Raw genomic sequence first — 453,966 nt, forward strand, 5'->3', positions numbered from 1 at the left:
TCTGCCGCTGCACCGGCTACCATAACATCGTGAAGGCGATCAAAGCCGCCGCCGACGACATGGCGGTCGGCACGCCTTCGATGGCCGCCGAATAGCCCGTCTTTCGGCGCCCGCGCCGCGATCGCGGCGCGATTTTCCAAAAAGAAAGCCACCCGAGAGGGTGGCTGATAGGTCTTATCGAAGGTGGATGTTGCTTCACCCGGACGGGGACCGGCCGACTTCAGCTTCTACATCAGTGCACGAAGCCCGCTGAACGTTCCGCGAGAACGCAAAAAAAAAATCGCGCGCCTTACGTGCTCGCTGAAGGCGCGCATCGATGCTGCCGGTCCAGTGGCCAAGCAAGTTGCGTGAACGCATCCCTGCGATTGGCGGCATATATAGCGAACGTCCCGATGCAGAGGGCATCCCAATTCAAGGGAGCGAAGCCAAAGCGGCGGTTCGGGCGGGAAGGGGGATCGGGTTGGAGCGGGCGATGGGGATCGAACCCACGACATCAAGCTTGGGAAGCTTGCGTTCTACCACTGAACTACACCCGCCTCGCCGCCACAACACGCCGAACGGGGCCGCCTGTCAAGATGGCCCACCCGCATCGGATGGGGATCGTCCGACGCGACAAGACCGTCGCTTGACGAGGATCGCGCGTCGCCGCACATCGAACGGCGCGCACGTCGGCCGATCGTTCGGCGCGGCGGCGCAGCACCGTCGACACGGACCGGAAGCCGCCGGCCGCCGGTCGATGCGTGTGAACCGCAATCGATGCCGTGCTGTCTCGCCCGTCGCCTATTGAGGGGGGAGGGGGCATGCGATCCGGCGCGGCCCTCGGATCCGAGGCGTCGCGTGTTCCACACTTGGGGGTGTCCGTGCTCGAGCCTGTTCGCCGGCTGGTGGAATCGCGCCAGTGGGAATATTTCATCGTCGGGCTGATCATCGTGAACGCGGCGATCCTCGGCCTCATGACCTCCTCGTCGGTGATGGCCGCGATCGGACCCGTCCTCAACGCGCTCGACGTCCTGATCCTGGCGGTCTTCGTCGTCGAGATCGTCATGCGCATCGCGGTTCACAGGTTGCGCTTCTTCACCGACGGGTGGAGCCTTTTCGACTTCTTCGTGGTCGCCATCGCGCTGGTGCCGGCGAGCCGGGAGTTCTCCGTGCTGCGGGCGCTGCGCATCCTGCGGGTGCTGCGGCTCGTCTCGGTCGTGCCGACGCTGCGCCGCGTGGTCGGCGGGCTGATCGCTGCGCTTCCCGGCATGGGCTCGATCGTCTTCCTGATGATCATCATCTTCTACGTCTTCTCGGTGATGGCCACCTCGCTCTACGGCGCGTCCTTTCCCGAGTGGTTCGGCTCGATCGGTGCCTCGGCCTACTCGCTCTTCCAGATTATGACGCTGGAATCCTGGTCGATGGGGATCGTGCGGCCGGTGATGGAGGTCTACCCGTCCGCCTGGGCCTTCTTCGTCCCGTTCATCATGGTGACGGCCTTCGCTGTCCTGAACCTCTTCATCGGCATCATCGTCTCCGGCATGCAGCAGGAGGTGGAGGAAGAGGCCAACGCGAGCCGCCAGGCCCTTCTCGAGGAGCAGACGACGATGGCGCAGGACGTCAAAGCGCTGCGTGAGGAGGTGCGCGCTTTGACGAAGACCATCGAGATGCTCTCCACCGAGCCGCGCGGATGAGGCCGGCCGAGAGCGGCGCCCCGTGCCCGTTGCGGCGCCGATGACGGCCCCGGCGCGCGTCCTCGCCCTTCACGCCGCGACGCGCGACCGGCACGATTTTGCCGGCCTCGTCGCCGCGCTGCCGGCCTTCACGGTGGAGACGGTGGACATTCTCGGCCATGGCGGTGCGCCGCGCCGGCCTTATTATACGATCGATCTGATGGTGGAGGCGGTCGATCTCGGAGCGGATCGGCCGATCCTCTACGGCCATTCGCTCGGCGGGCTCGTGGCGCTGGCCGCGGCGGCCCGCTCGCCCGAGCGGATCCGGGCGCTCGTCCTCGAGGACGCGCCGTTGTTCGAGGCGATGATGCCGCGCCTCGCCGAATCGCCCTTTTATCGCGGGTTTCAGGGCCTCAAGTCGGTGATGACCGGCCGCGCCAAAGATTATGCGCTGTCCGACTGGGAGCGTGAGGTCGCGGGGTGGCCCTCCGGTCATCATGGCCGCACAATGCTGGAGGCGTTCGGGCCGGACGGGGTCGCGATGCGCGCGCGCCAGCTCTTCGCGTTCGACCATCACGTGCTCGACGGCCTGCTCGACGGCTCCTTGACCCGCGGCTACGACGCGATCGCCAATCTGCGCGCGGCAAGCCTGCCCGTCGCCTATATCGCCGGCGCCCGCGAGCACGGCAGCGCGATCGCGCCCGACGATGTCGCCCGCCTCGCGGCCGAGCCCAACGTGACTGTGCACCGGGTGGCGGAGGAGGGGCACTTCATCCACGAAGTCCTCGCCGCACGCTGCGCGGATATCGTGAAGGGCGTCGTCGACCTCTGAGGGGCGACGGGGGCGAAGGCCCCAGCCCGGCGCAAGCCTCCCGCACTAGAGTCCGTGGTGGTGCCGGGTGTGACCTTTGGTGGATCCCCGGCTCGTGTTCGGACGAGTGGGGGAGCTTCATGGTAGAGGACGGGCGCAAATTCGGGTGGAGAGGCGTGCTTTGCGCCTCTGTCATGGCGGCGATTCTCGCGCCCTCCGGTGCGTCGTCGCAAGGGTTGAACGCCGCACTCATCGACGAGACGTTGATCGAACGCTTGCGCGACCATCTCGCGATGGAGATCGTCTGGCGCTCGGTCTCCAACCAGAACCGGATGCGCGAGGACGCCTCTCAGTCCGACATCGACCGGCTGGACGAGCAGTGGCGCAGCGAGCGGGACGCGGAGGCCAAGCCGCTGATCGCGGCGACGCTCGCGAGCCCGTTGTCCAATTATCTCACCCGCATCCAAGCCCTCTCCCTCGGCCTTTATTGCGAGATCATCGTGATGGACGCGAACGGCCTCAATGTCGGCCAGAGCAACATCACGAGCGACTATTGGCAGGGCGACGAGGCGAAGTGGCAAAAGACCTACGGCGCCGGCAAAAGCGGCCAGTTCATCGACGCGGCCGAATGGAACGACGAGACGAAGACCTGGCGCACCCAGGTCAACCTCACGATCGATGATCCCGATACGGGCGAGCCGATCGGGGCCGCGACGTTTGAAATCAATCTCACCGAGTTGCAGCGACGGGAGCACGTCCAATGATGGCAAACATGTCCATCACGCGGAAGGTGACGATCGCCTTCGGTGTGATCCTCTTCGTGACGATCGTGACATCGTCGTTCATCGTCTATCAGACGATGCAGCTCGAACAGAATGTCCGAAACAACGAGCGGACCGGCAGCCTGCTGCATCATCTTCTCACCTATCAGGATGCCGTCGGCGCCGGCCATAACGAAGTGCTCCGGCTCATCAACTCCAGCGATATCCAGTATCTGCCGAATATCGAGCAGGCGATCGGGCAGGCGGCGGCGCTCGAGCCCAAGCTCCTCGCCGATTTCGCCGACGACCCGGCCTTGTCGCGACAGGTCGAGGAGATCGTCGCCCTCGCGAAGACGTGGCGGGGCGACATCATGCGTGCCCAGCTCATCGACATGCGAGATCCCTATACGGTCGACCTCGCCCGGCTCCGCGAAACCTCGATCGAGAATTTCCAGCTCTGGGAATCCGTGAACGAGCTCTTCGCGAGCGTCGCCGACGCCGTTCGGGCGCGGCAGATGGAGGGGCGCGATATGCAGAATGCCGAGCTCGGGCTGCTGCGCAATGCCTCGATCGGGGCGAGCGTCATTCTCTTCGGCATCTGTGTCATGATGGCGTTCATGACCCGCGGGACGGTGGTCATGCCCTTGCGGCGGCTCGCCGAAGTCACGGCGAAGCTGCGCGACAAGGATTGGGGCATCGTCGTCACCGGAACCGACCGGGGGGACGAGATCGGCGACATGTCCCGTGCGCTCGAGGTCTTCCGCGAGACCGGGCTTCACAACGAGGAGGTCGAGCGCGAGCAGAAGCGTACCGCCGAAGCCGAAGCGCGCAAGGCCGAGGCGGTCCGCGAGGCGGTCGACCGTTTCCGCGACAATTCCTCAACGCTCCTCAGCCAGCTCAGTGCCGCCGGCATCAGCCTCGGCGGCGCGGCGAACTCCTTGGAGCGCGTGGCCGGCGACAGTTACGATTTCACCCAGAGCTGCACCACTGCCGCCGAGGCGACCGAGGCGAGCGTTCAGAACGTGGCGGCCGCCATCGAAGAGATGTCGATGTCCATCCGCGACATTTCCGGTCAGCTCCAGAACGTCACCCAGCTCACCGAGCGGACGAGCCAGGCCTCGACCCAGGCCGGCCATAAAGTGACGGGTCTCAAAGCTCGGTCCGACAAGATCCACGAGGTGGTGGACCTCATCACGGACATCGCCGGGCAGATCAATCTACTCGCCCTCAACGCGACCATCGAATCGGCACGCGCCGGAGAGGCGGGCAAAGGGTTCGCCGTCGTCGCCCAGCAGGTGAAGCAGCTCGCCGACCAGACCGCGAAGGCGACGGACGACATCTCGCGGGTGATCGGTCAGGTGAGCGGCGAGGTGAACGAGGTGGTCCAGGCGATCCAGGTGATCGAAGGATCGATCGCCGAGGTGAACACCAACACCGCCGGTGTCGCCGCGGCCGTCGAGGAGCAGAGCGCCGCGCTCGACGAGATCTCGCGCAACGTGACGGTGGTCACGACGCAGACCGGCAACGTCGCCAACAACGTCAAGGGTGTCGAATCGAAGGTCGGCGAAACGCGGAACGTCGCCGGCGAGGTGAGTGAACTCTCGACCTCGCTGAAAGAGAGCAGCACGCGCCTCGGCGGAACCATCGAGGGCTTCATCGGCGCCGTGGCGAGCAATTCCAACGAACGCGGCGCCGCCGCCTGAACCGGGCGGCTTTCCGCGCACGGCCGATCACGATCGATCGGCGATCGAGTAGCGCCGCCAGTCGCCGGCGGCCCTCGCCGGCGCGTCAGGCCCGGTTCGAGGCATTGCGCGTCCCCGGGTGAACTTGCGCCGAGAGGCGGCGCCGCCGCTCTCTCCCGCCGTGCGGCGAGCGTGCCGAGTCTATCGCGAACGAACGACAGTCCCCATTTCCCAGCGCGGACAAAAGAACGCGCCCTGTGTGCAATTCGGATTGTCCGAATAGGCCGCGTCATCGGCATGGGCGTGAACTGTCCAGTCTTTCTCCCGTATTTTCGCGTATTTTTCGTCCGCTAAGCGCCGGAAGGGTGGCCGATCGACTCGGTCGGCGCCATTTCTGACTCGTTGCTGCCGTTGCCCCCCACAAAACCCTATGCTATCGGCCCGCAAATGACAGCGGTCCGGGGGTGGGCCGCGATTGAGGACGAAAGAGCAAGCGTCTTGGCCGATATCCAAACTTCAGGCGTTGCGCACCGTTATGCCTCAGCGCTGTTCGACTTGGCGCTGGAGGAGAACGCGCTCGACAGCGTCGAAGGCGGGGTGAACACTCTGCAGGCGCTTTTGAACGAGAGTGCGGACCTGCGCCGTCTTGTCGCAAGCCCGGTTTTTTCCGCCGAGGATCAGAGCCGCGCGCTCGGTGCCGTGATGGAAAAAGCCGGCGTGACGGGACTCGTCGCGAACTTCATGAAGCTCGTGGCCCGCAACCGTCGTCTGTTCGCCGCGCCGGATATGTTGAAGGTGTTCAACCACCTTCTCGCCAAGCACCGCGGTGAAACGCTCGCCATCGTCACGAGCGCGGAGCCCCTGACGGATGCGCAGGCCGATGCGCTGCGCCACGTTCTGGCCGAGAAGGCCGGTGGAACCGTGAAATTGGAGGCGCATGTCGACCCGTCGCTGATCGGCGGTCTGATCGTGCGTCTCGGAAGCCAAATGATCGACACCAGCGTTCGCACGCGCCTCGCGGGTCTGCGCACTGCCATGAAGGAAGCCGCATAAGATGGACGTCCGTGCCGCCGAGATTTCGGCCATCCTCAAGGACCAGATCAAGAATTTCGGCCAGGAGGTGGAGGTCTCCGAAGTGGGCCAGGTGCTGTCCATCGGTGACGGCATCGCCCGCGTCTACGGCCTCGACAAAGTCCAGGCCGGTGAGCTTGTGGAGTTCCCCAACGGCGTCCGCGGGATGGCGTTGAACCTCGAAGTCGACAATGTCGGTGTCGTCGTGTTCGGCGACGACCGTCACATCCGCGAAGGCGACACGGTCAAGCGGACCGGCGCGATCGTCGACGCCCCCGTCGGCATGGGTCTGCTCGGCCGCGTCGTCGACGCGCTCGGCAACCCGATCGACGGCAAGGGCCCGATCGACGCGACCGAGCGCCGCCGCGTCGACGTGAAGGCGCCCGGCATCATCCCGCGCAAATCCGTGCACGAGCCGATGTCGACCGGCCTCAAGGCGATCGACGCCTTGATCCCCGTCGGCCGTGGCCAGCGCGAGCTGATCATTGGCGACCGTCAGACCGGCAAGACCGCGATCATTCTGGACACCTTCCTGAACCAGAAGCCGATCCACGATGCCGGTGACGAGAGCAACCGGCTCTACTGCATCTACGTCGCCGTCGGTCAGAAGCGCTCGACCGTCGCGCAGTTCGTGAAGGTGCTCGAAGAGTCCGGCGCGCTGCCGTACTCCATCGTCATCGCCGCGACCGCGTCCGACCCGGCGCCGATGCAGTTCCTCGCGCCCTTCACCGGCTGCGCGATGGGTGAATATTTCCGCGACAACGGTATGCACGCCGTGATCGGCTATGACGATCTGTCGAAGCAGGCCGTCGCCTACCGCCAGATGTCGCTCCTGCTGCGCCGTCCTCCCGGACGCGAGGCCTATCCGGGCGACGTGTTCTATCTCCACTCGCGCCTCCTGGAGCGCGCGGCGAAGATGTCGGACGAGCATGGCGCCGGTTCGCTGACCGCGCTCCCCGTGATCGAGACGCAGGGCAACGACGTGTCGGCGTTCATTCCGACGAACGTCATCTCGATCACCGACGGCCAGATCTTCCTCGAGACGGACCTGTTCTATCAGGGCATCCGTCCGGCGGTGAACGTCGGTCTGTCGGTGTCGCGCGTGGGCTCTTCGGCGCAGATCAAGGCGATGAAGCAGGTCGCGGGCAAGATTAAGGGCGAGCTCGCCCAGTACCGCGAGATGGCCGCCTTCGCGCAGTTCGGCTCCGACCTCGACGCGACGACGCAGCGCCTTCTCGCGCGCGGCGCCCGCCTCACCGAGCTTCTGAAGCAGCCGCAATTCTCGCCGCTGACGACGCCGGAGCAGGTCGCCGTGATCTATGCCGGCGTGAACGGCTATCTCGACACCGTGCCGGTCGGCGCGATCCAGCGTTATGAAGAGGGCCTTCTCGCCCTGATGCGCGGCCAGCACCGGGATATCCTCGACGGCATCTGGGCGGAAAAGCAGCTCACGGACGAGCTGGGCGCCAAGCTGAAGTCGGCCGTCGAATCCTACACGAAGACGTTCGTGGCCCAGGAGCCTGCGAAGGCGGCCTAACGCCTTCGCATCGGAACCGACTCCATGGCGTCTCTCAAGGATCTCCGCAATCGCATCGCCTCCGTGAAGGCGACGCAGAAAATCACCAAGGCGATGCAGATGGTCGCCGCGGCGAAGCTGCGTCGCGCACAGGAGGCGGCCGAGGCTTCCCGACCCTATGCCGAGCGCATGGCGTCGGTCCTCGCCAACCTCGCCGAGATGACGGCGGGCGACCCCGATGCGCCCGTCCTGATGACCGGCAACGGCAAGGACGACACGCATCTCCTCGTCGTCTGCACGGCCGACCGCGGCCTCTGCGGCGGCTTCAACGCTTCGATCGTGCGCAAGGCGGTGTCCGATGCGCGCGACCTGATGGCCGCCGGCAAGACGGTCAAGTTCCTCTGTGTCGGCCGTAAGGGCTACGACATTCTGCGCCGCGGCTTCCGCGACCAGATCGTCGACGTGATGGAATTCAAGTCGGTTCGTCGCATCTCCTTCACCGAAGCCCATCTCGTCGGCGACCGCGTGGTCGCGATGTTCGACGAAGGCGCGTTCGACGTCGCGACGCTCTATTATGCCGAGTTCCGTTCGGTGATCAGCCAGAAGCCGACCGGGCTTCAGCTCATCCCCGCCGCGGCGGCTGCCGCCGACGCGATCGAGCACGAGCACGAGCATGCACCCGCAGCCGGCAACGCCGTCTATGAGTACGAGCCCGACGCGACCGAGATCCTGGACGCGCTCGTGCCGCGCAATATCCGGGTGCAGATCTTCCGCGCGCTCCTCGAGAACGCGGCGTCCGAGCAGGGCGCCCGCATGAGCGCGATGGACAGCGCCACCCGCAATGCCGGCGACATGATCGACCGTCTGACGCTGCAGTATAACCGGACCCGTCAGGCGCAGATCACGAAAGAACTCATCGAGATCATCTCGGGCGCCGAGGCGCTCTGATGATCGGCGATCGGACCGTGGGTGCGCCGCGCGCCGGGAGCGACACGACCGCTCCGGCGCGCGCCACCGCGGTTCGATCACGATGGCCGGCGCACGGGGCGGGAGACCGCCCTGTCTGAGGTTTGAGAAGAGGCGCGCCGCGAGGCACGTACGAGATTCCCGCGGATCCGCCAGAACGGACCGCCGTAGCCCCAAATCCACGGCCAGCGGGGCGCAGGCTCGCAAGTTGAACTTGCACCCGCGCACCAAGCCGTTCAAAGCAACATGACGTGTTGAGATCCCGAGGACCCCGCCCCATGGCTGATAAGACGACCGGAGAAGTGACCCAGGTGATCGGCGCGGTCGTGGACGTGAAGTTCACGGACCACCTCCCCGCCATCATGAACGCCCTCGAAACCGACAATAACGGCCAGCGGCTCGTGTTGGAGGTTGCGCAGCACCTCGGCGAGAACACGGTCCGCACCATCGCGATGGACGCCACCGAGGGCCTCGTGCGCGGGCAGAGCGTGGCCGACACCGGCAACCCGATCGAAATGCCGGTCGGCGACGGCACTCTCGGCCGCATCATGAACGTCATCGGCGAGCCGATCGACGAAGCCGGCCCGATCAAATACGAGATGACCCGCCCGATCCACGCCCCGGCGCCCTCTTATGTCGATCAGTCGACCGACGCGGAAATCCTCGTCACGGGCATCAAGGTCGTCGACCTTCTCGCGCCGTATGCCCGCGGTGGTAAGATCGGCCTCTTCGGCGGCGCCGGCGTCGGCAAGACCGTGCTCATCCAGGAGCTCATCAACAACGTCGCCAAGGCGCACGGCGGTTATTCCGTGTTCGCCGGCGTCGGTGAGCGCACCCGCGAGGGCAACGACCTCTATCACGAGATGATCGAGTCGGGCGTGAACAAGGAAGGCGGCGGCGAAGGCTCCAAGTGCGCCCTCGTCTACGGCCAGATGAACGAGCCCCCGGGCGCCCGTGCCCGCGTCGCGCTCTCCGGCCTCACGGTCGCCGAGAACTTCCGCGATCAGGGCCAGGACGTGCTCTTCTTCGTCGACAACATCTTCCGCTTCACGCAGGCGGGTTCCGAGGTGTCGGCGTTGCTCGGCCGTATTCCCTCGGCGGTGGGCTATCAGCCGACCCTCGCGACGGACATGGGCGCACTGCAGGAGCGCATCACGACCACCAACAAGGGCTCGATCACGTCCGTGCAGGCGATTTACGTCCCTGCCGACGACCTGACCGACCCCGCCCCGGCGACCTCGTTCGCCCACTTGGACGCGACCACGGTTCTCAACCGCGCGATCTCGGAAAAGGGCATCTACCCCGCGGTGGATCCGCTCGATTCGACCTCGCGCATGCTGTCCGCCTCGATCCTCGGCGAAGAGCATTACAAGACCGCGCGTGACGTCCAGGAGGTGCTCCAGCGCTACAAGTCGCTGCAGGACATCATCGCGATCCTGGGCATGGACGAGCTGTCCGAAGAGGACAAGCTGACCGTTGCCCGCGCCCGCAAGATCGAGCGCTTCCTGTCGCAGCCCTTCCACGTCGCCGAAGTCTTCACCGGCAAGTCGGGCGTCTTCGTCGAGCTTGCGGACACCATCAAGGGCTTCCGCGGTCTCGTGGACGGCCTCTATGACGACCTGCCGGAGGCGGCCTTCTACATGGTCGGCACGATCGACGAAGCGATCGAGAAGGCGCAGGAGCTCGCCGAAGCGGCGTAACCCGATCCGATCCGGCGTCCTTGGGCGCCGGATCATCACCGCCACAAGGCGGCCGGCTGAGACCCGACTGGCCGCGTCAGCGGCGTGCGATGACACTGAGGACCAAACGACATGGCCACCTTTCCCTTCGAGCTCGTTTCTCCGGAAAAGCTCATCTTCTCCGGCGACGTCGAAGCCGTCCGCCTGCCGGGGGCCGAGGGGGAGTTCCAGGTGATGGCCGGACATGCGCCGCTTCTGGCGCTGCTCGGACCAGGAATCATGGAAGTTTCGGGCGGTGAGGCAAAGAGCCGGCGCGTCTTCATCGACGGTGGCTTTTGCGACATGAACGGCACCACCTGCACCGTGCTCGCCGAAGCGGCGACGAGCGTCGATGACCTGTCGGGCGAGGCGATCGACCGGCTGATCCGGGACGCGGAGCAGGCCGCTGCAAAGCTCGAGGTGCCCGCTGAGCGTGACGAGGCAGAACGCCGCATCGCGACCCTGCGCACCGTGAAGGCCGAGCTCTAAAACCGCCGCTTCACCGGCACGATTCCCGCCGCGCCGCCGTGTATGGCGGCCCGCGGCGGCTCTTCGGGCGACGGCGCCCGCTCTCCGATCCGCCCCGATCACCGGAACATTTTCCCGCCTGCTCCATTCCTTGAGCATCCAGCGGACGATGGGCGCGCCTGTGCGGCCGCCCGATCGGCGGCGCGCGCGTCGGCATGGCCCGGCACCCTGCGGATCTTTTCAGCAAAATCGAAGTAGATGCCTTGAGTCTTCAAGAATCCGTGTGCCGGGTTCTCCGGGGAACCTCCAGCATAATCGCAGCGTTTGTTCCGCTATAGAGCGATTGTTGAGGGGAAGTCCGATGTTCAGAAGAATTGCGGTTATTTCTAGTGTGTGTCTGTTGCCGTTTGCTGCGTTGGCGCAGAACACGATCAACGAAGGCGGCCAGGGCGGCAACAGCACGCGCGATGCGATGCAGGACAACAATGTCGACCGCCTGCCGCCGCCGAAAAATGCCAATGCGCCCACCGTGCAGACCTCGACGTCCGCCGGCGCTGGGCTCGAGAAAAATCTCGATTCGGGCGTGAGGGCCGTCACCAAACAGCAGCCGCGCGTCACGAGCGGCGACGGGGACGGCATCGAGGATGGCGACGAGAGCCAATCCACGCTGAAATCGATGCAGGAATCGAACGTCGACCGCCTGCCGGTGCGCTGACGGTTTCGCACGAACGGGAAGCGGCGCCCTGGGCGCCGCTTCTGTCCGTTATTCGGCGGCGATCGCCGGGGGCGGCGTGAGCGCCGAGCTGCGGTCGAGTTCGGCGATCTTCTTGTCGATCGTCGACAGGACCGTTTTTGCGAACGGACCGGTGTGGGTGTAGGCCGCGAGGCTGAGGAAGACCGATTCCATCGCCTGCGAATCCTGTTTCGCGGCGTGGAGGAGGGTGCCCCAATAGAGCCGCTTGCCCTCGGGCGCCGCAATGCCGAGGTGCCAGGACAGGCGCACCACGAACATCACATTCTTGATCAGGCCGGACCGCAGGACGTTGATGTTCGCGTCCTTGAAGTGCAGCAGCTCGGAAAGGCGTCGCACACGCTTGTGGTAGTCTTCCAGATTGTAGGTCCGCGCGATGACGGTGCGGAAATCTTCCAGGATCTGCCGCCGCGGCCGCACCGTGTCGAAGTTCAGCCCCTGGGTGCACTGGTCGGCGCTGCCGGCGGCCATGATGGCTTCCATGTCGCCGTCGGGGTGCAGGCGGCCTTCCCGCTCGAGCCGGCGGGTGAGTTCGGTGCCGGGTAGGGCATAGAGCAGGCCCACCATGGCGATCGGGATCGCCGCTTCCTCGATGAGATCGGCGATCGCGTCACCCACCGGGCCCTTTTCCTCGTCGAAGCCGACGATGAAGCCGGCAAGCACGGCAAGGCCGCTCGCGTAGACCTTGTGAACGCTCTCGGCGATGTTCCGCTTGGTGTTCTGCTTCTTCTTCGTGGCGGTGAGGACGTCAGGGTCGGGGCTCTCGATGCCGATGAAGACGCCGATGAAGCCGGCCTTGGAGAGCATCCCCATGAGGTCGGCGTCGTCGGCGATGTTGAGCGAGGCTTCGGTCGAGAAGTCGAACGGGTATTTGTGCTCTTCCTGCCAGCGGATCAGCTCCGGCAGGAACGCCTTCACGGCCTTTTTGTTGCCGATCAGATTGTCGTCCACGAAATTGACGTGGCCACGATGGCCGAGCGCATAGATCCGGTCGAGTTCGGACAGCATCTGCGCCGTCGCCTTGGTGCGCGGACGGCGGCCGAACAATTCGATGATGTCGCAGAATTCGCAGGTGAAGGGGCAGCCTCGGGAGAACTGCACCGTCATCTGGAGATATTTGTCGCGATTAAGGAGGTCGAAGCGCGGGATCGGCGAGGCCTCGACGTCGGCCTTGAAGCGCTCCGGGTCGAACCGGCCGCGCTCGGCACCGCTGCGCCACGCCTCGATCAGCGCGTCGATCACCGTCTCGGCCTCGCCGGTCACGATGAAATCGGCGTGTTCGTAGACGTGCGGGCTCGACATGACGTCCGGCCCGCCGACGGCGACCTTGCGGCCGAGCCCCTGCGCCCACTCGACGATGTGGAGGAAATCGGCCCGCTGGGGCAGCATCCCGCCGGTCATCACGAGGTCGGCGGCGAGGATGTCCTCGTCGGTCACCGTCTCGATATTGCGATCGAGCAGGCGCACGTCCCAATCCTCGGGCAGCATCGAGGCGACGGTGATGAGGCCGAGCGGCGGCATCGGATATTCCGCGCCGTACATTTGGCAGGTCGATTCCATCGACCAGAACGAGCCGCCCATAAAACGGGGATAGATCATCAGGACCCGTGGAGGCGCCGAGCGCAGCACGGGTCGTTCCGGATAGACGAGCTCAGCTCGGATGGGTGGTTGTGACATAACGCGCGAACCTCCGCTGCCCCGAGGAGTAGACGATTTTCGACGCCCTGACCATCGGGGGATTGGCGCGCGTTTTCCGTGGGATCGGCCGGCCATACGCACAGCGGGAAACGGGTATGCGGTCGAATACCCGCATAACGATATCTTTATATCGTTGCATGACGGGCCATGTCGCCGTATACAGCGGCCGACAAACTGAAGGACTATTGCATGGACACCCTTGCGGACGTGAAATACGTCGTCAAAGACATCGAGCTTGCGGACTACGGGCGCACCGAGATCGGTATCGCCGAAGTGGAGATGCCGGGGCTGATGGCCGTGCGCGAGGAAAACGCCGCTGCGCAGCCGCTGAAGGGCGCGCGCATTGCCGGCTCGCTGCACATGACCATTCAGACCGCCGTCCTCATCGAGACGCTGGTCGCGCTCGGCGCCGAAGTGCGCTGGGCCTCTTGCAACGTGTTCTCCACGCAGGACCACGCTGCCTCCGCGATCGCCGCGGCCGGGATTCCCGTCTTCGCCGTGAAGGGCGAGACGCTGAGCGAATATTGGGACTACGCCGACCAGATCCTCGACTGGGGCAACGGCGAGACCTGCAACATGATCCTCGACGATGGCGGCGACGCGACGATGCTCGTGATGCTCGGCTCGAAGGCCGAGTCGGATCCGTCGGTGCTCTCCAAGCCCGCCAACGAGGAAGAAGAGGCGCTGTTCGAGACGATCAAGCGCCGGATCGCCAAGGATCCGACCTTCTATTCGCGTTGTAAGGCCAACATCCGCGGCGTCTCCGAAGAGACGACGACGGGCGTTCTGCGCCTCTACCAGATGGAGAAGCGCGGCGAGCTCGCCTTCCCGGCGATCAACGTCAACGACTCGGTCACCAAGTCGAAGTTCGACAACAAGTATGGTTGCCGTGAGAGCCTCGTCGACGCGATCCGTCGCGGCACCGACGTGATGATGGCCGGCAAGGTCGCGATCGTCTGCGGTTATGGCGACGTCGGCAAAGGCTCGGCCGCCTCGCTCGCCGGCTCCGGCGCCCGCGTTCTCGTCACCGAGATCGACCCGATCTGCGCGCTGCAAGCCGCCATGGACGGCTTCGAGGTCGTCACCCTCGACGATGCTGCGCACCGCGCCGACATCGTCGTCACCGCGACCGGCAACAAGGACGTCGTCACCGTCGACCAGATGCGCAAGCTGAAGGACATGGCGATCGTCTGCAATATCGGCCACTTCGACAACGAGATTCAGGTCGCCGGCCTGAAGAACATGAAGTGGAAGAACGTGAAGCCGCAGGTGGACCTCATCGAGTTCCCGGACGGCAAGCGGATGATCCTCCTCTCGGAAGGCCGTCTCGTGAACCTCGGCAACGCCACGGGTCACCCGAGCTTCGTGATGTCCGCCTCGTTCTCGAACCAGACGCTGGCCCAGATCGAGCTCTGGAACAACGCCGGCAAGTACGAGAACAAGGTCTACGTGCTGCCCAAGCACCTCGACGAGAAGGTTGCCGAACTGCACCTTGCCAAGCTCGGTGCGACGCTGACGAAGCTCTCCCAGGAGCAGGCCGATTATATCGGTGTCGGCGAAAGCGGCCCCTTCAAGACCGAAGCGTACCGCTACTAATGGCGACGCCGTTCACCTCCTTGGTGGCGGCGCTCCCCGCGAGCGTGCCGTTCGTCGGTCCGGAGGCGCAAGAGCGCGCCATGGGTTCGTCGTTCCGCGCTCGTCTCGGCGCGAATGAGAATGCATTCGGGCCCTCCCCGAAGGCGGTGGCCGCGATGGCGGCCGCCGCCTCGGAGGTCTGGCAGTATGGCGACCCGGAGAACCACGATCTCCGGGCCGCGATCGCGGCGCATCATGGCGTCGCGGAAGATCGCATCGCGATCGGCGAGGGGATCGACGGTCTCCTCGGCCTCGTCGTCAGGATGGTGGTGGAGGCGGGAACGCCGGTGATCACCTCCGCCGGGGCCTATCCGACATTCAATTATCATGTGCACGGCTTCGGCGGCCGTCTCGTCACGGTGCCGTATCGCGACGACCGGGAAGACCCGGCCGCGATCCTCGACGCCGTCCGGCGCGAGAATGCGCCGCTCGCTTATTTCGCCAATCCCGACAATCCGATGGGCACCTGGCACGAGGCCGGCGACGTCACCGCGATGATCGACGCCTGGCCGCAGGGCGCGATCCTCTGTCTCGACGAGGCCTATGTCGAGTTCTCGGACGGGGTGGCCCCGCCGATCGATCTCGAGCATCCCGGCCTTATCCGCATGCGGACCTTCTCGAAGGCCTACGGGCTCGCCGGCGCGCGGATCGGCTATGCGATCACGACGGCGGAGCTTGCGACGGCCTTCAACAAGGTGCGCAACCATTTCGGCGTCAATCGGATCGCCCAGGCCGGAGCGCTCGCGGCGCTCGCGGACGAGGCCTATCTCGCCGAGGTGACGGGACAGGTCGCGGCGGCGAAGGCGCGGATCGGAGCGATCGCCGCGGCGCACGGCATGGTCGCGATCCCGAGCGCGACCAATTTCGTCGCGATCGATACCGGCTATGACGGAGCGGTCGCGCGGGCGCTGGTCGCCGCGCTCGGCCGGCGTGGGGTCTTCGTCCGCATGCCGTTCGTCGCGCCGCAAGACCGGTGCATCCGCATCTCCGCCGCGCCGGACGCGCTTCTGGACGTGTTCGAGGAGGCGCTGGGGCCGGCCCTTGCGGATGCCCTCGCCGCGGCGGGAACGGCGAGCGCGGCCTGAAACGGCAATGGCGGGCGGGCTCACCTCCCGTCCGCCTCCTGAAAGATTTGATCCCGGCGTCGCCGCTCCGCCGGCGCGTGCGGCGCGCATCGGGATCGTCAGGCGCCGGACCCTGCGCACCGTCCGACCTCTCCCCCGTTGGACCTCTCCCTTGTCCTCGCGGTTCCGCCGGCGTGCCCGATGCCGGGCGCGTCACGCGGCGCCGCCTCTGCTCGCCATCTTAGGCGCGCGCTGACCCGCGGGGATTGGTCCGCGATCGTTCAGCGGTCGGTGGTGGGGCGGCTATAGCCGTAACGGTCCTGGGCGCGGTTCGCGTCGAGCATGAGGCTGCGGTCGACCCGGCCGTCCGCGCCGATGAGGTTCGCCGAGGGCTGGCGCCGGCCACTGCTATAGCTGCGCGTTGCGCGTGCCGGCTCCTCGCCGACGAGGAAGGGCTGGTTGAGGCCGCGACCGGGGACGAGATCATCGTCATAGACGACGCCGTTCGAGTAGGAGAGCTGGGTGTCTCCATAGCTCTGAGCAGCGGCGGGAGCGACGATCGCGGCGAAGAGGCCGATCGCGGCGAGGGCGGTAAGGGGGATCGTCTTCATCGCAGGACTCCTGACAGACGCAACGGGCAGCGCGAGACGTCGCCGCCCGCCCCGCGACAAGGTTGGCGAAGGGTTGACGACATCTCGACAAATGAAACGTGCCATGCGGTGCTTTCCAGACCGTTAGCCGAACCCCGGCCGTGCCATTGAAAAGCCGGGAACGGGCCCGATATGGGCGCCGAATACCGCTCATGCGGGGCACGCGATGGACCGGCAGGCAAAACGTGCTCTAGGTGGGCGGGAATCGACCACGAGGGATCACGGGAAACGCCATGGACGTCGAACTCACTGTCTATCTCTCCGGAGAGATCCACTCCGATTGGCGCGATCAGATCGCCGACGGCATCGAAGAGCTCGACTTGCCGGTCGACCTCACCGGCCCCGTGACGGATCATGACGCGTCGGACGATTGCGGAGTGACGATCCTCGGTCACGAGGACAGCAGCTTCTGGAAGGATCATAAAGGCGCGAAGCTGAACGCGATTCGGACCCGCACGCTGATCGGCGAGGCCGACCTTCTGGTGATCCGCTTTGGCGACAAGTACAAGCAATGGAACGCCGCCTTCGATGCCGGCTACGCCGCCGCCCAGGGCACGCCCTATATCGTGATGCACTCCAAGGAGCACGCGCACGCCCTCAAGGAGGTCGACGCGGAGGCCTTCGCCGTCTGCGAGACGCCGGAGCAGGTCGTCGCGATCCTGCGCTATGTCACCCGCGGCGAGCTGATGCGGCCTTCGCCGACGCTTTCGCTGGTGCGCTGAGGACCCCACGGCTCACGCGCCGGCGCGGAGAAAGGCGGCGAGACGGGCAAGGCGCCGCCAGGCGGTCGCCCCCGCGCCGATCGCGACGAGGAGCGTGGCGGCGAAGAGAATCTCGCCGCGCCCGCCCCAGACCCCCTCGAATGCCGCGAGGATGGCGGCGACGGTGATCGCCGCCATCCGCTGCTGCTTGGCGAAGGGGCCGGAGAAGTCCGCTGGAGCGCCGAGCGCGCGGCCGAGTTCGCGCACATAGGCGGTGAGTAAGGCGGCGATCGCGGCGAGCCATCCGGCCGTCGCCCCCCAGTCGGCGATCCATCCCTCTTGCGCCGCCCGCGCGGCCGAGACGCCGGCGGCGGCCAGGATCACGATATCGGCGATCCGGTCCGGCACCTCGTTGAAGAGCGGGCCGAGGGCGCTCGCTTTGCCGTGCTCCACGGCGACCATCCCGTCGATGAGATTGGCGAGGAGGCGCAAGGGGCAGAGGAGGGCGGCGAGGAGATAAAGCGGCGGCCAGCCCGGCGCGGCGAGGAGCGCGAGCGCCGTCCCGACGGCGAAGACGAGGCTCGCCGCCGACACCTGATCGGCGCTGATCCCGGCATGGGCGACGCGGCGCGCGAGGGCGACGGCCCAGCCGGACGTGCGGCTCGGGATCGGGCGGCGATTGTCGGTGGTCATCGGGCGATCCTCTCCCGGCGGCGCGGCGCGATCGCCGGGGCGGGTGATGCGCCGGCGATCTCGCCGACGGGGTCACAATCGTGGTCTAACGCCGTCTCAGTCATCCATGTCCTCGTGAGAGCGCCCATCTCCTCGGAGCCGTTATGTTCACCGCCTCGCCCCTCCTGATCGGCTTCGCGTCGATCCTTGCGCTCCTGATCGCGGGCACGATCGCATCCTTCTGGATGGCGGGGATACGGGCGCGGGTGAAAACCTGGTGGGTGATCGTCGTCGCCCTCGGCGCGGCGATGCTCGCCGGGCGGATGGGGGTCATCGTCCTCTTCGCGCTGATCTCGTTCATCGCCTTGCGGGAATATCTGTCCTTGGTGCCGACGCGCCGGGAGGATCGGCCGGCGCTTCTCCTCGCCTACGCGCTCGTTCCGGCGAGCTATCTGATCGTCGCGCTCGACTGGTACGGGATCTATCTCGTGTTCGTGCCGGTCTACGTGTTCCTGTTGATGCCGGCGGTCCTCGTTCTCAATGGACGGACCAAAGGCTATCTCGCGGCGACGGGGATCCTCCATTGGGGGATCGTCATCACGGTCTACAATCTCGGCTATGGCGCGCTGTTCATGAACACGCCGCCGGCGGAGGCGCCCTTGGGCGGTGCGGGGCTGTTGTTCTTCCTCCTCGTGGTGACGGGGCTCAACGACGTCTTCCAATATATCGCCGGGCGGACCATCGGCGGGCCGAAGATCCTGCCCTCGGTGAGCCCGAACAAGACCTGGGCGGGTTTTCTCGGCGGCGTCGTGTTGAGCGGGATCCTCGTCTGTCTGCTCGCGCCGATCTTCACGCCGCTGCCGTGGCGGGCGATCCTGATCCTCGCCGTGCTGATGCCCGTCGCCGGCTTCGCGGGGGACGTGACGATGAGCGCGGTGAAGCGCGATCTCGGCGTGAAGGACGCCTCGAAGCTCCTGCCGGGGCATGGCGGGGCGCTCGACCGGCTCGATAGCTTGACCTTCACCGCGCCGCTCACCTTCCACGTGTTCGCCTTCTTCTCGAGCGTGCGGTTCTGACGGATGCGCGGCCTCGCCCTCGTCCTGTTGCGGCCGGTGTGGTGGCTCCTGTTCGGCCTCAGCGTCGGCGGGCGGGAGCGGTTGCCGCGCGAGGGGCCGGCGATCGTCGCGGCGAACCACAACAGCCATTTCGACATCCTCTTCCTGCTCAGCGCCTTCGATCGGCGGGCGGTCCAGAATGTACGCGTCGTGGGCGCCGCGGATTATTTCTTGGCGACGCCGGTCCTGCGCTTCGTCGCGCTCCGGCTCATCGGGCTCCTGCCAATCGAGCGGCGGGTGGAGCGGGGGGCGGTCGATCCGCTGGAGGGCGCGCGGGCGGCGCTCGCGGCGGGGCGGATCTTGATCGTCTTTCCGGAGGGGACACGCGGCGCACCGGAGGAGATGGGGCGGCTGAAATCCGGGTTGACGAAGCTCGTGCGGGAGACGGGGGCCCCGATCGTGCCGGTTTATCTGCAAGGGGCGGGGCGGATCCTGCCGCGCGGGGCGCGGGTGCCGGTGCCGTTCACCTGCACGATGCTCGTCGGCCGGCCGATCGCGGCGGACGGGGACAGGGCGGCGCTGATGGCGCGCCTCGGCGCGGCGTTCGCGCGGCTGAAGGCGGCGGCGCCGCCGCTCCATTGGACCTGAGGCGCTGCGCCCTCCTTGCGGTGGCGGGCGTTCTTAGTAGTCTCGCGCGATGACAAAGATCATCTCCGTCATCGTGGTCCTCGCGATGGCCGCCCATCTCATCCGTCCGCTCGGACTGCCGGGTCTCAAGCGTCGCTCCGACGTGTGGAAGCTCGCTGCCTCGGCGTTCGTCGTGATCGTGCTCGTGGTTCTCGTGCGGCCCGAATAACGGGGCGCGTGCGGCCCGATCGGGGGCGCGGGAACGATCTCGGACGGTCGATTTCCGAAACGATTGTGCGAAAGGATGGAACCTTACTGCGTGCTTTTCAATTTTGTTCAACGAAGCACAACGGAGCACGCGCTACTATGGACTTCCTCACATGGGCAATCATTTTTGCCGTGATTGCGATTATCGCCGGTTTCTTTGGCTTTAGTGGTGTTGCTGCAGGCGCAGCGACGGTGGCACGAATTCTTTTCTTCATTTTCCTCGTTATCGCGGCAATCTTCGTCATTCTCCTTCTCGTGGGTGGCGCTGCGGTCACCTGATGGACGGCGGGGCTGTCCGATCCGTTCGGGCGGCTCCGCCGATCCTCTCCTTCCTCCAACCTGCCGGGTGTCTCGCACGCCCGGCATTTTTCGTGTTGGGGGCCGCCACCGCCCCGTTGCTCCGACGGGGCATTATGGCGATCGGAGGAGGGGGCGGGGATTACCCGCCCGGACGGCTCAGAGGCCGTAGCAGTTGGCGTAGTAGGTGACGGTCGCCGGCCAGTCGGAGAAGACGCCGACGACGCCGACATCCTGCGCGAGGACGTGGAGGACGTTGTAATAGTCCGCGTCGCTGTCGATCGCGTCGGTGACGGAGTTGAAGTACCAGCCGCCGCCATTGGCGAGCGGGCCGGAGCGCTCCAGCGACCAGGTGATGAGGTTGAGGCCCGCCGCCGTCGCCGCCTCGGCGTAGGCGGAGGGGACGATCGCGCCCGTCTCGTCGAGGTCGACGAGCATGTTGATCGACGGGGCGAGATAGTGAATGCCCATTTCGGCGATCTCGGCCGGGGTGTTCACCCAGGTGCTTTCATCGGCCCCGTCCCAATCATCGCCCGGCTCCACCAGGAAGACGGCCTGCTGACCATAGTCCGGCTCGCTCTCCACCCAGTGGCGGATCACGTCGAGATTGAAAGATTGCGGGAAGACGTCGGAAGCGGGGATACCGGCCTCGCGATATTCGTCGATCATCTTGGTGGCGTAGTCGTCCATCGAGAAGCCGTCGAAGGGCATGTCGACGGCCGGGTCCTTCAGCTCGGGCGTGAACTGGGCGCCGAGTTCCTGGAAGAGGGCGATCGACTCGGCATGGGTGAGAAGCGCCGCCCCGTCGCTATAGAGGGTGGTGCGGAAGCCGGGGACGCCGCCGAGATAGGCCTCGGCCGTGGTCGCGGTCTTGTCGGACGCGTCCATTTTCGGGGTGAGGGTCTGGAACTCGGCGAGGGTGAGGTCCGAGGTGCGGCACTCGGCGGCGGCGGGCGTGTCGCCGGAGGCGGGCGTGAAGGGCGTGCTGCACTTCTCGGCGAGATCGCTCGTCACGATGTCGGTCGTGGTGTGGAGATCGTTCTGCGCGTGGCGGCAGACGAGCGCCTTGTCCTTGGTGAAGGCGACGTCGCATTCGAGGATGCCGGCGCCTTGGCGGGCGGCGGCGAGGTTCGACTGGACGGTGTGCTCGGGAAATTGCAGCGGCGCGCCGCGATGGCCGATGGAGAAGGCCGTCTTCTGCGGGCTCTGGCCGACGCAGGAGAGCAGCTTGTCCTTGAGGTCGCCGTCTTCGAGCTTGTCGATCAGGAAGAACGGGCGGTCGCCGTAGGACATCGCGACCGGGGCGCTCTCGGACTGGGCGAGAGCGGCGAGGGGGAAGCCCGCGAGGAACGCGGCGAGGGCGAGGCTGTGTCGCATAAAAGAGGCCTTCTGATGGGGCCCGGAGGCCGGGTCAGACGAGACCAATTGCGCGGGTCAATGTCGTGCAGTCAACAGTTGTGTGAATGTTTTGTGACGCCTTCGGTTGTGGCGCTGGGGTCGCATGTCGGCCGGGGCGGCGCGGTGGGGGCGCGCGGCGCGGTGGGGCGAGCGCGGCACGATGCGGACGTGCGCGCGCGGCCCGGCGCCGTGTGGGCCGGGTCGGAGGGACGGGACGCGTGAGAGCGACCGTTGATTTTTGTGTGGAGGCCGCCATCACGCGTCCCGCCATTCGGCGCTTTGGGACGGTTCGGGGGCGTACTCGCCGCGCGGAGCCTCTGGCTCGCGTGCCCATTCAGCGGTTTGTCCGCCGCCCTTGCCTCCAGCGGTACGGCAGACCGATGGCCCCGTACGTGCGGTAGGTTTTCGGCGGGCCGCTGACGACCCGATACGGTCCGCCGACCCCACGCGGTTCTCGTTACACCGCGAACGGGGCCGACTGCCGAAGCCTCACCCGCAGTCGGCCGGTCCGGACCGCCTCCAATCGGGTGATGCGGGGGGAGTTTGGCATGGGGGGTGGGGGCGGGGATAAGTTCCCCGGTGTCTTAGCGAACGTCGTTGCCCGTCACGGCGTGCTGGACGACGAGATCGCTTTCGTTGCGATCGATCTGCTTGTGCGCATTCAGAAACCGACGCCGCCCGGCGAGATGGGTGGCTTGTCATCGATTGCGTGGTCGTCACTTATCATGTGCGTTCTGGCTTCGACCTTGTCTTCATGCGGATAGATATAGACGGCGATCGCATCAAAGTCATAGGTGGTCCTCATCTCCGTCGCCGCAGTATGCTTGCGGAAAAGTAATTAGAGCTCATCCGCCTTCATTGTCCTAGCTTGCTGACAAATAGATTGATCATACACCTATAAGATCCTGCCTTGATTCGCGCCGTTTCGATTTTCTGGTTGTGGACAAAAGCTATTGGGTCACTAGCCGAGTGGTCCCATTGGTCCCATTAGGTAAGTTAATTATAGCCGCTTCAATGTAGCGATAAGCGCGCGATATAAGATGGAATTGATTTGTGAGGGGATTGCAATACTGTATTATAAAATAAGAAGAATTTAAACCAATTGAGGTTGCTGTGTTTGAAAACGAGATTGAAAAGAAGGTGAGCCTCATAGAGGATATTAAATCTATATATCATTCAATTCTGAGTGTTTATCCGGATGATGAATATACTATTTTAACTCCGAAGGGAATGGCTTCGCGTGCGAAGTCGTTCATTTTCTCAAAAAATCAGATATCCTTGCATGAGTATTACTTTAGGTATAATAAATTTATATGGACAGAGATATGTGTGGATGTGCTATTTTATAGTCATTTAATCGCCAAGAGGGTGGAGTTGTTATTGGATAGTTGTTTGTCTTCGATTAAAGAAGAAAATTATTTAGCTTCGGCGATAATTGCCAGATCAATTTTAGAGCTAGGTACGGCTGCCCTCGCGGATGTCGGGGAGGTTGGAGAAGTTTTTCCAAAACCAAGTGATATGCGAGCTTTTAGGCGACGAAAAATTATCAATAGTACCAATGCTGATGTTGATATTTTCGATTTTTTTCAGAAATTTATATGGGGAAGTCGTTCAAGGGATGTCGAAGATATTTTCCGGCGCCCTCAAGTCTACTCAAAGCTTGTTAAGCCAAGTTTAGAGCAAGTGCTTGGGGAAGGGGCGCAGGGAATGTTGTCAGTATACGAGAATTTATCGGAATGTGTGCACCCTTTCAGGGGTGGGTACGCCACGCTAACGGCCGTCTCATATAATAAGCTTCGACACACCCACAATTTTTCATTAAAGAACGAGCACAATATCCTTGTTTCTCTAGAAAATGTGAAGCGAGCTATCCTTGTAGGTGCGTCGTTGCAGATTCTGTCAGCGGAATGTCTTCTAACGACCGTCAGGGATGTCTCTAAAGAGTTGGGGATTAAGGGGAGTATTAGAAGTGTTTCTTGGAAATATACTGATGAATTTAGAAATATTACCAATATGAAAACTGCTCTTTAAGGGGGCGAGCTTCGAGGTCTACCCATCCACCTTCAAAGCCGCAATAAACGCCTCCTGCGGGATCTCCACCTTCCCGAACTGGCGCATCTTCTTCTTACCCGCCTTCTGCTTCTCCAGAAGCTTCCGCTTGCGGGTCGCGTCGCCGCCATAGCACTTGGCGGTGACGTCCTTGCGCAGCGCGCGGATCGTCTCGCGGGCGATGATGCGGCCGCCGATCGCGGCCTGGATCGGCACCACGAACATATGCTGCGGGATCAACTCCTTCAGCTTCTCGCACATCGCCCGGCCGCGACGCTCGGCCTGGGAGCGGTGGACCAGCATCGACAAGGCGTCGACCGGCTCGGCGTTGACGAGAATGTTCATGCGGACGAGATCGCCGGCGCGATACTCGGCAAGCTGATAGTCGAACGAGGCGTAGCCCTTCGAGACGGACTTCAGCCGGTCGTAGAAGTCGAACACCACCTCGTTGAGGGGCAACTCGTACGTCACCATCGCGCGGCTGCCGACATAGGACAGCTCGGTCTGGATGCCGCGTCGCTCCTGGCACAGCTTCAGGATGCCGCCGAGATACTCGTCCGGGGTGAGGATCGTCGCCTTGATCCAGGGCTCGGCGATCTCCTCGATCTCGTTCGGCTCCGGCATGTCGACCGGGTTGTGCAGCTCCTTCTCCTCGCCATTGGTGAGGGTGAGCTTGTAGACGACGGACGGCGCGGTCGCGATGAGGTCGAGATTGAACTCGCGCTCCAGCCGCTCCTGGATGATCTCAAGGTGGAGGAGGCCGAGAAAGCCGCAGCGGAAGCCGAAGCCGAGCGCGGCCGAGGTCTCCATCTCGTAGGAGAAGCTCGCATCGTTGAGGCGGAGCTTGCCCATCGCGGCGCGCAGATCCTCGAAATCGGCGGCGTCGATCGGGAAGAGGCCGCAGAAGACGACGGGGATCGCCGGGCGGAAACCCGGAAGCGCCTCGGCGGCGGGCCGCTTGTCCTCGGTGATGGTGTCGCCGACGCGGGTGTCGGCGACTTCCTTGATGCCGGCGATCAGGAAGCCGATCTCGCCCGGCCCGAGCGCGTCGACCTCGAGCATCTTGGGCGTGAAGACGCCGACTTTATCGATGCCGTATTTCGCGCCGGTGCGCATCATGCGGATCGTCTGGCCCTTTTTGAGGTAGCCGTCGATCATGCGCACGAGGGTGACGACGCCGAGATAGGGGTCGTACCAGGAATCGATCAGCATCGCCTTGAGCGGCGCGTCGGGATTGCCCATCGGCGGCGGCAGGCGTTTGACGATCGCCTCGAGCACGGCGGGGACGCCGACGCCGGTCTTCGCCGAGATGGGCAGCGCGTCGGACGCATCGAGGCCGATGACCTCCTCGATCTGCGCCTTGACGCGCTCGGGCTCGGCGGCCGGCAGGTCGACCTTGTTGAGGACGGGGATGATCTCGTGGTCGTTGTCGATCGCCTGATAAACGTTGGCGAGCGTCTGCGCCTCGACGCCCTGCGAGGCGTCGACGACGAGGAGGGAGCCCTCGCAGGCGGCGAGCGAGCGGTTCACCTCGTAAGCGAAATCGACATGGCCCGGCGTGTCGATGAGGTTGAGCGTGTACTCGATCCCATCCGAGGCCTTGTAGATGAGGCGCACGGTCTGCGCCTTGATGGTGATCCCGCGCTCGCGCTCGATGTCCATGGAATCGAGGATCTGGTCCTTCATCTCCCGGTCCGTCAGCGAACCGGTGAGCTGGATCAGGCGATCGGCGAGGGTCGACTTACCGTGGTCGATGTGCGCGACGATCGAGAAATTGCGCACCTTGGTCATCGGGCGCGATTTGCCGGCAGACTGGGTGCTGGCGGGGGCCGCTTCTTGCGTCAGGGGGGCGAGGTCATCCATGCCGTCTATTTAGCAGCACGCTCGCCCCGCTGGAAGGTGCCATCGGGTCGCCGAAGAGAGCCTTTTCGCATGTCCTGACGGGGTGGCGTCAGCCCCGGCCTTCCCCCACGGCGAGACCGTTCATGAAGATGTGAAGAGCGATGTCGAGGCGGTTTTCGGCGACGGCCGAGCAGGCGTGGACCGCATCGGGGTCGACCAGCTTGTCGATCGGGCTCGTGAAGACCATGTCGCACAGGATCGTCGCCGCCGTCTCGGTGTCCTCGGTCGAGATCTCGCCGCGCTCGCGCGCCCGGTCGAGCTCGGCGCGCACCATGGCGCGCACGGTCGCCGGGCCGGCGCGCAGGAAGGTCCGGGCGAGCTCGGGGTGCCGTTCGGCCTCGGCGATGAGGGCGCGCAGCACCATGATGCGATGCTCGGAGATGGTGGTTTCGGCCTCCTTGCGCAGCATCCGGCGCAGGCGCTCCTCGAGGGGCAGGGCGTCCTCGGCCGCGGTGAGGGGGCGAATGATGGAGGCGCGGACACGGCCGACCCAGGCCTCGAACAGGGCATCGCGACTATCGTAGATGGTGTATAGGGTCCGCTTGGACATGCCGGCCGCGCGCGCGATGGCGCTCATCGTCATGCCCTGAAGCCCTTTTGTCGCAGCGACGCGCTCAACCGCGTCGAGAATAGCTGCTTCCCGCTCACCGGGGGTGAGCTGGGGCGGCCGGCCTCGGCGGCCCTGACCGCAGCAGATCAACTGGGGTTTGGTGCAAAGATGGCTCATCTCACGACTGCTTCCGCGTTCCGGTGCGGGTCTTGCTTCACTAGCGAAGAATGATACATAAGGGAACCGAAGAGTTTCCTAATCGCGCACGTCATCATCAACGCAGGGATGGCGCGCGCGGTTTCGTCTAGGAGCCTGCAATATGTTGATCGGAGCCAGAGGCCTGCGGGTTCTCTCGGTAACGGTGGGTCTTGCCATGGTGACGGCCCCCATCTCCGCGCAGGAGGGGCAGGGCGGCGGTCCGCCGCCGGCCGTTCCCGTGACCGTCGTCTCGCTCGAGGCGCAGAATGTGACGCTGACCTCGACCTTGCCGGGCCGCGTGGTGGCCTCGGCGATCGCGCAGGTTCGGCCGCAGGTGGCGGGCATCATTACCGATCGTCTGTTCACTGAAGGCGCGGATGTGGAGCTCGGTGAAGAACTCTACAAGATCGACCCGGCGACCTACCAGGCGCAGGTCGCCCAGGCCGAAGCCGGAGTGACTCAGGCCGAGGCGCGCCTCAAGCAGGCGAACCGCGAGCTCGAGCGCGCCGATACGCTGTTCGCCCGCAATGTGGGCAGCGAACAGGTGCGCGACACCGCCGAATCGGAGCGGGACACGGCGCAAGCCTCGCTTCAGGTCGCCCAGGCGGCCTTGCAGGCGGCCCAGATCGATCTGCAGCGCACGACGATCACCGCGCCGCTCACCGGCGTCATCGGCCGCTCGCTGACGACGCGGGGCGCGCTGGTGACCAGCGGGCAGGAGACGCCGCTCGCGATCATCCGCAATATCGATCCGGTGCTCGTCGACGTGACCCAGTCGGCGGCGGAGATGCTGGCCTGGCGCAAGGGCATCACCCAGCAGAAGCTCGCCGATATCGACGACACGGTGACGCTCATCCTCGCCGACGGCGAAGCCTATGAGCTCACCGGACGGCTGCGCGCGGCGGAGCCTTACGTGAACGAGCAGACCGGCGTCGTGACGCTGCGTCTCGAGTTCCCGAACCCCGACCGGCTTCTGCTGCCGGGCATGTATGTCCAGGTGAAGATGCCCCAGGGCGTCGCCGAAAACGTCGTGCTCGCCCCGCAGGAAGGCGTCTCGCGCGACCGGCGCGGCCGGCCGACGGCGCTCGTCGTCAACGCCGACAATGTGGTCGAGGAGCGGGTGCTGCAGATCCTCGAGTCGCGTGACAATGACTGGATCGTCAGCGGCGGCCTCGCCGATGGTGACAAGATCATCGTCGAAGGCCTGCAGAAGGTGCGACCGGGCGCCCCGGCCGCACCGCAGGAGCGTGGTGCGGAGGCGGCGTCTGCCGCCCCGGCCACGGGGCAAGCAGGGCAGGCGGGGCAGGCAGCCGGCAGCGGTGACGCTTCGCCGGCAGCTTCCGGCGCGGCGACGGGCGGCGAGGCCGCCGCTGCACCCGCGGCGGACGAGACCGTACCGGCCGATGCGAGCGGCGCGGCCAACGAGGCGGCCCCGGCCGATGCGGACGCCGCCGGCGCCGCGCCTGCAACGGACACTTCGGCCGACACGTCTGCGGACACGTCGGCCGACACCACGGCGGAGACCGCCGCGGATACGGATGTCGCCGCCGCCGCGGACGACGATGCGACCCAGCCGACCGAGCGCCGGAAGGGCCGGAACCCCCGCCGCACCGTCCGCGACTGACCGAGCCGCGACGAGTACGCAGTAGACCCCCGCGCCCCGGCGCGAACAGGACACTGGAATGGCGCAGTTTTTCATCGACCGGCCCATTTTCGCTTGGGTGATCGCGATCCTCATCATGGGGATGGGCGCGCTCGCGATTCTGACGCTGCCGGTCTCGCAATATCCTCAGATCGCACCGCCCTCGGTGAGCATCTCGGCGAACTATCCGGGTGCATCGGCGGAGACGGTCGACACGACGGTCACGCAGGTGATCGAGCAGCAGATGACCGGCCTCGACGGGCTCCGTTATATCAGCTCGAACTCGACCGCCGCCGGTTCGGCCTCGATCAGCCTCAATTTCGAGACCGGGACCGATCCCGATATCGCACAGGTCCAGGTGCAGAACCGCCTGTCGCAGGCGACGAGCCTGTTGCCCGAGGTGGTGCAGCGCCAGGGCGTGACGGTGCGCAAATCGTCGGCCGGCTTCCTGATGGTGGTCGGTCTCATCTCCGAGGACGGCCAGCTCGAGCAAGTCGACCTCTCGGACTATCTGAACTCCAACATCGTCGACGAGATCAGCCGCGTCGACGGCGTCGGCGATGTGCAGGTGTTCGGCTCGGCCTATGCGATGCGCATCTGGCTCGACCCGTCGAAGCTCGCCGCCTATGAGCTCGCCGCGTCCGATGTCGTCAACTCGGTGCAGGCGCAGAACGCGCAGATCTCGGCCGGTCAGTTCGGCTCGCTCCCCTCCGTCAGCGGCCAGCAGCTCAACGCGACGATCACCGCGCAGTCGCTTCTTCGCACGCCGGAGGATTTCGAGCAGATCGTGCTGCGGGCGGAGACCGATGGCGGCCTCGTCCTCCTCAAGGATGTCGCGCGCGTCGAGGTCGGCGCGGAGACCTATCAGACGATCTCGCGCTATAATGGCCAGCCGGCATCCGGCATGGCGATCCAGCTCGCGAGCGGCGCGAACGCGCTCGACACCGGCGAGCGGGTGAAGGCGCGGATGGACGAACTCGCCGAGTTCTTCCCCGACGGCGTCGTCTACAATATCCCGTACGACACGACCCCGTTCGTCGTCATCTCCATCGAAGAGGTGGTGAAGACGCTGTTCGAGGCGATCGTGCTCGTCTTCTTCGTGATGCTGTTGTTCCTCGGCAATCTGCGGGCGACGCTCATTCCGACGCTCGCGGTGCCGGTCGTGCTCCTCGGCGTGTTCGGGGTGCTCGCCGCCTTCGGCTTCACCATCAACACATTGACGATGCTCGCGATGGTGCTCGCGATTGGTCTTCTCGTCGACGACGCGATCGTCGTCGTGGAGAATGTCGAGCGCATCATGGAGGAAGAGGGGCTCGGGCCGCGCGAGGCGACGAAGAAGTCGATGCGGCAGATCACCGGCGCCCTCGTCGGCATCGCATTGGTCCTGTCGGCGGTGTTCGTGCCGATGGCGTTCTTCGGCGGCTCGACCGGCGTCATCTACCGCCAGTTCTCGGTCGCGATCGTCTCGGCGATGGCGCTCTCGGTGGTCGTCGCCGTGATCCTGACGCCGGCGCTCTGCGCGACGATGCTGAAGCCGAAAAAGCACGGCGCCGGCTGGGGGCCGCTCGCCTGGTTCAACCGCGTCTTCACGCGGTTGACGGGCGGTTATACCGGCTCCGTCGGCTGGCTGATCCGTCGGCCGCTTCGCATCGGCATCATCTATGCCGCGCTCGTCGGCGGGATGGTCTATCTCTTCGTCAACACGCCGACCGGCTTCCTGCCGGACGAGGACCAGGGCATCATGTTCGTCCTCGTGCAGGGGCCGTCCGGCGCGACGGCCGAGCGGACCGGCGCCGTCCTCGAACAGGTGCGCAGCTATTTCGAGGAGAACGAGCAGGACGCCGTCGCCTCGATGTTCACCGTGGTCGGCTTCTCCTTCGCGGGTTCCGGCCAGAATGTCGGTCTCGCATTCGTGCGGATGAAGGACTGGAAGGATCGCGCCGATCCGTCATTGAACGTCCAGGCCGTCGCCGGCCGGGCCTTCGGCGCACTGTCGCAGATCAAGGACGCGATGGTGTTCCCGATCGTGCCGCCGGCGGTGATCGAGCTCGGCAACGTGTCCGGCTTCGACATGTTCCTCCAGGCGCGCGCCGGTCAGACGCACGAGGAGCTGCTCGATGCGCGCAATCAGCTCATCGGCCTCGCGACGCAGAGCGACAAGATCGCCTCCGTCCGTCCGAACGGGCTCGAGGACGCGGCGCAGTTCGGCCTCAATGTCGACTGGCGTAAGGCCGGGGCGATGGGCGTGACGGCGGCCGACGTCAACAATCTGCTCTCGATCGCGTGGGCGGGGCGCTATGTGAACGACTTCCTCGATCGCGGGCGCGTCAAGAAGGTGTATGTCCAGGGCGAGGCGGATTCCCGCCGCAACCCGGACGATATCGAGCGATGGCGCGTGCGCAATGCGAGCGGCGGGCTCGTGCCCTTCTCGAACTTTGCGGAGGGCGATTGGCGCTTCGGCCCGCAAGGCCTCTATCGCTATAACGGCGTGCCGGCGATGCAGCTCCAGGGGCAACCCGCCGAAGGGGTGACGACCGGCGAGGCGATGGCGGAGATGCAAGCGCTCCTCACCCAGCTTCCGAACGGCCTCGACATCTCGTGGACCGGCCTGTCGCTGGAAGAGCAGGAGACCGGGGGGCAGGCGCCGTTGCTCTATGCCTTGTCGCTCGCCGTCGTGTTCCTGTCGCTCGCCGCGCTCTATGAGAGTTGGGCGATCCCGATCGCGGTGATGCTCGCGATGCCGCTCGGTATCGTGGGGGCGCTGGTCGGTGCGCGCTATGGCGGGTACCCGAACGACGTGTTCTTCCAGGTGGCGCTCTTGACCACGGTGGGTCTCACCGGCAAGAACGCGATCCTGATCGTGGAGTTCGCGCGGGCTCAGCAAGAGGCCGGGAAGGAACTCTATGCCGCGGTGAAGGAGGCGGCACGGCAGCGTTTCCGGCCGATCGTGATGACGTCCATGGCGTTCTCGCTCGGCGTGACGCCGCTGGTGCTGTCGAGTGGCGCCGGCTCTGCGGGCCGTAACGCGATCGGCACGGGTGTCTTGGGCGGAACGCTGTCGGCGACCATTCTCGGCGTGCTGTTCGTGCCGCTCTTCTACGTGATCGTGCGCCGGATCGTGCCGCTGAAGGTCGAGCCGCAGACCGCGGAGGCGGACGCGGTCGGGCCGCACGAGGTGACGGTGAAAGAGGCGGCCGAATAAGGCCGCCGCACGGACCGAAAAACGCCCCGGACGGTTTCCCGTCCGGGGCGTTTTTGTTTGGGCGGCTTCGGGTGCAGGCGGCTTCGTGTTCAGGCCGCGTGGCGGGCTCTCGCGAGAGCATCGGAGAAGGCATCGGCGAAGGAGGCGCGGTCCTCCGGGTTGAGGAAGGCGCCGACGACGATGGTCTTGCCATGCGAGCCGAGATCGAGGCGGACGACGCCCTCGTCCTCCTCGCGGGTGATGCTGAGGCGGGCCCAATAGGGGTTGAAGCGGTGCTCCGTCACCGTGCCGGACGGCGTCACCTTGCGCACCAGAACCTCGGTGTCGGTGACGCTCACCTCCTCGAACTGGCGTCCGCTGCGATAAGAGAGCTTGAAGGCGCCCCACACGAGCGCGACGTCGAGGGCGGCGAATATCGTGACCGGCCATGCCCCGAGGGCGAGCGCGCGCAGGCCCGCAAGGCCCATGACCCCGCCGACAATGGCCACGAGAACCCAGAAGCCGCGACGGCTCAGGGAGCGATGCGGGAAGAGGACCGCGTGAAAATTTTGCGCAGGCGTCACCGACATGGTGGACAATATAATCGCGATTATGAGTGAGGCGAAGCATCGGATGACGCGATGACGGCGCGGGGGTCGGCCTCGGGCCGGGATCTTCTGTGGCGGGCGATCGCGGCAGTGGTGGGCGGGCTGCTCGTGCTGCCGGTGCTCGCCGGGCTGTCGGGCATCGTGTTGCCGGCGTTCGGCTATCTGCCGGCGCTCGGGGCGCGGACGCCGACGCTCTCGGTGTTCGGCGAGTTCTTCGCCGCGCCCGGCGTGTGGCGCTCGATCGCGACGAGCGCATGGACGGGGTTCGCGGCGACGCTCGTCGCGCTGGCGGTGACGGCGGCGATCCTCGCGGCGGCGTTCGAGACGCGGGGGCTCGCGCTGGTCGAGCGGCTGATCGCGCCGATCCTGTCGGTGCCCCATGCGGCGGCGGCGCTCGGCTTCGTCTTCCTGTTCGCCCCGTCGGGGTTCGTGCTGCGGCTGTTGTCGCCCTGGGCGACGGGGTTCGAGGCGCCGCCGGATCTCGTTCTGATCCGCGACCCCTGGGGGCTTGCGATGATCGCCGCCCTTGCGGTCAAGGAGGTGCCGTTCCTGTTTCTGATGGCGCTCGCCGCGCTCGGTCAGGTGAAGGCGCGGGAGCGGGTGATGGTGGCGCGCTCGCTCGGCTACGGGCGGCTCGCGGCGTTTCTCCATACGGTCTGGCCGCTGCTCTATCGGCAGATCCGCCTGCCGGTGCTCGCGGTCCTCGCTTATGGCGTCTCGGTGGTGGATGTCGAGCTGATCCTGGGGCCGACGCGGCCGGCGCCGCTCGCGGTGCGGGTGGTGGAGTGGCTGCAGGCGCCGGACCTGCGGGCGTGGCTCGTCGGGAGCGCGGCGGCGGTGGCGATGCTGGCGCTCGTCGCCGCGTCGATCCTGGCGTGGCTGGGGCTCGAGTGGGCCGCGGGGCGGATCGCGCGGCCGTTGCGGCTCGGCGGATGGCGGGCGCGCGGAGATTTCGGCGTGCGGCTCGGGATCCTTCTCGTGGCGGTGGCGGGCGCGGGGAGCCTGTTCGCCGGGTTCGGCGGGCTGATCCTCCAGTCGGTGGCGCTCTATTGGCCGTTTCCCGAGGCCTGGCCGCCCGCCCTCAGCCTCGCGGCGTGGGAGCGGCATCTGCCGATGGCGGCGGCGCGGCTCGGCGACACGCTCGGGATCGCGCTCGGGGCGAGCCTTGTCGCGCTGCCGCTCGCGGTGCTTCTGGTCGAGGCGCGACGGCGCGGGGCGCGGGTGATGGGGCTCGTCTATCTGCCGCTGATCGCGCCGCAGGTGGCGTTCCTGTTCGGGCTCAACGTGGTCGCGATCGCGGTGCGGGTGACGCCGGGCGCGGTGGCGGTGACGCTGGCGCATGTGGTGTTCGTGCTGCCTTATGCGTTGATCTCGCTGTCGGGCCCCTGGGCGGCGCTCGATCCGCGTTATGAGCGGGTGGCGGCGAGCCTCGGCATCGGCGCGTGGCGGCGCTTCTGGACGGTGCGGCTGCCGTTGATGACGACGCCGCTCCTCGTCGCCTTCGCGCTGTCGGTGGCGGTCTCGGTCGGGCTCTATCTGCCGACGCAGATGATCGGAGGGGGACGGGTGGAGACGGTGACGACCGAGGCGGTGGCGACGGCGACCGGCGGCGACCGCCGACTGACGGGCATCTTCGCGACGCTGCAATTGGCGATCCCGTTCGTCGCGTTCGCGTTGGCGCGGGGCGTGCCGGCGCTCCTCTTTCGCGACCGGCGGGGGATGCGGCCGGTGCGGGGCGGCGCATGAGCCTCGTCTTCGCCGGATTTTCCGTCGCGCTGCGGGGGCGGACGCTCGCGCGGCTCGACGAGACGGTCGCGGGCGGCGAGGTGCTCGCGCTGATGGGGCCGTCGGGGAGCGGGAAATCGTCGGTGCTGCTCGCGGTGGCGGGGCTCCTCGGCGCGCCGTTCATGGTCGCGGGGCGCGTCGTGCTCGATGGGCGGGAGATCGGCGGCCTTGCGGCGGATCGGCGCGGGGTCGGCATGGTGTTCCAGGACGCGCTTCTTTATCCGCATATGTCGGTCCTCCAGAATGTGATGTTCGCGGTGAAGCGGCGGGACGGCGAGGGGCGGCGGCGCGGGCGCGAGGCGCGGCGCGCGATCGCGATGCGGCACCTCGCGCGCGTCGCGATGGAGGGCTTTGCGGACCGCGACCCGGAGACGCTGTCGGGCGGGCAGAAAAGCCGGGTTTCGCTCGCCAGAACGCTCGCCGGGGAGCCGCGCGCTCTGCTTCTCGACGAGCCGTTCTCGGCGCTCGATCAGGCGCTGCGCGGCCAGACGCGGGCGATCGTCTTCGCGCTGGCGCGGGAGGATCGGCTGCCGGTTCTGATGGTCAGCCACGATCCGGTCGACGCCGAAGCCGCCGGGGCGAACGTCATTGAAATCGGGGCCTTGCCATCGGCGGGGGGGACGTTGATATAAGGGCCTGGGAGGTCGGCGGTGGACGGTCCACTCGCCAACCGGGTCAGGTCGGGAACGAAGCAGCCCCAACGAGATTCGGTCCGGGTCATTCGCTGGCCTCCTTCTTCAGCCACCGCAGCACGCGCCTCGTCGCGGATCCGGCGCATCGCACGGTGCGCCCCGCCGCCACCACCGCCACTCCACGGAATGGCTCGACGGGGTGGCGCGGTCCGTCCGGCCGGGGTCGCCGCGCACGGGTGATGTGAGGCGGACGGTGCGCCCGTCGGCGCTTCTTCAATTTTCCAAAGCGTGAAGACGTGGCATGTTGCGGCTCGCCCGGCGCGGGGCGGGTGTGCGAAGTGTGGACAGCGCCCATGCGCGTTTGGTGTTTCGGGCGCCGTTCGCGAGGATGTGCGGGTAGATCGAAGCCGGAGAAAGCGCTTGGCGGATTTCCCTCAAAATGGCGATGGTTCGGCGCCCTATCGGGTTTTGGCGCGGAAATACCGGCCGAGCCATTTCGGTGAACTGATCGGGCAAGGGCCGATGGTGCGGACCCTGCGCAACGCGTTTGCGCACGATCGGATCCCCCAGGCCTGGATGCTGACCGGCGTTCGCGGCGTCGGCAAGACGACGACGGCGCGCATTCTCGCGCGGGCCCTCAATTACGAGCGCGAGGGCGAGGAGCGTCATCCGACCGTCGATTTCGTCGACGAAGGCGTGCATTGCCGGGCGATCATGGAAGGGCGCCATGTCGACGTGATCGAGATGGACGCGGCGAGCCACACCTCGATCAACGACATTCGCGAGATCACCGACGCAGCGCGTTACAAGCCCGTGTCGGCGCTCTACAAGGTCTACATCATCGACGAAGTGCACATGCTGTCGACGGCGGCCTTCAACGGGCTGTTGAAGACGCTCGAAGAGCCGCCGGCGCATGTGAAGTTCATTTTCGCCACGACCGAGATCCGCAAGGTGCCGGTGACGGTGCTGTCGCGCTGTCAGCGCTTCGACCTGCGCCGGATCGACGGCGAGGAGCTGACCCAGCATCTCACGATGATCGCCGGCAAAGAGGCGATCGAAGCCGACGAGGAGGCGCTGCGGCTGATCTCGCGGGCGGCCGAAGGCTCGGTGCGCGATGCGCTGTCGTTGCTCGACCAGGCGATCGCCCATGCCGGCGGGCGCGTCACCGCCGAGACCTTGCGGGACATGCTGGGCCTTGCCGACCGCACGCGGATCGTCGATCTGTTCGAGCTCGTGATGAAGGGGGAGGCGGCGGGCGCGCTCGCCGAGCTCGCCGCGCAATATGAAGTCGGCGCGGATCCGACGGTGGTGCTGACGGATCTTGCGAGTTTCACCCATCAGGTGACGCGTCAGAAGGTGACGAACGCCGCGCCGGAGCCGGGCGAGCCGCAGGAGGTGCGGGAGCGTTCGGCGAAGTATGCGGCGGCGTTGCCGATGGCGGCCCTGTCGCGCATGTGGCAGGCGCTGCTGGCGGGGATCGCCGAGGTGCAGGCCGCGCCGAAGCCCATGATGGCGGCGGAAATGGTGGTGATCCGCCTTTGTTATCTCGCCAACCTGCCGGACCCCGCGGCGCTGCCTTTGAGCGCCGCGCCGGGCGTGTCGACCGGGGGCGGCGGCTCGCATGCGGCCTCGGGCGGCGGAGGGGGCGGGGCGCGCGGCGCCGCGTCGGTGGTGCCCTATGCGCAGGCCGCGCCGGCTCCCGCGCCCACGGCCCCCGCCGGGCCGCCAATGCCGACGAGCTTTGCCGAGATGGCGGCTTTGATCGGCGCGCAGAGCGTGAAGCTGAAGCGGTCGATCGAGCGGGAGATGCGGTTGAAGCGCTTCGAGCGCGGCCGCATCGAGGTGTCGCTGGAGCCGGAGGCGGAGCCGGCGGTCGTCGGGCAGATCGGCAAGAAGCTCACCGAGATGACGGGCGAGCGCTGGATCGTGACAGTCAGCGACGGCGCGACGGCACCGACCTTGCACGAGGCGCACGAGGCCGAGCAGGCACGGTTGAAGGCGGAGGCGGAGAAGGATCCGCTGGTTCGCGCCTTGCTCGCCCGCTTCCAGGATGCGGAGATCGCGAGCGTTCAGACCAACGCGATCCCCGACGGCGAGCAGGCGCGCAGCCGCGCCCAGGGCGAAGGCTGACCGCGAACAATCGGACAATCACACGATCGAGAGCTTGTTTACGGCCGGGTGACGTGAACAGGTCTCCCGCGACAGAAGGAGAGGTTTTATGGATTTCTTGAAGCTGATGGGTAAGGCCAAGGAGCTGCAGACCCGCATGGGCGAGCTCCAGGAAGAGCTGAAGGCCATCGAGGCGACCGGCGAGGCGGGCGCGGGTTCGGTGAAGGCGACGGTGAACGGTCAGATGAACCTCACCGGGATCAAGATCGACCCCTCGCTCCTGAAGCCGGAAGAGGCCGAGATCGTCGAGGATCTCGTGATGGCGGCGATCACCGACGCGCGCAACAAGGTCGAGCCGATGGTCCAGGAGAAGACCCAGGGTCTGATGGGCTCGCTCGGTCTCCCCGCGGGGCTGAAGCTTCCCTTCGGGGGCTGACCCTTGGCCGCGATCGCCGGACCCGAGATCGAGCGGCTGATCACGCTGCTCGCGAAGCTGCCGGGGCTCGGGCCGCGATCGGCGCGGCGGGCGGCGCTCGCGATGGTGAAGAAGCGCGAGACGCTGCTCCTGCCGCTCGCCTCGGCGCTCGCCGAGGTGGGCGAGCGCGTCACCGTGTGCAGCGTTTGCGGCAATGTCGATACCGCGGACCCGTGCACGGTGTGCATCGACGGCGGGCGCGATCCCACGATGATCATCGTCGTCGAGGATGTCGCGGATCTGTGGGCGCTGGAGCGGGCCGCGGTGATGCGAACGCGCTATCACGTGCTCGGCGGGACGATCTCGGCGCTCGACGGGTATGGGCCCGAAGATATCGGAATCGGTCGGCTCGTGGAGCGGGCGGCCGAAGAGGGCGTGCGCGAGGTCGTGCTCGCGATGAACGCCACCGTCGAGGGGCAGACGACGGCCCATTATATCACCGAGCGGCTCGAACCGCTCGGCATCACGGTCTCCCGTCTCGCCTCGGGCGTGCCGATCGGCGGCGAGCTCGATTATCTCGACGAGGGAACGCTCGCGGCGGCGCTCAATCAACGCCGTCCTTTCGGTTGAAATCCGGTCCGGTTTGACCCAACCTTTGCGCGAAGGTTGACCGCGCGGCCTTCGCGTGTTGTTCGAGACGTCCATTCCGCGGGCGTTTTGCCGGCGGCCGATGACGGCTGCACGCGTGCGAAACGCCCCCCAATCGAACCGACGAGCCCCGTTCGGACCGCCGAGATGGCCGGCCCGAATCCGGCACGACAGGAGAACTGATGACCGACGCGCGCTACGACATTCTCGGGATCGGCAACGCGATCTTCGACATTCTGGGCCACGTTGACGAGGCGGCCCTGACCAAGCAGGGCATGGTGAAGGGGTCGATGCAGCTCGTGACCGCGGAAGAGGTGGTTGCGATCGACGACATGCTGACCGAGGCGATCCGCGTCTCCGGCGGCTCGGCCGGCAACACGGTGGCGGGCGTCGCCTCGCTGGGTGGCCGCGCGGCCTTCATCGGCAAGGTCGCCGACGACGAATTCGGCGAAGCCTATGCGCACGACATGCGCCGCGTCGGGATCGAATATCGCACGTCGCCGCTGACGGGCGGCGCGCCGACGGCCTCGTCCGTCATCCTCGTGACGCCGGACGGCGAGCGCACGATGAACACCTTCCTCGGCGCGAGCCAGGATCTCACCGTCGACGACATCGACAACGACCTCGTCGACAATGCCGCGATCACCTTCCTCGAAGGCTATCTGTTCGACCCGCCGCACGCCAAGGAGGCCTTCCGCGCCGCCGCCGAGCGGGCCAACAAGGCCGGCCGCATCGCCGCGCTGACGCTGTCCGACACGTTCTGCGTCGAGCGTCACCGGGGCGATTTCCTCGATTGGCTGAAGCGCGGGCAGATCGGCATCGTCTTCGCCAACGAGAAAGAGGCGCTGGCGATGTTCGAGGGTGACGATATCGACACCGCCTGCCGCAAGCTCGCCGAGCTCGTCCCCACGGTGGTGGTGACGCGCAGCGAGAAGGGCGCGCGCGTGATTTCGAACGGCGACGTCGTCGACGTGCCGGCGGAGAGCGTGTCGAAGATCGTCGACCTCACCGGCGCGGGCGATCTCTTCGCCGGCGGTTTCCTCCTCGGCCATGCGCGCGGCAAGGCGCCGGCGGACTGCGCGCGCCTCGGCGCGATCGCGGCGGCGGAGGTGATCTCGCATTTCGGTGCGCGGCCGCAGGTGCACCTCAAGGAACTCGCGGCGAAGTCGGGCTTCTCGCTCTGAGCGGATGAGGCAACCCCTCCGGCGGCTCGCCGGAGGCTTGTGCGGTGCGATCGGATCGCACCGCACCTGCGAAAGATGGCTTTCGCGACGACGTTCACGGGTGTACGAGAAAAAGGCTACTCGGAGTGTCGTGATGGTTTGGAATGTGGGGCGCCGGCGACGGCCGGCTCGTCGGGTCGGACGGGGCGGAGCGCTCGCGGCCTTGGCGCTCGCCGGGCTTTTCCTCCCGCTGTCGCCGGTGTGGGCCGAATGCGTGCCCCCGGCCTCCGATGCCGAAATCCTCGCCGACCCGGACGTTGCCGCCGCGATCGACGTGGCGGACGCCACGATGGTGAACGCCGAGGGACGGCTGTGGCGGGTCGAGACGGACCCGCCGTCTTTCCTCATCGGCACCTTTCACATCGCCGGCAGCGGCATCGAGGATCCGGGCGCGCAGCTGTCCGGCATCGTCGAGGGTGCCAAAGAGTTTTTCATCGAGGTCGATCAGGACGATTTCGCCGCGACCCTCGCCGAGTGGCAATCCGATCCCAGCAAGATGATGCGCCCGCCTTGGGACCGGCTGTCCGACGGGATGAGCCCGGCCGAGATCGCCGCCGCGCGGGAAGTTCTCGCCCATTATGGGATGCCGTTCGAGGCGGCGGACCAGATGCGGCCGTTCATGGTCGTCGGGATTCTCAGCATTCCGCCTTGCGCGCTCGCGACGGCGGGGCGCGAGAAGGGGCTCGACCAGCGCCTCGAGGCGATCGCCGCCGAGAACGGCGTTCCGGTGACGGCGCTCGAAAGCGTCGCCGAGCAGTTCGCTTTGTTCGAAGGCAATGCGGACGAGACGGACGCGATAATCCGCATGCTCCTCGCGCAGGCCGATATCGAGGGCGCGGGCTGGGCGGTGAACCTCGCGCTTTACCGCGCCGGCCATATCGGCGCGCTGTGGACCTTCGGTCTGGAACAGATGCGTGAGGATCTCGGCGCGGAGGAGGCCGACAGGCTAGGCGCGTCCTTCATGCGGCGGATGATTACCAATCGCAATCACACCATGGTGGACCGGATGCTGCCGGGCCTGCGCGAAGGCGGCCGCGTCGCGGCGATCGGGGCGCTGCATCTGCCGGGCGAGGAGGGCCTCGTCACGCTGCTGCGCGAAGCGGGATTCACCGTCACGCCCGTCGCCGAAGAGACCGGAGCACCACTTTGACCTTAGAAGCGTTCGACGCTACTGGATGGGCGCACACGCAAGGGGAGATTCATGGCCAGCGCTGACACCGAGGTGAGCGGCGGGCGACGCCCGCGGCCGCTGTCGCCGCATTTGTCGATTTACAGACCGATCGTCACGATGGTGATGTCGATCATGCACCGCGTGACGGGCATGATGAACGTCGCCGGCCTGCTTTTGGTGCTGTTCTATCTGTTGGCGCTCGCCGCGGGGCCCGAAGCCTTCGCGACCGCGAACGGCATTTACGGCTCGTGGCTCGGCCGTATCGTTCTCGTCGCCTTCACCTGGTCGCTGATCCATCACGCGGTGGGCGGCATCCGCCATTTCATCTGGGATACGGGCCACATGCTCGGCGAGGAGCGTTATGCGCTCTCCTGGATGACGGTGACGATCTCGATCCTCGTGACGACGGTGCTGTGGGCGCTGATCGTGGTGCTGGAGGCAGTCTGATGCGGCACCCCTTGAGGCAGACCGGCCACGCCCAGCAGTTCGAGACGCCGCTGAAGCGCATTCGCGGCCTCGGCACCGCCCGTGAGGGCACCGAGCATTTCATCCGCCAGCGGCTGACGGGCCTTGCGAACGCGATCCTGGTGGTCGTTCTCGCGGTCATCGGCATCGCGCTGTCGGGCAAGACCTATCCCGAAGCGGTCGAGATGGTGGGCAGCGTCTGGGTCGCCGTGCCGCTCGCGCTGGCGTTCATCTCCGTCGCGATCCACATGAAACTCGGTGTTCAAGTGGTGATCGAAGATTATATCCAAAACGAGGGAGCGCGCGTGCTCCTGTCGCTGTTGAACACGTTCTTTGCGGTGGCGGTCGCGGCGGCGGCGCTGTTTGCGATCGTGCGCATCATGCTGGCCGCCCTCGCGGCCGGCGCTTGAACGGAAGGCTGAATTGATGGCTACGAACGGTGCAAACGGGGCGAGCACGACGGGCCCGGCCTACAAGATCGTCGACCACGAATATGACGTGGTCGTCGTCGGTGCGGGCGGCTCGGGCCTGCGCGCGGTCGTCGGCTGTGCCGAAGCGGGACTGCGGACCGCCTGTGTGACGAAGGTCTTCCCGACGCGCTCGCACACGGTGGCGGCGCAGGGCGGCATCTCCGCCGCGCTCGGCAATATGGGTCAGGACGACTGGCGCTGGCACATGTACGACACCGTGAAAGGGTCGGACTGGCTGGGCGATCAGGACGCGATCGAATATCTCTGCCGCAACGCGCCCGAGGCGGTCTACGAGCTCGAGCACTGGGGCGTGCCCTTCTCGCGCACCGAAGAGGGCAAGATCTACCAGCGCCCCTTCGGCGGCATGACGACGAATTTCGGCAAGGGCACCGCGCAGCGCACCTGCGCCGCCGCGGACCGCACGGGTCACGCGATCCTGCACACCCTCTACGGCCAGTCGCTGCGCCATTCGGCCGAGTTCTTCATCGAGTTCTTCGCGCTCGACCTCATCATGGAGGACGGCGCGTGCCACGGCGTGATGGCGATGTGCCTCGAAGACGGCACGATCCACCGCTTCCGCTCCCACAAGACCATCCTCGCGACCGGCGGCTATGGCCGGGCCTATTTCTCCTGCACCTCGGCACACACCTGCACGGGTGACGGCAACGCGATGGTGCTGCGCGCGGGTCTGCCGCTCCAGGACATGGAGTTCGTGCAGTTCCACCCGACTGGCATCTACGGCTCGGGCTGCCTCATCACCGAGGGCTCGCGCGGCGAAGGCGGCTATCTCACCAACTCCGACGGCGAGCGCTTCATGGAGCGTTATGCCCCCTCCGCGAAGGATCTCGCCTCGCGCGACGTCGTCTCGCGGTCGATGACGGTGGAGATCCGCGAGGGCCGCGGCGTCGGCAAGCTGCAGGACCATATCCACCTGCACCTCGAGCATCTCGACCCGGCGATCCTCGCCGAGCGGCTGCCCGGCATCTCCGAATCGGCGCGGATCTTCGCCGGCGTGGACGTGACACGCGAGCCGATCCCGGTGCTGCCGACGGTGCACTACAACATGGGCGGCATCCCGACGAACTTCCACGGCGAGGTGCTCACCAAGGTCGACGGCGATCCGGATACCGTCGTGCCCGGCCTGATGGCGATCGGCGAGGCGGCATGCGTGTCGGTGCACGGCGCGAACCGTCTCGGCTCGAACTCGCTGATCGATCTCGTGGTGTTCGGCCGCGCGACGGCGCAGCGCTGCGCCGAGACGGTGACGGCGGGCGAATCGCTGCCGCCGGTCTCCGACGCGGCATCCGAGCCCGCGCTCGCCCGCCTCGACCATTTCCGCCATGCCTCCGGCGGCACGTCGACGGCTGAGCTTCGGGACAGGATGCAGCGCACGATGCAGTCCAACTGCGCCGTGTTCCGCACCGGCGAGGTTCTGGAGGAGGGGCACACCCTCATCCATGACGTGGCGGGCGGCGTGAGCGACATCAAAGTCATCGACAAGACGCTGATCTGGAACACCGATCTCATCGAGACGCTGGAGTTCGACAATCTGATCGGCCAGGCGGTGGTGACGATGGACTCGGCGCTGAACCGCACCGAGAGCCGCGGCGCCCACGCCCGCGAGGACTATCCGGAACGCGATGACGTCAACTGGATGAAGCACACGCTGTCGTTCATGGATCCGGCGACCTACAAGGTGACGCTGGAGGATCGCCCGGTGCACACCTATACGTTGTCGAATGCGATCGAATATATCGCGCCGGCCAAGCGCGTTTATTGACGATCCCGTTTTGATCGACTTTTGACGGCGGCCCGGTCTCATCGACCGGGCCGTTTTCGTATCGGGCCGGGCTTGCGCGAGGCTGGCCCGTTTTCAAGTTCTAGTTGTGTTCCCTTTCGGATCGTGTATCCTTCCCATGTGGCGTTCGTTGTTCCGACGAAAGGGACACTGCCGATGGGAATGCATCTCGACGCCTCGTTTGAGAGGATCCGCCACGCAGCGATCGAGCGTCGTTGCCTCAGTTATCAGGACATCGCGGCGGCGAACGGGCTCGGCTGGAGCGATGACCTCCGCCCCGAAATCCTCGCCCATCTCGCGCTCGTCGACGCCTTGGCGCTGAAGCGCTGCCTGCCGATGGTGACGGCGATCGTGCTGCCGCAAGAGGTCGTGCCCTTCGGGGTCATGCCACCGCGCGCCCTTCTCGGCTTCGAGGCGAGCGCACGGCGTCTCGGCTATCGGTTCGAGGATGGCTTGGTGTTTCACCGCGTCCAGCGATGGCTCACCTTCGAGTGGGGCCGCAAGGGCGCCCCCTATGAAGGGCGGCCGGCGCATTGCGCGGCCTGACGCGCCGCGCCGTGCTCACCTCGCCTTGGCGCGGATGGCCGGCTTAACGCTCAGGGACAGCGCGTGTTGGCGCGGGTGCTGGAGGAGAAGATCCACTCCGGCTTCACGTCGAAGCTCGGCGTGAGGTTCGCGGACGCGGTCCATCCGTCGAAGGTGCCGTCGTCATTATAATCCACCTCGACGACATCGCCGGCGCGGCGGCCGATCCGGGCGGCGTTCGCGAAATCCACCGTGTCGCTGTGCGGGACGGCACGGCCATTGCGGCAGATCTTGTCGGCGCTGATGAGATCGCCGGGGCTGGAACGGGCGGTGCGACGGATGCGGGCATCGCCATCGCAGGAGAAGCGCCGCGCGGCGTGGACGGAGCGGATCCGCTGCGGCTCGATCCGCACCGGCGTGTCGACGCGCCAGAAGCCGAGATTGCGGTTCGCGAAGCGCGCATTCTGGACGTTGGTGTCGAGCGGGAGGCCGCGACGGCAATTGCCGGGCGAGCCGGTGAACCATTCGAGGTTCACCCCGCTCTGGAAGAGGTGCCAGCGGCCCGAATTGTGAAACGCGCTCGTGCCGGGATAGGCGCGTGAGGCCGAAAGCCAAGCGTGCTCGATGAGCCCTTCGTCGAGCAGGACCTCGAGCGCGTCGCCATTGCCGTAGGCGGCGAGATCGTATCCGGCGCTGGAGAGGATGCCGCGCACCTTGCGGAAATAGGCGACCATCGCCCGCCGCGTGGAGGCGTCGCTCTTCGAGAAGGCGATGTCGACGCCGAAATAGATCGCCGAGCCGCGCGGCTGGCCGAGCGCGCGGGCCTGCTCGACGGCGGCGCGCGCATCGAGCTCGGCCTCCGCCTCCGGGCTGCGCTCGGTCGAGGTCGGGCGGCAGTCGGCGCCGGGAAGCGGTTTGCCGTTCCGGTCCTTGCCGTGAAACTTGTTATTGGAGTCGTTGTTGTACTGGTAGATCGACAAAATCCCCATGCCGGCGCTGAGGATCGCGACGACCTCGCTGTCGGAATCGCGGATGGTACCGTGGTCGATGAGGCGCTTTTCCGGGATGTTGCGCTCCGGCTGCGGACAGCGGGCGAGATAGCGGCCGACGATGAGGACCCCGTTGGCCTTCAAATCGTCGACATAGGGGCGCGTGTCCCAGGCCGCGTCGATGATGGCGATGCGTGTTTCGGCCGCGCTGGCAGGTTGCGTCGCCGCCCCACCTACGAGGGCAAGTGCGAGGGCGGTGGTGAGGGCCGAAAGGGTACGCATCCTGCCTCCTTGGCCACCCCGACAGGGGCGGCGTTGTTATTCGTGGGGGCCGCTTGCCGCTGGCGCCGCCCCGTCTCCTCGTGGGCACCGCGCGTCGCTGGCGGATGGCCCGTGTCGTTGTTGGACACCGCGCGCCGCTGGCGGCTGCCGGTGTCGTCGTGGGGCATCGCGCATCGCTGGCGACTCGCCCCTGTCGTCGTTGGGCATCGCGCATCGCTGGCGGGTCGCCCGTGTCGTCTTTGGGCACCGCGCGTCGCTGGCGGATGGCCCGTGTCGTCGTTGAGCACCGCGCGTCGCTGGCGGCTCGCCCGTGTCGTCGTTGAGCACCGCGCGTCGCTGGCGGCTCGCCCGTGTCGTCGTTGGGCACCGCGCGTCGCTGGCGGATGGCCCGTGTCGTCGTTGGGCAGCGCGCGTCGCTGGCGGATGGCCCGTGTCGTTGTTGGGCACCGCGCGCCGCTGGTGGCTCGCCCGTGTCGTCGTTGAGCGTGCCGCTGGCGTTGCCGCCACCCCTCGCGGGGCACTGTTCGCCGTCGGCGTTGCCTTGCGGTGGGCAGCGCTCGCCTTGGGCTTTGTATCGTGGGCACGGCTCGCGGACGTCACCCCTTAAGACGCGCAGGATTGTCCCGAGCGCCGGGGCCGCGTCAACTCCCTCGCGCGCGCCGGGAGGGTGCGCGAGCGTCGCATGTCCCGGCGCGCGACGGACTTAGACGATGAAATCCTCGGCGTTGAGGGCGTGGGTGACGCCTTCAAGGATCATGACGTCCCCTTGGCCGAACTTGAGGACCGTGTCGCCGCCGACGACTTTCGCGTTCGCGAGGATCGTATCGAGGGGAAGGTCGATCGTCTTGAGGAGGATGGCGTCGCCCTCTTTGCGGGCGAAGTCGGTGATGATGTCGACCCCGCCGCCGCGCTGCGCGATGAAGGTGTCGGCCCCGTCGCCGCCGGTCAGCCAATCACGGCCTTCGCCGCCGGCGAGGACGTCGTCGCCATGCTGGCCGTCGAGGCGATCGTTGCCGGCGCCGCCGATGAGGGTGTCGGATTGGCCGTCGGGCCGCCCGGTCTCGTCGTACGTCGTGCCGCCGAAGAGGCGATCGTCGCCGCCACCGCCGACGATGCGGTCGGCGCCCTCGCCGCCATAGAGCCAGTCGACCCCGTCGCCGCCGATGAGGGTGTCGTCGCCCTGGCCGCCATCGACGCCACTGAGACCCGTCACCGTGCCTGAGCCGTGGGCGTTGTAGAGGTCGTCACCGTCACCGAGGCTCACACCCGAGGTGATGGTGCCGAAATTGTGGACGATATCGGCGGCGTCACGGCCGCTCACATAGTCGATCTCACCGTCCGCGAAATTCACGACCCGCAGCCGCCCCTCGCCGCCGAAAATGGAATCGAGCGTGCCGTGATTCTTGGCCGTGCCGCCCTGATCGCCGAAGTCCACCGTCCCTTCGACGACCGACCCGGCGGCGCCGAGATAGGCATCCGCGCCTGGCCGGTCGTGAAAGACGATATCGCCGCGGATCGTGCCGGCATTGACGACGGTCTCCGCCCGACCGTCGAGGTCGAGGGCGACACCGTCATAGTCTGTGTAGGAACCGGAATTGAGCGTGTAGCCGTCAGGGGAGGTGATCTCGCCGCGGTTGACGATGAGCCCGCTGAGCTTGCCGCTCGTGGTGATGGCCTTCGTCGGGATCGACGAGGACCAATAGAAATCCCAGTCGTCTTCGAAGCGGTCGGGGTCGGCGGAATTGTCGACCGTGTCGGCGCGGATCTGCCCGGTATTGCGGATCACATAATGCGAGCCGGAACCGCTCACCATGATCGGGTGATGGCCTTGGATGGTGCCCGCGGACGCAATGCTGATGTCGGTGTGGAATGCATCGATGTCGATAATGTTATAGCCGCGAAGTTCACCGGATGGGGTGACGGTGATCACCGGGTCGGTCTGCTGCTCTTCGACGAGGGTCGTGATTTCTGTAGCCATATGGGGAACAATTGCTGATCGCGTGCCGAGACCTGCCGGAAGACACGGTGTCCGTGACGTCTTCGGGGGAGCGCGATAAAACGAAAAGGCGAACCGGCATCCCCTCGATCCGACCAGAGATTGAACTTTTATGCAAGGGCCGGCCGCCAGCGCCGCCAGGTCCGTCGGCGCGAATGACGGACGGCGCGGAGAGGCGGGGCGCGGGGCGAGGCCGCATTGCGTCCGCCGCCACCGCGCGCGACAACGGAAGGGCGGAGCCCGAATGGCGGGTGAGCGACCGCGGCGAGTTGGAACGAGCCGGCGCGAACCGATGCGCCGCCGGCTGTGGGAGGGCCTATGACGCTGACATTCTGGTACGATTTTTCCTCGACCTACTCCTACCTCGCCGCCATGCGGATCGAAGAGAAGGCGGACGAAGCCGGCGTTCCCGTCGAATGGATGCCCTTCCTGCTCGGGCCGATCTTCGCCGAGGCCGGCTATGACGGAACGCCCAACCTCGTGACGCCGGCGAAGGCGGACTATATGTGGGCCGACATCGCGCGGCGGGCGCACCATCGCGGCCTTCCGTTCGTGAAGCCATCGACCTTCCCGCAAAAGAGCGTCGCCGCCGCCCGCGCGACCTTGTCGCTCTCCCAGCGCGAGCGCCCGGCCTTCAGCCGCGCCGTCTTCACCCAAGAATTCGCCTATGGCCGCGACATTTCCGATTTCTCGGTCCTCGAGGCCGCCGCGAAGGATGCGGGTCTCCACCCCGACACCGTCCTTGAAGGCGCGCGTGACGAGGGGGCCAAGGCGGCGCTCTTCGCCTCCACCGATGCCGCGAAATCCCTCGGCATCTTCGGCGCGCCCACCTTCGTGACGACTGACGATGTGCTCTTCTGGGGGGACGATCGACTGATGGACGCCCTCTGCTGGGAGCGCACAGGCTCGCTGCCCGAAGGCGGTTGAGACAAAGGGAAACTTTTTAGTTGCGTATTGACGTCAGGCGGGGCTAGATAAGCAACCAGGAGGTTGCTTATGACCCAGCAAGCCACATCGCTCATGATCGAGAAGGAAGTGCGCATCGCCGCGCCCGTCGACCGGGTGTGGCGCGCGTTGACCGATTATCGCGAGTTCGGCACGTGGTTCCGCGTAGCGCTCGACGGGCCGTTCGAGGTCGGCCGCTCCGTGCGGGGCACGATGACCTATCCCGGCCACGAAGGCGCGCCGTTCGAGGCGACCATCGAGGTGATGGAGACGCCCCGCCGCTTCGTCTATAGCTGGGTGCCGGATGGCGCCGGCGATGGCGGCCCGGACGAACCCCGCACCCGCGTCGAGTTCACGCTCATGCCGACCGAGGCGGGGACGACCCTGGTCGTGCGCGAAACGGGGTTCGAGGCGGTCGACCCCGACCGGCGCGTCGGTTCGATGCGCAGTCATGACAAGGGGTGGACGGCTCAGTTGCAGAATATCGAAGAGCATGTCGCAGCCTGATTGGCATGCGGCCTTGTTGAACCGGGCGCCGGCATTCGCGGCGCTCGGCGACCCGACCCGCCTCGCGATCGTTGCGACGCTGAGCGGCGGCGACGTGCGGTCCATCACCGCGCTCGCCGACGACACGCGCCTCACCCGCCAGGGGGTGACGAAGCATTTGCGCGTTCTGGAACGCGCGGGCCTCGTCAAGAGCCGCCGCGAGGGGCGCGAAACGCTGTTCGAGTTGGAGCACGAGGCGATCGACGATCTCGGCGATCAGCTCGCGGCGGTGTCCCGCCAGTGGGACGGGACGTTGGCGCGCCTCAAGGCGTTCGCCGAGGGGACGACGTGACGACGCGGTTGGCGTCGAGTGACGCCATAGGGTGAAGGGCGACCGGCCGCGATGCGGTCGGCGCGCGGCCGCCACGGGGCGCGGCGACCGTCTCCGTCGTGATCTTTCGATCGCCTCGTTCCTGCGCGCCGCGTCGGCCTCGGCGCCCTGCGCCTCGATGTCTTCTCCGGCTGCGGGTGGACGGCAGTTGGCCGTGACACGACTCTCCGAACATTGCGGTGGCGGGGTCTTCGGGCCCGTGTCGACTCTATGCGCGAGGCACGCGTCGCGGCGGTGCGACGGAGAGCGGCGGCAGAACGAAAAAGAGCGCGCCGATCGTGGCGCGCTCCGCAAGGGGCTCGTCGGCCCGCGATAAGCCGGCCGGCAAAGGTGCCGGCCGGGATCCGATCAGTCGATGATGCCGCGTTCCTTGAGGGCGGCGACGATCTTCTCGGCGTTCTCTTCGGGCTCGCCGGAGGTCGTGTCGATCCGCAGCTCGGCCGATTCGGGCGCTTCGTAAGGCGAATCCACGCCCGTGAAGTTCTTGAGCTGGCCGGAGTCGGCCTTCTTGTAGAGACCCTTCGGATCGCGCTGGCGGCACACCTCGATCGGCGTGTCGATGAACACCTCCAGGAACTCACCCTCGGCCACGAGATCGCGCGCCATCCGACGCTCGGACCGGAAGGGGGAGATGAAGGAGACGAGCACCACGAGGCCGGCATCGACGAAGAGCTTGGCCGTCTCCGCGACGCGGCGGATGTTCTCGACGCGGTCGGCGTCGGTGAAGCCGAGATCGCGGTTGAGGCCGTGGCGGACATTGTCGCCGTCGAGGATATAGGTGTGACGGCCCTGCGCGTTGAGGCGCTTCTCGACGAGGTTGGCGATCGTCGACTTGCCCGAGCCCGAAAGGCCGGTGAACCACAGCACCGCCGGCTTCTGGCCCTTCATCGCCGCGCGCGTGTCCTTCGAGACGTCGAGCGCCTGCCAATGGATGTTGGTCGCGCGGCGGAGCGCGAACCAGACCATCCCGGCCCCCACCGTCGCGTTGGTGAGGCGGTCGATCAGGACGAAGGCGCCGGTGTCGCGGTTCGCCTCATAGGGGTCGAACGCGATGTCCTCCGAGAGGGAGACGTTGCAGAACCCGACCTCGTTAAGACCGAGCTCCTTGGCGGCGAGATGGTCGAACGTGTTGACGTCGATCCGGTGCTTGATCTCCGTGACCGTCGCCGTGACCGTCCGCGTGCCGATCTTCAGGAGATAGGGGCGGCCCGGATAGAGCGGCGCCTCTGCCATCCAGACGATATGGGCGGCGAACTGATCGGCGGCCTCCGGCCGGTGGGACGGTGGCACGAGGATATCACCGCGGGAGACGTCGATCTCGCGGTCGAGGACGATGGTGACGGCCTCGGAGGCGGACGCCTCGTCACGGTCGCCGTCCATGGTGACGATGCGCGAGACGACGGCATCGCGGCCGGAACCGGCGACGACGACCGGATCGCCGGGGCGGATCTTGCCGGACGAGATGGTGCCGGAGAAGCCGCGGAAATCGAGGTTCGGACGGTTCACCCACTGGACCGGCATCCGGAAGGGACGGTCCTCGAGGTCGGACTGGACCTCGATCGTCTCGAGATATTCGAGAAGGGTGGGGCCGTTATACCAGGTCGTGCGCTCCGACTTCGCGACGACATTGTCGCCAAAGCGGGCCGAGATCGGCACGGCGGCCATGGTGTCGAAGTCGAACGAGCGGGCGAACGCCTCGAAATCGCGCTTGATCGCCTCGAAGCGGCCTTCGTCGAAGTTGACGAGGTCGATCTTGTTCACCGCGAGGACGACGTGACGGATGCCGAGGAGCGAGACCAGGAAGGCGTGCCGCTTCGTCTGGACCTGGATGCCGTTGCGCGCGTCGATCAGGAGGACGGCGAGATCGGCGGTCGAGGCGCCGGTCGCCATGTTGCGCGTGTACTGCTCGTGGCCGGGCGTGTCGGCGACGATGAACTTGCGCTTGTCCGTCGTGAAGAAGCGGTAGGCGACGTCGATCGTGATGCCCTGCTGGCGCTCGGCCTCGAGACCGTCGACGAGGAGGGCGAGGTCGATGTCTTCGCCGGTGGTGCCGTGACGGCGCGAATCGCGCTCGACGGCGGCGAGCTGGTCCTCGAAGATCAGCTTCGTCTCGAAGAGGAGACGGCCGATCAGGGTCGACTTGCCGTCATCCACCGAGCCGCAGGTGATGAAGCGCAGAAAGCTCTTCTTCTCCTGGCTCGCGAGATATTCGGAGAAGGCTTCGGGGCTGAGATTCTCGGCAACGGACATCAGAAATACCCCTCGCGCTTCTTCTTCTCCATCGAAGCAGCTTCATCGTGGTCGATCAGGCGGCCGGACCGCTCCGAGGTGCGGGCGATCAGCATCTCGGCGACGATCTCTTCGAGCGTCGCGGCCGGGCTCTCCACCGCGCCGGTCAGCGGGTAGCAGCCGAGCGTGCGGAAACGGACGGTCTTCATCTCGGGCGTGCGGCCTTCGAGCGGGAAACGGTCGTCGTCGACCATCAGGAGCTGGCCGTCCTGTTCGACAACGGGGCGCTCCTTGGCGTAATAAAGCGGCACGATCTCGATCCCCTCCAGCATGATGTACTGCCAGATGTCGAGCTCGGTCCAGTTGCTGAGCGGGAAGACGCGGATCGATTCGCCCTTCGCGACGCGGCAATTGTAGAGGTGCCACAGCTCGGGGCGCTGGTTCTTCGGGTCCCAGCCGTGATTGGCAGTGCGGAAGGAGAAGACGCGCTCCTTGGCGCGGGACTTCTCCTCGTCGCGGCGGGCGCCGCCGAAGGCCGCGTCGAAACCGTATTTGGTCAGCGCCTGCTTCAGCGCGTCCGTCTTCATCACCTGGGTGTGGTAGGACGACCCGTGCGAGAAGGGGCCGACCCCGTCCCGTACACCCTCTTCGTTGGTGTGGACGATGAGGTCGAGCCCGAGCTCCTTGACCTTGCGATCGCGGAACTCGATCATCTCGCGGAATTTCCACGTCGTGTCGACGTGCATCAGCGGGAAGGGCGGTTTCGACGGATAGAAGGCCTTCATCGCGAGGTGGAGCATCACCGCGGAATCTTTGCCGATCGAATAGAGCATCACGGGATTGCGGAACTCGGCCGCGACCTCCCGGATGATGTGGATCGACTCGTCTTCGAGCCGCTTCAGGTGCGAGCCGCGATCGACGGCCATAACGCTCTCCTACTTCAAGACCAGGCGCCTGGATATTCGCCGGACGGCAAGAGCCATGGCGAACGCAAGGGCCACGTCGGCTCGTCGATTGACGGGCGGTTGAGTGACCAGAATGTCGGCGGAATGCCGACCGGTGGTTTCGTGCGCGGGCGTCTTAGCAACGTCCGCGTACGGTTGTCGCGGTGATTCTATAATAAGTCGGGAATGATACTTCAGCTCGCGGCGCGGGCGACGATCGCGAACGGATCGAAGTTTGCGGCCGCGACGAAATAGGGGTTGGCGTAGGCGCCGGACGAATGGTCCGACTTGCCATAGAGGAATGGGGTGCCGTCGAGATTGGAGACGGTGCCGCCGGCGGCCGAAAGGACCGCGTGGCCGGCCGCCGTGTCCCACTCCATGGTGCGGCCGAGGCGGGGATAAAGGTCGGCCGCGCCTTCGGCGAGACGGCAGAATTTCAGCGAGGAGCCGGAGGAGACGAAATCGGCCACATCGAACTGTTCGATATAGGCCTTGGTTTCGTCCGTCAGGTGCGACTTCGACGCGACGACGCGGAGCGGCCCGGTCGGGGTCGAGACGCTGATCGGCGTCTTGGCGCCGGGCTTGCCGTCGGTCACGGCGGCCTTGAAGGCGCCGCTCTCGTCACCGGCATAGAGGATGTCGAGCGCCGGGGCGTAGACGACGCCGGCGACCGGCCGGCCGTTCGAGATACGCGCGATGTTGACCGTGAACTCGCCGCTGCCGGTGACGAACTCCTTCGTCCCGTCGAGCGGATCGACGAGGTAAAAGTCATCCGCGACATCGGGGATACGGCCGGCGGCGACCGATTCCTCGGCGATGACGGCGGTGATCCCCTTCTCGGCGAGGCGCTTCAGTATAACGGTTTCCGCCGCTTCGTCTGCGGCGGTGACGGGCGAGCCGTCGTCCTTCGTGCGGGCGGCGGTTCCTTCCGAGCTATAGAAGGGAAGGATCGCGGCGCCGGCTTCGATGGCGATCGCAACAAGCTCGTCGACAGAGGGATGATTCATCGGACACGCTCCAAGACCAGGGTGCCCTAAACGAACCCATGGTGCGGCGCAATGGGGCGAGGCCGACCGGGGTGCATGTCGGCGATGTTCCGCGCGGTCAGAGGAGGGACGTGCTGCGGTTCGGCGCACCCTGCGGCCGGCGGACGAGGAAGGGGCGGATCCAGAAATCGAAGACGGCCATGGCGACCGCGATCCCGATCACGATGAGAAGGTCCCTCTCCGGCACGAATGAGGCGATCACACCGACGAAGGCGATGAATCCGGCGAGACCGATGACAGATAAGATCCAGTCGAGTGGGCTCATGAGATGGGGAGCCTCCTTTGCTGAAACGACCATATCGCGGACCGCCTGCGGTGGAAAGGCGCATAGGACATATCAGCCCATCACGCCCCGTCGCACGAGATTGAGGCCGGCGATAACGAGGACCGCGAGCGTCGCACGGCGGAACTTGTCCTGGTCGAGCCGGTCGGTGACGTAAAAGCCGATCGCGATGCCGATCATCGAGGGGATGATGAAGAGGGTCGAGAAGGCGGCGCTTTCACGCGAGAGGACGCCGGATTGGATGTGCGCGAGGAGGAGCGCGATCGAGGCGAAGCCGTAGACGATGCCCTGGGTGCGCATCTGCTCCATTTTCGGCGTTTCGAGCGCCGTGAGATAGAGCGCCGTCGGTGGCCCCCAGACGCCGGAAAGGCCACCGACGAAGCCGGCGAATCCGGCGAAGCCGACCTCCGCCGGAATGCGGCGGCGCGGCGGGATCGACAGGCGCAGGCCGGCGAGCTGCGCGATCGCGAACAGCGTGACCGGCGTGCCGATGATGAGATAGAGCGCCCGCGTCGGAAGCACTGTGACGAGCTGCGCGCTGAAGCCGATCATCACCACGATGACGAGGATATAGCGCCAGTGATGGCGCGCCGATTCGATGGCGGCGCGGCTGCCATTGCGCAGCGCCTGCACCGCATTCGTCAGCACCGTCGGGATGATGAGGGCGGACAACGCGACCTCCGGCGCGACCAGCGAGCCGAGGCCGGAAATCATCACCATGGGCATGGCGAATCCGACGGTTCCCTTGACGAAACCGGCGAGGATGGTGACGGCGAAAGCGACCGCCCAGATGAAGGGGGTGAAGTCGTGCAAGGAACGTTGTCTCGGCTCGGATGAGGCCCCGCCGGACGGCGGCGCACCGTGCGACCTTTACGCCGTCATGGGCGAAATGTCGCGCTGGGATTGCCGCCGAGCGTGACGATGGCGGCCCGGCCTCCGAAGCCGGGCCGGGCGGCGCTCAAGCCTCGGCGAGGCGGTCTTGCAGCCAGCGGGCGGTGCGGAAGAGGCGGGCGTCCTCGCCGGGCCGGCCGACGATCTGGATGCCGATCGGCAGCCCCTTCGGCCCCTTCGCCACCGGAAGCGTGATCGCCGGCGCGCCGACGAAGGTCCAGAGCTGGTTGAAGGCGGAATTGCCGGTGGAGCCGTGGCCCTCCGGCGCCTCGCCCGGTGCGGCCGGGGTGATGATCGCATCATAGCGGTCGAACACCCGGTCGAGGCCGGAGGCGAGGGCGGCCTTCCAGTCGAGCGCGGACATGTAGTCGACGGCGCTCGTCTCCGCGCCCTCGGCGATCGCGTCGCGCATGCGCTGGCTGACGCCGCTCGGATCGCGCGCGACATAATGGGAGAGGTTGCGCGCGAAGTTCGTCACCATGATGCGCCAATGGGCGGGCGCCATGTTGTCGAACGCGTCGGGCAGGTCGACGAAATCGGCCGCGTCGCCCAGCGTCTCGGCGATCTCACCGAGGAGGCCTTCGAGAGCCGGCTCGGCGGCGCTCCAGGTCGGGCCTTTGACGATGGCGAATTGCGGGGTGAGCGGCGGCGCCGACCGCACCGCCGCGAGGAGGCGCGGGGCCGGCGCCGGCCGGGTCCGCGCGTCGGACGGGTCGAAGCCGAACATCGCGTCGAGGATGAGGGCGGCATCCTCGAGCGTCGTCGCGAAAATGCCGGCGGTGTCGAACGGTTCGCAGATCGTGAGCGCGCCGGTCATCGAGACCGCGCCATAAGACGGCTTGGCGGCGACGACGCCGCAGAAAGAGGCCGGACGGATCACCGACCCGGCGGTCTGCGTGCCGACGGCGAGCGGGATCATCCCGTCCGCGACGGCGGCGGCGGAGCCTTGCGAGGAGCCGCCCGGCGTGTGGGCGGTGTTGTGGGGATTGCGCGTCGGGCCGGGCGTCAGGAAGGCGAACTCGGTGGTGATCGTCTTGCCGATGATCACGGCGCCGGCGGCGCGAAGCCGCGCGACCAGCGCCGCGTCCTTTTTCGGACGGCGGCCGACATCGAGCGGCGAGCCGTTCTCGGTCGGATAGTCGGCGGTGTCGATGATGTCCTTGATGCCGATCGGGATGCCGTGCAGCGGGCCGAGCGGGCGGCCCGACTTGCGGTGACGGTCGAGCGCGTCGGCCTGGGCCCGGGCATAGTCCGGATCGAGATGGGCGAAGGCGTGGATCTCACCATCGCGTTCGGCAATGCGGGTCAGACAGGCCTCGACCATTTCGCGCGCGGAGAGGGCGCCGGCGGCGATCCGCTCGGCGAGTTCGACAGCAGACAGTGCACTCATTGACCGTAGACCAGATCCGGAAGCCAAAAGACGATGTCGGGCACGATATAGAGGATCGCCATCGTGATAAACACCATCGCGAGGAAGGGCATGCAGCCGGCGAAGATCTGCGCGAGGCGCACGTGGGGTGGCGCGATACCTTTCAGATAATAGGCGCTCATGGCCATCGGTGGCGTTAAGAACGAGGTCTGCAGGTTGAGCGCGACCAGAATGCCGAAGAACAGCGGATCGATGTCGAAGACCACGAGCAGCGGCAGGAAGATCGGCACGAAGATGATGATGATCTCCGACCATTCGAGCGGCCAGCCGAGCAGGAAGATGATGATCTGCGCGAGGATCAGGAAGGCGAGCGGCGACAGGTCGAGGCTCGTGACGAACTGGGAGACGAGCTGCTCGCCGCCGAGATAGGAGAACACGCTCGCGAACGTCCACGACCCGACGAAGAGCCAGCACACCATCGCCGACGTGCGCACCGTGAGATAGACGCTCTCGCGCAGCCGGTCCCAGGTGAGGGCGCGATAGGCGATGGCGAGGACGAGGCCGCCGAGCGCGCCGACCGCCGCGGCTTCGGAGGGCGTCGCGAGGCCGAACAGGATCGCGCCGAGCACGGAGAAGATGAGCACCGCGAGCGGCACGAAGGAGGTGATCATCATCATGACCACCTTGGAGGTGGAGATGCCCACCATCTTCTCCGGCGGCAGCTTGGGCGCGACCGACGGGTTCAGGATCGCGCGGCCGATGACGTAGACGATATAAAGCCCGGCGAGGAGCATGCCGGGCAGGAGCGCGCCGGCATAGAGCCGCACGATCGACACGTTCGAGGTCGCCGCATAGACGATCAGCATGATCGAGGGCGGGATCAGGATGCCGAGCGTGCCGCCCGCGCAGATCACGCCGGAGGCGAAGCTCGTATTGTAGCGGGCGTTCAGCATCGCCGGATAGGCGAGAAGGCCCATCAGCGTGACGACGGCGCCGACGATGCCGGTGGCGGTCGCGAAGAGGGCGCAGGTGATCAGCGCCGCGACGGCCATCGAGCCGGGAATGCGCCGCGCCGCGACCTGGAGCGTCTCGAACAGGCGATCGACGATGTTCGCGCGCTCGACGATATAGCCCATGAAGAGGAAGAGGGGCACGGCGGTCAGAACGTCGTTCGACATGACGCCGTAGGTCTGGTTCACCAGAAGGTCGAAGATGCGGTTGTTGAGAAAGCCGCCGAACCATTCCTGCGCGAGCTGCAACGTGCCGGCGTCGCCGTTTTCGACCAGGCGGTCGAACAGGCGCCATTGGCGCGCCGCGTCGAAATAGGCGTAATAGCCGAAGCCCACGGCCATCGCCATCAAGGTGAAGGCGATGGGAAAGCCGAGCATGATGATGATGATGAAGGAGCCGAGCATCAGGACGGCCACTTGAGGGTCGGTCAACGGTCGGTCTCCTGATTGCGCGTGCGGGGACGGACGATGTCGACCGCCTCCGAGCCGTGCGCGAGGATCTCGCGGTCGTGTTCTTCGATGAGCTGTTGCTCGAGTTCCTTCACGTCGCTCTCGACGCCGAGCCACTCGCCGCGGCGGATGCATAGGATGCAGCGGAAGACCTGCGCGATGCCTTGAATGAGGAGGAGCGTGCCGGCGGCGACGATGATCACCTTGAATTGGAAGATCGGCACGCCGGCCGGGCTCATCACGCTGACTTCGCGGTATCCGATCGAGCGCGAGGCGTATTTCCACCCGGAGAAGATCAGCGCGAGGACGCCGGGGAAGAAGAAGATGAAGTAAAGGACGAGCTCGACGGTCGCCTGCACGCGCGGGGGCCAGAGGCGATAGAAGACGTCCGCCCGGACGTGGCCGTCTCGCGAGAGGGTGTAGGCGCCGGCCATCATGAAGAGGGCGCCGTACATCATGTAGGAAATGTCGAACGCCCAGGAGGTCGGGGCGCGGAAGAAGTATCGGGCGACGACTTCGTAGGCAACGCCGAAGGTCATCAGGATGATGCACCAGGCGAACGCGCGGCCCACCCAGGCGGAGAATTTATCGGCGAAGCGGATATAGGCTTCCATGCGGGCCTTCTGGTGCGTTGCGCTGGCGGCTCGACCGATGGGTGTGGCCGGTCCGCCGGTCTCCCCTAGTGGCGCCGGCCGGGGTGTGAACCGGTGGGGTCCGCCCGAACGGCGCCCTCGCGCCGCGACGCGAGGCCATGCCGGCGGCGAGCGGCGTGGCCGTGGTCCGGCCGCATGCCCCCTCCGACGATGAAAACGCCGGCACTGGGGCCGGCGCCTTGAAGTTGCGGCGCGGGCATGGGCCCGACGCCGGAGCGGCTTGTTGGGCCGGTGCCGGACTGGCGAAGGCAGTCGCCAGCAGTCGTCACCGACGCGTCAAGCTTATGCGGATATTAGGCGATATGATTTCGTATTATGCAAGGAGTTCTGAATAAAAAATTTATACAGAACTGACATATACTTAGGCAATACTATCCCGTGGCGCCGAGATTCGGCGCGGGCTGCGCGACGCGCGTGGTGGCCGTCCCGGCACGCGGGGCGCCGGGACGGAGGGGGCGTCAGAAGCCCAGCTTGTTCGGGAAGTAGTGGTCGTAGGCCATCTTGTAGTCGGCCTGGTTCTGCAAGATGTAGTAGCCGACCCGGTCGGACCACGCCTTCTGCGATTCCACGACGCGATTGAAATACTCGTCCTGGGTCAACTCTTCGAGGACGGTGTCCCACGAATCGAGCTGTGCGGCCATGATCGAGTCGGGCGTACGGAAGATGTTGACGCCCGAATCATCCCGCAGGGAGACGAGGTCACTCGAATAACGGTCCATCGCGAGGCCGTAATTCGCGGTCGACGCCGCTTCGGCGGCATGCTCCAGAATGGCCTGGAATTCGCCGGACAGGCTGTCGAACAGGCTTTTGTTGAAGATGATCTCGAAGAACTCGGCGGCCTGATGGTAGGAACCGAGCATGTAATATTTCGAGACGTCCTGCGCGCCGAACTGCTTGTCGGCGGTCGGGTTGTTGAACTCGAACGCTTCGATGACGCCGCGCTCCAGCGCCGGGACGATTTCGCCGCCGGGAAGCTGCGTCACCGACATGCCGATGCCGTTCATGATGTCCGTCGCGAGGCCGACCGTGCGGTATTTGAGGCCCTGCATGTCGTCGAGCGAGGTGATTTCTTTCTTGAACCAGCCGAGCGGCTGGGTCGGCATCGGCATGGCGAAGAAGCCGACGACATCGAGGCCCAGAATGTCCTCGATCAGCTCCTTATAGAGGTCCTTGCCGCCGCCGAAATGGATCCAGGCGAGCATCTGGCTCGCGTCGGTTCCGAACACCGGGCCGGTGCCGAACAGCGAGGCAGCCTTGTTCTTGCCGTACCAGTAGGCGGTCACGTGATGCCCGCCATCGAGCACGCCGTCGGCCACCGCGTCCTGCAGCTGGAAGGCCTGGACCACCGCGCCCGCGGGCAACAGGTCGATCCGCAGCTTGCCGCCCGACATCGCTTCCACGCGGTCGGCATATTGCTGGGCCATTTCCTGGAAGATGTTTGATGCCGTCCACGCGGACTGCACCTTCAGCACTGTCGCCTCCTGCGCCCGGACGACGTTCGGGGCTGCGAGGGCCGATGCGCCTGCGACGGCGGCGGTGCCGGTTTGCAGGAATCGGCGGCGAGTCGTATTCGTCATACGTTTCCTCCCATGCGATTCTACCGATCGCTGTCGCAAGGAAGGCATGAAAGGGAAGGTAGAGCAAGTCCTGGTTGAGGAGTGTGCGTCGGGTCGATGTTGCCCGAAAGTTTGCAGAAAATACCAGCCTGGGTGCGGTGTTTCGGCAAAACGGACCTCGATTCAAATCGCTACACCGCGCAATTTTGTTTCGTTTGCAGGGGGTTCCTTGCATTTTTGTTGGAGCAGAGGTCATGGGACTCGCCAAAGGATTGCAGAAAATTTTCATTCCGGCATTGCTTCTCGGCACTCTGCTCGCCGCCGGCCCGGCGACGGCGCAGACGCCGAGTTGCGAGGAGCGGCGGCTCGATAATCCGCCGCGTGTGATGGTCGATTGCGGCGGCGGAATTTTGATCGAGCGGGAGGCGGCCGTCGAAATGGGCTTCATCTCGGCCACCGGGGGCGCCGCGATCGAGGTAAATTCGGGGGCCGTCCTCGTCGAGGTCGACGCGGCTCAAGGCGGCTTTCAGATCCGCACGCCGCAAGCGATCGCCACGGTGCGCGGCACGATCTACGCGGTCGACGTCTCGGACGGGCACACCGCCGTGTTCGTGGAGCGCGGCGTCGTCGAGGTGGCGCCGATCGAGGGCGGCGAGGCGGCGACACTTCAGGCGGGCGAGGGGGTGGACGTCACGCCCGGTGAGCCGCTCGTCGTGCGCGAATGGGGTGCCGGCCGTGTCGCGGAGCTGATGGCCCGCTTCGGCCGGTGAGGCTCCGCCCGCCTCTGCTGATCGCGATCGGGGGCGGGATCGTCGCGCTGATCTGGGCGGCACTGCTCGGGGTGCCGCATCTTTCCGTCAAGCAAAGCCCGCTCGACGGTCTCGAGGAGGCGCTCGTCGATCTGCGCTTCAGGCTGGTCGGACCGGCGGTGCCCGACCCGGCGGTGATCCTCGTCGGGATCGACGATGCGACCCTTGCCGAGGACGGTGTCGGCTTTCCCTTGCCGCGCGAGGTGCTCGCCGACATCGTGCACCGCGTCGCCGATGCCGGGGCGAAGGCGGTGGCGGTCGACATCCTGCTACTCGGCGCGGACGGGGCGGCGCGACCGGCGACGGAGGCGCTGCCGGTCGACGATGCGGCGCCCTCCGCCGACGGCGCGCTCGCCGATGCGCTCGCGGAACGGCCGGCGGTGATCGCCGCCGCGGCACAGTTCGGCGAGGCCGGCGGCGCGGTGCCGCGCGCGACGACCACATTGTGGCCCGCGCCGATCTTCGCCGACCGGGCGGCCCTCGGCATCGTCAATGTGGCGACGGCGGTCTCCGGCACGCCGCGGCATCTGCCGCTTCTGACGCTGACCGATCGCGGGCCGCTCACCCATCTCGTCGTGCGGGCGGCGGCGGCGTTTCTGGGTGTCGAGGCGGAGCTTGCGCCCGGTCTGTTGCGGCTCGGCGGGCGCGAGGTGCCGCTCGATGCGGGCTTTTACATGCCGCTGCGGATCCTCGGCCCGCGCGGGACGGTGCCGACCGTGTCGGCGCGCGACGTTCTCGCCGGGACCGCGGACGCGGCGCTCGCCGGCAAGCTCGTCTATATCGGGTTTACCGCCACCGCCGTCGGCGACACCTTCGCAACGCCCTATGACCCGGTGACGCCGGGTGTCGAGCTCCTCGCCGGCGCGACGAGCCAGATCCTCGCCGGCAACGGTCTCGCGCGGACGCCGACATGGCGGACCGTCGACGTCGCGGTCTCGGGCGGGATCGGCCTTCTGGGAGCCGTCGCGATCGGGCTGTTGCCGCTGGCGTGGGGGCTCGCGCTCGCGGGGGTGGCGCTTTTCGGCTGGATCGCGGCCGCCATCCTGCTGTTCGGGGCGGGGGTGTGGCTGAGCCTCGCGCTGCCGATCGCCGTCTGCGTGCCGCTGTTCGCGGTCATCGGCCTCGCGCGCTATCTCCACGAACGCGATCGCGCGCGGACGGCCCGCCGGACGGTGGTGGCGCTCAGCCGGTTTCATTCGCCGGCCCTCGCGGCGCGGCTTGCCGACGATCCGGCCTATCTCGAAACGCCTGAGACGCAGCGGCTCGCGATCCTCTTCGTCGACCTTGCGTCCTTCACGGGCCTCAGCGAGACGATCGGCCTCGATGCGACACAGGTCATGCTGAAAGGGTTTCACTCCGCCGTCGCCGACGTCGTCGGCGCGAAGGGCGGCGTGGTGCTGAATTATCTCGGCGACGGCGCGCTCGCCGTGTTCGGGATGCCCGATCCGCGGCCGGACGACGCCGACCGGGCGCTCGCCGCCGCCCATGCGCTGATCGTGGCGACGCGGGGGCTCGACGCGCCGGCGCCGGGCGCGCCGCCGCTCGATGCGCGCGTCGGGCTGCATGTCGACCGGGTGGTGCTGTCGCGGCTCGGCCACCGGGAACACCAGCAGCTCACCGTGACGGGAGACGGCGTCAATCTCGCGGCGCGGCTGATGGAGGTCGCGAAGGGGGCGGGGGCGAACATCGCGGCGTCGTCGGCGGTGATGGAGCGCCTCGTCTACGCGCCCGATCCGGTGCCCGACCGCCTGATGAACGTGCCGATCCGCGGCCGGAAAGAGACGATCGACGTGGCGCTGTGGGCGGTGAAACGGGCGCGCGCCGCCGAGGACGCGGCGCGGCCGGTGGTGCGCGCCGAATAGGTTTCGCTGCCCATCCGGCGCCGCGAGCGACGCCGGACGGGCGAAGCGTCAGATGCAGCGGCCGCCATCCACCTCGAGGTTGACGCCGGTGACGAGGTCGGCCTCGTCGGAGGCGAGATAGAGGGCAGCGTTCGCGATATCGGCGGGCTTCGACATGCGGCCGAGCGGGATCGTCGCGATGAAGCGGGCGCGGTTCTCCGGCGTGTCGGGCATACCCATGAAGGTCTCGAGGAGGCCGGTCTCGCCCATCACGGGCGCGATGCCGCAGACACGGATCTTGTCGGGCGCGAGCTCGACGGCGAGCGACTTGGTGAGCGTGTTCACCGCGCCCTTGGTGCCGTTATACCAAGACAGGCCCGGGCGCGGGCGCAGGCCCGCCGTGGAGCCGATATTGATCATCATGCCGTGGCCGATCGAGCGCCAATGCGGAACGATCGCGCGGGTGAACAGGAAGATGGACTTCACGTTGATCGCGAACACCTTGTCGAACGCGGCTTCGTCGATCTCCATGATCGGCCGGTTGGGGTGCGACCAGCCGGCATTGTTGACGAGAATGTCGATCTCGCCGAACGCCTCGATCGCCGATTGGATCGCGGCGTCGACGGAGGGGCCGTCGGCGACGTCGACGGTGATGGGGGTCGCGGCATTCCCGATCGCGCGGGCGACGGCGGTGGCCCCGTCGCCGTTGATGTCGAGAACGGCGACGCGGGCGCCTTCGGCGGCGTAACGCTCGGCGATGGCGCGACCGAAACCGGAGGCGGCGCCGGTGATGACGGCGGTCTTGCCTTCGAGGCGCTGGCTGTCGGGCATGGGTGTTTCCTGTGTTTGTCGGGCCGGGGCCCTTTGCTTTGGGGCAAGCCTAGCGCGCCGGACCGCGATAGGGAATCGCCAGCGTGCGGTGGTGGATCGAACCGGGGAGTTTGACCGCAAGCATCGGATGGGGCGAGGACGGGGAATGCGCCATCTTCCGGGCCGATGAAGGAGAATTGCCATGGACGATGGGATGATGTCCGCAGCGCTCGCCCCTGAGGCCGACCCCGATACGGGGCGATGGGCCGCGCTGGTCGCCCGCGACAAGGAGGCGGACGGCACGTTCGTCTTCGCGGTGGTGACGACCGGGGTCTATTGCCGGCCGAGTTGCGCGGCGCGCCGGCCCTTGCGCAAGAATGTGCGCTTCTTCGCGCTGGGGCGCGAGGCGGAGGCGGCGGGATTTCGGCCCTGCAAGCGCTGTCGGCCGAACGAGATGTCGGTGCATCAGAAGGTGGCGCTCGCGGTCGAGGCGGCGTGCCGCCGGATCGAGGCCGCCGACGATGTTCCGACGCTCGACGCGCTGGCGGCAGAAGCGGGGATGAGCGCCTATCACTTCCACCGCCAGTTCAAGGCACACACCGGACTGACGCCGAAGGCCTATGGTGACGCGGCGCGGGCGCGGCGCGCGCACACGGCGCTCGCGGCGGGCGGACGGGTCACGATGAGCGCTTTTGAAAGCGGCTTCGGCAGCCTCTCGCGCTTTTACGACACCGCCGTCGAGCGGTTCGGCATGGTGCCGTCGGCGGTGAAGGCCGGTGGCGCGGGCGAGGTGATCGTCACCGCACAAAGGCGCTCGGCCCTCGGGGTGGTGACGGCGGCGTTCTCCCGGCGCGGGGTCGCCTCGGTCCGCCTCAGCGACAGCGCGGCGGAGGGGGCGGCGGCCGTCGCCGCGCAGTTCCGCGAGGCGCTGCTGATCGAGGGCGGGGCGGACTTCGACGCGCTTCTCGCCGAGATCGTCGCGGCGGTGGAGGAGCCCGCGAAGGCGGCCGAGATGCCGCTCGACATTCGTGGCACCGCGTTCGAGGAACGGGTCTGGGCGGCGCTGCGCAAGATCCCCGTCGGCACGACCGCCACCTATGGCGAGATTGCCGCGACGATCGGCCGGCCCACCGCGCACCGGGCGGTCGCCAAGGCGTGCGGGGCGAACACGCTTGCCATTCTCGTTCCCTGCCACAGGGTCATCCGAGCGGACGGGAGCCTTGCCGGCTATCGCTGGGGTGTGGAGCGCAAACGGGCGCTGCTCGCGACGGAGGCACGGATCGCCGAACGGGTGACGGAGGGCGAACATGGATGAGCGGATCGCCGCGCTCGACTGGGTGCGGATCGACGAGGATCTCGACACGTTCGGCGCGGCGCGAACCGGGCCGATCCTCTCGGGCGCGGAATGCGAGGCGATCGCGGGCCTCTATGACGGGGACGGCTTTCGCAGCCGGGTCGTGATGGCGCGGCACGGCTTCGGCTCGGGCGAATACAAATATTTCGCCGCGCCGGTGCCGGACAAGGTCGCCGCGCTCCGGGCGGCCGTCTATCCGCACGCAGCGCGGGTCGCGAACCGCTGGGCCGAGCGGCTCGGCACGCCGACCTTCCCGGACACGCTGGGCGGAATGTTGGCCCGCTGCCATGACGAAGGGCAGACCAAGCCGACCCCGCTCCTCCTCAAATACGGGCCGGGCGACTATAATTGCCTGCACCAGGATCTTTATGGCGCGGTCGCGTTTCCGCTGCAGCTCGTCGTCCTCCTCTCCGATCCGGCGACGTTCGAGGGGGGCGAGCTGGTGCTGACCGAGCAGCGGCCGCGGATGCAGTCGCGCGCCGAAGTGGTGTCGCTGAAGCAGGGCGAGGGCGCGCTCTTCACCACCTCGATCCGGCCCCGGCGCGGGAGCCGGGGCGACCATCGGGTGAACATGCGGCACGGGGTGAGCCGCTTGCGATCGGGCGAGCGGATGACGCTCGGCGTGATTTTTCACGACGCGGCGTGAACCGCGCCGACAGGCTTAGGCGCGGGCGGCGTCCATCAGGCGGCGCATTTCCTTGATCGCGCCGCCGAAGCCCAGCGCGATCGCCTCGCCGACCAGGAAGTGACCGATATTGAGTTCCATGATCGTCGGGATCGCGGCGACCGGGCCGACCGTGTCGAAGGCGAGGCCGTGGCCGGCATGGCATTCGATGCCGAGCTCGGCGGCGGCCTTCGCCGCGTCGACGATGCGGGCGAGCTCGCGGTCACGCTCCGCCGCCGGCGCGTCGCAATAAGAGCCGGTGTGAAGCTCGACGACCGGAGCGCGAACCTTCAACGCGGCCTCGACCTGAAGCGGTTCGGGGTCGATGAAGAGGGAGACGCGAATGCCGGCGTCGGTGAGGCGCGCGACCGCGTCCGGCAGCTTCGCGACGCCGAGAACGTCGAGCCCGCCTTCGGTCGTGACCTCGGTGCGGTTTTCCGGGACGAGGCAACTCGCGTGCGGCCGGACATCGAGGGCGATCGCCACCATCTCGTCGGTGACGGCCATCTCGAAATTGAGCGGCAGGGGCACCTCGTCCTTGAGGCGGCGAATGTCGGCGTCGCGGATGTGGCGGCGATCCTCGCGCAGATGCGCGGTGATGCCGTCGGCACCCGCCTCCGCCGCGATCAGCGCGCCGCGGACAGGGTCCGGGTGCACGCCGCCGCGGGCGTTCCGCAGGGTGGCGATATGATCGACATTGACGCCGAGACGCAGAGGGCCGGTCACGCTTTCGTCCTTTCATGACGCCGCGTCGCGAGCTCGGCGGCGAGGGAGATGGCGGAAATCAGGCTTTCGGCGCGCGCGACGCCCTTGCCCGCAATGTCGAGCGCCGTGCCGTGATCGGGCGAGGTGCGCACGAAGGGCAGGCCGAGCGTGACGTTGACGCCTTCATCGAAGGCGAGCGTCTTGATCGGGATGAGGGCCTGATCGTGGTACATGCACAGCGCCGCGTCATAGGTGCGGCGGGCACGGGCATGGAACATCGTATCGGCCGAGAGGGGGCCGACGATGTGGAGCCCTTCGGCGCGCAGCCGCTCGACCGAGGGAATGATGAGGTCGATCTCCTCGCGCCCCATGCGGCCGTCCTCCCCGGCATGCGGGTTGAGCCCGGCGATCGCGATACGCGGCACGGCGATGCCGAAATCGGTGACGAGCGCCTTGTGGGTGATGCGCGCGGTCTCTTCGATCGCCTCGGCGGTCAGCTCGGCCGGCACGCGCGAGAGGGCGATGTGGATCGTGACGGGGACGACGCGAAGCTCGGCCGAGGCGAGCATCATCACCGTGCGTGGAACGTCCGCGAGGGCGGCGAGGAACTCGGTGTGGCCGGGATGGGCGAAGCCCGCCTCCTGAAGAACCGCCTTGTGGATCGGGTTGGTGACGATCCCGGCGGCCTCGCCGGAGCGGGCGAGGCGCGTCGCCGTCTCGATGCTTTCGAGGACGCGCGGGGCCTGCGCGACATCGAGCGATCTGATCGCGAGCGGGACGGGCGCCGAGAGCGGCATCACCGGAAGGACCGAGCCGAAAGCGGCGAGCGCGTCCGACGGACGGTCGATGATGGCGATCGGGGTCGGTCGGCCGATCGCCTCGGCGAGGCGGGCGAGACGGTCCGGATCGTCGAGGACGAAGAAAGGCGGGCCGCCCGCGTTCAATTCGTGCCAGGCGGCGAGGGTGATCTCGCCGCCGATGCCGGCCGGTTCGCCCATGGTGACCGCGAGGGGAGAGCCGAGGCGCCGCATCGCCGGCCCCTAGATCAGGATGCCGGCGACCACATCGTCGTCGGTGATGTCGCGATAGACGAAGCCGGCTTCGTCGAGGCGCGCGGTGAGGGTGTCGAAATTGTCGCGCGAGGTGGTCTCGATGCCGAGGAGAATCGAGCCGAAATTGCGGGCCGATTTCTTCAGATATTCGAACCGGGCGACATCGTCGTCAGGGCCGAGCATGTCGAGGAATTCGCGCAGCGCGCCGGGGCGCTGGGGCAGGCGCAGGATGTAATATTTCTTGAGGCCGGCCGCCTTCAGCGCCCGCTCCTTCACCTCGGGCAGCCGCTCGAAGTCGAAATTGCCGCCGGACGTCACGCAGACGACGCGCCGGCCGGTGAGCCGCTCGGGCGGGAGGGAGCGCAGGACGTCGATCTGAAGGGCGCCGGCGGGCTCGAGCACGATGCCCTCGATGTTCAGCATCTCGAGGATCGTCTCGCACAGCCGGTCCTCGGGCACGGTGACGACCTGGGCCGGATGCCGGTCCTTGAGGGCGGCGAAATTGTTCTCGCCGATCAGCGCGACAGCGGCCCCGTCGACGAAGGTGTTGATGTTCTCGAGCGGGACGCGGCGGCCCGCGATCAGGCTCTGTTGGAGCGAGGGCGCGCCGGCGGGCTCGACGAAGACGATCTCCGTCTTCGGCGCGAGGGCCTCGAACACCTGGACGACGCCGGCCGCGAGGCCGCCCCCGCCGACCGGCAGGATGAGGACGTCGGGCGGGGTCTCGAGCTGTTCGAGGATCTCGAGGCCGACGCTTGCCTGGCCCTCGATGATGTCCGGGTGATCGAAGGGCGGCACGAAGACCGCGCCGGTCTCCTTGGCGAATTCGATCGCGGCGCGGTTCGCCTGGTCGAACGTGTCGCCGACGAGTCGGATTGCGATATTGTCGCCGCCGAACGTCTGGGTCTTCTGGATCTTCTGCTTGGGCGTGGTGATCGGCATGAAGACGGTGCCGGTCACGCCATGGTGCGCGGCGACGAAGGCGAAGCCTTGCGCATGGTTGCCGGCGGAGGCGCAGACGAAGGTGCGATCCTTGCCGCCGTCGGCGAGGGCCTTGCGGAAATAGTTCGCCGCCCCGCGCAGCTTGTAGGAGCGCACCGGAGTGAGATCCTCACGCTTGAGGTAAATCTCCGACTGATAGCGCTCGGACAGGAAGGCGTTGCGCTGGAGCGGTGTCGGCTCCAGCAGCGGGCGCAGCGCATCGGCGGCGCGGACACAACCGTCGACGAAGCTTTCGCCGGTCGGCGCGTCAGTGGGGGCGGTTGCAAGGCTCATGGGGCCTCTCTAACGCATCGGCGGCTTTGTTTGAACAGAACAGAGTGGCAAGAGGGGGGTCGAATTTGCGATTCTGATATCCGGCCAGCGCCCGCCTCCCGGCGACGGTGGCCCGATATCGTCCGACGAGGAGGACCCGGCGCGCCGATGGCGACCATTTATATCGATGCGGATGCCTGTCCGGTAAAGGCCGAGACGCTGAAGGTGGCCGAGCGACACCGGGTGCCGGTGGTGATCGTCTCGAATGGCGGCATCCGCCCGAGCCGCGATCCGATGGTGACGACGGTGGTGGTGCCGGAGGGGCCGGACGCGGCCGACCAGTGGATCGCCGAGCGCATCGGACCGGGCGACGTCTGCGTCACCGGCGACATTCCGCTCGCCGCGCGCTGCATCGAAAAGGGCGGTCAGGCCGTGCGCCACAACGGGGACGTGTTCACCGAGGCCAATATCGGCCACCAGCTCGCGATGCGGGATCTGATGGCGGACCTGCGCGCCGCCAATCCGCTCGGCGTTCAGGGTGGTGGCCGGCCGTTCTCGCAGCGCGACCGCTCCCAATTCCTGCAATCGCTCGACCGGCTCGTGCGGCGCTCGGCCGGCGCTTAAGGGCGCCCGAAGGCGGGGGCGCCGGGCATTTTCTTGCCGCGGATGCGTGATAGGCTTCCTGCAATAAGAAATTGCGGGAGGGACGAAATGTTCTTGTACAACAAGCTCTTGGCGCGCGCCTCGGAGCGGCCCGTCCGGGTCTGCCTGATCGGGGCGGGCAAGTTCGGCTCCATGATTTTGTCGCAAGTGCCGACGACGCCGGGGCTCGAGATCGCGGTGGTCGCGGACCTGCGCGCCGACGCGGCGCGGGCGGCGTGCCGCACGGTGGGCTGGCCGGCCGAGCTCATCGAGAAGACCGCCTATACCGACGACACGATGGCGGCGATCGCGCGCGACGATGTCGATGTCGTGGTCGAGGCGACGGGGCATCCGCGGGTGGGGCTCGCCCATGCGCGGGCGGCCTTCGCGGCGGGCAAGCACATCGTCATGGTGAATGTGGAGGCGGACGTCCTCGCCGGGCCGGCGCTCGCGCGGGAGGCCGCCTCGGCGGGCGTCGTCTACTCCATGGCCTATGGCGATCAGCCGGCCCTCGTCGCCGAAATGGTCGAGTGGGCGCGCTGTTGCGGCTTCACGGTGACGGCGGCCGGCAAGGGAACGAAGCACCTGCCGCATTATCATCAGTCGACGCCGGACACCGTGTGGGGCCATTTCGGTGTCACCGAAGACTATGCGCGCGCCGGCGGGATGAACCCGAAGATGTTCAACTCCTTCGTCGACGGGACGAAATCCGGGATCGAGATGGCGGCGATCGCCAATGCGTGCGGGCTCGCCGTGCCGTCGGACGGGCTGCTCTTTCCGCCGGCCGGGGTGCACGATCTTGCGCACATTCTGCGGCCGCGTGCGTTGGGCGGGGTGCTGGAGCGCTCCGGCATCACCGAGGTCGTCAGCTCGATGGAGCCGGACGGGCGCGAGACGGCCGACAATCTGCGCTGGGGCGTTTATGTCGTGGTCGAGGCGCCGAACGATTATGCGGCGGGCTGCCTCAAACTCTACGGGATGAAGACGGACGAGACGGGGCGCTATGGCGCGATGTATCGGCCGTTCCACCTCATCGGCCTCGAACTCAACATCTCGATCCTCGCCGCGGCGCTCGAAGGCAAGGCGACCGGCGCCTCGCGCGGCTTCGTCGGCGATGCGGTGGCGACGGCGAAGCGCGACCTCGAGGCGGGCGAGACGCTCGACGGGGAGGGCGGCTATTGCGTCTGGGGCAAGCTCGTTCCGGCCGAGCGGTCTTTGCGGGAGGGCGCGCTGCCGATCGGCCTTGCGCAGGACGTGAAGCTGACGCGGGCGGTGAAGGCGGGCGAGGTGGTCGGCTGGGCCGATGTCGCCTTCGCCGAGGACGACGAGGCCGTCGCTTATCGCCGGGCGATGGAGGAGGCGGAGCGGCCGCGAATGGCGGCCTGATTCAGCCGGTCGCGCGGGGCCGCATGGCATCGTCGCCGTGCGGCGCCTCCGGCGATCCGTGGCGGATCAGACCGCCTCGGACGGCCGTCCCCAGCGATAGAGGACGTGGCTGCCGCGATCGGCGGCGAACGCCATGCCGATCCCCTCGGCGATCTCGCGGGAGCGGGCATTGTCGCGGTGGATCTCGGCGATGATCGAGGGAAGGCCGAGATCGTCCGCCCCGTAGGCGAAGAGGGTGAGCGCGGCTTCCCGCGCGAAACCCTTGCCGCGCGCGGCGTGGGTGAGGCGCCAGCCGATTTCGACCTCCGGGCCGACGGCGTCCTCCGGGATGAGGAGAACCCAGCCGAGAAAGGACGTCGGGTCGGCCTTCTCCGCGATCACCCAATAGCCGAGGCCCTGCGGATAGGGACCGCGCGTGCGCGCCGCGATGAAGGCGCGATGCGCGGCCTCGCTGTGCCAGGGCCCGGCCACATAATCGAGCGTGCCGGGCTCCTGGTCCATGGCGAAGGCGGCCTCGTGGTCCGCCTCGGTTCGCGGCCGAAGCACGAGCCGCGGCGTGACGAGCGTCGGATGGTTCGGCCAGTGCCAACGCTCGGCCATGGGTCAGCCCATCGTCGAGTTGAACGCGCCGCCGTCGAGGAGGACGTTCTGGCCGACCATGAAGCCGACATGCTCCGAGCACAGGAACGCGGCGACCTTGCCGAACTCCTCGGGCGTGCCGAAGCGGCCGCGCGGGTTGGCGGCCTCGGCGCGTGCGCGGGCGTCTTCGACGCTGATCTTTTCGCTTTCGGCCGTGCGGTCGAGCATCCCTTTGATGCGGTCCGTGTCGTGCTGACCCGGAAGGATGTTATTCATAATGACGCCGTGCTTGGCGACCTGGCGCGCGGTGCCGGCGACGAAGCCGGTGAGGCCGGAGCGGGCGGCGTTGGACAGGCCGAGCTGCGGGATCGGCGCCTTCACGGAGCCCGAGGTGATCGACACGATGCGGCCCCAGCCCCGTTCGATCATGCCGGGCAGGAGAGCGGTCGCGAGGAGGATCGGCGTCAGCATGTTGGCGTTGACGGCGGCCTCCCACTCGGGGCGCTTCCAGTCGGACCAGACGCCCGGCGGCGGACCGCCGGCATTGTTGATCAAAATGTCGGGGTTGGGTTCGGCCGCGATGAGGGCGGCGCGGCCCTCGTCGGTGGTGACGTCGGAGACGACGGTCTGCACGTCGACGCCGTAGCGGGTGCGGATCGCTTCGGCGGTCGCCTCGAGCGTTTCGGCGGTGCGGCCGTTGAGCGTCAACGCGACGCCGGCTTCGGCGAGCGCTTCGGCGGTGCCCCGACCGAGCCCGCGCGACGACGCGCAGACGATCGCCCGGCGGCCTTTGATACCAAGATCCATTTCGATGCCCTTGTGTTTGGGATGCCGGATCGCACGAGCGCCTGGATGTCGCAAGCGTTGGATGCCGATCGGAGGTGCTTCTGCGGCAATCAATCCAACCAGTCAGTCTAAATCGCAGCACTTGCTTGGGCTGCATGATCATAATCGCTAATGAAATCGTCAGAATCTTGATGCCAACGCCTCTTATTTAGGCGTCGAATCGAATTCGCTTGGCAACGTGTTCGTGATATGCATTCGTTAGGATCGAGATCCGCGAAGTTTCTCTCGCGAGCCGATTGGGATTTAAGAACGGACGACGGAACGAATGAAGAAATGCCGCCGGGCCGTTTCGATCCCGGGATTGAAGACAGACATCGGCAGTCCTCTCAATGAAGGCGCTGGAACGTTGAGCCGCAGAGCGCAACTGCCGCGGCGTGACGATGGCGCGTTACAGCTTTAGCCCACAGTTTATGGATGTTTGGTCTGGCAACGGCCGCCGGAAGGCGCGCTGTGCCGGTCTGAAGAGCGATTTCGACGCCGGGTGCGGGGCCCGGCGCGAAGGGTACCGGGAGACAGGAGGCCGTGATGGCGACAGGTACTGTTAAGTGGTTCAACGGAACCAAGGGCTACGGATTCATCCAGCCGGACGAAGGCGGTGCCGACGTGTTCGTGCATATTTCTGCAGTCGAGCGCGCCGGAATGAACTCGCTGACCGAGGGGCAGCGGGTTTCTTACGAGTTGTTCAAGGACCCCAAGCGGGGCCGCACCTCGGCCGAACAATTGAAAGCGGTTTGACGTAAGTCTCGACCGCCCGAAGGCGCGCCCCGACGATCCGGCTGCGGACTGTCGGTGGCCTCACGACAAGACCGTCCCGCTGACTCGGCCCGGAGCGTTCGCGTTCCGATCAGAGGGTGACAGGCGTTCTTCGACGCTGCGGCCCTTTGATGATCGAGTGAAAGGATCCAGTCCGGACCGTTCTCGTCCGATCTGGAGCGCACTCGCCCACCCGGAAGGCCCGTTTTATTGGAATCGGCCCGGTGAGGCGGGGAAGGCCGCGCCGGGCTCCGGCGGGGCGGTATTTTTAGGGCGTCCCACGGACAGAGCAGTCGCCCCAAAATTGTATTGAAGCAGGGCAGCGCCCGAGCTGCCACGCTCGAGGGTGACGTTTGCGCCGCCGCAGCGGCCCTTCCGTCCCGCGAGGCGCGAGCCTCATTCCAGGACGATCCCCACATTCTTCGCCTTATGCTCCGGTTCGACGTGGATGGTGATCGTGCTGTCCTCGATCTCCTTGCGGAGCGCGGCTTCGATCTTGTCGCAGATGCGGTGGGATTCGGCGACGGTCATCGCACCGGGGACGATGAGGTGGAACTCGATGAAGGTCCGCCGCCCGGCGTGGCGGATGCGGATATCGTGCGCCTCCATCGCCCCCTCGGCATTCTCGCCGATGATGACGCCGATCCGGGCGATATCGTCGGGCGACGTCTCGTCCATCAGCCCGCCCACGGCCCCACGCATGACGCGCCAGCCGGACCACAGGATGTTGAGCGCGACGAGGGCGGCGATCGCCGGGTCGAGGATGATCCAGCCGGTGAACTGGATGAGCACCACCGCGAGCACGACGCCGACCGATGTGACGACATCGGTATAGATGTGTGTCCCGTCGGCGATCAGAGCGGGTGAGCGCAGCGCGCGACCTTGGCGGATCAGGATGAAGGCCCACACGCCGTTGAGCATCGAGGCGATCATGTTGATGCCGATGCCGAGCCACGGCGCTTCCAGTGGCGCGGGTGCGAGGAAGCCCTGATAGGCCGCGTGCAGGATCGCAAGGGCAGCGACCGCGATGAACACGCCTTCGAGGACGGCGGAGAAATACTCCACCTTGGAGTGGCCATAGGGATGATTGTCGTCGGGCGGGGCCGCGCTGATGCGCACCGCTCCGGCCGTCGCGATCGCCGTCACGATGTTCACGATGCTCTCCATCGCGTCGGAGAAGAGCGCCACGCTGCCGGTGACATAGGCGGCGACGAGCTTCAGCCCCAGCACCGCGACACCGACGGCGATGCTGTAGAGGGCGAGGGTGATCGGATTTTTCAACGAACACTCCTTGGCAGCCCCACGAGGCGGCCTCGTGGACGCGGGCGTTCGAGCCACAACAGGTGAGATGCCGATGTGGTTGCGACGGTTGGGGGTCGAAAGTCAACGTCGCGCCGGCGAAGAGCGGGCCGCCGGCCGCGTGATCACCAGGCTTGGGTCGGCTTGTCCATGATGGTTTTGCCGAACAGGCTCGCGGCGAGCTCGACCATCAGCGAGGCGGTGCGGCCGCGCTCGTCGAGGAAGGGGTTGAGCTCGACGAGATCGAGCGAGCCGACGAGGCCGCTTTCATGGAGAAGCTCCATCACGAGATGGGCCTCGCGGACCGTCGCCCCGCCCGGCACGGTGGTGCCCACCGCCGGGGCGATATCGGGGTCGAGAAAGTCGACGTCGAGGCTGACATGGAGATGCCCGCCCGCCGCTTCGACGCGGCGCAGCGTGTCGCGCACGAGATGGCCGACGCCGAACTCGTCGACGACGCGCATATCGTGGACGACGACGCCGTGGGCGCGCAGCAGGGCCCGCTCGTCCGGGTCGACGGAGCGGATGCCGATCATCGTGACGCGGGTCGGGTCGAGCGGAGTGATCGGCTCGCCATAGATCGTCTCGGCGCCGGCAAGGCCCGCGGCGAGCGCGACCGGCGTGCCGTGCAGGTTGCCGGAGACGGTGGTCTTCATGGTGTTGAAGTCGGGGTGGGCGTCGAGCCAGAGGACGTGCGCGCCGGGGTCGATATCGGTGACGCCGGCGAGTGAGCCGGCCGCGATCGAATGGTCGCCGCCGAGAAGGATCGGAACGTGGCCGTTGCGCAGCGCGCCCGCGACGGCGCGGCGGACGGCGCGCGTCCACCCTGCCACGTCGCCCACATGATGGGCGGGGCCGAAATCGGCATCGGGGAGCGTGACGGGGTCGGGGGCGAGGTCGCGATCCTCGGCGACCGTGTGGCCGAGCTCTTCGAGCGTTTCGACGAGGCCGGCGGTTCTGAGAGCCGCCGGCCCCATGATGCAGCCGCGCCGATAGGTGCCCGCCTGTGTCGGCGCGCCGATGAGGGACAGTGTCGCCATCGGGTATCGTCCTCCCCTTCGAGACATGACGAGCTGGCCGGTGGCGGCCGGCGCGTCAAGGGGCTCGAAGGGGTGTGGGGGTCAGGCGGCGGCGGCCTGTTTGTTGAGTGTGCTCGTCGCGAGACCGGAGAGCTTCTCGTCGGCGGCACTTTCCTCGGAAAGGGTCGCGGAGAGGAGCTTCGCGGCGTCGGCATGGCCGAGCTGCTTGGCCCAGGTCACGAGCGTGCCATAGCGGGTGATCTCGTAGTGCTCGACGGCCTGGGCAGCGGCGATGATCGCGGCGTCCCGGGTCGCCTCGTCCTCCGATTCCTCCATCAGTTCCTTGGCCTCTTCGATGATGCCGTCGATCGCCTCGCAGCGCACACCGCGGGCGCTCTTGCCGAGCCCGTCGAGCACCGTCTGGAGACGCTCGACATGGGTTTCGGTCTCGGACTGGTGGGCGGCGATGAGCGTCTTCAGGGAATCGGCGCTCGCCTTGCGCTCCATCGTCCGCATGGCCTTCAACGCCTGCTTTTCGGCGTAAAGTATGTCGCGCAAGAAATGGATGAAAAGGTCGTCGAGAGACTTCATTGACATGGTTTAAACCTCGCAAAACAGGTTGTGTTCGCCAAATGCGAGGGCGGATGAAAGGTTCCGTGATCGCTGTCAGTCGGTGAAATCTATGATGTGGGCGAAGGAGCCGGCGACGGTGCCGGCGCGGGTGCCGATCGGTCCGATCCGTGCGCCGGCGGCGTCGCGCGCCTCGAAGAGGGGCGGACCCTCCGCGTCGATGGTGGCGTAATGGAATTCGTGGCCTTTGAGGTGTTGGGGGAACAGCGCGCCGTCATGGGTGAGGGCGCGATAGCCGAGCGTGCGGCGCGGGGCGGCGAAGCTCGTCTCGATGGGGAGGAGGCCGGCCATCGCGTGGCCGCTCCCTTCGGCGTCGACGAGGGTGCGGCCGAGGGCCATGTAGCCGCCGCACTCGCCATAGATCGTCGCGCCGCGGGCGGCGGCGGCGTGGAGGCCGTCGATCCAGGGCCGGTTGGCGGCGAGGCGGGCGGCGTGAAGCTCGGGATAGCCGCCGGGCAGGATGACGGCATCGGCGGCAGGGTCGGGCGCCTCGCCGGCGAGCGGAGAGAAGCGGTGCACCGACGCGCCCGCGCGGTGCCAGCCATCGACGATGTGGGTGTAGGTGAAGGCGAAGGCCTCGTCCGCGGCGAGGGCGATGCGGTTGCCGAGTGGGGGAAGCGGCGGCGGTGCGGCGGCGGCGGCGGACGGCGGCGGCGGTGCGCCGGACGATGCGAGCTCGGCGAGGGCGGCGAGGTCGACATGGGCGGCGATCGTCTCGCCGAGGGTGGTGACCCATGTGGCGAGATCAGTGCGCTCGGCGGCCTGATGGAGGCCGAGATGGCGGGAGGGAAGCGTCAACGCGGCATGGCGGGGGATCCGGCCGAGAAGGGGGACCGAGGTTCGCGCCACCGCGTCCCCGAGCATGGCGGCATGGCGCTCGCTCGCGACGCGGGTGAGGATCACGCCGGCGACCCGAATGGTCGGGTCGAAGGTCGCAAAACCGTGGATCAGCGCGGCGACGGAATGGCTCTGCCGCTCCGCGCTCACCACGAGGACGACCGGAAGGCCGTAGCGGCGGGCGATGTCGGCCGAGGAGCCGATGCCGACCGCGGGGCCGTCGAAGAGGCCCATCACGCCCTCGACGACGAGATGCTCGCGGGCGGCGAGATGGTCGACGAGGCCGGGACGCATCGCCCACAGGTCGAGATTGATTGCGGGCGATCCGGCGGCGGCGGTCAGATAGCCGGGGTCGATATAATCCGGCCCGACCTTCGCGGCGGTGACGGGCGCGCCGCGGGCACGAAGAGCGGCGACGATGCCCGCGGTGGTCACGGTCTTGCCGGAGCCCGAGGCGGGCGCGGCGATCAGGAAGCTCATACGTCTCGGTCGATCCGGCGCATCGCGCCTCGTTCGCGTGGGACGCCTCAGCGCGGGGTGCGAGGGCGCCTTACCATTGGTCGATCCGGCGCCAGCGACGCCACTGTTTTTCCCCGACCGCGCAGTCGACCCGCGGCGGGCTGCCGGGTGCGCGATATTGCGCGCGCATCATACGCGGCCGCGCATTGGCGATCTCCAGGATCAGCTTGCGGCGGATCGCCTCCTGGAGCCGGGTCTTCTCGTTGACCGTGATCATGAAGGAGTTGAAGCCGCCGATCACGCAATCTTCGTAATAGACGTCGAGCTTGTCGAGCTGAAAATAGCCGCCGCTGCTCGTCTGTTTGATCATGATCGGCAGGCCGTTGATGGTGATCCCCTGGGCGAGGAGCTGGTCGCGAGCGGCGGTGACGAGGATGCCCATATTGTTCGGGCCGTCACCGGACACGTCGATCACACGGCGCATGCCGTCGATGTCGTTGTCGAACAGCGTCGCGGCGTGGGTGAGCATCGAGCTGATCGAGGTGCGCCGCATCCGGCCGATCGGAGCGGAATCGAGCTCGGCGGCGAAGGTGGCAGCGGCGGCGGGGCCATCGATGATGGTCCACGGCACCAGGGTGCGTTCGAGGCCGACGCCCGCCCACTCGACATAGGTGACGGCAATCCGGCCCCAGTCGCCCTTCTGAATGGCGGCGACGACGTTGGGATCCTGGATCGCTTCGACATAGCCTTGGCGTTGAAGCCTCTGCTCGTCGAGGTCCATGGACCAGGAGACGTCGACGGCGAGGATCAGCTCGACGTCGACGACGGGGGGCAAGTCGGTTGCGCGCGCGTTGGGGATCGCGACGGCGAAGAAAGAGAGCGTGAAGAACAGAATGCGGAGCATCGATCGGGCCTCCTTCGGATACGACGCTGTAGAGAGGCGGGCAGCTCTGTGCCTTGGGACACCCTGCAGGCGCCGTGCCATCGCCGAATCTAAGGTTGCGTCTGGTGCGGCTTATCCGTCGTCGAAGAATGCGTCCCGATGCCTGTCTCCAGACTGTCGATGATCACGCTTGGGCGAAGCTGATATCTCGCATCGTGCCGTCTTGTTCAGAGAACGGCTCAGCCCATCAGGCCGTTGCTCGCCGCGGCGTCGAACCACGCAATCGTGTTCGCCATGTCGACGGCGGCCCCGACGACGATGATCGCGGGCGTGGGGAGCGATCTTTGCATGGCAGCCTCGCGCAAAGTGAAGCGCACGAAAATTTGTTCGGGAAGCGTCGCATTGGCGATGACGGCGACGGGCTCGTCCGGGGCGCGGCCGGCCTCGATGAGGCGGACGGCGATCGCCGGCAGATGCTTCGCCGCCATGTACATGACGAGGACCGGGGAGGCGCGCGCGACGGTGGGCCAGTCGATCGCGTTCGGGAGGGCTCCGGTGAGATCGTGGCCGGTGAGGAACGTCACCGACTGGTTGATATCGCGGTGGGTCGCCGGAAGCCCGGCATAAGCGAGGCCGCCGATCCCGGCCGACACGCCCGGTACGATGCGAAAACCGACGCCCTCGGCTGCGAGGGCCTGGCATTCCTCCCCGCCGCGGCCGAACATGAACGGATCGCCGCCCTTGAGCCGCAGGACGCGCGCGCCGCTCTTGGCCTTGGCGACCAGCGTCTTCGTGATGTCGGTCTGATCGGCGGACGGCTTGCCGCCGCGCTTGCCGGCATGGATGAGCTCGGCCCCGGCGCGCGCGAAGCCGAGAATCGTGTTCGAGACGAGAGAATCGTGCACGACGACATCGGCATGGGCGAGGCCGTGATAAGCCATCAGGGTAAGGAGACCGGGCGCGCCCGGCCCCGCGCCGACGAGCCAGACCGTTCCCGGCTCGAAGCGGGGAAAGGGCGCATCGTCGAGGGCAGCGAACGGGCCGATTTCGGTGTTGTGAAGGGGGTTCATTGACCACCTCTGAAGGGGAGACTGTCGAGGAGCCGAACCGGCCGCTGCGCAGCGGCTGGACGACCGGCGCGTGCGCGACCGCCGCCGCACAGGCGGCGTGGACCGCGGTGTTGACCGGCGCTTTTCCCGATCCGGTGGAGATCACCTTGCCGCGCGGCGGGACCGCCGCCTTCGCCCTCGCGCGCGAGGGGTTCGAGGCTGACGCGGCCTTTGCGGGCGTGATCAAGGATGCCGGCGACGATCCGGACGTCACCCATGGCGCGATGGTGATGGCGCATGTCCGGCGCGGTCCCGCCGGGGCCGGGGTGCGCTTCTTCGCCGGCGAGGGGGTCGGCATGGTGACGCGGCCGGGCCTGCCGATCGGCGTCGGCGAGCCGGCGATCAACCCGGTGCCCCGCCGCATGATGCGCGCGGCGATCGAGACCGTCGCCGCCGCTCACGGCGTCGCACCCGACGCGGACATCACCGTCTCGATCCCCGGCGGCGCGGCGCTCGCGGCGAAGACGTGGAATCCGCGTCTCGGCATCGTGGGCGGGCTGTCGATCCTCGGGACGACCGGCATCGTGCGGCCGTTTTCGTGCTCGGCATGGATCCACTCGATCCATCGCGGCATTGATGTGGCGCGGGCAGATCATCTCACGCACGTCGCCGCCTCGACCGGATCGACCTCCGAGGCCGCCGCACAAAAGGCGCTTGCCCTGCCCGACCATGCCATGCTCGACATGGGGGACTTCGCGGGGGGAGTTTTGAAGTATCTGCGCCGCCATCCCGTCGATCGGCTGACCATCGCCGGAGGCTTCGGCAAACTGTCGAAGCTCGCCGCGGGGGCGCTCGATCTTCATTCCTCGCGCTCGCAAGTCGACTGCGCGTTGCTCGCGGCGTGGGCGCGGGAGGGCGGTGCGGACGGCCCCCTGGTCGCCGCGATCGCGGCCGCGCCCACCGCGATGGCGGCTCTCGCCGCGGCCGAGCGGGCGGGGTTCGACCTCGCCAGCCTCGTCGCGGCGCGGGCGCGCGACGCGGCGAAACGCCAACTCGAGGAGGCGCCTGTCGAGGTCGATATCATGATCGTGAACCGCGAAGGGCGGATCGTCGCGCATGTCTAGGATCCTATTGCTCGGAGGCACCGAAGAGGCGCGTGAGCTCGCCGAGCGGCTCGTCGAAAAGCGCGCCGACGTCACCAGTTCGTTCCAGAGCGAATTCGCCGAGGATTATGCGGGCCATGTCCGCCGCGGCGGGTTCGGCGGCGAAGAGGGCCTGACCGACTTCATCCGCGATGGCGGCTTCACCATCGTCGTCGACGCGACCCACCCCTTCGCGGCGACGATCAGCCCCGCCGCCAAGCGGGCCGCGAAGGCCGCGGGCGCACGTTATTATCGGCTGGAGCGTCGGCCCTGGCGCCGCGCGACCGGCGATCGGTGGATCGACGTGCGCTCGCTCGAGGAGGCCGCCGAGCGGATCGACGACGGGGCGCGCGTCTTCCTCACCGTCGGCTCGCGCGGGCTCGCGCCCTTCCTCGCACGGCGCGATCTCGAGCTGTTCGCCCGCGTCATCGAACGGCCCGATCTCGGCACGCGGCACGACGTGACGCTGATCACTGAACGCGGCCCGTTCGACCTCGAGCACGAGCGCGCCCTCTTCCAGCGCTATCGGTTCGACGCGATGGTGACGAAGAATTCCGGCGGCGAGGCGACCGCGGCCAAGCTCGTCGCCGCGCGCGAGCGGAAGATGCTCGTCTACATGGTCAAGCGCCCGCGCGGGCAGCCCTGGGCGAACGCGGCGACCGTCGACCAGATGATGCGAAAGCTGCGCCGCCACCTCTAGGCGCCGTCCTTCGCGGGTCGCGCCGCGCCGGTCTTCTGATTGCGGAAGATGTGGCGATGATTGGGGTCATAGAGCGCTGAATCGGTGAAGTCGCCCGGCGCCAGCACGCGGCCGACCAGGATGAGGGCGGTGCGCGTCACCTTCGCGGCGCGGACGGCGGCGGTGATCGTCTCGAGCGTGCCGGTGATCACCTCCTCGTCCGGCCAGGTGGCCCGCACGACGACCGCAACCGGACAGTCCGCCCCATAATGCGGCGTCAGCGTTTCCACCACATGGCGCATATTGCGGACCGACAGGTGGATCGCGAGCGTCGCCCCGGAGGCGCCGAGCGTCGCGAGATCCTCGTTGTTCGGCATCTTGGAGGACTTCATCGCCGTGCGGGTGAGGATCACCGTCTGCGAGACGTCGGGCAACGTGAGCTCGGTCCGCAGGAGCGCGGCCGCGGCGGCGAAGGCCGGGACGCCGGGGACGATCTGATAGGGAATGCCGGCCGCTTCGAGCCGGCGGATCTGCTCGCCGATCGCGCCATAAAGGGACGGGTCGCCGGAATGGACGCGGGCGACGTCCTCGCCGCGGGCGTGCGCGGCTTCCATCTCCTCCATGATCTCATCGAGGTTCATCGGCGCGGTGTCGATGACGCGGGCGCCCTCGGGCGCTTCTGCGATCACCGCTTCGGGAACCAGCGATCCGGCATAGAGGCAGACAGGGGCGGCCTTGATGAGGTTGAGGCCGCGCACGGTGATGAGGTCGGGGGCGCCGGGACCGGCGCCGATGAAATGGATCATGGGGCAACCTCGTAGCCGCGAGGGGTGTAGACGTGCGCCTTGCCGTCGCCGCGAACGAAGCGGCGGGTGGAGCTGGCGCCGATGATGACGGTGGCGAGCATGTCGACCGAGGCAGGGTCGAGTGCACCGAGCGTCGTGTGGAGGATCGCCTCCGCCGGGCGGCCGAGGCTCGACGCGATGATGACGGGCGTCTCGTCCGGCCGCTTGTCACGCAGAATGCGGATCGCCTCGACGAGCTGCTCGGTGCGCCGGCGCGAACGCGGATTATAGAGCGCGACGACGAAATCGCCCGCCGCGGCGGCTTCGAGCCGGGTGCGGATCGCGCTCCAGGGCGTCATCAGGTCCGACAGGGAGATGAACGCGAAATCGTGCCCGAGCGGGGCGCCGACGCGCGCCGACGCCGCTTGCGCCGCCGAGACGCCGGGCGCGACGGTGAGGGCGACGCGGCGGGCGGCGTCGGAGAGGTCGCCGGTGTCGAGGAGCTCCATCGCGAGCGTCGCCATCGCGTAGATGCCGGCATCGCCGGAGGAGATCAGCGCGACGGTCTTGCCCTTGCCGGCCTCCTCGAGCGCGAAGCGCACGCGCGCCGTCTCGTCGCCGAGCGGGAAGTCGTGGCGGGACTGATGGGCGCGCAGATCCTCCACGAGGTCGAGATAGAGGCTGTAGCCGACATAGGCGTCGGCCGCGGCGAGGAGCGCGGTGCACTCGGCCGTGCGCCAGGCCGGCGTTCCGGGCCCGATGCCGACGATCGCGAGATGGCCGCGCGCCCGCCCCGTGTCGCCGATCGGCGCCGGTGCTTCGGCGAGCGCGATGGTGAGGCCGTCGCGCTTCGCCTTCGGTGCGAGGAGCGCTCCCTCCGGTCCGGCCGCCGCGAGGGCCGCCGCTTCGGCGACGCCGCCGACGCCGACCGCGGCCCGCACGATCTCTGACGTTTCGGTGAGGCGCGGCTCCTCGGCGGCGAGGGTTGCGGCGTCGAAGACGCGGAAGGGAACGCCGAAATGGGCGGCGACGGCATGGAGCGCGGCCTCGTCGGCTTTCTTGTCGAGGCTCGTCACCACCGCGATCGCGCGCGGGTCGATGCCGGCCGTGGCGATCGTCTCCTCCGCGAGGCGGATGGCGGCTTCCGGCGCGGCACCGCGTTCGGCGCCCATGCCGATCGAGACGGCGCGCGGGATATACGTGGCGACCGTGCCGCCGTCGGTGACGCGGCGCGTGGTGGCGCGGATCGGGGTCGGGCCGGCGGGAAGGTCGGCGAGGAAGCTGATGGCGGGATCGGCCGTCGCGCCGCCGCCCGCGGCAAGGTCCGCGGCGAGGCGCTTGAACGGGGCCGGATCAGCGATCGCCCAGCCCGCCGGCGGCGCGTCGAGGGCGAGGCCGAGGCGGATCTCGCTTTGCGTCGTGGTGGCCGGCGGAGTGCCGAACGCCGCGCCGAGCGTCGCCGCGATCGCCGTGCCGCCGCGATGGGCGCCGAGAAGCGGGACGATGGCGCTGCCGTCTTCGGCGAGGGCGAGGATCGCGGGCTCGGCGGGCTTGTTGGCGAGATAGGGCCCGATCGAGCGCACCAGGATGCCGGCGGAGAACACCCCGACGATCGCGCAGCCATCGTCGAAGAGGCGGGCGATATGGTGGGCGGTGCCGGAATAGAGCGTGTCGACCGCATCGGCGTCGACGCGTCCGGCGAGGCCGTGGATCGTCGCCGTGTGGCCGGCTGCGGCGAGCGCCGCCTTCGCCGTTCGGGCGGTCGGGAGGGCGGACGGGCCGAGGACGAGGATCGCGACCGGGCGCGGGCCGTGCATCGGGGGCGCTTCGCGCACCGCGCGCGGGGCGGGCGCGGCCTCGCGGGCGGGCAGGACGATCGTGGAGAAATAGGGTTTCGGGCCCGCCGGGGTGGCCTCGAGCGGCCTCACGCTCTCTTCGGGGAGCGTCGCGCGGGCGACGAGGGTGCCGGTCCGCCCCTCGGCGCGGACGAGCGCGGCGACGCTGTCGAAATGGCGGCCGACTTTATAGAGGATCACCGCGCCGGGGCCGCGGAGCGCGGCGCGCAGCGTCTCGGCCTCGCTCGTCGCGGGCAGGATCGTGAGCGGCTCGTTGCCGCGCACGAGGCTCGTCCGGGAGACGGCGGCGCAGGCTGACGCGGCGGTGACGCCGGGGACGATCTCGACGGCGAAGCGATCGGCGAGGCGGGCCATCAGCGAGGCGGCGCTGCCATAGAGCATGGGATCGCCTTCGCACAGGAGCGCGACCGAGCGCCCCTGCGAGAGGTGGCCGGCGAGCGTCTCGGCGGCGGCGTCATAGGCGGCCTCGGCCGCGCCGTCATTCGTCATCGGGACGGTGAAGGGCACGTGAAGGGCGTTCGCGGTGTGCGCGGCGGCGATGCGCGCGGCGAAGCTGCCCGACGAGGTTGTCGGATAGGCGACGATGTCCGCCGCTTCGATGGTGCGCGCGGCCTTCAGCGTGAGGAGATCGGGATCGCCTGGGCCGACGCCGACGATGGAGAGAGTCATGAACGGCCTTCCGGCTTACGGGGGGCGGGCGTCATTTGACGACGCGCCATTGGAGAACGGGCATCGCCGGCCGCATCGCGAGAAGGCGGCCGACGGGCTCGGCGTGGGAAAGGGCGATGCGGGTGAGCGTGCCGCCGAGCCGCGCCTGGCGGGCGATGGTGGCGGCCTCGCCACCGAGGGTGACGGCGTTCGAGACGAGGATGCCGCCCGCGGGAAGGCGGGCCCAGAGCGCCTCGAAGAGCGCGTCGTCGCCGACGGCGCCGCCGAGAAAGATGCGCGCCGGGTCGGGAGCGGTGCCCAGATGGTCGATCGCCGGCCCTTCGAGGAGCGTCGCGCGTGTGTGCGTCGCGGCGAGATTCTGGCGGATCGCCACGGCCCGCGCCGGGACGCGCTCGAACAGCGTCGCGCTGCCGCCGGCCCGGCACCAGTCGATCGCGACCGCGCCGCTGCCGGCGCCGATGTCCCAAAGGTGGCCGGGTGGGGCGAGGGCGGCGATCGAGAGGAGGCGGATTTCGTCGCGCGTGACGCAGCCGTCATGGGCGAGGTCGGCGACCCGGACCGGATCGCGGCGCGCACACTCGACGGCGAGAACGTTGAGCGGCGCCGCCTCGCCGGTGAGGTCGCTCGCGCGGGCAGTCTGGCGCGCGGCCTCCGCCGTGCCGAGATCGGCGAGGACGGTGAGCGTGCTGTCGCCGAAGCCCGCCTCGGTGAGGATCGCGGCGATTGCGGCGGGGGCCGCGCCGTCGCGGGTGAGACAGAGGAGCCGGCGGCCGGGGGCGGCGGCCGTCAGGATGTCGGCCGGCGGCGCGGCGTGGAGGGACAGGCAGGTGACGGTCTCGAGCGGCCAGCGCATCGCCGCGGCGGCCAGCGAGAAGGCGGACGGGGCGGGGAAGACGGCGATCTCCTCGGCCGGCAGATGGCGCAGCAGCGTTGCCCCGACGCCATGATGCAGCGGATCGCCGGACGCGAGGATCGTCGTCGCCTCGCCGCGCCGGGCGAGCACGGCGGCGATGCCGTCGGCGAACGGGCGCGGCCAGGGCCGCCGCGCCGCCTCGGGGATCCCGGCGGCGGCGAGTAGGCGCGCGGCGCCGAACACCGCCCCGGCGTCGAGGGCCGCTTGCGGTGCGTTCGGCGCGAGCGCGCCGTTCGGCAAGGCGCCGATGATGGTGAGCCAGGCGCTCATCGCCGGGCTCTCGTGTCCAGGGTCATGTCCGCCTCAGCCGTGCGCGTGGGAACCGGGCGCCGACACGGGGCCGGTACCGGCGCCGGAAGCGCCCGCGATCGCGTTGAGCGCGCCGCCGGCAATGGCGCTGCCGCCGCGCCGACCGGAAAGGGTCGCGAAGGGAATCGCCGGATCGAGGGCGACGAGGGCGGCCTTCGATTCCACCGCGCCGACGAAGCCGACCGGAAAAGCGAGGATCGCCGCCGGGCGAGCGCCTTTCTGGAGAAAAGCGAGGAGCTCGAAGAGGGCCGTCGGCGCGTTGCCGACCACGACGACCGCCCCATCAAGCTCACCCGCCGCGCGGCGGATCGCGATCGCGGAGCGCGTGGTCTTTGCGGCCTTCGCCTCCGCGGCGGTCTCGGGATCGTTGAGGTGGCAGACGACTTGCGCGGCGGGGACGAAGCGGGTCGAGATCGCGTGCCGCGTCATCTCCGAATCGACGATCACCGGCGCGCCGGCGGCGAGGGCGGCCCGCGCCGCGGCGATCACGTCGCCCTTGATGACGAGATTGGCGAGAATGCCGGTGTCCCCGGCAGAATGGGCAATGCGCTCGGCGATCGGGGCGTTCGTGCCGAAGCGGGCGAGATCGGCCTCCTTGCGGATGATCTCGAAGGATTGGCGGGTGATCGCCTCCGGGTCGCGCTCATAACGCAGCGTGTCGTGCTGGAAGACGCTGACCGGGCCGAGCGGGTGCCGCTCGTGCGGGTAGGGGTGGTGATGGTGGTCGTGGCCGTTTCCATGCCCATGCCCATGCCCATGATGATGGTGGTGGTCGTGGGCGTCTCCGTGCGCGTGGCCATAATGGTGATGGTGGCCGTGATGATCCTCGCCGGTGGTGATCACGCGGCAGGCGCCGGTACAGAAGGTGTCGCAGAGCGTGCACGTCTCGACCGTCGCGCCGGGGGCGGAGGCGCCCATGCCCTCGACATGATGATGGTGGCTCTCCTGCGCCGCGCCCACCTCGTCCTCGAAGCCGAGAACCTGGGTGCGGTATTTGCAGAGGCCGCAATTCATCACGTTCTCGCCGTCGAGGATCTCGGTGACGCGCTCGACGAAGGTGTCGATCACGGCCGGATGATCGCCGAGATAGTCGGCCTTCTCGAAGGCGATCTCGGGATAGCGGGCGGCGGCGGTATCGGTGAAGCCGTAGATCCGGTCGATCAGGATCCCCGAGAAGAGGAAGTAGGGGAACACGATGACGCGGCGGAAGCCGAGCCGTGCGACCCGGTCGAGGCAAGGCTCGACGAGCGGGAAGGTGACGCCCGAATAGCCCGTCTCGCACCAGCCGAAGCCGAAGCCCTCCCACAACAGGCGCGCGACCTTCGACACGTTGGCGTTGGCGTCGGGATCGGACGCGCCGCGGCCGATGACGACGAGGCAGGTCTCGGAATTGGGGAGCGCGCCGTCGCGTGCGTTGAGCGCGTCGACGGCCGCCTGAACGCGCTCGCCGGCGGCCACGAGCATCCGCGCGTCGACGCCGAGATCGCGGCCATAATCGACCTTGATGCCGTGCTTGGCGGCGTAGGTGTTGAGGACGCTCGGAATATCGTTCTTGGCGTGGCTCGCAGCGAACAGCATTCCGGGCACGGCGAGGATCCGGTCGACCCCTTTCTCGCGCAGGGAATCCAGTCCGTCACGGATGACGGGGTTGGCGAACTCGAGATAGCCATATTCGACCGGCCAATCGGGAAAGCGGGGGCGCAGGGCCTCGGCGAGCTTGGCGAACTCGTCGACCGCGCTTTTCGAGCGCGATCCATGGCCGCACACCATGACGCCGATACGCTCGGTCATGCGGGCACCGGGCGCGATGACGCGGCGGTGCGCGGGTGCGAGCGATCGTAAAGGGTGCGCATAGGACCTCCGGTTCCGTGACACACGCGCACCAAGAGGCCGTGGGGTTCGCCCCACCATCCGGCAGCCGCGGAGTTTCGGCCCCCGGATTGGGTCGGCCTCACCACGATCGCTTTCAGTTCCCGCGAGGAACGCTGCGACCTCGGCAGTAACAGTCCAGTGAGCGGCTTACAAGGGCGCTCCCCGCGGCCGGAATTCGCGATAGAGTTGGGATCGTGCTAGGATTATGGGGTGCCGCGCACGCGAGGGTTGTTCGGTGCGCCGGCCGTGCCGAAGTGTGATGCCGGGCATATGTTCGCCGGCCATACGATCGGAAGCGGCGACAGGTCTGCCGAATGGGCGGAATGCGATCCTAGTCTCGACGGAAGACAGGCAACTGATCCTGGCCCCAACCCGTTTGTTCAGGTTGGTCCATTGTGTGGAGTTGAAGTTGGTATGTTGAAAAACGTGGCTTTCGCGTGTCTCGCGACGGTGGTTCTCACCGCTCCGGTGCTCGCAGCCGAAGATTCTGTCGGCATCGGCGGAGAGTGGAAGGGCACGGGCTTCGTCCAGAAGGACGAGAAGTCGAAGCCCATGCAGGTGAACTGCACGATCGAAGGCACAGAGTCCGCGGATCGCATCGGCTTCGACGGCGAATGTCGGGCGATGCTGATCATGAAGCGGGCGATCGGCGCTGATCTTACCCGCAATGGTGACCAGTATTCGGGAACCTATGTGGGCTCGAATGTCGGCGTCGCCGAGCTTCAGGGCGGGCCGGAAGGGCCGGACTCGTTCGTGCTCACGATGACCTTCCCCAAGGAAGTGAACGGCGACGACAAGGCGACCATGACGATCGAACGGCCGCGCGACGGCAAGTTCACCATTACCACGGTCGACCGGATGACGTCGGGCGACGATGTGACGACATCGCAGATCACGTTCGAGCGCAGCGGACGCGCCGTCGCGTCCGAATAGGCCGCGCGACGGACCAAGGTGACGCGCACCTTGTGCGTCACCGAGACGATGCGCATTGCGTGCGTGTCGGAGCTCATGCATATCCTGAGGCGTGAAGACGCCGAGGCGCGTCCTAAGGCGTGAAGACGCTGGTGCGCGTCATGGCCGTGAAGGCGCGCGCCCTGGGCGCGACTGGGCCAACGCGCTCCGGCGCCCCGCCAGGACGAGGCGGGGCAAAATTTTTGGGGGCGGCGACCGATGCCGACCCCGGTGCCCACTCTTTCGACATCGGCGAATGGCCGCGCATGCCGTCGGCCGGATGGCCTCGTGGCCCCGACGCGTGTCGGGGCGAGGAGCGCCTCGGCTCGGCCCTAGCGGCCTCGGGCGCTCTCCACGACTTCGCCGTGCTCCATGGCCTTCAGGCGGCCGGGGCGGCCGTCGGCTTCGTTGATCCGTTCGAGCGCCGTCGCGATGGCCTCGGCTTCGTCCTCCGATAGCGTTTCGAAGCTCGCCATATCGATCGGCGCGGCCGAATTGGTGTCGTACGTCGTGATGTCGACGCCGAGGCGCTTGGACATCCAGCGCAGATCGCCTGTGGCCATCTGCATCGCCGCCTCCTCGACCTCGACGGGAAGCGCGAAGCCGGGCCCCTTGATCGACGTCAGCACGCGCGCGGCGGCCGATGGGAGCCGCCCGCCCGGCGCCGCCTTCGCGAACGCCTCGGCGAAGCAGCGGCCGAGATGGCCGGAGCGCAACGGCGCATCGACCGCCTTCGGCAGGCCGGCCGGGATGGCCTTCTGCTGGTAGGCGGCGTTCACGATCGAGAGGATCTTGGCGGCGGTCAGGCTGATCGATTCGTTGGCGCGCGGCGCGCGATCGGCGGCGAGGGCCGAAAAATCGCGGTCCATCATCGACAGAAGCGTCTGAAGAATGCAGCCGTCTTTCATCGTGCTCGGATGGAACATGACGAGGCGCAGATCCTTGCCGAGCACTTCATCGTGCGGCCCGAAAAAGCGCCGATAACGCGGCCGCCTCGGGCGCGTGAGGAAGTCCCGCATCGTCATGCCGAGCTGGAGGCTCTGCTGGCAGGACGAGCGCACCCACGCCCGCGGCGGGCGGACGAAGGCGAGCGAGACCATGCGGTCGAACATGCCGACCGTCTCGCGCATCTCGACCAACTCCTCGGCGGTGAACGAGGATCCCATCTCGGCGGAGACGAGCGCGTCGGACCCTTCGGCGGCGACGCTTTCCATCTCGGCGAGGAAGGATTTCAGGATCTCCTCGCGGTTCTCGACATATTGGCGGTGATTGCGTGCGATCAGCGACGCGTCGATCTTCGCGCGCGGCTGGCGAAACTGGGATTCCACGAACGGATTGTGGTTCGCCGTCGGGAGCGAGGCATAGGCGAGGCCCGTCTCGCGAACGCGCTCACGATTGTCGTCGAAATAAGCCTGAATCGAGGTCGACCCCGTCTTCGGCATCCCGATGTGAAAATAGAGGGTCGACATTTTTAAATAGCCCACGCGTTGGGAAACGCACGCGATATTGCACTCGCGTTACTGTGTTGATGGCGCAAACGACTTTGATCGGATGGGACGTCTCCGAGAGACCGGGAGTGTTACAAATCGAGGCTGCGCGGCGCAAGCGCACCGGCCGACCGGATCAGAGAAATGGCCGGCGAATCTCGTAAAGCGCGATCGCCGTCGCGATGGCGAGATTGAAGCTGTCGGCCTGTCCGGCCATCGGGATCTTGAGGAGGGCGTCGCAGCGGGCGGCCATCTCGTCGGTGAGGCCGGACTGTTCGGTGCCCATCACGAGAAGCTGCGGTTCGCTCGCCTCGATCGTGCGGATATCGACCGCGCCGTCGAGGTGGGTGCCGTAGACCTTGCCCGGCCAGCGTTTCAGGAATTGCGCGAAGGCGGCATCGTCGGCGCGGGCGAGGGGCATGTGGAAAATTGAGCCCATCGTCGCGCGGACCGCCTCGACGCCGAATGGATCGGCCGAGGCGCCGACGAGGATGACACCGGCGGCGCCGGCCGCGTCGGCGGTGCGGATGATCGTGCCGACATTGCCCGGATCGCGCGGCGCCTCGAGGGCGAGGATGGTGCCTCCCCGCATCGCATCGAGCGGGGCGAGACGCTGCTCGAAGACGCCCATCACGGTCTGTGGATTGTCGCGGCGGGCGAGCTTTTCCATCACCGAAGGCGTCGTGAAGACGACGTCGCCGCCCGACGCGCGCACCCGGGCGGCGAGCTTGGCGACGGGCGTGTCGCCCTCCGGTTCGAGGGTGATGATCATCTCGGGCTGCCAACCGACGGCCAGCGCGTCGAGGACGAGCTTGTGCCCTTCGGCGAGGAAGAGGCCGCTCTCCGCGCGTGACTTGCGCTGATGGAGCGCGCGCACGGCCTTGATGATCGGGTTCGCCGTGCTCGTGACGTGCTTGACGGAGCCGGTGCGCGCGATCATGGCCGCCACGTCGCGAACATCGAGGTGGGGAGGAGGCCGCCGCTCGCTTCGGACAAAGCGAGCTCGCCGGCGGTGACGGTGCCGCCGCGCCCCTCCATCGCTTCTTCCATGAGGCGGCCGACGGCGAGCGCCGAGGCGCGGATCGCATAGGCAGTGAGAATCACGAACAGGGCATCCTCGGCGACGATTTGGCGGACGTCCGCGAGCAGCGGGGGCAGGTCGTCGAAGAGGTTCCAGACCTCGTTCTTCGGCCCGCGCCCGAATTTCGGCGGATCGAGAAGGATGCCGTCATAGCGCCTTTCGCGGCGAACCTCACGCGCGACGAATTTGGAGGCGTCGTCGCAGATCCACCGGATCGGCTTGTCGTCGAGGCGGGAGGCCGCCTGATTCTCGCGCGCCCAGGCGATCGCCTTCTTCGAGGCGTCGACGTGCGTGACCTCCGCGCCCGCGGCGGCGAGGATCAGCGAGGCGGCGCCGGTATAGCCGAAGAGGTTGAGGATGCGCGGCTCGCGCCCGTCGCGCGCCGCGGCCGCCACCATGGCGCTCGCCGCGTCCCAATGGGGCTGTTGCTCGGGGAAAAGTCCGACATGGCGGTTGTTGCCGATGCGGCAGATCATCCGGGCCGGGCCGCAATCCACCGTCCAGTCGGGCACCTTCGCCGACCAGCGGCCGGGGCCGTCATCATCGTCGCTGCCCTCGAAGCGGGCATCGGCCACGTCCCATGCGGCGGGATCGCGCGGACGCCACATCGCCTGCGGTTCTGGGCGAACGAGGCGGACATCTCCGTATTGCTCGAGCTTCTGGCCGTTGCCCGAATCGAGAAGGCGATAGCCCTCCGGCTCGGAGACCAGAACCGTCAGCGCTTCATTCCGTCCGCCGCTCGTCACGCCGATCCTTTCCATTGCGTTCAATCGATCGCTCGTTGATTTTGTTTAATTGTGCCTTTGATATCAGGAAGCCGCGCAGCGCAGGGGCCGTTGCGTGGGTGTATCGCCGCATTCGAGGCGAAAGGCGAGGACAGCCCCGTTGGAGGCCTAACCATGGAGCTAAGCGGCGAACATCGAATCCCCGCGCCGCGGAGCGTGGTGTGGGAGGCGCTGCACGATCCCGAGATCCTGAAAGATTGCATCAAGGGCTGCCAGCGGCTCGAAAAGCTGAATGATCACCAGATGGAGGCCACCGTCCAGGCGAAGGTCGGTCCCGTCAAGGCGACGTTCGAGGCGAATGTCGATATCGTCGATCCGGTGGCGCCCGAGCGCTACACGCTGACCGGCGAGGGTAAAGGCGGCGTCGCGGGCTTTGCGAAGGGGTCGGCCGAAGTGATCCTCACCGAGGATGGCGACGACACGATCCTGACCTACAATGCCAACGCAAAGATCGGCGGCAAGCTCGCGCAGCTCGGGTCGCGCCTCGTCGACACCACGGCGAAAAAATATGCGGCCGATTTCTTCGCCACCCTGTCGGAGAAGCTCGGCGGCGGAACACCGACCGCGGCGCCTGCCGAGGCGTCGGGAGCGGCGACGACGGCCGCGCCCGTGGCACCTGCCGCGGACGATGCGGAGGTCGCCGGCCGTATCGAGCCGTCGCTCGTCGAGGAGGGCGCTTATGAGCTCGAGCTCGCCGGCGAAGAGACGGCGATCGATTCCCCGCACATGGAAGACACCATTGAAAAGGCAATCGAAGCCGAGGCGACGAAGCGTGCCTGGGGTGGTCCGTGGTTCTGGGGAATTTTGGCGTTTGCCGCAGTGATCTTGGTTCTGATAGCGTTGCAATAACTGGAATAACTCCAGGTGCATTCAGGCAACTGCGGCGAACGCGGGGACGGAGAAGGGAGACAGGGGGATGAGTGAGGTCAAGCTCACGGTAAACGGGCGTGCGGTGACGCGCGATGTCGAGGACCGTACGCTGCTCGTGACGCTCCTTCGTGAGCATCTGGGGCTCACCGGAACTCACGTCGGCTGCGACACGTCGCAATGCGGGGCGTGCACCGTCCACATCGACGGACACGCGGTGAAGTCGTGCACGGTCCTGGCGGCGCAGGTCGACGGATCCGAGGTGGTGACGATCGAAGGTCTCGCGGATGGTGCGTCGCTGCACCCGATGCAGGAGGCGTTTCGGACGCATCACGGGCTGCAATGCGGCTTCTGCACACCCGGCATGATCATGATGGGGATCGACATCGTGCAGCGCCATTCGAGCCTCGACGAGGAGACGATCCGCAAGGAGCTCGAAGGCAATATCTGCCGCTGCACCGGCTACCATAACATCGTGAAGGCGATCAAAGCCGCCGCCGACGACATGGCGGTCGGCACGCCTTCGATGGCCGCCGAATAGGCCTCCCGGCGGAGCGGTCCCGCTCCGCACGCGACACGGCTGGGCGGGACGTGCTCCCGCCCGCCGAGCGACCGTCGGCCGATGCGGCGCGGCGGTGAAAGACAAGGCGACATAACGCGAGCGATCACAGCTCAATTGTCTGGGGGGTAAGATGGGAGAGGGTATCGGCGCGCGCGTCCTCCGCAAGGAAGACCAGCGCTTCATCACCGGCAAAGGCCGCTATACCGACGACATTTCCGAGCGCGACATGACGCACGGCGTCTTCGTCCGCTCACCGCACGCGCACGCGCGGATCCGCTCGATCGACGCGAGCGAGGCGAAGAACGTGCCCGGTTTCGTGGGCATCGTGACGGGGCAGGACCTCATCGACGGCGCGATCGGCAACATCATCTGCGGTTGGATGATCTATTCCAAGGACGGCAGCGCCATGAAGGCGGCGCCCTGGAAGGTCATGGATCCCGAGATCGTGCGCCATGTCGGCCAGCCGGTCGCCTTCGTGGTGGCCGAGACGCGGGCCGCCGCGGTCGACGCCGCCGAAGCGGTGACCGTCGACTATGAGGAGCTGCCGGCGCTCACCAATTTCCATCATGCGCTCGATCCGGGCGCCGTCGAGGTGCACCCGGAGGCACCCGGCAATCTCATCTGCGACTGGCAGCTCGGCGACGAGGCGGCGACGGACGACGCCTTCGCCAAGGCGGCGCACGTCGTGGAGCTCGATCTCGAGCAGAACCGCCTCGTGCCCAACGCGATCGAGCCGCGCGCGGCGATCGCCTCCTACAACGTGGCCGAGGAGCATTATACGCTCAACACGACGAGCCAGAACCCGCACGTCGCGCGGCTCTGCCTGTCGGCCTTCTACAATGTCGCGCCCGAGCACAAATTGCGGGTCATCGCGCCGGATGTCGGCGGGGGCTTCGGCTCGAAGATCTACATCTATCCCGAGGAGATCACCTGCCTCTTTGCCGCCCGCGTGCTGGAGCGGCCGGTGAAATGGGTGGCCGATCGGTCCGAAAGCTTCCTGACCGATGCGCACGGCCGCGACCATAAGACGAAGGCGAAGCTCGCCCTCGACGCCGATCTCAAATTCACCGGGCTCAAGGTCGAGACGATCGCCAATATCGGCGCCTATATGAGCCTCTTTTCGTCCGCGACGCCGACCTATCTCTATGCGACGCTGCTGTCCGGCCAGTACACGACGCCGAACATCTACTGCAATGTGAAGCTCGTCTATTCGCACACGACGCCGGTGGACGCCTATCGCGGCGCCGGGCGGCCGGAGGCGACCTTCGTGGTGGAGCGCATCGTCGAGGCGGCGGCGCGCAAGCTCGGCGTCGATCCGATCGAGCTGCGCCGGAAGAACTTCATCCGCGAGTTCCCCTATCAGACGCCCGTCCTGATGGCCTACGACCCGACGGACTTCGACGCCCTCGTCGAAAAGGGCCTCGCCCACGCCGATCATGCCGGTTTCCCGGCACGCCGGGCCGAAGCCGAACGGCGCGGCAAGCTCCGCGGCATGGGCTTCTCCTGCTATATCGAAGCGTGCGGGCTCGCGCCGTCGAAGGCGGTCGGCCAGCTCGGCGGCGGAGTCGGCCAGTGGGAATCGGCCGAAGTCCGGGTGAACCCGGTCGGCACGATCGAGATCCTCACTGGCTCCCACAGCCACGGGCAAGGGCACGAGACGACGTTCGCCCAGGTCGTCGCTGATCGCCTCGGCGTGCCGGTCGGCAATGTCGCGATCGTGCACGGCGACACCGACAAGATCCAGTTCGGCATGGGCTCCTACGGCTCGCGCTCCGGTCCGGTCGGGATGGGCGCGATCGCCCGTGCGCTCGACAAGGTGGAGGCCAAGGCGAAGGTGATCGCCGGCCACCTCATGGAGGCCGACCCGTCCGACATCGTGATCGAGAACGGAGAGCTGAAGGTCGCCGGCACCGACAGGAAGCTCGGCTGGCACGAGATGACGCTCGCGGCCTACACCGCGCACAATCTGCCGGACGGCATCGAGCCGGGCCTCACGGAAAAGGCGTTTTACGATCCGGCCAACTTCACCTTCCCGGCGGGCTGCTTCGTCTGCGAGGTGGAGATCGACCCGGACACGGGCATCACCCGCGTCGTGCGGTTCGTGGCGGTCGACGATTTCGGGGTGATCGTGAACCCCAATGTCGTCGAGGGGCAGGTCCATGGCGGGCTTGCGCAGGGGATCGGTCAGGCGCTCTATGAAGGCGCCTATTATGACGATGCCGGCCAGCTCCTGACGGGCTCCTACATGGACTATTGTCTGCCGCGCGCCGACGACCTGCCGTCCTTCTCGCTCGACCATGTCGAGACGCCGAACCCCAACAACCCGCTCGGGGTGAAGGGCTGCGGCGAGGCGGGCGCGATCGGTGCGCCGGCCGCGGTGATCAACGCGGTGACGGACGCTCTGCGGACCGAGGCGATGACGATGCCGGCGACGCCCGAGAAAGTGTGGCGGGCCGTGCAGGCGATGCGCGCGCCGATCGCCGCGGAATAGAGATCGAGGGGCGGCCCGACGCGCCGCCCCTTTCACGAAACGGCCCGCAGCGATGGCGCGCGGGCGGACATTTTCGCCGCAAGGCGGCTGGCGGGACGCCGGACAGGAGCGAGACGGGACATGTACGCAACGAACTATGCCAAGGCGACGAGCCTCGAGGACGCGGTCGCCAAGCTGAAATCGTCCGAGGACGGCAAGTTTCTGGGCGGTGGGCAGACGCTGCTCGCGACGATGAAGCAGCGCCTCGCCGCCCCGACCGACATCATCGACGTGACGAAGATCCCCGAGCTTCAGGGGATCAGCGTCGAGGGCGGCAAAGTCGTGATCGGCGCCGCGACGACGCACTCGCAGGTCGCCGCGTCGAAGGAGATCGCGAGCGCGATCCCGGCGCTTGCCGAACTCGCCGGCACGATCGGCGATCCGGCGGTGCGCAATATGGGCACGATGGGCGGCGTACTCGCCAACAACGACCCGGCGGCCGACTATCCGGCCGCGGCCCTCGCGCTAGACGCCACGATCATGACGACGCGGGGCGAGCACGCGGCGGCGGACTATTTCACCGGCATCTTCGAGACCGCGCTCGAAGAGGACGAGATCATCACCAAGATCGCCTATACGATCCCGAAAAAGGCGGCTTACGAGAAGTTCCGCAACCCGGCCTCGCGCTATTCGCTGTGCTCGGTGTTCGTGGCCCTGCTCGACGATGGTCCGCGCGTCACCGTGACGGGTTCGGGCAATGACGGCGTCTTCCGCGTCACCGAGATGGAAGAGGCGCTGAAGGCCAACTGGTCGCCCGACGCGGTGCGCTCCATCGCGATCGACCCGGCGACGATGCTGGCCGACATTCACGGCTCGGCCGAATATCGCGCGCACCTCGTCCCGGTGCTCGCGGCGCGCGCGGTGGCCAAGGCCGGGTGAGCGTCGAAACCGACACCGGCGCGGGCGGCGAGACCGCCCCGCCCGCACCGCGCGGCTTCGAGCGTCTCGACGAAGCCTTCGCGGTGCTCGGCATCGACGTCGAGACGATCGAGCACGAGGCCGCCTATACGGTGGAGCAGGCCAAGGATCTGCGTGGCACGATCGACGGCCTCCACACCAAGAACCTCTTCTTGAAGGACAAGAAGGGCAGCCTCTTCCTCGTCACCGCGCCCGAGGCGAAGCCGGTGGACCTCAAGCGGCTCCATGCGGTGATCGGCGCGAAGGGGCGGCTGAGCTTCGCCTCGGCCGAATTGATGGGCCGCCATCTCGGCGTGACGCCGGGGTCGGTGACGCCGCTCGCCCTCATCAATGACGACGAGAGGGCCGTCACCTTCATCGTCGACACGGCGCTCGACGCCGCGGCGCTGATCAACGTCCACCCGCTTCGCAACACGGCGACCGTCACCCTCCCGCGCGAGGCGTTTTTCGCCTTCCTCGACCATGTCGGCCATTCGCCGCAGGTGATGGAATTGCCGGAACCGCCCGCGACCGAGTGATGCCCGGTCTCGCAATGTGGACCGGGACTTCCCAACTTTAGACAAAGGCCGCGAGACACGACGCCTTCGGTTGGGCCATGATGGCCCTGACGAAGCGTCGCCTGGCGGCGTTGGCGGTTGCCTTGCCCTGGGCAACTCCTATTCCTATGGCACAAGCCCGTGGCGCATCGCGGGCGAGAAGACGAGCAGAGAGACCGTATGAGCACCCTTCTGGGTCCCGGGGGCGAGGCGATCTCGTCCACCCCGAACACCGCGGCGACGGACGCCCCGTCCGGCGATGTGATCGAAACCACGACGCAGACATTCGCGCGGGACGTCCTCGAGGCTTCGCGCGACATGGTCGTCCTCGTGGACTTCTGGGCGCCTTGGTGCGGCCCGTGCAAGCAACTCGCGCCCGTTCTCGAAAAGACCGTGAAGGCGTTCGCCGGATCGGTGCGGCTCGTGAAGATGAACATCGACGATCATCCGGAGATCGCCGGCCAGCTCGGCATCCGCTCGATCCCGGCGGTTATCGCCTTCCGTCAGGGCCAGCCGATGGACGGCTTCATGGGCGCCCAGACGGAGCAGCAGATCCGCACCTTCATCGAGCGTGTCGCCGGCCCCGCGACCGACGGCGTCGCAGAGCTGCTCGCCGAGGCCGATCAGGCGCGCGCCGCCGGTGCGCACGAGCAGGCGATGATGCTCTATGGCGAAGTGCTCCAGCGCGACCAGGAGAACGTCCAGGCGATCGCCGGGCTCGGTATGGTCAGCATCGAGGCCGGCAATCTCGAAGGCGCGAAGGAAATGTTCGGCTCGCTCCCCGAGCCGATGAAGAAAGAGCCGCCGATCCAGGCGCTCGAGGCCGCGATCCGTCTCGCCGAACAGGGCGCGACGCTCGGCGAAGCGGCGCAGCTCGAAGCCGCGGTCGCGGCGGATCCAAACGACTTCCAGGCGCGTTTCGATTATGCCGTCGCGCTCGCCGCGGAAGGGGATCGGAAAGCCGCCGTCGATCAGCTCGTCGAGATCATGCGCCGCGATCGTGAGTGGAACGAAGGCGCCGCGCAGAAGGAGCTGATCAACTTCTTCGATGCGTGGGGGCCGGCCGATCCCGCCACCGCCGCGGGACGGCGCAAGATGGCATCGATACTTTTCGCTTGATCGATCGGGGGACGGACATGCGTATCGGCAACGCGAATTATGACAGCGTTACGGACTTGCCGTCTTCCGTGCCCGTCTTCCCGCTGTCGGGCGCGCTGCTCCTGCCGCGCGCCCACCTGCCGCTCAACATCTTCGAGCCGCGTTATATCGCGATGATCGACGATGCGATGGCCGGCGATCGTCTGATCGGCATGGTGCAGCCGCGCTTCGACGACGAGGCGGACCTCGTGGACGACGACATGCCGGATCTGTGCGATGTCGGCGCGCTCGGCCGCATCGTGTCGCTGCAGGAGAGCGGGGACGGACGGTATCTCATTCAGCTCGGCGGGGTTTGCCGGTTCGAGATCGTCGAGGAGGCGCAGACGGGTCTGCCCTATCGCCGCTGCCGGATCTCGGCCGAGCGGTTCGCCGCCGACCTCACCCTCGGCTCGGACGAAAGCGCGATCGATCGTGATGCGCTGATCCGCGCCTTCCAGAACTATCTTGACGCCAACCACCTCGAAGCGGATTGGAAGAGCGTCCGCTCGGCCTCCAACGAGGCGCTCGTCAACACGCTCGCGATGATGAGCCCCTACGGGCCGGCGGAGAAGCAGGCGCTTCTCGAAGCGCCGAACCTTGCCTCTCGCGCCGAGACGCTGGTGGCGATCACCGAAGTGGAGCTTGCCCGACAGGCGAGCGACAAGCCGATACTGAATTAGGAGACGACGGCCATGGCCGAAGATCGCAAGGTGGATCCCAAGCTCCTCGAGCTGCTGGTCTGCCCGGTGACGAAATCGACGCTGCGTTTCGACGCGGCGAACAACGAGCTGGTCAGCGACGAGGCGAAGCTCGCCTATCCGATCCGCGACGGGATCCCGATCATGATCCCCGACGAGGCGCGTGCCCTGGATCAATAGAGCGCGACGCCCTACCTCCCACTGGTTCGACCGGAGGAGGCACATGAGACTGACCAAAGCCGATCGCGCGCCCAAAGGCATTGCGGCGCTGTTTGCGCGAACGAGAGCGCGGACGGGCGAACTCGCCTCCCGCCTCTCCCCCGAGGATATGGTCGTGCAATCGATGCCCGACGCCTCGCCGGCGAAGTGGCACCTCGCGCACACCACCTGGTTCTTCGAGACCTTCGTCCTGAAGCCCTACGAGGCGGGCTTCCGCCTCTATGACGAGCGCTTCCCGCACTGCTTCAACTCCTATTATGCGCAAGCCGGCACACGTCACGCACGGCCGATGCGGGGGATGCTCACGCGGCCTTCGGCGGCCGAAGTGCTCGCCTATCGCGAGGCGGTCGAGGAGCGGGTCGCGGCGCTGATCGCCGATCCGCCGGCGGAGCATCGCGCGGAGATCGAGCGGCGCGTGGAGCTCGGCTGTCATCATGAGATGCAGCATCAGGAGCTGCTCCTCACCGACATTCTCCACGCCTTTTCGCTGAGTCCGCTGGAGCCGGCCTATCTCGCGCCGGCGCCGATCGTGGTGAACCCCGATCTCGGCGCGGCCGACTGGCATTCCTTCGAAGGCGGCATCGTGCCGATCGGAACGGAGGAGCGGTTCTCGTTCGACAATGAGGGCCCGCGGCACGATGCGCTGGTGCATCCCTTCCGCATCGCGGGCCGTCTCGTGACGGCCGGCGAGTGGGCCGCCTTCATCGCCGATGGCGGCTATGAGACCGAGACGCTGTGGCTCTCGGACGGCTGGGGCGCCGTGCAGCGCGAAGGGTGGACGGCGCCAATGTACTGGCGTCACGAAGACGGCGCCTGGTGGACCTTCAGCCTACGCGGGCCGCAGCTCGTCGACATGACGGCGCCGGTCCACCATGTCAGCTATTATGAGGCCGACGCGTTCGCCCGCTGGGCGGGCAAGCGTCTCCCGAGCGAATTCGAGTGGGAGCTCGCGAGCGCCGACGCCGTCGATGACGGCCATTATCTCGATGGCGGCTTCCTGCGCCCGCGGCCGACGGAGACGCCGGCGGGGCTTCGCCAGATGGCCGGCGAGGTCTGGCAATGGACGCAATCGTCCTACGCGCCCTATCCGGGCTTCCGCCCGGTCGACGGCGCGCTCGGCGAGTACAACGGCAAATTCATGGTCAGCCAATATGTGCTGCGCGGCGCGTCCTTCGGCACGGCGCGCGACCATGTCCGCCCGACCTACCGAAACTTCTTCCATCCGCATCTCCGTTGGCAGTTCGCCGGACTGCGGCTTGCAGAGGATCTCTAAGTGGACCTACCCGGACCCGATATCGCGCTTCAGAACTCCCCGTTTGCGCGCGACGTCCTCACCGGCCTCGGCACGAGCCCCAAGGCGATCGAGCCGCGTTGGCTCTACGACACCGTCGGCGCCAAGCTGTTCGAGGCGATCACCACGCTCGACCACTATTATGTGACGCGCACCGAGCTCGCGCTGATCGCGGAGGCGGCGAACGACATCGCCTTCACGCTCGGCGAAGGGGTGACGATCGTGGAGCCGGGGAGCGGGGAGGCGCTCAAGGTGCGCCCATTGCTCGACGCTCTCGGCGTCAATGCGGCGGGCTATGTCCCGATCGACATCGCGGCGGACCAGTTGAAGGCCGTCGCCTCCGAGCTCGGCGCTCTCTACCCGCAACTCGCGGTCACGCCGGTCGCGGCGGACTTCTTCAACCCGTTCACGATGCCCCACGTCGACAATGCGGTGGTGTTCTTTCCGGGATCGACCATCGGCAACATGCAGCCGGAGGCGGCGCGCACGTTCTTGATGCGCCTGCGCCAATCGACGGGCGCCTCGCGCGTCCTGATCGGTTTCGATCTGGTGAAGGATCGCCGCGTCCTTCTCGACGCCTATGACGACCCGGCGGGCGTGACGGCGGCATTCGCGAAGAATCTGCTGCAGCGGATCAATCGCGAGCTGGACGGCACGTTCGATCTCTCCCGCTTCGCCTACAGCGCCCACTATGACGAGGTGGAGCAGCGGGTGGTGATGGGCCTGCGTTCGTTGGAACGGCAGAGCGTCACCGTCGCGGGCCGCAGCTTCGGGTTTGCGGACGGAGAGGTGATTCACACCGAGGACAGCCGCAAATTCACCGTCCCCGGCTTTGCCGCCTTCGCGCGCACCGCGGGTCTCGAAGAGGTCGAGACATGGACGGACGCGAAGGACTATTTCGCGCTGATGCTGCTCGACGCCAAAGGCTGAGCGGCTGCCGCGTCGCTACGCGCCGCCGGGATGGCGGCGCGGTCGCTCTAGACAAGCATCGGGCCGAAATTGTTCACGATCAGAACCTGCAGGAAATAGATCCCGAGGAGCAGGACGATCGGCGACAGGTCGAGCCCGCCGAGATCGGGCAGGACATTGCGGATCGGGCGCAACAAAGGTTCGGTCAATTTATAAAGCGTGCTGCCGATCATCGCGACGAACTGGTTGCGCGGATTGACCACGTTGAAGGCATAAAGCCACGAGAAGACCGCCGACGCGATGACGACCCATTGATACAGATTGAGGATGACGAGGATCAGATTCAGAATTGAGGCCATGGGGCGCCTTTGGACATTTCGCTAGAGCTGTGCCGGATGGCGGGACTCACCGGATCCGGCGACGACAGCTTGCATTCAAAAACGTTAGAACATCTGATCCGGGCCTGAGAAGGCCCAGGACGTTCTGGCGCATCGCCCAACCCGTCAAACAGACGGACCGGACCGACCCCTGCGCCGGGGCGAGTCGGCCGCGAATTTCCCGCGGCGAGGTCGCCATTTCGGAAAACGCGCTTCGTAACTAGCGATGGCCACGCGCCCTCGCAAGCAATCGTCACATGTCGCTCGCCAGGTGGGCGAGGTTGACGCAATCTGGAGAGGGGCAAGACGCCGCAGCCTCCATCCTCGATCCCCTCCTCCGTGGCGAACCGTTCGAGAGACGATGGCCGACCGACCGACACGCAGCGACTACAAGACCTTCCGCACCATCACGACCCGCTGGATGGATAACGACATCTACGGGCACATGAACAATGTCGTGCACTATTCCCTGTTCGACACGGCGGTGAACGGCTTCTTGATCGAAGCCGGCGTGCTCGACCCACACGGCGGGCCGCAGATCGGCCTCGTGGTGGAGACCGGCTGCCGTTATTTCGCGCCGATCGCTTTCCCGGATCTGGTGACGGCCGGAATTCGCGTCGCACGGATCGGCACATCGTCGGTGCGCTACGAGGTCGGGCTCTTCCGCAACGCGGAGGAGGCCGCGCTCGCCGAGGGGCATTTCGTGCACGTCTATGTCGATCGGGAGAGCCGGCGGCCGACCCCGCTCGCCCCGCCGCTGCGCGCGGCACTCGAACGGGTCGCGGTCGACGCCCGGACCGAGGGCGAGGCGGGGTAGAACGGCGCGTCCGCTGCGCTGGCGGACCGGCTTTTTCCGCGCGATCGATTCCAATTGGCCAGCACGTGTTCTAACGATGAGGCGACAAGAAAAGACGCGCCGCGGGCCCACCCGGCGCAATGAGGAAACCCGCCCATGCGTGCCATTATCGCCCACGCCGCCAAGGATCTTCGGATCGGCGAGATCGACCCTTGCGCCGCGCCCGGCCCCGGCGAGGTCGCGGTGCGGCTCAAGGTCGGCGGCATCTGCGGCTCGGACCTTCATTATTATCTCCATGGCGGTTTCGGCACCGTTCGCATCAAGGAGCCGATGATCCTCGGCCACGAGGTCGCCGGCGAGATCGCGGCCATCGGCGACGGCGTGGCCGGGCTCGAGGTCGGGATGCCGGTCGCGGTGAACCCCTCGCGCCCCTGTCGGCGTTGCCGGCAGTGCACGCGCGGGCGGGCCAATCTCTGCCCCGAGGTGATCTTCAACGGCAGCGCAATGCGCTTTCCCCACGTTCAGGGCCTCTTTCGCGAGTCGGTGGTGGTGCCGGCGGCGCTGGCCGTGCCGGTCTCGTGCACCCTGTCGCAGGCGGCGATGATCGAGCCCTTCTCGGTGGCGCTCCATGCGGTGAGCCGCGCGCCCTCGCTTCTCGGCGCCGATGTGTTGATCTCCGGCGCCGGGCCGATCGGCTGCCTCGTCGCGATCGCGGCGAAGCTCGCGGGCGCCCGCGCCATCACCATGACCGACATCGCCGAGCCGCCGCTCGCGATCGCCCGCACCGTCGGCGCCGACGAGACGGTGGACGCGCGCGACGTCGAAGCGCTCGAGGCGATGCGCGACCGGTTCGACGTTGCGTTCGACTGCTCGGGGGCGGCGGCGGCGCTCGAAGCGGCGTTCGGGATGATCGGGCCGGGCGGAACGCTGGTCGTCGTCGGCAATGGAGGCGATCCGCAAATGCCGACCTCCCGCGTCGTGGCGCGCGAGATCGAGGTGCGCGGCAGCTTCCGGTTCGATGGCGAGTTCGCGCTCGCCGCGCGACTCCTGTCGAGCGGGCGGGTCGACCTCTCCCCGCTGGTGACGGCGACTCGGCCCCTCGCCGACGCCGTCGCCGCCTTCGACCTCGCGAGCGACAAAGCGCGCTCGATGAAGGTGCAGCTCGACCTCGCCGCCTGAGGCGGCCTTCCGCGAGGATCAGGCAGGGGGCGGGCGTCCGAAATGAACTTCGCCGATCATGACGCGCTTCGCGATTCGCTCGCCGCGGCGGGCCTTCGGATCGAGGCGGGGCGGATCATCGCCCATGCGCGGCCGGTGATCGCCTTCGCCCGGCGACACGTTGCGGCCGGCATGGTGCCGTTCGCGGCGTCGCGCCTCGCCGGTGACCCGGATCTTGCCGATCCGTCGGTCTGGCCGTCCCGCCCGCCGGCGCCCGATCTCGCCGACGCCCAGCGCCGCGTGAAGCTGCGCTATGCGCAGTGGTTCGGGGACAACCCGTCGCTGCTCGCCTCCATGAACGATCGCGCCGATGCCGCGATCGCCGCGCTTTCAAAGTCGATGCCGCTCAATTTCGTGGGGCAGCTCAATTTCGAGACGCTCGGCGCCGAGCCCGGCTTCGATCCCGCCCTGCCGCGGCACGGAATGCTGTCGATCTTCAATGAGCCCTTCGATTTCACCGGCGCCTATACGCGGTTTCTCTATCGCGAGGACGCCGGGGCCGGCGAAACCGTGCCGTTTCCAGAGGCGCTCGCCGCTCTTTCCGATGCGACGAGCGGGGAGGGGGCCTTCGCCGATCGGTCGTTTGTGGGCGCGCTCCATCCGATCTCCGGCGTGAGCGTGCCGGAGCATTTCATGATCGGCGGCGTTTCGGATCCGCGGCTCGCTGGCTGGGTGATCGAGCCGACCCATGAACTGACATGGGATCAGGCCGATCCGATGCTGTCGGAGTGGTTCGGCGATCAGCTCGGCGGTTGGCCGCAAAATATTCAGGGGCGGAACGCCGAGGACGATGCGGCCGCCACCTACGGCGTTCCGGGAGTCTCCGCCTATGGGAGAACCCCGCTCTTTCACCTCTTCTCCTATGGAGGGGAGGCCTATACCGACACGCGCTCGCTGCTCCGCGAGAGCGATGGGGACGGAAATATCTACCTATTCGTCCTTGCCGAGGCGCTGGCCCGGCGCGATTTCGGCCGGGTTTTCGATACCGTGCAGATGACCTGACGGGCTCGGCCGGAGCCGGCGCGGGAGGCCGAGACCTCCGACGCCGCGCGCCAATTTCAGCCGCCGCGCCTCAGCCGCGCAGTGTCGCGCCGGTCGCCTTCGTCACCGCGGCGACGACCGCCGAGGACACCGCGTCGATATCCTCGTCCGTCAGCGTGCGTTCGGCGGGTTGCAATGTCACCTCGACCGCGACGGACTTTTGCCCCTCCGGCACGCCTTGCCCGCGATAGACGTCGAACACCGTCACGTCGGTGATGAGATCCTTGCGGGCGCCCTTGGCGGCGCGGGTGATGGCGCGAGCGTCCGTCTCGTCGGCGACGAGGAAGGCGAAGTCGCGCCGGACCGGCATCAGGTCGGAGGCGGAGAAGGCGGGCTTCTTCGTCGCCTTGCGGCGCGGCTCCGGGACGGTCTCGAGGGTGAGCTCGAACGCGACGAGGCGCTCGGGCGCGTCCATCGCCGTCAGCAATGCGGGGTGCAGCTCGCCGAAATGGCCGAGAATCTTGGGGCCGAGGCGCAGCGTGCCCGATCGGCCGGGATGGTAGTGGCCGGGCGCGTCGCGAGTGACCTCCGCCTTGTCGGCCGGACCGCCGATCGCGGTGAGGGCGGCGAGGAGATCGGCCTTCGCGTCGAACACGTCGGCGGCGGCGCCGGGGTGGGACCAATGACGGCCGACCGCGTTCGGGCGGTTCTTGCCCTGGCGAACGCCCGAGGCGGACGTCGTCTGATCGTCCGGCTCGTCGCCGGCGAAGACCTGGCCGACCTCGAACAAAGCGACGTCGGGATGGCCGCGATTGACGTTGCGGGTCACGGCGCGGACGAGGCCGGGCAGCAGGCTCGGCCGCATGTCGGACAGCGCCTCCGCGATCGGGTTCGCGAGGGCGATCGCGGCGGACCCGCCGCCGAAGGCCGTCGCGTCCTCATGGCTCACGAACGACCAGGTGACGGCCTCGACCATCCCGCGCGCGGCGAGCGCCCGGCGGGTGGTGGAGACTCGGTTCTGAAGTGTCGTCAGGACGCGCGGGGCGACGGCGCCGGGCCGGTCCATCGGCGTCGGCGCGACATCGTCGATCCCCACGATGCGCACGACCTCCTCGACGAGATCGGCCTTGCCTTCGACGTCGGCGCGCCATGTCGGCGTCGTCACCGACCAGGGCGACGTGCTCCGGTCGACGGTGAAGCCGAGCTTGACGAGCACCGCTTCGGCCGTGTCTTCGGCGACATCGAGACCGGAGAGGCGCTTGATCTCGGACGGGGGGAAGGCGATCGTCCGCGTGCCGTCCGGGACGGCGCCGGCGAGGGTGATCGGGCCGGCCGTTCCACCGCACAGATCGAGGATCATGCGCACCGCGGCTTCGAGGCCGGGCACGGTGAAGGCCGGATCGATGCCGCGCTCGAAGCGATGGCGGGCGTCGGAATTGAGGCCGAGCGCGCGCCCCGTGCGGGCGATATTGTAAGGATCCCAGAGGGCGGACTCGACGAGAACGCGGGTGGTCGCGTCGGTCGAGCCGGAGGCTTCGCCGCCCATCACGCCGGCGAGCGACTCGACGCCCTTGTCATCGCCGATGACCACGACCGACGGGTCGAGCGTATAGGTCCGCCCATCGAGCGCCTCGATCGTCTCGCCATCCTTCGCCATGCGGACGGTGAGGCTGCCGGTCACGCTGTCGGCGTCGAACACGTGGAGCGGGCGGTCGAGGTCGTAGGTGAGATAATTGGTGACGTCGACGAGGCGGTTGATCGGGCGCAGGCCGATCGCCTTCAGGCGCTTTTTCAGCCAATCCGGCGACGGGCCGTTCTCGACTCCCTCGATGAGGCAGAGCGCGAAGGCGGGGCAGAGCGCGTCGTCCGGCACGTCGAGCGTGACGGTGGGGGTCGCGACGTCGTCCGAATGGGGGACGGCGGGGTCGGCGAGCGGCTTCAGCGTGCCGAGCCCGGCGGCGGCGAGATCGCGCGCGATGCCGCGGACGCCGAGACAGTCCGCCCGGTTGGGGGTGAGGCCGATTTCGATCACCGGATCGTCGATCCGCGCCCACTCGACATAGGGCGTGCCGACCGGCGCATCCTGCGGAAGGTCGACGATGCCGTCATGATCCTCGGACAGACCCATCTCGCGCTCGGAGAGCATCATGCCGTGGCTCTCGACGCCGCGGATCGAGCCGACCGACAGGTCGACGCCGGTGCCCGGAATGTGCGTGCCGGGCGCGGCGAAGACGCCGACGAGCCCCTCGCGCGCGTTGGGCGCACCGCAGACGACCTGCAGCGCGGTGCCGTCGCCGGGATCGACCGTCAGGACGCGCAGACGGTCGGCGTTCGGATGCTGGATCGCCGAGGTGACGCGCGCGATGCGGAAGGGGGCGAGCGCGGCCGCGGGATCCTCGATCCCCTCGACCTCGAGGCCGATGGCGGTGAGACGTTCGGTGATCTCGTCGATCGACGCCTCGGTCGCGAGATGGTCCTTCAGCCAGGACAGTGTGAACTTCATGACGAGACTTTAGACTTCCAACATTCGGGGCGCGGGCGATCCGGTCGACCTGCAAGAAACAGAACGGTTCGCAATGCGCAAGTGTGTGCCATAGGCGGGTTTTGCGAGAGGCGCGTGCCGCCGCGGATGAGTGAGCGGGCGGGACCGGCCGCGACCCTCGCCGAGGGCGAGGCCGCCCTTACGTCCCGATCGAGTAGCCGTATTGGCGCAGATAGCGACGGAAGCGGGGCGCGTCCGTCTCGTCGAAGCGGGTCTGCTCCTCGACGTGCGCGGCGGCGATCGGCGCGATCAGCTGTTCCATCTTCGCTTCGAGCGCCTCGCAGGTCGGTGCGGAGGCCTGCTTGTAGGCCGCTTCGAGCTGGCGGGCGTATTTCTGGCTGATCTTGATGTGCCCGGCCTCGTGGATCAGCGCGTACTGGCTGATGATGTCCCACTTGGCCTGGAGGTCCGGCGAGGCGGTCTCGCGTTGGCGCCATTCGGGCAGGATCACTTCCGAGCGCAGGCCGACCCGGCCCTTTCGCGTATAGCGGCAGCGACTGCCGATCTGCTCCGGCTCGAAATTGTGCAGGAAGGTGGTCTCGACCGCCGCGAACGCCCGGCCATGAAGACCGGGCACCGCGGGGCCGTGAACCGACAAAGAGCGTTCCAGCGAGGAAAGCGACGTGCCGGTGACCTTATAGGTTCGCACGCTGACATCCGTCGGCGGTGTTGCGATGCAGCTCGCGAGCGCGAAGACGATTGAAAGCGCGAGAACGCGTTTGATCACCTAGAGAGACCTCCTCCGAGGGATGGACGGTCGAGCGGCTGGAAGCCGTAATGCTTGAGCCAGCGCACGTCCGCTTCGAAGAATGCCCGAAGATCCGGCATTCCGTACTTCAACATTGCGATACGATCGATGCCCATGCCCCAGGCGAAGCCCTGGTATTTGTCCGGGTCGATCCCGCAATTGCGCAGAACGTTCGGATGAACCATCCCGGAGCCGAGGATCTCCAGCCAATCGTCGCCGGTGCCGAGCTCGATCCCGTCGGCGGATCGCTTGCAGCGGATGTCGACCTCGTAAGACGGTTCGGTGAACGGGAAGTAGGAGGGGCGGAAGCGCATCGCCGCGTCCTCCACCTCGAAGAAGGCCTTGCAGAATTCCGTCAGCACCCACTTCAGGTGGCCGATATGGGCCGTCTCGTCGATGACGAGGCCTTCGACCTGGTGGAACATCGGCGTGTGCGTCTGATCGGAATCGCAGCGATAGGTGCGGCCGGGCGCGATGATGCGGATCGGCGGCTTCTGCTGCAGCATCGTGCGGATCTGCACCGGCGAAGTGTGGGTGCGCAGGAGTCGACGCGTTCCGTCCGCCCGCTCGGGCAGGAAGAAGGTGTCGTGCATGTCCCGCGCGGGGTGTCCCTCGGGGAAGTTCAGCTTGGTGAAGTTGAGATCGTCGGTCTCGATATCGGGCCCTTCGGCGATCGAGAAGCCGAGATCGGCGAAAATCGCGACGAGCTCGTCCATCACCTGGCTGATCGGGTGGATCCGGCCGGCGACGATGTCGGCCGCCTGCGGGTCGAGCGTGACGTCGACGCTCTCGCTGGCGAGCTGGCGGGTGAGGGCTTCGGCGACGAGCGTCTCGCGGCGGGCGGCGATCTCGTCGGTGATGCGGGCCTTGAGGCCGTTCAGCGCCGGACCCATGGTGCGCCGCTCGTCGGGGCTCATCTTGCCGAGCGTCTTCATCCGCTCGGCGACGGTGCCCTTCTTGCCGAGCGCGGCGACGCGCACGGTTTCGAGCGCCGCCTCGTCGGCCGCGGTCTCGATCTCGGCGGTGATGGCCGCCTCGAGTTGGGCCAAATCGTCCGGCAGCGGGGTGGGCGCCACGTCCATGTCTTTCGATCCTAACTTTGGTCAGACTCTATCAAACCGCACCCTGTAGAGAAGGTGCCGCCCTCGTCACGTCGGCGTGCAGCGGCCGTTTGATGCACCAGCCGTGGCGAAAGCGCTACAGGCCAAGCGAGGTAGGTTGCAGTTCGATCGGCTTTCTACAATAAGAGAGAACTCGAGGGCCAAATAAACGTGCACCGCCGTGTGGACGCGACGATGCCTGACAGCTCAGCCGGGCGCCCTGTCGATGGAGTGAGCGATGACGAGTGATGCCACCGCGTTCGAGCCGGATGTCGCCGCTGCGGGAAGCAAGCCCCCGACGCCGATCAGCATCATCGGCATGTCTGGTTTGCGTGACATCATCATCGTCTCGACCTCGCTCGCGCTGCTCTACGCCCTCGTCGCCCTGATCTGGAGCGGCTCGCCGCTGATGGTACTCGGCGTGGTCGCGCTCGGCCTCTTCTACTGGACCTTCCTCGAGTACATCCTGCACCGCTGGATGCTGCACTGGGAGCCGGAGAAGAAGCACTATAAATTGATCCGCAAGTGCTTTCCCTCGCATCGGTCGCACCACAACGATCCGATGAAGGAGCGCATGAACATCATGCTGCAGCTCAAGATCACCGTGTATCTGTCGGTGGTCTATACGGCCTTCATGTGGGTGATCGGCGTGCCGCTGCCGGTGACGCTGGCGCTGAATGCCGGCGTGCTGCTCGGCTATCAGGCCTACGAATACGTGCACGTCGCCTGCCATCATCTGCCGATGCGCAACGCCTGGGCGGCGCGGCTGAAGCGGCACCACGCGATCCACCACCATCGGGACGAGACGGCGAATTTCGGCGTGACGACCACGATCTGGGATTCGGTGTTCCGCACCACCTGGAAGCCCGCAAAGGCGCGCCAAGCGGCCTGATCGGCCGCAGCGCGTTGGGCGCCGGGCACCGCACACGGCCCCGGCGCGCCTGGCGGCGGCGTCTGGCGACACGTTCCCTCACATCGGCTAAGGCGAAGGTGGCCGGCCCGACGGCCACTTACGCAACACCCAATTCTACGAGAGCGACGATCCGCGGGAAAGGTCCGGTCCGGCGCGCTTCGGCAGCGTCAAGCCGGGCGTGGCTCACTCTGTCCGGAAGGCAATAAAAAAGGCGGGGCCGCGCGGCACCCGCCTTTTCGCAATTCGCAGAAGCCGCGATTACGCGGCAGCCGTGCCCTGAAGCTCGGCGGGGAGGGCGGCGCGGGCCTGCTCCACGATCGCCGCGAAGGCCGCGGGCTCGTGGATCGCGAGGTCGGCGAGCACCTTACGGTCGACCTCGATGCCGGCCTTGTTGAGGCCGTCGATCAGGCGGGCGTAGGTGAGGCCGAGCGGGCGAACGCCGGCGTTGATCCGCTGGATCCAGAGCGCACGGAAATTGCGCTTCTTCACCTTGCGGTCGCGATAGGCGTACTGGTTCGCCTTCTCGACGGCCTGCTTGGCGACGCGGATCGTGTTCTTGCGGCGGCCATAATAGCCTTTGGCCTGCTTCAGAACCTTCTTGTGCTTGGCGTGGGCGGTGACGCCGCGTTTAACGCGAGACATCTGTCAGCTCTCCTTCAGGCTCAGGCGTAGGGCATGAACGACTTGACGATCTTCTCGTCCTGCTTGGACAAGACCGTCGTGCCGCGGGCTTGGCGGATGAACTTCGTCGTCCGCTTGATCATGCCGTGCCGCTTGCCAGCCTGGGCGACCTTGACCCGACCTTTGGCGGTGATCTTGAAGCGCTTTTTGGCGCCCGATTTGGTCTTCATCTTGGGCATTTCAATCTCCGGTTCGTCAGGCGGTCGCCGCGGCATGCCCGTGCGATCCGGCACGAAGCCGGAATAGGCCGGGCGACCTTCTTAGTGCGAGCGCGCGATATAGCCCTTCCCGCCGCGTATGGCAACCATAGCGCGCCGAGAAGATGCCGTCAGGCCGCGTGCGCCGCTGCGCGATCCGGCGGATGGCGGTGCAGGGCGGTCCGCCCGCCTAACCCGTCTCGCCTGCGGGAGCGATCACGCCGGCCTCGACATGGAAGCGGTCGGCCCGGTCGCCGAGGGCGGTGAAGAGGGACGGATCCGTGCCCGTCATGAAGGTCTGCGCGCCGAGACCGTCGAGCGTGTCGTAGAGGGCGGCGCGGCGGCCGGGATCGAGATGGGCCGCGACCTCGTCGAGGAGGAGGACGGGCGCCTCGCCGGTCGTGCGGGCAACGAGCGCCGCATGGCCGAGCACGATGCCGATCAACAGCGCCTTCTGCTCGCCGGTCGAGGCGAGGGCGGCGGGCATGCTCTTCTCGACATGGGTGACGTCGAGATCGGCGCGATGCGGACCGATGAGCGCCCGGCCGGCGGCGCGATCCTTCTGGCGGTTTTCCGAGAGGGTGAGGGCGTAGAGCACCTCGTCATGCTCACCGATCTCGCCGACGACGGAGACGATGGCGCGCGGAAAGTCGGCGCCGCCATTCTCGACGCGGTTCATCTGCGCAACGTTCAGCTTGGCGACGAGTTCGAGCCGCGCCCGGCCGATCGCGGCGCCATGCTCGGCCATCTCGCGCTCGACGGCGGCGAACCATTTGGGATCCGACACGCCGTCCTCGAACATGCGATTGCGCTGACGCATCGCGCGGTCGAACGCGTTGGAGCGGCGGCCATGTCCGGGATAGAGGGCGAGGGCGAGCCGGTCGATGAAGCGGCGCCGGTCCGAGGTTCCGCCGGTGAAGAGACCGTCCATCGCCGGCGTCAGCCAAAGGACGCGGAGGCGATCGGTGAGATCGTCGACCTTGGCGTCTTCGCCATTGATGCGCACCTGGCGGCTGGTCGCGTAGGCGGCGAGGCCGGTGCCGATGGTGGTCTCGTCACCGTCCTTCTCGACGCGGGCATTGACCGTCCAGCCGCCGTCCCCGCCTTTGCGGGCCATCTGGCCATAGGTCGCGCGGCGCAGGCCCCGGCCAGGGGAGAGGAGGGAGATCGCCTCGAGGATGTTCGTCTTGCCGGCGCCGTTGGGGCCGGTGAACACGACGTGTCCCGCCTCGGCCTCGAACCGCGCGGCCTCGTAGTTGCGGAAATTCGTGAGCGCCAGCCGCTTCAGGCGGACGGCGCGTGCCGGGTCGGCCACGAGCGTCGCATCACACGCGCATCGGCATCAGGACATAGAGCGTCTTCGCCGCGTCCCCGTCATGGATCAAGGTCGGCGAGCCGGGGTCGGCGAGTGCGAAGGTCGCGTTCTCGGAACCGAGCTGACCCGTGATGTCGAGAAGATATTTGGAGTTGAAGCCGATATCGATCGGCTCGGAATCGAAGTCGACGACGAGCTCGTCGGTCGCCGAGCCGGAGTCCGGGTTCACCACCGACAGGGTGAGCGTGCCGTCCGCGAGCGAGAGCTTCACTGCGCGGCCGCGCTCCGACGAGACGGTCGACACGCGGTCGACGGCGGAGGCGAAATCCACCCGGTCGACCTGCATGATCTTGGTGTTGTTCTTCGGGATCACGCGGTCATAATCGGGGAAGGTGCCGTCGATCAGCTTGGAGGTGAGGACGACGCTGCCGAAGGTGACGCGGATTTTCGTGTCGGACAGCTCGACCGCGATTTCACCGTCAGGATCGTCGAGCAGGCGCTGGAGTTCGCCGACGGTTTTGCGCGGAACGATGATGCCGGGCATGCCGATCGCGCCTTCGGGGGCGGGCATCTGGGCCTGGGCGAGGCGGTGACCGTCGGTCGCGACGGCGCGCAGCATCTTGATGCCGTCGACGTCGATCGAGTGGAAATAGATGCCGTTCAGATAATAGCGCGTCTCTTCGGTGGAGATCGCGAACTGCGTGCGGTCGATCAGCCACTTGAGATCGCCGGCGGCGAGCTTGAAGCGGTGCGTGAACTCGCCGGCCGTGATGTCCGGATAGTCGCTCTCGGGCAGCATCTGGAGGGCAAAGCGCGAGCGGCCTGCCGACAGTGTCATCGTCGACCCGTCGGCATTGGTGTCGAGCGAGATGCGGGCGCCTTCGGGAATCTTGCGCACGATGTCGTGCAGCATATGGGCGGGCACGGTGATGGTGCCCGGCTGGTCGACCGCCGCCTCGACCGTCTCGACCAGTTCGAGATCGAGGTCGGTCGCCTTCAGCGTGAGCTGAGCGCCGTCCGCCTTGATGAGGACGTTCGAGAGGATCGGGATCGTATTGCGCCGCTCGACCACACGCTGGACATGGCTGAGCGGCTTCAACAGATGGGCCCGTTCGAGGGTCGCACGCATAACAATTCCGTCGGAAAAGGCGCGGAGGCTCTCCGCTGGGCGCTTACGTTGAACAAGAAAGAGCCGGGCATGCAAGCCCGGCTCGTGCGTCCTGGACGCCTTTCGGTCCTACTGATCGAGGAGGCGCTTCAGAGTCTCAATATCCTCCGCGACTTGGGGATCGCGGTCGATCATCTCCTCGACCTTACGGACGGCGTGGAGAACCGTGGTGTGATCGCGATTTCCGAATCGGCGGCCGATTTCCGGGAGCGAACGCGGGGTCAGCGTCTTCGACAGATACATCGCAATCTGGCGTGGGCGAACGATGACGCGGGTCCGGCGGGCCGACACGAGATCCTGACGCGAGACACCGAAATGCTGCGAGGTCACGCGCTGGATGTCCTCGATCTTCGGGCGGCGCGTTTCGCGGGCCTTCAACAGGTCGCGCAGCGCGATCTCGGCCATCTTGAGGTCGATCGGCGTCGAGGTGAGCTGGTTGTGCGCCACGAGGCGGTTCACCGCGCCGTCCAGGTCGCGACCGTTGGTCGTGACCGATCGGGCAACGAAGTCAACGACCTCGTCCGGGAAAACGAGCTGGTCGAAGATCTCCTTCTGCGCCGCGATGCGGTGCTCGAGGATGTGGCGGCGCATCGAATAATCCGGCACGTCGAGTTCGACGAGGAGGCCACCGCCGAGGCGCGAGCGAACCCGCGGCTCGAGGCCGTCGAGATCGTTGGGCGCGCGGTCGGCCGCGATCACCACCTGCCGCTGCGAGTCGACGAGCGTGGTGAGGGTGTGGCCGAACTCCTCGTGCACCTTGGTGCCGTTGAGGAATTGCAGGTCATCGATGATCAGAATGTCGATTTCGCGCAGGACGTCCTTGAAGGAGAGCGTGCTCTTGTTCCGGATCGCCTGGACGAACCGATACATGAAGTATTCGGCGGTGAGGTAAAGAACACGGCGATGCGGATTTGCCGTGCGCACCGAATTCGCGATGGCTTGAAGGAGATGTGTCTTGCCGAGACCCACCGCTGCGGAGATGAACAGCGGATTATAAGGAACGCGATCGCCGGGCTGCGCGTCGGCCACCTTCTTCGCGGCCGCGACGGCGAGTGCGTTGGAGGGGCCCTCCACGAGATTATGGAAGGTGTACCGCGTTTCGAGAGGGGAGCCTTCGAGACCGCCGGAGAGATTGGAGCTGGTCGGAACCGGCGTGTCGGCCTGGCGATGCGGGGCGGGGCTCGCCTGCGGAGCGGGGCCCGCGCGGTTCGGTGCGGTCGCGCCGGGCTGCTGCGCGGCCTTCGGACGCAGCGCGCCACGCACCTTGAACCGGACCTCGGTCAGGCTGGAGTCCAGCTTCCGGAACCGCTGGAGAATCTCGGGTCCGTAATTGTTTTGCGTCCAATGCCGGATGAACGGCGTCGGCGTCGACAGCACGACGACGGTCCCGGCAAGGCCCTCGAACTCGATCCGCTCAAACCACGACGTATAGATGTCCTCGCCGTGGGCCGCCCGCAGTTCGGCCTGAATGCGCTGCCAAAAGGCACGACCCGCATCAGCCTCGTCTTCGCTGAATGTCGAAGGCACTAGGGCTGTCATTCCTCACAATCTCCTTTCTAATCCCTAAGCGTAGGGCTCGGCTTTGTCCCGGTCACACGGACACACCTCACCGGTCCGGCGACCGGGTGCGCCGGGGGGATCTCGTCTGTTCTACTGATTACGCGCAGTATTCGTTAGGATTGCCGCCAAGGAAGGTTCGACGCCTTCCAACCGGCGCGCTGTCCGCGATGCCCGTTACCGTCCGGCGGCCCTTCGAAGCCGTCTTGGATGTTGTAGCACCGTTCATAACCCATTGAATTAGCAAGTTTTGCCGCAGCCAAACTGCGCACGCCGCTGCGGCAAAGGAAATAGAGCGGAGCGGACCGGTCGGGACAGGTCTCGCTCAGCGCGGCGCCGAATTGGGGTTGCACGTCCATCGTCGGAAAGGTCTGCCACTCGATGAGCACCGGGTCGGATTCGGTCTCGGAGAGATCGGGCAGGCCGACATAAGTCCACTCGGCGCGAGTCCGCACATCGACGAGCCGTGCGCGCGGATCGGACTTCAGCGCGGCATAGGTCTCGCCAGGGGTGGCATCGGAGACGGGGGTGTCCGAGGTTGTGGACATCGACAAAGCTTCCTCATTCGGACAATTCAATGTCCGGCGACCTTGGACGAAATGGCTAAGGTGATCGGGTGTTTAAGCCGTCGGGCTCGTGAACGCTAGGTCACCATCATGACCATGATGCATGACTGCGTCTCGCAATCAGTACGTGCAATCAAGGTCATGGTTTAAACCCTCTTCAGAACTTCACTCAGCCCTTCATGGTGGCCGAGCCATTTATTCCTGGAGGCATCGGGCTGCCCCGTCGGTGGAGTGAATGAACCACGCGGCGGCGTTGGGAGCAAGTCCAAATGGTGGGTTGACATTAACGTCAGTCTTCGAAAATGCCGCAATTCCTGTGGCGTTTTGCGGTAAACGAATTAAAAAACACCTTGCAATGCAGGTAGTTCGTTCATGATCCGGTAAGGTGCGCAGAAAGTGCGGTAAGCGCCCTGAAAAAATTCACTTGACTTTCACATAACCTACATAAAAGCCGGCTAACAAATGCAACCTTAGGTAACATGTTGATATTGCTGACAATTTTCTAGCCGATCGCGGCGAAAAGTGCATTTCGCGCAGAATCAAGTGCCCTGTATCGTCCACAGGGATGGGTAAATCCCAGGACAGCGTGGAAAAGCGAATCGGGCCATTCCATTTCGCAGCGCATTGAGGCAGCCGCGAACACCACAAACGCCGGCGTCTCCCCGAACGGTTTCGACCGTTCCGCTAGGCCAAGCATGCGAACGCGCCGGGCGCGATCTTGCCTGTCGTCTCGATGTCAGTCGGGGAGATAGGAGCCACGTCGCATTCGACAAGTCGAAAAAACGACGGCTCGGTGCGCCACTTCGTCAACTCGGGAACATGGCCGAATGGCCGCCGGAGCGAGAGGGTGGCGGGGCGGGCGCAACACAATCGGTCGCGGCCCGCCTAGCGTTGACGGTCGGCGCCAGCATGCCGGCGTCGACGGGCGTCGTGTCAGGCGAGGGCCTTCACGCGCTGCGCGAGGCGGGACATCTTCCGCGAGGCGGTGTTCTTGTGAAGGATGCCCTTCGTCGCCGCACGCATGATTTCCGGCTGCGCGGTCTTCAATGCGGACTGCGCGGCGGTCTTGTCGCCGGACAGGATCGCCTCTTCGACCTTGCGCACGAAGGTGCGCATGCGCGAACGGCGCGCGGTGTTGATGTCGGTCCGCTTCTTCAGCTTGCGGACCATCTTTTGGGCGGACTTGGTATTAGCCATCTACTCTTCCGTTGAGCGGTCGGCACACGTTCCGACCAAAGGATTGACCCGCGCGCCTAGCTTGTCCTCGACAAATGGTCAAGTCTTATCGGTTCTTAAAGGCCGCTTTCCGCTTTTCTGCGAAGGCGGCCATGCCCTCTTTTTGATCGTCGGTCGCGAACAGGGCATGGAACAGGCGGCGTTCGAATTTGACGCCTTCGGCGAGCGAACCCTCGAAGGCGCGGTTGACGCTTTCCTTGGCGGCGACGAGCGAAGGATGCGATTTTTCCGCGATCGCCGTGGCGACGGCCTTGGCCTCGTCCATCAGGGATGCGGCCGGGACGACGCGGGCGACGAGCCCGGAGCGTTCCGCTTCGTCCGCATCCATCATCCGGCCGGTGAGGATCAGGTCCATCGCCTTCGCCTTGCCGATCGCGCGGGTGAGGCGCTGCGTGCCCCCCGCGCCCGGCATGACGCCGAGATTGATCTCGGGCTGGCCGAACTTGGCGCTGTCGGCGGCGATGATGAGATCGCACATCATGGCGACCTCGCAACCCCCGCCGAGCGCGAAGCCCGAAACCGCCGCAATCAGCGGCTTGCGCATCGTTCCGATGCGGTCCCAGCTCGAAATGAAGTCATTCATATAGGCGTCGGTGAAGGACAGCGACGCCATTTCTTTGATGTCGGCCCCGGCGGCGAAGGCGCGCTCCGAGCCGGTGAGGATCATGCAGCCGATCGCGGGATCGGCGTCGAACGCGCGCAGCGCCTCGACCGTTTCGTCGACGAGCTGCGCGTTGAGCGCGTTGAGCGCCTTCGGACGGTTGAGCGTCACGATGCCGACCGCGCCGTCGCGCTCCGTCAAAATGGTCTCGTAGTCCGCCATGGCGTTCTCCGCGTTCAGAACGGTCTGGTAGAGCGAGGACGCGATGCTTTCAAGCCGTCGGTCGACGTGACAGAGGCCGCGTCAGGCGCTATCCGCGTCGAAAACCGCGATGAGGACCGATGACCGTTCCATTCTCCGCTGCCGCCGCCCGCTTCGCGCCAGCCCCCGGATACGCGCATGGCTGATGCCCGCCCGACGACGGTCATCGCCCGCTATGAGAGCCTGGTGCGCCATGACGAAATGAAGCGCGATGCGGCGCAAGTGGCCATCGCGCACCGGCTCGATTCCGTCGTCGACGATCTGCGCGAGGAGGCCGCCGGCCGGCTCACCCGCTTCCTGCGCCGGCGCAAGGCCAAGGCGGTGCGCGGCCTTTATGTCTGGGGCTCGGTCGGCCGCGGCAAGACGATGCTGATGGACCTCTTTTATCAAGCGGTCCCCATCGAGGCGAAGCGGCGCGTCCACTTCAACGACTTCATGGCCGACGCGCACAATCGCATCGCCCGTTTGAGGAGCGAGACGTCGGACGATGCCGTGCTCGCCTGTGCCGAGGAGATCGCCGACGAGGCGCGCGTCCTCTGCTTCGACGAGTTCGCCGTCACCGACATTGCCGACGCGATGATCCTGTCGCGTCTGTTCGCCCGGATTTTCGAGAAGGGCGTCACGCTCGTCGCGACGTCGAATGTCGCGCCGAACGACCTTTATGATGGCGGGCTCAACCGGCAGCTCTTCGTGCCGTTCATCCGCCTTCTCGACCAGCACGTCGAGGTCGTCCGCCTCGACACGCCGCGCGATTATCGGCTCGACCGGCTGGAGGACCACCGCGTCTGGTTCCAGCCCGGCGATGTCGGCTTCGAGCGGCTTTGGCGCGCGCTGCTCGGCGATCGCGAGGCCAAGCCCACCGAGGTGCCGGTGAAGTCGCGCAAGGTCCATGTGCGCCGCGCGGCCGGCGGGGTCGCGCGATTCTCGTTCGCTGAATTGTGCGAGGCGCCGCTCGCGGCGGTGGATTTCCTCGCGCTCGCCAAGCGCTTCCATACGATCTTTCTCGAGGGTTGCCCGGTCATGACGCCGGCCCAGCGCGAGACGGTGCGGCGCTTCATCGTCCTCATCGATGTCCTTTATGATCAGAAGGTTCGCCTCGTCGTGACCGCCGCGGCCGAGCCCGACGGGCTGTTTCAGCCGGGTGAGGGTGGGGCGCGGGAGGAGGCGTTCGCCTTCGCCCGGACGGCCTCGCGACTCTATGAGATGCGCTCGGCGAGCTACCTTCACGATGCGGAAACGACGCCGCTCACTTGATCTGGCCTTGCGAATGCGGCTTGAACGGCGCGGACGAACGCGCTAGGCCGCAATCGCCGCACTCAACATGCTTTTGGAATGCTCATGTCACGCTCAAAGATCGCCCTCATCGGATCGGGCCAGATCGGGGGCACGCTCGCCCATCTCGCCGGCCTCAAGGAACTGGGCGATGTCGTGATGTTCGACATCGCCGAGGGCACGCCGCAAGGCAAAGCGCTCGACATCATGCAGTCGTCGCCGATCGATGGCTTCGACTCCGCGCTGTCCGGGACCAATGACTATGCCGGGATCGCCGGCGCCGACGTCGTCATCGTGACGGCCGGCGTGCCGCGCAAGCCCGGCATGAGCCGGGATGACCTGCTCGGCATCAACCTCAAGGTCATGAGCCAGGTGGGCGAGGGCATCAAGACCCACGCCCCGAACGCGTTCGTGATCTGCATCACCAACCCGCTCGACGCGATGGTCTGGGCGTTGCAGAAATTCTCGGGCCTGCCGGAGAACATGGTCGTCGGTATGGCCGGCGTTCTCGATTCGGCGCGCTTCCGCACCTTCCTCGCTCAGGAATTCAATGTCTCGGTCGAGGACGTCAGCGCCTTCGTGCTCGGCGGCCATGGCGACACCATGGTGCCGCTGACCCGTTATTCGACGGTCGCCGGCGTTCCGCTGCCCGACCTCGTGAAGATGGGTTGGACCACGCAGGAGCGCCTCGATGCGATCGTCCAGCGCACCCGTGACGGCGGCGCCGAGATCGTCGGCCTCCTGAAGACCGGGTCGGCCTTCTACGCCCCCGCCGCGGCGGCGATCCAGATGGCCGAGGCCTATCTGAAGGACAAGAAGCGCGTCCTCCCGGCCGCGGCTCACCTGTCCGGCCAGTTCGGGATCAACGATCTCTATGTCGGCGTGCCGGTGGTGATCGGTGCCGGTGGCGTGGAGCGGGTGGTCGAAGTCGAACTCCAGGGCTCCGAGAAGGACAATTTCGACACCTCGGTCAACGCGGTGCGCGGCCTGCTCGAAGCGTGCCGCAATATCGATGCGAGCCTTGCATAGGCTGGCATTGCTGGTGGCTGCTACGCTCGTGACGACCTCCGTCCGGGCAGAGGGGCCCAGTTGGTATGTGAAGGCGGGGCTCGATGGCCCCGTCGCCCAATGGGGGATCCCCCAAATGGACGCCGTCGGCTTCGAGGTGATCTGTGACGGGCCAGGCAATCTGGTGCTCCGTCCGGCCCTCTTTTCCGAAACCGCACTCGATGAACGACCGAACGTCCGTTACGACGTCGACGGCGAGGCGTACACGCGGCCGGCCAGCATGGACGTGACCGAGCGCGAGGGCTACTGGCAGGCGGCGAGCCACGTGAGTCGCGAAGATCCCCTCATCGACGCGCTGCGCCGCGGCTCGGCACTCACCTACGATTTCTCACCACCCCGGCGTGACGGCGACGCGTTCACCTTGTCGCTGTCCGGCTCCGCCAACGCCATCGACGAGGTGCTGGCCCAATGTTGAGCGTGGGTCACGCTCCAGCGGGCCGCCCATGCGAACATCGGCCGACCGGCCGGTGTGTTCCAAATCCGATCCGACGACGTCTGACCGAACCCCGGCCCGGCGTCGTCTTTCCTTTTCAAAGCCCTTGCTCGAGCCATCCCTTCCGCCATGTGGCGAGGGTGTCGTTCGGTGAGGCGTCGGCCACATCCATGATCTGCGGGAGCCACCATGAACATCCATGAATACCAGGCCAAACAGCTTCTGAGCGGGTTCGGCGTGCCGGTGGCGAAGGGCGTCGCCATCACGTCGGCCGCCGAGGCGGGCGCCGCGGCCAAGCAGCTGCCCGGACCGCTCTACGTGGTGAAGAGCCAGATCCACGCCGGCGGGCGCGGCAAGGGCAAGTTCAAGGAACTCGGCCCGGACTCCAAAGGCGGCGTGCGCCTCGCCAAGAGCATCGAAGAGGTCGAGGCCTTCGCGAAGGAAATGCTCGGCAACACGCTCGTCACCAAGCAGACGGGTCCGGCCGGCAAGGTGGTCAACCGCCTCTATATCGAAGACGGCGCGGACATTGCGCGTGAACTCTATCTCTCGCTCCTGATCGACCGCACGGTCGGCGAGGTCGCCTTCGTCGTGTCGACCGAAGGCGGCATGGACATCGAGGCCGTCGCCGAAGAGACGCCGGACAAGATCGTCACCGTGCCGATCGATCCGGTGGCCGGCGTGACCGACGCCGACGTTGCCAAGCTGCAGCAGGCGCTGCTGCTCGAAGAGCCGGCCAAGGGCGAGATGGCGACCCTCGCGCGCCAGCTCTACAAGGCGTTCACCGAGAAGGACATGAGCCTCCTCGAGGTGAACCCGCTGATCGTGATGGAGAACGGCCACCTGCGCGTCCTCGACGCCAAGGTCTCGTTCGACGGCAACGCGCTCTTCCGCCATGCTGATGTCGTCGAGCTGCGCGACCTCACCGAAGAGGACGCCAAGGAGATCGAGGCGTCGAAATACGACCTCGCTTATGTCGCGCTCGACGGCAATATCGGCTGCATGGTGAACGGCGCCGGCCTCGCGATGGCGACGATGGACATCATCAAGCTCTACGGCGCCGAGCCCGCGAACTTCCTCGATGTCGGCGGCGGCGCGTCGAAGGAGAAGGTGACGGCGGCGTTCAAGATCATCACCGCGGATCCGAACGTCGAGGGCATCCTCGTCAACATCTTCGGCGGCATCATGCGCTGTGACGTGATCGCAGAGGGCGTCGTCGCGGCGGTGAAGGAAGTCGGCCTCAAGGTGCCGCTGGTGGTGCGCCTCGAGGGCACCAACGTCGAGCAGGGCAAGGCCATCCTCAACGATTCCGGCCTCGACATCACCTCCGCCGACGATCTCGACGACGCGGCGCAGAAGATCGTCGCCGCGGTCGGAAAGTAACAGACCGTGCCGTTCGGCCTCGCACGCCCGTTCATCGCCCGTGGCGCTTCGGCGCCGCGCGCGATCGCGCGTGCGTGGCCGGCGACGGGGATCCGGGCGCCCGACAAAGGGGGCGTGCGATGAAGCCGACCTTCATTTTCGGCATCGGCGCGCAGAAGGCCGGCACGACCTGGCTGCACGACCAGCTCCGCCGGCATCCGCGCTTCGCCTTCCCGTTCCACAAGGAGCTGCACGTCTTCAACGTGCGCTATTGCCGTGATCTGTGCGGCCAGTTTCTCGACCGCCGCGTGCTCTCGCTGCTGAAGAACGACTATGCGGAGCGGGCGGCCGGCACCAAGAAGCTCGAAGAGGTCGACGAAGAGATCGGGCTGATCATCCGCGCGTTCGTCTACGACGAAGATTATCTGAAGATCTTCGCGCCGAGCCGGCTCGGCCAGTATGCCTTCACCGGCGATTTCTCGACGCTCTACACCCTCCTTCCGGTGGAGGGGTTGCAGCGGATGCGCGATGTCGTCGAGGGCGCCGGATATGCGCCGTGCGTCATCTTCCTGATGCGCGATCCGATCACCCGATATTATTCCGCGCTGCGGATGCTCGACACGACCGAGGCGACCGAGAAGGCGTTCGCGCGCTTCACGCCCTCGCTGGAGCGCCCGTTCCACCGCGCGAACGGCGCCTATGACGAGATCATCGAGCGGCTCGAGACGGTGTTCGCGCCGGACGAGATCCTCTATGGCCTCTACGAAAACCTCTTCAACGACGCGTTCGCCGCGCGCGTGCGCGAATTCCTGACGATCAAGCATTTGCCGATGCACTACGCCAAGCGGGTGAATGTCAGCCGTGACGGCTCGCCTCTGACCGAGGAGATGGTCGAGGCGGCCGTCGACGTCTATCGCCCCGTCTACGCGTATTGCGCCGAGCGTTTTCCCGAGACCGCCGAACTGTGGCCCTATGCGAAGAGGGCCCTCGCGTGAGCGAGCTCGGCACATCATTCCGTCCGAACGGCCCGTCAGCGCGCTGACCGGCCTCCGCCGCAACTGGAGCCTTCCATGTCCATCCTCGTCGACCGCAACACCAAAGTCATCGTGCAGGGGCTGACGGGCCGCACCGGCACCTTCCATACCGAGCAGGCGCTCGCCTATCACGGCACGCAGATGGTCGCCGGCGTCCACCCCAAGAAGGGCGGCGAGACGTGGACCGGCGCCAACGGCAATGCCGGACCGCTGCCGATCTACACGACGGTCGGCGAGGCCAAGGAGGCGACCGGCGCCACCGCGAGCGTCGTCTACGTGCCGCCCGCGGGTGCCGGCGCCGCGATCATCGAGGCGATCGAGGCCGAGGTTCCGTTGATCGTCTGCATCACCGAGGGCATCCCGGTGATGGACATGGTCAATGTGAAGGCGAAGCTCGAAGGCTCCAAGAGCCGGCTTCTCGGCCCGAACTGCCCCGGCGTCCTGACCCCGAACGAGTGCAAGATCGGCATCATGCCGGGCTCCATCTTCCGCGACGGTTCGGTCGGCATCGTGTCGCGCTCGGGCACGCTCACCTACGAGGCGGTGTTCCAGACCTCCGCCGAGGGGCTCGGCCAGTCGACCGCGGTCGGCATCGGCGGCGACCCGGTGAAGGGCACCGAGTTCATCGACATGCTGGAGATGTTCCTCGCCGACGACGAGACCCAGTCCATCATCATGATCGGTGAGATCGGTGGTTCGGCCGAAGAGGAGGCCGCGCAGTTCCTCGCCGACGAGGCGAAGAAGGGCCGCAAGAAGCCGATGGTCGGCTTCATCGCCGGTCGCACGGCGCCTCCGGGGCGCACGATGGGCCACGCCGGCGCGGTGATCTCCGGCGGCAAAGGCGGCGCCGAGGACAAGATCGCGGCGATGGAAGCGGCCGGCATCACGGTGTCGCCGTCCCCCGCGCAGCTCGGCAAGACCCTGTCGAAGGTCCTGAAGGGCTGATCGATCCGGCATGACGCGCCTCGCCCCGAGGGACGAGGCGCGTCATGCGGTCAGAAGATCGCGAAGAGGGTGCCGAGCGTCGCAAGACCCATGGCATAGCCGATGAGGGCGAAGAGCCCGTCATGGGCGATCATCGCGAGGCCGAAGGCGACGATGCCGAAGGCCGGCGCGGTGACGCCCCAAGGCACGAACTCCAGCGGAAACATCACGATCGCGAGGACGCCGCTCGCGCCGAGCAGCAGCGCGTTTTGCAGGCGTCCCTCGGTGAGCACCGTGAGGCGGCGTTTCAAAAGGTGGTCGATCCACCGCGTCATCCGCCGGCCACGCTTGATGCCGGCCTGGAAATTGCGGCGCGAGACACCGAGATTCCCGATGAGGTCCGGCAACCACAAGGTCCCGCCGCCGATCACCGCGTTGACGATCGTGCCGAGGATCATGATGCTGACGACCATCGAGATTCCCGGCACCGCACCGATCGCCGGAAGCGCCGCGATCAGCCCGAGCATCGTGATGACGACGCCGGTGGAGCGCGCGCTGAAGGTGGCGAGAATGTCGTTCAGGGAAACCTTGTCGGTCTGTCCGGCGGTCGCGAGGCGATCCATCACGTCGTCGAGCGAGGTCTCCTCGCTGCCCCTCCAGCGGCTCGCAACCATTCAGTATTCTCCCGGTCCTATCCTGTCGTCGGTCGTGCGTGGCGCGATCCGGGCCAGCCGTGCCGGCCGATTCAGCGCGTTCGGACGGCGAGGGGTCGCCGGATCGTATCGTCGCACCCACATAGGGAATGCGTGAGGGGCGCGTGGGTTGCGTGATCGCTTTGAAGAGCGGGCGCGGTGACGCGCGTCGCACGCAGCAGCCGGAGGAGGCGATGAGCGATCCGTTCGATCTTCAACGTTTCGTCGATGCGCAGGAGGCCGACTTCGATCAAGCTTGCGCCGAGCTGAGGGCGGGGCGCAAACAGAGCCATTGGATCTGGTATGTGTTCCCGCAACTGCGCGAGCTCGGGCGCAGCGCGACGGCAAAACGCTACGGAATCGGGTCATTGGCGGAGGCTGAAGCCTATCTCGCCCACCCGATTCTCGGCCCGCGCCTACGCGTCGCAACGGAGGCTGCGATGGGGAGTGGCGAAACCGATCCAAACCGCCTATTCGGCTCCCCGGACGACATGAAATTCCGGTCCTCGATGACGCTTTTTTCGAGGGCCGGTCCCGACATCCCGGTTTTCCGGGAGGCAATCGACAACTTTTATGCGGGTGTGCCCGACAGCACCACCCTCCAAATGTTGAAGCAGCCTCGCAACGAAAATGCTTGACCGCGGCTGCTTCGCGCAACGTATGCGGTTCAGATCTTCGCGCAAAACCCCTACACTCTAGGGGCAACGCTCAACTCACGGACACCTGCCATGGCCCGCCAGGACGCGAATACCGCGTTTCTCAACTCTTCCTTCCTCTACGGTGGCAACGCCGAGTATCTGGAGCAGCTGTACGCCCAGTATCAGGTCGACCCCAATAGCGTCGACGCGGGCTGGCAGGCCTTCTTCGCCGACCTCAAGGACGACAAGGCCGCCGTCATCGCCGAAGCGAAGGGCCCCGGCTGGCAGCGCAGCGACTGGCCGGTTCCGCTGAACGGCGAGCTCGTCTCCGCGATGGATTCGGATTGGCGTCCGATCGAGGCGCGCGTCAAGGACAAGGTCGCCGAGAAGGCGCAGACGTCCGGCGCCGGCATCAGCGAGGCCGAGCTGCAGCGTGCCGCACGCGACTCGGTGCGCGCGATCATGATGATTCGCGCCTATCGGATGCGCGGCCATTATCACGCCAAGCTCGACCCGCTCGGCATCTCGGGCATCACCGACGAGGAACTGTCGCCCTCCGCCTACGGCTTCACCGAGGCCGATCTCGACCGCCCCATCTTCATCGACAACGTGCTCGGCCTCGAGTTCGCGACCGTCCGTCAGATGGTCGAGATCCTGACGCGGACCTACTGCTCGACGATGGGCGTCGAGTTCATGCACATCTCGGACAGCGCCGAGAAGGCGTGGATCCAGGAGCGGATCGAGGGGCCGGACAAGGGCGTCACCTTCACCCTCGAAGGGCGCAAGGCGATCCTCAACAAGCTCGTCGAGGCGGAAGGCTTCGAGAAGTTCCTCGGCGTGAAGTATACCGGGACGAAGCGCTTCGGTCTCGACGGTGGCGAGGCGGTGATCCCCGCCCTCGAGCAGATCATCAAGCGCGGCGGCAATCTCGGCATTCGCGACATTGCGATCGGCATGGCGCACCGCGGCCGTCTCAACGTGCTCGCGCAGGTGATGGGCAAGCCGCTCCGCGCGATCTTCCACGAGTTCAAAGGCGGCTCCTTCAAGCCCGACGAGGTCGAAGGCTCCGGCGACGTGAAGTATCACCTCGGCGCCTCCTCGGATCGTGAGTTCGACGGCAACCAGGTCCACCTGTCGCTGACGGCGAACCCCTCGCACCTCGAGATCGTCGACCCCGTGGTGCTCGGTAAGGTCCGCGCCAAGCAGGACATGATGAACGACACGGAGCGCTCGCAGGTCCTGCCGCTGCTCCTCCATGGCGACGCGGCGTTCGCGGGGCAGGGTGTCGTCGCCGAGTGTTTCGGCCTGTCGGGCCTCAAGGGCCATCGCACGGGCGGCTCGATCCACGTCATCGTCAACAACCAGATCGGCTTCACGACCAATCCGGGCTTCTCGCGCTCCTCGCCGTACCCGTCCGACGTCGCGAAGATGATCGAGGCGCCGATTTTCCACGTGAACGGCGACGATCCGGAGGCGGTGGTCTACGCCGCGAAGGTCGCCACCGAGTTCCGTCAGATGTTCCACAAGCCCGTGGTCATCGACGTGTTCTGCTATCGCCGCTTCGGCCACAACGAGGGCGACGAGCCGGCCTTCACGCAGCCGAAGATGTACAACATCATCCGCTCGCACCCGACGACGCTGGAGATCTACGCCAAGCGCCTCGTCGACGAAGGCGCGATGACGGCGGACGATATCGAGGCCCGCAAGGCCGAATGGCGCCAGCATCTCGAGGACGAGTTCGAGGCCGGCCAGTCCTATCTGCCGAACAAGGCCGATTGGCTCGACGGGCGCTGGAAGGCGATCAAGCCGTCCGACGATGTCGACGAGCCGCGTCGTGGCTCCACCGGCGTCGCCGAGGACGAGCTGAAGGAGATCGGCGAGAAGCTGACCGAGGTGCCGGAGGGCTTCAACGTCCACCGCACGATCAAGCGCTTCCTCGAAAACCGCCGCAAGATGATGGAGACCGGCAAGGGCATCGACTGGGCGACCGCCGAGGCGCTCGCCTTCGGCTCGCTCCTGCGCGACGGCTACCCGGTGCGCCTCTCAGGTCAGGACGTCGAGCGCGGCACCTTCTCGCAGCGTCATTCGGTGCTCTACGATCAGGAGAACGAGGAGCGTTATATCCCGCTCAACAATGTGGGCGAGGATCAGAAGCGCTACGAGGTCATCAACTCGATGCTCTCCGAGGAAGCGGTGCTCGGTTTCGAGTACGGTTTCTCGCTCGCCGAGCCGAACGCTCTCGTCGCCTGGGAAGCTCAGTTCGGCGATTTCGCGAACGGCGCGCAGGTGGTGTTCGATCAGTTCATCTCGTCGGGCGAGCGCAAGTGGCTGCGCATGACCGGCCTCGTCTGCCTCCTGCCGCACGGCTATGAGGGGCAGGGGCCGGAGCATTCCTCCGCACGCCTCGAGCGCTTCCTCCAGCTCTGCGCGGAGGACAACATGCAGGTCGCCAACTGCTCGACGCCGGCGAACTACTTCCACATCCTGCGCCGCCAGTTGAAGCGCGATCTGCGCAAGCCGCTGATCCTGATGACGCCGAAATCGCTGCTGCGCCATAAGCGTTGCGTGTCGACGCTGCAGGAAATGGGCCTCGATTCGACCTTCCACCGCGTTCTCTGGGACGATGCGGAGGTCGGCCTCACCGGTGATTTCAAGCTGAAGTCGGACGACAAGATCCGCCGCGTCGTGATGTGCTCGGGCAAGGTCTATTACGACCTTCTCGAAGCGCGCGAGGAGCGGGGCGTCGACGACGTCTATCTCCTGCGCGTCGAGCAGCTTTATCCGTTCCCGGCGAAATCGGTGATCAACGAGCTGAAGCGCTTCCCGAACGCGGAGCTCGCCTGGTGTCAGGAAGAGCCGGCGAACATGGGGTCCTGGACCTTCGTCCAGCCTTATCTCGATTGGTGCCTGCAGCAGACCAAGATGCAGAACGATCGTCCGCGTTATATGGGCCGTCCGGCGGCTGCGTCACCCGCGACGGGTCTCGCGGCACGGCACGTGCAACAGATGCAGGCGTTCATCGATCAAGCGTACGGTTGATCGAGGGATGACGCACCCGTTCGCGCCTCCAGTCACTTGCCAGGGGCAAGCGAACGGGTGCACAAGGCAACCGGCGCGGTCGACAGCGCGGCCAACCGCTCCGGTTTCTTCAACACGCGCCGCCGCAACCAAATTGTCCAATAGAGCGCCATGACCGATATTCGAGTCCCCAACCTCGGCGAGTCCGTGACGGAAGCCACCATTTCTCAGTGGTACAAGTCACAGGGCGACGCGGTGGCCGCAGACGAACCGCTGCTCGAGCTGGAGACCGACAAGGTCACAGTCGAAGTACCGGCCCCGGCCGCAGGCACGTTGAGCGAAATCACGGCAAAGAGCGGTGAGACCGTCGAAGTCGGCGCCCTCCTGGGGCAGATCGCCGACGGCGCCGGCGCGGCCGCCAAGCCGGCCGAGAGCCCCAAGCCGTCCGAGGCGAAACCGGCCGAAAAGCCCGCCGAGACCGAGCAGAAGGCCGACACGGCTCCCGCTCCTGCCGCCGCCAATGGCGGCGCGGCGACCGAGGTGAAGGTGCCGACGCTCGGCGAATCCGTCACCGAGGCGACGGTGTCGCAGATCCTGAAGAAAGAGGGCGAGAGCATCGGCGCTGACGAGCCCTTCATCGAGCTCGAAACCGACAAGGTGAGCGTCGAGGTTCCGGCCCCTGTCGCCGGTTCGATCGCGAGCCTCGCCGTCAAGGTCGGTGACACGGTCGAGGTCGGCGGACTTCTCGGCACGATCGCCGCCGGCGCTGCCGGTGCTGCGCCCGCCGCCGCGAAGGCCGAGGCCCCCAAGTCGGACGGGAAGCCCGCCGCATCCGGTTCGGGCAACATGCCGCCCGCGCCGTCCGCGCGCAAGGCCCTCACCGAGGCGGGCCTGTCGGCCGATCAGGTCGACGGCAGCGGCCGCCGTGGTCAGGTCCTCAAGGGCGACGTGATCCAGGCGCTCGAGAAGGGCGTCGCCGCGAAGGCCGAAGCGCCGAAGGCCCCGCCGCGCGCGCCCACTGCCGCGGACGATGCCTCGCGCGAAGAGCGCGTGACGATGACGCGTCTGCGTCGCACCATCGCGCGCCGCCTGAAGGATGCGCAGAACACCGCCGCGATGCTCACGACGTTCAACGACGTCGACATGACGGCGGTGATGGAGCTGCGCAAAGAATACAAGGACGTGTTCGAGAAGAAGCACGGTGTGAAGCTCGGCTTCATGGCCTTCTTCGCCAAGGCGTGCGTACAGGCGCTGAAGGATGTCCCGGCCGTCAACGCCGAGATCGATGGCGACGACCTGATTTACAAGAATTACTACCATCTCGGCATCGCCGTCGGCACGGACAAGGGCCTCGTCGTCCCCGTGCTGCGCGACGCGGACGAGCTGTCCTTCGCAGGCATCGAGAAGACGATCGCCGGTTTCGGCAAGCGCGCGCGTGACGGACAGCTCAAGCTCGAAGAGATGCAGGGCGGTACGTTCACGATCACGAACGGCGGCATCTACGGTTCGTTGATGTCGACCCCGATCCTGAATGCGCCCCAGTCCGGTATTCTCGGGATGCACCGGATCGAGCAACGTCCAGTGGCGATTAACGGTCAAGTTGTGATTCGGCCGATGATGTACCTTGCGCTGAGCTACGATCATCGTATCGTGGACGGGAAAGAGGCGGTCACGTTCCTCGTCCGGGTCAAAGAAGCGATCGAGGATCCGCAGCGGCTCCTGCTCGACCTTTAATCCCGAGGCGAACAAGGCCCTTGGGAGACACGTTTGGAACCTTATTTCGAGGCGCAAGTCGCCCCTGAAGCGCAGCTTCCATACGTCGCAAACGTGAGTTGGCCGCGCAGCGGCCATCATCTCTTCGTGCGATTGCTGCACGGTTATTTCGGCGACCGGTTCGGTTACTGCGAGTATCATGTCCCGCGGCACCGGCCGGACCTTTCCTGCTGCGCGCAAGCGCCGTGCGGGAAGGGCGGGCCGATCTCGATGTCGAAAAATCACGACTTCGAGCTCGATATGCCGGTCCCCGAAACGCCCTTCGTCGTCCAGTATCGCGAGCCGCTGGCGGCGCTGGAGTCGGAGTTCGAGCTCTTCGTTCGCAACGGCAATCCGGACAATGAGCGCGCGTTCGCCGAGTTCGCGCGCAAGCGCGCACGCGTCTATCGCGCCTTCACCGCGAAGTGGGTCGAGCCGGACATGCCGCAGCGCACGCTGGTCGACTATGCCGAGCTTGTGGCCGATCCCGTGGGCACCCTGCGCCGGATGCTGCCACTCTGGGGCGAACGCGAGCCGGACGAGACCCGTCTTGCACAAACCATTCAGTCCGTCCCGCACGTGAGCGTGCGCGGCAGCCGTGTGCACGTGCAGCCGAAGAGCGGCGTCCTCCTCGACCGCAATGTCGAGGCGTTTCGCTATTACGACGCCGCCTTTTTCGACGAGCTGCGCCACATCGCGCTCGAAGCGCCGGTCGAGCCGCTGCCGCAACGGGCGCGGCGGACGGAACTCGCCAAGCCGGCGGTGGTGCGGGCGAACAAGGGCAAGCGCCGTTTCTTCGCCTATGTGCACATTCAAAAAACCGCCGGCACCTCGATGCGAGCCGTCTTGCGCGAGCTCTTCGGTCCGCAACAGGTCTTCTGGCATGGCGAGGACGGGATCCTGAAGGACGCCGTCGAAGCGCAAGGGGAGGACTTCTTCGAGCGCTATCGCCTGGTCGGCGGGCACTTCGATGCGGTCTATCCGACGGTCTGCGCCCCGAACCGGCCGCTCATGATCCTCGGCATGACGCGCGATCCGTTCGAGCAGATCATCTCGCACTACGAATACGTCTATCATCGGCCGGAAAATCCGCTGCACACGACCGAGCCGCTGATCGACCTTCTCGAGGCCGACGCCCGCTTCGCGCAACATTCGCGAAACATCCAGTGCCGGATGCTGAGCGCGAAGCCGCGCGCCCGTGACGCGATGACCTATCTCACGCGTCGCCCGTGCCTGCTCGGCACGGTGCCGGCCTCGCAGGCCTTCGTGGACACCTTGGCCGATATCCTGAACAAGCCGACGCGGGCACTGCCGCGCATCAATGCCGGCTCCAAGGGCTACGAAGAGCGCTATGGCGACCCGAAACTGCGCGCTCTGATCGACCGGATCTCGTTGGAGGATCGTATGCTCGTCGACGCGATCACGGCGAAAGGAGGCGTCTATGCCAATCTTCGCCCGCGGAGCGGGATGATCGCGCCGCTCGGCCACGGCTTGCCGGCCCGCGCGGTCGACGCCTAGCGCACGTCGCCTCCGATCGCGCCTCTACCGAGGTCGCGGCCGATCCGGGTAAGCTGCGCGCGAGAGCGGCGATACGCCACGCGGCCGACATGCCGGCAACGCCGTTAAAGATCGTGTGAACGACGATGGTCGCCTTGGTGACCTCACGGCGCGGGAGAAATCATGTCGATCGAACTCGTATGCGTCGCATTGGGCGGGGTCCTCGTCCTTGTCCAAATGCTTCTCGCGGCCGGGCCGCGGATGATGTCGGCCGGTGTCGACTGGGCGATGGGGCCTCGCGATAGCGGGCCGCCCGCGGTCTCGCTCGCCGCCCAGCGCGCCGACCGGGCCTTTCGCAACGTCCTTGAGACCTATCCCGTGTTCGCCGCGGCCGCGATCGGCGTGGTGGTGGCGGACGGGGCGAATGGGCTTTCGGCCGTCGCGGCGATCCTCTATCTCGTCGGGCGGATCGTCTATGTCCCCGCCTATATCGTCCCGATGGGCCCGCTGCGCTCGTTGGTGTGGGGGCTCTCTCTTCTCGGCATCGGTCTGATGCTTCTACGTCTTTTGGTGGTGGCGGCTGGGTGAGTAACGGAATTTGTGTGGTGACGGGCGGCTCCCGTGGGATCGGGGCGGCCGTCGCCAAGCGCGCGAGCGCGAGTGGCTGGGATATCCTGATCAATTATCGGGCGAACGCCGAGGCGGCCGAGAAAGTCGCCGCCGCCGTGCGGGACAATGGGCGCAAGGCCGCAATCGTTCGCGCCGATATCGGCACCGAGGCGGGCATCGCCGCGACCTTCGAGGCGGCGGACCGGATGGGCCGTGTGACGGCGCTCGTCAACAATGCCGGGATGGGCAATGCCGTCGGTGACGTGACCACATTCTCCTTCGAGCAGATCGACTGCCTCGTGCGGCTCAATCTCACCGGCGCGATCGTCTGCGCACGTGAGGCGATCCAGCGCATGGCGTACCGCTTCGGCGGCGAGGGTGGGGCGATCGTCAATATCAGCTCGGTCTCCGCCAAGCTCGGCGCGCCCAACCAATATGTCCACTATGCCGCGACCAAGGGGGCGCTCGAGACGCTGACGGCCGGCCTCGCGCTCGAATGGGCGCGGGAGGGGATCCGGGTCAACGCCGTCCGGCCGGGCACCATCGATACCGAGTTCCACCACTCGATCGGCACGCCCAACCGCGTTCGCGACGCCGGGCCGACGATCCCCCTCGGCCGCGCCGGCGCACCGGAGGAAATCGCCGAGGCTGTCGTCTGGCTGATGTCGGATGCCTCTTCCTATTCGACCGGCAGCGTGATCGACGCCACCGGCGGGCGCAATGTCGCTTGAGATGTGGGCGCGGCGCCCCGCGTTGCATTCGGCACAATCCACCTCCGCACCGCCTAGGCCTTGACCGCGCAAGCCTCAGCCGTCAGGTGAACGGAACCAGTGATAAGAGGGACGATGAACATGGCGGCCTATGACGTGGTGGTGATCGGCACCGGACCGGGAGGCTACGTGGCCGCGATTCGCGCCGCGCAGCTCGGCCTCAAGACGGCGGTCGTCGAGAAGTGGCCGACCTTCGGTGGAACGTGCCTCAATATCGGCTGCATTCCCTCCAAGGCGCTGCTCCACGCGTCCGAACTCTACGAAGAAGCCGGCCACGGTTTTGCGGATATGGGCATCGGCGTCGACCCGAAGCTCGACCTTGCCAAGATGCTGGCCTTCAAGGACGAAGGCGTTGACGGCAACGTCAAAGGCGTCGAGTTCCTCCTGAAGAAGAACAAGATCGACACCTATCGGGGTGTCGGTGCGGTCGCCGGCCCTGGCAAGGTGAAGATCACCCCGGAGAGCGGCGACGCGCAGGAGATCGACGCGAAGTCGATCATCATCGCGACCGGCTCCGACATCGTGCGGCTTCCCGGGATCGAGATTGACGAGAAGCGGGTCATCTCCTCGACCGGCGCGCTCACCCTCTCCAAAGTGCCGAAGCGCCTCATCGTCGTCGGCGGCGGCGTGATCGGCCTCGAGCTCGGCTCGGTGTGGCGCCGTCTCGGCTCCGAAGTGACGGTCGTCGAGTTCCTCGACCGGATCCTGCCGCCGGAAGATGGCGAGATCTCCCGCCAGTTCGAGCGCATCCTCAAGAAGCAGGGCATGACCTTCCGCACCAAGACCAAGGTGACGAGCGTCGACACCTCCGGCAAAACGCTGAAGGTGACGCTCGAGCCCGCCGAGGGCGGTGAGGCGGAAGTGGTGGACGCCGACGTCGTTCTCGTCGCGATCGGCCGCCGGCCTTACACCGAGGGTCTCGGCCTCGAAGCGGCGGGCGTCGAGATGGACGAGCGCGGCCGGATCAAGACCGACGACCATTTCCGCACCAATATTCCGGGCATCTACGCCATCGGTGACGTGATCACCGGCCCGATGCTCGCCCACAAGGCCGAGGACGAGGGCGTCGCCGCGGCCGAGATCATCGCCGGCCAGGCGGGCCACGTGAACTACGAGGCGATCCCCAGCGTCGTCTATACCTACCCGGAGGTCGCTTCGGTCGGCCGCACGGAAGAACAGCTCAAGGCCGACGGAGTCGCCTATAAAGTGGGCAAGTTCCCCTTCACCGCCAACGGCCGGGCGAAGGTGAACCGCACGACCGACGGTTTCGTGAAAATCCTCGCCGACAAGACGACGGACCGCGTGCTCGGCGTTCACATGATCGGCCCCGATGTCGGCACGATGATCGCGGAAGTGACGCTCGGCATGGAGTTCGGCGCCGCGGCCGAGGACATCGCCCGCACCTGCCACGCCCATCCGACTCTCTCGGAGGCGGTGAAGGAGGCGGCGCTCGCCGTCGACGGACGCGCCATCCATATGTGAGCCGGTCTTTCTCCGACCGCGCGATGGTTTCGGCCGGCCCTCGTGGCCGGCCGTTTTCGTATCGGGGCCGTGTTCCGTGCGGCGGCGCCGGGCGCTCCGATGTCACCAAAGAATAAAGCGGGCTCCGAGGAACAGGCTGGGACACGCCCTCGTGTCCGATAGGGGAGGCGATGCCGTACCCTCGAACGGGCGAGGCGCGGTCAGCGAAGGGGAGCGCGTGGGGCGGCGAGCGGCGGGCGCTGGGCCGCAGCCGTGCGCAGCGCGTCGACCTCGCCGCGCAGTCTCTGTAGCTCGCGCTGCTCTAGCCGGGCCGAGCGACGCCGATGCCGGCGTCCGTACCAGCTTCCGAGGCCGCCGATTACGACACCGGCGGCGAGTGTCGCGAACAGGATCGCGTAAAGCGGCAGCGAGATGGTGAGATCGTCCGCCGCTCGGAACGGGCTGACGGCGAGCGTGATCGGTTGGCGGTTCGCCGCCGCCAAGATGACGATCGCGGCTGCCGCCAACACGATCAACGCCGTGCCGAATGCCCGTCCCATCGCTGGCGTGCGCGAACGCTATTCGGCAGCGTCGCGCACGATCGTGCGTTCGTCGTCCTGGTTTCGACGACGGGGGGACGAATGGTCCGAAGACCGCACCGATTGGCCGGAATCGTTGATGCGGTCACGCATCTCCTTCCCGGTCCGGAAGAATGGAGCGGCCTTCTCGGCAACCTCGACCGGCTCGCCGGTTCGTGGGTTGCGCCCTGTACGCGGTCCCCGCAAGCGCACCGAAAACGCACCGAACCCCCGCAGTTCGACACGGTTGCGCTCACGTAAGGCCTCGGTGACTTCGCCGAGGACGACATTCAGGACCGCCTCTACATCACGCTGGTAGAGATGCGGGTTTTGCAGTGCCAAACGGGTTACCAACTCGGACTTAATCATTGTTAGCCACCTTTGCGTCCGAAGGTGCTGAACCGTGCCAAATGGACCAGAGACCGTCAACCGAGATCGTTGGGCGAATTGTTGGCATTTCCATGCCCAATGCGCCGAAAATACGCCCAATCACATAGTCGGCCATATGGGTCGAAAGAGAAAAGTCGTTTTCATCGCGCGGTTCATAGGTTTTGACTGGCAGATCGGCCGGGATATCCCGGTCGCTCACCAGCCAGGCGATGGCGACGTCCTCGCCGCCGATCTCGTCGATCAGGCCCTCTTCGAGCGCCTGGTGGCCGGTGAAAATCCGGCCGTCGGCGAGGCGGCGGGCCTTCGCTTCGGGCATGGCGCGGCGCTCTTCGACGAGGCTGAGGAACCAGGCGAACGTGTCATCGACGACCGACTGCAGCGCCGCGACCGCGTCGGGCTGGGCAGGCTGGAAGGGGTTCGGCTCGGCCTTCAGCGGGCCGGAATCCACCTTCGAGACCTCGATGCCCCAGTTCTTCAGGAGCTGGTTGATTTGTCCATATTGGATCAGAACGCCGATCGAGCCGGTGAGACTGGAGCGATGGGCGACGATATGATCGCTCGCCAGCGCCGTCATGTAGGCGGCGGAGGCGCCGATGGTGTTGATATGGGCGACGACAGGCTTTTCCGCGTTGAGGGCGCGGAGGGCCTCGTAGAGGCGTTCGCCGCCCACCGAGGTGCCGCCGGGGGAATCGATCGAGATGAGGACGCCGGCGATCCGGTCATTCTCTTTCATCGATTCGATCATTTTGATCAGCGGCCGGCTCGACACGATCGCGCCCTGCACCGGAATGCGGGCGATGTGGGTCGGTCGCAGATCGACGGTCCAATAGATGCCCGCACCGATCGCCGCGATGACGATCAGGATGACGAGCCCACGCCAAAAGCTCACCCGGCGGGCCAGGCGGCGGCGATCGAGAAGAGTGTCGACGTCGAGCGACATGGGCGTGCCTCGGGAGCGTTACCGTTCGTGACACCCTTGTAGCACAAAGACTTAAGTGGGTGGCGTCCCGTTTTGCGCGAGAACGTCTCCGACCAGATAGAGCGAGCCGGCGATCAGAATTCGCGGCGGCGGCTCGAAACGCCAATTCTCGGACAGGAGGCGGAGGGCGGTGCGGACCGAGCCGGCGGGCTCGGCCGAAAGCTGCGCGGCCTCCGCCGCGTCGGCGAGCGCCGCCGCCTCGATCGCGGCCTCACTGCCCGGCACGCGCACCGTGAAGACGTGCCGGACGAGGCCGGCGAAGGGGCGGAAATACGCCTCCGGATCCTTGGTCGACAGCATCCCCGCGATCAGGAAGAGCGGCCGAGAGACGCGCTCCTCGAGATCGGCCATCGCCGCGGCGACGACCTCGCCCGCGTCGGCATTGTGGCCGCCATCGAGCCAGATCTCCGCGTCCTTCGGGCCGGCTTCGACGATGCGTCCGCGGGTGAGGCGCTGAAGCCGTCCCGGCCAGTCGACATCGCTCATTCCGGCTTCGAGGCTGTGCGGATCGTCGAGGAGTTCGGTGACGCGCGCCGTCGCGATCGCGACGCCGGCATTCACCGTCTGATGGCGGCCCGGAAGGCGGGGCACCGGCAGGTCGACGAGGCCGTCATTGTCCTGGAAGACGAGGCGCCCGTGCTCCTGGATCACCGCCCAGTCGGCCCCGCCGAGATGAAGCGTCGAGCCGGTGCGCGCCGCGGCCCGCTCGATGACGGCGCTGACCTCGGCGCTCTGCGGGGCGGAGATGACGGGGACGCCGCGCTTGATGATGCCGGCCTTTTCCGCCGCGATCTCGCCGACCGTCGGCCCGAGAAAGCCGACATGATCGATGCCGATCGAGGTGATCACCGAGGCGAGCGGCTTGTCGACGACATTGGTCGCGTCGAGGCGGCCGCCGAGGCCGGTCTCGAGAACCAATGCGTCGGCCGGGTTCTCGGCGAAGAGGAGGAAGGCGGCGGCGGTGGTGATCTCGAAGAAGGTGATGGGCTCGCCGGCGTTCGCCTCCTCGGCGCGCACGAGCGCGTCCATCAGCGCCTCGTCGGTCACGAGCGTGCCGCCGCCGGGGGCACCGAGGCGGATGCGCTCGTTGAAGTTCACGAGGTGGGGCGAGGTGTAGACGTGGACGCGCTTGCCGTCGGCTTCGAGCATCGCGCGCAGCATCGCCGCGACGCTCCCCTTGCCGTTGGTGCCGGCGATGTGGATCACCGGCGGGAGGCGCTTTTCGGGATGATCGAGCGCCGCCAGAAGCCGTTCGACCCGCCCGAGCGACAGGTCGATCCGCTTCGGATGAAGCGCCGAGATCCGTTCCAGGATCGGGCTCGTGGCGTCCATGATCAGGTCGAGACCGACGCCGGCTCCTGCTCGGCCTTGGGCGTGCCGCCGGCGCTCTCGCCCTCGGCTTGGGTTTCGCCGCCGGCGACGCTTTCGGGTGAGGGAAGCGCGATCGCCTCGGGGGCCGGCGGAAGCTGGTGCATCATCACGCGCATGAGCTTGGCGAGCGTTCCCCGCATCTCGTGGCGGTGGACGACGAGATCGACCATGCCGTGCTCGTGGAGATATTCGGCGCGCTGGAAGCCGTCGGGCAGCTTCTGGCGGATCGTCTGCTCGATGACGCGCGGGCCGGCGAAGCCGATGAGGGCGCCGGGCTCGGCGATGTGGACGTCGCCCAGCATCGCGTAGGACGCGGTGACGCCGCCCGTGGTCGGGTTGGTGAGGACGACGATATAAGGAAGGCCCGCTTCGCGCAGGGCGATGACGGCCGCCGTGGTGCGCGGCATCTGCATGAGGGAGAGGATGCCCTCCTGCATGCGCGCGCCCCCCGAGGCGGCGAACAGGACATAGGGCGTGCGCTCACGGATCGCGGCTTCCGCGCCGGTGACGATCGCCTCACCGGCCGCCATGCCCAGAGAGCCGCCCATGAAGGCGAAGTCCTGGATCGCGACGGTGACCGGAAGCGTCTCGATGGCGCCCTTCGCGACCGTCACCGCGTCGTCGCGGCCGGTCTTGGCGCGGGCGTCGCGCAGGCGGTCCTGATAGCGGCGCTCGTCGCGGAATTTCAGCGGATCGAGCGGGACCGAGGGAAGGGAAAGCGTCTCGTAGGTTCCGCCGTCGAACAGCGTCTCGAGCCGCTTCGGCACCGGCATCCGCATGTGGAAGCCGGACCCCGGAACGACCCACTGATTTTGCTCCAGATCGCGATGGAAGACCATCTCGCCCGTCTCGGGGCATTTGATCCAGAGATTGTTCGGCGTGTCGCGCTTGGTCCAGAAGGAAGAGATCTTCGGACGGACGACGGAGCTGATCCAGTTCATACGGCAACCTCAGCGCGGGCTTGGCGGACACCGCTCGCGAGGGACTTCACAAAGGCATGGGTGGCGGCCGGCGCGGTGCCGGGTTCCGCCTTGGCGATGACGTCGACAATGGCCGAGCCGACCACGACGGCGTCCGCGACGCGCGCGATTTCGGCGGCCTGGTCCGGCGTCTTCACGCCGAAGCCCACGCCGACCGGAAGCGTCGTCGCCGCTTTCAATCGAGCGACGGCACGGCCGATATCCGCAGCGGCCGCGCTCGCCGTGCCGGTGATCCCGGCGATCGCAACGTAATAAAGGAAGCCGGACGTGTTGGCGAGGACCGCGGGAAGGCGCGCGTCGTCGGTCGTCGGCGTGGCGAGGCGGATGAAGTCGAGACCGGCCTCGCGCGCGGGCAGGCAGAGCTCGTCGTCCTCCTCGGGCGGCAGATCGACGACGATGAGCCCGTCGACGCCGGCATCGGTGGCGGCCTTCAGGAAATCGGCGACGCCGCGATGATAGATCGGGTTGTAGTAGCCCATCAGGACGATCGGGGTCGTGTCGTCCTTCTTGCGGAAATTGCGGACGAGGCCGAGCGTCGCGGCGAGGGAACCGCCGGCATCCAGCGCGCGGCGCGAAGCCGCTTGGATCGCCGGGCCGTCGGCCATCGGGTCAGTGAAGGGCATGCCGAGCTCGATCACGTCGGCGCCCGCATGGGGCAGGCCGTCGAGGATCGCGGCGGACGTCGCAAGGTCCGGGTCGCCGGCGGACACGAAGGTCACGAGCGCGGCGCGGCCTTCCTCGGCGAGCGCGTCGAAACGGGCTTTGATGCGGCTCATCAGTTTGCCTTCAGCTCACGCGCGTCGAGCGCCGAGGCCACGGTGTGCACGTCCTTGTCGCCGCGGCCGCACAGGTTCATCACGATGATCGCGTCCTTGTCCATCGTCGGCGCCACCTTCGCGACGTGGGCAAGAGCGTGCGCGGGTTCGAGCGCCGGCAAAATACCTTCGGTGCGGGCGAGTAGCTGGAAGGCCGCGAGGGCCTCCTCGTCGCCGATCGGCACATAGGAGACGCGGCCGACCTCCTTCAGCCAGGAGTGCTCCGGCCCGATGCCCGGATAGTCGAGACCGGCCGAGATCGAATGCCCCTCGAGGATCTGCCCGTCATCGTCCTGCAGCAGATAGGTCCGGTTGCCGTGGAGCACGCCGGGCTCACCCGCGGTGAGCGAAGCGCAATGCTTGTCGCCTTCAAGCCCTTCGCCGCCAGCCTCGACGCCGGTGATCGCGACGTCCTTGTCGTCGAGGAAGGGGTGGAAGAGGCCGATCGCGTTCGAGCCGCCGCCGACCGCCGCGACGACGAGATCCGGCAGGCGGCCCTCGGCGGCGAGGATCTGCTCGCGCGCCTCATCGCCGATGATCGACTGGAAGTCGCGCACCATGCGCGGATACGGATGCGGACCGGCGGCGGTGCCGATCAGATAATAGGTGTCGTCGACATTGGTCACCCAGTCGCGAAGCGCCTCGTTCATGGCGTCCTTCAAGGTGCCCGCACCGGCCTCGACCGGGATCACCTCGGCGCCGAGAAGGCGCATGCGGAAGACGTTGGGCGCCTGCCGCTCCACGTCCTTCGCGCCCATATAGACGACACAGGGAAGGCCGAAGCGCGCACACACGGTGGCCGTCGCGACGCCGTGCTGGCCCGCGCCGGTCTCGGCGATGATGCGCGTCTTGCCCATGCGCTGGGCGAGCAGGATCTGGCCGATACAGTTGTTGATCTTGTGCGAGCCGGTGTGATTGAGCTCGTCGCGCTTCAGGTAGATTTTCGCGCCGCCGAGCTCCTCGGTCAGCCGCTCGGCGAAATAAAGCGGCGAGGGGCGGCCGATATAGTGGGTGCCGAGATGGGCGATGTCGGCGGCGAAGGCCGGATCGGCGCGCGCCGCGTCATAGGCCTTCTCGAGCTCGAGGATCAGCGGCATCAGCGTCTCGGCGACGAAACGGCCGCCGAAAATGCCAAAGCGGCCCCGCTCGTCGGGCCCGGTGCGGTAGGAGTTCGGCCGTTCGCTCACGCTGTGATTCCTTCGGCGGCAGATGCGGTTCGGACGGCCTCGACGAAAGCGGCCATCTTGGCCGCGTCCTTGACGCCGTTCGTCTCGACGCCGGACGAGACGTCCACCGCGTAGGGGCGCACGAAGCGCGCCGCTTCACCAACGCTCGCTGGGTCGAGACCGCCTGAAAGCATGAAGGGTCGCGAGGGGTCAAGCGCCGTCAGAAGGCTCCAATCGAAGCGCTTGCCGTGTCCGCCGGGGCGGTCGGCGCCCTTGGGGGGCTTCGCGTCGATCACGAGGAGCGCGTCGTAGAGCGAGGCGGCGGCGAGGTCGTCCGCGGTGGCGACGCCGAGGGCCTTCGCCATCGGCAATCCGGTGCGGGCGGACAGCGCGGCGACACGCGCCGGCGGCTCCTTGCCGTGGAGCTGGAGCGCGTCGGGGCGGACGGCATCGATGAAGGGCATGAGGGTCGCGTCGTCCGCGTCGACCGTGAGGGCGACGATCGTCGCCCGGCCGCGCACCGCTTCGGCGACGGCGGCCGCCGCATCGATCGCGAGATGGCGCGGGCTCGGCGGGAAGTGGACGATGCCGACCATGTCGGCGCCCGCCGCCACCGCCGCATCGGCGAGCGCTGGCGTGGTGATCCCGCAGATCTTGATCAGCGGGCCCCTGCGGGCAGGTGGCCACCCGGATATGGGGCCCGCGTCGATCACGATTCCTCGGCGAGGATGTCGGGCCGGCGGGCCTCCACCTTCTCCTCGATGATTTCGCGACGCTCCTCCGCCCGCAGCTCGTCGAGCTTGGGCATCGACATCACGCTGAAGCCGGAATCCACATAGTGGATCTCGCCGGTGACGCCGGAGGAGTAGTCGGACAGGAGATAGGCGGCGGAGCGGCCGATCTCTTCGAGCGTGACGGTGCGCTCGAGCGGGGAGTGCTTGCGCTGATAGTTGAACATCAGCCGCGCGTCGGTGACGCCAGCGCCGGCGAGGGTGCGCACCGGGCCGGCCGAGATCGCGTTGACGCGCACGCCGGTGGCGCCGAAATCAGCCGCGAGATACCGCACGGACGATTCGAGCGCCGCCTTGGCGACTCCCATCACGTTGTAATTCGGCATGACCTTCACGGAACCGCCATAGGTCAGCGTTAACATGGACCCGCCGTCGGTCATCAGCTCGGCGGCGCGCCGCGCCGATTCGGTGAAGGAGAAGCACGAGATGAGCATGGTGCGCGTGAAATTCTCGCGCGAGGTGTCCGCGAAGCGGCCCTTCAGCTCGTTCTTGTCCGAGAAGGCGACGGCGTGCACGAAGAAGTCGATCGACCCCCAGTGCTTCGCCGCGACGTCGAAGAGGCCGTTGACGCTGTCGAGATCCTCGACATCGCACCGTTCGAGGAACGTCGCCTCCACCTGATCGGCCAGCGGACGCACGCGGCGGCCGAACTGGTCGTTCTGGAAGGTGAGGCCGATCTCTGCGCCTTCAGCGTGGAGCTGACGCGTGATTCCCCAGGCGATGGAGTGGTTGTTCGCCACTCCCATCACGATACCTCGTTTGCCGGCCATCAAGCCGCCGGCTTTCAATTCGCCATCAGCCATCATAGCGCGCCAAGACAATAGAAGCATTGGTGCCGCCAAAGCCGAAGCCATTGGACAGCACGGTTTCGATCGGAACGTTATCCTGCCGTTCGCGGACGATCGGCAGATCGGCGAACGCGGGGTCGAGCTCTTCGATATGGGCGGAGCCCGCGATGAAGCCGTTGCGCATCATGATGAGCGAATAGATCGCCTCGTGCACACCGGCCGCGCCTTGGGCGTGACCCGATAGGGATTTGGTCGCCGAAATGGGCGGCACGTCGTCACCAAAAACTTCGCGCACCCCTTCCATCTCCTTGAGATCGCCGATCGGCGTGGAGGTGGCGTGTGGATTGATATAATCGATCTTGCGATTGCCGGCCTGAGCGAGCGCGGCGCGCATACAGCGCACACCACCTTCGCCGGAGGGGGCGACCATGTCGACCCCGTCGGAGGTGGCCGCATAGCCGACGATCTCGGCGATGATGTTCGACCCGCGCGCCTTGGCGTGTTCGAGCTCTTCGAGAACGAGCACGCCCGCGCCGCCGGCGATCACGAAGCCGTCGCGGTTCTTGTCGAACGGGCGGGAGGCGACGGCCGGCCGATCGTTATAATGGCTCGACATGGCGCCCATCGCGTCGAACAGGACGGACAGCGTCCAGTCGAGCTCTTCGCAGCCGCCGGCGAACACGATGTCCTGCTTGCCGAGCATGATCTGCTCGGCGGCGTGACCGATGCAGATGTTCGTCGTCGCGCACGCGGCGGACATCGAATAATTGAGACCCTTGATCTTGAAGTGCGTCGCGAGCGTCGCCGAGGCGGTGGAGCTCATCGCCTTCGGGACGGCGAACGGGCCGATCCGCTTCGGACCCTTGGTCCGCGCGATGTCGGCCGCCTCGACGATGGTCCGCGTCGACGGTCCGCCCGAGCCCATGACGAGGCCGGTGCGCACGTTCGAGATCTCGCTCTCTTCGAGGCCGGCGTCACGGATCGCCTGGTCCATGGCGACATGGTTCCAGGCCGTGCCGCCGCCATGAAAGCGCATGGCGCGGCGGTCGACGCACTCGGACGCGTCGAGCGTCGGCGCGCCGTGCACCTGGCTGCGGAATCCGTGTTCGGCGTATGACTCGGCACGCACGATGCCCGAACGCCCCTCTTGGAGCGATGCGGTCACCTCTTGCGTCGACCCGCCCAGCGGCGAGACGATGCCCATGCCGGTGACAACCACCCGTTTCATGAAAACTCCAAATTCCGACCGGCCCAGAGGCCTAGAGCGTGAGTGCCCTTAGGAGGCTTGCGCCGCGTCCTTGAACAGCCCGACCCGAAGATCTTCCGCCTTGTAGATGGCTTCCCCGTCCGCCTTCAACCAGCCGTCGGCGATGCCCAAGGTGAGCTTCGAGCGCATGACGCGCTTGAGGTCGATGCCATATTCCACAAGTTTCACGTTCGGAAGCACCTGACCGCTGAACTTGATCGAGCCGACCGAGAGGGCGCGGCCGCGCCCTTCGCCGCCGAGCCAGCCGAGAAAGAAGCCGAGCATCTGCCACATCGCATCTAGGCCGAGACAGCCGGGCATCACCGGGTCGCCCTTGAAGTGACAGTCGAAGAACCAGAGGTCCTCGCGAAGGTCGAGCTCGGCACGGATCTCGCCTTTGCCGTGCGCGCCGCCGGTTTCCGATATTTTCGTGATGCGATCGAACATCAACATCGGCGGCAACGGCAATTGCGCGTTGCCGGGGCCAAACAGCTCGCCGCGGGCGCAAGCCAAAAGATCTTCGTACTCGTATTGCGACCGCTTAATGGTGTTCGTCATTGCCATCGGTAAAATCAGTTCTCATCCCCGAGCGTTCCACCGAGATTGGGGTCGAGGTTCCTCTGGCGCAAGCGACCGGGTGGTCACGAGCGCACGGTTATCGTTGCCGTTCGTTATGGCCGATTATCGATCCGTGGCAAGCGTGGCACTGACACGGATCATTGATCTCGTTGATCCGGACCGTTATATCCATTCCCGAGCGCGTGGCAAAAGCCACGTTTTTGAGCAGTTTTTTAGGGTAGGCCATGGCAGTTTTCTTCTCACGCGAAACGACGGACGGCGCTAAGGACGTGCAGCCGGTTGGCGTTCACGTGCGGGAAATGCTGAAAGGGTCCGGCCTTCGGCCGACCCGGCAGCGTGTCGCGCTCGGCAATATCCTGTTCGGCCGCGGCCACCGCCACGTTTCGGCGGAAGGCCTGCACGAAGAGGCAGTGTCGGCTCGCGTCCCGGTGTCGCTCGCGACCGTGTACAACACGCTGCATCAGTTCACCGAGGTGGGCCTGCTGCGCGAAATCGCGGTCGACGGTACGAAAACCTATTTCGACACCAACACCGACGATCACCACCACTTCTTCGATGAGGCCACCGGCGCCGTGACGGACATTCCCTCGCGCAGCCTGTCGCTCACCCGCGTCCCCGAGGCGCCGGAAGGGATGGAAATCTCCCGCGTCGACGTCGTGGTGCGCATTCGCCCGCGGAGCTGAGCGGGTCAGGCGATTCGTCGCGGATTGCTCACCCGCGAGAATCGGTGACCGGCGGTCGCGCTGGTTGCGACATCAAGCCGCCTCGATCGAGGCGGCTTTTTTTATTTTTTCGCCCTGCTCACGAATCGCGATTCACCTCATGCGAGGAATATCGCCGAATCGTAAAGTGCGTCGGCGACGCTGAAATCCTCCCGCGCCGGGAGACCCACGGTCCATAGATCGGCGAGCGCGAGGCGCTCGGCCAGCGCCGGCGCGATGTCGAGCCCGGCGGGCAACGCGCGCTCCTCGACGATCACCACCCGCTCGATGCCGGTGAAGGCGAGCCCCAAAGCGGGGATGCTCACGTCGCCGATCGCCCCGCCGAATCCGCGCGAGGCGTCGATCGCATCGATCACCAGCGTCCGGTCGCCAGCATCGGGCAGGATCAGAAGCAGCGTGTCCCATCCGGGGCCGCCGTCGAAGACGTCGATGTCGGCCGCGTTCGCCGCCGTGCCGCCGAGAAGGGGCTCGTCGACATGGACGAGGAGGTCGTTGCCCCGGCCGCCCCGGACCAGATCGCTGCCGAGACCGTCGAAGAGGGCGTCGTGTCCCGATCCGCCGTCCAGCGTGTCGTTCCCGTCATGGCCGTCCAGGATATCGTTGCCGGCGGGGAGGCGGATGCCGAATAGACGCGGTCCGGCGCCGCCATGCAGCGCATCGTTCCCGCTGCCGCCGGCCAGAATATCGTCCCCGCGGCCGCCATTCACAGTGTCGTTGCCGGCCCCGGCGAACACGATGTCCGCCCCGCGATCGGTGACGATCGCATCGTTTCCGCCGCCCATGATCATCAGATCGTCGCCGGAAAACAGCGTGTCGCGGGTGAAGCCGCCGGCGTCGCCGCCGAATGTCACCGTGCCGGTGAGGGAGGCGTCGAGAAAGGCGGCGATGAGGTCGTGGGCATTGGCGTTCGGATGGAGGATGTCGAAGAAGAAAGAGCGATCGTCCGGCGCGGCGAAGGGGAAATCGGGATTGACCGGCTCGAAGAGGGCGAGCGCGCCGCCCTCGTCCACGGGATAGGGGCTCGAGGCCTCATAATAAGGCTCGGCGAACGCCTGGATGTTGAAGTTCGACGGGTCGGCCTCCACCGCGCTCACCAAGGCGGCGACGTCGACCGTCTTCACCTGCGCGTCGAAGTCCGGCCGGAGCGTCAGCGCCGAAAGTGCGGCGCCGAGAACCGCGTTCTGCAGCTCCATCAAAATGTCGGCGATCGCGGGGACGGGCGCAGCGATGCGGTTCACGAGGGGGACGTTGGCGATCGGGCTCGTGAGATAGACGATCGTGTCCACCCCGGCGGCATCGAGCCGCAGTGCGGCCTCGACCGTGGTCTCGACGATGCCCGCCATCGTCGCCGCGAACTCGGGCAGGATCGCGAGAACCGTCTCGATCGACACGGCGCCGGAGAAGAGGTCCGCGTTGCCGGCGACGACATCGGCGAGGTCGTTCGCGCCGACGAGAAGGGTGACGGCGGCGTTGGCCGGCGCGCCGCGCTCCTCGAAATCGGCGATGATCCGGTCGACCTGGGCGGTGAGGTTGATGTCGTAGGCGCGCTGCTCGGGTGTGAGGTCCGCACCGGCGAAATCGAACAGGCTGACAGTGCCGCCGGGGTCGGTGCCGTTGCGCAGCGATTGCTCGACGGTGCGCGAGCCGATCGCCCGCGCGGTCGCGACGGCGACGTTCACGATGTCGCCGGCAAGGCCCAGCGTCCACACGGCGGTCTGCGGGTAGGAGACGCCATCGTCCTGCCCGTCCCCGTCGATGTCGCCCTGGAGATTGGTGATCGAGAGCGAATAAAGGAGCTCTTCGCGAAGCGTCGCGTCCATTCCCGGCGGGGTGATGAGGGGAATGAAATTGCCGTAATCGGTGAGGCTGTCGCCGGCTGCGTAGAGGACGCTGTAAGGGGGCCTTGGACCGAAAAGACTCATTGTGTCCTCGCGCACGGGAGAATGAGGCGAAGTCTAGCGCCGTTTCTGGCGAGGATGATCGTCGGTCGGCGGAAAAATACTCGGAATTTCGCGAAAAAAGCCCCGTCCGGCGTGGGCCGGGCGGGGCGGTCGCCTTAGCGGTAGATCAGCGTCGGCAGCCACATGGTGATGGCCGGCACGAAGGTGACGAGGATGAGCACGATGCCGAGCGGGATCAGGAACGGCGCCGTCGCCGTGACGCAGCGCTCGAACGGCACGTTGGAGACCCGCGAGAGAACGTAGAGCACCATCCCGATCGGCGGCGTCAGCAGGCCGATCATCAGATTGAGCACCATGATCACGCCGAAATGCACCGGGTCGACGCCGACATTGATGGCGATCGGCAAGAGCACGGGCACGAGGATGGTGATCGCCGCCACCGTCTCCATGAAGCAACCGACGATCAGGAGGATCAGGTTGATGAGGATCAGGATGACGATCGGATTGTCCGATGCGGACAAAAGCAGCGCCGCGAAGTGCTCGGGCACGCGGTTGGAGGTGAGGATCCAGGCGAAGATCGACGCCGCCGCGACGATGAAAAGGACGACGGCCGTGGTCTCGATCGTGTCGTAGGAGACGCGCAGAAAGCGCCGCCAGGACAGCGTGCGATAGACGAAGAGGCCAAGGACCAGCGCCCACACACAGGCCGCGATCGCCGCCTCCGTCGGCGTGAACGCGCCCGTCAGGATGCCGCCGACGATGATCACCGGCGTGAGCAGCGACAGGAAAGCGCTGCGGAAGGTCTTGCCGAGGCGGACGATCGAGAAGGACTGGTCGCGCGGATAGCCGCGCACGCGCGAGAAATAGGCGACCATGATCATCAGCGCGATGGCCATCACGAGGCCGGGAATGAAGCCGGCGGCGAAGAGCTGACCGATCGAGGCGCCGGCGACGACGCCGTAGATCACCATCGGCAGCGAGGGCGGGATGATCGGTCCGATCGTCGACGAGGCGGCGGTGACGCCGACCGAGAAGCCGGGATCGTAGCCGGCATCGCGCATCGCCTTGATCTCGATCGCGCCGAGGCCGCCGGCGTCCGCGACGGCGGCGCCCGACATACCGGCAAAGATCACCGAAGCGCCGACATTGACGTGCCCGAGACCGCCCCGCATCCAGCCGACGAGGGCCTTCGCGAACTCGAAGATCCGTTCGGTGATGCCGGCGGTGTTCATGAGATTGCCGGCGAGGATGAAGAAGGGCACTGCGAGGAGCGGGAAGGAGTCGACACCGTTGATCATGCGGTGGGCGACGACCATCTCCGGCACCTGGCCGGTGATGAGGATGAAGACGGCGGACGACCCGGCGAGGGCGATCGCGACGGGGAAGCCGAGGGCGATGGCTCCGAAGAGGAGCACGAAGAGGACAACGAGTTCCATTCAGTCTATCGCAGTCGACGCGGCATGCCGCTCTGGGTCAATGAGCCGGCTGGTGCCGGTGGTGAGATGGCGAATGGCCGTGATGATGGCGTAGACGGTCATGCCGGCGAAGCAGACCGCGACGCTGTAGTAGACCCAGGATTTGGGCACATCGATCGAGACCATCATCTGGAAGGTCTTCCCGGCGAGTTCGTAGGTGAGCCAGGTGAGCGCGCCGTAGAAGACGACGGCGGTGATGTCGACGATCGTCTGCAAGATGCGGCGCAGGACGCGCGGCATCCAGCGATAGAGGATCTCGACCGCGATGTGGCTGCCTTTGCGCACCGCCATGATCGAGCCGATGAAGGTGACGCCGATCAGCAGGAAGCGCGCGATCTCCTCCGTCCAGCCGAGCGAGTCGTTCAGCACATAGCGCGTGAAGAACTGCAGGAAGACGACGAAGGCGAGCACCCAGAAGACGATGAGGACCGGCACGTCGACCCAGCGCAGGTCGGACAGGTCGATCTCATCGTCCTGGAAGAGGGGGGCGGATGCCGTGGCCGAATCGGCCGGTTCGGTGGTCATGGGTTCGGGCACACTCACGCTTTGCGGGAAAGGCCCGGCCGCGTCGCGGCGGCCGGGAGACTGAGCGCTTCGGGCGTTATTCGATCGCCTGCAGGCGGTCGTAGGTCTCCTGATCCCAGGTCGCCATGTCGCCATTGTGGAGCTTCATCGTGGCCTCACGGAAGGGACCGCGATCGACCTCGTTGACGTTGACGCCCTGGTCACGGAACCACTGAACGAGGTCTTTTTCCTGCTGGATGATCTGCTCCGTGGCGCAGGCCGAGGTCTCGACCATGATGTCGCTCAGCGCCTGACGGTCTTCCTCGGACATCTGGTTCCAGGTCGGCCCGCCGATGATCGTCAGAAGCGCGTCGGTGATGTGGCCGGTGAGGTTGATGTCGGATTGCACCTCGTAGAACTTCTTCGCCTGGATCGTGGGAAGCGGGTTCTCCTGCGCGTCCACCGTGCCCTGCTGAAGCGCGAGATAGACCTCGGCGAAGGCGATCGGGGTCGGGTTGGCGCCGACCGCGCGCGGGAACATCATGTAGAGCGGGGCGTTCGGCACGCGGATCTTGAGGCCCTTCATGTCCTCGGGGCCGTTCAGCGGCTTGTTCGAGGTCGCATGGCGGTTGCCATAATAGGTCATCGCGACGATGTGGTTGCCGGTCGCGTCCATGTAGCCCTTCGACAGCTCGTCGAAGAGGTCGGACTGGCGGAACTTGTCCCAGTGATCATAGTCGCGGAACATGTAGGGCGCGCCGCCGATGGCGATCGGGCCATAGGCGCGGCCGGCGAAGAGCTGGCCGGTATAGATGATGTCGACGGTGCCGAGGCCGAGGCCTTCGTTGATGTCGACTTCCTTGCCGAGCGAGGAGGCGGGGAACACCTCGAGGCCGTAACGGCCTTCGGTGGCCTCCTGCACCTTCGGATCCGCCTCGACGGCGCAGGTGTGATACGGCTCGCTTGCCTCGTAGACGTGCGCGAATTTCAGCATCTTCGGAGCAGCCGACGCGCTGAGCGGCGAAAGCGCCGTCGCAGCCGCGGCGGCGAACGCCACGAACGTGAGTGCCTTCATGGTAACCAATCCTCCCAGGTAGGTTCTCGACACTTAAGGTCGATATTGGCGAGACCGTAGTGGATGCGCATTCCAGGCTCAAGCTCTCGCATTCGCTCGCCTGCACGCCGATTCGTCCGTTGTCTACACTGTTGTTGAAATTTGCGGCGCGAGAGCGGCTGAACTTTAGCGCGCAGGCGGCGTTCGGCACGCTGGGCGTGCAGTCGCATTGGATTAAAGCCGCGGGTCGTTTTGGGTGCAAAGCGCGTGGATCGCCAAGCGAACCCAAGCGAAAGCGACTGCAAGCCGATCGCGCTTCGAGCGCCGGTGTCGACGGGCGGATTTTCCGGTGGATGGCGCGGTCGCGAGACGGCCCTTTGGTCAGTGCTCGTCACCAGCACGCGGACGGGGCCGGTGCCTTCGGGCAAAGCCGCATTTCATCGGTGCGACAGCGCTTCGCGGGCCACGATGGCGAGGACCTCCCGGCGACCGGTCGAGGTCGACGGGGGCGCGCCGACGGGATTCGGCCCTGAGGCGCGGCGATCGTTCCATGCCCCGGCGCTTCGAGCCTGTTCTCGCGGTCCGCGCGGCGGCGGGGACGGGCGCGTCGCGCCGATCATGCCCGCAGCCCGGCGGATCGGCATGCGACAGGCGTCGGCCCGCCGGGCCGTTGCCGACGTGATCGCCGGAACGCGCAGGATGTTCGGGAGGCGGCGGCCTCGCGCCCGCCGGTTATGCGCCGGCGGTCACATCGTCGCGCGGTCTATTCTTCCGGCTCGGTGGTGAATTGGAGCGGATGGCCGGCGTACTTGGCCATGTCGTTCGCCTCGTTCGCCTTCGTCTCGGCGATGTCCTTCGGGTAGACCGAGACGACACACGCGCCGCGCGTGTGTGCGACGTGCATGATCCGATAAGCCGTCTCGCCGCCGATGCGGAACACGCCCTTCAGCACCTGCACCACGAACTCGCGCGGCGTATAGTCATCATTCAGCAGGATGACCTTGTGCAGCTTCGGCCGCTCGACCTTCGGTTTGACGGCCGGTCTCTTTTGAACCTCTGTCGACATTTCGACGTCTCGCTCAGCTTCCCGGCCGGCCGGTCTTGCGCTTGCGGCGGCCGGAGCGTTTCACGTCCGCCGGATCCTCGTGGCTGCCGATGCCGACCTTGTGGCGCACCACGAGCCCGGCGGCGTCTTCGTCTTTGCGCAGGGGTTTTTCGGTGCGCTTCACCGTCATCTCGTCCAGATTGTTCTTGCGCGCGCGCGTCGGCGGATCCTCCTCGCGGCGCACCCGGCCGCGATCGGTGCCGGGGCCCATGTTGTCGAGCGAGGGCTTCGTGGCGCGCGATTTCAGGTTTCCCGCCTTGCCATAGGAGCGCTCGCCGGCATAGCGGCCCGCGCTCGCCTCGATGTCGCTCTGGCGCGTCATCGGATCGTCGGAGATCGCGAGCTCGGTCTTCTGCAGGCGCTGGATCTCGTCGCGCATGCGGGCGGCCTCCTCGAACTCGAGGTTGGCGGCGGCCTCGCGCATCCGGCGTTCGAGATCCTCGAGCGTCACCTTCATATTGTGACCGACTTCGGCGCCGCCCTCGGCCATGCCCTTGTCGACGCGGACATGGTCGCGTTCGTAGATCGAATCGAGAATGTCGCCGATCGAGCGCTTCACCGATTCGGGCGTGATGCCGTGCTCCTCATTGTAGGCGAGCTGCTTCTCGCGGCGCCGGTTGGTCTCGGCGATGGCGCGTTCCATCGAGCCCGTCATGTGGTCGGCATAGAGGATGACGCGGCCGTCGACATTGCGGGCGGCGCGGCCGATCGTCTGGACCAGCGAGGTCTCGGAGCGCAGAAAGCCCTCCTTGTCGGCGTCGAGGATCGCGACGAGGCCGCATTCGGGAATGTCGAGCCCCTCGCGCAGGAGGTTGATGCCGACGAGGACGTCGAACGTGCCGAGGCGCAGATCGCGGATGATCTCGATGCGCTCGAGCGTGTCGATGTCGGAGTGCATATAGCGCACGCGCACGCCGTTATCGTGGAGATATTCGGTGAGGTCCTCCGCCATGCGCTTGGTGAGCGTCGTGATCAGCGTGCGATAGCCCGCGTCGGCGACGGCGCGGATCTCGCCGAGCACGTCGTCGACCTGATGCTTGGCGGGACGGATCTCGACCGGCGGGTCGATGAGACCCGTCGGGCGGATGACCTGCTCGACGAAGACGCCACCCGCCTCGTCCATCTCCCACCCGGCGGGAGTGGCGGAGACGGCGACGGTCTGCGGCCGCATGATGTCCCATTCCTCGAAGCGGAGCGGGCGGTTGTCCATGCAGGAGGGGAGGCGGAAGCCGTATTCGGCAAGGGTCGCCTTGCGCCGAAAGTCGCCGCGATACATCGCGCCGATCTGCGGCACGGTGACGTGACTTTCGTCGAGAAAGACGATCGCGTTGTCGGGCAGATATTCGAACAAAGTGGGCGGCGGCTCGCCGGGTTTGCGGCCGGTGAGATAGCGCGAATAGTTTTCGATGCCGGCGCAGGCGCCGGTCGCCTCCATCATCTCGAGGTCGAAGCGCGTGCGCTGCTCGAGGCGTTGGGCCTCGAGCAGGCGGCCCGCATTGTTGAGCTCGACGAGCCGGTGCTTCAGCTCCTCCTTGATGGATCGCATCGCTTGCTGAAGCGTCGGCCGCGGCGTCACATAGTGCGAGTTCGCATAGACCTTCACGAGCTCCATCTCTTCCGACTTGTGGCCGGTGAGGGGATCGAACTCGGTGATCGATTCCACTTCGTCACCGAACAGCGAGACGCGCCAGGCGCGGTCTTCATAGTGCGCCGGGAAGATTTCGACCGTATCTCCACGCACCCGGAACGTGCCGCGCACGAAGTTGACGTCGGATCGCTTGTATTGAAGGGCGACGAGATCGGCGAGAAGCTGGCGCTGATCGAGCTGCTCGCCGACCTGGATCGAGAACGTCATCGCCGTATAGGTCTCGACCGAGCCGATACCGTAGATGCACGAGACGGAGGCGACGATGATCACATCATCCCGTTCCAGGAGCGAGCGCGTCGCCGAGTGGCGCATCCGGTCGATCTGCTCGTTGATCGACGATTCCTTCTCGATATAGGTGTCCGTCCGCGGGACGTACGCCTCCGGCTGATAATAGTCGTAGTAGGAGACGAAATATTCGACGGCGTTGTTCGGGAAGAAGGACTTGAACTCGCCATAGAGTTGGGCGGCCAACGTCTTGTTGGGGGCGAGGATCAGCGCCGGGCGCTGCATCGTCTGAATGACTTGCGCCATCGTGTAGGTTTTGCCGGAGCCGGTGACGCCGAGCAGGACCTGCATGCGGTCGTCGTTGGCGAGGCCGGCGGTCAGCTCCTTGATCGCCTGGGGCTGGTCGCCGCGCGGCTCGTACTCGGAGACGAGCTCGATCGTGACGCCGCCTTCGCTCTTGTCGGGGCGGGGCGGGCGGTGGGGCTGCCATTCGCCGGCCCGGAATTCGGGGCGGCCTTCCTGGATGAGCTGTTCGAGGGCGGTGACGGTCGCCGTCGCGCCCGAGGTGGGCAGGGCCTCGGCGTCCTCGAGGGTGATGTCGAGCCCCGCGACGGGATTGAGGCCCGCCCCGGCCCGCTCTCGCGCCGATGCCTTGCCGCCCATCGAGGTGCCACGCGCGGTCCGTTCCGCACTCGCAGCCTTGCCGCGTTTCGCGGCGGATTTGCCGCCTGCCGTCTTGGTGCTGGCCGTCTTGCCGGCGGCCGTCGTGCCGTTGCCCGCGCTGCGGCTGGCCGATTTGCCGGAGGACGCTTTGCTGATGGCCGGCTTGCCGGCGGTCGCGGCGCCGGCTTTGCCGCTCGCCGCCTTGCCGGTGGGCGCTGTGCCGTTGGTCGCCGTTTCGACGGCCGCCTTGTCGGCGGGCGCGTTGCCGCTGGCCGTCGTGCCGACGGCCGCCTTATCGGCGGGCGTTGTGCCGTTGGTCACCGTGCCGACGGCCGCCTCATCGGCGTGCGCGTTGCCGCTGGCCGTCGTGCCGTTGGCGGCCTTATCGGAGGGCGCATTGCTGCTGGCCGTCGTGCCGGTGGGGTCTGTATCGTTGGCGGCTTCGCTGCTCGCCGACTTGTCGGCGGTCACCTGGGCGGGGGAGGCGAGGGTCTTCGTTGGCTTGCCGCGCGCCGCATTGCCGGCGGCGGTCGTGTCGCCGGCCGCTTCGTCGCTGGCCGATTGTCCGGCGGTCACCGTGCTCGCCGGTAAGGTGCCGTGCGCCGCCGAGCCACGAGCCGCCTTACCGGCCGCGGATTTGCCGCCGGGCGGTGTCGTGTTCGACTCGTCGGTGACTCGCGCCTTCGGTTTCGACGCGTTTCCAGTTTCGGCCCGGGCGTTGGCGCCACGGGCGGCGTTGCCCGATAGGGCGTCACCCGGCCCGCCCGAGCTTTCGGACATGGTGGACGACGGCGCTTCGAGGGCCGCGCCTCGGCCCGTCGCTGCGGTGTCGCCTTTGGCCTGTTTGCCGCCGGCGCGCTTGGTCACGCCGCCGGAACCTCGCGGCTTCGCAGCCGAGCGCGCGCGCTTCGCCGTGTTGGTCGGCGATGGCGCCCTGTCGTTCGGCGGTGACGCTGGACGGTCGTCGCCGCCGTCGTTCGCGATTTCGTCAGCCCAGGCCTCGATCGATCGGGGCGATTCGGCCTTGCGGTTCGGGCTCGAACCCTCGGCGAACCCGTCAGGATCTTCGTGGTCGGTCATCGTCCTGATATGGCGCAGATGGCCGCGCTCTACAACGTCTTCCAAGGCTTGAATCGGCGGCCGAATCCATTCGCCCTCGTGCCTCGTGCCTCGTGCCTCGTGCCTCGTGCCTCGTGCCTCGTGCCTCGTGCCTCGTGCCTCGTGCCTCGTGCCTCGTGCCTCGTGCCTCGTGCCTCGTGCCTCGTGCCTCGTGCCTCGTGCCTCGTGCCTCGTGCCTCGTGCCTCGTGCCTCGTGCCTCGTGCTTCGTGCTTCGTGCCTCGTGCCTCTCCCTCGCCGCCGCTGGCCTCATCCTTCGGATCTCGCCCGCGTCACCATTCCAGCCGGGGCACCGGCGAAGGCCGTCAACAGCCGCGTCGGATGCGGCAGGCCTCGTTGCGGCGCGAGCCCGGCGCGAAATAGGCGGCGCAGACGGCGCGCTCGCGGGCGCAATACCGAGCTTCGCCGCGACGGGTGATCACGAAAGGCGGGGCGCGATTTCGGCATCGCCCGTCGGCCGCGCAGCGGCGCCACCAGGGGCGCGCTCTCAGTGGTGTGTCGCACGCAGGGCCGCGGCACGGCCGGGCGGCGCGACCGGGGCCGGCCCGCATATGGGGGCTCTCGGCCAGCAACGGGCGTTCGGCTGGGCGGACGCCGGGCGGCTTGCCCCAATTTTTGACGGCGACACTCGTCGGGATGAAGGGCGGTGAGCCGCGGGCGGACGCGCCGGCGTCGGCGGCCCGCGCGGGGATCGCGCCGAGAAGGAGCGCGGCCACCGAGAGGCATGACACCAGGCACGACAGAAGGCGGATCGACATTTGCGGTATGGGCTCCTCCCACCGAACGAGAGAAGTTCTAGCATGAGTTGCAATATGCGATCTAGGGGTGTATCGTGATTTTGTTCTAGAGACGGTCCAGCAACATGAAGAAAGCGAACAGCACGGGCTGATGCAGCAGATAGATCAACAGGCTGTTGCGGCCGAGGGCCATCACGCCGTCCCAGAATGGGCCGGGATCGCCCGTCTGCGCCGTCTGGCGGAAGAGGCGGGCGAAGGCGACGCCCACCAGCGTCGCCCCGAACCAGGGGAAGATCGGTTCATAGTCGAAGGTGAAGGGCGGCACCGTCGCGAGGCCGAGCGGGTAGGCCCAGGGCGCGTTAAACACGTCGCCCCGGACGAAATGGGGGAGGGCGAAGGTGGCGAGCGCGGCGAGGAGCGTCAGCGCGACCGGCGCACGCAGGAAGGGAAGGGCGAGAAGGCTGAAGGCCGCGATCGCGTGCAGGATCCCGAAATAGACCGGCGCCGGCATCGCGAATGCAGTTCCGAGCGTCACCAGAAGCGCCGCACCGGCGATCACGGCGAAGCGGCGCCAGAATGACCGCCACCGGATCCCGTCCGGATGCGAGATCACGAGGCTCACCCCGACGAGGAAGAGAAAAGAGCTTGCGATCGAGGCGGCGAAGGCGCGCCAGCCCGCCCCGGTCGTTACCGGCCAATCGACATAGCCGAAAAAGAGGAGATCGAACGAGGCGTGATAGGCGACCATCGCGATGATCGCGACACCTCGGGCCGCGTCGAGCCAGAGGATGCGCGGGCGGCGCGCCCGCGCTGTGCGCCTCAGTATCGCCACGCCTCCGCCTTCGCCAAGAGGAAGTCACGGAACGCCTGGACGCGCGCCGAATTGCGCAGCTCCTCCGCGTAGACGAAATAAAGCTCGTATGACGGTGCTTCGGCGCCGAGATCGAGCTGAACCAGCCGGTCCTCGTCCTCGATCACGAAGTCCGGCAAGACGCCGAGCCCGGCTCCGCCGGCCACCGCATAGCGGAGCGCGAGGATGTTGTTGATCCGCACCGATGCGTTGCGGGGATCGTCGCCCGGCCGCCCGGCCGTCTCGAGCCAGTTAAGCTCACGCAGATAAGACGGCGGGTTGGGGCCGAAGGCGCAGATCCTGTGCTGGGCGAGATCGTCGAGCGAGGTTGGCGTCCCGTATGTCTCGAGATAGCTCTTCGCGGCATAGACGTGGAAGTGCACCGTGAAGAGGCGCCGCTGGACGAGATCGGGCTGCACCGGCTGACGCCAGCGGATGGCGATATCGGCCTCACGCATCCCGATATCGAGCTCGTTGTCGTCGAAGATCAGGGAGAGCTGAACGTCGGGATAGAGCTCGATAAAGTCGCCGATGCGGGCGCAGAGCCAGGATGAGCCGAGCGCGATCGTCGTCGTCACGCGCAGCACGCCGCGGGGGTGATCGCGCGAATCGAGGAGCGCGCCCTCCACCATCTGCAGCTCGCGCGCAATCTCGCTCGTCGTGCGGAAGAGCCGCTCGCCTTGCTCGGTCAGCAAGAGGCCGCGCGCATGGCGGTGGAACAGCGGAACGCCGATCTGCATCTCGAGCGCGTGAACTTGGCGGCTCACGGCCGACTGGCTGATATTGAGATCCTCACCCGCATGGGTGAAGGACCCCTTCTGCGCAGCGGCGTGAAAAACCCTTAGCTTGTCCCAGTCCATGGGCGGCCTCCGTCGACCCATGGGCGACTGTGGAAGTGAATTGCCGTGATCATTATGCTGCGATCGTCTCGGCGTCGTCTTTAGTGATCGGGTTTGCGGCGATATATCGCTCTGCTTCGAGCGCGGCCATGCACCCCATGCCGGCCGCCGTCACGGCCTGGCGATAGATCTCGTCGGTCACGTCACCGGCGGCGAACACGCCGGGAATGGTCGTCGCCGTCGAGTCGGGCTCGGTCCAGATATAGCCGGACGGGCGCAGGCGAAGCTGGTCCTTCACGAGCTCGGTCGATGGCGCGTGGCCGATCGCGACGAAGATGCCGTCGACCGGGATCACCCGCTCCTCGTGGCTCAGCGTGTCGCGGATCCGCGCGCCGGTGACGCCGAGCGGCTGACCGCCGCCTTCGACGTCGGCGAGCTCGGCGTTCCAGATCACCTCGACCTTCGGATGGGCGAACAGCCGCTCCTGGAGGATCCGCTCGGCCCGCAGCTCGCCGCGGCGGTGGATCAGCGTCACCTTCGAGGCGTGGTTGGTGAGGTAGAGCGCCTCCTCGACGGCCGTATTGCCGCCGCCGATCACGAGGACCTCCTTGCCGCGATAAAAGAAGCCGTCGCAGGTCGCGCAGGCGGAGACGCCGAAGCCCTTGAATTGCTCCTCGGACGGCAGCCCGAGCCATTTCGCCTGCGCCCCCGTCGCGATGACGACGGCATCGGCGAGATAGATCTTGCCGCTATCGCCGGTGAAGCGGAACGGCCGCTGCGACAGATCGGCCGCGGTCAGGTGATCGTACATCATCCGGGTGCCGACATGCTCGGCCTGGGCGCGCATCTGCTCCATCAGCCAGGGGCCCTGGATGACGTCGGCGAAGCCCGGATAATTCTCGACATCGGTCGTGATGGTCATCTGCCCGCCGGGTTGAATGCCCGCGACCAGCACCGGCTCCAACATGGCGCGTGCGGCGTAGATCGCCGCCGTGTAGCCAGCCGGACCCGAGCCCACGATGAGGAGCTTGGTTCTGACGGTCTCGACCATGGTACGCGCTCTCCTCGTCTCAACGTCATTCTGTGCGCGGCGCCGATCCGATCGGTGGTCGGGCGCGCATTGATCGGCATCAAATGCGATGCTGAGCGTGATCCAGCAACCCCAGCGATGCGCCCAGCGTATCAGCAATCACCGACGCTGCATCCAGCGGATCGTATTTCCACGACTTTAGGCTCCCGTCGAACCAGCGCATGGCGCCGTGGTCAAGGAGGCCCTGGTAGAAGAGGTCGAATTTGGCTTTTCCGCCGGGAAGACGCCAGCCGTAAATCGGTTTTCCCGTGGCTGCCGCGTCACTCAGCATTGCCACCGAATCGGCGGTCACGACGAAGGCGGTGGCGCGTTCGACGATGCCGGCATAGGCGATCGACGGATCGACGGGAGCGCAACTCGCCGGATCGGTCGGGTCGACGAAGATGTGCGCCACCGTGCGCAGTCGATCGCGCAAGATCGCGGTCTCCGCCGCGCCGGTCCGTCGCGAGGTGGAGACGAGGAGGCTCGCTTCGTGCGCCTCGGCGAAGGCGGCGAGGCGGGAGGCGAGGTCGTTGGCCTCGTCCACACCGAACGAGTGCGCCCGGCTCGCACCGCCGATGAGGACGCCGATCCGCGGCGCGGGCAAGTCGCTCACGCGGGATGCGATCCAGGCCGCGCCGCGCGCGCGCTCGTCCGCCGTGACGGCCGACGGGGCGGTCAGCGTCTCGAGGCGATGGCGGCGGCCATAGGGGATCGACGTTCCGTCGTGCAGCGGCGCCCAGACGAGATCGAATTCCTTGGGACGCCACACGACCGGTTGCAAAATTGCGACGAGAGGGCGCGGGTTCGGCCGCCGCGCGATCGCCCGGGCGGGGGCGATGCTCTGCCGTCCGGCACCGATTACGACGGCGGGACGGATCCTTTCCAGCTCTGAAAGTATTGTTAGCGTGTCGCTGCGTTCGCCGACAACGCGGACGATCGTATCGAGACCCAACCGCTGAGCGATCGCCAACGCTTGGCGCTCGTGTCCTTTCTTTCCTTTTGACGCAAGGATCAAGCAAGTCGGCATGGCAGGTGATATCAAATTGAATGAAAGTGTTTGCGCGAAGAGCTTGACCTACCCCGCGGGGGACACAAGTCCTTCATGAAGAGACCCATTCGAAATGGCATTTTTGCTGAAAGTGCACCCTTCGTCCCATGAAAGTTCGTCTTGATTCTGTAGACTGGAAGATCCTCGCCGCTTTGCAGGCAAACGGCCGGATCACCAATGTCGAGCTCGCCAGGCGGGCCGGCATCTCGGCGCCACCGTGCCTGAGGCGAGTGCGTGCCTTGGAACAAGGCGGCATCATCAAAGGCTATCGGACGCTGATCGATGAAAAAGAGCTCGGGTACGATCTCACCGCCTTCGCCTTTGTCGGGCTGAAGAACCAGACCGAAGCCGAGCTGTTGCGATTTGAAGAGCAAGTCCGGCAATGGTCCGTCGTGCGTGAAGCTTGGATGGTGTCGGGCGAGGTGGATTTCATCCTCTTTTGCATCACCGACACGCTGCGATCGTTCCAAAATTTCATCATCGAAACACTCACATCGGCCGAGAACGTGGAGAGTGTGCGCACCTCGCTCACCATCCGTCAGTCGAAGGCCGAGCCGCGCGTTCCGATGTTGAGCGAAACGGACGATGACGGAAAGGCGCAGTTCGAATCGGCATGATGCGGTATCGCAAAAGTTCGCCCGCGCGCATCGAATTCGCTTCGCGCGGGCGACGCACCGTCTGCCCGCGGGCGGGTGATCGGCACGGCTCAGCGTGCGCGGTCGAACAGGGGCACCACCTCGCCGGACGGCCGGCGAGGGAGCACCGTGAGCGGTCCGTTCTCGGTAAGTGACAAATTGACGCATGCGAGGTCGGCAAGCGCCCTGATCCGCCCCGACTGAAGCACCGCCTCGAACAGCGATGCCTCGCTGCATTCGATCACGATCGAGCCCGGATGACGCCGAGCCGTGATCACGCTTCCGCCCGTCGCACGCGCCGCGACCGACAGAAGAACGAGGCGCAGGAGATGGGCCTCGAGTTCGGGTTGGCTCGGCTCGGTGATCGGCGCGTCGTCCTCGTTGATCAAGAGAATAGCCGCATCCTTCACGAGACGGCGCACCTCCCGCACCGCCTGTTCGAGCGGCGAACCCGGTTTGGCGGGCACCGCATCGGCGGTCGCATCGGCCGGTTCGTCGTCCGCGTTCGCGGCGATGGCGGCGAAAGGAGAGGGCGCGGCGGGCGCCGGCTCGCCGGTCGCGATGCGGTGGAAGACGAGACAGCAAAGCCCCTCATCGGTGAGTGCGCCGGCCGTCATTCGATAGGCCGCCCCATCGAGATGAACGCGCTGCGTGCTGCTCGCCCCGTCCTCCGGCAGACAGAATGCGAGCTCCATCAAATTGAGCGCCAGTCCGTGATCGGCCGGTGTCAGCCCGTCCGGCAGCGAACGCGCGTCAGGGGCGAGGCGGCGGAAGGCGGCATTGGCGACGGCGATCGTCCCGTTCGGCTCGACGAGCGCGATCGGGTCGGGGTTCGCATCGAGGAGGGCGGCGAACGCGCCGAGCGGCTGGGCGGGCGCGTTCGGCACCGCGCCAAAGGTCTCGCCGGTCGGCTGGACGGTGATCATCATGGCCCGGCCGAGCGACCAGTCGGTCGTCGCCATCGTGACCTTGGCGCGGAAGCTGGTGCCTTTCGCGGTCGACATGAGCATGACGCCGTCGGCGCCGGGCTCCGACCCGTCGAACAGGGTGCCGAGCCCGCCCGCCGCTTCGAGGATATTGCAGGAGCTGTATCCGAAGAGGGCGATCGCGGCGCGATTCATAAAAGCGAGGCTGTCGCGCGTCACCACCAGGATGGCGACGGGAATGCGGTCGAGCAGGGTCGCGGCGCGGGGATCGGCGGGGGCGACGTCGAGAGTCGAACCCGCGCGCGGCGCGGCGATCGCAGCGTCATCGATCTGCGGCACCATGTCACCGGCGAAGCGGACGCCCAGGGATTTCGCGATATAGCGATAGGCGTCGGCCTCCGGCTTGGTGAGCCGGTCGATGTCGATATGGGCCTCGCGTCCCTCCATGGATGCCCCTTTCGTGCCCCCTTTAGTGATAGCCAAGTTGTGATCCAGTGCGCAAACTATGCTTCGATTGCGTTAAGACGGCACGAGTCCGGTCTCCTCATCGAAATGTGCGGTTGCAAAAGAAAAATGTTGCAGTGCACAAAAGAGCGATTATGTTGAGCTCACCGCGCCATTAGGACGCGGCCGCGAACGCCACGGAAGTGGCGGCGCCACAATCCGTGGAAGGAGGGTCACATGTCGACGAATGAGAACCTACCGAACACTGATGCGGTGGTTAATCAGACCTTCGAGGCCGCTCATAAGGCGACCGAAGAGTTTGCGTCCGTATTGCCGGGTTCGGACGCCACCAATATGGTCCGCGAGATCGCCGTTCACGGCATCACGTCGGCCCGTCAGTTTTACGAAACCGCCCGCAATGCAGCAGAGGATGCGACGGATATGATGGAAGACACCTACGAACACGCCCGTAAGTCCTTTACGGAAATGAACCTCAAGCTCATCGACCAGGCTCAGGCCAACACGGACCGCGTGTTCGCGTTCGCCAAAGAGGTCGCGGGTGCGAAGACCGTGTCCGAGGCGGTTGAACTGCAGACGAAGTTCGCCCGCGAGCAGTTCGAGGCGTTCGCCGCCCAGGCGCGCGAGCTCCAGGAAACCGCTCAGAAGCTCGCCGGCGAGACCGCCGGTCCGATGAAGGACGCTTGGGAAAAGGCGACCAACAAGTTCAACTCGTAACACACGCGGATGCTCGCCCTCGACGGGCGAGCCGTCCCGATTTCGCCAGCCTGGCTGCGACCCCCCGCTCTCGATCGGCTTCATTCAGTCATCGTGGACCGGCCCGCGCCGTCGCGGTGCGTTCACCTCGCATACAGGTGAAACCCCGCAACTGGTGAACAGGAGGGGGCGGTCTTGTGGATGCGTCCCGCCCCTTCTATCAGAAAGGCGTGCCGGCTCTTCCCGGCGCGCTTTTTTTGTGCCAAGAGGCACGTCACGCGATCGATGCGTCCGGGCCGACGTAGCTCAGCTGGTTAGAGCGCTGGATTGTGGATCCAGAGGTCCCTGGTTCGAACCCAGGCGTCGGTACCATTCCGACATCCGATTCCCCGTCAAATTCCGAGATCATCCGTGAACGCGCCGGTCGGCGCGCGACGATCCGTGCGGAACGCCTTCCGCCGCGCCGAAAAGCACGCTAGGGCAGACGCCTCACGTCCGCCCGCCGCGCGGCTCGGCTTGTCCCACAACGCCACCTGCACGACGGGCTCATGCATGAGAACGACGCGCTGTCCGCCGGGTCCGACCGTTTTTCGTGGGCCGGAACGCGCGCTGGAGCCTCCCGCGCTCGATCGGGCGCGGACAAGATGCTCTATATGTCCGATGTCGAGCAGCGATCCCCCGCGATCGATTCCAATCGCGCGGTGGCTGCTCTAGTCTCGAATCAAGAATGAGGCTGGAAGCACCGGCCGAGGAGGGCCCGTGGCACACTATTTGACGATCGAAGATTTGCGCGTTCGCCACCACCGCCGCGCGCCCAAAATGTTCTACGACTATGCGGACTCCGGCTCCTACACGCAGGGCACCTACACGGAGAACGAGCGGGCATTCGCCGGGATCAAGCTGCGCCAGCGCGTCGCCCGCAACATCGACAGTCGCGACCTTTCGGGCACCATTCTCGGCAAACCGGCGACGCTGCCGCTCTATCTCGCCCCCGTCGGGATGACGGGAATGCAGTATCCGGACGGCGAGATCCTCGCCGCTCGCGCGGCCGAGAAATTCGGCGTTCCCTTCACGCTCTCGACGATGAGCATCTGCTCCATCGAGGACGTCGCGGCGAACACCACCAAGCCGTTCTGGTATCAGCTCTACGTGATGCGCGATCGCGGCTTCGTCGCCGACATGATCGCCCGCGCGAAGGCGGCCGGCTGCAGCGCGCTCGTCCTGACGCTCGACCTTCAGATCCTCGGCCAGCGCCATAACGACCTGCGCAACGGGCTCACCGCTCCGCCGAAGATGACCCCGAAGGTCATCGCCGATTTGGTGCGCCATCCGGCCTGGTGCCTCGGTATGCTCGGCACCAAGCGGCGCACCTTCGGCAATATCGTGGGCCATGCGTCGGGCGTCACGTCAATGTCCTCGCTGATGGAGTGGACCGCCTCGCAGTTCGACCCCACGCTCGACTGGTCGTCGGTCGAATGGATCAAGTCGCAATGGGACGGACCGCTGATCCTCAAGGGGATCGGCGATGTGGAGGACGCGAAGATCGCCGTGCAGACCGGCGCGGACGCGATCACCGTGTCGAACCATGGCGGCCGCCAGCTCGACGGTGCGCCGGCCTCGATCCACATGCTGCCGCAGATCGCCGAAGCCGTCGGCGACAAGATCGAGATCCATTTCGACGGCGGGATCCGCTCGGGTCAGGATGTCTTGAAGGCACTCGCCCTCGGCGCCGACGTCGCCTCGATCGGGCGGGCCTATATTTACGGGCTCGGCGCGATGGGCGAGGCGGGCGTGACGCGCGCGCTCGAGATCATCAAGAAAGAGATGGACATCACCATGGCGCTCTGCGGTGAGACCAAGCTGTCCGACATCGGGCCGAACAATATTTGGGGCGGTGTCCCGCGTCCGGTGCCGTTGACGAGCGATCCGGAGCGCGTGCCGCTCGAGGCGATCGGCGCGGCCTGAGGCCGCCGGCCCCCCAAGCGCCCGCCGAATGCGAAGCGCCGCCTCACGGGCGGCGCTTTTTTCGTGTCAGTCGACCTCTTCGCGGGGATAGACGCCCCACAGGAGGCTCTGCGGAACCTGCCCCCGCCAGCCGCGGCCCGAAATTTCACACCACGAGCCGTCGCAGCGATTGACGTTGCCGAGCACATAGGGCTCCAGATAGGCCGTCGGACGCGCCGCCTGCTTGGCCTCGGCCCGCAGCGGCACATTCTCGTTCTGGCTCCAGGGGCTCACGAGGACAGTCCGCCGACCCGACAGGAGCGACTGATGCACCCATCCTTCGTCGCCTTCCGCATCCCTCACCTGACGCCAATTGCCGAATTCGCGGATGACCTCCACGGGCAGCCCCGATTTGGTGTACGTCCAGACAACCTTGTGGTTGAAGGATGGCCCGATCCGCACGTTCACCTCGGAGGAGGAGAGGCTCACGAAACGCGGCAACGGCAAACCGCTCGCCCCCCGCTCCAGCGCATCGGCCGCATAAGACGGCGCCGCCAGCGGCAGGAGCGCGACGGCACCGGCGAAAAGCATGGCGAACAGGAATGGTACGCCACGAAACCCGATCCGTTTCATATTTTCCTCAGCTTGAAGAGGGTCACAAGCTGCCACGCCCGGGTTGCACGATCGTTACCGATCTGCGAACCACGCGCGGCCGGTCGTTAGGGGATCGCCATGGGTGACACCGTCATCGTCACGCGCCGCCTGCCGGATACGGTCGAGGAGCGGATGCGCGAGCTTTTCGACGTGCGGCTCAATGAAAGCGACCGACCCTTCACGCAAGCCGAACTCGTCCAGGCCGTGCGGGAGGCGAAGGTCCTCGTCCCCACCATCACCGACAGGCTCGATGCCGGGGTGATCGGTCAGGCCGGCCCGAATCTCGGCCTCATCGCCAATTATGGAAACGGGACCGACCATATCGACATCGAGGCTGCGGTCGGACGTCGCATCGCCGTCTCCAACACGCCCGCGGTTCTCACCGAGGACACCGCCGACATGACGATGGCGCTGATGCTCGCATTGCCGCGCCGGCTCGTCGAAGGCGTCCGGGCGATCGAGGAGGATCGGTTTCCGGGCTGGTCGCCGACTTGGATGCTCGGCCATCGCGTCGCGGGAAAACGCCTCGGAATCGTTGGGCTTGGGCGGATCGGCGCGGCGGTCGCGCGCCGGGCGCGCGCCTTCGGCATGGCGGTGCATTATCACAATCGCCAGCCGGCCGCCCAAAGCGTCGTCGAGCCGCTCGGCGCGACCTATTGGCAAAGCCTCGACCAGATGCTCGCGCGTATGGATTTTGTCTCGATCCATTGCCCGCACACGCCTGCAACCTATCATCTCTTGTCGGCGCGCCGTCTCGCGCTGATGCGGCCGGAGTGCATTCTCATCAATCTCGCCCGCGGCGAGATCGTCGACGAGGAGGCGCTCATCCATCGGCTCGAAACCGGCGGCCTCGCGGGCGCCGCACTCGACGTGTACGAGCGCGAGCCGGCGGTCGATCAACGTCTCCTGGCGCTCGCGCGGGCGGGGCGGGCTCTGCTTGTCCCTCACATGGGATCGGCGACGATCGAGGGACGGATCGACATGGGAGAAAAGGTTATCGTGAACATCCGCACCTTTTTCGACGGGCATCGCCCGCCGGACCTTGTGTTATCCCACATGGGTGGCGTTCACCGAACTCTCATGCTTTGACGGGCACGAGTTTTTGTGTCCGAACCACTCGCCTCTAGTCTTGCGCTCCTTCTGAGAGGAAACCGCCCATGATTGCGACCGTCACGATCCGCCACGTCCGTGATGTGGCGTTTGTCAGCATCCTGACGCTCGCCCTTGCCGGCTGCTTTTCGTCCGGGCAACGCGCGCCCGCGCCGATCCAAGCGGCTCCGTCCGCGCCGGTGCGAAGCGCCGAGCTCGCGCCGCCGCCGCAGCCGCAGGTTCCCGAAGCCCCGGTCGCCGAGCAGCCGCTGCCGGAAGAGCAGGAGCAGACACAGGTCGCCTCGGCGCCCGCGTCGTCCTCCGTCTCGGTCGGGCGGACGGATCTCCTCGGTGGCTGGACGCTGTCCTCGGCTGGGGAAACGTGCCAGCTCTTCATGTCGTTGACGACGTGGACCGGCGGCTATCGCGCCTCGACGCGCGGTTGCTCCTCGCAGCAGCTCTCCGGCATCAGCGCCTGGGATCTCAGCGGCAACACCGTCACGCTGAAGAGCGGCGACGGCGCGACCACGGTCGCGACGCTGTCGGCGACGCAGCCGCAGCAATTCTCCGGCACGACCTCCGGCGGTTCGGGCATCACCGTTTCCCGCTGACGGACCGCACCCGCGACGATCGGAGCCCGTATTAATCGGGCTCCGACGGCCGGGACGGACCCGGCGAAGCGACCAACGAGGCACGACATGGCCGATCCGGCCTGGCCTTTCGCGACGCCGGTCCTCAAGACCGAGCGCCTTTTATTGTCGGCGCCGACGCCGGACGATCGCGCCGCGATCCAGCGCCTCGCCGACGATTATGACGTCAGCCGCTGGCTGATGCGCGTTCCCCATCCCTACACCCTCGACGACGCGGATTTCTTCTGACGCGACGTGATCCCGAACGAGTTCGTTCTCGCGATTCGCGAGCCGGACGGCGGCTTCATGGGCTGTGTGGGGCTCTCGATGGCCGAGGTGTGGCCGGAGATGGAGTTCGGCTATTGGCTCGGCCGGCCCTTCTGGGGCCACGGCTATGCGACAGAGGCGGGGCGGGCGACGATCGCCCACGCCTTCGCCGTCATCGGCCTCACGCGCCTGACGGCCGGCTATTTCGCGGGCAATCACCGCTCGGCCCGCGTTCTCGCCAAGCTCGGCTTTCGCGAGGTGGGGCGGTCCCGCGTGACGCCGCTCGCGGTGGGCGACGAGGTCGAACGCGTCGACCTCGTCCTCGATCGGGCCGCCGGGGGTGAACCCGACGCGCCGCGCCTCAGAGAATGAAGCGCGACAGGTCCGCGTTCTTGGCGATTTCCGACACGCTGCCCCGCACATAATCGCCGTCGATGACGAGGGTCTCGCCGGACCGATCGGTCGCGGTGTAGGAAATGTCGTCGAGCACGCGCTCGATCACCGTTTGCAGCCGCCGGGCGCCGATATTCTCGACCGTGGCGTTGATGTCGACCGCGACTTCGGCGATTGCGTCGATCCCGTCGTCGGTGAAGTCGAGCGTCACGCCCTCCGTCGCCATCAGCGCCGAGGACTGCTTGATGAGGGAGGCTTCCGTCTCGGTCAGGATCGAGCGGAAATCCTCTTTGGTGAGCGGCTGAAGCTCGACACGGATCGGCAGACGGCCCTGCAGCTCCGGCAAAAGGTCGGACGGCTTCGAGACGTGGAAGGCGCCGGACGCGATGAACAGGATATGGTCGGTCTTCACCTGGCCGTGCTTCGTCGCGACCGTCGTTCCCTCGACGAGGGGCAGGAGATCGCGCTGCACACCCTCGCGGGAGACGTCGCCGCCACCACCCCGCTCGGAGCGGACGGTGATCTTGTCGATCTCGTCGAGGAACACGATGCCGTTCTGCTCGACCTGGCGGAGCGCCTCCTTGGTGAGGTTCTCCTGGTCGATCAGCTTGTCCGACTCCTCGTTGATGAGGATCTCGTAGCTGTCCCGCACGGTGGTGCGGTGGGTCTTCTTCTGGCCGCCGAACGCCTTGCCGAACATCTCGCCGATATTCATCACGCCGATATTGGCGCCGGGCATTCCCGGAATATCGAAGCTCGGCATTTGCGGCTGCGCGGTGATCTCGACCTCGATCTCGCGCTCGTCGAGCTCGCCGGAGCGCAGGCGCTTCGCGAAGCTCTCGCGCGTGCCGGGGGAGGCGTTCTTGCCGACGAGGGCGTCGAGGACGCGCTCCTGGGCGGCGAGATGGGCGGTCGCCCGCACCTCCTTGCGCCGCCGGTCGCGCACCTGGGTGAGGCCGATCTCGACGAGATCGCGCACGATCGATTCCACATCGCGGCCGACATAGCCGACCTCGGTGAATTTCGTCGCCTCGACCTTGATGAACGGCGCGTTCGCGAGCTTGGCGAGGCGGCGGGAAATCTCCGTCTTGCCGACGCCCGTCGGGCCGATCATCAGAATGTTCTTCGGCATCACCTCTTCGCGCAGCTCTTCGGAGAGCTGCTGGCGTCGCCAGCGGTTGCGCAGCGCGATCGCGACGGCGCGCTTGGCGTCCTTCTGACCGATGATGAAGCGGTCGAGCTCCGACACGATCTCGCGGGGTGAGAAATTGCTCATTGATCGTCCTTTCCGCCGGCGTGCGAAGCGCCCCACCGGCCGCCGCCCTGAGGCGCGGCAAAACAGTCGTGCGAACGAACGCCGAGGTCACGCGTTGGCCACACATGGTTGATCTCTATCTCGATGCGGCGCGGCCCGTGCAAGTCGCGATCGCCACCATTTTGTCCTTCGCGCTGCTCGTTCTCCTCTTGCGCATCAGCGGCAAGCGGACCCTGACCGATCTCAACGCGTTCGATTTCGTGGTGACGGTGGCGCTCGGCTCGGTTCTCGCGACCACCATTTTGTCGCCGAGCGTCGCGCTCGTCGATGGGTTCACCGCGCTCGTGGCGCTCGTCGTCTGCCAGGCGGTGGTCGCCTCGATCGCCGTTCGGTCCGAGTCTGCGCGGCGCGCCATCAAGTCCGAGCCGACGCTGTTGGTCCGCAACGGCCGTCTGTTGACCTCCGCGATGCGGCGCGAGCGCCTGACCGAGGCCGATATCCTCTCCGCCATTCGCGCGGCGGGGCAGGCGAGCCTCGACGAAGTGACCGCTGTCGTCCTCGAAACCAACGGCGAGCTCAGCGTGATCGAGAATCGCCCGCCCGAAGGGGAGGCGGCTCTCGCCGCAGCGCGCCGAGACGGTGTCTAGCTCAAGCCTCATCAAGGCTTTCGACGATGAGTTGGTCATTGGTGTAGACGCAGATTTCGGCGGCGATCGCCATCGCGCGACGCGCGATCTCTTCGGCGCTCATATCCGTGTCGGCGAGCGCGCGCGCGGCGGAGAGGGCGTAAAGGCCGCCCGAGCCGATGCCCGCGATGCCGTTCTCCGGCTGGAGCACGTCCCCGTTGCCGGTGATGACGAGCGTCTCGTGCTTGTCGGCCACGATCATCATCGCCTCAAGATGGCGCAGATAACGGTCGGTCCTCCAGTCCTTGGCGAGTTCGACGGCGGCGCGCATGAGCTGGCCGGAATGCTGTTCGAGCTTGGCCTCGAGCCGTTCGAGCAGGGTGAAGGCATCCGCGGTCGCACCGGCGAACCCGGCGATCACGTCGCCCTTGCCGAGGGTGCGCACCTTGCGGGCCGTGCCCTTGATCACGGTCGCGCCCATGGAGACCTGGCCGTCACCCGCGATCACGACCTTGCCGCCTTTGCGGACGGTGAGGATCGTGGTGCCGTGCCATGTCGCTTCAGTGGTGTTGGTCATAGGATTCCTGCTTGTGTGCTCGACATATGGTTCGGGAGCGCAAGGCGCGCAACGCGGGGCAGGGGCGCCGGATGCGGCGGGTTGCGGCAGCGCACGGGCGGATGCGATCTTTGGTCTCGGACGGCGCGCCGCGGCTCGGCTTTTGAGGCGCCGCGCTCCCTCCGAGAGGATGGAAGGCGATGACATGAGCCACGGGCACCACCATCACGTTGACCCGGACGCCGGGGATCGCCGCGTCGCGCTCGCGGTGATCGTCAACCTGGCGCTGACGGTTGCGCAGGTGATCGGCGGCGTTCTCGCCGGCAGCCTGTCGCTGATCGCCGACGCGCTGCACAATTTTTCCGATGCGATCTCCCTCGTCATCGCGTTCGGCGCGCGCAAGATCGCGCGGCGGCCGGCCAATTCCGACATGACGTTCGGGTATGGCCGGGCCGAGGTCGTCGCCGCGCTGATCAACTACACGACGTTGATCGTGATCGGCCTCTATCTCGTCTACGAGGCGGTGCTTCGCTTTTTCGAGCCCGAACCGGTGGTCGGCTGGATGATCGTCGTGATCGCCGGGATCGCGCTGGTGATCGATGTGGTGACGGCGCTGCTCACCTTCTCGATGGCGAAATCGAGCGTGAACATCCGCGCCGCCTTCCTGCACAATGTCGCCGACGCGCTCGGCTCGATCGGCGTCATCATCGCCGGCACGCTGATCATCCTGTTCGGCTGGCAGATCGTCGACCCGCTCGTGACCTTGATGATCGCCGGTTATATCCTGTGGCAGGCCTTCAGCGAGATCGGCGGCGTGATCCGCGTCCTGATGCTCGGCAGTCCGCCCGACACGGCGTCGGAGGATGTCGTCGACGCGGTGCGGGTGGTCGACGGCGTGACCGACGTCCACCATACGCACATCTGGATGATGGGGGAGCACGAGACGGCGCTCGACGCCCATCTCGTGATCGCGGAGGGCGCGTGGACGCGCGCCGATGCGATCAAGGCGGACGTTAAGGCGATGCTCGCGGAGCGCTTCGGCATCGACCACGCGACGCTGGAGCTCGAATGCGCCGCCCATCCGTGCGTCGATCGTCGGGTGTTCGGTCACGGCGATCCGGCCGACCATGCCCATGACGGCCCGCCGGCCGCGCACGCGCACGGGTGAGGGGAGGCATCGGCGTCGCGTCGCATGGTACGGCGTTGCCGCAGGTGTTCGGAGGAAGGCGATGAGCGCCGGTCTGCAGGCGCCTGTCGGCGCCGGCCTGGTCGCTCGTCGTCAGGCGGCGATCGAGGAGCGCTCGACGACGGCGCGATAGAGCCACACGCGCGCCGGCGGCAGGTTCGCGAGAACCCATCGCGACGTCGAGAAGGTGGCACCGACCATCCGCTTCACCGGCGGCACGAGCGCGTAGGAGAACTGGATGAACGGCGCGCCGGGGTGCATCAGCCGCATCGCATCGGCGAGCAGCCGCTCACGCTCCGGCAGCGGACGTGTGAAGAGGGGAAGGCCGGAGATGACCGAGGCGATCGGCGGGTTGCCGAGCTCGGCCATCGTGTCGCTGAGCGCGTAGGCGTTGCCGTTGACGACGGTCGCGCCGGGGAAGCGCTCGCGCAGCAGCTCGCAGAAGTCGGGCGAATATTCGATGAGGACGAGCCGTTCGGCCGGCACGCCGCGCTCGAGGAGTGCCTGGGTCACCGCGCCGGTGCCCGGCCCGAGTTCCACGATCACGCCCGGATGCTCGGCCTCGACATAATGGGCCATCAGCCGCGACAGCTCCTGCCCGGAGGGAGCGACCGCGCCGGTTTTCAGCGGGTTGCCGGCCCAGTTGCGCAGGAAGCGCGCCTCGTCGACCAAGCGAAGCTGGATGTTCCGCAAAACCTGCCGGCGACGGCTGATCGGTTCGAGGTCCGACTCGGTTCGGCGGGCGCGGGCACGCAGCTCGTTGAGCAGCGTGAGCTCCCGCCGTCTCGTTCCCTTGTCACCACCGGCCAGCGGCCTTTTCCGAAGCGCCTGAATTTCGGCCGACAGGCGCAATTGCATGTCCTTGGCACGTTGGCGGGCGGTTTCGATCATGTGAAGGGCTCCGAGGCAGCGCCGTCATGGCGCGAAAGCAACAAACGCTATTGGCTGAGATTGTCAAAGAACTCTTTAGCTCTGGAGAAGAACCCGTGACTTTCCGGATGGTTCTCCGTCGATGACAACTCCTCGAACTCGGTGAGCAACTCACGCTGACGGCGCGTGAGATTCTGGGGGGTCTCAACCACGACCTGGATGAACATATCGCCTTTTTGGCTCGATCGCATCACAGGCATGCCTTTGCCGCGCAAACGGAACTGTCGGCCGGTCTGCGTCGCCTCGGGGATCTTCACGCGCGACTTCTCGCCGTCGATCGAAGGCACCTCGATCGAGCCGCCGAGCGCCGCGCGCGCCATCGAGATCGGCACACGGCAATAAAGATCGGCTCCCTCGCGCTCGAAAAAGTCGTGCGCGCGGAGCGACAGGAAAATGTAGAGATCGCCGGACGGGCCGCCCATCAGGCCCGCTTCGCCTTCCCCGGCGAGGCGGATCCGCGTGCCGTCTTCGATGCCGGCCGGAATGTTGACGGACAGGTCGCGTTCCTGGGCGACACGTCCCGCCCCGCCGCAATTGTGGCACGGATCGCGGACGACGGTTCCCCGCCCTTGGCAGGCGACACAGGTGCGTTCCAGGGTGAAGAAGCCTTGCGCGACGCGGATGCGGCCCGTGCCGGAGCAGGTCGGGCAGGTGACCGGGCTCGATCCGGGTTCCGCGCCCGAGCCCTCGCACACCTCGCACGTCGCCGAGGTCGGCACTTTGATCTCGACCGTCTTGCCGTTGAAGGCGTCTTCCAGGGAGATCTCGAGATTGTAGCGCAGGTCCGAACCGCGCTGACGGCCGCCCGCGCGGCTTCCGCGCCCGCTTCCGCCGAAGAACTCGTCGAAGATGTCCGACATCGCGGAGGCGAAATCGGTGCCGAAGCCCGGACCACCAGCGCCGGCACGCCCGTCGAAGGCGGCGTGGCCGAAGCGGTCATAAGCGGCGCGCTTCTGCGGGTCGCGCAGCACTTCGTAGGCCTCCGTCACCTCCTTGAAGGTGATCTCGGCCTCGACATCCCCCGGATTCCGGTCGGGATGGTACTGCATGGCGAGCTTGCGATAGGCGGACTTCAGCGTCTTCTCGTCCACCGACCGTGGTACGCCGAGGAGATCGTAATAATCGCGCTTTTCAGTGGATGCCATGGAGTTTGAAAAATGAAAGGCGCCTGGGCGCCGGTACGTCGTGGAAAGGGCCGCGCGGGTTAGCCACGCGGCCCTTGGCGATGGTTACGCTGAGCGCTTCTGCTCGTCGTCCTGGACCTCTTCGAAGTCCGCGTCAACAACATCGTCCTGTTGCTGGCCGGCGCCGGCGTCCGGTCCGGCATCGTCACCACCGGCGTCGCTGGAGGCGTACATCGCCTCGCCGAGCTTCATCGAAGCCTGGGCAAGGGCCTGCGTACGCTGCTCGATCGCGGCCGGATCGTCGCCTTCGAGGGCTGTCTTGAGGTCGGCGACCGCCGCCTCGACCGTCGACTTGTCGGACGCGGCGATCTTGTCGCCATTTTCCGACAGCATCTTCTCGGTCGAGTGGATGAGGGCCTCCGCCTGGTTGCGGGCCTCCACCAGCGAACGACGCTTCTTGTCGTCTTCCGCGTGGCTTTCGGCGTCCTTCACCATCTGCTCGATGTCGGAGTCGGAGAGACCGCCCGAAGCCTGGATCCGGATCTGCTGCTCCTTGCCGGTGCCCTTGTCCTTTGCGGAGACGTTCACGATGCCGTTGGCGTCGATATCGAACGTCACCTCGATCTGGGGCACGCCGCGCGGGGCGGGCGGGATCCCGACGAGATCGAACTGGCCGAGCATCTTGTTGTCGGCCGCCATCTCGCGCTCACCCTGGAAGACGCGGATCGTCACCGCCGACTGCGAGTCCTCGGCGGTCGAGAAGACCTGGGACTTCTTCGTCGGGATCGTGGTGTTGCGGTCGATCAGGCGGGTGAAGACACCGCCGAGCGTCTCAATGCCGAGCGACAGCGGGGTCACGTCGAGAAGGAGCACGTCCTTCACGTCACCCTGGAGCACGCCGCCCTGGATCGCGGCGCCGATCGCGACGACCTCGTCCGGGTTCACGCCCTTGTGGGGCTCCTTGCCGAAGAAGGCCTTCACCTTCTCCTGGATCTTCGGCATGCGCGTCATGCCGCCGACGAGGACGACCTCGTCGATCTGACCGGCGGAGAGCTCGGCATCCTTCAGCGCCGCACGACACGGGCCCATCGTACGCTCGACGAGATCCTCGACGAGCTGCTCGAGCTTCGAGCGCGAGAGCTTCATGGTGAGGTGCTTCGGGCCGGTCTGGTCGGCCGTGATGAACGGGAGGTTCACCTCGGTCTGCGTCGCGGACGACAGCTCGATCTTGGCCTTCTCGGCGGCTTCCTTGAGCCGCTGAAGGGCGAGCTTGTCCTTGCGCAGGTCGATGCCCTGCTCTTTTTTGAACTCGTCGGCGAGATAATCGAGGATGCGGATATCGAAATCCTCACCGCCGAGGAACGTGTCGCCGTTCGTCGACTTCACCTCGAACACGCCGTCGCCGATCTCAAGGATCGACACGTCGAACGTGCCGCCGCCGAGATCGTACACGGCGATCGTCTTGCCCTCGGTCTTGTCGAGACCGTAGGCGAGGGCGGCCGCCGTCGGCTCGTTGATGATGCGGAGCACCTCGAGCCCGGCGATCTTGCCGGCGTCCTTGGTGGCTTGGCGCTGGCTGTCGTTGAAGTAGGCCGGAACCGTGATGACGGCCTGCGTCACCGTCTCGCCGAGATAGGACTCGGCGGTCTCCTTCATCTTCTGCAGGATGAAGGCAGAGATCTGGCTCGGCGAATAGCTCTTGCCGCGCGATTCGACCCAGGCGTCGCCATTGTCGGCCTTGGTGATCGTGAAGGGCACGATCCCCTTGTCCTTCGCGACGGTCGGATCGTCGTACCGACGGCCGATCAGGCGCTTGACGGCGAACAGCGTGTTTTCCGGGTTCGTGACGGCCTGGCGTTTGGCCGGCTGGCCGACGAGGCGTTCACCGTCTTCGGTGAACGCGACCATCGACGGCGTCGTGCGCATCCCCTCGGCATTCTCGATGACTTTGGCATTCTTGCCGTCCATCACCGCGACGCACGAATTGGTGGTGCCCAAGTCAATGCCGATGACTTTGCTCATGGGTTCTCCTTCATGGCGGACCGGTGGGACCCCTCAGGCGTCCCGAGTGTCGCGGAACCGGCCCCCGGTTTCAGTGGCTCACAACTCGGAGGGCGACAACCTCCGCACCGGGTCAGATATAAGGGCGGGTCTGAAGCGCACAAGTCGGTGAGCAGTATCCTCAACGGCCGTTTTTGCCGCTTTGCGCTTCATTTAGCGCTTCGATGTGGACCCTGACAATCACTTCGGGCGCGATCCACGAGCCGTCGGGATCGTTCTTCACGCCGATATCGAAGGTGGTTCGATCGAGCGAAACCGACCCGTCGGCGACCGCCGCCCCGTCCGCGATCGCGAGCGTGAAGGGCAGGGACACAGGAACGGCCTTGCCGCGCAAGGTCAGCGTGCCTTGCGCAATGTAGGAATCGCCTGAGACGGCGTTGATCGTGTCGGCCTCGAAACGGGCGACCGGATCGGTCTCCACCGCGAGGCCGTCGGCGCCGAGGAGCTGATTTTTCGTCACCGCCGTTCCCTCGATGCTGGCGCTCGATAGGTCGAAGGCGGCCGCGATATGGGAGCCGGGGAGATCGCTCTCGTCGAACACGATATCGGCGGAGAAGCTGCCGATCGCGCCCTTCACCTCCGCCCCCTGGAAGGTGAAGGAGAACGTGACGAGGCTCGTTTCTGGAACCAGCGTCCACGTGTTCGAGCCGGCCTCGCCGACCGCGGCCGGACCGGAGGACGCAAGGCCCGACGGCGTGTCGGACGGTCGCAGCTGGGTCGCGATCGCCACCATGATCGCGACGAAGAGAAGGGGAAGGGCGATCGTCGTGAAATGGCCGAAAGCACGGCGCGGACCATCGCCGCGCGAGACCGGCCACATCCGCGCAAGATAGCCGCGCTCGGCGAACTGATGTTTCACCGCGCCGACGATATGCAAAACCACGAGAAGCGCGACGGCGTAGGCGAGCGTTGCGTGCACATCACCGACGGTGCCGACAAAGGCGTTCTGCGTCTCGGCCGAGAAGCCGCCGAAACCGGGCAGATTCGGCCAGGGCAGCGCCTCCTGGAAGAAAAGGACCGTGTCGACATCGACCGGCGAGGCGCTGATCAAGACCCAGCCCGAGAGCGGAATAACGAGAAGGAGCGCGTAGAACACGACATGCACGAGTCGGGCGAGGCCGCGCTCCAACCGGCTCACCGAAGCGGGCATCGCCGGGGGCGGATTGAAAAACCGCCAGAGGATGCGGGCGAGCGTCAGGACGAGGATCGTGATGCCGAGGCTCTTGTGCAGCTGGAACACGTCGTACTGCGTCGCCGACCCCTCCTGCAGGATGTCGGTCATGGCGTAGCCGCCCGCGATCTGGGCGAGGACGAGGAGCGCGATCAGCCAATGAAGGAGGATCGCCCCCGTCGTGTAACGCGAGGAGCGAAACGGCGGCTCGGCGGTGGTCGTCACGAAAGGCGCATCCTTGGCTCTCCGCGCATAAGGCGCCGTGTCATCGCAGGGCCGCCCCGTCGGCGGCCGGTCGTCGCGTGGGGCGCCCGCACGGGCGGGACCGCCACGGCTCAGATATAGCCGAGGGTCTTCATCACGGGATGGAAGCGCTCGGTCAGATAGCCTTCGGCTTCGGGCGACAGATGCTTCTTATAATTGCCCGGCGTCACCTGGCGCACGTGGGCGCCGGGATTTTCCTCGGTCGGGCGGATATCGTGCTTCTTGACGATCCGCGCACGCTCCTCCGGCGGCAATTGGAGGGCGCACATGCTGCAGATTTTGTCGAAGAGCGATTCCTTGTCGAAGATGATGTCCTCGTAACGAACGATGTCCATGTTCGGGTAGAGCTCGGCATGCTTCACGAACGTCGTCAGGTTCGCGATCACCGGGTTCACCTTACCCTTGAGGACGTATTCCGACAGCTCCTCGGCCAGCGCCGTCTCCCGCAGCGCAAGGACGGCCTCGCGTGCCGTGCCCTGTTTCGGCAGCGCGTGGCTCTTCGCCATCGAGAAATAATAGGACACCGCGATATCGCGCGGATCGCGGACGAGGAGGAGCTTCTGGTTCTCGCGATATTGTCGCACGAACGGCAGGAGCCAGGGGGAGCGGAACCCACCGAAGGCGTAGCCGCGCATTTCGAGAAGCATCGCCGCCTCGAGCGGACAGTCGCCGAGCACCACGCCATGGCGGAAGAGATCGGGCTCGAGCTCGATGAGGGCGCGATTGCCGCTGCGGCAGATGTCGCTCACCATGCGCTGCAGGAGCGTCGACCCGGCCTTGTGCACGGACAGGAAGAAGACGGAATCGAAGTCGCCCGGCTCGTCGACATTGACCTCGAAATCGCTTCCGTCGAGTGCCACGAAATTTCGCTTCACGGATAATCTCCAACTTCGTCCGCCAGATACGACGCTCGAGGCCGCCGGTGGGCAGTCGATCTTCGCAAAAAGAAGCACGCGTTTAGCGAGGAATCTCGCCCTTGCGCAATCACCAAACGATTGGGCGCAGTATGGCACCCTTCAACCATCCGCGTCACATGGTGCGAGTCGGGCGCCACGACACCGCGGGCACGATCGCCTCCGACGATCATTTGGGCGCGCCGAGCCTGGGTTTTCCATGCGATAGGCGCGTGCCGAAATCATGTCCGCATCGGGACGGGCCATCACACTCGCGCCCGACAATTCTCCGAATTTATGAGATATGGCGCGGGCAGGTCGGCGGATTTGGCGAATCGGTGCCGAATGTCCGAAACTGCGAGAGCCGATGATAGCTGATGTGTAGCAAACCCTCTGGCGTAACCGGGCTGAGCATCCTATCCACGTGGGACCGATATCCGATCTCCCGGCCACGTTCCTCGCCCAATCGACTCGGGCGACGACTCCGGGCGACCGCCCGCAGTGTTTGTTCGTGAGGCGTTCCAATCAATACGATGACCATATTCGATGATCCCCGCGAGTTGGCGCGGCTCAATCTTCAACGATCTTTTTCGCGGGGCGGCGAGGATCGGCTGATCCTCGACGCGCTCGGCAATCCGTCCACCGGATTCTATGTCGATGTCGGCGCCCATCACCCTTATCGACACTCAAAGACTGCACTTTTCGCGGAGCGAGGCTGGACGGGCATCAATATCGACGCCGCGCCCGGCTTCTGTGAGCTGTTCGATCGCTATCGGCCGAACGACCTCAACCTCAACGTCGCGATCGCCCCCGAGGCGGGCACCGTGACCGTGCCCCTGTTCGATGACGGTGCCTGGGACGCGACCCGTCTCGAGGAGACGGACGACCGGCCGAGCGAGGTCGAGATCGAGGCGGTGCGGCTCGATACGATCCTCGACATGCATGTGTTTCCCGGCGAGCCGATCGACGTGATGAACCTTGCGATCGGCGCGCTCGCGCGGCCGGTTCTCGAAGGGCTCGACCTCAAGGCCCGGCGGCCCCGTTATCTGATCGTCCCCGATCCGGACTTCGATTTTGCCGCCGCCGAGGCCTCGCCGATCTACACGCTCCTTCTCGGCCGCGGCTATCGTCTCGCCTTCCGCACCAACGCCAACAGCGTCTTCGTCCGCGACGACGCGGCCGAAGAGCGCGTGTCGGCCCCCGTCGCGCCGGCGCAGCCGGACAGCGCGCCCGCTGCGGTCCCCGAACAGGAGGTCCCCGAACAGGACATGGCCGAGCGCGTCGCCGACGTCGAGACGGCGCTCGACGGCTTCGTCTGGGACGCCGAGGCGCCCGACCGCCTCGCCGCGAAGTCGGCCGCGGCCCACGATGCCCGGCGCCGCCTCCAGGCGGTCATGGCGCGCGAGACGGTTCGGATCGCGCCCGGCAATTTCGGCTTCCTCGGCAAGAGTGTGGGCGTCACCTTCAAGCCGGTGCCCTTGCAGGACGTGTTCGCCGGCGCGGACGCGGACCTCATCCTCCTCACCGGGCATCTCTTCTTCCAGGGGCCGGACTTCTACCGCCAGCTCGCCGAGGCCCGTGCGCGGCTTCCCGAGGCCGTCATCGGCCTCTATCTGCGCGACAATCACCGCGAATATGCCGAAAATCTCAGGATGGCGGAGGCGGTCGATTTCGTCATTCCGGGGCATGGCTACCGGGCGCATTATCTGCGCGCCGCGAACTTCAACATTCTCGACGCCGAGCCGATGGCGAGCGGACAATTCTCCGCCAGCCACATGCGCGCGATCTTCGACGAGGCCGAAGGCGCGCCGCGCAGCGATGCCCTCTATGGCCGGTTCAATCACAATCCGAACGCGCCCTGGCGGACCGCCTTCCTCGATGCCGTCGCGGCCGGCGTTCCGGGCAACGATGTCGTCGAGTGGAAGCCCGGCATCGAGCGCGACGACGCCGACCAGTCGCCGGACAGCCGCTATCGCGAGTGGCTCGGCCACAAGGTCTCGCTCGTCGCCCAGTCGGATTTCGCGACGCCGCGGCGGGTGTTCGATGCCTTGCTCGCCGGGCAAATTCCCCTCATCCCGCGCGGTCTGCCGGATCTCGACGCGCTGATCGCCCCGGAGCGGCAGGCCGACCTTCCGATCGTGTTCTACGAAGAGATGACGGTGGAGGCGGTCGCGGCCGCGCATCGCATCGCGCTGCAGCGGTTCGATGAGGGCGGCACGGCGGGCGCCCGCGCGCGGCACGAGTTCGCGCGGGGCTCGCATCAGATGCAGCACCGCTATCGCGCGATCCTCACGCGCCTCGTTCGGATGGGGCGCGAGCCGCTGTCCGAGCCGACCGGGCCGCAAGAGGGGGCCGCACACTGAGGCGCGGCCCACGCGATCGAAATAACGGCGTGGGGGAGGAACGGGCGTCTCTGCGCTTCAAGCGTCCCCGCGCCCGAGCGGGACGACGCGCCTTCGCGACATCATCCCGCACCCGGCCGGGCGCGGGATGATCGAGCCGGGCGGGGACTCAGTCGTCCCCGCCGCTCGATGATCTCTTCGCGGCTGCCTTCGGCTTCGCGGGCGCCTTCTTCGCGGCCGTCTTCGTCGTCTTGCCGGCAGCGGCCTTGGTCGACTTCGCCTTGGTCTCACCGGCCGCCTTGGTGGTTTTGGCCGACGACTTCGTCGCTGTCTTGCGGGTCGCCTTCGGCTTGCCGGCCTTCGCCTCGATGAGCTTGACGGCGTCTTCCAGCGTCACGGTCTGCGGGTCGGTCCCCTTCGGCAGCGTCGCGTTGACCTTGCCGTGGTTGACATAAGGCCCGTAACGACCCTCGCGCACGGTGATCTCACCGCCCGAAGGATGCTCACCGAGCGACTTCAACGCCGCCGGCGTGCGGCCGAAGCCCTTGCCCTCTTTGCGCTCGGCGATCAGCGTCACCGCGCGGTTGAGGCCGATCTCGAACACCTCGTCGATCGATTCGAGCTTCGCATACTTCCCCTGATGGAGAAGGAACGGGCCATAGCGGCCGAGCCCCGCCTGGATCGGCTCGCCCGTTTCCGGGTGTGCGCCGACCTCGCGCGGCAGATCGATCAGCATGACGGCGCGATCGAGGGTCATCTCTTCGGGCGTCCAGCCGCGGGGGAGGGAGGAGCGCTTCGGCTTCTCGCCCTCGGCGGCCTCCATCTGCACATAGGGGCCGAAGCGACCCGTGCGCAGGGACACCTCGAGACCCGTATCGGGATGGACGCCGAGAACGACCGGCCCTTCCGCCGCGGCCGCGTCCTGGTTCGGATCGTCGCCGAGCTGCCGGGTGAAGTTGCACTCCGGATAGTTCGAGCAGCCGATGAACGCGCCATAGCGGCCATTCTTCAAAGAGAGCTGGCCGTTGCTGCACGCCGGGCAGGCGCGCGGGTTCGAGCCGTCTTCCTTCGGCGGGAAGAGGAGCGGGGCGAGCTCGTCATTCAGCGCGTCGAGGACGGCGGCGGTGCGGACCTCCATGACCTGGCCGATCTGGGTCGAGAAATCGTCCCAGAACTCGCGCAGGACCGTGCGCCAGTCGAGCTGGCCGTCGGAGATCGCGTCGAGCTTTTCCTCGAGATCGGCGGTGAAGCCGTATTCGACATAACGCTCGAAGAAGGATTCCAGGAACGCCGTCACGATGCGGCCTTTGGAGCCGGGAATGAGGCGCTTCTTGTCGAGCGTGACATAGTCGCGATCGCGCAGGGTCGACAGCGTCGCCGTATAGGTCGACGGGCGGCCGATGCCGAGCTCTTCCATCTTCTTGATGAGCGTCGCTTCGGTGTAGCGCGGCGGCGGCTCGGTGAAGTGCTGGGACGGCTTCACCGCCTCGCGCTTCAACGGATCCTTCGCCTCGATCTTCGGCAGGCGCCCGTCTTCGTCACCCTCAGGATCGTCGATGCCTTCCTGATAGACCGAGAGGAAGCCGTCGAACGTCATCACCGAGCCGTTGGCGCGCAGGCCGATCGACTGGCCGCCTTGGCGGGCGTCGATGTCGACGACGGTGCGCTGGAACTCGGCCGATTCCATCTGGCTCGACACGGCGCGCTTCCAGATGAGGTCGTAAAGGCGCGCCTCGTCGTCATTGAGGCGGCTCTTGATGTCGGCCGGGGTGCGGAACACGTCGGTCGGGCGGATCGCCTCGTGGGCCTCCTGCGCGTTCTTCGCCTTGGTCGCATAATAGCGAGGCTTTTCCGGCAGGTAGGGTTCGCCATAGCGCTTGCCGATGATGGAGCGGATCGAGGCGATCCCCTCCGGTGCCATCTGCACGCCGTCGGTCCGCATATACGTGATGAGACCGACGGTCTCGCCACCGATATCGACACCCTCATAGAGCTTTTGCGCGACCTGCATCGTCCGCGCAGAGGAAAAGCCCAGCTTGCGGGAGGCTTCCTGCTGCAAAGTCGACGTGGTGAACGGGGGCGAGGGGTTGCGCTTTTGCGGCTTCGCCTCGACCGAGGTCACGGTGAAATCGGCCGCCATCAGATGGTTGACGATCGCCGTGGCGTCCGCCTCGTTCTTGATGCCGAGCCGATCGAGCCGCTTGCCGTCGACGACCGCGACGCGGGCCTCGAACGCGTCGCCCGAAGGGGTCACGAGCGTCGCGATGACCGACCAATATTCCTGCGCGACGAAGCGCTCGATCTCGTTCTCTCGGTCGCAGACGAGGCGCAGCGCCACCGACTGGACGCGGCCGGCCGACCGCGCGCCCGGCAGCTTGCGCCACAAGACCGGGGACAGATTGAAGCCGACGAGATAGTCGAGCGCCCGGCGCGCCCGGTAGGCGTCGACGAGATCGGATTCGATCGCCCGCGGCGCGGCCATCGCATCGAGCACGGCCTTTTTCGTGATGGCGTTGAACACCACACGCTCGACCGGCTGCGATTTCAGCGCCTTCTTCTCTTTCAGCACCTGGAGGACGTGCCAGGAAATCGCCTCGCCTTCGCGATCCGGGTCCGTCGCGAGGATGAGGCGATCGGCGTCCTTCACGGCGCGAGCGAGATCGTTGAGGCGCTTTTGCGCCTTCGCGTCCACCTGCCAGACCATTTCGAAATCATGATCCGGGTCGACGGATCCGTCCTTCGGCGGCAGGTCGCGCACGTGTCCATAGGAGGCGACGACGTGGTAGGCGTCCCCCAGATATTTGTTGATGGTCTTGGCCTTGGCCGGAGATTCCACGACGACGACGTTCATGCGAATGATCCCCCTTCCGCCGGACCGCACATAGAGACCTGTCCGGAGCAAAGCAAAGGGCCCGTAGCTGGAAAATGCGCGATCCGCCAAATTGGCCGCGGTTAGTATATGCAACCAGTGATGGAATTATGCGTGTGGCAAGGTTGGGAACAGCGAGGGTCGACACAACAGAAGGGTGCGGAACCCCACAGGCGGGGGAGACAGTCAAAGCCTTGAATTCATGAAAGGAAAGGCAGAACCGTGGCCACTTTCCGAGACGACCTCGACGAAACTCATTCCGGTTGTGTTACCCCAATGCCTCCGTTGGCGGGCGCCGATGCCGCAGCCTATGTCGAGCGCATGTGCACCGAACTTGCCGGTATCGCCGATCGCGGCGGTCTCGGTTTTCTCGCCTACCTCCTCGAGGTCGCGCGGGAGGAGGCGGTCCTTCATTGCGTCCCGATGCAGCATGACGGCCTTTCCCTTCACGACCATCCGGTGGTCCGCCATCCGGGGTGAAGGGCGCGCGCCGCGTTTGAACATGGCGCCGAGGGTCAATTAATACGCGATTGTCATGCGACAGCGCTTGCCCGGATCATCCGCCTATCCCATTGTCCGGCCGTCCCAGTGAATTGAGTCCAGGGGGCAGGCCATGCGTGTGCTGCTTCTTTGTTTCCTATCCTTCGTCGTGACGGCCCACCCCGCGTTCGCGCAGGAGGTGCCCCAATCCCGCACCGAGATTGCGCTCAGCTTCGCGCCGATCGTGCGGCAGACCGCCCCCGCTGTCGTCAGCGTCCATTCGTCCGATCCGGAGGCCGAGCGGGCGCTTTTCCCGAACGATCCGTTCCTGCGCCGCTTCTTCCAAGGGCCCGGCGCGCCGCAGCGTGGCTCCGTCCTCGGCTCCGGCGTCATCGTCGATGCGAGCGGGCTCGTCGTCACGAACGCCCATGTCGTGAGGAGCGCGCGCGAGATCCGCGTCGCCTTCAACGATCATCGTGAATATCCCGCGACTCTCCTCCTGAAGGACGAGCGCACCGATCTCGCCGTCCTCAAGATCGAGACCGAGGAGGAGACGACGTTCCCCTTCGTCACGCTCGGCGATCCGGCGGCGCTCGAGGTGGGCGATCTGGTGCTCGCCTTCGGCAACCCGTTCGGCGTCGGCCAGACCGTGACGCAAGGCATCGTGTCCGCGCTCGCCCGCACCCAGGTCGGCGTCTCCGATTCGCGCTTCTTCATTCAGACCGACGCGGCGATCAATCCCGGTAATTCCGGCGGCGCCCTCATCGACATGGCCGGCCGCCTCGTCGGCATCAACTCGGCGATCTATTCCCGCTCCGGCGGCTCCAACGGCATCGGCTTCGCGATCCCGGTCGACATGGTGAGGATTGTCGTGGAATCGGCCCGCGAAGGGCGCAATGTCAGCCGGCCTTGGTTCGGTGCCCGGCTCGAAAGCGTCGACCGGCGCCTCGCCGAGCAGCTCGGCCTCGACCGTCCGGTCGGCGCGCTGATCTCGGAGCTGTTGCCGAAGAGCCCCGCCGCCGATGCCGGCCTGCGCGTCGCCGATGTCGTCACCTCGATCGACGGGATCGACATCGCGGACGAAGATTCCTTCGGCTACGTCTTCGCCACGCGCGGCACCGAGGGGGAGGCCGAGGTCGGCGTGATGCGCGACGGGGCGCCTCAGACCTTCACCGTCGCCCTCGAGGTCCCGCCCGAGACCGTGCCGCGGGACGCGCGCCGCATCGGTGGGCGTTCCCCCTTCACCGGCGCCATCGCGATGAACCTGTCGCCCGCGGTCGCCGACGAGCTCAATCTCGACATGGCGACGAAGGGCGTCGTCATCGCACGGGTCGACGAGCAGACCATCGCCCGCCGCGTGGGCCTGCGCCCCCGCGACATCGTCCGCGAGGTGAATGGCTGGCAGATCGAGGACACGGCAGCGCTGGAGAACGTCACCAAGCGGCGTGAACGCTATTGGGACATCATCATCGAGCGGGACGGCGAGCAGCTCAGTCTCGTCCTCGGCGGCTGAGATGACGAACCTCTTCGCCGCGGCGGGCCTCGAAAAGGCGGCGCCCCGCCCGCTGGCGGACGAGCTGCGCCCGGAAAAACTGTCCGACATCGTCGGCCAGCCGCACCTTCTCGGCCCAGAGGGGCGGCTCACCCGCATCCTGCGCTCCGAACATATCGGCTCGCTGATCTTCTGGGGGCCGCCCGGAACCGGAAAGACGACGCTCGCCCGCCTCCTCGCGGCGCACGTCAAGCTGGAGTTCATCCAGGTCTCGGCGATCTTCACCGGCGTCGCCGAGCTCAAGAAGGTGTTCGACCGCGCCCGCCAGGCCCGCGCCATCGGCCGCGGCACGCTCCTCTTCGTCGACGAGATCCACCGCTTCAACCGCGCCCAGCAGGACGCCTTCCTGCCCGTCATGGAAGACGGCACGATCACCCTCGTCGGCGCGACGACCGAGAACCCGTCCTTCGAGCTGAATTCGGCGCTTTTGTCGCGGGCCCAGGTGCTCACCTTCAAGCCGCTCGACGTCGAGGCGATCGAGGAGTTGATGGCCCGCGCCGAGGCCGTTCGCGGCCCGCTGCCGATCTCGGGCGACGCGCGGGCGAGCCTCGTCCGCATGGCCGACGGGGACGGGCGCGCCGCCCTCACGCTCGCCGAGGAAGTCTACCGAGTCGCCGCACCCGGCGAGACGATCGACGCCGAGACGCTGCAGACGATCCTGCAACGCCGCGCCCCGGCCTACGACAAGGACCGGGACGGGCATTATAACCTCGTCTCCGCGCTCCATAAGTCGGTGCGCGGTTCCGATCCCGATGCCGCTCTTTATTATCTCGCCAGGATGCTCGACGCGGGCGAGGATCCGCTCTATCTCGCAAGGCGGATCGTGCGCATGGCGGCCGAGGATATCGGCCTTGCCGACCCGCACGCCCTCACGCTCGCGATCGCCGCGCGCGACACCTACGACTTTCTCGGCTCCCCGGAGGGCGAACTGGCGCTCGCCGAAATCGTCGTCTATCTCGCCCTCGCGCCGAAATCGAACGCACTCTATAAGGCCTACGGCGCGGCGCGGCGCTTCGTGAAGGAGACGCCGTCTCTCGCGCCGCCCAAGCATATCATGAACGCGCCCACCCGCCTCATGAAGGACGAGGGTTACAGCGCAGGATACGAATACGACCACGATGCCGAAGGCGGCATTTCCGGCCAGGCCTACTTCCCGGAGGGCCTGACGCCGCAGACTTTTTATCGCCCGACCGAGCGGGGCAAGGAGCGTGATTTCAAGGCGCGGCTTGCCATCGTGGCGGAACGGCGTGAAGAACGCCGCAGGGCCGACGCGTCGACGCCGACCCGCGACGATCACTCCCGTCCGAGGAAGGAGGAGAAATGACCTCACTCGTCGAGTTTCTGGCGCTCTGGGCGGCAGTCTACGTCGTCACGTTCGTGCTCTATATCGGCTTCGGTGCGGCCTTTCAGTGGTTCGCGCATCGATCGCCGGAGCGACGCATCCAGAAAGGGCGCTATGGCGAGAAGCGAAAATGGAAGGAGATCCGTCAGAGCGCGATTTCGCTGACGGCGACCTGCTTCTGTCTCGCGGGCGGGTTGTTCCTCCAATATAAAGGCTGGACGTTGGTCGCACCGCTGGATTTGTCGTGGTGGTCGGTGCCGCTGATGTTCGTCGTGTCGATCATCGCGTTCGACACCTGGTTCTATTGGGGCCACCGGCTGATGCACTGGCCGCCGCTCTACAAGCACCACCAGTTCCATCATCGCTCGGTCGCGCCGACGGTGTGGTCGAACTACTCCGACACGCTGGTCGATGCGTTCGTGATGCAGAGCTATTATCTCTGGGCGCCGCTCTTCCTGCCGATCCCGCCGGTCGTCCTCATCGCCCACCGGCTCTACGATCATTTCAACGGCATGATCGGCCATTCGGGGTTCGAATTCGCCGCGTCCGACATCACGCGCGTTCCCTCGCCGATGGTGTGCACGCTCTTTCACGACCAGCATCACGCGCACTTCAACACCAATTATGCGAACTTCTTCTCGTTCTGGGATCGCGTGATGGGCACGCTCGACAAGGACTATGATTCGGGCGTGGCGCATTGGACCAAGGTGAACGGCGCGCCGGAAAAGGCCGCGGGCGAGGACGACAGCCGCGCCACCGCGACGTGAGCCCACTCGTCACGAGCCTCCTCGTCGCCGCGGGCGGCGGTATGGGGGCGCTCGCCCGCTTCTGGATCGGCGTCGCGGGCATGGCGGTCTCGCCGGCCTTTCCGCTCGCGACGCTCTTCGTCAACGTCGTCGGGGGCGTTCTGATCGGCTGGATCGGCTCATCGATGTGGGCGACGCCGATGGTGCGCGCCGCGCTGATGTCGGGCTTTCTCGGCGGCTTCACCACCTTTTCAACCTTTTCACTGGAGGTCGTGCGCATGGTCGAGGAAGGCCGGGTCGGCCGCGCCGCGCTTTATATCGGTCTATCCGTGTTTCTCGCGATCGGCGGGGCGGCGATCGGTGTCGGCCTGTCACGGACCACGTCATGAGCGAAACGGATGCGGCGGGCGCGAAGCCCGCAGTCAGTCATGTCGAGGTGACGGCGGACGACGAGGGGATGCGCCTCGATCGTTGGCTGCGCCAGCAATTTCCCAGCGTGCCCTTCGGCGCGCTGTCGAAGGTGGTGCGCACCGGGCAGGTCCGTGTCGACGGTGCGCGGGCCAAGCTCGAGACGCGGCTGTCGGCTGGACAGAGCGTGCGCCTGCCGCCGATCATGGTCGCCGAGACCGCCGCTCCGCCGCGCGCGGAGGGGGACGGGGCGAGCCTCGATGCGATGGTGATCCACCGGGACGATGCGCTCGTCGTCCTCAACAAGCCGTTCGGGCTCGCGGTGCAAGGCGGGTCGGGCCTCTCGCGCCATATTGACGGGATGCTGGAGGCCTGGCGCGACCGCAAAGGCCGCAAGCCGCGCCTCGTCCACCGGCTCGACCGGGACACGACGGGCGTTCTCGTCGTGGCGTTGACGCGGGCCGCCGCGGCCCATCTCGCCGAAACCTTCAAGGGCCGCGACGCGCACAAGGACTATCTCGCGCTGGTGCGCGGCCATCCCAATCCGCCGGAAGGGCGCATCGCGACGTGGATCGCGCGCGACCCGGAGGATGGGGAGAAGATGCGCGCCTATCGCGACAAGACGAAAGAATCCCAGCGGGCCATCAGCGACTATGAGACGCTCGACCGCTCCGGTCAGCTCTCGCTCCTGAAGATGATGCCGGTGACGGGGCGGACCCATCAGCTCCGCGTTCATGCCGCGCACATGGGAACGCCGATAATCGGCGACAGCAAGTATTTCAACATCGAGAATTGGGCGCTGCCGGGGGGCATCCAGAACCGGCTCCACCTCCACGCCCGGCGCATCCGCCTGCCGCATCCGGCGGGCGGCACGCTCGATGTGACGGCGCCGATCTCGCAGCATTTCCAGCAGAGCCTCAACGTCCTCGGCCTCAGCGAAGCGGAGAGCTGAGGCCGGGCGGCGCACGCGGGCGGCCGCATCCGCGAGGCCGCCCGAGGGGCGGCCGGGCACGGATCGTCGGCGAAGGGCACGGGCGCTCGTGGCGTCCGGTCCCTGCTCAGCCGCGTACAGAGGCGGCTGGCGGCTCATCCAACCGAGCCGCGCATCTCGGCGGCGTCGCGCCGCTCTCGGCCTTTGCAGGCGGTGCCGCGAGGCATCCCCCCGCGTCCGTTGCGCGCCGAGGCTCAGCCCCACGCTTCAAGAACACCCACGCCTCAAGCCGCGGGGCTTGCGGATCGCCGTGATTTTCCCGGCGAGCGCCGGGCGACCGCGCGCCGTCTTCGCGGACCCGCCGTCCAGAGAACGGCAGGCCTTGCGAGGAAGTGCGCCGGGGCCCCGGCGCGGCCTTTAGGCGACCGGTTCCGGCAAGGACAGGGGGTAACGGTCCTCGGTGATGTATGGCCCGCCGCCCACCGAATCCTTGGACGAGAGGAGGTCGAACGCCTCGGCCGTGAAGGGCGGGGCGGAGAAGCCGCCGCGGATCGTGAGCCAGTCGGCGACTTCGCGGGGGCTCGTGCCCCTGAGGCGCGCGATCGTCACGTGCGGGGTGAAGCGGCGCGCTTCCGGGGGGAGGCCGACCCGCTGGAGGATCCGCTCCTGTTCGGCCTGAAGCTCGGACAAAGCCGGCGACGGCTCCACGCGGGCCCACACCGAATGCGGCTTCTTGTTGCCGAAGGAGCCGAGGCCGGTGAGGCGGATCGGGATCGGCGCGCGGCGGATCTTGCCGAGCGCGAAGGCGACCTCGTCGGCGGTGCGCTCATCGATGTCGCCGATGAAGCGCAGGGTGATGTGGTAATTCTCGGGGTCGATATATCGGGCGCCGCGGAGCCCACCGCGCAGATTGGTGAGCCAGAAGCGGACATCCTCGGGAAGGGTGATGGCGGTGAACAAGCGCGGCATAGGCACCTCCCATGGATCCATGGCGAGTGTCCCGAGTCGCATGGTGCAGCGCAAGGGACCCGCAAAACAAAAAAGGCGCGGCTGATGCCGCGCCTTTCGTCGTTCGCGCTGTTCGGCCGACTACTGGCGGTTGCCGAAGAGCGACAGCAGCATCATGAACATGTTGATGAAGTTCAGGTAGAGCGACAGCGCGCCCATCACCGCCTTGCGGCCGGCGACCGAGCTGTCATCGCCCACATAGTACATCTCTTTGATGCGCTGCGTGTCGTAGGCGGTGAGGCCGGCGAACACGAGGACACCGATCACCGAGATGGCGAACTGCAACGCCGAGGAGGCGAGGAAGAGGTTCACCAGAGCGGCGATGATGATGCCGATCAGGCCCATAAACAGGAACGAGCCCCAGCCGGACAGGTCCTTCTTCGTGGTGTAGCCGTAGAGGCTCAGCGCGCCGAAGGCGGCGGCGGTGATGAAGAAGACCCGGCCGATGCTCTCGGACGTGTAGACGAGCAGGATCGACGACAGCGAGATGCCCATCACCGCGGCGAAGGCCCAGAAGGTCATCTGCGCGGCGGAGAGCGACATTTTGTTGATCCGCGCGCCGAGGAAGAAGATGAACCCGAGCGGTGCGAGCATGAAGAGCCACTTCAGCGGGCTGGTGTACAGCGTCACGCCGAACTGGGTGAGATACATGCCGTTGCCGACCTGCGCCGCGGCATCGGCGGCGTTCGTCGTCACGGCGAAGTTGAAGACGGCCAGCGCGGCCACGCCGGTCACCACAAGGCCGATGGCCATGTAGTTGTAGACCCGCAGCATATAGCTGCGGAGGCCCTGATCGATGCCGACGTCGGCGGGCGCGGCCCCGATGGTCGGCCGCGCGTACGGATTACGATCGTAGGTCGCCATGTGCTTCCCTATGGTTCGTTATGTTGAGCCGGTCGGCGAAACGCGCGACCGACGGCGGACGCACCCCGTCCATTGAGGGAGAATATGGATGGGTTGAAAGCCTGCCGCAAGCGCACCAAGCATGCGACGCACGGACGCTCTATGCGCGGATGACGAATATCTGTTCTCAATATTGCGCTAATCGGGGATTTTACGTTTCGCGTCGAAGCTGAAATCGTTTCGACCTTCGTTGCCAAGGGCGGCGCTATGGGGCCGCGCCCTTGCCGTTTTGCAAAATCCGCCGTCAAGACCCCGTTCGTCGCGAGATGCCGGCGTCGTTGGCGTGACGCAGGTTCGACAGGAACGATTCGACGCTCGATTTGACGCCGAGACTTTGGTGGTCGAGCGACGTGGTTGTGGTGCACACGGTGTCGGCCGCCGATCGCGTCTCGTCGACGCTCGAGCGCATCCGGCTCATATTGCGGCTGATGGCGTCGGACGATTCGGCGGCGAGCGCGATGCTCGACGCGATTTCGCGGATCGAGGAATCCTGTTCTTCGAGCGCGGTCGCCATCGCTGCCGTGTTCGCCGAGAGTTGGGTGACGGTGGTCACGATCCCGTTGATCGCCTCGACGCTCTGGTTCGTTTCCGCCTGCATGGCGCGGATCTGCGCCTCGATATTGCCGGTCGCCTTGCCGGTCTGCTCGGCGAGGCTCTTCACCTCGTGTGCGACGACGCTGAAGCCGCGCCCCGCTTCGCCCGCCCGCGCCGCCTCGATCGTCGCGTTGAGGGCGAGAAGGTTCGTCTGCTCGGCGATATCGTTGATGAGGCGCGTGACCTCGCCGATGCTGCGGCTCGCTTTGGCGAGGGTGGAGATCGACAGCGCGGCGCCCTCTGCCGCCTCGACCGCCCGATCGGAGGCGGTGGCGTTGCCCGAGATCTGCCGCGCGATCTCGCGGGAGCTGGCGCTCAGCTCCTCGGCGGCACGCGCCACGATGTCGACGCTTTCATGGCCCGATTCGCACGCGCTGTACGTCTCCTCGGTGGTGGTGCGCATCCGCTCGGCGATATCGCGCATCGCCTCGGCGCGCGAGACCATGGCTTGCATGCTCTCCTGCATCGCATCGACGTCGTCCGAAACGCTGGCATCGAGCGAATCGGCGAGCTGCTGCATCGCGAGAGCGCGCTCCTGGCGGCGCTCCTCGCTCGCCTTGGTCTGCGCCTGTTGCAGCTCGATGCGTTCGATGACGACGCCGCGCAAGGCGGTGACGGCGCGGGCGAGAGAGCCGATCGCGTCGCGGCGGCGGCCATAGGCGCTTTCCGCCACGACTTCCCCCTGCGCGAGGCGCGTGATCTTGCTGGCGAGATCGCCGGCCGGCCGCGATATGTCCCGCGCGATGAGCCAGCTCGCGAACACGACGACCGCCATCGCGATCAGCGTCACGAAGGCCGCGGCCCAGTTGAGGCTCGCGAACGCGCTGTCGATCCGGTCGGTGTAGACGCCCGTGCCGACATAGATGCCCCACTCGGATAGCGGGACGACGTAGGAGATTTTCTCCATCGGATCGTCGCTGCCGGGCTTCGGCCACCAATAGGAGACGGAACCGCCGCCCTCACGCGCGGCGGCGCTCAGCGCTTGGAAGAGCTTGAGGCCGGCTTTGTCCTCGAAATTCCAGAGGGACTGGCCTTCGAGTTCGGGCTTTGCGGCGTGGGCGAACACCGTCCCATCGAGATCGATCGCGAACAGATATTCCTTGTGGTCGTCGTACCACATCGCGTGGATGGCCTCGACGAAGCGCGCCTTCGCTTCGTCCCGCGAGAATTCGCCGGCTTGTGCGCGCATCTCCAAGCCGCGGGCAAGATTCGCGGCCGCTTCGCTGAGCGAGCGAACCTTTCCGACTTCGAGATCGAGGACGAGAGTCCTGGCTTGAGGCACCAGGACGTTCACGAGAACGATCAACGAAATGAGGTTGATCCCGGCGAGCAGCCACAGCTTCGCCGAGATGGAAAGGCGCCGATAAAGTCCCATCATCCGCAAAATTCCTCCGCACCGGACGGATTTTGGCGATTCGATATTGCGCGACGCTGGTCTCGACCAAGGCGGGTCGGATCGCCCGGCCGGCCGGCGCGACGGGACAAAAGAAAAGGGCGGCCCGCGAAGGCCGCCCTCGTTCATCCCGCTCGGATCGGAGCGGATGGTTCGCTGATCAGGCCGCGACGCTCTCACGTGCGAGGCCGCGCAGCACGTAATGCAGGATGCCGCCATTGTTGTAATAGGCGAGCTCGTCGGCCGTATCGATCCGGCAGAGAAGCTCGATCGACTTCTTCGAGCCGTCCTCGAAGGTGATCTCCGCCGTGAGGGTCTGGCGCGGCTTGATCTCGGCGAGGCCGGCGATCGACACCTGCTCCTTGCCGGTGATGCCGAGGCTCTCCCAGGAATCGCTGCCGGTGAAGACGAGCGGCAGCACGCCCATGCCGACGAGGTTCGAGCGGTGGATGCGCTCGAAGCTCTCCGCGATCACCGCGCGCACGCCGAGAAGACGGGTGCCCTTCGCCGCCCAGTCGCGGGAGGAGCCGGTGCCGTATTCCTTACCCGCGAACACGACGAGCGGCACGCCCTCGCTCTGATAGCGCATCGCCGCGTCGTAGATCGGCATCTCTTCGCCGTCCGGCTGATGATAGGTCACGCCGCCTTCGACGCCGGCCACCATCTGGTTCTTGATGCGGATGTTGGCGAACGTGCCGCGCATCATGACTTCGTGGTTGCCGCGGCGGGCGCCGTAGGAGTTGAAGTCCTTCACCGCGACCTGATGCTCGGACAGATAATGACCCGCCGGGGACGTCGTCTTGATCGAGCCGGCCGGGGAGATGTGGTCGGTCGTGATCGAGTCCTGGAAGAGGGCGAGGACGCGGGCGTCCACGATGTCCGTGACCGGATCGGGCTCGAGGCTCATGCCCTCGAAATAAGGCGGGTTGCGCACATAGGTCGACGACATCGGCCAGGAGTAAGTGAGCCCGCCGGAGGTCTTCACCGCCTGCCAGTGCTCGTCACCCTTGAAGACGTCGGAATAGCGGTTGTCGAACATCTCGCGGGTGATCGCGCTGCGGACGGTGTCGGCCACCTCTTTGGTGGTGGGCCAGATGTCCTTGAGGTAGACGGGGTTGCCGTCTTTGTCCTCGCCGAGCGGCTCGGTGGTGATGTCCTTGGTCATCGTGCCGAGGATCGAATAGGCGACGACGAGGGGCGGGGAGGCGAGATAGTTCGCCCGCACGTCCGGGTTCACGCGGCCTTCGAAGTTGCGGTTGCCCGAGAGCACCGAGACGGCGACGAGATCGTTGTCGTTGATCGTCTTGGAGATCTTTTCGGGCAGCGGGCCGGAGTTGCCGATGCAGGTCGTGCAGCCATAGCCGACCAGATCGAAGCCCATGGCGTCGAGATCGTCCTGGAGGCCGGTCTTCTCGAGATAGTCGGTGACCACCTGGCTGCCCGGGGCGAGCGAGGTCTTCACCCACGGTTTGGCCTGGAGACCCTTGGCGCGCGCATTGCGGGCGACGAGGCCGGCCGCGATCAGCACGGACGGGTTCGAGGTGTTGGTGCACGAGGTGATCGCCGCGATCACGACGTCGCCGTCACCGATCCGGTAGTCCTCGCCCTCGACGACGTGGCCGGGCTCGGCCGACTGGTCGATCTGCGCGCCTTCGGCCATGAAGCGGGCCTCGCCCTCGCTCGTCGACGGGGCGGCCTTGGATTTCGAGCCGCCCTTGATGGTGTCGACGGCTTTGGAGAAGGCGGTCGCGGCGTCGGTCAGCGCGACGCGGTCCTGCGGGCGCTTCGGGCCGGCGAGGGAGGGGACGACGGTCGACAGGTCGAGTTCGAGGGTGTCGGTGAAGACCGGATCCTCGGTGTCGTCGGTCCGGTAGAAGCCGTTCGCCTTGGCGTAGGCCTTCACGAGCTCGATGCGGTGCGTGTCGCGGCCGGTCGAGGTGAGATAGCGGATCGTGTCGTCATCGACCGGGAAGAAGCCGCAGGTCGCGCCGTATTCGGGGGCCATGTTGGCAATCGTCGCGCAATCCTCGAGCGACAGGGCCGAGAGGCCGGCGCCGAAGAATTCCACGAACTTGCCGACGACGCCCTTCTTGCGCAGCATCTCGGTGACGGTGAGCACGAGGTCGGTCGCGGTGGTGCCTTCCGGCAGCTTGCCGTGCAGCTTGAAGCCGATGACCTCGGGAATGAGCATCGAAATCGGCTGGCCGAGCATCGCGGCCTCCGCCTCGATGCCGCCGACGCCCCAACCGAGAACGGCGAGGCCGTTCACCATCGTCGTGTGCGAATCGGTGCCGACGAGCGTGTCGGGGAACGCGTAGGTGACGCCGTCTTCGTCCTTCGTCCAGACGGTCTGGGCGAGATATTCGAGGTTCACCTGGTGGCAGATGCCGGTTCCCGGCGGCACGACGCGGAAATTGTCGAACGCCGACTGGCCCCAGCGCAGGAACTGATAGCGCTCGCCATTGCGCTCATATTCGAGGTCGACATTCTGCTTGAACGCGCTCTGCGTGCCGAAATAGTCGACCATGACCGAGTGGTCGATCACGAGATCGACGGGCACCAGCGGGTTGATCTTCTTCGGGTCGGCGCCGAGCGCCTCGGACGCGTCACGCATCGCGGCGAGATCGACGACCGCCGGAACGCCGGTGAAGTCCTGCATCAGGACGCGGGCGGGGCGGTAGGCGATTTCGCGATCGGACTTGCGGTCGTCGACCCACTTGGCGAGCGCGCGGATGTCGTCCGCCGTCACTGTCGAGCCATCCTCGTAGCGCAGGAGGTTCTCGAGTAGGACCTTGAGCGACATCGGAAGCCGGGATACCCCCGCAAGTCCGTTGCGCTCGGCGGCCTTCAGGTCGAAGATGGTGTAGCTCTTGCCGTCGACGGTGAGTTCGGTACGGCTTTGGAAGCTATCGAGCGAGCGGGCCACGGCTCAACTCCCTTGTTTGGAACTAGAAGACGTTGCCGCTATCAACGCCCAATCGCCGCTATGATCAAGCGGAGCCGACGTCTCGACGGACAATTCACCAACCATGAAAAGCTTGCAGGTGGCCGAATTGTGCGTCGATCGCGGCGAAAGGCGTGTCCTCGATCGCGTGAGTTTTACGGTCGCGGCCGGGCGTGCGTGTGCCGTCACGGGTCCGAACGGTGTCGGCAAATCGACGCTGTTGCGCGCGATTGCGGGACTGACGGGAATCGAAAGCGGGACGGTCACATTTCTTAATTGGGACAGCGAGCGCGCCGGCGCAATTCATTTCGTCGGCCATCTCGATGCCGTGAAGCCGCAGTTCAGCGTGGCTGAAAATGCCGCATTCTGGTGTCGCTGGCTCGGCGACGGATCGGCCGGCGAATCGGTGGTCGAGGCCGCGCTCGATACGGTCGGCCTTCTCCATCTCGCCGAAATGCCGGCTCAGTTCCTGTCCCAGGGCCAGCGTCGCCGCCTCGCGCTCGCACGCCTTCGCATGGCGCCGCGCCCGCTCTGGCTGCTCGACGAGCCGACGGCCGGCCTCGACACCGCCTCCCGCGCGACCTTCGCGGCGATGATGGCGAACCATCTCGCCGGCGGCGGTCTCGTCCTCGCCGCGACGCACGAACCGCTCGGCATCGACGGCGCCGACGAATTGCGGCTCGCGCCGTCATGAGCCTCGGCGCCCTCTTCGTCCGCGACGTGCGGCTTGCCTGGAGCGCCGGGGGCGGCGGCCCGGTCGGCGTGATCTTCTATCTCGCCGTCAGCGCCGTCGCGCCGTTCGCGCTCGGCCCCGATCTGCCGCTCCTTGCCCGTCTCGGCCCGGCGCTCCTGTGGATCGCGGTGCTTCTCGCGCTGCTTCTCGGCCTCGAGCGGCTCTTCCAATCCGACCAGGAGGACGGGACGCTCGACCAACTCCGGCTCGGCGGCGCGCCGCTGGAGCTCGTCGTGATCGTGAAGGCGGCGGCGCACTGGACGGCGGCGGCGCTTCCCTTGATCGTCGCGACGCCGCTCGCCGCGATCCTCCTCAATCTCGACGGGGCGACGCTCGCGCTCACCCTCGTGACGTTCCTGCTCGGCACGCCGGCCCTCGCGCTGATCGGCTCGATCGGGGCGGCGGTCGCCGTGTCGCTTCGCCGCGCCGGCGTGCTGATCGCGATCCTCGTCTTGCCGCTGTCGATCCCGGTTCTCATCTTCGCGGTGGCGGCGATCGAAGCGGCCGGGGCTGGGCGCGCCGTGTTGCCGCCGCTCGCGCTTCTCGGCGCGCTGGCGCTTGTCTCGGCGGTGGTCGCGCCGATCGCCGCCGCTGCCGCATTGCGCGAGATCGATTGATCGGCGAAACCAACCTCGCCCGAAGATGGACGAGGCGGCTCGCGATGCTTTCCAGCGCCGTTGTCTCGGCCTACGATCGTCGGGAGGGAGACCCGATTGTCCACGTCAGTTTCAGCCGATAGGGCCGCGCGCCCGTCGATCATCAATCCGGGCCGCTTCGCGAGCCTTGCCGACCGCGCGATCCCCTGGTTCGCCGCGGCGACGCTGATCGCCTTCGCCGTCGGCCTCTATTTCGCGCTGTGGGCCTCCCCGGAGGACTATCAGCAGGGCGCCACGGTGCGGATCATGTATGTCCACGTGCCGGCGGCCTGGCTCGCCCTCTTCACCTATCTGGTGATGACCTCCGCCGCGCTCGGCACCCTCGTCTGGCGCCACCCGCTCGCCGACGTCGCGGCGAAAGCCGCGGCTCCGATCGGCGCGGCCTTCACGCTCTGCGCGCTCGCCTCGGGCTCCGTCTGGGGCAAGCCGATGTGGGGCGCCTGGTGGGTGTGGGACGCGCGGCTCACCTCGATGTTGATCCTCTTCTTCATGTATCTCGGCCTCATCGCGCTGTGGCGGGCGATCGACGAGCCGTCGCGGGCGGCCCGCGTCGCGGCGATCACGATCCTCGTCGGCTTCATCAACATTCCGATCATCAAATTCTCGGTCGACTGGTGGAACACGCTGCACCAGGGCGCGAGCGTGATGCGCTTTGACGGGCCGACGATCCATGCCTCGATGCTCGTCCCGCTCTTCATCATGGCGATCGCCTTCATGCTTCTCTTCACGACGCTGCATCTCGCCACGATGCGCACCGAGCTTTTGCGCCGCCGCGCGCGCAGCCTGCGCCTTCGCCTCGCGAGGGGGGCGCGCTGATGGGCCAATATGCCGGTTATGTGATCGCCGCCTATGCGATCACCTTCGGGACGATCGCCGCCCTCGTCCTTTGGGCGGTCGTCGATCGGCGCATGGCGCGGGCGGCTCTCGCGCGGGCCGAACGCGCGACGACGCGTCTGGCGGGCGACGGCATCGTATCGGCGCGGGAGAACGAGAATGCGCTTTAGGGCGACCCACATTCTCCTCGCGGTGCCGCTCGTCGCCTTTCTCGGTCTCGCGGCGATCTTCGCGCTGCGCGTCACCGATGGGGCGGACCGCTCGGTCGTGCCGTCCGCGCTCATCGGCAAGAGCGCGCCGGGCAGCGTGTTCCCCGGCCTCGGCGTCGGGGCGGGCTTCGATCCGGCGGCGCTCGCCGGCCGCGTCTCGCTGGTCAACGTCTTCGCGTCCTGGTGCGCGCCGTGCCGCGTGGAGCATCCCCTCCTGATGGACCTCGGGGAGGAGGAAGGGCTGACGATCGTCGGCATCAACTACAAGGACAAGCGCGCCAGCGCGGAGCGGTTCCTCGCCGAGCTCGGCAACCCCTACGATGCGATCGGCGTCGATCCGGACGGGCGCAACGCGATCGAATGGGGCGTCTATGGCGTGCCGGAAACCTTCATCGTCGGCCCCGACGGCACGATCCGGGGCAAGCATGTCGGCCCGTTGAGCCGGGAGGCGCTCGACGGCTCGTTCGGCGACACGCTGCGCGGGCTCCTCGAGGCGAACAAGGGCGCTGCCGCATCGTGAGCCAGACCTTCTCGCGCCGCGTTCCCGACGGGGACAACATGGAGCGCGCGGTGTGCGACACCTGCGGCTTCGTCGCCTATGACAACCCGAAGATCGTGGTCGGCGCCGTGGTCCGCGCGGGCCCGCGCATTCTCCTATGCCGGCGCGCCATCCACCCCTCGCGCGGGCGATGGACGCTGCCGGCGGGCTATCTCGAACATGGCGAGACGCCGGAGGAGGGCGCGCGGCGCGAGGCCTTCGAGGAGGCGACCGCCGATATCGTGATCGAGGGGCTCCTCGCGGTCTATACGATCCGCCGCCTCGGCCAGGTGCAGCTCATCTACCGCGCGCGGCTCGACACGCCGTCCTTCGCGCCGGGGGTCGAAAGTCAGGCCGTCGCGCTCTACGGTGAGGATGCCATCCCGTGGGACGACCTCGCCTTTCCGTCGGTTCGTTGGGCGCTCCGCCAGGAGCGGCAGCGGGGTGGTCCGTTCGTCAATCCGCCGGGCGAAGACGGCGCGCACCCGCCAGGTGCTCGCCCGAATGTCACCGGCGAGTGATTGGTCAAAAGCGAAGCCGAGGGATTAGGTTGGACGACAAGACGCCCACAAGGAGCAACACGGTGTTGCGTGCCACTCTCGGCCTGATCGTCATCCTTTGCGGGACCGTCGTCGCGACGGCCGGCGAAAAGCCGCGCGCGTTCCTGGAGCTTTTCACGAGCCAGGGCTGCGCGTCCTGTCCGGCCGCCGATGCCCTCATCGGCGAGTTCGCGGAGGAGGAGGGCGTCTACGCCGTCTCGATGCCCGTGAAGCTCTGGGACTTTCTCGGCTGGGCCGACACGCTCGCCACCGACATGCTGACCAAGCGGCAGATCGCCTATTCCGTCGCCCGTGGCGACCGCGAGGTGTTCACCCCGCAGCTCATGGTGAACGGTGAGCGCTCGGTGCTCGGCAACGATCCCGATGCGATCCGCACCGCGATCCGCGAGACGGAGCGTCGTCTGACGCTGCCGATCGACCTGTCGATCAACAACAACGTCCTCACGATCGATGTCGGCGAGGACCGCCGGGCCGCCGCCGACAAGGCGACGCTGTGGCTCATCGTGACCGACGAGGAAATCCGCGTCCCCGTCCGCGAGGGGGAAAATCGCGGCCGTAAGCTCACCTATCACAATGTGGTGCGCGAGATGCGGCCGATCGGGATGTGGAAGGGCGAGCCGATGACCTTCGACCTGCCCCTCAACGATATCGACCGGGACGCCTCGGCCGGCTGCTTCGTGATCGCCCAGGTCGAGACCTTTAAGGGGCCGGGGCCGATCATCGGCGCGGCGAAGGTCGATCACCTCTTCCCCGCGCGCGCCGCCGGAGTGCAGCGCAGCACGGTCGCGTCCGGCCGCTGAACCGGCGGCCGCTGCGGCTTCAATCCTCGGGCAGCGGCGTCAGCGCGACATAGGTGATCGACAACAGCGCGCCGTAGATGAGGCACATCGCCAGCATGGTGCCGATGAAGATGGCGCCGAGATCGCGCGCGAAAACCTCGTGTCCGGCCAGCGGCATGAACGAGGCCATCATCGCCAGCCATAGAATGATGCCGAACGCGCAACCTTGCCCGAACGAGCGACCTGGCAGAATATGACAGAGGAAGGCGAAGATCGTCGGGAAGATCAGCACGCCGAACACGGCATGCGTGCCCCAGACGGCGCGGGACGATGTGGGCAACCCGAGCCGTTCGTTGAACGCTGCGATCTGATCGAGGAGATTCGCTTGCGGCAACAGGTCCATGCGAGCGTTAAGATAGAGCAACGCCGATACGATGGCGGTTGCTATAATCCCGGCGAAAAACGCGCGTGTCATCGCTGACCTCATTTCGTTGCCACACACACTCTATCGTCTCGTCGCGCATCCTTCGAGGTTGTCGCGCAAGGAATGAACCTTTTTGCGATGGGCTCCGTTCATTCGGAGTGAAATGGGGCTAAGTATGCGGCGGCGTATGATTGACTCGGTGGGATCGTTTGAGGGACCGTGACGAATAGCTGCCTGATTGCCAAGCTCGGCCGATTTACTGAACTCTCCGAAGCCGACAAGCGCCTTCTCGCGATCCTCGAGGAGGACGAGCGGGAGTATCGCAAGGACCAGATCGTCCGCCGGGCGGGGCGGCCCGTCGAATATCTGTTCGTGGTCAAGTCCGGTTGGCTGACCTCGTTCTCCATGCTGGAGGACGGGCGTCGGCAGCTCCTGCGCATCTTTTATCCGGGCGACATCGTCGACCTCTCGGAGATCGCGCTGCATCAGGCTCAGCACGACATCAAATGCGTGACCGCCGCCGTGCTCTGCCCGTTCCCGAAGGCGGGCCTCGAGCCGCTCTTCTCGCAATCGCCGCGGCTTACGGCACTGCTCTTCTCGATGACGGTGAAGGAGAATGCGGCCCTTCTCGACCGCATTCGCGCGATCGGGCGGCTCAGCGCCTATGAGCGGCTGTGCTATCTGCTCCTCGAGATTTCGAGCCGCCTGCGCCTCACCGTCAACGGGATCGAAGACGGGTTCCGCCTGCCCCTGACGCAGAGCGATATCGCCGACCTTCTCGGCCTCACCAACGTCTACGTGTCGAAAACGATGTCGCGGATCGAGCGGGATCGATTGATCCAGCGCCAGGGCAACCGGGTCCAGATCCTCGATCTGAAGCGGATGCGCGATGTGTGCGAATATAGCGAGAACGCCACGATCGACACGAGCTGGTTCCCGCTCGGCGACTGAGGCGTGCCGACGGGAATGAGCGGGAACGCGGGTGGGGCGATGGCCGTCCGCTTCCCTGCGTGCGGCTCGCCCATCGTCATCGTTGAGGCGCGAGCCGGGCGCGACCCCCGATGAAAATCGTCTTCGCGAGCCATGGTTCGCTCGGTGATCTCGTCCCCTTTCTCGAAATCGGCAAGGTGCTGCGCCGGGCCGGCCATGGCGTGACCGTGGCGACCCATCGGGCGCACGAAACGGCGGTCGCGGCGGCCGGGCTCGACTTCGCGCCCATGCGGCCCGACCGGCCCGCCGACCCCGACTTTCATGCCCGCTTCATGCATCCGCGCCGCGGGCCGGCCTTCATCTTTCGCGAGGTGCTCGGCCCGCATATCGCCGAGAGCGATGCGGACCTCGGCGCCGCGCTCATGGGCGCCGACCGCCTCGTTTCCGTCACGCTGGCGCTCGCCGCGCCCCTTGCCGCCGCGCGCAGCGGGGTGCCCTGGCGCTCGGCCGTCTTCCAGCCGGCGATGCTCTATAGCGCGCAAGATCCGCCGAAACTTCCGATGCTGCCCTTCGTGCGTGGCGCGCCGGGTTATAATCGCTGGCTCCTCAACGTGGCGAAGAAGGGCGTCGAGGATTGGGCGGCGCCGCTGCGGGCCTATCGCGCGGCCGAAGGGCTCGGTGTCTATCCCGATCATCCGGCCTTCGGCGGACAGCACGCGCCGGGCGGAGTTCTTGCGCTCTATTCGCCCCTCTTCGGCCGCCTTCCGTCCGATGCGCCCGCGAACACGGTGCAGACCGGCCAGGTTCTGCAAACCGGCCGGGCCGCGCTCGATCCGGCGATCGAGGCATTCCTCGCCGCCGGTCCCGCACCGATCGTCTTTACCCTCGGCTCGGCCTCCTCCCATGTCGCGAGGCGGTTCTTTCATGAGAGCGCCGCGATCGCCGAACGGCTCGGCATGAGGGCGCTCCTCCTCGTGGGGACGGAGGCGAATGCGGCAGGCCTGCCGGCCCGGCCCGACCGGCTCGTCGCGCTCGCCGCGCCCTATCAGGCGGTTTTCGAGCGGGCGGCCTTCGTGGTCAGCCAGGGCGGGATCGGGACGATCGCGCTCGCTCTGTCGGCGGGGGTTCCGATGGCGCTCGTCCCCTTCGCACACGATCAGCCCGACAATGCCGCCCGCGTCGCCCGCACCGGCGCGGCGCGGGTGATCCCCCGCTGGCGATATGGCCGCGCGGCGGCGGCCATCGGCGCGATGATCGCCGATCCGCGTATGCGCGCGGCGGCGGAGGCGGCGGCCGCGACGATCAACGCCGAACGTGGCGCGGAGCGGGCGGCGGCGGAGATCCTCGCCGCGCGTTGAGGCGGTGGTCCGAGACCGGCGCTAGCCCGACCGCAAGGCCGCCCGTTCGGGGAGCGCGCCGAGCGCGGCGAGCAGCGGCACCGGCGGCTTGCCGGCGAGGATGCGGGCCTGATCGGACCGCTTCAGCGCGCCGGCATAGAAGCGCTCGATCAAGGGCTGCGGCAGGCCGTGAAAGCGTTGCAGCACCAGATGGCGCCGCTCGGGCGGTCCGGCGAGGAAGAGAAGGCGGTTCAACATCCGGTCAAAAGCGGAGCGGGCGAAATGATCGCGCGCGATGCCTTCGACCGCCGCCATCAGCCGCGCCGTCGTGACGGGGCCGGCGAGCTCGGCAAGGCGCGTCGCCGTTCGTGCGGCGAGCGGCAGCGAGTAGCCGGTCACGGGGTGGAAAAGACCCGCCCGCAGGCCGACCGGCACCGCTCCTTCGGCCGTCGCCTCGCGCCAGAGCGTCGGAAGGTCACCGGCGAGGAGGAGGGGGAGGGCGCCGACCTCGACCCGCTCCTCGGCGCGGATCGTCCAGCCGCGCGCGGCGGCATACGCGTCGATCCGTTCGGTGAGGACCGCGGCGTCGACCGCCGGATCCTCGGCATAATAGGTGTCCTCGATGAGGAGCCGATCGGGGCCGAAGGGGAGGAGATAGACGAAACGATAGCCGTCGAGCTGCGGCACGGCGGCGTCCATGATCGTCGGCTGTGTGAGGCCGTGCGGGTCGGCGAGGCGCACCTCGCGGCCCAGAAATTTCTGCCAGCGCAGGGTGACGCCGGCGAGCTGTCGCGGCCCGCGCGCATCGATCACCGCATCGGCCTCGATGCGGCTGCCGTCCGCCAACACCGCGCCCGCCGCGTCGAGCGCGGTCACCGGCGTATCGAGACGCACCGCATCGCCCAGCCGGTGGCGCGCCACGCGGTCGAGATCGTCAGAGGCGATCGAGAGATAGGGGGTCGAGTAGGTGAACGCGCCGCCGGTAAAGCGGCAGTCATAGCCGTCCCATCGGTGGCTGACGAAGGGATCGATCAGAGCGCGCTCGCGTGGTCCGAAATCGGTGCCGAAGGCGCTCCATGTGTGATTGCCCCCGAGGCGATCCCCACTCTCCGCGAGCGTGATCGCGACATCCGGGCGACGCGCGGCGAACGCGGTCGCGATCAGCGTGCCGGCGAGCCCGCCGCCCGCGATGAGAAGACGCTGCGGGGATTGCAATTTACTCACACATCGTATCAATTAAAAGTTGCATAGATGAGGCAGGCCGGGAGCCGTCATGGACATCGCAACATTATCGCAGCTCGCCCGAACGGCGGAGAGCCGGACGGCGCTCTGGGCATCCATCTTCGAGGCGATGGAGGCGCGCGAGGCGCTCGAAATCGGCGTGTGGAAAGGGGCGTTCGCCGCGTCCATGCTCGCCTCTCCCCGGTTGACGCGCTATTTCATGCTCGACCCTTGGCGGATCCTGCCGCAATGGAACAAACCCTTCAACCGCAACGAGGATCGCCTGACCAACGCATACGAGGCGGCGATGAAGGCGACGGCGTTCGCTGCCGATCGTCGCACCGTCCTGCGCGGGACGACGGCCGAGATGATCGACGAGATCCCAGACGCCTCGCTCGACATCGCCTATATCGATGCCGACCACACCTTGCGGGGGATCGCGATCGACCTCATCCGGACCTATCCGAAAGTGAGGCCGGGCGGCATTCTCGGCGGGGACGACTTTTCCGACAGCGTGTGGCAGCACCGGCCCGAGTTCGAGCCGACGCTCGTGAATCCCTTCGCGGTCTATTTCGCCGAGGCGCACGAGGCGACGATCGTGATCCTTCCCTTCGGCCAGTTTGCGATCTTGAAGCCGGTGGGAGAGAATAGGGGCTTCCGGGCGGTCGATCTCGTCGGTGGTCAGCAGGATTGGTCGTTGCTTCCGCGCCTGTCCCGACGCCAGCGAAAGCCGGCCACGGTCGACTAGCCGGGAACGAGCGCCGGGCCGGACCGGGCGACGACCACAGGACGGTATCGTCGCGTTCACGTCCGGCGGAAGCCAGTGAGGCGGGATGACGGTGGGCACGGCATGGGCCGCGCCCGGCTCCCCGTCTCGGATTGCGAGAGATCGATGAGTGACGCCATGTTGGCCGAACGCCGCAAGAGCCGCCTCGCGCAGACCGCGATCGGGGTCGGCCTCGCCTGTCTCGTCGTCGCGGCGTGGCTCACGATCCATATCGTCGCGATCTTCGGTATCGACTGGGGGGCGACGTCATGGTGGCTCGCCCTGCCGCTGATCCTCATCGAGATGTGGCTCTTTGTCGGCCTCTTCATCATCGCGCACGACTGTATGCACGGCTCGCTCGCGCCCGGCCGTCCGGCGATCAACCGCGCCTTCGGCCGGGTGGCGCTCTTCCTCTACGCGGCCTTTTCCTATGATCGCCTCTTGCCGGAGCACCACAAGCACCACCGGCGCCCCGGCACCGCCGACGATCCTGACTTCGACGCCGACCATCCGAGCGCCTTCTGGCCCTGGTTCGCCCGCTTCATGCTGCATTATTATGGCTGGCGCGAAGCCGTCTCCATGACGGCGGCGATGGCGGTCTATGTCCTCCTGCTGGGGCCGCCGATCGGGCCGCTACTCGTGTTTTACGCGCTTCCGGCGATCCTTTCGGCCGTGCAGCTCTTCTATTTCGGCACCTACCGGCCCCACCGGGTGGAAGAGGCTGCCTTCACCGACGATCACCGCACGCGGACGGATGATTTTCCGTGGCTCCTCTCGCTGATCACCTGTTTCCATTTCGGCTATCATCACGAGCATCATTTGAGCCCCACGGTGCCGTGGTGGCGCCTTCCCACCGCGCGGCGGACGCGCCGGCATGCGCCGCCGGCCCTCGCCGGCGCGCCCCGCTGACGCCTCACGCACGATGATGCTCTTGATCGAAGGTCTCGTCGTCCTCGCGACCGTGCTGGTGATGGAGGGGGTCGCCTATGCGGTGCATCGCTGGGTGATGCACGGGCCGCTCGGCTGGGGCTGGCACCGCTCCCATCACGAGGAGCGCGAGGGCGTCTTCGAGCGCAACGACCTTTATGCGGTGGTGTTTTCCATCCTCGCCGGCGCTCTGATCGCGTTCGGGATGGCGGGCGTGTGGCCGCTCCGCCAGGTCGGCGTCGGGCTGATGGTCTACGGCGTCCTCTACTTCGTGGTGCATGACGGGCTCGTCCATCAACGCTGGCCGTTCCGTCTCATGCCACGGGGCGGCTACGTGAAGCGCCTCGTCCAGGCCCACAAGATGCACCACGCGGTCGACGGGCGGGACGGGTGCGTCTCGTTCGGCTTCCTCTATGCGCCGCCGGTGCGCCTCCTAAAGGCGCGGCTTCAGGCCAACGCATCCGCCCGCAAGCCGCGCGGGCCCGATGGCAGCTTTCGCGCCGTCGATGGCCGGCCGGCCGAGCGTGCCGTCGGCCCGCCGCCGGGGAACTGATCGCCGGCATCCGGCGAGATCCGGCGACGTCCGCGCGATCGTGATCCCGGCCGCGCTCTACGGTCGGGGCGGCCGTGTCCAGAGCCCGTCACGGGGCCTCTCGGGTCCGCTGCGCCGCGCGGCGATGGCGGCCTCGGTGATGAGCACGAGCTTGCGCGCCGCGCTCGTCCCGACGCGGGTGGCGAGCCGCCGGGGGCCACCGCCGCGCCGCTTCATCCCGATCGCGCGATAGACCGCGCCCGCCGACCCGATCGCCCAAGCGGTGCGGTAGGGAAGCCGTGCGATTCCGGTCGCGGCCGAGGCATAATAAGGCTCCGCCGCATCGACGAGACGGGAGGCGGCGCGCCAGACGCCGGCGGCATTGTCGGCCGCGAGCACTGCCTCGGGCGTCGACGGCACGCCCTCGAAGGCCAGCCAGTCGGTCGGAAGGTAGATCCGGCCGATCTGCGCGTCCGCGATCACGTCCCGTGCGATGTTGGTCATCTGGAAGGCGAGGCCGAGATCGGCGGCGCGGTCGAGCGTGTCGGCCTCCTCCGGGCGAACGCCGAGGACGAGCGCCATCATCACACCGACCGATCCCGCGACACCATAACAGTAGGTCGCGAGATCGCTGACCGTCGCATAGGTCCGCCCGGAGACGTCCATCGCGAACCCGTCGAGGAGGTCGTGCGCCAGCGGGCGGCTGATCCCGTGCCGCCGCGCGACCTCGCCGAAGCCGTCGAAGATCGCGTCGCCGGTTCGTTCGCCGCCGAGCGCGGCGTCGGTGCGCGCACGCAGGCGGTCGAGATGGCCGGCCGCGTCGGCGACCGGCTGCGCGCCATGGCCGTGCTCCTGCCCGTCGATCAGATCGTCGGCATGGCGGCACCAGGCGTAGAGCCGGGCGACGTCCTCCCGCTTGCCCGCCGGAAGGAGAGTCGCGGCGGCGGCGAAGCTCTTGGAGCCCTTCTTGAGGATGGTCTTGGCATAGAGCGCGTCGGCGCCGGCGCTCACGCCGCGGCCTCACGGTCCGCGCCGGACAGGATGAGGCCCGCCGTCGCCTTGGCGGAGGCGACGACGCCGGGCAGCCCGGCGCCCGGATGCGTGCCGGCGCCGACGAAATAAAGGTTCGGGATCACGTCGTCCCGATTGTGACAGCGGAAGGCGGCCGATTGGGTGAGGATCGGCTCAAGCGAAAAGGCCGAGCCGAGATGCGCGTTGAGCTCGCTCGCGAAATCGGCCGGGGTGAAGATCCGGGAGGTGACGAGCGTCTCCCTCAGGCGGGGAATCGCGCGCTCGTCGAGCTGGGCGAAGATCGCCTCGGCGAAGCGCGGCCCCTCGACCGACCAGTCGATATCCGCGGCGCCGAGATGCGGCACCGGCGCGAGCACATAATAGGCCGACTTGCCGGGAGGTGCGAGCGAGGGGTCGGTCTTCGACGGGGCATGGAGATAGAGCGACATATCCTCGGGAAGGGCCGGCCCGTTGAAGATCTCGTCGATCAGCGCGCGATAGCGGGGGCCGAAGAGGATCGTGTGATGTTCGAGTTCGGCCGGCACCTCGCGATCGAGACCGAAATAGAGGACGAAGAGCGAGTTGGAATAGCGCTTTTTGGTGAGCCGCCGCGCCTCGCTCTGACCGCGCGCGGTCTCGCCGAGGAGGTGGGCGTAGGTGTGGACGACATCGGCGTTGCTCGCGACGATGTCGGCCTCGATCGCCTCGCCCTGGGCAAGGACCACTCCGGTTGCCCGGTTGCCCTTCGTAACGATCCGGCGCACCGGCGCGGACAGCCGCACCGTCCCGCCGAGATCCTCGAAGAGCCGCACCAGCGCCGCGACGAGCGCCCCGGTGCCGCCCATCGCGAACCAGACGCCCCACCGGCGTTCCAGCGCGTGGATGAGCCCGTAGATCGAGGAGGTCGCGAACGGATTGCCGCCGACGAGGAGGGTGTGGAACGAGAACGCCTCGCGCAGCCGCTCGTCCCGGATGAAGGAGGCGACCTTCGCGTAGAGCGTGCGGTAGCTCTGGAGGCGCATGAGCTGCGGCGCGACGCGCAGCATCGAGCGGAAGTCCAGAAAGGGCTCGGCGCCGAGCTTGACGTACCCTTCCTCGAGAAGCGCCTCCGAATAGGCGAGGAAGCGGCGATAGCCCTCGACGTCGGCGGGATTGAGGGCGGCGATCTGGCGGTCGAGCTCGGCCTGATCGTTCACATAATCGAACCGCGTCCCATCCTCCCAGCGGAGCTGATAAAACGGGCTCACCGGAACGAGCGTCACATAATCCTCGATCCGCCGGCCGGCGAGGGTGAAGAGCGCTTCGAGCGAGGTCGGATCGGTGATCACCGTCGGCCCGGCATCGAAGACGAAGCCGTCGTCTTCGTAGACGTAGGCGCGTCCGCCCGGCTTGTCGCGCGCCTCGACGAGGGTGGTCGCGATGCCGGCGGCCTGCAGGCGGATGGCGAGCGCGAGCCCGCCGAAGCCCGCCCCGATGACGACTGCTTTGGTCATTCTTCCTCCCAAGCGCCTCTTCAACATAGCGGAGATGAGGTCTTCGGCCACGCGAACCGATGCGTCCACTTGCCTCTCGCCGATCCATCGGCTTTCAAGGACGGGGAGGATCTTTGATGTTGAGAGCGATCTTGTGTGCGGCCGTCCTGATGGTGGCGACATCCGCGAACGCGGCGCAACGGCTCGCCCTCGTCATCGGCAATGCCGCCTATGAGAGCGAGGCGATGCCGAGCCTCGCCAATCCCGCCAACGACGCCGCCTTGATGGCAAAGCGCCTCGAAGAAGCGACGTTCGACGTGACCCTCGTCCTCGACGCCGACCTTCGGACGATGAAAGAGGCGCTGCGTGACTTCGCGAACGCCGTCGAGGACGCCGGAGAGGGCGCGCTCGCGCTGTTCTATTATTCCGGGCACGGCTTCCAGGCGAACGGGCTCAATTATCTCGCTCCCATCGGCGCCGACCTGCGCGACGAGGTGGACGCCGAGTATGAGGCACTCGCGGTCGATTGGGTGCTCGCCCGCCTCGAAAACGCCCATGGGGGCGCGAATGTCGTGATCCTCGACGCGTGCCGCAACACGGCCTTGTCGCGCGCGGTGGGCGGCGGCCTTGCGCTGATCGGGGCGACACCGCCCGGCAGCTTCATCTCCTTCGCCACCGCGCCCGGCAGCACCGCCGCCGACGGAAACGGCCTCAACAGTCCCTATACGGCGGCGATCGCGGCCGAACTCACCGTGCCCGGCCAGTCGATCGAGGCGATGTTCAAGGCGGTGCGCCGCCGCGTGGTCAGCGCGACGGGCGGCTTTCAAGTCCCGTGGGATCACTCCTCGCTGACGACGGACATCATGTTCGTCCCCGATGGAGCCGCCACCGCCGGGGCGAGCGCGCCGCCGCCCACCGGCCCGCAAATGGCGATGGAGCTCGAATTCTGGAGCGCGGTGAAGGATTCCGACGACCCGGCCGAGCTCCAGGCCTATCTCACACGCTTCCCGGAAGGGGCGTTCGCCCCGCTCGCCCGCGCCCGGCTCGCGGCCGACGCGCCGAACGGCGATATCGAGCGCCTCTTCGCCGCGCTCCAGAACCGGGCCACCATCGTCGCCGAGCCGACCCGTCCGCATGAGTTCTACGCCAATGCGCGGCTTCACGAATTGCGCGGCGACTATCTGCGGGCACGGCAGGATTATCTCAAATATTTCGCTTTCGACCCGCCTTATGTGGATCCGCATTTGCGCTTTCAGCGCTTCCTGACGGCGCAGGACGGGCGGGCCGGGGCGGAACGCGTCTATCGCGCGCTCGCGAGCGGGGCGGGGATGCTGCCGACGGGATTCGCCGCCGCGCTGTTGCAGGAGCGGCCGGAGCGGATCGCGATGCTGGAGGCGATCGTCGCCCGCAATCCCGACTATGCGCCGGCCGTCTACGCCCTCAGCCAGGATTATTCCGAGGCGGCGCTCGGCGCCCAGTCCTCCGCCGACAAGGAGCGGGAGAAGGCGCTGCTGGAACGCTTCGAGGCCCTCGACGAGGCGGGGGAGTTCCTGCGCCACTATCTCGATCAGCAGGCCGCTGCCGATGCGTTGGAGGATGCGAAGGTGCGCCTCGCCGCGCTCTCGGCCCTCAACATGCCGGCGCTCGCCAACCCGGTATCGATGATGGCGATGCGCTCCAATTCCGGATGGACCGTGACGCTCCAGATCACCGACACGGTGCGGGAGATCTTCGTCGCGAGGCCCGGCGAGGAATTCCGCTCCACCGGCTATCTCGGGGTGGTCGATCCGCAGACGGGCCACCCGATCCCGAGCCCGAATATCGAGCTCGATCCGACCGTCGAGGAGACGGTGCTGCGTGTGCGCTATACCGATCTGCGCGGTGACCTGCGCGGCCCGTTCGAGCTGCCGTTCGAGGCGGCGAGCGCGCTCGTCAGCGGGCAGAAGCAGATCCTCGAAATGCTGACCAATGCCTGGATCGCGACGCGGCCATGGGAGGGGCAGACGCTCGTCTACTTCACCCACCTCATCAGCTATCGATGTGCGATCGACACCGTCGCCTACAGCTATGACGGCGATGCGCTCGACCGGACCTATGCGCTCGCTCCGTGCGATGCGCGCGATCCGCACGTCGTGAAAACCGCATCGGGCAACGACACCGACATCTACCAGGCCGCACCCGGCGGAGCGCACTCGATCAGCGTGCAACTCACCTACAAAGACGGCACGCGGTCGGACGTCAAACGCTTCCCGATCGAGTGAGGTCGGGATGCGGGGGCGGGGCCGGCGTCCTTGCGGCTACGCCGTCTCGCGCAGCTCTTCCGCCGCCTCGAGCGTGACGGAGACGAGCTGGCTCACGCCCTTCTCCACCATTGTCACACCATAGAGGCGGTGCATCCGCGCCATGGTGATCGGGTTGTGGGTGATGATGAGGAAGCGCGTCTCGGTGAGCCGCGTCATCTCTTCGAGAAGGGCACAGAACCGCTCGACATTGGCATCGTCGAGCGGGGCGTCGATCTCGTCGAGGACGCAGATCGGGGCGGGATTTGTGAGGAAGACGGCGAAGATCAGCGCGGTGGCCGTCAGCGTCTGCTCGCCGCCCGACAGGAGCGAGAGGACTTGCGGCTTCTTGCCCGGCGGGCGGGCGATGATGTCGAGGCCGGCATCGAGCGGGTCTTCCGCCTCGGTCAGTTGCAGCGAGGCTTCGCCGCCACCGAACAGGTGGGTGAAGAGGCGCTGGAACTCGGAGTTGACCTTGTCGAAGGACGCGACCAGCCGCTCGCGCGCCTCCCGGTTCAATTCCTTGATCCCCTGGCGCAGCTTGTCGATCGCGGCGAGGAGATCGTCGCGCTCGGCGAGCATCGTGCCGCGCCGGTCCTCGATCTCCTTGAGTTCGTCCTCGGCGCACAGATTGACCCCGCCGAGGCGCTCGCGCTCGCCCTTCAGCTTTTCGAGGCGCTGCTCGGAGGCGGCGCGGTCGGGAAGCGGGGCACCGGCTTCGAGCCCGGCGAGACGCGCGGCGGCTTGCGGCGCGCAGTCGAGCGTTTCGGTGAGCGCGGCCTCGACCTCTTCGATGCGCGCGCGGGCGGCATTGAGACGCTCTTCGGCGCGGCCGGTGTTCTCGCGCGTGGTCGAGAGGTTTTCGAGCGCCTTGCGGGCGGCCTCGACGGCGGCGCGCTCGGCGGCCTCGGCGGCGGCGCGGGCCTCGCGCGCGGCTTTGTCCTTGGCGGCGGCGTCGGCCTCGGCGGTGTTGAGGCGGCGGCGTTCGAGGATGGTCTCGTCCGGCGCGTCGGCAAGGGCGTCGCGCTCGGCGCGGGCGGTCTTCAGCCGGCCGGCGAGTTCCTCGCGATGGCCGTCGGCGCCGGTGAGGCGGCCTTGCCAGTCCTTCAGCTCGGCGGCGAGCCGTTCAAGCCGGCGGGAGCGGCCATAGACGGCGCGGCGCTCGGCCTCGGCGGCGTTGACGGTGTCGTTGGCGCGGCGGCGGGCGGCGCCGGCGGCCTCGCGCAGCCGGTCGCGCTCCTTGGCCTCGGCTTCGCCGGTGGATGCGGCGTCACGGGCAGTCTGCGCTTCGGCGCGGGCGGTCGCGGCCGTCTCGGCGTGCGATCGCGCGGCGTCGAGGGAGGCGGCGAGGCGGGTTTCGGCGGCTTCGGCCTCGCGCGCTTTGGAATCGGCGGCGGAGAGGCGATTGCGCGCCTCGCCGGCCGCACGACGCGCCGCCGTCAGCGCTTGACGGGCGGCGGCCTCCTTGTCGGTCGCGGCCTTCAGCGCGCTGCGTGCGGTCTCGGCGTCGCGGTCGGCGGCCTCGCGGCGCGGCGTGAGCTCGGCAAGCTCCGCCTCCAGCGCGGCGAGACGGTTCTTCTGGGCGAGGCGCTCGGCGGCAGCGCTCGGCGCGCCGGCATTCATGGCATAGCCGTCCCAGCGCCACAGAGCCCCGGCGCGGGTGACGAGCCGTTGCCCGGCCGACAAGAGCGGCTGCAGGCGCGGCCCGTCCGCCTCCGAGACGACGCCGACCTGCGCGAGGCGGCGGGCGAGCGCTTCCGGCGCGCTGACATGCGCCGACAAGGGCTCCGCGCCGGCCGGAAGGTCGAGATCGGTGCCGGCGTTCACGCTCCAGCGGCGCGGCGCGTCGGCGCTCACCGGGGCCTGGAGATCGTCCCCGAGGGCGGCGGCGAAGGCTTGCTCATACCCTTCGCCGACCGTGCAGGCCTCGAGGATCGCGTCGCCGCTCTTGGCGAGCGTCGCGGTGAGACGGGCGAGCGCCTTCGCCTCGGTCTCGCGCTCCGAGATCGCGGTGCGGATCTTCTGAAGCGCCTCGCGGGCGGTGGCGTCGGCCTCCTTGAGGGCGGGGAGGGCGGTTTCGGCCGCGCCGAGCGCGTCGCCGGCGGCGGTCTCGGCGGTCTCGGCCTCGGCGAGGGCGGCGGCGGCCGCCTCGCGTCGGCGCATCGCGTCGTTGCGCCGGGCCTCTTCGAGAAGGGCGGTCAGGCGTCGCACCTCGTTCGCCGCCTTGTCGGCCTCGGAGACGGCGCGGGAGAGCTGCGCCTCGGCGGAGGCGCGGGCGGCGAGGACGGTCGCGGCCTTCTCGGTCGCCTCGGAGGCGGCGCGGTCGGCCGCGTCGGCGGCGGTCTGGGCGGCTTCGGCGGCCGTCTGGAGCTCGGCGATGCGCGCGTCGGCGCCGTCATTGGCGCGCGTCAGCTCGGCCTCTTCGCGGGTCAGGCGGTCGACGGCGCTCGCGGCGTCGGCCTTCGCGCCGTCCTGACGGGCGAGGTCTTTTTCGAGCGAGGCGCATTGCGCTTTCAGCGCGGCGAGCTTCTCGGCGAGCTGCTTGTCCTTGGCGTCGAGGGCGGCGATCGCGGCGGCGATCTCCTGGCGCTTTTGCGCGGCGGCGGCCTCGGCCTCGCGCAAAGGCGGGAGGGCGTGCTGGGCGGCGGCCTCGTCGGTCGCGGTGCGCGCCTGGCGCTCGGCGGCCTCCTTCTGCGCGGCGCGAGCGGCCTCGAGTGCGGCCTCGCCGTCGCGAACGGCGCCGCGCGCCTCGATCCAGCGCAGATGGTGGACCGTGGCCTCCAGCGTGCGGATCTCGGCGGAGACGTTGCGATAGCGGCTCGCCTGGCGGGCCTGACGCTTCAGCGTCTCCATCTGCCGATCGACCTCGGCCGACACGTCGTCGACGCGGGACAGATTCTGCTCGGCGGCGTTGAGCTTCAGCGACGCCTCGTGCTTGCGCGCGCGCAGGCCCGAGATGCCGGCGGCCTCTTCGAGGATGTTGCGCCGGTCGGTCGGCTTCGCGGCGATCAGCTCGGCGACCTGGCCCTGACGCACCATCGAGGGCGAACGCGAGCCGGTGGCGGCGTCCGCGAAGAGGAGCTGTACGTCGCGCGCGCGCACGACCTTGCCGTTGACCCGATAGTCCGACCCGATGCCGCGGCTGATGCGGCGCGTGACTTCGAGCTCGTCGGCATGGTTCATCTCGGCCGGGGCCGAGCGATCCTTATTGTCGAGAAAGAGGGTGACTTCCGCCGTGTCACGGGTCGCGCGGCGTCCGGTGCCGGCGAAGATCACGTCGTCCATCGAGGAGCCGCGGACGGACTTGTATGACGCTTCGCCCATCACCCAGCGAAGCGCTTCGACGAGATTGGACTTGCCGCACCCGTTGGGGCCGACGACGCCCGTCAGCCCCGGTTCGATCAGAACGTCGGTTTGTTCAACAAACGATTTGAACCCAGTCAGGCGGAGCTTGTCGAATTTCATCGCTCCGCCTCATACTGATTCGCCTTACGTGTCGAGCTTCGGATCGATGATTTCACGGAAAGCGTTCATGGTACGCGCGCCTTCCAGCTTCTCGCCATCGATCAGGATCGTCGGCGTTCCGGTCACGTTGAATTCGCTATAACCGCGATCCTTCACCGCATTGATGCCGTCGAGAAGTTTCTGATCCGTTAAGCATGCTTCGAACGCGGAATCGGTCATGCCGGTCTGGCGGGCGAGGCCGCGGATCTTGGCGAGCGCGCCTTCGCGGACGGCCCATTCGCCCTGCGTCTCGAAGAAGAGGTCGACGACGTCGTAATATTTGTCGTCCGAGCAGCGGGCGATCATGAAGACGGCCGCGGCCAGGGGATCGAACGGGAACTCGCGGAGCACGAACTTCACCTTGCCGGTGTCGATGTACTCCTTCTTGAGCTCCTGAAACGTGGTCTTGTGGAAGTTCGCGCAATGCGGGCACGTCATCGAGGCGTATTCGACGATCGTGACGGGCGCGTTCGGGTCGCCGAGGACGACGTCGGGCAGCGGCTCGGCGGCGGCGGTGTCGGCCGATTGCGCGAAAGCGGGAAGGCTCAGGCCGGCAAGCGGCAGGGCGAGCGCCACGGTCATGGCGGCGAACGTTCGACGGGTCAGCATCACTAAAAACCTCGCTGGTCAGTTCCCCTCTTATGGCCGCTTACGGGCAGAAGTTGAACCGCGCCGCTCGATGCTGGCGCCCAATCGCGACAATGCGGCCTTCAAATTTTGGTGGGTTATGTCCGTCAGCCCCTCCGCGATGGCGGCGGCGCGCTCCGGATCGGGGGGCGGCGGGGCCGGCGCGATCGGCGCGAGATGGCGCGGCGGGGGGACGGCGCGGCCGCGCGTTTGGGTGAGGCGAAGGCGGGCGATCGCCGGCCAGCCGATGAGGATGTTCACCCGCTCGATGATCTGAGGCGAGAGGTGCTGGAGCGCGAGGGCGGTCGAGGCGTCGGCCCGCACGATGAGCGTCGCGCCCGTCGCCGAATCGATGCGCGAGCCCTTCGGCCAGACGATCCGCTCGATAACGGCGGCCTTCGCGAAGCGCTCGCCGAAAATGTCGGCGGGCTCCAGCATGAGCGCGATGTTGGCGACGCCGCGCCGCCGACAGGCGGGCGTGACGAGATCGCCGATCAGCTCGGCGAGGGGACGGGCACCTTTGTTGCGCTTGATCGTCGACATGGCCCATTCCTCCGCCACTCGGGCGCGCGTTTCAATGGGGGATCGGTGGGAGGGCGAATGGTGCACAAGAGCGGGGATGACACGGACTTCGCCGCGGCTTGGACTTGCGCGGCGCATCGGAGCGCGATCACCCTTTCTCGGGTGTTCCGGACCCCAATCTCATGACGCGACGACCACGCGCCAATGGCGCCGCACGCCCCTCGGGAACGGCCGCCAAGGCACGGAGCGCCCGGCGCGCCGCCAAGGCGGCGACGATCGCAACGCCCGCGAAGGCCGCCCCCGCCATACCCGCCGAGAGCGTGGCCCCGCCGACGAACGCCGCCGCCCGGCCGGCGCGCTCCACACCGGCGTCCGGCGACCGGAAGCGGAAAAGCCCCGCGCCTGTGGATCCCGCGCCCCTGGATTTCGCGCCCATGGCCTCAACACCCCCGAACCCGGCGCGCGCCGCGTCCGCGAACACCGACGCCCCCGGCGCTGCCGAGGGCGAGGCGCTGCTCGCCTGGTACGACCGGCACGCGCGCCGTCTTCCCTGGCGCGGACCCGACGGCACGGCCGAACCCTATCGTGTGTGGCTTTCGGAAGTGATGCTGCAACAGACGACGGTCGCGGCCGTCATCCCTTATTTCGCGCGATTCACGACCCGCTGGCCGACGGTCGCCGATCTCGCCGCCGCGCGGGACGAGGAGGTGATGTCGGCCTGGGCGGGGCTCGGCTACTATGCCCGTGCGCGCAATCTTCTCGCCTGCGCGCGCGCCGTCGCCGCCGCTGGCGGGGCCTTTCCGCAGACGCGGGACGGATTGCGGGCGCTCCCCGGCGTCGGCGAATACACCTCCGGCGCGATCGCCTCGATCGCGTTCGGCGAGCGGGTCGCGGTGGTCGACGGCAATGTCGAGCGGGTGATCGCGCGGCTTCTCGCGCTCGACGTTCCGCCCAAGAGCGCCAAGGCGGTCGTCACCGCGGCGGTGGAGGCGATGCTGCCGGCGACGCGTCCGGGCGATTTCGCGCAGGCGATGATGGACCTCGGCGCGACGATCTGCACGCCGAAGAACCCCGTCTGCGCCCTCTGCCCGGTCGCGCCGGCCTGCCGGGCGCGTGCGCTCGGAACCCCGACCGACTTTCCGGTCAAGGTCGCCAAGAAGGCGCGCAAGATCTGGCATGGCGTCTCGTTCGTCGCGGTGCGGCCGGACGGGGCGGTGCTCCTGCGGCGCCGGCCGCCCAAGGGCCTCCTCGGCGGAATGCTGGAGGTCTACGGCTCGCCCTGGGGCGCGCTGCCGGAGACGCCGCTCGATCATGCCCCCTTCGCAGCCGAGTGGCGGGCGAAAGGGGCGATCAGCCACGGCTTTACCCATGCCGAGCTCAATCTCGACGTCTTCGCCGCCGAGGTGGAGGCGGCGCGGCGTCCGCCGGAAGGCGCGCTCTGGCTGACGCCCGAGGAGGCGGGCCTGCCGACGCTGATGAAAAAGGTCGTCGTCCGCGCACTCGCCGACCGATCGCGGACAGGATGACGCGGGACCGAACGGTCGCAAGGCGGTTGCGCATTGGTTGCGGCGCAACATGTCTTCGCGAGGCCGTTTGACCCGAGAGGTAATTCAATGAACGTTCGCCTATCCCGTATCGCGCTCGCCGCCGCATTCGTCTCGTCCGCATCCGTGGCGCCGGCCTTCGCCGAACCGCGCGACTATGAGATCGATCCGACCCATTTCGCGATCGTCTTCAACGCGGACCATATCGGCTACGGCAATGTCTGGGGCCTCTTCGTCAAAGGCGAAGGCAGCTTCACCTTCGACGAAGAGAGCCGCGAACTCTCCGATCTCACGGTCACGATCGACGCGAGCAGCGCCTTCACCGGGCTGGAGGATCGCGACGAGCATATTCGCGGGGCGGATTTCGTTTCGGCCGAGGAGCATCCTGAGATCACCTTCGTGATGACCGATGCCGAGGCCGAGAGCGACACAGAGGGCAAGGTGATGGGCGACCTCACGCTGCGCGGCGTCACGAAGCCGGTGACGCTCGACGTGACGCTCAACAAGATCGGCGAATATCCGTTCGGGCCGAATTACGTCATCGGTATCACGGCGAAGACGACGCTGAAGCGGAGCGAGTGGGGCATGACCTACGCGATCGATAACGGCCTCGTCGGCGACGAGGTGCCGATCGTCCTCGAACTCGAGGCGATCCGCCAGTAGCTTGCGCGGTCACCCGCACGCGGCGTAAGTGCGGGTGACTTCCCTACAGAAACGAACGACGAGGAGGACGCGAACGATGCGGCTCACATGGTACGGACATTCGGCATTTCGCCTCGATTTCGGTTCGACGTCGCTGCTCATCGACCCGTTCTTGACCGACAGTCCCAAATGGGACGGCGGCTGGGAGGAGCCGGCGCAGGGCATCAGCCATCTCCTCCTCACCCACGGGCATGACGACCATCTCGGCGACACCAGCGCGATTCTCGGCAAGACCGGCGCCCAGCTCGTCAGCTCTGCGGAGGTTTGCACCTTCTTCGCTCGCCAGGGCCACGAGAATGTGAACCCCGGCAATCACGGCGGCACGCTCGATTGCGGCGAGTTCACGGTCTCCTTCGTGAACGCGCTTCATTCGTCTTCTTCGATGGGCGGCGGCGATTTCGTCTATCTCGGCAACCCGCTCGGCCTCGTGATCACCCCGAAGGCCGACAAGACGGTCTATGCGATGGGCGATACCGGGATTTTCGGCGACATGGCGCTCGTGAACGAGCTCTATTCGCCCGCGGTGGGCCTCGTGCCGATCGGCGATCGCTTCACGATGGGCGCCAAGCAGGCGGCGCTCGCCTGCAAGCGCTATTTCCAGTTCGAGACGATCGTGCCCTGCCACTACGGCACGTTCCCGATCCTCGACCAGACGGCGGACAAGTTCCTCGCCGAGATGGGCTCCGACGCCGCGAAGGTGACCGTGCCCGAGATCGGCGTTCCCTTCGACGTCTGATCCCGCGACAAGGCGCGCCGGGCCGCAACGTTTGCGGTTCGGCGGGCGTTCCTTCCGAGCGACAAAGAAGGAGCCCACCATGCGCAAGATCCTACGAACGAGCGCCGCCGCGATGTTCCTTGCGGCGACCGCCGCGGCGAGTGCTCAGGACGGGATGCCGACCATGATGGCCGACGTGATCGACACGTCCGGCGCGTCGGTCGGCACCGTATCGTTCATGCAGACCCCGTCGGGCTTCGTCGTCATCAAGGCCGACATCTCCGGCCTCGAACCCGGCGTGCACGGCTTCCATATCCATGAGACGGGCGAGTGCGATGCCGAGGGCGGGTTCGAATCCGCCGGCGGCCATTATAGCGGCGGGATGGAGCATGGCGTGCTCACCGAAGGCGGGCCCCATGCGGGTGATCTGCCCAATGTCGAAGTCGGCGGCGACGGGACGCTGGTCACCGAGATCTTCACCGATCGGGTGAGCATCGGCGGCGAGACGAACCCGCTCGACGACGCGGACGGCTCGGCGATCATGGTCCATTCCGGCGCCGACGATTATCAGAGCCAACCGTCCGGTGACGCCGGCTCGCGCGTCGCCTGCGGCGTTTTGAAATAACAGGGGCGCAACGGCCCTCAAGAAAAGGCCCGGCCGTTCGGTCGGGCCTTTTTCGTGCCCTCAGACCCGCGCGGCGAACCGGGATGCGGATGAATCGACGGGTTTCGGTAAAAGCGGATGAACCGATGCGTGACTAGCTGGCGGCGCGCTGAGGAGAAACGCACATGAAGACCTGGCTTCTCGCAGCCGGCCTCGCCGTCACGCTCGGATCGACCGGATACGCGGCGGATGTCTGCACCATCGTGGCGGACGCCTCGGACGGGCGGATCCTCGTCGAGGAGGGCGACTGTGCCTCGCGCGTGACGCCGGCCTCCACCTTCAAGATCCCGCTCGCTTTGATGGGCTATGATGCGGGCATTCTGAGCGATGCCCACGCGCCGGTCCTTCCGTTCCGCGAGGGATATCTCACCTGGGGCGGCGAGGCTTGGAAGCAGCCGACCGATCCGGCGCGGTGGATGAAATACTCGGTCGTCTGGTTCTCCCAGGAGATCACCCCGCAGCTCGGAGCCGAGCGGATCGAGGCCTATCTGGACGCGTTCGGCTTCGGCAACGCCGACATGGCGGGCGATCCGGGGGAGGGCAACGGGCTCGACCGGGCGTGGATCAGCTCCTCGCTGCAAATCTCCCCGCGCGAGCAGGTCGTCTTCCTGCAAGCCCTCGTCGACGGAACGTTGCCGGTGAGCGCTTCGGCGCGTGCCCACACGATGGAGATCGTCGAGGCGGCGCAGCTCGCCGATGGCTGGATCGTCCACGGAAAAACCGGCGCGGCGATGCCGAAGGGGCCCGACGGGCGCTGGATGCGGGGCTATGGGTGGGGTTGGTTCGTCGGCTGGGCCGAGGGGGATGGGCGCGTTCTCGTCTTCGCCAAGCTGATCAAGGACGAGGGGAACGTGTCGGGGTCTCCCGGCAAGCGGGCGCGGGCGGCCTTTCTCGAGGCGCTTCCGGCGCGACTTGCGACGGATCTTGCACCCTAGCGCGAGCGGCGGCCACCCTTAGGCGTCGATCTCGAAGCGGGGGAGGGTGGCGATGAAGCGCGCTCCGCCGCCGGGGGCTTCACCGATATCGAGCGTGCCGCCATGCGCCTTGAGGAGGCTTTGGACGATCGCAAGGCCGAGGCCGGCGCCGCCGGTCATCCGGCTGCGTGAGGTTTCGAGCCGCACGAACGGTTCGAGGAGGATATCGCGCATCTCTTCGGGGATGCCGGCGCCCTCGTCGTCGACCGCGAGCACCAGCCGGTCGCCGGCGAGACCGATCCCCACATGGGCGACGTTGCCATATTTCAACGCATTGTCGACGAGGTTCGAGGCGACGCGGCGGATGGCGATCCGGTCACCGAGGATCGTGGCGCCCGTTGCCGCGGGGGAGACGATGAGATCGACCGGCGCCCCCGTCTCCCGGCGGTCCTCCACCTCGGCCTCGATGATCTCGTCGAACGGCAGCAGCTCCTCGGCGAGCTCGCCCGCCCCGGCACGGGAGGCGAGAAGCGCGTCGTCGAGAAGGCGGACCATGTCGGTGACGTCGTTGATCGCCCGCTCCTTTTCCGGGCCGTCGGGCAGCGTGTCGAGGCGCAGGCGCAGCCGCGTCGCGAAGGTGCGCACATCGTGCGAGATGCCGCCGATCATCGCCATACGGGCGCGCAGAAGCTGCGCGAGGCGGATCTGGAGCCGGTTGAAGGCGATCACGAGCGTCTGGATCTCCGGCGCGCTCGACCGCGATTCGGGAAAGGCGGTCGGCTGACCGGTGAGGTCGATCGCGTCGGCCGCGCTCGCGAGGCGTCGGAGCGGCACCATCTCGCGGTTGAGGACGATGAGCGCGATCAGCGCGATCAGCGTGCCGATGAGACCCGCCCCGAAGCCGACCGGAAGCCCGATCGCATTGACGAGCGTCGGATTCGCCGTGTTCATGATGAGCGTCTCCCCCGTCGCGAGGTCGATGCGAAACTCGAAGCCGGTGCGCGTCGCGACGACGCGGCGCACGGGAAACCGCCGCTCCTGGGCCGTCAGGCCCGGATGCTGCGCCGACACGGCGAAATCGCGGCCCGCGAGCGCGTCGGCATAGAGCTTCTCGAGCGTCGGGTCGGCGGCGTGGCGGGCCGTGAGCTGGTTGGCCTCGGTGCGGCGTTCGATTCGGATCTGAAGGAGGTCGGAGGAGAGCGCCTCGACGATCCGCGCGCGCTCTTCGCCTTGCGTCGTCTCCAACAGTTCGACGATCGAGGCGAGACGCTGCGGGCTCGGCGTCGTCGGATCGTCGAGCGGGCGATGCCATTGGTAGGTGAGGCCGAGGACGATCAGCCAGCCCACGATGAGGGCCGCGATGATGATGAGCGTGATGCGCGTGCCGAGGCTGAGCTGCATCGCCTAGGTCACCGGCTTGACCGTCGCGGTGAAGAGATAGCCGTTGTTGCGTACGGTGGTGACGAGATTGGCGCCGGGCGAGGCCGTGTCGAGCTTCTTTCTGAGGCGCGAGACGAGCATATCGACCGTGCGGTCGAACGGCTCGGCGCTGCGGCCGCGGATGCGGTCGAGGATCTGATCGCGCGTCAGGACGCGGCGCGGCTGCTGGACGAGGCAGGAGAGGAGATCGAACTCCGCCGTCGTCAGGGACACCGCCTCACCGTCGAGCGTGGCGAGCGAGCGGGCGTCGAGATCGACGACGAAGCGATCGAACGCATAGCGGCGGGAGGCGGCGGCGAGCGCCTGCGGACCGTTCGCGCGGCGCAGCAAAGCACGGACGCGGGCAAGGAGTTCGCGCGGGCCGAACGGCTTCACGACATAGTCGTCCGCGCCCATTTCGAGGCCGAGCACCCGGTCGATCTCGTCGCTCTTCGCCGTCAACATCAGGATCGGCACGCTGTCGCGCGTGCGGATCCTGCGGCAGATGGCAAGGCCGTCCTCCCCCGGCAGCATCTGGTCGAGGATGATGAGGTCGGGATGGACGCGGGCGAGGACGTCGTCCATCGCGGTCGCATCCTCGGCCGTCTCGACCGCATAGGCGTCCTGGCGCAACAGATCGCCGACCAGACGGCGAATATCGGCGTCATCCTCGACGATCAGCACCGTGGGAGCGGGTGTGTTCATGATGCCTTGTGCCATGCCGCGCGCGCCGGGACAGCGCCCCCGCCGCGTTTTTACAAACTGTTACGTGGCAGTGACAAAGCTCGACGAAACGATGCATCCCGATCATACAGCTTCGACATTGCCCCCCCAATATAGGCTCATCGCGTAAGGGACACGCCGAATGCGTGGTCTGGGTGGATCGTATGACGAAGTTGCGGATCGCGGTTTCGGATGCCGTTCCACCCGGTCGATGCCCCTCGCGCGGCAGATCGAATCCCCGCTGAGAAGCGGGAAGGGTGGGCGGCCGTCATGGCGGTTCGGGGTGAAGAGCCACCTCGTCTCGAACCGCACCGAGGGCAGAGCGAGCGGATGATGGACGGCCGACGCATTCCCCGATGCTGTGGCCGGCACCTTCGGCAATCCGGTGGGGCAACTCGCTGCATTATGAGGTGAAGGGAGCGACGGCGCGCGGCCGCGCGCTAGTCTCCGTGTGGCGGTCGCGCCGTGTTCCATTGCGGAGCGGCGCGCCGTGGCGCGATGGCCGTCGCCCGTCCGGGCGTCGCCGCCGTCTTCCGACCCATCCCAGCGTGAAGGAAACCCGATGACACCGACAGTTCACGAAGGAACGAGATCGCGCGCCGCCGGCGCCGTCGCGGCCACGCTCGCCGCGGCCGTCTTCGGCCTCGCCTTGTTGGCGACTCCGGTCCTTGCCCAGTCGAACCAGAATGAGCCCGACATCTCGATGGCCGAGGGGATGCAGATCTATCGCGCCTGCCGCACCGATCTCGATCGCTATTGCCCCGGCATCAAGCCGGGCGGCGGCCGCATCGCGAACTGCATGAAGGAAAATTATCAAAAGCTGTCCGACGGCTGCAAGACGACGCTCGGCGAGGTGATCAACAAATGAACGATCGCGGTCATGCGACCCCCTTCGGTCAGCTTCGCGCGCCGTTGGCCGGCGATGGCGTGACCGCATCATCCCTCGCGACACCGACCGGCCGAGGGGGCGGCGAGGCGTCGTTGCGCCTCCTGACCGAGGCGCGGGAGACGACGCCCGCAGGCCCCACCCCAGTCACCCGGCGCATCGGTGAGGCGGACCGGCCCGCCGAATCGCGACCCGGTGCCGGTCTGATGGCGGGACGCCCGCCATCGCGCCCCCGGCGGCCGAAACGCACCCTCGGTGCACTCCTCGTTGTCCTGTTGCTCGTCGGGGGAGCGGTCGCCGGGGTGCGCTACGGCTTGCCGCGCACCGCAGAACATTATCCGATCCTGCCCGGTATGCTGGCCGTGGAGCTGTCCGGCCCGGCGACGCTCGACGCGATCAATCAGACCGATGTCGCGGCGACGAGCGCCGGCCGGATCATCCGACTGCCCGTCGACCGCAACGACGTGGTGAAGGCCGGCGACGTGATCGCGGTCATCAAGTCCGACGATCTGGAGCGTCAGGTCGCGGCGGCGCAGGCGAGCGTCGAATCGGCCGATCGTGGCGTCGACGAGGCGAAAGCCCAGCAGACCCGCGCCGAGGCCGCGCTTCAGAACGCGCAGGAGAGCCACGACCGGCTGCAAAAGCTCGTCGCGAGCGGCACCGTCACACAGGCCTCCTACGATGCGGGCCTTGCGACGCTGCGCCAGGCGACCGCCGATCTCACCGCCGCCAAGGCCGCCGTCGCGCGGGCCGAGGCGGAGCATCGCGCCGCGATCTCGCAGGCCGACCTTCAGCAGACCTATCTCGACGACGCGGTGGTGCGCGCCCCGATCCCCGGTGTCGTCGTCTCCCGCGCCCGCAATCTCGGCGACGTGGTGAGCGCGGGCGCCCCGATTGTCACCATCGTGGACCCGGGTTCGATCGTGATGAGCGCACGCTTCGACGAAAGCGCGATCGCCTCGATCGAACCCGGCCAATCGGCTTCGCTCGTCTTCCCGTCCCGTCCCGGTACGCCGATCGCCGGCCATGTCTTGCGCCTCGGCCGCAAGGTGGACAACGAAACGCGCGAATTCAGCGCCGATATCCGCCCCGACACGCTGCCGCCCAACTGGGCGATCGGCCAGCGCGGGCGCGTCGTCGTGACCGTGGCGACGAAACCCGGCGTCCTCGCCGCGCCGACCGAGACGCTGACGCGCCGCGATGGTCAGGCGGGGGTCTGGGTCGCCGAGGGCGGCCGCGCCCACTGGCAGCCGGTAACGCTCGGCGCGGTCGGCGACGGACGGGTCGAAGTCATCTCCGGCCTTCATCCGGGCGAAACGGTGCTCAAGCGGGCGCGTCTCTTCGAGGGGATGCGGATCCAGCCGCCGAGCGCATCGTCATGAGCCTCGCGCTGAAGGATATCGCCTTCAGCCCGACCCGGTTCATCCTGACGGTCCTGGGTGTCGGCTTCCTCATCACCGCATCGATCGGCATGGTGGGCATCTATCGCGGCATCGTCGACGACGCGATGCTCCTCGTCGAGAAGGTCGGGGCCGATCTGTGGATCGTCCAAGGCGGGCGGCAAGGGCCGTTCTCGGAAGGCTCCTCGGTGCGCGCCGACCTCGACCAGCGTGTCGCGGGCGTCGCGGGCGTGACGAGTGCCCGGCGTTTCCTCCAGGTCAGCCAGCAATTCGATGCGCCGGATGGGGTGGGGCAGATGCGCGCCGCGATCGTCGGGCTCGACTATCCGAAGGATGAGGGGAACTGGATCGACCTCGTGGCCGGCCGATCGATCGCGACCGGTCATTTCGAGGCGATCGCCGACGAGACGATCGGCCTCGCGCTCGGCGATGTCGTCCGCCTCAACCATGACGACTATACGATCGTCGGCATCACCCGGCAGATGGTGGACCTGTCGGGCGACGGCATCCTCTTCGTGACGATCAACGACGCGATGGAGATCGCTCAGCGCCGGTCGAGCGAAGAGGTGCTCCTGACGCGCGCGGTGATGGACGATGCGGGGCCGGAGGCGGCGCTCTCACCGGCCGCGAACAAGGTCGCCGCGGTGCTCGCCACCGTCGATCCGGCGGCCGATATCGCCGCGGTGCGCGCCTCGATCGCCGCATGGGGCGACGTCAACGTCATGAGCCGGGCGGACCAGCGCGACCTTCTTCTCAATCAGCGCCTGTGGCGGTTGCGGGTGCAGATCCTCGCCTTCACCGGCGTCCTGTTGATCGTGATGACGATCGTGATCTCCCTGATCATCTACATGATGACGCTCGAAAAGCTCCACCAGATCGCGATGCTGAAGCTGATGGGGGCGCGCAACAGCCTCATCACCGGGATGATCGCGCAACAATCGGCGGCGATCTCCTTTCTCGCCTTCGGCGTCGGGATCGGGCTCGCAAAGCTGATCTTTCCGCTCTTTCCGCGCCGTGTGGTGATGGCGCCGGACGACATCACCTATCTGTTCATCGCCGTCGCGGTGATTGCCGCGTGCGCGAGCCTCATCGGGATATCCCGGGCGATGCGGGTCCGCGCCCAGGAGGTGCTCGCATGAGCGCGACGATCCATGTCGAGAATGCGCGCAAGCACTATCAGAGCGGCGACACCACCGTGCGCGCCCTCGACGGGGTGACGATCGAGGCCCGGCCGGGCGAACTCATCGGCATCATGGGCGCGTCCGGCTCCGGCAAGAGCACGATGCTCCTGATTGCCGGGCTCCTCGAGCCGCCGACGGAGGGGGAGGTGTTCTTCCGGGGCGAGCGGGTGTCGTGTCCGGGCGCCGATCTCGACCGGCTGCGCGCGTTCCGGCGGCGCAATATCGGCTTCGTCTTCCAGAAGGCGAACCTCATTCCGTTCCTGAGCGCGATCGAGAATGTCGCCCTCGCGCTCAAGATCGACGATGTGCCGAAGCGCGCCGCGCACGACTATGCCGAGGCGCTCCTCGTCGAGCTCGGGCTCGGGCACCGGGTGGACAACCGGCCCGCGCGCCTCTCGGGCGGCGAGCAGCAGCGCGTCGCGATCGCCCGCGCCCTCGCCAACGATCCGCCGCTCCTCCTCGCCGACGAGCCGACCGCCGCGCTCGATTCGGTCCGCAGCCGCCACGTGATGGAGTTGTTTCGGACCATCGCGGACGTCCGCGGCGCGTCCATTCTGGTGGTGACGCACGATCCGCGTTCGGTCGATCTCTTCGACCGCGTCTACGAGTTCTCGGACGGCAAGATCGTCGCCACGTCTCGGCGAACCGCGCCGGAGGCGCTTGCCGCCCACTGACGGTGCCAGCGCCAGGCAGTCTCGACGATGGTGTCGATATCGGAGCGGCGCGTGCTGTCGGCGCCGAATGCGGCGTGTGCCGCCTCCGCGTCGGTATAAAGGGCGGGCGGATCGCCGGCGCGTCGCGGGGCGAGGATCGTGGGCACGGTCATCCCGGTGACGCGTTCCACCGCGTCGACGACCTCGCGCACGGAGTGACCCTTGCCGCTGCCGAAATTATAGGCCCCACCACCATGCCCCTGGCGCAGTTGCGCGAGCGCCTCGAGGTGCACGTCGGCGAGGTCACTCACATGGACATAGTCGCGGATCGCGGTGCCGTCCGGCGTCGGATAGTCGGTCCCCATGATGCGGATCGGGTCGCCATCGCCGGTCACCGACTGGAACAGGCGCGGAATGAGGTGGGTCTCGACCTGCCGCGCCTCGCCGATCTCGCCGTCCGGATCGGCGCCGGCGACATTGAAATAGCGCAGCGCGATCGAGGGAAGGCCGCCGCGCGCGGCCTCTTCGAGAAGGGCTTCGGCGGCGAGCTTCGTCTCGCCATAGGGATTGATCGGAACCTTCGGGGCGCCTTCGCGGATCGGAAGCCAATCGGGAATGCCGTAGACCGAGCAGGTGCTGGAAAAGACGATCGGCGGCGCGCCGTGCCGCATCGCCGCCTCGATCAGATGGCGCGTTCCGGTGACGTTGACGGCGAGATAGGCGTCCGTCTCCTCGAAGGAGGCCGCGACGTCGGAGAGGGCGGCGAGGTGGACGATGCCCTTCGGCCGGTGCGCGGCGAACACCGCGTCGAGCCGGTCGGCGTCGAGAAGGTCGCCCTTCTCGAACGGTCCCCATCGGACGGCCCAGCGATTGCCGGTCGCGAGATTGTCGAAGACGACGGGCCGGTAGCCGGCCGCGGCGAGCGACTTGGCGACGTGGCTGCCGATATAACCGGCACCTCCCGTGACGATGATCGAGTCCATATCCGGTTTCCTCGGCGGGGCAGCCACGCGGACCACCTGTCACTCGACATGATGCGAGGTTAGAGGCTTTCGAGCGCGCTCGTCCACCGGGCGATCGCCCTGTCGGGTGCATAGTGGATATGGCGGGCGCGGGCGGCTGCGGCCATCGCGGCGCCTTGATCGGGCAGATTCGCCACGAGCTCGGCGACACGCGCAGCCCATTCCGCGGGCCGATCGGCTGCGAGGACGACGCCGAACCCATGGGTTTCGATCTCGCGCGCCACCGACCCGTCGGGGTCGCCGAGGAACAGCACCGGCCGCCCGGCCGCGAGAACGCCATAGAGCTTGGAGGGCATGATCAGCCCCTCGCACGCCGGATCGAGGCTGACGAGATGGATATCGGGCGCCGAAAGGCTGAGGCTCAGCCGCTCGCGCGGTTGATAGGGCGCGCGCGTCACCGCCGCCTTGGTCTCGGCCAGCCGGCGGATCCGGTCATGGCCGGCGCCGCCGCCGACGAAGAGCCAGCGCAAACCGTCGACCGCCCGTGTCGCCTCGACGAGTGCGGCGACGCGGTCCGGCATGTGCGCGAGGCCGAGATTGCCGGAATAGCCGATCACGCAGGTGGCCCCGGCCGCCCATTCTTTGCGAAGCGGGTTCGCCTCCGCCGCGACGGGGGCGATCGCCGCATCGCACCAGTTCGGCAGCACGCCGATCCGCTCCGGCGCGACGCCGGCATCGAGGAGATGCGCCCGCATCGGCGCGTTGAGCACGGCGTTGAAGGCAGCGCCCCGCAAGGAACGATCCCGCAAGGCCGTCAGCCCGCGTCCCGCGATCCCGTTCGCCCACGTCATCCCGAGCGCCCCCGCGACTTCGGGAAAGAGGTCCTGACACCAATTGACGAGGCGGGCGCGCCGGATCCACGCCACGGCCCAGGCGCCGACGGAGATCATCGGCGGATCCGTCTTCGCGATGACGATATCGCCGCGCCGGACGGTGACGAGGAGCGTGACGACGGCGAAGAGATAGAAGGTCAGATAATCGAGCATCCGCCCGGCGAGCCGCGCGCGGCCGAAGCGTGTCGACCAGACACGGCGGACGGCGACGCCTCTCCGCTCTTCGTGCGCCGGAAGGTCGCGGGCCGCCGAATAGGACAAACGTGCCGTGATCACGACGACATCGTGTCCGGCCTCGGCGAGTGCCTCGGAGAGATCGGCGAGAAGCTGGGCCGTGGCCGACTCGTCGGGAGCATAAAACCGATTCACCGCGACGACCCGCATCGAACGGCTCAGCGCGCCGTCTCGCCGCATCGCCGGCGCGAAGTGCCCAAAAAATCGGCCAAAATTGCCTCGGGACATGAACTCGACGAAATTATGGCGAGTTTGCCCGCATCATCGCAGCGCGTCGAGGCCCGTCCGTGGTTGCCGGCTTGCATTCAACGCAAGGCAGGGCCGACCAGCGTGCCCTCGCATGTCGGCGCCTGTCCGATTATGTTGGGGGCGAGAGAAGGGGAGAACCATGGTCACACTGGTCGATCGGACCTCCGAGCGCGCCCAAGCGGACAAGCCGGCGTCTGTCCGCCATCCGGAGAAGGCGAAGCGGCCCGATACGCCGCTTTTGCGCAAACCGGAGTGGATTCGTGTGCGGGCGCCCGGTTCTCCCGTCTGGCGTGAGACGCGGGAGATCGTCCGCTCGCAAGGCCTCGTCACGGTGTGCGAGGAGGCGGGCTGTCCCAATATCGGTGAGTGCTGGTCGAAGAAGCACGCCACCTTCATGATCATGGGCGACACGTGCACGCGCGCCTGCGCCTTCTGCAATGTGCGCACCGGCCTGCCGCAGGCGCTCGACGCGGCGGAGCCGCAAAAGGTCGCCGACGCGGTCGCCTCGCTGGGGCTCGAGCACGTCGTCGTCACCTCGGTCGATCGGGACGATCTCGCCGATGGCGGGGCCCATCACATGGCCGAGACGATCAAGGCCATCCGCAAAACCTCGCTTGGCACCACGATCGAGGTTCTGACGCCCGACTTCCTGCGCAAGCCCGGCGCGCTCGAAATCGTGGTCGATGCCCGCCCCGACGTGTTCAACCACAATCTCGAAACGGTGCCGTCGCTCTATCTCCAGGTCCGTCCCGGCGCGCGCTATTACCACTCGATCCGCCTGCTCGACCGGGTGAAGATGCTCGATCCGACGATCTTCACGAAGAGCGGCATCATGGTCGGCCTCGGTGAGATCCGGAACGAAGTCCTCCAGTTGATGGACGACCTGCGCAGCGCCGACGTCGATTTCCTGACGATCGGCCAGTATCTGCAGCCCTCGCGCAAGCACTATCCGGTCAAAGAGTACATCACCCCGCAGGCCTTCTCGGCATATGAGAAGATCGCCTTCGCCAAAGGCTTCCTGATGGTCTCGGCCTCGCCTTTGACGCGCTCGTCCTACCATGCCGGCGATGATTTCGCCCGCCTGAAGGCCGCTCGCGAGGCCCGCGCGAAAGCCGAAGAGCGCGCCTGATGCCTCAATTCGAGACCACCCGACGCGTCAAGCACTCGGCCGAGAACATGTTCGACCTCGTGGCGGACGTGAATTCCTATCCGGGCTTCGTGCCGCTCTGCCGGTCCCTCACGGTCCGCCGTCGCGACACGCTGCCCGACGGGCGGGAAGTGCTCGTCGCCGAGATGACGGTCGCCTACAAGCTGATCCGCGAATCGTTCACCTCCCGCGTCGTGCTCGACAAGGCGAACAACGTGATCGATGTCAGCTATCTCGACGGCCCGTTCAAGGAAATGCACAACCGCTGGAGCTTCAAGCCCGTCAGCGAGAGCGAGACGGACGTGCACTTCGCGATCCGGTACGAGTTCAAGAACCGGATGCTCGCCACCATGATGGGCTCCATCTTCGACCACGCCTTCCGCCGCTTCGCCACCGCGTTCGAGGCGCGCGCCGATGAGGTCTATGGTTACGCTTGAGCGCGTGCCGTCATCGGGCGAGGGGCCGGGCCTTCAGCCACAAAAAGAGCGGTAGCCGCGTCCACCGCGCCATCGGATCGGCGTCCGAGCGGAGCTCCGGCACGGGCTCGCGCAGCGACGTGACGGCGAGCCCCGCCGCCTCCAATGCCGCGGCATAGGCCTCCAAGGGTTGGGACCAGCCGAAGAAGGGCATCTCGAGCCCGTCGCGCGCCTCCGTCCCAGCGAACGCCTTCCGCCCGAAATAGGGTTCGGTGATCACGAACGGTGCCTCCGCCGCGTCATCGGCGAAATGTCCGATATCGGCGAAGGGGTGCACGATCGAGATCATCAGCGTCGCCGATGGTCGCATGACGCGGCGGATTTCCCGCAGCGCGGCGGGCACATCCACGATATCCATCAACACGTTATAAGCGACGACGAGATCGAAGCTGGCGTCTTCGAAGGGGAGGGCGTCGGCGGGCGCCGCGCGATAATCGTGCGCCGAACCGGCCTCTTCCGCCGCGGCGAGGAGGGCCTTCACGGGCTCCGTCGCGGTCACGCGAAACCCCAATTCCTGCAAGAGCCGCGAGACACGCCCTTCGCCGCAACCCACTTCGAGCGCCGCGCCCGAGCCGGGGCCGACAAAGGCCGCGAGCCGGCCCCGATAGGCCCAGAACGCGTCATGGCCGGGCCTGCGCGCCCACTCGATCCACGCGCCTGCCGCCTTCGTCCAGTGCGCTTCGTCCGCATTCATGTCGGCCTCGTCCGTCTCGCCTCGGACCGGGGTGCCGGTCTCAGGCGGCGTGGGCGCGCCGCTCGGCCGGCACGGCGGGCCGGCGGTCCCGGTAGGCCTGACGGAGCCAGTCGTCGAGATCGCGGTGCTGCCGGTTGCCGAAGCCGACGGCGTTGAGCAGTGCCCGCAACGCATCGGGGTTCGCCGCCTCGAACATCACCCCTATCGCCGAGGCATTCCAATCGGGAACGCTGAGCGCCGTCGTGGTCGCGATGATGGTGCCGTGAAAGGCGGTGCGGCTCCGCTTCAGAACGCTCGCCTGGACGAGATCGTCGATCGCGAGGCTGTCGACCAGCGATTGCGCGCTGTCGCCGTCGATCTCGCCCTTGCGAACGTGACGGCCGAGCTGGCGCTCCAGCAAGGTCAGCGCCATCCAGTCGAGCGGGAAGGCGGCGTTGAGGAGGACCGTCTCAGTCCCGAACCCCTGGCCGTGCCGGCGTCCGTCACCGCGCCGCGTGACCTCGATCCGCTCGCCGCCGATGATGCGGATTCCGGTGCCCGGCGCGACGAGATAGTGCCGGTCCCATTGCGCGCTTTGCGGGCCCTGGCGCCAGCCGTTCAAAAATCGCGGCGCCTCCCGCATGAAGACGCCGAATTGAAAGGGCTCACCATCGCGCATCGCCGCCACACTCCCACTCGATGAGACGGGCGGGAGTGTTGCGGCGACATGGTTAATTCGCGGTTGACGGGCTCACTCGTCCGTTACCACGGGGCGTTTCTCGTCGGACCCCCATTCGGTCCACGATCCGTCATAGACCGCGGCTTCCGTGCCGACATTGCAGAGCGCTAGGGCGAGGATCGATGCCGTCACGCCGGAACCGCAGGTCGTGATGACCGGACGGTCGAGATCGACGCCCGCCGCTTCGAACGTCTTGCGCACCTCCTCGTCCGGCTTGATGTTGCCTTGGGCGTCGAGAAGGGCGGTGTAGGGCACGTTCTTCGCCCCCGGCATGTGCCCCGCGCGCACGCCCGGCCGGGGCTCCGGCGCGCGGCCGAAGAACCGCTCCGCGCCCCGCGCATCGGCGACATTGGCGTCCCGCTTCAGCGATTTTGCGACGGTGTCGGCGTCGGCGAACTGCTCCTTCTGGAAAATCGCCGTGAAGGTCGCCGGGAACGGCTTGCGCCCCGGCCCGGTCTCGAGCGGATAGCCGGCGCCTTTCCAGGCGGCGAGACCGCCCTTCAGGATCTTCGCCTGATGCCCCATCACGCGGAACATCCACCACACGCGCGGCGCAGCGAAGAGGCCCTCCTGCTCGTAGATGACGATCTCGCTATCGTTCGAGATGCCGAGAGCGCCGACCATCTTGCCGAAGGCCTCGGGCGTCGGAAGCGTATGGGGCAGATCGCTCGACGTGTCGGCGATCTTGTCGATGTCGAAGCGGAGCGCGCCGGGAATATGGCCCGCCTCGTATTCGGCCTGTGGATCGCGCCCGGCATCCGGCATGTGCCAGGAGGCGTCGAGCACGACGGTGGATTTCAAACACCCGTTGAGTTCGTTCGCTGTGATCAGCATCATTCCACCAGCGCCAGGCGGACACGGCGGTTTTGCCGGCCCTTCTTCTCGATTTTCGTCACGGCGAGCGGACCGATTTCCCCCGTGGAGGCCACATGCGTGCCGCCGCAGGGCTGAAGGTCCACGTCCCCGATCCGCACGAGACGCACGCGGCCCGACCCCCGCGGCGGCTTCACCGCCATCGTCTTGACGAGCTCGGGATTGGCGTCGAGCTCGGCGTCGGTGATCCACTCGGTGGTGATCTTGTGATCGGCCGCGACGAGATCGTTGACCGCGCGCTCGATCGCCTCCTTGTCGAGCGTCGGGTCGGGAATGTCGAAATCGAGCCGGCTCTCGCTGGCGCCGATCTGCCCGCCGGTGACGGGGTAGGGAAGCGCGACGGACAAAAGGTGCAGCGCGGTGTGCATCCGCATCAGCCGGTAGCGCCGCGTCCAGTCGAGATGTTGCGTGACCTCGGTCCCGACAGGGATCGGCAGCGGCACGGCGAGCATGATCGCGGTGCGATCCTCGCCATAGCGCGCGTCGCTGACCTCGATGGTCGACCCGTCCGGCAGCTCCAGCGCGCCCGCATCGCCCGGCTGTCCGCCGCCGGCCGCATAAAAGACGCTCCGGTCGAGGCTGACGCTGCCATCGCCCGCCGCGATGACGGTCGCTGTTGCGGTGGTGAGGTACGCGTCGTCGCGAAAAAGCGGCTCGGTCATGCCTCCACCTTCTCATAGGGAACGCGGATCGCAGAGGTCCGCTCCAGCCATTTCGGCACCGGCAGATCCTTGGAGCGCAGGAACTCCGCGTTGAAGAGCTTGGAGGCGTAGCGATTGCCGTAATCGCAGAGCACGGTCACGATCGTGTGGCCCGGCCCCATCTCCCGGGCCATGCGAATCGCCCCGGCGACGTTGATGCCGGACGAGCCGCCGAGCATCAGCCCCTCGTGCTCCAAAAGGTCGAAGATGATCGGCAGCGCCTCCGAATCGGGAATCTGGAAGGGCATGTCGACCGGCGCGTCCTTGAGGTTCGCGGTGATGCGCCCCTGGCCGATCCCCTCGGTGATGGAAGAGCCTTCCGACTTCAATTGGCCGGTGGTGTAATAGGAATAGAGCGCCGCGCCCATCGGATCGGCGAGCCCGATCTTGACCGACTTGTTGTGCGATTTCAGCGCCATGCCGGTGCCGGCGAGCGTGCCGCCGGTGCCGACGGCGCAGATGAATCCGTCGACCTTGCCGCCGGTCTGTTTCCAGATCTCCGGCCCGGTGCCCTCGATATGGGCCTCGCGATTGGCCGTGTTGTCGAACTGGTTCGCCCAGATCGCGCCGTGCGGCTCCCGTTCGGCGAGCTCGGCGGCGAGCCGGCCCGAGACCTTCACATAATTGTTGGGGTTCTTGTACGGCACCGCGGGAACCTCGACGAGCTCGGCGCCCGCGAGGCGGATCATCTCCTTCTTCTCCTCCGACTGGGTCTCGGGGATGACGATGACCGTGCGAAAGCCCATCGCATTGCCGACGAGGGCGAGGCCGATCCCGGTATTGCCCGCCGTTCCCTCGACGATGACGCCGCCGGGCGTCAGCTTGCCCCGCCGTACCGCGTCGCGAATGATATAGAGCGCGGCGCGATCCTTCACCGATTGACCCGGATTGAGAAACTCGGCCTTGCCGAAAATTTCGCAGCCGGTCTCTTCGGATGCCTTTTTGAGACGGATCAGCGGCGTGTTGCCGATGAGGTCGATCATTTGTGCCATAGGGCCTCCTCGGGGGCGAGGCTTAGCCCGGCCCCCCACCGCCATCAATATCGCGGCAAGGACATGGGGTCGTCGGCGTGCTCGAAACGCGATGCGCCGCGTTCGACGATCGCATGGCCGGGGTTGGAGTGGAACGCGATCCCGGTGGACGTAGCGCGGCGGTGGGTCACGGTCTCGTGCTCCTCGGGTCCGGCCGGCGGTGCGGCGACCCTTCGACCTTTTATTTCGGTCGCCGTGTTGCGATCGTCAACGTTGCGATCGTCGACGCGGCGGGTGACCCGGCGGCCGACGTTTCCGGTTGACGGTGACGAAGACGGCCCTTTTTTGAAGAGGATGCGCCATGCGCCCCGCCGCGCCAAACGTGGAGACGTTGCACATGATCGAGACACCGCTGCGCGCTGGGCGTGAGGAGCCGACGATGCCCGACGGGCGCGGCTATCGGATGCGCGGTGCCGGCTCCACCGTGGTCGCGATCAGTCCGCAGGCGCTGTGGGAGATCGTGATGGACGAGCAGCGCCTCGCCGCCGCGATCCCCGGCGCGGAGACGCTGCACCGCGCCGATCGGGACGAGATCCGCGTCTATGCCGCCGATGTCGGGATCGGCGTCGGCAAGATCAAAGGCACCTATCGCGTCTCGGCCGCCTTCGCCGAGACGATCGCGCCGTCGAGCCTCGTCCTGTTCGGCGGCGCCGAGGGGCCGTTCGGCAATTCGACCGGCGAGGGGTGGGTGGATTTCCGCCCGGTCGAGGGCGGCACCGAGGTCTCTTACGCCTACGCGATCCTGATTTCCGGTTTCGTCGCGCGGGTCGGCGGCCGGCTCCTCGACGCGGCCGCGAACACCTTGATCGACAAGTTCTTCGCCCGCCTCGCCAAGGCCGCCGCCACGGTCTGACGGTTCGGCTGAGGCATGGCCGGCTCTCGAGGGATGCGGCGGGGTCAAGGGCGGCCGAAGGCCGGGCGGAGCCTTCACCCTTGACGCCGTCGCATCCCGGCCCACGCTCGCAATGGCCTGCCAACGGTTCGAGCGCCGAGCGCTCGCTCCGCTGGCAGGCCTGCCCATCGGCGAGATGGGGGAGCGCGAGGGGGAACGCCCTCGCATCCTGGCGAACAATGTCGGCGCGAAGCGCCGTCCGCCGATCCCTGAGCGCAGCCGCTTGAGGCGGCGGGGCCGATCGCCCCTTGCCGGTTCCGTCGGTGCGATGGAAGGATGCAAGAAAACGGGAGGGGACGATGGGACAGATGAAGGGGCCGGGCCTGTTTCTGGCGCAGTTCGCGGGCGATCGGGCGCCGTTCGACACGCTGCCGTCGATCGCGCGCTGGGCGGCCGAATGCGGCTATGTCGGCATCCAGATCCCGGCTTGGGACGGGCGGCTGTTCGATCTCGCCCGCGCCGCTGACTCGAAGGATTATTGCGACGAGGTGGCCGGGATCTGCCGCGAGGCGGGTGTCGAGATCACGGAATTATCGACCCATTTGCTCGGCCAGCTCGTCGCCGTTCACCCCGCTTATGACGATGCGTTCGACGCGTTCGCGCCCGCCGCGCTCCATGGCAAGCCCGCGGCGCGCCAGGAATGGGCCGTCGGAGAGGTGAAGCGGGCGGCTAAGGCGTCGGCCAATCTCGGGCTGCCGGTGAGCGTCTCCTTCACCGGGGCGCTCGCCTGGCCGTTCCTCTATCCCTGGCCGCAGCGGCCGGCCGGCCTCGTCGACGAGGCGTTCGACGAACTCGCCCGTCGCTGGCGCCCGATCCTCGATGTTTATGACGAGGCGGGCGTCGATATCGGCTTCGAGATTCATCCGGGCGAGGACGTCTTCGACGGGGCGACGTTCGAGATGTTCCTTGAGCGCCTCGGTGGGCACCCGCGCTGCCGGATCAACTATGACCCGTCGCATTTTCTCCTGCAGCAGCTCGATTATGTCGGCTTCATCGACCTTTATGCCGAGCATATCTGCGCCTTCCATGTGAAGGACGCCGAGTTCAACCCGACCGCGCGGCAGGGCGTCTATTCAGGGTTTCAGTCCTGGAAGAACAGGGCCGGCCGGTTCCGCTCGCTGGGCGACGGCCATGTCGATTTCACGGCGATCTTCTCCGCCCTCGCGACGATCGGATATGAGGGATGGGCGGTCGTCGAATGGGAGTGCGCCTTGAAAGAGGCCGAGGTGGGGGCGCGTGAGGGCGCCGCCTTCGTGGCCGAGCACATCATTCCCGTCACCGATACCGCGTTCGACGATTTCGCCGGCGGGGGCAGCGATCCGGCGACGGTGCGCCGGATGCTGGGTCTCGATCGCTGAGCCTCGATCGCTGAACGGAGCCGGGGCTCAGAACTCGTAATCGGGCCGGCTCTTGCGGGCGCCTTCGAGGAAGAGGCCGATATCGCTCGGCCCCGCGATCAGGCGGCAGCCGAGATCGTGGAGTTCGCGCGGGCTGCGTCCCGGGCGGACGATCGAGCCGAGATATTTGCCGGAGGCGAGAACGTCCGTCTCGACCTTTTCGGCGAGGGCGAGGAGTTCGGCGCTCTCGAGCTTTTCGAGCCGGTCGATCGAGCCGGCAAGATCGTTCGGGCCGATGAAGAGCATGTCGATGCCGTCCACCGCGGCGATGTCGGCGATCGCGTCGGCGGCGACGGTGTGCTCGATCTGCGCGATCAGGAGGAGATCCTCGTGCGCGCGTTCGGCGACATAAAGCGGCGTCGTCCCATAGGAGGAGCCGCGCACGATCGGGGCGGCATAGCCACGTGTGCCGCGCGGCGGATAGCGGCAGGCGGCGGCGAAGGCCTCGGCCTCGGCGCGGGAGTTGATCATCGGCGCCATGATGGAGCGGATGCCGCGATCGAGGGCGAGCTTCAGATAGACCGGATCGGCCGTCGGAATGCGCAGGATCGCCTCGCCGCCCGCCGAGCGGATCGCCCGGTCGATCGCCACGGCCTGGTTGAGATCGGCGACGCCGTGCTCGTTGTCGATGATGATGGTGCGCCAGCCCAGATGGACCGCCGCCTCGGCCAGATCGGGCGAACCGGTTCCGATCCACATGGCGCAGACGGTTTCGCCACGCTGCAAGGCGGCTTTGATGGTGTTCGGCGGCATTCTCTCGTAATCCTAAGTTCGATGAGGCGGCATGAGCTGGCGATCATCCGGCGCGCCCGAAGGCGGGCGGGCGGATCACATGAGCCAGGGCGGCGCGGCTGAAGGATGGTGGCGCGGATGGCGCGAACGGTTCGGCCGGACGGCGGGGCGGCTCATCACCACCCGCGTCGATCGTCGTCCGTGTCGTCGGTTGTCGTCCGCTTTGGCGGGCGCGACGCGGACCTCATGGGCACCCCGACGCCCTCCCTTAACGGTCCCCTCCCGTTTTTCATTTTTATCATGAAGGGATAACCGAGCAGTGTGAGGTCCGCAATCGGGAAGCGGCGCGGATCGGGTCGCGCCGGCTCTCACTCGGTCGGGTCGTCGAACACCATGCGAAAGCGAAGATGGCCGCCTTCGAGCCAGGAGGAAATCGTCGCCCTGAGGCGCGAGACCGAGCCGTCCGCCGCGGCCGTCTCGACGAGCACGCCGTCGTGCGCGTGGACGCTGCCGCCGTCGGAATACGTCAGGAAATGGGCCGCGCGCAGGTTCGGCCAGTTCGGCACGAAATCGGTGATGCGCCCGGCATGGAGCGTCTCGGCGGTGACGCCGAGGCGGGCGCGTGCGGCGCGGTTGGAGCGCACGATATGGCCGTCGGTGTCGATCTCGAGGACGCCGTTCGCCGAGGTGGAGGCGACGCGGGTGAACTGCGCATGGTCGGACGGCCGGCTCAATTCGTGCACCGCGCGCTCGATCTGATCACCGACGAGGGCGGCGAGCGAGGAGAGGATCGAGATCTCTGAGGCGGGCGGCGCCGGGCGCGACACATAGTCGATGACGCACAGCGCGCCGATCGCCGCGCCGGAGCGGGAAAAAACCGGCACGCCGACATAAAAGCGGATGAACGGGAAGCCGAAGACCATGATGTTCTCGCGAAAGCGCGAGTCGGCCGCCGCATTCTCGACGACGAGGGCCCGCTTGTCGCGGATCACGCAGGCGGTGAACGAGGCGCTGCCGGCGCGGCGATCGCCGCCATAGGGCGCGCCGCTCAGGGACCCGTTCGCCTGCGGATCGACGAGGGACACGACGGCGGTCGGGCAGTTGAAGATCTGTTTGGCGATCCCCGTGATTCCGTCGAAATCGGCGGGAACGGGTGCCGCGAAGGCGGCCTCCTCGGAACCGTCACCGTGGAGCTCCGCAGCGGCCCGCCGCAATGTGAGAGCTGCGTAAGGCATCACGATCCTTCAACCGCTTTCCCAAATTATGGCCACAAGCGCTGCACCGCAGAGCGCGCCCCGGCCGCCCGGCAAAGGGCGACGTTCATAAGCGAGGTGTCTACGCCCTTTTGCGGGGCGGTAGGCAAAAATATCGCAAATGTCCTCCGACTGAAAATAACAATCGAAAATTGTTTTCTGGCAATGTTTCGCGTTGTTCGTTTCTGTCGTCAGGCCGTTATTTTGCTGCCGAGGCGCGAACGCAAAGGTGGGATTGTGCCCGATGGGTCAGGCTATGCCCGCCCACCATGGGGGCCGTCGCTAATGGAGGCGTGAAACGGTGAAGGCGACGACCTCTTCGAGGATCTCACGCATCTCCGAATCGGGCAGGCGGGACAGATCGGCGAGCGCCGCATCGGCGAAGGCCTGAGCCCGCTTGCGGGTGTCGTCGAGCGCGCCGGTCGCTTTGACGCGCTCGGCCGCGGTGAGGACGTCCTCGTCGTGGACCTCGCTGCGTTCGATGCAGCGGCGCCAGAAAGCGCGGTCGTCCTCGTCGCCACGATCGTAGGCGAGGAGGACCGGGAGCGTCGCTTTGCCTTCGCGCAGATCATCGCCGACATTCTTGCCGAGGGCGGACGCGTCGCCGGAAAAGTCGAGCACGTCGTCGATGAGCTGGAAGGCGAGGCCGAGATTGCGGCCGAACGATTCGGTCGGCGCGCGATAGGCGGAGGCCCCGGCGATGATCGGACCGGCAGCGGTCGCCGCGGCGAAGAGGGCGGCGGTCTTGGCGTCGATCACGGCCATATAATGGCCTTCGCCGACCGACAGATTCTTCGCGCCGGCGAGCTGACGCACCTCACCCTCGGAAATCGTGGCCGCCGCGTTGGAAAAGACGCCGAGCGCTTCGAGGGAGCCGACATCGACCATCAGGCGGAAGGCCTGGCCGAGCAGGAAATCGCCCACGAGGACGCTCGCCTGATTGCCCCAGATCTTGCGCGCGGCAGGGCGGCCGCGGCGCATGTCGCTCTCGTCGACCACATCATCGTGCAGCAGGGTCGCGGTGTGCATGTACTCGACGGCGGTCGCGAGCATCACGTCACCATTGCCGCGATAGCCGAAGAGCGACGCGGTGGCGAGCGTGAGCATCGGACGGATTCGTTTGCCCCCCGACGATATCAGATGGTCGGCCACCTCCGGAATCATCGCCACATCCGAGCCGGCATGGCGCAGGATCAGGGCGTTGACCTCCGACATTCGATCGGCGACGCTTCGCACCAAGCGATCGATGTCGGGGGCGGGGGGCGACGCTGCGCTAAGAGACGCCGTCACTTAAATCTCATGCTTTTGTTGCATGGCGGGACCATAGGGGCGAGCCGCCATGCCGGCAAGCGCCTCCCGGCGCAAGCGGCCAGTCTGTCGCGACGTTTTAGCCATAGAGTGACTGAGTGTGAAGGGCCGTGACGTCGGTTTGATCGGTTCCGACACGATTGGCATAAATGAAAGGGCGAGGAATTTGGAAGAGCTCATCCGCACCAACGACATGGTGATGATCTCCTTCGTCGACGCGTTGTTGCGGGACGCCAAGATCGAACATCTCGTGCTCGACCAGAATATGAGCGTCTTGGAGGGCTCCATCGGCGTTCTGCCGCGCCGGATCCTCGTGGACAAGACCCGGATCGAGGACGCGCGGGCGCTCCTCGCCGATGCCGGCGTCGCCGGTGAATTGTCCCAGCCGAAGAGCTGAGGTGGCCGCCGGCGGGGCGGGCGCGCAGACGAGCCTCGACACCTTTCTCGGCGGCCGCATTCACCTTCTCCAGCCGAAAAAGGGGGTGAAATGCGGCTCCGACGCGATCCTCCTCGCAAGCCTCGTTCCGGCGAGCGCCGCCGGGCGTCTCGTTGATCTCGGCACCGGCAATGGCGGCGTGGCGTTCGCGGCCGCCGTGCGCGCGCCGGGGCTCACGGTCATCGGCGTGGAGCAGGACGGGGCGGCGCTCGCCCTCGCGCGCGCCTCGTTGGCGCTTGCCGCGAACGCCGCGTTCGCCGACCGGGTCCGTCTCGTCGAGGCCGATATCGCCGATGTTTCGAGCGAGGATGCGGGCGAAGCGGCGATCGTCCTGATGAACCCGCCATATTATGCCCACGGGACGGGCCGCCGTTCCCCTGATCCGAGCCGCGACGCGGCGCGCGCCTTGGGTCCCGAGGGGCTCGCCCCGTGGTTCGAGGCAGCGCGCCGGCTGCTTCGCCGGCATGGCATGCTCGGCGTCATCCTGCCGCCGGCGCGGCTCGGGGAGGCGCTGGCGCTCGCGACGCCGGCCTTCGGCGGGGTGCGGCTCTATCCGATCCTCAGCCGTGTCGGTCGGCCGGCGCTTCGCGTCGTTCTTGCAATGACGCTCGGTCGCCGTACGCCGCTGACGTTGATGCCGCCGCTCGTGATGCACGGCCCCGGCGACGGCTTTTCCCCCGAGGCCGAGCGCCTCGTCGCGGGCGAGGCGACGCTCGACGCGGTGGTCGGCCGCGGGGACTGAGCGCGGAAGCCTACGCGGCGGAGGGTTCGATCTCCCCCGGCGCGATCCACCAGCCTTCGCCCGCTTCGGCGAGACGGGGGAGAGCGGCGTCGCGTTCGGCCGCATTGGCGAAGAGGGCGAACACCGTCGCCCCGGAGCCCGACATGCGCGCGAAGCGACAGCCCGGCATCGCGCCGGCGGCTTCGATCACCGCGGCGATCGCGGGCGCATAAGCGATCGCCGGCGCTTCGAGATCGTTGCGCGTGGTGCCGAGCCAATCGACCAGCGTGGCGAGATCCGGCTGGACGGGAAGGGGCGGGAGCGGGGCGTTCCGTTTCTCGGCAAGGTGGGCGAACACCGCTTTCGTTTCCACCGGAACGCCCGGATTGACGAGGATCGCCGGGATCGCGGGCATCGCGGCGGGGGTCAGCACCTCGCCGATCCCCGCCATGCGGCAGGGCCGGCCGGCGACGCAGACCGGAACGTCCGCGCCGAGCTCCAGCGCGATCGCCATCAGCGTCTCGCGCTCGTCGCCCCGGGCGAGCGCTGCCTGAAGCACGGCCGCCGCGTCCGCCGAGCCGCCGCCGATGCCGGAGGCGACCGGGAGACCCTTGTGAAGGTGGACGGCGGCGATCCCACCACACGCCTCGGCCGCGCGCACCACGATGTTGTCCGAGCCGTGCGGCACGCTGCCGGCGAACGGTCCGTCGATGGTAAGGCGTGGAATGGTTGCGCTGCCGTAGGTCACGGTCAGCCGGTCGCCGTTCGCAATGTCGGCGAAGGCGACGAGGCTGTCGAGCTCATGATAACCGTCCCGGCGCTGGCCGGTGACGTGCAGCGCGAGGTTGATCTTCGCCCGCGCACGCAGGTGCACGGTTTCGGCCGTGATGTCGGTGGCCATATCGTGTCGTCCCTTGGGTGGCTGAGCCTATCCCGCTTGGCCATGCCGAAGAAGACGGATCCGGCATTCCAGTCGTGGAATGCCGGATCCTTGGGACAGGCTCGCGGTGTCGCGCGGCCTTGGCCGCGTCGGTCTCCCCGCCGTCAGTTCGCGTCGGCGGGAGCGGGAGCGGGAGCGGGGGCCGGATCGGCCGGCGGCGTCGGCGCGCTGAGGGCCGGCTCGGGCGCCGTCTCGGCGGTCTCGGTGGCGCTGCCGCTGGGCAGGCCTTCGCGCAACTTCTTCAGGATCTTCACGAGTTCGTCTGGCTCGGGATCGCTGTCACGCGCGTGGGACCACTGGAACATCGCTTCGAGCTTGCGCCCGACCTGCCAATAGGCATCGCCCAGATGGTCGTTGATGACCGGATCGCCGGGCTTCAGCGATACCGCGCGCTCGAGTTCGCGGACCGCGTCGTCCATCCGGCCGAGCCGGTAATAGGCCCAGCCGAGACTGTCGACGATATAGCCGTCTTCCGGCCGGGCGGCGACGGCGCGTTGCACCATGTCGAGCGCCTCGTCGAGATTCTCGCCGCGGTCGATATAGGAGTAACCGAGATAATTGAGGATCAGCGGCTGCTCCGGCTCGAGCTCCAGCGCCTTGCGGAAGTCGGCCTCGGCGGCGGTCCATTTGTCGGTCCGCTCGTTGGCGATGCCGCGATAATAAAACAGCGTCCAATAAGGCTGCGGCACTTCGTCGAACGCGTCGATCGAGGTCGTGTAGACCGCGGCGGCGTCGCTGAACCGCTCCAGGCTGCGATAGACATTGCCGAGCGCGATCGCGGTGCCGACGTCGGTCGGATCGTTTTCGACGAGCTTGGAGAGGATCTCGATCGCCTCCTCGTGCCGCTCCAGGATGTTGAGGTTCAACGCCTCCTGGACGAGCGCGTTGCGGCGCATCGGCACCTCGGTCGGGATCGCGCGATAGACGCGGATCGCGGCCTCGTTCTGGTCCATCGCCTCGAGCACCTGGCCGAGCGCCATCGCCGGGAAATAGCTGTCCGGCGCGAGATAGAGCGCGAGCTGGAGGAGGCTCGCGGCGAAGGTGTCGCCGCCTTCGCGGCCGACGGCGCTGCCGATGCCATAGAGGGCTTCGGCCGCACCCTGGCGCGGGTCGGTGATCTGCGCCTCGATCGGGTCGCCGGCTTGGATCGCGGCGCGAAGCGGCGCGGTGAAGTGATCGTTGCCGCCGATCCGCTCGTCGAACGAGGCGAGGGTCGCGAGGGCGCGATCGGTGTCGCCGCTGCGGGCGAGGAGGCGGGCATAGGCGTCGACGACGCGGACCGCGCCGGGATCGCGCTCATAGGCGAGGCGCAGGCGGTCGGCGCCGATCTGGCTGAGGCCCGCATAGTCGGCGATGAGGCCGGCATGAAGCGTCGTGAATGCGGAGAACCAGGACGGCCCCTCGAGATCGTCGAGCATGTTCACCGCTTGGGCGGCGCGTCCGTCGGCCGTCGTCGCCCAGGCTTGCATCAGGGTCGAGACGAGCTCCTGAAGCTGGCCGCCGAGATCGCCGAGCTTGCCGATGGTCTCGCCGGCCGCTTCGTTCTCGCCGTCACGGAGCTGGGCGACGGCGAGGGTGATGAGACCCACCTGGTCGGACGGATCCGATTCGAGGAGCCGGCGCGCGAGTTCGGCCGCTTGCGCGATGTTGCCGCTCGCGACGTTGAGGAGGACTGAGCTGTCGAGCAGCTCGGTATTGTCCGGGTCCTGGGCGAGGGCGGAGGTGTAATAGCTCGCCGCCGCACTCAGATCGTTGTTGAGACCGGCATGGCGTGCGGCGAGATAATAGCCGGACAGCGAGCCGAGCCCGAGCGATTTGACCTGATCGACCGTCTCCGCAAGCGGGGACAGCTCGTTGCCCTCTGGCGCGGCATAGGCGCCACCCGTCGGCAGGGCGAAGGCGAGTGCGAGGCCGAGCGAGGCCGAGAGACATCTATTCAAGGCGAACCCTTTCGTCAGATGGCGGAGGCACGGCTGTGTCGTAACGCATTGACCTAAGACGGCTCGCATTCGGGAGCAAGCGACATGCGGCTCACAACCAATCTACGACGACGAATGTAACACTTGGCATTTCCCGACGCCGCTTCCGGCCCTATAGGATGGTGCATCGCAGTAGGGAGCGAATGAATGGGACAGTGGGTGTACACGTTCGGCGACGGCAAGGCCGAAGGGGACGCGAGCCAGCGTGACCTGCTCGGCGGCAAGGGCGCGAACCTAGCCGAGATGGCGAGCCTTGGCCTTCCCGTCCCCCCCGGAATGACGATCACGACCGAGGTCTGCACCTATTTTTACGAGCACGGCGAATCATATCCGCCCGAGCTCGAGACCGAGGTGAACGCCGCGCTCGATCATATTGCAGCGTCGACAGGCCGCACCTTCGGCGACGCCGAAATGCCGCTTCTCGTCTCCGTGCGCTCAGGCGCACGCATCTCGATGCCGGGGATGATGGACACCGTCCTCAATCTCGGCCTCAACGACGCGACCGTCGATGCGCTCGCCAAGAATGCCGGTGACGAGCGATTCGCGGTCGATTCCTATCGTCGCTTCATCCAGATGTACGGCGATGTCGTGCTCGGCGTCCCGATGCGGCTCTTCGACGAGCGGCTCGAGGACCTCAAGGCTGAAAAGGGCGTCGAGCTCGACACCGAAATTTCTGCCGACGAATGGCGCAAGCTGATCGAGGTCTACAAGGCCCTCGTCCTCGAGGAGACCGGCAAGCCGTTCCCGCAGGATCCGCGCGATCAGCTCTGGGGCGCGATCGGCGCCGTGTTCGGCTCCTGGCGCAACGATCGGGCGATCACCTATCGCCGCCTGCACCAGATCCCGGAGCGCTGGGGCACCGCGGTCACCGTCCAGGCGATGGTGTTCGGCAACATGGGTGAGACGTCGGCGACCGGCGTCGCCTTCACCCGCAACCCGTCGACCGGCGAGAAGGCGCTTTATGGCGAGTTCCTGATCAACGCGCAGGGCGAGGATGTCGTCGCCGGGATCCGCACCCCGCAGGACATCACCGAGAAGGCGCGCCAAGAGGCCGGCTCCGACCGTCCCTCGATGGAAACGGCGCTGCCGGAGGCGTTCGCCGAGTTCAAGGCCGTCTGCGACAAGCTCGAGGGCCACTATCGCGATGTCCAGGATCTCGAGTTCACGATCGAGCGCAACAAGCTCTGGATGCTGCAGACCCGTTCGGGCAAGCGCACGGCCAAGGCCGCGCTCAAGATCGCGGTCGACATGGTGGACGAGGGCATCATCAGCCAGGACGAGGCGGTGAAGCGCATCGAGCCCGCCTCGCTCGACCAGCTCCTCCACCCGATGATCGACCCGAAGAGCGAAAAGGTGCTGTTCGCGAAAGCGTTGCCCGCCTCGCCGGGTGCGGCCGCGGGCGTCATCGTGTTCTCGTCCGACGAGGCCGAGCGCTTCGCCGCGGCGGGCAAGCCGTGCATTCTGTGCCGTGTCGAGACGAGCCCGGAGGACATTTCCGGGATGCACGCCGCCGGCGGCATCTTCACGACCCGTGGCGGGATGACGAGCCATGCCGCCGTCGTCGCGCGCGGCATGGGTAAGCCCTGCGTGTCGGGCGCCGGTTCCGTTCGGATCGACTATGCGAGCGGCACCATGATCTCGAACGGGGTCACGCTGCGAGCCGGCGACGCGATCACCATCGACGGGGCGACCGGCGAGGTGCTGCTCGGCGAAGTCCCGATGATGAAGCCGGAGTTGTCCGGCGACTTCCAGCGCATCATGGATTGGGCCGACCGCGCGCGGCGCATGAAGGTGCGCACCAACGCCGACACGCCGCACGATGCGCGCACCGCGCGCGAGTTCGGCGCCGAGGGCATCGGCCTTTGCCGCACCGAGCACATGTTCTTCGACCCGGCGCGCATCAACGCGATGCGCGAGATGATCCTCGCGGACGACACCGAGGGCCGCCGCGCCGCGCTCGACAAGCTGTTGCCGATGCAGCGCGAGGACTTCACCCAGCTCTTCGAGATCATGGCCGGCCTTCCGGTCACGATCCGGCTTCTCGATCCGCCGCTGCACGAGTTCATTCCGCACGGCGAGGAGGACATCAAAGAGGTCGCCGAGGCGCTGGGCGTCGACCCGGAGAAGCTGCGCAACCGGGCGCGTGCGCTCGCCGAGTTCAACCCGATGCTCGGCCATCGCGGCTGCCGCCTCGCCGTCTCCTATCCGGAGATCGCCGAGATGCAGTCCCGCGCGATCTTCGAGGCGGCGATCGCCGCCGCGCAGAAGACCGGGGCGCCGGTCGAGCCGGAAGTGATGGTGCCGCTCGTCGGCCTCCAGACCGAGCTCGAATTCGTGAAGAAGCGGATCGACGCCACCGCCCGCGCGGTTTCCGAGGAGACGGGGCAGACCTTCTCCTATCAGGTCGGAACGATGGTGGAGCTGCCGCGCGCCGCGCTGAATGCCGACAAGATCGCCGAATCGGCGCAATTCTTCTCCTTCGGCACCAACGACCTCACCCAGACCGCGTTCGGCATCAGCCGAGACGACGCCGCGACCTTCCTCGGCTCATATCTGCGGGAATCGATCATCGACGTCGATCCGTTTGTGTCGATCGACGTCGACGGGGTGGGCGAGTTGATTCGCATCGCGGCCGAGAAGGGGCGGAGCGTGCGGCCCGACATCAAGCTCGGCATCTGCGGCGAGCATGGCGGCGACCCCGCCTCGATCGATTTCTGCGAGACGGTGAACCTCGACTATGTGTCCTGCTCACCGTTCCGCGTGCCGATCGCCCGGCTCGCCGCGGCGCAGGCCGCGCTCACCCACGCGAAGGCCGCCTGAGCGCGGCCTTCTGAACGGCTCGGCCTTTCGCGCGGTTCGCATTGGACCCGTGCGAAAGGCGAGGGCGGTCGCCGCCTGCGGGCGTGCGAAATTTCGTCCTCACTCCACACGTTCCTATAGTGGGAGACGTCTGGATCGACCGCGCGTCGCAACCTATTTCGAGGGGATGACGGGGCGATCATCGTCCGTCATCGCCGTGGTCTCGCGACGCGCATGCAGAAAAGGACGTTTCCGATGCATCCCACCAGCCATGACCTTCCCGAACAGACGCGGCAGGCGATCTGCGGCCTTCTCCAGGCCAATCTCGCGGACGGGATCGATTTGATCTACCACATCAAGCAGGCGCACTGGACGATGCGCGGGCCGAATTTCATCGGTCTGCATGAGCTTCTCGACCGCCTGCACGAAGAGGTCGAGGACAAGGTGGATCTCGTCGCGGAGCGGATCTCCGTGCTCGGCGGCCAGGCCGAGGGAACCGTCGACGTCAGCGCCTCCCAGTCCCGCCTGCCGAAATATCCGCTCGACGCGGTGAGCCCGGACGAGCACATCCTCGCGGTCAGCCGCTCGATCGCCGCCTATGCGAAGAACAATCGCGCCGCGATCGACGAGTCGGAGGAGGCCGGCGACAAGGCGACGGCCGATCTCTTCACCGAAATCGTCCGCATGGCCGACCGGGCGCTCTGGTTCATCGAGGCGAACAAGCCGGCGAAGTGACCCTTTCGGGGGCGGTCCGCCGATTGCGCTCGATCGGCTTTACGTTTCGGAAAGCTCAACTCCATCAAATTGCGTCGGGGCGCCCCATCGGCGCCCCGATTGTGTTGGAGTGTTGTCGCGTTGCGTTTGGCCGACCTTCCCCACGGAGCCGTGCGTCTTTCGGGCTCCGCCGAGCCGCTTTATCTGCCGCGCACTGCGGGGGCGGGATCCGGCCGGCGACTGAAGATCGGTCGCCGGATCGTCCTCGGGCTCGCCTTTCTCGGCCTTCTGACCGTCGCGGTCGGTGATGGCGGCGTCCTCGCCACGGTGAAGGACGAGCGCCCGTCATGGGCGACGGCGCTCCGGGCGCCCGATCCCGGCGTCGCGCTCTCGCCGCATTTCGCTCCCCTTCAGGATGGCCTCACGCCGACACTCGCGACGGCACAGAACGAGGCGAATCTCGCCCAGAAGGGCGATCGGCTGATGACGCCGGTCGCGATGACCGAGCCCGGCCAGCGGGCGAGCGTCACACACCTTCCGGGCCTTCTCTCTCCGGTCGAGACGACCGAGCTTCCGCGCGTCTCCTTCGTGATGCCGCGCACCGTTGCCGCCTCAGACGGCGTGCCCGGCGCGCCGCCGGCGCGTCCCGCCCCCTCCGCGCTCGCCGAGGCGGCGATGTCCTCGATGCTGACGGCCTACGCCTCCGACAGGGTGGAGATCGAGGAGCCGTTCCAGATGCTGCTCGGCGAGGATGTGCGGGGCGGCCTCGCCGAAGATCGGCCTTATGGCGTTTCCGGCAAGGGGCGCGATCACTGGTGGTCGGACCGGCCGCTTCCCGAGGATCTCGCGAGCGCGGAATCGGTGAAATGCCTCGCGCAGGCGGTCTATTTCGAGGCGCGGGGCGAAAGCGTGCGCGGCCAGGAGGCGGTCGCGCAGGTGGTGATCAACCGGGTGAAGAACCCGGCCTACCCGGACGATGTGTGCAGCGTCGTCTTTCAGAACCGCAAATGGTACAATCGGTGCCAGTTTACCTTCGCGTGCGACCGGATCCCCGATGTCGTCCGTGACCCCGAGGCGTGGGAGATCGCGATGACGATCGCCACGAACTACGCCGAGAAGAAGATCTGGATCGACGATGTCGGCGCCTCGACGCACTATCATACGGTGAATGTGAGCCCGAAATGGGCGCCGCTGATGCGCCGCGTGAAGACGATCGGCGATCACATTTTCTATATCACCCGCAACGGTGGCTGGACCTGAGCCGCGCCGCTGACCGGCCGACCTGAGAATTCCTCGCTTCGTCAGACGCGGCGAACGCGTGTAAGGATCCGGACATGCCGCCGGGGCCGGAGCCGTCGCGCCGGGCTGATCGGCCGAAAAGTTGCTACGGCACGTAAATCGGTCTAAGAGGCATTTCGTCGCCGGCTCGGAGCTCATCATGGCACGGACATTCCCGACTTCGTTGGTTCTCGCGTGCGGTTGCGGCATCGCGCTCCTGTCGCTCGGCGAGCGCTCCGCGTTCGGCCTCTTCCAGAACGACATGGTGGCCGCCAGAGATTGGGGCCGTGAGACGTTCGCCCTTGCCTTCGCGCTTCAAAATCTCGTCTGGGGGATCGGCCAGCCGATCGCCGGCGCGCTCGCGGATCGGTTCGGCACGATGACCGTCCTCATCGGCGGCGGCATCCTCTACGCGCTCGGCCTGCTGGGCACGATCTATTCCCAGGGCGCCTTTGGGATGCATCTCTTTTTCGGGGTCGTTCTCGGCTTCGGGATGGCGGCGAGCTCGTTCACCATCGTCATCTCCGCCTTCGGCCGAGCCGTCACTCCGGCCAAGCGCACGCTCGCCTTCGGTCTCGGCACCGCGGCGGGGTCGATGGGGATGTTCCTGTTCGGCCCGCTCGGCGCGGTGCTGATCAGCACGCACGGCTGGGAATATACGCTCCTGATCTTCGCCGGCGTCGCGCTTCTCATCATTCCCTTCGCGATTCCGCTTCAGGGGCGCGCCAAGGCCGATCCCGGGCAGGCACCCCAATCGCTCGGCGCGGCGCTGCGCGAGGCGTTCGCCTATCGCAGTTATGTGCTCCTCACGTTCGGCTTCTTCGTGTGCGGCTTCCACGTGGCGTTCATCATCGCCCACATGCCCGCCTATATCGAGGATCTCGGCCTCTCGCCGACGCTCGGCGGCACGGCGATCGCGCTGATCGGCCTTTTCAACGTCATCGGCTCGCTCGCGGCGGGGGCGATCGGGCAGCGTTATTCGAAGGCCTACTCGCTGTCGCTCCTCTATCTTCTGCGTGCCGTGGCGATCACCGTCTTCGTGCTGACGCCGATTTCGGGAACCAGCGTCATCGTGTTCGCGAGCGTGATGGGTCTCTTGTGGCTCTCGACCGTGCCGCTCACCTCCGGCCTCGTCTCGGTGATGTTCGGGCCGCGTTATCTCGCGACGCTGTTCGGCGTCGTCTTCTTCTCCCATCAGGTGGGATCGTTTCTCGGGGTCTGGCTCGGCGGCGTCATCTACGCGCAGACCGGGTCCTACGATCTCCTGTGGTGGATCGGCGTCGCGCTGGGGCTGTTTGCCGCGATCGTGCACCTGCCGATCCGCGACGCGCCGTCGCCCCGTCTCGCGGCGATACCGGCCTGAACGCCCGTGTTCGCCGCTTCAACGGGGCCTCTTGGGTGCGGCGATTGTGATTTCGATGACCAACCTTGCGACGGGCCCTTGCTGTCATCGCGCAGGATAGCGACTATATATCGGTCATGAAGGATGTGCCGATCGAACTGCGGACCGAGGATCGTATTGTGACGGAGAGCGCTGCCGCGTACCCGTGCACGTGTTTGAGGCTGCGCCGAATTTCGCGGCAAATCACCAACATGTACGACGCCGCGCTCGCCGAGCACGGCGTGTCCATCGTCACCTATGCCGTGTTGTCGGTGCTCTCACGCGAGGCGCCGCTGACGCTGTCGGCACTGGCCGACCGTGTCGGCACCGATCGGACCACGCTGTCACGCACCGTGGAGCGGATGCGCGCGGCCGATCTCGTCATGACGACATGCGGGGATGACCGGCGCGAGCGCCGCCTCAGCCTCACCGAGCACGGCCGGACCACCGCCGCCGCCGCCCGCACCGCATGGCAGGAGACGGCGCGCCAACTGAAGGCGCAATATGGCGAGGAGCGTCTCGCCTCGCTGCACGCCCTCCTCGCCGACCTCGAAGAGGTGGCCGGCAAGGATCCGGCGGACGACGAGTGCGTCGAGAAGAAAAGCCCGCATCACGCCTGAAACAGGCCGCCGGCGCCTTACGCCTGAAGGGCGGCTTCCAGCGCCTCGAAGCGCTCCAGGAAGGTGCGCTCCGCCCGGTCCGTCGGCCAGGGATAGAGATAGTCGACGAGGGCGTCCGCCCCGATCTGCGGCGCGCCGAAGATCTGCCGCGCCTCCACCTCACTGAAGCCGGCGAGCGACACCGCCTCATGATAAGCGGCGATCGTGTCGCAGAGCTTGATCCGCTTCGAGCGGCCAGGCTCGCCGTCGGCCGGGATGGCGAAGCGGAGGTGGACGGCGTGCGAAAGGCGCGCCTCGACGCCCTTATAGGCCGCGCCGATCACCGCCTTGAACGGCGAGATGAGATCTCCGACCACATATTCTGGCGCGTCGTGAAGGAGCGCGGCGAGCCGGTCGCCGGGGGAGGCGGCGGGGCTCGCTTCGGAAAAGATCGCCTCGACGAGGAGGGAGTGCTGGGCGACCGAATAGGGGTATTCGCCGACGGTCTGCCCGTTCCAGCGGGCGACGCGGGCGAGGCCGTGCGCGATGTCGACGATCTCGATGTCGAGCGGAGAGGGGTCGAGAAGATCGAGCCGGCGTCCGGACAGCATACGCTGCCAGGCGCGCGGCGCCTCGCGGGTCCGCCGGCGCGTGCGCCGGGCGGGTTCCTGTCGGTCGGCGCTTGTCACGCGTCGGCGGCGGCGGTGAGCGCGAAGGAAGCGCCGTCCGGCGCGCGCACCGCGACCGGAATGCCTTCGATCTCGGCGCCACCGGCAACGCGGTCGATCCGCACGAGAGCGAGCCCGCGTTTGCCGAGGCGCGTGCCGAGCTTGCCGGCGGGCTTGCCGTTCGCGGTGATCTCGGCGCCGGGAGCCGGAAGCTCGGCCTCGCCTTCGACGATCACGGTGCGCCGCCGTGCGGTGCCGCGATGGCGCATCCGCGAGACGACCTCCTGGCCGACAAAGCAGCCTTTCGTGAAATCGACGCCGTTGGTGACGTCCATGTTGATATCGTGCGGGAAGGCGTCACCCAGCGCGAAGTCGATCACGGCGTCGGCGATCGCGTTGTCGATCCGCGCGGCGCGGTAGGCGTCGAGCACGGACTCATCGAGCGCGACGCTGCCGGCGGGGGCGATGGCGCGGTGGGGAAGGGCGGGGGATCGCGGGTCGGGCCGGCCGTCGTCGCCGATCGTCACGATCTCGTCGGTCGGTTCGATCGTCACCTTGGCGCGCAGCCGGTAGAGCGAGAGGCGGCGCACGAGATCGTCCGCCGCTTCCTGCGGCACGTCGAGGACGAGGCGATCCTCGAAGGCGAAGACCATCATGTCCGAGATGATCTTACCCTGCGGAGTGAGGAGCGCGCCATAGCGCGTCTCGCCGGGCGCGATCCCCTCGATATGGCAGGACAGGAGACCTTCGAGAAAGTGGACACGGTCCGCGCCGCCGATCGAAAGAACGGCGCGTCCTGGCAGGAGACTGTTCACGGCTTCCTTACTCCAGATCGCCAGCGGTGAAATATCGGATCCGTCCATCCGCCGAGATGCCGACGCGGAAGAAGAGATAGCGGCCCATCCGCTCCATCTCCTCGACGTCGATGGCGGTGAGGATCCGGTAGAGCTCCACGTATTGCGCCGCGTCGAGGTCCGCCAGGGGGACTTCGGCGAAGTAGGGCCAGATATAGGTCGCAGCGCGCCCTTCGCCGATTTTGACGTACCCCGTTTCGAGCAGCTCCATCAGGATCGCGAGGATCTCGCGGCCCTCGTCGTCGCCCGACTGGCTGCGCAGGGAATCCACCGGATCCTCGACGATCGCGGTGCCGGCGACGAGCGGCGGGCCGCGCTGGCCGTCGAAGATGGGGCGCAAAGCTTCGATCTCGCCGGTGCGCGAGGCGTCGATCAATCGGGTCCGGGTCTCGACGACGGCCGGCGGAAGATCATCTGTTCCATAATGGACATCACCGATCTCCGCCCGGCCTTCCTCTGGCACGCCGGTTGCCTTCAAATCGTCAGAATGCGGTTCTTCAAGATCTTCTTCATGGCTATCGGACGACGCCGGCCCGGTCGGCAAATTTGTTTTGCCCCCGCGGGTCGGGTTGAGCGGCTCGAGCGTCGGGCCGGTGACGGTCGGCGCCGTCGTCTCGAGTTCCATGGGGGCGTAGGCGAGCGCATTGGTCGCGGCTACGCTCAGGATCAGCGCGGCGAACAGGTGAAGGGCTTGACGTCGCATGGACCTGCCGTTCCTCTTTGGCCTATCGAGCGGCTCGCGAGGCTCGATGGATCTCTCCTTCGCATTTTTCACGGGCTGATACCAACCATGTTCCCGGACCAGCTCGTTTGACGCCGCTCGCTTATATCGGCCTCGGCATTCTCGGCGGGGTCTTCGTGACGGCGCCCCTCGGGCCAGTCAACGTGATGATCATGCAGCGGGCGTTCCGCTATGGTTTCATGGTGGGCCTCGCGGCAGGCATCGGTGCGTCGCTCGCCGACGTCGCATTCGCGACGGCAGCGGCGTTCGGCATCTCGACGGTCAGCGAGTTCGTCGAGGGGCACAGCCGCCTGATCCAGCTCATCGGCGGTCTCCTCATCATCCTGTTCGGCTCCCGCATTTTGTGGCGGCAGCCGGGGTTCGGCCATCCGCTGCCTGTGGAAACCCGGCGGCGGAGCCCGGCGGAGGTCGCGGTGACGACCTTCTTCCTGACGATCACCAACCCGGCGACCGTGTTCGGCTTCATCGCCTATTTCAGCGCTCTCGGGGAATGGGGCCCGGATCCCGACGAGATCTGGGGCACCGTGCAGCTCCTCGTCGGGGTCGCGCTCGGCACGCTCGGCTGGTGGTGCGGTCTCGCGGCGGTGGTGACGCGGCTGCGCGTGCGCATCACCGAATCGACGCTCGCCAAGGTGAACGTGATCGCCGGGGCGCTGCTCGTCGGCTTCGGTGCCTTGATCCTCGGGCGCCTATCGGTCACCTATTTCGGGCTGATCTGACCAGCTCGCGAGCGATGCGGGCGAGGGGTGGAGGCGCCGATGTGCGGCCGTTTCAATCTGACGCTCCCGGTGGAAGCGCTGCGCGCCGTGTTCGCGGTGAAGGGCGAGATCGTGCCCTTTCCGCCGCGCTACAATATCGCCCCGACCCAGCCGATCCACGTGGTGCGCGAGAGCCGTGAGGATCGGACGCGGACGGTGGGCCTCGTCAAATGGGGCTTTCTGCCGTCCTGGGTGAAGGATCCGGCGGCCTTTCCGCTTCTCATCAACGCCCGGTCGGAGACGGCGGCGGACAAGCCGACCTTCCGCAACGCCTTGCGCCGGCGGCGCATCCTCGTCCCGGCGACGGGGTTTTACGAGTGGAAGCGCAGCGGAGCGCGGAAGATCCCGTATCTGTTCGAGACCGGCGGCCCGTTCGCGCTCGCCGGGATCGAGGAGACTTGGATCGGCCCGAATGGCGAGGAGCTCGACACCGCCGCGATCCTGACGACGGCGGCGACCGGCGTTCCGGCCGACTATCACGACCGGATGCCGCTCACGGTCCCGGAGGCGGCCTGGTCGGCCTGGCTCGATCCGTGGATGGAGGACGCGCCGCGCGCGCTCGCGCTCACCGAGCGAGCGGCTTATACCGCGCGCCCGGTGTCGATCCGCCTCAGCAACGCCCGCAATGAAGGGGAGGGTCTGCTGACGCCCGACCCGGAAGAGCCGGCGAAGGCGGAGAAGCCGGACACCGCCGCCGCGCCGGCGGCGGACGATCAGCCGTCCCTCTTCTGAGGCGTCAGGCCCCGCGCGGCTTCGTGGGAAGGACGCGGCCGGGGTTCATGATGTTGTCGGGATCGAAGGCGGCCTTGATCGAGCGCATCATGTCGAGCTCGACATCGTCGCGCACGGTATAGAGCATCTCCCGCTTCAGCCGGCCGACGCCGTGCTCGGCCGCGATCGAGCCGTTGAAGCGCTTCACCACCGCGTGCACGGCGGCGTTCACCGCCTCCCATTTGGCGAGGAAGGCGGCCTTGTCGCCGCCCTCGGGCTGGGAGAAATTGAAGTGGATGTTGCCGTCGCCGAGATGGCCGAACGGCACCGGGCGCGCGTCGGGCACCACCGTCAGCGCCGCCTCGATCCCCTCCTGGAGGAATTGCGGCACCGCGGCCACCGGCACGGACACGTCGTGCTTGATTGAGCCGCCGGCCTTTCCCTGCACCTCGGAGAGCTGCTCGCGCAGGCGCCAAAAATCCTCCGCCTCGGCGATCGATTGGGAGACGACGGCATCGGTGATCGTGCCGTCTTCGTAGGCCGCCATGAGAACCGCCTCGAGAACGTCGCGCATCGGACGGTCGGGCGAGAAGGTGCTCGCCTCGATGAGGACGGCCCAGTCCGGCAGCCCATTGGTGAACGGGTCGCGCGCGCCATGCCCGTAGGTCAGGACGAACTGGAGTCCGATTCGGGGGATGAGCTCGAACGCCGTCAGCGATTCGCCGACGGCGCCGCGGACGCGGGCCATCAGCGAGAGCGCGGTCGCGGGCGAATCGACCCCGACGAGGGCGACATCGCGGGCATAGGGTTTCGGCGCAAGCTTCAGCACCGCGCGCGTCACGATGCCGAGAGTGCCCTCCGCGCCGATAAAGAGGTGTTTCAAATCGTAACCGGTATTGTCCTTGCGCAGGCCCCGCAGACCGTTCCAGATCCGCCCGTCCGCGAGCACGACTTCGAGGCCGAGCACCTGATCGCGCGTGTTGCCGTAGGCGAGCACCCCCGTGCCGCCGGCATTCGTCGAGATCAGCCCGCCGACACGGCAGGAGCCTTGGGAGGCAAGCGTCACCGGGAAAATCCGGTCCTCGGCGAGGGCGGCTGCCTGAATGTCGGCGACGATCGCGCCGGCCTCGACCGTCATGGTGTTGCCGCGCGCGTCGACCTCGACGATGCCGTTCATCCGCTCCAGGGAGACGACGACCTCACGCCCGCCGGTCACCGGGATCTGCCCGCCGACGAGGCCGGTGTTGCCGCCTTGCGGCACGAGGGCGACGCGATTCGCGGCGGCATGCCTGACGATCGTCGCGACCTCGCCGGTGTTGCGCGGACGCAGCACGAAGGGTGTCGTTCCGTGGAAAAGATCCCGCCATTCGCGCAGATAGGGGACCATGCGGTCCGGGTCGTCGAGCAGGGCGTCGCCCCCGAGCTCTCCCACGATCGCTGCGCGAAAGGCGTCGATCGCGGCCTGCGACGTTTCGTGCGGTTGGGCGGGGAGAGGGTCGGTCATCGTTCGGCTCCGCTTGCTTGGCACTTTGGGGGCCGGTATGTCATAGCGCGTTCCTTGACGCGCGTGCGCGCATTCAATTCCAAAGGCGTGAATTATGAGTGGCTCCGGCATTCTCGCGGGAAAACGCGGACTGATCTTCGGGGTCGCGAACAATCGATCAATCGCGTGGGGCATTGCCAAGGCGGCGCACGACCAGGGTGCGCAGCTGGCCTTCACCTATCAAGGTGATGCATTGCGCAAGCGCGTCGAGCCGCTCGCGACCTCTCTCGATGCAATGGTGGCTGGCCATTGCGACGTGACCGACCCGGCGAGCCTCGATGCCGTCTTCGACAATGTGGCGAAGGCTTGGGGCGGGCTCGACTTCATCGTTCACGCGGTCGCCTATTCGGACAAGACCGAGCTGACGGGCCGTTTCGTCGACACCACGCTCGACAACTTCACCCAGTCGCTGGTCATCTCCTGCTACTCGTTCACCGAGATCGCACGGCGCGCCGAGCCGCTGATGTCGGATGGCGGCTCGCTTCTGACGCTGACCTATTACGGCGCCGAGAAGGTGATGCCGAATTACAATCTGATGGGTGTCGCAAAAGCCGCGCTCGAAGCCTCGGTGCGCTATCTCGCGGCCGATCTCGGGCCCTCCAATATCCGCGTCAACGCCCTGTCGGCCGGCCCGGTGAAGACGCTGGCGGCGTCGGCGATCGGTGACTTCCGCTATATCCTCAAATGGAACGAGTTGAACTCGCCGCTCCGCCGCATCGTCGGTATCGACGAAGTGGGCGACGCCGCGGCCTATCTCCTGTCGCCGCTCTCGCGTTCGGTGACGGGTGAGGTTCACCATGTGGATTGCGGCTATCACGTCGTGGGCATGAAGGCGCCGGACGCGCCGGACATTGCCCGCGTGCTCGATCCCGGCGATTCGGCGAGTTGATGCTCGCCGACGGCGTGCGCCTCATCCACATCCGTCACGGCGAGACCGACTGGAACGTGGAAGGGCGGCTGCAGGGGCAGCTCGATATTCCGATCAACGCCAAGGGGCGCGGCCAGGCCGCCGGCAACGGCGAGCGCCTCGCCAAGCGTCTGGCGGCCGATGGCGTCACGCCCGGCGGGCTCGCCTTCGTCTCCTCGCCGCTCGGCCGTTCGTGCGAGACGATGGCGATCGTGCGCGACAAGCTCGGCCTCACTGGCAAGGCGCCGACCGACGACCGGCTGAAAGAGGTTCATTTCGGCGACTGGTCCGGCTCGACCTATGACGAGCTGAAGGACGGCGGACAGCGCGGCCTCGTCGACAAGCGCAAGAAAGACAAATGGAGCTTTCGCCCGCCCGGCGGGGAAAGCTATGCCGAACTCGCCGCGCGCGTCGGGGAATGGCTCGAAGGCATCGAAGAGGATACGATCGCGGTGACGCATGGCGGCGTCTATCGCGTCCTTCAGGGGCTGATCCTCGGCATTCCATGGCACGAGGTGCCGAGCCTTCCGACCCCGCAGGACAAGGTCGCCGTCTTCGAGGCGGGCAAGCTCGAGCTCTTCTGATGTCGCACAACACGTTCGGTCATCTTTTCCGCGTCACCACCTTCGGCGAGAGCCACGGGCCGATGATCGGCGGCGTCGTCGACGGGTGCCCGCCGGGCATCCGCCTCGACATGGATGCGATCCAGAGCGCGATGGACCGCCGCCGCCCCGGCAAGAGCCGGCACACGACCCAGCGGCGCGAGCCCGACACCGTGCGCCTCGTCTCCGGCGTGCTCGAGACCGAAGACGGGCTCCTGACGACCGGCACGCCGATCGGCATCATCATCGAGAATGTCGACCAGCGTTCGAAGGATTATTCCAAGATCGCCGACCGCTACCGCCCCGGCCACGCGGATTACACCTACGACGTCAAATACGGCCTGCGCGACTATCGCGGCGGCGGCCGCTCATCGGCGCGCGAGACGGCGGTGCGCGTCGCGGCCGGCGCGATCGCGCGGGCGGTGGTGCCGGGCGTGACGATCCGCGGCGCGCTCGTCGAGATGGGGGGCGACAAGGCGCACGCGCGCGACTGGTCGATCATCGACGACAACGACTTCTTCTGCCCCGATGAAGCGGCGGCGCTGCGCTGGGAATCGCGTCTCGACGAGGTGCGCCGCGCCGGATCGTCCGTCGGCGCCGTGGTCGAAATCGAGGCCTCGGGGGCACCGGCCGGGTGGGGCGCGCCGATCTACGGCAAGCTCGATCAGGATCTCGCCAGCGCGATGATGTCGATCAACGCCGTGAAGGGCGTTGAAATCGGGCTTGGCTTCGAGGCGGCGCGCCTCTCCGGCGAGGAGAACGCCGACGAGATGCGCATGGGCCCGAACGGCCCGGAATTTCTGACCAACAATGCCGGCGGCGTGCTCGGCGGCATCTCCACCGGGGCGCCGGTGGTGGTCCGCTTCGCCGTGAAGCCGACATCGTCGATCCGCACCGCGCGGCGCTCGGTGACACGCGGCGGGGAGGAGGTCGACGTGTCGACCACCGGCCGCCACGATCCGTGCGTCGGCATCCGCGCCGTGCCCGTCGGTGAGGCGATGATGGCGATTGTGCTCGCCGATCACCATTTGCGGGATCGGGCACAGACAGGGGAACGATCTTGACCGAGGATACGACGCGCGTTGCCGCGGCGCTGCGCGCTTTCGAGCGGGGCGAACTCGTCGTCGTCACCGACGATGACGATCGGGAGAATGAGGGCGATCTGATCTGCGCCGCCTCGCTCGCGACGCCGGAGCAGCTCGCCTTCATGGTGCGCCACACGTCCGGCATCGTCTGCGCACCGATGACGCGCGAGGCGGCCCGGCGGCTCCATCTGTCGCCGATGGTCGCCGACAATGACGCGCCGCTCGCCACCGCCTTCACCGTCTCCGTCGACGTCAAGCACGGCCTCACCACCGGCATCTCGGCGGACGAGCGGACGAACACCGTCCGCGCGCTCGCGAACCCCAACTCGGGCGCGGCCGACTTCGTGCGGCCCGGGCACGTCTTTCCGCTGATCGCGCGCGATGGCGGCGTCTTGATCCGCTCCGGCCACACCGAGGCGGCGGTCGATCTGTGCCAGCTCACCGGACTGCCGGAGGTCGGCGTTCTGTCCGAGCTCGTCAACGATGACGGCACGGTGATGCGCGGGCCGCAGGTGACGGCCTTCGCCGAACAGCATGGCCTCGCCCAGGTCTCCGTCAACGATCTCATCGCCTGGCGTCAGCGCAACGACCGCCTCGTCGAGCGTGTCTCCGATCAGAGCCGCACGATGGGCATCGGCCCGGTCCGCTTCGTCTCCTACACGACGCCGTTCGACACGCTGCATCACGTCGCCATCGTCGTCGGCGACATTCGTGACGGGGCCGACGTTCCGGTGCGTCTGGTGCGCGAGAGCGTGATCGACGACGTGTTCGGCGCCGGTGGACCGAAACGCGTGGTCGATCGCTTTCAGAGCGAAGGGCGGGGCGTTCTCGTCTATCTGCGCGACGGGGCCGTCGGCGTTGCCTCCGCGTCCGGCTCGTCGGAAGACGAGGGGCATCAGAGCGCGCAGGCCCGCTCCCGCCAGTGGCGCGAGATCGGCCTCGGCGCGCAGATCCTGCGCGATCTCGGCGTTCACTCGATCCGCCTCCTCGCCTCGCATGACCGGCGTTATGTCGGCCTCGAAGGCTTCGGGATCGCCATCACCGCGACCGAGCCCGTCGACGGGGCGGTCTGACATGGACTTCAGCGGCAGCTTCGGCGACGGACCGGGCCCCGGCGGCGGAACGCCGACTCCCTTCGTCGCGGGATACAAGCCGCACCAGGGCGACCTGATGGTCTATGGCGGCGGCGTCGCGACGCTGATCGGCGTCTTGGCGACCGTCGTCCAGGTCAACCCGGTCTTCCTCGTCATCAGCCTGATGGGGACGTTCTCGGCGCTCTATTTCTGGCCGACCCTCGATCCGCGCGTGCCTCAGCTCGGCGCGGATCTGCGGGGCATCTATGTGGCGCGCGTCGGGATCATTCGCTGGGAAGCGATCGCCGACATGAAGGTCGAGTGGCACGCGCTGCGCACGATGCAGCTGTCGACGCTCGTTCTGAAGGTCGACGGGCCGTTGAAGGATGCGCTCGCCTACCGCGAAAAGGTGCCGTTGCTGCACCGTGTCTCCGCGCACAATGCGCGCGTGTCGGGCTCTACCGTGAAGGTCACGCTTCACACGTTGAACATGGATCCCGCGGTGATCGAGAAGCGCCTCGTCGCGCTGCGCGCGGCCGCCAAGGACGCCTGACGCCCCCTCGACCGGCCACCATGCCGTTTCCCCCGCGTTTCGATGCCGGCCTATGTCACGGGACGGTTATCACCGCGCGCGACTTGCTCTAAAGCAAGATGACAACGCTCCACTGACAGGGGTGTAAAGGAGGAAACATGGTATCTGACAGCGCGCCGAAGCTCGTCGCCCCCAAGAACACGTGCGACACCCACATGCACGTCTACGGCAAGGAATATCCGCTCGCCCCGACGGCTCTCGGCCCCGCACCCGACGCGACGGTCGACGATTATCGGCTCCTGCAAAAGCGCCTCGGTACGACGCGGACGGTGATCGTCCAGCCGAGCGCCTACGGCAAGGACAATCGCTGCACGGTCGACGGCATCGCCGCGCTGGGCCTCGAGACCACGCGCGGGATCGCCGTCGTCGACGATCAGGTGACGCTCGACGAGCTTCGCACGTTGACCGACCAGGGCATGCGCGGCGCGCGCTTCCACATGCTGCCCGGCGGCGCGATCCCCTGGGAGATGCTCGACACCATCGCGGCGCGGGTGCAAGAGGTCGGCTGGCACGTCCAGCTTCAGCTCGACGGCCGGCTGCTGCCCGAGAAGAAGGCGCAGATCCTGTCCTGGCCGGGGACGATCGTGATCGATCATGTGGGCAAATATCTGGAGCCGGTCGGGGTCGACCATCCGGCGTTCAAGACGCTGCTCGACCTCGTCGACACGGGGCGGGTGTGGGTGAAGCTGTCCGCGCCCTACGAGGTGTCGCGCACCGGCCCGCCTTACTCCGATGTAGGCACCCTCGCGAAGGCCCTCGCGAAGGCCGCGCCGGAGCGGATGTTGTGGGCCTCGAATTGGCCGCACCCCTCCGTCACCGACAAGCCGGACGATGCCTTGTTGCTCGACCTCATGCTCGATTGGGTGGAGGACGACAAGACGCGGGAGCGGATCCTGGTCGACAACGCGGCCGAGGTCTACGGCTTCTAAGATAAAGCGGCGTCAGGCCGGGCGTCGATCGCGAGAAAGACTTGTGTTTGTCTTTTCTCTTTGTCGGCCGTCCGGCCTGATGTAGATTTCAGCGGCGATCTGATGATGGGCGAACGGCGACGCATCGCGCGGCCGCCGTCCGCGACGGGCGGAGGGCGAGGGCCGCATGGCGCGTCTCCTCAAACGCCGCCACCGGATGACCAGTGCGTTGTTCTGAGCCCTTTCAGGGGGTGGAGATATGACGTTCGCTGTTTGCAAACGCGTCGGGAACGAGCTCTGCGTTCACGCCGACTCGCCGTTGCCGGCGGACGTTATCGCCAAGTTCGAGGCGAATTTTCGCCAGAGTTCCATCCTGGCCGGCCTGTTGGAGACCGTCATTCTCCATCCCCACGCGTGCCTGTCGACCGCAGGGCGCACCGTGGAAACGACGGAATTTCTCAAGCATTATTTCGCGGGTGAGCCCGCCGATTGGGATACGCCGCGCGTGCTGCGCGCGTTGTTCGACATTCACATGACGTCGCGTAAGACGTGCGAATTCATTCTGTGCGAGTCGATCCGGCGGGTGCCGCGGGTGTTCGTGATCAAGGGTGGCTCGATCGAGAAGGACGTGCCGAACGCCTGGATCGGTTCGCCGCGCGCCTTCACCACCTTCCAAACCGCCTATGACATGGCGGAGACGCCCGATATCTGGGAAAAGCTGCGCGCCTCCTTTCGCGCGGTCGCCGAGGAGGACGAACGCGCGAAAGGCGGGCATCTTCATATCGAGGTGTTTCTCGATCATCGCGGCACCGGTTATCGGAACGATGCCGTGTTTTCGATGAACGTGCGGTCGGCGTCGGCCTGAATTGCTCAGCCCGCCGCCACCTCCACCCATGCGCCCCGCTCGGCCGATTCGAGGAGCGCGTCGATGAGGAGCTGCGTTCTCAGCCCGTCCCGCCCGTCGACCGCCGGAGCGCGGCCCTCGCCGATCGCAGCGGCGAATTCGGCGTGCACCGCGCGATGCGCCTCGGACGAGAACGCCATCGGGTCGGCCCCGCCGCCGGTCGCCGCTTCTTCGCCGAACGTTTCCTGACGGCCGTCCGCCCAATCGACGGTGAGGAGGGCGCCGATGAGGCGGGCGACGCCCTTTTCCCCGATCAGCGTGATTTCCTCGCTGTGCCCCGGATGGCACGCGGTGGTCGCCATCAGCGTGCCGACACCACCATTCGACAGGCGCAGCGCGGCGCCGACATAGTCTTCGCACTCCATGCTGTGGATCGCGGTCGTCGTCGCGGCGGCGCTCACGGCGGCGATCCCGCCCGCGACGGCGCGGAAGACGTCCAGCGTATGGATCGCCTGGGTGATCAGGACGCCGCCGCCATCGCGCGCCATCGTGCCCCGGCCGGGCTCGTCATAATAGGACTGGGGACGCCACCACGGGATGATGCAGGTCGCGGCCGTCACCTTGCCGAGCGCGCCGGATTCGACGAGCCGGGAAAGCGCCGACGACGCCACGCGATAGCGGTGCTGGAAGACGATGCCGAGCCGCCGGTCTTCCGCCTCGGCGAGCTCCACGAGGGTGCGCGCCTCCGCGCTCGTCAGCGCGAGCGGCTTTTCGAGAAGGACGTGTTTGCCGGCGCGCAGGAACGCCGAGGCGATCTCGCCGTGCGAGGGCGGCGGGGTGAGGATGAGCGCGGCATCGATCGTCGGATCGGCGATGAGGGCGTCGAGATCGTCCACCGTCTTGAAGCCGCGGCTGGCGGCCTCGGCCCGTCGCGCCTCGGAGCGGCTATAGGCGCCGGCGACCTCGTAGGTGTCGGACAGGTCGTGGAGCGCCTCTGCGTGGGGGGCGAAGGCCATGCCGGTGCCGACGATCGCGATGCGGTATGTCATTCTTGTTGTCTCCGAGCGTGCGGGCGGAACGTCCTCGCGGGACGACGATGGGATGGAGCGTTCCGCCGAGGCAACCCCCGGCGGGGTCGATCATTTGCGCCGGGCGGCGAGAAAGGCGCCGACGCGCTCTTTCTTCTCGGCGGTGTCGAGGACGAGGGAGGCGAGAAGGCGCTCGGTGCGGAAGGTCTGGGCAAGGTGGCCTTCGCTGGCGCTCCACAGGATCTCGCGCGCGAAGCGGATCGACGGGGCACTGCGCTCGGCGATCGCGGCGCCGATCTCGAGGGCCGTCGGCACCACCGCGTCTGCGGGCACGGCGCGCGCGGCGATCCCCGTCTCGCGCGCTTCGATCCCGGACAGGACGCGGCCGGTGAGGGCGAGGTCCGTCGCGATCGCGCGGCCGGCGAGGGCGATGATGCGCTGCGTTCCCTGCTGGCCGGGAATGACGCCGATGCCGGTTTCGGGCAGCGAGAAGCGGGCGTCCTCGGCGGCGACGATCATATCGCAGCCGAGGGCGAGCTCGAAACCGCCGCCGACCGCATGACCGCGCACCGCCGCGATGACGGGCTTTTGCCGGCGGGTCAGTTTGTCATGACCTTCGAGCCAGTTGCCGAGGACGGCGGCGATCGCCTCGCGGGTGTCGATATCGCGCAGATCCGCCCCGACGCAGAAATGCCGCTCGGTGCCGGACAGCACCATCGCCTTGACCGCGTCGTCCGCCTCCGCCGCGTCCATCGCGCCGAGGAGAGCGGCGACCATCTCCTCCGAAAGCGGATTGCCGCGGTCGGGGCTCCCGATCATCTTGATGTGGGTGACGGCGGCGCGATGCTCGACCTCGATATGGCTCATGCGCCGGCGGCCGAAATGGTGGCGATGGACGCACGCGCGCCGACCGCACGCCCCGTGACGGAACGTTGCATCAAAGTCCTCCCTCAGACACTCGACAGGCGTCGATCATTGTGACTAGATCGATCTAATTGCCGGCGAGTATGGGTCACACCCGAAGCGTGCGCAAGCGCGCGGCCCATCCGGCGGAGCAAAAAACACGATAGGGAGATAGCCCGTGGATCTCGTCCAGGATGAGGATCGCGCCGGCCGACAGGCGATGATTGAGCGGATGGTGCGATCGTTTGCGCAGGACCATGTCCGCCCCCGCGCCGAAGAGCTCGACGAAACAGAAGCCTTTCCGCAGGATCTTTACGAGGAAATGGCCCGGCTCGGCCTCTTCGGCATCACTGTGCCGGAAGACCTCGGCGGGGCTGGGGCCGATTGCGTGACCTACGCGCTCGTCATGGAGGAGCTGTCGCGCGGCGCGGCCGCCGTCGCCGATCAGTGCGGCCTCGTCGAGCTCGTCGCGACGCTCTTGTCGGAGCATGGGACGCCGGCCCAGCAGGAGCGCTATCTGAAGCCGCTCCTCGCATTCAAGAAACGCTGCGCCTACGCGATCACCGAATCGGAAGCGGGGTCGGACGTGTCCGGCATTCGCACCACCGCGACGCGCACGGACGATGGCTGGCGCCTCGATGGCGGCAAGCTGTGGATCCACAACGCACCGATCGCCGATTTCGCCGTCGTCCTCGCGCGGACCGATCCGTCGGCCGGGCATCGCGGGATGAGCATCTTCATCGTCGACGCCGACAGTCCGGGTTATTCGGCCGGCCCGAAAGAGCACAAGATGGGTCAGCGCGCGAGCCAGGTCGGCGGGCTCACCTTCGACGGGATCGCGCTGTCCAAGGATGCGCTCCTCGGCGAGGAAGGGCGCGGCTTCTACATGATGATGAGCGTCCTCGACAAAGGCCGCATCGGCATCGGCTCCCTCGCCGTCGGCATCGTGGCCTCGGCGCTCGAGGAAAGCCTCGACTATGCCCGCACGCGCCGCCAGTTCGGCGAGCCGATCGGCTCCTTCCAGGGCGTCCAGTGGATGATCGCCGACATGGCCAAGGATGCGCACGCCGCGCGCCTCATGGTCCGCGACGCGGCCGAGCGGATGGACCGGGGCGAACGGGCGACGACCGAGTGCTCGATGGCGAAGTGCTTCGCCGGCGACGCGGCGGTCGCCCACACGCAAAATGCCGTCCAGATCCATGGCGGTATCGGCTATATCCGTGGCACTGTCGTGGAGCGGCTCTATCGCGACGCCAAGATCACCCAGATCTACGAAGGCACGAACCAGATCCAGCGGATGATCATCGCCCGCAATCTCCTCGCGGGGAAGTGAGATGACGGCCAGCAAGGGCGTCGCGCTCGTCACGGGCGCGGCACGCGGGATCGGTCAGGCGATCGCCTTCGCGCTTTCCGAACGCGGCTTCGACATCGTCGCCAACGACCTCGCCGAGGATACGCTCGGCGAAACGGTGGCCGGGGTGGAGGCGCGCGGGGGACGCGCCGCCGCCGTCGTCGCGGACATCGCCGATGTCGACGGACACGATGCTTTCCTGGACGCAGTCGCCGCGCCGTTCGGCGTGCCGACATCGCTCGTCAACAATGCCGGCATCTCGGTGAAGGTGCGGGGCGATATCCTCGACGTGACGCCGGAGAGCTTCGACCGGCTGATCACGGTCAATCTGCGCGCGCCGTTCTTCCTCACCCAGGCGCTCGCCAAGCGGATGCTCGCCGTCGCGGACGAACGGGCGCGATCGATCATCACCGTGTCCTCGGCCAACGCGTTCATGGCTTCGCCCGACCGGGCGGAATATTGCATCTCGAAGACCGGCCTCTCGATGATGACGAAGCTCTACGCGCTGCGTCTCGCCGAAGCCGGGATCGGCGCCTACGAGATCCGCCCCGGCGTCATCCGCACCGACATGACGCGCGTCGCCGCGCCCCGTTATGACGCGCTGTTCGAGAACGGCTTCACGCCGCAAAATCGATGGGGCGAGCCGGCCGATGTCGGCCGCGCGGCGGCGATGCTCGCGGCGGGCGATCTCGCCTTCTCCACCGGCGAGGTGGTCCATGTCGATGGTGGGCTCCACATCGCGCGGCTGTGAGGCGGGCACCGCGCGGAGGATGGCGTTGGAATAGCGTTTCGCAGCGGGTGCGGGCGACGTGGAATCGCGTAGACTGGCGGCGCGGGGCTCCCGGCGATCGGGGCTCGCCGCTGGCCGCCTGGCCGGTGCAGCATGACGTTCCATCATTGGGGACCGAGGGATGACGGACGATCCGGCGGGAAAGCCGCCGCGGCAAAGGGTTCGTTTGCTCGAAGTGGCGGAAGAGGCGGGCGTCTCTCGGGCGGCCGCATCGCTCGCGCTGCGTCATCACCCCTCGATCCCGGCGGCGACGCGCCAGCGCATCGAAGCGGCGGCCCGCAAGCTCGGCTATGTCTATAATCGCGGCGCGGCGAGCCTCAGGACGGCCTCGACCCACACCGTCGGCATTATCGTCCACGATGTGACCAACCCTTATTTCGCCGAGATCGTCGCCACGATCCAGGACGAGATGAGCGCCAGCGGGCGCGTCGTCCTCTTCGGCAACACGCAGGAATCGCCGGAGCGGCAGCGCGAGTTCATTGACACCTTCCGCGAATATAACGTCGACGGCATCGTCCTTTGCCCCGCCGCTGGCACGGACCCGGAGGACATTCGCACCGTGCACCGGAGCGGTCTGCCGGTCGTCCTCTTCTCGCGCGATCTTCCCGAGCTGTCGGTCGACTATGTCGGCGGCGCGAACCGGGACGGGATGCGGCTCATCACCGAGCATCTCGTCGCGCTCGGCCATCGCCGGATCGCGATGATCGGCGTCAACGAGACGATCGCCACCGGCCGCGACCGCCTTCGCGGCTACGAGGACGCCCTTCTGGCGGCGGGGATCGAACCCGATCCCGCCTTGATGGTGACGGGCCCGGCGACGCGCATGTTCGGCATGGAGGCGATGTCCCGTCTCATGGAGCGCGATGTCGGGATCACCGCGGTCGCCGCCTTCAACGACGTGCTCGCCTTCGGCGCGATGCTCGGCCTTCGCCAACGCGGCTTGGAGCCCGGCATCGACGTGTCGGTGACCGGCTTCGACGATCTCACCGAGGCGCGCATGTGGAGCCCGCAGCTCACCACGGTGGGCTTCAGCCGCGAGGCGCTCGGCCAGGGCGCGGCCTCTCTTCTCAGACGGCGCATCGCCGCGCCGGACGCTCCGCCCCAGCGGATCGTCATCGACACGACGCTCACGATCCGGGCGAGCAGCCAGTTTTTGCGCGAGGCGGTCACCGGCCCCGCGTGAGGCGCGGCGGAGAGGCGGCGCGCGGCCTCACTCGGCCGGGCCGGCGGGACGCGTTCCGGCCGCGAGCTCCGGCCGCTGCCAGGAGGCGGCGTCGGACTTGATCCGCTCGAGCATCGTGCCGGCGACGCGCGCGCATTGCTGGCGCATCGCCTCGGGAATCGTTTCGTAGAGCGCACCGACCGAGAGACCCCCGACCGCGAAGAGGCCTTCATTGCGAGCGCCATCAGGTGCGAGCGCGGTCGCGTCGGCGGCGATGTCGACCCCGAGCCGGGCGGGGCCGGGCCGGATCATTCCAGCCTCCATCATGCCGCCGAGCAGCGGGAGGGCGGCGATCGTGCGGGCCGGACCGGGGCAGAGGATGACCCGCGCGAACGACGCCCGACGGGTCTCATGCGACCCGCGCGGCCTGACGGTGACGTCGATGCGGCTGTTCGCGACCTCCATCGCGGTGATCGTACCGGCGAGGATCCGCAGGCGGCCGCTCGCCCGGCACGCGTCGATCACGGCGCCCGCCTCAGGCGGGATGCGGTGGCGGTGGGACTTCCAAAAGGGGCGCAGATGGCGCAACGCGCGCAATTTCTCGGCAGCGCTCAGCGATTGCCAGAGCGTCGGGACGGACAGAGCCGTGCCGTCGATCACCGGGCGCCAGTCTTCCCCATTTCCGGCGGCATCCGCGACCGCATCGCGCACCATGCGGACCATGGGGAGAAGGCCGGTCGCGGGCCTTAGTCCGGGCGGCGGCTTCGCCTCGCCGGCGACGGGCTGATGTGCGAGCGGGGCGAGCCCGTGCCGCGAGATCGCGGTGATCGGCCCCTGATGGCCCGCGGCGTTGAGGAGAAGGACCTGATCGGCCATCGACGGGCCGGTCCCGACGATGAGGACGGGATCGCGCTCGTCCATCTGCGCCAAGGCGCCGGGGGCGAAAGCGGTGACGATCGGCCGGCCGGATGCTGCCCGCGGCCTCCGCCGGGTGAGCCCCGTTGCGAGGGCGACCTGGCCGGCGGCTAAAGTCTCGCCCGATCCGAGTTCGATCCGGTAGCCCACCCGATCGGGCTGCACCGCCGTCACGTCGCTTCGGACGAGGCGGAACGCCGCCGACGACAGCGCCGCGGCGCTGGCGAGCGTCTCTTCGAGATACTGCCCATAGAGCTCGCGAGGAATATAACTGTCCGGTCGATAGATGGCGCCGATATGGAAGCGGCGGCGAAACAACCACTCGACGAGATGATGCGGCTGATCGGCCCGGACGCTCATTTCCCTCACGGAGCGATCGAGCTTGAGACAGGGGGTGCCGATCCCGTAGGCCGGGCCTTGGCCGGGCGCGCCGGATCGCGAGACGAGGGTGACACCGACGTCGCCGCCGCCGCGCGTCAGGAGGGCGACCGCGAGAGCGGTTCCTGCAAAGCCTGCGCCGATGATCACGATGTGCACGATAGCGCTCTCTCTTTTCGCCAGAGCCGGACAGTGCGGTCCATCCTCGCAGCGAAAGCGTGCCCGAAGCTCGCTCGGCTGACACCGCCGGTCGCGCCGGGCGGCGATCAATCGAGACGACGCCGAGCCGATCGCAGGAGGATGTCCGCCGCTTCGATCGGCTGACCGGGCCGAATGGTTCGGCCGACACGCGAATTTGACGAGCCCGGCTCGGCGCGGCGCGGGCCTGTTCCGCTATTTATAGTTCTTTGAATGAAAATGAGTGGAGGGCGAACGATCGCGTCCGCCCTGCGTTTTCCGACCATCTCGCACGGCTCCGGGAGCGCTGCGGCTGCCCGGCGAGGCCATCGCCGACCGCCGCGCTCCCTTCGTCCTGCCTGTTGCCCCAACGTGAAGGACATCCGATGAGAACGGACCTTTCGATCAATGGCGAGCATTTCAGTCTCGAGGCGGACCCGCGCACGACACTGCTCGACGCGCTCCGTCATCATCTTCATTTAACGGGTACGAAAAAGGGATGCGATCACGGTCAATGCGGGGCGTGCACCGTCCTCGTAAACGGCCGCCGCATCAATTCCTGCCTGACGCTCGCCTGCATGCACGATGGCGATGCGATCACCACCATCGAGGGGCTCGGCGTTCCAGGCCAGCTTTCGCCGCTGCAGGAGGCGTTCGTCGAGTTCGACGGCTATCAGTGCGGGTACTGCACTCCCGGACAGATCTGTTCGGCGACCGCGATGCTCGACGAGGTCAAGGCCGGCTGGCCGAGCCATGTGACCGAAGACGTCAACGACATGCCGAAGCTGACCGAGGCGGAGATCGCCGAGCGGATGAGCGGCAATCTGTGCCGCTGTGCCTGTTATCCGAACATCGTCGACGCCATCATGGACGTTGCCGAGGGAGGCCACAAATGAAGGCGTTCGACTATGTGCGCGCCCCCTCGCCAGCCGAAGCGAGAGCCGCAGCGCGAGGTGCCGGCGCGGCCTTCATCGCTGGAGGCACCAATCTTCTCGATCTCATGAAGCTCGAGGTGATGGCGCCGGCAACGCTCGTCGACATCAACCGGCTCGACATGAAGACGATCGAGACGACCGACGAGGCCGGGATGGCGATCGGCGCGCTCGTCACCAACTCCGATCTCGCCGTCGATCCGACGATCCGGGAGCACTATCCGGTCCTCACCAAGGCGATCGTCGCCGGAGCGAGCGGGCAGCTTCGCAACAAGGCGACGACCGGGGGCAATCTCCTGCAGCGCACGCGCTGCCCGTATTTTTACGACACCAGCCAGCCCTGTAACAAACGCGAGCCCGGCACCGGGTGCGGCGCGATCGGCGGCTTCACGCGGATGCACGCCATTCTCGGCGGCAGCGACCATTGCATCGCGACCCATCCGAGCGACATGGCCGTCGCCCTGATGGCGCTCGGCGCCGACGTCGAGATCGAAGGGGAAAGCGGTATGCGGCGCGTTCCGCTCGACGAGTTTTACCGTTTGCCCGGAGATACGCCGCACATCGAGACGGTGCTCGAGCCGGGCGACCTCATCACCCGCGTGATCCTGCCGCCCTCGCCGGGCGGGCGTCAGACCTACCGCAAGGTGCGCGACCGCGCCTCCTACGCCTTTGCCCTCGTCTCCGTCGCCGCGGTCGTGGTGATGGACGGCGACGTGATCGACGAGGTGGCGCTCTCCTTCGGTGGTCTCGCGCCGAAGCCTTGGCGCGATTTCGCCGTCGAGGACGTGCTGACCGCAAAGCCGGTGACGCCGGACCTCTTCGACGAGGCCGCCGACGTCCTCCTCGCCAACGCGGCGGGGGCAGGGGAGAACGATTTCAAGATCCCGCTGGTCCGCCGCACGCTCGCCGCGGCACTCGCAGACGTGACGGGAGGCTTCTGATGAACATTCGCTTCAAATTTGACGAGCCGGACACGCGCCACCGTCTCGACCAGATGTCGCAGGACATCATCGGCAAGGCCTTCGACCGGCCGGACGGGCCGATGAAGGTGTCCGGGCAGGCGACCTACGCCGCTGAATGGGAGGTCGACCGTCTCGCCCACGGCGTCCTCGTGCGCGCGCCCGTCGCGCGTGGCCGGTTGAAGAGCCTCGGCATCGAGGCGGTGAGCGCGATGGACGGCGTCATCGCGGTTCTCACCGGCGAGCGGTTCTTGCGTGTTCCGGCGCAGGGGACCGAGAACACCGCGCCCCATCAAGGCGCGTCGGACATCTATTATCACGGCCAGCCGGTCGCCCTCGTGGTCGCCGAGACGTTCGAGGCGGCCCGTCACGCCGCCCACCATTTGGCGCTCGAGATCGAGACCAGCGGGCCCGCCCCGGTCGATCCGGAGGCGAGCGACACGGTGCGCGAGGAGACCGACCGCTCGAGCCAGGGCGATCTCGATCGCGCGATGGCGGAGGCCGCGCACACCGTCGACGTCACCTATCGCACGCCCGGCCACAACAGCGCCGCGATGGAGCCGCACGCCGCGATCGCCCAGTGGGACGGGGACGAGCTGACCCTGCGCGGTGCCTATCAGATGCTGAAATTCAACCGCAACGAACTCGCCGATTCGCTCGGCATTCCGGCCGAGAAGGTGCGCATCCTCGCGCCTTATGTCGGCGGGGGTTTCGGCTCCAAGCTCGGCATCTCGCACGAGGGGGTCGCCGCCGCGCTCGCCGCGCGCGAGATCGGCCGGCCGGTGAGCGTCGTCCTCTCGCGGCAGCAGGTGTTCGAAACGACGATCCGCCGCTCGGAGTCGCGTCAACGGATCCGTCTCGCCGCCGGCGAGGACGGGCGCCTCACCGGGATCGGGCATGAATATCTGGTCTCGAACCTTCCCGAGGAGGATTTCGCCGAGCCGGTCGCCCAGGCGACGCCCTTCCTCTATGCCGGCGAGCATCGCGAGGTGGTGGAGGAGCTTGCGCGGGTCCATCGGCTGCTCGCGGGCTCGGTGCGCGCGCCCGGCGAGGCGATCGGCGTCACCGTCCTCGAGAACGCGATGGACGAGCTTGCCGAAAAGGTGGGGCTCGACCCCGTCGAACTGCGTTTGCGGAATATCCCGGACGTCGATCCGTCGAGCGGCAAGCCGTATTCCTCGAACCGGCTCGCGGATTGCCTCGTCCACGGCGCGGAGCGCTTCGGCTGGGACAATCGCAACAAGGAGCCCGGCAGCGAGCGGCATGGGGAATGGCTCATCGGCCAAGGCATGGCCTCGGCCGTCCGCGTCAACATGCTGGCGCCGGCGGAGGCGCGGGTCCGCCTCTCGCCGGAAGGCGACGTGACGATCGAGACCGATATGACGGATATCGGCACGGGCACCTACGCGATCCTCACTCAGATCGCCTCCGAGATGCTCGGCATCGTGCCCGACCGGATCGAAACGCGCCTCGGCGACACGGACTTTCCGCCGGGCCCCGGCTCCGGCGGCTCATGGGGGGCGGCCTCGACGGGGACGGCCGTCTTCATCGCCTGCGAGGAGATCCGCCGGCGGATCGCAAAGCGCGTCGCCGTCGCGGAGACGGATCTCACCCTCGTCGACGGCCACGCGATCACCGACAATCGGAAGATCCCGCTCCCGGAAATCCTCGCCGGCGTGGCGATCGATGTCGTCGGCGAGCTTGAGCCCGGCAAGGCGCAGAAGGCCCGCCGCCAGGCGACATATGGCGCCTATTTCGCCGAGGTCGCCGTCAATGCCGTGACCGGGGAGACGCGGGTGCGCCGGATGCTCGGCGTCTTCTCGGCCGGGCGCATCCTCAACGCGAAGACGGCGCGGTCGCAGTGCCTCGGCGGGATGACGTGGGGCATCGGTATGGCGCTCACCGAAGCGCTCGTCCACGATGCGCGCGATGGGCATCTCATCAACCACGACCTCGCCGAATACCACATCCCCGTCAACGCGGACGTGCCGCAGATCGAGGTCGACCTTCTCGACGAGCGGGATGATTGGGCGAACCCGCTTCAGGCGAAGGGGATCGGTGAGCTCGGCATTTGCGGGGCGGCCGCCTCCGTCGTCAACGCGATCTACAATGCGACCGGCGTCAGGGTGCGCGACTATCCCGCCACCCTCGACAAGGTGCTCGCCGGCCTGCCTTGAGCCGGCCTCGCCGCGAGGGGACGCCCGGCCATGGTGCCGGGCGTTTTCCTATCGGTCCGACGTTTCCCAGCGTGGGTTGATCCAGGGGGCGCGTTCATCGCGCGCGAGCGGCGACTTGCCGAGAATGTGGTCGGACGCCTTCTCGCCGACCATGATCGAGGGGCCGTTGATGTTGCCGTTGGTGATCCGCGGAAAGATCGACGAGTCAGCGAGGCGCAGATTGTCGATGCCGATCACGCGGCATTCGGGATCGACGACGGCCATCGGGTCGTCCGCTCGTCCCATCCGGCAGGTGCCGCACGGATGATAAGCGCTCTCGGCGTGCTCGGCGACGACGGCGTCGAGCGCGTCGTCGGTGGTGAGGTCGGCGCCCGGCTGGATCTCACGCCCGCGATAGGGGGCGAAGGCGGGCTGGGCGAAGATTTCGCGCGTGACCCGGATCGCACGGCGGAAATCGGCGCGATCCTCCTCCGTGCTCAGATAGTTGAACCGGATGGTCGGCGCGGTTCGCGGGTCGGCCCCCGCGAGCCGGACTTCGCCGCGCGAGTTGGCGCGCATCGGGCCGACATGGACCTGATAGCCGTGCCCCTCCGCCGCCGCCTTCCCGTCATAGCGGACGGCGAAGGGAAGGAAATGAAACTGGATGTCGGGATAGGGAATGCCCGCGCGCGAGCGGATGAAGGCCGCGCTCTCGAACTGGTTCGACGCACCGAGACCCTTGCCGGTGAAGAGCCATTGCGCGCCGATCACGGCTTTGCTCACCAGGTTCCAGTGCTTGTAGAGGGTGATCGGCTGGGTGGAGGCCTGCTGGACGTAGAGTTCCAGGTGATCTTGGAGGTTGGCGCCGACGCCCGGCCGGTCGGCGACGACACCGATGCCGTTTTCCGACAGATGCGCGGCGGGCCCGATGCCGGAGAGCATCAGGAGCTTCGGCGAGTTGATCGACGAGGCGGCGACGATCACCTCGCGCCGCGCCCGTACGACCTCGACCTGTCCGCCGCGCTCGACCTCGACGCCGATCGCGCGGCCGTTGTTCATCACGATCCGCCGCACGAAGCAGCGCACGAGATCGACATTGCGGCGTCGCAGTGCCGGCCGCAGATAGGCGTTCGCGGTGGACCAGCGACGCCCCTTCCAGATCGTCGCCTCCATCGGCCCGAAGCCTTCCTGCTTCTCGCCATTATAGTCGTCCGTCGTCTCGAAGCCGGCCTCGCGGCCCGCGTCGACGAAGGCGCGGAAGAGGGGGTTGGTGCGCGGCCCGCGCGTGACGTGGAGCGGCCCGTCATGGCCGCGCCAGGTCGGGTCGCCGCCATGGCCGCCATCGTGCCAGGTCTCCATCCGGCGGAAATAGGGAAGGACGTCGGCATAGGCCCAGCCGCTCGCCCCGGCCTCGGCCCAGTGGTCGAAGTCCATCGCGTGCCCGCGCACATAGACCATGCCGTTGATCGAGGACGACCCGCCGATCACCTTGCCGCGCGGACACGCGAGACGCCGCCCGCCGAGATGCGGCTCGGGCTCGGACTGGTAGCCCCAGTCATAGCGCGACATATTCATCGGGATCGACAGCGCCGCCGGCATCTGGATCAGCGGCCCGCGATCCGATCCGCCATATTCGAGGACGAGCACGGACCGCGCGCCGTCCTCCGACAGGCGATAGGCTATCGCCGAGCCCGCCGACCCGGCGCCGATGATGACGAAATCAGCCTCCACGGTTCGCCCGCTCCTTGGTCTCGTCGCAACAGAGGGCGCCGAGGGGCGCCCGAACGCGTCTCAATAGGGGCAATCCACCGACCCCGTCGTTACGTGCACGCTCTTCACCTGGCTGTAGTGATCGATCGCGGCCCAGCCATTTTCCCGCCCGAGGCCGGACGCCTTCACCCCGCCAAAGGGGATTTCGACCGGCGTCAGATTGTATCCGTTGATCCACAGCGTCCCCGCGTCGAGCGCGGCGGCGACGCGGTGGGCGCGCGCGAGGTCTTTGGTGAAGAGACCCGCCGCGAGGCCGAACCCGGTACCGTTGGCGCGGGCGATCACCTCCGCCTCGTCCTCGAAGGTGAGGAGGGAGAGGACGGGGCCGAAAATCTCCTCGCGCGCGATCGTCATCGTGTCGGTGACGTCGGCGAAGATGGTCGGCTCGATCCATGCCCCGTTCGGGAAGCCCGCGACCTCGGGGATCCCGCCGCCGGTGAGGAGGCGCGCGCCTTCCTCCCGCCCCGCCTCGATATAAGACAGCACCTTCTCGCGCTGGGTGTGGGAGACGAGCGGGCCCATCTGGGTCGCCTCGTCGAGCGGATCGCCGATGCGGATCCGTTCGGTCCGGGCGACAAGGCGCTCGATGAACGCATCGCGCAGGCTCGCATGGACGAAAACGCGCGTGCCGTTGGTGCACACCTGGCCCGTCGAATAAAAGTTGCCGAGCATCGCGCCGGACACCGCGTCGTCGAGGTCCGCATCCTCGAACACGATGAGGGGCGACTTGCCGCCGAGCTCCAGCGTCGCCGGCTTCAGCCCTTCGGCGGCGGCCGTGTAGACCTTGCGCCCCGTCGGCACCGACCCCGTCATCGACACCTTGGCGACGAACGGGTTCGCGGTGAGGTTGGAGCCGACCGCGCTCGCCCCCTGAACGACGTTGAAGAGGCCGGCGGGAAGCCCCGCCTCGGTGAGGATCTCCGCGAGCTTCAACGCCGACAGGGGCGTCACCTCGGACGGCTTGAAGATCATCGCGTTGCCGCACGCGAGCGCCGGCGCCGCCTTCCATGCCGCGATCTGGATCGGATAGTTCCACGCCCCGATGCCGACACAGACGCCGAGCGGCTCGCGCCGCGTATAGGCAAAGTCGGCTCCGAGCGGGATCATCTGGCCGCCGATCGACGCGGCGATCCCGCCGAACCATTCGAGTGCGTCGGCCGCAGAGGCCGCGTCGGCGACCAGCGTTTCCTGGAGGGCCTTGCCGGTGTCGCGCGTCTCGAGGACAGAGAGTTCGCGATTGCGCTCGCGCAGCAGCGCCGCGGCGCGCAGGAGAACGCGGCCGCGTTCGACGCCGGGCCGGGCCGCCCAGTCCCGCCACGCCCCATCGGCCGACCGAACGGCCGCGTCGATCACCGCCTTGGTGGCTGCACGCAGGCGGGCAATCGGCTCCCCGGTCGCCGGGTCGTAACTCTCGAACGGCGTTCCGCCGTTGTCCTCCAACGGCGCGCCGGCCACATAGTGGCTCGCGTCCGGCTGCGCCATCTCTCGTGGGCTCGTCATCTCAGCTTGCGACATGTCGCACCTCGTCCTTGCGTCCGGCGCTGGCGAGAAGGCTGGCGAGCGAGTGCTCGACCATCGCCTTCGACCGCATTCTGTCGGCCCGTCCCGGCCCGAGGGCCTGGCGGATATAGACCCCGTCGATCAAGGCCGCGACCTCCTCCGCGATCCGGTTCGCCTCGGCGGGGTCGACGAGACGCTTCAGGCTCGCGAGGAGATTGGAATGGAGGCGGGCCATGTAGACGCGCAGAAGCCGCGCCGCCCCGTCCGAGGTCTGCGCCTTCACATAGAAAGCGAGCCAGGCCGCGACGACCTCCCTCGCATATTGCTGCTCGTCGAAGCTCGCATCGATGATCGCGTTGAGCCGGGCGAGCGGCCCGACCGCGCGGGCGAGGCGGGCGATGACATCACGGCGATAGCGGGTCAGAATTTCGCGCATTGCGGCGAGGAAGAGCTGTTCCTTGGAGCCGAAATAATGATGCGCCAGTGCCGAGGAGACGTTCGCGCGCTTGGCGACCTGGCTGACCGTCACGTCGAGCGAGCCGGTGCTTCCGATCTCGGTGATCGCCGCTTCGATGAGTGCGGCCCGGCGCAAATGCTGGACGCTGGGTCTGGCCATGCTGAGTTCCGTTTTCGACAGGCGGTTGCCATGCACCGACCATATGGGTTTTAATTGACTGGTCAATCAACTCATAAACGCGATTTTTCGCGACAACCCGTTGAGGAGATCTCTGATGCCCATCCGCACTCGCGCCGCCGCGCTCATTCTCGCGCTGGCGGCTCCCGCGACCGCGTACGCACAATGCGAGGACATCACGTTCTCCGATGTCGGCTGGACCGACATCACCGCGACGACCGCCGTCGCCGAAACGCTGCTCGACGCGCTCGATTATGATGTCGACATCAAGGTCCTGTCGGTCCCCGTCACCTACGCATCGCTCGAAAATGGCGATGTCGACGTGTTCCTCGGCAACTGGATGCCGACCATGGAAGGCGATATCGCCCCCTACCGCGAGCGCGGCACGGTCGAGACGGTGCGCGCGAACCTTGAAGGCGCGAAATATACGCTCGCCACCAACGCCGCCGGCGCGAAGCTCGGCATCAAGGATTTCGCCGATATCGCCAAGTTCGAGGACGAGCTCGACGGCGAAATCTACGGCATCGAGCCTGGCAATGACGGCAACCGTCTGATCCTCGACATGATCGACGCGAACACCTTCGATCTCGGCGATTTCGGCCTGCGCGAATCCTCCGAGCAGGGGATGCTCGCCCAAGTCGCCCGCGCCAGCGAGCGCGACGAGCCGATCGTGTTCCTCGGCTGGGAGCCGCACCCGATGAACGCCAATTTCGACCTTACATATCTCACCGGCGGCGACGACGTGTTCGGCCCCGATCTCGGCGGCGCGACGGTTTTCACCAACGTGCGCAAGGGGTTTATGGAGGAGTGCCCCAATGTCGGCGCGCTGCTCAAGAATCTCGTCTTCTCGCTCGACCTCGAGAACGAGATCATGGGCGCGATCCTCGATGACGGCGAGGATCCGGAGGACGCGGCCGAGGCCTATCTCAAGGCCCATCCCGAACTTCTCGAAGGCTGGCTCGAAGGCGTGACGACGCGCGACGGTGAGCCCGGCCTCGCGGCGGTGCGCGCCGACCTCGATTAATCCGACGGACGGAGGTGCCGTTGGCCCTTTTCGAAGATACGAAAATTCCCATCGATGACGCCGCGGAGGCGGTCTTTGCGTGGGCGAAGTCGAACGGGCGCGTCTTCTTCGACGCGCTCTCCGACGGGCTCGGCGGATTGATCGACACGATCCTCTGGGCGCTCGAAGCGGTCCCGCCGCTCGTCATCATTCTGATCGTGGTCGCGCTCGCCTGGCTCGTCCACCGCAACTGGAAGGTTCCGGCGCTCGCGGGCGTCGGGATGCTCTTCATCCTCAACCAAGGCTATTGGACGGAGACGATGGAGAGCTTGACGCTGGTCCTGTCGGCCTGCGTCGTCTGCATGGGACTCGGCGTCCCGATCGGGATCCTCGGGGCGCGCAAGCCGCGCTTTTACGCGGCGCTCCGCCCCATTCTCGACCTGATGCAGACGCTGCCGCCCTTCGTCTACCTCATCCCGGCGATCGTCTTTTTCGGCATCGGCATGGTGCCGGGGCTGATCGCGACGGTGATCTTCGTCTTGCCCGCGCCGATCCGGCTCACTCAGATTGGCGTCGCCTCCGCGCCCAAGCCGCTGATCGAGGCGGCGGAGGCGTTCGGGTCGACATCCTGGCAGCGCCTCGTGAAGGTCGAACTCCCGTGGGCCGCGCCGCAGATCATGGCGGGCCTCAACCAGACGATCATGCTGTCGCTGTCGATGGTGGTGATCGCCGCGCTCGTCGGGGCGGACGGGCTCGGCGTGCCGGTGGTGCGGGCACTCAACCGCGTCGACACCGGGCTCGGGTTCGAGAGTGGGATCGTCATCGTGGTCGTCGCGATCGTGCTCGACCGGCTGCTGCGCGTGGAACGGAGGGGCTCATGAGCGAGGCGATCGTCTTCGACAATGTGTCGATCATCTTCGGCGGTACGGCGGAACGCGCCCTCGCGCTCGCCGATGCCGGCCAGACGCGGGCGGAGATCCAGGCCGAGACCGGCGACGTTCTGGGCGTACACGACTGCTCGCTCACCGTGGAAGCGGGCGAGATCGTCGTCTTGATGGGCCTGTCGGGGTCCGGCAAGTCGACGCTCCTGCGCGCCGTCAACGGCCTCAACGCGGTGACGCGCGGGGCCGTGCGCGTCGATGGCGGGGAGGGGCTCGTCGACATGGCGAGCGCCGACGCCCGCACGATGCGGCGCATGCGCCGCTCGCGCATCGCGATGGTGTTCCAGCAGTTCGGGCTGATGCCGTGGCGCAACGTGACGGAGAATGTCGGCTTCGGGCTCGAAGTCTCCGGCATGTCCCGCGCCGAGCGGGAGGCGCGGGTCAGCGAACAGCTCGCCCTCGTCGGCCTCTCAGACTGGGCCGACCGGCGCGTCGGCGAGCTGTCGGGCGGGATGCAACAGCGGGTCGGCCTCGCCCGCGCCTTCGCGACCGAGGCGCCCATTCTCCTGATGGACGAGCCGTTCTCCGCGCTCGACCCGCTGATCCGCCAACGCCTTCAGGACGAGCTTCTCGACCTCCAGGCCCGGCTCAAGCGGACGATCCTCTTCGTCAGCCACGATCTCGACGAGGCGTTCCATATCGGCAATCGCATCGCCATCATGGACGGCGGGAAGATCGTCCAGGCGGGCACGCCGCAGGAGATCATCGCCAACCCGAAGACGCGTTATGTGGCCGATTTCGTCGCCAACATGAACCCGCTCCGCGTGTTGCGGGCCGAAGACATCATGCAGCCCGGAGCGACGGCGCCGGAGGATGCGCCGCGGATCGCGCACGACACGCCGGTTCAGGCGCTGATGGCCGAACAGCTCGCCGCCGACGGCACCGTCGCCGTCGAGGAGGGCGGCGCGGTGGTCGGCATGGTGACGGCGCGCGATGTTCTCACCGCGCTCACGAACGCCGACAAACGGCGGCCGGACGAGGACAAAGACGGCGACAAAGCCTGAAGCCGCTCCGCCTCAGGCCGTCGTTGCGATCGGCACCTCCGCCGTGTCGTCGACGTCGGTGACGAGCATGTGGCCCGGCGCGTGGGTGATCGCGAGTTCGAGACCGGCGTTGAGGATCACGCTCTGCGGGGTGACACCGCAGGCCCAGAAGACCGGAACCTCGCCCGCACGGGGGAGGACCTGGTCGCCATAATCGGGGCGGGCGATGTCCCCGATCCCGATCGCGGCCGGGTCTCCGACATGGATCGGAGCGCCGTGGGCGAGCGGATAGCGCGAGCAGATCTCGATCGTCTCGGTGACGCGATCTTCCGGGATCGGCCGCATCGAGACTACCATCGTCCCGTAGAAGGGGCCGGCGGGAAGGCAGTCGATCGTCGTGTCGAAGACCGGAACGGCCGTGCCGCTCTCGATATGGTGCATCGGTATCCCGGCCTCGAGCAGCGCGTGCTCGAAGGTGAAGGAGCAGCCGAGCGCGACGGCGACGAGATCACTCCGCCACAACGCCTTCAGATCGTCGACCTCGCCCTCGAGGACGCCGTTGCGGAAGACGCGGTAGCGGGGCAGGTCGGTCCGCACGTCGACGTCGGCGCCGAGGGTGCGGAACACCGGGTCGCCGGTATCGGTGATGCCGACGACGGGGCAGGGCTTCGAGTTCCGCTGGCAAAAGCGCAGAAAATCGAGGGCGTAGCGCTCCGGAAAAATGGCGAGATTCGCCTGGAGCTTTCCGGGCGCGAGGCCGGCGGTGTGCCAGCGATAATCCCCCCTGCGGATTGCGGCGCGTACCTCCGCCGCGGTGAGGCCTTCGAGCCTCGCAGCCGGATCCATTGGCATCGCGTCCATTCAATCCTCCCGTTTCCATGGGAAGGTTCGATCAGTTTGGTTTTCCAGTCAAATCGTCGCGAGGCGACACCGCCGGTGGCATTCGCGCTGAACCCGGCGCCGCCTCGCGAAACGGGGCGCTCCATGATGCCGGGCGCTCTTCCCCGACCGTGGCGTGCCATTATGTCATTTGTAAAAGGCGAAGTTGGTGAGACAATAGAACGTCCGTCAATTCACGACGGGTTGAAATAAAAGAATAAGACGTTGTCGTAAGAGGAAACGTTATGATCTACAAACTTTCCGTCAGTCGGCGGTCGTTTCTCCTGACGTCCAGTGCGGCAGCGGCCGGCTTGTCTGCGGGAATCCCGACCATGGCGGCCGCGCAGGCCGCTGAAGAACTGCCCGAATACGTCGCGTGGAAGAACCCCGCCTCGGTCATCGTCCATTCACCGCAGACGATCGAGACGACGCGCGAGGCGATCGGCGCGTCGTCGATCACGGCGTCCGATATTCTTTATGTCCGCAACAACCTGCCGGCCCCGCCGGAGGATATCGTCGCCGATCCCGACGTTTGGGAGGTCGCCTTCGAGGGCGTCGGCTCAGAGAGCACGATGACGCTCGGCGAGCTCAAAGGCTATGGCGTCGAGAACGTCGCGGCGGTCTTGCAATGCTCCGGCAACGGGCGCGCCTTTTTCGATCACGAGGCGAGCGGGACGCAATGGTCGGTCGGCGCCGCCGGCAACGTCTTCTGGACGGGCGTGCCCCTCGCGGCCATCGTCACCGCCCTCGGCGGGCCGGGCGAAGGCGCCGCCTTTCTGACCGCGACCGGCGGCGAGGCGCTTCCCGAGGGCCTCGATCCGCTGTCGATCATGGTCGAGCGCTCCGTGCCGCTCGACGCGTTGCAGAACGCCATCCTCGCTTACGAGCTCAACGGCGCGCCGATCCCCGTCGCGCATGGCGGGCCGGTGCGGCTGGTGGTCCCCGGTTATTACGGCGTCAACAACGTGAAATACGTCAAGAAAATCGCGCTGACGGCGGAGGAGAGCCAGGCCAAGATCCAGCAGAGCGGCTATCGCGTGCGCCCGGTCGGGGAGAGCGGCGGCCCGTCTCAGCCCTCGATGTGGCTGATGCCGGTGAAGTCCTGGGTGACGGCGCCGATCGAGGATACGGCGAGCGGCCGCGTCATCATCGAGGGTGTCGCCATGGGCGGGACCAGCGAGGTGACGGGCGTCGAGATCTCCACCGACGGCGGCGAGAGCTGGCAAGAGGCGACGTTCAGCGGCCCCGACCTCGGCCCCTTCGCCTGGCGTCCCTTCTCGATGCTCGCCGACCTCGCCCCCGGCACCTACGAGATCATGAGCCGGGCGACCAATGCGGACGGCGATACGCAGCCGGAGGACTTTCCGCCCAACGAACGCGGCTATGGCCACAACGGGTGGCGCGCGCACGGCGTGACGGTGACGCTCGCGTGAAATCGGTCGTTCTGATGGCGGCCAGCCTCGCCCTTCTCGGCGGGGCTTCGGCCGGTGCGGCGGAGGTCTCGCCGGAGATGCTCGCCGAAGGCAAGGCGGTCTTCACCGAGACGGCCGTTCCGAATTGCGGCATTTGCCATACGCTGGCCGATGCCGGAACGGCCGGCATGATCGGCCCCGTCCTCGACGATCTGAAGCCGGACACGGCCCGCGTCGAAAAGGCCGTCACGTCCGGCGTCGGCGTCATGCCCGCTTATGCCGAGACGCTGTCGGCGGACGAGATCGAGGCCGTCGCGCGGTATGTCGCGACGAGCTCGGGGGGCGAATGACGGGATCGCGGTGGCGGCTCAGCCGCCGTTGATCATCTTGTAGCGCTCGACACAGGTGGACAGCACTTCGTCCACCGGCCGCTTCCACCAATTCTCCTTCGAGAAGATCTCCACCTCCTGGTGGCGGTGGAAGCCGGCCCCCTCGATCATCGCGCGGATGCCGGGCAGGTCGATCACCCCGTCGCCCATCATCCCGCGATCGAGGAGGAGGTCGTTCGTCGGCACCAGCCAGTCGCAGATGTGGTGGGCGAAGATACGGTGTCCGGCCCGTGCGATCTGGTTCGCAAGGTCCGGGTCCCACCAGACATGATAGACGTCCACCGCGACGCCGACGCCCGAGCCGACTTTGTCGCAGATGTCGAGCGCGTGGCCGAGGGTGTTCACGCACGCCCGGTCCGCCGCGTACATCGGATGGAGCGGCTCGATCGCGAGGGCGACATTCTGGGCGAGCGCATACTCGGCGAGGGCGGCGATCCCGTCCTCCACCATCTGCCGCGCGCCGACGATGTCCTTCGAGCCTTTCGGAAGCCCGCCGACGACGAGAACGAGGCAATCCGCCTTCAGCGCCACCGCCTCGTCGACCGCGCGGCGATTGTCGTCGAACGCGGCGGCGCGGCCGGCGGCGTCGGCAGCGGGGAACATCCCGCCGCGGCAGAGGCCGGTGACGGTGAGGTCGTGCATCTCGACGAGCTTGGCGGCCCGGTCGAGGCTGATCTTCGCCACCTGATCGCGCCATGGGGCGATCGCGGTGATGCCGTGGCGCAGGCACGCCTCCACGGCTTCCTCCATGTCGCACTGCTCGCGGATCGTTGCGAGGTTGATGGACAGGCCGTCGAGCATCGAGAGTTCTCCTGATTGCGGTCCGATCGTTGACCCGGACCGGCTTATGGCGAAACGGCGTGGCCGGTCAGGCCGCCGCCTCCATGAGGCCGCGCAGATAGCCGAGCGCGCGGGCCGCGCACGCCTGTCCGTTCGGGGCGTAGACGAAAGGTTCGACCGCGATGTCGCCGCGATAGCCGGCGTTCTTCAAGGCGGCGAGGATGGGGGCGAATTTCATCTCGCCCTCGCCGGGGCCGCGGCGGTTCGGGTCGTTGAACTGGCAATGGGCGATGCGGCCGTTCGGGACGTGCTCGGCGATCAGCGCTTCGATCGGCTCCACCTCGGTGATGCCGGCGGCGGACGTGTCGAGCATCGTCCTGAGGTTCGGGCTCCCGATCTCCTCGATCAGCGTGATCGCCTCGGCGAAGGTGTTGATGTTGTTGGTCTCGCGCTCGGCGAGCGGTTCGACACAATAGGTGACGCCGGCGTCCTCGGCCGCGCGCGCGGCGGCGGCGAACGCCTCCAGCGTCCAACTCGTCTGGTCGCTCTCGAGGCCGGCCTGGATCATCCGCTGATGCGGCGAGCCGTGGACGAGGACGGGCCCGTCGAGGTCGGCGGCGAGGTAGCAAAGGTCCTGCATCACCGAGATGGTGTGCGCGCGGATCTCCGGGTCGGGGCTCGTGATCGACAGGCCCTCCGGGGCGACGAGGAGCCAGTGGAGCGAGGTGATCTTGATCCCCGCGTCCTCGACCTGCCGGCGGATCGCCCGGCGCTGGGCGACATCGAGAAGGTGCGGAGTCTCCGACAGGGTGAACGGCGCGATCTCGAGCCCGTCATAGCCGACCGCGGCGGCGAAGCTGCATTGGTCGGCGAAATCGAGTTCGCAGATCACTTCGTTGCACAAGGCTAGGCGCATCAATTCGGCTCCGCGGCAGCGCGATCGCTCCTGTTGCCGGTGACGAGGCGCGTGATGGAGCGTCGGACGATGGGGATGCTGGCGAGAATCGTCAGCAGGATGAGGATCGCGAATGTGACGCTGATCGGCCGCGTGATGAAAGGAGAAATATCGCCGTCGGACAATGTGAGCCCCCGGCGCAGATTCTTGTCGAGAAGATCGCCGAGAATGATTCCGAGAACGAGCGGGGCCATCGGATACTGCATCCGCCGCATGAGGAAGCCGATGATGCCGAACACCAGCATGACGACGACGTCGAACATGCGCAGCGTGATGGCGTAGGGGCCGATGACGCACAGCACGAAGACGATCGGCATCAGCCGCTCGCGCGGGATCCGCAACACGAAGAGGAGCGGGCGCGCCATCAGGATGCCGAAGATCGTGATCGCGATGGTCGCGAGGAGCAGCATCGCGACGACCTCGTAGACGAAGGTCGGCTGCTCGATCATGATCATCGGACCAGGCCGCACGCCGTGGATGAAGAGCGCGGCGATGAGGACGGCCGCCGGCGCGCTGCCCGGCACGGCGAGGGTGAGGGCGGGGATCAGCGCACCGGGGACGACGGCGCTGTTGCCGGTCTCGGCGGCGGTGAGCCCGTCGATCGAGCCGCTGCCGAACTGGGCCTTTTCCCGTGAGGTGCGCTTGGCGAGCGCATAGGAGGCCCATGCGCCGATATCCTCCCCGACGCCCGGAATGACGCCGACAAAGGTGCCGATCACGCCGGAGCGGACGGCCGTCCATTTCGTGCGCCAGATGTCGATGAAACGGGGGAAGATCCGGTCGACTTTGTTGGAGACGAGCTCGGCCTTCTTGTCGAACATCACCGTGAGGATCTCGGCGAAGCCGAACGCGCCGACCATCGCGGGAATGAGGCCGATGCCTCCGTTCAGCTCCGAGATGCCGAAGGTGAAGCGCACATGTGCGTGGATCCCCTCCATCCCGACCATCGCCACCATCAGCCCCAGAATGCCGGCGATGATGCCCTTGATCGGCTCACCCTGCGCGGTGAGCTGGCCGGAGATCACGATGCCGAACAGAGCGAGCCAGAAGAACTCATAAGAGCCGAAATCGAGCGCGACATTGGCGAGGAGCGGGGCGATGACGGCGAGGCAGACGATGCCGATGAAGGTGCCGATCGCCGAGCTGGTGGTCGCGATCGCCATCGCGTAGCCGGCGCGGCCCTGGCGGGCGAGGGGATAGCCGTCGAGCGAGGTCGCGGCGTTCGCCGGGGTGCCGGGGATGTTGAGGAGGATCGCCGAGCGCGAGCCGCCATAGATCGCGCCGACATACATGCACAACAGAATGAGGATCGCCTGCTCGGGCGGGAGTTTGTAGGTCAGCGTGGTGAGGAGCGCGACGCCCATCGTGGCCGTGAGGCCCGGCAGCATTCCGACGATGATGCCGAGCACCGTCGCCCAGGCGACATTGAAGAGCGAGGTGAGCGTGATGAGCCCGATCAGCCCCTCGAAGAGATACTGAAGTCCCTGCATTCGGGGCGCCCTATGGCAGGCGGACCAGGAAGAATTCCTGGAACACGTAAGCGGTGACGAGGCCGACGAGCGCGCCCTGAAGAAGCGCCGTCGCGAGGGCGATCAGGTGCCGGGCGGGCGAACGGTGGTGCCATTCGAACGCGGCGATGAAGACGGTCACGAAGATGGCTGTGGCGAGCCAGAAGGGCATCGAGCCGACGAGGACGAGCGGATAGACGAGGGTCAGCGCGAGGCAGAGGGCGAGGCGGCCGGTCGCGGCCCGCGTCTCGGGCGCGCGCAGCGAGAGGCCGGCGCGCGTGAGACCGCCGGCCTTCGCCGCGCCCACGAACAGGATCACCGAGCAGATTGCGAGCGCCACGCCGAGCGCCATCGGCACGAGGCCGGGAATGCTCGCCGGATGGATGCGCCGGATTTCGAGGCGGTCCATCGTGTAGCCGCCCCACAGCATGGCGAGGGCGAGAACGAAGAGGACGACGGCGGTGAACACGTCCGCGTGCGCCATCGTCAATGTTCTGGATCGATCGGTCTGGTCGTCCCGCGTCATAGGCTCCTATCCCGCGACAGAAGAGGGGCGGTGCGAGGGGCGTACCCCTCGCACGAACACGGTGAGGGCGTCAGGACGCCGGGCAGTCGATGCCGATCTCGGACGGATCGATCACCGCTTCGCCGCGCGTCACGCGCGAGCACGCCTCGGAGATGACGACGGGCATCGCCTTCTCGCGCGCGTCGTCGCCGAAGGCCGGGTCGAAGGTCGCGCCGCGGTTCTTCGCGTAGTCCTTGAGCTCCGGCGCATCCATGATCGCCTCCTGCCACACGCGGTCCATCGTGTCGTAGACCTCCTGCGGCGCGCCCGTCGGAATGAAGATGCCGAAATAGTCCGGCGCGACGTGCATCTCGACGGTCTCGGTGATCGACGGGATCGGGTCGATGCCTTCGATCTCGAGCGGCGCGCCGGAGAGGGCGACGAGCGGACGCAGCTTGCCGGCGCGGATCAGCTCGGCCTGCTCGGAGGCGAGCTGCGTCGTCACCATCGCCTCGCCGGAGGCGGCGGCGAGCACGGCGGGGTTGCCGCCGTCATAGGCGACCATGCGCGGATCGATGTCCTCGCCGAGCGCCTCGCGGATCGCGGCGAGCGCCATGCCGCCCGAGGAGTTGATGCCGGCGGTCGCGACGGTGATGTTCTCGCCGGACTTCATGGCCTCGACGAGCTCCTCGAAGGTCTGGAACTCGCTGTCGGAATTGACGCTGACGACGGGAACGTTCGCGATGTGGAGATAGATCCGATAGTCGTTGATATCGGTGTCCTCGACGAGGCCTGTCACCGCATAGGTCGCGTTGTTGGCGATCGCGTTGGCGGTCCAGGTGTAGCCGTCGCGCGGCGCGTCGAGCGCGGCGCGGGTGCCGATCGAGCCCGATGCGCCGGGCTGATTGACCACGACGACGGGCGTGCCCAGCACCTCCTCGATCAGCGGGGCGACGACGCGCGTCACCTGATCGGTGGAGCCGCCGGCCGACCAGGGCACGATGATGTTGACCGGCCGGTCGGGCTGCCAGGTGTCGTCGGCGAGGGCCGCGGGCGCGACGAGGATCGCCCCGGCGAGGGTCGCAAGAAGAACGCTCTTCATCCTTGGTCTCTCCTTCCCTTGGGTTGATGCGGGGTCCGTCTTTGGCGCGGACCTCCGCGGGTGTATCGGCCGGCGAGCGCCGGCGTCGGTCACGCCATGCCGTGGACAGCCATGACCTTTTTCATGCGGTCCGCCGCGACATCCGGGTCGCGCATAACGCGCGCCTTGTCGGCGAGGCGGAACAATTCGGCGAGATGCAGCGCCGAGCGGCCGCTCTGCTGGCCGCCGACCATGGTGAAATGATCCTGGAGGCCGTTCAGATAGGCGAGGAACACGACGCCGGTCTTATAAAACCGGGTCGGCGCCGAGAAGATGTGACGCGAGAGCGGGACCGTCGGCGCCAGCAGATCGAAAAAGCGGTTGTCGGAGCCCTCGCCGAGCGCGTCGAGCGCGGCGGACGCGGCCGGGGCGATCGCGTCGAAGATGCCGAGAAGGGCGTCGGAATAGCCTTCCTCGTCACCGGCGATCAGCTCGGCATAGTTGAAATCGTCGCCGGTATACATCCGCACCGAGGCCGGAAGCTGGCGGCGCATCTTGATCTCTTTCTCCTTGGACAGGAGCGAGATCTTGATGCCGTCGATCTTGTCGGCATGGGTCGACAGGACGTCGAGGCAGGTCATCATCGCCTCGTTGTGGTCGGCCGAGCCCCAATAGCCGTCGAGCGCGGGGTCGAACATCTCACCGAGCCAGTGGATGATCACCGGCTCCTTCACCTGCGACAGGATACGGTCGTAGACGGTGACGTAGTCGCCGGGCCCTTCGGCCGCCTTCGCGAGCGCGCGCGAGGCCATCAGGATGATCTGACCGCCTTCGCCTTCGACGAAGGAGACCTGCTCCTCATAGGCGCGGATCACGTCGTCGATCGTGACGTCCGGTCCGGGGGCGAGGTGATCGGTCCCGGTGCCGAACGCGATGCGGGCATTGCCGCGCGCCTTGGCGGCGGCCTGCGCCCGGCGGATCAGATCCTGCGCGTCTCTCCAGGAGAGGCCCATCCCGCGCTGGGCGGTGTCCATCGCCTCGGCGACGCCGAGGCCGAGATCCCAGAGATATTCCCGGAACGCCATCGTCCGTTCCCAGTCGATCGCGGGGGGATCGAGCCAGGGGTCGTGCTCCTGGAACGGGTCGGCGACGACATGGGCCGCGGCGAAGGCGACGCGGTTGAAATTGTGCTGCCCGCCATTGAGGAGCGCCGCAAAATCGAGCGGCTCGCCCGTGGTGTAGGGCTCCATGCGGCGGTCGGGGGTCGGAAGGTTCAGGGTTGCCATGGTTGGAATCGCGTTGTGTGCGTGGGGGGAGGCGGCGTCGCCGCCTCGATGAATCGCAGGGGCCGGACGCCCGTCAGGCCGAGATCGTCGGAACGTCGATCCAGCGGCGCTCGCGCCAGCTTTCGAGGCCGAGCTTGGCGAGCTGCACGCCCTTCACGCCCTCGATCAGGTCGTATTTCCACGGCGCGTCCTCGACCACGTGGCGGATGAAATCCTCCCACTGCACGCGGAAACCGTTCGGGTAGGGCTCCGTGTCGGGGACCTCGGCCCAGGTGTCGAAGAAGTCGATCGACTGGGGGATGTCCGGATTCCAGGTCGGCTTCGGCGTGTTCGCCCGGTGCTGGGTCACGCATTTGGTGAGACCGGCGACCGCCGAACCCTCGGTTCCGTCGACCTGGAAGGTCACGAGATCGTCGCGGCGGACGCGCACGGTCCAGGAGGAGTTGATGTGCGCGATCACCCCGCCTTCGAGCTCGAAGGTGGCGTAGGCCGCGTCGTCGGCATCGGCCTTGTAGGGCTTGCCGTTCTCGTCCCATCGCTCGGGAATGTGGGTCGCGCCGAGGCAGGAGACCGACTTCACGTTGCCGAACAGATTGTCGAGCACATAGCGCCAGTGGCACAGCATATCGAGGATGATGCCGCCACCGTCGGCCTCGCGATAATTCCAGGAGGGGCGCTGCGCGGGGATCCAATCACCCTCGAACACCCAATAGCCGAACTCGCCGCGCACCGAGAGAATGCGGCCAAAGAAGCCGGCATCGATGAGGCGCTTCAACTTGCGCAGTCCCGGCAGGAACAGCTTGTCCTGCACGACGCCGTTCTTGACGCCCTTTTCCTTGGCGAGGCGGGCGACGGCGAGGGCGGTCTCGATATCGTCCGAGATCGGCTTTTCGCAATAGACGTGCTTGCCCGCGTGGATCGCCTTTTCGAGGAGGCTGCACCGCATCAACGTGGTGCCGGCATCGAAAAAGACGGTGTCCTCGTCGTTGGCGAGCGCCTCGTCGAGATCGGTCGTCCAGTGCTCGACGCCATGGGCGGCGGCGAGGCTCGCGATCTTTTCGGCGTTGCGGCCGACGAGGATCGGATCGGGCATGACCCGAGAGCCGTCGGACAGAACGACGCCGCCATCGGCGCGGATCGCGGCGATCGAGCGAATGAGATGCTGGTTCATGCCCATGCGTCCGGTGACGCCATGCATGATGATGCCAAGCCGTTTTGCTTGCGGTGCTTTTTGTGCGCCGCCGGCCACTCGCGGTTGCTCGGTCAAGTCACCCTCCCATTCCAAGCGAGCCGTTCTTGTGACGGCTTAAGTAACCACGCGGTTACTCCTGACAAAATCAACCTTCGATGTCAAGAGGGTCATGGGCGAAGATAGTCCATGATGACGCTCGCGATGTGCTCGCGCCGGGTCTCGAGGGCCTCCGGGGTGGCGAGATTCCGGCCGAAAATGGTCGAAAGGGTCGGGTTGTTGGCCATGTAGAAAAAGCCGAGCGCGGCGATCGAGATGTAGAGCTGCACCGGGTCGACATCCTCACGGAAGACGCCGTCGGCGGCGCCGCGCTTCAGGAGCTCGGCGAGGGTGCCGACCAGCGGGGAGTGCATCTCCTGGATCTGCTCCGAGCGCTTCAAATGCCGCGCATGAAGCATGTTCTCGGTGTTGAGCAGGGTAAGGAATTCCGGGTTCTTCACGAAATAGTCGAAGGTGAAGAGAACGAGCCGGCGGACCGCCTCGGGCGGTGCGAGATGGGCAAGGCACAACTCGCTCTCGGCCGAACGGATCCGGGCATAGGTCTCTTCGAGGACGGCGAGGAAGAGACCCTCCTTGTTGCCGTAATAATGGTAGATCATCCGCTTGTTGATCGCGGCGCGCGCGGCCACCTCGTTGACGCTCGCGCCGCCGAATCCGTGGGCGGTGAATTCCGCCGTGGCGGCTGCGAGGATCGCGGCGCGGGAGCGCTCCGCGTCACGCTGGGCGGGCCGAGACTTGGCTTTGGCTTGTCGGACGGGTGCGTGCAAGGTTCGGCCCTTTCAGCGGGTTTATCCTTGGTTGGCGTGTTCTTGGCGGTGCGTCAAATCTGAAGCGGCCGCGGCGCGCCGTTCGCCGGGCTGGCGGGGAATGGCGGTCCGCCCCATCTAGCCTTGAGGCTCAAAGGTTCGCCGCGATGTTCGACAATCCTGCGTTCGACGGTCACGAGGAAGTCGTCTTCTCCTTCGACGACGCGACCGGCCTCAAGGCGATCGTCGCCATTCATAACACGCGGCGCGGAGCGGCGCTCGGCGGGTGCCGGGTCTGGCCCTACGCGACGAGCGAGGAGGCGCTGACGGATGTCCTGCGCCTGTCGCGCGGCATGACCTACAAGGCCGCGATGGCCGATCTGCCGCTCGGCGGCGGCAAGAGCGTGATGATCGTCGCCGAACGCGGGGCGAAGACGCCCGCCATGTTCGAGGCGCTCGGCGAACTCGTCGACGGGCTCGACGGTCGCTATGTCGTCGCCGAGGACGTCGGCTCCTCGCCGGCCGATATGTCGTGCGTCCGGCGCGCGACGCGGCACGTCACCGGCGTCCTCCCGGAGGATGGCGGCGTCGGCGATCCGTCGCCGACCACGGCCTATGGCGGCTTCATCGCGGTGCGGGCGACGGCACGCGCGGCGCTGAAGCGCGAGGGGCTCTCCGGGGTGCATGTCGCGGTGCAGGGGCTCGGCAATGTCGGCTATGGGCTCGCGCGGCATCTGGCGGAGGCCGGCGCGCGCCTCACCGTCGCCGATATCAGCCCCGACCGCGTGGCGAAGGCGGAGGCCGAGCTCGGCGCCACCTCGGTCCCGCCCGAGGAGATCGCGTTCGTCGAGGCGGACATCTTCTCCCCCAATGCGCTGGGGGCCGGCCTCAATGGCGAGACGATCCCCCGCCTCGCGGTCGCCGCCATCGCGGGATGCGCCAACAATCAGCTCGCGACCGAGGCGGACGGCGCGGCGCTGAAGGCGCGCGGCATCCTCTATGCGCCCGATTATGTCGGCAATGCGGGGGGCGTCATCAAAATGTGCGGCGAATATTTCGGCTGGTCGGACCGCGAGGTCATGCGCCGGGTCGAGAGGATCGGCGCCCAGCTCGGCGCGATTTTCGCCGAAGCGGCGGCGACCGGGGAGCCGACGGACCGTGTGGCCGACCGGATCGCCCGCTCGCGCTTCATGCCGGCCTGAGGGCGGCGCTCCGCGTCAGGACGCCTTCAGCCTCTTTGCCATGACGACGCGCTCTTCGATCTGGTAGCCGAGCGCTTCGTAGAAGGCGGCGACGGCGGCGTTCTCGGTCCGGATCATCAGATTGAGCTTCGGAACGCCGCGCTCGGCGAGCCAGTCCTCGGCCGCGGCCATGATCGCGCGCCCGTGGCCCTGGCGTCCGAACTCCGGGTCGACCGCCACGTAATAGACGACGCCGCGATGGCCGTCATGACCGACCATCACCGAGGCGACGAGACGATCGCCCCGATGGCCGAGCAACACGGTCGACATGGGGCTCGCGAGGGCAAAGCGCAGATCCGCGAGCGGATCGTTCCAGGGACGCGTGAGGTTGCAACGCTGCCAAAGCGCGATCACGGCATCGATCGTCGCCGCGTCCGCGACCTCACCCGGCGCCGACACGATCGGCGCGATGCGAAGGGCCGATGCCGGCCGCAAGGTCTCCGTCATATCCGTTCCGTCCGATCAGCCGCCGAAGAGGCGGCGGAAAAAGCCTTCGTTGCTCCGCGCCGGGGCGGGGCGGATCCAGTCCCGACCGTCGCGCGCGGAGGCGACCGGCGGGCTCTGGACCATTTGCTGGTTTCCGTCCTGGACCACCCAAGGCTCGTCGACAGGCATCTCGTCGCTGGATTCGAGCGGGGCCGGGATCGCTTCGAGACCCGGAAGATCGGCCGGCATCATGCCCTCATGGACCTTCGTCATGAGCTGCTTCCACAGCTCGGCCGGAAGATTGCCGCCGGTGACCTTCTTGGTCGGAGAATTGTCGTCGTTGCCGAGCCAGACACCGGCGGTGAAGAAGGCCGTGTAGCCGACGAACCAGGCATCGCGCCAGTTCTGGCTGGTGCCGGTTTTGCCGGCGGCGGGCCAACCGAATTGCGCCCGCTGCCCGGTGCCCGACGTGATGACCTGGGACAGCATCGCGTTCATCTGCCCCATGTCCTGGAGCGAGGCGACCTGCTGCGCGCCGCCGCCGGGGCGCTGATAGAGGAGCTGCCCGTCGAGCGTCTTGATCCGCCGGACGATGTGCGGAACGACGCCCACCCCGCCATTGGAGAACGGCACATAGGCGGTGGTCAGCTCGAGAAGCGTCACCTCCGACGTGCCGAGTGCGATCGAGGCGTTGGCTTCGAGCGGCGAGCGGATGCCAAGCCGTTCGGCGACCGCGGCGACGGCCTGCGGGCCGACTTCGTTGGTGAGCTGCGCCGCGATCGTGTTCAGCGAGTGGGAGAGGGCATAGGTGAGGGAGACCGGGCCCTTATAGTTGCGGCTGTAATTCTGCGGGCTCCAATTGCCGATCTGCGTCGGCTGGTCGATCCGCATCGTCTGTGGCGTCAATCCGTGTTCGAGCGCCGCGAGATAGACGAAGGGCTTGAACGAGGAGCCCGGCTGACGGGCTGCCGCTACGGCCCGGTTATACTGGCTGTCGCCATATTGCCGGCCGCCGACGAGCGCCTTCACCGCGCCGCCGCCATCGAGCACGACGACCGCGCCCTGATGGACGTTCTTCGCCTCGCCTTCCTTCTCCAGCATGTCCTGGAGGGCGTCCTGGGCGAGGTCCTGAAGCTCGAGATTGACGGTCGTCTCGACGATGATGTCCTCGGTCAGCGATCCGACGAACTCGGGCAGCACCTCGGCCACCCAGTCGGCGACATAGCCGCCCGAGGTCGCGACGTCCGGCGCGCGCAGCGTCGCGGGGTTGTCGCGCGCATAGGTGGCTTCCTCGGCGGTGATGAAGCCGGCCTCTTGCATCGAATTGAGGACGGTCGACGCGCGGGCGTTCGCGCGGGTGAGATTGTTGGTCGGCGCGTAGTAGGAGGGCGCCTTCAGGAGACCCGCGATGAGCGCGGCCTCCGGCAGGGTCAGCTCCTCCGCCCCCTTCGAGAAATAGCGCCGCGCCGCGCCGTCGATGCCGGTCGCGCCGGCGCCGAGATAGACGCGGTTGAGATACATCTCGAGGATCTCGTCCTTGTCGTACTGCATCTCGAGCCAGACGGAGAAGATCATCTCCTGGATCTTGCGCTCGAGGGTACGGGACGGGTCGAGGAAGAGGTTTTTCGCGAGCTGCTGGGTCAGCGTCGAGCCGCCCTGCTGCAGGCGACCCGAAGTGAGGTTCGTCACCATCGCGCGGGTGAGGCCGATCGGGTCGACGCCGGGATGGCTGTAAAAGCGCCGGTCTTCGATCGCGATGACGGCTTGCGGCACATAGGGCGGAAGGTCGGCGAGATGGACCGCGCGGCCGCCGGTGTCGCCTCGGTTCGCGATGAGATCACCGCCTTCGGACAGGATCGCGACGTTGGGCGGACGCTCCGGCACGGCCCATTCGGCGCGCGGCGGCAAGGTCGCGGCGAAGTAGGCGATGACGGCGCCGACTGCGACGAGGCCCAGAAGCGAGAGCGTGACGCCCATGCGGAAGGCGAAGCGGAAGAAGCTGAAGCGCCGACGCGGCCGCGCCGCGCCGCTGGCGCGCTTGGGTCGCCGGCCGTTGCCGCCGCTGCGCGAGCCGCCACCGCCGCCTTTGCCGCCACCGCTGCCGCGGCTGGTGCTGGCTGTGGCGCGAGTTCCCTCGGGCGCGCGCTTGCGCGGCGCGGCGCGCTCGGCGCCTGCCGTGTCGGAGCGGGGGGAGGCGCTCCGTGAAGGCGCCTTTCCTGTGGATTGAGATGGGGCTTTGGCGCGCGGCTCGGCCTGCGTCCGCCCCTCTGCCGGGGCCTTGCGGGGCGCGCGTTTGACCGTCTCGGCCTCGGGCGCTGCGGCGCGCGGCCGCGTCGTGCGGGGGCGGGGCTCTTCGGCGGGACGTTCGGTCTGTTTCGGGCGGGCCGTGCGCTGCGGCGCTGGATCGCGGGCCTCGCGCGACGGGGCATTCAAACTCGGCTCGCGACGTGAGCGGCCATTGCGGTCCGGCGACATATCGAGCCGTCCGCTCTCTCGCTTGGTTGGGGCCAAAACGCACCTCCATGGGCCACTACGCGCCCGACTGCGCATCCGTTAACACGGACGACGCTCGAAGTGGACCTTGATCGTCGCCGATCCTGTCCGCATGGTCCGCACTCGACAGCAGGAGCCTTCCGATGACCGAACCTCGCGCACCCGGACCGGGGGACACCGTCTTTCTCGTGGATGGCTCTTCGTTCGTATTTCGCGCCTACTTCCAGTCAATGAACCAGGATAGGAAGTACAATTTTCGCGCCGACGGGCTACCGACCGGCGCAGTGCGACTGTTCTGCAACAAAGTGTATCAATTCATTAAGGATGGTGCGGCGGATCTCCACCCCACGCACCTTGCGATCATCTTCGACAAGTCGGAACAGTCCTTCCGCAATGAACTCTATGCCGACTACAAGGCGAACCGCTCCGCCCCGCCGGACGACCTCGTTCCGCAATTCCCCCTGATGCGCGCGGCGGTCGAGGCGTTCGGCCTCGTTCCGATCGAAAAAGGCGGCTACGAGGCGGACGACATCATCGCCACCTATGCGCGGCAGGCGGCCGCAGCGGGGGCCGACGTGATGATCGTCTCGGCCGACAAGGATCTGATGCAGCTCATCGACGAGCGCGTGTCGATGTACGACCCCGCCTCCGGCGAAGGGCGGCGCGGCGCGCAGGGGAAGATGGGCGTGCGTCCCGAACGGCGCATCGGCGTCGACGAGGTGGTCGAATATTTCGGCGTGACGCCGGACAAGGTGGTCGACGTCCAGGCGCTGATCGGCGATTCCACCGACAATGTGCCCGGCGTGCCCGGTATCGGCAAAAAGACCGCCGCCCAGCTCATCGAGGAGTTCGGCGATCTCGATACGCTCCTCGCCAAGGCCGACACGATCAAGCAGAACAAGCGGCGCGAGAATCTCATCGAGTTCGCCGACCAGGCGCGCCTTTCGCGCACCCTCGTCACCCTCGACGATCAGGTCGAGGTCGAGGATCCGCTCGAAACGCTGGTGATGAAGCCGATCGACCCGAAGCCGCTGATCGCCTTCTTCAAGGCGCTCGATTTCGGCACGCTCACCCGGCGCGTTGCCGAGGACACCGGCGTCGACCACGGGGCGATCGAGCCGGATCCGCGCTATCTGCGCATGAGCCCGTCCGGCGATGTCGCGCTCGAGGACGACCCGGCGATCGCGGCCGAGGACTCCGGCCCCGCGAGCCCCGAGAGCCTCGCGGCCCGGATGGAGCACGAGGCCCTCGGCGCGGCCTTCGATCTCGACAAATACGAGACGATCACCACCGAAGCGCGCCTCTTGGAATGGCTGGACGCTGCCACAAAGACCGGCGTTCTCGGCCTCGCCGTACGGCTCGGCGGGCCGGCGGTGATGCGTGACGACATCGTCGGCATCGCCATCGCGACGGGGGCGGGCCATGCGGCCTATATCCCGCTCGCCCATTCGGCGACCGACCTCATGACCGCGAACGAGGTGATGGATCCCGAGGTGGCCGAGCGCCTGTTGCGGGGGCCGCTCCTCGATCGCGGGATCATCAAGGTGTCCGCGTCCATGAAGCGGGACTATCTGGCGCTCCGCCGGATCGGTCTCGACGTCGCCCCGATGGACGATACCGGCCTCCTCTCCTACGCCGGCGACGCGGGGGCGGGGCTCCACGATTTTCACGGCCTCGCGAAGCGCTTTTTCAACCACACGCCGCTCGACGATCGGGATGTGATGGGAAGCGGGCGCAATCGCGTCACCTTCGGCGAGGTCTCGCTCGATGCGGCGACGCGCCATGCGGCGGAGGAGGCGGACATCGCGGTGCGGCTCGCGCCGGTCCTGCGCCAGCGGCTGATCGCGAAGAAGGTCATGCGGGTCTATCAGACGCTCGAGCGACCGCTCCTTCCGGTGCTCGCGCGGATGGAGGAGGCGGGCGTCGTCGTCGACCGCGACGTGCTGTCCCGCATGTCCGGCGATTTCAGCCAGACGCTCGCCCGCATCGAGGACGAGATTTACGAGCAGGCCGGCGAACGGTTCAATATCGGCTCGACGAAGCAGCTCTCCGACATCCTCTTTGGTAAGCTCGGCCTGCCGGGCGGCAAGAAGACGAAGACCGGCGCCTGGTCGACCGGGGCGCAGGTGCTCGAAGAGCTCGCCGCCGCCGGCCACCCGCTGCCGGTGAAGCTTCTCGAATGGCGCCAGATCTCCAAGCTGAAGTCGACCTATACCGACGCCCTTCAGGAGGAGATCAACCCGCGCACCGGCCGCGTGCACACCACCTTCGCGATGGCCTCCACGACGACGGGGCGCCTCTCCTCGACCGATCCGAACCTGCAAAACATCCCGATCCGCACCGAAGAGGGGCGCAAGATCCGCACCGCCTTCGTCGCGGCGCCCGGAACGCGGCTCATCGCTGCCGACTATGGGCAGATCGAGCTGCGCGTGCTCGCTCACATCGCCGACATTCCGCAGCTCCGCCAGGCCTTCGCCGACGGGCTCGACATTCACGCGATGACGGCGTCCGAGATGTTCGGCGTTCCGGTGGAGGGCATGGACCCAGCCGTTCGCCGCCGCGCGAAGGCGATCAATTTCGGCATCATCTACGGCATTTCCGCCTTCGGCCTTGCGAACCAGCTCTCGATCCCGAACAGCGAGGCGAGCGCCTACATCAAGCGCTATTTCGAACGCTTTCCCGGCATCCGCGACTATATGGACGCGACGAAGACGTTCGTGCGCGCCCACGGCTATGTCGAGACCCTCTTCGGTCGCCGCGCCCACTATCCCGAGATCGGCACGAACAACCCCTCGCTGCGCGCCTTCTATGAGCGCGCCGCGATCAATGCGCCGATCCAGGGTTCGGCGGCGGACATCATCCGCCGCGCCATGGTGCGCATCGAGCCGGCGCTCGCCGAGGCGGGGCTTGCGACGAAGATGCTCCTCCAGGTCCACGACGAACTCCTCTTCGAGGCGCCGGAGGCGGAGGCGGACCGTGCGATCGAGATCATCCGCACCGTGATGGAGGGCGCGGCCGAGCCGGCGGTGAAGCTCGCCGTGCCGCTCGAAGTCGACGCGCGGGCCGGGGCGAGCTGGGCGGAGGCGCACTAGGCGCGCCTCCCTCCGCAGCGTCGCGGTTGGCCGGCATGGGTCGCGTCGCGGGTGGCTGCGTGGGCGGTGTTTCGCCCTCCGCGCGGACCGTCAGCGGCGCGTCACCTTCACCTTTTGCGCTGCGCCGACGACGGTGACGACGAGCACGGCGAAGACGATGAGGTGCGGCTCGAGCGCCTCGCCGCCGATCAGATAGGCGATCAGGATCGTGATGAAGGGCTGGAGGAGTTGGATCTGCCCGACCTTGGCGATGCCGCCGATCGCCATCGCCCGGTTCCAGAAATAGAACCCCACGAACACCGAGAACACCGCGAGATAGCCGAGCGCGATCCAGACCGATGGCGTCGTCGGCCACACGTCCGGCCGCGTCGCATACGAGGCGAGGCCGGTGAAGGGGAGGGTGAAGATCAGGGTCCACGCCATCACCGTCCACCCCGGCATCCGGCGCGCGAGCTTGCCCGACAGCGCGTAGCCGAACGCGGCGAAGGCCGCGCCGATGAGGAGATAGGTGTCGCCCCATTGGAGCGACCATCCGGCGTCCGAGAGCGAGAAGACGAGCACGATCGCCCCGCCGAGCACGCCGAGCAGCCAGAAGAGCAGCCCCGGCCGCTCACCGCCGACGATCGCCGCGGCAATGGTCGTCGCGATCGGCAGGATGGCGAGGACGACGCTGCCATGGCTCGCCGGAACGTGCACCATCGCAAGGCCCAGAAAGATCGGAAAGCCGGCGATCAGGCACACCGAGATCATCGCGAATTGCGGCAGATCGCGACGCGCGGGCAGCGGGCTGCGCGTCACCATCACGACGAGGAGGGCGACGAGGCCCGCACCGAAGGCGCGCCCGGCCGAGATGAAGCCCGGACCGAACCCGTCGAGCGCGATCCGTGTCGCGGGGAGCGTTCCGGCGAACATCGACATGCCGATGAAGCCGAGAATGAGGGCGACGACGCCCTCCGGCAAAAGCGGCCGCGCCGGTTCGTCCGCGAGGGCGCGCGGATCGCCGGTGCGAGTCATCCCGCCGACCGCGTGAGTCGGCGCGAGAGGTTCGCCGATCCGGGGCGGATCGGCATGTTGCGGAGGAGGCGGGACATGGTTCGGTGGGTCAGCCGTTCAGGATTGCGAGGATCGGCTCCAGCAGGCGTTTATCGCCGACGGCCACGGCCTCGCCGCCATAGGCCGACGGAAGCGTCGGTCCGATGCGGTTGCCCGACCAGTCCGTCAGCGAGCCGCCGGCCCGCTCGATGATCGGCACGAAGGGGGCGATATCGAACGGCTTGAGCCCCCGTTCGACCACGACGTCGATATGTCCTGCTGCGAGCATGGCGTAAGCATAGCAGTCGGTCCCGAAGCGCACCATCCGGCAAGCGTCGGCGAGCGTCTCGAAGCGGGCGCGGGAGGCGGGGTCGAAATCACGCGGGCTCGTGCTGGCGAGGATCGCCTGATCGATGGTCGGGCATTCCCGCGTCGCGATCGGCCGGGTGCGGCCGGACGCGTCGGCATGGAAGGCGCCTTCGGGGGAGGCGAAGAAGCGATCGCCGACGAAGGGTTGGCTCATCATGCCGGTGTGCGGCCCGTCGGCCTCCGCGATCGCGACGAGGACGCCCCAGGTCGGAAGCCCGGTCATAAAGCCGCGCGTGCCGTCGATCGGATCGATGATCCAGGTCCGGCCCGTGGTGCCGGCGCGGTCGTCCTGCTCCTCGCCGAGGATCGCATCGTCCGGCGCGGCCTCCTCAAGGACGCGGCGCATCGCGGTCTCGGCCGCCTTGTCGGCGATCGTGACCGGATCGAACCCCTCGGCGGCCTTGTTCTCGATCGATGGAAGCTGCCGAAAATGCGGCAGAATCGCTTCGGCGGCGGTATCGGCGAGCCTGTGAAGGAGCGCGATGTCGTTTTTGAGCATGTGCATAGGAGGCATGTCGAATGAGATACGTCAATTGTTAGGCGTGGTGTCCGTGGGGCATCCGCGCAAACGCCCGGAATTCCTTGAATAAATTCGAAAGACGCGTTTCACCCGCCGATTCAATAACCACAATTGCCGCACTTGAGGGCAGTTTTCTCGATTGAACGCGAAAGAAGCATCTTGACGATTGTGCACCGCGGACGCATTTGTTGCAGCGCGGGACGGCGGTTGTCGTCCTGCTGCCCTCCTTGGGCGTTTCCTCCCTAGACTTCAGGCCGCTCTTCGGAGCGGCCTTTTTTTTTATTCCGCGGCGATCGCCCAGGGCGGGTCGAGGTGGATGGTGTCGAACCACTCGACGAGCCGCCCGCACACGCCGAGGAGTTCAGCCCGCAGCGTCGCGAAGCCGGGCGCCCGCGTATAGCGCTGCTCGTCCATATAGAGCGCGCGGTTGATCTCGATCTGGATGGCGTGGACGAGTGGCGGGCGGCCATAGGACTCGGTGATGAAGCCGCCGGCATAGGGCCGGTTGCGGCCGACGACGAAGCCGCGCTGGCGCAGGAGCCTGGCGAACTCGTCGGTGAGGTGGGGCGAGCAGCTCGTGCCGAAACGGTCGCCGAGGATGATGTCGGGCTTGGCGGAGAGCTTTTCCTCGACGGCCCGCACGGCGCCGGACGGCATCGAGTGGCAATCCATCAGGACGCAGGTGCCGAAGGCCGCGATCGTCGCCTCGATCTCGGCGCTCAAGGCCGCGTGGTAGGGGCGATAATAGGTTTCGATGCGCCGCTCGGCCTCGGCCGCGGGGAGGGGGCGGGCGTAGATCTCCTGCCGCTCGCCGACGATCTTCGCGATCACGCCGAGGCCACCGGCGACGCGCGGGGTGTCGACGAGGCCCTCGGTGGTGAGCGGGCCGTCGAACATGGCCGGGTCGAGTTCGCCGGCCTCACGGTTGAGATCGACATAGGCGCGGGGAAAATGCGCCCGCATCAACGGCGCGCCGAGATCGACGACACCGTCGAACAGCTCGTCGACGAAGGTATCCTCCGATCGGCGCAGGGTCATCCGGTCGAGCTTTGTGCGTCGCAACAAATCTTTGGGGTAGGTCGTGCCGCTGTGTGGTGCGTTGAAGACGAATGGCGCGGTTCGCTTTGCCGGCGCCAGCACCTCGAAGGCCGATGCATCTGCGAAATCGTCGACGATCCTCATTGGCCTCCCTCGGCGAGCACGGGTGTGCTCCGGCGCGTGTTACATATAGCGTTCGACAAAAGTCTCATCGATTTTGTTCGATCGGGTAATCGCTTCGTAAGCGTGACCCTTGACTGCAGTTTTACAGGACTGTCGCCACAATCCCCCTCGTTGGTCCAGGAAACAAGGGGCGCGGGGTCGAACCCTCGCGTATGAACTGTGCGTATCCTGCTCGCGGAAGACGATGAAGACATGCGGCGCTTCCTCCAGCGTGCCCTCGAACGGGCAGGCTATGAAGTGACGCCGGTGGGGGACGGCGAGGCGGCGTACGAGCGTCTGCGCGAAGAGCCGTTCTCCCTGCTTCTCACCGATATTGTTATGCCCGAGATGAATGGGATCGAGCTTGCGAAGAAGGCGACGCGGCTCGACCCGGATCTCGCGGTCATGTTCATCACCGGATTCGCCGCCGTCGCGCTCGACGGAGAGCACGGCGCGCCGCGCGGGGCGAAGGTGCTGTCGAAGCCGTTTCACCTGCGCGAACTCGTCCGCGAGGTCGGTCGGATGTTGGAATATGCGTGAGAGTTCACAAGGGCGCTTGCCGAGCGCGATCGAGCCCGCTATAGGGTGCCCTCGCTGATGCACTTTTGGGCGGTTAGCTCAGCGGGAGAGCGCTGCCTTGACACGGCAGAGGTCACTGGTTCAATCCCAGTACCGCCCACCACCAAAATCAAGCATCTAGCGACCATCTAGGAAGCGGACGAGACACCGGAATTTGGGACTAGTCCCAAATTCTATCGCTTAATCCCATGTATGTATCGCAGCGACTCAAGTCCGAGTCGCATGAGCCCGGACGGCTTCTCGTCGCCCGCGGCCTCTGGAATTCTGTATCCAGTGTCCCTGCCAATGACGGGCTCTGAGGGCCTAGGAATTGGTGGCGTTCCGCGTCGTTCGCTAATCGCGAATTCTCACTGTTGCCGCGAATAGAACCATCGCGCTTCGCAACAGATGAAAGTGTCCCCCCAGCTCGATTTCATCGCCCGCCGACTCGGTGCGGTCGCCATGCTCTTCCGTAGGGCGGCGGCCCACGCCGATCTTCGGCGCCCGTCGCGGTCTCGATAGCCCGGCGCGAACGTTGCACCGCAAAGGGGCATGAACGCCCGCAATCTGCGCATCCATTGGCGACAATTGGAGCATGAATCGCCTGTCGCTGCCGTTGATGTGCATAGTTAAACATATAGAGTATTAGGACGAAACAGCGCGATTTCAGCCGCTTCTATTGAAGCGGTGGTGGGCGGTTCTCCCATCGCGCGACGCGGCGAAATGCGAAGGGGTGGCGGTTATGGCGACGAGGCTCGGGTTTCCACCTCTCGATTCCTATGTGGACGCTGCCTCCGCCCCGTCGTTCGATGTCGTCGCTTACATGGAGGAGTGCCTCCAGCGGATCGCCGCCGTCGACCCGGCGCTGAAGGCGTTCGTCGTCACCGATCCCCGCAGGGCGCGCGACGCCGCCGCTGCCAGCGCGGAGCGCCGCCGGGCCGGCGCGGCGCTGTCGCCGATCGACGGAATGCCCGTCGCGGTGAAGGACATCATCGACACCGCCGATTTTCCGACCGAGATGCTGAGCCCGATCATGGCGGGGAACCGGCCGCGCTTCGATGCGGCGTCGGTCGCGGCGCTCCGCCGGGCGGGTGCGATCGTCGTCGGCAAAACGGTGACCACAGAGTTCGCCTGCGGACGCTCCGGCGACACCGTCAATCCTCACGATCCGGACCGCACGCCGGGTGGCTCCTCGTCCGGCTCGGCGGCGGCGGTGGGGGCGGGGCTCATTCCCGCCGCGCTCGGCACGCAGACCCGCGCCTCGACGATCCGCCCCGCCTCCTTTTGCGGCGCCTATGGCTTCAAGCCGAGCTTCGGGGCGCTCGATCTCGGCGGCACGCATCCGGTCTGCGCGAGCCTCGATCATCTCGGCGTCATCGCCGGGTCGCTCACCGATACATGGGTGGTGGCGCGGATCATCGCCGCCGATGCGGGCGGATGCCTCGGCAAGCCGCCAATGGCCGGGCCGCTCGAGCTTCCGGCCGCAACGGCGCCCCGCCGCGTCGCCATCGTCCGCACCCCCGGCTGGGACGAGATCGACGACGCGACGCAGACGGCATTCGATGGCTATGTCGCGCGCCTCGTGGCGGCCGGCGCCGATGTGCGTGATCCGGGGACGGACGTCTCGCTCCGGGCCTTCGAGGTGCTCCTCGACGGCTCCGATCAGCTCGCCCGCGAAATTATCGGCTGCGAGATGGGTTGGCCCTATCGCAGCTATCGCGATGTCGATCCGTCGACGCTCAGCCGCACGGTCCACGACTATCTCGCGATGGGCGACCGGATCGACGAGGCCGGCTATGCCGAGCGTCTCGCTCGCCGCGCCCATATCGCGGGCGCCTTCGAGGCGCTCAGTGCGGAATACGACCTCTTTCTGACCCTTGCGGCGAGCCCCGCGCCCCTCGGCCTCGAACACACCGGCAGCCGCGCGTTCATCACGCCCTGGACGCTCGTCGGCGCGCCGGCCATCAGCCTCCCCCTCCTCACCGTCGACGGGCTCCCCGTCGGCGTGCAGGCGGTCGGGCCCGTCGGCGGCGACGCCGCGCTCGCGGCACGCGCGGGGTGGCTCGAGCGCCGGGCGACATTTCGACAAGAACAAGCGACAGCGGCCTGAGAAAGCGCCGCGCGGAGAGAAGCGTCTGGTGGGCTCCACATCCGCCGTGCGGATCGACCACCCCGAATGAGATCTGGAGCACTCATGTACAGGAAACTGCTACTCAGCATGGCCGGCGCCGCCGCGATGCAGGCCGCCGTCTCGACGGCACACGCCGAGACGCTGCAATTCTACTCCTCGCTGACGACCGATGCGAACACGGCGTTCATGGAGAAGATCCTCGAGAAGTTCCCCGAGACGGACATCGAATGGGTCCGCGCCGGCGGCGTCGGCCTCTTCCAGCGCTTCGTCACCGAGCGCTATGCCGGGGCGGGCAACATCGATCTCCTTCACTTCAGCTACACGCCGGGCTGGTATCTCCTCGCCGATGAGGGCTGGGTGGTCGAAGGTGTCGCCGAAGGTGGCGAGGCGGATGCGTTCGTCGACTTCGCCAAGGACACCGACGCCGATTTCGTGGCGTTGCGCGTGTCGACGCTGCGTGTCGTCTACAACACCGAGAATGTCTCCCCCGAAGAGGTGCCGACCACTTGGGCCGAACTCGTGTCGGACAAGTGGAAGGGCCGGATCGTGATGAACGATCCGTTCGAATCCGCCGGCACCTGGGACTTTTTCTGGGGCTCGGACGATTTCGGCAAGCCGTTCATCGACGGCCTCTTCGCGAACGACATTCTGATGCAGCGCGGCATGGGCGGTCAGGTCGACGCGGTGGTGCGCGGCGAGCGCGATATCGCGCCGGTGTTCGAATATCTCGCGGTCGCCGCGATGGAGCGCGGGGCACCGCTCGCCTTCGCCGATCTCGAGGAAGGCGTGCCGGTGGTCCCCGGACCGTTCGGCATCATCGCCGACGCGCCCAATCCCGAGCTCGCCGAGAAGGTCTTCGAGTACCTCATCTCGCAAGAGGGGCAGACCGTGATGGTCGACAATGTCGGCACTTATTCGGGCCGTCCCGACGTCGCGCCGCCGGCCGACCTGCCGCCGCTCGCCGATCTCAAGGTCATGCAGTCCAACTGGGAGAAGGTCTACCAGGAGCAGGACGAGTATCGCGACTACATGAACGAGAAGATCCGCAGCGCGCGCTGACACGGAGCGCGGCGTGACCCCGCCGGGGTCGCGCCGCCCCGTGTGCACCCGCGGGAGACGGGGCTCGCCCCGACGGCGCGCGGCATAGAGCGCGCCTTTCTCCGCCCTCGGCGAAGGCACATTCCAGGAGCTGCAGTCCCATGATCAGCAAGGCGCTTCGTCGGCGGGTGATTCCGTCGGGCGTGGCATTCCCCGCGTTTCAGAGCCAATCGCTCATCCGTGTCGCGACGATCCTCATTCTCTCGGTCCTCGTCCTTTATCCGCTGTTCTGGATGCTGGTCGGCAGTTTCCAGCCGACGCCGATGCGCATGGAGTTCTCGCTGCGCGCCTATGAGCGTGTCTTCACCTCGCGCTATCTGCCGGAGGTTCTGTGGAACACCGGCGTGATGACGGTCGCGACGACATTCTTCGCGACCCTCCTCGGTGTGCCGCTCGCCTGGATCGTCGCGCGGACCGACACGCCCTTCAAACTCCTCATCAACCTCGTGGCGATGATCCCCTTCATCACCCCGCCGATGCTGGGGGCAATCGCCTGGGCCTATCTCGGCAGTCCGAACAGCGGGTTCATCAACGTCGCATGGTCGGGGCTGACGGGCGCGGAAGAGGCGCTCTTCAATGTCTATTCGATGACCGGCCTCATCGTGGTGATGACGCTCTACCTCACGCCTTACGTGTTCCTGTTCACGTCGATCGCGATGCAGAACATGGATCCGACCTTGGAGAACGCCGCCGCGATCACCGGCGCAGGTCCGCTGCGCACGACCTTCACCATCACGGTCCCGCTCGCGATGCCGGCGATCCTGTCGGGCGCGATCCTCGTTTTCATCCAGTCGCTGGAGATCTTCGCGATTCCGGCCGCCATCGGCTCGCCGGGCGGCATCTACGTGTTCGTCACGCAGATCTATCAGCTCCTTCTCGGCGTTCCCCCGCGCTTTTCCGACGCCGCGGCGCTCTCTTTGCCGCTCCTTCTCATCTGCGCGCTGGCGCTGTGGCTTCAGCTCAAGATCATCGGCAAGGACAAGTCCTATACGACGGTCAGCGGCAAGACCTTCCGGCCCAAGCTGATCACGCTCGGCAAATGGCGCTATGCGGCGCTCGCCTATGCGGGGCTTTATCTGATCCTCGCGGCGGTGCTGCCGTATCTCGTCTTCATCTACGGTTCGGTCATCCGCTCTTCGGGCCTACCGATCACGCTCGACAATCTGACGCTCGACTATGTGATCCGCTTCTTCACCGGCGAGGCGAACCCGCTCATCTGGCGATCGATCCGCAACAGCCTCGTGCTCTCGCTCGGCGGGGCGACGATCGCGGTGATCCTCGCCGCGCTCTGCTCCTATTATTCCTCGCGCGGGAAGGGGCGCTCGAAGGCCTATCTCGACTTCATCTCACTGGTGCCGATCGCGATCCCCGGCGCGGTCATCGCGATCGGGCTGCTGTGGGCCTATATCCGCCCGCCCTTCCAGCTCTACGGGACGCTCTGGATCCTGCTGATCGCCTACACCACGCGTTACATTCCGTTCGGCGTGAAGGCGGTGTCGAGCTCGATCATCCAGATCTCGCCGGATCTCGAGAAGGCGGCGCACATCTGCGGGGCGGGCTGGATCCGTGGCTTCGTAACCGTGCTGGTCCCGCTTTTATTGCCGGGCCTCTTCGCCGGCTGGGTGCTGATGTTCGTCTCGATGATGCGGGAGCTGTCGGCCTCGATCATGCTCTACAGCTCCGGCCGCGAGACGATGGCCGTCGCCCTCTACCTCCTCTGGGACGAGGCATCCTTTCAATACGTGTCGCTCATGGCGCTGACGCTCGTCGCGATCTCGCTGATCTGCATCGGGCTCATGCGACTGGTGGTGAAGGCCGGTAATCCGGCAGGAGTTCACTGATCATGAAAAATGTCGAGATTAACGGCCTCACCAAATTCTATGGTGACGTGAAGGCGGTGGACGATATCTACCTGCGCGTCAATCAGGGCGAGATGATCACGCTGCTCGGCCCGTCCGGTTGTGGCAAGAGCACGACACTCAACATGATTGCCGGCTTCGAGACCTTGGATGCCGGCGAAATCTATGTCGGCGACAACGTAATCTCCAGCCACACGCTGTCGGTGATGCTGCCGCCGCATAAGCGCAATCTGGGGATGGTGTTCCAGTCTTACGGGCTGTGGCCGCACATGACCGTGGCGCAGAATATCGGCTATGGCCTCAAGCTGCGCGGCATTCGCGGGGCGAAGGCGAAGGAGCGGATCGCCGATGCGCTCCGCCTCGTGCGGCTCGAACCTTACGCCAACCGCTATCCGAGCCAGCTCTCCGGCGGTCAGCAGCAGCGCGTCTCCTTCGCCCGCGCCGTCGTCTACAATCCGGACGTCCTCCTCCTCGACGAACCGCTTTCCAATCTCGACGCTACGCTGCGCGAGGAGATGCGCTTCGAGCTGAAGGAGCTGCAGGAGAAGACCGGCCTCACGACGATCTTCGTCACCCACGACCAGATGGAGGCGATGGTGATGAGCGATCGCATCGTGGTGATGCAGGCGGGCAAGATCGTGCAGATCGGCGAGCCGCGCGACATCTATGAGAGCCCGGCCAACCGTTTCGTCGCGAGCTTCATCGGCGTCACCAACTTTGCCGAGGGAGAGGTGCTGTCGCGCTCCGATAGCGGGATGCGCGTCGCCCTCGGCGGCGCCGTTCTCGCCTGCGCGGCGCGGCCCGATATCGCGGTCGGCGAAAAGGCGCTCGTCAGCATCCGCCCGCAGGACTGGTCGGCCGACACGGTGCAGCCTGAGGCGGGGACGCCGAACCTCATCGAGAGCCGGGTCGAGAAGGTCGTCTATCTCGGCGGGAGCTACGAGATCTGGACGGTGACGGCCGGCGCGCGCTTCCGCATCCACCGCTATGGCGAACTCTCGGTGAGCCCCGGCGACACGCTCTATCACTGGGTCGCGCCCGAGCGCGTCCGCATCATCCCGAACTGATTTCGCGCCGACGCGGCAAGGATATTCCGCATGTCTGACATCACCAACGCGGGCCCAGCGCGCCAAGCGCTCGTTCGCCTCGCCCGCTATGACGCGCCCTCAGAGGCGCGCGCCGAGGAGATCTTCACCGAGGTGAAAACCATGGTGGAGGTCAAGGAGGCGACGGCGCTCACCGCCCGCTTTATCGACGAGCCGCTCGACTTCTACTGGATCCAGCGCGAGGCGCGGCGCGCGCGGGGGAAGGGCGCATGAGCGGCGAACTCTGGAGCCTCACGCTCGCCGAGATGAGCGCCGGCCTCGCCGCCGGCACATTCTCGTCGGTCGAGCTCGTCGAGGCGCACGCGGCGCGGATCGAAGCGCACAATCCGGCGCTGAACGCGGTCCTGCGGGTCGATCTCGAAGGGGCGCGCGCTGCCGGGGCGGCCGCCGACGCGCGCCGCGCGAAGGGCACGGCACGCGGCCCGCTCGACGGCATCCCGCTCGCCCACAAAGATATGTTCTGGCGCAAGGGCGCGGCCGTCAGCGGCGGCAGTGCGATCCTTCCGGGGGTGACCGGAGCGGAGACGGCGACCGTCCTCGAACGGCTCGACGCGGCGGGCGCGGTCGAGCTCGCCGCACTCAATCTCGCCGAGTTCGCCGCCGGATCGACCGGCCACAACGAGCATGTCGGCGATGCGTGCAATCCGTGGAACACCGCCTGCGTCACCGGCGGCTCGTCGAGCGGGTCGGCGGCGGCGGTCGCGGCGCGCCTCGTTCCCGCCGCGCTCGGCTCCGACACCGGCGGGTCGATCCGCAATCCGGCGACCTTTTGCGGCGTCTACGGCATCAAGCCGACCAACGGGGCGGTGCCGCGCTCCGGCGCGATGCCCCGCTCGTGGTCACTCGACACGATCGGCCCGCTCGCCCGCACCGCGGCCGACACGGCGGCGGTCTTCGCCGTCATCGCCGGCACGTCCCCGCGCGATGCGAGCACCATCGCCGCGCCCGACCATGGCGCGTATGACGGACGGGTGGTCGCAGAGCGCGCGAAGACGCTGACGATCGGCGTTCCCGAAACGCTGCTCGCACGCGCCGGCGTCGATCCCGACATGGCATCCGGCTTGGAGCAGGCGCGCGGCGTCCTCGCGAGCCTCGGCATTCGCATCAGGGCGGTCGAGCTTCCCGATTTCGACCGTCTCTTCACCCTCGGCGACATGATGCTGAAGGCCGAGACCGCGACCATGCACTCGGCCTGGCTTCGCAAGCGGCCGGAGGATTATGGCCGCACCGCACGCGCCCGGATCGAGGCGGGTATGATGATCCCGGCCGTCCAGTATCTCGAAGCGGCGAGCCTGCGCGGGCGTTGGCTGCAACGCTATCTCGACGAGGTGTATCGCGACGTCGATATCGTGATGTCGCTCGGCCCGGTGATGCCCGCCCCGACCCGCGCCGACACCGACTTTACGTCCACGAGCGCGGTTCCCGAGCTTGCCGCGAGGATCACCAAGCTGAGCCGCCCGGTGAGCTATCTCGGTCTGCCGAGCCTCAACGTTCCGTGCGGCTTTTCCGCGGGGGGGCTGCCGCTCGGCTTCCACCTCATCGGCCGCCCCTTCGCCGAGGCGGACCTCTTCGACATGGCGGCGCTCTATGAGCGGGAGACGGGATGGCCGGCGCAGATGCCGCCGCTCGGCGAAGCCGGCTTGAAGAGCGCGGCATGACGGACGCACCCGAACGCCTGTCCGCGCTCGAGGCCCGCACGGCGATCGATGCGGGCCGCTTGAGCGCGACCGACCTCCTCGAGGCCTGTCTCGAGCGCGCCACGAGCCGGCATAAGACCGTCCGCGCGTTCGTCCATATCGATGCGGAGGGCGCGCGCCGGGCCGCGCGGCGGCTCGATGCCGGGCCCGCCGGCGGGCTCCTGCACGGGCTACCCTTCTGCGTGAAGGACATCGTCGACAGTCACGATCAGCCGACCGCCTATGGCGCGCTCGGCGGCGAGGCAAACGTGCCGCCCTGGGACGGTGCGGCGATCGCGCTCTCCCGCCGGGCCGGCGCCGTCCTTCTCGGCAAGACGACGACAACCGAACTCGTCTACCCACGCCTCAAGACCACCCGTAACCCGTTGCGGCCGACCCATACGCCGGGCGGCTCCTCCTCGGGCTCGGCGGCGGCGGTCGCCGATTGTCAGGTGCCGTTCGGGATCGGGGCGCAGACCTCGGGCTCGTTGCTGCGTCCGGCGGCGTTCTGCGGCATCACCGCGTTGAAGCCGACCTTTCAGCACATCGGCAATGCCGGCGTGCGGACGAACACCGAAGCGTTCGACACGCTGGGGCCGATGGCGCGCACCGTCGCCGATCTCGCCTTGCTGCGCGCCGCGCTGATGGGCATTCCCTATGCGCCGGTCGCCCCCGAGAGCGTCGTCCGGCCGCGCATCGCCATCTGCCGAACGCCCTATTGGGACCGCGCGGAGCCCGCGACGGTGGCGGCGATGGCCCGGGCGCACGATGCGTTCGCGGTGGCGGGCGCGCGCCTCGTGGATTTCGAGCTGCCGGACGAGTTCGCCCGCCTCGAACACGCGCACGCGAGGATCTCGAACTTCGAAAGCGCCCGCAATTACGCGCACGAGGAGGTGCGCGCCCCGGACGCCTTCAGCGCCGACTTCATGACGAAGCGTATGGGCCCCGGCCTCGCGGTGACGATGGCACAGTTCCGCGAGGCGATGCGTCTCGTCATGGGGTGTCGCCGCTGGCTCGACCGGGCCTTCGTGGAGGAGGGGATCGACGCGATCCTCACCCCGAGCGCCGCGGGGGAGGCGCCGGCGGGGCTCACCAACACCGGAACGTTCATCTTCAATCTCATCTGGAGCGACGTTCACACACCGGCCGTCACCGTGCCCGCTGGCGAGGGGGAGGGCGGGCTTCCCGTCGGCGTTCAGCTCGTCGGCCGGATGCACGAGGACGCGCGGCTTCTCGATCTCGCGGCGTGGGCCGAACGCCGATTGGCGGCGCAATGAGGCAAGCGATGACGACGACGATGACGGCGCCCGCCGAGGCGCGCGATCTCAGCGCGAGCGAGGCCGCCCGCGCCATCTCCACCGGCCACCTCACGGCCGAGGCGCTCGCCCGCAGTTGCCTCGACCGCGTCGCCTCGCGTGACCGGCATGTCGAGGCATGGGCCCATATCGACCCCGACCAGGTGATCGCCGACGCGCGAGCGGCCGACCGGGCCGGTCCCAAGGGGCCGCTTTACGGCGTCCCCGTCGCCTTCAAGGACATCATCGACGCGCGGGGCGCGCCGACGGGGTTCAACTCGCCGATTTATCCCGACTATCACCCGCGTTCCGATTCCGCGGTGTCCGCCCTCGTCCGCCTCGGTGGCGGCATCGTGATGGGCAAGGTCGCGACGACGGAGTTCGCGAACATGCACCCCGGCCCGTGCCGCAACCCGCTCGATCTCGAGCGGACGCCGGGCGGCTCGTCGTCCGGCTCGGCGGCGGCGGTGGCGGATCGTCAGGTTCCCCTCGCGCTCGGCACGCAGACGAGCGGGTCGATGCTCCGCCCCGCCGCCTATTGCGGCATCGTCGGCTACAAGCCGAGCTTCGGGGAAATCAGCCGCGTCGGGGTGAAGCAGCAATCGGGCTCGTTCGACACGCTCGGCCTGTGCGCCCGCACGCTTCCCGATATTGCTTTGTTGCGCGCCGTTCTCACCCGCACGCCGCACGCGCCGTTGCAGCCCGCCGACCACCCGCCGCGCGTCCGCCTTTGCCGCATTCCCGAATGGATGGACGCCGAAGAGCAGGGCCGCGTCCGGGTGGAGCGCGCCGCGAACGTCCTTGCGGACGCCGGATGCGACGTCGACGAGCTCGCCTTGCCGGCGGATCTCTTCGCCGAGTGGTTCGACGTGCACCGGCGCATCGCCAACTTCGAATCGGCGCGCAATTTCGCCTTCGAGACCGATCAGCATCGCGACAAGCTGAGCGCGACGATCTATGAAGGCCGCATCCTGGACGGTCAGCGCACCACGTTGGACGCTTACGTGGCCGCTTGTCGCCAGGCGGAGGCGATGCGGATCTGGCTCGAAGGTGCGATGGCCGAGGTCGATTGCCTCCTCACGCTCGCAGCGCCGGGCGAAGCCCCGCTCGGCATGGCGACCGGCCGGCCGACCTTCAACTCGCTGTGGACGCTCCTTTACGTTCCCTGCCTCTCGCTGCCGTATGGCAAGGGGGCGGCGGGGATGCCGCTTTCCGTGCAGCTCGTCGGCCACCGTTTCGCCGACGAGGCGCTGCTGTCGGCGGCGGCGACCGTCCAATGGATACTGGATACCGAGGACCCATCATGACCAGCACGACCGAGCCGGAAACACCTGGCACGTCGCGCCACGACACCTTGACCACCCGTTTCAATGCGATGAGCCGCCCGGCCCGCATGATCGTCGCGCTTCTGATCGCGGTCGCGGCGGGCTATCTCGCGAGCCTCGCCCATATTCCGCTTCCCTGGCTCCTCGGCTCGCTGACGGCTTGCGCCGTCATCGCTTTGTCGGGCTTCGATCTCGGGGTCCACGACTATGTGCGCCGGGGCGGGCAGATCGCGGCGGGCTTTTCCGTCGGCGTCTTCTTCACGCCGGAGGTGCAGGAGCGCGTCCTCGATCTCGGCTGGCTGATGGTGGTCGGCGGCGTGTGCTCGATCATCGCCTCGGTGTTCATCTCGATGCTGTTCGCGCGCGTCAGCGGGTGCGATCGAACGAGCAGCTTCTTTGCGATGATCCCCGGCGGTCTCGCCGAAATGGCGGGGCTCGCGCACCAATTCGGCGCCAACATCACCGTGGTGGCGCTCTCCCAGAGCCTGCGCATCGTGACGATCGTCTTCACCCTGCCGCCGGCGCTGACCCTCATCATGCGCCATTCCGACATCGATGCGATCCATCCCCCGGCGATGGAAACGATGTGGGTCGTGATCGGTCTCGTCCTCGCGACCGCATGTGCCTTCGGCGCGGCGCGTCTCAAGATCTTCAACCCTTGGCTGATCGGCGGGCTGATCGTCGGGATCGGCTTCGGCGCGACCTCCGTCGAGGCGATGTCCGCACCGACCTATGTGCGCGTTCTCGCTCAGCTCGCGATCGGCGCGGCCCTCGGCGCCCGCTTCAAGTGGGACGTCTTGCGCGCACTCGGCGTCCGCTTCCTGCCGATCTCGATCTGCGCGACGCTGCTCCTCATCTGCGTCAACGTCTTCATCGCCTGGATGATGTCGTCTCACCTGCCGTTCGCGACCGGCGTCCTCGCGACCGCGCCGGGGGGCATCGCGGAAATGTCGCTGACCGCGGAGGCGCTCAATCTCGCGCCGCCTCTGGTGACGGCATGGCAGCTCGTGCGTATCCTTTTGGTTGCACTCCTGACGGGGCCGTTGTTCAAGCTCTTTCAGCGCATGACATGAGGAATGGCGCGGTTTCGCGCCATCCTTCGACGATGCGTTCGCCCGCGCGGCGCCTCTCCGTCCACTCGCGAGTCCTCATGTCGGTTGTCGATCGAAGCGCGGAGGCGCTCCCCCTCCACAAGCAGATTAAGGCGGATCTCGTTCGCAGGATCACGACCGGCGAATGGTGGCCCGGCGAGCTGATGCCGAGCGAGACGGCGCTGGCCGCGGAATACGGCGTCAGCGTCGGGACGACGCGCAAGGCGATCGACGCCCTCGTGCAGGACAATCTCGTCGTCCGCCAACGTGGCCGGGGGACGACCGTCAACTCCACCCGCCAGCGCTACAAGCCCTATCATTTCGATCGGTTCGCCAACGCAAAGGGGGAGCGGGCGGCGGAGACGACGCTTTATCGATCCTGTGAGGCGGCGAAGGCGAGCGCGGCGGAGGCGGCCTATTTCGGCCTGTCGCGGGGCGCGCCGGTGGTGAAGATCCGCCGCGTCCGCGTCGCCGGCAAGACGCCGGTGGTGGTGGAGGACATCCTGTTGCGGGGCGACCGCTGTCCGAATATCGCGAGCCTGTTGTTGGACGCCAAGCCCACCAGCGTCTACGCCTTGATCGAGCGCACGTTCCATATCCTGATCATCCGCGTGGAGGATAAAGTCCGCGCCGTCGCGGCCGACGAGGACATCGCGGCGACCCTCGAAATCGCGCCCGGCGAGGCGATTCTCGAAGTCGACCGGCTCGCGTTCGATCCGGCGGGCGACGTGATCGAGCACCGGATTCTGTCCGTGCGCAACAGCATCCATTACACCAACGACTTCACCTGAATGGCGCTGATGCCGGCCGGGGTGTGCAGCGCTCCGGGGCATTATCAAATGATGGGTTCATCTCTTCGCAAAGATGTTGCACGTAGAGGCCAGAGTGGGGGTGTGTTGAGGGTCGCAAGGCGGTTTTCCGTTCCTGCGACGCACGCCATTTGGGGTGTCTTCCGGCGGTGTTACGCTCGACGATCGCGCTAATCTCAGGGCTGGTATTGGGTTGCGTTCTGGCGATCCTGCAGGCGATCACGCCTGCGATGGCGCTCGACCTGGACGACGCCGAACGCAGCTGGCTCGAGGCCAATCGGAGGGTCAGCGTCGGCGTCGTCTCCGACAACGAGCCTTACTCCTTTTTCCGCAACGGGCAGACGATGGGCTGGACCGTCGACGTTCTGCGCCGTGTGGCCGACATCGCCGGCTTCGAGTTCAATATCCGGCTCGGAACGTGGCCGGAGATCTATGACAGCTTCCGCAAAGGCGGGATCGACGTCATCGCGGACATCTCGCAGACCGCGGCCCGCAACGAATTCATCAATTTCACGGACGCCTACCATCTGCGCCGGACCGTGGTTTTCCACAATGTCGGCCATCCGTTCGTCGATCCGACGGATCTCGACGCGATGCGGCAGAAGCGCATCGGCGTCATCAAGGACATTTATTACGGGACGGCCCTGCGCGAGGCGGGCTTTGACCTCGTGGAATATGACAGTTATCGCGACCTGATGGCCGCGCTCGCCTTCGGCTGGGTGGATGCCGCCCTTGCGGCCGAGATGACGGGGCAGTTCTTCGCGCGCGAGAACGGTTTCTCGAACATCGCGGTCGCCGGCACGCTGCCTCTCGCGGGGGTGACGCTGGAGGATTTCCACCTCGGCACGCTGAAGACCGGCGACGCCGACGGGGCGATCCGTTCGCAGATTCTCAGTAAGGCCGTCGCGGCGCTTTCGACCGAGGACCTTGCGGCGATCACCGAGGAGTGGCTCGCTTACCGCACCGGCCGCAATCCGACGGCGCTGCCGCTGCGCCTCCTTCCCGAGGAGCAGGCCTTCATCGCCGAAGCGCCGCCGCTGAAGATCGGCTTCATCAGCGACTATGAGCCGTTCAGCTTCCTTTCGGCAGGGGTCGGCCAGGGGTTCGCGGTCGATCTCGCGCATGAGATCTCGGCCCGGACGGGGCTCGTTCTCGAACCGGTTTTCGACAATTGGTCGACCCTTCTCGACAATTTTCAGGCCGGCGATCTCGACATCATATCGAACATCTCGTTCACCGAGGACCGGGCCGCCTACACGCTGTTTTCGCGGGAGTATCACCGCATTCCGAACACGGTGTTCGTGCGCTCCGGGTTCGGGCCCTATCGGGGTCTCGACTCGCTGGTCGACAAGCGGGTCGGGATCGGCAAGGGCATCTATTACGCCGACACGCTTCAGGCGCGTCTGTCGAATGTCGTCACCTACGAGACCCAGGACGACATCTTGAAGGGGCTCGCGGCCGGCGAGGTCGACGTTGCGATCATGGCGCTGTCCAACGGGAACGCGATCATCCGCAAGCTCGGGCTCATCAATATCGAGATCGGCGGCGAGTTCCTGATGGACGGGATCGAGCGGGAGGATCTGCGATACGGCATCTCCCCACAATTTCCCTATGCCCGAAGCATCATCGATCGGGCGATGAGCGCGATCCCGTTCTCGCGCTGGAACGAGCTCGAGACGCGCTGGCTGGGGCCGGCTTTCGCGAGCCTTCACAGCGATCGCGCGCCGCTCACGATGGCGGAGCGGGATTATCTCAGCGAGAAGGGGGTCATCAAAGCCTGTATCGATCCCGACATGGCGCCCTACACGGCGATCGACAAAGACGGCAAGTTCACCGGCATCGCCGCCGAAGTGATGAACCATCTCGCCAATCGGGGCGGCTTCACCTGGCAGGCGGTTCCCGTCGACATGCAGAGCAATCCCTTCGCGGCGACCAAGGGCCTCGATTGCGACGTGCTCCCGTTCGCGATGGTGAGCGGCCCGTCCTCCGACGATTGGCAATTGACGCTGCCTTATCTCGTTCTGCCGATGGTGGTCGCCGCACCGCTTCAGCATCCGTTCGTCGAAAGCGTCTCCGAGCTCGCCGGCGAGCGTGTGGGTGTCGTCGCCGGCCGTGGGCCTTACGAGATGCTCCGCGAGCGCTATCCGGGCGTCCGCTTCGAGGAGGTCGAGAGCGAAGAGGCGGGCATCCAGCGTGTTCGCGACGGCGAACTCGATGCAACGGTCGGCACCCTCGCGACGCTCGGCTATCTGATCGCCGCGACGAATGTCGACGATATCAAGATCTCAGGCCGCATCGACGAATCCTGGCGCGCGGTGATCGCGACGCGCGCCGACGAGCCGCTCCTCGGCTCGCTGTTCTCCAAGCTCGTCGCCGGGCTCGACGAGAACGAGGTGCGCTCGATCCTCAACCAGCGGATCCTGGTGCAGATCGAGGAGGATGTGAATTATACGCGCCTCGTCCAGCTCGGCCTCGTGGCGCTGCTGGCGCTTGCGATGGTGGTCTACTGGAACCGCAAGCTCCACCGGCTCAACGTCGCGCTCAACGCGACCAACCAGAAGCTCCACGAGGTCAGCATCACCGACTCGCTGACCGGCCTCTATAATCGCCACCATTTCGACGAGCGCGGCCGGGAGGAGTTCAGCCTGTGCGCGCGCAATGGCTGGCTGTTCTCGATCGCGATGATCGACGTCGACCATTTCAAGCCGATCAATGACGAGATGGGCCACGTGTTCGGCGATCTGTGCCTGAAGCACATCGCCGATGTCGTCCGCGCGCATTTCCCGAAGGACGGGGAGATCGTCGCCCGTTATGGCGGGGAGGAGTTCGTGATCTTCACGATGGGCGGGACGGCGGAGGATTTCGTCACGCGTCTCGAGGGCTTGCGCGCGGGGGTCGCGAACGGACCCGTCATGCAAGGCGACGCGACGCGCTCGCTGACGATCAGCATCGGCTGCCATGCCGGCGTGCCGTCGCCCGACCAGTCACTCGACGATGTCATCAAGCGCGCCGACGGAGCGCTCTACGAGGCCAAGGACCGGGGGCGGAACCAGCTCGTCGCCGAGATCGACGGGCGGACGGCATTGCGCGCCGGCGGCCTGTCGGGGCCGCCGGAACGCCGGTTCAATATTTGACGCCCGGCAGGACGCACAGCATCTCGTAGAGAAGGTTCGCGCCGATCAGCGCGGTGTTGCCGGACGGATCATAAGGCGGCGAGACCTCCACGAGATCGCCGCCGATGAGATTGAGCCCACGGCAGCCGCGCACGATCTCGAGCGCCTGCCAGGTGGTGAGCCCGCCGATCTCGACCGTTCCCGTACCGGGCGCGAAGGCCGGGTCGAGCGAATCGATATCGTAGGTGAGATAGACCGGCCGGTCGGGTCCGATCTTGGCGCGCACCTCCTCCATCAGCGGGACGAGCGACTTGTGCCAGCAGGCTTCGGCCTGGACGACGGTGAAGCCCTTGTCGCGGGCCCAGTCGAAATCGGCGGGTGAATAGCCGGTGCCGCGCAGGCCGATCTGGAAGGTGTGGGCGGCGTCGAGGCAGCCGTCTTCATAGGCGCGGCGGAACGGCGTGCCGTGCGCGATCGCCTCGCCGAACATCTGCTCGTTGGTGTCGGCGTGCGCGTCGATATGGATGAGGGCGACCGGCCCGTGGCGCTTCGCCGCCGCCTTCAGGATCGGATAGGTGAGGGTGTGGTCGCCGCCCATCGTGAGCGGCGTCGCGCCGGTCGCGAAGATGGTGTCGAAGGCCGCCTCGATCCGCCGCACGGTGTCCTTGAGGTCGAACGTGTTGATCGCGACGTCGCCGATATCGGCGACCTGGAGCGATTCAAACGGCCGCGCCCCGGTTCCCATGTTGAAGGGCCGCAGATTGCACGATTCCTGCCGGATCTGGCGCGGGCCGTGCCGCGTGCCGGAGCGGTTGGACGCGCCGATATCCATCGGGACGCCGACAAAGCAGGCGTCGAGACCGTCGGCGCTGTCGGCCGAGGGAAGGCGCATCATCGTCGCCGGTCCGCCGAAGCGGGGCATGTCGTTGCCGCCGAGCGGCTGGTTGAATGATCGCTCGCTCACCGCGGTCCTCTCATGGTCACTGCTCGGCAAGGCCGGATACGGGCGCCCGTCACGGCGCGATACCGATAGCGCCTTCGTTGGCCATCGCGTCGATTTCCGCGTCGTCGTAGCCGAACGTCTTCAGGATCTCGCGGGTGTGCTCGCCATAGATCGGCGCGCCGCGGTCGATGCTGCCCGGCGTTTCGGAGAACTTCACCGGCAGGCCGATCGTGTTGACGGAACCGTGGCGCGAATGCTCGCACGGCACGATCATGTCGCGCGCGATCGCCTGCGGATCCTGGTGCATTTCCCGCACCGAAAGGATCGGCCCGGCCGGCACGCCCGCCTTTTCGAGAATGTCGAGCCACTCGTCGCGGGTGCGGGTGATGAAGTGCGCCGTCAGCGCCTCGTCGAGCGCGTCGACATGGGTGAGGCGGTCGGTCGGGGTCGCGAAGCGCGGATCCTCCGCGAGCTCCGATGCGCCCATCGCCTCGACGAGGCGGCGCCAGTTCGCCTGGTTGGCGCCGCCGATATTGATCCAGCCGTCCTTGGTCGCGAACGCCTGATAGGGCGCGCTGAGGGGATGGCGTGAGCCGAGTGCGCCGGGGCTGTCGCCGGTCGCGAAGGCGATCGCGGAATGCCAATAGGAGAAGGTGATGCCGGCCTCGAACAGCGAGGTGTCGACCAACTGACCGCGTCCCGTCTGCGCGCGGCTGACGAGCGCCGCGCACACGCCCATCGTGGCGAGAATGCCGGCGGTGATGTCGGTGACGGGGGCCCCGGCCTTCACCGGCGGGCGGCCATGGCCTTCGCCGGTATAGCTCATGATGCCGCTCATTCCCTGGGCGACGAGGTCGAACCCGCCGCGCGTCGCATAGGGACCGGAGCGGCCGAAGCCGGAGACGGCGCAATAGACGAGGCGGGGAAAGCGCTCGTGCAGCGTCTCGTAAGAGAGGCCGAGCTTTTCCATCGTGTCGTGGCGATAATTCTCGACGAGAACGTCCGCCTTTTCGAGCATCTTGAGGAGCGCGGCCTTGCCTGAGGCGGACTTGAGGTCGAGTGCGATGCCGCGCTTGTTGCGGTTCATCATCATGAAGGCGAACGAATCCTCGCCTTCGGTGCGCGGTTCGCCCGGCACGATGTCGCGCCGCGTGTCGTCACCGCCCGGCAGTCGCTCGACCTTGATGACGTCGGCGCCCATGTCGGCGAGCATCCGCCCGCAGGTGGGGCCCGCCATGACGTGGGCGAGCTCCAAGACGACGACGCCGGATAGCGGGCCCTTTTGCGCGCGTTCCATGAAAACTCCTGGAGGCAGATCAGATGGATTGAAGGGGGCGGGGGCTGGGTGCGGGTGGCGCTCAGCGCCCGACAAAGCGCGGCGTTTCCTTCCGCGCAAAGGCGTCGCGGCCGATGCGATAATCCTCGCTCTCGAAGCAGTCGAAGGCGGCGGCCTTCTCGGCTTCGGTGAGCGGCGCCGGGTCGGCGAGGCGGCGGATCATCTGCTTGTGGATGCGGTTCACCAAGGGTGCGGATTCGGCGATCCGCTGGGCTGTGCGCGCGGCGTCCGCGGCGACCTCCTCGTCCGGCACCATGCGCGTGACGAGGCCGATCCGCTCGGCCTCGGCCGCACCGAAGACGCGCCCTTCGAGGAGCATCTCGAGCGTGCGGCGTGGGCCGATGAGGTCGGTCAGCATCGGCAACTCGTCATAATCGACATTGAGGCCGAGGCGGTTGATCGGGATGCCGAAGCGGCTCGACGTGCCACAAATGCGAATGTCGCACTGGCTCGCGATCTCCATACCGCCGCCGACGCAGACACCGTGGATCTGCGCGATCGTGGGGTGCGGGCAGGCGGCGACCGCAAGGACGCTGGGGTTCGTCACCTCGGAATATTCCCGCGCGGCGGCGATGCCTTCGCGCGTGTCGTCGAACTCGGAAATGTCGCTGCCGGGGCAGAACGCCCGTTCGCCCGCGCCGCGCAGGACGACGCAGCGCACCGTGTCGTCGGCCGAGAGGGTCGTCATGATGGTGCCGAGCGCGTCGTACATCGCGCGCGACATCGCATTCAGCTTATCGGGCTGCGACAGGGTGACGGTCGCGATCGGTCCATCTCGAGTGAGGTCGACGGTTCCGGCCATGGTGGTCCCTTCGCATCGCTGGTGTCGTTGTTTTCCGTTCGGGCTGGACTATAGAATCGCGCCATGTTGTCTGACAACAACTGTGAGCAGCGAGGGATCCGGCACAGTGTCAGAGCGGAACGAGCGCGGCGAGGCGGGGGCGGACGCGGCGGAGCGGCGCGGCTCGGCGGCGCCGGACGTCATCGCGAGCGCGCTCGAGGACGAGATCGCGCGCGGCATCTATCCGGCCGATTCGCGGCTCCCGACCGAGCGCGAGCTTTGCGCCCGATTCGGCGCGAGCCGGGCGACGATCCGCGAGGCGATCTCGAAATTGAAGCATGACGGGATCGTCCGCAGCCGGCGCGGCTCCGGGGTCTATGTCGCCCGACCCGATAACAGCTTCCGTATGGCGCGTGCCGCGCCGACCCCGCGCGAGCAGGCGGAGATTTTCGAGTTGCGCATGATCGTCGAAACCGCAGGCGCGGCGCGGGCCGCCCTCCGCTGGGACGAGGACGACATGACCGCCATCGGTGAGGCGCTCGAGGCAATGCGCCGCGCCGCGGGGGACCGGGCGGCGACGGTCGACGCCGACACCACGTTCCATCTCGCGATCGCGCGGGCGACGGGAAACCGCTATTTCAACGACTTCGTGCGGCTTCTCGAAACGTCGCTGCGGACCAATGTCGCGCTGTCTTATTCGCCCGCCGATTGGGACGAGGAGCAGTTCCAGCGCAACTATTCTGAGCACGTTGCCATCCTTCGCGCCATCGAGGCGCGAGACGCTGAACGGGCGCGCGCCGCGATGCTGATCCACCTCGGGACAGCGGCCGATGACGCCGGCCTGACGGAAGTCTTGTCGAACCTGCGGCCCTGATCAAAATTTGCGCAGAAGAATGATTTGTCAGACTACTTGTTCTTCGCTTAACCTCCCGTTTGGATGCGGCACGCCTCGTAATCGACCTGCGAAGGATGCCTTCCTGACCATGACGGGAGACGAAACGTTGCAACGGAAAACCACTTTCGCGGCCATCCTCATCGCCGCAGCCTCATTCGGCACCGCATCGGCCCAGGCCCAGGAATTTCCCTGCGATAGCGTGGAATGGATCGTGGGCTGGGGCGCCGGCGGCGGCAGCGACACCTTCGCCCGCTCCATCGCGCCCGGCGTCAGCGACGCGCTCGGCGTGCCGGTGACGGTGATCAACATGCCCGGCGCCTCGTCGATCGTCGCGATGGAGGAGGTCCTCGGACGCGACGCCGACGGTTGCACCCTCTTCAGCATCACCCCCGACCAGCTCACCAACGAGCTGACGGGCCTCACCGAGCTCTCTTATCGCGATCTCGACGCCGTGATGCGCGCCCATGTCGATATCGGCATGATGTACGGCGCGGGCGACGGCCTCCAGAGCTGGGACGATGTGACCAGCGCCAGCGAGGACGTTCTCGTCGGTGGCACCGGCGCAGCGAGCTTCGACGAGATCGTCGTCCAGATCGTGATGGACGATGCCGGCGTGCCGTACCGTTATATCCCCTACGAGAACGCGTCCGACATGCATGCCGACCTCATCGGCGGCCGCCTGCACCTTATCTATGACGAGGTCAGCGTGATGAACCCGATGATCGAAGCCGGTCAGGTGACGCCGCTGTTGGCGCTCGCCGACGAACGCCTTGAGGCCTTCCCCGACGTGCCGGCCGCCGGCGAGCTCGATTACACGGTGCCGCCGTCTTTGTGGCGCGGCGTGTCCGTCGCCGGTGACGCGCCGGAGGACGTGGTTGCGATGCTGGAAGCGGCCTTCTTGAAGGCGGCCGAAACCGAGGCCTACACCGAGTTCGAGGAAGGGCGGATGCTGAACCTTTATCCCGGAACGCTGGGCGCGGCCGACTTCACCAGCCTTCTCGATCGCGAGTTCGAGGCCTACCGGGCCGTGACGGAGTCCAAATGAGCCACCGCGCGCGCTGCGAGGCATTCCGCCGATGAGCCTGTCCCGGTCCGCGCGGTCGCGCTTCGGCGCCCTCGCCCTGCCGGGACTCACCCTCCTCGGGTGCGTCTATCTCTGGGGCGTCACGGGAGATTTCCGTGCCGTCTCCGGTCGTTATGAGGCGATCGGCCCGGAATTCTTCCCGCGGCTTCTGATCGGCGCGCTCGCGATCATGTGCCTCGTGCAGATCGCGAGGTCGCTGTTGCGTCCGGCCGAGACCACGGCGGAGGAGGCGGACGCGGCGGCGGCAAGCGGCTCCGTCGACTGGCGCAATCTCGTGACCGCGCTCGCGATCACCGGGCTCTATGCCGCGAGCCTCCACACGGTCGGGTTCCTGATCGCGACGCCGCTCTTTCAGGCCGCGCTTCTCGGCATCGTCTTCAAGACGCGGCGCCTCGTCACGCTCGTTCTCGTGCCGCTTCTCTTCACCGCGGCGATCGCCGCCCTCTTCATCGGGGCGATGAACGCGCCGTTGCCGCGCGGGCGTTGGCTCTTCGGCACCTTCAGCCGACTGTTCTACTAGGCGTATCGATGGAAGCGTTCGACGGCCTCCTCCTCGTCCTTTCCCCGGACGTCCTTCCGTTTCTGATCCTCGGCGTCGCCGTCGGCATGGTGTTCGGGGCGCTTCCCGGGCTCGATGCCACGACGGGGATCGCACTCCTCCTTCCCGTCACCTACGCGATGGAGCCGGTCGCGGCGCTCGTCTTCTTCAGCGCGCTCTATGTCGGCGGCGTCTTCGCCGGATCGATCACCGCGATCCTGTTCCGAACGCCGGGCTCCTCCGAGGCGATCATGACGGCGATCGAGGGGCACCAGTTCACCATGCGGGGGGAGGCGCGCATCGCGCTCTCGACCGCGGTCTATTGTTCGGCGATCGGTGGCCTCCTCGCCTCGGTCGCGCTGTTCCTGATCACGCCCTTTCTCGCCTCGGTCGCGCTGAAATTCGGGCCCGCCGAATATTTCGCGCTCGGCCTCGTCGGGATCAGCTGCATTGCCGCGATCACGGCCGACAATCCCGTGAAGGGGGCGATCGCCGCGCTCATCGGCCTCCTCCTCGCGACGGTCGGCATCGACCAGTTGACCGGCGTGAAGCGCTTCGATTTCCAGGTCACCTCGCTTCTGTCCGGCGTTCCGTTCGTGCCGGCGATCATCGGCCTCTTCGCCGCCTCGGAGGTCTATCGGCGGATTGCGGTGCGGGAGACGCGGCTCGTCTCCGAAGCCGTCGAGGGGAGCGCTGAGCGGCGGACGAGGGGGATCTCGCTCATCGAGTTCCTGCGGCTGAGGTGGACGATCCTGCGCTCCAGCGTCATCGGCCTGTGCGTCGGCATTCTGCCGGGGGCGGGGGCGACCACGGCGGCGATCCTCGGTTACGCGGCGGAGGTGCGCATGTCGCGCGACCGCTCGGGCTTCGGCAAGGGGCGCATCGAGGGCGTGGCGGCCCCCGAATCGGCCAACAACGCCGCGACCGTCGGCGCGATGATTCCGCTCCTGTCGCTCGGCATTCCAGGCTCCGGCACCACGGCGGTGATGATGGGCGCCTTCCTCATCCACAATCTTCAGCCGGGACCGTTTCTCTTCCTGCGGGAGCGCGAGCTCGTCTATGGCCTCTTCTCCGGCATCGCGCTCAGCAACGCGCTGATCCTCGCGCTCGCGTTCATCTTCATCCGGCTCTTCACCCGGTTGACGCTCGTTCCCTATCCGGTGCTGGCGACCGGCATCCTGTCGATCGCCGTCGCGGGTTCGCTCGCTTATGGCGACACGACGGCGGTGATGATCATGCTGATCTTCGCCGTTCTCGGCCTCGCCCTCGAAGCCGGTGGCTATCCGCTGGCGCCGGTGGTTCTCGGCCTGGTGCTCGGGCCGATCGTCGAGACGTCGATGCGCCGCGCACTCCTGATGTCGGACTTCGATCCCTTCATCTTCGTCGAAAGCCCGATCGCCGCCGGCCTCATCCTCATCGCGCTCGCCTTCTTCGTCGGGCCGCTGATCGCCGGGCCGCTGCGGCGGCTGCGGGCCGGGCGGGGCGACGCGCCGGGATCCTGACGCACGGCGATCCTGTCACTCGGCGGGCGCGACGTGCGCCTTTCGTGACGGATCGGCGCATCGCCGTGCGGTGATCGCCCTGTCTCCGGGGCGCTCGTCGGCGAAGTGTCACGCCGTCGGCACAGCCTTCGCAGGACTGTCGTCACACTGTCGTCGGCGTGTCATTCGGGCGGCGTAGCTGGGGCTCACCAAAGCCACAGCCCATAGGATCACCGTGCCCTCCCATCGCATCACGTCGCGCGCTCTTGCCGCCGGGCTCGCCGCCCTGTCGATCGCAGGCGCCACGTCTGCAGCCTTCGCCGCCGACCGCCCTGATCTCGTCATCGGTGTCGCCGATCTGCCGCCGACTTTGGAGCCGGCCAAGGAACTGTCCAATGTCGGTACGCGCATCACCTACTCGGTGTTCGACACGCTGATCCGCCGCAATTTCCTGTCGGCGGACGGCGGCGGCGGCTCCGCGCTCGTTCCGGGTCTCGCCGAGAGCTGGGAGCGGATCGACGATCTGACCTTCGAGGTGAAGCTGCGTGACGGCGTCACCTTCCACAATGGCGAGCCGCTCACCGCCGAAGACGTCGCCTTCACCTTCTCGCCCGAACGCCTTCTCGGCGACGACACGCAGCTTCCGCGCGGCCGCGCCTATTTCGCAGTGCTCGACCATGTCGAGGTCGTCGATCCGCTGACCGTCCGCTTCGTGACCAAGGCGCCGGATCCGCTCATCGAGCAGCGTCTCGCCTCCTGGGCGTCCTGGATCGTCAACAAGAAGGATTGGCTCGAGAAGGCCGAGGCGAACGGTGGTCTGCCGCGCTATCCGGTCGGCACCGGGCCGTTCAAATTCGAGGATGCGAAGACGGATCAATATATCCGCCTCACCGCCTTCGACGACTATTATGGCGGCACTCCGACCGCCGAATCCGTCACCTTCCGCGAGGTGCCGGAACAGGCGGGGCGGATCGCCGGTCTCGTCTCCGGCGAGTTCGACATCATCACCAACGTCGCGCCCGATCAGCTCGCGCAGATCGACGCCTATGACGATGTCGAGACGCGCAGCGTCGTCCTCGCGAACTCGCACGTGCTCGTCTACAACGTCGATCAGCCGGCCCTCTCCGACAAGCGCGTCCGCCAGGCGCTGAACCTCGCGATCGATCGCGAGCTCCTCGTCAAGGCGTTGTGGGACGGCAAGGCGGTGGTGCCGCTCAGCCATCAATACCCGACCTATGGGGACATGTACGACGCGACCCGCGAGGGCCTCGTCTACGATCCTGAGCAGGCGCGGGCGCTCCTTGAGGAAGCCGGCTATGACGGCGAGGAGATCGTCTATTCGACGCACCCGAATTATTATCTCAACGCGCTGCCGGCCGCCCAGGTGCTCGTCGAGATGTGGAAGGCCGTCGGCCTCAATGTGACGCTGAACGTCACCGAAGGGCTCGACGATATCGCGAACGAGGATCTGATGATCCGCAACTGGTCGAACTCGACCCGCTATCCCGATCCCCTCGGCGCGATCTGGATCGCTTGGGGTCCCTATGGCGGTGCGCAGGGCAACTGGCACTCCTGGGACTCGATCGCCGGTGACTTCAACGACATCGGCCGCAAGCTCGAAACGACCGTCGACCTCGCCGAGCGTCAGGCGTTCGCCAAGCAGCTCCTCGACGTGTGGGAGGACGAAGCGCCGGGCACGATCCTCTATCAGCCGCTCGAAAGCTACGGCGTGCGGTCCTCGCTCGAATGGCAGCCTTACACCTTCTATTATATGGACCTGCGGCCCGATAACCTGAAGGACGGGGCGGCTCGGTGAGCCTGTCTCCCACGATCGCGGAGGGCGCCGCCGGCGCCTTCCGTTCCAACGCGGCCGCCGTCCTCGCCGTGGAGAGTCTCGCGGTGCGGCGGGGCGGGCTCCGTCTCGTCGAGGAGGTCTCCTTCTCGGTGCGCCCCGGCGAGACGCTCTGTCTCGTCGGCGAATCGGGGTGCGGCAAGAGCCTCACGTTGATGGCGATGCTCGGCCTGTTGCGCGCGCCTTTGGCGGCCGAGGGTTCCGTCCGCCTCGCTGGACGGCAGATGATCGGCACCCCCGACGCGGCGCTCGACGAGATCCGCGGCCGCGACGCCGCGATGATTTTTCAGAACCCGATGTCGGCGCTCAACCCACTGCGCACCGTGGGCCGTCAGATCGAGGAGGCGCTGCGTCTCCATACGGATCTCGGCGGGCGGGCGAGGCGGCGAGAGGTCGTCGCGCTGCTCGACCGGGTGGGGATCGCCGATCCCGCGCGGCGCGCGCACGCCTATCCGAACCAGCTTTCCGGCGGAATGTGCCAGCGCGTCATGATCGCGATGGCGATCGCCTCGCGCCCCAAGGTGCTTCTCGCCGACGAACCGACGACGGCGCTCGATGTGACGATCCAGGCGCAGATCCTCGATCTTCTGAAGGCGCTGCAAGTCGAGACCGGAATGGCGCTCGTCTTCGTCACCCACGATCTCGGTGTCGTCGCGGAGATCGCCGACCGCGTCGCGGTGATGTATGCCGGCCGCATCGTCGAGACCGGCCCGGCGGACGCGCTGTTCGGCGATCCGCGCCATCCTTATACGCGGGCGCTCGTCGAATGCCAGATCGGCCCGGCGACCCCGCGCGGCGCGATGCTCGACACCATCGAGGGCAGCGTTCCGCCCCCCGGTGCGCGGCCGGGCGGCTGCGCCTTCGCCACCCGCTGTTCGGCGGCGATGGGGATCTGCACGGTGGCGCCGCCGGCGGTCTCGGTCGGACCGGATCATGTCGCGAGCTGCCATTTCGCCGGGGCCGGGCAATGACCGGCGCGGCGCTCCAGCTCCATGGCGTCACGAAGCTGTATCGCAGCGGACGGCGCTTTTTCGGCGGCGTTCCGGTGTCCGCCGTCGACGGGGTGAGCCTGTCGATCGCGCCGGGCGAGACGCTCGGCATCGTCGGGGAGAGCGGCAGCGGGAAGTCGACGCTGGGCCGCATCGCGGCGGGGATCGAGGCGCCGAGCGCCGGCGAGGTGCTGTTCGACGGCCGCCAGTATGCACGCCCCGGCTCGACCGCGTGGCGCAAAGAGCGGCGCTTCGTGCAGCTCGTCTTCCAGAACCCGGCCGATGCGCTCGACCCGCGCATTCGCGTGCGCGAGCAGGTCGCCGGTGCGCTCGCGGCGCACGAGCGGCTGCCGCCCGCCGAGCGGCGGCGGCGCGTCGAGGACATTCTCCACCGCGTCGGCCTCGCCGAGATCGCGGGGCGGGTGCCGCAACAGCTTTCCGGCGGTCAACTTCAGCGCGCGGTGATCGCGCGGGCGCTGGTGCTTCAGCCGCGCCTTCTCGTGTGCGACGAGGCGGTTTCCGCGCTCGACGTCTCGGTGCAGGCGCAAGTGATCAATCTGTTGATGTCGCTGCGCACGGCGTTCGGCCTCTCGCTCGTCTTCATCACGCACGACCTGTCCGTCGCCCGGCATATCTCCGACCGGATCGCGGTGATGCGTGCCGGCCGGATCGTCGAGACGGGCGATCCCGACACGCTCTTCTCCACGCCGCGCGAGGACTACACGAAACGCCTGGTGGCCGCGATCCCGGCGATGCGCCATGCGCCGCCCGTCCGGCCCGCCGCTGCCGAAAGGATTGCCCTATGATCGCCATCGTCGCCCACCGGGGCGCCAGCGCCACCCATCGCGAGAACTCGCCCGCCGCCTGGCGCGCCGCCGTCGCGGCCGGCGCCGATGCGGTGGAGGCGGACGTGCGCGTCACCCGCGATGGCCGCGTCGTGATCCTGCACGATGCGGATCTTCTGCGTCTCGCCGGCCGGCCGGAGCGGATCGACGCGATGAACGCGCGCGATCTCGCCGCCATCTCGGCCGGCGATGCGCCGGCCGCGCCGTCCTTCGCGGCGGCGCTCGATGCCGTGCCGCCGCACATTCCCTTGATGCTCGATGTGAAGGACGAGCGCCCCGCCGCGCTGAAGGCGCTCGCCGCCGTGCTGCCGGAGGCGTCGACGCGGCGCATCGTGCTCGCGTTCCACGAGGTGAACAGCGTCTCCGGTTTCGCCGGCTGCGGGCATGCGATCCTCGCCATGGTGCCGGAGCCGGCGGCCGCGCCGGCCTTTCTGGGCGCCGGCGCCGACATGGTGCGGCTGTGGGAGCGGGACGCGGTGCCGGCGCGCCTCGCGCCGTTCGCCGAGCGGGACGTCCCCGTGTGGATGACGGCCGGAGGGCGGGGCACCGACCGGGAGACCGGCGATATCGATCCCGCCGCGATCGAGCGATTCGCCGGGCTTGGTGTCGCGGGGGTGCTCCTCAACGACCCGGCGGCGGCCTGCCAGTTCATCGAAGGAGCCGTCCTGTGACGCTCGGCAGCACGCTCCTCGTCACCTTCGACGGCCTTCGCAGCGACCGGGCCACGGCGGCCCTGATGCCGAACCTTGCGGCCTTCATGGCCGAAGCGAGCCGGTTCGCGAACGCCCGCAGCGTCTTTCCGAGCGAAACGCGCGTTGCGGTGACGAGCACCTTCACCGGCGCGCCGCCGCTGCGCCACGGCCTCGTCGCGAACGCCTTTCGCCATCCCGCTGTGCCGGAGCGGACGCTTCAGACCGGGTCGGTCGCCGATCTTCTCCATGTCGCCTCGAAGGGGCCGCTGATCGACCGCCCGTCGCTGGGCGACAGGCTCGCGGCGGCCGGCAAGTCGATGGTGGTGGTGAGCAGCGCCTCCACCGGGGCGACCCATATGATGAACCCGAACGCCGCCGCGCACGGTCATGCGGTGTTCTCCTGCCATCAGGACCCCGACCGGCCGACCGCGCTCCAGGCCGAAGCCCGTGCACGGCTCGGGCCGATCCCCGCGACGGGCCGGCCGAACGCCGCGCGCATCGCCTATGTCGCCCGCGTCGTGACGGACATCGTGTGGCCGACTCACGATCCCGATGTGTGCGTGCTCTGGCTGAACGACCCCGATCTCACCTCGCACGCGTTCGGCGTGACGGCCACGGAGACCGAAGCGGCCCAGCGCCACGCCGATGATGCGTTCGGCGAGATTCTCGCCTGGTGGCGCGCCGGGAAGGGGCCCGAAAACCTCATCGTGATGTCCGATCACGGCCAGATCACCGGCGCCGCGGTCGCCGATCCGCTCGCCGATCTTCCGGCCGAATGGCGCGACCGGTCGGCCGCAGGCGTCTTCAACGGGATCTGGTTCGACGATCCGTCGGCGGCGACGCTCGAGCGCGCGGTCGATCGCCTCATCGAAATGCCATGGTGCGGCCTCGTCTTTTCCGGCCGCGCCGGTGCGCCCGCCGTGAGGGGTACGCTGCCGCTCGATCTCGTCGGCCAAGGCCATGAGCGCTCGCCCGATATCGCCTTCACGCTGCGCTCGACCGGCCCGGACGCGACCGGACCGGAGGCGCAACGACGCCTCTTCGTCGAGCATATCGACGTCGGCGGCGGGATCCATGGCGGCCTCAATGAGGGAGAGCTCGCGACGGTTCTCGCGATGGCGGGTCCGTGCTTTCGTGACGGGTTCGTCTCCGAGACGCCGTGCTGGTTGCCGGATATCGCGCCGACGATCCTCACCCTTCTCGGGTTGCCGACCGAAGGCACCAGCGGCCGGCCGCTGACCGAGGCCTTTCTAGACGGCGAGCCGCCGCGGGTGCTGCACACGGTGCATGAGGCGGCGCATCGCGGCTTCGAGCAGCGTCTCGCGCGCTGGACGGTCGCCGGCAAGGGGATCGTCGATCGCGGCTGGACGGACGGGACGGGGGCGTGGCGATGAATGCCGGCTTCGTCCTCACCAAGCTCCTGCGGTGCGCGGCGACATTGTTCCTCGCGCTCACCTTCGTTTTCGTGGTGCTGCGTCTGTCCGGTGATCCGGTGGAGCGGATGTTGCCGGACGATACGCCGCCCGAGGTCCAGGAGCGCTACCGCGAAATGTGGGGCCTCGATCGCTCGCTGCCGGAGCAGTTCGTCGGCTATCTGCGCTCGGTCGTCACCGGCGATCTCGGCTTCTCCTTCCGCGACGGACGGGAGGCGACGGAGGTGGTGATGGAGCGTGTTCCGGCGACGTTGACGCTCGCCTCGCTGGCGCTCGCGCTGATGCTCGGCGTCGGGATTCCGGCCGGCATTTTCGCCGCCCTCAACAAGGACACCTGGCTCGACCGGGTGACGATGGGGGCGACGGTGCTCGGCTACTCGGTGCCGAATTTCTTTCTCGGCATCCTTCTCATCATGCTCTTCTCGATGACGCTGCGATGGCTGCCGAGCTCGGGCAGCGGTAGTTGGCAGCATCTCGTCATGCCCGTCGTCACCTATGGGACGGCCTATGCCGGGACGGTCGCCCGGTTCACCCGCTCTTCGATGCTCGAGGTGCTCGGCCAGCCGTTCATGCGGACGGCCTGGGCAAAAGGCGTGCGGTGGCGTGCGCGCGTTCTCGGCCATGCGCTGCCCAATGCCGCCATTCCGCTCGTCACGGTGATGGGCATTCGCATCGGTGCGATGATCGGCGGGGCGACGGTGATCGAGACGGTGTTCGGCTATCCGGGCGTCGGCTCGCTGCTCGTCAACTCCGTCGCCCAGCGCGATCTCGCCGTCGTCCAGGTGATCGTCCTCCTGATCGCCTTCACGATGGTGATCGTCAATCTGTGTGTGGATCTCGCTTATACGCTGCTCGATCCGCGTGTGGCGGCGCTCGAGGCGCGGGGAGGGGCGAAATGACCATGGTCGCCACCGCCGCGCCGCGCATGGCGCGCCTTCGCGGGGCGCTGTTCGGCCGCTGGTCGAAGACGCCGCTCGCCGTCGGTCTCTGCCTCGCCTGGCTCGGGCTCATCGCCTTCGTCGCGATCTTCGCCGACGTCATCGCGCCCTACGGGTTCGCCGAGCAGAGCCTTCTCGACCGGCTGAAACCGCCGGTCTTTCTCGGCGGGACATGGGACCATGTCCTCGGCACCGACGGCCTCGGGCGGGATGTGCTGAGCCGCCTCTTCTTCGCCATCCAGACGAGCCTCGTGATCGCCCTCGTCGGCACGCTGATCGGGGCGGTGGTCGGCACGCTGATCGGCTTCGTCGCGGCGCACTTTCGCGGTCTCGTCGACGATATCGTGATGGTGTTCGTCGACTTTCAGGCGAGCGTGCCGTTCTTCATCGTCGCGCTCGCGATCCTCGCCTTTTTCGGCAACTCGTTCGAGCTCTTCCTCGCGATCGTCGGCCTCTATGGTTGGGAGACCTACGCGCGGCTGACGCGCGGGCTCGTCCTCTCGGCGAACGCCAAGGGCTATGCCGGGGCGATCCGTACGCTGGGGGTCCATCCGGCGCGGATCTATGTGCGGCACGTCCTGCCGAACATCCTCAGCATTCTCGTGGTGCAGGTGACGCTGAATTTCCCGGAGATCATCCTCCTCGAGACGTCGCTCTCCTTCCTGGGGCTCGGCGTGCAGCCGCCCGACACGAGCCTCGGCCTGACGCTCGGCGCCGGACGCAACTATCTCGCCACCGCCTGGTGGATCGGGATTCCGGCCGGGTGCGCGATCTTCCTGACGACGCTGTCGATCAGCATTCTCGGCGACTGGATCCGCGACCTCCTCGATCCGTCCCACGCGACGGAAGAGAACGCCGCCGCCCATCCCTGAGCCCGCCGGGTCGGGCCGCGGCAATGGAAAGCGCCGCCATGGGAGCATGGCGGCGTTTTGCGTCGATCAGGCGGCGTTGACGTCGAGGATCAGCCTGTCGAAGGTGGCGCGCGCCTCCTGCGCGGTCCGCGTCGCTTTCGACTTGCGTTCGGTCGCCTGATTGTAGCTCGCTTCGAGCTCTTCGAGGCGCTTCATCTCGGCGGTATCGGCGGGGGGACCGTCGGCCTGGAAGGTGCCGAAGGGGCCGTAGCGGCGGCGGAGATTGTGCTTATAGGTGATGAGGGCGTCGAGCGCCTCCCGCTCGCGCGAGGCGGCCGCGCTCGCCTCCGCGCGCCGCTGCTCGAACCGGGCGAGGGCCGCACCCTCGGGCGACCACGGGTCGATCCGCGGCATGTCCTCGATGTTGATGATCGGGTCCGTATAGTCGGACTGCTGGCGCAGATCGAGCCGGGTGACGCGCACCGTCGCGATGCACAGCATGACGGTGATGACGATCAGCGGCACGCCGCCGACGATCGCCGCCGTCTGCAAGGTGTCGAGCCCGCCGACCACGAGGAGCACCGCCGGCAGAAAGGTGAGGGCGAGCGCCCAGAAGAGACGGTTCCACGCCATCGGCTCCTCCGACACGTCATTCTGCACGACGGAGGCGAGGATATAGGAGATGGAATCGAAGCTCGTCGCGGTGAACAGGATCGCGAGGATGGTGAAGGTCAGGACGACGAGCCACGTCAGCGGCAGCGTGTCGAGGATGGCGAAGATCGCCGCGAACGAGTCTTCGCCGTCAAGGATCGTGACGACGTCGAGGCCGCCGGAGATCTGGAGCCAAAGGCCGTAATTGCCGAGCACGATGAAGAACAGGAAACACCCGATCGAGCCGAAGACGATCGACCCGGCGACCATCTCGCCGATCGTGCGCCCACGCGAGATGCGGGCGATGAAGAGCCCCATGCTCGGCGCGAACACCAGCCACCAGGCCCAGTAGAAGATCGTCCAGTCCTGCGGGAAGTGGCTGTCGCCATAGCCGCCCCAGCCGCCGAAGGATTCGGTGTAGGTCGACATGATGAAGAAGTCGGCGAGCATCCGGCCGAAGGAAGAGAGGCCGGTCTCGAGCAAAAACACCGTCGGTCCGACGACGAGAACGAAGACGAGGAGGGCGACCGCCATCCACAGGTTGATGTTGCTGAGGAGCTTCAGCCCGCGTCCGAGCCCCGCGTAAGACGAGAGGGCGAAGATCACCGTGCAGACGAGCAGCGCGCCGATCTGCGAGACGATCGACATGGGGATGCCGAACAGGATGTTCGCCCCTTGCGAGATCAACGGCGCGGCGAGGCCGAGCGTCGTCGCCGCCCCGCCGAGCAGGCCGAAAATGAACAGGATGTCGACGATCTTGCCGGGCCAGCCCTCCGCCGCGCGTTGGCCGATGACGGGCATCACGGCGATCGAGATCTTCAGCGCCGCCCGCCGGCGCACATAATAGAAGTAGGCGATGGGAAGGGCGGGGATCAGGTAGATCGACCAGGCGATCGGGCCCCAGTGGAACATGCCATAGGCGGCGGCCCATTCACTCGCCGCGCGGCTTCCCGGCTCGATGCCGAAGGGCGGCGCCGTATAATAATAGGCCCACTCGATCATGCCCCAATAGAGGATGCTCGCGCCGATGCCGCCGCAAAACAGCATCGCGGCCCAGGAGCCGAGGGGAAACTCGGGCGGCTCGTTCGGGTCGCCGAGCTTGATCTTCCCGACTTTGCTGAGAACCACGTAGACCATGAAGAAGAACGCGGCGAGGCCGAGGATGAGGTACGCCGAGCCGATCTTGTCGACCATGAAGGACCGCGCGACGCCGACCCAGAGGGCGCCCTCGGTCGGCCAGAAGGCGAGCGGGAGTGTGGCGACGAGGAGGAGTCCGATCGCGCCGAAAAAGGTCGGGCGGTCGATGAGGCGAAAGGAGTCGCGCCACGTTTGAGGGCGGGGTGCGGTGTCCGTCACGTCAGCAGCCTTGCTGTTCTGGTCTTGCAGAGAGGGCGAATGTCGATGGAAATGAGAGAATGATCTCAGAAATTCTGATGGTGTTCTGCGGGGCCGGCGGCAGGATGTATGTCTCGTGTTCGAGGCATCCCATTTGGGATGATAATCAATCAGACTCTTGAGAGAAATATATCAAACAATATAGAAACTGATTGAGAGTATGCGTAAAGGATTGCATTAAAAATATCAATGGCGTGAATTTTGCTATAAAAAGTCAGCAAGCCATCACGTGCCGAGGATATTTAATGATGGCGGGTTGGCCGCCGCTGCGCGCAACGCGTCACGGGCGGGGCGATACGCTGGCAATCTGGTCGGGTTGAAGCGGCCGCGCGGGGGACCCGCTCGCGGCGCCGGCCTATGCGGACGTCTTGCCGAACAGGCGGGCAAGGCCCGCACCGATATGGGCATCGATCGCTTCGCGCGCCGATGCCGGGTCGCGCGCTTGAATGGCGCGCAGCACGCGGGCGTGCTCCTCGTAGACCCGCGCGCTTTCGTTGAGCGGCACGATCCGCAGTGACCGGCTGAAGCCGTGCCCCATTCTGAGCGAGGGCTTCAGCCCCTTGATGGTCTCGATGAAGAAGGGATTGCGCGAGGCGCGCGCCACGGCGAGGTGGAATTTGTAATCGAGCTCGAAGTCGCCCTTGCCCGGGAGGGCGGAGCGGAACTCTTCGAGCGCGGCCTCGATATCGTCGACCAGCTCGGGTGGGGCGCGTTCGGCCGCTTCGCCGGCGCCCGCCACCTCGACCGCGCGGCGGAAGCGGAAGCAGGCGTGAAGGTCGTCGAGGGAGCGGATCGAGATGGCGCCGAACGTCGCCGCCTCGTCGTCGGCGGGCGAGGGCGGGCGAACGTAGCTGCCGGAGCCCTTGCGCGAGACGATCCGCCCCTCGTTGCGCAAGCGTTCCAGCGCTTGGCGCACCACGCGGCGGGACATGCCGAGCGCGCCCGCGAGGCGCTCCTCCGAAGGAAGCCGTCCGCCGTTCGCCCATGCCGGTTCATTCAGCATCTCGCAGAGCTGGGCATAGGCGATGTCGGAGAAATTCTTCGGGGACCGCCTCTCTTCCATCGTGCCGTGTCTCCTGTCGCCGGGACGTCGGTCCGTCCCGGTCGCGTTCGCGTCTCGCGGCCTCGCCGTGCGGGGCATCGGGCGCCGATGACAGGCCCGACGTCCCCGCGCAGGCGGGTGTCGCCGATCTAGATCGCGCTCTTCCCGGTCACGCGCTTGATGATGTCGGGCCGGTCGAGCGCCTCCTCGTTGAGAGAAGCGCCGAGGCCGGGGCCGGTCAACGGCTCGACATAGCCGTTCGACACCTTCGGCAATTCCGTCATCACTGTGCCGTAGAAGCCGTCGAGATGCGAGCGGACGGTTTCGGCCATCAGCGCGTTCGGCATATGGGCGAGGAGCTGCAGGTTGGCGAGGAGCGTCACCGGCCCCGTGCAATCGTGCGGGGCGATGGTGCGGTCGTGCGCGAGGGCGAGGTGGGCGACGCGCTGGCCCTCGGTGAGGCCGCCGGTCCACGCCATGTCGAAATTCGCGACGTCGACCGCGCCACGGCCGAAGCACTCCCGGTACCAGGGAAGGGTGCCGAGATTCTCGCTGCCGGCGAGGCGCGTGTTGGTGCTCTGCTTGAAGGTGGCGAGGTCGTCGAACGCGTCGAGCGCGATGGGATCCTCGTGCCAGTAGATGCCGTATTCCTCGGCGGCGCGCGCGATTTCGATCGCCGGGGCGAGCTGCCACAGGCCGTGATATTCGATCAGGATATCCATCTCGTCGCCGACCTCGTTGCGGATCTCCTCGAAGACGGAGAGACCCTCCTTGAGCTCCGAGGTGCGGATCGAGTGTCCGTGATTGCGCAGGGCGTAGACGTCGAACGGCCAAATCTTCATCGCGGTGATGCCTTCGTCGAGCAGTTCCCGCGCGAGGCGAGCCGGCTCGTAGACCTGCATCAGAAGATCTTCGTTGCGTGAAATGTTCTTCGGCGCGGGATCGCTGCGCGAATAGATCTGCGTGTTGTAACCGGCGCGGACGCGGTTGTTGTATCCGCTGTTGGCGCAGGTGTTGTAGAGCCGGATCTTGTCGCGCATCCGCCCGCCCATGAGCGTCGCGATCGAGTGGCCGAGCGCCTTGCCCCAAAGATCCCACAACGCGATGTCGATCGCCGAATTGCCGCGAATCTCGATCGAGCGGGTGGCGAACCCGGTGAAGTGATTGCCGACATCGTGCCGCAGCGCGTGGGAGAGGGCGGTGCGATCCATCGGATCTTTGCCGAGAAGAAAAGGGGCGCACGTCTCGTGGATATAGGCGACGACGGGCTCGGGATTGCGGAAGGTTTCGCCGAGACCGACGACGCCCTCGTCCGTGTGAATCCGGACCCAGACGAGGTTGCTGAACTCCTCGATCTGGATCGTTTCGACGCCGATAATCTTCACGGGCTTTCTCCTCCACATCTTGCGTCTTTTCGGGCCGACCGGCCGATATAGATGGTTTGACCGTACAGAATAGCTGTGTCAATATGATTTCAACCGATGCGCTAAGTCACTGTTTTTACTGAGTTTAGCGAATCATACAAGAACAGAAAGATACAGATTTTGAACTCATCGACCGAGCTGGCGCGTCGCGCTCTCGGCGGAGGAAAGTCTGAGGAGACTGGGAAATGCTTGACGAGGCCACCGGCCTTCATGTCGTCGCGCAAACGCCGTTCCAGCCGGACGGCGCGATCGACCACGACAGCATCGATTCGCTTTCGGCGTTCTACTATTCACACGGCGCACGCGGGCTCACCGTCCTCGGCGTGAGCGGGGAAGCCGGAAAGCTGACGCAGGACGAGACCGTCGCCGTCGCGGCGCGTTTCGTCCGCGCCGCGGACGGCCATCGCATCATCGCCGGCGTCTCCAATCCGAGCCTTGCCGTCCTCGTCGAGACGACGCGCCAGGTGATGGCCGAAGGCGTCGACGCGGTGATGATCTGCCCGCCCGGCGCGGTCCGCACGGACGAGGAGCTGTTTCGCTATTTCGAATCCGTGTTCGAGCGCATCGGCGACGTGCCGACGGTGCTGCAGGATTTTCCCTTCCACTCCGGCGTGCGGATGTCGGTCCCGGCGATCGTCCGGCTGATCGAGATGTTCCCGCAGATCTCGGTGATCAAAGAGGAGGATCTCCCCTCCGTCACCAAGATCTCGGCGTTGCGGGAGGCGCTGGATGGCGGCCGGCAGGTGCGCATCCTGACCGGCAATAACGGCCTCTATCTTCCGCAGGAGATGGAGCGCGGCGCCGACGGGCCGATGGCGGGCTTTTCCTATCCGGAGGTCCTGTCGGGCGTCTACGACCTGATGACCGCCGGCAAACGGGCCGAGGCGCACGATCTCTTCAATCGCCATCTGCCGCTTTTGCGTTATGAGGCGCAGGGCCAGTGGGGCATCGCCATCCGCAAGGAGATGATGCGCCGGCGTGGGGCGCTCCAATGCGCCGCGCTTCGCGCCCCCGGCCCGTCGCTCAACGCGCGCGATCTCGCCGAGATCGACTATCTGGTCAGCCGCATGGATCTGCCGGCGGCCTAGGCTCTCCGGCGTTCTCCCCGGAGACGGCTCCCACCATCGGGACGGAATGTGCGCTTTCGGGGACGGCCGGTCCGGGCCGCTCCGAGGCGCTCTCTTGGGGCGGACGCCACCGCGTCACGCCGACCCGGCGGATGCCGCGATCGTCCCATCACATAGAAATCGGCAAATCTGGGAGGATTATAATGCCGTTCGTTTCAAAGTTTCACGCGCTCGCCGTCGCCGCGGGGGCTCTTTCCATCGCCGCGCCGATCGGAGCCTTCGCCCAGACCGACTATCCGACGAAGCCGATCGAGATCATCGCGCCGGCCGCGCCGGGCGGTGATACCGACTTCAACGCCCGCACGATGTCGCATTATCTCCAGGAGGAGCTGGGCGTCTCGCTGCCGGTGATCAACGTGCCGGGCGCGGGCGGGTCGCTCGGCGGGCGCCGCGTTCTGTCGGCCGAGCCCGACGGCTACACGACCCTCTTCTATCACGGTGCGGTGCAAGTCGGTTCCGCGTCCGGGATGACCGAATTCACCTGGAAGGATTTCGAGCTCGGCGCGATCGCCGGGCAGGAGACCGGGACGGTCCTCGTCGTCCAGGCCGATGCCCCGTGGCAGACCCTCGACGAGCTGATGGAAGACGCGAAGGCCAATCCCGGCTCGATCGACCTCACGGCCAATATCGGCGCGACGACCTACCTCATCGCAAAGCAGCTCGAAGCGGCGGGGGCCCAGTTCAATCTCGTCGATGTCGGCGGCGCCTCCGGCCGTCTGACGGCCGTCCTCGGCGGCAATGTCGACGTGTCGCAAAACCCTTACGCCCAGGTGCGCGACTATCTCGAGACCGGCGAATTGCGCGCGCTCGCGACCCTCACCGACGAGCCGATCGAGCCGCTGGCCGACGTGCCGACCGCCCGCTCGCAAGGCTACGAGGTCGGGTTCCAGTACAACTATTTCTTCCTCTTCCCGAAGGACACGCCGCAGGAGGTGGTCGAGAAATTCGGCGCCGCGGTCGAGGCCGTCGTCCAGAATCCGGATTATGTCGACGCGATCCAGAAGCAGTACGCGCAGGACGCGATGGCGCTGACCGGTGAGGCCGCCGCGGCCCGCCTCGAGGAGCTCGACGCGATCATCGGGCAAGTCGATCTGAAGTGAAGCAAGAGGCCCGGGTCGTCGCATGGCGGCCCGGGCCCCGCATGCATGGACAGTCAGATATGACGGACCGGAAGGAAAACCTCCTCGGAGGCGCGCTCTTTCTCATCTTCGGCCTCGCGGCATACGTCTATGCCCGCTCCATTCCGCGACGCGCCCCGGTCGGGATCGACAGCGGCTTCTTGCCGGAGATCGTCGCCCTAGCCATCGCCGTGCTCGGCGCGGTCCTTCTCGTGCGCTCGCTGCCGCGGCGGGGACGGACGGACGGCGATGCCGATCGGGCGCCGGACGCGGGCGAGGCGGAGCGGATCGTGTGGCTGACGCTGGGGCTCACCGTCGCCGCGATCGCGGGCTATATCGTGCTCCTTCCGATCGCCGGCTTCGTGATCGCGACGGCGCTCTACCTCTTCGTCCAGCTCGTGATCTTCGCGAGCCGCTCGCCGCGCGCACTGCTTTATGCGGCGCTCTTCTCCATCGTCACCTCGGTCGCGGCGTGGGGACTGTTTCGCCACGGCTTCGGCCTCATCCTGCCGCACGGCCTCTGGGGTTGATCGAATGTATTGGTTAGACGCCCTCAGCGCGGTTCTGACGATCGAGCCGCTTCTCGCGATCGCGATCGGCGTGCCGATCGGCATGATCTTCGGCGCGATCCCCGGCCTCAGCGCGACGATGGCGGTGGCGCTCTGCCTGCCACTCACCTTCACGATGGCCCCGGTCACAGCCCTCGTGCTTCTCCTCGCCCTTTATATCGGCGGCGTATCGGGCGGCCTCGTCTCGGCGATCATGATCGGCATTCCCGGAACGCCGTCCTCGATCGCGACGACGTTCGACGGCCGGCCGATGGCACTCAAGGGGGAGGGCGGTCGCGCGCTGGGGCTTGCGATCTTCTACTCCTTCGTCGGCGGCCTGTTCGGGATCGCCGTCCTCATCCTCCTCGCGCCGCCGCTCGCGCGCTTCGCGTTGAAATTCGGCACCTTCGAGTATTTCTCGGTGTCGGTTTTCGCCCTCACCCTCGTCGCGGGGCTCGCCGGCAAGAGCCTTCTGAAGGGCGTCCTCGCCGCGCTGCTCGGTATTCTGATCGCCGCGACGGGCTTTGCGCCGACTGACGGCATCCCGCGCTTCACCTTCGGCAATCCGCAATTCGATGCCGGCTACGCCCTCCTGCCGGTGCTTCTCGGCATGTTCGCGGTCAACGAGATCCTCGATTATGCGGCGCGGCCGCCGGAGAGCCGCGTCTCGCCGCCGGCCGAGTTCACGCGCCCCCGTTTCCCCGGCGTGCGGATGGTGGAGTTCATCGCGAGCCTTCCGAACGTGGTGCGTTCGGCGGCGATCGGGATCGGCGTCGGCTTGCTGCCCGGCATCGGGTCGAGCGCGTCGAACCTTCTCGCCTATGCCGCGGCGCGCAGCTCCTCGAAGGAGCCGGAATCGTTCGGGACCGGCAATCCGGCCGGCATCGTCTCCTCCGAGACGGCCAACAACGCCAATGTCGGCTCGGCCATGGTGCCTCTGATGGCGCTCGGCATTCCGGGCGACTCGGTGACGGCGATGCTGCTCGGCGGGTTGATGATCCACGGGCTGCAGCCGGGGCCGTTGCTGTTCACGAATAACGGGCTCATCGTCCACGCGCTGTTCGTCGCCCTGTTGATCGCCAACCTCGCGATGCTCCTCGTGGCGTTTTTCGGCATCCGCTTCTTCGTGCGGATTCTGGCGGTGCCGAAGCCCTATTTGCTCGCCCTCGTGATGGTGACGTGCGTGATCGGCGCCTACGCCACGGGCAACCGGATGTTCGACGTCTACACGCTGCTCGCCTTCGGCGGTCTCGGCCTGTTGCTGACACGGCTCGGCTTTCCGCTGCCGCCGTTCATCCTGGGCTTCATTCTGGGCCCGCTGATCGAGGTCAATCTGCGGTCGGCACTGATGTCCTCACGCGGCTCCTTCGTCCCGTTTCTGGAACGCCCCTTCTCGGCGATGTTCCTCGGCCTCGCCGCGGCCTATATCGTGCTGGTGATGGTGCGAAAGGTGCGCCTGATGCGCCGGGCCGCTTAGGCCGGGCACCCGGGCGCGGGCCGCTGTCGCGCGCGTTGCGCGACGGGGGCTCCACCGAAACGGGAAACCGGGGCAAGGTCGTGGCCTGGCCGGCCTTCCGGTCGAGCAGGTCCGCCGGGCGGATCGCTGCGGGATGAAGCGAGCCGGCATTTCATGGCTTTGCGTCGCAAGGGGAATTCCCCGCAGGCCGGAGCGGCGCGTTGATCGGACCTTGGTTCAGTTTCGATTGAGGCCCATCTCGCGGCTTTGGAGCTTTCGCTTCCAAAGCTGCTCAATGGCGATGATCTCTTCAACCGTTGCAGCCGATCCGGCAACTTCCAGGATGCTGATCTGATAATCGCTCGGCTCGCTGCTCTTCAGTCCCAGGTTTCCACCATGGCCGTCTTGCGCATAATTGGCCCATCGGCCGAAAAAGCCGCCTTCTCCTGTCGCCGACCCAACATGCTGCTCCCGTGTCTTCGCTGAGGTGAGCAAGTAGACCCCCCGCGCGACCCGCAAGGCGCTGGCCCAAGTCAGGGGCAAACCCTGGATCTCGGACACATTGGTCACGAAATGGGTATATCCGGGAAAAGCGTCCTCACGGAATACCTTGGTCAGCTCGACGATCGCCTTGACCTGCATATCCGCCCGCTGAACCCAGGAACGCGCGCCTTTCCCCCACTCGATGGACAGCCGGCCGACGTAGCTCTCGAGCGCCGTCATCGGTCGCGTCTGGTAAAGGTCGAGCCCATCTTGCGTGAGCTCCGCGCCGGGTCGGCCGTAAAGCGGATCAATCCAATCCGGATCGGCCGGGCCGATGCGCTCTGCCGAATAGAGCCCCGCGAAGAGCGTGCCTCCGGCTGGCGGGACGACGAAGCTCGCCCAGATCGGCGACGCCAATCTGGCGCGAACGCCGACGGTCTGAACGCTTTGGTACTCTTCGAACGCTCCACGCTGATCGCGCCATAAAAGATAGGGTGTACGTCCCATCGGCGTTTTCGTCTGGTGCCGCAGCAACCGCACATGCTCAGGTTCGATTCCAGCTTTGCAGAGCAGGTCAGTAAAACCGAAGATCATGGTCTCTATCCGGTCGAAGATCGTCAATCACGCTTTTGAGAAAGTGTATTGCCCGCGGTCGCGGTTCGGATGCGCTTCGATAGCCACGAGGTACCCATAAACACGCTCAAGCACACGGCGATCTCGTGGGCCGTCGAGAATGGGATGCGGATCGAAGATGCGGCCGACTATTTCGACACGTCGGCCCCGACGCTCCGAAAGGTCTATTACCACCTCAGCCCGCATGACCAGGACCGAGCGCTCGAGGCGCTCGAGAAGCAGGCGATCTCCATCCCGCGGACGAAAAAGAGTCGGAATTTGGGACGAGGCACAGAATCGGATTCCGATCCGCTTCCTAGGTGGTCGCTAAATGCTTGATTTAATTGGCGCACCCGACAGGATTCGAACCTGTGACCTCTGCCTTCGGAGGGCAGCGCTCTATCCAGCTGAGCTACGGGTGCAATCGGCCTAAGGGTGAGTAACCGATCGGAGCGCGGGCGGCAAGGTGGTTGCGCGCCTCGCCCACCGATCCATCGGGCGGCGGGGTCAGAGGCCGGCGATCGCGCGGGCGAAATCGCGCGCCTCGAAGGGGGCGAGATCGTCGATCCCTTCACCGACGCCGATATAATGGATCGGCAACGCGTGCTTGTTGCCGATCGCGACGAGGATGCCGCCGCGCGCCGTGCCGTCGAGCTTCGTCATCACGAGGCCGGTGACGCCGACGCTCTGGCGGAAAATGTCGACCTGGCTCATCGCGTTCTGGCCCGTGGTGGCGTCGAGCGTCAGGATCACCGCATGCGGCGCGTCCGGGATGCGGCGCTTGATCACGCGGACGATCTTTTCGAGCTCGGCCATCAGCTCGGCCTTGTTCTGGAGCCGGCCGGCGGTGTCGATCAGGAGGAGGTCGCTGCCCTCCGCGGCGTCGAGCGCCTCGTAGACGAGACCGGCCGCATCGGCCTTCGGCAGGCCTGAAATGACCTTGGCGCCCGCCCGTTCGCCCCAGATCTTGAGCTGCTCCACCGCCGCCGCGCGGAAGGTGTCGCCCGCGGCGAGGACGACCTTCTTGCCGCTCGCGGCCTCCTTGGCGGCGATCTTGCCGATCGTCGTCGTCTTGCCGGTGCCGTTCACGCCGACCACGAGGACGACATAGGGCGTGGCACCGCCGGGCTTGAGCGGCGTCGCAAGCGGGGTGAGGACGCGCTCGACCTCCTCGGCGAGAACCTCCTGGAGCTCGTGCGCCTCGATCCCTTTGGAAAAGCGGCTTTCGGCCAGGCGGTCGGTGATCGCCATCGCGGTGTCGACGCCGAGATCGGCCTCGATGAGGATGTCTTCGAGATCCTGCAGCGAGCTCGCGTCGAGCTTCTTTTTCGTGAAGAGCGCCGAGACGCTGTCGCCGAGGCGGTTGGAGGAGCGGGTCAGCCCGTCCCGCAGCCGGGTGAACCAGCCGCCGCTTCTGGCCTGTTCCTCGCCGGTGGCGGGCGGGGTGGGCGCGGGGTCGGCCGGCGTCGGCGTCGGTTGCGGCGCTGGTGACGGCTCGGGGGCGACCTCGGGCGCGCTGGGGGCCTCGGGCGCGGCATCCGCCTCCGTCGCGGTGTCCGGGGGAGTCTCGGTCTCGCTCGCCCGTTTGCGGCCGAAACCCCAGAACGATCGCCGTCCTTCGCTCATGCCGCGAGCCTTTCGACCGAGAGTGTGCCGTTCTCGCGGCCCGTCACGCGTCCCGGTACGAGATCGCCGGGATGCGCTTCGGGACCGATCAGGCGTGCGGGGAGATAATGCGGCGTGCGGCCGCGATTGCCGTCCTCCACGAGGAGCTCGACCGTGGTGCCGTCGGTCGAGGAGAGGGCGCGCTCCAGCCGGTCGGCGGCGGCCTCGCGCAGCGCCGCGGCGCGCGCCTTCACCGTCTGCCGGGGAAGCTGCGGCATCCGTGCGGCCGGCGTTCCGACGCGGGGCGAGAAGGGGAAGACGTGCACGTGCGTCAGCCCGCAATCGGCGATGATCGCAAGCGTATTTTCAAACATTTCGTCCGTTTCGGTGGGGAAGCCGGCGATGAGGTCGGCGCCGAACACCACGTCGGGCCGTCGGGCGCGGACCTCGGCGCAGAAGCGCACCGCGTCCTCGCGCAGATGCCGGCGCTTCATCCGCTTCAGGATCATGTCGTCACCCGCCTGGAGCGACAGATGGAGATGCGGCATCAGCCGCGCCTCACTCGCAAAGACGTCGAGAAGGGTCGTGTCCGCCTCGATCGAATCGATCGAGGACAGGCGCAAACGCGGCAGATCGGGCACGAATGTCAGGATCCGGGCGACGAGATCGCCGAGACGGGGGGCGCCGGGAAGGTCGCCGCCATAGCTCGTGAGATCGACGCCGGTCAGCACCACCTCGCGATGGCCGGAGGCGACGAGGCGCGTCACCTGGTCGACGACGACGCCCATCGGGACCGAGCGCGACGGGCCGCGGCCATAGGGAATGATGCAGAAGGTGCAGCGATGGTCGCACCCGTTCTGCACTTCGACGAAGGCGCGGGTGCGGGTCGAGAACGCGTCGACCATGTGCGCGGCGGTCTCGCGCAGCTCCATCACGTCGCCGACGACGACCTTGTCGTGCCGGGGAAGGCCGGCCCAGAAGGCGGGCTGGAGCTTTTCCGCGTTGCCGATGACGTGGTCGATCTCGTCCATCGCGGCGAAACCGTCGGGATCGGTCTGCGCGGCGCAGCCGGTCGCGATGATGCGGGCGCCGGGTCGTTCGCGGCGGATCTTGCGGATCGTCTGGCGCGCCTGGCGCACGGCCTCGGCCGTGACCGCGCAGGTGTTGACGATCACCGTGTCGGTGACGCCGGCATCGGACGCGAGCGCGCGCACGTTCTCGCTCTCCAGCGTGTTGAGCCGGCAGCCGAACGTGACGATATCGAGATCGGGCGGTGCGCTTGTCTGAGTCACGGGCGTGATATGCGACGGCTGAGCCAAGCTTGCAACTCGCGAGACGCACGGCTGGGATGAACAGAATAAAACTTGCGGACCGCGCAAACGGGGGTCACCATTACGCCATGAGTATCGCGGCCCTCGCCATACGCACCGCCAAGCCGAGCGACTGTCACGGCCTCGCCCGTGTGCATGACGCGTCGTGGCGCTTCGCCTATCAGGGGGTTCTGCCCGGCCGCGAGCTCGAGCGGATGATCGCCCGTCGCGGGCCGGATTGGTGGGAGCGGGCCGTGCGCCGGCGCGTGCCGATCCTCGTCCTCGAGTCGGGGGACGATATTCGCGGCTACATCACCTTCGGGCTGAGCCGCATCAGCACGCTGCCGTTCCAGACCGAGATCTACGAACTCTATATCCAGCCCGAATATGCCGGCCTCGGCTTCGGCAAGCGCCTGTTCCGCTCCGCCCAGCAGCGCCTCGTGCGGCGCGGCCACGATTCGCTCGTCGTCTGGTGCCTTTCGGAAAATGGTCCGGGTTGCGCCTTCTATGAGCGCATGGGAGGGCGTATCGTCGCCACCTCGCACGAGATGTTCGGCGACGTCGCGGTCGGCAAGGTCGCGTTCGGCTTCGACCGTCTCGGCCCCACAACACCCCGGTTGCCACCATCATGATCCGACTGGACGGCGTCGCGCTCGGAGCCGCTCCGCCCGATGACGTGAACATCCTCGTCACCGCCTCGATCGGGAGCGAGCCGCTCGCGGTGCGCGTCGACGACGTGTCGGGCGCGCTCACCGTCTCGCAGCTCTTCCACACCGCGATGCGCTATCCGGGGAATATCGGTTTGATCCCGCACACGCTGTCGGAGAGCGCCGATCCGCTTCAGGCGATGGTGGTGACGGGGCATGTGATCGCCCCCGGCACGGTGATCGCGCTCCGGCCCATCGGCGTCCTCTATGTGACGGGCGAGGGCGGCGAGGAGATCACCGTCCTCGGCGTTCCGGCGGCGCGCCTCACCTCCCGCTATGACAGCGTGGCGAACTACACCGATCTGCCGGCGGGCCATCTGCGTCAGATCGCACACTTCTTCTGCCATTATCGCGACGTCGAGGAGCACAGCCGGCCGCGAAAAAGCGGCTGGGGCGATGTGAGCGAGGCGCGCCGCACCATCCAGGAGGCGGCCGAGCGCGCCCGCAGCCCGGTGCGGATCACCGATTGAGGGGCCGAAAAGCCGTCAACGTCTCAACGGCTTAGGCGCTTTTATCCAATCTCGGACGTCGATACCGATCTCATGATGAGCTAACCTCGCCGCCCATGCTGCGAGGAGGACAAACCATGTCGATCAAATTGGCCGGGCGCTCGCTCGGCGTCGCGCTCGTGTTGGCGGCGGGCCCGCTCTCGATCGGCGCCGCGATCGCCGCCGAGCCGAGCTTTGATTGTGCGAAGGCACAATCGTCCGCCGAGGAGGCCGTGTGCCAGGATCAGGCGCTGGCGCAGCTCGATGTCACGCTCTCCAACATCTATCAGCTCGCGCTGAACGAGGCGTCCGCGTCCGGGGATGAGGAGAAGACGGAGACGCTGAAGGCCATGCAGCGCGGTTGGGTCAAAGGCCGGGACGATTGCTGGAAGGCGGACGACCTCAAGTCCTGCATCACCAACGAATATGCGATGCGCATCCACGCGTTGCGCGCCGAACTGACCGACATTCCCGCGAACGAGCCGGCGGCCGACAATGTCCTCGGCCCGTTCGGTTATCATTGCATGGGGCTGCCCGAGGCGTTGAAGGCGGTGTTCATCAACACCGACCAGCCGATGGTGTCGCTGAACTGGGGCGAGAATTGGCTCGTTCTGCCGCAGGCGATCTCGGCCGACGGCGCGCGCTATGCGATCGAGAGCGGCCCCGACGCGGCGACGTTCTGGTCGAAGGGCAACAGCGCCTCGTTCGACATGCCGGGCGGCAAGTCGCTCGAATGCGATGGTGAACAGGAAAGCTGAGCGCGGCGCGGTCGGCGGCGCTCAATCGTCCGCGTCGTCGATCGCGTACATATCGTCGTCCGAGAGGCCGAAATGGTGGCCGATCTCGTGGATGAGGACGTGGCGGATGACGGCCTGAAGGTCGTCCGCCCCGTCGCCGTCCTCGACGAAATGAATGATCGGGCGGCGGAACAGCCAGATCCGGTTGGGCATTGCGCCCGTCGTCAGGATGTCGCCGCCCTCGGCAAGGCCGATCCCCTCGAAGAGGCCGAGGAGATCATCGGGATATTCGACGTCGACGGACGCCATCATCTCGGCGCTCGGATCGTCGGCGACGGCGAGCTGGATCGTGCCGGTCAGCGCGCGAAACTCCGCCGGAAGGCTGTCGAGTTCAGCCTTCGCGAGTGCGGCGAAGGTGTCGAGGTCGATCACGCAGGGCGGCGCTTCACCGCGGCGGCCGCGAGGAGGACGATCCCCGCCATCACGCTCGCGACGACATTCCATCCGGCGAAGCTGATGCCGAGAAAGCGCCCGGCGGCTTCGGTACAGCTCACGATCCGCGTCTCCTCCAAAACGGCCAGCATGTTCGAGGCGTCGCGCACGTCGGCCCCGCCGCCGCACGTTTCCGGCCCCGGCCAGAACCCCCATTCGGCCCCGGCATGATAGATGCCGAGCCAGGCCGAAAAGAAGATGGCGATCGCCGCGAGGATGAGAAGGACGCGCGACAAGGTGTCGGACCGCGCCATCGTCAGCATCGCGATCAGCGCGAGGGGAATGGCGACATAATAGGGAATGCGCTGTTCGAGGCAGAGCTCGCACGGGACATAGCCGCCGATGAGTTGGAAGCCCCATGCCCCGCCGATGGCGGCGAGCATGATGAGCGTGCCGATGAGGGCGAGCTGAAGACGCGCAAGAGTCATAGAACCTTCACCAACAAGAAGCCGCCGATCAGCAGCGCCGATCCGACGGTGAACACGAGCCACAACCGCTCTTCGATAAAGGTGCGGATCGGCGTGCCGTAGCGATAGAGAAGCCCCGCGACCAGGAAGAAGCGCAAGCCCCGTGCGAAGATGCTGGCGATGATGAACACCGGCAGCGAGAGGCCGGCGGCGCCCGAGGCGATGGTGATCACCTTATAGGGAAAGGGCGTGACGCCGGCGAAGAACACGATCCACGCGCCATAGAGATGGAAGCGGTCCGTGAAGGACGCGAACTTTTCGCCATAGCCGTAGAATTCGATCAACGGACGCGCGAGCTGCTCGAACAGGAGATAGCCGATCGCATAGCCGAAGAGGCCGCCGATCACCGAGGCGATGGTGCACAGCGTCGCATAGAACAGCCAGCGGTGCCGTTCGGCGATCACCATCGGGATCAATAGGAGATCGGGCGGCAGCGGGAAGAACGAGCTTTCGGCGAACGAGACGCCAAAGAGGGCGGACTTGGCGTGGCGGCCGGCCGCGAGGGCCAAGGTCTTGTCGTAAAGCTTGCGCAGCATGTCTCAATCGCCGTGGGAGGGGGGCGGAGCGGGCATCATTCGGCGAAATCCGGGGCGCCCGCACGATGAAATGATGGTGCGACCGGCCGGCAACGCCGCGTCTTCGTTACACGCTCCGCCGAAAGTCTCCCACCACCTCATGCGCACGGCCGCTCACAACCCGCCATCGGGCGAGAAGTCGAGGTCGGGGCCGAGCGGAACGATGCCGGACGGATTGATGGAGCGGTGGCTCTCATAATAGTGGTGCTTGATGTGGAAGAGGTTCGTCGTGTCGCCGAAACCGGGCTCGTTATAGAGCATGCGCAGATAACGCCACAGGTTCGGATAGTCGACGATCCGTCGCACGTTGCACTTGAAATGCCCGTGATAGACGGCGTCGAAGCGCACGAGCGTCGTGAAGAGGCGGATATCGGCCTCGCTGATCGCGTCGCCGACGAGGACACGGCGGGTCGAAAGGCGATCCTCCAACCAGTCTAGGCTCTCGAAGAGCGCCGCCGCCGACCGCTCATAAGCGGATTGTTTGGTGGCGAAGCCGGCCTTGTAGACCCCGTTATTGACGGTGTCGTAGACGCGCTGATTGACCGCATCGATCTCGTTGGTCAGGTCGCCGGGGCGGTGGGTGCCGGGCGTTGCGCCGAGGCCGTCGAAGGCGGTGTCGAACATGCGGATGATCTCGGACGATTCGTTCGAGACGATGGTGTCCCGCGCCTTGTCCCATAGGACCGGGACGGTGACGCGGCCCGAATAGTCCGCATCCGCCTTCTGATAGACCTCGCGCAGGAAGGCGGCGCCGTTCACCGTGTCGGGCACCACGTCGCGGCCTTCCGCGAAGGTCCACCCGTCATCGCCCATGAACCAATGGACGACCGAAAGCCCGATCATGCCGGCAAGGCCCTTGCGCTCGCGCATGATCAGCGCGCGGTGGGCCCAGGGGCAGGCGAGCGAGACATAGAGATGATACCGCCCCGGCTCGGCCGGAAAGCCGCCTTCACCCGTCGGACCCGGCCCGCCATCGGCCGTGATGAAGCTGCGAAAGGCGGACGCCTTGCGCTCGAACTCGCCGCTCTTGTTGGCAAATTCCGGTGAGCCGGTGTGCCAGCGTCCGTCGAGGAGGTAGCCCATGCTTCGTCCAATCGTGTCGATCTATGCCAGCTTCCACAGATGGAGCGGCTCGTCGCAACCCGCCACCTCGCAGGCGCCGAGGGAGGTCGGCGTGCCGTGATAGCCCTGTGTCTCGGCCCGCCTCAACGTCTCTTCGGTGGTGAGCGCGGCGGTCTTGGCGATCTTGTTGTGCTTTTCGAGCTTCGCCGCGATATTCGCCGCCGAGCCGATGACGGTGAACTCGAGCCGCTCCTGATTGCCGAGCGTCGCGGCAACGACACGGCCCGCGACGGCGGCCCCCTGGATCGGCACCGGCGGCAGGCCCTTTGCGGCGATGTCGTCCGACCAGGCGGGGGCCTGTTCCATGATCGCTTGGAGCGCCTTGAGAGCGTCCGCCGCAGCGCTTTCGGACGGCGAGACCGCGCCGAAGGTCGCCATCACGCCGTCGCCGAGAAATTTGTCGATGATGCCGCCTTCGCGCTCGATCAGCGGGATGACGAGGGCGTGATAGGCGGTCAGCGTCGTCACCACCTCGCGCGGCGCGCGGACCGCGGCGAAATGCGAAAAGTTGCGCAGATCGAGCATCAGGATCGCCGCGTCGCGCCCCTCCGCCTCGCCGGCGCTCGCCTCGGTTTCGCGTGAGGTGATGGATTCGGCGACGCCCGCGCCGAAATAACGCCGCATGTCGCGCGTCGCGGCGCCCTCGCGCGCCGCGGTCAGAAGCGTGGCGCGCGCCCGGTGAAGCGCGAGGGCGAGAACGCCCGTCAGCATCAGGATTGTGAAGATCTTGTCGAACTCGGCGCCGATCAGCACGAGATTGTCGGTCAGGTAGGCGACGAACGAGCGGGTGATCGCCGCGCCGCCGCTCGACCACACCGCATAGAGCACCATGAGGAGCCAGCCGACCGCCGCGATCAGCCCCTGGCTGATGACGAAACGCGGATCGAAACGCAGCGCCCGCACCGCGATGAACAGAAAGACGTACGCGAACGTCGGCACCTTGAGATAGAAGGCGGCCGGCTGCCCATAGGCGATGTGGAAGCTCCAGATCAGCCCATAGAGCAGCGTGACGTCGGCGAGCATCGAGCAGACGAGGAGCCAACCGGGCAGAAAGCCCCGATAGGCGGCGATGATGCGGATGGCCGTGAAGGCGAGATAGACGGACAGCGCGATCGGCACCGGCTCGAACATCGTGCTGGCGTCGGTCGGGCGGGGGGCGATGAGATAGAGCGTCGCGAACGTGCCGGCGATGACGAGCTGGACCCAGCCGATCAGCCGTTCGGACCGCTCCTCCTCGGCGACGACGAGGTTCCACACCCTTGCGGGCATCCGCGCGGTCATCGCATCGGACAGTCCGAGATGCCGAAACAAGCTCTTCGGCAAGAGTGTCATCACCCGCCCTCCCGCAACCCGTCGGTCAAAGCATGCCTTTGCCGGGAAAACGAGTGAAATCGTGGCCGATGGCGCACCTTTGATTGCGCGGGTGGTCGCCTGCCGGAGGGTGTCCGGCAGGCGATGGCGTGTTGGATCTTAGCGAACGAGGACGTTGCGGAACTGCCAGGGATCGCTTTCGTCCATGTCCTCCGGGAAGAGGCCGGGGCGACCGTGCAGCGGGGTCCAGTCGGTATAATAGCCGTTCACCGGGCCGAGATAGGGAAGCTGGACCTCGAGGCAGCGCTCATGGTCCATCTCGTCGGCTTCGACGATGCCGGCCTCGGGGTTCTCGAGCGCCCACACCATCCCGGCGAGAACGGCGGATGTCACCTGAAGGCCGGTCGCGTTCTGATAGGGCGCGATCCGCCGCGTCTCTTCGATCGAGAGCTGCGAGCCGTACCAGTAGGCATTCTTCGCATGGCCGTAGAGGAGGACGCCGAGCTCGTCGATCCCGTCCACGATCTCCGTCTCGTCGAGAACGTGGAAGACCTCCTGCGGCTTGCCCGCCTGGCCGAACATTTCGTGCAGCGAAAGAACCGCATCGTTGGCCGGGTGGTAGGCGTAGTGGCAGGTCGGACGATATTCGGGATCGAGGCCTTCGCCGATGGTGTAATAATCGGCGATCGACACACTCTCATTGTGCGTGACGAGGAAGCCGTATTGCTCGCCCGGCGTCGGGCACCAGGTGCGCACGCGGGTGTTCGCGCCCGGCTGGAGCAGATAGCGCGAGGCGCGGCAGCCGGACCCTTCGGGCTGGATCTCCATATTGTCGGGCATCCACGTCTCGTGCGTGCCCCAACCGAGTTCGGCCGGTTGCAGCCCTTCCGAGACGAAGCCTTCGACCGACCACGTGTTCCAGAACGCGTCCATCGGCTTGGGGGCCTTGGTGCGCTGGGTGTCGCGTTCGGCGATGTGGACGCCTTTGACGCCGAGCGCGCGCATGAGCGTCGCCCACTCCTCGCGGCTCGTCGGCGTCGGGGCCGCATGGCCGAGATCCTTGGAAAGATTGACGAGCGCCTGCTTCACGAACCAGGACACCATGCCGGGGTTCGCCCCGCAGCAGGAGACGGCCGTGGTGCCGCCCGGATTGGCGCGCTTTTCGGACCGCACGGTCTCGCGCAGATGGTAGTTGGTGCGCGTCGCGTTGGTGGCGTTCTTGTCGAAATAGAAGCCGGGCCAGGGCTCGACGACGGTGTCGATATAAAGGACGCCGAGCTCGCGGCAGAGCTTCATGAGGTCGAGCGAGGACGTGTCGACCGAAAGGTTGACGCAAAAGCCCTGTCCGTCCCCCTTCGTCAGGAGCGGCGTCAGCACGTCGCGATAGTTCTCGCGCGTGATCGCAAGCTTCTCGAATTTGATGCCGCGATCGTCGAGCAGCGGACGGTCCTCGTCCGACGGATCGATCACGACCATGCGGGTCTTGTCGTAGGTGAAGTGGCGTTCGATCAGCGGTAGCGTTCCGCGGCCGATGGATCCGAAGCCAATCATCACGATCGGCCCCGTGATGGTGCCGTGTCGCGGCCAGTCGTTCATGAAGGTCTCCCTCTGGGCAATGAGAGGGGACTACATCATGAGGTGGGGCGAGGGCTATGGCCGATGATCATGCTGCACGCTCGCGTGAAGCATGGCGGTCATTCCCAATCGGCGGAACCGCCTCGCTCGGCGCGCTCCCCATCTCGATGACGGCGCCGGGAAAGGAGCGGACGATCTTGCGGACGGGCTCGACCGGGCCGATCGCCCCGTTTGCCATGCGCCCATTCGCGAGGAAGAGCTCGCCCTCCGCGATCCCCAGAACATCGAGAGGCAGTTGCGTGCCGTCGACATCGGCGATCCCGATCGAGACGGTGATGCGACCGTTCGGCATGTTCGGACGCGTCACCGTCCGCGCGACGCGCGAAGCGATCCGCTCGGCGACGGGGCGGGCGAGCGGCAAGGTGGTGTGCGGCAAGAGAACGGCGAAGCGGTCGATGTCGGTGCGCGTGCACAGATCGCAATGGCGTATTGCGCCACGCAGAGCCCGCGCGATATCGACGACGAGCCGCTCCCAATCCGCCCCGCGATAGGTCCGCCGCAGCGCCGCCACGTCATCGATCGAGACCAGCATATAGACGTAGCCGCTGCCATAGCGCTCGTGCAGGCGCCAATGCTGCATGAGCTGCGCGTCGAACAGGGTGCCGTCGATGAGACCCGTCGCCCGTTCGAACTGGCCGGTGAAACGCTTGGCGCGCAGCCTATTGGCGCGCGACAGCTCGTTCATGGTCGACAGCCCGAAGACCAGCGTCGAGAACGGCAGCCAAAGCAGCAGCGCGACGGCGATCTCGGCGCGCAGGCCGGCGGTGGAGGCGGGGGCGAGGCCCGGAATATAAAGCGCCAGGATCACGAGCGGGCTCGCGGCCGCCAACCACAGGACCGATCGGCGCTCAAACGCACCCCCACCGCGCTTGCGCAGGTGTTGGACGGCGACGCCGAGCATCGCCTGAGCCACCATGGACACGACCCCGGTGACGACCGCGGGGCCGCCGATCTCGTTGCGCAAGAAAAGCGGCAAGGGGAGGGCGGCGACGGCCCCGATCGGCCCGCCGAAGAGGCCGGCCGCCGCCAGCACCGCGCCGCGCCCATCGATGACGAAGCCGCTCGCGCGCATCGACATCGCCATCAGCCCGCAGGCGAGGAGGCCGCACGCGATGCCGACGCAAAGATCGCGCCGCGCGCTGGTCGTGTGGTCGAAGACGACGCCGAGGACGACGGCGCCGAGCATCAGAATCCCGGCGGATTGCGCGAGGTGAAGAAAAATATCGGTCAAACCCAATCTCCCGCGTTGGCGAGGAGATTATGGGGCGCGCCACTGAAATGGCGCTAGAATTTCAATTATGCGTTGGATGCGCGTGCGCGATGCACGTCCCCATAAGGCGGGTTGGGAATCGACTGGTGCGCCTCCCGCAACGCGTTCGACCAGCGGTTACGAACATACTCGAAATATTTGTCGTCCTGATCGATGCGTGTGTTGATCGAGGTCGCGAGCGCGTCGCGCGGGAGCACCATGATGTCGACCGGCAAGCCCACGGCAAGGTTCGAGCGCATCGTGGAGTCCATCGAGATCAGCGAGATCTTCAACGCCTCGTCGAGCGGGGTGCCGAAGGTGACAGAGCGATCGATGATCGGCTTGCCGTATTTGTGCTCGCCGATCTGGAGGTAGGGCGTGTCCTCGGTCGCCTCGAGGAAGTTGCCGGCGCGATAGATCATGAAGAGGCGCAGGCGGCGATTGCCGATCTGCCCGCCGACGAGGATCGAGCAGTCGAAGGCGCCCCCGTCCTGTTCGAGGGCCGCCGCGTCCTGCGCGCGAACATGGCGCACCACGCGGCCGGTGAATTGGGCCATCTCGAACATCGAGGGGATGGTGTGGATCGTGTGGACGTCGCCGGTGACGGGGTCGGGAAAGCCTTCCGTCATGTGGCTGATCACGGCCTGCGAGACAGCGAGATTGCCGGCGGTGGCGAAGGCGATCACGCGTTCGCCCGGCACCTCGAAAATCTGCAATTTGCGAAAGGTCGAGATGTTGTCGACGCCCGCGTTTGTCCGCGTGTCGCCCATCATCACCAGGCCCGACTTGAGAAGAAGGCCAACGCAATAGGTCATCGAAAGTCCGGTCCCGTCCACCGCGAGCGAGGGCGTCGTTTGGAACTGACCCCAGCCGCTCATGCTCTTCCGTCTCCTTCTACTGCGAAAACTGGGTCTGTGTCTGGCCTTCGCTGGATTGGGACTGCCATTGGAACTTGTCCATCGTGACATCGACGGTCAGTGTCTCCCCCGCGCCACCATAGACCGCGCCTCGGACGGGTGAGGCGCCGAGGGAATCGAGGCCGCAGGCGATGCGGACATAGGCGTCGGTCGTGCTGATCGCGGCGGTCGGATCGAAGCTCACCCAGCCGAGTTCGCTGACATGGATCTCGGCCCAGGCGTGACTTTCGTGCTCGGTGCGCTGTCGCCCCGGCGTATATTGATAGCCGGATATGTATCGCGCCGGAAAACCCTGCGACCGCGCCACCGCGAGGAGGACGTGGGTCAGATCCTGGCACACGCCCTTGCCGGTCTCGATCGCGTCGACGGCCGATGTCGCCGTCGAGGTCATGCCGTGCTGGAACTCCATGGCGTCGTGGACGGCAACGTTCATCGCGTGTGCGACACCGAGCGCGGTCCCGTCGCTCGCCTCGATCGCCCGCTTGGCGAGCGAATGGATCGCCTCGTTCGCCTCGGTCAGGGCCGTCTCGCGCAGGAAGGCGCCGAGCGGAAGCGGCTCGAACGAGCCGGTGACGACGCCATTGTGCGGCTCGGTCTCCACCGTTCCCGAGGCCGTGATGACCAATTCGTTGCCGGGGTCCTTCAGCGTGAAGGTGTGCGTCGTGTTGCCGAACGCGTCACGCGAGCGGCGCAGCGCCGCGTCCCCGGTGACTGAGATTCGCCAATCGCGCACCGACTGCGTCGCCGTGCTGCACGGCGTGAGGCGCAACACCTCGATCACCGAAGCCGGCGCTACATCGTAGTGATAGCGAGTCTCGTGTTGGATGGAGAGGCGCATGACGGCTCCCGTCTACCGCAGATACTGGGCCTCGATCGCGTCGCCCACCGCATTGTTTTCGCGAATTACCCGCTGCAGGAACTCGTGCAGCCCTTCTCGATAGATCGCCTCGACCGAGGAGTTCGCAAGGCTTGCGTGATAAGCGCGCGCGCTGCGCTGTGCCGGTCCCTGCCGCCCATAATCGTTGGCAAGTTTATCGAGAAACCAAAGGGTGTTCTCGGAACAATTGACAATAGAGCGCGGCAATTCCTTTCGCAATGTCAACAGTTCAGCCACGCGCCAGGATCGCAAGGCATCACGGAACACCCATTGATAGGCGGTGAGCGCGGAGGCGGCGCGCAGGATCGACGTCCATTGGAAATAGTCGAGGCCGCCGCCGACAGTGTCTCCTTCGGGAAGGAGGACATGATATTTCACGTCGAGGATGCGGGCGGTCGCGTCACCCCGCTCGATGAAGGTGCCCAAGTTGTAGAACGCGTGCGCATCGGTGCGCAGCATCGTGCGGTAGGCGAAGCCGTCAAGACGGAGGCAGGCGTCCTTCACGAAGGCGAGAAACTCCGCAAGCTGGCGCGGGGTCATCGCGTCGACCGAATGGCGCTTCAGCTCGAGCCATGCGTCGTTGATCACCTCCCACATCTCGCGCGTGATCGCCGTGCGGACGGATCGAGCCGAATGGCGCGCGGTCGCGAGACAGGACGCGATCGAGGACGGGTTCTCCCGACTGAAGGCGAGGAAGTCGATGACGTTGCGCCGGTTCGCCTCGTCATAGCGCTGGTCGAACAAAAAGTTTCCGCCCGTCGCCGTCATCGCCGATTCCCACTCGTTGGTGGAGCCGGCATAGGTCGTCGGCAGCGAGGAAAGGCGCGAGGCGACGTCGAGGAGACGCGCGGTGTTTTCGGCCCGCTCCACGTAACGGGCAAGCCAGTAGAGATCGGCGGCAACGCGTGAGAGCAGCATTCAGCTAACCAGAACCCAGGTGTCTTTGGTCCCGCCGCCCTGGCTGGAATTCACCACCAATGAGCCCTCCTTCAATGCGACACGGGTGAGCCCGCCCGGCACGGTGCGGATGCCGTTCGAGCCGGCGAGAACGAACGGACGCAGATCCACATGACGTGGCGCGACACCCTCGCCGACGAAGGTCGGGCAGGTCGACAAAGCGAGCGTCGGCTGGGCGATGAACTCGTCCGGGTTCGATTTCAGCTTTGCGCGGAAATCCTCGATCTCGGCCTTCGTCGCGGTCGGCCCGACGAGCATACCGTAGCCGCCGGAGCCGGACACCATCTTCACCACCAGCTCGGGCAGATGGTCGAGCACATAAGCGAGCGAATCGGGCTCGCGGCAGCGCCAGGTCGGCACGTTGTGCAGGATCGGCTCCTCGCCGAGATAGAAGCGGATGATCTCCGGCACGTAGGTGTAGACCGCCTTGTCGTCGGCGACGCCGGTGCCCATCGCGTTCGCCACGGCGACGTTGCCGGCGCGATAGGCCGAGATGAGGCCGGGCACGCCGAGCACGGAATCGGGCCGGAAGGCGAGCGGGTCGAGGAAGTCGTCGTCGAGCCGGCGATAAATGACGTCGACCTGATGCGGCCCTTCGGTGGTGCGCATATAGACCTTGTCGTCGAGGACGAAGAGGTCGCGCCCCTCGACGAGCTCGACGCCGAGCCGGTCGGCGAGGAAGGAATGCTCGTAGAAGGCGGAGTTGAACGGGCCGGGCGACAACAGGACGACCGTCGGCTCGCGCGGAGCCGAGGCCGGGGCGAGCGACTGGAGCGTCGCGAGAAGCTCGTTCGGATATTGCTCGACCGGCTCGATCGTGTGCTCGGAGAAAAGGTCCGGGAAGAGACGCATCGTCACCTCCCGATTTTCCAGCATGTACGAGACGCCCGACGGCGTGCGCAGATTGTCCTCGAGGACATAGAAGGTGTCGGCGTCGACGCGGACGATGTCGATCCCGCAGACCGGCGTGTAGATCCCGTGCGGCACCTTGATGCCGACCATTTCCGGGCGGAAATAGGTGTTCTGATAAATCAGCGCAGGCGGGATGACGCCGGCCTTCAAAATCTCGCCGGGGCCGTAAATGTCGGCGAGGAAGAGGTTGAGCGCCCGCACCCGCTGCTCGAGCCCGGCGGACATCGCGCGCCACTCTCCACCCGTCAGGATGCGGGGGACAATGTCGAACGGAATGATCCGCTCCTCGGCCTGATTGTCGCCATAGACGGCGAAGGTGATGCCGATGCGGCGGAACAGCATTTCCGCCTCACGCGCCCGTTGACGCATGAGGTCGGGCGGAGTCCCCTCGAGCCAATCTTTGACGATCTTATACGCGGAGCGGAGCTCGCCGCCGGTTCCATTCATTTCGTCAAAAGACTGGGTCATAAGCCATGTTTGCGCGCCTCATGTCGCAACGGTGGCTTTTGCTGGCGGTGAAATCAAGTGTGCGACAAGCTCCTTTCAAAGGCACCCGTCGATATGGCGGCGCACACGGCCGCGACTCGGATGCAACGACGCGCCCATCCGCACGCGGCTCGGCCGGTGTGGCGATCTCGATCCGGCGATCCACCGGCGTCCGCGTGCCGGCCGGCAACGGGCGCAACGCGTGTGCCGGGCCATTGCCCGTTTTCGCGGCAGACCCACCGTGCGGCAGCGGCGGCGCGACGCGATTCGCCTGCCGGTTGTGCTCGGCGCGGCGGGGTGGGCCTGCGCGCGAAGAAACCAGGCCCATTTGGTCTAGTTTATCTGCGTGTTTCTCACACACTATTGTGAGGAGAGGTGAGCCTCACCTTCAGTTGACAGTGTCCCGGCCCCTGTTTACCGCGAGTCTATGGGGCGCACCTTTAAAACGATGTCCGAATATGGCGTGACGACCGGTCGCCTGTCGCGATCCGCCACGCTGTTCGGCATGGTCGTTCCCAGTCTCACAGCCTCGGCCGCTCGCGTATGACGTGTGCCGCCGCTTTCATCATGTGACCGAGGAGACTTCGAAATGAAGACGTGGCTTGCTTCCCTCGCCTGCGCGGCCCTTTGCGCAACCGGCCTCGCCTCGGTCGCGGTGGCCCAGGATCCCGTCGAAGCGCGACACGAAGCGATGGAAGAGATCGGCGACGCGAACCGCCCGATGCGGCGGATGTTCAGCGGCGAGGCCGCCTATGACGAGGCGACCGTGCGCGACAGCGCCAATCTCATCGCGAGCCTGGCGGGCGACGATCTGATCGCGCTCTTTCCGGAAGGCAGTGGAAGCCCCGAATCCGACGCGCTTCCGGCGATCTGGGAGAACTGGGCCGAGTTCGAGGAACTCGCCATGCGGCTGCAGACCGTCGCCGAAGGGCTCGCCCTCGCGGCTGGCAACACCGAAGCCGCCGCCGCGAACGAGACCTCGATGGGCGCCTTGATGGGCGGACCGGCCCCGGCGGCCGAGACGGAGATCACCGTGCAGGCCCTCGCCGAAATGCCCGCCTCCGACGTCTTCGAGATGCTGGGCGACACCTGCGGGGCGTGCCATTCGAAGTTCCGCGCCAAGCGCAACTGAGCCCGATGCGCACGCTCTTCGCGCTCGTCCTCGTCCTCCTCGCGGGGGCGGCTGCGGGCTATATCGCGCTCGCCGTGTGGCCGATCGGGCCTTCCGGGTCGATCGACGCCTCGCTCGAGGGTGATCCGCAGCGCGGTGCCTATCTTGCGCGGACGAGCGGGTGCATCTCCTGCCATACGGATTTTTCGGCCGGCGGCGCGCCGCTCGCCGGAGGGCCGGCGCTCGATACGCCCTTCGGGGTCTTCCACGCGCCGAACATCACCACCGATCCCGAAGTCGGGATCGGTGCCTGGACGCTCGCGGATTTCGATCGCGCCGTCCGCGGCGGCGTCTCCCCCGACGGGGAGCCGCTCTATCCGGTCTTTCCCTACGAATTTTATGCCGGCCTGACCGACCAGGAGGTCGCCGACCTCTTCGCCGCGTTCCAAACCGTGGCGCCCGTCGCCGAGGCGGCACCGGCGCATGTGCTCGACTTTCCGTTCTCGTTGCGCCCGACCCTCAAGGTCTGGCGCGCGCTCTATTTCCGCCCGGACGAGGGCGCGGCGACGACCGTGGCGGGGGCTGACGCGGCGGCGAGCGAGCCTGCGGCGCGCGGTCGCCATCTCGTCGAGAGCGTCGTCCATTGCGGCGCCTGCCATACGCCGCGCAACATGCTCGGCGGGCTCGATGCCGCCGCGCCCTTCGAGGGGAGCGACATGCTGCCGGGCGGCGATGTCGCGCCGGCGATCACCCCGGCGGCCCTCGCGCAAGACGGCTGGTCTATCGAGAGCCTCGCCTACGCGCTGAAGAGCGGGATCACCCCGTCCGGGGATGCGTTCGGAGGCGAAATGGCCGAATTCGTCAAGCAGGCCACCGCCTTCTTGAGCGACGACGACCGCACCGCGATCGCGACTTATTTGATGGAGCGGCCGGGGAGACCGTAACCCGAATGCATCGTTTGCGATGCACTCGCACCAAAACACGTCGAATTGCGCACTTCTCGCAAGCTGTGCGGGATCTTTGATGGCAAAATGGCGTTCGTGAACTGTGCGGGGGACACGACGCTCCCGACAAGCGGGCCCTTGCGGCGCGTACGCGTCGACTGATCCCGGGAGCCAGAAGTGTTGAAGTGTGAGTTTATGAAAGCCGAGTCTATTTGTTTGACCAGCCGCGAAGGGGCCGCCCGATGAATGTGGACCTCACGCGGCGTGGCGTCCTCATCGGTATGGGCGCGATGGCAGTCTCCGGTTGCACGATCGCGCAGGAGCAAGAGCCGTTCGCGGTCGAAAGGCCGACCATCCCTGCGGAATATGTCCGCATGTACGGGCCCGTGCTCAACGAGCCCTATCCGATCCCGGCGGTCGATCTCAGCAAGATTCAGCCGCAATTCTTCCGCCGTCAGGTCCCCGACCCGACGGGGGAGCGTCCCGGCACGATCGTCGTCGATACGCCGAGCCGCTATCTCTATCTCGTCCAGGAAGGCGGAACGGCGATGCGTTACGGCATCGGCATCGGCCGTCAAGGCTTCGACTGGAACGGCGACGCCACCATCCGCATGAAGCGCGAGTGGCCGGTCTGGACGCCCCCGTCGGAGATGATCGCGCGCGAGCCCGACCTCGAGCAGTATCGTGACGGTATGCCGCCCGGCCTTCAGAACCCGCTCGGCGCCCGCGCCCTCTACCTCTTCGAAGGCAACCGCGACACGCTCTATCGCCTCCACGGTACGCAGGAAGCCTACTCCATCGGCCGCGCCGTCTCCTCCGGCTGCGTGCGCCTCCTCAACCAGGACATTATCGACCTTTACAACCGCGTGCCGGTCAACACGCGCGTCGTGGTCCGCCCGCTCGACGCACCGGCGCTGGTCGCCTGATCCGGCCAACGGTCCGTCTCACGCCCCCAAGGGCGATACGAAAAAGCGCCCCCGAACGGAGGCGCTTTTTTTTGTGGCGTGAACTGAGGGCCGCGCGTCAGGCGGCAGCGGCGTAGCGCGCCACCTCCTCGTCCGTCAGTGGGGGATAGTCGGTGTAGCCGATCTCGTTGCCGCCATAGAAGGTCGCCTCGTCCCATTTGGCGAGCGGGGCGTTGAGCTTCAGCCGCTCCACCAGGTCGGGATTGGAAATGAACGGCCGCCCGAAGCAGACGAGATCGGCAAGGCCGTCCGCCACCCGCTCGATCGCGAGCGCGCGGGTGTAGTTGTTGTTGCCCATATAAAGCCCGCTGAAGTCCTCCTTCAGCGTCCACGGCTTGAAGACCGCCGGATCGCGCTCGCCGCGCGTTGCCCCTTCGATGACGTGGAGATAGGCGAGGCCGCGCTTGGACAGCGCCTTGGTGTAGGCGGTGAAGAGCGAGCCGGGATCGGAATCGGCGATGTCGTTCGCCGGGCTCACCGGCGAGATGCGGATTCCGACGCGCTCGGCGCCCCACACGCCGACGACCGCATCGACCACTTCGAGCGGAAAGCGCATCCGGTTCTCGATCGAGCCGCCATAATCGTCGTCGCGTCGGTTGGTCTTGTCGGCGAGGAACTGGTGGAGGAGGTAGCCGTTCGCCGAGTGGATCTCGACGCCATCGAAACCGGCGGTTTTCGCGTTGGTCGCTGCGTTGCGGAAATCCTCCACGATGCGCGGCAACTCGCTCGCCTCGAGCGCGCGGGGCGTCGAGATATCCTTGAAGCCGGCCTCGGTGAACGCCTTCATCTCCGGCTTGACGGCGGAGGGGGCGACCGGAAGGGCGCCGCCCGGCTGAAGATCGGGATGCGAGATGCGCCCGACATGCCAGAGCTGAAGCACCATCTTCCCGCCGGCCTCGTGGACGGCGTCGGTCACGTGCTTCCACCCCTCGACCTGTTCTGCGGAGTGGATGCCCGGCGTCCAGGCATAGCCCTTGCCCTCGGGGGAGATCTGCGTCGCCTCGCTGATGATGAGGCCGGCGCTCGCGCGCTGCCGATAATAGGTGACGTGCATGGCTTGGGGGACGTCGCCTTTGCCGGCCCGGCTGCGGGTGAGGGGGGCCATCACGATGCGGTTCGCAAGGTGGATGGGCCCCATATCGATCGGCGCGAAGAGCTCAGCGTTCGCCATAGAGAACGATCCTTCAACGATGGGCGTGAGGGGCGGGGCTCTCCCGCCCGCGATTCCTCCTATTTGGTGTAGTAGCACCTATTGTCCATCCCCACCCTCTCGATTCGCCGCGGCGGAGGGGTGGGGCGCGTTCTCTCAGGCGGCGCTCTTCTCGAAGCGGGCGCGCAGCGGCGGGATGATGCCGGGCGGCTGATTGCCGGCGAGGAGGGCGGTGACGCTGGCGAGAAGGCGTGCCGCCGCCTCATCCTGCGCCTCGAGGGCGACCCCTCCGACATGCGGCGTGACGACGAGATTGGGCACGTCGAGAAGCGCTTTCGGAATGCCCGGCTCGTTCTCGAAGACATCGAGCCCGGCGCCGGCGATCGTCCCGTTTCGGAGCGCGTCGATCAGGGCCTCGGTGTCGGTGACGCTGCCGCGGCCGACATTGACGAAGAAGCCGTTCGGGCCGAGCGCCTCGAACACGTCGCGGCCGATCATATGGTACGTGGCCGACCCGCCGGGCACGGAGGCGATCAGGCAGTCGACGTCGCGGGCGAGGTCCACCACATTGTCGACATAGCGCCACGGAAGGTCCGGCTTCGGGGCGGTCGCGTGATAGGCGATCTCCATGTCGAAGCCGGCGGCGCGCCGGGCGAGCGCCTGCCCGATCCCGCCCATGCCGACGAGGCCGATCCGCTTGTCGCCGATCATCGAGCGCTCCGGCATCAGCTCGCGCCATCCGCCCTTGCGCGCGCCCGCATCATAGGCCGGAATTGCGCGGACCACGGCGAGAAGCAGTCCCATCGCATGATCGGCCACCGCCTTCGCGTTCGCGCCGGCGGCGTGGGTCACAAAGATCCCGCGCTCGGCCGCCGCCTCGATGTCGACGGCATCGAAGCCGGTGCCGATGCACGAAATCATCTTGAGGGACGGCAAAAGCGCGATCTCCTCGCGCGTGATGCCGCGCAGGCCGCTGGTCACGATGATCTCGGCGCGTGCGCGCACCGTTTCGTCGACGGCGGCGATGGAGCGGCGCGCGTCGACGATGTTGCAGATGTCGGCGAGCCGGCTGACATAGGGCGCGGCGTCGACGCATACGAGCACGTAGTCGGTCATCGGGGATCGGATCCTTTTGTCGATCAGGGCTCGGCCCGGTCGAAGCGACCGAGACCGTTTTCGTCGAGAAACTCTATAGTGAGGGCCGTGCTCGCCGCGCCGTCGCGATCGAAGGTGACGGCGGAGATGGAGCCGTGCGGCATGTTCTCGTTGAGCACGGGGAAGGTGAAGATGTCGCCCGACCAGGGGCTGAGCGCAAAATGCTGCTCGTCCTCGCCGACCGTCAGCGTCAACGTCTCGCCGTCGAGCGCGACGGAGGCCTTGCCGAAATAGGCGCTCTCGAAAACGCCCGTATAGTCGGCGAGCGGTCCGGCGGGGGCCGCGTCCGACGGCGGCGTTTTGCCGACATATTCGCCGACCGGGTCGGTGAGCGGGCCGATCGCGCCGCGGAAGAGGCTCAACCAGTCGCGCTGCACCTCACCATTGATCACGAGGTCGATGAATTCGGCCGAGACAGCCTCCGGCGCGCCGATCGGCAGAGCGTTGGTGAACACCACGATGCCGAGCTTCTCGGACGGCAGCATCACGTAGGTCGTCGCCGCGCCGAGGACGAAGGCGCCCGAATGGCTGAGCGCGACGACGCCCGGCCCGCGCGTTCCGACACCGACGCCGAAGCCGTAAAAGCTGGGCAGGCTCGCGGCCGAGGTCGTGGGGTCGGAGACCGATTGCGGCGTGAGGGCGGGCAGGAGCGCACCGTTCTTCACGATGTCCTCGCCCTCATAACGGCCCTCATCGAGCACCATGATCATCCAGCGGGCGAAATCCTCCACGGTGGAGCTCACCCCGCCGGCGGGCGATTGGGGATCGGGCATCCGCACGGTGACGGGCGCGAACGCACCGTCGATCAGCGTGTGACCGACCGCGCGGTCCTCGATGGCGGCGAAGTCGGCGAAACGGGAACTCGTGGCGCCCATGCCGAGCGGCGCGTAGAGCACCGTGTCGGAGAGGCTCTCCCACTCCGTGCCGGCATTGCGGGCGACCGCCTCGGCGGCCGCCGTCAGGCCGAAATTGGTATAGGCGTAGCTGTCGCGAAAGGCGTTGAGGGGGAGGAGGCGAAGCCGGTCGAGGATCGCTTGGCGGCCATAGCCGAGAAGCTCCAGATCGTCCCCCGCATGGTCGGGAAGGCCGGACCGGTGCGCAAAGAGATCGCCGACGGTGACGTGCTCGCTCACCCAGGGATCGGCGAGGGCGAAATCCGGCATCAGGGTCTGAACCGGGGTGTTCCAGGCGACGGCCCCTTCGCCGACCTGGTGGGCGACGACCGACGCCGCGAGCGACTTCGACAGCGAGGCGATCTGGAAGACGGTGTCGGCGCGGACGGGCGCGGCCTTGCCCACTTCGAGGACGCCGAAGCCGTTGGAATAGATCATCGTCCCGTCATGGACGACCGCCACGGCGAGGCCGGGCACGTCGGTGCGCTCCAGGATCGTCTCGGCGATCCCGTCGAGCGCGGCGACGGCGCTGTCGATCCGCTCCTTGGTCACCGCTTCGTCGGCCTCTGCCGCGATCGGGGCGGCGAGGACGCCGATGGCGAGGAGGGCTCGGAGGCCGTTTCGGAGCGAAAAGGCTCGCGCGGCGCGGATCGACGTCATTGCAATCACCCTTCTTGGATCGCCGACTCTCGGGTCGGTTCTGATCCCTTCTTACGCGATCTTTCGGATTTGCATGCCCTCGTTCGCCGGCAGCATATGCCGTGCCAGCCGCGCAAGAACCGGCGCGGGCGAAAGGGGTGGGCGGCCGCCGGTCAGAGATCGCTCCCTTGGTGTGACGTTATGGCGCCTCCCAGGCGAGCCATTCGCGCTGCACCTCGGCCGCCACTCCATCGTGAGGGCCGGCGAGGTCGGTTCCCCGGCGCGTCGCAAGGGTGAGGGACAGAAGCTGGCACCAGAGCGCCGCCTCGAACAGCGCGGCGAGACGGTTGGCCGGCGAAAATCCTGCCCGCGACACCGACAGGCCGAGCCGGCGGAGCCCCGCGCCGAGCGCTGCCGTCCGCGCGTCCGCCGCGCTGCCGTCGCCGAGAAGGACGGCATGGTCGCCGGCGCGGAAGGCATGGGCCGCGCAATGGGTGGCGCTCTCGGCCTCGAGCGCCATGGCGTCGACGCCGGCGCGCCGCGCGAGGTTCGCCCCGTAATCGGCGAGGCCGAGCGCCGGCCCCGTCGCGAGAAAGACGCAGCGTCCGTCCGCCTTCAGCCCGGCCGCGACCGGCGCGGCCTCGCGCGCGAACGGCGCGTAGGCCTGGTCGAGCCGGTCGATGGCGTCGGCGCACGTCTCTTGCGGCGTGCGGGCGAGTACGGCAAGGGCGAGGACCGTCATCATCATGCCGAGCGCCGCGGGATGGGTGTCGGTGCGTGCCGGCAGGGGGAGGAGAAGCACCTGCTCGGCGAGGCGGGCGAGCGGGCTTTCCGCATCCGTCGTCAGCGCGATGGTGCGCGCGCGCCGCGTCCGCGCCACGGCGAGCGCCTCGATCGTGCGCCGTGTCCGGCCGCCATGGGAGAGGGCGATCAAAGTCTCCCCCGGACGCGGTGCGTTGTGCCACAGAATATCGGCGGCGAAGGTGGGGCGGACGTCGAAGCCGCCATCGCGAAACAGACCGGCGACGCAAAGGCCCGCCGTCCGTGCGTCGGCGCCGGTGATCCAGACGGGCCGGGTGTTCTCCACCGCGAGCATCGCGGCGGCGTCGAGAAGAAGAGGGAGGGCAGCGCCGAGGGCTTTCGGCTGAATGCTCACCTCACGCGCCATCCGGCGGTGGCTCTCGCCGGCTCGATCTGACATAGGGCGCGGTTCCTCTCGCTCCACTTGGTTCGTGGCGTCTTGTTGGGCCCGGCCGAGACCGGCCGGGCATCCGATCAGACAATCACGAAAGCAGGCGAAAATGCCAGCGCGGCAAAAGCGTCAGCCGTCGATCAGGACCTCGCCGAAGAGCCTGTTCTGGACCGCGCGCGGCTTGGCTGCCTCCGCCGCGTCGGCGGCCATGAAGGACGACTTGCCCCCTTCGAGCTCGGCGGGAAGGACCATCACCCGGACGAACGCCGCATTGGTGCCGCCGATATTGGTGCCGACCACCATGTCGGCGCCGGTCTCGAACCAGGCCATGCCGGCGTCGATCCGCTCGACCGTGTCGCCGACCTCGGCGAGGATGCGGCCGAAGACGAGGCGGCGGATACCCGGCCCGCGATGGCCATGGCGCGGCGTCGCGGCGCCTGGCGGCGATTCGATCCGGTCCGCCCGCACGAGGCTCGCCGGGCCGAAGGTCGGCCTGACGAGTTCGGATCGGACGATCTCGGCGCCCTCCAAGGACGCGGCGTCCGGCGCGGCGAGACGATAGATCCACGCGCGTCCGTTGCCGCCCAGCCGGGCCCCGTTCGGCGCGAAGGCGCCGTCGTCCTCGCCGAGGTCTCGGACGTCGCCGTCCGGGCCGATGAGGGTGAGCGCGCCTGAGACGGCGTAGACGAAGACGGTGCCGTCCGCCGGCAGCGTGATGCCCGGCTCCGCGTCATAGACGGTGAGGCGGAAGCGGGCGGGGGTGGCCGAGGCGGGCGTCATGATGCGGCCTTCGCGCGCTTCGCATGGCCGAGGATCGAGCGGACGAGAAGGCTGTCGGCGTCGAGATATTCGTCGAGAATGTCGAAATGGTTGAACCCGGGCAGGACATGCACGGCCGGATCGAGCCCATTGCGTCGCAAATGGTGCGAATAGCGATAGCTCTGGTCGATCCAGTGCCACGGCTCCTTGCCGCCGACGAAAAGGGCGACCGGGCATGACAGGAGCGGCGACCGCGCCTCCACATTGCGCCGGGCGATGAGCGCCTCGGTGAGATTGAGCTCGGCGTTGACGGTCGTCAGCCGCGCGGGGGTCGGGTCGTAGATGCCGCTGATCAGCGTCGCGCCTTTGACCGGGGCGGTGAAGCCTTCGCGCGCCCAATCATAGGCGATGATCTCGGCGCCGAGATGGGCGCCGGCGGAGTGACCGGACAGGGTGATCGCCGCGGGATCGCCGCCGAAATCGCCGATCTTGCGCGCGATGAAATCCATCGCCGCAATGGCCGAGGCGGCGACCGCGTCGAGCGTCGAGGCCGGGCACAGCTCATAATTGGCGATCACGGTGGTGATGCCGCGCGGCACCAGCGTACCGGCGATAAAGGCGAAATTCGCCTTGTCCTGCGCCCGCCAATAACCGCCATGCAGGAAGAGATGGACCGGGGCTCTGTCACCCGCCGGATAGATATCGAGCGTGTGGAGCGGATGGTCGCCATAGGCGACGCTCTCGTGACGCGTCAGCGTTTTCGCGGCATCATTGGCCGGCGCGCGATGGGCCCGATAACGCTCATAATCCGGCACGGCGTTCTGGGGATTGTACTGGAACTCGTGCTCTTCTGGCGTCAGACTGGTCCAGATCGGCGGACTCGTCATGAAGGCGTCTCCTCAATCGGTGCGCATTGGGCGAGAAATTGACGGGGCAAAATGCCCTGGTCTCCATAACTTAAATTGCTAGCGTATGGTGAGAAAAATCCCAATCCGGTCTTGCGGCGCACGGACGATAATGGTTCTTTCAGACGCCAGATTGAGTCGGATTTGGGCGTAAACGGTTGCGATCCGGCGCGCGATAGGGAGAACGCGGTGAAAGTCACGTCGGTCCAGTGCATCGCCCTGACCGCCCCCCTTTCCGAGGGGAAGGCGTATGGGATGTCGAAGTCGCTCTCCGGCGGGCGCCAGTCGACCTTGGTGAGGCTCACCCTCGAAGACGGAACCGAAGGATGGGGCGAGGCCTGGGGGATGCCCGAGGTCAACCTTGTCTATGAGCGCTTCCTCGCGGCCTACATCGTCGGCACCGACGTCTTCGATATCGAACACGTGTTCGGCCGGATCCTCGCGCGGCACTATCATTTCGGCATCCAGAACCAGATGATGGCGATGATCTCCGGCATCGACATCGCCGCCAAGGACGCCGCCGGCAAATTGCTCGGCCTGCCGGTGAGCCGGCTGATCGGCGGCAAGCGCGTCGATGCCGTCCCGTTCTACGCCTCCGGCGGCTATCTGACCGAGACGCCCGATGCCGATTTCGCGCCGCAGATCGAGGCGATGGCCGAAGCGGGCTATGCGGCGGTGAAGATCAAGATCGGCGTGTCGCCCGCGAGCGACGAGACCCGTGTCGCGACCGCCCGGCGCATTCTCGGCGATGACGTCGAGCTCCTCGTCGACATCAACACCAACTACACCCACGATATCGCGCTCGAATCCATCGCCCGCCTCGCGCCCTACCGGGTCGGCTGGGTCGAGGAACCGCTTGCCCCGCAGGACGTCGCGGGCCTCTCCCGCCTCAACGAACGCGTCGCGGTGCCGATCGCGACCGGCGAGGCGCTCTATACCGCGTTCGACTTCAAGCGTCTGACCGACGCGAACGCCGCCGATGTGCTCCAGCCGGACCTCACGCTGTGCGGCGGCTTCTGGCAGGGGCGCAAGGTCGCCGAGCTCGCCCTCGCGAGCCATGTGCGCGTCAGCCCGCATGTCTGGGGCGGCGCGATCGGGCTTGCTGCGGCGCTCCATTATATCGCCGCGCTGCCAGTCTATCCGCACGCCGACAATATCCCGAAGCCGACGCTTCTCGAATACGATCTCGGCCACAATCCGCTGCGCAGCGAGATCCTGAAGACGCCGATCGTCCCCGATGGAAACCGGATCGCCGTGCCCGAAGGCCCCGGCCTCGGCGTGGACGTCGATCTCGATGCGGTCGAGCGTTATGCCGTCCGCTGAGGTCGCGCCGGCTGGCGCCGTCCCGGTCGGGACCGTTCTCGCGATCCGCGATCTCAAGACCCATTTCTTCACCGATGCCGGGGTGGTGAAGGCCGTCAACGGCGTGACGCTTCAGGTCCGCGAGGGTGAAACGCTCGCAATCGTCGGCGAGTCGGGGTCGGGCAAGTCCGTCACCGGCCTCACGGTGATGCGCCTTCTCGCCCGCACCAGCGCGCGGGTGACGGGCGGAAGCGTCACCTTCCGCGGCCGGGAGGGGGAGGCGGTGGATCTCCTCGCTTTGCCGGAGCCCGACATGCAGCGCCTGCGGGGCCGCGACATCGCGATGATCTTTCAGGATCCGATGTCGAGCCTCAATCCGATGTTCACCGTCGGCGAGCAGATCGCCGAGCCGATCCGCATCCACAAGGGGCACGACCGCCGCACCGCCCGCAAGGAGGCGCTCGCCCTCCTCAAAGAGGTCGGCATCTCCGACCCCGAACGGCGCATCGACGCCTATCCGCATCAGCTTTCCGGTGGGATGCGCCAGCGCATCATGATCGCCGTGGCGCTCGCCTGCGAGCCGCGCCTTCTCATCGCCGACGAGCCGACGACCGCGCTCGACGTCACGATCCAGGCCCAGATCATCGCCCTCCTGAAGCGGCTTCAGGAGCGGCACCGGATGGCGATGATCTTCGTCACGCACGACCTGAAGCTGGTCGGCGAAATCGCCGATCGCGTCGCGGTCATGTATGCGAGCCAGGTGGTGGAGGAGGGGCCCGTCGAGGACGTGCTCGCCCGCCCGCGCCATCCTTATACCAAGGCACTGATGGACTGCATTCCGCGCCGCGATTACGGCGTCGCCGAGGGTACGGGCCTCAAACCCATTCCGGGCCTCCTTCCCAACCCGCTCTCCCCACCCGACGCATGCCGCTTTCACGAGCGCTGCGCCTTTGCCGAACCGCGCTGCGCGGAGATCGAGCCGGTCCTCGAAGCGGTCGACCCGAGCCACGATGTGCGCTGCCTGCGCTGGCGGGAGATCGCACTATGAGCGAGGTGGCGGAGATGGAACGGGAGGCGGCGAGCACGGCGCGTCCGCTCGTCGAGGCGCGCGGCCTCACCAAGCATTTCGGTGGCGGGGGCGGGCTCCTGTCGTCGAAGTCGCGGCCGGTGCGCGCGGTCGAAGGCGTCGACCTTTCGATCGCGGCCGGCGAGGTGCTCGGCGTCGTCGGTGAATCGGGGTCCGGCAAGTCGACCCTCGGCCGCCTGGTGCTTCGCCTCATCGAGGCGACGGAGGGCACCGTCTCGTTCGACGGGACGGACCTCAACGGCTTGTCGTCCGGGGAGTTGCGCGCGTTCCGGCGCAACATGCAGATGATCTTTCAGGATCCGTTCGCGAGCCTCAACTCGCGCATGACGATCCGCGACGCGCTGCTCGAGCCGATCACCCTCCATCGCGGCGTCAAGGGCCGCGAGGCGGTGGAGCTCGCCGAGGGGCTGATGCAGCAGGTCGGCCTCACGGCCGAGCAGATGAAGCGCTATCCGCGCGCCTTCTCGGGGGGGCAGCGGCAGCGTGTGGCGATCGCGCGGGCGCTTGCCTCCGCACCGCGCTTCATCGTGGCGGACGAGCCCGTCTCCGCGCTCGACGTGTCGGTTCAGGCCGAGGTGGTGAACCTCCTGCAGCGCCTCCAGCGCGAGCTCGGCCTCTCGTTGATGTTCATCAGTCACGATCTGTCGGTGGTGGAGATCATCTCCGACCGCGTGATGGTGCTTTATCTCGGGCGGGTGATGGAGGTCGCGCCGACGCGGCAGCTCTATCAAAACCCCGCCCATCCCTATACGGCCGCGCTGCTCCAGGCAGTCCCCGGCGCGCGCTCGGCTGAGGACAGGCTGATCCTCGCCGGCGAGATCCCGTCGCCGGCCAATCCGCCGTCGGGCTGCGTGTTCCGCACGCGCTGCCCCTTCGCGATCGCCGCGTGCGCCGAAACGGTTCCCGAGCTGCGCGAGGTCGCGCCCGGCCAGAAGAAGGCATGCATCCGCGATGACCTCACCCTCTGATCCGCGTGGCGCGCTCCCGGCGCGCGTCCTCGTCGTCGGCGGGCGCGGCTTCGTCGGCTCCCATGTGGTGCGGGCGCTCGTCGAGGCGGGCGCGGCGGTGCACGTCTTCGGCCCGCCGATGGCGGACGATCTCCTCGCCCCGCTCGCCGGCCGCTTCGAGGAAACCGAAGGCTCCGTCGAGGACCGGGACGCCCTTGCGCGGGCGATCGCGGCGAGTGGCGCGGAGGCGATCGTCACGACAGCGGCCTACAGCGCCGGCCGGCAAGGGCTGATGCGCTCGGGCGACGAGGCGGCCGACAAGGCGCTCGCCGTCAACGTGGCGGGCCTGCGCAACGTGTTCGAGGCGGCGCGCGAGGCCGGGGTCGCCCGTGTCGTGTGGACCTCGTCGACCGTCGTCTACGGGCCGGCCGACCGCTACGGGCCCGAACGGGTCGACGAGGACGCGATGCGCGCCCCCGTGACCTTTTACGGCCTCACCAAAGTCCTCGGCGAGGACATCGCCCAATATGGCCGCGACCGGCACGCGATGGCGATCACCGGCCTTCGCCTGCCGCTCGTCCTCGGTGAGGGGCTCTGGTATCAGGGCGCGGCGAGCGCGATCGCGGAGATCGCCTCGGCGGCGCGGCCGGGCGCCGTGCACGCGGTCGCCTTCCATGACGATCCGATGGACCTCATGCACGTCTCCGACGTCGCCGGCGCGATCCTTGCCGCGCTGCGCACCCCGGACCTCAGTGCCGTCTACAACATCAACGGCTTCACCGCCCGTCTGTCGGACGTGATCCGCACCGCCGAGGCGCGCGTGCCGGGATACCGCGTCACGCACACCGAGCGGCCGGCCGCCAACACCTTTCCCCTGATCGACGATGCTCGCTTTCGCCGCGATGCCGGATTCGTCCCGGCGCGCGGGCTCGACGAGGTCGTCGCCGACATGCTCACCGAGGAGGTTTGATGTACGAAGCGCGCCTGAAGGAATTGGGGCTGACATTGCCGGATGCGGCGGTGCCGTCCTTCGATTATGTGCCCGTCACCGTGCACCAAGGTGTCGCCTATGTGAGCGGCCAGCTTCCGAAGGTCGACGGCGAGATCCGCGTCACCGGGAAGGTCGGCGCGGAGGTGGACCTCGAAACCGCGCAGGGCGAGGCCCGGATCTGCATCCTCCAGGCGCTCGCGTGCCTGAAGGCCGAGCTCGGCTCGCTGGAGCGCATCGTCAGGATCCTCAAGGTCAACGGTTATGTCGCCTCGGCGCCGGGCTTCAATGCGCAGCCGAAGGTGATCGACGGCGCGTCCAACCTGATCGGCGAGATCTTCGGCGAGGCGGGGCGTCATGCCCGCGCGGCGGTCGGCGTCGCCGAGCTTCCGCGCAACACGCCCGTCGAGATCGAGATGATCGTCGCCGTGCGGGACTGAGATCGAAGCGAAGGGGAGGCCGGCGCCGCGACAGGCCATGCGGGCCCGCCGCGCTTCCGGCCGGTCCTTCCGATGAAAACACGGCAGAGAAGAGGGGATAGGTAGAGACGAGATGACCAGACATTCACTGAAGCGGGCCTTCGTCGGCGCCCTCCTGTGCGGGGTGGCGGCGATCACGGCGCCGGGCGCGTTCGCCGAGGATCTTTATGGTCCGATCCCCGCGAATCCGACGATGGGCGGAGCGCTCAATATGGGCCTCCTCGTCGAGCCGCCCGGCCTCGACCCGTTCCACCAGGCCGCCGACGCGCGCATCCGCGTCACCGTCCTCATGTATCAGGGCCTCTTCTATGAAGGGGGCAATGGCGAGGCGATCCCGTTGCTCGCCGAGAGCTTCGAGGTCTCCGAAGACGGCCTCGAATACACGATCAAGCTGCGTGACGGCGTCGTCTTCCACAATGGCGAGGCGATGGACGCCGAGGACGTCGCCTACAGCTACAACTATATTCGCGATCCCGAGAACGGCTCCCCCGGCGCCGGCGACTTCTCCGTGATCGAGAATGTCGAGGTGGTCGATCCGCTGACGGTGAAGTTCATCCTCTCGGCGCCGAACGCCTCGCTCCCGATGACGCTCGGCAACAAGTATGGCGCGGTCGTCCCCGCCGGCTATTTCGACGATCCGAGCGCCAAGAACCGGATGAACGCCGAGAGCGTCGGCACCGGACCGTTCAAGCTCGTCGAGTTCAACCCGAACTCCAACCTCCTCCTCGAGCGCAATGAGGATTATTGGGAGGAGGGCGTTCCCTATCTCGACGAAATCGACTTCGCCTTCCTGCCGAACAGCGCGTCGATGCTGGTCGCCCTGCGCAACAACCGCATCGACCTCGTGAAGCTCGAGCGGCCGCAGGACGTGCAGCAGGTGGAATCGGTCGAGGGCCTCGAAGTGGAGCGTTGGCCGTCGCTGAACCAGAAGCCGATCGATCTCGGCGCCGAGCTCGCGCCGCTCGACGATGTGCGCGTGCGCCAGGCGATCGCGCTCGCCGTCGACAAGGAGGAGATCAAGAACGCCTCCGTCGGCGACTATGGCGAAGTGATCACCACGATGCCGGCCGGCATGGCCGATGCGTGGGGCGTGCCGACGGACGAGCTGTCGTTCATGTCGCGCGATGTCGAAAAGGCGAAGGCGCTGCTCGCCGAGGCCGGCCATCCGGACGGGTTCGACCTCACCCTCACCACCATCAACGGCTATGACTGGATGGATCCGGCCGCGGTGACGCTCAAGGAGCAGCTCGCCGAGATCGGCATCAATCTCAACATCCAGCGGGTCGATCTCGGCGTGTGGATCGACAATTTCCGCGGCAAGACGATGGGGTTCACCTTCAACGATTGGGCCTCGCAGCCGGATCCGCACCTCCTCTTCTATCGTCACTTCCACAAGCAGCCGGAAGGCGCGGATTTCCGCAACTGGAACAATGACGAAGCGAGCGCGCTCCTCGACGCGGGGCGGGCGGAAAGCGATCCGCAAAAGCGCAAGGAAATCTACGCCGATTTCCAGAAGGTTCTCGCCGAGACGGTGCCGACCATCATGCTCTTCTCCGCCGACCACGTGACGGTGAAGAACGGCAAGGTGCAGAACTTCAGCCAGCATCCGACGGGCTGGTATTACGGCCTCGCCCGGACCTACGTCGGCGAGTGAGCCTCGAGCGGGGCGGACGTCGGTCCGCTCCGCCGGCACGGCGGGCCGCCTCGGTCCGCCGGATCGTATGCAGACCGGGCCGTGCGCGGCCCGTCCTCTTTTCCCGTAAGTGACAGGCGAACGCCTCATGGCCTCCTATCTCGCAAAGCGCCTCGGCGCGTCGATCCTGACCGCCTTTCTCGCGAGTATTCTCGTCTTCATGCTCGTCCGCCTCGTGCCGGGCGACGTGGTGGCGCAAATGATGGGGCAGGCTGGCGGCGCGGAGGCTGAGGCCTCTTTGCGCGCCTTTTTCGGCCTCGATCAGCCGATCTACATGCAATATCTGATCTGGATCGGGAACGTCCTCCAGGGCGATCTCGGCACGAGCTGGGCGCGTGGCCTGCCGGTCTCCGACATGGTCGGAAAGGCGTTCATGGTGACGCTCGAAATCGGCATCGTGACGCTCGTCGTCGCGACGCTCGTCGGCGTCCCCCTCGGCGTGATCGCGGCGATCTACGAGGGGCGGCCGCTCGATACCATCATCCAGGGCTTCAATCTTCTCGGCCTCGCCGCGCCGGTCTTCTGGGTGGGGCTGATGCTCCTCGTCGGAGTGTCGAGCGCGCTCTCCTGGTCGCCGCCGCTGCGGTTCGTGCCGCCGACGCGCTCCCTCGCCGACAATATCGCGATCCTCGTGCTGCCGGTCGCGAGCCTCGCGCTGCTGCAAGCGGCCGCCTACAGCCAGTTCGTGCGCCAGAACGTCGTCTCGGCGATGCACCAGGAATATGTGCGCACCGCGATCGCGAAGGGCGTGCCGGTGCGGCTGATCTTCTTCAAGCACATCCTGCGCAACGTGCTCGTCCCGATCGTGACCTTCATGGGGCTGATCCTGATCCAGATCCTCGGCGGGGTGGTGATCATCGAGTCCCTCTTCGCGCTGCCGGGGCTCGGCCGTCTTCTTCTCAATGCCATCGAGACGCGCGACTACCCGGTGGTCCAGGGCGCGCTGCTCCTCGTCGTCGTCGCGGCGATGGTGGTCAATCTCGTCGTCGATCTCGCCTATCGGCTGATCGATCCGCGCCTGCGTACCGCGTGAGGGCCTGAATTCATGAAAGCGATGACGATGACCCGTAACGGGCGCCCCTCGACCCTTGCCCGGATCGCCCGCGAGCCGGGGCTCGTGCTCGGCACCATCCTGATCGTGTTCCTCGCCTTGGTCGCGCTCTTTCCGGGGCTGTTCGCGAGCCAGTCGCCGAACGCGATCTCCGTTCCCGATGCGTTGCAGCCACCATCGGCAGCCCACTGGTTCGGCACCGACGATGTGGGGCGCGATCTCTATGCCCGCGTCGTCTATGGCGCGCGCGTCACCTTGTCGATCTGTGCGGGCTCGCTTCTCCTGTCGGCGCTGATGGGCGGGCTTCTCGGCCTGATCTCGGGCTTCTTCGGCGGCTGGGTGGACCAGGTCCTCGGCCGCCTCATCGACGTGATGCTGAGCTTCCCGCCGATCATTCTCGGCGTGATCATCACCGGCGTTCTCGGCCCGGCGACGCACAATCTGATCCTTGCGTTGTCGATCGTCTATCTCCCGGTCTTCTTCCGCATCGCGCGGGCGGGGGCGATGTCGGAGACAGGGCAGACCTATGTCGAGGCGGCGCGCAGTATCGGCCTCTCGGAAGGCGCGATCCTGCGCCGGCACGTCACGCGCAACGTGACGCCGCTGATCCTGACCCAGTACATGATCCTGTTTCCGCTGATCCTTCAGATCCAGGCGGCGCTCGGCTTCCTGGGACTCGGCGTTCAGCCGCCGACGCCCGACTGGGGCGCGATCCTCGAAGGCGGCAAGGACTACATCCTCTTCGCTCCGTGGATGTCGATCTTTCCGGGGGCGGCGGTGCTCGTGACGGCGCTCGCGCTGATGCTCGTCGGACGTGGGCTCCAGCGGCGCATCGACCGGCGCTGACCGGACGGGGCGAGGCGGGCGCCTCGCCGGGCGGTGCCCGGCCGTTTCGGTGATCGCCGGGCGGTGCCCGGCCGTTGCAGTGATCGCCGGGCGGGCCGCTGGCGCCATGGCCGGATGGCGGTGCGCCTCAGAACCAAATCGCGCGCCAGGCCGGGGCCGGGCGCGCGATCATCACACAACGAAAACAAAGGGTGCGCTGCGGGCAGGCAGGCGCACCCTCGGCATCAGTTTTCCATGTACTGGGACTGGTTCGCCTTCTCGACGTCGGCCTTGAAGGTCTCGAGGAGTTCCGTCGCGTCGTCGCCGAGCTGGGAGGAGATGTGCTCCTCGAACGCCGGGAGCGTCACTTCACGCATCTTGGCGCGATCCTCCGGCGACAGCGCCGTCACCTTCATGCCCTTTTCGGCGAGACCCGTCACGCCGCGCTCCGAGGCTTCGATGATGCGGGCGAGACCGCGAGAGGCGGTGACGCAGGACTGCGCGGCGGTGCGCAGGATCGTCTGCTGCTCCTCGCTCATCCCGTCCCAAAGCGCCTTGTTGAAGATCAGGGTGTAGGGCGAGAAGAGGTGGTTGGTGAGCGTCATGTACTCCTGAACTTCGTTGAAGTTCGAGAAGGAGATGATCGGAATCGGGTTCATCTGCCCGTCGATGACGCCGGTCTGCAGCGCGGAGTACACCTCGCCCCATGCGAGCGGGTAGGCCTCGGCGCCGAGCGCGTTCATAATCGCCTGGTGCGACGGCACCGTCATGGTGCGCAGGCGGATGCCCTTGAAGTCGTCGAGCGTGGCGATCTCGTGGTTGGAGTTCGTCACCGCGAAGAAGCCGCCGGTGTCGGGGAAGCCGAGCACGACGACGTCGCCGAGCACCTCTTCCATGTTCGCCTTCAGCGCCTTGCCGAAATCGCCGTCGAAGACCTCGTAGGTCGCCCCGTTGTCGGCGAAGGCGAAGGGCAGGTTGAGGACGTCGATGTTCGGATAATAGGGGGCGAGGGCGCCCGTGGAGGACAGCGCCGCTTCGATCACGCCGTCCCGCACCATCTGGACCTGCTCGGCGGCGGTGCCGATCTGGTCGTTCGGATAGATCTCGACGGCGATTTCACCGTTCGAGTCCGCCTGGACGATATTCTGGAAAACTTGGGCGCAGGCGTGGGCCGGGTTGTCGTAGGGATCCGGCTTGTTGTTGTGGGACAGGCGGATGGTGACGTCCTGCGCGGAGGCCGCAGTCGCCACGGGGGCGGCGCCGATCGCGACAATCGCGGCGCTCGCCATCAGGGTACGAAGGGTGCTGTTCACGGACGATTTGCTCCTTTCTGGGCTTATTCGACCTGCGCGGCTCACGAGAAACCGAGCGCGCGCGGCACCAGGAGGGCCAGATCCTCCCAGTAGGCGAAGAGGAAGAGGACGGCGATCTCGGCGATCAGGAACGGCCAGAGCTTGCTCGCGATCGCTTCGAGCCGTTCCCCGGTGACGGACGAGAGCACGAAGAGACAGGCCCCGACCGGTGGCGTCATCAACGAGATATTGAGGGCGACGACGAAGATGATGCCGGCATGGATCGGCTCGAGCCCGATCTGGGCGGAGAGAGGGACGAGGACCGGCGCGAGGATGATCAGGATCGCGGTGATGTCCATCACCGTGCCGATCAGGAGAAGGATCGCCACGATCAGGAAGATCACGATATAGCGGTTGTCCGAGATCGCGAGCACGGTGTTCGCGATCTCCTGCGGGATGCGGTTGAAGCTCATCCACCAGCCGAGCATCGACGCGAAGGCGATGATCACGAAGATGACGCCGGTGATGCGCGCCGTGCGCAGGAGCATCCCGTAAAGGTCGCTCACCGAAACATTGCGATAGACGAAGATGCCGAGGAACAGCGCATAGGCGACGGCGAGGGAGGCCGCCTCGGTCGGGGTGACGATCCCGCCGAGAATGCCGCCGAGGATGATGAGCGGCATCAGGAGCGCCGCGATCGAGCGGATCGCCGTCACCGCGACGTCGCGGAACGTCGCCCGCTTCTCCGGGTCGGGGAGGCGGTTGCGGCGGGCGCCGAGCGCGATGATGCCCATGCAGGCGATGCAGATGAAGATGCCGGGCAGGATGCCGGCGGCGAACAGGCCACCGATCGATACGCCCATCAGCGAGCCGTAGACGACCATGAGCCCCGAGGGCGGAATGGTCGGCCCGATGATGGAGCCGGCGGCGGTCACCGCGCAGGCATAGTCGCGCCGATAGCCGTTGCGGACCATCTCCGGCACGAGGGTCTTGCCGAAGGCCGCCGCGTCCGCCGTCGCCGCGCCGGTGAGGCCGGAAAACAGGATCGAGGCGACCATATTGGCGTGCGCGAGGCCGCCGCGGAAATGGCCGACGAGCACGTGGGCGAGCCGCATCAGCTGATTGGTGATGCCGATATGGTTCATGATCTCACCCGCGAGGATGAAGAACGGCATCGCGAGGAAGGGAAAGCTGTCGAGACCCGAGAACATCTTCGACACGCCCATCAGGAGGAAGCGCTGTCCCCCCATGTCGATGAGGCCGGAGAGGCCGGCGAGGCCGATGGCGAAGCCGATCGGCATGCCGATGAGAAGGAGGACGAAGAAAATGACACCGACGAACATCTGATTAGGCCTCGTTCGCCTGGTCGGCGAGTTTCTGCTCTCCCCCGTCCCGGACGAGGACGAGCGCGAGTTGGAGGGCGCAGAGGGCGGCGGCCGCGGGGATCGCGGCGAATGCCGGCCCCATGGACAGACCGAAGATCAAGGCGCGGCGGTTGAAGCCTTGCGCGGTGAACTGGATGCCGAACCACAAGACGTAGAGGAACAAGGCGATCGCGAGGAGATCGCACACGATGAGAAGCGTCCGGCGCAGCCCGTGCGGCAGCCGGTCGAGCACGATGGTGAGGCCGATATGCTCACGCCGCGCGATGGCGCAGGAGATGGCGAGAAGCACGGTCCAGATCATCAAGTACCGGGCGAGGGGCTCCGGCCAATTGAGCTGCCAATGGAAGAAATACCGGTCGAGCACGCCAATCCACACGGTCATCACCAGCGACGCCATCATGATGACGACGATGAACTCGACGATCCGATTGAGGATTGCGCTGAGGGCGCCTGCCTTTTGTCTCATTGACTTCCTTTGACACCTTCGCTTTCGGGGCGCCGCCCCGCATCGTTTCGGTTCTAGTCGCCGATCGGCCGGCCGGAATCGCTCATGTTGAGCGCCGAAAGGCTCGTTCGGATGCGCCGCAGTCCCTCGAGCACGCCAGGACCCAGCATTTCCGCCGTGACGGTGGACAGGATGTCGAGGATCATCAGCAGCGAGTAGCGGCCCGATGTGGGCTTGAAGACCTTGCTGTCGCCGGGGATCGTGAAAGGGAGGAGGAGCTCGGCCTCTCTCGCGAGCGCCGACGTCGGATCGGTGATCGCGATCGTACGCGCGCCATATTGGCGGGCGATCCGCGTCGCCTGCACGACCGAATTGGCGTGGCCGGACGAGGAGATGGCCACGATCGCCGTGTCACGTCCGGCAAGCGCCGCGGTCATGCGCTGCAACTGGCCGTCGGTGTGCGCGGTGATCGCGAGGCCGAAGCGGAAGAGGCGAGTCTGAAGCTCGATCGCCCCCATCGAGGAGACCCCGCCCGAGCCATAGACGATGATCTGCCGCGCCTTCGTCAGATGCTCGGCGGCGGTGTTGATCGTGGTCACGTCGAGGCTGTCGCGGACGCGGTCGAGGGCGGCGACCGCCCCGTCATAGACGGAGTTCACGACACGCGCCTCGCGCTCTTCGCGCTCGAGCGGTTCGGGAAAGAGATAGAGCCCGCCGATCGCGAGGATCTGCGCGAGGCGGAACTTGAAATCGCGCATCCCGTCGCAGGCGAGCGAGCGGCAGAAGCGCGTCACGGTCGGCTCGCTGACGCCCGCCCGCAGCGCGAGCTCGGCGATCGACGCCTTCGACGCATATTCGATGTCGTTGAGGACGACCTCGGCAATCCGCCGTTCCGCCTTGCTGCCATCGGCGGCGAGGTGGCGCATTTGCGCGACGATATCGATCGTCGACGCATCGCTCATGGGTGCGGCCGACGCGCGCGACGCCGTCGTCCCCCACCGTACCCGCACTGTCCGTCAAACCTGTTCATGCGGCTAAGCTGACGGTCAAAATCTAAAAAAGCAACATAGAATTTCGAGCACTCCGTGCCGGAAATGCAGTCAAACCCGTCTATTTTTTCAGCGCTTGAATGAAAGTTTCAGAATAGCGTTGATCTTTGTCGCACCTCCGTCATACGCTCGAAATCGCTGCTGTGGATTGGGTCCGCCCGGTCCGGGGATGGCTCGCGCGCGCCTCCTCGTCTAAGTGGCGAAGGCCGTTCCGGCGCGAGCGTCGGGCGGATGGAATTCTGCTCGTTCAAGGAGAAAATTCGGTGTCTAAGGAATGTTTCGGTTCGGCGGCTGCGCCCCTGTCCCCCGCGGTTCGTGCCGGTGACTACATTTTCGTCTCCGGCCAGGTGCCCGTCGGCGCGAATGGCGAGATGGTCGGCGGATCGATCGAGAATCAGACGCGCCAGGTTCTCAAGAATGTCGAGGCGGCGTTGAAGCTCGCCGGCGCGACCCTCGACGATGTCGTGAAGACGACGGCCTGGCTGCAGGACGCGCGTGACTTCAACGGCTTCAACAAGGCCTATGGCGAAGTCTTCAAGGGCAACTTCCCGGCCCGCAGCACGGCCGAGTCGCGCCTGATGGTCGACATCAAGGTCGAGATCGAGGCGATCGCCTACAAGCCGAAAGGCTGATCCTTTCGGCGGGGGCCGCGTGGTCGCGGCTCCCGCTTCTTCCCACGATTTTGCGGCCGTCCGCCGCTCTTTCGCTCCTCTCGGGAGCAACGCAGGCCATCCCATGAGCTTGGATCTTATCCTCAAGAATGGTCGGGTCATCGACCCGTCGCAGAATATCGATCGTGTCGCCGATGTCGGCTTCGCCGGTGGCAAGGTCGTCGCCGTCGGTGACGCTCTTTCGGCAGACGGGGCCGACGTGCGCGATGTCTCCGGTAAGATCGTGACGCCAGGCATCATCGACCTTCACACCCACGTCTATTGGGGTGGCACCTCCCTCGGCGTCGACGCGGACGAATATGCCCGCCGCAGCGCGGTGACGACCTGCATCGACACCGGCAGCGCCGGGCCGGGCAACTTTGCCGGTTTCCGCAAGCACGTGATCGAGCAGTCCGGCGCGCGCATCCTGGCCTATCTCCACGTCTCCTTCGCCGGCATCTACGGCTTCGAGCCGAGCCTCATGGTCGGCGAGAGCCACGACTATCGCCTGATGGCGGCGCGCAAAGCGGCCGAGGTGATCGGCGCGAACCGCGACCTCATCGTCGGCGTGAAGGTCCGCATCGGCCGCCACGCGAGCGGTCCGGCGGGGATCGATCCGTTGGTCGTCGCGCTCGACGTCGCCGAGGAGATGCAGGTTCCGCTGATGTGCCATATCGACGAGCCGCCGCCCTCCTATGAGGCGGTCGTGTCGATGCTGCGCAAGGGCGACGTCCTCACCCATTGCTTCCGCCCGTTCCCCAACGCGCCGATCGACGGCAAGGGAGGCGTGAAGCCGGAAGTCCTCAAGGCGCGCGAGCGCGGCGTCTATTTCGATGTCGGTCACGGCATGGGCTCGTTCGCCTGGAAGACCGGCCGCGCGATGATGGCCGCCGACTTCCCGCCCGACGTCATCTCCTCCGACGTCCACGCCTTCTGCATCGAGGGGCCGGCCTATGACCAGCTTACCACGATGACGAAATTCCTCGTCCTCGGCATGTCGCTGAACGACGTGATCGCCGCGTCGACCGTCAATCCGGCGAAGGCGCTGCTGCGGCCCGATCTCGGCACCTTCAAGGAAGGCGCGACCGGCGATGCCAGCGTCATCTCGCTGGAGGAAGGTCGCTTCGAGCTCGAAGACGTGCGCGGTGTCGTCGAGACGACCGACAAGAAGCTGAAGGCCGAGGGCGTCGTGATCGACGGCCGTTGGTGGCATCCGGCCTGATCGGGCGACAGCGATGAAATGGGAAACCAACACGAGCGCCGAAATCGCGGCGCTCGACAAGACGACCCCGGTGGTGCTCTCGATCGCGGCGATCGAGCAGCACGGCCCGCACCTCGCCCTCGAGACGGATGCGGTGATCGGTGGCCATTTCCTCGACCGGCTCGACGCCGAACTCGGCGATGCGGTGCTGATCCTTCCGCAGGTGAAGGTCGGTTGCTCCGAGCATCACATGGATTTTCCGGGCACGCTCTCGGTCGGGCATGAGGCGTTCATCCTCTATGTTTCCGATATCGTGACCTCGGTGGCGCGGCACGGCTTCCGCAATATCGTGATCCTCAACAGCCATGGCGGCAACCAGGCCGTCGGCGGCCTTCTTCTCGAAAAGCTCGGCGCGATGCATCGCGATTGCCGCGTCGCCTTCTTCACCTGGTGGCGCCTTGCCGCGCCGGAGCTGACGGCGATCCGCGAGAGCGCGCCCGGCGGCCTCGGCCATGCGTGCGAGTTCGAGACGTCGGTGATGCTCTCGGCGAAACCCGAGGACGTGCGGCGCCAGAAGATCGGCGGCTTCTCCTGCGCGCAGACGTTCGACTGGGACGCAGGCGACATGCTCCTCGGCGGCCGCGGGACGCTGCTGCGGACGATGGCGGAGAAGACCAACGGCACCGGCGTGCTCGGCGATCCGTCCTTGGCGAGCGCGGCGAAGGGCGAGGCGATCACCGCTGCGGTGGTCGACCAACTCGCCAAGGTGGTGAAGAGCCTCGCAGCGGCCGGGCCGAAGCCCATGACGCACCCGGTGATCGGCTGATGGCGGGCGAGCGGGACCACATGGTGTGCACCGCGTGCGGCGCGGTGACCCCGATCGAGAGCGTGCCGTCGACCTGCCCGCAATGCGACGGTATTCTCGATCTCGTTCTGGGCGAGGCGCGCAACGCCGCGCCGGAGGGGCCGGAAAGCGCGGGCATCTGGCGCTTTGCCGAGCATCTGCCCTTCTGCCGGCCGGAGCATCGCATCACCCTCGGGGAGGGGCATTCGCCGCTCCTCGCCGCGCCCCGTCTCGGGGCGGCGCTGGGGGTCGAGGATCTGTGGATCAAGAACGATTCGCTTCAGCCCTCCGGCTCCTTCAAGGACCGGGCGGTGGCGATCGCCACCTCGCTCGCCCGCGAATATGGGCGCGAGGCGATGGTGCTCTCCTCGAGCGGCAATGCCGGCGCGTCGAGCGCGGCCTATGCGGCGCGGGCGGGCCTTCCGCTCTTCGTGCTCGTGCCGAAGACGGCGCCGCCCGCCAAGCTCCGCCAGATCGTCGTCGCCGGGGCGCGTCTCGTCACCGTCGACGGGCAGACGCACGATTGCTGCCGCCTCGCCAAGGAGGCGGCGGAGACGATGGGGTGGGTGAACCTCACCACCACCTACCACAATCCCTATGGCGTCGACGGCTATGCGACGATCGCCTACGAGCTCGCTGACCTTGCACCCGATGTGCTTCTCCTGCCGATTTCGAGCGGCCCGCTGCTCGGCGGTATGATGAAGGGCTTCGAGCGGCTGAAGGCGCTCGGCCGGATCGACAAGATCCCGCGCCCCGTCGCCGTGCAGACCGCGGCCTGCGCGCCGATCGTGAAAGCCTACGAGGAGGGCGGTGCGGTGGAGCCGTGGACCCACCGGCCGACGATCGCCTCCGCCCTCAACGACACGCTCGCCGGCTATGAGCGGGACGGGGACTACACGCTCTCCTTCATCCGCAAGCATGACGGCGCCGCCGTCGCAGTCGACGACGAGGCCATCGTCGAGGCCGTCCGTCTCACCGCGTCGACGGAGGGGGTTGTCCTGGAGCCGAGCGCGGCGGTGCCGATCGCGGCGCTGAAACATGCGCGCGACGCGCTTCGCCTTTCGCCGGGCGATCGGGTCGTCGCGGTCACGACCGGGCACGGACTCAAGGATCTTTCCACCGTGGGTGATGCGGCGCTGCCGGACGCAATCTCCCCGAGTTTCGTGAATTTGCGACCTCTGCTCAACGGATCGACGTGATATTGGTTCGTATATGTGCAGGACGGCGGGAAAATGTTTGGAATTCGATCTGGAATGCTCTGAAATTGTTCGCTAGGTTGCCAGCGTCAACGTGAATTGCGTTGAAAATAAATCGCGACTGTAAAGACGACTCGTCTTCGTCGGCGAGCTGGAAGGAGAGCGGAAATGATGAGCGATCTTGGAAGGCGCGTCGCGTCAACTCGCTTCGCGTCGGTTTTGACTGCGGCGAGCATGACGGCGACGGCGCTGTGCTTCGGCGTCACCCAGGCTAACGCCGCCGACTATACGATGGCAATCGCCCATCTTCTGCCGGAGGACATGGAGAACGAGGTTCACCCCGCGCTCGTCCACTTCAAGCAGCTCGTGGAGTCGAAGACCGACGGCGCGGTCGAGGTCGAACTCTTCGGCGCGGGCCAGCTCGGCTCCGAGGTCGAGACCGGCAAGCAGGCCCAAGACGGGGCGCTGCTTCAGTCGACGGTGATCTCGTCGGGCGCGATGTCGTCCTTCTTCCCGAAATATCAGGTCATCACGGCGCCGTTCCTGTTCCCCGACTATCGCGTCGCGCACGCCTTCTTCGATGGGCCGTGGTTCGCGAAGTTCATGCACGGGTCGATCGAGGAGTCGGGCCTGCGCTATCTCGGCACGTTCGACGATGGAGGCGGCTTCGTCGCGTTCACCAACAACAAGCACCCGATCAAGACCGCTGCGGACATTGAGGGGCTCAAGATCCGCGTCGAGGAGAACCCGGCCCACGTCGCGACCATGAAGGCGCTCGGCGCCTCGGCGACGCCGCTCCCCTGGGGCGAGGTGATCACCGCGCTGTCCACCGGCCTCGCCGACGGCCAGTTCAACGCGCCGGGCGTGTCGAAGACCTGGAAGCTGTGGGAGGTGAACGACTACACCACGCTGTCCGGCCACGTGTACAACTCGCAGTCCTGGCTCGTCAGCGACAAGTGGTTCAAGTCGCTCCCCGAGGAATATCAGGAGGCGATCGTGACCTCCGCCCGTGAGGCGATCGAGATCGCGCACGGCATCTCGGCGCTCGCCGCGATCGAGGGCTGGGAAGCGTCCTGCGCCGAGTTCGACGAGTGCTATGTCCTCCCCGCCTCCGAGCGCGAGGCGATGGCCGAGATCGCCCGCCCGGCCTGGCGCGAGTGGATCACCAACGATTTCGGCCTCGACGCCGCTCTGGTCGACGAGCTCTTCGCCGAAGTCGAAAAGGTCAATGACGAGATGACCGCCGAAGAGATGGACCTTTACGCTAAGTAATACGTCCCCACCGTTCGCAACGGGCCGGCCTTCGGGCCGGCCCGTTTGTTTCCGCCCCTCCCTCGATCATCACGGTGGACTTATGCCGTTTGCCGAACGCCGCGCGTTTATCAGCGCGAAGCTGAACGAGTTGGTCACGACGGTCTGTGTCCTCTTCGTTCTGGCGATGCTGTCGATCTCATTCGCCGGCTTCTTCTACATGATCATCACCGGCAATGCGTTGTCGTGGACCTATTCCCTCGCGCGCCTGTTCATCCCGTGGCTCGGCCTGTTGTCGATCACGGTGGCGTTCGTCTACGGCGAGCACATCGCGATGACCTCGCTGCTCGGCATCATGCCGCGCCCGGTCGTGCGGGTGATCATGGCGATCAATTACGGGTTGGTCGCGCTCTTCGCCCTGATGATGATCTGGTACGGGACCAACTTCTTCCTCAGCTCCAGCGACGTCTACATGGTCTCCGATCAGATCCAGATTCATGCGCGCTGGGTGGTCGCGGCCGTTCCGCTGACCGGACTCGTCCTTCTCATCCATGTCCTTTGCGGGGCCGATCTGCTGTCCGCCGAAGACCCGATGGAGGAAGCCGAACATCTCGCCGCCGGCGATAAGGAGCCGCTCGCATGACGTCTGCCGTCGCCGTCTTCGTCGTCCTCATCCTGATCGGCACGCCGATCGCGCTCGTCATGGTGATGTCCGGCCTCGCCGGGGGGTGGGAGCTCGGGGGGATCCGCTTCCTCCAGATCATCTCCGAGCGCATGTTTTCGGGCGTCTCGGGCTATCTCCTGATGGCCATTCCCTATTTCATCTTCACTTCGGAGCTGATGAACCAGGCGGGCCTTACCGAGCGCCTCGTCGCCTTCAACAATGCGCTGCTCGGCCGGATTCGTGGCGCGCTCAGCCACGTCAACATCGTGGTGAGCCTCTTCTTCTCCGGCCTCACCGGCGCTGCGATCACCGACACCGTCGCGGTCGGCAAGATCCTCATCCCCGCGATGAAGAAAGAGGGCTACACCCCGGCCTATAGCGCCGCGGTGACGGCCTGCTCGTCGATCATCGGGCCGATCATTCCGCCGAGCGTCGTGATGGTCGTCTACGCGGCGATCCTGCGGAACGTGTCGGTGCTCGATCTCTTCGCGGCCGGCATTCTGCCGGGTGTCCTGATGGCGGTGTCGCTCCTCGTCGCGTCCGGGGTCATGGCCTGGGTGAAGAAGTTCCCGCGCCATGGCGATACCAATCTCAAGGCGGCGGCGAAGGCCTTCCTGCCGACGGTGCCGGCGCTGCTCGTCCCGGTGATCATTCTCGGCGGCATTCTGGGCGGATTCACCACCATCACCGAAGCCTCCGCCTTCGCCGCGATGTACACGATGATCCTCGGCTTCGTGTTCTACCGCACGCTGACGCTGCACAAGATCTGGCTCGCGCTCATCGCGACGGTGCGCTTTTCCGGCGTGGTCTTCTTCCTGCTCGCCGCGTCCACCGTGCTCGGCTGGTTCGTCACCCGCTCCGGCATCGCCCGCGACGCGGCCGACATGATCACCTCGGTGAGCGACAACTGGATCATCCAGATCATGCTGGTGAACCTCCTCCTCATCCTGCTCGGGACTGTCCTCGACGTGTTGCCCGCGCTGGTGGTGGTGGCGCCGGTTCTCGTGCCCGCGATGGTGCAGCTCGGCTTCGATCCGCTCCACTTCGCGATCGTGATGATCATCACCCTCAACGTGGCGAACATCACCCCGCCCGTGGGCATGACCTTGATGACGGCCTCACAAATAGCCGGGGTCTCGTACGAGAGAGCGATCTTGACATCGCTGCCCTTCTATCTGAGCCACCTCGCAGTGATCGTCATCGTTTCACTTTGGCCGGCGTTCGTGCTCTTCATCCCGAACCTTCTCGACTAATCGGCCGTACGGAGTCTCCCATGTCGCTCGACGAGCAGACCAATTCCACCGTCATCTCCGAGTACAAGGAGCGCACCCTGCGCTCCGCCGCGCTGGCGGCCACCGCGCGGGAGGTCTTTCCGAGCGGGATCACGCACGATTCGCGCTATATGCGGCCCTATACGATCTATGTCGATCAGGGGAAGGCAAGCCGGAAGTGGGACGTCGACGGCAACGAGTACGTCGATTATTTCGGTGGGCATGGGGCGTTGCTCCTGGGGCATTGCCACCCGCAGGTGACGGCGGCGATCCAGGACGCGGTCGTCGACGGCACGCAGTTCGCCGCGAGCACCACGCGCGAATTGCGCTGGGGCGAGCAGGTCAAGAAAATGGTGCCGAGCATCGAGCGCGTGCGCTTCACCGCCTCCGGCACCGAGGCGACGCACCTCGCGCTGCGCCTTGCCCGCGCCCATACCGGCAAGTCGAAGCTCGTCCGCTTCAAGACCTACTTTCACGGCTGGCACGATCACATGACGTCCGGCTACACGAGCCACTTCGACGGCTCGCCGACGGCCGGCGTCGTCGACGCGATCGCCGAAAGCGTCATCCTCCTGCCGCCCAACGACCTGCCCGCCGTGACCGAACTCCTCGCCTCGCGTGACGATGTGGCCGCGGTCATCATCGAGCCGACGGGCGCTTCGTTCGGCCGCGTGCCGATCGCGGAGGGTTTCCTCGAGGGTCTGCGCGCGGCGACCGAGAAGGCCGGCGTCCTCCTCATCTTCGACGAGGTGATCTCGGGCTTCCGCTGCGCGCCGGGTGGGGCGCAATCGGTCTACGGCATTCGCCCCGACCTCACGACGCTCGCCAAGATCCTCGCGGGTGGCCTGCCGGGCGGCGCGGTCGGCGGCCGGGCCGACATCATGGAGCGCCTCGATTTCTTCGCGGCCGAGGAAAAGGGCTTCGAGAAGATCCAGCATCCCGGCACCTTCAACGCCAATCCGGTGTCGGCCGCGGCCGGTCTCACCGCCCTCGAGATCATCGCGGCGACCAACGCGTGCGAGAACGCCAACGCCTACGGCGCGGAGCTGCGCGATCGTCTCAACAACCTCTTCAAGGCCGTCGGCTCGCCGTTCGCCGCCTATGGGACGTTCTCGTCCTTCCAGATCTTCCTCAATGTCGAGAAGCGGGCGATCGACCCGACGGACTTCGATCCCTTCTCGGTCCCCTATCAGGAGCTGAAGGCGGCGCCGCGCGAACTCGTCGACCGGCTGCGCATGGCGCTGATGATCTATGGCGTCGATATCGGCGGTTGGCCGGGTGGACTCATTTCCGCCGCACACAATGCCGACGACATGAGCCATACCCTTACCGCGTTCGAGAAGGCGCTTGCGCGCCTCGAAAACGAACCGGGCCTGTGAGTGTGGAGACCGCAATGAAGATCCAGGACATCGAGACCCCCGCCATCGTGATCGATGTCGCGAAGGTGGAGGCGAACCTCGCCCGTGCGCAGGCGTATGCCGATGCGAGCGGGCTGAAGTTGCGCCCCCACATCAAGACGCACAAGCTGCCGCTCTTCGCGTTGCGCCAGGTGGCGCTCGGCGCGGTCGGCATCACCTGCCAGAAGGTGGGGGAGGCCGAGGTGATGGCCGATGCCGGCGTCACCGACATTTTCCTGCCCTACAACATCATGGGCGCGAAGAAGCTCGACCGCCTCGCCGCGCTCCATGACCGCATCTCCCTGTCGGTGACGGCCGACAGCGCGGCGACTGTCGAGGGCTATGCGGGCCGCTTCACCGATCCCGCCCATCCGCTCCCCGTCCTCATCGAGTGCGACACCGGGGCGGGCCGTTGCGGGGTCCAGAATGCCGCCGAGGTGGTGGCGCTTGCCAAGCGGATCGACGCCGCGCCCGGTCTCCGTTTCGACGGTCTGATGACCTTTCCGCCGCGCCGGCAGACCGAGAAGGTGAACGCTTGGCTCGGCGAGGCGATCGCCGCGCTGAAGGCCGAGGGGCTCGACGTCAACCGCGTGTCGAACGGCGGCTCGCCGGACTATTATAACGCCGCCACCGTGACCAACGCGACCGAGCACCGGCCGGGCACCTACATCTATTCCGACCGGATGCAGGTCGGGTTCGGTGCCGGCACGATCGAGGATTGCGCCGCGACCGTGCTCGCCACCGTGGTGAGCCGTCCCGAGCCCAACCGGGCCGTCCTCGATTCCGGGTCCAAGGCGCTCGCCGCGGACCAGTGCGAGGCGGGCGGGCATGGCCATCTCGTCGAATATCCGGGCGCGGTCATCAAGTCGCTCAGCGAGGAGCACGCGGTGGTCGACGTGTCGGCCTGCGAGAGGAAGCCGGAGATCGGGGAGCGCGTGCGCGTCATCCCGAACCATGTGTGCCCCGTCGTGAATCTCTATGACGAGGTCTATCTGCTCGATGGCGACACCGTGCGCGAAGCCGTGCCGGTGGCGGCGCGCGGCAAGCTGCGCTGATTACTGGCAGACGTCGACCCATTCGGCGCCGGTGAGGGCGGCGAGGCGGTCGGTCGCGATGTGCACGGCCGAGTTCGTCGCCCCCGCGGCGGGCACCACGGTGTCGAAGCGCTGAAGCGAGACGTCGCAATAGATCGGGAGCGGGGCGGGGAGGCCGAACGGGCAGACCCCGCCGACCGGATGGCTCGTGATCTCCACCACGCGTTCGGGCGGGAGCATCTTGCCCTTGCCGCCGAAGGCCTGGCGCACCTTCTTGTTGTCGAGACGCGAGAGACCGCTCGCGACCACGAGGAGAACGCGGTCGCCGACGCCGAGGCAGATGGTCTTGGCGATCTGGTCCGGCTCCACCCGGTGCGCTTCGGCGGCGAGGGCGACGGTCGCCGAGCTCTCCTCGGTTTCGACGATGGCGATATCGGGGGCCTTCTCGGCGAAGAAGGCGCGGACGCTTTCAAGACTCATGGAAACGAACTGCTCAGTTGAATGCTGCGCCCGGTCGGCTCGCGGGTTGGGCGAAGACAAGGCGAGGCGAGGGAAGGCGCGGCCGGGCGATCCGGCCGCCCGGCACGTCGAGCCGGCGCCATCCTAGACGAGGCGAATGCCGCGCCGCCAGTCGCGGCGCGCATCCGTTCGCATCAGCGCAGATGTTCGTTGAAGAAGGCGATCGTGCGCTCTTCGGCGAGCTTCGCCGCCGTCTCGTCATAACGGGGCGTCGTGTCGTTGTGGAAGCCGTGATTGACGCCGTCATACATCTGCATCGTGTAGTCGGTGCCGGCGGCGTCGAGCGCTTCCTTGTAGGCCGGCCAGCCGGCGTTGATGCGCTCGTCGAGCTCGGCATACTGGATGAGGAGCGGGGCCTTGATGTCGGCGACGTCCTCCGGGGCGGGTTGGCGGCCATAGAAGGGGACGCCGGCCGCGAGCTCGGGATAGGCGACCGCGATCGCGTTCACCACGCCGCCGCCATAGCAGAAGCCGACCGCGCCGACTTTGGTCGTCTCGTCGAGCCCGTCGAGATACTCGAACGCGGCGAAAAAGTCGTTCATCAGCTTCTCGGTGTCGAGTTCGGCCTGCATCGCGCGGCCTTCGTCGTCGGTGCCGGGATAGCCGCCTGCCGGGGTGAGGCCGTCCGGCGCCATCGCGAGGAAACCCGCCTTCGCCAAGCGCCGCGTGACGTCCTCGATATAGGGGTTGAGCCCGCGATTTTCGTGGATCACCAGGACCGCCGGGCCGGGCGCTTCAAAGTTCGCGGGGCGGACAATATAGGCCTCGATCTCGCCGTGCCCGTTCGGGGAGGGGTAGGTGATCCGGCTCGTTTCGATGTCGGGATCGTCCGGGTCGACCTGGGCGGCGAGGGCATAGTCCGGCGAGAGTTGCTTCAAGAGCATCGTCGCCGTCAGGCCGCCGACGGCGAACTTTCCCGCGCGGTCCAGGAATTCCCGTTTCGAAAGGCGGCCGTGCGCATAATAGTCGTAGAGGTCAAGGAGCTCCTGCGGGAAGTCCTTCGCGGTCTTACGGCGTGGCGTCGTTTGCTGCATCTTACGATCCTCCGCGACGGCGCGATGGTGCGCCTTGCCGGAGAAACTGCGGCGACTGGCGGCAGTAATCCACCACCGGACGGCAAAATGTTCGTGAACGGCGCCCGCACGCCGCGGCGCGGGGCTTGGTCATCGAGACCGATCGAGACCGACTGAGACCGGCGCGCGCCGGCTAACCGCTTCTCTCAAAAGGCCATTTGTTGTTGAGGAGTGGTCCAGTTTGGAACAAGATTGATTCTGATCAATGCAATCGTTCCCGTCCGGGTGCGACGCAATGCGCGGACCATCATGGGAGGACGTGATGTCACGATCGCGCTGGAGCGCCGCCGCCGTCCTCGCGGTGGCCGGTCTGTCCGCGGGCGCCGCGCTGGCGCAGGATCCGTCGGTGACACGGGGGCGCTCGATCGCGCAGGCCTGGTGCGCGAACTGTCACGTCACCGGCGACGTCACGCAGGGCGACGTCCTCGCCGACGCGCCGGGCTTTCCCGAACTCGCGACACGGCCCGGCTTCGGTGCGGACTATATCGCCCGGGCGCTTCTCATCCCGCACCCGGTGATGCCGGACATGCCGGTCACGGACGCCGATTTCCGCGCCCTCGCGGCCTATATCGCGACGCTGAAGCCCGCCGCACGGAGCGACGCCGCGCCGGTTGAGACCGAGGCAGCGGAAGGGGCGCCGAGCGGGACCGCCCCGACCGAGCCCGCCACGACGGCCGAGCCCGCCACGACGGCCGAGCCCGCCGCGACGGCCGAGCCCGCCGCGACGGCAGGGGTCGCGCCGACCGGCGACGCCATCGCCGCCGGCGAGGCGATCCTCAGCCGGGATTGCGCGCTCTGCCACGCGATTTCCGGGCCCGGACCGAGCCCGATCGCCGACGCGCCGCCATTCTCGACCCTATCGGAGAATTATCCCGTCTCCTTCCTCGAGGAGGCGCTCGCGGAGGGGATCATGGTGAACCACCCCGAGATCGAGATGCCGCAATATCAATACGACCCCGACGAGATCGCCGCGATCATCGCCTATCTCGAATCGGTGCAAGCGCCGGAATAGTCACCGCGCCGGATCCCGCCAGGGTTTGACAGGGGCGACCTTCGAGACGAGCCTCGACCTCCGCCTGAGGCTCAACGAAGAAGACCTATGACCGCCCCCATTCTCGCCATCGACCAGGGCACCACGTCGACCCGCGCCATCGTCTTCGACGGAGCGGGTCGGATCGTCGGCGTCGGCCAGCACGAGTTCAAGCAATATTTCCCGCGCTCCGGCTGGGTCGAGCACGATCTCGACGAGATCTGGGCGACCACGGTGCGCACGGTGAAGGAGGCGCTCGCGGAGGCGAAGCTCGACGCGTCCGAGATCGCCGCGATCGGTATTACCAATCAACGCGAGACGGTCGCGGTGTGGGAGCGGGACACGCTGAAGCCCGTTCACAAGGCGATCGTCTGGCAGGATCGACGCACGGCCGAGCGCTGCGCCGCGCTCAAGGCGGAAGGCCTCGAGCCGATGGTCACGGAGAAGACGGGTCTTCTCCTCGACCCTTATTTCTCCGGCACCAAGCTCGCCTGGCTCCTCGACAATGTGGAGGGGCTCCGGGCCCGCGCGGAGGCCGGCGAGGTGGTGTTCGGCACGATCGACACCTTCCTGATCGCAAGGCTTACCGGCCGCTTCGCGACCGACGTGACCAACGCATCGCGCACGCTTCTCTACGATATCGGCCGCCAGCGTTGGGACGAGGATCTGATGAAGATGCTCGGCGTGCCCGCCGCAATGCTCGCCGAGGTGGAGGACAACGCGGCCGATTTCGGCACGACCGACCCCGCCCTCTTCGGCGCGGCGATCCCCGTGCGGGGCGTCGCGGGCGATCAGCAGGCGGCCGTCATCGGCAATGCCTGCTTCGAGCCCGGCATGGTGAAATCGACCTACGGGACCGGCTGTTTCGCCTTGATCAACACCGGCGAGGAGCGCGTCGCCTCGAAGAACCGCCTCCTCACGACGATCGCCTACCGGCTCGACGGGAAGACCAATTATGCTCTCGAAGGCGCGATCTTCGTCGCCGGAGCGGCGGTCCAGTGGTTGCGCGACGGGCTCGGCATCATCGAGGCGGCGGCGCAGTCGGGCGAGCTCGCGGCGAACGCCGATCCGCATCAGACGGTGATCATGGTGCCGGCCTTTGTCGGCCTCGGCGCGCCACATTGGGACGCGGACGCGCGGGGCGCGATCTTCGGCATCACCCGCAACACCGGGCCGGCCGAATTCGCGAAGGCGGCGCTCGAGAGCGTCGCGCTTCAGACGCACGATCTGCTCGCCGCGATGCGCAAGGATTGGGGCGCCGGACACGGCGAGGAGACGGTGCTTCGTGTCGATGGCGGCATGGTCGCCTCGGACTGGGCGATGCAGCGGCTCGCCGACATTCTCGCCGCCCCGGTCGACCGGCCGGTGATCGGCGAGACGACCGCGCTCGGCGTCGCATGGCTCGCGGGCTCCGCCGCCGGCGTCTGGCCCGATCAGGCGGGGTTTGCGAAGGCATGGGCGCGCGATCGCCGCTTCGAGCCGCAGATGGCAGAACCCGAGAGGGACAAGCTCATCGCGGCCTGGAAAGACGCCGTGTCGCGGACCCTCACGCACCGCACCTGACGGTGGAGCGCGCGGCGACGGAGGTCACCGCGCCGCGTCCGCTTTGACTATGCCGGCGTGAAGGCATATGGCGGCGGCGCGACGCCGGGCGGGGCGCAACCGTCGGCCTGAAGCGGCTCCCGTCGCCGAGGCGGACGCCACGATGGGGGCATGGCGGGGCGCGGATGCGCGCACCCGTCTCGGAGGTTTGTCTTGGGCGACGAGTTTGACGACCTCATCCTGGAAGCGGAGCGGCGGACGGAACGCCTGATCGCACTGTTGCGCGTTCTGATCGCGGTCTCGCTCGGGGTCGTGCTCTACTTCGCGGTGATCGACGACGCGCCGGATTGGAGCATCCTGCGCTCGACGGCGATCCTCGTCGCCTGGGCGACGCTGGCGGTCTATGCGGTGATCGGCATCGTCGCCCGCCTCCTGTCCCGTCGCGGCCGATTTCGGCGCTACTACGCGCTGGTCTTCGCCGTGCTCGATGTCGTCTTCGTCGTGTTCAGTCTTCATCTCTCGGCGGTCAATTGGGGCCTCACCTCGGCCTATCTCGCGGCGCTGCCGACCGCGTGGATCGTCCCGATCGTGATCGCGTTCGGGGCGATGCGCTATTCGGTCTGGCTGCAGGTTCTGACCGGCTTTCTCCTTCTGCTCGGCATCGCCTGGGCGAGCGCGCCGACGGTGACGGGGTCGATCTTCGTGATCGACGCGGTCCCGCCGGGCTCGCTCGCGGGCATGTTCGGCGAGATCGGCAATTCGCTGCGGCTCGCGATGCTGCTGCTCGCCTGCACGGTGATCACGGTCGCCTCGGCGCGGACCCGCCGCCTCGTCCATCTCGCGATCGAGCAGGGCCAGCGGCGGCGCTCGCTGACCAAATTCATGCCGCCCAAGGTGGCGGAGATCATCGAGTCGAGAGGCGCTGCGGAACTGCGCGCCGGTCGCCGCCAGCAGGTCGGCGTCCTCTTCGTCGACATTCGCGGCTTCACCGCCCGCACCGAGAGGATGCCGCCCGAAGCCGTCAGCGCCTTCCTCACCCATTATCGGGCCGAACTGCGCAAGGCGGCGGACCAGTCGGGCGGGGTGATCGACAAGTTCGTCGGCGACGGGGCGATGATCGTCTTCGGCGTCCCGAAGCCGCACGAGAGCGAGGCCGCGCTGGCGCTCGAATGCGGACGCGATATCTGCCGGCGCATCGCCGCCTGGTCGGACGCGCTGGTCGCGAGCGGGGAGGAGCCGGTCCGCGTCGGGATCGGCATTCACTGCGGCGAGGCCTTTGTGGGCGCGGTCGGCGACGAAGAGCGGCTCGAGTTCACCGTCATCGGCGACACCGTGAATGTCGCGGCCCGGATCGAGGATCTGAGCCGCACCCTGAAGGCCGATATCGTCGCCACGGCGCCGGTTCTTGCCGAGGCGGGAGAGGCGGGAGGCGCGTGGCGCGAGCTCACCGAAGTCGCCATCCGCGGCCGCTCCGAGCCGGTGACCATCTACGCGACCGGCTGCGCGCCTTGCTCCATCGCGGAGGGAGAGGCAAGGGCCTGATCGGCCCGCGAAAGGGGGGCGCCGGAGCCGAGGGTGCGGCAAATCGGTCCACGACGTTTGTGCGAATCACGTTTTGACACAACCCATCGGTGATGGCCTACTTCCGAACAATGAGAGCCAAAGGCTCCGTTTTGTTTGGGAGGACATGCATGAGCACGGCACTTGCCGTCGTCCATGGGAGATTCGGGCGCGCGTCGCTCTACCGGTTGAGCAAACCGCTCGCACCGCACGCGCACCGGGAAGGTCATCTGATCTTCCTGATCGACGGTCGGCCCGCCACCGTGGGGGTCGAAGGAAAGGACTATACGCTCGACCGCGACCATGCGGTCGCCGTGAGCCCCTGGCAGCCGCACGAGTTTCGACCCGGCGATCTCGGCAAGGGCGCGATCTTTCTGACGCTCTACATCGCGCCGACCTGGTTCATGGAGGCCTCGAGCGCGCGGGGCCACGCGATGATGCGCTTCGGCGCGCCGCTGATCCGAATGGACGCGCCCCTGTTCGACCTCGCGCGGACGGTCGCCGAGCGGATCGGCAATGGTGAGGCGGGCCCGGCGCTCAACGATGCGATCCACGATCTGACCGCCTACGCCTTCGAGGAAACCTGGTCGATCGGCCGCCGCCAGCCGCCGATGTGGCCGCGGATGAACGATTTCCGCATCCGCAACGCCGTCCGGCTGATGAACGAGCGTGTGACGGATGCCTGCATTCTCGACCGGATCGCGCGCGATGCGGGCCTGTCCCGGCCGCATTTTTATAAGTTGTTCCGGCAGAATATCGGCCTGACGCCGAACATGTACCTCAACACGCTGCGCCTCGAACGCTCGATCGTCCGCCTCACGCGGTCCGACGATCCGGTGACGGCGATCGGCCTCGATCTCGGATTTGCGAGTCAGGCGAGTTTCACGCGCTTCTTCTCCAACAATATCGGCATCGCGCCGACCGATTATCGGCGCGTGTCGTTGGTCGCGGGCTGAGCCGCACCGACCGACAAAAGTCGAGACTTTCGGGTACGTCGTTCGCGAAGCGGCTCGGTATTGTCGAGCTTCCGCCGGGACTTGTTCTCGGCGGAGCGATTTCTCGCAGGGGATAGGATGGTCCGATTCGCCGAGCGTCGCCCGTTTTGGGCCGCAGTCATCGTGCTGGCGGTCGCCGTGTTGCTTTGGGCGATCTTCGCACCCTGGCCCGAGGCGCTCGAGGACGTGGTCGGCCGTAAGAAAATCTTTCTGAACGCCCTCTTCAACGGGATCACACTCGGCGCGCTCTACTTCTTGGTCGCCTCCGGCTTCACGTTGATCTTCGGGTTGATGAAGAACGTCAATCTCGCCCACGGCTCGCTCTATATGCTGGGCGGCTATATCGGCTACGAGGTCGCCGACGCCACCGGCTGGTGGCTCCTGTCCTTCCTCGTCTCCTTCGTCGTCGTCGGCGCGATCGGCGTTCTCCTCCAGCTCTTCGTGTTCGCGCGGATGGAGGGGCAGGATCTCAAGCAGACGCTGGTCACGATCGGCATTTCGATCGTCATCGCCGACATCATGCTGTGGATCTGGGGCGGCGATTTCTACCAGATCCTGACGCCGGACTGGATCACCGGGCCGATCGAGTTGCCCTTGATCACCGGCATCTCGCGCCGCTCCGGCGAATATATCTACCTCACCTATCCGGTGGTCCGCCTCGTGATCCTTCTCGCGGCGATCGCGATCGGCATCGGCATGTGGCTCGTCCTCAACCGCACGCGCATCGGGATGCTGGTTCGCGCCGGGGTGGACGACCGGGACATGCTGTCGGCGACGGGCGTGCGCATCCAGCGTGTCTTCATCCTCGTCTTCGCCTTCGGAGCCGGGCTCGCCGGGATCGCGGGCGTGATCGGCGGCACGTTCCAGTCGATGGCGCCGGGGGAGGATATCCGCTTCCTCCTCGCCTCGCTGGTGGTGGTGATCGTCGGCGGGATGGGCTCCATTCCGGGCGCGGCGCTTGGCGCGTTGCTCATCGGCCTCGCCGAGCAGTTCGGCTCCGTCTACGCCCCGACCTACGCGGTGGTGCTGACCTTCCTCATCATGGTCCTCGTCCTCGCCTTCCGCCCGCAAGGCCTCATCGCGGTGAGGCGCTGACATGGCCGTCATCGAGGAAGCCGCTCCGCGCGCGGTGCGCTGGTGGGACGTCTCGCGCATCCCTGTCCAGTATTATGTGCTCGGCGTGATCCTCCTGATCCTGCCGGCGATATCGGGCGATTTCGTCCTGCGGCAGATCTTCTCCTGGGCGATGATCCTCGGGATGATCTCGCTCTCGCTCATGTTCCTCGCCGGCTACGGCAACATGGTGAGCCTCGTCCAGATGACGGTGGCGGGCGTCGCGGCCTACATGGTGGCGATCTTCGGAACGAGCGCGATCGACACGATCAGTTTCGGCTGGCCCTGGTGGGTGGCGGCGCCGCTCGCGGTCCTCGTCGCCGTCGTCTTCGGCACGCTGTCCGGTGCGCTCGCGGTGCGGACCGAAGGCATCTACACGATCATGATCACGCTCGCGATCGCCGCGGCGATGTTCTATCTCGTGCGCCAGAACTACACGCTGTTCAACGGCTTTTCCGGCCTCAACCAGGTGCGTGCGCCGGTCTTTCTCGGGGTCGACTGGCGGGCGCCGGTGCCGTTTTATTATCTGACGCTCGTCTGGGCGGTGCTGGCTTATTTCGCCGTCGTCTACGTCTCCCGCTCGCCGTTCGGCCTCGCGCTTCAAGGGGTGCGGGACAATGCGCGGCGGATGGCGGCGCTCGGCTTCAACGTCACCGCCCACCGGATCACCGCCTACGCCTTCTCGAGCCTGATCGCGGGGATCGCCGGCGTCCTCCTCGTGTGGCTGAACGGCCAGGTCTCACCCGGCACGATCGCCGTCGGGCCGGCGATCGATATCCTGATCATCGCGGTGGTCGGCGGGCTCGCCCATCCGATCGGGCCGTTTTTGGGGGCGATCCTCTACGTCCTCCTGCGCACCTTCGCGCTCGACGTCCTCGTCGCGTTCGGCCTCGGGGGGGAGCGGTTCCAGCTCCTGATCGGGCTCGGCTTCCTGGTGATCGTGTTCTTCTCGTCGGACGGCATTCTGGGCCTGTGGCGGCGCTATCGTGAACGCGCGCGGCGCGACCCGGTGACGGGGGAGGCGCGCGATGGCTGAAACCGTCGCCTCGCGCCTGTCGGCGACCGGCACCGCGAACGCGCTCGAACTGCGCGGCGTCTCCCGGCATTTCGGCGCGCTCGTCGCCCTCGCGGACATCTCGATGACCGTGCGGCCCGGTGAGCGGCGCGCCGTCCTCGGCTCCAATGGTGCCGGCAAGACGACGCTGTTCAACTGCATCACCGGCGATTTCGCGCCGACGACCGGCACCATTCGCCTGTTCGGCGAGGACGTCACGGCCTTTCCGCCCTATGAGCGGATCCGGCGCGGCCTCAGGCGGACCTATCAGATTTCGCTGCTCTTCACCGGCCTCTCGGTCCTCGACAATGTCTATCTCGCCTGCCGCGGCGTCTCGCGCGGGCGCTTCTCGCTGATCCGTCCGCGCCGGAACGACGCGCTCCTCCAATCGGCGCACGATCTCGTCGACGCGGTGCACCTCACCCCGGTGCGCGACACGCTGGTCGCCAATCTGTCCTACGGCCAGCAGCGCCAGCTCGAGATCGCCCTCGCGCTCGCCGGCGCGCCGCGCTTCATCCTGTTCGACGAGCCGGCCGCCGGCCTCTCGCCGACCGAACGGCGCGAGCTGATCGACATCCTCACCGGCCTTCCCGAGCATATCGGCTACATGATCATCGAGCACGACATGGACGTCGCGCTCCGCGTCGCCGAGCGGGTGACGATGATGCACAATGGCCGCATCTTCAAAGAGGGCGCCCCGCGCGAGATCGAAGAGGATCCGGAGGTCCAGGAACTCTATCTCGGAGGCGGTCATGGCGGCCACTGATCGCGCCATCGGCCCGCCGATCCTCGAGGTGAGCGGCCTCAACGTCTATTATGGCGCCTCGCACGCGCTGCAGGGCGTCGACCTCACGCTCCAATCGGGCGTCCTCTCCGTCGTCGGCCGCAACGGCATGGGCAAGACGACCCTCTGCAAGGCGATCATGGGGATCGTCCCGTCGTCCGGCTCGATCCGCTTCGCCGGGGAGGAGATCCGCGGCAAGAGCTCCACCGAGATCGCCCGTATGGGGGTCGGCTATGTCCCGCAGGGGCGGCGCCTCTGGCGCTCGCTGACGGTCGACGAGCATCTGCGCATCGTCGCCGGTCGCGGAGCGGGGCCGTGGTCGATCGAACGGATCTACACGACCTTCCCGCGCCTTGCCGAGCGCAAGCAGAATGGCGGCGGCCAGCTCTCCGGCGGCGAACAGCAGATGCTCGCCATCAGCCGCGCGTTGCTCCTCAACCCCAAGCTCCTCGTGATGGACGAGCCGACCGAGGGCCTCGCCCCGGTGATCGTCGCGCAGGTCGAGGAGATGCTCGTGCGCCTCGGCGAGGAGGGCCAGCACGTACTCGTCATCGAGCAGAATATCGGCGTCGCGACCGAGGTCGCGCCGAACGTCGCCATCATGGTGAACGGGCGGATCGACCGGCTCCTCGATGCCGGCCAGCTCGCCGCCGATCGCGACCTGCAACAGCGCCTTCTCGGCGTCGGCCGCCATGCGCACGACGAGACGCCCGAGCCGGAGGCGCAGGACGCCGGCGCCGTCACGGCACCGAGCGGCCCGCGCAAGATCTACCTGTCCAACCCCGAGACGCCGACGCGCTGGTCGCGCCCGGTTCCCGTCCGCCTCCTCGAGCAGCGCGCCCGCACGGTGTCCGAGCTGCCGCGTGTCGGTGGCGGCGCGGAGGCGGAGCTGCGACCGCTCGCAGCGCCCGGCGAGCGGGTGGTGATCGTCGCCGGAACGCTCGACACCAAGGGTGCGGAGCTGCGCTATATCCGCGACATCATCCGCGGCCACGGCCTGCCGGTGCGTCTCGCCGACCTGTCGACGAGCGGGGCGCATTCGGGTGCGGAGATCCCGGCCCATCAGATTGCCGCCTTCCACCCGCGCGGCGCATCGGCGGTGTTCACCGCCGACCGCGGCGCGTCCGTCGCCGGCATGACGCTCGCCTTCGAGCGGTGGATCGCCCGCCAATCCGGTATTTCCGGGATCATCGCCGCCGGCGGCTCGGGCGGTACGGCGATGGTCGCGCCGGCGATGCGGCGTCTTCCGGTCGGGATTCCGAAGCTCATCGTCTCGACGGTCGCCTCGGGCAATGTCCGCCAATATGTCGGCGCGTCCGACATCACGATCATGCATTCGGTCGCCGACGTGCAGGGCCTGAATGCGATCACGCGCAAGGTGCTCGCCAACGCCGCGCACGGGCTCGCCGGCATGGTCGCCGGCAGCGAGACGGCGAGCCCGGCCGGGCTCCCCGCGATCGGCATCACGATGTTCGGCGTCACCACACCGTGCGTGCAGCAGATCACCGCCACGCTGAAGGGCGAATATGACTGCCTCGTCTTCCACGCCACCGGCATCGGCGGCCAGGCGATGGAGATGCTCGTCGATTCGGCGATGGTGAAGGGCGTCATCGACGTCACCACCACTGAGATCTGCGACATGATGATGGGCGGCGTCTTCCCCGCGACGGAGGATCGTTTCGGCGCGATCATCCGCACGAAGATGCCCTATGTCGGCTCCGTCGGCGCGCTCGACATGGTGAATTTCGCCGCGCCCGAAACGGTGCCCGAGCGCTTTCGCGGCCGCAATCTCTATCATCACAACCCGCAGATCACGCTGATGCGCACGAGCGCGGAAGAAAACGCGCGGATGGGCGTGTGGATCGGCGAGCGGCTCAACCAGATGGACGGGCCGGTGCGCTTCTTCCTGCCCGAAGGCGGGGTGTCCGCGCTCGATCGGCCGGGCGGTCCGTTCCACGATCCGGCGGCCGATGCCGCACTCTTCGACGCGCTCACCCGCACCGTGCGCCAGAGCGAGACCCGCCGGCTGATCCGACTTCCCCACAACGTCAACGATCCCCCTTTCGCTGCGGCGTTGGTGGATGCGTTCAGAACGATCGGCGGCGGACGTCAGCCGCGCCGGAAGGCAGGATGATGATGGACCGGACGAGCCTCCTCGCGAAGTTCCAGGCCATGAAGGCGCGCGGCGAGCCGATCATCGGCGGCGGCGCGGGAACGGGCCTGTCGGCCAAATGCGAGGAAGCGGGCGGGATCGACCTCATCGTGATCTACAATTCCGGCCGCTTCCGTATGGCCGGCCGCGGCTCGCTCGCCGGTCTCCTCGCTTATGGCGACGCGAACGCCATCGTCATGGACATGGCGCGCGAGGTGCTGCCGGTCGTGAAGCACACCCCGGTCCTTGCCGGCGTCAACGGGACCGACCCGTTCCGCGTGATGGACACCTTCCTCGACGAGGTGAAGCGCACCGGGTTTGCCGGCGTCCAGAATTTCCCGACCGTCGGCCTGATCGACGGCGTCTTCCGCGCCAACCTCGAAGAGACGGGCATGGGCTACGGCCTCGAGGTCGAGATGATCGCGACGGCGCGCGAGAAGGAGCTTCTGACGACGCCCTACGTGTTCAGCGAGGGCGACGCGGAGGCGATGGCGAAGGCCGGGGCGGACATCATCGTCGCCCATCTCGGCCTCACCACCGGCGGCTCGATCGGCGCGGAGACGGCGGTGACGCTGGAGGAGGCGCCCGCACTCGTCGACGCCTATGCCGGCGCGGCGCTCGCGGTGAACAAGGACGCGATCATCCTCGTCCATGGCGGTCCGGTCGCTTTGCCCGATGATGCCGCCTTCGTCCTCAAGAACACCAAGAATTGCCACGGCTTCTACGGCGCCTCCTCGATGGAGCGCCTGCCGACCGAAATCGCCCTCACGGAACAGACGCACGCATTCAAGAAGATCGGCCGGTGAGCCGGCGGACACGAAGGGAGGATCGTTATGACGGGTGAACTCATCGGTGAGCTCATCCTTTGGCTCATCCTGGCGGTCATCGTCATCTTCGTCATCTACTGGGTGATGAATTGGCTCTATCGCCGGTCGACCAAGGAAACCGCGTTCGTTCGCACGGGCTTCATGGGCGAGAAGGTGGTGATCGACGGCGGCGCGTTCGTCTGGCCGATCATCCACGACATCACGCCCGTCGCGATGCACACGCTGCCGCTCGAAGTGATGCGGGCGAGCGAGAACGCGATCATTACCAAGGACCGGATGCGCGTCGACGTGGAGGCGGAATTCTACGTCCGCGTCCGACCCTCGCGCGATGCCGTCTCGCGCGCCGCGTCGACGCTCGGCCGGCGCACCACCGATCCCGACCGGCTCCAGCCGCTCCTCGCCGGCAAGTTCGAATCGGCCCTGCGCACCGCCGCCGCCGAGATGGGGATGGGCGAAATCCACGAGCAGCGCGGCCGCTATGTCGCCCGCGTTAAAGAGCTCGCCCAGGAGGCGCTCGAGCAGAACGGCCTCGAGCTCGAAACCGTCGCCATCAAGGATATCGACCAGACGGCGCTCGAATTCTTCAACCCCTCCAATCGCTTCGACGCCGAAGGTCTCACCGAGCTGATCCGCGAGATCGAGGCGCGGCGCACCCTGCGCAACGAGATCGAACAGGATTCGATGATCCGAATCCGCGCGCGCAATCTGGAGGCGGAGAAGGAAGCGCTCAACATCGAGCGCGACTCCGAACATGCGCGCCTCGAACAGGAGCGCGAGCTGGAATTCCGCCGCGCCCAGCAGCGCGCCGAGATCGCCCGTGAACGGGCCGAGCGCGACACCGAGGCCGAGCGCGCGCAGATCACCGCGCGCGAGGCGATCGAACTCGCGCGGATCGCCAACGAACAGTCGATCTCCGAGGTCCGCATCCAGTCCGAGCGGGAGATCCGCCAGCGCGAGATCGACCGCCAACGGGCGATCGACGCCGCCGAGATCGCCTCCCGCCGCGACACGGAGACCGCCCGCATCGAGCAGGAGCGTGCCGTGTCCGAGGCGCGCATCCAGAACGAGCAGGAGGTCGAGGCCCGCGAGATCGCCCGCCGCCGCCTGATCGAAGAGACCGAGATCGCCGCCCGCGAGGCGACCGACCGCGCCCGGATCGAGCAGGAACGCGCCGTCGCCGAATCGCGCATCACCAACGAGCAGGAGACGCGGGCGCGCGAGATCGAGCGCCAGCGTGCGCTGGAGGCCGCCGAGATCTCGGCGCGCGAGGACACCGAGAAGGCCCGCATCGCACAAGACCGCGCCGTCAACGAGGCCGAGATCCTCGCCCGCGAGGCGATCGAGAAGATGCGCATCGCCGAGGCCGCCGGCACGAGCGAGGAGCGCATCGCCAACGACAAGCGGGTGAGGGCGCTCGAGATCGAGCGGCAACGCGCGCTGGAGGAGGCGGAGATCGCCGCCGCACAGGCGATCGAGGCCGCCCGCATCGCCCGCGAAAAGACCGTCGCCGCCGATCGCATCGCCTTCGAGCAGGACGTGCGTGAGCGTGAGATCGCCCGCAATCGTGCGGTCGACGAGGCCGATATCGCCGCCCGCGAGACGGTGGAGACCCGCCGCATCGCGATCGACCGGAAGATCGACGAGGACCGGATCACGGCACGCGAGGCCGTCACCCTCCAGGAGACGCAATCGGGCGAGCGCACCGAGGTCGCCCGCATCGGTCAGCAGCGCACCGTGGACAAGGAGCGCATCAACGCCGAGGGCGAGACGCGGTCGCGCGAGATCGAGCGAAACGAGGCGATCCAGTCCGCCGAGATCGCCTCGCGCCGGCTCGTCGACCAGGTCCAGATCGAGAAGGAAGCCGAGACGGCGCGCGACCGGATCGCCCGCGACGAGGCGATCCGCCAGCTCGAGATCGTCCGCAACCGCGTCCTCGACGAGGCGCAGGTGATGGCGGACGAGGCGGTGGAATCGGCCCGCATCGCGCAGGAGAAGATCCTGAAGGCGGAGCGGATCGCGGCCGAGCAGGATTCGCGCGAGCGTGAGATTTCGCGCGAGGGCGCCGTCGAGGCCGCCGACATCCGCCGGCGCGACATGACCGAGCGCCAGCGGATCGAGATGGAGCTCGGTCTCGAGATCGAACGCATCGCCTCCCAGCAGGAGCGCGAAATCTCCGATATCGACCGTCGCCGCGTGGTCGAGGAGGCGGACGAATCCCGCATCATCGATCTCGCCGGCAAGAAGGCCGAGCGGGCCGGCGCCGACGCCAAGGTGCGCCGGGCCGAGATCGAGGCGGGCCGCGATATCGAGCGCTCCGATATCGAGCGCGAGAAGGTGCTCGACGCGGTCAAGCTCGAACGCCGCCGGGCGACCGAGCAGCTCGAAATCTCCCGCGTCCAGGCGCTGCGCGAGGCTGAAATCGCCTCCACGGAGGAGATCGAGCGCGCCCGCATCGCCTCCGAGCGGGGCCTCGACGAAGCGCGCATCGGTCACGAGACCGAGCGCCGCCGCCGCGAGGTCGCCCGCGAGCGCGAGGTCGAGCTCGCCAACATGGAGAAGGCGATCGCCCTTTATGCGAAGTCGCTGGAGGAGACCGCCGCGCGGATCGAGGCGGACAACGCCCGCGCTCGCGCCGCCGAGGCCGAGGAGCGCGTCAAGACCGTGCGCGAGACGGAAGAGGCGCAGCGCAGGAAGTCGATCGACGTCCTGATGGCGGAGAAGGCCGCCGAGGAGGCCCGTTTCGCCGCCGACGCGGAGAAGGTGCGCAAGGCCGTCGAGGCGGAGGCGCAAAAGCTCATCAACGAGGCGGAGAACGTCCTCACCGACGGCTCGCGCGCCTCGCTCTTCCGGCGCCGGCTGCTGGAGCGGATCGAGGGCATCGTCGCCGCGTCGGTCAAGCCGATGGAGCGCATCTCCGACATTCGCATCGTCCAGCTCGATGGGGCGAACGGCGGGGGCTATCCGAACGGGGACGGCACCAACCGTTCGGCGACCGACGAGGTGATCAACTCGGCGCTGCGTTACCGCGTCCAGGCCCCGCTGATCGACAATCTCCTCGCCGATCTCGGCATCGAGGGCGGCAACCTGTCCAAGATGGGCGGCCTCATCCGCGAGGCGAGCGACATGCAGCGCATCGCCAAGGACGCGAGCCGCGGTGGCGGCTCCGGCTCGGGTGGCGGCTCCGGCTCCGGCGGCGCGTCGGGTGGCGGCGCGGGCTCAGGGGCTGCGGCGACGACGGAGACCGCCGGCTCAGCCGGTGACGGCAGCGAGCGGAAGGGCGAATAGATGCCGCGCGTCTACGTCTCGAGCGTGATCAACGCCCCCGCTCCCTCGGTCTGGGAGCGGGTGCGGGACTTCAACGCCTTGCCCCGCTGGCATCCCCGCATCCGCGAATGCCGGATCGAGAACGGCGAGCCGGCCGACAAGATCGGCGCCGTGCGCGACTTTCGCCTTCAGAATGGCGACCGCATTCGCGAAAAGCTCCTCGGCCTTTCCGACTACGATCTCTTCTGCACCTACGCGATCCTCGAAAGCCCGATGCCGCTCACCGACTATGTGGCGACCTTGCGCCTCACGCCGGTGACCGACGGCGACCGGACCTTCGCCGAATGGACGGCGGAGTTCGAATGCGCCGAGGAGGCGGCCGACGATCTCGTCGCCGGGATCGGCCAGAACGTCTTCCAGGCGGGCTTCGACGCCCTCAAACGCCATTACGCGCGCTAGCCATGGTGAAGGTCGTAAAAAGCACCATCATCGATGCCCCGGTGGAAGCGGTGTGGGAGGTTCTGCGCGACTTCAACGGCCACGATCGCTGGCACCCCGCCGTCGTCGACAGCCAGATGGAGCGCGGCGCTCCGACCGATAAGGTCGGCGGCGTGCGCCGCTTTCACCTCGCCGACGGGTCCGAGTTGCGCGAGCAGCTCCTGACGCTTTCCGACCTCGACATGGCCTTCACCTACTGCCTGCTCGACACGCCGATCCCGCTGCTCAATTATGTCGCGCACGTCCGCCTGTCGCCGGTGACCGACGGCGACATGACCTTCTGGCACTGGGAATCGCGCTTCGACACCCCGCCCGGCCGCGAGACGGAGCTTCGCGACCAGGTCGCCGAGAACATCTATGCCGCCGGGATGGAGGCCGTCCGCGCCCATATCGCCGGCGACGACGGGACGGGCGCCCGATGAACCGCCCTCGATCTCTCGCAAATTCCGCGGCGCGGCGCCGCCAAGGAGCCCCGACATGCCGATAGAGGTCCGCACCCACGCGACGCTCGCTGAGACGGCGCGCGCCTTCGCCGCCTCGCGCGGCGCGCATATCTTGGGCGGCGGCACGGTCCTGATGCGGGCCGTGAACGCGGCGGACCCGTCCGTCGCGACGATCCTGCGCCCGGCCGATCCGGTGCTGCGCCAAATTCGCACCGAAGGGCGGGAGATCGCGATCGGCGCCGGGGTGACGATGGCCGAGATCATCGCCCATCGTGAACTCGGATTCCTCGCCCCCGTCGCCCGGCTCGTCGGCGGGCCGCAAGTGCGCACCACCGCCACCATCGGCGGCAATCTCTTCGCCGCCGCGCCCTATGGCGACGTCGCGGGCGCGCTCCTCGCCCTCGGGGCGAGCGTCGTGACGGGTGAGGGGCGGCGTATGCCGCTCGACGATCTCTTCCGCCCGCACGCGCCGCGCGCCTTCGTCGCGACGATCCTCGTCGCCCCTTCGCGCGACTTCCATTTCGTGAAGGTGAGCCGGGTGCGGCCGAAGGGGGTGTCGGTGATGTCGATCGCGGCGAACCTGCCGCGTCCGGGCGGCCGGCTTCAGGATCCGCGCATCGTCTTCAACGGGATGGGCGCGCGGCCGATGCGGGCCGTGGCGGCCGAGCGAGCGCTGTCCGGCCAGCCGCTCGACGCCGCCACCATCGCCCGCGCCGCATCGCTCGCCGCAGAAGGCCTCGCCCCCGAGGACGACGCGATCGCGAGCGCCTGGTATCGCCGCGAGGTCGCGCCCGTCCACCTGCGCCGCCTCCTCGAAGGAGCCGCATGATGGCCAAGACGCCCATCCGCTTCAGCCACAATCGCGAGGAAAAGGCGGTGTTCGTCGACGAGGGGGCGAACCTTCTCGACGTATTGCGCCGCTCGATCGGCGATCTCACGCCGAAATATGGTTGCGGGCAGGGAACCTGCGGCGCCTGCACCGTCCTCGTCGACGGAGCGCCGCAGCTTTCCTGCCTCACCCTCGCCGAGACCGTCGACGGACGCGCCGTCGACACCGTCGCCGGCCTCTCGGACGGGGCGCGGCTGTCGGCTCTGCAACGCGCCTTCATGGACAATTTCGCCGCCCAGTGCGGCTATTGCACCGATGGAATGCTGATGTCGGCGACCGCGCTTCTGAAGCACAATCCGCGGCCGACGCGGGAGGAGGTCGTCGAGGCGATCTCCGGCAATCTGTGCCGCTGCACCGGCTACGAGGCCATCATCAACGCCATCCTCGACGCGTCGCAAGGCGGCGCGCGCCGCACGGGGTAGGGGCCATGCCCATCGAGTTCCGCAAGGATTATTTCGCCGACGAGCGCGACGACGACCTCAACGAGATCGGCAAGCCGACCCAGCGTCAGGACATGACGGGCCACGTCACCGGCCGCTCGCCGTTCTATGACGATCACCAGTTCGACGGCCTCACCCATATTCGCTGTGTCCGCTCCCCACACCATCACGCGCGGATCCGCCGGGTCGACGCCGCGGCGGCGGAGCGGATGGCGGGCGTGCGCCGCGTCATCCTCGCGCGGGACGTGCCGCACAATCTCAACACGCTCCTGTCGCTCCTCGATTTCGGCCTCGACGACGAGGAGCTGATCGCGAGCGAGCGCGTCGCCTATCGGGGCGCGCCGGTCGCGGCGGTGGTCGCCGATACCGAGCGCCAGGCGCGCGAGGCGTGCGCCGCGATCCGCGTCGATTACGAAATTCTGCCGCACGTTCTCGACGTCGAGGAGGCGATCAAGCCGGGCGCGCCCGCCGTCAACGACGCCTATCCCGACAATCTCTTCGTCTATCACGGCAAATACGACCATCAGAAGCTGCGCTATGGCGATGTCGATGCCGCCTTGCGCGAGGCCGATCACGTCATCGAGGGGCGCTATCAGATGTCGCCCATCGAGCAGGCGCCGATGGAGACCTGCGGCGCCATCGCCGCGCCGGAAACCAACGATCGTTTCGTCTGCTACACGTCCACCCAGGCGCTGTTCTTCTCGCTCGGCACCGCGGCCAAGCTCCTCGATGTCTCGTCCGCGCGGCTTCACTTCATCGGCGGCACGGTGGGGGGCGGGTTCGGCGGCAAGGTCGATTCCCTTCACGAGCCGCTCGCGATCCTCGGCACGATGCTCACCGGCCGGCCGTGCAAATATATGTTCGACCGGGAGGAGGAGATGCAGGTCGGCGCCCCGCGCGGGGCCGAGCGCTGGTATCTCACCGACGGGGTGATGAACGACGGCCGCATCGTCGCCCGCAAGTTCATCGGCTATTTCGATGCCGGGGCGACGACGCGGCTCTCCTCCTACGCGATCATCAAGGCGGCCGGGCATTTGCCGGGGCCCTACACGATCCCCAACGTCTACGCCGATATCTACTGCGTCTATACCAACCGCACGCCCGCGACGGCGATGCGCGGCTTCGGCATCACCGGCGTCGATTTCGCCATCGAATGCCATATGGACGAGGTGGCCGAGCGGGTCGGGATGGATCCGATCGAATTGCGCATCCTCAACGCCTATCGCGATGGGGACATGAAGGCCCATCGCCGTCTCGCGAAGAACACCGCCCTCATCGAATGCTGCCAGGTTGCCGCAGAAAAGGCCGGCTGGGGTCTTTCCGACGCCGCCCGCCTCGCCTCTTCGCTCCGCGATGGAGGCGGCGCGCGCGCCGAGCTGCCGCGTTTCACCGCGACGGACGAGAATGGCCGCGTCTCCGGCTATTCCTCGGGCAGCTACGCGCGTGGCGACGGGGCGGGTACGGCACGTGGCGAGAGCCCGCCGCCGCCCGCCCGCAGCGCGCCGCCGCCGCCACCGCGCCAGCGGCCCGAACGGGCGAAGCCTGACGCTCCGGCGTATCGCGAGCCCCAACGGGAGCCGGCTCCGGCCACGGCCGGTCCCGAGCGGGCGCCGCCGTCGGCAGAGCCGCATCGGCCCGATCCGAACCGCACCGAGCCGCGACGCGGGCCGACCCGCTTTTCCTCGATCTCCGGCTTCAGGAGGCGGTGATGAGGATATCTCACAGCCGCCGCGCGCCCCTCGCCCTCACCGCTTGGTCGGTGCAGAATGCGCCGGAGTATGATTCAGGCGAGGTGATCCATGGTCGAGGCGACATGTCATTGCGGGGCGGTGCGGATCGCCTTTCCGAAGCTCGATCTCGCGAGCGCGCGGCGCTGCGATTGCTCGATGTGCCGGCGGCGCGGCGCGATCGCGGTGACGGTGCCGCGCGAGGATCTCACCATCGTCTCCGGCGAGACGCTGCGCCTTTACCAGTTCCACACCCACACGGCGGAGCATTATTTCTGCTCGGTGTGCGGGATCTACACCCATCATCGTCGCCGTTCCAATCCGAACGAATGCGGGGTGAACATCGCCTGCGTCGACGGGGTCGACATCCGGTCCGTCGAATGGAGCTGGGTCGACGGGGCCAATCACGAGAACGACCGCATCCCGGAGACCTGATCGGGGCGGACGCGCGCCGGATTTCGGACGGCGCGACCTTCGCCTCGCGGCCCGCGGGGCGGCTGGCAGGCGCGCAAAGACGGGCCGTGTTCGCCGCGAAGGCGGCACCGATGGGGCGGAGGGGCTGAGATGGCCGTGCATCATGGGCGCGGCTTCGCCGCGATCAACTACCCGATCGGCATGAACCTCGGAGGCGATCCCTCCCAGGCGCTCGTCCACTCCAACCCGGACGGCAAATTCATGGTGGCGCTGTCCTCGATCGATCTCGGTCAGGGGATGAAGTCCGTCACCCGGCAGATCGCGGCCGAGACGCTCGGCGTCCCGGTCGAGGACGTCTATGTTGACACCGCCGATTCCGACACCGGCCCGCATTGCATGGGCTCGTTCGCCTCGCGGGGCACGCACCGGGTCGGCAATGCCGTCATCCAGGCCGCCCAGGAGGCGCGCGCCGTGATGCTCGAGGCGGCGGCGGAGGAGCTCGAAGTCAACGCCGCCGACCTCGTGACCGACGGCAAGGGCAACATCCACGTCCGCGGCGCGCCCTCGCGCTCGATCACGACCGGCCAGGCGAGCGCGGCGGCGCAGTTCAAGCAAGGGCGCACCGTCTCCGGTCGCGGCATCTTCCTGATCCCGCTCTCGGAGGTGAGCCCGGAGACCGGCGAGATGACGCCCGTCTCCTGTTTCGCCCACGCCGCCCTCATCGTCGATCTCGAGGTCGACGACGAGACCGGCGAGGTCCGCGTCATCGAGATCAACTCCGCCTACGAAGTGGGGCGGGCGCTGAACCCCAAGCTCGTCGAGCAGCAGCTCGTCGGCGGGGCGTGGATGGGTCTCAGCCACGCCCTTTACGAGACGACAGAGCCCTATTATCCGAGCCGCGAGCACGGCCCGGTCGACTTCAATACCTATCTGATGCCCGGCCCCGGCGACATCGCCCCCCACAATATCGCGGTCCTCGAGCGCCCGGCCCCCGATGGGCCCTATGGCGGCAAGGGGCCCGGCGAGATGTGCGCCAACCCGGTGCTGCCCGCCGTCGCCAACGCCGTCTATGACGCGGTCGGCGTCAGGATCCGCGATCTTCCGATCACCCCGGAGAAGGTGTTGCGCGGCCTCAAGGAGAATGGCGGCGCGCGGCCGAGGGCGAGCCGGGCGAACAGGGCGCGCTGATGGCGGTGCGGGCCAACATCGTCGGCATCGACACGCCGGACAGGCTCGCCGCGGCGCTGCGCGATGCGCAATATCTCGCCGGCGAGTCGCTCGCGACGGCGGCCTATCTGGCGCTCGCGCTCGGCAAGCCTTTGCTCCTCGAAGGGGCGCCGGGCGTCGGCAAGACCGAGGCGGCGAAGGCGCTCGCCTCGATTCTCGGCCGCCAGCTCGTCCGCCTCCAATGCTATGAGGGGATCGACGCGGCGGCGGCGCTCTATGAGTGGAACTATCCGCGCCAGATGCTCGCGATCCGCCAAGCGGGGGACGCCTATGTCAACATCTATGCCGACGAGTTCCTGATCGCCCGACCGATGTTGGAGGCGCTGGAGCACCCGCGCGACACCGTCCTCCTGATCGACGAGATCGACCGGGCCGATCATGAGTTCGAGGCCTTTTTGCTCGAATTCCTCTCCGATTTCTCGATCTCGATCCCCGAGCGCGGGACGGTGCGGGCGCAGGAGCCGCCGGTGGTGGTTCTCACCTCCAACCGAACGCGTGAGCTCCACGAGGCGCTCCGCCGCCGCTGCGTCTATCACTGGATCGATTATCCGGACGCCGCGCGCGAGGCCGATATCGTGATGATGCGCGCCTCGACCGTCACGCGGCGGACGGCCGACCGTGTGGTCGCGGCAGTGGAGCGGTTGCGCGCCGAGCCGCTCGCCAAGGCCCCCGGCATCGCCGAGACGGTCGAGTGGGCCGAGGCCGCGACGCTGTTGGAGGCGCAGGGCAATCCCTGGCCCACCGCCTTCCGCCGGGCGATCGGCGTCGCGCTCAAGGACCAGGACGATATCGCCTTCCTGTCGGGCCGGCTCGACGAGATCCTCGACGAGACGGTCGGGTGAGGCGAGCGGCGGAGAGCATCGCCGAGCTTCCGCGCGCGGCGGCGCCGTTCGTCACCTTTTCGACCCTCCTTCGCGCCAACGGCTTCAGCGTCGCGCCGGAGCAGACCCAATCCTTCATCGCCGCCGTCGGTCTTCTCGGGCCACGCCGGATGGCCGACATCCACGCCGCCGCCCTCGCGACGCTCGCCCCGTCGCCCGACCGGCGCGAGGCGTTCGACGCGCTCTATCGGGCGCACTTTCTCGGCCAGACGCTTCCCGGCGCGACTCCCACCGAGGAGGAGGAGGTCGCCTATGAGCCGGAAGAGGGGGCCGACGAGGATTTCGAGCCCGAGGAGATCAACGAGGCGGGCGGCGAGGCGACCGCCGCCGAATCCCTCGCGCTGCGGGGCTTTCCGCCGCTGAGCGAGGCGGAGGCGCTCCGCCGCTTCCGTCGCGCGGCGCCGGCGCGCCTGCCGCGCCGCCGCTCGCGCCGGATGGCGAGCGGGCGCGCCGGCGAGCGGCCCGACATGCGCCGCGCGTTGCGCGACGCGGTGCGGCGCGACGGGGAGATCGTCCGCCTGCCGCAGCTCCGCCGCCGCACGCGTCAGCGCCGCATCCTCCTCCTCATCGACGTGTCCGGCTCGATGAAGGGTGAGACGGATGCCGCGATGCGCTTTGCCCATACGCTGACGCACGCCGCCGAGCGGGTCGAGGTCTTCACCGTCGGGACGCGTCTCACCCGCGTCACCCGCGCGCTGCGCCATCGTCGGCGCGAGACGGCGCTCGCCGCCGCCGCCGCCGCGGTCGCCGACTGGGACGGCGGCACGCGGCTCGGCGATGCGCTCCGCGCCTTTCTCGGCGTGCCGCGTTATGCCGGATTCGCGCGCTCGTCCTACGTCATCATCCTGTCGGACGGTCTGGAGCGGGGCGATCCGGCCGCGCTGGTCGACGCGGTGATGCGCCTGTCGCGCCTCGCCTGGGCGATCCTGTGGCTCACCCCGCTCGCCACCCGGTCCGACTTCGTTCCCGAAACCGAGGCGCTGCGTGCCGTCGCGCCGTATCTCACCCGCATTGGCGATGCTTCGTCGCCGGGGCGCATCACCGATGAGATTCTAACCTTCGCGAGAGAGACATGAGGATTGTCGACGCTCACCACCACATCTGGCGCCGGGCGGATCTGCCGTGGCTTCTCGGGCCGACACAGCCGCGCATTTTCGGCCCCTATGACCCGATCAAACGCGACTATCTGATCGAGGAATTCCTCGAGGACATCGACGGCACCGGCGTCGAAAAGTCGGTCTACGTCCAGGCGAACTGGTCGCCGAACTGGTTCGTCGACGAGGTCGCCTGGGTCTCGCGGTGCGCTGAGGAGTCGGGCTGGCCGCACGCGATTGTCGGCTATGCGGACATGACCCAGGAGGACGCCCGCCGCGATCTCGACCGGCTCGCCGCCTATCCCCTGATGCGCGGCGTTCGCCACCAGATGCATTGGCACGAGGAGCCCCTTTACCGCTTCGCCTCCGGGCCGGACGTCGTCGGCTCCGACGCGGTGGTCGCGAATGTCGGCCGGCTCGCCGAATATGGGTTCGTCTTCGAATTGCAGATCTTCGCCCACCAGGTGCCGGCGGCGCTCCGCCTCGTGAAGGCGTGTCCCAAGGTGACCTTTGTCCTGCAACATGCCGGCATGCCGGAGAACCTCACCGAGGAGGGCAAGGCGGCCTGGCGCGCGTCGATGGAGACGCTCGCCGCCTGCAAGAACGTGCGCTGCAAGGTGTCGGGCTTCGGCACCTTCATCCATCGCAACGACCCGGCGCACGTCGCCTGGGCCGTGTCGGAGGCGGTCGCCCTCTTCGGGGCCGATCGGTGCCTCTATGGATCGAATTTCCCGATCGAAAAGCTTTGGACAGATTACACATCGTTGATCGATGCGTTCATGGCAGCGACCGCTTCGATGTCGGATAAGGAAAAGGACGCGATTTTCCGCCGAACCGCAGAAAAGATTTATCGTCTCTGAGCTGGCGACCGCCGCACGACCGCGCCGATGTTGCTCGGCGTGGTGCGACAATTTGATTTTGGAACCAAATTCACGAAAGCGAGGCCGAAAACCCAGCGAAAAGCGGTGGAACGGATCGGCGAAAGCACACGTTGGCTCCCCGTACCGGACGCGGCGCTGCCCCCTCGACGGGCGATGCGCTTTCCGAGTGAATGGAGTGATACGATGATCTCGATGCTGAAACGGGCCACGATCGCGACCACTTTCGCCGCCGTGCTGGCCGCGCCGCTGGCGTTCGCGCCGTCCCCCGCCGATGCGCAAGTCCGCATCGTCCCGCAGAGCGAGAGCAACGCCGCAACGGCCGAGCGCCGCGGTGAAATTCGCGAAGACCGGGCGATCCGCCGCGGCGAGCAGCGCGCCAATATCGCCGAGAGCCGCGGCAACTACCGTCAGGCCGATCAGATCCGCCAGAAGGCCGACCAGCGCGCCGACCGCGCCGAAGATCGGGCCGAGGCGCGCGAAGACCGAGCCTATTACAACAATCGTGACGGCTATGTCGCGCAGAATCCCTATCGTCGCGACCGCTACAACGATGATGGCACCGAGGTGCACATCAATCTGAACTGATCGAGCGCAAGCATTGATCGGATGAGGAGGCCGCCGCGAGGCGGCCTTTTTCGTTTTTCGCGGCGCTGAGACTTACCCTGTCGTCTGATTTTTCATGTGAACCCCTTTGCCGCCGCCGGCGCATCGGTAAATTTTTTTCCACCGCGCGACAAAACCCGGTCGCGTCAACAACGACAATCGGCGGTTGGGGGAGACGATGGCGCTGGAAATCAAGCTGCTCGACTATGGCGATATCGAACTGGAATCGAGCTTCCTTGTCCTCGGTCGCGATTGCGGACGGACGCGGCGGGTGCCCGTCTACGGATTCCTGATCCTCGGCGGCCAATATCCGGTCGTCGTCGACACCGGCTATCGCGACAATCGGATCATGGAAACGCTCGGCATGCGCGGGCTGCAATTCCACGAAAACATGATCGAGAACCAGCTCGCCCGGCATGGCGTGAAGGTCGGCGATGTCCGCTATGTGTGCCACACGCACCTTCATATCGACCATGCCGGCAAGGACGATCACTTTCCGATGAACACCACGGTGGTCCTCAACCGCCGTGAGATGGAGCATTCGGTCTCCGGCCTCATGCATCCGCAATATCCGAAGCCGGACATTCAGCATCTCGTCGAGCGGCTCCACACCCCCGGCGCGCTCCGCTTTGAGGATACCGAGATCACCGGCGAGGTGGAGTTGATCCCCGGCGTGACGCTCGATTGGGCGGGCGCCCACACCGAAGGCTCGATGAACGTCCATGTCGAGACCGCGGAGGGGCGGGCGACGATCTGTGGCGACGTGATCTATGACTTCAACGACCAGATCGTGACCCCTCTGCACGAGGTGAACGACCACGAGCCGCGCGTCACCGGCAACCATTCCTGCACCAAGCGGCAGGAGAAGGCGGCGATCAAGAAGCTCCTCAACTCCTCCAAATTCCTGCTGCCGATCCACGACAAGCCGGCCAAGATCGAGGCCGCGCAGGTGGTCGGCCGCCTCGACATGGCGGTGCCGGGGCCGGTCAGTCAGACCGTGCCGCGCCGCAATTGGTTCCCGGTGTGAGGAGGACGCCATGAGCCACGAGGCGCTTCACCCCGAATTTCGCCATCTCGTCGACGAGCACGCCCCGGTGCGCCAGCTCGGCACCGGATTCACCTTCACCGAGGGGCCGATCTGGCATCCGGAAGGCGGCTATCTCCTGTTCTCCGACATGCCGGAGGACGTGCGCCGCCGCTGGGACGGGGCGGGCGTGCGCGCGGTGCTGAACGGCACCAACAAAGGCAACGGCATGACCTACGACGAGAGGCACAATCTCGTCGTTTGCGAGCATGCCACGTCGAGCCTTGCCCGCATCGCGCCGGACGGCACGCGCACGGTGCTCGCCTCCCATTTCGAGGGGCGGGAGCTGAACAGCCCGAACGATGTCGTCGTCGCCTCGGACGGGGCGATCTGGTTCACCGATCCCTGGTATGGGCGGATGCCGGTCTTCGGCGTGGAACGCCCGCGTGAGCTGGGCTTTCAGGGCGTCTACCGGGTGACGGAAGGGGCACGCGAGCCGACGCTCGTCGTCGACCGCTATCAGTTCACGATGCCGAACGGGCTCTGTTTCTCTCCCGACGAGACGAAGCTCTACATCAACGACACCGAGCAGGCGAACATCCGCGTCTTCGATGTCGGGCCGGAGGGGCGGCTGTCGAACGGCCGGGTGTTCGCCTCCGGCATCAAGGACACGTTGAAGCCCGGCGTGCCGGACGGGATGAAGTGCGACCAGTACGGCAATGTCTGGGTGACGGCGCCGGGCGGGCTGTGGGTCTATGCGCCCGACGGGCGGCATATCGGGACGGTTTCGATCCCGGAGCTCGCGGCGAACCTTCATTGGGGCGGCCGCGATTGGCGCACGCTCTTCGTCTGTGCGAGCACCTCGCTCTATGCGGTCGACGTGAAGGTCGGCCCCCGCAACGAGCCCTTCATGAAGGCGACGGCCGGTCGCCGGGCCGGCTCCGCGAGCACCGCCGCCGCCCCGCCGCCACGGTCCGAAGGCGCGGCGCAGACCGGCGAAGCGGGCGATCTCCGCCTCGACCCGTCCCGCTGCGCGCTCATCATCCAGGACATGCAGAATGATGTGGTGATGGACGGCGGCGCCTTCGCCGCCTCCGGCGCGCCGGACCATTGCCGCGAGCAGAACGCGATCGCGAACACGGCGCGCCTCGCCGCGCGGTGCCGCGAGCTCGGGATTCCGGTCATCCATGTGTGGTTCGTATGCCCGCCGGGCGCGAAGGGGCTCACGATGAACGCCCCGCTCTTCGAGGGCATCGCCGAGACCGGCGCGATGACGCGCGGCACCTGGGGCGTTGCGCCCGTCGCGGGGCTCGAGCCGCAGCCGGGCGATCATGTCGTCGAGAAGATGCGGATGAGCGCCTGGGAGGGAACGAGCCTTGAAACGGTGCTCAAGGCGGAGGGGCGCGACACCATCATCGAGTGCGGTGCGTGGACGAACATGAGCATCGAGCACACGGCCCGCACCGGCGCCGACAAGGGCTATCTGATGGTCATTCCCGAAGACGGCTGCTCGACGATGAATGCCGACTGGCACCGGGCCTCGATCGAGTACGCGTTGCAGAACGTGTCCGCCGTCACGACGGTCGATGTGGTGATCGCGGCTTTGCGCTGAGCGCCCGTTCGCGGCTTGGCAAATATGTTTCATGCGCGCCGTGTTAATCGTCGCGAAAAATCTCCGTTCCGGATCCAATTCGGCGCGGTATCTCGGTCTCGTTCGGGTCTTCCCGCGAAAAAATCAGACTGGTGGTAACAAATTCCGCTCGAATGACTTTGGGGGGTGACGGCCGACACCTGTATCCTCCCGCCCGGACTTGGACATCGGAGCGACTGTTGCCCCGGTAAGACCAACGGGGTTGCAGAAAAGCTCGCATATCAAAAACGAGAGCGTCGGCGGCGGCCACGGCCCCCGCGCGGTGCGACACCGTCCAATGGGAGGACAATGATGATACGCACTTTGATGACCACTGCGGCCGTCGCGGCGATCATGGCGACCGGGGCGCACGCCCAGGAAGGCGAGCCGCTGAAGGTCGGCTTCATGGCGACCCTCGAGGGCACCTATACCGTCCTCGGTGAGGACGGCCAGCGCGGCTATCAGCTCGCGATGAAGCAGCACGACAGCGAAGCCGGCGGCCGCCCGATCGAGACCATCGTCGCCTCGACCGATGCGAGCCCGGATTCGGCCGTGCGCGCCGCGCGCAAGCTGATCGAGCAGGACGGGGTGGACTTCATCATCGGTCCGCTCTCCGGCTCCGAAGGCATCGCGATCCGCGATCTGGCGAAGAACTATCCCGACGTCACCTTCATCAACGGCGCGTCGGGCGCGCAGGAGACGACCTATGTCGATCCGGCGGAGAACCTGTTCCGCTTCAACATGGACGGGGCGCAGTGGGGCGTCGGTCTCGGCGACTATGTGGCCAATGAGAAGGGTTGGAAATACGTCGCCGCGGTCGCGGAAGACTATTCCTTCGCCTACACCAACTTCCTCGGCTTCGCGCACGAATATTGCGAGGCCGGCGGCGAGATCGTCGAGCGCTTCTGGGTGCCGCTCGGCACCAAGGATTTCGCCTCGGTAATCGCCGCGCTGCCTGACGATGTGGACGCGATCTATGTCGGTCTCGGCGGCGGTGATGCGGTGAACTTCCTCAACCAGTATCAGCAGGCCGGGGGCGATGCGAACCTCATCGGCGGCACGATCATGGTCGACGGCACCGTGCTCAACTCGAAGGGCAACGCGAAGCAGGCCCTCATCGGAACGCCGGCGTCCGGACCCCAGGCCGACACGTGGGATGATCCGAAATGGCAGGAATATGTGAAGGCCTATCAGGACGCGTGGCCGGCCGATCAGCGCTTCGCGAGTCCGTCCCTTCTCGGCACCGCCTATTATAACGCGACCAATGCCGCGCTGGAGTGCGTCGACGAAGTGAACGGCGACCTCGGTGAAGGGCAGGCGGCGTTCCGTCAGTGCCTCTCGAACCTCGAGCTCGATGCGCCGAACGGCAAGATCACGCTCGACGAGAACCGCCAGGCGATCGGCTCCAACTTCGTGATCGAGGTGGTCGAGACCGACGATGGTGGACTTGCGACCAAGCTCGTGAAGAAGGTTGACGGCATCAACCAGACGCTCGGCATGGACAAGGCCGATTTCGACGCCATCGGCAGCCCCGGCCGCGACGTTCCCAAGTGCTGATCCCGGCCCTCTAATTCGGGCCCCACGCCCATTCGAGATGGCGCGCCGCACGGTGCGCCATCGTCGTTCGCGGCGATCGATCGGCTCTTTCGATCATCGTCGAAACAGCGCTTGACGCCGTCATCGGGCAGCTTCATCCTATTTCGATGGATGTCGAAATAGCAGCGCGCCAGCTCGAGGCGCTCGGAAACGTCACGCGCCTCGAAGTCTATCGCGCGCTCGTGCGGGCAGGGCCCGACGGGCTCGCCGTCGGTCAGCTCCAAGCGCGCTTCGGCATCGCGGGCTCGACCCTGTCGCATCATCTGAAGCGGCTTTTGGAACGCGGCCTCATCTCTCAGGAGCGGCAGGCGACGAGCCTCATCTGCCGGGCGAATTATAAGGCGATGGACGGCCTCATCGGCTTCCTGGCCGATGAATGCTGCGCCGACGGTGCGGGCGCCACGCGCGGCTCGCCGAGGGTGCGGAGTCTCGCGTCCGCGCCATGAGGGAACCGGTTCACTCGAAGATGGCGGGGGCCGCCTCCGGGATCGTCACGTCGCGGGGCGGGGATCGCGCACGGCGCGTCGCCCCTGCGGCGCGCGAGGCTGCGGGCCGGCGCCCATGACGATCGGCGCCGCGGCGGAACCGGGCGAAGCGGACCCGCACTGGACGCGCCGTCACGTCATCATCTCCGCGCTCGGCATCACGCAAATCCTCGCCTGGGGCTCGTCTTATTATCTCCTCGCGGTGCTCGCCGCGCCGATCAGCCGGGCGACCGGGTGGAGCAGCGGTTTCGTGGTCGCCGGCTTCTCGGTCGGTCTCCTGGTCTCGGGCCTGATCTCGGTGCGCGTCGGCCGGTTGATCGACGATCATGGCGGCCGGCCCGTCCTCGCAGGTAGCGCGGTCTGTCTCGCAGCCGGTCTCGCGCTGCTCGCGGCCGCGCCCAATCTCGTGGTCTATCTGTGCGCCTGGCTCGTCATCGGGGCGGGCATGGGGACGGGCCTTTACGACGCCGCTTTCTCCACCCTCGGCCGGCTCTACGGCGCGCGCGGCCGCAGCGCGATCACCATGCTGACCCTCTGGGGCGGCTTTGCGAGCACCGTGTGCTGGCCGGTGACAGCCGCTCTCGTCGAGGCGGTCGGATGGCGCGGCACGTGTCTTGTCTTTGCCGGGATCCAGCTCGGGATCGCCTTGCCGATCCACTGGCTGGTGCTGCCGGCCGAGACCCCGCGCCGCGCCCGCGCCAAGCCGGCGGACGACGCGTCACCGCCGCGGCCCGCGCCCGACGGCGCACGGCTGAGGCGGTTGCTCCTTCTCGGCGCGATCGTCACGACGGCGGGGGTGATCTCGGCCACATGGTCGGTGCACCTCATCACGATCCTGCAATCGCAGGGGCTGACGCTCGCCGCCGCGGTCGGGCTCGGCGCCCTCGTGGGGCCGGCCCAGGTCGGCGCCCGCATCGTCGAGATGCTGGGTGGCGGGCGGCATCATCCGATCTGGACGCTCGCCGCGGCGACGCTCCTCATCGGCGCGGGCCTCGCCCTCCTCGCGGCGGGCTTTGCGATCCCGGCGATCGCGCTCCTCGCTTATGGGGCCGGCAACGGGATCTTCTCGATCGCCCGCGGAACGCTGCCGCTCGCCCTTTTCGGCCCGGCGGGCTATGCGCGGCTGATGGGGCGGATCGCGATGCCGAGCCTCATCGCGCAGGCGCTCGCGCCGTCGCTCGCCGCGCTCCTCATGGTCCGCTTCGGTGCCCATGCGACGCTCGTGACGCTCACGGCCCTCGCGTGCGCCAATGTCGCCGCCGTCGCGCTGTTGTGGCTCTCCGCGCGCCGATCGCTCCGCGCCTAACCCTTGCAGGCCGCGACCAGAGCCTCCGTGTCGTCGAGAAGGTCGCCGATCTCGGGAAGGAGGTCGTTCTCCGCCTCGAAATCGCGGCCGGTGAAGGCCGACATCAGCGCGAGCCCGCCTTCGTGGAGCGGCAGCGGCACCGATTTCGCGCGGGCGGTCAGGATCAGCGGCCAGATCCCGAACGGGACATCCTCGGCGATATAGCGCGTGTCGAGCGAGGTCGGGCCGCGCGGGCCCTCTTTCATCCGGTGGACCGTTGCCGCCATCTCCGCGAGGGGGGCGGCGGCGATCGGGAAGGTGTGCACGTAGTGCTCCTCCACCGTCTTCACCCCGTAGCCATAGGAGCGGGCGAGCGCGAGGCGCTCGGCGTCGAGGCCGAGGATCAGGCGCGCGACGGCGGGGGTGATGCCGTCATAATTGTCCCAGGCCTCGCCCTTCTCGATCCGGGTGAGGTTGCCGAGCGCGTTCGCGAGGTGGATCGGCGGATTGAGGTTCGAGAAGGAGAGGGCGAGGAGATCTTCCACGGGATGGAAGCGGTCGCCGAACAGGATGCGCTGGAGCTCGCGCACATGGCCGGAGGGGTCGGCGAGCACGGCGACGTCGATCCGGCTTCTGAGGTCGTCGACCTGGACGCGGTCCGGGGCGAGGCGGCGGCCGGTCGCAAGCGTCGTCGACCAGGCGGCGATCGGCGCTTCGACCCCGCGCGCGGCGAGACGACGGGCGAGCACCAGCGCGGCGAACGAGGCGTGGCTCGATATCACCACCGCCTGGCCGCTCTCGATATGCGGGGCGGCGCGATCGATCATGCGGCGCATGCCGTTGGTGGGCAGCGCGAAGATCACGAGATCGGCCCCGGTGACGGCGCCTTTCATATCCGCCCACTCGGGGCGCCAGGTGCCGGAGACGGCGCCGACCGAGTTGAGCGGCCGGCCCTCCTTCAGGAAGGCGAGGCTCGCGCCGGAGGGGGAATGGAGAATGGCCTTGTGCCCGAGGCTTTCGAGCACTGAGGCGAGACCGAGGCCCATGGCCCCGGCCCCGACGATCGCAACACGCATTTAGGATCCGCCGGCAAACACGTTGGGCACGAATGTCTTCGCGAGGAAGAGATAGGGGCCTGGGATGAAGATGACCGTCAAAATCACGAGGATCGTGAGGGCGACGATCGGCAGGATGGCGAGGAAGGCGCGCGGCATCGACACCTCGCCGATCTGCGCGGCGATGAGAAGGCAGATGCCGTAAGGCGGCGTCACGAGCCCCAGCGCCAGCGAGAGACAGACGACGAGCGCCATGTGAACCTGGTTGATCCCCGCTGCGGCGGTGATCTCCTGGATGATCGGCATGAAGATGATGATCGCGGTGATGGGGCTCAGCACCGTTCCGACGATCAGCATGAAGACCATCATCAGGAGCATGATGATGGTCGGCGAATCGGCGAAGTCGATGATCAGGCTCGCGACGAGCCGCGCGACGCCGAGATAGGAGATCAGCCAGCCCATGATGCCCGCCGCCGCCACCGCGAAGAGCGGCAGCGAGTAGGACACGACCGTCTCCCGCATCATCTGCGGATAGGCCCTGAGGGGCACGGTCCGATAGATCACCGTCGCGAGGACGAGACCGAGCACAACGGCGATGGCCGCCGCCTCGGTCGCGGTGAACACGCCGCCGGTGATGCCGCCCAGAATGATCAGCGGGAGAAGCAAAGGCGGCGCGGCGGAGACGAACGCGCGCCGCGCCTCGGCGCAGGTCTTGCGCTCCAGATCCTCGACGCTGAAGGAGCGGCTCACGGTGTAGGTGTAACCCATCTGGATCGCGCCGATCAGCAGGCCGGGCAGGATCCCCGACAGGAAGAGCGCCGCGATCGAGACGTTTCCGAACGCGCCATAGATCACCATCATGATGCTCGGCGGAATGATCACGCCCAGTGTCGAAGAGGCGGCCGTCAGCGCGACGGAGAAGGGCGCGGGATAGCCCGCCTGCTTCATCGCCGGAATGAGGATGCCGCCGACGCTCGCCGTATCGGCCGCCGCCGAGCCCGACAGGCTCGCGAACATCATCGAGACGACGACATTGATGTGCCCGAGCCCGCCTTTGACATGGCCGACGAGCGCATCGGCGAAGGCGAGGAGACGGGTCGTGATGCCGCTATCGTTCATCAGCCGGCCGAGAAACAGGAAGAAGGGCACGGCGAGCAGCGCGAACGAATTGATGTTCGACTGCATCTGATTGACCACCGAGACGAGCGGCAACCCCAGCATCAGGACGGTCAGGACCGACGACAGGCCGAGCGCGAACGCGATCGGCACGCGCAGCGTCACGAGCAGCAGGAACGAGACGAGAAGGAAGATGACGGGGGTCACAGATCGCCCTCATCGAAATGGGGTGCGGGCGCGGTGCCGGAGCGGAAGGCGCGAACGTCCTCCAGGAAGACCTCCACCGTGAACAGCGCCATCGCGACGCCGGCGACGGGGAAGGAGAGGAAGAGATAATAAAGCGGCATCCGCAGCGAGATCGAATAACGCCGCCATCCCATCTCCGCGAGGCCGTAGCCGGGGACGATCATCACATAAATGAGGACGAGGCAGGCGAGCCCGGCAAAGAGCTGAAGCCCGCGATTGGCCCGCACGAACGACGCCGGCAGCACTTCGACGACATAATGAAGGCGTTTGCGCACGGCGACCGCCGCGCCGAGAAGCACGGTCCACACGAAGCACAACAGGGCGACTTCGTCGGTCCAGAGCAGGGAAATCTGGAGGTAGTTGCGCGCCACGACCTGGAGAAACACGATCGCGATGAAGAGGACGAAGAGGAGAGCCGCGATATTGAGGAGCACCGCCTCGATCGCATCGTTCACGCGTTTGAGCATTCTGTGAGGCCTCGGCGAAGCGGGGAAGCGCGCGGGCGGAGGACGGGCCGCACGGGGCGGCCCGGCCTTGGTCAGTCGTTGTAGGACTGGAGGATCTTCAAAAGGTCGAGCGCGTCGAGCTCGCTCGCGATCTCCTCATGGAGCGGGACGACCATTTCCATGAAGGCGGTCTTGTCGACATCGGTCACGGTGACGCCGTGCTCCTTCTGGAGCGTGTCGAGGAGGGTCGCGTCGTACTCCTCGCCTTTCGCGGTGCCGAGCGCGGCGGCGTTCGCGACCGCCTCGAGGAAGATCGCCTGATCCTCCTCCGACAGGCGGTTGAAGGACGGCTCGGCCATCGTGATGTGGCTCATCATGAACTGATGCTGGGTCTGCGCGTGATAGGGCGCGACCTCGTAGAGCTTGGAGCCATAATAGGCGGCGATCGAGCTCTCGAAGGCGTCGACGACGCCGGTCTGAACGCCAGTATAAAGCTCGGTCCAGGGCAGCGACGTCGTCAGCGCGCCGAAGGTCTGCCACATGCGCGCGTCCATCTGCGAGCCCGGCACGCGCATCTTCATGCCCTTGATGTCGCCCGGCTCGTGCACCTCGCGCACATTGTCGGAGAAGTTGCGGATGCCGCCGCCGGTGAGGGCGAGGAGCTTCAGGCCGAGGCCGGCCTCGTCATAGACGTCCTGGAAATAAGCGAGCACCTCGCCGTCGGATGCGGTCGCCTTCTCGAAGGAGTCCATGCCGCCGAACAGATAATTGAGGCTGAAGATCTCGAACTTCTTGAAGAAGGGGGAGGCGTTCTGCGTACCGCCGATGATGAGATCGATCGTGCCGAGACGCATCTCGTCGAGCACGGTCTGGTCGTTGCCGAGCGAGCCGCCCATGAAGATCTCGATCGTGACGCGCCCGTCGGTCTTCTCCTCGACCTCCGCCTTCAACGCCTCCGCGGCGTCGATCCAGGGATGGGGCGGATTGACCATCGTCGCGAGTTTGAAATTCTGGGCCGAAGCCGCGCTCGCGGTGAAGGCGAGGGCGGCGCCCGCAAGGGCTGCGATCAGTTTCATGGCGATCCTCCTGATAACGGGGTCGTTGCCGTGCTGTGACGCATCAGCATAGGCATGGCCGATGCCAAAGTCGTGTCTTGGATGTGACGATCGGGCGCAAACGCCTGCGCGCGCTCACGGAGCAGCGTGGCGCGGGCCTTTTCGTCCGGGGCGAATGGGGGTGGCGGCGATGGTGCGGGCGGCCCGGTGATCGCGGGGCGCCCGCCGATCGCGGTTCAGTCGATCGGGTCGCCGATGCTGACTTCGAGCGGAGAGAGGCCGCCCATCGTGCCGACGAGCTTGTCGCCCGGCACCACCGGACCGACGCCGTGCGGCGTGCCGGTGAGGATGATGTCGCCGGGGGCGAGTTCGTAGAAGGTCGACAGGCGGTTCACGATCTCCGGCAGCTTCCAGATGAGGAGGCTGACGTCCGATTCCTGCTTCGTCTCGCCGTTGACCGTCAGCTTGATCGGCCCGTCGGTGATCGTTCCCGTTTCGCTCGCGGGGGTGATGGCGCCGACCGGGCAGGAATGGTCGAAGGATTTGGCGACCTCCCACGGTCCACCCTGCAAATCGCGCCGCGTCATGTCGAGGCCGACGGCATAGCCGAACACGTGGTCGGCCCACTTGTCTTCCGGGATGTGGCGTCCGCCCTTGCCGATCGCGAGGACGAGCTCCACCTCGTAATGAAGGTTCTTCGTCACCGTCGGGTAGGGCATGACCGCGCCGGAGGCGACCACGGCATCGGCCGGCTTCTGGAAGAAGAGCGGCGGATCGCGATCGGCGCTGCCGCCCATCTCCTCGACATGGGCGACGTAATTGCGGCCCACGCAATAGATGCGGCGCACGGGGAACCGCTTGGACGTTCCGGTGATCGCGATACTCGGCTGCGGCGGCGGCGCGAGCGCGAAATCCTGCATTGCAGACGTATCCGCCATGGTTTCCTTCCCCTTTATTTAACCGGGCGCGTGGTTCGCGCCTCGTCCTTGCCTTGAGGCATAACGTATATTTTGCGCCATTTCATCCAGGAAAATCTATTTTTGGCTTGAGATCCGCCTTTGACAGTTTTTTGGCGCCATGTATCGTGTCCGGTGCGCGTCTCGTGCACCGTGTTGTTTCGGGCGTGACACAACAAAAGCGGCAAGAAAGCTGCATCATAGGGAGGACGGGTCTGATGTTGTCAGGCTATAGGACGGCATTGTTTGCCGGTGCGGCGCTCGCCGTCGCGACGTCTTGGGGTGCGATGGCGCAGACGACACCGATCACGGTGGTCGTGCCGAACCCCTCGGCGATCAACAATTTCCCGCTTTTCGTGGCCATCGGTGAAGGCTACTTCGCCGACGAAGGGCTCGAAATCACCGTCGAGGCGGTCAACGGCTCAGCCTCGGTGCTCCAGACGATGGCGGCCGGCCAGGCGCAGATCGGCAATCCGGGCCCCGGACCGCTCCTCAACGCCCGCGCGCGCGGCGAGGATGTCGTCTTCATCTACAACCAGTTTCCGAAGTCGATCTTCGGCCTCGTGGTGAACGAGAAGGCCGATGTCGACGACATCGCCGACCTCAAGGGCACGGTCGTCGGCGTCGGCACGGCGGACGGGGCCGAAGTGGCCTTCGCGCGCGGCATCCTCGCGGGTGCCGGGCTCGAAGAGGGCACCGACTACGAATTCCTGCCGATCGGTGACGGCGGCACCGCGGCGGCCGCCTTCCTGCGCGACGAGGTGACGGCCTATTCCGCCGCCGTCAGCGACGCGGCGATCATCCGGTCGCGCGGCATCGGTCTCGATGAGATCACGCCGGAAGAGTATCTCAGCTATTTCGGCAATGGCTGGGCGACCACGCGCGACTTTCTCGAGTCGAATCCGGAGGTGATCGAGGGCTTCGGGCGCGCGCTCGTGCGCGGCACGCGGTTCGGCCTCGACGAGGCGAACACCGAGAAGGTGCTCGAGCACACGACCGCGGGCAACCCGCAAGAGGGTGAGGATCGCGAGTTCGCCGCCTCTCTCCTCACCGCGATCCGCGACCGGGTCACGCCGCTCGACGTCTCCAACGGCTACGGCTATCAGCCGCCCGAGGCCTGGGAGCAGTGGCACCAGAGCCAGCTCGACACCGGCGGCCTCTCCGCCCCGCTCGACGATCTCGAAGCCGCTTACACCAACGAGTTCGTAAAGACCTGGAACGAAGGTCAGTGACCACGAACCTCGCCATGGTGGCCGAGGGCGAACCGGCCGGCGATCCTCGCCGGCCGGTCTACGAGCTCGTCGACGTCACCAAGAAATACGGCCACGTCGTCGCCCTCGAGCCGGTGAACGTCACCCTGCGCGAAGGCGACTTCGCGGCGGTCATCGGTCCCTCGGGTTGCGGCAAGAGTACGCTCCTCAAGATCATGGCCGGCCTCGTCCCACCCTCATCCGGCGCGGTCGTGCTCGAAGGCCAGCCGGTGAAGGGACCGCGCCGCGAAATCGGCATGATGTTCCAGCAGGCGACGCTCTTTCCCTGGTGCACGACGCTCGAAAATATCGTGCTTCCGATCAGCATTCGCGACGGGCGTGCGGCGGCGAAGAAGGCCGAGAAGGACGCGCTCGAGCTCCTCGAGCTCGTCGGCCTCAAGGGGTTCGAGAAGGCCTATCCCGGCCAGCTCTCCGGCGGTATGGCGCAACGCGCGGCGATCTGCCGGATGCTGATCACCGAGCCCGACGTCCTCCTCCTCGATGAACCGTTCAGCGCGCTCGACGAGTTGGCCCGCGATTTCATGAACCTGGAACTCCAGCGCATCACGTCGGCGCGCAACGCGACGGCCTTCCTCATCACCCACTCGATCCCCGAGGCGGTCTTCCTGTCGGACACCGTCTACGTGATGTCGGCCCGGCCCGGCCGGATCGTCGAGGCGGTGACGATCGACCTGCCGCGCCCGCGCACCATGGAGATGATGGTGGAGCCGGCCTTCGGCGCGTTCGTCAACCGGATCCGCTCGCTCCTCGACAAGGGAGGTTTCCTGTGACCGACCAGACGCTTTCCGAGGCGCCCTCCGTCGCGCGCAAACGCTACGAAGACACGGTCTGGACCGAGGAGGTCGCCTTCATCGACCGCATCCCGCGCGGGATCGCGATGGTCGGGCTCTTCGTCGGCTTCATCGTCCTGTGGCAGCTCGTCTATCTGTCCGGCCTCGTCTCCCCGCTCATTCTGCCCTCGCCGTTGGAGACCGGGGCGGACATCGTCTTCGTCGGCAAGAACCTCTTTTCCGGCGGCTACATGCTGACGGCCTTCTTCGTCACGACGCAGGAGGTGCTCGTCGGCTTCGTGATCGCGATGGCGATCGGCTTCTCGCTCGGCATTCTGGTCGGCGAGACCTCATTCGGCGAACGGGCGGTGCTGCCTTATCTCGTCGCGATCGACACGATGCCGAAGGTCGCCTTCGCGCCGCTCTTCCTCGCCTGGCTCGGCTTCGGGATCTCCTCCAAGGTGGCGCTCGCCGCCTTCATCGCGACCTTCCCGATCGTCGTCTCGACAGCCGCCGGCCTCCATGCGGCGGACGACAACGCGCGGATGCTCTTCAAGGCGATGGGGGCGACGCGCTGGCAGACCCTCTTCCGCATGAAGATTCCGACCGGACTGCCGCACATCTTCACCGGCCTCAAGATCGCCGCCGTCGGCGTCATGGCCGGCGCGATCACCGCCGAGTTCCTCGGCGGCGGCAAGGGGTTCGGCGAGCTGATCCGCGTCGCGGCCTCGCAGCTTCAGACCCCGCGCGTCTTCTCGCTGATCATCTATCTCAGCCTGCTCGGCTTCGTCCTCTTCTGGACGGTGGTTCTCGTGGAGCGTCGCCTCGTCTTCTGGCATCGCTCGACGATCTCGGGGGTCGATGGTGGGCGCTGAAGCGGGAGCGTCCCGACCCCGATGAGCCTCGCCGACGGAGACAGTGGGGCCGAGAGCACGGCCCGGCGTGAGAAGAGGACCGCCGCCTCGGCGGTCTATCACGATCTGAAGCGCGATCTGATGCGCGCCGCCTACAAACCCGGCGAGCGGCTCCTCATCGAGCAGGTCGCCGCGCGTTATGGCGCCGGCGTCAGCCCGGTGCGCGAGGCGCTCAACCGTCTCTCCGCCGAACGTCTCGTCGACCGGGAAGACCAGCGCGGCTTTTCCGTGCCGCCGCTGTCGATCGAGCGGTTCCGCGAGCTCGTGAAGACGCGCTGCTGGATCGAGGGGCGGGCGCTCGAGGAATCCATCCACAACCGGACCGACGCGTGGGAGGAATCCCTGGTCATCGCCTATCACCGCCTGTCGCGGGCCAAGCTCCGCTTCGGCGCGCGCGAGGACGATGCGGGGGAGCCGGCCGACAATTCGGACTGGGAGGCGCGCCACCGGGCCTTCCATCGCACGCTGATCATGAACAGCGGCTCGCGCTGGATGACCCGCTTTTGCGACGAGCTCGCCGACCAGGTGGAGCGGTATCGCTATATCGCGCTGACGACGAGCCTGCATTTGCGCGAGGTGATGCCGGAACACCAACTCATCCTCGAAGCGACGATCGACGGCGATGCCGAGACCGCCGTTTCCCACCTCGTCGATCATTACAAACTCACCCTCAGCCTTTATGAGCGTCAGGTGAAACTCGCCGACGACGACGCGTAGGTCGCCGCGCCGACGGGATCCGGTCGCTCTGTCGCGAAGGGCGTCCGGCACGTCATTCTTGCTAAGTGAGCCGCATTGCTCGCGCCGGTACCTATCGCGGCCGACGCCTCCGGCTCCGAGGAGACCATTGTGGAGGATATCGTAACGCTGGCGCTCGCTCTTGCCGCGGCGGGAGCCGTGACGGGCGTGCTGGCGGGCCTTTTCGGAATCGGTGGCGGGGCCATCATCGTCCCGGTTCTCTACGAAGTGTTCGTCTTCAACGACGTGCCCGAAGACGTGCGGATGCCGCTCGCGGTCGGAACGTCGCTCGCGATCATCGTGCCCACCTCGATCCGCTCGGCGCTCGGTCACGCGAAGAAGGGGGCGGTCGACAAGCCGGTCCTGCGGATCTGGGCCGTGCCGATGATGGTCGGCGTCGCGGCGGGCTCCTTCGTCGCCCATTTCGCCCCGCCATTCGTGTTCCAGGCGGCGTTCATCATCGTGGCGAGCATCGTGTCGACGAAGATGCTGTTCGGCCGGTCGGATTGGCGGCTCGGCGAGACGCTTCCCTCGCGCCCGACGCTCGGCGTGTTCGGCGGCGTCATCGGCGTCCTGTCCTCGCTGATGGGGATCGGAGGCGGCGCGATGTCGACGCTCGTCCTGACGCTCTATGGCAAGCCGATCCACCAAGCGGTCGCGACGTCGGCCGGCGTGGGGCTCCTGATCTCGGTTCCCGGCACGATCGGCTACATCCTCGCCGGTTGGGGCAAGGCGGGTCTGCCGCCCGATTCGATCGGCTTCGTGTCGCTGCTGGGCTTCGCGCTCATCGTGCCGACGACGCTGATCACCGCGCCGATCGGCGTCCACCTCGCACACCGTCTGTCGCGGCGCACGCTCGAGATCATGTTCGGCTGCTTCCTCGTGATCGTCTGCCTGCGCTTCATCTACTCGGCGGTGACGGGATGAGCCTTTCACCCCGGCTGCGGGGCGGGGGACGCGCCGCTTTTGCGAATATCGACGCGGGCCTCCTCGTCTATAGTCGTCCCGGCGGGGGGTGCGTCGCACGCCTCGTCATCCATCCGTCTCCAACGATCTGAAAGCGGAACCATGCTCTTCGACCATCGCACCTACACCTGCCGTCCCGGCACGATCAAAAAGCACCTCGCCCTTTATGAGGAGCATGGCTTCGCCGTTCAAAAGAAGCATCTCGGCGAGCCGTTCCTTTATGCCGCGACCGAGACGGGCGACGTGAACACCTATGTCCACGTCTGGGCCTACGAGAATGCCGGCGATCGCGAGACGCGTCGTGCCGCGCTCCAGGCCGACCCCGATTGGCAGGCCTACCTGAAGAAGAGCGGCGATGCCGGCTATCTCGTCTCGCAGGTGAACAAGCTGATGATGCCCGTTCCCTTCGTGAGCCACAAAAAGGCGTAAGCGGGCGACGTCCCCGTCCGGCCGCTGGCCGGGTGGGGACCATCGAAACCCGATTGACTTCGGCCTCCCGGCGCGGGAGGCTCCTGTCCGACAAGCCTGGGGAGCTCCGGCAAGGAGCTGAGAGGCCGTTGGACGCGCAGAGGCGTCGGCACGGCGACCCATTGAACCTGATCCAGTTCGTACTGGCGAAGGGAGGGAACGGGTCGCCGCACGCCGGTGGTCTCTTGGCCGTATTCCTGACCGAACCGATCGAGCCTGGATTCACCCACACGAAGGGAGAACCAGATGGACGCGATTGCCCCCAAAGTGACGACGGGCCCGCTTCCTGCCTCACGCAAAATCCACGTCTCGGGATCGATCCATCCCGATATCAGCGTGCCGCTGCGGCAGATCGAACTTCATCCGAGCGCGCTCGAGCCGCCCGTCACCGTCTATGACGCCTCGGGGCCCTACACCGACCCCGCCGCCCGGATCGACATCTCGTGCGGCCTTCCGCCGCTGCGGGCGGGCTGGATCGAGGCGCGCGGCGACGTCGAGGCGTATGAGGGGCGAGGGGTGACGGACGCCGACAACGGCTTCGTCTCGGCCGGGCGCCTCACGCCGCCATTTCCCATTCCGCGCCGGCCATTGCGCGCGCGCGGCGTGGCCGCCGTCACCCAGCTCGCTTATGCGCGGGCGGGAATCGTGACGCCGGAAATGGAGTTCGTCGCGATCCGTGAGAATCTTGGCCGGCAAGCGGCACGCGAGGCGGCCCGCGACGGGGAGAGCTTCGGCGCTGCGATCCCCGACCATGTGACGCCGGAATTCGTGCGCGAGGAGATCGCGCGCGGCCGGGCGATCATCCCCTCGAACATCAACCATCCCGAGTCCGAGCCGATGATCATCGGCCGCAACTTCCTCGTGAAGATCAACGCCAATATCGGCAACTCGGCCGTCACCTCCTCAATGGCGGAGGAGGTCGACAAGATGGTCTGGGCGATCCGCTGGGGGGCGGACACGGTGATGGACCTGTCGACCGGGCGCAACATCCACAATATCCGGGATTGGATCCTGCGCAATTCGCCGGTGCCGATCGGCACCGTGCCGATCTATCAGGCGCTCGAGAAGGTCAGCGGCGTCGCCGAGGATCTGACCTGGGAGATCTTCCGCGACACCCTGATCGAGCAGGCCGAGCAGGGCGTCGACTATTTCACCATTCACGCCGGCGTGCGGCTCCCCTTCGTGCCGCTGACGGCGGGGCGGACGACGGGCATCGTCTCGCGCGGCGGCTCGATCATGGCGAAGTGGTGCCTCGCCCATCATGAAGAGAGTTTTCTCTACGAAAATTTCGAAGAGATCTGCGACATCTGCCGCGCCTATGACGTCGCCTTCTCGCTCGGCGACGGTCTGCGTCCCGGCTCGATCGCCGACGCCAACGACGCGGCGCAGTTCGCCGAGCTCGAAACGCTCGGCGAGCTCACCCAGATCGCCTGGGCGAAGGACTGCCAGGTGATGATCGAGGGGCCGGGCCATGTCCCGATGCACAAGATCAAGGCCAACATGGACAAGCAGCTCGCCACCTGCGGCGAGGCTCCGTTCTATACGCTCGGCCCCCTCACGACCGACATCGCTCCCGGCTACGACCACATCACCTCCGGGATCGGGGCGGCGATGATCGGTTGGTACGGCACGGCGATGCTGTGCTACGTGACGCCGAAGGAGCATCTCGGCCTGCCCGACCGGGACGACGTGAAGACCGGCGTCATCACCTACAAGATCGCCGCCCACGCGGCCGATCTCGCCAAGGGCCATCCGGCCGCGCAGGTGCGCGACGACGCGCTCTCCCGCGCCCGCTTCGAGTTCCGCTGGGAGGATCAGTTCAACCTCTCGCTCGATCCCGAGACGGCGCGCGAGTTCCACGATCTGACGCTGCCGAAGGAGGCGCACAAGGTCGCCCATTTCTGTTCGATGTGCGGGCCGAAATTCTGCTCGATGCGCATCTCGCACGAGATCCGGGCCGAGGCGCAGGAGGGGATGGAGAAAATGGCCGAGCGCTATCGCGATGGCGGCGATCTCTACGTGCCGGTGGATCCGCAGAGCGCCTAGGTCGCCTCGCCGTCCGATGAATTCGGCAAACATTCTCGTGAGGGGGCGTCGGAATGGAGCCCCCTCGGGCATAATTGTCGAGACAGGCCGTGGCGGCCTGCGGCGAGCGGCTGATCCGCCGCTGCGGGACGCCGTCCGGCCGATCGGAAAATGGCGGAGCGCTGATGGAACTCTCGGACATCCTGCCCTGGAACGACCGGCGCGGCCGGTTCTCCTGGCTTCGTATGGTGGCCTTCCTCGCCGCCGTGCTGCCGAGCCTCTTCATCGTCTGGGCGCTCTATACGCGCCATTTCGCCGCCGAGCCCTTCAAGGAGGCGACGCACCTTTCCGGCACCTGGACGCTCTATTTCCTCCTCGCCTCGCTCGCGGTGACGCCGCTACGACGGCTCGTCGGCTGGTCGCGCCTCGTCGGGATCAGGCGTCTTTTGGGGCTGACCGCGTTCGCCTACGTCTTCGGTCACTTCATGCTCTATGTGATCGATCAGGACGGCGATATCGCGATGGTGGCGAGCGAGATCGCCTTGCGCATCTATCTCACCATCGGCTTCGTGGCCCTCGTCGGCTTTGCGGCTCTCGCGGCCACCTCGTTCGACGCGGCGATCCGGCGGATGGGGCAGAATTGGCGGACGCTTCACAAGTTCGTCTATCTCTTCACGGCGCTCGGCCTCCTGCATTTCTTCATGCAGACGAAGGTGGACGTCACCCAGCCGGTGCTTCTGACGGGCGTCTTTATCGGCCTCATGCTCTACCGGGCGCTCGATGGCGTGCGGGCGCGCTTCGGGGCGGTGGCAGCGATCGTGCTCGTCTCGGTCCTTGCCGGGCTCGGCGCTTCGGTGGTCGAGTTCCTCTGGTACGGGATCGCGAGCGGCGCGCCGCCGGGGCGCGTCTTCCTGTCGAATTTCGACTTCAGCTATCAGATCCGGCCGATGTGGTACGCGATGCTGATCACCGCCGCGCCGCTTCCCGTCGTCCTCGTGAAGGAGATCGCCCGGCGCATTCGCCCCGCGCCGCCGCCGCGCCACGCCAAGGCGTGACGCCGCACCGGCGGCCGGTGGCTCACAGCGCGCCGATATCGCGCCGCGCGATGCTCGTCGCCTTCAAGATCGCATAGCAGGGCGAGCCGGGCGCGAGGCCGAGCCCCGAGACCGAGCGCCGGGTGACGCGCGCGAGAAGCCGGTCCGTCCCGGCGAGGAGGCCGACCGCCGCGCCCGGGCCTTCGCCCTCGTGGATCGCCGTCACCGTCGCCGGCAGGACGTTGAGCGCGCTGATCCCCTCCGGCGCGCTGTTCGCGAGGATGATGTCCTGCGCCTCGATACGGACGCGCACCGCGTCGCCCGGCTCGGCGTCGACCCGCGGCAAAAACAGCGACCCGGCGCTGACGCTGAGTTCCGTCAGCCCGTCCGCATGGTGCGCGACGACGCGGGCGGTGAGGATCGCCCCCGCCTCCCGCACGCCGAGCAGCGGCACCGCGTCCGGGTCGGCGAGGATGTCGCCTGCGGGGCCGGCCCGGATCACGCGGCCATTGTGGATCGCGACGATCGTCGTCGCGATCCGGGCGACCTCGGCGAGAGAGTGGCTGACATAGAGGATCGGCACGTCCGTCCCGTCCCGCAGGCGCTCCAGATAGGGAAGGATCTCGTCCTTGCGGGCGTCGTCGAGCGAGGCGAGCGGCTCGTCCATCAGCAACAAATGCGGGGCGGAGAGGAGGGCGCGGCCGATCGCGACGCGCTGCTTCTCGCCGCCCGAGAGACGGCCCGGCCGGCGGGCGAGGAGGTGGCCGATGCCGAGCATTTCGACGACATGGCCGAAATCGGCCCGGACAGCGCCGCGCGGCGCGAACCAGCGGCCGAACGACAGATTTTGCCGCACGGTGAGGTGCGGGAAGAGCCGGCCCTCCTGGAACACATAACCGATCCGCCGGCGCGAGGCGGGCAGGTCGATGCCGCGCGCGGTGTCGAGAAGCACCGTGTCGGCGGCGACGATCCGGCCGGTATCGGGGGTGAAGAGGCCGGCGACGGCGTTGACGATGGTCGTCTTGCCCGAGCCCGACCGGCCGAACAGAGCGGTGATCCCGGCGGGGGCCTCGAAGGCGGCATCGAGGGTGAAGGCGCCGAACGAATGGCGCAGCGAGACGTCGAGTGTCATCGGCCCGCGATCCGCCGTGCGACGCGCCGCGCCACGATCTCGGAGGCGAGCACCGCCCCCATCGCGACGAGGATCGAGATGATCACGAGGCGCAGCGCCTTCGGCTCACCGCCCGGCACCTGGAGGAGGGCGTAGATCGCGGACGGGATCGTCTCGGTCTCGCCCGGAATGGCGGAGACGAAGGTGATCGTCGCGCCGAATTCTCCCATCGCCTTGGCGAAACAGAGGATCGCACCGGCGATGATGCCGGGAAGGATCATCGGAAAGGTGATGATGAAGAAGGTCGCAACGCGGCTCGCGCCGAGCGTACCGGCGGCCTCTTCGAGCTTCGGATCGACGGCCTCGATCGCGAGGCGGATGGCGCGCACCATCAGCGGAAAGCCCATCACCGCTGTCGCGAGGACCGCGCCGGTCCAGCTAAAGGCGAAGGTGATGCCGAAGGTCTCATAGAGGAAGCCGCCGATCGGCCCGCGCCGTCCGAACAGGACGAGGAGGAGATAGCCCGTCACCACCGGCGGCATGATGAGCGGCAGAAGAACGAGGCCGTTCACCACCTCCTTGCCCCAGAAATCGCACCGGGCGAGGACGAGGGCGACGATCACCCCGAGGGGAAGGCTCACGATCGTCGCCCACACGGCGACGCGCAGCGAGAGCGCGACCGCCGTCCATTCCTGCGGGGAGAGAAAGTCCGTCAACGCTCAGTCGAGGACGGTGAAGCCCTGGCGCTCGAAGAGGGGGCGCGCCGTCGGGGAGGAGATGAAGTCGAGCAAGAGCGGGGCATCCGGGTTGGTGCTGTCGGCAATGATCGCCGCAGGATAGATGATCGGCGGATGCGTGTCGGCAGGGAAGGTGCCGACGACCGTCACGTCGTCCTCGGCGACGGCGTCGGTCGCGTAGACGATGCCGTACGGCGCTTCGCCGCGGGCGACGAGGGCAAGGGTGGTGCGGACATTGTCGGACTGGGCGACCTTCGGCTCCACCGCGTCCCAGACGCCGAGTGAGGTGAGGGCGGCCTTGCCGTAGATGCCGGCCGGAACCGCGTCGACGAGGGCCATGGCGAGGCGTCCGTCGCCGAGGAGGCCAACGAGATCGACGCCGGGCTCCAGCGCGACGGGCTCGGCCGATCCGTGCGCGACGAGGACGATGGCGTTGCCGAGGAGATCGCGGCGCGTGCCCGCGACGATGAGGCCATCCGCCTCCAGCGTATCCATCCATTCGGGATTGGCGGAAATGAAGAGATCGGCGGGCGCGCCCTGCTGGATCTGCCGGGCGAGGGCGGAGCTGCCGGCATAGGAGACGCGGGCGGACTTGCCGGTCTCCTCGGCCCATTCGGCGACGATGTCGTCGAGCGCATTCTTGAGGCTCGCGGCGGCGAAGACGGTGACGTCCTCTGCATGGGCCACGCGCGGACCGATGGTGGCGAAGGCGGCGAATAGGACCGCGACAGCGGCGAAGGCCGGGCGGCGTATGAGGTCGCGCATGGGGCGTCTCCGATCGATATATCCAATCGGGAATATCGCTTCCGTCACCAGCGGAGGCAAGCGTTATTTCTCGTTGGCTATATCCCTCAACATCGCCCGGATTGCCGCGATATCCTCCTCGCCGGCGGCGAAGGCGCGGCCTTGAAGGCGGCGATAATGGGCCAGAACGCGCTCGCCCTCTTCGGTGAGTTGGGCGCCGCCCCCGGCGGGTCCGCCCCGAACGCGGGCGACCAGCGGCTCCTCGAAAATCGTGTTCATCGTCTCGACGAGGGTCCAGGCGCGCTTGTAGCTCATCCCCATGCGCCGGCCGGCGGCGGAGATCGATCCGGTCTCGCGGATCAGCTCCAATAGGTCCGCCTTGCCGGGGCCGATCATGGCGTCGTCGCCGAAGGTGAGCCTCAGATGAAGGTCTGCGGAGGGCGCCTTTTCGGCCATGCGGGGATCGCCATTCCTCGTTGCGTCTGTCGCCCCGATCTTAGGGCGGCGCGCCCCGGCTTCAAAGTGGCGGGGCGGGCAGGGTGGCCGATGCGTCCCTGTTGGTGAGATAGCCGAGCATCACGTCGACGACATTGGCGCGGTAGCGGGCGATGGCCTCGTCGTCGTGAAGATCGGTGCCGAGGAACACCGACAGCGTGTGCATGTTGGAGGCGTAGAAGAAGCAGAGCGAGGCGATCGTCGTGTAGAGCGTCGCCGGGTCGACATGGCTGCGGAAGATGCCGTCCTCGCGGCCGCGTTCGAGGATCTGGGCGAGCCGGTCGACGAGCGGGGTGCGCATCGTCACGAGTTCGGCGGAGGATTTCAGATAGCGCGCTTCGAGGAGGTTCTCGTGGGCGAGGAGACGCACGAACTCCGGATGCTCGATCACATAGTCGAAGGAGAAGAGGACGAAACGTTTCATCGCCTCTTCGGGCGCCGTGTCGGCAAGGGCAAGGTTCGCCTCACGTGCCCGGATATCGCGATAGACGGTTTCGAGAGCGGCGACGTAAAGCCCCTCTTTCGAGCCGAAATGGTAATAGATGAGCTGCTTGTTGGCCGCCGCCTCGCGGGCGATCACGTCGACCCGTGCGCCCGCCAGCCCGCGCGCGGCGAATTCGCGGACGGCGGTGGCGAGAATGCGCTCCCGCGCCTTCGGGGCGGGGGGCGGCGCGGCGGAGGCCGAGCTCGGAGGTGAAGCCATCGGCGTCAGCCGAGCCAACGGTCGCGATTGTCGGCGACGAACGCGTCGTCGACGAGATCGGGATAGTCTGCCGCGACGCGCGTGAGCTTCTCGGCCTGACCGCGGCCGAGCCCTTCGGCCGGATCGAGGCACCAAATCCCGTCGAGAAGCCCTTGTCGGCGCAGGATCTCGTGGCAGCCGGCGATCACCCCGTGAAAATCGTTGTCGACGTCGAAGACGGCGGCGTTCATGTCGGTCACCTTCGCGTCGAGGGCGAGGAGGTCGGCCGGGATCGGCCCGTCGCCCACCGCCTGGCAGCGCTTCAGGATTTCGCTCGCGCTGCGCGTCCACACGCTCCAATGGCCGAGCAGGCCGCCTTTGATGCGCATCCGCACCGTCTCCGCGCCGCGTCTCACGTCGAACCGGGTGAGGAGATCGGCGACGATATGGTCGTCGTTGCCGGTATAGAGCGTGACCCGCTCCTCCGCCTCGGCGAGGGCGACGCCGCGGACGACATCGAGCGTGCGGTAGCGGTTGAAGGGCGCCATCTTGATGCCGATGACCTCGGGGATCGCGGCAAAGCGGGTCCAGAACGCGTCGGAGAGGGGAATCCCGCCGACCGCGGTCTGGAGATAGAAGCCGAAGAGCGGGATCCGCGCGGCGACACGCTCGCAATGGTCGATCAGCTCGTCCTCGCTCGCGCCTTTGAAGGCGGCGAGGCTGAGAAGGCCGGCATGATAGCCGAGCCCGACCGCGATGTCGGCCTCGCGGCACGCCTGCTCGGTCCGGCCCGCGAGACCCGCGATCAGCGCGACGGGACGGTCGGTCCACGTCGTCGCCTCCTCGCGGGCGAATTCGAGGACCGGGGCGTATAGGCCGACCTCGCGGATCGCGAATTGGGTGGTGTGGACGCCGACCGCGAGCCCCCCGGCGCCAGCGTCGAGATAGTAGCGGGAGAGGGCGCGCTGGCGGCGTTCGTCGAGGGTGCGGTTCGCCGTCAGCGCGAGAGGGTGTGCTGGAATCACGGTTCCCGTCGACAGGATCTCGCGGATCGGGGCGGGGATCTCGTCAGCCCGAAGCGGCATCCGGTATGTCCTTCCAGCGCATATCGATGGCGTGACTTAACCATTCGGGCGGCGGCGCCGCAATCCATATCAACCGTCCGGTTGAGGGGCCGTGGACCCAGCGTCCCCGCCCAGAACGAAAAAGGCCGCCCGGCGCTGTAGCGCTGGGCGGCCCGATGGTCGGGACAGAAGTTCGAATGCGGGAGGCGCTTACGCGGCCGGCATTCCCTTGGCGAGCCATTCGGTCGCGTCGGCGAGGGTCAGCTCGAAGCGGCGCAGCAGCTCGTCGACCTCCTCCTCGGTGATGATCATCGGCGGGCAGAAGGCGATCGTGTCGCGGATGGCGCGGATGATGATGCCGTGCTCGTGCCCGCGCTCGAAAATGTAGGTGCCGAGCTTGCCGGGGGTCTCGAACGTCGCCTTCGTGGCCTTGTCGGCGACGAGTTCGACGGCCCAGATGAGGCCGAGCCCGCGCACTTCGCCGACGAGCGGATGGTCCGCCAGCGCCTTGAGGCCCTTGCCGAGCCGTTCACCGACCCGCGCCCCGTTCGCGACGAGATCGCGCTCTTCGATGATCTTGAGGTTCTCGAGACCGACGGCGGTCGAGACCGGGTGCGCCGTCGCGGTGTAGCCGTGGCCGAACGTGCCGAGACGCTCGGTCTCGTCGGCGATGCCCTGATAGACCTGATCGCTGATCACCACCGCCGCGAGGGGGAGGTAAGAGGAGGTGATCTGCTTGGAGAGGACGAGAATGTCCGGCTTGATGCCGAACTGCTCGCACGCGAACATCGTGCCCGTGCGGCCGAAGCCGTTGATGACCTCGTCGGCGACGACGAGCACGTCGTATTTGCGGCAGACGGCCTGCACCTTCTCCCAATAGCCCGCCGGCGGCACGAGGACGCCGCCCGCGCCCATCACCGGCTCGCCGATGAAGGCGGCGACCGTCTCCGGCCCTTCGGCGAGGATCGTGGCTTCGAGCTCCTCGGCGAGACGGGTCGCGAACTGCTCTTCGCTCTCACCGGGATTGGCGAAGCGATAATGATGCGGGCAGGTGACGTGCCGGGCGAAGTCGAGCGGCAGGTCGAAGCCCTTCTGGTTGACCTGCAGACCCGTCAGGCTGCCGGCGGCGACGGTGATGCCGTGATAGCCGCCATTGCGGGCGATGAACTTCTTCTTCTCCGGCCGGTTCAGCGAGTTGTTGTAGTACCACACCATCTTGACGACGGTGTCGTTCGCTTCCGAACCCGAGTTGGTGAAGAAGACGTGGTCGAGCCCGTCCGGCGTCATCTTCACGAGCTTCTCGGCAAGCTCGACGCCCGGCTCGTGCGTCTTGTGCGAGAAGGAATGGTAGTAGGGCAGGCGCGACATCTGCTTCGCTGCCGCCTCGACGAGGCGCGATTCACCGAATCCGAGCGCCACCGACCAGAGGCCCGCCATCGCCTCGATCATCTGATGACCCTGATCGTCGTAGACATAGATGCCTTCGCCGCGGTCGATGACGATCGGACCCTGACGTTCGTGCCGGCGCGCGTTCGTGTAGGGGTGGAGGTGATAGGCGATATCGCGCGCGGCGAGCGAATTCGGATGCGCAGTCATGAAGCGTTCTCGCTGGGTTCGAGTGAGGCGGATGGCGTCCCGGCGGTCCCGGCACACGTCGGGGCATTTGGTGCGATCCGCATGTTCCACTTACTAAACCAGAACGACGGCGAATGCGCGGCCGATCATCATTCGATGCGACATTCTCGCCGATCGGGCATGCCGTGGCCGGCTATGTGGCCGGCATCCGTGTCGATCCGCCGATAGCCCCGCCCACGCCTCTCCTTTACACTCCTCGGTTAATTGGCCGGCACCCGCGCCGTCGGGATCGGCTCGCGCCGCAGCACCCAAAGGGTGGTCCCGGGAGGAACGAATGCGTGTAAGCGATCTCGACGCGGACAATCTCGATGACGACCAGCGCCGCGTCTACGATGCGATCGTGACCGGCCCGCGGGCGACGGTCCCGGCTCCGTTACGGATCTGGCTCCACAGCGCAGAACTCGCCGACCGGGCGCAGTCGCTCGGCGCTTTCTGCCGGTATGGGACGACGCTGCCACCGCGCCTCTCCGAACTCGCGATCCTCACCGTCGCGGCCTATTGGCGGGCCAATTATGAGTGGCAGGTCCACGCGCCGATCGCGGCGTCGGAGGGGCTTTCCCCGGCGATCATCGAGGCGATCCGCATCGGCGAGGCCCCGCAATTCGCCGACGCCGAGGCGGAGGTCGTCCATGCCTATGCCGCGCAGTTGCTGAACGAGCGCGCCGTCAGCGAGGCGGTGTCGGACCGGGCGAAGGCCGTGCTCGGCGAGCGTGCGGTGGTCGAGCTCGTCGGTGTCCTCGGCTATTATACGCTGATCTCGATGACGATCGTCGGCTTCGACGTCGATCCCCTCGATGGAGAGCTGCCCTTTCCGCCCGCCTGAGGCCGCCTATTCGGCCCCGCCGCGCGGCACGCCCTCGACGGTGCTGCGCTCGGCGGCAATCGCCTCGGCCAAGAAGTCGAGGAGGACGCGCACGCGCGGCGATGCCCGAAGGTCGGCATGGGTGAGGAGCCACAGGTCGGTCGCAAATTGCGGGTCGGGCTCGGTGAGGCGCACGAGGCCGGGATTCTTGTCCCCGATAAAGACCGGAAGATGGCCGATGCCGATCCCCTCGGCGACCGCCTCGGCGAGGCCGAGAACGGTGTTGATGCGATAGACGATCCGCTCCGCCGCGACATGCTGGCGGACGAATTGGACCGCCTTCACGCTGGCCATATTGTCCCCGAGGGAAATCCAGTCGTGCGCGAAGAGCGCCTCGAGCGGCGGGACCGGTCGACCGGCGAACGCGTCGGCGCTGCCATAGAGCGCCCAGCCGATCGTCGCGATGCGGCGCCCGACGAGATTGTCCTGCGGCGCATCGGTCGCCCGGATCGCGACGTCGGCGTCGCGCCGCGACAGGTTCAGCGGCTGATTGGCGATGACGATATCGAGCCGGATGAGCGGAAAAGCCTGCCGGAAGCGGGCGAAGAGCGGCGTCAGCAGGCAGGTGAGGAGGGTGTCGCTCGTGGTGACGCGCACCTCGCCGGAGGGCGCGATCTCCCGCCCCGCGATCTTGCGCGAGAAGGCCGCGACGCCCTCGTCCATGCCGGCGGCGAGGGCGGCCATCTCGTCGCCGGCGGGGGTGAGCTCGTAGCCGCTGCGGTGACGCTCGAAGAGCTTGAGGCCGAGCGCCTCTTCGATCTGGCGCAGCCGGCGGAAGACGGTCGAATGGTTGAGGCCGAGCGCGTCGGCGGCGGCGGGAAGGGTGCGATGGTCCGCGATCGCCTTCACGATGCGGAAATCGTCCCAGGTGAGACCCTTGGGAAGCGTCATCGCGGGCGGCGCCGCGGGGGGGCGGCGACGGATGCCGGGCGCACGGGGCCCGGCATGGCTGCGCAAGAGGGGACGGGCGCGGTCAGGCGGAGGCGTAGCGTGCCCCGAGCGCGGCCGGAATCCGGGTCGGCTTCGCGGCGAAGGCGCCTTCGCCGATCAGAATGTGGGCGAGCGCGGTGCCCGCGAGGAAGGCGGGATATTCCCATCCGCCGTTCGGCGCGTTGAAAACCCAGCCATTGGGCGCATGGACCGCGAGCGCGCCGAGAAGGACGGGCATCAGGACCAGCGCGACGATGCGGCTGTGAAAGCCGGCGAGGATCGCGAGACCGCCGAAGAACTCGCCGAGTATGATCGGCCAGGCGAGAATGGTCGGAATGCCGACCGAGCCGAGAAAGCCCTCGAACCCCGGCACCGTGAAGACGGCGACCTTCAGATACGCGTGGGCGATGAACATGACGCCAAGTGCGGCGCGGATGACGAACGCTCCATAGGGAGCCAAACGGTTGTCGATCATGGACCTGCCTCCAGAGCCGAAATTGGCCGGGCCCAATCTGGTCGTGTTGAGGGTGCAATGCCATGGGCGCGAGTGCAGTTGTCCGATTGCGTTTCTGCAATGCGCGAGCGGTAGCACTTTGGGCGGATGGCGTCCATCTGTCTGGTCACACGGGCACGGCCCGAGCACATGGAGGCCTCAGATGTCCCAGTCCGGTATTCACCACATCACGGCGATCGCCGGCCCCCCCGCGCGCAATGTGGATTTCTACACGAACACATTGGGCATGCGCCTCGTAAAGAAGACGGTGAACTTCGACGATCCCGGCACCTATCACCTTTATTATGGCGACGAGACCGGCCAGCCCGGAACGATCCTGACCTTCTTCCCCTGGGAGCATGCGGCGCCGGGCCGGGTGGGAATCGGCGAGACCGAAGAGACGAGTTTCCGCATCCCGCAATCGGCGGTCGGCTACTGGACGCATCGGCTCCTCGAGAAAGGCGTCGCCGCGACGCGCGAGGAGAGGCGCTTCGGCGACACCGCGCTCGTCTTCAAGGATCCGGATGGAATGCGCGTCGCCTTGGTCGCGGTGCCGGGGATCGAGAGCGAAACCGGGTGGTCGAACGGCGTGGTTCCGGCCGAAAGCGCCGTTCGCGGGGTTCATGGGGTCGACCTCCTCCTCGAAAAGGCGGCGCCGACCGGCAGGATCCTGACCGACGTGCTCGGCTTCGAGGAGATCGGCCGCGATGGCACGACGACCCGCTATCGCGCCGCGGGCGCGCCGTTCGGCGCGATCGTCGACCTTCACGAAGCGGGCCAGTTCCTGCGCGGTCAGTCCGGGCGGGGCAGCGTCCACCATATCGCCTTCCGCGCCGACGAGGCGGGGCAGGCGGCGATGGCCGAGCGTCTCAGGAGCGAACACGGCATCCGCCCGACGGAGCAGCTCGACCGCAACTATTTCCGGTCGGTCTATTTCCGCGAGCCGGGCGGCGTCCTCTTCGAGATCGCGACGGACGATCCGGGGTTTGCGATCGACGAGCCGGTCGCGACGCTCGGCGAGGCGTTGAAGCTGCCGAACAATTACGAGCCGTTCCGCAGCGAAATCGAGGCGACCCTGCCGGCGATCGCCTAGGCAGGCGGGGCGCCACGGGAAATGGGGCCGCGGGATGGCGGCCCCCGAACGCCGGTCGGCGGATGACCCTGCCGACCGGCGTTTTGCGTGCTGGTGCCGCCGGTTACGGCTTTTTCGGCACAGCGGCGATCTTCGGGCGGCATTGCGGTGTGGACGCGGCGGGCAAAGTCTCCCCAGGGACGACCATTGCGGGCATGGTGAATCCTCCAAACCGAGCTGGCCGAGTAAAGGAGATCGCAGCATGACCATTCCAAGGACCGCATCGCCTTCGGCCCGCAGCCGGTGCACCGCCCTCGTGATGGGGCTCGTCGCGGCGGCATTGCCGCTTTCCTCCGTCGCCGCCCAGGATGCGGGGCCGGATGCCCTCACCGAAGTCTATCGCGATTGGACCGTACGTTGCGCGACGCCCGATGGCGGCGAGCGCCGGTGCTGGATGACCCAGGTCGTCAACCAGACGGAGACGGGGGAGCGCATTCTTCAAATCGAGATCGCCCTGTCCGATGACGGTCCGCTCTTGGCGTTCCTCACGCCCTTCGGCCTTCATCTGCCGTCCGGATTGGACATCGCGATCGACGAGGGGACCGTTCGCACGCTCGCCTTCCGCACGTGTTTGCCGCGCGGCTGCCTGATCGAGGAACGCCCCGACGAAGAGGAATTGAGCGCCATGCGCCGCGGGCAGACGATGTCGGTGACGATGGTCGCCGCGCAGAACGAGAACGCGGTCAACATGGAATTGTCACTGTCCGGCTTCTCGGCCGCCTACAATCGGCTCAGCGCGCTGCGGCAATCCTAGGTCGCGATACGGCGGTTGCGTCGGTCGTCCAAGGCGCGTCTGCCTTTGTGCTAGAAAACGTCGCGCTCGGTCAACGGTGACTTCTCGCTCCATCCGATGATATAAAAAGGCGCGAGGTAATCATGGTCGATCTGACGCTCACGCTCTTAAAAAACGCCGGTTTTATGGCGTTTATCGCGCTTGTTTATGGCTATATACAAGTAAAGATCGAGGGCGTTCAGCGGAATATTGTCCTTGGTTTGTTGATGGGATCCGGTGCGATCCTGTCGATGCTCGATCCGAGCGAACTCATTCCCGGCGTCATCGTCGACTCCCGCTCGACGATCGTGACCCTGTCGGGTTTCTTCGGTGGGCCCATCACCGCCGGCATCACGTGGGCGATGACGGCGGCCTATCGTTATCATCTGGGCGGCGTCGGGATGCCGGCGGGCCAACTTGCGATCTGCGGCGCGGTCGTTCTCGGTCTCGTCGGGCATTATCTCGTGCGTCGAGCCGGCCGGAGCGTTCGGACCTCGGACGTCGCGATGCTCGCGATCGCCTCGCCGTTCTTAACGTTATCGATGCTGACCTTGCCGCGGGAACTCGCCGTCGTCGTGATCGAGACGACGGCCGCGCCGTTGGCCCTCGTCACGTTGCTGGGTACGGCGGTTCTCGGCCTCTTCATCCTCCACGAGGTGCGACGGGTCGAGGCCGAGACGGAGGTGCGGCGCCTCGCGTTCGTCGACGAGCTGAGTGGGCTCGCGAACCGACGGGCCTTCTACATCCACCTCAACAAGACATGGGCGCGGTGGGAGCGTTACCGTAATCCGATGTCGATCATTCTGATCGATATCGACTATTTCAAGTCGATCAACGATCGCTTCGGCCACGCCACGGGGGACGAGGTCATCCGGCTTCTCGCCAGGCTGATGGCGGAGGCGGCGCGAACGGCGGACATTCCGGCGCGGATCGGCGGCGAGGAGTTCGTCATCCTCCTGCCGAACACGAGCAGCCGGGCCGCCTTGAGCGCGGCCGAGCGCATCCGCGCAATGGCCGAGCAGCAGGTGATCGAAATCGAAGGCGACGTGATCCATTTCACGATCAGCCTCGGCGTCAGCGCCGATATCGAGTCGCACAAGAGCGTGCAGGATTGCCTGTCGAGCGCCGATCAGGCGCTCTACGAGGCCAAACGGTCAGGGCGCAATCGCGCCATCCTCGCAACGCCGAAGGTCACGACCGTGGAGCCTGCAATGACGGTTTCCGGCCCCGTCGAGCTGATCGCCAAGGCGTAGCCGCGCACCAAGGGCGCGCGGCGAGACGGGTGGGGCGAGCGCCTGCACCCGCCGAGGCTCATTCCTCGATATAGGCGTTGACGAACCCGTCATTCACGCCGATCGCGGTCGAGACGAGATCCTTCACATTGCAGCGATAGATCGTCGGAAACTCGAGTTCGAGCAGCCAGGCGACCGGCACGTCCTCGACGAGGATCTGTTGCGCCTCGTCGTAGAGCGCTTGCCGGTTGTCGGCCCCGACGGCGACGCCCGCCTCTTCGAGGAGCTCGTCCACCGTCGGGTTGGAGTAGCCCTCGACATTGTTCCAGGGGCTGCCCTTCGCGATGTTCGAGGAGATATAATTCCTCGACACGCCGAGCGCCGGATCGCCATACTGGTAGAGATAGGTGAAGGCGAGGTCATAGTCCCAGTCGGAGACCTTCTGGTTCCAGCCCGCGACGTCCGTCGCCTCGATCTCGACGGTGATTCCGACCTCTTCGAGATTCTGCTTCACCGCCTCGGCCCAGCGCTGCCACGTCTCGCCATAGGGGAGGGGGAGGAGGCGCACGGGCGTGCCGTCATAGCCCATCTCGTCGAGGAGGGCGCGCGCCTTGTCCGGGTCGTGGCCATAATCGGGCAGGTTCTCGTCGAAGAAGTTCGTCTTTGAGGAGACCGGGCCTTTCGCGACCGTGCCGAAGCCGTTCCAGATCACGTCACGCATGAACTCGCGGTCCATCGCGTACATCACCGCCTGGCGGAAGCGCTTGTCGGCGGTCGGTCCCTCACGGTTGTTGAGCCACATCCAGGAGTGGGGCGCGAAATATTCCCAGCCTTTGCCGGTGGAGCAGACGCCGTCCATCTCGGTGAGGCGCGGCACGTCCCAATTCTCGATCGAGCCGCCGGGCAGAACGTCGACCTCGCCCGTCTCGAACGCCACGGCGCGGGACGCGGCGTCGGGGATCACCTGCCAATAGATCTCATCGAGATAGGGCTGGCCCTCGACGTGATAATCGTCGTTCTTGACGAGATGGATGTAGGAGCCCTTCACCCACTCCTCGAACTTGAAGGGGCCGGTGCCGATCGGCGTCGCGTTGGCCGGATTGGTGGTGTAATCCGTCCCCTCATAGATGTGCTTCGGGACGATCGGCATCGTGCCGACCTCGAAGATCCCGAGAAAGGGGCCGAACGGCTCTTTCAGCGTGAAGACGACCGTGTTCTCGTCCGGCGCTTCGATGCTCTCCACGTGTTCGAGCGACACGCGAAGGCGCGGATGCGTCTCGCGCAGGAACGTGTCGACGGAGAAGACCACGTCGTCGGCGCTGAACGGCTCGCCGTCATGCCAGGTGACGCCTTCCTTGAGGTGGAAGGTGTAAGTCAGCTCGTCGTCCGAGACCTCCCAGGACTGCGCCAGTGAGGGCATCGGCTCGAGGTCGGTGTCGTAGCGCAGCAGGCTCTCATAGATGTTGCCGGCGACCATCTGGGTCGGGCCGTTCTGAATGAGGCCGAGCATGAGGCCGGGCGGCTCGGGCTGGATCACGACGTTGATCCGGCCTCCCGCGGTTTGGGCACTGGCCGGTGCGGCCGCGACGAGGGCCGCGAGAGCGGCGGGCAGAAGGAGTCGTCTCATCAAAAATGGGCTCCTGTTGTTGTGACCTCGCACCGCCGGCTTGGGACCGTGCCGGTGGTGCGGAAAGCGGCGCTCCGCGCGATCGCGCGGCATCGAGGGCGTCGCCAGCGCAGGTGAAAATCGGCTCGATCCGCACTCCGAATGTACTGATCGCCAGTCTGACGATGCACGCGCTGGTGTCAAACGATTGGGTTGTGCAATCAAAGTGACAACGATTCGAGGTTGGCGGTCGCGCGCCAGGCGATGGCGCAAAAGGCCGCCCCGTTCGCCCCCGATCCGGCCCGGTCGCTCGATGTGGCCGGTCGTGGGATTGAAGCGCGGCGGCTCGTCGATGATGATTGCATGCCGCCTCTGGCCGGAGGCGCGCCGCCGATGGAGATTGAATGCGCGTCTTCTATGCAGCCGACACCGCACGCCATGCGCCGGAATTCTTCCTCCTGCGCGGCCGTCCCGCGGCGAACGAGGAACGGGCCGAACGGGCCGAGCGGCTCCTTGAAGGGATCGGCCGTGTCGGGCTTCAGACCGAAGAGCCGCCGGCGCCGTCCGGCCCTCATCCGGCCGCGCTCGTCCACTCGCCCCGCTATCTCGAATTCCTGGAGACGGCGTGGACCACCTGGCAGGCGCTTCCAGGCGCCGGGCCGGAAGTCCTCGGCAACGTCCAGCCCCGGCGGGAGGAGGCGAGCTATCCGACCGGGATCGTCGGCCGGGCGGGCTGGCACATGGGCGATCTCGCCTGTCCGATCGGCGAGCACACGTACCGCGCCGCCCTCCGTGCCGCCGACTGTGCCATCGCCGTCGCCGACACGGTGGCGCAAGGGGCGCACGCCGCCTATGCGCTCGCCCGTCCCCCCGGCCACCACACGAGCCGCGAGGTGGCGTCGGGGCATTGCATCCTCAACAATGCCGCGATCGCCGCGCAGCATCTCGTCCTCAAGGGCGCGCGACCCGCGATCCTCGACATCGACGTCCATCACGGCAACGGCACCCAGGCGATCTTCTACGACCGGCCCGACGTGATGATGGTCTCCGTCCACACCGATCCGAACAATTTCTATCCCTGGTTCGTCGGCCACGCCCACGAGACGGGCATCGGTCCCGGAGAGGGGGCAAACCTCAATATTCCGCTCGCGATGCGGGCCGGCGATGCAATCTGGCTCGACGCGCTCGAGACCGCCCTCGGCGCGATTCACCGCTTCGGGGCGGACATTCTCGTCCTCTCGCTCGGCCTCGACGTGCACGAGAGCGACCCCCTCGGCGGCATGAGCGTCACGACCGAAGGGATACGCCGTGCGGGACAACGCCTCGGCCAGCTCGACATTCCTGTCGCGATCATCCAGGAAGGCGGCTATCTCTCCGCCGCTTTGACCGACAACATCGCCGCCTTCTTCGACGGCTTTCTCGGCGAGGCCTGAGGAGAGCGGGGCGCCGGGTCGGATCGCCCGCGACAGGATTGAAGGAAGGTGAGGTTGGTCGACATCCAAGATAAGGTCGTCGAGGTCGACGTCACCGTGCACGAGGCGCGCATCGAGCACGGTGTGGGCCGGCTTTTTCTCTCCGCACCGCCAGAGATTCGCGCCGCCCGCGCCGGCCAATATGTGATGATCCGAAGCCTGAGGGCCGGCGGGCCGCTCCTCGGCCGCCCCCTCACCATCCTGCATTCGGGCGGCCATCTCGAACTGATGTACAACATCGTCGGCGAGGGAACGCGCCATTTGTCGACGACGCTGCCGGGCGAGGTCGTCCAGCTCGTCGGCCCGCTCGGCCGGCCCTTCGCGCTGCCGGACACCGAGGTCACGATCATCGGCGACGCAGGCCATGTCGGCACGACCCTCTCGCTCGCCCGCGAGCGCGGCGAGGCGAAGCGGCCGACCCGCGTCATCTTCACCGGCACGCCGGATGCGGCGGGCGTCTATCCGGCGGCGATTCATTTCCTGGTCGGCGAATTCGAGGCGACCGGCGCGACGGTCGATCTCGTCGACGAGCGGACGATCGCCGAGGCCGTCGAGACCGCGCGACCCGCGCTGATCGCGGCCGGTGCGTCCGACGGCATCATGGCGAAGGTCCAGGCCGTCGCCGACCGTCTCGCGATTCCGGGCTTCGTCGCCCTCCAGGCGCCGATGGCGTGCGGGGTCGGTGTCTGCCAGGCCTGCGTGCGCCATTTCCGCGACGGGGCGATGCGCATCATCTGCGAGACGCCGATCGTCGACCTCGCCGCACCCGTCTTCGCCGAAGGGGGGCGTCATGGCTGACCTTTCGGTGACGATCGGCAGCGTCCGGCTGCCCAACCCGGTGATCCCCGCCTCGGGCACGTTCGGGATCGGCCATGCGCGCGTCATGGACATCAGCCGCCTCGGCGCGCTCGTCCCGAAGACGGTGATGCCGGAGGCGCGGACCGGCCATCCACCGCCGCGCCTCACGGAGGCGGCGGGCGGGCTGATTAACGCGATTGGCATTCCCTCGGTCGGGATCGAGGCCTTTCTCGCCGACGTGCTGCCGGCCTACCGGGCGTTCGGTGCGCCGATCGTCGTCTCGGTCTCGGCCGACACGGCGGAGGCGTTCGCGATGATGTGCGCGGCGATGGCCGACACCGGGATCGCCGCGATCGAGCTCAATCTCTCCTGCCCCAATCTCGAAGCGGGCGGACGTGCCTTCGCCCTCGATCCGGGCCCGGCCGCGGACGTGGTGCGCGCCTGCCGCGCGGCGACGGGTCTTCCCCTGTGGTGCAAGCTCTCCCCCAATTCCGGCATCCCCGGCCAGGTCGCCGAGGCCATCGAAGCGAACGGCGGCGACGCGCTGATCGTCGCCAACACCATGCTCGCCATCGCCTTCGACAAGGAGGGCAATCCGCGCCTTGCCAACCGCACGGGCGGAATGTCGGGCCTGCCTTTGAAGCCCATCAATCTGCGCCTGACCGACGAGATCGCCCGCCGCGTCGCGCTGCCGATCATCGGATGCGGCGGCGTCGCGACCTTGCAGGACGCGCTCGATTATTTCGCCGCGGGCGCGAGCGCCGTCGCGATCGGCACCGCGACCCTTTCGCGACCGACCACGATGGTGCATCTCATCGACGCGCTCGACGCGCATCTCACCGAGCGCGGGCTCGCCGCGCAGGATCTCGTCCGCAGGAGAACGACTTGAGCGACACGATCACACTTCACCGGCCGGACGATCTGCACCTTCATTTGCGTGACGGCGCGATCCTCGAGGCCGTCGCCGCCGCCTCGGCCGACTTCGCCCGCGCGATCATCATGCCGAACCTCGTGCCCCCGGTGACGACGGCGGACACGATCGCCGCCTATCGCACCCGCATCGAGGCCGCATTGCCGAAGGGCGCCGCCTTCGAGCCCTTGATGACGCTCTACCTCACCGACGACACGACGCCGGAGACGATCGACGCGATCGACGGTGTCGCCATCGCCGCGAAGCTCTATCCCGCCCACGCCACCACCAACTCCGCCTCCGGCGTCAACGACATCGAGGCGCTGACGCCGGTCCTCGAGCGGATGGCCGAGCGGGGCATTCTCCTCCTCGTCCACGGCGAGGTGACGGATCATGAGGTCGACATTTTCGACCGCGAGGCGGTGTTCCTGGAGCGCGTGCTCGATCCGCTCCGCCGCCGCGTGCCCTCGCTCAAGGTCGTTCTGGAGCACATCTCCTCGAAGACCGGCATCGATTATGTGAAGAGCGCCGACAGCGGCCTTTGCGGCACGATCACCGCCCATCACCTCGTGATCGACCGCAACGATCTCCTCGTCGGCGGCATCCACCCGTACAATTATTGCCTGCCGATCGTGAAGCGCGCGCGGGATCGCGAGGCGCTCGTCGAGGCGGCGACCAATGGCGACACGCGCTTCTTCTTCGGCTCCGATTCGGCGCCGCACACCGATCCGAAGAAGCTCGGCCCCTGCGGCGCGGCCGGCTGCTTCACCGCGCCGGTCTCCCTCCCAATCCTCGCTCATGTCTTCGAGGAGGCGGGCGCCCTTCAGCACCTCGATCCGTTCCTGTCGCGCCATGGCGCGGCCTTCTACGGCATCGCCCCCGCCGAGGCGACGATCACGCTCGAACGGTGCGAGCCCTATACCTTGCCGCCGATTCCGACCCCCGACGGCCCGATCGCCGTGTTCGATCCGGGCTTCGCGCTCACCTGGCGCGTCGCGGGTGCATGAGGAGACCCGCCATGCTCACGATACCCATCGCCTCCGAAGCCGAGATCGCGAAGATCGCCGCCCGTGCGCTGATCGAGGTGCAGGCGGTGCATCTGCGCCCCGAGGAGCCGTTCACCTACACCTCGGGCCTCAAATCGCCGGTCTATGTCGATTGCCGCAAGCTGATCGCCTATCCGCGCCTTCGCTCCGTGCTGATGCAGCTCGCCGTCGCGACGATGGTGCGCGAGGTCGGGCTCGAGCGGTTCGACGCGGTGGCGGGCGGCGAGACGGCGGGCATCCCCTTCGCCGCCTGGATCGCCGACCTGATGGGCCTGCCGATGCAATATGTGCGCAAGAAGCCGAAGGGTTTCGGCCGCAACGCGCAGATCGAGGGAAGCCTCTCACCGGGACAGCGCACGCTCCTCGTCGAGGATCTCGCCACCGACGGCGGCTCGAAACTGAAATTCGCCGATGCGCTGCGTGAGGCGGGGGCGGAGGTCTCGCACTGCGTCGTGGTCTTCCATCACGACATCTTCCCCGAAAGCCGCGCGCGTCTGTCCGATCACGGGCTGACGATCCACGCCCTCGCGCGCTGGGCGGATGTCCTCTCGGTGGGCGCCGCGGACGGCTCGCTCGACCCGGCGAAGATCGAGGAGGTGAACGCCTTCCTCGCCGCGCCGCTCGCCTGGAGCGCCGCCCGCGGCGGCGTCGACACGCTCGACCGCCTCGCGTGAGGATCGACCAGGCGGCGCCCAGCGGCGCCGCTGAGCGGTTTGGGGATCGGTCGATCTGAAAACCCGCCTTCCGGGGGATGCGACGGCGGGCGGAGCAAGCAAGGCGGCGATCGCTCCTCGCGGGGAATGGCCGCCCTCAGGCTCGACCCCTCCGCAACGTGCCTGTCTTGAAATTCGGCGTTCCCGGGTCTCGAGTGTCCCAGGTCTCCCGGGTCTTTGGCGTCCTGCATCGCACGCCCGATGAGCCCGCCCACCGGCGATGACGATTTTGCGTGAGGCGGCCGATGGCGCCGTATCGGTGCGCGCCGCCCCGCATTGCAGTCGGTTCCCGTTCCCGGTGGGCGCGGCGGACCCCGGAACTTGCCGGATCGAACGGCCGACGGCCGGTTCAGGCGGCCTCGGTCGGGGCTTCGGCGCGGATCGCGAGGGCGTGGACCGGCCCCGCGAGCTCGGCGGCGAGCGCTTCGTTGATGAGCCGGTGCCGGGCGACACGCGAGACGCCGCGAAAATCCTCGGCTTCGATGATCACGCGAAAATGCGTCTCGCCTTCCGGACGGGCGCCGGCATGACCGGCATGAAGATGCGACTCGTCGACAACGTCGAGCTTCGCGGGGTGAAATTGCTCGGTGAGCGTGGCGACGATCCGCGCGTGTACCGGTCCCATCGTCATCGTCCTTCAATCTGGTGTCGTTCGCGGGCGAAGGCGCCTCAGCAAGCGCGCCCGCATCGCCGTCATCTCATGCACGATATGGTCGTCGAATGCACGCGGGGGCCGCTTGAAACGGGAGACGCCGCCGCAAAAGCCATCACCGTGTCGGACCCCCCGCGCATCAACATGGCGCGGCAATCGAACGGTTTGGCGGGGACGGGGGGAACAGCGTCGGGTGACGGCCTAACAAACGCGCGAAGAGGCGGGCACTCGGGCCTCTTTCGTCGACGATTGCTTGTCCGGGCGAGCACCTACCGAGGGTCGATCAGCGCCTTGCGACGCGGTCGGACGGGCGAGCGGAAGCGGTTCCGAACGGCATCACCAGACGAAATCATCGTTGGACACGGCGTCGAAGGCGTTTTCCAGATAATCCAGCATGCCGGGCCACACGAGCGCGACGTCGAAACGGAGAGTGTGTTCGGCAAAGGCGGGATTGCGGGACAACCAATCATCGGCCGCGGCGCTGATCCGCGCCTGCTTCGTTCGCGTCACCGCCTCGAGGCCGTCATAGCCCCGGCGGCGCGCCTTGACCTCGACGAAGGCGACGGTGTCGTCACGGACGGCGATGAGGTCGACTTCGCCGCCGCGTGTGCGTTCGCGCGATCCGAGAATCGTGTAGCCACCGGCATGGAGATAGCAGGCGACCGATTTCTCCGCCGCGACACCAAAGTCGAACGAGCGACGGCGTGATGCCGCGGACCGGCCAACGGGCGCGGTCTGCCGGCGATGGGGTGACGTGCGGGCACGATCGGGCATCCGCCCCGATGCGTTCCGATCCGATGGATTGACGGCCAGAGCGGTTTGCATCGCCACCTCCAAAATGCCATCATAGGATGCATCATTCCCCAATAAGTTGCAAGTCCCTATCGGTCCCCTTGCGGACCCTTGACCGCATCGCGCACCTCGGCTGCGTGTTGCATCAGGGTTTCCGGGTCGGTCTGGGCCTCCCCCTCCATCAGCATTGCGAGAAGCGGCGGCTTTTTCTCCGGGATCGGGGGCGGGCCGCCGCCGACGATCGGGCCGGAGAGCGGGTCTGGCCGCGCTTTGTCGGCGCCGCCGACGGCGATCGAGATGAGGCTGACGCCGCGGCTCGGGCCGAGATAGGTCAGCGGCAGAGCCGAAGGGCGTTCGCCGATCGGGGCGCGCAGACCCGCCGTCTCGAACGGGTTGGGGATCGGCTGGGCCGGGGAGGGCGTCCAGTCGGGCGGGGCGAAATCGGCCGGCGTCACCATCGCGCGTTCGGTGAGCGTCGCCTTGCGGGTCGGGTGCTGATGCGGCGCCATCGCGGGGAAGGGGCTCGTCCAGTCTTCCGGACGCAGCTCCGCGTCGGCGAATTGGCGCGGGGGCATGCCGTCGGTTTCGACATCGGGGCTCGCGCTGCCGGCGAGCGTCTCGGCGTCGGCATTTTCGTCCAGCAGGTCGTCCGAGGGGGCGCTGCCCTCTTCGAGCGGCGCCGTCGCCGTGCCTTCGAGGGGCTGGCTCACCGTGCCTTCGAGCGCATCGGCCGGCGTGTCGTCGGCCAGCGTCGCCGTCCCGCGGGTCGCGGCGAGGATCTTGCGCTTTTCCGCGTCGCGGTCCTTTTCCTTGGCGAGGAAGGCGAGGAGGGCGACGCGCTGGCGCTCGACCTCTTCGACGGTCGCGACGGTCCCCTCGTCATAGCGGGTCTCGGGACGCCGCGCGCCGCAGACCTCGCTGCGTCGATCGGCGACCTCGCTCGTCGCGGCCGGTTCCATCTCGGCGACGGTCCCCATCGGCGGGCGCTCGCCGGTCACCACCGCGAGGGAGAGGCGGGCGTCCATGTCGTCGAACCCGTCGAGGGCGACGACGCCGCCATTCTCGACGGCTTGGAAGCCCTTTTCGAGAAGCTCGGCGGTCCGCTGGTCGCGCTCATGCGAGGTGAGGCCGCCGAGGACCACGGCACCGAGGCGCCGCCCGTCACGGGTCGCGGATGCGGCGAGGTTGAAGCCGGACGCGCAGATGAAGCCCGTCTTCATCCCGTCCGCACCGGGAAAGCGGCGGATCAGGGCGTTGTGGTTGCGCATCTGCTTGTTGCCGAGCCGCACGCCGCCCATCGAGAAGAAATCGGCGCGGTCCGGAAAGTCGCGCTGGAGCGCCATCATCAGAAGGGCGATGTCGCGCGCGCTGGTGAATTGCTTGGTGTTGGGCAGGCCATGGGGATTGTCGAACTGGCTCGCCGTCATGTCGAGCTTGGCGGCGGTGGCGTTCATCCGGTCGACGAATTCGCCCTGCGTGCCGCCGACCGCCTCGGCGAGCGCGACGGACACGTCGTTCGCCGATTTGGTCAGAATGATCCGCAGCGCGGTCTCGACGGTGATCACCGTGCCGATCGCAAAGCCCATGCGGCTCGGCGGCTGCTGGTGGGCCTGGGGCGAGATCCGGACCGGCGAGGTCATCTTGAGGCGGCCCTCGCGGATCGCCTCGAAGGTGACGTAAGTCGTCATCAGCTTGGTGATGGAGGCCGGATACCACGGGCGCGTCGCCTCGTGCTCGGCGATCACCTCGCCGGTGCCCATGTCGAACAGCAGATAGGCGCCCACCTCGGCCCGCGCCGTGAGGGGCGCGACCGTTCCGAGACATGCGAGCACCACCGCAAGGCTGACTGCGTGGCGTTTCAGCAACTCATTGCCTCCCGCGCTGGACTGCCGGTCGCCGACGCGCCGCCCGATCGGACGGCTGCGTGCGCGCGACGACGGCGTCGGCCGGATTCCGTCGACACGGCCGATCGTGGCCGTCCGCGCCGCACGGACGTCATGCGGCGATCGGACGGTGTCGATCAACCGTCGCCCGAAGAATAATCGACGTGACGCCGAGATGAAATCGTCGCGGCTTCATTCGCGTCATCCCGGCGCAACGAACCGTCTCGGCAATCTTTAAGGGGTTTCGCCGGCCGATTTCAACCGCCGCGGGCGGCCGCGACGCCCTTGCGGGCGAGCGCGTCGGCGCGTTCGTTCTCGGGATGGCCGGCATGGCCCTTCACCCAGTGCCAGGCGACGTCATGACGCTCGGTCAGGTCCGAGAGCGCGCGCCAGAGGTCGTCATTCTTCACCGGTTTTTTCGTCGACGTCATCCAATTGTTGCGCTTCCATTTCGGAAGCCACTCGGTGATGCCCTGCCGGACATACTGGGAGTCGGTGTAGATATCGACGTGGACGCGCCGCTTCAGCGCTTCGAGCGCGCGGATGGCCGCGGTCAGCTCCATCCGGTTGTTGGTGGTGTGCGCCTCGCCGCCGAAGAGCTCCTTCTCGTGCCCGTCATAGGCGAGGATGACGCCCCAGCCGCCCGGACCCGGATTGCCGCTGCACGCTCCGTCGGTGAACACCGTGACGCGCTTCTTGGCCGCAGGCGCGGCGCGCTCCGTCTCCGTGGCGCTCATCGCGCGGCACCCGTCCGCAACATGCCGCGCGTCATTCGGCCCGCGTCAGAAATCGACGCCGTATTCGGCCGCGCTGCGCACGCGCTGGTGAAAGCGGAGACGGTCATAATACGGCGTCGGATCCTTCGGTGTGACGAGCGCGTTTTCGGGCACCCGCAGCCAGTCGTGCAGCCGCGTCAGGCAGAAGCGCAAGGCGGCCCCGCGGCACAGGATCGGCAGCGCGTCCTTTTCGGCGCGGGAGAGCGAGCGCACGGCCTCGTAACCCGTGACCATGGCGTGAGCCTTCGTCACGTTGAAGGCGCCGTCTTTCTCGAAGCACCAGGCGTTGAGGCAGATCGCGAGATCGTAGACGAGGATGTCGTTGCAGGCGAAATAAAAGTCGATGAAGCCGGACAGTTGCCGCCCGACATAAAAAACGTTGTCGGGGAAAAGATCGGCGTGGATGACGCCGGTCTCGAGCGCGGTCGGCCATTCGGCCTGGAGCGCTTCGAGTTCGGCATCGACGACGGCGGTGATGCCGGGGACGACGCTATCGGCCGTCTCGCGCGATTCGGCGAACAGCGGCGCCCAGGCCGCGAGGCCGAGCGCGTTGGGCCGCTCCATCCCGAAATCGGCGGTCGCGAGGTGGAGCGCGGCGAGGCCGCGCCCGAGCTCGGCGCAATGGACCGGCGTCGGCTTGTCACAGGCAATCCCGTCGAGAAAGGTCACCATCGCCGCGTGCCGGCCGCACAAGGTGGCGAGGAGCGATCCGTCACGCCGGCGGATCGGCTGCGGGGCGGAGAGGCCCCGCATTGCGAGATGATCCATCAGGCGCAGAAAAAACGGCAGATCCCGCGCCTCGACCCGCTGTTCGTAGAGCGTGAGGATGAACGTCCCGGTGGTGGTGCGGACGAGATAATTGGTGTTTTCCACCCCTTCGGCGATGCCTTTTGCCGAAAGAAGCTCGCCGACGTCATAGTCGGCGAGAAAGGCGACGAGCGAGGCGTCGTCGACCGCAGTATAGACCGCCATGGTTCCAGCCGATCAGGAGGTTGCGAGAGCCTTTTCGGCAGGCGTGGCGGAGACATCGGAATCGCGCAGCGGCCGGGGCAGGGGAAAGGAGATCGTCTCTTCGGCGAGACGGACGGTTTCGAGCGAGAGCTCGAAGTGTTCGGAAAAGGCTTCGAGCACCTCTTCGACCAGCGTTTCCGGGGCCGAAGCGCCCGCGGTGATGCCGATCGTGTCGATGCCGCGATAGGTCGAGATGTCGATCTCGGCCGCGCGCTGGATGAGGTTGGCGCGCTTGCACCCCGCCCGCAACGCCACTTCGCGCAGCCGCTGCGAGTTCGACGAATTCGGCGCCCCGACGATGATCATCGCATCGCAATCGGGCGCGACGTGCTTCACCGCCTCCTGACGGTTCGTCGTCGCATAGCAGATGTCGTCTTTGTGAGGGCTCACAATGTTGGGGAAACGATCTTTCAGCGCCGCGACGATGTCGCGCGTGTCGTCGACGGAAAGGGTGGTCTGGCTGATCCAGGCGAGATTGTTCTCGTCCCGCGGCTCGAGCCGCATGACGTCGCCCACGGTTTCGATCAGCGTCACGACCCCCTCGGGAAGCTGACCCATCGTGCCGACGACTTCCGGGTGGCCCTTGTGGCCGATGAGCAGAATGTCGCGCCCGCGGCGATAATGAAGCTCGGCTTCCTTGTGGACCTTCGAGACCAGCGGGCAGGTGGCGTCGAGATAGAAGAAATTGCGCGCGACCGCGTCCGATTTCACCTCTTTCGGCACCCCGTGCGCTGAAAAGATCACCGGCCGGTCCTCGACCTCGATCTCTTCGAGCTCCTCTACGAAAATCGCTCCGCGCTTCTCCAGCGAGGCGACGACGAATCGGTTATGCACGATCTCATGACGCACGTAGACGGGCGCGCCATACCGCTGGAGCGCAAGCTCAACGATTTGGATCGCACGGTCGACGCCCGCGCAGAAGC

At 67.0% G+C, this 453,966-nt stretch carries 421 protein-coding genes, 4 tRNA genes, 1 other RNA gene and 1 riboswitch (1 of these 427 only partly in view); of the genes, 239 read left to right on the top strand and 187 right to left on the bottom strand.

What is annotated here, in order from left to right:
• Positions 1 to 461 precede the first annotated feature (461 nt).
• Positions 462 to 536, bottom strand: a tRNA-Gly gene (locus tag L1787_RS20970).
• Between the two features lie 324 nt (positions 537 to 860).
• Between L1787_RS20970 and L1787_RS20975 the strand changes: the two genes are divergently transcribed.
• The 10 genes from L1787_RS20975 (at position 861) to L1787_RS21020 (ending at position 11,360) form a co-directional block, all read left to right on the top strand.
• On the top strand, positions 861 to 1,673 hold the full coding sequence (locus L1787_RS20975) for an ion transporter (RefSeq protein WP_235711067.1): 813 nt from the start codon (positions 861 to 863) through the stop codon (positions 1,671 to 1,673).
• 40 nt (positions 1,674 to 1,713) lie between these two features.
• Complete coding sequence (locus L1787_RS20980; protein ID WP_235711068.1) at positions 1,714 to 2,484, top strand: alpha/beta fold hydrolase; 771 nt, start codon at positions 1,714 to 1,716, stop codon at positions 2,482 to 2,484.
• Positions 2,485 to 2,657: 173 nt separating this feature from the next.
• Positions 2,658 to 3,227 (top strand): hypothetical protein, encoded by a 570-nt coding sequence (locus tag L1787_RS20985; RefSeq protein WP_235711069.1) that lies wholly within the window; start codon positions 2,658 to 2,660, stop codon positions 3,225 to 3,227.
• An 8-nt stretch (positions 3,228 to 3,235) separates the two neighbouring features.
• A complete protein-coding gene (locus L1787_RS20990; RefSeq protein WP_235711070.1) occupies positions 3,236 to 4,927 on the top strand; it encodes a methyl-accepting chemotaxis protein in 1,692 nt (563 codons plus the stop codon).
• Between the two features lie 477 nt (positions 4,928 to 5,404).
• Complete coding sequence (locus L1787_RS20995; protein WP_439648322.1) at positions 5,405 to 5,959, top strand: F0F1 ATP synthase subunit delta; 555 nt, start codon at positions 5,405 to 5,407, stop codon at positions 5,957 to 5,959.
• Position 5,960: 1 nt separating this feature from the next.
• Positions 5,961 to 7,514 carry a F0F1 ATP synthase subunit alpha gene (gene atpA / locus L1787_RS21000; protein WP_235711072.1) on the top strand — a complete coding sequence of 518 codons (1,554 nt, stop codon included), beginning with the start codon at positions 5,961 to 5,963 and terminating at the stop codon, positions 7,512 to 7,514.
• A gap of 24 nt (positions 7,515 to 7,538) precedes the next feature.
• A complete protein-coding gene (locus L1787_RS21005) occupies positions 7,539 to 8,441 on the top strand; it encodes a F0F1 ATP synthase subunit gamma (protein ID WP_235711073.1) in 903 nt (300 codons plus the stop codon).
• Positions 8,442 to 8,737: 296 nt separating this feature from the next.
• Positions 8,738 to 10,159 (top strand): F0F1 ATP synthase subunit beta, encoded by a 1,422-nt coding sequence (gene atpD / locus L1787_RS21010; RefSeq protein WP_235711074.1) that lies wholly within the window; start codon positions 8,738 to 8,740, stop codon positions 10,157 to 10,159.
• Between the two features lie 111 nt (positions 10,160 to 10,270).
• Positions 10,271 to 10,666, top strand: coding sequence for an ATP synthase F1 subunit epsilon (atpC, locus tag L1787_RS21015; protein WP_235711075.1), 396 nt, complete (start codon positions 10,271 to 10,273; stop codon positions 10,664 to 10,666).
• 379 nt (positions 10,667 to 11,045) lie between these two features.
• Complete coding sequence (locus L1787_RS21020) at positions 11,046 to 11,360, top strand: hypothetical protein (RefSeq protein ID WP_235711076.1); 315 nt, start codon at positions 11,046 to 11,048, stop codon at positions 11,358 to 11,360.
• Positions 11,361 to 11,408: 48 nt separating this feature from the next.
• Here the strand turns inward: L1787_RS21020 and L1787_RS21025 are convergent, their stop codons facing one another.
• Complete coding sequence (locus tag L1787_RS21025) at positions 11,409 to 12,995, bottom strand: B12-binding domain-containing radical SAM protein (RefSeq protein ID WP_235711077.1); 1,587 nt, start codon at positions 12,993 to 12,995, stop codon at positions 11,409 to 11,411.
• Positions 12,996 to 13,283: 288 nt separating this feature from the next.
• On the opposite strand from L1787_RS21025, the gene ahcY reads away from it, so the two are divergent.
• Both ahcY and L1787_RS21035 read left to right on the top strand, forming a co-directional pair.
• Positions 13,284 to 14,690, top strand: a complete 1,407-nt coding sequence (gene ahcY / locus L1787_RS21030) for an adenosylhomocysteinase (RefSeq protein WP_235711078.1) — start codon at positions 13,284 to 13,286, stop codon at positions 14,688 to 14,690.
• Positions 14,690 to 15,814 (top strand): pyridoxal phosphate-dependent aminotransferase, encoded by a 1,125-nt coding sequence (locus tag L1787_RS21035; RefSeq protein WP_235711079.1) that lies wholly within the window; start codon positions 14,690 to 14,692, stop codon positions 15,812 to 15,814. Before ahcY ends, L1787_RS21035 begins: the two co-directional genes overlap by 1 nt.
• A 260-nt stretch (positions 15,815 to 16,074) precedes the next feature.
• Here the strand turns inward: L1787_RS21035 and L1787_RS21040 are convergent, their stop codons facing one another.
• Positions 16,075 to 16,404 (bottom strand): hypothetical protein, encoded by a 330-nt coding sequence (locus L1787_RS21040; RefSeq protein WP_235711080.1) that lies wholly within the window; start codon positions 16,402 to 16,404, stop codon positions 16,075 to 16,077.
• 272 nt (positions 16,405 to 16,676) lie between these two features.
• Between L1787_RS21040 and L1787_RS21045 the strand changes: the two genes are divergently transcribed.
• Positions 16,677 to 17,165 (top strand): YtoQ family protein, encoded by a 489-nt coding sequence (locus L1787_RS21045; protein ID WP_235711081.1) that lies wholly within the window; start codon positions 16,677 to 16,679, stop codon positions 17,163 to 17,165.
• A gap of 12 nt (positions 17,166 to 17,177) precedes the next feature.
• Here the strand turns inward: L1787_RS21045 and L1787_RS21050 are convergent, their stop codons facing one another.
• Positions 17,178 to 17,837 carry a CDP-alcohol phosphatidyltransferase family protein gene (locus L1787_RS21050; RefSeq protein ID WP_235711082.1) on the bottom strand — a complete coding sequence of 220 codons (660 nt, stop codon included), beginning with the start codon at positions 17,835 to 17,837 and terminating at the stop codon, positions 17,178 to 17,180.
• Positions 17,838 to 17,980: 143 nt separating this feature from the next.
• On the opposite strand from L1787_RS21050, the gene L1787_RS21055 reads away from it, so the two are divergent.
• The 4 genes from L1787_RS21055 to L1787_RS21070 all read left to right on the top strand — a co-directional run bounded on the left by L1787_RS21055 (position 17,981) and on the right by L1787_RS21070 (position 20,044).
• On the top strand, positions 17,981 to 18,892 hold the full coding sequence (locus L1787_RS21055; RefSeq protein WP_235711083.1) for a phosphatidate cytidylyltransferase: 912 nt from the start codon (positions 17,981 to 17,983) through the stop codon (positions 18,890 to 18,892).
• Positions 18,893 to 18,895: 3 nt separating this feature from the next.
• Complete coding sequence (locus L1787_RS21060) at positions 18,896 to 19,519, top strand: lysophospholipid acyltransferase family protein (protein ID WP_235711084.1); 624 nt, start codon at positions 18,896 to 18,898, stop codon at positions 19,517 to 19,519.
• Between the two features lie 49 nt (positions 19,520 to 19,568).
• Positions 19,569 to 19,727: a hypothetical protein gene (locus L1787_RS21065; RefSeq protein WP_235711085.1), complete on the top strand. Its 159-nt coding sequence runs from the start codon at positions 19,569 to 19,571 to the stop codon at positions 19,725 to 19,727.
• 137 nt (positions 19,728 to 19,864) lie between these two features.
• Complete coding sequence (locus L1787_RS21070) at positions 19,865 to 20,044, top strand: DUF1328 family protein (RefSeq protein WP_235711086.1); 180 nt, start codon at positions 19,865 to 19,867, stop codon at positions 20,042 to 20,044.
• A gap of 177 nt (positions 20,045 to 20,221) precedes the next feature.
• Here the strand turns inward: L1787_RS21070 and L1787_RS21075 are convergent, their stop codons facing one another.
• Both L1787_RS21075 and L1787_RS21080 read right to left on the bottom strand, forming a co-directional pair.
• Entirely contained in the window at positions 20,222 to 21,439 is a 1,218-nt protein-coding gene (locus L1787_RS21075) for a glycerophosphodiester phosphodiesterase family protein (protein WP_235711087.1), read from the bottom strand.
• A 682-nt stretch (positions 21,440 to 22,121) separates the two neighbouring features.
• Positions 22,122 to 22,265 carry a hypothetical protein gene (locus L1787_RS21080; RefSeq protein ID WP_235711088.1) on the bottom strand — a complete coding sequence of 48 codons (144 nt, stop codon included), beginning with the start codon at positions 22,263 to 22,265 and terminating at the stop codon, positions 22,122 to 22,124.
• Positions 22,266 to 22,573: 308 nt separating this feature from the next.
• On the opposite strand from L1787_RS21080, the gene L1787_RS21085 reads away from it, so the two are divergent.
• Entirely contained in the window at positions 22,574 to 23,491 is a 918-nt protein-coding gene (locus L1787_RS21085) for a hypothetical protein (protein ID WP_235711089.1), read from the top strand.
• 18 nt (positions 23,492 to 23,509) lie between these two features.
• Here L1787_RS21085 and lepA read toward each other — a convergent pair whose 3' ends face one another.
• Together lepA and L1787_RS21095 are read right to left on the bottom strand one after the other, a co-directional pair.
• Positions 23,510 to 25,300: a translation elongation factor 4 gene (lepA, locus tag L1787_RS21090; RefSeq protein ID WP_235711919.1), complete on the bottom strand. Its 1,791-nt coding sequence runs from the start codon at positions 25,298 to 25,300 to the stop codon at positions 23,510 to 23,512.
• A gap of 160 nt (positions 25,301 to 25,460) precedes the next feature.
• The gene (locus tag L1787_RS21095; RefSeq protein WP_255720710.1) at positions 25,461 to 26,138 is read right to left on the bottom strand and encodes a TetR/AcrR family transcriptional regulator; all 678 of its coding nucleotides are present in this window, start codon (positions 26,136 to 26,138) and stop codon (positions 25,461 to 25,463) included.
• 142 nt (positions 26,139 to 26,280) lie between these two features.
• Between L1787_RS21095 and L1787_RS21100 the strand changes: the two genes are divergently transcribed.
• Positions 26,281 to 27,783 carry an efflux RND transporter periplasmic adaptor subunit gene (locus tag L1787_RS21100; RefSeq protein ID WP_235711091.1) on the top strand — a complete coding sequence of 501 codons (1,503 nt, stop codon included), beginning with the start codon at positions 26,281 to 26,283 and terminating at the stop codon, positions 27,781 to 27,783.
• Positions 27,784 to 27,841: 58 nt separating this feature from the next.
• Positions 27,842 to 31,003, top strand: coding sequence for an efflux RND transporter permease subunit (locus L1787_RS21105; protein ID WP_235711092.1), 3,162 nt, complete (start codon positions 27,842 to 27,844; stop codon positions 31,001 to 31,003).
• 89 nt (positions 31,004 to 31,092) lie between these two features.
• On the opposite strand, the gene L1787_RS21110 is transcribed toward L1787_RS21105, so the two are convergent.
• On the bottom strand, positions 31,093 to 31,572 hold the full coding sequence (locus L1787_RS21110; protein WP_235711920.1) for a DUF2244 domain-containing protein: 480 nt from the start codon (positions 31,570 to 31,572) through the stop codon (positions 31,093 to 31,095).
• Between the two features lie 51 nt (positions 31,573 to 31,623).
• On the opposite strand from L1787_RS21110, the gene L1787_RS21115 reads away from it, so the two are divergent.
• The 12 genes from L1787_RS21115 to L1787_RS21170 all read left to right on the top strand — a co-directional run bounded on the left by L1787_RS21115 (position 31,624) and on the right by L1787_RS21170 (position 42,852).
• Positions 31,624 to 33,336: an ABC transporter permease gene (locus tag L1787_RS21115; RefSeq protein WP_235711093.1), complete on the top strand. Its 1,713-nt coding sequence runs from the start codon at positions 31,624 to 31,626 to the stop codon at positions 33,334 to 33,336.
• Complete coding sequence (locus L1787_RS21120) at positions 33,333 to 34,007, top strand: ATP-binding cassette domain-containing protein (protein ID WP_235711094.1); 675 nt, start codon at positions 33,333 to 33,335, stop codon at positions 34,005 to 34,007. The genes L1787_RS21115 and L1787_RS21120 overlap by 4 nt, the downstream gene beginning before the upstream one ends.
• 6 nt (positions 34,008 to 34,013) lie before the next feature.
• An RNA gene (ffs, locus tag L1787_RS21125) (signal recognition particle sRNA small type) lies at positions 34,014 to 34,112 on the top strand.
• Positions 34,113 to 34,397: 285 nt separating this feature from the next.
• The gene (locus L1787_RS21130; protein WP_369415122.1) at positions 34,398 to 36,137 is read left to right on the top strand and encodes a DNA polymerase III subunit gamma/tau; all 1,740 of its coding nucleotides are present in this window, start codon (positions 34,398 to 34,400) and stop codon (positions 36,135 to 36,137) included.
• A gap of 88 nt (positions 36,138 to 36,225) precedes the next feature.
• Positions 36,226 to 36,552 (top strand): YbaB/EbfC family nucleoid-associated protein, encoded by a 327-nt coding sequence (locus tag L1787_RS21135; protein ID WP_235711096.1) that lies wholly within the window; start codon positions 36,226 to 36,228, stop codon positions 36,550 to 36,552.
• Positions 36,553 to 36,555: 3 nt separating this feature from the next.
• Positions 36,556 to 37,161, top strand: a complete 606-nt coding sequence (gene recR / locus L1787_RS21140) for a recombination mediator RecR (RefSeq protein ID WP_235711097.1) — start codon at positions 36,556 to 36,558, stop codon at positions 37,159 to 37,161.
• A 200-nt stretch (positions 37,162 to 37,361) separates the two neighbouring features.
• Complete coding sequence (locus tag L1787_RS21145) at positions 37,362 to 38,363, top strand: adenosine kinase (RefSeq protein ID WP_235711098.1); 1,002 nt, start codon at positions 37,362 to 37,364, stop codon at positions 38,361 to 38,363.
• A 133-nt stretch (positions 38,364 to 38,496) separates the two neighbouring features.
• A complete protein-coding gene (locus L1787_RS21150; RefSeq protein ID WP_235711099.1) occupies positions 38,497 to 39,552 on the top strand; it encodes a TraB/GumN family protein in 1,056 nt (351 codons plus the stop codon).
• Positions 39,553 to 39,603: 51 nt separating this feature from the next.
• Positions 39,604 to 40,020: a succinate dehydrogenase, cytochrome b556 subunit gene (sdhC, locus tag L1787_RS21155; protein ID WP_235711100.1), complete on the top strand. Its 417-nt coding sequence runs from the start codon at positions 39,604 to 39,606 to the stop codon at positions 40,018 to 40,020.
• Positions 40,020 to 40,448, top strand: a complete 429-nt coding sequence (sdhD, locus tag L1787_RS21160) for a succinate dehydrogenase, hydrophobic membrane anchor protein (protein WP_235711101.1) — start codon at positions 40,020 to 40,022, stop codon at positions 40,446 to 40,448. The genes sdhC and sdhD overlap by 1 nt, the downstream gene beginning before the upstream one ends.
• A 16-nt stretch (positions 40,449 to 40,464) precedes the next feature.
• Positions 40,465 to 42,288, top strand: a complete 1,824-nt coding sequence (gene sdhA / locus L1787_RS21165) for a succinate dehydrogenase flavoprotein subunit (RefSeq protein ID WP_235711102.1) — start codon at positions 40,465 to 40,467, stop codon at positions 42,286 to 42,288.
• A 174-nt stretch (positions 42,289 to 42,462) separates the two neighbouring features.
• Entirely contained in the window at positions 42,463 to 42,852 is a 390-nt protein-coding gene (locus L1787_RS21170) for a hypothetical protein (RefSeq protein ID WP_235711103.1), read from the top strand.
• Positions 42,853 to 42,902: 50 nt separating this feature from the next.
• On the opposite strand, the gene L1787_RS21175 is transcribed toward L1787_RS21170, so the two are convergent.
• Positions 42,903 to 44,102 carry a DUF1906 domain-containing protein gene (locus tag L1787_RS21175; protein ID WP_235711104.1) on the bottom strand — a complete coding sequence of 400 codons (1,200 nt, stop codon included), beginning with the start codon at positions 44,100 to 44,102 and terminating at the stop codon, positions 42,903 to 42,905.
• Between the two features lie 703 nt (positions 44,103 to 44,805).
• On the bottom strand, positions 44,806 to 46,080 hold the full coding sequence (locus tag L1787_RS21180) for a calcium-binding protein (RefSeq protein ID WP_235711105.1): 1,275 nt from the start codon (positions 46,078 to 46,080) through the stop codon (positions 44,806 to 44,808).
• Between the two features lie 336 nt (positions 46,081 to 46,416).
• Here L1787_RS21180 and L1787_RS21185 point away from each other — a divergent pair, with 336 nt between their 5' ends.
• The 3 genes from L1787_RS21185 to L1787_RS21195 all read left to right on the top strand — a co-directional run bounded on the left by L1787_RS21185 (position 46,417) and on the right by L1787_RS21195 (position 47,881).
• Positions 46,417 to 47,025 (top strand): 2-hydroxychromene-2-carboxylate isomerase, encoded by a 609-nt coding sequence (locus L1787_RS21185; RefSeq protein WP_235711106.1) that lies wholly within the window; start codon positions 46,417 to 46,419, stop codon positions 47,023 to 47,025.
• Positions 47,026 to 47,094: 69 nt separating this feature from the next.
• Positions 47,095 to 47,550 carry an SRPBCC family protein gene (locus L1787_RS21190; RefSeq protein ID WP_235711107.1) on the top strand — a complete coding sequence of 152 codons (456 nt, stop codon included), beginning with the start codon at positions 47,095 to 47,097 and terminating at the stop codon, positions 47,548 to 47,550.
• Positions 47,537 to 47,881: an ArsR/SmtB family transcription factor gene (locus tag L1787_RS21195; protein WP_235711108.1), complete on the top strand. Its 345-nt coding sequence runs from the start codon at positions 47,537 to 47,539 to the stop codon at positions 47,879 to 47,881. The genes L1787_RS21190 and L1787_RS21195 overlap by 14 nt, the downstream gene beginning before the upstream one ends.
• 387 nt (positions 47,882 to 48,268) lie before the next feature.
• Here L1787_RS21195 and cysN read toward each other — a convergent pair whose 3' ends face one another.
• The 9 genes from cysN to L1787_RS21240 form a co-directional block, all read right to left on the bottom strand.
• A complete protein-coding gene (cysN, locus tag L1787_RS21200) occupies positions 48,269 to 50,170 on the bottom strand; it encodes a sulfate adenylyltransferase subunit CysN (RefSeq protein ID WP_235711109.1) in 1,902 nt (633 codons plus the stop codon).
• Complete coding sequence (gene cysD, locus L1787_RS21205; protein ID WP_235711110.1) at positions 50,170 to 51,075, bottom strand: sulfate adenylyltransferase subunit CysD; 906 nt, start codon at positions 51,073 to 51,075, stop codon at positions 50,170 to 50,172. Before cysD ends, cysN begins: the two co-directional genes overlap by 1 nt.
• Positions 51,076 to 51,287: 212 nt before the next feature.
• On the bottom strand, positions 51,288 to 52,100 hold the full coding sequence (gene cysQ, locus L1787_RS21210) for a 3'(2'),5'-bisphosphate nucleotidase CysQ (RefSeq protein WP_235711111.1): 813 nt from the start codon (positions 52,098 to 52,100) through the stop codon (positions 51,288 to 51,290).
• A 97-nt stretch (positions 52,101 to 52,197) separates the two neighbouring features.
• On the bottom strand, positions 52,198 to 52,404 hold the full coding sequence (locus L1787_RS21215) for a hypothetical protein (RefSeq protein WP_235711112.1): 207 nt from the start codon (positions 52,402 to 52,404) through the stop codon (positions 52,198 to 52,200).
• A 72-nt stretch (positions 52,405 to 52,476) separates the two neighbouring features.
• On the bottom strand, positions 52,477 to 53,235 hold the full coding sequence (locus L1787_RS21220) for a sulfite exporter TauE/SafE family protein (protein WP_235711113.1): 759 nt from the start codon (positions 53,233 to 53,235) through the stop codon (positions 52,477 to 52,479).
• 145 nt (positions 53,236 to 53,380) lie between these two features.
• Positions 53,381 to 54,703 carry an amidase gene (locus L1787_RS21225; RefSeq protein WP_235711114.1) on the bottom strand — a complete coding sequence of 441 codons (1,323 nt, stop codon included), beginning with the start codon at positions 54,701 to 54,703 and terminating at the stop codon, positions 53,381 to 53,383.
• Entirely contained in the window at positions 54,700 to 56,124 is a 1,425-nt protein-coding gene (locus tag L1787_RS21230) for a TRAP transporter large permease (RefSeq protein WP_235711115.1), read from the bottom strand. Before L1787_RS21230 ends, L1787_RS21225 begins: the two co-directional genes overlap by 4 nt.
• On the bottom strand, positions 56,121 to 56,756 hold the full coding sequence (locus L1787_RS21235) for a TRAP transporter small permease subunit (RefSeq protein WP_235711116.1): 636 nt from the start codon (positions 56,754 to 56,756) through the stop codon (positions 56,121 to 56,123). The genes L1787_RS21230 and L1787_RS21235 overlap by 4 nt, the downstream gene beginning before the upstream one ends.
• Positions 56,757 to 57,253: 497 nt before the next feature.
• Positions 57,254 to 58,372 (bottom strand): TRAP transporter substrate-binding protein, encoded by a 1,119-nt coding sequence (locus L1787_RS21240; protein WP_235711117.1) that lies wholly within the window; start codon positions 58,370 to 58,372, stop codon positions 57,254 to 57,256.
• A 233-nt stretch (positions 58,373 to 58,605) separates the two neighbouring features.
• Between L1787_RS21240 and L1787_RS21245 the strand changes: the two genes are divergently transcribed.
• Together L1787_RS21245 and L1787_RS21250 are read left to right on the top strand one after the other, a co-directional pair.
• Positions 58,606 to 59,121, top strand: a complete 516-nt coding sequence (locus L1787_RS21245; RefSeq protein WP_235711118.1) for a FecR domain-containing protein — start codon at positions 58,606 to 58,608, stop codon at positions 59,119 to 59,121.
• A complete protein-coding gene (locus tag L1787_RS21250; RefSeq protein WP_235711119.1) occupies positions 59,118 to 61,022 on the top strand; it encodes a CHASE2 domain-containing protein in 1,905 nt (634 codons plus the stop codon). Before L1787_RS21245 ends, L1787_RS21250 begins: the two co-directional genes overlap by 4 nt.
• A gap of 48 nt (positions 61,023 to 61,070) precedes the next feature.
• Here the strand turns inward: L1787_RS21250 and L1787_RS21255 are convergent, their stop codons facing one another.
• Positions 61,071 to 61,832 carry an SDR family oxidoreductase gene (locus L1787_RS21255; RefSeq protein WP_235711120.1) on the bottom strand — a complete coding sequence of 254 codons (762 nt, stop codon included), beginning with the start codon at positions 61,830 to 61,832 and terminating at the stop codon, positions 61,071 to 61,073.
• 181 nt (positions 61,833 to 62,013) lie between these two features.
• On the opposite strand from L1787_RS21255, the gene ada reads away from it, so the two are divergent.
• Entirely contained in the window at positions 62,014 to 63,126 is a 1,113-nt protein-coding gene (gene ada, locus L1787_RS21260; RefSeq protein ID WP_235711121.1) for a bifunctional DNA-binding transcriptional regulator/O6-methylguanine-DNA methyltransferase Ada, read from the top strand.
• Positions 63,119 to 63,811, top strand: coding sequence for a 2OG-Fe(II) oxygenase (locus L1787_RS21265; protein ID WP_235711122.1), 693 nt, complete (start codon positions 63,119 to 63,121; stop codon positions 63,809 to 63,811). The genes ada and L1787_RS21265 overlap by 8 nt, the downstream gene beginning before the upstream one ends.
• Before the next feature lie 15 nt (positions 63,812 to 63,826).
• On the opposite strand, the gene L1787_RS21270 is transcribed toward L1787_RS21265, so the two are convergent.
• Genes L1787_RS21270 through ilvA form a run of 3 tightly spaced genes read right to left on the bottom strand, consistent with a single transcriptional unit; the run spans position 63,827 to position 66,861 of the window.
• On the bottom strand, positions 63,827 to 64,555 hold the full coding sequence (locus L1787_RS21270) for a pyridoxine 5'-phosphate synthase (RefSeq protein WP_235711123.1): 729 nt from the start codon (positions 64,553 to 64,555) through the stop codon (positions 63,827 to 63,829).
• Positions 64,552 to 65,565, bottom strand: coding sequence for a 4-hydroxythreonine-4-phosphate dehydrogenase PdxA (pdxA, locus tag L1787_RS21275; RefSeq protein WP_235711124.1), 1,014 nt, complete (start codon positions 65,563 to 65,565; stop codon positions 64,552 to 64,554). Before pdxA ends, L1787_RS21270 begins: the two co-directional genes overlap by 4 nt.
• A 9-nt stretch (positions 65,566 to 65,574) precedes the next feature.
• Positions 65,575 to 66,861, bottom strand: a complete 1,287-nt coding sequence (gene ilvA / locus L1787_RS21280) for a threonine ammonia-lyase IlvA (RefSeq protein ID WP_235711125.1) — start codon at positions 66,859 to 66,861, stop codon at positions 65,575 to 65,577.
• 147 nt (positions 66,862 to 67,008) lie between these two features.
• On the opposite strand from ilvA, the gene L1787_RS21285 reads away from it, so the two are divergent.
• Both L1787_RS21285 and L1787_RS21290 read left to right on the top strand, forming a co-directional pair.
• Entirely contained in the window at positions 67,009 to 67,464 is a 456-nt protein-coding gene (locus tag L1787_RS21285) for a YaiI/YqxD family protein (RefSeq protein WP_235711126.1), read from the top strand.
• Between the two features lie 87 nt (positions 67,465 to 67,551).
• Positions 67,552 to 68,868 (top strand): NAD(P)H-dependent oxidoreductase, encoded by a 1,317-nt coding sequence (locus tag L1787_RS21290; RefSeq protein WP_235711127.1) that lies wholly within the window; start codon positions 67,552 to 67,554, stop codon positions 68,866 to 68,868.
• A 66-nt stretch (positions 68,869 to 68,934) separates the two neighbouring features.
• Here the strand turns inward: L1787_RS21290 and L1787_RS21295 are convergent, their stop codons facing one another.
• Complete coding sequence (locus L1787_RS21295) at positions 68,935 to 69,468, bottom strand: GNAT family N-acetyltransferase (RefSeq protein WP_235711128.1); 534 nt, start codon at positions 69,466 to 69,468, stop codon at positions 68,935 to 68,937.
• A 3-nt stretch (positions 69,469 to 69,471) separates the two neighbouring features.
• Entirely contained in the window at positions 69,472 to 70,254 is a 783-nt protein-coding gene (locus L1787_RS21300) for an SDR family oxidoreductase (protein WP_235711129.1), read from the bottom strand.
• Between the two features lie 564 nt (positions 70,255 to 70,818).
• Between L1787_RS21300 and L1787_RS21305 the strand changes: the two genes are divergently transcribed.
• Positions 70,819 to 71,028, top strand: coding sequence for a cold-shock protein (locus L1787_RS21305; protein ID WP_198883210.1), 210 nt, complete (start codon positions 70,819 to 70,821; stop codon positions 71,026 to 71,028).
• Between the two features lie 414 nt (positions 71,029 to 71,442).
• Here L1787_RS21305 and L1787_RS21310 read toward each other — a convergent pair whose 3' ends face one another.
• The 6 genes from L1787_RS21310 to cobA all read right to left on the bottom strand — a co-directional run bounded on the left by L1787_RS21310 (position 71,443) and on the right by cobA (position 77,243).
• Positions 71,443 to 72,327: a cation diffusion facilitator family transporter gene (locus L1787_RS21310; protein ID WP_235711130.1), complete on the bottom strand. Its 885-nt coding sequence runs from the start codon at positions 72,325 to 72,327 to the stop codon at positions 71,443 to 71,445.
• Positions 72,328 to 72,470: 143 nt separating this feature from the next.
• Positions 72,471 to 73,385, bottom strand: a complete 915-nt coding sequence (gene rocF / locus L1787_RS21315; RefSeq protein WP_235711131.1) for an arginase — start codon at positions 73,383 to 73,385, stop codon at positions 72,471 to 72,473.
• An 81-nt stretch (positions 73,386 to 73,466) separates the two neighbouring features.
• Entirely contained in the window at positions 73,467 to 73,961 is a 495-nt protein-coding gene (locus L1787_RS21320; RefSeq protein ID WP_235711132.1) for a YciE/YciF ferroxidase family protein, read from the bottom strand.
• A gap of 69 nt (positions 73,962 to 74,030) precedes the next feature.
• Complete coding sequence (locus L1787_RS21325; RefSeq protein ID WP_235711133.1) at positions 74,031 to 75,311, bottom strand: cobyrinic acid a,c-diamide synthase CobB; 1,281 nt, start codon at positions 75,309 to 75,311, stop codon at positions 74,031 to 74,033.
• 70 nt (positions 75,312 to 75,381) lie between these two features.
• Positions 75,382 to 76,194: a DUF1194 domain-containing protein gene (locus L1787_RS21330; RefSeq protein ID WP_235711134.1), complete on the bottom strand. Its 813-nt coding sequence runs from the start codon at positions 76,192 to 76,194 to the stop codon at positions 75,382 to 75,384.
• A 218-nt stretch (positions 76,195 to 76,412) separates the two neighbouring features.
• Positions 76,413 to 77,243, bottom strand: coding sequence for a uroporphyrinogen-III C-methyltransferase (gene cobA, locus L1787_RS21335; RefSeq protein ID WP_235711135.1), 831 nt, complete (start codon positions 77,241 to 77,243; stop codon positions 76,413 to 76,415).
• Between cobA and L1787_RS21340 the strand changes: the two genes are divergently transcribed.
• Both L1787_RS21340 and L1787_RS21345 read left to right on the top strand, forming a co-directional pair.
• Positions 77,243 to 78,346 (top strand): cobalt-precorrin-5B (C(1))-methyltransferase, encoded by a 1,104-nt coding sequence (locus L1787_RS21340; RefSeq protein ID WP_235711136.1) that lies wholly within the window; start codon positions 77,243 to 77,245, stop codon positions 78,344 to 78,346. The genes cobA and L1787_RS21340 overlap by 1 nt on opposite strands.
• Complete coding sequence (locus L1787_RS21345) at positions 78,339 to 79,064, top strand: cobalt-precorrin-6A reductase (protein ID WP_235711137.1); 726 nt, start codon at positions 78,339 to 78,341, stop codon at positions 79,062 to 79,064. Before L1787_RS21340 ends, L1787_RS21345 begins: the two co-directional genes overlap by 8 nt.
• Here the strand turns inward: L1787_RS21345 and cobM are convergent.
• Genes cobM through L1787_RS26160 form a run of 4 tightly spaced genes read right to left on the bottom strand, consistent with a single transcriptional unit; the run spans position 79,061 to position 85,366 of the window.
• Positions 79,061 to 79,849 (bottom strand): precorrin-4 C(11)-methyltransferase, encoded by a 789-nt coding sequence (gene cobM / locus L1787_RS21350; RefSeq protein WP_235711138.1) that lies wholly within the window; start codon positions 79,847 to 79,849, stop codon positions 79,061 to 79,063. The genes L1787_RS21345 and cobM overlap by 4 nt on opposite strands.
• Complete coding sequence (cobJ, locus tag L1787_RS21355; RefSeq protein WP_235711139.1) at positions 79,846 to 82,353, bottom strand: precorrin-3B C(17)-methyltransferase; 2,508 nt, start codon at positions 82,351 to 82,353, stop codon at positions 79,846 to 79,848. The genes cobM and cobJ overlap by 4 nt, the downstream gene beginning before the upstream one ends.
• A 31-nt stretch (positions 82,354 to 82,384) precedes the next feature.
• The gene (cbiE, locus tag L1787_RS21360) at positions 82,385 to 83,536 is read right to left on the bottom strand and encodes a precorrin-6y C5,15-methyltransferase (decarboxylating) subunit CbiE (protein ID WP_235711140.1); all 1,152 of its coding nucleotides are present in this window, start codon (positions 83,534 to 83,536) and stop codon (positions 82,385 to 82,387) included.
• Positions 83,537 to 83,569: 33 nt separating this feature from the next.
• A complete protein-coding gene (locus L1787_RS26160; protein ID WP_369415123.1) occupies positions 83,570 to 85,366 on the bottom strand; it encodes a precorrin-8X methylmutase in 1,797 nt (598 codons plus the stop codon).
• Positions 85,367 to 85,657: 291 nt separating this feature from the next.
• On the opposite strand from L1787_RS26160, the gene L1787_RS21375 reads away from it, so the two are divergent.
• Complete coding sequence (locus tag L1787_RS21375) at positions 85,658 to 86,380, top strand: hypothetical protein (protein WP_235711141.1); 723 nt, start codon at positions 85,658 to 85,660, stop codon at positions 86,378 to 86,380.
• 350 nt (positions 86,381 to 86,730) lie between these two features.
• On the opposite strand, the gene L1787_RS21380 is transcribed toward L1787_RS21375, so the two are convergent.
• The 3 genes from L1787_RS21380 to L1787_RS21390 all read right to left on the bottom strand — a co-directional run bounded on the left by L1787_RS21380 (position 86,731) and on the right by L1787_RS21390 (position 89,727).
• On the bottom strand, positions 86,731 to 87,867 hold the full coding sequence (locus tag L1787_RS21380; RefSeq protein WP_235711142.1) for a hypothetical protein: 1,137 nt from the start codon (positions 87,865 to 87,867) through the stop codon (positions 86,731 to 86,733).
• A gap of 154 nt (positions 87,868 to 88,021) precedes the next feature.
• Positions 88,022 to 88,825 (bottom strand): TrmH family RNA methyltransferase, encoded by an 804-nt coding sequence (locus tag L1787_RS21385; protein WP_235711143.1) that lies wholly within the window; start codon positions 88,823 to 88,825, stop codon positions 88,022 to 88,024.
• Entirely contained in the window at positions 88,822 to 89,727 is a 906-nt protein-coding gene (locus L1787_RS21390) for an RsmD family RNA methyltransferase (protein WP_235711144.1), read from the bottom strand. The genes L1787_RS21385 and L1787_RS21390 overlap by 4 nt, the downstream gene beginning before the upstream one ends.
• Positions 89,728 to 89,865: 138 nt before the next feature.
• On the opposite strand from L1787_RS21390, the gene L1787_RS21395 reads away from it, so the two are divergent.
• The 10 genes from L1787_RS21395 (at position 89,866) to egtD (ending at position 99,439) form a co-directional block, all read left to right on the top strand.
• Entirely contained in the window at positions 89,866 to 90,600 is a 735-nt protein-coding gene (locus tag L1787_RS21395) for an SRPBCC family protein (RefSeq protein WP_235711145.1), read from the top strand.
• 67 nt (positions 90,601 to 90,667) lie between these two features.
• On the top strand, positions 90,668 to 91,159 hold the full coding sequence (locus tag L1787_RS21400) for a (2Fe-2S)-binding protein (protein WP_235711146.1): 492 nt from the start codon (positions 90,668 to 90,670) through the stop codon (positions 91,157 to 91,159).
• 151 nt (positions 91,160 to 91,310) lie between these two features.
• On the top strand, positions 91,311 to 93,671 hold the full coding sequence (locus tag L1787_RS21405) for a xanthine dehydrogenase family protein molybdopterin-binding subunit (RefSeq protein ID WP_235711147.1): 2,361 nt from the start codon (positions 91,311 to 91,313) through the stop codon (positions 93,669 to 93,671).
• 120 nt (positions 93,672 to 93,791) lie between these two features.
• Positions 93,792 to 94,589 (top strand): FAD binding domain-containing protein, encoded by a 798-nt coding sequence (locus L1787_RS21410; protein ID WP_235711148.1) that lies wholly within the window; start codon positions 93,792 to 93,794, stop codon positions 94,587 to 94,589.
• On the top strand, positions 94,586 to 95,146 hold the full coding sequence (locus L1787_RS21415) for a prolyl-tRNA synthetase associated domain-containing protein (RefSeq protein WP_235711149.1): 561 nt from the start codon (positions 94,586 to 94,588) through the stop codon (positions 95,144 to 95,146). Before L1787_RS21410 ends, L1787_RS21415 begins: the two co-directional genes overlap by 4 nt.
• Before the next feature lie 198 nt (positions 95,147 to 95,344).
• Positions 95,345 to 96,283 carry a thioredoxin gene (gene trxA / locus L1787_RS21420; protein ID WP_235711150.1) on the top strand — a complete coding sequence of 313 codons (939 nt, stop codon included), beginning with the start codon at positions 95,345 to 95,347 and terminating at the stop codon, positions 96,281 to 96,283.
• Positions 96,284 to 96,300: 17 nt separating this feature from the next.
• Positions 96,301 to 96,981 carry an LON peptidase substrate-binding domain-containing protein gene (locus L1787_RS21425; protein ID WP_235711151.1) on the top strand — a complete coding sequence of 227 codons (681 nt, stop codon included), beginning with the start codon at positions 96,301 to 96,303 and terminating at the stop codon, positions 96,979 to 96,981.
• A 12-nt stretch (positions 96,982 to 96,993) separates the two neighbouring features.
• Positions 96,994 to 97,179, top strand: a complete 186-nt coding sequence (locus L1787_RS21430; RefSeq protein ID WP_235711152.1) for a Trm112 family protein — start codon at positions 96,994 to 96,996, stop codon at positions 97,177 to 97,179.
• Positions 97,180 to 97,222: 43 nt separating this feature from the next.
• Complete coding sequence (gene egtB, locus L1787_RS21435; protein ID WP_235711153.1) at positions 97,223 to 98,491, top strand: ergothioneine biosynthesis protein EgtB; 1,269 nt, start codon at positions 97,223 to 97,225, stop codon at positions 98,489 to 98,491.
• Entirely contained in the window at positions 98,492 to 99,439 is a 948-nt protein-coding gene (egtD, locus tag L1787_RS21440; protein ID WP_235711154.1) for an L-histidine N(alpha)-methyltransferase, read from the top strand. It abuts the gene before it with no gap.
• 47 nt (positions 99,440 to 99,486) lie between these two features.
• On the opposite strand, the gene L1787_RS21445 is transcribed toward egtD, so the two are convergent.
• Positions 99,487 to 99,777 carry a YggT family protein gene (locus L1787_RS21445; RefSeq protein ID WP_235711155.1) on the bottom strand — a complete coding sequence of 97 codons (291 nt, stop codon included), beginning with the start codon at positions 99,775 to 99,777 and terminating at the stop codon, positions 99,487 to 99,489.
• 379 nt (positions 99,778 to 100,156) lie between these two features.
• Between L1787_RS21445 and L1787_RS21450 the strand changes: the two genes are divergently transcribed.
• The 3 genes from L1787_RS21450 to L1787_RS21460 all read left to right on the top strand — a co-directional run bounded on the left by L1787_RS21450 (position 100,157) and on the right by L1787_RS21460 (position 102,811).
• Positions 100,157 to 100,612 (top strand): acyl-CoA thioesterase, encoded by a 456-nt coding sequence (locus tag L1787_RS21450; RefSeq protein WP_235711156.1) that lies wholly within the window; start codon positions 100,157 to 100,159, stop codon positions 100,610 to 100,612.
• 135 nt (positions 100,613 to 100,747) lie between these two features.
• Positions 100,748 to 101,770 (top strand): L-idonate 5-dehydrogenase, encoded by a 1,023-nt coding sequence (locus tag L1787_RS21455; RefSeq protein WP_235711157.1) that lies wholly within the window; start codon positions 100,748 to 100,750, stop codon positions 101,768 to 101,770.
• 42 nt (positions 101,771 to 101,812) lie between these two features.
• Complete coding sequence (locus L1787_RS21460; protein WP_235711158.1) at positions 101,813 to 102,811, top strand: DUF1963 domain-containing protein; 999 nt, start codon at positions 101,813 to 101,815, stop codon at positions 102,809 to 102,811.
• 70 nt (positions 102,812 to 102,881) lie between these two features.
• Here L1787_RS21460 and pheT read toward each other — a convergent pair whose 3' ends face one another.
• The 3 genes from pheT to pheS form a co-directional block, all read right to left on the bottom strand.
• Positions 102,882 to 105,293, bottom strand: a complete 2,412-nt coding sequence (gene pheT / locus L1787_RS21465; protein ID WP_235711159.1) for a phenylalanine--tRNA ligase subunit beta — start codon at positions 105,291 to 105,293, stop codon at positions 102,882 to 102,884.
• A 178-nt stretch (positions 105,294 to 105,471) separates the two neighbouring features.
• Complete coding sequence (locus L1787_RS21470) at positions 105,472 to 106,059, bottom strand: DUF922 domain-containing protein (protein ID WP_235711160.1); 588 nt, start codon at positions 106,057 to 106,059, stop codon at positions 105,472 to 105,474.
• Complete coding sequence (gene pheS, locus L1787_RS21475) at positions 106,056 to 107,162, bottom strand: phenylalanine--tRNA ligase subunit alpha (RefSeq protein WP_235711161.1); 1,107 nt, start codon at positions 107,160 to 107,162, stop codon at positions 106,056 to 106,058. The genes L1787_RS21470 and pheS overlap by 4 nt, the downstream gene beginning before the upstream one ends.
• A gap of 256 nt (positions 107,163 to 107,418) precedes the next feature.
• Between pheS and L1787_RS21480 the strand changes: the two genes are divergently transcribed.
• Positions 107,419 to 108,072 carry a sterol desaturase family protein gene (locus L1787_RS21480; protein WP_235711162.1) on the top strand — a complete coding sequence of 218 codons (654 nt, stop codon included), beginning with the start codon at positions 107,419 to 107,421 and terminating at the stop codon, positions 108,070 to 108,072.
• A 279-nt stretch (positions 108,073 to 108,351) separates the two neighbouring features.
• Here L1787_RS21480 and rplT read toward each other — a convergent pair whose 3' ends face one another.
• The 8 genes from rplT to L1787_RS21520 form a co-directional block, all read right to left on the bottom strand.
• Positions 108,352 to 108,735, bottom strand: coding sequence for a 50S ribosomal protein L20 (gene rplT, locus L1787_RS21485; RefSeq protein WP_235711163.1), 384 nt, complete (start codon positions 108,733 to 108,735; stop codon positions 108,352 to 108,354).
• A 20-nt stretch (positions 108,736 to 108,755) separates the two neighbouring features.
• Positions 108,756 to 108,953, bottom strand: coding sequence for a 50S ribosomal protein L35 (gene rpmI, locus L1787_RS21490; RefSeq protein ID WP_235711164.1), 198 nt, complete (start codon positions 108,951 to 108,953; stop codon positions 108,756 to 108,758).
• A gap of 208 nt (positions 108,954 to 109,161) precedes the next feature.
• Complete coding sequence (recF, locus tag L1787_RS21495) at positions 109,162 to 110,286, bottom strand: DNA replication/repair protein RecF (RefSeq protein WP_235711165.1); 1,125 nt, start codon at positions 110,284 to 110,286, stop codon at positions 109,162 to 109,164.
• Between the two features lie 10 nt (positions 110,287 to 110,296).
• Complete coding sequence (gene dnaN, locus L1787_RS21500) at positions 110,297 to 111,415, bottom strand: DNA polymerase III subunit beta (protein WP_235711166.1); 1,119 nt, start codon at positions 111,413 to 111,415, stop codon at positions 110,297 to 110,299.
• A 108-nt stretch (positions 111,416 to 111,523) separates the two neighbouring features.
• Positions 111,524 to 112,993 (bottom strand): chromosomal replication initiator protein DnaA, encoded by a 1,470-nt coding sequence (gene dnaA, locus L1787_RS21505; RefSeq protein ID WP_235711167.1) that lies wholly within the window; start codon positions 112,991 to 112,993, stop codon positions 111,524 to 111,526.
• Between the two features lie 134 nt (positions 112,994 to 113,127).
• Complete coding sequence (locus L1787_RS21510; RefSeq protein ID WP_235711168.1) at positions 113,128 to 113,559, bottom strand: rhodanese-like domain-containing protein; 432 nt, start codon at positions 113,557 to 113,559, stop codon at positions 113,128 to 113,130.
• Positions 113,560 to 114,510: 951 nt separating this feature from the next.
• Positions 114,511 to 114,774 carry a 30S ribosomal protein S20 gene (gene rpsT, locus L1787_RS21515; protein WP_235711169.1) on the bottom strand — a complete coding sequence of 88 codons (264 nt, stop codon included), beginning with the start codon at positions 114,772 to 114,774 and terminating at the stop codon, positions 114,511 to 114,513.
• A gap of 85 nt (positions 114,775 to 114,859) precedes the next feature.
• On the bottom strand, positions 114,860 to 115,636 hold the full coding sequence (locus tag L1787_RS21520) for an enoyl-CoA hydratase (RefSeq protein WP_235711170.1): 777 nt from the start codon (positions 115,634 to 115,636) through the stop codon (positions 114,860 to 114,862).
• 177 nt (positions 115,637 to 115,813) lie between these two features.
• Here L1787_RS21520 and zapE point away from each other — a divergent pair, with 177 nt between their 5' ends.
• From zapE to sucD, 6 genes are all read left to right on the top strand, one after another.
• Positions 115,814 to 116,929, top strand: coding sequence for a cell division protein ZapE (gene zapE / locus L1787_RS21525; RefSeq protein ID WP_235711171.1), 1,116 nt, complete (start codon positions 115,814 to 115,816; stop codon positions 116,927 to 116,929).
• Positions 116,930 to 117,013: 84 nt separating this feature from the next.
• Entirely contained in the window at positions 117,014 to 117,976 is a 963-nt protein-coding gene (gene mdh / locus L1787_RS21530; protein WP_235711172.1) for a malate dehydrogenase, read from the top strand.
• A 115-nt stretch (positions 117,977 to 118,091) separates the two neighbouring features.
• A complete protein-coding gene (locus L1787_RS21535) occupies positions 118,092 to 118,430 on the top strand; it encodes an invasion associated locus B family protein (protein ID WP_235711173.1) in 339 nt (112 codons plus the stop codon).
• Between the two features lie 207 nt (positions 118,431 to 118,637).
• Entirely contained in the window at positions 118,638 to 119,831 is a 1,194-nt protein-coding gene (gene sucC, locus L1787_RS21540; protein WP_235711174.1) for an ADP-forming succinate--CoA ligase subunit beta, read from the top strand.
• 119 nt (positions 119,832 to 119,950) lie between these two features.
• Positions 119,951 to 120,805 carry a sulfotransferase gene (locus L1787_RS21545; RefSeq protein WP_235711175.1) on the top strand — a complete coding sequence of 285 codons (855 nt, stop codon included), beginning with the start codon at positions 119,951 to 119,953 and terminating at the stop codon, positions 120,803 to 120,805.
• A gap of 75 nt (positions 120,806 to 120,880) precedes the next feature.
• Complete coding sequence (sucD, locus tag L1787_RS21550; RefSeq protein WP_235711176.1) at positions 120,881 to 121,789, top strand: succinate--CoA ligase subunit alpha; 909 nt, start codon at positions 120,881 to 120,883, stop codon at positions 121,787 to 121,789.
• A gap of 50 nt (positions 121,790 to 121,839) precedes the next feature.
• Here the strand turns inward: sucD and L1787_RS21555 are convergent, their stop codons facing one another.
• A complete protein-coding gene (locus L1787_RS21555) occupies positions 121,840 to 122,442 on the bottom strand; it encodes an exopolysaccharide biosynthesis protein (protein WP_235711177.1) in 603 nt (200 codons plus the stop codon).
• 212 nt (positions 122,443 to 122,654) lie between these two features.
• On the opposite strand from L1787_RS21555, the gene L1787_RS21560 reads away from it, so the two are divergent.
• From L1787_RS21560 to lpdA, 7 genes are all read left to right on the top strand, one after another.
• Complete coding sequence (locus L1787_RS21560; RefSeq protein WP_235711178.1) at positions 122,655 to 123,098, top strand: DUF1810 domain-containing protein; 444 nt, start codon at positions 122,655 to 122,657, stop codon at positions 123,096 to 123,098.
• Positions 123,099 to 123,188: 90 nt separating this feature from the next.
• Entirely contained in the window at positions 123,189 to 126,137 is a 2,949-nt protein-coding gene (locus L1787_RS21565) for a 2-oxoglutarate dehydrogenase E1 component (protein ID WP_235711179.1), read from the top strand.
• 150 nt (positions 126,138 to 126,287) lie between these two features.
• The gene (odhB, locus tag L1787_RS21570; RefSeq protein WP_235711180.1) at positions 126,288 to 127,850 is read left to right on the top strand and encodes a 2-oxoglutarate dehydrogenase complex dihydrolipoyllysine-residue succinyltransferase; all 1,563 of its coding nucleotides are present in this window, start codon (positions 126,288 to 126,290) and stop codon (positions 127,848 to 127,850) included.
• Between the two features lie 33 nt (positions 127,851 to 127,883).
• A complete protein-coding gene (locus L1787_RS21575) occupies positions 127,884 to 129,386 on the top strand; it encodes a sulfotransferase family protein (RefSeq protein ID WP_235711181.1) in 1,503 nt (500 codons plus the stop codon).
• A 162-nt stretch (positions 129,387 to 129,548) separates the two neighbouring features.
• Positions 129,549 to 129,953 carry an MAPEG family protein gene (locus tag L1787_RS21580; RefSeq protein WP_235711182.1) on the top strand — a complete coding sequence of 135 codons (405 nt, stop codon included), beginning with the start codon at positions 129,549 to 129,551 and terminating at the stop codon, positions 129,951 to 129,953.
• Positions 129,950 to 130,705 (top strand): SDR family oxidoreductase, encoded by a 756-nt coding sequence (locus L1787_RS21585; protein ID WP_235711183.1) that lies wholly within the window; start codon positions 129,950 to 129,952, stop codon positions 130,703 to 130,705. The genes L1787_RS21580 and L1787_RS21585 overlap by 4 nt, the downstream gene beginning before the upstream one ends.
• A 120-nt stretch (positions 130,706 to 130,825) precedes the next feature.
• Positions 130,826 to 132,226, top strand: coding sequence for a dihydrolipoyl dehydrogenase (gene lpdA, locus L1787_RS21590; RefSeq protein WP_235711184.1), 1,401 nt, complete (start codon positions 130,826 to 130,828; stop codon positions 132,224 to 132,226).
• Between the two features lie 200 nt (positions 132,227 to 132,426).
• Here the strand turns inward: lpdA and L1787_RS21595 are convergent, their stop codons facing one another.
• The 11 genes from L1787_RS21595 to fabA are packed head-to-tail and all read right to left on the bottom strand — an operon-like array spanning position 132,427 to position 141,867.
• Positions 132,427 to 132,735 carry a LapA family protein gene (locus L1787_RS21595; RefSeq protein WP_235711185.1) on the bottom strand — a complete coding sequence of 103 codons (309 nt, stop codon included), beginning with the start codon at positions 132,733 to 132,735 and terminating at the stop codon, positions 132,427 to 132,429.
• A 48-nt stretch (positions 132,736 to 132,783) separates the two neighbouring features.
• A complete protein-coding gene (locus L1787_RS21600) occupies positions 132,784 to 133,152 on the bottom strand; it encodes an integration host factor subunit beta (RefSeq protein WP_235711186.1) in 369 nt (122 codons plus the stop codon).
• Positions 133,145 to 134,113 (bottom strand): signal peptide peptidase SppA, encoded by a 969-nt coding sequence (gene sppA / locus L1787_RS21605; protein ID WP_235711187.1) that lies wholly within the window; start codon positions 134,111 to 134,113, stop codon positions 133,145 to 133,147. The genes L1787_RS21600 and sppA overlap by 8 nt, the downstream gene beginning before the upstream one ends.
• Before the next feature lie 51 nt (positions 134,114 to 134,164).
• Entirely contained in the window at positions 134,165 to 135,484 is a 1,320-nt protein-coding gene (locus L1787_RS21610; protein WP_235711188.1) for a bifunctional folylpolyglutamate synthase/dihydrofolate synthase, read from the bottom strand.
• 2 nt (positions 135,485 to 135,486) lie between these two features.
• On the bottom strand, positions 135,487 to 136,464 hold the full coding sequence (accD, locus tag L1787_RS21615) for an acetyl-CoA carboxylase, carboxyltransferase subunit beta (protein ID WP_235711189.1): 978 nt from the start codon (positions 136,462 to 136,464) through the stop codon (positions 135,487 to 135,489).
• On the bottom strand, positions 136,461 to 137,282 hold the full coding sequence (trpA, locus tag L1787_RS21620; RefSeq protein WP_235711922.1) for a tryptophan synthase subunit alpha: 822 nt from the start codon (positions 137,280 to 137,282) through the stop codon (positions 136,461 to 136,463). Before trpA ends, accD begins: the two co-directional genes overlap by 4 nt.
• A complete protein-coding gene (trpB, locus tag L1787_RS21625) occupies positions 137,279 to 138,505 on the bottom strand; it encodes a tryptophan synthase subunit beta (RefSeq protein ID WP_235711190.1) in 1,227 nt (408 codons plus the stop codon). The genes trpA and trpB overlap by 4 nt, the downstream gene beginning before the upstream one ends.
• Positions 138,502 to 139,197, bottom strand: coding sequence for a phosphoribosylanthranilate isomerase (locus L1787_RS21630; RefSeq protein WP_235711191.1), 696 nt, complete (start codon positions 139,195 to 139,197; stop codon positions 138,502 to 138,504). Before L1787_RS21630 ends, trpB begins: the two co-directional genes overlap by 4 nt.
• Positions 139,194 to 140,045 (bottom strand): enoyl-ACP reductase FabI, encoded by an 852-nt coding sequence (gene fabI, locus L1787_RS21635; RefSeq protein WP_255720744.1) that lies wholly within the window; start codon positions 140,043 to 140,045, stop codon positions 139,194 to 139,196. Before fabI (L1787_RS21635) ends, L1787_RS21630 begins: the two co-directional genes overlap by 4 nt.
• A gap of 25 nt (positions 140,046 to 140,070) precedes the next feature.
• Positions 140,071 to 141,291 (bottom strand): beta-ketoacyl-ACP synthase I, encoded by a 1,221-nt coding sequence (gene fabB / locus L1787_RS21640; protein ID WP_235711193.1) that lies wholly within the window; start codon positions 141,289 to 141,291, stop codon positions 140,071 to 140,073.
• A gap of 48 nt (positions 141,292 to 141,339) precedes the next feature.
• The gene (gene fabA / locus L1787_RS21645) at positions 141,340 to 141,867 is read right to left on the bottom strand and encodes a 3-hydroxyacyl-[acyl-carrier-protein] dehydratase FabA (protein WP_235711194.1); all 528 of its coding nucleotides are present in this window, start codon (positions 141,865 to 141,867) and stop codon (positions 141,340 to 141,342) included.
• A 320-nt stretch (positions 141,868 to 142,187) separates the two neighbouring features.
• Between fabA and irrA the strand changes: the two genes are divergently transcribed.
• Positions 142,188 to 142,571, top strand: a complete 384-nt coding sequence (gene irrA / locus L1787_RS21650; RefSeq protein ID WP_235711923.1) for an iron response transcriptional regulator IrrA — start codon at positions 142,188 to 142,190, stop codon at positions 142,569 to 142,571.
• A gap of 137 nt (positions 142,572 to 142,708) precedes the next feature.
• Here irrA and L1787_RS21655 read toward each other — a convergent pair whose 3' ends face one another.
• From L1787_RS21655 to L1787_RS21700, 10 genes are all read right to left on the bottom strand, one after another.
• Positions 142,709 to 144,532, bottom strand: a complete 1,824-nt coding sequence (locus tag L1787_RS21655; protein WP_235711195.1) for a hypothetical protein — start codon at positions 144,530 to 144,532, stop codon at positions 142,709 to 142,711.
• A gap of 134 nt (positions 144,533 to 144,666) precedes the next feature.
• Positions 144,667 to 145,947, bottom strand: a complete 1,281-nt coding sequence (locus L1787_RS21660; RefSeq protein ID WP_235711196.1) for a TRAP transporter large permease — start codon at positions 145,945 to 145,947, stop codon at positions 144,667 to 144,669.
• Entirely contained in the window at positions 145,948 to 146,511 is a 564-nt protein-coding gene (locus tag L1787_RS21665; protein WP_235711197.1) for a TRAP transporter small permease, read from the bottom strand.
• A gap of 76 nt (positions 146,512 to 146,587) precedes the next feature.
• Positions 146,588 to 147,565 carry a sialic acid TRAP transporter substrate-binding protein SiaP gene (locus L1787_RS21670; RefSeq protein ID WP_235711198.1) on the bottom strand — a complete coding sequence of 326 codons (978 nt, stop codon included), beginning with the start codon at positions 147,563 to 147,565 and terminating at the stop codon, positions 146,588 to 146,590.
• 742 nt (positions 147,566 to 148,307) lie between these two features.
• On the bottom strand, positions 148,308 to 148,610 hold the full coding sequence (locus L1787_RS21675; protein ID WP_235711199.1) for an ATP-dependent Clp protease adaptor ClpS: 303 nt from the start codon (positions 148,608 to 148,610) through the stop codon (positions 148,308 to 148,310).
• 13 nt (positions 148,611 to 148,623) lie between these two features.
• Positions 148,624 to 151,341 (bottom strand): excinuclease ABC subunit UvrB, encoded by a 2,718-nt coding sequence (uvrB, locus tag L1787_RS21680; RefSeq protein WP_439648323.1) that lies wholly within the window; start codon positions 151,339 to 151,341, stop codon positions 148,624 to 148,626.
• Between the two features lie 1,804 nt (positions 151,342 to 153,145).
• Positions 153,146 to 153,871, bottom strand: coding sequence for a heparan-alpha-glucosaminide N-acetyltransferase (locus tag L1787_RS21685; protein WP_235711200.1), 726 nt, complete (start codon positions 153,869 to 153,871; stop codon positions 153,146 to 153,148).
• Positions 153,859 to 154,749, bottom strand: a complete 891-nt coding sequence (locus L1787_RS21690) for a LysR family transcriptional regulator (RefSeq protein WP_235711201.1) — start codon at positions 154,747 to 154,749, stop codon at positions 153,859 to 153,861. The genes L1787_RS21685 and L1787_RS21690 overlap by 13 nt, the downstream gene beginning before the upstream one ends.
• A 52-nt stretch (positions 154,750 to 154,801) precedes the next feature.
• Positions 154,802 to 155,779, bottom strand: a complete 978-nt coding sequence (trxB, locus tag L1787_RS21695) for a thioredoxin-disulfide reductase (protein WP_235711202.1) — start codon at positions 155,777 to 155,779, stop codon at positions 154,802 to 154,804.
• Positions 155,780 to 155,858: 79 nt separating this feature from the next.
• Positions 155,859 to 156,827, bottom strand: a complete 969-nt coding sequence (locus L1787_RS21700) for a mitochondrial fission ELM1 family protein (RefSeq protein ID WP_235711203.1) — start codon at positions 156,825 to 156,827, stop codon at positions 155,859 to 155,861.
• Between the two features lie 128 nt (positions 156,828 to 156,955).
• Here L1787_RS21700 and L1787_RS21705 point away from each other — a divergent pair, with 128 nt between their 5' ends.
• Complete coding sequence (locus L1787_RS21705; RefSeq protein WP_235711204.1) at positions 156,956 to 157,465, top strand: Lrp/AsnC family transcriptional regulator; 510 nt, start codon at positions 156,956 to 156,958, stop codon at positions 157,463 to 157,465.
• An 89-nt stretch (positions 157,466 to 157,554) separates the two neighbouring features.
• Here the strand turns inward: L1787_RS21705 and L1787_RS21710 are convergent, their stop codons facing one another.
• Positions 157,555 to 158,856, bottom strand: coding sequence for a PAS domain-containing protein (locus tag L1787_RS21710; RefSeq protein ID WP_235711205.1), 1,302 nt, complete (start codon positions 158,854 to 158,856; stop codon positions 157,555 to 157,557).
• A 234-nt stretch (positions 158,857 to 159,090) separates the two neighbouring features.
• Here L1787_RS21710 and L1787_RS21715 point away from each other — a divergent pair, with 234 nt between their 5' ends.
• From L1787_RS21715 to L1787_RS21725, 3 genes are all read left to right on the top strand, one after another.
• On the top strand, positions 159,091 to 159,588 hold the full coding sequence (locus tag L1787_RS21715) for a phasin family protein (protein ID WP_235711206.1): 498 nt from the start codon (positions 159,091 to 159,093) through the stop codon (positions 159,586 to 159,588).
• Between the two features lie 274 nt (positions 159,589 to 159,862).
• Positions 159,863 to 159,939: transfer RNA gene (locus L1787_RS21720), tRNA-His, on the top strand.
• Between the two features lie 387 nt (positions 159,940 to 160,326).
• Complete coding sequence (locus L1787_RS21725; RefSeq protein ID WP_369415124.1) at positions 160,327 to 161,532, top strand: alpha-hydroxy acid oxidase; 1,206 nt, start codon at positions 160,327 to 160,329, stop codon at positions 161,530 to 161,532.
• A 66-nt stretch (positions 161,533 to 161,598) separates the two neighbouring features.
• Here L1787_RS21725 and L1787_RS21730 read toward each other — a convergent pair whose 3' ends face one another.
• A complete protein-coding gene (locus tag L1787_RS21730) occupies positions 161,599 to 162,144 on the bottom strand; it encodes an SH3 domain-containing protein (protein ID WP_235711207.1) in 546 nt (181 codons plus the stop codon).
• Between the two features lie 99 nt (positions 162,145 to 162,243).
• On the opposite strand from L1787_RS21730, the gene L1787_RS21735 reads away from it, so the two are divergent.
• The 4 genes from L1787_RS21735 to L1787_RS21750 all read left to right on the top strand — a co-directional run bounded on the left by L1787_RS21735 (position 162,244) and on the right by L1787_RS21750 (position 164,522).
• Positions 162,244 to 163,254 carry a 2-hydroxyacid dehydrogenase gene (locus L1787_RS21735; RefSeq protein ID WP_235711208.1) on the top strand — a complete coding sequence of 337 codons (1,011 nt, stop codon included), beginning with the start codon at positions 162,244 to 162,246 and terminating at the stop codon, positions 163,252 to 163,254.
• Between the two features lie 68 nt (positions 163,255 to 163,322).
• Positions 163,323 to 163,865, top strand: coding sequence for an AprI/Inh family metalloprotease inhibitor (locus L1787_RS21740; RefSeq protein ID WP_235711209.1), 543 nt, complete (start codon positions 163,323 to 163,325; stop codon positions 163,863 to 163,865).
• An 87-nt stretch (positions 163,866 to 163,952) separates the two neighbouring features.
• A complete protein-coding gene (locus tag L1787_RS21745) occupies positions 163,953 to 164,132 on the top strand; it encodes a GNAT family N-acetyltransferase (protein WP_235711210.1) in 180 nt (59 codons plus the stop codon).
• 6 nt (positions 164,133 to 164,138) lie between these two features.
• Complete coding sequence (locus tag L1787_RS21750) at positions 164,139 to 164,522, top strand: GNAT family N-acetyltransferase (RefSeq protein ID WP_235711211.1); 384 nt, start codon at positions 164,139 to 164,141, stop codon at positions 164,520 to 164,522.
• Here the strand turns inward: L1787_RS21750 and hslU are convergent.
• A complete protein-coding gene (gene hslU, locus L1787_RS21755) occupies positions 164,512 to 165,819 on the bottom strand; it encodes an ATP-dependent protease ATPase subunit HslU (protein ID WP_235711212.1) in 1,308 nt (435 codons plus the stop codon). The genes L1787_RS21750 and hslU overlap by 11 nt on opposite strands.
• 104 nt (positions 165,820 to 165,923) lie before the next feature.
• Between hslU and L1787_RS21760 the strand changes: the two genes are divergently transcribed.
• On the top strand, positions 165,924 to 166,445 hold the full coding sequence (locus L1787_RS21760) for a DUF421 domain-containing protein (RefSeq protein ID WP_235711213.1): 522 nt from the start codon (positions 165,924 to 165,926) through the stop codon (positions 166,443 to 166,445).
• A 1-nt stretch (position 166,446) separates the two neighbouring features.
• Here L1787_RS21760 and hslV read toward each other — a convergent pair whose 3' ends face one another.
• On the bottom strand, positions 166,447 to 167,001 hold the full coding sequence (hslV, locus tag L1787_RS21765) for an ATP-dependent protease subunit HslV (protein ID WP_235711214.1): 555 nt from the start codon (positions 166,999 to 167,001) through the stop codon (positions 166,447 to 166,449).
• A 184-nt stretch (positions 167,002 to 167,185) separates the two neighbouring features.
• Here hslV and L1787_RS21770 point away from each other — a divergent pair, with 184 nt between their 5' ends.
• Entirely contained in the window at positions 167,186 to 168,148 is a 963-nt protein-coding gene (locus L1787_RS21770) for a cation diffusion facilitator family transporter (protein WP_235711215.1), read from the top strand.
• 111 nt (positions 168,149 to 168,259) lie between these two features.
• Here L1787_RS21770 and L1787_RS21775 read toward each other — a convergent pair whose 3' ends face one another.
• From L1787_RS21775 to L1787_RS21795, 5 genes are all read right to left on the bottom strand, one after another.
• Positions 168,260 to 169,057, bottom strand: coding sequence for a class I SAM-dependent methyltransferase (locus L1787_RS21775; RefSeq protein WP_369415125.1), 798 nt, complete (start codon positions 169,055 to 169,057; stop codon positions 168,260 to 168,262).
• Positions 169,058 to 169,104: 47 nt separating this feature from the next.
• Positions 169,105 to 170,241: a molecular chaperone DnaJ gene (dnaJ, locus tag L1787_RS21780; protein WP_235711216.1), complete on the bottom strand. Its 1,137-nt coding sequence runs from the start codon at positions 170,239 to 170,241 to the stop codon at positions 169,105 to 169,107.
• An 84-nt stretch (positions 170,242 to 170,325) separates the two neighbouring features.
• Entirely contained in the window at positions 170,326 to 172,242 is a 1,917-nt protein-coding gene (gene dnaK / locus L1787_RS21785; RefSeq protein WP_235711217.1) for a molecular chaperone DnaK, read from the bottom strand.
• Between the two features lie 160 nt (positions 172,243 to 172,402).
• Complete coding sequence (locus L1787_RS21790) at positions 172,403 to 173,677, bottom strand: cytochrome b/b6 domain-containing protein (protein WP_235711218.1); 1,275 nt, start codon at positions 173,675 to 173,677, stop codon at positions 172,403 to 172,405.
• A 110-nt stretch (positions 173,678 to 173,787) separates the two neighbouring features.
• Positions 173,788 to 174,591, bottom strand: a complete 804-nt coding sequence (locus L1787_RS21795) for a sulfotransferase domain-containing protein (protein ID WP_235711219.1) — start codon at positions 174,589 to 174,591, stop codon at positions 173,788 to 173,790.
• 551 nt (positions 174,592 to 175,142) lie between these two features.
• Between L1787_RS21795 and L1787_RS21800 the strand changes: the two genes are divergently transcribed.
• Entirely contained in the window at positions 175,143 to 176,972 is a 1,830-nt protein-coding gene (locus L1787_RS21800) for an FkbM family methyltransferase (protein WP_235711220.1), read from the top strand.
• Between the two features lie 148 nt (positions 176,973 to 177,120).
• Here the strand turns inward: L1787_RS21800 and topA are convergent, their stop codons facing one another.
• Positions 177,121 to 179,802 carry a type I DNA topoisomerase gene (topA, locus tag L1787_RS21805; RefSeq protein ID WP_235711221.1) on the bottom strand — a complete coding sequence of 894 codons (2,682 nt, stop codon included), beginning with the start codon at positions 179,800 to 179,802 and terminating at the stop codon, positions 177,121 to 177,123.
• A 294-nt stretch (positions 179,803 to 180,096) separates the two neighbouring features.
• On the opposite strand from topA, the gene L1787_RS21810 reads away from it, so the two are divergent.
• From L1787_RS21810 to L1787_RS21835, 6 genes are all read left to right on the top strand, one after another.
• Positions 180,097 to 180,300: a hypothetical protein gene (locus L1787_RS21810; RefSeq protein WP_235711222.1), complete on the top strand. Its 204-nt coding sequence runs from the start codon at positions 180,097 to 180,099 to the stop codon at positions 180,298 to 180,300.
• Between the two features lie 133 nt (positions 180,301 to 180,433).
• Positions 180,434 to 181,813: a Do family serine endopeptidase gene (locus tag L1787_RS21815; protein WP_235711223.1), complete on the top strand. Its 1,380-nt coding sequence runs from the start codon at positions 180,434 to 180,436 to the stop codon at positions 181,811 to 181,813.
• Between the two features lies 1 nt (position 181,814).
• Positions 181,815 to 183,176 (top strand): replication-associated recombination protein A, encoded by a 1,362-nt coding sequence (locus L1787_RS21820; protein WP_235711224.1) that lies wholly within the window; start codon positions 181,815 to 181,817, stop codon positions 183,174 to 183,176.
• Positions 183,173 to 183,961, top strand: coding sequence for a sterol desaturase family protein (locus L1787_RS21825; protein ID WP_235711225.1), 789 nt, complete (start codon positions 183,173 to 183,175; stop codon positions 183,959 to 183,961). Before L1787_RS21820 ends, L1787_RS21825 begins: the two co-directional genes overlap by 4 nt.
• Positions 183,958 to 184,329, top strand: a complete 372-nt coding sequence (locus tag L1787_RS21830) for a fluoride efflux transporter FluC (protein ID WP_235711226.1) — start codon at positions 183,958 to 183,960, stop codon at positions 184,327 to 184,329. The genes L1787_RS21825 and L1787_RS21830 overlap by 4 nt, the downstream gene beginning before the upstream one ends.
• Positions 184,326 to 185,300 (top strand): RluA family pseudouridine synthase, encoded by a 975-nt coding sequence (locus L1787_RS21835; RefSeq protein WP_235711227.1) that lies wholly within the window; start codon positions 184,326 to 184,328, stop codon positions 185,298 to 185,300. Before L1787_RS21830 ends, L1787_RS21835 begins: the two co-directional genes overlap by 4 nt.
• Before the next feature lie 396 nt (positions 185,301 to 185,696).
• On the opposite strand, the gene thpR is transcribed toward L1787_RS21835, so the two are convergent.
• The 4 genes from thpR to acnA form a co-directional block, all read right to left on the bottom strand.
• Positions 185,697 to 186,248, bottom strand: a complete 552-nt coding sequence (thpR, locus tag L1787_RS21840; protein ID WP_235711228.1) for an RNA 2',3'-cyclic phosphodiesterase — start codon at positions 186,246 to 186,248, stop codon at positions 185,697 to 185,699.
• 120 nt (positions 186,249 to 186,368) lie between these two features.
• Positions 186,369 to 187,151, bottom strand: coding sequence for a Bax inhibitor-1/YccA family protein (locus tag L1787_RS21845; RefSeq protein ID WP_235711229.1), 783 nt, complete (start codon positions 187,149 to 187,151; stop codon positions 186,369 to 186,371).
• A gap of 283 nt (positions 187,152 to 187,434) precedes the next feature.
• Positions 187,435 to 189,162, bottom strand: a complete 1,728-nt coding sequence (locus L1787_RS21850; protein WP_235711230.1) for a methyl-accepting chemotaxis protein — start codon at positions 189,160 to 189,162, stop codon at positions 187,435 to 187,437.
• Positions 189,163 to 189,337: 175 nt separating this feature from the next.
• A complete protein-coding gene (gene acnA / locus L1787_RS21855; RefSeq protein ID WP_235711231.1) occupies positions 189,338 to 192,103 on the bottom strand; it encodes an aconitate hydratase AcnA in 2,766 nt (921 codons plus the stop codon).
• A gap of 103 nt (positions 192,104 to 192,206) precedes the next feature.
• On the opposite strand from acnA, the gene ccmA reads away from it, so the two are divergent.
• From ccmA to L1787_RS21890, 7 genes are all read left to right on the top strand, one after another.
• Positions 192,207 to 192,815: a heme ABC exporter ATP-binding protein CcmA gene (ccmA, locus tag L1787_RS21860; protein WP_235711232.1), complete on the top strand. Its 609-nt coding sequence runs from the start codon at positions 192,207 to 192,209 to the stop codon at positions 192,813 to 192,815.
• A complete protein-coding gene (gene ccmB, locus L1787_RS21865) occupies positions 192,812 to 193,471 on the top strand; it encodes a heme exporter protein CcmB (protein WP_235711233.1) in 660 nt (219 codons plus the stop codon). Before ccmA ends, ccmB begins: the two co-directional genes overlap by 4 nt.
• A 96-nt stretch (positions 193,472 to 193,567) precedes the next feature.
• On the top strand, positions 193,568 to 194,326 hold the full coding sequence (locus tag L1787_RS21870; RefSeq protein WP_235711234.1) for a heme ABC transporter permease: 759 nt from the start codon (positions 193,568 to 193,570) through the stop codon (positions 194,324 to 194,326).
• Positions 194,326 to 194,514: a heme exporter protein CcmD gene (ccmD, locus tag L1787_RS21875; RefSeq protein WP_235711235.1), complete on the top strand. Its 189-nt coding sequence runs from the start codon at positions 194,326 to 194,328 to the stop codon at positions 194,512 to 194,514. Before L1787_RS21870 ends, ccmD begins: the two co-directional genes overlap by 1 nt.
• Positions 194,504 to 195,073 carry a DsbE family thiol:disulfide interchange protein gene (locus L1787_RS21880; protein WP_235711236.1) on the top strand — a complete coding sequence of 190 codons (570 nt, stop codon included), beginning with the start codon at positions 194,504 to 194,506 and terminating at the stop codon, positions 195,071 to 195,073. Before ccmD ends, L1787_RS21880 begins: the two co-directional genes overlap by 11 nt.
• Positions 195,070 to 195,612, top strand: coding sequence for an NUDIX hydrolase (locus L1787_RS21885; protein ID WP_369415126.1), 543 nt, complete (start codon positions 195,070 to 195,072; stop codon positions 195,610 to 195,612). The genes L1787_RS21880 and L1787_RS21885 overlap by 4 nt, the downstream gene beginning before the upstream one ends.
• A gap of 62 nt (positions 195,613 to 195,674) precedes the next feature.
• Entirely contained in the window at positions 195,675 to 196,451 is a 777-nt protein-coding gene (locus L1787_RS21890) for a DUF1223 domain-containing protein (RefSeq protein ID WP_235711237.1), read from the top strand.
• A gap of 19 nt (positions 196,452 to 196,470) precedes the next feature.
• Here the strand turns inward: L1787_RS21890 and L1787_RS21895 are convergent, their stop codons facing one another.
• Positions 196,471 to 196,905: a DUF6789 family protein gene (locus L1787_RS21895; RefSeq protein WP_235711238.1), complete on the bottom strand. Its 435-nt coding sequence runs from the start codon at positions 196,903 to 196,905 to the stop codon at positions 196,471 to 196,473.
• Positions 196,906 to 197,073: 168 nt separating this feature from the next.
• Here L1787_RS21895 and L1787_RS21900 point away from each other — a divergent pair, with 168 nt between their 5' ends.
• Together L1787_RS21900 and L1787_RS21905 are read left to right on the top strand one after the other, a co-directional pair.
• On the top strand, positions 197,074 to 197,805 hold the full coding sequence (locus L1787_RS21900; protein WP_235711239.1) for a Crp/Fnr family transcriptional regulator: 732 nt from the start codon (positions 197,074 to 197,076) through the stop codon (positions 197,803 to 197,805).
• Positions 197,806 to 197,915: 110 nt separating this feature from the next.
• Positions 197,916 to 199,142, top strand: a complete 1,227-nt coding sequence (locus L1787_RS21905) for a glycosyltransferase (protein ID WP_235711240.1) — start codon at positions 197,916 to 197,918, stop codon at positions 199,140 to 199,142.
• 21 nt (positions 199,143 to 199,163) lie between these two features.
• On the opposite strand, the gene crtY is transcribed toward L1787_RS21905, so the two are convergent.
• Entirely contained in the window at positions 199,164 to 200,345 is a 1,182-nt protein-coding gene (crtY, locus tag L1787_RS21910; protein ID WP_235711241.1) for a lycopene beta-cyclase CrtY, read from the bottom strand.
• 49 nt (positions 200,346 to 200,394) lie between these two features.
• Here crtY and L1787_RS21915 point away from each other — a divergent pair, with 49 nt between their 5' ends.
• The 3 genes from L1787_RS21915 to L1787_RS21925 all read left to right on the top strand — a co-directional run bounded on the left by L1787_RS21915 (position 200,395) and on the right by L1787_RS21925 (position 202,588).
• Positions 200,395 to 201,090: a class I SAM-dependent methyltransferase gene (locus tag L1787_RS21915; RefSeq protein ID WP_235711242.1), complete on the top strand. Its 696-nt coding sequence runs from the start codon at positions 200,395 to 200,397 to the stop codon at positions 201,088 to 201,090.
• Positions 201,091 to 201,234: 144 nt separating this feature from the next.
• A complete protein-coding gene (locus L1787_RS21920; RefSeq protein WP_235711243.1) occupies positions 201,235 to 202,017 on the top strand; it encodes a fatty acid desaturase in 783 nt (260 codons plus the stop codon).
• Between the two features lie 13 nt (positions 202,018 to 202,030).
• Positions 202,031 to 202,588, top strand: coding sequence for a sterol desaturase family protein (locus tag L1787_RS21925; protein WP_235711244.1), 558 nt, complete (start codon positions 202,031 to 202,033; stop codon positions 202,586 to 202,588).
• Positions 202,589 to 202,645: 57 nt separating this feature from the next.
• Here the strand turns inward: L1787_RS21925 and L1787_RS21930 are convergent, their stop codons facing one another.
• Both L1787_RS21930 and L1787_RS21935 read right to left on the bottom strand, forming a co-directional pair.
• Complete coding sequence (locus tag L1787_RS21930) at positions 202,646 to 203,578, bottom strand: phytoene/squalene synthase family protein (RefSeq protein WP_235711245.1); 933 nt, start codon at positions 203,576 to 203,578, stop codon at positions 202,646 to 202,648.
• Positions 203,575 to 205,071: a phytoene desaturase gene (locus L1787_RS21935; RefSeq protein WP_235711246.1), complete on the bottom strand. Its 1,497-nt coding sequence runs from the start codon at positions 205,069 to 205,071 to the stop codon at positions 203,575 to 203,577. Before L1787_RS21935 ends, L1787_RS21930 begins: the two co-directional genes overlap by 4 nt.
• A 116-nt stretch (positions 205,072 to 205,187) precedes the next feature.
• On the opposite strand from L1787_RS21935, the gene L1787_RS21940 reads away from it, so the two are divergent.
• The gene (locus tag L1787_RS21940) at positions 205,188 to 207,311 is read left to right on the top strand and encodes a caspase family protein (protein WP_235711247.1); all 2,124 of its coding nucleotides are present in this window, start codon (positions 205,188 to 205,190) and stop codon (positions 207,309 to 207,311) included.
• Positions 207,312 to 207,347: 36 nt separating this feature from the next.
• Here the strand turns inward: L1787_RS21940 and smc are convergent, their stop codons facing one another.
• Genes smc through L1787_RS21955 form a run of 3 tightly spaced genes read right to left on the bottom strand, consistent with a single transcriptional unit; the run spans position 207,348 to position 212,003 of the window.
• Positions 207,348 to 210,794 carry a chromosome segregation protein SMC gene (gene smc / locus L1787_RS21945; RefSeq protein WP_235711248.1) on the bottom strand — a complete coding sequence of 1,149 codons (3,447 nt, stop codon included), beginning with the start codon at positions 210,792 to 210,794 and terminating at the stop codon, positions 207,348 to 207,350.
• 24 nt (positions 210,795 to 210,818) lie between these two features.
• Positions 210,819 to 211,442, bottom strand: coding sequence for a DsbA family protein (locus tag L1787_RS21950; RefSeq protein WP_235711249.1), 624 nt, complete (start codon positions 211,440 to 211,442; stop codon positions 210,819 to 210,821).
• Between the two features lie 30 nt (positions 211,443 to 211,472).
• On the bottom strand, positions 211,473 to 212,003 hold the full coding sequence (locus L1787_RS21955; RefSeq protein WP_235711250.1) for a DUF721 domain-containing protein: 531 nt from the start codon (positions 212,001 to 212,003) through the stop codon (positions 211,473 to 211,475).
• 413 nt (positions 212,004 to 212,416) lie between these two features.
• Here L1787_RS21955 and mutY point away from each other — a divergent pair, with 413 nt between their 5' ends.
• The 5 genes from mutY to blaOXA all read left to right on the top strand — a co-directional run bounded on the left by mutY (position 212,417) and on the right by blaOXA (position 216,542).
• Positions 212,417 to 213,508: an A/G-specific adenine glycosylase gene (gene mutY, locus L1787_RS21960; RefSeq protein WP_235711251.1), complete on the top strand. Its 1,092-nt coding sequence runs from the start codon at positions 212,417 to 212,419 to the stop codon at positions 213,506 to 213,508.
• Positions 213,509 to 213,595: 87 nt separating this feature from the next.
• Positions 213,596 to 214,189, top strand: coding sequence for a YceI family protein (locus tag L1787_RS21965; RefSeq protein WP_235711252.1), 594 nt, complete (start codon positions 213,596 to 213,598; stop codon positions 214,187 to 214,189).
• A gap of 76 nt (positions 214,190 to 214,265) precedes the next feature.
• On the top strand, positions 214,266 to 214,964 hold the full coding sequence (locus tag L1787_RS21970; RefSeq protein ID WP_235711253.1) for a metal-dependent hydrolase: 699 nt from the start codon (positions 214,266 to 214,268) through the stop codon (positions 214,962 to 214,964).
• 79 nt (positions 214,965 to 215,043) lie between these two features.
• Positions 215,044 to 215,568, top strand: a complete 525-nt coding sequence (locus L1787_RS21975) for a superoxide dismutase family protein (RefSeq protein WP_235711254.1) — start codon at positions 215,044 to 215,046, stop codon at positions 215,566 to 215,568.
• Between the two features lie 164 nt (positions 215,569 to 215,732).
• Positions 215,733 to 216,542: a class D beta-lactamase gene (gene blaOXA, locus L1787_RS21980; protein ID WP_235711255.1), complete on the top strand. Its 810-nt coding sequence runs from the start codon at positions 215,733 to 215,735 to the stop codon at positions 216,540 to 216,542.
• Between the two features lie 18 nt (positions 216,543 to 216,560).
• Here blaOXA and L1787_RS21985 read toward each other — a convergent pair whose 3' ends face one another.
• Together L1787_RS21985 and L1787_RS21990 are read right to left on the bottom strand one after the other, a co-directional pair.
• The gene (locus L1787_RS21985; protein WP_235711256.1) at positions 216,561 to 217,922 is read right to left on the bottom strand and encodes a sensor histidine kinase; all 1,362 of its coding nucleotides are present in this window, start codon (positions 217,920 to 217,922) and stop codon (positions 216,561 to 216,563) included.
• A gap of 3 nt (positions 217,923 to 217,925) precedes the next feature.
• Complete coding sequence (locus L1787_RS21990; protein ID WP_235711257.1) at positions 217,926 to 218,645, bottom strand: response regulator; 720 nt, start codon at positions 218,643 to 218,645, stop codon at positions 217,926 to 217,928.
• 580 nt (positions 218,646 to 219,225) lie between these two features.
• Here L1787_RS21990 and L1787_RS21995 point away from each other — a divergent pair.
• Genes L1787_RS21995 through L1787_RS22010 form a run of 4 tightly spaced genes read left to right on the top strand, consistent with a single transcriptional unit; the run spans position 219,226 to position 222,804 of the window.
• Positions 219,226 to 219,531, top strand: coding sequence for a cysteine rich repeat-containing protein (locus tag L1787_RS21995; protein WP_235711258.1), 306 nt, complete (start codon positions 219,226 to 219,228; stop codon positions 219,529 to 219,531).
• Positions 219,528 to 220,931 (top strand): efflux RND transporter periplasmic adaptor subunit, encoded by a 1,404-nt coding sequence (locus L1787_RS22000; RefSeq protein ID WP_235711259.1) that lies wholly within the window; start codon positions 219,528 to 219,530, stop codon positions 220,929 to 220,931. Before L1787_RS21995 ends, L1787_RS22000 begins: the two co-directional genes overlap by 4 nt.
• On the top strand, positions 220,928 to 222,088 hold the full coding sequence (locus tag L1787_RS22005; RefSeq protein ID WP_235711260.1) for an ABC transporter permease: 1,161 nt from the start codon (positions 220,928 to 220,930) through the stop codon (positions 222,086 to 222,088). The genes L1787_RS22000 and L1787_RS22005 overlap by 4 nt, the downstream gene beginning before the upstream one ends.
• Entirely contained in the window at positions 222,085 to 222,804 is a 720-nt protein-coding gene (locus tag L1787_RS22010) for an ABC transporter ATP-binding protein (protein ID WP_235711261.1), read from the top strand. Before L1787_RS22005 ends, L1787_RS22010 begins: the two co-directional genes overlap by 4 nt.
• Here L1787_RS22010 and galE read toward each other — a convergent pair.
• Together galE and L1787_RS22020 are read right to left on the bottom strand one after the other, a co-directional pair.
• A complete protein-coding gene (galE, locus tag L1787_RS22015; protein WP_235711262.1) occupies positions 222,732 to 223,766 on the bottom strand; it encodes a UDP-glucose 4-epimerase GalE in 1,035 nt (344 codons plus the stop codon). The genes L1787_RS22010 and galE overlap by 73 nt on opposite strands.
• A 59-nt stretch (positions 223,767 to 223,825) precedes the next feature.
• A complete protein-coding gene (locus tag L1787_RS22020) occupies positions 223,826 to 225,052 on the bottom strand; it encodes a glycosyltransferase family 4 protein (RefSeq protein ID WP_235711263.1) in 1,227 nt (408 codons plus the stop codon).
• Positions 225,053 to 225,260: 208 nt separating this feature from the next.
• On the opposite strand from L1787_RS22020, the gene lipA reads away from it, so the two are divergent.
• Both lipA and L1787_RS22030 read left to right on the top strand, forming a co-directional pair.
• Positions 225,261 to 226,250, top strand: coding sequence for a lipoyl synthase (lipA, locus tag L1787_RS22025; protein WP_235711264.1), 990 nt, complete (start codon positions 225,261 to 225,263; stop codon positions 226,248 to 226,250).
• Positions 226,250 to 226,705 carry a type II toxin-antitoxin system RatA family toxin gene (locus tag L1787_RS22030; protein ID WP_235711265.1) on the top strand — a complete coding sequence of 152 codons (456 nt, stop codon included), beginning with the start codon at positions 226,250 to 226,252 and terminating at the stop codon, positions 226,703 to 226,705. The genes lipA and L1787_RS22030 overlap by 1 nt, the downstream gene beginning before the upstream one ends.
• Positions 226,706 to 226,715: 10 nt before the next feature.
• Here L1787_RS22030 and L1787_RS22035 read toward each other — a convergent pair whose 3' ends face one another.
• The 6 genes from L1787_RS22035 to L1787_RS22060 all read right to left on the bottom strand — a co-directional run bounded on the left by L1787_RS22035 (position 226,716) and on the right by L1787_RS22060 (position 231,081).
• Positions 226,716 to 227,438, bottom strand: a complete 723-nt coding sequence (locus tag L1787_RS22035) for a class I SAM-dependent methyltransferase (protein ID WP_235711266.1) — start codon at positions 227,436 to 227,438, stop codon at positions 226,716 to 226,718.
• Positions 227,439 to 227,478: 40 nt separating this feature from the next.
• The gene (locus L1787_RS22040; protein ID WP_235711267.1) at positions 227,479 to 228,096 is read right to left on the bottom strand and encodes a hypothetical protein; all 618 of its coding nucleotides are present in this window, start codon (positions 228,094 to 228,096) and stop codon (positions 227,479 to 227,481) included.
• Between the two features lie 72 nt (positions 228,097 to 228,168).
• Positions 228,169 to 228,993 (bottom strand): 3-mercaptopyruvate sulfurtransferase, encoded by an 825-nt coding sequence (gene sseA / locus L1787_RS22045; RefSeq protein ID WP_235711268.1) that lies wholly within the window; start codon positions 228,991 to 228,993, stop codon positions 228,169 to 228,171.
• Positions 228,990 to 229,691, bottom strand: a complete 702-nt coding sequence (locus tag L1787_RS22050; RefSeq protein ID WP_235711269.1) for an alanyl-tRNA editing protein — start codon at positions 229,689 to 229,691, stop codon at positions 228,990 to 228,992. Before L1787_RS22050 ends, sseA begins: the two co-directional genes overlap by 4 nt.
• A complete protein-coding gene (locus tag L1787_RS22055) occupies positions 229,688 to 230,722 on the bottom strand; it encodes a cysteine synthase A (RefSeq protein ID WP_235711270.1) in 1,035 nt (344 codons plus the stop codon). The genes L1787_RS22050 and L1787_RS22055 overlap by 4 nt, the downstream gene beginning before the upstream one ends.
• Before the next feature lie 44 nt (positions 230,723 to 230,766).
• Positions 230,767 to 231,081, bottom strand: coding sequence for a hypothetical protein (locus tag L1787_RS22060; protein ID WP_235711271.1), 315 nt, complete (start codon positions 231,079 to 231,081; stop codon positions 230,767 to 230,769).
• Between the two features lie 17 nt (positions 231,082 to 231,098).
• Between L1787_RS22060 and L1787_RS22065 the strand changes: the two genes are divergently transcribed.
• Positions 231,099 to 231,614: an SRPBCC family protein gene (locus L1787_RS22065; protein ID WP_235711272.1), complete on the top strand. Its 516-nt coding sequence runs from the start codon at positions 231,099 to 231,101 to the stop codon at positions 231,612 to 231,614.
• 338 nt (positions 231,615 to 231,952) lie between these two features.
• A complete protein-coding gene (locus tag L1787_RS22070; protein WP_235711273.1) occupies positions 231,953 to 233,011 on the top strand; it encodes a sugar phosphate isomerase/epimerase family protein in 1,059 nt (352 codons plus the stop codon).
• 27 nt (positions 233,012 to 233,038) lie between these two features.
• Here L1787_RS22070 and L1787_RS22075 read toward each other — a convergent pair whose 3' ends face one another.
• From L1787_RS22075 to L1787_RS22085, 3 genes are all read right to left on the bottom strand, one after another.
• A complete protein-coding gene (locus L1787_RS22075; RefSeq protein WP_235711274.1) occupies positions 233,039 to 233,803 on the bottom strand; it encodes an HpcH/HpaI aldolase family protein in 765 nt (254 codons plus the stop codon).
• A 347-nt stretch (positions 233,804 to 234,150) separates the two neighbouring features.
• The gene (locus L1787_RS22080) at positions 234,151 to 235,017 is read right to left on the bottom strand and encodes a GAF domain-containing protein (protein WP_235711275.1); all 867 of its coding nucleotides are present in this window, start codon (positions 235,015 to 235,017) and stop codon (positions 234,151 to 234,153) included.
• Positions 235,018 to 235,317: 300 nt separating this feature from the next.
• Positions 235,318 to 236,250, bottom strand: coding sequence for a polyprenyl synthetase family protein (locus L1787_RS22085; protein ID WP_235711276.1), 933 nt, complete (start codon positions 236,248 to 236,250; stop codon positions 235,318 to 235,320).
• A 259-nt stretch (positions 236,251 to 236,509) separates the two neighbouring features.
• On the opposite strand from L1787_RS22085, the gene L1787_RS22090 reads away from it, so the two are divergent.
• Both L1787_RS22090 and L1787_RS22095 read left to right on the top strand, forming a co-directional pair.
• Positions 236,510 to 236,740 (top strand): putative signal transducing protein, encoded by a 231-nt coding sequence (locus L1787_RS22090; protein ID WP_235711277.1) that lies wholly within the window; start codon positions 236,510 to 236,512, stop codon positions 236,738 to 236,740.
• Position 236,741: 1 nt separating this feature from the next.
• On the top strand, positions 236,742 to 237,521 hold the full coding sequence (locus L1787_RS22095; protein ID WP_235711278.1) for a tRNA1(Val) (adenine(37)-N6)-methyltransferase: 780 nt from the start codon (positions 236,742 to 236,744) through the stop codon (positions 237,519 to 237,521).
• A gap of 10 nt (positions 237,522 to 237,531) precedes the next feature.
• On the opposite strand, the gene L1787_RS22100 is transcribed toward L1787_RS22095, so the two are convergent.
• Both L1787_RS22100 and L1787_RS22105 read right to left on the bottom strand, forming a co-directional pair.
• Positions 237,532 to 238,401 carry a 4-(cytidine 5'-diphospho)-2-C-methyl-D-erythritol kinase gene (locus tag L1787_RS22100; protein WP_235711279.1) on the bottom strand — a complete coding sequence of 290 codons (870 nt, stop codon included), beginning with the start codon at positions 238,399 to 238,401 and terminating at the stop codon, positions 237,532 to 237,534.
• Positions 238,402 to 238,544: 143 nt separating this feature from the next.
• A complete protein-coding gene (locus tag L1787_RS22105; protein ID WP_235711280.1) occupies positions 238,545 to 240,380 on the bottom strand; it encodes a tetratricopeptide repeat protein in 1,836 nt (611 codons plus the stop codon).
• Positions 240,381 to 240,566: 186 nt separating this feature from the next.
• Here L1787_RS22105 and ppdK point away from each other — a divergent pair, with 186 nt between their 5' ends.
• From ppdK to L1787_RS22130, 5 genes are all read left to right on the top strand, one after another.
• Complete coding sequence (gene ppdK / locus L1787_RS22110; protein WP_235711281.1) at positions 240,567 to 243,239, top strand: pyruvate, phosphate dikinase; 2,673 nt, start codon at positions 240,567 to 240,569, stop codon at positions 243,237 to 243,239.
• Positions 243,240 to 243,452: 213 nt separating this feature from the next.
• The gene (gene dps, locus L1787_RS22115) at positions 243,453 to 243,953 is read left to right on the top strand and encodes a DNA starvation/stationary phase protection protein Dps (protein WP_255720719.1); all 501 of its coding nucleotides are present in this window, start codon (positions 243,453 to 243,455) and stop codon (positions 243,951 to 243,953) included.
• A gap of 120 nt (positions 243,954 to 244,073) precedes the next feature.
• Positions 244,074 to 245,192: a cell wall hydrolase gene (locus tag L1787_RS22120; protein ID WP_235711283.1), complete on the top strand. Its 1,119-nt coding sequence runs from the start codon at positions 244,074 to 244,076 to the stop codon at positions 245,190 to 245,192.
• Positions 245,193 to 245,370: 178 nt separating this feature from the next.
• Positions 245,371 to 246,573 (top strand): MFS transporter, encoded by a 1,203-nt coding sequence (locus tag L1787_RS22125; protein WP_235711284.1) that lies wholly within the window; start codon positions 245,371 to 245,373, stop codon positions 246,571 to 246,573.
• 230 nt (positions 246,574 to 246,803) lie between these two features.
• On the top strand, positions 246,804 to 247,211 hold the full coding sequence (locus tag L1787_RS22130) for a MarR family winged helix-turn-helix transcriptional regulator (protein WP_235711285.1): 408 nt from the start codon (positions 246,804 to 246,806) through the stop codon (positions 247,209 to 247,211).
• Between the two features lie 17 nt (positions 247,212 to 247,228).
• On the opposite strand, the gene L1787_RS22135 is transcribed toward L1787_RS22130, so the two are convergent.
• From L1787_RS22135 to L1787_RS22145, 3 genes are all read right to left on the bottom strand, one after another.
• Complete coding sequence (locus L1787_RS22135) at positions 247,229 to 247,801, bottom strand: HD domain-containing protein (protein WP_235711286.1); 573 nt, start codon at positions 247,799 to 247,801, stop codon at positions 247,229 to 247,231.
• A gap of 74 nt (positions 247,802 to 247,875) precedes the next feature.
• Entirely contained in the window at positions 247,876 to 248,673 is a 798-nt protein-coding gene (gene ygfZ / locus L1787_RS22140; protein ID WP_235711287.1) for a CAF17-like 4Fe-4S cluster assembly/insertion protein YgfZ, read from the bottom strand.
• Positions 248,674 to 248,680: 7 nt separating this feature from the next.
• On the bottom strand, positions 248,681 to 249,415 hold the full coding sequence (locus tag L1787_RS22145) for a hypothetical protein (RefSeq protein WP_235711288.1): 735 nt from the start codon (positions 249,413 to 249,415) through the stop codon (positions 248,681 to 248,683).
• 107 nt (positions 249,416 to 249,522) lie between these two features.
• On the opposite strand from L1787_RS22145, the gene L1787_RS22150 reads away from it, so the two are divergent.
• Positions 249,523 to 250,173 (top strand): LysE family translocator, encoded by a 651-nt coding sequence (locus L1787_RS22150; RefSeq protein ID WP_235711289.1) that lies wholly within the window; start codon positions 249,523 to 249,525, stop codon positions 250,171 to 250,173.
• 39 nt (positions 250,174 to 250,212) lie between these two features.
• A complete protein-coding gene (locus L1787_RS22155; protein ID WP_235711290.1) occupies positions 250,213 to 250,944 on the top strand; it encodes an SOS response-associated peptidase in 732 nt (243 codons plus the stop codon).
• Positions 250,945 to 250,948: 4 nt separating this feature from the next.
• On the opposite strand, the gene L1787_RS22160 is transcribed toward L1787_RS22155, so the two are convergent.
• Positions 250,949 to 252,427: an FAD-binding oxidoreductase gene (locus tag L1787_RS22160; RefSeq protein WP_235711291.1), complete on the bottom strand. Its 1,479-nt coding sequence runs from the start codon at positions 252,425 to 252,427 to the stop codon at positions 250,949 to 250,951.
• A 94-nt stretch (positions 252,428 to 252,521) separates the two neighbouring features.
• Between L1787_RS22160 and fabI (L1787_RS22165) the strand changes: the two genes are divergently transcribed.
• The 7 genes from fabI (L1787_RS22165) to L1787_RS22195 all read left to right on the top strand — a co-directional run bounded on the left by fabI (L1787_RS22165) (position 252,522) and on the right by L1787_RS22195 (position 258,498).
• Positions 252,522 to 253,355, top strand: coding sequence for an enoyl-ACP reductase FabI (gene fabI / locus L1787_RS22165; RefSeq protein ID WP_255720720.1), 834 nt, complete (start codon positions 252,522 to 252,524; stop codon positions 253,353 to 253,355).
• On the top strand, positions 253,355 to 253,957 hold the full coding sequence (locus L1787_RS22170; protein WP_235711292.1) for a histidine phosphatase family protein: 603 nt from the start codon (positions 253,355 to 253,357) through the stop codon (positions 253,955 to 253,957). The genes fabI (L1787_RS22165) and L1787_RS22170 overlap by 1 nt, the downstream gene beginning before the upstream one ends.
• Positions 253,957 to 255,039, top strand: a complete 1,083-nt coding sequence (aroC, locus tag L1787_RS22175; protein ID WP_235711293.1) for a chorismate synthase — start codon at positions 253,957 to 253,959, stop codon at positions 255,037 to 255,039. Before L1787_RS22170 ends, aroC begins: the two co-directional genes overlap by 1 nt.
• Positions 255,036 to 256,133 (top strand): 3,4-dihydroxy-2-butanone-4-phosphate synthase, encoded by a 1,098-nt coding sequence (ribB, locus tag L1787_RS22180; protein WP_235711294.1) that lies wholly within the window; start codon positions 255,036 to 255,038, stop codon positions 256,131 to 256,133. Before aroC ends, ribB begins: the two co-directional genes overlap by 4 nt.
• A 1-nt stretch (position 256,134) precedes the next feature.
• A complete protein-coding gene (locus L1787_RS22185; protein ID WP_235711295.1) occupies positions 256,135 to 256,686 on the top strand; it encodes a hypothetical protein in 552 nt (183 codons plus the stop codon).
• A gap of 137 nt (positions 256,687 to 256,823) precedes the next feature.
• On the top strand, positions 256,824 to 257,654 hold the full coding sequence (locus L1787_RS22190; RefSeq protein WP_235711296.1) for an amidohydrolase family protein: 831 nt from the start codon (positions 256,824 to 256,826) through the stop codon (positions 257,652 to 257,654).
• A gap of 238 nt (positions 257,655 to 257,892) precedes the next feature.
• Positions 257,893 to 258,498: a hypothetical protein gene (locus tag L1787_RS22195; RefSeq protein ID WP_235711297.1), complete on the top strand. Its 606-nt coding sequence runs from the start codon at positions 257,893 to 257,895 to the stop codon at positions 258,496 to 258,498.
• A 5-nt stretch (positions 258,499 to 258,503) separates the two neighbouring features.
• Here the strand turns inward: L1787_RS22195 and L1787_RS22200 are convergent, their stop codons facing one another.
• Entirely contained in the window at positions 258,504 to 259,526 is a 1,023-nt protein-coding gene (locus L1787_RS22200; RefSeq protein ID WP_235711298.1) for a Gfo/Idh/MocA family protein, read from the bottom strand.
• Between the two features lie 90 nt (positions 259,527 to 259,616).
• A complete protein-coding gene (locus L1787_RS22205) occupies positions 259,617 to 260,372 on the bottom strand; it encodes an enoyl-CoA hydratase/isomerase family protein (RefSeq protein ID WP_235711299.1) in 756 nt (251 codons plus the stop codon).
• A 256-nt stretch (positions 260,373 to 260,628) separates the two neighbouring features.
• Here L1787_RS22205 and L1787_RS22210 point away from each other — a divergent pair, with 256 nt between their 5' ends.
• The 3 genes from L1787_RS22210 to L1787_RS22220 all read left to right on the top strand — a co-directional run bounded on the left by L1787_RS22210 (position 260,629) and on the right by L1787_RS22220 (position 263,732).
• Positions 260,629 to 261,741, top strand: coding sequence for an acyl-CoA dehydrogenase family protein (locus tag L1787_RS22210; RefSeq protein ID WP_255720754.1), 1,113 nt, complete (start codon positions 260,629 to 260,631; stop codon positions 261,739 to 261,741).
• A gap of 1 nt (position 261,742) precedes the next feature.
• A complete protein-coding gene (locus L1787_RS22215) occupies positions 261,743 to 262,510 on the top strand; it encodes a 3-ketoacyl-ACP reductase (protein ID WP_235711301.1) in 768 nt (255 codons plus the stop codon).
• Positions 262,511 to 262,670: 160 nt separating this feature from the next.
• The gene (locus L1787_RS22220) at positions 262,671 to 263,732 is read left to right on the top strand and encodes a LacI family DNA-binding transcriptional regulator (protein ID WP_235711302.1); all 1,062 of its coding nucleotides are present in this window, start codon (positions 262,671 to 262,673) and stop codon (positions 263,730 to 263,732) included.
• A 27-nt stretch (positions 263,733 to 263,759) separates the two neighbouring features.
• Here the strand turns inward: L1787_RS22220 and L1787_RS22225 are convergent, their stop codons facing one another.
• A complete protein-coding gene (locus L1787_RS22225) occupies positions 263,760 to 265,163 on the bottom strand; it encodes an FAD/NAD(P)-binding protein (protein WP_235711303.1) in 1,404 nt (467 codons plus the stop codon).
• A 404-nt stretch (positions 265,164 to 265,567) separates the two neighbouring features.
• On the opposite strand from L1787_RS22225, the gene L1787_RS22230 reads away from it, so the two are divergent.
• Genes L1787_RS22230 through L1787_RS22240 form a run of 3 tightly spaced genes read left to right on the top strand, consistent with a single transcriptional unit; the run spans position 265,568 to position 269,249 of the window.
• Entirely contained in the window at positions 265,568 to 266,077 is a 510-nt protein-coding gene (locus L1787_RS22230) for a 2Fe-2S iron-sulfur cluster-binding protein (RefSeq protein ID WP_235711304.1), read from the top strand.
• Positions 266,074 to 267,054 carry an FAD binding domain-containing protein gene (locus L1787_RS22235; protein WP_235711305.1) on the top strand — a complete coding sequence of 327 codons (981 nt, stop codon included), beginning with the start codon at positions 266,074 to 266,076 and terminating at the stop codon, positions 267,052 to 267,054. Before L1787_RS22230 ends, L1787_RS22235 begins: the two co-directional genes overlap by 4 nt.
• Entirely contained in the window at positions 267,054 to 269,249 is a 2,196-nt protein-coding gene (locus tag L1787_RS22240) for a xanthine dehydrogenase family protein molybdopterin-binding subunit (RefSeq protein ID WP_235711306.1), read from the top strand. Before L1787_RS22235 ends, L1787_RS22240 begins: the two co-directional genes overlap by 1 nt.
• 48 nt (positions 269,250 to 269,297) lie before the next feature.
• Here L1787_RS22240 and betA read toward each other — a convergent pair whose 3' ends face one another.
• The 3 genes from betA to betI are packed head-to-tail and all read right to left on the bottom strand — an operon-like array spanning position 269,298 to position 273,114.
• On the bottom strand, positions 269,298 to 270,959 hold the full coding sequence (gene betA, locus L1787_RS22245) for a choline dehydrogenase (protein WP_235711307.1): 1,662 nt from the start codon (positions 270,957 to 270,959) through the stop codon (positions 269,298 to 269,300).
• A gap of 60 nt (positions 270,960 to 271,019) precedes the next feature.
• Positions 271,020 to 272,480, bottom strand: a complete 1,461-nt coding sequence (gene betB / locus L1787_RS22250; RefSeq protein WP_235711928.1) for a betaine-aldehyde dehydrogenase — start codon at positions 272,478 to 272,480, stop codon at positions 271,020 to 271,022.
• 19 nt (positions 272,481 to 272,499) lie between these two features.
• Positions 272,500 to 273,114, bottom strand: coding sequence for a choline-binding transcriptional repressor BetI (gene betI, locus L1787_RS22255; RefSeq protein ID WP_235711308.1), 615 nt, complete (start codon positions 273,112 to 273,114; stop codon positions 272,500 to 272,502).
• A gap of 115 nt (positions 273,115 to 273,229) precedes the next feature.
• On the opposite strand from betI, the gene L1787_RS22260 reads away from it, so the two are divergent.
• The 3 genes from L1787_RS22260 to choV are packed head-to-tail and all read left to right on the top strand — an operon-like array spanning position 273,230 to position 276,080.
• Entirely contained in the window at positions 273,230 to 274,156 is a 927-nt protein-coding gene (locus tag L1787_RS22260; RefSeq protein WP_235711309.1) for a choline ABC transporter substrate-binding protein, read from the top strand.
• A 20-nt stretch (positions 274,157 to 274,176) separates the two neighbouring features.
• Complete coding sequence (choW, locus tag L1787_RS22265) at positions 274,177 to 275,016, top strand: choline ABC transporter permease subunit (protein ID WP_235711310.1); 840 nt, start codon at positions 274,177 to 274,179, stop codon at positions 275,014 to 275,016.
• Positions 275,013 to 276,080 carry a choline ABC transporter ATP-binding protein gene (gene choV, locus L1787_RS22270; protein ID WP_235711311.1) on the top strand — a complete coding sequence of 356 codons (1,068 nt, stop codon included), beginning with the start codon at positions 275,013 to 275,015 and terminating at the stop codon, positions 276,078 to 276,080. Before choW ends, choV begins: the two co-directional genes overlap by 4 nt.
• Before the next feature lie 12 nt (positions 276,081 to 276,092).
• Here the strand turns inward: choV and L1787_RS22275 are convergent, their stop codons facing one another.
• Positions 276,093 to 276,920, bottom strand: coding sequence for a putative hydro-lyase (locus L1787_RS22275; RefSeq protein WP_235711312.1), 828 nt, complete (start codon positions 276,918 to 276,920; stop codon positions 276,093 to 276,095).
• 263 nt (positions 276,921 to 277,183) lie between these two features.
• On the opposite strand from L1787_RS22275, the gene sorT reads away from it, so the two are divergent.
• Together sorT and sorU are read left to right on the top strand one after the other, a co-directional pair.
• Positions 277,184 to 278,371, top strand: a complete 1,188-nt coding sequence (gene sorT / locus L1787_RS22280) for a SorT family sulfite dehydrogenase catalytic subunit (RefSeq protein ID WP_255720722.1) — start codon at positions 277,184 to 277,186, stop codon at positions 278,369 to 278,371.
• On the top strand, positions 278,368 to 278,700 hold the full coding sequence (gene sorU / locus L1787_RS22285; RefSeq protein WP_235711313.1) for a SorU family sulfite dehydrogenase c-type cytochrome subunit: 333 nt from the start codon (positions 278,368 to 278,370) through the stop codon (positions 278,698 to 278,700). Before sorT ends, sorU begins: the two co-directional genes overlap by 4 nt.
• A gap of 18 nt (positions 278,701 to 278,718) precedes the next feature.
• On the opposite strand, the gene L1787_RS22290 is transcribed toward sorU, so the two are convergent.
• The 8 genes from L1787_RS22290 to L1787_RS22325 form a co-directional block, all read right to left on the bottom strand.
• A complete protein-coding gene (locus tag L1787_RS22290; RefSeq protein WP_235711314.1) occupies positions 278,719 to 279,540 on the bottom strand; it encodes a sugar phosphate isomerase/epimerase family protein in 822 nt (273 codons plus the stop codon).
• Between the two features lie 67 nt (positions 279,541 to 279,607).
• A complete protein-coding gene (locus L1787_RS22295; protein WP_235711315.1) occupies positions 279,608 to 280,435 on the bottom strand; it encodes a sugar phosphate isomerase/epimerase family protein in 828 nt (275 codons plus the stop codon).
• Complete coding sequence (locus tag L1787_RS22300; protein ID WP_235711316.1) at positions 280,435 to 281,964, bottom strand: tripartite tricarboxylate transporter permease; 1,530 nt, start codon at positions 281,962 to 281,964, stop codon at positions 280,435 to 280,437. The genes L1787_RS22295 and L1787_RS22300 overlap by 1 nt, the downstream gene beginning before the upstream one ends.
• Before the next feature lie 10 nt (positions 281,965 to 281,974).
• Positions 281,975 to 282,508: a tripartite tricarboxylate transporter TctB family protein gene (locus tag L1787_RS22305; RefSeq protein ID WP_235711317.1), complete on the bottom strand. Its 534-nt coding sequence runs from the start codon at positions 282,506 to 282,508 to the stop codon at positions 281,975 to 281,977.
• Positions 282,509 to 282,578: 70 nt separating this feature from the next.
• The gene (locus tag L1787_RS22310) at positions 282,579 to 283,589 is read right to left on the bottom strand and encodes a Bug family tripartite tricarboxylate transporter substrate binding protein (RefSeq protein ID WP_235711318.1); all 1,011 of its coding nucleotides are present in this window, start codon (positions 283,587 to 283,589) and stop codon (positions 282,579 to 282,581) included.
• Positions 283,590 to 283,678: 89 nt separating this feature from the next.
• Positions 283,679 to 284,854: a dihydrodipicolinate synthase family protein gene (locus tag L1787_RS22315; RefSeq protein WP_235711319.1), complete on the bottom strand. Its 1,176-nt coding sequence runs from the start codon at positions 284,852 to 284,854 to the stop codon at positions 283,679 to 283,681.
• A gap of 73 nt (positions 284,855 to 284,927) precedes the next feature.
• Complete coding sequence (locus L1787_RS22320) at positions 284,928 to 286,052, bottom strand: Gfo/Idh/MocA family protein (RefSeq protein WP_235711930.1); 1,125 nt, start codon at positions 286,050 to 286,052, stop codon at positions 284,928 to 284,930.
• Positions 286,053 to 286,213: 161 nt separating this feature from the next.
• On the bottom strand, positions 286,214 to 286,870 hold the full coding sequence (locus L1787_RS22325) for a TetR/AcrR family transcriptional regulator (protein ID WP_235711320.1): 657 nt from the start codon (positions 286,868 to 286,870) through the stop codon (positions 286,214 to 286,216).
• A gap of 146 nt (positions 286,871 to 287,016) precedes the next feature.
• On the opposite strand from L1787_RS22325, the gene L1787_RS22330 reads away from it, so the two are divergent.
• A complete protein-coding gene (locus L1787_RS22330) occupies positions 287,017 to 288,051 on the top strand; it encodes a Glu/Leu/Phe/Val dehydrogenase dimerization domain-containing protein (protein WP_235711321.1) in 1,035 nt (344 codons plus the stop codon).
• Between the two features lie 15 nt (positions 288,052 to 288,066).
• Here the strand turns inward: L1787_RS22330 and L1787_RS22335 are convergent, their stop codons facing one another.
• Together L1787_RS22335 and L1787_RS22340 are read right to left on the bottom strand one after the other, a co-directional pair.
• The gene (locus tag L1787_RS22335; protein ID WP_235711322.1) at positions 288,067 to 288,537 is read right to left on the bottom strand and encodes a GNAT family acetyltransferase; all 471 of its coding nucleotides are present in this window, start codon (positions 288,535 to 288,537) and stop codon (positions 288,067 to 288,069) included.
• 15 nt (positions 288,538 to 288,552) lie between these two features.
• A complete protein-coding gene (locus tag L1787_RS22340) occupies positions 288,553 to 291,027 on the bottom strand; it encodes a transglycosylase domain-containing protein (RefSeq protein WP_235711323.1) in 2,475 nt (824 codons plus the stop codon).
• A gap of 125 nt (positions 291,028 to 291,152) precedes the next feature.
• On the opposite strand from L1787_RS22340, the gene polA reads away from it, so the two are divergent.
• Positions 291,153 to 294,101 (top strand): DNA polymerase I, encoded by a 2,949-nt coding sequence (polA, locus tag L1787_RS22345; protein WP_235711324.1) that lies wholly within the window; start codon positions 291,153 to 291,155, stop codon positions 294,099 to 294,101.
• Between the two features lie 90 nt (positions 294,102 to 294,191).
• Here the strand turns inward: polA and L1787_RS22350 are convergent, their stop codons facing one another.
• The 3 genes from L1787_RS22350 to L1787_RS22360 all read right to left on the bottom strand — a co-directional run bounded on the left by L1787_RS22350 (position 294,192) and on the right by L1787_RS22360 (position 297,204).
• Complete coding sequence (locus tag L1787_RS22350; protein ID WP_235711325.1) at positions 294,192 to 295,115, bottom strand: DMT family transporter; 924 nt, start codon at positions 295,113 to 295,115, stop codon at positions 294,192 to 294,194.
• An 88-nt stretch (positions 295,116 to 295,203) separates the two neighbouring features.
• On the bottom strand, positions 295,204 to 296,007 hold the full coding sequence (locus L1787_RS22355) for an inositol monophosphatase family protein (RefSeq protein WP_235711326.1): 804 nt from the start codon (positions 296,005 to 296,007) through the stop codon (positions 295,204 to 295,206).
• Between the two features lie 294 nt (positions 296,008 to 296,301).
• The gene (locus L1787_RS22360; RefSeq protein WP_235711327.1) at positions 296,302 to 297,204 is read right to left on the bottom strand and encodes an N-formylglutamate amidohydrolase; all 903 of its coding nucleotides are present in this window, start codon (positions 297,202 to 297,204) and stop codon (positions 296,302 to 296,304) included.
• A 198-nt stretch (positions 297,205 to 297,402) separates the two neighbouring features.
• Here L1787_RS22360 and cpdR point away from each other — a divergent pair, with 198 nt between their 5' ends.
• From cpdR to L1787_RS22425, 13 genes are all read left to right on the top strand, one after another.
• Positions 297,403 to 297,762, top strand: coding sequence for a cell cycle two-component system response regulator CpdR (gene cpdR / locus L1787_RS22365; RefSeq protein WP_369415127.1), 360 nt, complete (start codon positions 297,403 to 297,405; stop codon positions 297,760 to 297,762).
• Positions 297,763 to 297,829: 67 nt separating this feature from the next.
• Positions 297,830 to 297,904 (top strand) — tRNA-Val (locus tag L1787_RS22370).
• Positions 297,905 to 298,522: 618 nt separating this feature from the next.
• Positions 298,523 to 299,890 carry an amidase gene (locus L1787_RS22375; protein ID WP_235711329.1) on the top strand — a complete coding sequence of 456 codons (1,368 nt, stop codon included), beginning with the start codon at positions 298,523 to 298,525 and terminating at the stop codon, positions 299,888 to 299,890.
• An 84-nt stretch (positions 299,891 to 299,974) separates the two neighbouring features.
• A complete protein-coding gene (locus tag L1787_RS22380; protein WP_235711330.1) occupies positions 299,975 to 300,970 on the top strand; it encodes an ABC transporter substrate-binding protein in 996 nt (331 codons plus the stop codon).
• Positions 300,971 to 301,110: 140 nt separating this feature from the next.
• Complete coding sequence (locus tag L1787_RS22385; protein ID WP_235711331.1) at positions 301,111 to 302,850, top strand: ABC transporter permease; 1,740 nt, start codon at positions 301,111 to 301,113, stop codon at positions 302,848 to 302,850.
• A gap of 2 nt (positions 302,851 to 302,852) precedes the next feature.
• Positions 302,853 to 303,935: an ABC transporter ATP-binding protein gene (locus tag L1787_RS22390; RefSeq protein ID WP_235711332.1), complete on the top strand. Its 1,083-nt coding sequence runs from the start codon at positions 302,853 to 302,855 to the stop codon at positions 303,933 to 303,935.
• A 30-nt stretch (positions 303,936 to 303,965) separates the two neighbouring features.
• Positions 303,966 to 304,187, top strand: coding sequence for a hypothetical protein (locus L1787_RS22395; RefSeq protein WP_235711333.1), 222 nt, complete (start codon positions 303,966 to 303,968; stop codon positions 304,185 to 304,187).
• Complete coding sequence (locus tag L1787_RS22400) at positions 304,184 to 305,632, top strand: amidase (protein WP_235711334.1); 1,449 nt, start codon at positions 304,184 to 304,186, stop codon at positions 305,630 to 305,632. Before L1787_RS22395 ends, L1787_RS22400 begins: the two co-directional genes overlap by 4 nt.
• Positions 305,629 to 306,927: an amidase gene (locus tag L1787_RS22405; RefSeq protein ID WP_235711335.1), complete on the top strand. Its 1,299-nt coding sequence runs from the start codon at positions 305,629 to 305,631 to the stop codon at positions 306,925 to 306,927. The genes L1787_RS22400 and L1787_RS22405 overlap by 4 nt, the downstream gene beginning before the upstream one ends.
• 8 nt (positions 306,928 to 306,935) lie before the next feature.
• Positions 306,936 to 308,252 carry an amidase gene (locus L1787_RS22410; RefSeq protein WP_235711336.1) on the top strand — a complete coding sequence of 439 codons (1,317 nt, stop codon included), beginning with the start codon at positions 306,936 to 306,938 and terminating at the stop codon, positions 308,250 to 308,252.
• Positions 308,249 to 309,343 carry an AbrB family transcriptional regulator gene (locus tag L1787_RS22415; RefSeq protein ID WP_235711337.1) on the top strand — a complete coding sequence of 365 codons (1,095 nt, stop codon included), beginning with the start codon at positions 308,249 to 308,251 and terminating at the stop codon, positions 309,341 to 309,343. Before L1787_RS22410 ends, L1787_RS22415 begins: the two co-directional genes overlap by 4 nt.
• Before the next feature lie 77 nt (positions 309,344 to 309,420).
• Positions 309,421 to 310,152: a GntR family transcriptional regulator gene (locus L1787_RS22420; RefSeq protein ID WP_235711338.1), complete on the top strand. Its 732-nt coding sequence runs from the start codon at positions 309,421 to 309,423 to the stop codon at positions 310,150 to 310,152.
• Between the two features lie 248 nt (positions 310,153 to 310,400).
• Positions 310,401 to 313,304: a transporter substrate-binding domain-containing protein gene (locus L1787_RS22425; protein WP_235711339.1), complete on the top strand. Its 2,904-nt coding sequence runs from the start codon at positions 310,401 to 310,403 to the stop codon at positions 313,302 to 313,304.
• Here L1787_RS22425 and speB read toward each other — a convergent pair.
• From speB to L1787_RS22440, 3 genes are all read right to left on the bottom strand, one after another.
• Positions 313,294 to 314,205, bottom strand: coding sequence for an agmatinase (gene speB, locus L1787_RS22430; protein ID WP_255720758.1), 912 nt, complete (start codon positions 314,203 to 314,205; stop codon positions 313,294 to 313,296). The two genes, L1787_RS22425 and speB, sit on opposite strands and share 11 nt — an antisense overlap.
• Positions 314,206 to 314,296: 91 nt before the next feature.
• Complete coding sequence (locus L1787_RS22435; protein ID WP_235711341.1) at positions 314,297 to 315,523, bottom strand: CaiB/BaiF CoA transferase family protein; 1,227 nt, start codon at positions 315,521 to 315,523, stop codon at positions 314,297 to 314,299.
• A 61-nt stretch (positions 315,524 to 315,584) separates the two neighbouring features.
• The gene (locus tag L1787_RS22440) at positions 315,585 to 316,364 is read right to left on the bottom strand and encodes an enoyl-CoA hydratase-related protein (RefSeq protein WP_235711342.1); all 780 of its coding nucleotides are present in this window, start codon (positions 316,362 to 316,364) and stop codon (positions 315,585 to 315,587) included.
• Between the two features lie 106 nt (positions 316,365 to 316,470).
• Between L1787_RS22440 and L1787_RS22445 the strand changes: the two genes are divergently transcribed.
• The 11 genes from L1787_RS22445 to L1787_RS22495 all read left to right on the top strand — a co-directional run bounded on the left by L1787_RS22445 (position 316,471) and on the right by L1787_RS22495 (position 327,962).
• Positions 316,471 to 317,217, top strand: a complete 747-nt coding sequence (locus L1787_RS22445; RefSeq protein ID WP_235711343.1) for a FadR/GntR family transcriptional regulator — start codon at positions 316,471 to 316,473, stop codon at positions 317,215 to 317,217.
• Positions 317,218 to 317,326: 109 nt separating this feature from the next.
• Positions 317,327 to 318,283 (top strand): Bug family tripartite tricarboxylate transporter substrate binding protein, encoded by a 957-nt coding sequence (locus tag L1787_RS22450; protein ID WP_235711344.1) that lies wholly within the window; start codon positions 317,327 to 317,329, stop codon positions 318,281 to 318,283.
• A gap of 31 nt (positions 318,284 to 318,314) precedes the next feature.
• A complete protein-coding gene (locus tag L1787_RS22455; protein ID WP_235711345.1) occupies positions 318,315 to 318,842 on the top strand; it encodes a tripartite tricarboxylate transporter TctB family protein in 528 nt (175 codons plus the stop codon).
• An 8-nt stretch (positions 318,843 to 318,850) separates the two neighbouring features.
• The gene (locus L1787_RS22460) at positions 318,851 to 320,362 is read left to right on the top strand and encodes a tripartite tricarboxylate transporter permease (protein ID WP_235711346.1); all 1,512 of its coding nucleotides are present in this window, start codon (positions 318,851 to 318,853) and stop codon (positions 320,360 to 320,362) included.
• 214 nt (positions 320,363 to 320,576) lie between these two features.
• Positions 320,577 to 322,157, top strand: a complete 1,581-nt coding sequence (locus L1787_RS22465; protein ID WP_235711347.1) for an ABC transporter substrate-binding protein — start codon at positions 320,577 to 320,579, stop codon at positions 322,155 to 322,157.
• Positions 322,154 to 323,164, top strand: a complete 1,011-nt coding sequence (locus L1787_RS22470) for an ABC transporter ATP-binding protein (protein ID WP_235711348.1) — start codon at positions 322,154 to 322,156, stop codon at positions 323,162 to 323,164. The genes L1787_RS22465 and L1787_RS22470 overlap by 4 nt, the downstream gene beginning before the upstream one ends.
• Positions 323,161 to 323,988: an ATP-binding cassette domain-containing protein gene (locus L1787_RS22475; RefSeq protein WP_235711349.1), complete on the top strand. Its 828-nt coding sequence runs from the start codon at positions 323,161 to 323,163 to the stop codon at positions 323,986 to 323,988. The genes L1787_RS22470 and L1787_RS22475 overlap by 4 nt, the downstream gene beginning before the upstream one ends.
• A complete protein-coding gene (locus L1787_RS22480; RefSeq protein ID WP_235711350.1) occupies positions 323,985 to 324,698 on the top strand; it encodes a glycerophosphodiester phosphodiesterase family protein in 714 nt (237 codons plus the stop codon). Before L1787_RS22475 ends, L1787_RS22480 begins: the two co-directional genes overlap by 4 nt.
• The gene (locus L1787_RS22485; protein WP_235711351.1) at positions 324,695 to 326,113 is read left to right on the top strand and encodes an alkaline phosphatase family protein; all 1,419 of its coding nucleotides are present in this window, start codon (positions 324,695 to 324,697) and stop codon (positions 326,111 to 326,113) included. The genes L1787_RS22480 and L1787_RS22485 overlap by 4 nt, the downstream gene beginning before the upstream one ends.
• The gene (locus L1787_RS22490; RefSeq protein WP_235711931.1) at positions 326,110 to 327,051 is read left to right on the top strand and encodes an ABC transporter permease; all 942 of its coding nucleotides are present in this window, start codon (positions 326,110 to 326,112) and stop codon (positions 327,049 to 327,051) included. Before L1787_RS22485 ends, L1787_RS22490 begins: the two co-directional genes overlap by 4 nt.
• Positions 327,048 to 327,962 (top strand): ABC transporter permease, encoded by a 915-nt coding sequence (locus L1787_RS22495; RefSeq protein WP_439648311.1) that lies wholly within the window; start codon positions 327,048 to 327,050, stop codon positions 327,960 to 327,962. The genes L1787_RS22490 and L1787_RS22495 overlap by 4 nt, the downstream gene beginning before the upstream one ends.
• A 66-nt stretch (positions 327,963 to 328,028) precedes the next feature.
• Here L1787_RS22495 and L1787_RS22500 read toward each other — a convergent pair whose 3' ends face one another.
• The 3 genes from L1787_RS22500 to L1787_RS22510 form a co-directional block, all read right to left on the bottom strand.
• Entirely contained in the window at positions 328,029 to 329,948 is a 1,920-nt protein-coding gene (locus tag L1787_RS22500) for a BCCT family transporter (protein WP_235711352.1), read from the bottom strand.
• A 394-nt stretch (positions 329,949 to 330,342) separates the two neighbouring features.
• A complete protein-coding gene (locus L1787_RS22505) occupies positions 330,343 to 331,050 on the bottom strand; it encodes a FadR/GntR family transcriptional regulator (protein WP_235711353.1) in 708 nt (235 codons plus the stop codon).
• Positions 331,051 to 331,178: 128 nt separating this feature from the next.
• On the bottom strand, positions 331,179 to 332,432 hold the full coding sequence (locus tag L1787_RS22510; protein ID WP_255720725.1) for a mandelate racemase/muconate lactonizing enzyme family protein: 1,254 nt from the start codon (positions 332,430 to 332,432) through the stop codon (positions 331,179 to 331,181).
• Positions 332,433 to 332,638: 206 nt separating this feature from the next.
• Between L1787_RS22510 and L1787_RS22515 the strand changes: the two genes are divergently transcribed.
• The 4 genes from L1787_RS22515 to L1787_RS22530 all read left to right on the top strand — a co-directional run bounded on the left by L1787_RS22515 (position 332,639) and on the right by L1787_RS22530 (position 336,723).
• Positions 332,639 to 333,541, top strand: coding sequence for a dihydrodipicolinate synthase family protein (locus tag L1787_RS22515; RefSeq protein ID WP_235711355.1), 903 nt, complete (start codon positions 332,639 to 332,641; stop codon positions 333,539 to 333,541).
• Between the two features lie 182 nt (positions 333,542 to 333,723).
• Positions 333,724 to 334,680, top strand: coding sequence for a tripartite tricarboxylate transporter substrate binding protein (locus L1787_RS22520; RefSeq protein ID WP_235711356.1), 957 nt, complete (start codon positions 333,724 to 333,726; stop codon positions 334,678 to 334,680).
• A 59-nt stretch (positions 334,681 to 334,739) separates the two neighbouring features.
• On the top strand, positions 334,740 to 335,228 hold the full coding sequence (locus tag L1787_RS22525; protein ID WP_235711357.1) for a tripartite tricarboxylate transporter TctB family protein: 489 nt from the start codon (positions 334,740 to 334,742) through the stop codon (positions 335,226 to 335,228).
• A gap of 4 nt (positions 335,229 to 335,232) precedes the next feature.
• Entirely contained in the window at positions 335,233 to 336,723 is a 1,491-nt protein-coding gene (locus L1787_RS22530; protein WP_235711358.1) for a tripartite tricarboxylate transporter permease, read from the top strand.
• A 216-nt stretch (positions 336,724 to 336,939) separates the two neighbouring features.
• Here L1787_RS22530 and L1787_RS22535 read toward each other — a convergent pair whose 3' ends face one another.
• The 4 genes from L1787_RS22535 to mtaB all read right to left on the bottom strand — a co-directional run bounded on the left by L1787_RS22535 (position 336,940) and on the right by mtaB (position 340,694).
• Positions 336,940 to 337,806 (bottom strand): GIY-YIG nuclease family protein, encoded by an 867-nt coding sequence (locus tag L1787_RS22535; protein WP_235711359.1) that lies wholly within the window; start codon positions 337,804 to 337,806, stop codon positions 336,940 to 336,942.
• A gap of 336 nt (positions 337,807 to 338,142) precedes the next feature.
• Positions 338,143 to 338,219, bottom strand: a tRNA-Arg gene (locus L1787_RS22540).
• Positions 338,220 to 338,304: 85 nt separating this feature from the next.
• Entirely contained in the window at positions 338,305 to 339,423 is a 1,119-nt protein-coding gene (gene ftsY, locus L1787_RS22545) for a signal recognition particle-docking protein FtsY (RefSeq protein ID WP_235711360.1), read from the bottom strand.
• A complete protein-coding gene (gene mtaB / locus L1787_RS22550; protein ID WP_235711361.1) occupies positions 339,420 to 340,694 on the bottom strand; it encodes a tRNA (N(6)-L-threonylcarbamoyladenosine(37)-C(2))-methylthiotransferase MtaB in 1,275 nt (424 codons plus the stop codon). The genes ftsY and mtaB overlap by 4 nt, the downstream gene beginning before the upstream one ends.
• Before the next feature lie 107 nt (positions 340,695 to 340,801).
• Between mtaB and L1787_RS22555 the strand changes: the two genes are divergently transcribed.
• From L1787_RS22555 to L1787_RS22565, 3 genes are all read left to right on the top strand, one after another.
• Complete coding sequence (locus L1787_RS22555; RefSeq protein ID WP_235711362.1) at positions 340,802 to 341,344, top strand: GNAT family N-acetyltransferase; 543 nt, start codon at positions 340,802 to 340,804, stop codon at positions 341,342 to 341,344.
• Complete coding sequence (locus tag L1787_RS22560) at positions 341,341 to 341,889, top strand: inorganic diphosphatase (protein WP_235711363.1); 549 nt, start codon at positions 341,341 to 341,343, stop codon at positions 341,887 to 341,889. Before L1787_RS22555 ends, L1787_RS22560 begins: the two co-directional genes overlap by 4 nt.
• A gap of 116 nt (positions 341,890 to 342,005) precedes the next feature.
• On the top strand, positions 342,006 to 342,665 hold the full coding sequence (locus L1787_RS22565) for an MliC family protein (RefSeq protein ID WP_235711364.1): 660 nt from the start codon (positions 342,006 to 342,008) through the stop codon (positions 342,663 to 342,665).
• Between the two features lie 21 nt (positions 342,666 to 342,686).
• On the opposite strand, the gene L1787_RS22570 is transcribed toward L1787_RS22565, so the two are convergent.
• The 11 genes from L1787_RS22570 to L1787_RS22620 form a co-directional block, all read right to left on the bottom strand.
• Positions 342,687 to 343,076: a metallopeptidase family protein gene (locus tag L1787_RS22570; RefSeq protein WP_235711365.1), complete on the bottom strand. Its 390-nt coding sequence runs from the start codon at positions 343,074 to 343,076 to the stop codon at positions 342,687 to 342,689.
• Complete coding sequence (locus tag L1787_RS22575) at positions 343,073 to 343,564, bottom strand: disulfide bond formation protein B (RefSeq protein ID WP_235711366.1); 492 nt, start codon at positions 343,562 to 343,564, stop codon at positions 343,073 to 343,075. The genes L1787_RS22570 and L1787_RS22575 overlap by 4 nt, the downstream gene beginning before the upstream one ends.
• Positions 343,561 to 344,139, bottom strand: coding sequence for a YqaA family protein (locus L1787_RS22580; RefSeq protein ID WP_235711367.1), 579 nt, complete (start codon positions 344,137 to 344,139; stop codon positions 343,561 to 343,563). Before L1787_RS22580 ends, L1787_RS22575 begins: the two co-directional genes overlap by 4 nt.
• Positions 344,140 to 344,292: 153 nt before the next feature.
• Positions 344,293 to 345,261 carry a glutathione S-transferase family protein gene (locus L1787_RS22585; RefSeq protein ID WP_235711368.1) on the bottom strand — a complete coding sequence of 323 codons (969 nt, stop codon included), beginning with the start codon at positions 345,259 to 345,261 and terminating at the stop codon, positions 344,293 to 344,295.
• A gap of 21 nt (positions 345,262 to 345,282) precedes the next feature.
• A complete protein-coding gene (locus L1787_RS22590) occupies positions 345,283 to 346,632 on the bottom strand; it encodes an adenylate/guanylate cyclase domain-containing protein (protein ID WP_235711369.1) in 1,350 nt (449 codons plus the stop codon).
• Positions 346,633 to 346,770: 138 nt separating this feature from the next.
• Entirely contained in the window at positions 346,771 to 348,207 is a 1,437-nt protein-coding gene (locus L1787_RS22595) for a homospermidine synthase (protein WP_235711370.1), read from the bottom strand.
• A gap of 67 nt (positions 348,208 to 348,274) precedes the next feature.
• Positions 348,275 to 349,477: a GGDEF domain-containing protein gene (locus L1787_RS22600; protein ID WP_235711371.1), complete on the bottom strand. Its 1,203-nt coding sequence runs from the start codon at positions 349,475 to 349,477 to the stop codon at positions 348,275 to 348,277.
• A gap of 65 nt (positions 349,478 to 349,542) precedes the next feature.
• Positions 349,543 to 350,310: a proteasome-type protease gene (locus L1787_RS22605; RefSeq protein ID WP_235711933.1), complete on the bottom strand. Its 768-nt coding sequence runs from the start codon at positions 350,308 to 350,310 to the stop codon at positions 349,543 to 349,545.
• 79 nt (positions 350,311 to 350,389) lie between these two features.
• Positions 350,390 to 351,250, bottom strand: coding sequence for a transglutaminase family protein (locus L1787_RS22610; RefSeq protein WP_235711372.1), 861 nt, complete (start codon positions 351,248 to 351,250; stop codon positions 350,390 to 350,392).
• A 12-nt stretch (positions 351,251 to 351,262) separates the two neighbouring features.
• Positions 351,263 to 352,204, bottom strand: coding sequence for an alpha-E domain-containing protein (locus L1787_RS22615; RefSeq protein ID WP_235711934.1), 942 nt, complete (start codon positions 352,202 to 352,204; stop codon positions 351,263 to 351,265).
• Positions 352,205 to 352,207: 3 nt separating this feature from the next.
• Positions 352,208 to 353,626 carry a circularly permuted type 2 ATP-grasp protein gene (locus L1787_RS22620; protein WP_235711373.1) on the bottom strand — a complete coding sequence of 473 codons (1,419 nt, stop codon included), beginning with the start codon at positions 353,624 to 353,626 and terminating at the stop codon, positions 352,208 to 352,210.
• 607 nt (positions 353,627 to 354,233) lie between these two features.
• Here L1787_RS22620 and L1787_RS22625 point away from each other — a divergent pair.
• The 3 genes from L1787_RS22625 to L1787_RS22635 all read left to right on the top strand — a co-directional run bounded on the left by L1787_RS22625 (position 354,234) and on the right by L1787_RS22635 (position 356,625).
• A complete protein-coding gene (locus L1787_RS22625; RefSeq protein WP_235711374.1) occupies positions 354,234 to 354,776 on the top strand; it encodes a c-type cytochrome in 543 nt (180 codons plus the stop codon).
• Between the two features lie 5 nt (positions 354,777 to 354,781).
• Positions 354,782 to 355,699 (top strand): c-type cytochrome, encoded by a 918-nt coding sequence (locus L1787_RS22630; protein WP_235711375.1) that lies wholly within the window; start codon positions 354,782 to 354,784, stop codon positions 355,697 to 355,699.
• A 242-nt stretch (positions 355,700 to 355,941) separates the two neighbouring features.
• Entirely contained in the window at positions 355,942 to 356,625 is a 684-nt protein-coding gene (locus L1787_RS22635; RefSeq protein WP_235711376.1) for a L,D-transpeptidase, read from the top strand.
• Between the two features lie 97 nt (positions 356,626 to 356,722).
• Here L1787_RS22635 and L1787_RS22640 read toward each other — a convergent pair whose 3' ends face one another.
• The 6 genes from L1787_RS22640 to L1787_RS22665 form a co-directional block, all read right to left on the bottom strand.
• A complete protein-coding gene (locus tag L1787_RS22640; protein ID WP_235711377.1) occupies positions 356,723 to 357,835 on the bottom strand; it encodes an alkene reductase in 1,113 nt (370 codons plus the stop codon).
• A gap of 135 nt (positions 357,836 to 357,970) precedes the next feature.
• The gene (locus tag L1787_RS22645; RefSeq protein ID WP_235711378.1) at positions 357,971 to 358,930 is read right to left on the bottom strand and encodes an NAD(P)-dependent oxidoreductase; all 960 of its coding nucleotides are present in this window, start codon (positions 358,928 to 358,930) and stop codon (positions 357,971 to 357,973) included.
• A 23-nt stretch (positions 358,931 to 358,953) separates the two neighbouring features.
• Positions 358,954 to 360,522 (bottom strand): serine hydrolase, encoded by a 1,569-nt coding sequence (locus L1787_RS22650; RefSeq protein ID WP_235711379.1) that lies wholly within the window; start codon positions 360,520 to 360,522, stop codon positions 358,954 to 358,956.
• A gap of 178 nt (positions 360,523 to 360,700) precedes the next feature.
• On the bottom strand, positions 360,701 to 361,702 hold the full coding sequence (locus tag L1787_RS22655) for an SIS domain-containing protein (protein ID WP_235711380.1): 1,002 nt from the start codon (positions 361,700 to 361,702) through the stop codon (positions 360,701 to 360,703).
• A 120-nt stretch (positions 361,703 to 361,822) separates the two neighbouring features.
• On the bottom strand, positions 361,823 to 362,473 hold the full coding sequence (locus L1787_RS22660) for a cupin domain-containing protein (protein ID WP_235711381.1): 651 nt from the start codon (positions 362,471 to 362,473) through the stop codon (positions 361,823 to 361,825).
• A complete protein-coding gene (locus tag L1787_RS22665; RefSeq protein ID WP_235711382.1) occupies positions 362,470 to 363,339 on the bottom strand; it encodes an alpha/beta hydrolase in 870 nt (289 codons plus the stop codon). The genes L1787_RS22660 and L1787_RS22665 overlap by 4 nt, the downstream gene beginning before the upstream one ends.
• A gap of 207 nt (positions 363,340 to 363,546) precedes the next feature.
• On the opposite strand from L1787_RS22665, the gene L1787_RS22670 reads away from it, so the two are divergent.
• From L1787_RS22670 to L1787_RS22705, 8 genes are all read left to right on the top strand, one after another.
• On the top strand, positions 363,547 to 364,680 hold the full coding sequence (locus L1787_RS22670; RefSeq protein ID WP_235711383.1) for a mandelate racemase/muconate lactonizing enzyme family protein: 1,134 nt from the start codon (positions 363,547 to 363,549) through the stop codon (positions 364,678 to 364,680).
• A complete protein-coding gene (locus tag L1787_RS22675) occupies positions 364,667 to 365,707 on the top strand; it encodes an ABC transporter ATP-binding protein (protein ID WP_235711384.1) in 1,041 nt (346 codons plus the stop codon). The genes L1787_RS22670 and L1787_RS22675 overlap by 14 nt, the downstream gene beginning before the upstream one ends.
• On the top strand, positions 365,704 to 366,714 hold the full coding sequence (locus L1787_RS22680) for an ABC transporter ATP-binding protein (RefSeq protein ID WP_235711385.1): 1,011 nt from the start codon (positions 365,704 to 365,706) through the stop codon (positions 366,712 to 366,714). The genes L1787_RS22675 and L1787_RS22680 overlap by 4 nt, the downstream gene beginning before the upstream one ends.
• On the top strand, positions 366,698 to 367,663 hold the full coding sequence (locus tag L1787_RS22685) for an NAD-dependent epimerase/dehydratase family protein (RefSeq protein ID WP_235711386.1): 966 nt from the start codon (positions 366,698 to 366,700) through the stop codon (positions 367,661 to 367,663). Before L1787_RS22680 ends, L1787_RS22685 begins: the two co-directional genes overlap by 17 nt.
• Positions 367,663 to 368,121 (top strand): RidA family protein, encoded by a 459-nt coding sequence (locus L1787_RS22690; protein WP_235711387.1) that lies wholly within the window; start codon positions 367,663 to 367,665, stop codon positions 368,119 to 368,121. Before L1787_RS22685 ends, L1787_RS22690 begins: the two co-directional genes overlap by 1 nt.
• A 112-nt stretch (positions 368,122 to 368,233) precedes the next feature.
• A complete protein-coding gene (locus L1787_RS22695; protein ID WP_235711388.1) occupies positions 368,234 to 369,814 on the top strand; it encodes an ABC transporter substrate-binding protein in 1,581 nt (526 codons plus the stop codon).
• A gap of 127 nt (positions 369,815 to 369,941) precedes the next feature.
• Entirely contained in the window at positions 369,942 to 370,886 is a 945-nt protein-coding gene (locus L1787_RS22700) for an ABC transporter permease (protein WP_235711389.1), read from the top strand.
• Between the two features lie 12 nt (positions 370,887 to 370,898).
• A complete protein-coding gene (locus L1787_RS22705; RefSeq protein ID WP_235711390.1) occupies positions 370,899 to 371,750 on the top strand; it encodes an ABC transporter permease in 852 nt (283 codons plus the stop codon).
• Between the two features lie 224 nt (positions 371,751 to 371,974).
• Here L1787_RS22705 and L1787_RS22710 read toward each other — a convergent pair whose 3' ends face one another.
• Genes L1787_RS22710 through L1787_RS22725 form a run of 4 tightly spaced genes read right to left on the bottom strand, consistent with a single transcriptional unit; the run spans position 371,975 to position 375,813 of the window.
• A complete protein-coding gene (locus tag L1787_RS22710; RefSeq protein WP_235711391.1) occupies positions 371,975 to 373,042 on the bottom strand; it encodes a TRAP transporter substrate-binding protein in 1,068 nt (355 codons plus the stop codon).
• 41 nt (positions 373,043 to 373,083) lie between these two features.
• On the bottom strand, positions 373,084 to 374,364 hold the full coding sequence (locus L1787_RS22715; RefSeq protein WP_235711392.1) for a TRAP transporter large permease: 1,281 nt from the start codon (positions 374,362 to 374,364) through the stop codon (positions 373,084 to 373,086).
• A 4-nt stretch (positions 374,365 to 374,368) separates the two neighbouring features.
• On the bottom strand, positions 374,369 to 374,872 hold the full coding sequence (locus tag L1787_RS22720) for a TRAP transporter small permease (RefSeq protein WP_235711393.1): 504 nt from the start codon (positions 374,870 to 374,872) through the stop codon (positions 374,369 to 374,371).
• A 53-nt stretch (positions 374,873 to 374,925) separates the two neighbouring features.
• Positions 374,926 to 375,813: an SIS domain-containing protein gene (locus tag L1787_RS22725; RefSeq protein WP_235711394.1), complete on the bottom strand. Its 888-nt coding sequence runs from the start codon at positions 375,811 to 375,813 to the stop codon at positions 374,926 to 374,928.
• A gap of 350 nt (positions 375,814 to 376,163) precedes the next feature.
• On the opposite strand from L1787_RS22725, the gene L1787_RS22730 reads away from it, so the two are divergent.
• The 9 genes from L1787_RS22730 (at position 376,164) to L1787_RS22770 (ending at position 385,429) form a co-directional block, all read left to right on the top strand.
• Entirely contained in the window at positions 376,164 to 376,532 is a 369-nt protein-coding gene (locus tag L1787_RS22730; protein ID WP_235711395.1) for a RidA family protein, read from the top strand.
• Positions 376,533 to 376,635: 103 nt separating this feature from the next.
• On the top strand, positions 376,636 to 377,772 hold the full coding sequence (locus tag L1787_RS22735; RefSeq protein WP_235711396.1) for an amidohydrolase/deacetylase family metallohydrolase: 1,137 nt from the start codon (positions 376,636 to 376,638) through the stop codon (positions 377,770 to 377,772).
• A 13-nt stretch (positions 377,773 to 377,785) separates the two neighbouring features.
• The gene (locus tag L1787_RS22740; protein ID WP_235711397.1) at positions 377,786 to 378,577 is read left to right on the top strand and encodes a creatininase family protein; all 792 of its coding nucleotides are present in this window, start codon (positions 377,786 to 377,788) and stop codon (positions 378,575 to 378,577) included.
• Positions 378,577 to 379,794 carry a threonine synthase gene (gene thrC / locus L1787_RS22745; protein ID WP_235711398.1) on the top strand — a complete coding sequence of 406 codons (1,218 nt, stop codon included), beginning with the start codon at positions 378,577 to 378,579 and terminating at the stop codon, positions 379,792 to 379,794. Before L1787_RS22740 ends, thrC begins: the two co-directional genes overlap by 1 nt.
• Before the next feature lie 231 nt (positions 379,795 to 380,025).
• Positions 380,026 to 381,063, top strand: coding sequence for a DctP family TRAP transporter solute-binding subunit (locus L1787_RS22750; protein ID WP_235711399.1), 1,038 nt, complete (start codon positions 380,026 to 380,028; stop codon positions 381,061 to 381,063).
• An 82-nt stretch (positions 381,064 to 381,145) separates the two neighbouring features.
• Positions 381,146 to 381,685: a TRAP transporter small permease gene (locus tag L1787_RS22755; RefSeq protein WP_235711400.1), complete on the top strand. Its 540-nt coding sequence runs from the start codon at positions 381,146 to 381,148 to the stop codon at positions 381,683 to 381,685.
• Complete coding sequence (locus tag L1787_RS22760) at positions 381,682 to 382,959, top strand: TRAP transporter large permease (RefSeq protein WP_235711401.1); 1,278 nt, start codon at positions 381,682 to 381,684, stop codon at positions 382,957 to 382,959. The genes L1787_RS22755 and L1787_RS22760 overlap by 4 nt, the downstream gene beginning before the upstream one ends.
• A 20-nt stretch (positions 382,960 to 382,979) precedes the next feature.
• A complete protein-coding gene (locus L1787_RS22765; protein WP_235711402.1) occupies positions 382,980 to 384,356 on the top strand; it encodes an aspartate aminotransferase family protein in 1,377 nt (458 codons plus the stop codon).
• A 14-nt stretch (positions 384,357 to 384,370) separates the two neighbouring features.
• The gene (locus tag L1787_RS22770; protein WP_235711403.1) at positions 384,371 to 385,429 is read left to right on the top strand and encodes a D-TA family PLP-dependent enzyme; all 1,059 of its coding nucleotides are present in this window, start codon (positions 384,371 to 384,373) and stop codon (positions 385,427 to 385,429) included.
• Here the strand turns inward: L1787_RS22770 and L1787_RS22775 are convergent, their stop codons facing one another.
• On the bottom strand, positions 385,430 to 385,888 hold the full coding sequence (locus L1787_RS22775) for a YbaK/EbsC family protein (protein WP_235711404.1): 459 nt from the start codon (positions 385,886 to 385,888) through the stop codon (positions 385,430 to 385,432).
• 173 nt (positions 385,889 to 386,061) lie between these two features.
• Positions 386,062 to 386,961, bottom strand: coding sequence for a YghX family hydrolase (yghX, locus tag L1787_RS22780; RefSeq protein ID WP_235711405.1), 900 nt, complete (start codon positions 386,959 to 386,961; stop codon positions 386,062 to 386,064).
• Positions 386,962 to 387,262: 301 nt separating this feature from the next.
• Here yghX and L1787_RS22785 point away from each other — a divergent pair, with 301 nt between their 5' ends.
• From L1787_RS22785 to L1787_RS22910, 26 genes are all read left to right on the top strand, one after another.
• Positions 387,263 to 388,012, top strand: coding sequence for a cytochrome c4 (locus L1787_RS22785; protein WP_235711406.1), 750 nt, complete (start codon positions 387,263 to 387,265; stop codon positions 388,010 to 388,012).
• A gap of 87 nt (positions 388,013 to 388,099) precedes the next feature.
• The gene (glpK, locus tag L1787_RS22790) at positions 388,100 to 389,593 is read left to right on the top strand and encodes a glycerol kinase GlpK (RefSeq protein WP_235711407.1); all 1,494 of its coding nucleotides are present in this window, start codon (positions 388,100 to 388,102) and stop codon (positions 389,591 to 389,593) included.
• Positions 389,594 to 389,785: 192 nt separating this feature from the next.
• Positions 389,786 to 391,114, top strand: coding sequence for an adenylate/guanylate cyclase domain-containing protein (locus L1787_RS22795; protein WP_235711408.1), 1,329 nt, complete (start codon positions 389,786 to 389,788; stop codon positions 391,112 to 391,114).
• A 149-nt stretch (positions 391,115 to 391,263) separates the two neighbouring features.
• Complete coding sequence (locus L1787_RS22800; protein WP_235711409.1) at positions 391,264 to 392,088, top strand: helix-turn-helix transcriptional regulator; 825 nt, start codon at positions 391,264 to 391,266, stop codon at positions 392,086 to 392,088.
• A 117-nt stretch (positions 392,089 to 392,205) separates the two neighbouring features.
• A complete protein-coding gene (locus L1787_RS22805) occupies positions 392,206 to 393,222 on the top strand; it encodes a branched-chain amino acid ABC transporter permease (protein WP_235711410.1) in 1,017 nt (338 codons plus the stop codon).
• 1 nt (position 393,223) lies between these two features.
• The gene (locus tag L1787_RS22810; protein ID WP_235711411.1) at positions 393,224 to 394,276 is read left to right on the top strand and encodes a branched-chain amino acid ABC transporter permease; all 1,053 of its coding nucleotides are present in this window, start codon (positions 393,224 to 393,226) and stop codon (positions 394,274 to 394,276) included.
• Positions 394,269 to 395,060 carry an ABC transporter ATP-binding protein gene (locus L1787_RS22815; RefSeq protein WP_235711412.1) on the top strand — a complete coding sequence of 264 codons (792 nt, stop codon included), beginning with the start codon at positions 394,269 to 394,271 and terminating at the stop codon, positions 395,058 to 395,060. Before L1787_RS22810 ends, L1787_RS22815 begins: the two co-directional genes overlap by 8 nt.
• Positions 395,047 to 397,212 carry an ABC transporter permease gene (locus L1787_RS22820; protein ID WP_235711413.1) on the top strand — a complete coding sequence of 722 codons (2,166 nt, stop codon included), beginning with the start codon at positions 395,047 to 395,049 and terminating at the stop codon, positions 397,210 to 397,212. Before L1787_RS22815 ends, L1787_RS22820 begins: the two co-directional genes overlap by 14 nt.
• Positions 397,212 to 398,036, top strand: a complete 825-nt coding sequence (locus L1787_RS22825) for a phosphoenolpyruvate hydrolase family protein (RefSeq protein WP_235711935.1) — start codon at positions 397,212 to 397,214, stop codon at positions 398,034 to 398,036. Before L1787_RS22820 ends, L1787_RS22825 begins: the two co-directional genes overlap by 1 nt.
• Positions 398,037 to 398,063: 27 nt before the next feature.
• Complete coding sequence (locus L1787_RS22830; RefSeq protein WP_235711414.1) at positions 398,064 to 401,342, top strand: flotillin family protein; 3,279 nt, start codon at positions 398,064 to 398,066, stop codon at positions 401,340 to 401,342.
• Positions 401,343 to 401,780 (top strand): SRPBCC family protein, encoded by a 438-nt coding sequence (locus L1787_RS22835; protein ID WP_235711415.1) that lies wholly within the window; start codon positions 401,343 to 401,345, stop codon positions 401,778 to 401,780.
• A 2-nt stretch (positions 401,781 to 401,782) separates the two neighbouring features.
• Positions 401,783 to 402,241 carry an SRPBCC family protein gene (locus L1787_RS22840; protein ID WP_235711416.1) on the top strand — a complete coding sequence of 153 codons (459 nt, stop codon included), beginning with the start codon at positions 401,783 to 401,785 and terminating at the stop codon, positions 402,239 to 402,241.
• Between the two features lie 55 nt (positions 402,242 to 402,296).
• Complete coding sequence (locus L1787_RS22845) at positions 402,297 to 403,091, top strand: FAD binding domain-containing protein (protein WP_235711417.1); 795 nt, start codon at positions 402,297 to 402,299, stop codon at positions 403,089 to 403,091.
• Entirely contained in the window at positions 403,091 to 403,573 is a 483-nt protein-coding gene (locus L1787_RS22850; protein WP_235711418.1) for a (2Fe-2S)-binding protein, read from the top strand. Before L1787_RS22845 ends, L1787_RS22850 begins: the two co-directional genes overlap by 1 nt.
• A gap of 5 nt (positions 403,574 to 403,578) precedes the next feature.
• Positions 403,579 to 405,300, top strand: a complete 1,722-nt coding sequence (locus tag L1787_RS22855; protein ID WP_235711419.1) for a xanthine dehydrogenase family protein molybdopterin-binding subunit — start codon at positions 403,579 to 403,581, stop codon at positions 405,298 to 405,300.
• A gap of 90 nt (positions 405,301 to 405,390) precedes the next feature.
• Positions 405,391 to 405,753 (top strand): GFA family protein, encoded by a 363-nt coding sequence (locus L1787_RS22860; RefSeq protein WP_235711420.1) that lies wholly within the window; start codon positions 405,391 to 405,393, stop codon positions 405,751 to 405,753.
• 129 nt (positions 405,754 to 405,882) lie between these two features.
• Positions 405,883 to 406,920 (top strand): xanthine dehydrogenase family protein molybdopterin-binding subunit, encoded by a 1,038-nt coding sequence (locus tag L1787_RS22865; protein ID WP_235711421.1) that lies wholly within the window; start codon positions 405,883 to 405,885, stop codon positions 406,918 to 406,920.
• On the top strand, positions 406,920 to 407,801 hold the full coding sequence (locus L1787_RS22870) for an AAA family ATPase (RefSeq protein ID WP_235711422.1): 882 nt from the start codon (positions 406,920 to 406,922) through the stop codon (positions 407,799 to 407,801). Before L1787_RS22865 ends, L1787_RS22870 begins: the two co-directional genes overlap by 1 nt.
• Positions 407,798 to 408,916, top strand: coding sequence for a VWA domain-containing protein (locus L1787_RS22875; RefSeq protein ID WP_235711423.1), 1,119 nt, complete (start codon positions 407,798 to 407,800; stop codon positions 408,914 to 408,916). The genes L1787_RS22870 and L1787_RS22875 overlap by 4 nt, the downstream gene beginning before the upstream one ends.
• Positions 408,913 to 409,794 carry an amidohydrolase family protein gene (locus L1787_RS22880; protein ID WP_235711424.1) on the top strand — a complete coding sequence of 294 codons (882 nt, stop codon included), beginning with the start codon at positions 408,913 to 408,915 and terminating at the stop codon, positions 409,792 to 409,794. The genes L1787_RS22875 and L1787_RS22880 overlap by 4 nt, the downstream gene beginning before the upstream one ends.
• 27 nt (positions 409,795 to 409,821) lie before the next feature.
• Complete coding sequence (locus L1787_RS22885; RefSeq protein WP_235711425.1) at positions 409,822 to 410,400, top strand: hypothetical protein; 579 nt, start codon at positions 409,822 to 409,824, stop codon at positions 410,398 to 410,400.
• Positions 410,401 to 410,596: 196 nt separating this feature from the next.
• Positions 410,597 to 411,445, top strand: a complete 849-nt coding sequence (locus tag L1787_RS22890; RefSeq protein WP_235711426.1) for an N-acyl homoserine lactonase family protein — start codon at positions 410,597 to 410,599, stop codon at positions 411,443 to 411,445.
• Between the two features lie 10 nt (positions 411,446 to 411,455).
• The gene (locus tag L1787_RS22895) at positions 411,456 to 413,054 is read left to right on the top strand and encodes an isochorismatase family protein (RefSeq protein ID WP_235711427.1); all 1,599 of its coding nucleotides are present in this window, start codon (positions 411,456 to 411,458) and stop codon (positions 413,052 to 413,054) included.
• 345 nt (positions 413,055 to 413,399) lie between these two features.
• Entirely contained in the window at positions 413,400 to 414,629 is a 1,230-nt protein-coding gene (locus tag L1787_RS22900; RefSeq protein WP_439648312.1) for an ABC transporter substrate-binding protein, read from the top strand.
• A gap of 146 nt (positions 414,630 to 414,775) precedes the next feature.
• Positions 414,776 to 415,114 (top strand): ArsR/SmtB family transcription factor, encoded by a 339-nt coding sequence (locus tag L1787_RS22905; protein ID WP_235711429.1) that lies wholly within the window; start codon positions 414,776 to 414,778, stop codon positions 415,112 to 415,114.
• Positions 415,115 to 415,229: 115 nt separating this feature from the next.
• The gene (locus tag L1787_RS22910) at positions 415,230 to 416,459 is read left to right on the top strand and encodes an MFS transporter (protein WP_235711430.1); all 1,230 of its coding nucleotides are present in this window, start codon (positions 415,230 to 415,232) and stop codon (positions 416,457 to 416,459) included.
• On the opposite strand, the gene L1787_RS22915 is transcribed toward L1787_RS22910, so the two are convergent.
• The 5 genes from L1787_RS22915 to L1787_RS22935 form a co-directional block, all read right to left on the bottom strand.
• Positions 416,456 to 417,514 carry an NAD/NADP-dependent octopine/nopaline dehydrogenase family protein gene (locus L1787_RS22915; RefSeq protein ID WP_235711431.1) on the bottom strand — a complete coding sequence of 353 codons (1,059 nt, stop codon included), beginning with the start codon at positions 417,512 to 417,514 and terminating at the stop codon, positions 416,456 to 416,458. The two genes, L1787_RS22910 and L1787_RS22915, sit on opposite strands and share 4 nt — an antisense overlap.
• The gene (locus tag L1787_RS22920) at positions 417,515 to 418,816 is read right to left on the bottom strand and encodes a TRAP transporter large permease (RefSeq protein WP_235711432.1); all 1,302 of its coding nucleotides are present in this window, start codon (positions 418,814 to 418,816) and stop codon (positions 417,515 to 417,517) included.
• A complete protein-coding gene (locus tag L1787_RS22925) occupies positions 418,813 to 419,322 on the bottom strand; it encodes a TRAP transporter small permease (protein WP_235711433.1) in 510 nt (169 codons plus the stop codon). The genes L1787_RS22920 and L1787_RS22925 overlap by 4 nt, the downstream gene beginning before the upstream one ends.
• Positions 419,323 to 419,393: 71 nt before the next feature.
• Positions 419,394 to 420,377, bottom strand: a complete 984-nt coding sequence (locus L1787_RS22930; protein WP_235711434.1) for a TRAP transporter substrate-binding protein — start codon at positions 420,375 to 420,377, stop codon at positions 419,394 to 419,396.
• Positions 420,378 to 420,592: 215 nt separating this feature from the next.
• Positions 420,593 to 421,294 carry a fumarylacetoacetate hydrolase family protein gene (locus L1787_RS22935; protein WP_235711435.1) on the bottom strand — a complete coding sequence of 234 codons (702 nt, stop codon included), beginning with the start codon at positions 421,292 to 421,294 and terminating at the stop codon, positions 420,593 to 420,595.
• A 236-nt stretch (positions 421,295 to 421,530) separates the two neighbouring features.
• Here L1787_RS22935 and L1787_RS22940 point away from each other — a divergent pair, with 236 nt between their 5' ends.
• The 8 genes from L1787_RS22940 to msrQ all read left to right on the top strand — a co-directional run bounded on the left by L1787_RS22940 (position 421,531) and on the right by msrQ (position 429,516).
• Complete coding sequence (locus L1787_RS22940) at positions 421,531 to 422,544, top strand: ABC transporter substrate-binding protein (RefSeq protein ID WP_235711436.1); 1,014 nt, start codon at positions 421,531 to 421,533, stop codon at positions 422,542 to 422,544.
• Positions 422,541 to 423,353 (top strand): ABC transporter ATP-binding protein, encoded by an 813-nt coding sequence (locus L1787_RS22945; RefSeq protein ID WP_235711437.1) that lies wholly within the window; start codon positions 422,541 to 422,543, stop codon positions 423,351 to 423,353. The genes L1787_RS22940 and L1787_RS22945 overlap by 4 nt, the downstream gene beginning before the upstream one ends.
• Positions 423,350 to 424,228 carry an ABC transporter permease gene (locus L1787_RS26165; protein WP_235711438.1) on the top strand — a complete coding sequence of 293 codons (879 nt, stop codon included), beginning with the start codon at positions 423,350 to 423,352 and terminating at the stop codon, positions 424,226 to 424,228. The genes L1787_RS22945 and L1787_RS26165 overlap by 4 nt, the downstream gene beginning before the upstream one ends.
• 21 nt (positions 424,229 to 424,249) lie before the next feature.
• A complete protein-coding gene (locus L1787_RS22955) occupies positions 424,250 to 424,984 on the top strand; it encodes a GntR family transcriptional regulator (protein ID WP_235711439.1) in 735 nt (244 codons plus the stop codon).
• A 129-nt stretch (positions 424,985 to 425,113) separates the two neighbouring features.
• Entirely contained in the window at positions 425,114 to 425,929 is an 816-nt protein-coding gene (locus L1787_RS22960) for a sulfite exporter TauE/SafE family protein (RefSeq protein ID WP_235711440.1), read from the top strand.
• A gap of 141 nt (positions 425,930 to 426,070) precedes the next feature.
• Positions 426,071 to 426,397 carry an NIPSNAP family protein gene (locus L1787_RS22965; protein ID WP_235711441.1) on the top strand — a complete coding sequence of 109 codons (327 nt, stop codon included), beginning with the start codon at positions 426,071 to 426,073 and terminating at the stop codon, positions 426,395 to 426,397.
• Positions 426,398 to 426,484: 87 nt separating this feature from the next.
• Positions 426,485 to 426,608: riboswitch (TPP riboswitch) on the top strand.
• Positions 426,609 to 426,682: 74 nt separating this feature from the next.
• Positions 426,683 to 428,482: a phosphomethylpyrimidine synthase ThiC gene (thiC, locus tag L1787_RS22970; RefSeq protein ID WP_235711442.1), complete on the top strand. Its 1,800-nt coding sequence runs from the start codon at positions 426,683 to 426,685 to the stop codon at positions 428,480 to 428,482.
• A gap of 164 nt (positions 428,483 to 428,646) precedes the next feature.
• The gene (msrQ, locus tag L1787_RS22975) at positions 428,647 to 429,516 is read left to right on the top strand and encodes a protein-methionine-sulfoxide reductase heme-binding subunit MsrQ (protein ID WP_235711443.1); all 870 of its coding nucleotides are present in this window, start codon (positions 428,647 to 428,649) and stop codon (positions 429,514 to 429,516) included.
• Positions 429,517 to 429,538: 22 nt separating this feature from the next.
• Here msrQ and modC read toward each other — a convergent pair whose 3' ends face one another.
• The 7 genes from modC to L1787_RS23010 form a co-directional block, all read right to left on the bottom strand.
• On the bottom strand, positions 429,539 to 430,627 hold the full coding sequence (gene modC / locus L1787_RS22980) for a molybdenum ABC transporter ATP-binding protein (RefSeq protein ID WP_235711444.1): 1,089 nt from the start codon (positions 430,625 to 430,627) through the stop codon (positions 429,539 to 429,541).
• Entirely contained in the window at positions 430,624 to 431,322 is a 699-nt protein-coding gene (gene modB / locus L1787_RS22985) for a molybdate ABC transporter permease subunit (protein ID WP_235711445.1), read from the bottom strand. Before modB ends, modC begins: the two co-directional genes overlap by 4 nt.
• 3 nt (positions 431,323 to 431,325) lie before the next feature.
• Complete coding sequence (gene modA / locus L1787_RS22990) at positions 431,326 to 432,108, bottom strand: molybdate ABC transporter substrate-binding protein (protein WP_235711446.1); 783 nt, start codon at positions 432,106 to 432,108, stop codon at positions 431,326 to 431,328.
• Between the two features lie 63 nt (positions 432,109 to 432,171).
• Positions 432,172 to 432,543 carry a winged helix-turn-helix domain-containing protein gene (locus L1787_RS22995; protein ID WP_235711447.1) on the bottom strand — a complete coding sequence of 124 codons (372 nt, stop codon included), beginning with the start codon at positions 432,541 to 432,543 and terminating at the stop codon, positions 432,172 to 432,174.
• Between the two features lie 61 nt (positions 432,544 to 432,604).
• Positions 432,605 to 433,285 (bottom strand): TetR/AcrR family transcriptional regulator, encoded by a 681-nt coding sequence (locus tag L1787_RS23000; RefSeq protein ID WP_235711448.1) that lies wholly within the window; start codon positions 433,283 to 433,285, stop codon positions 432,605 to 432,607.
• Between the two features lie 5 nt (positions 433,286 to 433,290).
• Entirely contained in the window at positions 433,291 to 434,349 is a 1,059-nt protein-coding gene (locus tag L1787_RS23005; RefSeq protein ID WP_235711449.1) for a dihydrodipicolinate synthase family protein, read from the bottom strand.
• Between the two features lie 189 nt (positions 434,350 to 434,538).
• Positions 434,539 to 435,924 (bottom strand): aspartate aminotransferase family protein, encoded by a 1,386-nt coding sequence (locus L1787_RS23010; RefSeq protein WP_235711450.1) that lies wholly within the window; start codon positions 435,922 to 435,924, stop codon positions 434,539 to 434,541.
• A gap of 313 nt (positions 435,925 to 436,237) precedes the next feature.
• Between L1787_RS23010 and L1787_RS23015 the strand changes: the two genes are divergently transcribed.
• Entirely contained in the window at positions 436,238 to 436,786 is a 549-nt protein-coding gene (locus tag L1787_RS23015) for a carboxymuconolactone decarboxylase family protein (protein ID WP_235711451.1), read from the top strand.
• A gap of 6 nt (positions 436,787 to 436,792) precedes the next feature.
• Here the strand turns inward: L1787_RS23015 and L1787_RS23020 are convergent, their stop codons facing one another.
• Together L1787_RS23020 and L1787_RS23025 are read right to left on the bottom strand one after the other, a co-directional pair.
• The gene (locus tag L1787_RS23020) at positions 436,793 to 437,716 is read right to left on the bottom strand and encodes a LysR family transcriptional regulator (protein WP_235711452.1); all 924 of its coding nucleotides are present in this window, start codon (positions 437,714 to 437,716) and stop codon (positions 436,793 to 436,795) included.
• A gap of 82 nt (positions 437,717 to 437,798) precedes the next feature.
• The gene (locus L1787_RS23025) at positions 437,799 to 438,230 is read right to left on the bottom strand and encodes a DoxX family protein (RefSeq protein WP_235711453.1); all 432 of its coding nucleotides are present in this window, start codon (positions 438,228 to 438,230) and stop codon (positions 437,799 to 437,801) included.
• A gap of 181 nt (positions 438,231 to 438,411) precedes the next feature.
• On the opposite strand from L1787_RS23025, the gene L1787_RS23030 reads away from it, so the two are divergent.
• The 3 genes from L1787_RS23030 to L1787_RS23040 all read left to right on the top strand — a co-directional run bounded on the left by L1787_RS23030 (position 438,412) and on the right by L1787_RS23040 (position 441,405).
• Positions 438,412 to 439,341: a ring-cleaving dioxygenase gene (locus L1787_RS23030; protein WP_235711454.1), complete on the top strand. Its 930-nt coding sequence runs from the start codon at positions 438,412 to 438,414 to the stop codon at positions 439,339 to 439,341.
• Between the two features lie 241 nt (positions 439,342 to 439,582).
• Complete coding sequence (locus L1787_RS23035; protein WP_235711455.1) at positions 439,583 to 440,134, top strand: invasion associated locus B family protein; 552 nt, start codon at positions 439,583 to 439,585, stop codon at positions 440,132 to 440,134.
• A 164-nt stretch (positions 440,135 to 440,298) separates the two neighbouring features.
• Positions 440,299 to 441,405, top strand: a complete 1,107-nt coding sequence (locus L1787_RS23040; protein ID WP_255720772.1) for a GGDEF domain-containing protein — start codon at positions 440,299 to 440,301, stop codon at positions 441,403 to 441,405.
• Between the two features lie 58 nt (positions 441,406 to 441,463).
• Here the strand turns inward: L1787_RS23040 and L1787_RS23045 are convergent, their stop codons facing one another.
• Positions 441,464 to 443,011 carry an ABC transporter substrate-binding protein gene (locus L1787_RS23045; protein WP_235711457.1) on the bottom strand — a complete coding sequence of 516 codons (1,548 nt, stop codon included), beginning with the start codon at positions 443,009 to 443,011 and terminating at the stop codon, positions 441,464 to 441,466.
• Positions 443,012 to 443,394: 383 nt separating this feature from the next.
• Between L1787_RS23045 and L1787_RS23050 the strand changes: the two genes are divergently transcribed.
• The 5 genes from L1787_RS23050 to L1787_RS23070 are packed head-to-tail and all read left to right on the top strand — an operon-like array spanning position 443,395 to position 447,890.
• The gene (locus L1787_RS23050; protein ID WP_235711458.1) at positions 443,395 to 444,423 is read left to right on the top strand and encodes a histone deacetylase family protein; all 1,029 of its coding nucleotides are present in this window, start codon (positions 443,395 to 443,397) and stop codon (positions 444,421 to 444,423) included.
• A 54-nt stretch (positions 444,424 to 444,477) separates the two neighbouring features.
• The gene (locus L1787_RS23055) at positions 444,478 to 445,260 is read left to right on the top strand and encodes a ferredoxin reductase domain-containing protein (protein WP_235711459.1); all 783 of its coding nucleotides are present in this window, start codon (positions 444,478 to 444,480) and stop codon (positions 445,258 to 445,260) included.
• Positions 445,253 to 446,149, top strand: coding sequence for a dihydroorotate dehydrogenase (locus L1787_RS23060; RefSeq protein WP_235711460.1), 897 nt, complete (start codon positions 445,253 to 445,255; stop codon positions 446,147 to 446,149). The genes L1787_RS23055 and L1787_RS23060 overlap by 8 nt, the downstream gene beginning before the upstream one ends.
• Positions 446,146 to 447,177: a dihydroorotase gene (gene pyrC, locus L1787_RS23065; RefSeq protein ID WP_235711461.1), complete on the top strand. Its 1,032-nt coding sequence runs from the start codon at positions 446,146 to 446,148 to the stop codon at positions 447,175 to 447,177. Before L1787_RS23060 ends, pyrC begins: the two co-directional genes overlap by 4 nt.
• A gap of 11 nt (positions 447,178 to 447,188) precedes the next feature.
• A complete protein-coding gene (locus tag L1787_RS23070; RefSeq protein ID WP_235711462.1) occupies positions 447,189 to 447,890 on the top strand; it encodes an orotate phosphoribosyltransferase in 702 nt (233 codons plus the stop codon).
• A 388-nt stretch (positions 447,891 to 448,278) separates the two neighbouring features.
• On the opposite strand, the gene L1787_RS23075 is transcribed toward L1787_RS23070, so the two are convergent.
• The 6 genes from L1787_RS23075 to ispH all read right to left on the bottom strand — a co-directional run.
• Complete coding sequence (locus tag L1787_RS23075; protein ID WP_235711463.1) at positions 448,279 to 448,554, bottom strand: BolA family protein; 276 nt, start codon at positions 448,552 to 448,554, stop codon at positions 448,279 to 448,281.
• 363 nt (positions 448,555 to 448,917) lie between these two features.
• Complete coding sequence (locus tag L1787_RS23080; RefSeq protein WP_235711464.1) at positions 448,918 to 449,406, bottom strand: YraN family protein; 489 nt, start codon at positions 449,404 to 449,406, stop codon at positions 448,918 to 448,920.
• A gap of 56 nt (positions 449,407 to 449,462) precedes the next feature.
• The gene (locus L1787_RS23085) at positions 449,463 to 451,238 is read right to left on the bottom strand and encodes a D-alanyl-D-alanine carboxypeptidase family protein (RefSeq protein ID WP_235711465.1); all 1,776 of its coding nucleotides are present in this window, start codon (positions 451,236 to 451,238) and stop codon (positions 449,463 to 449,465) included.
• Positions 451,239 to 451,513: 275 nt separating this feature from the next.
• Complete coding sequence (rnhA, locus tag L1787_RS23090; RefSeq protein WP_235711466.1) at positions 451,514 to 451,993, bottom strand: ribonuclease HI; 480 nt, start codon at positions 451,991 to 451,993, stop codon at positions 451,514 to 451,516.
• A gap of 45 nt (positions 451,994 to 452,038) precedes the next feature.
• Positions 452,039 to 453,004, bottom strand: coding sequence for a homoserine kinase (thrB, locus tag L1787_RS23095; RefSeq protein ID WP_235711467.1), 966 nt, complete (start codon positions 453,002 to 453,004; stop codon positions 452,039 to 452,041).
• A 12-nt stretch (positions 453,005 to 453,016) separates the two neighbouring features.
• Positions 453,017 to 453,966, bottom strand: partial view of a 4-hydroxy-3-methylbut-2-enyl diphosphate reductase gene (gene ispH, locus L1787_RS23100; RefSeq protein WP_235711468.1) — the 3' portion only. 46 nt of this gene lie beyond the right edge of the window; 950 of the gene's 996 nt are visible here — the last part of the coding sequence; its start codon lies off the right edge, out of view — the gene reads right to left on this strand; the stop codon is at positions 453,017 to 453,019.

This window comes from Acuticoccus kalidii, from assembly GCF_021556395.1.
In the GTDB taxonomy this organism is placed as follows: domain Bacteria; phylum Pseudomonadota; class Alphaproteobacteria; order Rhizobiales; family Amorphaceae; genus Acuticoccus; species Acuticoccus kalidii.

Excerpts from the sequence above, each read along its gene's own strand:
- L1787_RS20980 (WP_235711068.1), top strand. The coding sequence starts at position 1,714 with ATGACGGCCCCGGCGCGCGTCCTCGCCCTTCACGCCGCGACGCGCGAC.
- L1787_RS20985 (WP_235711069.1), top strand. The coding sequence starts at position 2,658 with ATGGCGGCGATTCTCGCGCCCTCCGGTGCGTCGTCGCAAGGGTTGAAC.
- L1787_RS20990 (WP_235711070.1), top strand. The coding sequence starts at position 3,236 with ATGTCCATCACGCGGAAGGTGACGATCGCCTTCGGTGTGATCCTCTTC.
- atpA (WP_235711072.1), top strand. The coding sequence starts at position 5,961 with ATGGACGTCCGTGCCGCCGAGATTTCGGCCATCCTCAAGGACCAGATC.
- L1787_RS21005 (WP_235711073.1), top strand. The coding sequence starts at position 7,539 with ATGGCGTCTCTCAAGGATCTCCGCAATCGCATCGCCTCCGTGAAGGCG.
- atpD (WP_235711074.1), top strand. The coding sequence starts at position 8,738 with ATGGCTGATAAGACGACCGGAGAAGTGACCCAGGTGATCGGCGCGGTC.
- atpC (WP_235711075.1), top strand. The coding sequence starts at position 10,271 with ATGGCCACCTTTCCCTTCGAGCTCGTTTCTCCGGAAAAGCTCATCTTC.
- L1787_RS21025 (WP_235711077.1), bottom strand. The coding sequence starts at position 12,995 with ATGATCTATCCCCGTTTTATGGGCGGCTCGTTCTGGTCGATGGAATCG.
- ahcY (WP_235711078.1), top strand. The coding sequence starts at position 13,284 with ATGGACACCCTTGCGGACGTGAAATACGTCGTCAAAGACATCGAGCTT.
- L1787_RS21035 (WP_235711079.1), top strand. The coding sequence starts at position 14,690 with ATGGCGACGCCGTTCACCTCCTTGGTGGCGGCGCTCCCCGCGAGCGTG.
- L1787_RS21040 (WP_235711080.1), bottom strand. The coding sequence starts at position 16,404 with ATGAAGACGATCCCCCTTACCGCCCTCGCCGCGATCGGCCTCTTCGCC.
- L1787_RS21045 (WP_235711081.1), top strand. The coding sequence starts at position 16,677 with ATGGACGTCGAACTCACTGTCTATCTCTCCGGAGAGATCCACTCCGAT.
- L1787_RS21050 (WP_235711082.1), bottom strand. The coding sequence starts at position 17,837 with ATGACCACCGACAATCGCCGCCCGATCCCGAGCCGCACGTCCGGCTGG.
- L1787_RS21055 (WP_235711083.1), top strand. The coding sequence starts at position 17,981 with ATGTTCACCGCCTCGCCCCTCCTGATCGGCTTCGCGTCGATCCTTGCG.
- L1787_RS21060 (WP_235711084.1), top strand. The coding sequence starts at position 18,896 with ATGCGCGGCCTCGCCCTCGTCCTGTTGCGGCCGGTGTGGTGGCTCCTG.
- L1787_RS21065 (WP_235711085.1), top strand. The coding sequence starts at position 19,569 with ATGACAAAGATCATCTCCGTCATCGTGGTCCTCGCGATGGCCGCCCAT.
- L1787_RS21070 (WP_235711086.1), top strand. The coding sequence starts at position 19,865 with ATGGACTTCCTCACATGGGCAATCATTTTTGCCGTGATTGCGATTATC.
- L1787_RS21075 (WP_235711087.1), bottom strand. The coding sequence starts at position 21,439 with ATGCGACACAGCCTCGCCCTCGCCGCGTTCCTCGCGGGCTTCCCCCTC.
- L1787_RS21080 (WP_235711088.1), bottom strand. The coding sequence starts at position 22,265 with ATGAGGACCACCTATGACTTTGATGCGATCGCCGTCTATATCTATCCG.
- lepA (WP_235711919.1), bottom strand. The coding sequence starts at position 25,300 with ATGACCAAGGTGCGCAATTTCTCGATCGTCGCGCACATCGACCACGGT.
- L1787_RS21095 (WP_255720710.1), bottom strand. The coding sequence starts at position 26,138 with ATGAGCCATCTTTGCACCAAACCCCAGTTGATCTGCTGCGGTCAGGGC.
- L1787_RS21100 (WP_235711091.1), top strand. The coding sequence starts at position 26,281 with ATGTTGATCGGAGCCAGAGGCCTGCGGGTTCTCTCGGTAACGGTGGGT.
- L1787_RS21105 (WP_235711092.1), top strand. The coding sequence starts at position 27,842 with ATGGCGCAGTTTTTCATCGACCGGCCCATTTTCGCTTGGGTGATCGCG.
- L1787_RS21110 (WP_235711920.1), bottom strand. The coding sequence starts at position 31,572 with ATGTCGGTGACGCCTGCGCAAAATTTTCACGCGGTCCTCTTCCCGCAT.
- L1787_RS21115 (WP_235711093.1), top strand. The coding sequence starts at position 31,624 with ATGACGGCGCGGGGGTCGGCCTCGGGCCGGGATCTTCTGTGGCGGGCG.
- L1787_RS21120 (WP_235711094.1), top strand. The coding sequence starts at position 33,333 with ATGAGCCTCGTCTTCGCCGGATTTTCCGTCGCGCTGCGGGGGCGGACG.
- L1787_RS21135 (WP_235711096.1), top strand. The coding sequence starts at position 36,226 with ATGGATTTCTTGAAGCTGATGGGTAAGGCCAAGGAGCTGCAGACCCGC.
- L1787_RS21145 (WP_235711098.1), top strand. The coding sequence starts at position 37,362 with ATGACCGACGCGCGCTACGACATTCTCGGGATCGGCAACGCGATCTTC.
- L1787_RS21150 (WP_235711099.1), top strand. The coding sequence starts at position 38,497 with ATGGTTTGGAATGTGGGGCGCCGGCGACGGCCGGCTCGTCGGGTCGGA.
- sdhC (WP_235711100.1), top strand. The coding sequence starts at position 39,604 with ATGGCCAGCGCTGACACCGAGGTGAGCGGCGGGCGACGCCCGCGGCCG.
- sdhD (WP_235711101.1), top strand. The coding sequence starts at position 40,020 with ATGCGGCACCCCTTGAGGCAGACCGGCCACGCCCAGCAGTTCGAGACG.
- sdhA (WP_235711102.1), top strand. The coding sequence starts at position 40,465 with ATGGCTACGAACGGTGCAAACGGGGCGAGCACGACGGGCCCGGCCTAC.
- L1787_RS21170 (WP_235711103.1), top strand. The coding sequence starts at position 42,463 with ATGGGAATGCATCTCGACGCCTCGTTTGAGAGGATCCGCCACGCAGCG.
- L1787_RS21175 (WP_235711104.1), bottom strand. The coding sequence starts at position 44,102 with ATGCGTACCCTTTCGGCCCTCACCACCGCCCTCGCACTTGCCCTCGTA.
- L1787_RS21180 (WP_235711105.1), bottom strand. The coding sequence starts at position 46,080 with ATGGCTACAGAAATCACGACCCTCGTCGAAGAGCAGCAGACCGACCCG.
- L1787_RS21185 (WP_235711106.1), top strand. The coding sequence starts at position 46,417 with ATGACGCTGACATTCTGGTACGATTTTTCCTCGACCTACTCCTACCTC.
- L1787_RS21190 (WP_235711107.1), top strand. The coding sequence starts at position 47,095 with ATGACCCAGCAAGCCACATCGCTCATGATCGAGAAGGAAGTGCGCATC.
- L1787_RS21195 (WP_235711108.1), top strand. The coding sequence starts at position 47,537 with ATGTCGCAGCCTGATTGGCATGCGGCCTTGTTGAACCGGGCGCCGGCA.
- cysN (WP_235711109.1), bottom strand. The coding sequence starts at position 50,170 with ATGTCCGTTGCCGAGAATCTCAGCCCCGAAGCCTTCTCCGAATATCTC.
- cysD (WP_235711110.1), bottom strand. The coding sequence starts at position 51,075 with ATGGCCGTCGATCGCGGCTCGCACCTGAAGCGGCTCGAAGACGAGTCG.
- cysQ (WP_235711111.1), bottom strand. The coding sequence starts at position 52,100 with ATGAATCATCCCTCTGTCGACGAGCTTGTTGCGATCGCCATCGAAGCC.
- L1787_RS21215 (WP_235711112.1), bottom strand. The coding sequence starts at position 52,404 with ATGAGCCCACTCGACTGGATCTTATCTGTCATCGGTCTCGCCGGATTC.
- L1787_RS21225 (WP_235711114.1), bottom strand. The coding sequence starts at position 54,703 with ATGAGTGCACTGTCTGCTGTCGAACTCGCCGAGCGGATCGCCGCCGGC.
- L1787_RS21235 (WP_235711116.1), bottom strand. The coding sequence starts at position 56,756 with ATGGAAGCCTATATCCGCTTCGCCGATAAATTCTCCGCCTGGGTGGGC.
- L1787_RS21240 (WP_235711117.1), bottom strand. The coding sequence starts at position 58,372 with ATGACGAATACGACTCGCCGCCGATTCCTGCAAACCGGCACCGCCGCC.
- L1787_RS21245 (WP_235711118.1), top strand. The coding sequence starts at position 58,606 with ATGGGACTCGCCAAAGGATTGCAGAAAATTTTCATTCCGGCATTGCTT.
- L1787_RS21255 (WP_235711120.1), bottom strand. The coding sequence starts at position 61,832 with ATGCCCGACAGCCAGCGCCTCGAAGGCAAGACCGCCGTCATCACCGGC.
- ada (WP_235711121.1), top strand. The coding sequence starts at position 62,014 with ATGGACGATGGGATGATGTCCGCAGCGCTCGCCCCTGAGGCCGACCCC.
- L1787_RS21265 (WP_235711122.1), top strand. The coding sequence starts at position 63,119 with ATGGATGAGCGGATCGCCGCGCTCGACTGGGTGCGGATCGACGAGGAT.
- pdxA (WP_235711124.1), bottom strand. The coding sequence starts at position 65,565 with ATGCGGCGCCTCGGCTCTCCCCTCGCGGTCACCATGGGCGAACCGGCC.
- ilvA (WP_235711125.1), bottom strand. The coding sequence starts at position 66,861 with ATGAGCCTTGCAACCGCCCCCACTGACGCGCCGACCGGCGAAAGCTTC.
- L1787_RS21285 (WP_235711126.1), top strand. The coding sequence starts at position 67,009 with ATGGCGACCATTTATATCGATGCGGATGCCTGTCCGGTAAAGGCCGAG.
- L1787_RS21290 (WP_235711127.1), top strand. The coding sequence starts at position 67,552 with ATGTTCTTGTACAACAAGCTCTTGGCGCGCGCCTCGGAGCGGCCCGTC.
- L1787_RS21295 (WP_235711128.1), bottom strand. The coding sequence starts at position 69,468 with ATGGCCGAGCGTTGGCACTGGCCGAACCATCCGACGCTCGTCACGCCG.
- L1787_RS21300 (WP_235711129.1), bottom strand. The coding sequence starts at position 70,254 with ATGGATCTTGGTATCAAAGGCCGCCGGGCGATCGTCTGCGCGTCGTCG.
- L1787_RS21305 (WP_198883210.1), top strand. The coding sequence starts at position 70,819 with ATGGCGACAGGTACTGTTAAGTGGTTCAACGGAACCAAGGGCTACGGA.
- rocF (WP_235711131.1), bottom strand. The coding sequence starts at position 73,385 with ATGGCGACACTGTCCCTCATCGGCGCGCCGACACAGGCGGGCACCTAT.
- L1787_RS21320 (WP_235711132.1), bottom strand. The coding sequence starts at position 73,961 with ATGTCAATGAAGTCTCTCGACGACCTTTTCATCCATTTCTTGCGCGAC.
- L1787_RS21325 (WP_235711133.1), bottom strand. The coding sequence starts at position 75,311 with ATGAGCTTCCTGATCGCCGCGCCCGCCTCGGGCTCCGGCAAGACCGTG.
- L1787_RS21330 (WP_235711134.1), bottom strand. The coding sequence starts at position 76,194 with ATGCTCCGCATTCTGTTCTTCACGCTCTCTTTCTTCGCCGTCGCGATC.
- cobA (WP_235711135.1), bottom strand. The coding sequence starts at position 77,243 with ATGAACCCCCTTCACAACACCGAAATCGGCCCGTTCGCTGCCCTCGAC.
- L1787_RS21345 (WP_235711137.1), top strand. The coding sequence starts at position 78,339 with ATGTCTAGGATCCTATTGCTCGGAGGCACCGAAGAGGCGCGTGAGCTC.
- cobM (WP_235711138.1), bottom strand. The coding sequence starts at position 79,849 with ATGATCCATTTCATCGGCGCCGGTCCCGGCGCCCCCGACCTCATCACC.
- cobJ (WP_235711139.1), bottom strand. The coding sequence starts at position 82,353 with ATGACTCTCTCCATCGTCGGCGTCGGCCCAGGCGATCCCGATCTCCTC.
- cbiE (WP_235711140.1), bottom strand. The coding sequence starts at position 83,536 with ATGAGCGCCTGGCTCACCATCATCGGCGCCTTGCCGAACGGCGCGCTC.
- L1787_RS26160 (WP_369415123.1), bottom strand. The coding sequence starts at position 85,366 with ATGACCGAGCGTATCGGCGTCATGGTGTGCGGCCATGGATCGCGCTCG.
- L1787_RS21380 (WP_235711142.1), bottom strand. The coding sequence starts at position 87,867 with ATGTCGACCCTCTATTTTCACATCGGGATGCCGAAGACGGGGTCGACC.
- L1787_RS21385 (WP_235711143.1), bottom strand. The coding sequence starts at position 88,825 with ATGATCGCGCGCACCGGCTCCGTCAAGCACGTCACGAGCACGGCGAAC.
- L1787_RS21390 (WP_235711144.1), bottom strand. The coding sequence starts at position 89,727 with ATGGAAAGGATCGGCGTGACGAGCGGCGGACGGAATGAAGCGCTGACG.
- L1787_RS21395 (WP_235711145.1), top strand. The coding sequence starts at position 89,866 with ATGGAGCTAAGCGGCGAACATCGAATCCCCGCGCCGCGGAGCGTGGTG.
- L1787_RS21400 (WP_235711146.1), top strand. The coding sequence starts at position 90,668 with ATGAGTGAGGTCAAGCTCACGGTAAACGGGCGTGCGGTGACGCGCGAT.
- L1787_RS21405 (WP_235711147.1), top strand. The coding sequence starts at position 91,311 with ATGGGAGAGGGTATCGGCGCGCGCGTCCTCCGCAAGGAAGACCAGCGC.
- L1787_RS21410 (WP_235711148.1), top strand. The coding sequence starts at position 93,792 with ATGTACGCAACGAACTATGCCAAGGCGACGAGCCTCGAGGACGCGGTC.
- trxA (WP_235711150.1), top strand. The coding sequence starts at position 95,345 with ATGAGCACCCTTCTGGGTCCCGGGGGCGAGGCGATCTCGTCCACCCCG.
- L1787_RS21425 (WP_235711151.1), top strand. The coding sequence starts at position 96,301 with ATGCGTATCGGCAACGCGAATTATGACAGCGTTACGGACTTGCCGTCT.
- L1787_RS21430 (WP_235711152.1), top strand. The coding sequence starts at position 96,994 with ATGGCCGAAGATCGCAAGGTGGATCCCAAGCTCCTCGAGCTGCTGGTC.
- egtB (WP_235711153.1), top strand. The coding sequence starts at position 97,223 with ATGAGACTGACCAAAGCCGATCGCGCGCCCAAAGGCATTGCGGCGCTG.
- L1787_RS21445 (WP_235711155.1), bottom strand. The coding sequence starts at position 99,777 with ATGGCCTCAATTCTGAATCTGATCCTCGTCATCCTCAATCTGTATCAA.
- L1787_RS21450 (WP_235711156.1), top strand. The coding sequence starts at position 100,157 with ATGGCCGACCGACCGACACGCAGCGACTACAAGACCTTCCGCACCATC.
- L1787_RS21455 (WP_235711157.1), top strand. The coding sequence starts at position 100,748 with ATGCGTGCCATTATCGCCCACGCCGCCAAGGATCTTCGGATCGGCGAG.
- L1787_RS21460 (WP_235711158.1), top strand. The coding sequence starts at position 101,813 with ATGAACTTCGCCGATCATGACGCGCTTCGCGATTCGCTCGCCGCGGCG.
- pheT (WP_235711159.1), bottom strand. The coding sequence starts at position 105,293 with ATGAAGTTCACACTGTCCTGGCTGAAGGACCATCTCGCGACCGAGGCG.
- pheS (WP_235711161.1), bottom strand. The coding sequence starts at position 107,162 with ATGGACGTGGCGCCCACCCCGCTGCCGGACGATTTGGCCCAACTCGAG.
- L1787_RS21480 (WP_235711162.1), top strand. The coding sequence starts at position 107,419 with ATGACGAGTGATGCCACCGCGTTCGAGCCGGATGTCGCCGCTGCGGGA.
- rplT (WP_235711163.1), bottom strand. The coding sequence starts at position 108,735 with ATGTCTCGCGTTAAACGCGGCGTCACCGCCCACGCCAAGCACAAGAAG.
- rpmI (WP_235711164.1), bottom strand. The coding sequence starts at position 108,953 with ATGCCCAAGATGAAGACCAAATCGGGCGCCAAAAAGCGCTTCAAGATC.
- dnaN (WP_235711166.1), bottom strand. The coding sequence starts at position 111,415 with ATGCGTGCGACCCTCGAACGGGCCCATCTGTTGAAGCCGCTCAGCCAT.
- dnaA (WP_235711167.1), bottom strand. The coding sequence starts at position 112,993 with ATGACAGCCCTAGTGCCTTCGACATTCAGCGAAGACGAGGCTGATGCG.
- L1787_RS21510 (WP_235711168.1), bottom strand. The coding sequence starts at position 113,559 with ATGTCCACAACCTCGGACACCCCCGTCTCCGATGCCACCCCTGGCGAG.
- rpsT (WP_235711169.1), bottom strand. The coding sequence starts at position 114,774 with ATGGCTAATACCAAGTCCGCCCAAAAGATGGTCCGCAAGCTGAAGAAG.
- L1787_RS21520 (WP_235711170.1), bottom strand. The coding sequence starts at position 115,636 with ATGGCGGACTACGAGACCATTTTGACGGAGCGCGACGGCGCGGTCGGC.
- zapE (WP_235711171.1), top strand. The coding sequence starts at position 115,814 with ATGGCTGATGCCCGCCCGACGACGGTCATCGCCCGCTATGAGAGCCTG.
- mdh (WP_235711172.1), top strand. The coding sequence starts at position 117,014 with ATGTCACGCTCAAAGATCGCCCTCATCGGATCGGGCCAGATCGGGGGC.
- L1787_RS21535 (WP_235711173.1), top strand. The coding sequence starts at position 118,092 with ATGGACGCCGTCGGCTTCGAGGTGATCTGTGACGGGCCAGGCAATCTG.
- sucC (WP_235711174.1), top strand. The coding sequence starts at position 118,638 with ATGAACATCCATGAATACCAGGCCAAACAGCTTCTGAGCGGGTTCGGC.
- L1787_RS21545 (WP_235711175.1), top strand. The coding sequence starts at position 119,951 with ATGAAGCCGACCTTCATTTTCGGCATCGGCGCGCAGAAGGCCGGCACG.
- sucD (WP_235711176.1), top strand. The coding sequence starts at position 120,881 with ATGTCCATCCTCGTCGACCGCAACACCAAAGTCATCGTGCAGGGGCTG.
- L1787_RS21555 (WP_235711177.1), bottom strand. The coding sequence starts at position 122,442 with ATGGTTGCGAGCCGCTGGAGGGGCAGCGAGGAGACCTCGCTCGACGAC.
- L1787_RS21560 (WP_235711178.1), top strand. The coding sequence starts at position 122,655 with ATGAGCGATCCGTTCGATCTTCAACGTTTCGTCGATGCGCAGGAGGCC.
- L1787_RS21565 (WP_235711179.1), top strand. The coding sequence starts at position 123,189 with ATGGCCCGCCAGGACGCGAATACCGCGTTTCTCAACTCTTCCTTCCTC.
- odhB (WP_235711180.1), top strand. The coding sequence starts at position 126,288 with ATGACCGATATTCGAGTCCCCAACCTCGGCGAGTCCGTGACGGAAGCC.
- L1787_RS21580 (WP_235711182.1), top strand. The coding sequence starts at position 129,549 with ATGTCGATCGAACTCGTATGCGTCGCATTGGGCGGGGTCCTCGTCCTT.
- lpdA (WP_235711184.1), top strand. The coding sequence starts at position 130,826 with ATGGCGGCCTATGACGTGGTGGTGATCGGCACCGGACCGGGAGGCTAC.
- L1787_RS21600 (WP_235711186.1), bottom strand. The coding sequence starts at position 133,152 with ATGATTAAGTCCGAGTTGGTAACCCGTTTGGCACTGCAAAACCCGCAT.
- sppA (WP_235711187.1), bottom strand. The coding sequence starts at position 134,113 with ATGTCGCTCGACGTCGACACTCTTCTCGATCGCCGCCGCCTGGCCCGC.
- L1787_RS21610 (WP_235711188.1), bottom strand. The coding sequence starts at position 135,484 with ATGGACGCCACGAGCCCGATCCTGGAACGGATCTCGGCGCTTCATCCG.
- accD (WP_235711189.1), bottom strand. The coding sequence starts at position 136,464 with ATGAACTGGATCAGCTCCGTCGTCCGTCCGAAGATCTCTTCCTTCTGG.
- fabI (WP_255720744.1), bottom strand. The coding sequence starts at position 140,045 with ATGGCCGGCAAACGAGGTATCGTGATGGGAGTGGCGAACAACCACTCC.
- fabB (WP_235711193.1), bottom strand. The coding sequence starts at position 141,291 with ATGAAACGGGTGGTTGTCACCGGCATGGGCATCGTCTCGCCGCTGGGC.
- fabA (WP_235711194.1), bottom strand. The coding sequence starts at position 141,867 with ATGACGAACACCATTAAGCGGTCGCAATACGAGTACGAAGATCTTTTG.
- irrA (WP_235711923.1), top strand. The coding sequence starts at position 142,188 with ATGCTGAAAGGGTCCGGCCTTCGGCCGACCCGGCAGCGTGTCGCGCTC.
- L1787_RS21655 (WP_235711195.1), bottom strand. The coding sequence starts at position 144,532 with ATGAGTCTTTTCGGTCCAAGGCCCCCTTACAGCGTCCTCTACGCAGCC.
- L1787_RS21660 (WP_235711196.1), bottom strand. The coding sequence starts at position 145,947 with ATGGAACTCGTTGTCCTCTTCGTGCTCCTCTTCGGAGCCATCGCCCTC.
- L1787_RS21665 (WP_235711197.1), bottom strand. The coding sequence starts at position 146,511 with ATGACCACCGAACCGGCCGATTCGGCCACGGCATCCGCCCCCCTCTTC.
- L1787_RS21670 (WP_235711198.1), bottom strand. The coding sequence starts at position 147,565 with ATGAAGGCACTCACGTTCGTGGCGTTCGCCGCCGCGGCTGCGACGGCG.
- L1787_RS21675 (WP_235711199.1), bottom strand. The coding sequence starts at position 148,610 with ATGTCGACAGAGGTTCAAAAGAGACCGGCCGTCAAACCGAAGGTCGAG.
- L1787_RS21690 (WP_235711201.1), bottom strand. The coding sequence starts at position 154,749 with ATGGACTGGGACAAGCTAAGGGTTTTTCACGCCGCTGCGCAGAAGGGG.
- trxB (WP_235711202.1), bottom strand. The coding sequence starts at position 155,779 with ATGGTCGAGACCGTCAGAACCAAGCTCCTCATCGTGGGCTCGGGTCCG.
- L1787_RS21700 (WP_235711203.1), bottom strand. The coding sequence starts at position 156,827 with ATGCCGACTTGCTTGATCCTTGCGTCAAAAGGAAAGAAAGGACACGAG.
- L1787_RS21705 (WP_235711204.1), top strand. The coding sequence starts at position 156,956 with ATGAAAGTTCGTCTTGATTCTGTAGACTGGAAGATCCTCGCCGCTTTG.
- L1787_RS21710 (WP_235711205.1), bottom strand. The coding sequence starts at position 158,856 with ATGGAGGGACGCGAGGCCCATATCGACATCGACCGGCTCACCAAGCCG.
- L1787_RS21715 (WP_235711206.1), top strand. The coding sequence starts at position 159,091 with ATGTCGACGAATGAGAACCTACCGAACACTGATGCGGTGGTTAATCAG.
- L1787_RS21730 (WP_235711207.1), bottom strand. The coding sequence starts at position 162,144 with ATGAAACGGATCGGGTTTCGTGGCGTACCATTCCTGTTCGCCATGCTT.
- L1787_RS21735 (WP_235711208.1), top strand. The coding sequence starts at position 162,244 with ATGGGTGACACCGTCATCGTCACGCGCCGCCTGCCGGATACGGTCGAG.
- L1787_RS21740 (WP_235711209.1), top strand. The coding sequence starts at position 163,323 with ATGATTGCGACCGTCACGATCCGCCACGTCCGTGATGTGGCGTTTGTC.
- L1787_RS21745 (WP_235711210.1), top strand. The coding sequence starts at position 163,953 with ATGGCCGATCCGGCCTGGCCTTTCGCGACGCCGGTCCTCAAGACCGAG.
- hslU (WP_235711212.1), bottom strand. The coding sequence starts at position 165,819 with ATGAGCAATTTCTCACCCCGCGAGATCGTGTCGGAGCTCGACCGCTTC.
- L1787_RS21760 (WP_235711213.1), top strand. The coding sequence starts at position 165,924 with ATGGTTGATCTCTATCTCGATGCGGCGCGGCCCGTGCAAGTCGCGATC.
- hslV (WP_235711214.1), bottom strand. The coding sequence starts at position 167,001 with ATGACCAACACCACTGAAGCGACATGGCACGGCACCACGATCCTCACC.
- L1787_RS21770 (WP_235711215.1), top strand. The coding sequence starts at position 167,186 with ATGAGCCACGGGCACCACCATCACGTTGACCCGGACGCCGGGGATCGC.
- L1787_RS21775 (WP_369415125.1), bottom strand. The coding sequence starts at position 169,057 with ATGATCGAAACCGCCCGCCAACGTGCCAAGGACATGCAATTGCGCCTG.
- dnaJ (WP_235711216.1), bottom strand. The coding sequence starts at position 170,241 with ATGGCATCCACTGAAAAGCGCGATTATTACGATCTCCTCGGCGTACCA.
- dnaK (WP_235711217.1), bottom strand. The coding sequence starts at position 172,242 with ATGAGCAAAGTCATCGGCATTGACTTGGGCACCACCAATTCGTGCGTC.
- L1787_RS21800 (WP_235711220.1), top strand. The coding sequence starts at position 175,143 with ATGACCATATTCGATGATCCCCGCGAGTTGGCGCGGCTCAATCTTCAA.
- topA (WP_235711221.1), bottom strand. The coding sequence starts at position 179,802 with ATGAACGTCGTCGTCGTGGAATCTCCGGCCAAGGCCAAGACCATCAAC.
- L1787_RS21810 (WP_235711222.1), top strand. The coding sequence starts at position 180,097 with ATGCCTCCGTTGGCGGGCGCCGATGCCGCAGCCTATGTCGAGCGCATG.
- L1787_RS21815 (WP_235711223.1), top strand. The coding sequence starts at position 180,434 with ATGCGTGTGCTGCTTCTTTGTTTCCTATCCTTCGTCGTGACGGCCCAC.
- L1787_RS21820 (WP_235711224.1), top strand. The coding sequence starts at position 181,815 with ATGACGAACCTCTTCGCCGCGGCGGGCCTCGAAAAGGCGGCGCCCCGC.
- L1787_RS21825 (WP_235711225.1), top strand. The coding sequence starts at position 183,173 with ATGACCTCACTCGTCGAGTTTCTGGCGCTCTGGGCGGCAGTCTACGTC.
- L1787_RS21835 (WP_235711227.1), top strand. The coding sequence starts at position 184,326 with ATGAGCGAAACGGATGCGGCGGGCGCGAAGCCCGCAGTCAGTCATGTC.
- thpR (WP_235711228.1), bottom strand. The coding sequence starts at position 186,248 with ATGCCGCGCTTGTTCACCGCCATCACCCTTCCCGAGGATGTCCGCTTC.
- L1787_RS21845 (WP_235711229.1), bottom strand. The coding sequence starts at position 187,151 with ATGGCGACCTACGATCGTAATCCGTACGCGCGGCCGACCATCGGGGCC.
- L1787_RS21850 (WP_235711230.1), bottom strand. The coding sequence starts at position 189,162 with ATGATGGGACTTTATCGGCGCCTTTCCATCTCGGCGAAGCTGTGGCTG.
- ccmA (WP_235711232.1), top strand. The coding sequence starts at position 192,207 with ATGAAAAGCTTGCAGGTGGCCGAATTGTGCGTCGATCGCGGCGAAAGG.
- ccmB (WP_235711233.1), top strand. The coding sequence starts at position 192,812 with ATGAGCCTCGGCGCCCTCTTCGTCCGCGACGTGCGGCTTGCCTGGAGC.
- ccmD (WP_235711235.1), top strand. The coding sequence starts at position 194,326 with ATGGGCCAATATGCCGGTTATGTGATCGCCGCCTATGCGATCACCTTC.
- L1787_RS21880 (WP_235711236.1), top strand. The coding sequence starts at position 194,504 with ATGCGCTTTAGGGCGACCCACATTCTCCTCGCGGTGCCGCTCGTCGCC.
- L1787_RS21895 (WP_235711238.1), bottom strand. The coding sequence starts at position 196,905 with ATGACACGCGCGTTTTTCGCCGGGATTATAGCAACCGCCATCGTATCG.
- L1787_RS21905 (WP_235711240.1), top strand. The coding sequence starts at position 197,916 with ATGAAAATCGTCTTCGCGAGCCATGGTTCGCTCGGTGATCTCGTCCCC.
- L1787_RS21915 (WP_235711242.1), top strand. The coding sequence starts at position 200,395 with ATGGACATCGCAACATTATCGCAGCTCGCCCGAACGGCGGAGAGCCGG.
- L1787_RS21920 (WP_235711243.1), top strand. The coding sequence starts at position 201,235 with ATGAGTGACGCCATGTTGGCCGAACGCCGCAAGAGCCGCCTCGCGCAG.
- L1787_RS21925 (WP_235711244.1), top strand. The coding sequence starts at position 202,031 with ATGATGCTCTTGATCGAAGGTCTCGTCGTCCTCGCGACCGTGCTGGTG.
- L1787_RS21935 (WP_235711246.1), bottom strand. The coding sequence starts at position 205,071 with ATGACCAAAGCAGTCGTCATCGGGGCGGGCTTCGGCGGGCTCGCGCTC.
- L1787_RS21940 (WP_235711247.1), top strand. The coding sequence starts at position 205,188 with ATGTTGAGAGCGATCTTGTGTGCGGCCGTCCTGATGGTGGCGACATCC.
- smc (WP_235711248.1), bottom strand. The coding sequence starts at position 210,794 with ATGAAATTCGACAAGCTCCGCCTGACTGGGTTCAAATCGTTTGTTGAA.
- L1787_RS21950 (WP_235711249.1), bottom strand. The coding sequence starts at position 211,442 with ATGCTGACCCGTCGAACGTTCGCCGCCATGACCGTGGCGCTCGCCCTG.
- L1787_RS21955 (WP_235711250.1), bottom strand. The coding sequence starts at position 212,003 with ATGTCGACGATCAAGCGCAACAAAGGTGCCCGTCCCCTCGCCGAGCTG.
- mutY (WP_235711251.1), top strand. The coding sequence starts at position 212,417 with ATGGCCTCAACACCCCCGAACCCGGCGCGCGCCGCGTCCGCGAACACC.
- L1787_RS21965 (WP_235711252.1), top strand. The coding sequence starts at position 213,596 with ATGAACGTTCGCCTATCCCGTATCGCGCTCGCCGCCGCATTCGTCTCG.
- L1787_RS21970 (WP_235711253.1), top strand. The coding sequence starts at position 214,266 with ATGCGGCTCACATGGTACGGACATTCGGCATTTCGCCTCGATTTCGGT.
- L1787_RS21975 (WP_235711254.1), top strand. The coding sequence starts at position 215,044 with ATGCGCAAGATCCTACGAACGAGCGCCGCCGCGATGTTCCTTGCGGCG.
- blaOXA (WP_235711255.1), top strand. The coding sequence starts at position 215,733 with ATGAAGACCTGGCTTCTCGCAGCCGGCCTCGCCGTCACGCTCGGATCG.
- L1787_RS21985 (WP_235711256.1), bottom strand. The coding sequence starts at position 217,922 with ATGCAGCTCAGCCTCGGCACGCGCATCACGCTCATCATCATCGCGGCC.
- L1787_RS21990 (WP_235711257.1), bottom strand. The coding sequence starts at position 218,645 with ATGAACACACCCGCTCCCACGGTGCTGATCGTCGAGGATGACGCCGAT.
- L1787_RS21995 (WP_235711258.1), top strand. The coding sequence starts at position 219,226 with ATGACACCGACAGTTCACGAAGGAACGAGATCGCGCGCCGCCGGCGCC.
- L1787_RS22000 (WP_235711259.1), top strand. The coding sequence starts at position 219,528 with ATGAACGATCGCGGTCATGCGACCCCCTTCGGTCAGCTTCGCGCGCCG.
- L1787_RS22005 (WP_235711260.1), top strand. The coding sequence starts at position 220,928 with ATGAGCCTCGCGCTGAAGGATATCGCCTTCAGCCCGACCCGGTTCATC.
- L1787_RS22010 (WP_235711261.1), top strand. The coding sequence starts at position 222,085 with ATGAGCGCGACGATCCATGTCGAGAATGCGCGCAAGCACTATCAGAGC.
- galE (WP_235711262.1), bottom strand. The coding sequence starts at position 223,766 with ATGGACTCGATCATCGTCACGGGAGGTGCCGGTTATATCGGCAGCCAC.
- L1787_RS22020 (WP_235711263.1), bottom strand. The coding sequence starts at position 225,052 with ATGCGGCGAGACGGCGCGCTGAGCCGTTCGATGCGGGTCGTCGCGGTG.
- lipA (WP_235711264.1), top strand. The coding sequence starts at position 225,261 with ATGGTCACACTGGTCGATCGGACCTCCGAGCGCGCCCAAGCGGACAAG.
- L1787_RS22030 (WP_235711265.1), top strand. The coding sequence starts at position 226,250 with ATGCCTCAATTCGAGACCACCCGACGCGTCAAGCACTCGGCCGAGAAC.
- L1787_RS22035 (WP_235711266.1), bottom strand. The coding sequence starts at position 227,438 with ATGAATGCGGACGAAGCGCACTGGACGAAGGCGGCAGGCGCGTGGATC.
- L1787_RS22040 (WP_235711267.1), bottom strand. The coding sequence starts at position 228,096 with ATGCGCGATGGTGAGCCCTTTCAATTCGGCGTCTTCATGCGGGAGGCG.
- sseA (WP_235711268.1), bottom strand. The coding sequence starts at position 228,993 with ATGATGCTGATCACAGCGAACGAACTCAACGGGTGTTTGAAATCCACC.
- L1787_RS22050 (WP_235711269.1), bottom strand. The coding sequence starts at position 229,691 with ATGACCGAGCCGCTTTTTCGCGACGACGCGTACCTCACCACCGCAACA.
- L1787_RS22055 (WP_235711270.1), bottom strand. The coding sequence starts at position 230,722 with ATGGCACAAATGATCGACCTCATCGGCAACACGCCGCTGATCCGTCTC.
- L1787_RS22065 (WP_235711272.1), top strand. The coding sequence starts at position 231,099 with ATGATCGAGACACCGCTGCGCGCTGGGCGTGAGGAGCCGACGATGCCC.
- L1787_RS22070 (WP_235711273.1), top strand. The coding sequence starts at position 231,953 with ATGGGACAGATGAAGGGGCCGGGCCTGTTTCTGGCGCAGTTCGCGGGC.
- L1787_RS22075 (WP_235711274.1), bottom strand. The coding sequence starts at position 233,803 with ATGCCGCCGAACACCATCAAAGCCGCCTTGCAGCGTGGCGAAACCGTC.
- L1787_RS22080 (WP_235711275.1), bottom strand. The coding sequence starts at position 235,017 with ATGCCTTACGCAGCTCTCACATTGCGGCGGGCCGCTGCGGAGCTCCAC.
- L1787_RS22085 (WP_235711276.1), bottom strand. The coding sequence starts at position 236,250 with ATGTCGGAGGTCAACGCCCTGATCCTGCGCCATGCCGGCTCGGATGTG.
- L1787_RS22100 (WP_235711279.1), bottom strand. The coding sequence starts at position 238,401 with ATGGCCACCGACATCACGGCCGAAACCGTGCACCTGCGTGCGCGGGCG.
- ppdK (WP_235711281.1), top strand. The coding sequence starts at position 240,567 with ATGGGACAGTGGGTGTACACGTTCGGCGACGGCAAGGCCGAAGGGGAC.
- dps (WP_255720719.1), top strand. The coding sequence starts at position 243,453 with ATGCAGAAAAGGACGTTTCCGATGCATCCCACCAGCCATGACCTTCCC.
- L1787_RS22125 (WP_235711284.1), top strand. The coding sequence starts at position 245,371 with ATGGCACGGACATTCCCGACTTCGTTGGTTCTCGCGTGCGGTTGCGGC.
- L1787_RS22130 (WP_235711285.1), top strand. The coding sequence starts at position 246,804 with ATGTACGACGCCGCGCTCGCCGAGCACGGCGTGTCCATCGTCACCTAT.
- L1787_RS22135 (WP_235711286.1), bottom strand. The coding sequence starts at position 247,801 with ATGCTGTCCGGACGCCGGCTCGATCTTCTCGACCCCTCTCCGCTCGAC.
- L1787_RS22145 (WP_235711288.1), bottom strand. The coding sequence starts at position 249,415 with ATGCGACGTCAAGCCCTTCACCTGTTCGCCGCGCTGATCCTGAGCGTA.
- L1787_RS22155 (WP_235711290.1), top strand. The coding sequence starts at position 250,213 with ATGTGCGGCCGTTTCAATCTGACGCTCCCGGTGGAAGCGCTGCGCGCC.
- L1787_RS22160 (WP_235711291.1), bottom strand. The coding sequence starts at position 252,427 with ATGACCGACCCTCTCCCCGCCCAACCGCACGAAACGTCGCAGGCCGCG.
- fabI (WP_255720720.1), top strand. The coding sequence starts at position 252,522 with ATGAGTGGCTCCGGCATTCTCGCGGGAAAACGCGGACTGATCTTCGGG.
- L1787_RS22170 (WP_235711292.1), top strand. The coding sequence starts at position 253,355 with ATGCTCGCCGACGGCGTGCGCCTCATCCACATCCGTCACGGCGAGACC.
- aroC (WP_235711293.1), top strand. The coding sequence starts at position 253,957 with ATGTCGCACAACACGTTCGGTCATCTTTTCCGCGTCACCACCTTCGGC.
- L1787_RS22185 (WP_235711295.1), top strand. The coding sequence starts at position 256,135 with ATGGACTTCAGCGGCAGCTTCGGCGACGGACCGGGCCCCGGCGGCGGA.
- L1787_RS22190 (WP_235711296.1), top strand. The coding sequence starts at position 256,824 with ATGGTATCTGACAGCGCGCCGAAGCTCGTCGCCCCCAAGAACACGTGC.
- L1787_RS22195 (WP_235711297.1), top strand. The coding sequence starts at position 257,893 with ATGACGTTCGCTGTTTGCAAACGCGTCGGGAACGAGCTCTGCGTTCAC.
- L1787_RS22200 (WP_235711298.1), bottom strand. The coding sequence starts at position 259,526 with ATGACATACCGCATCGCGATCGTCGGCACCGGCATGGCCTTCGCCCCC.
- L1787_RS22205 (WP_235711299.1), bottom strand. The coding sequence starts at position 260,372 with ATGAGCCATATCGAGGTCGAGCATCGCGCCGCCGTCACCCACATCAAG.
- L1787_RS22210 (WP_255720754.1), top strand. The coding sequence starts at position 260,629 with ATGATTGAGCGGATGGTGCGATCGTTTGCGCAGGACCATGTCCGCCCC.
- L1787_RS22215 (WP_235711301.1), top strand. The coding sequence starts at position 261,743 with ATGACGGCCAGCAAGGGCGTCGCGCTCGTCACGGGCGCGGCACGCGGG.
- L1787_RS22220 (WP_235711302.1), top strand. The coding sequence starts at position 262,671 with ATGACGGACGATCCGGCGGGAAAGCCGCCGCGGCAAAGGGTTCGTTTG.
- L1787_RS22230 (WP_235711304.1), top strand. The coding sequence starts at position 265,568 with ATGAGAACGGACCTTTCGATCAATGGCGAGCATTTCAGTCTCGAGGCG.
- L1787_RS22235 (WP_235711305.1), top strand. The coding sequence starts at position 266,074 with ATGAAGGCGTTCGACTATGTGCGCGCCCCCTCGCCAGCCGAAGCGAGA.
- L1787_RS22240 (WP_235711306.1), top strand. The coding sequence starts at position 267,054 with ATGAACATTCGCTTCAAATTTGACGAGCCGGACACGCGCCACCGTCTC.
- betB (WP_235711928.1), bottom strand. The coding sequence starts at position 272,480 with ATGGCGCAGCCGGACGCGAGCCACTATGTGGCCGGCGCGCCGTTGGAG.
- betI (WP_235711308.1), bottom strand. The coding sequence starts at position 273,114 with ATGGCCAGACCCAGCGTCCAGCATTTGCGCCGGGCCGCACTCATCGAA.
- L1787_RS22260 (WP_235711309.1), top strand. The coding sequence starts at position 273,230 with ATGCCCATCCGCACTCGCGCCGCCGCGCTCATTCTCGCGCTGGCGGCT.
- choV (WP_235711311.1), top strand. The coding sequence starts at position 275,013 with ATGAGCGAGGCGATCGTCTTCGACAATGTGTCGATCATCTTCGGCGGT.
- L1787_RS22275 (WP_235711312.1), bottom strand. The coding sequence starts at position 276,920 with ATGGACGCGATGCCAATGGATCCGGCTGCGAGGCTCGAAGGCCTCACC.
- sorT (WP_255720722.1), top strand. The coding sequence starts at position 277,184 with ATGATCTACAAACTTTCCGTCAGTCGGCGGTCGTTTCTCCTGACGTCC.
- L1787_RS22290 (WP_235711314.1), bottom strand. The coding sequence starts at position 279,540 with ATGCTCGACGGCCTGTCCATCAACCTCGCAACGATCCGCGAGCAGTGC.
- L1787_RS22295 (WP_235711315.1), bottom strand. The coding sequence starts at position 280,435 with ATGCGCCTAGCCTTGTGCAACGAAGTGATCTGCGAACTCGATTTCGCC.
- L1787_RS22300 (WP_235711316.1), bottom strand. The coding sequence starts at position 281,964 with ATGCAGGGACTTCAGTATCTCTTCGAGGGGCTGATCGGGCTCATCACG.
- L1787_RS22305 (WP_235711317.1), bottom strand. The coding sequence starts at position 282,508 with ATGACGCGGGACGACCAGACCGATCGATCCAGAACATTGACGATGGCG.
- L1787_RS22310 (WP_235711318.1), bottom strand. The coding sequence starts at position 283,589 with ATGAAGAGCGTTCTTCTTGCGACCCTCGCCGGGGCGATCCTCGTCGCG.
- L1787_RS22315 (WP_235711319.1), bottom strand. The coding sequence starts at position 284,854 with ATGGCAACCCTGAACCTTCCGACCCCCGACCGCCGCATGGAGCCCTAC.
- L1787_RS22320 (WP_235711930.1), bottom strand. The coding sequence starts at position 286,052 with ATGCATGGCGTCACCGGACGCATGGGCATGAACCAGCATCTCATTCGC.
- L1787_RS22330 (WP_235711321.1), top strand. The coding sequence starts at position 287,017 with ATGTTCGACAATCCTGCGTTCGACGGTCACGAGGAAGTCGTCTTCTCC.
- L1787_RS22335 (WP_235711322.1), bottom strand. The coding sequence starts at position 288,537 with ATGACGGAGACCTTGCGGCCGGCATCGGCCCTTCGCATCGCGCCGATC.
- polA (WP_235711324.1), top strand. The coding sequence starts at position 291,153 with ATGACCGAACCTCGCGCACCCGGACCGGGGGACACCGTCTTTCTCGTG.
- L1787_RS22350 (WP_235711325.1), bottom strand. The coding sequence starts at position 295,115 with ATGACTCGCACCGGCGATCCGCGCGCCCTCGCGGACGAACCGGCGCGG.
- L1787_RS22355 (WP_235711326.1), bottom strand. The coding sequence starts at position 296,007 with ATGCACATGCTCAAAAACGACATCGCGCTCCTTCACAGGCTCGCCGAT.
- L1787_RS22360 (WP_235711327.1), bottom strand. The coding sequence starts at position 297,204 with ATGAGGATCGTCGACGATTTCGCAGATGCATCGGCCTTCGAGGTGCTG.
- L1787_RS22375 (WP_235711329.1), top strand. The coding sequence starts at position 298,523 with ATGGCGACGAGGCTCGGGTTTCCACCTCTCGATTCCTATGTGGACGCT.
- L1787_RS22380 (WP_235711330.1), top strand. The coding sequence starts at position 299,975 with ATGTACAGGAAACTGCTACTCAGCATGGCCGGCGCCGCCGCGATGCAG.
- L1787_RS22385 (WP_235711331.1), top strand. The coding sequence starts at position 301,111 with ATGATCAGCAAGGCGCTTCGTCGGCGGGTGATTCCGTCGGGCGTGGCA.
- L1787_RS22390 (WP_235711332.1), top strand. The coding sequence starts at position 302,853 with ATGAAAAATGTCGAGATTAACGGCCTCACCAAATTCTATGGTGACGTG.
- L1787_RS22395 (WP_235711333.1), top strand. The coding sequence starts at position 303,966 with ATGTCTGACATCACCAACGCGGGCCCAGCGCGCCAAGCGCTCGTTCGC.
- L1787_RS22400 (WP_235711334.1), top strand. The coding sequence starts at position 304,184 with ATGAGCGGCGAACTCTGGAGCCTCACGCTCGCCGAGATGAGCGCCGGC.
- L1787_RS22405 (WP_235711335.1), top strand. The coding sequence starts at position 305,629 with ATGACGGACGCACCCGAACGCCTGTCCGCGCTCGAGGCCCGCACGGCG.
- L1787_RS22410 (WP_235711336.1), top strand. The coding sequence starts at position 306,936 with ATGACGACGACGATGACGGCGCCCGCCGAGGCGCGCGATCTCAGCGCG.
- L1787_RS22415 (WP_235711337.1), top strand. The coding sequence starts at position 308,249 with ATGACCAGCACGACCGAGCCGGAAACACCTGGCACGTCGCGCCACGAC.
- L1787_RS22420 (WP_235711338.1), top strand. The coding sequence starts at position 309,421 with ATGTCGGTTGTCGATCGAAGCGCGGAGGCGCTCCCCCTCCACAAGCAG.
- L1787_RS22425 (WP_235711339.1), top strand. The coding sequence starts at position 310,401 with ATGGCGCTCGACCTGGACGACGCCGAACGCAGCTGGCTCGAGGCCAAT.
- speB (WP_255720758.1), bottom strand. The coding sequence starts at position 314,205 with ATGCCCCGCTTCGGCGGACCGGCGACGATGATGCGCCTTCCCTCGGCC.
- L1787_RS22435 (WP_235711341.1), bottom strand. The coding sequence starts at position 315,523 with ATGGAACGCGCGCAAAAGGGCCCGCTATCCGGCGTCGTCGTCTTGGAG.
- L1787_RS22440 (WP_235711342.1), bottom strand. The coding sequence starts at position 316,364 with ATGGCCGGAACCGTCGACCTCACTCGAGATGGACCGATCGCGACCGTC.
- L1787_RS22450 (WP_235711344.1), top strand. The coding sequence starts at position 317,327 with ATGACGGGAGACGAAACGTTGCAACGGAAAACCACTTTCGCGGCCATC.
- L1787_RS22455 (WP_235711345.1), top strand. The coding sequence starts at position 318,315 with ATGAGCCTGTCCCGGTCCGCGCGGTCGCGCTTCGGCGCCCTCGCCCTG.
- L1787_RS22460 (WP_235711346.1), top strand. The coding sequence starts at position 318,851 with ATGGAAGCGTTCGACGGCCTCCTCCTCGTCCTTTCCCCGGACGTCCTT.
- L1787_RS22475 (WP_235711349.1), top strand. The coding sequence starts at position 323,161 with ATGACCGGCGCGGCGCTCCAGCTCCATGGCGTCACGAAGCTGTATCGC.
- L1787_RS22480 (WP_235711350.1), top strand. The coding sequence starts at position 323,985 with ATGATCGCCATCGTCGCCCACCGGGGCGCCAGCGCCACCCATCGCGAG.
- L1787_RS22490 (WP_235711931.1), top strand. The coding sequence starts at position 326,110 with ATGAATGCCGGCTTCGTCCTCACCAAGCTCCTGCGGTGCGCGGCGACA.
- L1787_RS22495 (WP_439648311.1), top strand. The coding sequence starts at position 327,048 with ATGACCATGGTCGCCACCGCCGCGCCGCGCATGGCGCGCCTTCGCGGG.
- L1787_RS22505 (WP_235711353.1), bottom strand. The coding sequence starts at position 331,050 with ATGGAAGAGAGGCGGTCCCCGAAGAATTTCTCCGACATCGCCTATGCC.
- L1787_RS22510 (WP_255720725.1), bottom strand. The coding sequence starts at position 332,432 with ATGTGGAGGAGAAAGCCCGTGAAGATTATCGGCGTCGAAACGATCCAG.
- L1787_RS22515 (WP_235711355.1), top strand. The coding sequence starts at position 332,639 with ATGCTTGACGAGGCCACCGGCCTTCATGTCGTCGCGCAAACGCCGTTC.
- L1787_RS22520 (WP_235711356.1), top strand. The coding sequence starts at position 333,724 with ATGCCGTTCGTTTCAAAGTTTCACGCGCTCGCCGTCGCCGCGGGGGCT.
- L1787_RS22525 (WP_235711357.1), top strand. The coding sequence starts at position 334,740 with ATGACGGACCGGAAGGAAAACCTCCTCGGAGGCGCGCTCTTTCTCATC.
- L1787_RS22530 (WP_235711358.1), top strand. The coding sequence starts at position 335,233 with ATGTATTGGTTAGACGCCCTCAGCGCGGTTCTGACGATCGAGCCGCTT.
- ftsY (WP_235711360.1), bottom strand. The coding sequence starts at position 339,423 with ATGAGCGAAGGACGGCGATCGTTCTGGGGTTTCGGCCGCAAACGGGCG.
- L1787_RS22555 (WP_235711362.1), top strand. The coding sequence starts at position 340,802 with ATGAGTATCGCGGCCCTCGCCATACGCACCGCCAAGCCGAGCGACTGT.
- L1787_RS22560 (WP_235711363.1), top strand. The coding sequence starts at position 341,341 with ATGATCCGACTGGACGGCGTCGCGCTCGGAGCCGCTCCGCCCGATGAC.
- L1787_RS22565 (WP_235711364.1), top strand. The coding sequence starts at position 342,006 with ATGTCGATCAAATTGGCCGGGCGCTCGCTCGGCGTCGCGCTCGTGTTG.
- L1787_RS22575 (WP_235711366.1), bottom strand. The coding sequence starts at position 343,564 with ATGACTCTTGCGCGTCTTCAGCTCGCCCTCATCGGCACGCTCATCATG.
- L1787_RS22580 (WP_235711367.1), bottom strand. The coding sequence starts at position 344,139 with ATGCTGCGCAAGCTTTACGACAAGACCTTGGCCCTCGCGGCCGGCCGC.
- L1787_RS22585 (WP_235711368.1), bottom strand. The coding sequence starts at position 345,261 with ATGGGCTACCTCCTCGACGGACGCTGGCACACCGGCTCACCGGAATTT.
- L1787_RS22590 (WP_235711369.1), bottom strand. The coding sequence starts at position 346,632 with ATGACACTCTTGCCGAAGAGCTTGTTTCGGCATCTCGGACTGTCCGAT.
- L1787_RS22595 (WP_235711370.1), bottom strand. The coding sequence starts at position 348,207 with ATGAACGACTGGCCGCGACACGGCACCATCACGGGGCCGATCGTGATG.
- L1787_RS22605 (WP_235711933.1), bottom strand. The coding sequence starts at position 350,310 with ATGACCTATTGCGTTGGCCTTCTTCTCAAGTCGGGCCTGGTGATGATG.
- L1787_RS22610 (WP_235711372.1), bottom strand. The coding sequence starts at position 351,250 with ATGCGCCTCTCCATCCAACACGAGACTCGCTATCACTACGATGTAGCG.
- L1787_RS22620 (WP_235711373.1), bottom strand. The coding sequence starts at position 353,626 with ATGACCCAGTCTTTTGACGAAATGAATGGAACCGGCGGCGAGCTCCGC.
- L1787_RS22625 (WP_235711374.1), top strand. The coding sequence starts at position 354,234 with ATGAAGACGTGGCTTGCTTCCCTCGCCTGCGCGGCCCTTTGCGCAACC.
- L1787_RS22630 (WP_235711375.1), top strand. The coding sequence starts at position 354,782 with ATGCGCACGCTCTTCGCGCTCGTCCTCGTCCTCCTCGCGGGGGCGGCT.
- L1787_RS22635 (WP_235711376.1), top strand. The coding sequence starts at position 355,942 with ATGAATGTGGACCTCACGCGGCGTGGCGTCCTCATCGGTATGGGCGCG.
- L1787_RS22640 (WP_235711377.1), bottom strand. The coding sequence starts at position 357,835 with ATGGCGAACGCTGAGCTCTTCGCGCCGATCGATATGGGGCCCATCCAC.
- L1787_RS22645 (WP_235711378.1), bottom strand. The coding sequence starts at position 358,930 with ATGACCGACTACGTGCTCGTATGCGTCGACGCCGCGCCCTATGTCAGC.
- L1787_RS22650 (WP_235711379.1), bottom strand. The coding sequence starts at position 360,522 with ATGACGTCGATCCGCGCCGCGCGAGCCTTTTCGCTCCGAAACGGCCTC.
- L1787_RS22655 (WP_235711380.1), bottom strand. The coding sequence starts at position 361,702 with ATGTCAGATCGAGCCGGCGAGAGCCACCGCCGGATGGCGCGTGAGGTG.
- L1787_RS22660 (WP_235711381.1), bottom strand. The coding sequence starts at position 362,473 with ATGACGCCCGCCTCGGCCACCCCCGCCCGCTTCCGCCTCACCGTCTAT.
- L1787_RS22665 (WP_235711382.1), bottom strand. The coding sequence starts at position 363,339 with ATGACGAGTCCGCCGATCTGGACCAGTCTGACGCCAGAAGAGCACGAG.
- L1787_RS22675 (WP_235711384.1), top strand. The coding sequence starts at position 364,667 with ATGCCGTCCGCTGAGGTCGCGCCGGCTGGCGCCGTCCCGGTCGGGACC.
- L1787_RS22680 (WP_235711385.1), top strand. The coding sequence starts at position 365,704 with ATGAGCGAGGTGGCGGAGATGGAACGGGAGGCGGCGAGCACGGCGCGT.
- L1787_RS22685 (WP_235711386.1), top strand. The coding sequence starts at position 366,698 with ATGACCTCACCCTCTGATCCGCGTGGCGCGCTCCCGGCGCGCGTCCTC.
- L1787_RS22690 (WP_235711387.1), top strand. The coding sequence starts at position 367,663 with ATGTACGAAGCGCGCCTGAAGGAATTGGGGCTGACATTGCCGGATGCG.
- L1787_RS22695 (WP_235711388.1), top strand. The coding sequence starts at position 368,234 with ATGACCAGACATTCACTGAAGCGGGCCTTCGTCGGCGCCCTCCTGTGC.
- L1787_RS22700 (WP_235711389.1), top strand. The coding sequence starts at position 369,942 with ATGGCCTCCTATCTCGCAAAGCGCCTCGGCGCGTCGATCCTGACCGCC.
- L1787_RS22705 (WP_235711390.1), top strand. The coding sequence starts at position 370,899 with ATGAAAGCGATGACGATGACCCGTAACGGGCGCCCCTCGACCCTTGCC.
- L1787_RS22715 (WP_235711392.1), bottom strand. The coding sequence starts at position 374,364 with ATGTTCGTCGGTGTCATTTTCTTCGTCCTCCTTCTCATCGGCATGCCG.
- L1787_RS22720 (WP_235711393.1), bottom strand. The coding sequence starts at position 374,872 with ATGAGACAAAAGGCAGGCGCCCTCAGCGCAATCCTCAATCGGATCGTC.
- L1787_RS22725 (WP_235711394.1), bottom strand. The coding sequence starts at position 375,813 with ATGAGCGATGCGTCGACGATCGATATCGTCGCGCAAATGCGCCACCTC.
- L1787_RS22735 (WP_235711396.1), top strand. The coding sequence starts at position 376,636 with ATGAGCTTGGATCTTATCCTCAAGAATGGTCGGGTCATCGACCCGTCG.
- L1787_RS22740 (WP_235711397.1), top strand. The coding sequence starts at position 377,786 with ATGAAATGGGAAACCAACACGAGCGCCGAAATCGCGGCGCTCGACAAG.
- thrC (WP_235711398.1), top strand. The coding sequence starts at position 378,577 with ATGGCGGGCGAGCGGGACCACATGGTGTGCACCGCGTGCGGCGCGGTG.
- L1787_RS22750 (WP_235711399.1), top strand. The coding sequence starts at position 380,026 with ATGACGGCGACGGCGCTGTGCTTCGGCGTCACCCAGGCTAACGCCGCC.
- L1787_RS22755 (WP_235711400.1), top strand. The coding sequence starts at position 381,146 with ATGCCGTTTGCCGAACGCCGCGCGTTTATCAGCGCGAAGCTGAACGAG.
- L1787_RS22760 (WP_235711401.1), top strand. The coding sequence starts at position 381,682 with ATGACGTCTGCCGTCGCCGTCTTCGTCGTCCTCATCCTGATCGGCACG.
- L1787_RS22765 (WP_235711402.1), top strand. The coding sequence starts at position 382,980 with ATGTCGCTCGACGAGCAGACCAATTCCACCGTCATCTCCGAGTACAAG.
- L1787_RS22770 (WP_235711403.1), top strand. The coding sequence starts at position 384,371 with ATGAAGATCCAGGACATCGAGACCCCCGCCATCGTGATCGATGTCGCG.
- L1787_RS22775 (WP_235711404.1), bottom strand. The coding sequence starts at position 385,888 with ATGAGTCTTGAAAGCGTCCGCGCCTTCTTCGCCGAGAAGGCCCCCGAT.
- yghX (WP_235711405.1), bottom strand. The coding sequence starts at position 386,961 with ATGCAGCAAACGACGCCACGCCGTAAGACCGCGAAGGACTTCCCGCAG.
- L1787_RS22785 (WP_235711406.1), top strand. The coding sequence starts at position 387,263 with ATGTCACGATCGCGCTGGAGCGCCGCCGCCGTCCTCGCGGTGGCCGGT.
- glpK (WP_235711407.1), top strand. The coding sequence starts at position 388,100 with ATGACCGCCCCCATTCTCGCCATCGACCAGGGCACCACGTCGACCCGC.
- L1787_RS22800 (WP_235711409.1), top strand. The coding sequence starts at position 391,264 with ATGAGCACGGCACTTGCCGTCGTCCATGGGAGATTCGGGCGCGCGTCG.
- L1787_RS22805 (WP_235711410.1), top strand. The coding sequence starts at position 392,206 with ATGGTCCGATTCGCCGAGCGTCGCCCGTTTTGGGCCGCAGTCATCGTG.
- L1787_RS22810 (WP_235711411.1), top strand. The coding sequence starts at position 393,224 with ATGGCCGTCATCGAGGAAGCCGCTCCGCGCGCGGTGCGCTGGTGGGAC.
- L1787_RS22815 (WP_235711412.1), top strand. The coding sequence starts at position 394,269 with ATGGCTGAAACCGTCGCCTCGCGCCTGTCGGCGACCGGCACCGCGAAC.
- L1787_RS22820 (WP_235711413.1), top strand. The coding sequence starts at position 395,047 with ATGGCGGCCACTGATCGCGCCATCGGCCCGCCGATCCTCGAGGTGAGC.
- L1787_RS22825 (WP_235711935.1), top strand. The coding sequence starts at position 397,212 with ATGATGGACCGGACGAGCCTCCTCGCGAAGTTCCAGGCCATGAAGGCG.
- L1787_RS22830 (WP_235711414.1), top strand. The coding sequence starts at position 398,064 with ATGACGGGTGAACTCATCGGTGAGCTCATCCTTTGGCTCATCCTGGCG.
- L1787_RS22835 (WP_235711415.1), top strand. The coding sequence starts at position 401,343 with ATGCCGCGCGTCTACGTCTCGAGCGTGATCAACGCCCCCGCTCCCTCG.
- L1787_RS22840 (WP_235711416.1), top strand. The coding sequence starts at position 401,783 with ATGGTGAAGGTCGTAAAAAGCACCATCATCGATGCCCCGGTGGAAGCG.
- L1787_RS22845 (WP_235711417.1), top strand. The coding sequence starts at position 402,297 with ATGCCGATAGAGGTCCGCACCCACGCGACGCTCGCTGAGACGGCGCGC.
- L1787_RS22850 (WP_235711418.1), top strand. The coding sequence starts at position 403,091 with ATGGCCAAGACGCCCATCCGCTTCAGCCACAATCGCGAGGAAAAGGCG.
- L1787_RS22855 (WP_235711419.1), top strand. The coding sequence starts at position 403,579 with ATGCCCATCGAGTTCCGCAAGGATTATTTCGCCGACGAGCGCGACGAC.
- L1787_RS22860 (WP_235711420.1), top strand. The coding sequence starts at position 405,391 with ATGGTCGAGGCGACATGTCATTGCGGGGCGGTGCGGATCGCCTTTCCG.
- L1787_RS22865 (WP_235711421.1), top strand. The coding sequence starts at position 405,883 with ATGGCCGTGCATCATGGGCGCGGCTTCGCCGCGATCAACTACCCGATC.
- L1787_RS22870 (WP_235711422.1), top strand. The coding sequence starts at position 406,920 with ATGGCGGTGCGGGCCAACATCGTCGGCATCGACACGCCGGACAGGCTC.
- L1787_RS22880 (WP_235711424.1), top strand. The coding sequence starts at position 408,913 with ATGAGGATTGTCGACGCTCACCACCACATCTGGCGCCGGGCGGATCTG.
- L1787_RS22885 (WP_235711425.1), top strand. The coding sequence starts at position 409,822 with ATGTTGCTCGGCGTGGTGCGACAATTTGATTTTGGAACCAAATTCACG.
- L1787_RS22890 (WP_235711426.1), top strand. The coding sequence starts at position 410,597 with ATGGCGCTGGAAATCAAGCTGCTCGACTATGGCGATATCGAACTGGAA.
- L1787_RS22895 (WP_235711427.1), top strand. The coding sequence starts at position 411,456 with ATGAGCCACGAGGCGCTTCACCCCGAATTTCGCCATCTCGTCGACGAG.
- L1787_RS22900 (WP_439648312.1), top strand. The coding sequence starts at position 413,400 with ATGACCACTGCGGCCGTCGCGGCGATCATGGCGACCGGGGCGCACGCC.
- L1787_RS22905 (WP_235711429.1), top strand. The coding sequence starts at position 414,776 with ATGGATGTCGAAATAGCAGCGCGCCAGCTCGAGGCGCTCGGAAACGTC.
- L1787_RS22910 (WP_235711430.1), top strand. The coding sequence starts at position 415,230 with ATGACGATCGGCGCCGCGGCGGAACCGGGCGAAGCGGACCCGCACTGG.
- L1787_RS22915 (WP_235711431.1), bottom strand. The coding sequence starts at position 417,514 with ATGCGTGTTGCGATCGTCGGGGCCGGGGCCATGGGCCTCGGTCTCGCC.
- L1787_RS22925 (WP_235711433.1), bottom strand. The coding sequence starts at position 419,322 with ATGCTCAAACGCGTGAACGATGCGATCGAGGCGGTGCTCCTCAATATC.
- L1787_RS22930 (WP_235711434.1), bottom strand. The coding sequence starts at position 420,377 with ATGAAACTGATCGCAGCCCTTGCGGGCGCCGCCCTCGCCTTCACCGCG.
- L1787_RS22935 (WP_235711435.1), bottom strand. The coding sequence starts at position 421,294 with ATGGCGGATACGTCTGCAATGCAGGATTTCGCGCTCGCGCCGCCGCCG.
- L1787_RS22940 (WP_235711436.1), top strand. The coding sequence starts at position 421,531 with ATGTTGTCAGGCTATAGGACGGCATTGTTTGCCGGTGCGGCGCTCGCC.
- L1787_RS22955 (WP_235711439.1), top strand. The coding sequence starts at position 424,250 with ATGAGCCTCGCCGACGGAGACAGTGGGGCCGAGAGCACGGCCCGGCGT.
- L1787_RS22965 (WP_235711441.1), top strand. The coding sequence starts at position 426,071 with ATGCTCTTCGACCATCGCACCTACACCTGCCGTCCCGGCACGATCAAA.
- thiC (WP_235711442.1), top strand. The coding sequence starts at position 426,683 with ATGGACGCGATTGCCCCCAAAGTGACGACGGGCCCGCTTCCTGCCTCA.
- msrQ (WP_235711443.1), top strand. The coding sequence starts at position 428,647 with ATGGAACTCTCGGACATCCTGCCCTGGAACGACCGGCGCGGCCGGTTC.
- modC (WP_235711444.1), bottom strand. The coding sequence starts at position 430,627 with ATGACACTCGACGTCTCGCTGCGCCATTCGTTCGGCGCCTTCACCCTC.
- modA (WP_235711446.1), bottom strand. The coding sequence starts at position 432,108 with ATGCGCGACCTCATACGCCGCCCGGCCTTCGCCGCTGTCGCGGTCCTA.
- L1787_RS22995 (WP_235711447.1), bottom strand. The coding sequence starts at position 432,543 with ATGGCCGAAAAGGCGCCCTCCGCAGACCTTCATCTGAGGCTCACCTTC.
- L1787_RS23000 (WP_235711448.1), bottom strand. The coding sequence starts at position 433,285 with ATGGCTTCACCTCCGAGCTCGGCCTCCGCCGCGCCGCCCCCCGCCCCG.
- L1787_RS23005 (WP_235711449.1), bottom strand. The coding sequence starts at position 434,349 with ATGCCGCTTCGGGCTGACGAGATCCCCGCCCCGATCCGCGAGATCCTG.
- L1787_RS23010 (WP_235711450.1), bottom strand. The coding sequence starts at position 435,924 with ATGACTGCGCATCCGAATTCGCTCGCCGCGCGCGATATCGCCTATCAC.
- L1787_RS23015 (WP_235711451.1), top strand. The coding sequence starts at position 436,238 with ATGCGTGTAAGCGATCTCGACGCGGACAATCTCGATGACGACCAGCGC.
- L1787_RS23020 (WP_235711452.1), bottom strand. The coding sequence starts at position 437,716 with ATGACGCTTCCCAAGGGTCTCACCTGGGACGATTTCCGCATCGTGAAG.
- L1787_RS23025 (WP_235711453.1), bottom strand. The coding sequence starts at position 438,230 with ATGATCGACAACCGTTTGGCTCCCTATGGAGCGTTCGTCATCCGCGCC.
- L1787_RS23030 (WP_235711454.1), top strand. The coding sequence starts at position 438,412 with ATGTCCCAGTCCGGTATTCACCACATCACGGCGATCGCCGGCCCCCCC.
- L1787_RS23035 (WP_235711455.1), top strand. The coding sequence starts at position 439,583 with ATGACCATTCCAAGGACCGCATCGCCTTCGGCCCGCAGCCGGTGCACC.
- L1787_RS23040 (WP_255720772.1), top strand. The coding sequence starts at position 440,299 with ATGGCGTTTATCGCGCTTGTTTATGGCTATATACAAGTAAAGATCGAG.
- L1787_RS23045 (WP_235711457.1), bottom strand. The coding sequence starts at position 443,011 with ATGAGACGACTCCTTCTGCCCGCCGCTCTCGCGGCCCTCGTCGCGGCC.
- L1787_RS23050 (WP_235711458.1), top strand. The coding sequence starts at position 443,395 with ATGCGCGTCTTCTATGCAGCCGACACCGCACGCCATGCGCCGGAATTC.
- L1787_RS23060 (WP_235711460.1), top strand. The coding sequence starts at position 445,253 with ATGGCTGACCTTTCGGTGACGATCGGCAGCGTCCGGCTGCCCAACCCG.
- L1787_RS23070 (WP_235711462.1), top strand. The coding sequence starts at position 447,189 with ATGCTCACGATACCCATCGCCTCCGAAGCCGAGATCGCGAAGATCGCC.
- L1787_RS23075 (WP_235711463.1), bottom strand. The coding sequence starts at position 448,554 with ATGGGACCGGTACACGCGCGGATCGTCGCCACGCTCACCGAGCAATTT.
- L1787_RS23080 (WP_235711464.1), bottom strand. The coding sequence starts at position 449,406 with ATGCAAACCGCTCTGGCCGTCAATCCATCGGATCGGAACGCATCGGGG.
- rnhA (WP_235711466.1), bottom strand. The coding sequence starts at position 451,993 with ATGAGCGCCACGGAGACGGAGCGCGCCGCGCCTGCGGCCAAGAAGCGC.
- thrB (WP_235711467.1), bottom strand. The coding sequence starts at position 453,004 with ATGGCGGTCTATACTGCGGTCGACGACGCCTCGCTCGTCGCCTTTCTC.